Raw genomic sequence first — 447,038 nt, 5'->3', positions numbered from 1 at the left:
CCGCATCGATGAGGACACCTGGCTGTGCCACACCACCACCGGCGGGGCCGAGCGTATCCATGGTCACATGGAAGAATGGCTACAAACCGAATGGTGGGACTGGAAAGTCTATGTCGCCAACGTGACCGAGCAATATGCTCAGGTCGCTGTGGTCGGCCCGAACGCCCGCAAGGTTCTTGAAAAGCTGGGCGGTATGGATGTCAGCCGCGAGGCACTGCCCTTCATGGAATGGCGCGATGGCAAGATCGGCGCGTTCGACTGCCGCGCCTATCGCATCTCGTTCTCGGGCGAGTTGTCCTACGAAATCGCCGTTCCTGCCTCGCAGGGTCAGGCGTTCTGGGACGCCCTGATGGAGGCAGGCAAGGAATTCGGTGTGATGCCTTATGGCACAGAATGTCTGCATATTCTTCGGGCCGAGAAGGGCTTTATCATGATCGGCGACGAGACCGACGGCACCGTGATCCCGCAGGATCTTGGGCTGCACTGGGCGCTGTCGAAAAAGAAAGAGGACTACCTCGGTAAACGCGCCCATTCACGGACTCACATGGCCGATCCAGAACGCTGGAAATTGGTCGGTTTGGAGACTGTGGATGGATCAGTTTTGCCGGACGGTGCCTATGCGGTCGGTGAGGGTGTGAATGCCAATGGTCAGCGCAACATGATCGGGCGTGTGACCTCGACCTATTACTCGGCCAACCTCGGTAAAGGGATCGCTATGGGCCTGATCAAGCACGGCCCGGACCGGATGGGTGAAATCGTCGAGTTCCCGGGCACGGACGGCAAAACCTACAAAGCCAAGATCGTGGACCCGATCTTCTTCGACAAGGACGGGGAGAAGCAGAATGTCTGAACCCATCAGCGCATTGAACCACGCCAGCTATGATGGCATCGCCAATGTCAGGGAATGTGGCCTGCAGGGTATGATCACCCTGCGCGGCGACTTGTCCGACAAAAGCCTCGCCAAGGCCGTAAAGGATGCGACTGGACAGAACGTACCCGGTCAGCGCGAGGCGTTGGTCAGCGGCGATACCGGCGTATGCTGGATGTCACCGGACGAGCTGCTGGTGCTGGTCCCTTATGCCGAGGTCGAGGCCAAACTGGCCGCAATGGTCAAAACTTTGGGAAAAACTCACGCACTGGCCGTGAACGTCTCGGATGCCCGCGCGGTATTCACGATATCAGGCGCCAGCGCACGAGAAGTGTTGGGCAAAGTCGCCCCGGTTGATCTGTCGGCCGAGGCCTTCCAACCCGGCCAAATCCGCCGCTCGCGCCTGGCGCAAGTGGCAGGTGCGTTCTGGATGGACGATGCCGAGACCTTCCGCGTGGTCTGCTTCCGTTCGGCAGCGGATTACGTTTTCAAACTGCTGAAGGTTGCGGCGCAACCGGGCAGTGAGGTTGGCGTTTACTGACAGTTTCCTCGGCCCGAAAATACAAGACCGCCCGCTGATTGCGGGCGGTTTCTTTTTTCAGGACAGCCAACTCAATATTCCTTTTCAACCTGGGCTTACGATTATGAGCGCGACGGCCTTGCATCCATTTGGAGAAAGTGATTCAGTCTGTTCGCGCTGGATGCGAAAGAGCGTCTGACTTAAAATTTGGTTGCAAATCAAAGCACTTGGTTTAGCTGGCATGGTCATTTTCCCGGATAGGCCCTAATTTTCGCAAGGGCGTAATGACGAAGCATCATTATTCTCACAGCCCTTCTTTTGATCCCTCTGCTGCTAATGCAGGACCGGCGGCCGAGGGGCGCGAGTTGAAAACAAAGAGAACACAAGAAATGGTAAAACTAATGAAACTAACTTCTTTTTTTCTGGCTTTTTGTTTGTTGGCTGCCGCCGCTCAGGCGGAAGTGCAAAGCTATGAATGCGACCTACATAGCACACAAGATCGGGGATGGATTCCACGCAAGGTGCTTTTGAGCGTTGATGCAGACGGCAAGCGCGCAAGAGCCTATGACGGAGCAATTCGTGCGTCAAATGAACTGGCAAATACTCCTGTTGAAACACCGGCAGACGCCAAATTCAAGAAAACGGGGAAAGGGGAATATCGGTTGTCGTGGCGTGTGACTTTGCCAGCTCAGGCAACAGGCGACTACAGGGTCGCGTATACTGCAACGCTCAATCCCAACAATAATGCTATAATAATGAGGGTCAGCTTCCCGCACGCAAATGTGGGTCTGCGACCATATGGGACAGGCACGTGCAAACCAATTGCGTCTGCAGGCCTGTACTAGGCGAATACTAAGCCGTCGCGTCAATTGCGGCGCTTAACCTGTCAGCAAAAATGTTTTGAAGCCGGAAAGTGTCGAAGCTTTGGTCATACACTCAAAGCTTCGACAGGTCTCGTCACTTGTCTGGCAGTGAGTGTAGAACGAAAGTAGCTCAGCCAATTCCTCCATACGATCCAGTCGTGTCTTCGGCTCCAACAGTCCCGCATGTGTAGAAAGATAAAGGGCAGGGCGCTGTTGTTTCAGCCATGGCACCAGCGTCGGCAGCACAGAAAATTCGGCGCCTTCGATATCCATCTTCACCAAAGACACGGCGGACAGATCGTTCACTGCGGCGAACTGATCCCAGGCAATCGTCAGGGCATCGGTTCCGTGCGCGCCGTCGTGCAGAAGGGAGCTGGTAGAATCTCCGGGTTCACCACGAACCGAGGCCATGCGGGCGACACCGAACTTATCCGACAGCGCGACACCCAAAGCGGAAACGTTATGAATGTCATTCAGGTCCAGATTCCACGCCAGAAATCGATAGGCCGAAGGATCTGGCTCAAAACACCAGACATGGCGAGCCTTGCGCGCGCCGTATAAAACGGTCGGTCCGATCCATGCGCCGATATCCAGGTAATCGCTTTCAGGCGAAAGATACCGGTCGAGAACAGCAAAGGTTTCAGGCTCCCACTGGCCTGTGGAGGCTTTACGCCAGAACTTTGAGTGATAAGGGTCCAGACGAAACGGCTCACCGTTCAGGTTGCCCGCATAGTAACCGCGGGCGCGGTAGAACATCTTGCGCGCCTGTGTCAGCATCGCCTGCCTCCGGGTTTTCTTGTCTCGGCCCTTGACCTGCGGCGGCTGCCAAAGCATTTAACCTTGGGAACCGCAACTCAAATTTATACAGGGGGCCGACATGGCTTTTGAACTTCCTGATCTTCCTTATGCACATGACGCGCTGGCAGCCAAGGGTATGTCCGCGGAAACACTGGAATATCACCACGATCTGCACCACAAAGCCTATGTCGACAATGGCAATAAACTGATCGCCGGCACCGAATGGGACGGCAAGTCGCTGGAAGAGATCATCGTTGGCACCTACGACGCTAATGCCGTCGCGCAGAACGGTATCTTCAACAACATCAGCCAGCTGTGGAACCACAACCAGTTCTGGGAAATGATGGGCCCCGGCGACAACGCCATGCCCGGTGAGCTTGAGAAAGCTCTGACCGAAAGCTTTGGCTCGGTTGACGAATTCAAATCGCAGTTCAGCGCCGCTGGTGCCGGTCAGTTCGGCTCGGGCTGGGCGTGGCTGGTCAAGAATGCTGACGGCTCGCTGGCCGTGACCAAGACTGAAAACGGCGTGAATCCGCTGTGCTTTGGTCAGACTGCGCTGCTGGGTTGTGACGTTTGGGAACACTCATACTACATCGACTTCCGCAACAAACGTCCGGCTTATCTGTCGAACTTCCTCGACAATCTGGTGAACTGGGAAAACGTCGCGTCGCGGATGTAAGTCATTGAACCGACGCCGGTTTATCAAAGGCCTGCTGGCGGTGACGCTGGCAGGCCTAATCACATCAGTCTACGGGTTTTTCATCGAACCCGCCCTGCGGCTGCGCGTGCGAAAATGGCGCGTCCGGCGAGAGGATTGGACTGCGCCGCCGCTCAGGATTGCCGTACTGGCAGATTTGCATCTGGGCGAACCTTTGGTCGGGCTGGACCGAATAAAACAGGTGGTACGGCGTACGAATGCGCTTGCGCCGGATATGATCCTGCTTCTGGGTGATTTCTTCGCAAGCCACAAAGGCGTTTTGCGTCCTGTCGAAATGAAAGATCTGGCACCGGTTCTTGCCAACCTTGAGGCCAAGAACGGCGTCTTTGCTGTACTTGGCAATCACGACTGGTGGGATGACCGGCAGGCGCAGCGCCGTGGTGCTGGCCCCAACCAATATGTCGATGCGCTGGAGCAGAGCGGAATTACGGTTTTGTCGAATACCGCCATCAAGCTAGAAGCTCTTGGTTTCTGGTTGGCGGGTCTTGAAGATCAGCTTGCGATCTGGCGAAACGGTAAACCGCAGGGGCTGGATGATCTGTCGGGGACACTGGCGCAAATCACCGATGATGCCCCGGTTGTGATGATGGCGCATGAGCCCGACATCTTCCCTCAAGTGCCCGACAGGGTGGCTTTGACGCTATCCGGTCATACGCATGGCGGTCAGATTCGTCTGTTTGGCTGGTCGCCGATCGTGCCCTCTAAATACGGCAACAGATATGCTTATGGGCATGTGCGCGAAGGCGGGCGTGATCTGGTTGTGTCCGGCGGCATTGGATGTTCCATTCTTCCGGTTCGATTTGGTGTAACCCCCGAGATCACGGTTATCGAACTGTCTGCCTAAAGACCTGAGGCTTCACCAAATCGACCAGCCCAATGTCTTGCCCGCATATGTGCGGCAACGATGCACAGCTGCGTTCGGTCAGACACTTTCGCGACCTGCCGGGTTTACCGCAGCTTGTCGCGCAGGGCCGTCATCGCTGTTTCTGCATCTTCAGCCCAAATGACAAAGTCACCCAGTGATCGATCTGCAAAGCCTTGCCCGATCACCTGATGCAACAGGGTTTTCAACGCATCCCAATAGCCGTTCACATTGACGATGACGATGGGTTTGTCGTGCAGGCCCAGCTGCCGCCAGGTCAGCGCTTCAAAAAGCTCGTCCAGTGATCCCGGCCCACCGGGCAGGACAACAACGGCGTCAGCGTTCATGATCATGACCTTTTTCCGCTCGTGCATGGTTTCGGTGATCACGAAATGGGTCAGGTCGGTCTTGCCGACCTCTCGTTTGACCAGATGTACTGGAATGACGCCAAAGGTCTCTCCACCGGCCTGTTGCGCGGCCCGGGCAACTTCGCCCATCAGCCCGACATCTCCGGCACCGTAAACCAGCCGCCAGCCTTCCTGCGCAAGCAGGCTGCCAAACTGTCGCGCGGTTTCAGAATAAGCTTTCTCGGCCCCATTGCGTGACCCGCAATACACACAGACGGATTTCTGAGACATGAAAGAGACGCTCCGGGGTTGTGTCAGAGGTTTTGACCCCTGATAGCGGGATTGATAGATTGGCTCAACTGTCCGCTGGAAGGCTTTTGAAGACAAAGCTTTTGTACGGCGGGGTGAAAGGAAAACAATGGACGCCAAATCGGGAAACGGAAGCTCGGGCAATTTTGTCTGGGGTGTGATTGCGGGTCTGGTTGCCGTGCTGGGTGTTGGGGGTTTGTATCTGTCCGGCGCTTTCACCAAAGCGCCAGAGCCTGAGGCGGGTGCACCGCAGGAACCCGTGTCTGTTACGGCCACGCAGCCGCAGGAACAAGCCGCCGAAGCGCCCGCGGAAATCGCCACAACAGAACCAGCTGAGCAGGCCGCCGTGACACCGGATGAGGTACCAACCGCTGATCCCGCTGAAGATACGGCTGCGGCAACAGATGTTGTTTCAGACACAGATACCACAACGGCCCCGACGGAAGAGAATGCACAGGCACCCGCGCCCCTCCCGGTTTTGGATCAGATTTTTGTTGAAGCGGACGGAACGGCGCTTTTGTCAGGTGACGCCGAACCGGGCAGTCAGATTGAGGTTCTGCTGAACGGTGAAACCGTGCATACATTCACGGTGGACAGCAGCGGGCAATTCGCCGAGTTCGTCTCGATCCCCTTCAGCGATGCCGCGCAGGGGCTAATCCTGCACAGCAAAAGCGGCGGGCAAACAACCCGGTCTGACGACTATCTGATCGCCGCTCTGCCGAAGCCGGTCGAGGAAGAGCCGGTTGCGCAGAAAACTGATGCTGCCGATCAGGGCGAAACAACCGAAGCTGAAGAACAGATAGCCTCGGCGGTTGTCGATCCAGAGACCGAAACCCCAGCTGAGACCGAAACATCAGACCCTGTGGCGACCGCGCCAGAAGCCAGCGAAGCGCAGGTTGCCGACCAGTCGGCAGAGACATCTGAAACGGGTCAGCAGATCGCGGTACTGCGGTCGGGCGAAGAAGGTGTTGAACTCGTGCAACCGCCCGTGGTTCGGGATACCCCGCCGGAACAGGTCGCGCTGGATACCATCGGGTATTCCGAAACCGGTGATGTCCAGTTGACCGGGCGAGTACAGGACGGGGCGGCCATCAGGGTGTATTTGGACAATCGTCTGGTTGCCGACCTCGCTCCGGAACAGGATGGATCCTGGCGGAGTGATTTGGACGGCATCGACCCCGGTGTTTACACGTTGCGTGTTGACGCTGTGAACACGGACGGGAAGGTCCTCAGCCGGGTCGAAACCCCCTTCAAACGCGAACCTGTGGAAGTTTTGGAAGCAGCATCAGGTGGCGGTGACGGAACGGCCGCGCAGGACAATGCCCCGGCAATCCGGTCGGTCACTGTGCAGCGGGGTGACACGCTGTGGGCGATCTCGCGTGACCGCTTTGGCGATGGCATCCTGTATGTGCGCCTGTTCGAAGCCAACCGCGACTTGATCCGCGACCCGGATCTGATCTATCCGGGGCAAATCTTTACGATACCGGAATAATCAACGCGCTGGCCCTTTGCGGGCCAGAGCCTTTCTCTGACCGCAGACAAGGTACGTGATGAGACGAATATCTCCGATGGCCTCGAGTGACGGGGTGCAGAGCGGCGAGCGCAGTTCAGGCTGGCGGACAATCCGCAAGGTTGCGCCCTACCTCTGGCCGCAGGACGAGGTTTGGGTAAAGCGCCGCGTGGTTATCGCGATGGCGATGCTGGTTCTGGCCAAACTGATCGCGGTCTATACCCCGATCCTTTACAAAGGCGCCGTTGACTCGTTGGCAGGTGAAGGCGTGCCGCCGCTGGCGCTGGGCGCAGTGGGTGTGACGGTTGCCTACGGCGTGGCGCGCATGATGACAGTTGGGTTCCAGCAATTGCGGGACGCCGCCTTTGCCCCTGTTGGACAGCGGGCCTTGCGGGCGCTGGCACTGGAGACGTTCAGACATATCCATAACCTTTCCATGCGCTATCACGTCTCGCGCCGCACCGGCGGGTTGAGCCGTATCATCGAGAGGGGCGTCAAAGGCGTTGAATTCCTGCTGCGCTTCCTGCTGTTCTCGATCGGGCCGCTGATCCTTGAGCTGTTGTTGGTTGCGATCATCCTGATGTGGTTGTTCGATGTCTGGTATCTGGTGGTCGTCGCCGTCACCATCGGCCTTTACATCTGGTTCACCTTCGCGGTGACCGAATGGCGGGTAAAGCTGCGGCGTGAGATGAACGATCAGGACACCGAAGCCAATCAGCGCGCCATTGACAGTTTGCTGAACTTCGAAACCGTCAAGTATTTCAACGCGGAAGCCCGCGAAGCTGCACGTTACGACGTGTCGATGAAAGCCTATGCCGGGGCGGCGCTGAAAACCGCCTATTCGCTGGCGTTTCTGAATTTTGGCCAATCCTTCCTGATCACCTGCGGTCTGATCGGAGTTATGGTTCTGGCCGCAATTGGCGTTCAAAATGGAAACCTGACCGTGGGCGATTTTGTCATGGTCAACGCCTACATGATCCAGATCACCGTACCGCTGAACTTTCTGGGGACGGTCTATCGTGAGATCCGGCAATCGCTGGTTGATATGGGGCAGATGTTTGATCTGCTCGAACAACCTGCCGAAGTCACCGATCAGCCCGATGCACCCGAGCTTGCGGTCAAAGGTGGTGAGGTCACACTTGAAGATGTGCATTTTGGGTATGACCCCGAAAGGGAAATCCTCAAGGGTGTTTCCTTGATGGTTCCGGCCGGACAGACGGTCGCAATCGTCGGGGCGACTGGGTCTGGCAAGTCGACCATCGGGCGGCTGTTGTTTCGGTTTTACGACGTGACCAAAGGCGCGCTGAAGATCGACGGGCAGGATGTGCGGAATGTGACCCAGACCAGCCTGCATGCAGCGATCGGCGTTGTGCCACAGGATACGGTGCTGTTTAACGACACCATTCGCTACAACATTGCGTATGGGCGCGACGATGCCACCCCTGAGGATGTCGAGGCCGCAGCCCGCGCCGCTCAGATTCATGACTTTATCACTTCGCTGCCCGACGGGTACGACACCATGGTAGGTGAGCGCGGTCTGAAACTGTCCGGCGGCGAAAAGCAAAGGGTTGGCATAGCGCGGACATTGCTGAAGAACCCTCCGATCCTGTTGCTGGACGAGGCGACCTCGGCCCTGGATACCGACACGGAACAGGACATCAAGGATGCGCTGGCGCGCGCAGGGGAAGGTCGGACCGTGATCACGATTGCCCATCGCCTCAGCACCATTGCCGAGGCTGATCGGATTGTTGTTCTTGAGGCCGGTGAGATCATCGAACAGGGCACACATGACGAGCTGTTGGCACGGTCTGGGCGATATGCTCAACTGTGGAACCGCCAGCAGTCGGACAGTGAGGCCGCCTGAGGGGCTCATCTTGCCCTGCGGAATATGCTAGGATGCGCCGCGCATGAAGGTGAACGCCATGATCAATGGATTAGCAAGACGAATAGTACCTGTCGCTGTTGCGGTTCTTCTTCCGGCTATGGTCGCAGCTGACCCGATTGAGGGTGTGTGGAAGACCGAGCCTGATCGAAAGAACCTGATCTCGCATATCCAGATATCCGCCTGCGCGGACAAGTTCTGCGGCACGATACTTTCGGCTTTTGATTCATCGGGCAAAGAAGTTCAAACGCCGAATATTGGGAAAAAGCTGTTCTGGGATGTGTCCAGCGAAGGCGGTGGAAAATACGGCGGGGGTGAGTTCTGGGTTCCCCTGATCGACGTTGACGCTGTTCCACAGATGACGTTGCAGGGAAACAAGCTCATGGTCAAAGGTTGTGAACACGCGATTTGCGCGCACCAGACATGGTCCAGATTGTGACGACAGAAAACGAAAAGGACCGGAAATCCCGGTCCTTTCATTCTTATTCTGCGGCTTTTAGCGGCGATCCCGGAACCTGATCTATAGGCTCGTCTCGTGACCGGGCTTCGGATTGTGACGGTTCGTCCCACACAATCTCGGTCGCCTGTAGTTCGCGGGCCGAGCGACCAATAGCCATGTCCTGCGCGATCTGACTGGACCGCCCCGCAGTCACACGGGCAAGCCCGCGGCTGAGCCAGACAGCGTAAGTTGTCACCCAGACACGCAGTGCCAGAAGCGACGGCGTCACGATCAGTGTAAGAACAGTGGCGATGCCAAGACCGAAGACAACCGCTGTGGCCAGCTGTTTCCACCACAGGGCGGTGGGACTGTCGATGGAATAGCCGCCATTGATAAAGTCCAGCGAAAGCCCAAACATCATCGGGGTCAGACCGGCCATCGTCGTCAACGTAGTCAGCAGAACCGGGCGGATGCGGGATTCCGCAGTGCGGACGATTGCATCGATCCTTGGCATATAGGCGCTGTATTCCTGATAGGTATCGATCAGAACAATGTTGTTGTTCACCACAATTCCCGCCAGCGCAACGATGCCGGTGCCGGTCATGATGATCGAGAAGGGTTGCTCCATCACGATCATGCCGATCAGAACCCCGGTGGTCGAAAGAACAACCGCCAACAGCACCAATACCGAATTGTAGAACGAGTTGAACTGGGCCAGCAGGATCACGAACATCAGTCCCAATGCGCCCATGAAGGCGTTCACCAGAAATGCGCCGGATTCTTCCTGCTCTTCCTGATCACCGGTCCATTGCCAGCTGATCGAGTTGGCAAAGGGGCTGGTTTCCAACCATTCGGTCAGAACTGCGATCCGCTCATTTGGGTTGATCAGGGCGAACTGCGCGTCTCCTGCGTCAATCGTGCTACGCAGTTGGTCAATACTCTCTGCACCGGTCAGTTGAACCAGTTCGTAGGACTTTCCACCGTCGCCGTCCAGCACGGTGCCGGTAGGAGTATAACCGTCGGTCACTTCACGCATTACAGCCAGACGTTCTTCTTTCCCGTCCGGCCCTTTGGTCACAACCTTGCTCAGCCCCGGTTCGACATCCGCCTTGACGTCATAATAACGTTGCTGGTCGACACGGTTGATCTGGGCCAGTTTGGCCACGGGTTCCCGGGTCACGAAGTTCGACAGCGGAACCAACCCGTCCGGAGTGCGGACCTTGAGCGTGTCCAATGTCGACAGCACGCGATCCTGTTCCGGCAATCGGACACGGATCTCGATCTCTTCATCCGTGCTGTCGGGGCGCATCTCACCCAGCAGGATGCCGCGTGTCACCAGCTGCACCATGGCACCGACGGTGGCCACATCAGCACCGAACCGGCCGGCCTTTGCCACGTCGACATCAATCTGCCAATCGATGCCCGGCAAGGGCAGGGTGTCTTCGGTTTTGATCAGCCCCGGCGTTTCGTCAAAGACCTGGCGCGCGGTGACGGTGGCCGATGTCAGTTCGTCCCAACCGTCCCCCTTGATGCGCAGGTGAACGGGCTTGGCCGAGGCCGGGCCCTGTTCCAATGCCAGGATTTCAACAACGATACCGGGTATTGTCGCCAGTTTGGCGTTGAGATCGTCGATTACGTAATCGCCATCATATTCGGGTGCCACAAAGTGGCGCTCAAATAATCCCCACAAAGCGGATTCCGAAACGTTCGGGCGATCTTCCCATGGGATAATTTCAAACTGGACGCGCCCCACCGTGTCCGCCGGTGCCTGCGCGCCGCCGGTGTTCTGGTTCAGACCGCCTTCGCCTGCAAAGGAAAAGACGTTGATTACTGCCGGGTGAGATCCAATGATCTGTTCGGCCTGCAGCACCATCTCGTCTTTTTCAGCCAGTGACAGGTTGCCACGGGCACGGACGTAAGCAGTTGCCTGTTCCGGTTCGCTTTCAACAAAGAATTCGACACCTCGGGATTCCTGCGGGAACCAGACGAAGGTCACGAAATACACGGCAGAGAAAACTGCCGCCAGCGACACGATCGGCATGATCGGGTTGCCGACAAGGAACCCGATCACATGTCCGAAAGGTGTGTGTTCGTCCGCCGTGTGAACGTGGTTTTCTTCCGCCCGCTCGAACTTGGCTGCGCTCAGCGTTACAGACCCGGCAAAGGCCCCGAACAGGAACAGCAGGGCACCTGCGATCACTCCTCCGGGCAGCAGATAGTCAGGGTTCAGAACCTGCATCGCACCCAGGAAAATCATGTAGAGCGACGGGGGTACCATCACTGCCCGAACCCACCACCGGGTACGCGCCCGGAGCCAGTTCGAAGACCGGTCGAAAACGCGGCTCAGACGCCCCGAAACGCCTCCCATGACCGGCAGGTAGATCAGCGCCACAATCAGCGAAGCCGACAGAACAAAGATCAGCGTGACCGGCAGCATCCCCATGAATTCGCCCGGAATACCGGGCCAGAACAGCATGGGCAGAAAGGCACATAGCGTCGTCGCGGTCGAGGATACGATGGGCCAGAACATACGTTGGGCCGCCTCGACATAGGCATGCATCGGGCCGACACCTTCCTTGATGCGTTTGTCTGCGTATTCCACCACCACGATGGCACCGTCGACCAGCATCCCCACGGCCAGGATGAGGCCGAACATAACGATGTTCGAGATACTGATGCCCATGACCGCAAGAAACGCGAAACACAGAAGGAACGAGGTCGGGATTGCAAAACCGACCAAAAGCGCGGCCCTCGTACCCAAAGAGGCCAGAACCACGATCATCACCAGGGCGATTGCGGTCAGAACCGAGCCTTCAAGCTGGCTGACCATCGAACCGACAATGCGGCTCTGGTCGTTCGATGTCCCAAGCTCGACCGCCGCCTGAAGCTCGGGCGGCCATTTGGTCTTGGCCTCAGCAATGGTTTCCTTCACCTGCGTAACGGTGTCGATCAGGTTAAAACCCTTGCGTTTGACAACCTGCAGCGCGACGGTCGCCTCGCCGTTGAAGCGGGCGGTACCTTCGCGATCTTCAAAAGTGTAGTTGATCTGTGCAAGCTCACCCAGCGTTACAACCCGGTCGCCATTGACCTTGACCGGCAAGGCATAGACATCCTGCGCCGTTTTGAATGACGATGGAATCTTGACCGAGAATGTACCCTGTGCGGTTTCGACTTCGCCCGCTGCGATCAACTGGTTGTTGTTTCGCACGACATTGATCAACTCGGCCGCGGTCACGTTGTATGCTTCAAGCCGCAGTGGGTCGATCACGACCTCAAGCAACTCGTCACGATTGCCCGCGATACCCGCTTCGAGAACGGAATCCAGCGCCTCAAGCTCGTCCTGCAAATCCTTGGCGACACGGGCCATTGTGCGTTCCGGAACAGCCCCCGTCAGGTTGACGATGACGATCGGGAACTCGGAAAAGTTGATTTCCGTCAGCGAGTATTGTTCCGCACCTTCAGGGAAATCAGCCTGGGCCGTGTTCATGGCATCGCGCACGTCCGCCATGATCGAGGTCTTGTCCCAGCCGAATTCAAACTCCAGCGCGACCCCGGCATAGCCTTCGGCCGCAGTCGAAGACATTTCCTTGAGCCCGTCGAGATCCGCCAGTTCGGTCTCCATCGGCTTGACCAGAAGGTTTTCCGAGTCTTCCGCTGAAATCCCGGGAAACTGCACCGAAACGAAAAGGGCAGGGATTTCGATATCCGGCTCACCCTCTTTCGGAAGCGAGACATAGGCAAAGCCGCCTACGACCAGTGAAATGGCGATAAACGCCATTACCATTCGGGCCCTGCCTGCGGCCCATGCGACGATACCCGTCATTGCGAGGCTTCCCGATAAGTTGGCGCAACGGTAACACCCCGGATCACGAATTCCTGCCCGACCACGATGATATCAACCGTTTCCGGTAGGCCGTCGATCCAGACACCTTCGGCGGTGTCGCGCAGGATGCGGACTGGCATGAAGTCAACAACGTTGCCCGCGCCAACTGTGCGCACACCCAATTTTCCTTCGTTGCTGAGTGTCAGCGCCGATTGCGGCAGCAGGTGGGCTTTCGTTCCTTCTGCCGCGATGAGGATGGTGGCGGTCTGACCGTCGCGAATGGTCAAGTCTGGGTTCGGAACGGTGATTTCCACCTCGAATGTACGTGTTGTCTCGTCCGCGGACCGGCTGAGGAACGTGACCCGACCGCCCAGTTGCCGACCGGTCACAAGTGTTGCCGTTGCTTCGGACCCGACAAGCACCCGATTGACTTCGGTCTCGGGCACGAAGCCGACCAGCTTGATCGGGTCCAGTTGAATGACAGTCGCGCAAAGTGATCCAGGCTGCATCAGGCTGCCCAGTTCTGCAGTGTCGCTTTCCAGCAAACCCTTGAAGGGGGCTTTGATGGTCAGGCGGCCAACCTCTCGCTGTGCGGCCTCGACTGCTGCTGCGGCTGCTTCGATGCCTGCACGCGTGGCTTCCAGCCCGGCTTCGGCAGATTTCACACCGGCTTTTGCAGAGCTCATCACCGCTTCGCTGGATATGCGGCGGGTCTCCGACGCATATCCGGTTTCAGCCAGCTTGCGCGAGGCAGTCAGATTGATCTCGGCCTCGGCCACAAGCGCATGTGCCTCTGTCAGGCGTGCTTCGGCTTCGGGAATGCGGCTCTGGGCTTCCAGTTTCCCCGCCATGGCTTCGGCCAGTTGTGCCGGGCGCGTGCCGGGATCAAGTTCGCATAATATGTCACCGGCCTCGACAAACGCACCTTTGCGTTTAGGTTCAGAGATAACGGTGGACGTGGTTTCCGAAAGCACTTCGACCTGCCGGTTCGCCTTGGTTTGACCACGCAGCAGCACGGCACTGTCAATTTCACGCGCTTGCGAGCGCACGGCGACAACGCCCACGGCAGAGATATCGGAGTTTTCGGTTTCTGCTGCTTCGTCTTGTGTTGCTTCCACGGCATCACCGCGTCCGGCAAAGGCGAACAAGGTGTCTCGTTCAAACACCAGAAAATACAGTGCAACAATCACGAGAAGGGCGTTGATGAATGAAATCAAACGCATACAGTGTTTCTCCTAAGAATCTGCGCCATTAATACTTGGGCTGTCACGCCATGAAATGGGGTCTGTTCGGCATCTTTTCCATACTGAACTGAATAGTTCGGTTTGCATTTTTTCGCAAGAGGGAAGCAAAGCGGTCAAAATGTGCAAAATCGGACCCTTGGCTTGGCGTTGGTGCCGGGGTATGACATGGCGCACTTATACAAGATAGACAGCCCGGGGGCTTGGATGAGCGATATTGACAGTTTCATTGATGAGGTCACCGAAGAGGTGCGCCGCGACCGGATCTATCTGTTGCTGCGCCGCTGGGGCTGGGTGGGTGTCGTCGCCGTCGTGTTGATCGTAGGCGGTGCCGCTTTTAATGAATACCGCAAGGCGCGGGACACGGCGCAAGCTCAGCAATTGGGTGACACCATTCTTGCTGCGTTGTCCGAAAATGACCCGGCTGCAAGGGCTGCTGGTCTTGCGCAGGCAGAGGCGATGTCACCGGGTGGGAAAGCCGTGCTGGATATGTTGCTGTCCGCGTCACAGGTCGAATCCGGATCCCGAGAGGACGCGGTCAATAGCCTGAACGCGGTGGCCGTTCAGGGCGACCTGCCCGAGATTTACCGCGCGATAGCAAGCTTCAAATCGCTGCTTTTGCAGGGTGACACCTTGCCTGCCGCTGACCGGCGCCAGCAGTTCGAGGCGTTGGCATCCCCCGGAGCTCCTCTGCGGTTGCTGGCCGAAGAACAGTTGGCCCTGATTGACGTGGCCGATGGCAATGTCGATGCTGCGCTGGACCGGTTGCAGGCGCTGCGGCAGGATGCCGAGGTGGGTATCGACCTGCAACAGCGCGCCGCGCAAATGATCATTGCTTTGGGTGGGGAACCTGAACCATTGGTGGCGCAGCAAGGCTGACCAGGCGGGACAAAAGACTTAACGACAGGCGAGTTCGGAGTATCATGGTAAAAAGATTTTTTTCCCGCACGGGAATGCCTTTTGCGGCGTTGGCCCTGACCGCATTGGCGGCCTGTGAGCCGCCCGAAGCCATTCTGCCCGGTGAACGCGAGGATATTCGCCCTGTTTCAGATCTTGAAACGGTCGAAAAGCGCGGCTCGCAACCGATCAGCCTGCCGGGGCAACAGGTCAACGCCAGCTGGTCCCAAAGTCCGGGAACGCCCGCGTACCGGACCACGCATGCCGCCTTGCGCGCGACGCCACAGCGGATCTGGTCTGTTTCGATTGGGCAGGGTGACTCGCGCAAGCAGCGCATTACCGCCGAGCCGGTGGTTGCGGGAGGATTGATTTTTACACTGGATTCGGGGGCGACCGTTTCAGCGGTCACACCGCAGGGGCAGTTGGCATGGGAGACCGACCTGATCCCGCCAAGTGATGGCGACTCGGATGCAACAGGTGGTGGTTTGGCTTATGCCGACGGCGTCCTTTATGTGTCGTCAGGGTTCGGTCGGCTGACCGCGTTGGACGCCAAAACAGGCGCTGTGCGCTGGCAAAAACGCTTGGAAGCGACTGGCAGCGGCGCACCGCTGGTGAACGACGGGCTGTTATACGTTGTGGCCGGAGACGAAACCGGCTGGGCTGTAAACACCAAGGACGGACGCATAGCCTGGCAATTCGAAGGCACACCAAGCGTCGGGAACGTTCTGGGTGCGCCTGCGCCTGCAATAGCGTCTGATCTGGCCGTATTTGCCTTTGGCTCGGGCGACGTGGCCGCCACATTCCGCCGCGGCGGTATCCGTCGATGGAACGCGTCTGTGGCGGGGGGGCGTCGCGGGCGCGCTGCGGCACAAATCGTCGATGTGACCGGCGGTCCGATGGTTGTTGGCAACAGTATCTACATCGGCAATCACTCGGGCCGGACCGTCGCATTTGATGCCGCTTCCGGCGAGCGCCAGTGGACGGCGGATGAAGGTGCGGTCGATACAGTCTGGCCTGCGGGCAACAGCATTTTCCTGATCAGTGATCGCAGCCAGCTGGTGCGCCTGAACGCGGCGGACGGGTCTGTCATCTGGGCGCAGGACCTGCCGGGCTTTGTCAAGGACAAGCGTGGCCGCCGAGGACCGATCTTCGCGCACTACGGCCCAATTCTGGCCGGGGGTCGTATCGTGGTTGCGTCCAACGACGGGTATCTGCGGTTTTTCAATCCAGTTGACGGAACACTGGTACATCAGGCTGAAGTTCCCGGAGGCGCGACAGCATCCCCCGTTGTGGCCGGGCAGACGCTGTATGTTGTTTCGACCAAAGGTGATCTACACGCTTTCCGTTGACGGCAAGATGCGTTAAAGGGCGCAACTTGAGTCTTGAAAGTAGAGTATCATGTCGCTGACCCTCGCCATCGTGGGGCGCCCGAATGTGGGCAAATCCACATTGTTCAACCGCCTCGTGGGCAAACGTCTGGCCCTGGTCGACGACCAGCCTGGTGTGACGCGTGACTTGCGCGAGGGCGAAGGGCGTCTGGGCGATCTGCGCTTTACCGTAATCGACACGGCCGGGCTTGAAGACGCGACAGATGACAGTTTGCAGGGCCGGATGCGCCGCCTGACCGAGCGCGCCGTGGACATGGCCGATGTCTGCCTGTTCATGATCGACGCGCGGGTCGGGCTGACGCCCACGGATGAGATGTTTGCAGAAATCCTGCGCAAGCGGTCCAAGCACGTGATCCTTGCGGCCAACAAGGCTGAAGGCAGCGCAGCGGATGCCGGGGTGCTCGAGGCATACAATCTGGGTCTGGGTGAACCGGTGCGCATGTCGGGTGAACATGGCGAGGGGATGACCGACCTTTATGCTCAGCTGATGCCATTGGCGGATGCAGCCGAGGAAAAGCAGGTCGAAGAAGCCCCGGAAATGGATATTGAGCTGGATGAAGACGGTGAGGGCGAAATGCCCCTGATCACCTCTGCCAAGCCTTTGCAAGTGGCCGTGGTTGGCCGTCCGAATGCGGGCAAGTCCACGCTGATCAACAAGATCATCGGCGAAGACCGCCTGTTGACGGGACCTGAGGCCGGGATCACCCGTGACGCTATCAGCCTGCGGATCGATTGGGCCGACCCGGATGGAGAAAGCACTCCGATGCGGATCTTTGACACGGCAGGAATGCGCAAGAAAGCAAAGGTACAGGAAAAGCTGGAAAAGCTTTCCGTGTCAGACGGTCTGCGCGCGGTGAAGTTCGCCGAGGTTGTCGTCGTACTGCTGGACGCGGCCATTCCGTTTGAACAACAGGACCTGAGAATTGCCGACTTGGCCGAACGTGAAGGCCGGGCTGTTGTTGTTGCTGTAAACAAGTGGGACGTCGAGGAAAACAAGCAGGAAAAGCTGCGGGAGCTGAAAGATGCCTTCGATCGCTTGCTGCCGCAGCTGCGCGGTGCCCCTCTGGTTACCGTCTCGGCGAAAACGGGCCGCGGGCTGGAGAGATTGCGCGCCGCCATCTTGCGCGCCCATGATGTCTGGAACCGCCGTGTGCCAACCGCGGCGTTGAACCGGTGGCTGACTGCCATGCTGGAACAACACCCGCCGCCGGCCCCGCAGGGCCGCCGCATCAAGCTGCGCTATATGACCCAGGCGAAAACGCGGCCGCCGGGTTTTGTTGTGATGTGTTCCCATCCCGATAAGATGCCCGAAAGCTATACCCGCTATCTGGTCAACGGGTTGCGTCAGGACTTTGACATGCCTGGCACCCCAATCCGTCTGACGCTGCGCGGGCAGGGCGACAAGAACCCGTATAAGGGGCGGCGCAAGAAAAATGCGGGCGCATTGGCCAAGCATCTCAAGGGCCGCGCGTAACTGCGCCAATTTTCAGCATCTTACCTCACGGGGGCGTGACAGTTTCTGTTCTCCGCGCTAGCATTCATGCGTGTGCATTTGTTTGGGCACGCACTGCTTGCACGCGGACTAGCCGCACCTAGATTTGAACAGAAAACTGAACGGCCATCGTAAGGAGACGGCTGGATGGATTTGAGGGAATATACAAGACATTACGCGGTGCAGGACAACAGATTGGCCGCGGCAAGTTATTTTGGCACATTTGCGGTGTATTTCGTGTCGCTGACCGTTGCGATCACCTTTGTTGATCGATGGTACATCATGATACCCGCCGGGATCGTGTTCGCCTTTGCCGCAGTACGGCTTTATGTGCTGCAACATGATTGCGGGCATCACTCTCTGTTTGAAACACGGATTCAAAACGAATGGGCAGGGCATGGCCTGTCTCCCTTCACTTTCGCCCCGTTCGAGGTGATGAAGCAGAACCACAATCTGCACCATGCGGGCATCGGAAATCTTGAGCACCGCGAGACAGGTGAAATTCACACGATGACCCTGCGAGAGTGGAATGCAGCTGATTGGAAAACACGTTTGTTTTACCGGCTGTATCGCAATCCGTTCATCCTGGTTCCGGCCGGCGCGTTGTTCACCTATTTCATCCGATACCGCTGGCCCAAGAATACGGCGCGTTTTGGCGCCAAAGGTGTGGTGTTGCACAACCTGTCGATCGTTGTTTTTCTTGGATTGTTGTATCTGATCGCGGGTATGACGGGCATTTGGGTCTGGCTGGTGTTTTCCTTTTTGGGTGGAATGCTGGGCGTCTTCCTCGTTTATCTTCAGCACAATTTCGAAGACACCTATTGGGATCGCCGCCCTGACCTGAATCCTCAGACAGCAGCGCTTGAGGGGTCATCCGCGCTGGATTTCGGATGGTGGTTCGATATGGCTGTGGCTTGCATCACGTTGCATGACATCCACCATTTCAACGCGCGTATCCCATCATATCGCCTGCGTGCCTGCCACTATAACCTGCCGCCGGAATATACCCCCCGCCGGATCAAATTTCCCGAGGCCGTGGCAGCATTGAACCTGAAGCTATGGGACGAAAATGCTAAGCGCCTCGTACCCTTTCCGAGAGACAACCGAGCCGCTGGTCTTGCCCATAACTAAGCTGGCAGAACAGGGGCGACCACCACACAGCTTGCGGGTTCGTGTATCTTTTGTATATACGAGCCGGTAACGAGACAGAGAGAGGACCTATAATGACCGCAGTGACCGACTTAAAAGGTGTAGGAGAGGCGCTTGGCCAGGCCCTTGTTGCCAATGGCTTCAAGACGGCCGAGGCGATAGCCAAGGCCACTCCTGCTGATTTGGTCAAGGTCCCTCGGATCGGTGAGGCGCGCGCGTTGGTTTTAATTGCATCTGCCAAAGATGCCGTTGCTGCAAAACCGGCGGCTGCGAAACCGGCAACACGCCGAACTGCGGCCCGGACTCCGGCGGCGCGCAGACCGACCGAACGCAAAGCTGCGCCACGCAAAACAATCGCTGCAGCCGCAGTCGAGAAACGGGTCGAGGAAGCCGCACGCAAGGCGGCAGAAGAAAAAGCAGCCGCCGAAAAAGCCGAGGCTGCTGAAAAGAAAAAAGCCAAAGCCAAGGCTAAGGCCGAAAAAGCCGCGAAGAAGCGCAAAGAGATGGAAGCCGCTTTTTCAAAGGCCAAGGACAAGGTGAAAGCCAAATCCAAAAAGGACAAAAAGTCAAAAAAGGACGGAAAAAAGAAAGACGGTAAAAAAAGCGGAAAGAAGAACGACAAGAAAAAGGCGAAGAAGTAAAACCTCTTCGCCTTCAGTTGATGTCCTAACCGGTGCCTGACGGTGCCGGTTTTGTGTGTCAGGCCAAAGTACCGTCAAGTTGTAGGGTCAGCTTGCCGCCCAGATAGGGGCCAAGTACCTCGGGCAGCGAAACAGTGCCGTCTTCATTCTGACCATTCTCCAGAACTGCGATCAGGCAACGTCCGACAGCCAGGCCGGAACCGTTCAGAGTATGAACAAATTCGGGTTTGCCACCACTTTCAGGCCGGAAACGGGCATTCATCCGACGCGCCTGAAACGCACCTGTGGTCGAGACCGAGCTGATCTCGCGATAGGTGTCCTGACCGGGCAGCCACGCTTCGATGTCATAAGTGCGGCGCGCGCCAAAGCCCATATCACCGGTGCACAAAACAACAGTGCGATAGGGGACGCCCAACTGTTCCAGCAGATCCTCGGCGCAGCGCAACATGCGCTTTTGTTCGTCATCTGACGCGTCGGGATGGGTGATCGAGACCATCTCGACCTTTTCGAATTGGTGCTGGCGCAGCATTCCTGCAGTGTCCTTGCCCGCGCTTCCTGCCTCGGACCTGAAACAGACGGTATCGGCGGTCATACGGATGGGCAGGGCAGATTCTTCAAGAATGTCACCGGCCACTGAATAGGTCAGCGTGACCTCAGAGGTCGGGATCAGCCACCAGCCATTGGTCGTCTGATAGCTGTCGTCACCGAATTTAGGCAGTTTATCAGTGCCATACATCGCCTCATCCCGAACCAGAACCGGTGTCTGCATTTCTGTCAGCCCGTTCTTGTCGATATGTGTGTCCAACATGAACTGGGCCAGCGCACGGTGGAGCCGGGCAACCCCCTTGGACAGGTTCACAAACCGGCTGCCGCTGGTTTTGGCGGCGGTTTCGAAATCCATTGCGGCTGCGACGGCGGGAATGTCGTAGTGCTCTTTCGGTGCAAAGCTGAAATCGCGCGGGGTGCCCCAGCGGTTGACTTCGACATTGTCGTTTTCGTCCGCGCCTTGCGGCACGTCATCGGCGGGCAGGTTGGCAATGCGGGCCAGTTGATCGGTCAGCAAGGCATCCAGATCCTTGGCCTCGGTCTGCATCCGGGCGACTTCGGCCTTTTTCTCGGCGACCAGCGCGCGCAGGCGTTCGAATTCAGCCTCGTCGCCGCGCCCTTTGGCTGCACCGACTTCCTTGCTGGCCTTATTTTGTTCGGCCTGTGCGGTTTCGGCGGCCAGAATCTTGGCACGCCGGCTTTCGTCCAGCCTCAGCAGATCTGACGACACCGGCGCGTCCCCACGGCGCGCTAGGGCGGCGTCGAAAGCGGCAGGGTTTTCGCGAATGGCGCGGATGTCGTGCATGTCTCAGATCCTTGAATGCGTGAATCACTGAACCCGCTTATGCACCATCTGCGGGGCAGGGTGTAGCACCGGTTACGACTTATCAGCGTCTTCGTGGGTTTCATGCGCCAGATGGCCCTCCCATGCCCCGGCCGGTATTTTAGGCTCAGGCGGGTCAGCCACATAAGAAGGTGTCATGATCTGCACATTGTTTTCGTTAAATACCGCAACAATGTTTCGATGCAGGTCCGAACGGATTTTGGGAATGATGCTGCCACGGGTGGTATAGCCGTTGATCTGATAGTTGATCGCGTAATCGGCCAAGGCCGTCCACAGCACAAAAGGTTCGGGATTGGCCTTGATGCCCGAGGTGCGGTTGGCCGCCTCGATCAGCATCGCCTCTACCTTCTCAGGGGGTTCTTCGTAGCCGATACCAACGGTCGTGTGCAGCAACAGCCCGCTACCATCAGTTTTCTTCGAAAAGTTCACGACATCTGAATTCATCAGTTGTGCATTGGGGATTGAAATCAGCTCGTTCTTGATCGACTTCAGGTGGGTCTCCATCAGTTTGATCTGAACCACATCGCCGATATGGTCCCCGATCTGGATTCGGTCGCCGATCGAGGTAGACCTGCGGTAAATCACAAACAGCCCGGCCAGCATGTTGGACACGACTGAATTCGCGCCCAAAGACAGCATGGCGCCGACCAGAATGGTCAATCCCTGGAACGCGGCAGAACCTGAGCCCGGAATATAGGGAACCGCAAAAACCAGCGCGATCAGAATGACGGCGACACGGACAATGTTGAAGGTCGGGTTGACCCAGTGTTTTTCGAAATCGCCCATTTCGAATGAACCGGCTTCGACCGCATCAAAGAACACGCGCAGACCTTTGATGATATACAGCGTGACCCATGTGATCAGGCCCAGCATAATCAGATTGGGGATATAGCTGAGGATGCCCCGGAAGATAAGCAGCACCGGCTCGGTCAGATAGGTTAGCAGAAGCTGCGCGAAATATCGGGTTTCCGCAAAAGCCAAAAGAACAAAGGACAGGTAATAGTAGAAGCCGAGAAAGAAGATAACCAACAGCACGAAGTTCAGGCTATAGCGGATAAGCGCCGCGATTGCTTCGGCCTGAACGCTTTTGGCCGTCGCCGTTTCGACATCCTTTAAGTAGCGTTTTACCAGCTTCAACGTGCGCCGCCTGATCCGACGGTGTAGCCACAAGATAGTGACAACAAACAGGACAAATCCCAACGTCCAGGCAGCCGCTTCTATGGCACCGGAAACACGCGCCTGATCGGTTCGGTTGGCTCGGTACGCCTCGATGGACTGTTTGATCGCATTGCCATGCAAAACGCTCAGAACACTTAGTTCCATCTGATCCAGTTCAGCGTCAGCCTTGGTAACGATCGAGATTCTTTGACCATCGGCCAGAATCCAGATGCCAAACTGGGTCTCTTCATAGGTGATCTCGACCAAAGGTGCTTCCGACGCTTCCGCAACCGCAATGATCTTGTCCTGTACGCCCTCGGCGCGCTCCGGAGCAGGCAGGGCGCTTGATCCTCGCACCTGAAACAGAACGTCCCCGTCCACGATGACCGGAGCCATGAACGTGTCTGGTTCCGCCGTCTCGGTCAGGGCGGATTCCGCGGGTGCTTCCTGCGACAGGGCCGCACCGGACAGCCACACGGGCACCGACAGGGCAGTCAGTAAATAAAGCAACGAAAGGAAAGGCTTGAGCGGCCGTGTCATGTGTCCCCCTTCGGACAAACTATACCCGGTTTCGGTTATGTTCCTAGGGCATATCTGCAACGCTTTGCCCGTGGTTGCCGGGACATGCCAGTATTCAGGTGGGTTACATGACCGCCTTTGCTTGCAAACCGACATTTCAAAGCATAGGTTCCGCCCAAATTTGCGGAACTGTGCCGCAAGACTAGAACAAAGGAATATCCCATGGATGGTGGCGCAATCGCCCAGTTTCTCCCGCTGATCCTGATCTTCGCGATCATGTATTTCCTGCTGATCCGTCCGCAGCAAAAGAAGATGAAGGAACATCAGGCCATGGTTGATGCCGTGCGTCGGGGTGATCAGGTGATCACGCAAGGCGGCGTGATCGGCAAGGTATCGAAGGTCAAGGAAGGCGATAACGAGATCGAGGTCGAAATCGCCGAGGGCGTCAAGATTCGCGTGGTCAAATCGACCATCGCCCAGGTTCTGAACAAGACCGAGCCGGCGAAGTAAATTCGCGCGACAATTCCTTGAAAAGGCAGGGTAATGCTGCAATTTGATACCTGGAAGCGGGTTCTGATCTGGCTGGTCTGCGTGACCGGTCTGCTCATGGCCCTGCCAAACGCGTTTTACACGCGGGTCGAGCAATCCAACGACGCCAAGGCCGCGATCGAGCTGGGCAATGATACGCCGCAGATGCAAGCTGAAGCCGCGCAATGGCCGAACTGGCTGCCGTCATCCCTGGTCAATCTTGGCCTCGACCTGCGCGGCGGTGCGCATTTGCTGGCTGAAGTTCAGGTGCAGGACGTATACGAATCCCGGATGGAGGCGATGTGGCCGGAAATCCGCGACGCGCTGCGCGATGAACGTGCCACGGTGGGAACCATCCGCCGTCAGGACTCGGCCGCGGATGAGATTCGCGTGCGCATCAGCCAGCCCGAAGGAATGCCACAGGCGTTGGAGGTTGTTCGCGGTCTGGCCCGGCAGGTGCAGACCCTGACAGGTGTAGGTGCCACAGACATCGAAGCCCGCGCGGATGGCGACACGATTGTTGTTCAACTGTCCGAGGCAGAAAAACTGGCCTCGGATGACCGCACGGTGCGTCAGGCGCTGGAAATCATCCGCCGCCGGATCGACGAAGTCGGTACGCGAGAGCCCACAATCCAGCGTCAGGGGACGGATCGTATCCTGATTCAGGTGCCGGGTATCGGCAGCGCGGGCGAACTTAAGGAAATCATCGGAACAACGGCACAGTTGACGTTTAATCCGGTTGTCGGGCGCGGAACCGATCCGGATGCCGTCGCAGGCGTCGGTGAAAAAATCGTGCCGTCGATTGACGAAAACGAAGTTTATTACAACATCGAATCCGCTCCGGTCGTGACAGGAGAGGAACTGGTCGACGCCCAGCCGTCCTTCGATCAGAACGGCCGCCCTGCGGTCAACTTCCGGTTCAACACATCCGGTGCGCGCAAGTTCGGGGATTATACCCGTGACAATATCGGCGCACCCTTTGCCATCGTGCTGGATGACGAAGTGATTTCGGCCCCCGTGATCCAAAGCCATATCCCGGGCGGGTCGGGCATCATCACCGGAAACTTCACCGTTGAGGAAAGCACCAATCTGGCCGTCCTGCTGCGTGCCGGTGCTTTGCCTGCAGGGCTAGAATTCCTGGAAGAACGCACCATCGGCCCCGAACTGGGGCAGGACAGTATCGACGCAGGTAAAGTTGCCACAATCGTGGCCTTTGTCGCGGTGCTGGTATTCATGGCGCTCAGCTATGGCCTGTTCGGTGTCTTCGCCAATATCGCGCTGATCATCAACGTGGGCCTGTTGTTCGGCTTGCTGTCCCTGATCGGCGCAACACTGACACTGCCGGGGATTGCGGGGATCGTTCTGACGGTCGGTATGGCAGTGGATGCCAACGTGCTGATCTTTGAGCGCATCCGCGAAGAACTGAAATCCGCCAGAGGTCCGGCCCGCGCCATCGATCTGGGCTATGAAAAGGCGTTGTCGGCCATTCTGGACGCCAACATAACCACTTTCATCACCGCCGTTATCCTGTTTGCCATGGGCAGCGGCCCTGTGCGCGGGTTCGCGATCACTCTGGGCCTGGGTATCCTGACATCGGTCTTCACCGCGATCTTCGTGACGCGCCTGATGGTTGTCATGTGGTTCGAACGCCGCCGACCGAAAACGATCGAGGTTTGACATGAGACTGAAACTCGTACCGCAGAACACCTCGTTCGACTTCTTCAATCGTTGGAAAATCTGGCTTGGAATCTCCGGCCTGATGATGGTGATCGCGTTCACCTCATTTCTGCTGCAGGGGCTGAATTTCGGGATCGATTTCCGCGGTGGAACCACGATCCGGACCCAAAGCACGCAAGCAATCGACGTGGGTGTTTACCGCGATGCTTTGTCTCCGCTGCAACTGGGTGACGTCACCATCACCGAGATTTTTGATCCAAGCTTCGGTCCCAATGAAAATGTCGCGATGATCCGTATTCAGGCTCAGGAAGACGCCGAAGCGGTCACTTCAGACGTGATCACCCAGGTCGGCGAAGCGCTGGCTGCCGCAGACCCCGGACTAAAACTGCCCTTTGAAAGTGTCGAATCCGTTGGCCCGAAAGTGTCGGGCGAGTTGATCCAGACGGCTGTGATCGCGGTTGTCTTGGCCATTGGTGCCGTTCTTGTCTACATCTGGCTGCGCTTTGAATGGCAGTTTGCACTGGGGGCAGTTGCCGCATTGGTGCACGATGTGATCCTGACCATCGGCATCTTCTCGGAACTGCAAATCCGCTTCGATCTGGCGATCATCGCGGCGCTGCTGACCATCGTCGGCTATTCGCTGAACGACACGGTTGTCGTCTTCGACCGGGTGCGCGAGAATCTGCGGAAATACAAAAAGAAGGACCTCAAGGAGGTTCTGAACATCTCGATCAATGAGACCCTGAGCCGGACTGTCATGACCTCGGTTACTACGTTGCTGGCTTTGATCTCACTTTATGTTCTGGGTGGCGACGTCATCCGCGGCTTTGTCTTCGCGATGATCTGGGGTGTCGTTGTCGGGACCTATTCGTCGGTCTTCGTGGCTTCGACCATCCTGCTTTGGCTGGGGGTCAAGCGCGACTGGTCCAAACCGTCGAATACGGCGGGCAACCAGTTTGCCAATATTGATGCCTGAGGCTCTACAACAGGCCTTGGCTCTGCCGGGCCTCACTTGGCTGATCCTTACCATCGGAGCCGCGGGACTTGTCCGCGGCTTCACAGGTTTTGGCACCGCGATGATCTTTGTGCCGGTGGCGACCCAGTTCCTGCCAATAGCGGATGTGGTCTTTCTGATGGCTGCCACAGGTATTGCATCAACCTTTGCCTTGGCTCCGCAGGCGTGGCGGGATTGTGACAAGGTTGAGATCAGCACTCTGGGCTTTGCCGCAACGATAACCGTGCCGCTGGGGCTGTGGATCATGGTGCAGGTGGACTCGGTTGCGCTGCGCTGGGTTGTTTGCGGCATTACCGGTCTGACCCTGCTGGCCGTGGTTACTGGCTGGCGGTGGGAGGGGAAACTGGGGCTACCCGGACGTCTCGCCATCGGCGGCAGCGCAGGCGTTGTCGGCGGCATGACCGGGCTGACCGGCCCGGTTGTCATCGTGTTCTATCTGGCCAGTTCCACAGATGTGCGCAAGATTCGTGCCAACACCATCATTTTTCTGGCATTGCTCGACGTTGTCATCGTTTTCAACATCCTCATCAGCGGTGCCGCAGATTTGTCGATCCTATGGATTGTCCTGCTGCTGTGCGTGCCTTATCTGATCACTACGCTTATCGGCAAAGCATTGTTCGACCCGAAACTGGAACGGATCTACCGCCTCGCGGCCTATTCGGTCATCCTGATTGCGGTCATTTCCGGACTGCCGCTTCTGGATTGAAGAAGGGACATCATGCGTCTGAATCAGATTACTTTTACAGATGCCAAACCCATAGACGGTTATGGCCCCGGTTTTTTTCGAATTGGCGGCGATGTCTTCCACGGCGCTGTCCTGACAGGCCCGGCAGGCCCGGCAGAGTGGGGCGGCTATGACGACCGACACCCCCTTCTGGACCTGGCGGGCAGGATCGACGTCCTGCTTATCGGCACGGGCGCAGACATGGCCCACATCCCCCAATCGCTACGGGTTGAGTTGGAAAATGTCGGACTTGGTGTTGAAATCATGAACTCCCCCGCCGCCTGCCGCACTTACAATGTGCTGCTCGCCGAAGGTCGCCGCATCGCACTTGCCCTGATCCCTGTCTGATGGGATTCTCTTCATCTGGCCAAAAATATCCCGGGGAGTGTGAGGGGCTGGCCCCTCACTCCGACATGTGCCAGCTGTGGTGCGCTGGCATCCTGCGGCAAATCTCGCCTTTTGCCCCTGCGGACAATCCGCTAAGCGGGTCTCATGACTTTGACTGTAACAGATCTGTCGATCACTCGTGGCGGTGTTCCCGTCCTTGAGGGCCTCAGCTTTCAGCTGTCGCCGGGCAAGGCTCTGATCCTGCGGGGCCCAAACGGGATCGGCAAAACGACGCTTCTGCGCACGTTGGCTGGCTTGCAGCCTCCGCTGGAAGGCATGATCGAAGGGGCCGAGGACCGGATCGCCTACGCGTCCCATTCGGACGGGCTCAAACCGACATTGTCGGTGACTGAAAACCTGACATTCTGGGCAGCGGTCTTTGGTACATATGACATCCAGCCGGCGCTGGACGCTTTTGAGTTGAACGAACTCGCCGACCGTCACGCCGGCAATCTGTCGGCGGGCCAGAAACGGCGGTTGGGGCTGGCGCGGATGCTGGTCACAGGGCGGCCAATCTGGATGCTGGACGAGCCGACCGTCTCGCTGGACAGGAACGCGGTGCAAATGTTTGCCGATGCGGTGGGAGCACATCTGGGTCAGGGCGGGTCAGCCCTGATCGCGACCCATATCGACCTTGGCCTTGATGGCGAGGTTCTGGACGTCGGTCCTAACAAGGCCAAACCCAAACCCATCGACGATTTCGACGGAGGTTTCCTGTGATCGCCCTGTTGCTGCGCGACCTGAAACTGGCTTTCCGCGCAGGCGGCGGGTTTGGGCTGGGTCTGGCCTTTTTCCTGATCGTTACTGTGATGGTGCCATTTGCGGTGGGGCCGCAATCCTCGCTGCTGTCCACGATTGCGCCCGGTGTGCTCTGGCTGGGGGCCTTGCTGGCCTGCCTTCTGTCGCTTGACCGCCTGCTGGCACTGGACTGGGAAGACGGCTCGCTCGACCTGCTGGCCACGGCACCGCTGCCGCTGGAATCGGTTGTCACAGTCAAGGCGCTGGCCCACTGGCTGACCACTGGTCTGCCGCTGGTTCTGGCCGCGCCGTTTCTGGGTGTCTTGCTGAACCTGCCGCTACCGGGGTTTTTCTGGCTGGTGATCTCGCTCCTGATCGGTACCCCGGCCATGAGCGTCATCGGGACATTTGGTGCTGCGCTCACCGTTGGTCTGAAACGTGGCGGGCTATTGCTGTCGCTTCTGGTGTTGCCGCTTTACGTCCCCACCCTGATTTTCGGGGCCGAAGTTGCCCGGCGTGGAGCAACAGGGATGGAGGTGCAGACGCCACTGCTGATGCTGGCCGGGATCACGGCGGCAACCATCGCATTGTTGCCCTTTGCCAGCGCTGCCGTGCTACGTATCAATCTGCGGTGAACCGCGACAAGTTTGATGGATGTCAATTGAGAACCACCCCAACTCGGACTAGATAGGGCCCATGTCAATCGCAGCCAAAGCCAACGCCCTCTGGGAATATGCCAACCCGCGCAAGTTTCTTGAAACCAGCGAACGGGTCCTGCCGTTTTTCTGGATCGTCTCGACCATCTGCATCGTTGTCGGTCTGACCTGGGGCTTTTTCTTTACACCGAACGACTACAAGCAGGGGTCGACGGTTAAGATCATCTATCTGCATGTTCCGGCGGCCCTGATGGCGATCAATTGCTGGCTGATGATGCTGGCCACCTCATTGGTCTGGCTGGTGCGTCGCCACCATGTCAGCGCGCTTGCGGCACGGGCTGCTGCACCGATCGGGATTGTAATGACCCTGATTGCGCTGCTGACGGGGGCCATCTGGGGACAGCCCATGTGGGGCACATGGTGGGCCTGGGATCCGCGCCTGACATCGTTCCTGATCTTGTTTCTGTTCTACCTTGGTTATGTCGCCTTGTGGGAAGCTATAGAAGATCCGGATACCGCGGCCGATCTGACCTCGGTTTTGTGCTTGGTGGGGTCGGTCTTTGCGATCCTCAGCCGGTATGCGGTGAATTTCTGGAATCAGGGCCTGCATCAGGGCGCATCGGTCATGCGGGCCGGGGCCGTTACCGGGGCGGATACGGAAGAGAAAGTCAGCAACGTCTTTTTCTACCCACTGCTGGCCTGCATCATCGGATTTGTTCTGCTGTTCATCGCCTTGGTGTTGTACCGCACCGGAACGGAAATTCGCGCCCGTCGTATCAAGGCGTTACAGGCACGGGAAAGGGTGGGCGGATGATCCCCGATCTTGGAAAATATGCAGACGCTGTTTTGTCGTCTTATGCCGTTTCCATTGTCCTTATAGTGGCACTGGTTGCGTTCAGCGTGATGCGCGGGCGCAAGGTGCGTGCGGAAATGGAAAAGGTCGAACAGAGGATGTCGCGCAATGGCTAAAATCTCGCCCCTGATGATTGCGCCACCTCTGATATTTGGCGCATTCGCGGTTCTCGCAGGCATCGGCATGTTTCGCGAAGATCCCAACGCTTTGCCCTCGGCCCGCGAAGGCCAACCGGCGCCGCCCGTGGTTCTAACCGAGTTTCCGGGAAAGACCCTTTTCGACGACGAAACGCTGCGGGACGGAGAGGTCAAGCTGGTCAACTATTGGGCCAGCTGGTGCGCCCCATGCCGCGTCGAGCACCCCAATCTCGAAGCGCTGGCAGCTGAAGGCATCCCTGTTTATGGCATCAACTACAAAGACAAGCTGAGCAGTGCCGAGGCTTTTCTGGCTGATCTTGGCGATCCTTACCTCGCCATGGGCCGCGACGAACAGGGCCGCATGGCGATTGATTGGGGTTTGTACGGTGTTCCCGAAACCTATGTGATTGATGGCGATGGTACGATCATCCTGCGATTTGCGGGCCCAATCACGCAGCGGGTGATTGAAAACACCCTTCGCCCCGCCTTGGAAAAAGCTGCAGGCGGTTAAGGTCGGTCCTTTAGCCAAAAGCCTAAACGGGTCTACAGACGATAGCCGCCGGTTACGCCCAGAACCTCTCCGGTAACAAATCCCGCCGCATCCGATGCCAGAAACCGTACGACGTTGGCGATATCTTCAGGTGTTCCGATCCGGCCCAATGCGGTCTCTTCGACGAAAAGCGAGGTCAGGTCGTCTGGCCGGGGGGCTTCGGGGATGTTGATGGCGCCCGGCGCGACGGCGTTGACACGGATACCGTCCGGGCCAAGCTCTTTCGCCATGGCACGGGTCCAGAGGTTCAGTGCGGCTTTGCTTGCCCCATAAGTCACGGCATCGCGCGGCGGCAGCGTTGCGTTCATGGATGAAATGCTGACGATGGATGCACCGCGTTTCAGATGTGGCAACGCAGCAGTGAGCAGCGCGGCAGGGGCCAGAAGGTTGAGATCGAGGATCGCCCGATGATCCTCAGCCTTAAACTCTTGCTTCGGAGTGGAACGGACAAGGCCCGCGTTATTCACGATCACGTCCAGCCGCCCGAAGTGATCGATGACCTGTTCAACAACCAAGGTCGGTTGATTGTCTTTCGTCAAGTCAGACTGAATCGCCAGAGCGTCGCCTTTCAGCAAATCTGGATCGGGCTCGCTGGCCAACCATGTGAACGCGATATGGTGATCTGGGCTTAGGTTTTCGACTATTGCCCGCCCAATCCCGCGGGCGCCACCGGTTATCAGCGCAACTTTATCCATGGGCACACAAGATCGGCAAAGTGTCCGAGATTCAACGCTGATCTTTTCGCGCTTAGAATTCTGTCACTTTCGCAGCAGTATCCAGAACATTGCTGCAATGAAAGCGAACGTTACGAGGTTCATCAGGGTGTCTGTGAGATCACCGATCAGCATCGCGTTGCCCCTCTTCTCTTAGTCCACGGAACAGGCAAACCATCAGCAGGACCGAAATAAAGACAAACGGCAAGGCTCCAAGCGAGATGAGGATTTTCACCGAGTCAACTGATCCAGAAAGGATCATTGCAACGCTTAGAAGTCCAAGCAATGCCCCCCAGATCAGACGCACACGCGGAGGAGGGTTTTCGTCCCCACCCGTCGAGAAAGTGCCCAAGACAAATGCCGCACTTACGACGCTGGTCACAATGAACAAAAATGCAGCCATTACAGTAGCGAGGGTCGTGATCAGAGACAGCGGTAAGCGGTCGAGCAGGGCAAAGGTTACACGCTCAATATTCGTTTGGGTGTAAGCCAGAAGTTCGCCCGCGCCATTGAGCGCTTCAAAAAGCCCGATGCCACCAAAAGCGCCGAACCAGAGGATCGAAAACAACGTGGGGGCGAACAGTACTCCGATCACGAATTCTCGTATTGTTCGACCGCGAGAGATGCGGGCGACGAAGACGCCCACAAATGGTCCCCAGGCGATCCACCAGACCATATAGGTAAGTGTCCAATCGCTGAACCATTTGGTGACGTCATCGCCGAAAAACGTAAAAGTCTGAAAACCCCTTGGAATGACATTGGTGACATAGTCGCCGAATCCCTGAACGACGGTGTTCAGAAGATATTCAGTTGGGCCGAGGACTACCGTGTAGGCCACAAGGCCGATCGCAATCAGCATAGCAGCGTTGGACAAACGCGCCATGCCTTGACCCAGATCGATCAAGAGCGCCGGGATATACGCAGCGACCATGGCCAGAAAGACAACGCCAATCAAAAGGGCTCCGACCGTTTCCCGGCCACCCAGAACAGCGATGCCATCTGCCACCTGAAACACGCCCATAGCCATGGAACCTCCAACACCGATGGCTATTGCGACGATTGCCATGAAATCTGAAAGCCACCCGACACGTTCTGCCCAGCGTTCACCGGGAAACAGGCTTTGGATCGGGGCGCTGACCATCATGCCGGTGCCGCGCCGGAAACTGAAATAGGCAATCGTCAGCGCGGTGGAGCCATAGATCGCCCAGGCATGTAGCCCCCAGTGAAAGTTCGTTGCCAGCATGGCTTGCTGCGCCGCGATGAAATCCGGCGCCATGCCTGTGATAAAGTTGAAGTGAGTTAGCGGTTCTGCCACTGCCCAAAACAACAGGCCGACGCCCATACCGGCGGAAAACAACATCGAAATCCATGTGGCCGTGGAAAACTCTGGTTCTTCGTCATCCCGGCCGAGGCGAATATTGCCATACGGTGAAAACGCCAAAAACAGGCATCCGATCAACATACCTGAAGCAGCGAGCATCACGAACCAGCCGCGGCTGTGGAAGGTCTGTTGGACGATACCACTTGCCCAGGTCACCAAGCTTTGAATGTCCACGACGCCCCATATTCCGATCACTGCAATAACGCTGAGGGAGCAAACCAGCAGAGCGTTGGGTTTCTTCATGGTGAATGGTTCCTGTGGATGACCTTGCCCAACAGTTTCAGGTTTTCGAATGAATGACCAGAAAACAAAAGACCCCCGGTTGTTGGCCGGGGGTTTTGATTGGTCGCATCGCTATCGGGTTACGATTCCTTTGCAAGGTTACGCAGCACATAGTGCAGCACGCCGCCGTTTTCGATGTATTCAATCTCGGGTGCGGTATCGATGCGGCACTTCAGGGTGATGGTCTTCTCAGTTCCATCGCCATAGACGATTGTGCAGGGTACCTCTTGCAGCGGTTGAATGGTGTCCAGACCGTGGATCGAGACGGTTTCGTCCCCCTTCAAGCCCAGTGTTTTGCGCGTGTCACCCCCTGTGAATTCGAAGGGAATGACGCCCATGCCAACCAGATTGGATCGGTGGATACGCTCAAAGCTCTCGGCGATTACGGCCTTGACGCCCAGCAGCGCCGTGCCCTTGGCCGCCCAGTCGCGGCTTGAGCCCGCGCCGTATTGTTCGCCGCCGAACACGACCAGCGGGGTGCCATTGGCCTGATAGGCCATCGAAGCGTCATAGATCGACGTCTGTTCGCCATCCGGACCTTTGGTATATCCGCCTTCAACTCCGTCCAACATCTCGTTCTTGATGCGGATATTGGCGAAGGTGCCGCGCATCATGACTTCGTGATTGCCCCGTCGCGAGCCATACGAGTTGAACTCGCGCGGCTGAACCTGACGGTCGGTCAGATACTTGCCAGCCGGCGTCGTGGTAGCGAATGATCCCGCAGGTGAGATGTGGTCGGTGGTTACCATGTCGCCCAGAATGGCCAGAACCTTGGCGCCTTCGATGTTCGAGATCGTGCCCGGTTCCGCCCCCATACCCTGGAAATAGGGCGGGTTCTGGATGTAGGTCGACGTTGGCGGCCAGTCATAGGTTTCCTGTTGCGGAACCTCTACGCTTTGCCATTTCTCATCCCCCTTGAAGACATCCGCATATTTGGACTGGAACGCTTCGCGGGTTACGGTTGCTTCGACCAGTTCCGCGATTTCACTTTGGGTTGGCCAGATGTCCTTCATGAAGACGTCGTTGCCATCCTTGTCCTGACCGATGGGCTCGGACGTCAGATCGATGTCGAGCGTACCTGCCAGCGCATAGACAACAACCAACGGCGGCGAAGCCAAGTAGTTTGCGCGGACATCCGGTGAGATACGGCCTTCGAAGTTCCGGTTGCCGGACAGAACCGACGTGGCGACCAGATCGCCCTCGGCAATGGCTTCCGAGATTTCTTTCTGGATCGGGCCCGAGTTGCCGATGCAGGTGGTGCAGCCGTACCCAACAAGGTTGAACCCAACCTTGTCCAGATCTTCTTGCAGTCCAGCGGCCTCAAGATAAGCAGATACAACCTGCGAACCGGGTGCCAGCGAGGTTTTGACCCAAGGTTTGCGGTTCAGACCCAGAGCTGCGGCTTTGCGAGCCACAAGGCCTGCACCGATCATCACGTAAGGGTTCGATGTGTTGGTGCAGGAGGTGATCGAAGCAATTACAACCTTGCCCGACTCCATGGTGTAGTCTTCGCCCTTGACGGCGACTTCCTTGCCCATGGAGCGCTTGAAAGTCTCTTTCATTTCCTTGGTGAAAGCGGCCTTGGCGTCGGTCAGCGCAACGTAGTCCTGCGGGCGTTTCGGGCCTGAAATTGCAGGAACGATTGTGCCCATGTCCAGTGATAGGGTGTCAGTGTAGATCGGCGCATAACCCGGGCCTCTCCAGAACCCGTTTTCCTTGGCATAGGCTTCGACCAGCGCGATGCGGTCTTCGTCGCGGCCAGTGTTGCGCATGTAGCGCAGGGTTTCGTCGTCGATCGGGAAGAAGCCGCATGTCGCGCCGTATTCCGGCGCCATGTTGGCAATGGTTGCACGGTCAGCCAGCGGCAGGCGGTCCAGCCCTTCGCCATAGAATTCGACGAATTTACCCACCACGCCCTTGGCGCGCAGCATTTCGACAACTTTCAGAACAAGGTCCGTACCGGTGGTGCCTTCGACCATCGAGCCGGTCAACTCAAAACCGATCACCTCAGGGATCAGCATCGAGATCGGCTGACCCAGCATTGCGGCCTCTGCCTCGATCCCGCCAACGCCCCACCCCAGAACGGCCATGCCGTTGACCATGGTGGTGTGGCTGTCGGTGCCAACCAGTGTGTCGGGATAGGCAACTTCTTCGCCGTTCTGATCGGTGTCAGTCCAGACAGTCTGTGCCAGATATTCCAGGTTCACCTGATGACAGATACCGGTGCCGGGAGGCACAACGCGGAAATTGTTGAACGCGTTCTGACCCCATTTCAGGAACTGATAGCGTTCCATGTTACGCTCGTATTCGCGGTCGACGTTCATCTGGAACGCACGCGGGTTACCGAACTCGTCGATCATGACCGAGTGGTCGATAACCAGATCGACCGGGTTCAGCGGGTTGATCTTCTGTGCGTCACCGCCCAGGCCCTTGATCCCGTCGCGCATGGCGGCCAGATCGACCACCGCTGGAACACCGGTGAAGTCCTGCATCAGCACGCGGGCAGGGCGGTACGCAATCTCGCGCGGGTTCTTGCCGCCATTGGCACCCCATTCGGCAAATGCTTTGATGTCATCGACCGAGACCGAAAAGCCGCTGTCTTCAAATCGGAGCATGTTTTCCAGCACGACTTTCAATGCGGCAGGAAGGTTGGAAAAATCACCCAAACCGGCCTGCTGCGCGGCGGGGATCGAATAGTAGGAAATGGATTTGCCATTCACGTTCAGGCTGCGGCGTGTCTTGGCGGTATCCTGTCCGACTTTAATGGGCATCGGGTGGCCTCCCTTCTCAAATGACTTGGATTTCGGGCATCGCTGAATGTTATCTGCATCACCCAAGCCGCTGGTTCAAGGTTCAATGACACTGGATTTGCAATTTTGTATACCATTGCACACATATGAGCGGAGAATTGCAAATACCGCCCTCAAGAAACGTTGATTGGCGGTTGAAGGGCAAAACGGCTATCCCAGAGAACACCCGCTTTATCCGAGAGTTTTGATGTTCAGACCCGCTGCTTTGACCGTCTTAATATCCTGCCTGTTCGCCACCCAGCCCATGGCCGGTGAGGATCCTGTGGTGGTTGAGCTGTTCACCTCACAGGGGTGTTCGTCTTGCCCGCCGGCGGACCGGATCATGCATGAGCTGGCGAAACGCGACGATGTCATCGGGCTGGCGCTGCATGTCGACTATTGGGATTACATCGGCTGGAAGGACGAATATGCCGATCCTGATCACACGCTCCGGCAACGGGCCTATGCCCGCGAAAACGGAAAATCCATGATCTATACGCCCCAGATGATCATTAATGGTCAGCACGATATTGTCGGCGCTCAGGCTCAGGAGCTCGACCGTCTGATTGATGCGCATCTAAAGGCCGCCCCCGAGGCAGCGGTTACAGCAATCCGAGACGCTGACGAAGTGACCGTGAGTGTGACGCCTGTGGAACTGCCCGAAGGTGAGACCTATGACGTGCGTATCGTTCAGTATTCGCCTCTGCGCCATGCCTCGATCCGCCGTGGTGAACTAGCCGGGCGAGAATTGGATTATGCCAATGTTGTCGAGACCTGGCAGATTGCGGGCCGGTGGGATGGGCAAACGCCGCAGACATACTCGGCGCAGCTGGAGCCGGGCTTGCCAGCCGTCGTGCTTGTGCAAAGGGCCGGTCACGGGCCAATAGTTGCCGCGTCTTGGGCCAAGTGATCAGGGCATGTCGTCCGGTTGGACGCCGAGCCCGTTCCAGCTTTTCCAACGCCGATGGATCCAGAACCACTGTCCCATATGCTGCCGCACGATCTGTTCCAGATCGTCATTGGTGAACTGAGTCATCGTCTTTGGGTCCGTGTGCGGAACGGGATCATGCAGGATGATTTCAAAGTCGATGCCATTAGGCTGGCGCACGGCATAGCACGGTATCAGTACGGCCTTGTACTTGATGGCCAGCTCTGCGTTCAGCACGGATGTCACGGCAGGCTTGCCAAAGAATGTCAGCTCTTCGCCCCCCAGCGCATGCAGGTCGGACACGATGGCAATGATTCCACCGTTCTTGAGTGACCGGACCATTTCGACCATACCGCGCCGCCCCTGCTCAAACATCGGCGCGCCGGTTTTGTAAAAAGCTTCGACATAGGCGTCGTTGAAATAGGGATTGGCCATCCGCCGGTAGAGGCATCCAATCGGCTTGCCGCTGTGTTTCTGCAGGGCAACACGAGCGGCCAGATAGTGACCGAAATGCGCAGTGATCATCATCACCGGGCGCCCTTCGGCAATCGCTGCATCAAACGCAGCAATACCCGGCCCGGATATCTTGGCGTTCACCTGACGTTCGATGAAACCTTCGGGTGAAAAATGCTCCATAATTGCCCGACCGGCATTATCCGACACGTCACGATAGATCTTTGTGATCTCGGCGTCAGACAATTCAGGGCAGGTGAGCTTTAGATTCCGGCGGACACGGGTGCGAAATCCAACGACGGGTGCAAGGGTTTTCATGATTGCACCCATGGTTGCTATGCGCCTTTCATAAGGAAGCAGGCGCATAGCGCCGATGATTCCCTGCAGGAACAGATTGGCGACATAGTATTTTCCAAGCTCAAACCGGCTGAGCTCCGACTTTTCGACGGGCATGGAGGTGTCTCACCGCGTGTTGCGAAATGTTGCCTCAGACATACAACCCGGTACCCGTAACCTCAAGCACCCTGGCGAAATGGCTGCCCTAACGATCTGGCGGGTGCGCCTGTTCCTGCTTCAACCCGTGCTTTCGTCGTCTTCCTTTTCAATCAGCGTAATTGTTCCGGCGTCTGACAAGGCACGAACCACCCCAACGATCTGGGTCATGGCATCTTCGGCCTCAGATTGCTTGACCCGCCCGCGTTCCGCGATTTCCTCGCGCAGGTTTTCTGCCATGCGGGAGGAGATATTCGACAGCAGAAACTCGACAGATGCCTTGTCATCGTCCGCGGCGGCACCAGCAAGGGCCGCGACCAGAACAGGCTGATCGACTTCCCTCAATATGGCTGGAACATCACGGGGCGAAATCCGGCCGGAGATATGGGCGAAGGTAAAGATCGAGCGGCGCACCAGATCGGCAAAATCGGCGTCGTCCTCATCCAGCGCGTTCAGCAGGTCGTCGCGCGTGGCGGACGCAGACTGGTTCAGAATTGCACCCACACGCGCGCCCGGACCGTCATTGAAGGCCAGAACAGGCCGCTGATCCAGCTGAGCAGCCAGTGACCAGCCGATCCGCTCAACCGCTTCGGGCGTGACATTTGCTGTTTTCGAGATTGCGTAGGTGATCCGCCGCGCCACCGGACCCGGCATGTGGCCCAGCATCTGCGCCGCCTGTGCCGTATCCATTTTTGAAAGCATCACAGCGGCCACTTCAGTGCTTTCCGCCTGTGCCATGGCCGCAAGGTCCTGGGCCGGAATGTCGCGCAACCTTTGCCAGGGATCACCGATCTGGCGAACTCCGGCAACTTTGCGCAAACGCGCCGCTGTTGCGGGCGTGATCTTTCCGCTGACGGCATCCAAGGCTCCGGCAAGCCCATGTGGAAAGGCCAGACCGACATTGTCCAGGGCTTCGCTGAATTCCTGTGCCACAGCACCCAGAGTCACCCGGTCCACAAGGCCCATTTCCCCCAATTGGTGTGTCAGTTTTTCTTGCAGGTCATCGGGAAGTTCCTCCAACGGAAGATCGGCGCCATCGTTCAACAACAGGCGCACGACGACAGCTGCTTTCTGACGGCTGGTCAAAGATCGGGGAACAAGGCGCGGGCTGTCGCCACCCCCTGCGGAAAATGGGGCCGAAGCCCCTTGAACCGTTTGAATTAATGCGTTGGTGTTCTGCATCTGCCTGTGGAGCCAAAGTTTTCGAACCACAGGCAGATTAGAGAGAGTCGGGTTAAATAACCCTGAACCTCAATAGCTGTATGTCAGGCCCGTTCGGATCGCTTCACGCAGCGACGCCTCGGCCCATGTGCCTTCGCCGCCTCGGGCCTTTATTTCACGCCATTGTTCGATCGCCAGATCGGTTCGGCCTTCGGAAACAAACCCCTGCGCCATGTAGCTGCGCGCCAAAAGATTGTCTGGGTTGGCATTGATCGCGTTTTGATAAAAGACATTTGCCAGTTCCAGCTCGCCCATTTTGCGATAGGTGAAACCCCAATAGGTCAGGACACGATCGTCCTCCTGATCCATGATGCGCAGAATGTCCTGAGCGTGCCCGTATTGCCCGTCATAAGCCAGTTCGCGGACCGCATTATACAGCTGATCATCGGTCAGGTTAGACTTGTCGGGTTTGACGCATTTTCCACGGGTTTCGTCATATACACGGCCGAACAGGCATTTCTTGGTCGTATTCGTGGGTTTCGGCGGGCTGCTGCTGTCACCGCCTGCGGCATGGACAGCTGGCGCGAAGGCAAAGGCTTGCAAGGCAAGGGCAGAAGCTAACAAAAGGCGCATTTCTTTACTCCGTTCTCGGGGCTCTTATTGAAATCATAGTGTGATCTACAAAAAAGCTAACAGTGGAACGGTCGCTTTTATTCACGAACTGGACAAAAATTGTCAGCTGTTGACAGATTTTGCACAGCTTTTTGTTTCAGTATCCCAGGCCGTACCGGGTGCGCAGGATTGGGTCTGTTTGGAATGCTCTTCGCAGGCAAGCCCGACCGAGGCCACAAGAACCAGTGCCAATGCGCTTAGGAGTGTTCGGATCATGATGTTTCCCTCGTATGGAAAAAGCACATGCAGGATACCGCATTTCTGTTGATCTGGCAAAAAGCAAGGGGGTGCCCTGCATGTGGCAGAGCACCCCCGGCTAACAGACTGAAAAGATAACCGTTATTCGCCAAACACGCGCGCAAAGATCGTATCGACATGCTTGGTGTGATACCCGAGGTCGAATTTCTCTTCGATCTCCGCAGGGCTGAGTGCGGCAGTTACATCAGCATCCGCCAACAGTTCCTCCTTGAAGTCGGTGCGGTGTTCCCAAACCTTCAAAGCGTTGCGCTGTACCATGGCATAGGCGTCCTCACGGCTGACACCTGCCTGGGTCAGGGCCAGCAGAACGCGCTGGCTCATGACCAGCCCGGGGAACTTGTTCATGTTTTCCAGCATGTTTTCCGGGAAGATCAGCATTTTGTCGACCACACCTGTCAGGCGGGCCAAGGCAAAATCCAGCGTGATTGTGGCATCCGGACCGATCATGCGCTCGACAGATGAATGCGAGATGTCGCGTTCGTGCCAGAGCGCAACATTCTCCATCGCCGGTATTACGGCCGCGCGGACCATGCGTGCCAGACCGGTCAGGTTCTCAGTCAGCACCGGGTTTTTCTTGTGCGGCATCGCCGAGGAGCCTTTCTGGCCCATCGAGAAGAACTCAGCCCCCTCCAGTACCTCGGTCCGCTGCATGTGGCGGATTTCGATGGCAATGTTTTCGATGCTGCTGGCGATGACGCCCAGCGTGGCAAAAAAGGCCGCGTGGCGGTCGCGCGGAATGACCTGCGTGCTGATCGGCTCAGGCACCAGACCCAGCTTGTCACAGACATGTTCCTCGACTTGCGGGTCGATATTGGCAAAGGTACCAACCGCGCCGCTGATCGCTCCGGTGGCGATTTCCGCACGTGCGTCACGCATCCGGGACAGGTTGCGGTCCATCTCGGCGTAGAAGCGGGCAAAGGTCAGACCCATGGTTGTCGGTTCGGCGTGGATGCCGTGGCTACGTCCGATACGAACCGTGTTCTTATGTTCCATCGCGCGGCGCTTGAGCGCGGCCAGAAGCCCTTCAAGGTCGCCAATCAGGATGTCGGCGGCGCGGGTCAGCTGTACGTTGAAACAGGTGTCCAGCACGTCCGAGCTGGTCATGCCCTGATGCACAAAACGCGCCTCTTCACTGCCGACATGCTCTGCAAGATGGGTCAGGAAGGCGATGACGTCATGCTTGGTGACGGCCTCGATCTCGTCGATGCGGGCGACATCGAATTCCACATCCTTGGCTTTCCAGACAGCTTCGGCATTTTCACGCGGGATCACGCCCAGATCCGCCATGGCATCGCACGCGTGCGCCTCGATCTCGTACCAGATGCGGAACTTGGTCTCGGGCGACCAGATGGCAACCATGTCGGGGCGGGAATAACGGGGAATCATAGGCGACGGCACCTTTTTTGCAGATTGGATGAGGCGTTGGCGCGGGGTTTAGCCGCGTGCGGGGTAGGGAACAAGATGCGAGAGCGTATATGAGACGGTTTGCCCTGATTCTTGCCGTTTGTTCGGGCTTTTCAGCAGCAGACGGGTTCGGAAAACTGTCCTGCAAAGGATATGGCAAGGCAGTGACGGGCAGGGTGTCGCAACAAGGCAGGTTTTGGGCCTGCAACTAGGTCTCACCGGATCATGCCGCCAGTTGGGGTGGATGCCCGTCTTGCCCTTGCTGCCAAGCGATGCTGGACAAACAGCGCTGCGACAGTTCAATCTGATCGGAAGGAAATAACCGGGTTATTGAGATATGCGATTTTTATCATGTTCTATACTTGCCCTCTGTGGTGCGTTTTGGGTCGGCGCAGCTGCACCAGCACTGGCTGACACACCCGTGACATACACCGATGAAGGCCAAGCGCTCTTTCGGTTTGACGTACCAGACTTCTGGGTCCTTCGTACCGGCGGCCCGCGCGAGATTGAGGATACCGAACTGGGCGATGCCCGTGCGGTCGCGCGGGTCATGGGGTTCCGGCCGGTGACAGACGATGCGGTGTGGATGGGTTTCGTATCACCTGCGGGTGTTGGAACAATTCAGGGCGGCGTCCGGTACTTGCAGGATATCGACAAGTTTCTGGTCAAAGATCCTACGACGACCAGCACCAGCGATACCCGTATCGGCGGATTGCCAGCCCGCATGTTTCGGGGCACCGGGCACCGGGACGGCAAGGGAGTAAGCTTTACCGCCACCGTCATTGACCTTCCGCAAGGCCGGGTTGCCATCGCAGTTGCTATTCTGCGGGACGGGGCAGACCCGAGTTATGCAGATGATCTGAACGCCGTATTCGCGTCGTTCCGGGCGCTTCAGTGAGGGAGGGAGCGATGAGCGTTAGACTGATCAAACGGATGTCTCTTGCGCTGGGGTTGGGGATCGCGACTTTGACGCTGTCAGCCTGTGACGGTGTTACGGTTGGGGTCGGGTACGGGTATGACCCGTTTTACGACTCGATGCTGTGGAACGACTACTACCATGACGTTAATGTGGATATTGACGTTGATCGTCCCAACCGACCTGATCGACCAGTGCGTCCCGAGCGTCCGAAACCGCCTGTGGCCAAACCTCCCGCGCGCCCGCGCCCACCTGTCGCGCGTCCGCCGGTTGCCCGCCCGCCCATTCATCGACCGGGCCCGCGGCGCTAAGGAACAAAAGGCCGCCTGTCAGGCGGCCTTTCTTATGAAAGAAGCTCGGTCGTTATGTGGGCCGAGCCTTCAAGCGTCCGGTGAACCGGGCACTTGTCCGCAATCTCAAGCAAACGTTGCCTTTGCTCCTGATTCAACGGGCCGCTCAGGCGGATTTTCCGGCGAAACTGGTCCACCTTGCCATCATTCACCAATCCGGCATCCTGTGCGTGAACCTTGTCATGACACACATCGACGCTGACATTTGTCAGGGGCCAGCCTTTGCGCCGGGCGTACATGCGTATTGTCATCGATGTGCAGGCCCCCAAACCGGCCGAGACAAAGCCATAAGGCGACATGCCCTTGTCCGTACCGCCATAAGATGCGGGCTCATCCGCGACCAGATGGTGGTTTGGACCCGCCTGAATATCCTGCATGAACCCGCCCGGATCTGCTTCGGTTATGCGCACAACGCCCTCTGGCGCACCCGGTGGCGGAGCGGGTGGGCACAGTTTCACATAGCGTGAAACCCAAGCGGCAATAACATCCGCTGCATATTCGGCGTCAGAGGCGCGCGTGATCAGATGGTCGGCGTCGTCGAGAGTTACAAAGCTTTTGGGGTGTTTCGCGGCCAGAAAGATCGCGCTCGCATTGTCGATGCTGACCGTTTCGTCGCGTGGGGCATGAAGGATCAACAGAGCAGCTTTGAGGTCGGCGATTGCAGATGACAGGGCCGATTTGGCAATGTCGTCCACAAAAGCTTTACCAATGCGGAAGGGGCGACCACCCAAAGAGACCTCGGCACTGCCATCCTCTGCGATCTGAGGCAGCGCCGCCTCAAAGTGATGCGACACATGGGCGGGGTCCGCCGGTGCACCCAATGTCACGACGGCTTTTACAGTCGGAATACCAGCCCGCGCCCGCAACACCGCCGCGCCCCCAAGCGAGTGGCCGATCAGCAGGGCAGGTGCCATTTTTCGACCAGCCAGATATTGCGCGGCTGAAATCAGATCCTCGACATTCGAAGTGAAGGTCGTATTGGCAAACTCGCCTTCGGAATGGCCCAGTCCGGTGAAATCGAACCGCAGCACCGCAATGCCCATGGCAGCCAGTCGGGCAGAAATGCGCCGGGCGGCCGGGATATCCTTGGAGCAGGTAAAGCAGTGGGCGAACATGGCCGTTGCCAGCACCGGTCCGTCCGGCAAATCCAGTCGCGCCGCCAATTGGCTGCCGTCATGTCCGGCAAAAGTGATGCGTTCCGTGGGCATGTCGGCTCCTTGAGTGGTACTGGGGAACACGCCCAATACTGTGTATTTGCCCCTTGGGTCACAACCCTTAAGTCACACGCGTAACGGGAAGGTGAGAACGAATGGGTGTTTCACAGGCTGCGCAAGATCCCTGCCGTTTTCGTGTTGCACGACGGCGGAGCTCTTACCTTCTTTTATTATCAAGAAATTTGATGGTGATGCAAACAAACATTCGTTTCACTTATGTTCTTCCACATCCCATTTGTGGTTCCTGAAAGCTGAAACAGGAGACACAGATGTCACATGCAGATATTGCACCCCGGATACCCGACCTGCGTTCACGTATGATCCTGGCTATTGTTCTGGCCGGCGTTGCCGGGTTCGCGATTGGCCAATCCTGGCCCGCGCCCCAAGGTGGTTCACAGGTTCAGATCAGCCCTGCCACGGAAGATTGGCATGGAAATGTCCGCCGGTCCCATTGGTCGAATTGAGGGCCCGGCCTTATTCGATCCCCATCAATTGGGGGTCAAAGGGATATCTGGACAGGTTCTCATACCCGGTTTCGGTAATGAGAACCTGATCCTCAAGCTTGATGCTGAAATCGCCACCGACTTCGCCGACGCAGGCTTCGACGCACAGCACCATGCCGGGCTCCAGCGGATAGTCATATGCGCCTTCGACGGCTTTGTCCGGATACGCAACCAGCGGCCATTCATCACACAATCCCACTCCGTGCATCAGGCAGCCGTATTTCTGCGCCTGAAATTTGTCGTCAAGCCGGTGCGACATGGCGGTAAGTTCCGGGATCATCACACCGGGCTTCAGCATCTGCATGTTGGTCATGATGTGTTCATGCGCGTGCTGCATGGCATAGATCATGTCAGGGCGGGGCTTTTGGTCACCGATCCACCATGTGCGCGAGATATCGATGCATATCCCGTATGACCCGATCAGGTCGGTGTCGAAGGCGATGATTTCGTTTTGCTGCGTGATGCGCGGGCCACATTCCTGGAACCACGGGTTCGTGCGTTGGCCTGACGCCAGCAGGCGGGTTTCGATCCATTCGCCACCGCGACGGATGTTTTCCGCGTGCAGAACAGCCCAGATATCATCCTCGGTTGTCTTGCCATTGCCGACATTCGCGCGTGCAAAGCTCTCCATCTCCGCTACAGCGGTTTCGCAGGCGTGATTGGCACAGCGCATGGCCAGAATCTCATCCGGTCCCTTCACGGCACGGGTTTTTTCGGTCAGCTCTTCACCTTCCATGACCTCAAAGCCCTGCGCCTCAAGCGCGCGCAGACCGTGCAGCATGATCTTGTCGACAGCCAAACGTTTGTTGCCGCCGCCATGCGCATCGATCAGTACGCGCACCTCGTTCGAGAAAACATCTGCCGCAATATCCACCTTGTCGCCACGGTCGAAGTAAAACAGGTCCGCCCCTGAACGCTGTTCGCGCACCAGCGGATTGAACGTGCTGAGGAAAGGTGAGTTCTTGTAGTCCCAGATCACCATATAGCCATCGGCACATAACAGCACCGCGCGAAACGGGTTATGCGTATTCCACAACTGCATGTTCGTGCTGTCGGTTGCGTAGCGGATGTTCAGCGGGTCAAAAACCAGCAAGCCACCATATCCGCGATCAACGATGGCCTGCGTCAGTCGTTTCCAGCGGTGTTCCCGCATCCGGGCAAGATTGGGCAGTTCCAGCCCCGCAGCAGCCCATTCGTCAAAAGCCAGCTGTGTCGGTCCGATCTCGATCCGATCATTTTCGTTTGGCGTGCCATCACCCAGCGTAGCGCCTCGGCTGGGGTCAATCTTGCGCGTGTCTCGGTAATGCTTGTTCATGACGGACCTCGTTGCTTGTTCAGTCAAACCTAAGGTGCCCATGTGGATCGTCTTGGAAAAATGCGACGGCGATCCTGTCGTTTTCGACCGACAAATATTTCGACCCATGCTAAGCCACTGGTATGAATAAAATTCTGCAAGATAAAATACCGTATGATGTCGGCGACCTACGTGCTTTACCGGGTATCCAGCCTGCAACGATGGAAAACTGGTTGCATCGGGACGAGGCTTTTGTCGGTCAGATGCAACGCCGGCAGAAGCTGCTGACGGAACGCCGCGAAGACGTTCTGGCGCTTGATCCGCAGGCTGAACCCGCCGCTCGGGAACTGCTCGACCTTGTGCTGTCGCAGGTCTATCCCAATGCGGATGAAGAAGTCGTCAGACCCGACGGAGTAAGTGTCGCAGTCGACCGGGCGCAGCCGCTTGATACATTGTGCAGGCTGGTTCAGGAGGATTTTTGCATCCTGCAAAAGCGCGGAACTGTACATGTATTGACCGGCGCAATCCTGTGTTTCCCGGCCAGCTGGCTTTTGTCGGAAAAATTCATGCGGCCACTGATCGACATCCATGTGCCTGTCGCAAGTTACGACGAAAATATCGCCAAGCGGGTGCAACGCCTGTTCGACGGGATACAGCCCGGTCGTCCGCTCTGGCGCTTTAACGCGCTTTGGTATGAAGACCCCGAACTGTTTCAACCCCGAAGCGCAAATGACAGGCGGGGCGACACAGATCGACGTAAAACGTCCTACTTGCGAAGTGAGCGGCAAACCCTGCTGCGCTTGCCGAAAACGGATGCGGTCGTCTTTTCAATCCACACTTATGTTCTGGCCGCGAACGCGGTTCCCAAAATGGAAAACCCCGCCTGAAGGCGGGGCATCCAAGGAGGGTCTTCTGTAATTCTCTTATTGGCCCAAGGCGGCCGCAACATCGGCAAACGCGTTCGTTGCGTTCAGGGCAACTATCGCGAAGGTAAAGACAAGCACCTGTGTGTTGAGGCGAAAATCTTCACCCCGGATCAGATTGACGGCAGCCATTGACAGGGCAATCGGGGTCGAAACGCCAGCCAGTACACCCGTCATGCACCAACTGCTGAGACGCAAAACGTCACTTGGCTTTACGACACCATCTTCGTCATCGAACGTTTCCTGACCTGGCTTGTTTGTATCTTCACTGCGAAACGCGATGCTGAGCAATTGTTCATCTGTCAGCTGGATCGGGCGGGACGTCGAAGCATGAAGAACACTTATGGTGTCATCGTTCTCGGGCACATTCATTGCCGAGAACTGCCCGGTCAGCGACTGGAAAATTTGTTTTCTGTCGCGTGTTCGGCTGGGGGCCAGAGTGTCAAAGGCGCTCATGAACTGCTCGACCGTCAGAACCGTGTGTGGCGACAGCCATTCAACGCGCCGGGTCGAACAAATATCGACCATGCGATACAGAATGACGACCATCATCAGTTCCGAAATCTCGGAGTCATCCAGCAGGGGGGAAACCGGCGTGATCGAAAGAACCAACCTGTTTTGCGGATTTGCGGCGCGGGGTTTTGTTATCGTTTTTAGCCCCGCGGCGCGATCCATACGCTCGTACCGGTCTTCCTGCTCGGGGGTGCCTGTATCCAAGGTCAGTCGCACAAGGTACTGACTTGAAACAATGCTTGCTTCGGAATTGCTCAGCAACGCCTTGCGTTCGACCAGATGGCCGTAATCTTCCAGCGTCGTGGCAACGATTGTGCCAAAACGCTCGATCGCGCCATTTGCGTCGCCATTGAATTGCAGGCCGCCATGGTAGCTGTGCTTCCGAGCCACTGCACTGTCCTTTTTTGCGTACTGTTCAGCAAACACTGTAACAACCATTCGTGAGGAGAATTTGGCGGAAAATGCAAAAAAGGTGATTTTACCCCGGCATTGGTTACGCATTGGAAACCAAGAAACTAAAGGCTTTTGTTTGTCACTGTGGCGGAAATGTGGCGAAAGAGGGTGCGGAGTGTGTTTTTGGTGCGACCGGGCTATTGGTCGATTCGGGCGGCCATGATTGCTATGGATTGCTGATAAACAGAGGCCGCGTTCCACTGTTTCAGCACTTGAAAATTCCGCTCCCCTGGCTGATAGCCACGCCCTGGCTTCCACCCTTTCTTGCGAAGAAAATTGGCGGTCGAGGCAAGCGCGTCGGTCATGTCATAGAAGTCCACCCGACGGTCGCCGGTGGCATCGACGCCATAGGTCAGGGCGTTGCCCGGCAGGAACTGAGTGTGACCCAACTCGCCATGTTTTGCCCCTTTTGTAGCCACGGTAATGCTTCCTGCATCGACCAGTTTCAGTGCCCCGATTGCGTGCGGAACAAAGAACTCGGACCGGCGACAATCATAGGCCAGTGTCGTAATTGCGGAAACAACCTGACTGTCTCCCATAAAATTGCCAAAGCCGGTTTCCATGCCGTGAATGGCGATCAGAACGCCCGCCGGAACACCGTATTGCCGTTCAAGAGCAGTATAGAAATCGGGATTTGCCGCCTTGCGTTTGCGCCCCTGCGCGACGATTGCATCAGCGCCTCTGACACGCATGAATTTGTCCAGCGTGTATTTGAAGCTTTTCTGATTGCGATCCGCCGCAATTGTGCCCGTGGCGTATTGCGCCTGGGCAAGCGCCTGAAGGCCCTTCTTTTTCACACCAGCCTTGCGGGCCTGCTGGGCGAAATCGGCCTTCCAGGCCTCGAACCCCGCGCTGGTATTCCCACAAGGCGCGGCCAGAAGGGGCGAAGACACAAGCAGGGCGATTAATACGTAAAGATGAAACATGAGGATAATCCGATGGTGTTGAAATCTGTGGCCAGCCTACCTTGAGCTTTGAATTGGGCAAAGCAGTTCGTTGGAGTGGCTCCAACCGCTCCTGCAAACGCCTCTTGATTGGTCTGCGGAGTGCCTTTGAAGGATTTCAGATCCTCAGCATCGGGCACATAGCAAGGGCGAAGGTAAAAAGTGTGTATTCTGCGCCATGGCGCCCGAAAAGGCTGAACAGCGACAGACCGGCGCAAATGAAACAGGGGCGCCCGTTTGAGCGCCCCTGCAAATCCATGCCGTGGTTGCTTAGCAGCTGTAATACATGCCGTATTCAACCGGGTGTGGTGTGTGCTCGTAGGTTTCGACCTCTTCCATCTTCAGGGCGATGTAGCCGTCGATCTGGTCTTTGGTGAACACGTCACCTTGCAGCAGGAAGTCGTGATCCGATGCCAGCGCTTCCAGAGCTTCGCGCAAGCTGCCGCAGACAGTCGGGATACCGGCCAGTTCCTCGGCAGGCAGATCGTACAGGTTCTTGTCCATAGCTTCGCCCGGGTCGATCTTGTTTTTGATGCCGTCAAGGCCAGCCATCAACAGAGCGGCAAACGCCAGGTAGGGGTTTGCAGCCGGGTCGGGGAAACGAGCCTCGACACGTTTTGCTTTAGGGCTTTCGGTCCATGGAATACGGACACAACCCGAACGGTTACGGGCCGAGTAGGCGCGCAGAACGGGGGCTTCGAAACCGGGGATCAAACGCTTGTAGCTGTTGGTAGCCGGATTGGTGAAGGCGTTCAGGGTCTTGGCGTGCTTCAGGATGCCGCCGATGAAGTACAGCGCTTCGTCCGAAAGATCAGCGTATTTGTCGCCCGCGAACAGTGGCTTGCCGTCTTTCCAGATCGACATGTTCACGTGCATACCGGTGCCGTTGTCACCTGCGATAGGCTTCGGCATGAAGGTTGCCGATTTGCCGTACGCATGAGCCACGTTGTGGATGACATATTTGTACTTTTGCAGCTCATCCGCCTGCTTGGTCAGGCTGTCGAAGATCAGGCCCAGCTCGTGCTGGCAAGACGCAACTTCGTGGTGGTGCTTGTCGACCTTCATGCCCAGACGCTTCATGGTCGACAGCATTTCCGACCGCAGGTCCTGCGCTTCGTCGATCGGGTTCACCGGGAAGTAGCCACCCTTGACGCCCGGACGGTGGCCCGTATTGCCCATTTCGTATTCGGTGTCGGTGTTCCATGATGCGTCAGTTGCATCAACTTCGTAGGATACCTTGTTGATTGTGTTCGAATAACGGACATCATCAAACAGGAAAAACTCGGCTTCGGGACCCATATACGCGACGTCACCGATTCCTGATGCCTTCAGGTATGCTTCGGCTTTCTGCGCTGTGCCGCGCGGGTCACGCTCATAGGCTTCGCCTGTATCGGGTTCGACAACCGAGCAGTGCACGCAAATGGTTTTCTCTGCGTAGAACGGATCAACATATGCACTTTCGGTATCGATCATCAGCTTCATGTCCGAAGCTTCGATCGACTTCCATCCTGCGATGGACGAACCATCAAACATGAAGCCTTCGTCCAGGAAGTCTTCGTCGACCTGATCGGCCATCAGGGTCACGTGCTGCAGCTTGCCGCGGGGGTCGGTGAAACGGACGTCGACATATTCGGCGCCCTCTTCCTTGATCAGCTGAAGAACTGCGTCCTTGCTCATTCTCTTGATTCCTCTGACTTGAAGATTGGTATGTTAGAGCGCGTCCGAGCCGGTCTCGCCGGTGCGGATGCGAATGGCTTGTTCAACCGGAGAGACAAAGATCTTTCCGTCGCCGATTTTGTCGGTCTTGGCAGCCGACACGATGGCTTCGATGGCGGCATCAACCTGGTCATCGTCCAATACGACCTCGACTTTTACCTTAGGCAAAAAGTCGACAACATATTCCGCGCCACGATACAGCTCGGTATGGCCTTTCTGACGGCCGAAACCTTTGACTTCGACGACGCTGAGACCCTGAACACCTACGTCCTGCAACGCCTCTTTCACTTCGTCCAGTTTGAACGGCTTGATGATCGCTTCGATCTTTTTCATTCCGGCTCACCTTGAATGGTTGTCTCAGGCGCAGTGATCACGTCTAAGATCGGGCGGCAACGTGATTGCGGTATCGGTTGGGTCGGTATCCGTTGAAATCAGGCTCTGTGCTAAATTTTAGGCGGTTTGCGCAAAAAGTAATCGAAATTGAATCGTGCGAAGGTGTGATATGACGGAATTGCTGACAGCAGCGCAGATGAAAGCCATCGAGCACGCGGCCATCAGGTCCGGTGAGGTTACGGGTTTGGAACTGATGGAGCGGGCAGGGCAATGTGTTGTCGAGGCGATCTTCGAGGAATGGCCGGATCTGGACAGGCGAGGGGCCAGCCCCTCGCGCTCCCCGGAGTATTTGGAAAAAGATGAAGAGGATCCGCTGCGTGCAGTCGTATTGTGCGGGCCCGGAAACAACGGCGGTGACGGGTTTGTCGTGGCGCGGCTTTTGCGGGAACTGGGCTGGAAGGTTGAGGTATTCCTGTATGGCGATCCCGAAAAGTTGCCGCCGGATGCCCGGGTGAATTATGAGCGATGGGGTGGTTCGGCAAAGGATGTATCTGAGATCGCACGGGGCAGAATCTTGTATCCGGATATTCTCATCGACGCATTGTTTGGGACCGGTCTAACACGATCGATTGAAGATGTGAGGCTATGGGAAATTCTCTGGGCATATGATGACGCTGAGACGGCATGGGAGTTGCGGCGTCAGGATGCGGGTACGCACATAGTTCCTCCACGCACGGTCGCGATAGACGTTCCTTCAGGTCTTTGCGCAGACTCAGGCAAAGTCGTGGGAGAACTTTTCCCTCAGCATGGACGTCGCTGTGCACGATCAGCACTTACGGTTGCGTTTCATTCGAGAAAGCTTGGCCACGTGCTGAGTGAGGGACCGTATTTTTGCGGACATGTTGTCACGAAAGATATCGGATTGAGACATGATGCGGGGGGCGACGAGATTTCGAAGGCTGTGGATAATCTGCCTGGGGTTTGCCTTGGTAAGAGTATGAATGAGCACAAATACACCCATGGGCATGTCCTGATTCTTTCCGGTGGGCCCGGCAAGACCGGTGCGGCGCGCCTGGCCGCGCGGGGGGCGTTGCGGATTGGGGCAGGGTTGGTGACGCTGGGGGTGCCATCCTTGGCTTTGGCAGAGGTGGCGAGCCGGATCACCGCCCTCATGCTACAGTGCGTTGATGGTTCTCAAATGCTGTCAGACGTGTTGCAGGACGTGCGGATGAACGCCCTTTGTCTGGGCCCCGGTTTGGGGTTGGAGCGAGCGCGGGACCTGGTGCCGGTCGCCCTGATTGCGAAACGTGCGACGGTTCTGGATGCGGATGCGCTGACGGCTTTTGCGGGCGATCCAGGAAACTTATTTGAAATGCTGCATGACCGCTGCGTTCTGACCCCGCATAGCGGTGAGTTTGCGCGGCTGTTCCCCGATCTGGCTGAAAAGCTGAGCGAAACGCCGGTCAGAGGCCCCGCCTATTCCAAGGTGGACGCAACGCGAGAGGCGGCGGCGCGCGCGGGATGCATCGTGTTGTTCAAAGGGCCGGATACTGTCATAGCGGCGCCGGACGGGCGATGTTCGATCAATGCCGCATGCTATGGTCGCGCGGCCCCTTGGCTTGCAACCGCCGGGTCAGGCGATGTGTTGGCCGGTTACATCGCCGGGCTACTGGCGCGGGGCTTCGATCCGATGGCGGCGGCTGAGACATCAGCGTGGCTGCACGTGGAATGCGCGCGTCGTTTCGGGCCGGGATTGATCGCTGAGGATCTGCCTGAGCAGTTGCCCGATGTTTTCAAACAGCTGAATATCTAGTTGTTTTGGGCAGAAAGCAGCTCAGGTTCTGTCAGAATGGCATGTTTTCGCTGTCAAGATGTGCGCAGATGCATACCGCATATTTGTCAGGTGCATAGGCAGGCATCACTAATCGTTTGCAAGCTGCCAGCACGAGTCGGGGTTATATCTTGTAAGTTAATGAAAAATAATGTAAAATGGCAAAATTCTTCGTGTGCTCTGTTGCTAAAATACAATTCTTGCGTAAGACAAGGCGCAGACTACTGGAACGCTCGGATTCAGTAAACAAATGGGCAGTATCTGAACCCCGAACCAACTATGGTGAGTGAAATGACCCCAAATATCAAAAAGATATCGGTTGCCGCCTTTCTGACTGCCACGGTCGCTGTTCCGGCAGCCGCAGAGCTGAAATACGAAAATAACAGCGGCGGCTATGTGCTGCTTTACGGGCAGTTAAACCCGGCTTTGATTTCGGTTGATGACGGCCAAGATACCGAAACCCGAGTCCTCGACAACGATCTGTCGAACAGCCGGGTTGGCCTGCGTCTGATGCAGCCATTTGGCCAGAACGAGTTTACCTTCCGCTTGGAATCGGCGTTGGGCTTGCCGAACTCGACTGAATGGAACCAGAACGGTACAAACTTTAGCGGCTGGACCCGCGACGATATCCGGTTTGTGGATTTTGCCTTGAAGGGCAGCTACGGCAAGTTCTCGGCAGGTCAGGGCAGCATGGCGGCAGATGGTGCTGCAGAAGTGGACCTGTCCTATGTCGGCACCGCGCTGTATTCGTTCACAAACGATGAGAACTCTGGCTTTTTCTATCGCGGCACAAACGGTGTGCTGAGTGGTATTACGGTTGGTGACAGTTCCAGCAACTTTGATGGCTCACGTCGTGGGCGCGTTCGGTATGACACTCCAACGGTTAACGGATTCTCGGCCGCTTTTGCATATGGTCAGAACATTCTGTCCAGCAGTGACGATGATGACTACTACGATGTCGGCGTGTTCTATGAAAACACCTTTGCAGGCGGTGTAGAGTTTGCGGCAGCTGTCGCGTATTCGGTGCGGGAGCGGGATGACAATTCAGGGGATCGCAAGGATACACTCGGTTCGGCCTCGGTGCTGTTGCCCAGCGGTCTGGGGTTCACGATTGCCGGCGGCACGCGTGACGATGACCGGGCTGGCCAGACGGACCCGAATTACTGGTACGGCAAGGTCTCGTACGAGGGGAACTGGGTATCCTGGGGTAAGACAGGTGTCGGCATCGACTATTATGACGGCGCGGATTTCGAGACCAACGGGTCCGACACCAAGGCATGGGGTATCGCTGTCGTGCAGAAGGTCGAAGCGATCAATACCGATGTTTACCTGAAGTATCGCAACCACGATTTCGATGACGGAACGTCGTTCGAAAACAACGAAGCCTGGGTACTGGGCGCGCGCTGGAAGTTTTAATTGCCTTCCAGCGAGCCAACACGAACGCCCCGGTTTTCGGGGCGTTCTTTTTTGCCAAAACCAGGTTGATTCAGCCTTTGCCCCTTGCACGTTGGCGGCAGGGCAAATAGAAGGCGTCAAATTTGCCCGGCGCGCCCGTTTTGCGCGCCCCGAATCCTATGGGGACTACCAAAATGCAGGTTACCGAGACGCTGAACGAAGGTCTGAAACGCGGCTACAACATCGTTGTGACCGCAGCCGAACTGGACGACAAGGTCAATGAAAAGCTGACCGAAGCACAGCCGGAAATCGAAATGAAAGGCTTCCGCAAAGGCAAGGTGCCGATGGCGCTGCTGAAAAAGCAGTTTGGCCAGCGCCTACTGGGCGAGGCGATGCAGGAATCCATCGACGGTGCGATGAACAAGCATTTTGAGGACAGCGGCGACCGCCCCGCGCTGCAGCCCGAAGTCAAGATGACCAACGAGGACTGGAAAGAAGGCGACGATATCGAGGTCGCGATGTCTTACGAAGCGCTGCCCGCGATCCCTGAGGTCGATCTTAAATCGGTCGCGCTGGACAAGCTGATCGTCAAGGCGGATGACGCCGCCGTCGAGGAAGCGCTGAACAACCTGGCCGAAACCGCTCAGGACTTCAAAGCCCGCCGCAAGGGTTCGAAAGCCAAGGAAGGCGACCAGATCGTGTTCGATTTTGTCGGCAAGGTTGATGGCGAAGAATTCGAAGGTGGATCGGCAGAAGATTACCCGCTTGTTCTGGGCTCGAACAGCTTCATCCCCGGTTTTGAAGAGCAGCTGGTTGGTGTAAAGGCGGAGGAAGAAAAAGACGTCAACGTGACCTTCCCGGCTGAATATGGTGCCGAACACCTGGCCGGAAAAGACGCGGTCTTTACCTGCACGATCAAAGAAGTGAAAGAGCCCGTCGCGGCCGAGATCAACGATGATCTGGCGATGAAGTTCGGCGCCGAGGATCTGGCTGCTCTGAAAACTCAGATTTCGGAACGCCTGGAAGCAGAATATGCGGGCGCGTCGCGCGCTGTCATGAAGCGGGCCCTGCTGGACGTGCTGGACGAAAAAGTGTCGTTCGACCTGCCGCCGTCGCTGGTCGAAGCCGAAGCCAAGCAGATTGCACATCAGCTGTGGCACGAGGAAAACCCTGAAGTAACCGGTCATGACCACGATGAGATCGAACCCACCGATGAGCACAACAAGCTGGCCGAACGCCGCGTGCGTCTGGGTCTGCTGCTGGCCGAGCTGGGCCAGAAGGCAGAGGTGGAAGTCACCGACGCCGAGATGACCCAAGCGATCATGAACCAGGCGCGTCAGTACCCGGGTCAGGAACGCCAGTTCTTCGAGTTCGTGCAGCAGAACGCTCAGATGCAGCAGCAACTGCGCGCGCCGATCTTCGAAGACAAGGTTGTCGACTATGTGTTCGAGCTGGCGCAGGTCAGCGACAAGGAAGTCAGCAAAGACGACCTGCAAAAAGCCATTGAGGCACTGGAAGAGGAATAATCCTCTTCCTTCCCTCTTTTTTCAGAGAGGGCAAAAAAACGGAGCCGCCTGAGATCAGACGGCTCCGCATGGGTGGCTTTTGTGTCTATGAGGTGAGGGGGTCAGGCCTCATGAGCAAAAGCACGGGGGGTATCTAGCAGAGCGATCTTCTGCTCTGGTGTGAACGTATCCGAGAGCGCTTCGATCAGCTTCAGAACGTCTTGGCGTTCAGCTTCGTTTCTTGCGGCGCTCATCTGTTCCACAAAATACTTCTCAAGATCAGTCAGTGGCTTGTGATCCTGATTGGCCGGGCTCTGGGTTGCTGCCTTCTTGGCTGCAAACAGTGCCAGCGCCTCTTCGTCATCCATAAAGACGTTCTCATGGATGCCTGCAAACTCACGCAGGCCCGAGATGCGTTCATCGGTACAATCCAACAGCGCGGCCAGTGCCGAAACTTTCCCCATGGGAACCGTTTCGCCGACATAGTCATATGGCGCGCAGTTCGACCGTTTCAGGACCCGGTCCATAACCGGATCGATTACGGTGATGATATCCTGAATGCCTGCGTTCTTGGCATATTCCAGAGAGCCGATCATCAGCTCGCAGGTGGCATAAGAGACAGAATTCTTTTCCTTGCCGCGTGTAAGACGCTGCGTGTCCACACAGAAGCGTGTCGATTCCCACATGGTTGCGCTGCGAAGTGGTGCTTCCCCGCAAAGGATTGCCGAAAACACATCCGACAACATATGAGGTCCTGTGGTCTGAAGGGCACGCACGGCTGCGACGACATTCCCCCCGTCGTCGAGTCCGATTACATATGCCGGGTCCAGATGATCGAATTCATCAATTTCCTTGCCGTCTTCGATCTTTACGTCCCATCCAAGACGTCCGCCAAAAACACGTGCTCTCAACTCGAACATTTCGTCAAGAACTTCGCTGAACATATGTCTGTTCAGGCCATCTACCACGATGATCATTTCTTCCCCCTTCGAGTGGTTGTTCGGTAATATTGACGTTACCGCTCTCGAAGGATTTTTCTATTGGGGGATTCCCGTATTTTGGCGGAATTTGGGGATTTTTTTGTTTATCCCGGGGTAATAAGCCCGATCGCTATCGCCCGCCCTACGGCCTGAGGGGTGGTCAGCGCACTAAGCTTTTCCCGGCTCGAACGCAAGTGTACTTCTACGGTTCGGTGCGAAATCGACAAAATATCGCCGATATCCTGCTGCGACTTACCTGCAGCGACCCATTGCAGGATTTCCGCTTCGCGAGAGGACAATGTCGGATGATATAGTGCGCCGGTCAGCTGATCCGAGGACACGACGTTGTCATGGATGTGCACGGCCATGGCCTGCAAATCGCCGATAAAGTTCGTGTAAAGCTTACGCCACTCTTCCTTGCTGCAATTTCGGGTTGCGCTCAGCAGGCCAATATCACCGTAGGGGCCACGTACCGGGATCGTAACACCCTGACTGGGCAAGCCAAAATCGTGAGCATCCCGGAAAACGCGTTGAAAATCTGGGCTTCTTTCGAGACGGCTCCAATCCACCGGCGCGATACTGCGGCGGGCCATGTGGATGGTCGGATCGATCATGATCAGGCCCTGTTTCTGGTAGTGCTCAGTCCAGGCGTCGTCATAGGTAACAAAGCCAGCCACAGTTCCCGCCGCCGGATTCATGCCAGCGTAGGCAGCATGATCCATGTCATGCTTCTCACAGATTTGCCTTAGAAATTCGGTATATCGAACTTCTGAATCCGGCAGGGTGCTCAGATCGACAATTTCCATGTGGCGCCTACCAGCTGTGGCCCATCTTGCTGCCCGATGGTGTCGTCGAGCATGCGTATTACACAGAGTGGAACCCGTTTACCTCACCAAGTCAGAACATCATACTTTTCTAAACATGACAAGGAGAGGTCTTAATTGTCTGTGCAATATCGCATATTGCGATACCCAATAGAACATTTTTGTCACTATTCAGTTTCAAGTGCTGATTCCGATCGAATTCTGACGCGAATGACCGTCAGGGTGTTGGCCTAAGCCCGGTTTCGACCAGCATTCCTCGGGCTTTAGCTTCGGGATAAAAACCTTTGGCGTACAGAAAAATTGCCCTGCGTTGGTCCCCATCTGAAAGCATCCACGCCCCGCGCAAGTACTTCCCGGCAAACTCAAGGTTGGTGTCGGCGTCCAGCAAACCTTCGGCTTTGCCGGTGTATCCCATTGAGCGCGCCGTGGCTGGCAGGATCTGTAGAAGGCCGTAATAGGGCCGGTTGACGGCCCATGGTCGGTGTGTGCTTTCGCGAATGGCCAGCTTGTGAACCAACTCCCGCGGAATCTCGTAATGGTCCGCCCATCTGTTGATCGAAGCTCTCAGCTCGGGCGTTTCATTCGGGTGGAGCGGCGGGTCAAAATGTGGCGTACCCGCCTTGGAGACCTGGTCTGCCCCGCAGGCAACCAACGACACAAATAGAAACAGTGCCAGGAAACTTTGGCGCAGATAAACAAGCATTTTTCGGTCCTCTGGATTTCGGCGGCAATGATACGGAACGACAATGAGCCTTCAAGCGTACACGGGAAAATGGGCTGAAACTTGCCGGTACGACTTGTGAATACAAAGGGAAAAAAGAAAAGGCCGCGCGTTGCGCGGCCTTTAGAATGCTCACAAGAAGCCAGATCAGGCTTTGGCTTCGTCTTCCGCAACCGGTGCCGCGTCGGCAACCATGTCATCATCATCCGAAGCGGCCGAGCCGATGTCGTCGAACAGTTCGGCGATCTCGAATTCAGCAGCGGCTTCTTCTTCAGCAGCCAGTTCCTGAATCGATTTGCCCGAAGCCTGCAGTTCGGCTTCTTCTGCCGAACGGGCCACGTTCATTTTGATTTCGACTTCAACCTCGGGGTGCAGTTTCACTGCGACAGTGTGCAGACCCAGTTCCTTGATCGGGGCGATCAGGACAATCTGTTTCTTGTCGACGGTGAAACCTGCTTCGGTTGCAGCGTCAGCGGCGTCACGCGGGGTGACCGAACCGTACAGAGCGCCGGCATCCGATGCCGAGCGAATCACGATGAACTGCTGACCGTCCAGCTTTTCAGCCAGTGCTTCAGCTTCTTTCTTGGTTTCCAGGTTGCGGGCCTCAAGCTGCGCTTTCTGGGCTTCGAACGACGCGATGTTGGCGTCGGACGCGCTCAGGGCTTTGCCTTGGGGCAGCAGGAAGTTGCGGGCGTAGCCGGGCTTGACGTCAACGACGTCGCCCATCTGACCCAGTTTCGCAACGCGTTCCAGCAGGATAACTTGCATGTCAGTCTCTCCTTACTTCACAGCGTAGGGCAGCAGGGCGAGGAAGCGGGCGCGCTTGATAGCACGGGCCAGTTCACGCTGCTTTTTCGCCGAAACGGCGGTGATGCGCGAAGGCACGATCTTGCCACGCTCAGAGATGTAGCGCTGCAGCAGACGGGTGTCTTTGTAGTCGATTTTCGGCGCGTTCTCACCCGAGAACGGGCAGACCTTGCGGCGGCGGAAAAATGGTTTTGCGGCCATGGTTTAGAGTCCTTTTCTCAAGCGTTGATCAACGGCGCTCGCGGCGATCGCCACGTTCGTCACGCTTCTGCATCTGAACCGACGGACCATCTTCATGGCCGTCGACCTTGATGGTCAGAACGCGCATGACGTCTTCATGCAGGCGCATCAGGCGCTCCATTTCCTGCACCGCGCCCGAGGGGGCATCGGTTTTCAGAAAGGCATAATGGCCCTTGCGGTTTTTGTTGATCTTGTAGGCCATCGTCTTGACGCCCCAGTACTCGCTATCAACCAGCTTGCCGCCGTTGTCAGCCAGAACGGTGCCGAAATGTTCGACGAGGCTTTCCGCCTGCGCGTTGGACAGATCCTGACGCGCGATCATTACATGCTCATACAGTGGCATGTGCACTCCTGTTTATATCAAGGCGCATTTCATAGGCGGGGCCAAACGTTCCTTCGCGACCCTGCCACGAGAGGCTGCGCGATTCATACGACTGCGAAGGATGGCCCCATATACACGTCTGAGCCACAAGGGCAAGCCCTGCCACATATGCCTCTGAGACGCCGCCCAAATTCCTTTGGGCCGCCCAATTGCTGACGCTTTTCGGCTCAAAGTTGTTTTGCATACCGGACATCAACCGGATCAACAGAATTTCGAAAGTAACCTTAAAAGGGTGACGTGTTATGACCGCTACTAACACAAACGCATATCAGGAAAACGTTGCCGGCTCGCGATTTGAGAATTCAGTGCCGGTAATGATCACGTTTGCACCTAACTGGAAGGCCCGCCTGATCCTGGCGCGGATGGTCGGGGCGTTTTTGATCGTTTCTGCGTTCTCAATGTGGTTGATGCCCGGATCGGTGGTCGGCGCAGATGTTTGGCCGATCAAGATGGCGGCATCCATGCTGTTTCTGGTCGTTGGTGTCGCCCTGCTGACAATCGAGGTTCTTGACCCGCGCCCTGACGCCTATTTCGACCCGATCCGCCGCGAAGTCCGGGTGTTGCAGAAAAACGAAGACGGACGCCCTCAGACTGTCCTGCGCCGCAGCTATGACTCGCTGGGTGGGGCACGTTTCGAAGAGAATGAAGTTCATCTGTTTGACGTGGACGGCAGCCTTTTGATGAAGCTGCCACTTGAATCGGCGGATGTCAGCCGGGCGCTGAAAGGTCAGCTTAGCAAAAGCGTAACAATTTTCGGCTGAGTTTTATTCTGTTCAAAAACGAACAGAAGTTGTGAATCAAAAAAGGTTGTGTGCTGCCCTTGGGTGGCACATTTTGCGTTCAAGCAGTCCTGACGGACTGCATTCACAAAACCGCGGAGATTGATATGAAATCCACCCTTCTTGCTGCTGCATTGGCCGTATCAGCGACAACGGCATTCGCCAGCGCCGAGAAATACGTGTTGGATCCCAGCCACAGCCAAGTCATTTTCAGCTATGACCACCTTGGGTTTTCAACCACGACTGGCATGTTTTCCGGCTTTGAAGGCGAGATCATGTTTGACCAGGAAAACCCCGCCGCTTCGAGCGTGAACGTTTCGATGCCCGTGTTGGAGATGTTTACCGGCTGGAAGCCCCGTGAAGATCACTTCATGACCGAGGATTTCTTTGGCGCGGCCGAAGGAGATTTGATCACCTTTACATCTACAGGAATCGAAGTGACCGGTGACAACACCGCGAACATCACCGGCGATCTGACGATGAACGGTGTGACCAAATCGGTTGTTCTGGACGCAAAGCTCAACAAGGCCGACACTCACCCGATGGCAAATCAGCCCTGGGCGGGTTTCAATGCCACAACAACGCTGGTCCGTAGCGAATTCGACCTGGGTCAGTTTGCACCGTTTGTCAGCGACGAAGTGCAGATCCAGATTTCGGTCGAGGCACAAAAAGCCGAGTAATCGCGGAATCACGAACAGAAAAACGCCGGTGATCAAATCACCGGCGTTTTTTTTGCCTTACTGACCGCGTGCCGCAGTGAGTTCTGCGGATACTGCGACGGTAAAGCCCAGCGAGTCTTCGGTAGGCTGCGATGTGCCTACATCAAACGCCAGCCGGTTAAGCTCGGTCGTGCCCGCCATTGTGGCTGTGTCGCCCTGAAGATCCAGCGAGAAGGGCAAAACGACGTCGATCGACTTGTCGCGAATTGTAAGCGGGCCGCGCGCCTCGTACCCATTTTCTGTTTTATAAAGGTCGGCTTTGAACTGGGCAGTTGGGAACCGGGCGTTATCGAAGAAATCCGGCCCCATGGCCTGATCGGTTACGGTTCCAAGACTAAGCGAGCCAATGGCTATCGTGACATCTACAGATCCCGCCAATCCCGGGTCTGTGGGCTCGTCAAAGGCAATTGCTGCCGTCCAGTCGGAAAACGTACCCGTAACGGGGCTGTTCAGTTGCGAAATGGTAATCGACAGCGTGCCGTTCTGAACCTGCCATTCAGATTGAACCTCGGCCAGTTGGACATCCGGGGTTTCTTCAACGTTTTGGGCAAGCTTTCCAGTTGCCCAGCCACCGGTGACGACGACGCCCCAGACCGCCAGTGCCGCGACGGCTGGAATCAGTGAATGGGTTTGATGTGGTGGTTCCGGCACATCAGACAGGCCCGGTAACATCCGGCGCAATGTGCTGTCCTTGTCGATGACGTGATGTTTCAGCGCACCTGCGACATGCAGGACAAGGGAAACAACCAGAACCCACATGAATAGCCAGTGCAGAACCCCTGTAACCTCGGCCACGGCGGTGGATTTCGGTACAAAAGGCAGGTTTTGGCCGAAGGGCCAAAGGATTGGGGCAAAGCCTTCGGTCGCGGCGTGGTGAATCCAACCGGTCAGCGGTACAAGGACCAGCGAACCGTAAAGCAGCCAGTGGACGGTTTCAGCGGCGAAGGCTTCGGGCTTGTTGTCAGCATTCAGAAGGCCGGGCTTGGTTTGGGTGAACGCCCAAAGAATGCGGGCCAATGCCACGAAGAACACGGTGACCCCGACGGTCTTGTGCAACGAGAACACGCGCGCGGCGCGGGCAATTTCCACCTCGGTAGGGGCAGTTGCCGAGTGTAATACCGCATGCGCCAGATTGTCTGCGACCCAGCCGAGGGGCAAAGCTGTGAAGATCAGCAACGCGGTCAGCCAGTGAAACGTCTTTGCGATGCTGCCGTAGCTTGAAATGGAATTGGTCGATTGCATATGTCGGGCGCTCCGGGATTCTAGGGTGTGCCCAAGGTAAAGCCGGATGAAACAGACACAAGTGAGCGCGGGTGCACACAAAAGGTGCCAGAATGCAGAAAGCAGGCAATACTTGTGCCAGACGGTCAGTCAGTTTACACCCCGCCGCAACCTGACACCATCCATGAGGTTGCAATGACACTCGCGTTCGTTTTCCCGGGGCAAGGCGCCCAGACCATAGGTATGGGCAAAGCTCTGGCTGAGGCCTACCCGGCAGCTCAGGCCATCTTCGATGAGGTGGACGACGCGTTGGGCGAGAAGTTGAGCAGCCTGATCTGGGATGGCGATATTGCTGACCTGACACTGACCCAGAACGCCCAACCCGCGTTGATGGCAACATCGATGGCAGCCATGCGCGCTTTGGAAGCCGAAGGCGTATCAGTCAGCAAGGCGGCTTTTGTGGCGGGGCATTCGCTGGGTGAATACTCGGCCCTGGCCGCGGCGGGTGCCTTGTCTGTTGCAGATACAGCGCGTCTGTTGCGCACCCGTGGTCAGGCCATGCAAAGCGCCGTACCCGTGGGCGAGGGGGCCATGGCCGCCATTCTAGGGCTAGATCTGGAGGCCGTGCGTGCTGTGGCGGAAGAAGCCGCACAGGGCGAGGTCTGTCAGGCCGCAAATGACAACGATCCCACGCAGGTTGTCGTGTCGGGTTCAAAAGCGGCTGTCGAGCGCGCAGCCGAGATCGCCAAGGAAAAAGGCGCAAAACGTGCTGTTATGTTGCCTGTAAGTGCTCCATTTCACTGCGCGCTGATGAAACCTGCTGCAGATGTAATGGCAGAAGCGCTTGCTGCCGTCGAAATTAAGGCCCCTGTCATACCTTTGGTGGCTAATGTGCGCGCCGAGGCTGTCAGCGATCCGGATCTGATCCGTCAATTGCTGGTCGAGCAGGTGACAGGTTCGGTTCGCTGGCGGGAAAGTGTGCAATATATGGCGGCACAAGGCGTGACCGAAACATGGGAAATCGGCGCTGGCAAAGCGCTGTCCGGTATGATCCGCAAGATCGATCGCGAAATCGCGGGTAAGGCTGTGGGCACACCGGAAGATGTTCAAAAGGCCATTCAGGCCGAATCGTAAGCAGAATTTGCGTTGTAGCCGACGCAGCAAGAGGGAAACCGAATGTTTGATTTAACAGGTAAGAATGCGCTGATCACCGGTGCTTCGGGCGGTATCGGAGGCGACATTGCACGTGCGTTGCATGGCGCCGGTGCAACGGTTGGATTGTCCGGTACACGCGTTGAGCCGCTGCAGGCTCTGGCCGACGAACTGGGCGAACGCGCACATGTTCTGCCCTGCAACTTAAGTGATCCGGAAGCCGTTGAAGCGTTGCCAAAGCAAGCGGCCGAGGCGATGGGATCGGTGGACATTCTTGTAAACAACGCCGGAATCACGCGCGACAATCTGTTCATGCGTATGTCTGATGAAGAATGGCAAAGCGTCATTGACGTGAACATGACCTCGACCATGAAACTATGCAAAGGGGTGATCCGGGGCATGATGAAGGCTCGCTGGGGCCGGATCGTCAATGTCTCGTCCGTGGTGGCCGCAATCGGTAATCCGGGGCAGGCGAACTATGCCGCGTCGAAGGCCGGTATGATCGGGTTTTCCAAAGCTTTGGCTCACGAAGTTGCGACGCGCGGAATTACTGTGAATGCCGTGGCACCTGGATTTATCACGACGGCAATGACAGAGAAACTGACCGAGGAACAGAAAAAGGGTCTGTTGCTCAAGGTTCCAGCCGGGCGCATGGGCGATCCGGAAGAAATTGCAGCTGCCGTTCTGTATCTTTCCAGCCCCGAAGCGGGCTATGTTACCGGAAGCACCTTGCATGTGAATGGCGGTATGGCCATGTTGTGAGCGCGACAGGGGCGAGTGCGAAAGCGTTTGCCTCTTGCGTCGACTATGCTATAGGCGGCGCATCTATGCGGGGCCGGTCGTTCAGGTCGGCCTTCTATTTCCCGGTTCGCCGGGACCGAAACCGCCCAAAACGGGCAAACCAAAGCCAACCCGTGCGGGCAAGGGCAGAATCGGGCGGACCGCCCTGTAAAGGAATGAGGAATAGACATGAGCGACGTCGCAGATCGCGTTAAGAAGATCGTTGTTGAGCACCTGGGTGTTGAAGAAGATAAAGTCGTGGAAAACGCGTCCTTCATCGACGATCTGGGCGCAGACAGCCTGGACACTGTTGAGCTGGTCATGGCCTTCGAAGAAGAGTTCGGCATCGAGATCCCCGATGACGCAGCCGAGACCATCCAGACCTTTGGCGACGCCGTCAAGTTCATCAGCGAAGCGTCCTAAGCGTTTCTTTCTGATTAAAATCGGCGTTTCCGGGCAACGGGGGCGCCGTTTTTTTATGCCCGGCTGAAATTCGGGCTTGCGCGGCTATTGTGGCCTGCGCACTGTTTCCACTGAGGCAAAACTCAAAGTGGACAGGGCATGATAAGATCCACTCCAATGATAAATACCGCGCGTTTGACGCTGTGCGCCATGCGCCCAGAGGACTTTGACCAGTTCGCGGAAATCTGGCGTAACCCTTGCGTCGTGCAGCATATCGGCGGTTCTCCCCGATCGCGTGGCGAAGCGTGGGATTCTTTCCTGCGTAATGCGGGGCATTGGCAGATGGCCGGTTTTGGTCAGTGGGGCGTAATGCAGCAATCGAATCGCAAGCTGATCGGGCAAGCCGGATTCTTCTATAGCAACCGATGCATGGGCGACGATTTCGACGGCTTCCCCGAGGCAGGGTGGGTTCTGGTCCCCGAAGCACAGGGGCAGGGATTGGGTTACGAGGCCGCCAAGGCTGCGCATGACTGGTTTGACCGGGTGATTCCCGGACCGTTGGTCGCGATGATAAACGCTTCAAATACATCCTCGCAGAAACTCGCCAAAAAGCTTGGCTATGTTTTGATGCGGGAAGGGGTGTATAATGAAACCCCGGTACACTTGTTACGACGCAACGGACCGCCAGCCCGCGCGTAAATTCGCCACTTAATCAGTATGCCGCAAAATGGCCAAACTGTGCCGATCCCGGAGATTTCGGGCGGGCATTCCAGTTGTATGGTGCCGGGGATTTCAAAACGATTGAGCGGAGGACCGAGCTCATGAGGATTTACCCCACGATGGAACTGCAGAACGGCCGGTGTGTCTCGCTGGACAAGGGTCGTCTGGAAGAAGCGATGATCTGGCACGTGAATCCGGTAGAAACCGCACGGAGCTGGGCAGAGGCGGGTGCCGAATGGATGCACCTGACGGATTTCGACGCGATCGAGGGCAAGGATACCAACGCGCAGCTGGTCGAAGATATCATTCGCAAGGCCGAGATTCCGGTGCAGCTGGCGGGTGGCATGCGCACGCGCGAACAGATTGAGCGCTGGATCGACAAGGGCGCGGGCCGCGTTGTGGTTGGCACGCTGGCCGCGCGCGAACCGAACTTGGTCAAGGAACTGGCCAAGCTTTACCCGGATCAGATCGTGCTGTCGGTTGATGTGTGGCAAGGCCTTGTTATGACTGACGGCTGGCGCAGCCAAAGTGCATTCACGCCCGAAGCCTTTATTGATGCGTTCGGCGATGCGCCGTTTGCCGCCATCGTGGTGACGGATATCGACAGTGACATGGAAGATGTCGAGGCACAGCTTGGTCTGATCTCGCGACTGGCAAACCATTCGCGTACCCCGGTGATTGCCAGCGGCGTCGTGCGCACAGCAGACGATATCTCGCGGCTTGCATACATCCCCAATATCTCGGGCGCGATTGTCGGGCGTGCGCTGTTTCGCAAGACACTGGACCTGACCGAAGCACTTGATACTGCCAAATCGGCGCACGAGCCGGTCGCGCAGTTTCAGTAAGCATCTCCGCCCTTTCGGCTGAACGCGCGAAAGGGCGGTTTTAGCAGGCGCCGAATTTCCGGTTTCCTTGGGCAATCGGCGGCAGGACGCCGGGACGGAAAGAACCGTTGCTCTTGCCCCCGCACCCCGGGCCGGGGTATGAGCGGTTCTCATAAGAGGAAGCAGGCAAGAGGCACTTCATGCGCAGAGTCGTTGTAACCGGTCTTGGATTGGTCACTCCTTTGGCCAGCGGGGTCGAGGAAACCTGGTCGCGGCTGCTGGACGGAGAGTCCGGCGCAGGCCCAATCACGCATTTCGATGCAGAGGCAAGCGGGGTCGCAACGACCTACGCCTGCGAGGTGCCGCGCGGCGACGGAACCAACGGGACCTTCAATCCCGATGACTGGATGCCGCTGAAAGAGCAGCGCAAGATTGAGGATTTCATCCTGTATTCCATCGCGGCCGCCGAAATGGCCTGCAAGGATGCAGGCTGGTTGCCGGAAGACGAAGAATCGCGCCTGCGTACTGGTGTTCTGATCGGCTCGGGCATTGGTGGTCTGGGATCGATTGCCAATACCGCGAACCTGATCCGCGACAAGGGTCCGCGTCGGGTATCTCCGTTCTTCATTCCGGGCGCACTGATCAACCTGGCCTCGGGTCAGGTATCAATCCGCCACGGGTTCAAAGGGCCGAACCACTCGGTCGTGACCGCGTGTTCAACCGGGGCGCACGCAATCGGCGACGCCAGCCGCATCATCCGGGCGGGTGACGCGGATGTCATGGTGGCCGGTGGCGGCGAGGGCTGCATCTGCGAGATCGGTATCGCCGGGTTCAACGCATGCAAGGCGCTGTCGACCAAATATGCAGATAATCCCAAGGCTGCCAGCCGACCCTATGACGTGGACCGTGACGGTTTCGTTATGGGAGAGGGCGCTGGCATCGTGGTTCTGGAAGATTACGAGCACGCCAAGGCGCGCGGTGCCAAGATCTACGCCGAAGTTCTGGGCTATGGTATGTCGGGCGACGCCTATCACATCACCGCCCCGTCCGAGGATGGCGACGGGGCCGAACGCTCCATGAGAGCGGCGTTGCGCAGCGCCGGGCTGGAGCCGAAAGACCTGGATTACATCAACGCGCATGGCACCTCGACCATGGCGGACACGATCGAACTGGGTGCGGTTGAGCGCCTGTTGGGCGAGCATGCCGGGAATGCGACGATGAGCTCGACCAAGTCGGCAACCGGTCACTTGCTGGGTGCTGCGGGTGCGATTGAGGCGATATTCTCAATCCTGGCGATCCGCGATCAGGTCGCACCGCCAACAATCAACCTGGACAACCCGGCAGTTGAAACCCCGATTGATCTTGCCCCCAACGCCAAACGCGAGCGTGAGATTAACGTGGCGCTGTCGAATTCGTTCGGGTTTGGCGGAACCAATGCCAGCGTGATCTTCGGAAAGGTCAGTTAAATGTGGCGGGCCATCGCTTCGAATGCGCTGACCATCCTGGTGGTCGGCCTGTTTCTGGTGGGCGGTCTGATCCTGTGGGGACAGTCGCAGTACAAGGCCGAAGGCCCGCTTGAAACTGCGATTTGCCTTCAGGTCAAAAGCGGTTCGAACATGACACGTGTCAGTCGCGATCTGGAAGATCAGGGTGCCATTCGCAGTTCAATTCTGTTTCGGATGGCCGCTGACTATACCGATCAGGCGCAGCGGTTGAAAGCGGGCAGCTTTCTGGTGCGCGAAGGCGCGTCTATGGCGCAGATCATCGAAGAGATCACCAGCAGCGGCGCCAGTACTTGTGGGTCGGAAATCGAATACCGTATCGGTGTGACACGCACCCAAACCCGCGTGCGTGAATTGAACCCGGCAACATTGGATTTCGTCGAGATTGCTTCATTTGATGCGGCAGAGGAAGAAACGCCTGATGCCTATACCGAGAAGCGCAACGAGGCTGACACGCGCTATCGCGTGTCGCTGGCCGAAGGTGTGACCTCGTGGCAAGTGGTTGAAGCTCTGAAATCATTCGAAGCGCTGTCAGGTGAAGTGACCGAGATCCCGGCTGAGGGCATGTTGGCCCCGGACAGTTACGATGTTGTGGCCGGACAGGATCGCAATGCGATTTTGCAGGCCATGCAGGACAAGCAACAACTGCGGATCAACGCGGTTTGGGAAAGCCGCCAAGGCGGGTTGCCGCTGGACACTCCGGAAGAGATGCTGATCCTTGCGTCAATCATCGAAAAGGAAACCGGTGTTCCGGAGGAACGCGGCCAGGTCGCCAGTGTGTTCGTGAACCGCCTGAAACAGGGGATGCGGCTGCAAACAGATCCGACCGTCATCTATGGCGTGACAAAGGGGCAGGGCACATTGGGTCGCGGGTTGCGGCGCAGCGAACTGAACCGTCCGACACCGTGGAACACCTATCAGATTGACGGGCTGCCCCCGACGCCGATTGCAAATCCGGGTCTGGCGAGCCTTGAAGCTGCGGTTGCGCCGGATGACACCAACTATGTATTCTTCGTCGCCGACGGCTCGGGCGGTCATGCGTTTGCAGAAACCCTGCAGGAGCATAATCGCAACGTTGCCAAATGGCGCGAAATTGAGGAACAGCAAAGCTCGGGGAATTAAGCCCGGCGGGTTGCTGGATTTGCTAACAAAAAACGCCGACGCCGGTATGAATACTGGCGTCGGCGTTTTCTTTGGCAGCCTCTTCAGCCCTTAGGCGGCTGAACGTCTTTTGTTGGGACGGCGCCGTCTGCTGCTGGAAGGTTTCCCATCCCCGTTGGCTGGTTTGGGCTTGAACCCGCGACGGCGGTTGTTTTGACGACGTGCAGGTTGCTGAACCTCGACCCCTTCCGGCATGGTGCCGCTTGTGACAGGGATTTCAATTTTCATCAGCTTCTGGATCTGACGCAGCAGGTCAACTTCTTCCGGTGCACAGAAAGCGATCGCTTCCCCCTCGCGCCCGGCACGGGCGGTGCGCCCGATACGGTGGACGTAATTGTCGGGTACGTCGGGTAGGTCGAAGTTAATGACATAGGCGACACCGGGGATGTCGATGCCACGCGCGGCAACGTCGGTGGCCACCAGTATGTTCACCTCTCCAGCGCGGAAGGCATTAATGGCCCGGTCACGCTGGCCCTGGCTTTTGTTCCCGTGAATTGATGCTGCGTTGAAGCCATCGGCGACCAGCCCTTTCATCAGCCGTTCAGCGCCGTGTTTTGTGCGGGTGAAGACCAGCGTCAGTGCATCCGCGTCCTGCGACAGGATTTGGCGAAGTTTAGAGGGTTTTTCGGCTTTTGGAACAAAATGAAGGGACTGAGTGATCTTGTCCGCCGCCTTGCCCGGGGGTGAAACCTGCACCCGCTGTGGATTGTTCAGATAGGCACGGCTGAGCTCCTCCATCTGTTTCGGCATTGTGGCCGAGAACAGCATGGTCTGGCGGGGTGTTCCCAGTGCAGGCGCAATGCGACGCAGAGCGTGAATGAAGCCCAGGTCAAGCATCTGATCCGCTTCGTCCAATACCAGATGGCGCACCGAACCAAGGTCAACAGCGCCGCGTTCCATCAGGTCAATCAGGCGCCCCGGGGTGGCGACCAAAATATCGGTGCCGCGGGCAAGGAACATCACTTGTTTGTTGATCGACTGGCCACCAACAACTGTTGCGACCCGCAGCTTTGTTCCTTTGGTGAGGGTGCGCAGACTGTCGGCGATCTGGTTCACCAGCTCGCGGGTGGGGGCGAGGATCAGCGATTTGGCTGTTTTGGGATCGGGCTTGCCGGGCTGCGCCAGCAGGTGGTCGATCAGGGGCAGGCCAAAGGCCAGTGTCTTGCCGGTGCCGGTTTGGGCCAGCCCGAGGATGTCATGCCCGTTCAGGGCCAGCGGAATGGCCTGGTTCTGAATCGGGGTGGGTTGTGTGAAATTGGCGCGTTTCAACGCGTCGTTCAGTGTCGGCGCGAGGCCGAGCATGTCGAAGTCGAACAAAAAATTATCCTTTGCGGCCCGCAGGTTAAATCCCGCGAGCAGGTGATGACTGGCCACGTTCATGTGACCGGCAGGGTTGAGCGAGACCTCGGGATGCGCGAGCGAATCCAGCGCCATCCGGCCATCGCCTAAAGAACCCTGCGTGAAGGGGAACTGGGAGTTATGTGTTGGCGCTGTGGGGCCTGAAGCCCGACGATGCTCACGCGGTGGCGCCGTGATGAGGGGCACATGAGGGTTTCGGGGGGAAATGTCAAGAACTGGTTTTGCAGCGCGCCGGACCCTGCGGTGCCGAAATCGGGTGATGCGGGCGATTTTGAGCGCGATTTCGGAAAATGTCAGGTTTGTACACGCGTCCGCGCGGGGGATGTGCAATTTGTACACGCTGAAAGCGACACAGGGGTAACCCTGTAGTAACCCCTCTGGTCGGTGAGGCGGTCAGGGCTAGGGAGGCAAAAGGGCGGGGCGGCGTTTAGGCCGAGGGTTACCACAGCCGGAAATTCACTGCTCGTTAACCTGCACCGTACGATCCCTGTTGCGCGACTGTTGCGTAAACCCTTGACTTTGCGCGCTTTATCACGTATAGGTTGTGTCATGCTAGAAGAAGTGGGCGAACGGCCTCGGGGTGACCCGGTGGCCGTTTTTTCGTTTCTCTCGTGCGGAGAACACTCACGCATGAGGTCACAGGCAAACATGACTTTGATTACCCCGGAAGAGCGGATTTCCCAGACGGCTGAACTGTTGCAGTCCCTGGAAAGGTCCATTCGCGATCTGCGGCAAGCGGCAGAAGACCTGCGCAAACAGATCGGTGCCGGGGAGGATGCAGATCTTGCTGGTTCAGCCAAGCAACTCGGTCAGCTGGAGGGGCTGATCCGAAGTTGCCAGAAAGTGGAGACAAGCTTTGTCGAACAACATTACAGACAAGCCGGAATTGCCCAAGGAGGGTACGCGCTCGACCTTGAGCGGGCCCGATTTGAGATCGGGTGCAGGCTGGCTCGCCTCCGCCGATGCTGCAGTGCGGGAGAGATTTCTGAGTGAGATCGGGGAGGGGGGGCTGTGTGCCCTCCCTTACCTGTTTGAATTCTGGGCGCTGCCACATCAATTGCCGCCCGAGGGCGACTGGCGGTCCTGGGTGATCATGGGCGGGCGCGGTGCGGGCAAAACGCGGGCCGGGGCCGAGTGGGTGAGATCGATGGTCGAGGGGCCGAAACCGCTGGACAAGGGCGAGGCGTGCCGCGTGGCGCTGGTGGGTGAAACATTCGATCAGGTGCGCGACGTGATGATCTTTGGCGACAGCGGGATATTGCAATGCTCGCCCCCGGATCGGCGACCCGTGTGGAAGGCATCGGAACGCAAGCTGATTTGGCCCAACGGGGCCGAGGCTCAGGCGTTTTCGGCACATGATCCCGAAGGGCTGCGCGGACCGCAGTTCGATGCGGCCTGGGTGGATGAGCTGGCCAAGTGGAAGAAATCGGGCGAGACCTGGGACATGCTGCAATTTGCGCTGCGTTTGGGCGAGAGGCCCCGGGTCTGCGTGACCACGACACCGCGCAATGTGAAGGTTCTGAAGGAGTTGCTGGCGTCGCCCTCCACCGTGCAGACCCATGCGCCGACCGAGGCGAACCGGGCCAATCTGGCGGCGTCGTTTCTGGAGGAAGTGCGCGCGCGCTATGCCGGCACGCGGCTGGGGCGGCAGGAGCTGGACGGGGTGCTGCTGTCGGATGCGGAAGGGGCGCTGTGGACGGGTTCGATGCTGGAGGCGGCGCGCTGCGCAAAGGTGCCCGAATTGGATCGCATCGTGGTGGCGCTGGATCCGGCGGTGACGTCTGGGTCAGGCGCGGATGCCTGCGGGATCGTGGTGGTTGGCGCGCAAGTGCAAGGCCCGCCCGAGGACTGGCGCGCCTATGTGCTGGCTGACCGGACGGTGCAGGGAGTTGGCCCGGCGGGCTGGGCGCAGGCGGCGATTGACGCGATGGATGAGTTCGGGGCCGAACGGCTGGTGGCTGAGGTCAATCAGGGCGGGCAACTGGTGGAAGAGGTCGTGCGGCAGGTAGACCCTCTGGTCCCTTATCGTGCTGTGCGGGCCTCCCGCGGCAAGGTCGCGCGGGCCGAGCCTGTGGCAGCGCTGTACGAGCAGGGGCGGGTGGCCCATGTGGCCGGGCTGGACGCGCTGGAGGAGCAGATGTGCCAGATGACCGCGCGCGGGTTCGAAGGGCAGGGCTCACCCGACCGGGTCGACGCGCTGGTCTGGGCGTTGCATGAGTTAGTGGTAGGGCCTGCGGGGGTGTTTAGAAGGCCGAGGGTGAGGGCGTTGTGAGAGGTTGTTCACTTTATACCTAGATAGCGAACGACTGAAAGCATCCTGTACTAATGGTGCTGCGCAAGACGCAAAAGTCAGCTTTCGAAGGCGCGTTCTTCGATACGATAGCGGAACTGGATATAGCCGCTCGGGCAGGCAACTGCCTGCGCATCAGTTAGAGTGACATCTCGGAGAGTTCTTCCAAATAATGGTGTTCCATCACCGATCAGGATCGGCATTTGGGTTATGGTGATCTCGTCAAGTCGACCGAGGTTGATAAAATTCTGAATAGTCTTGCCGCCGTCAACATACGCACTCTGATAGCCTTCAGCCTCAAGCCTGTCCAAGAGTGCGGCCAGGTCGCCTGAATACAGTTCGATTTTGTTTTTCAGATTGTCTGGTGGCGTTTGAACCGTTTTGCTTAGCACAACAATCTTTGTTGTTCCGTAGGGCCACTGATCGGGTGGCAGATCAAAGCTGCTGATCATTTCCATGCACTTGCGACCCATGATCACGCAATCGATGGTCGCAATGTAGGTCGCAAAGTCGATGTAGCCCTCGGCCATGCCGACCTCCGGGTCTCCGGAGGTTTCGAGCCAGTCAACACTGCCATCGGCCCGGGCTATAAACCCGTCTGCGCTTGTTGCGATATAAGCGCTGCACTTCATGATGACCTCCTTGATTTTCTAGCCAACTCAAAGGATGCTGGTTGTCATCTAACCTGATAGCAGACATTTGTTCCAACGGATATCTCGGCAGCTTCGTCCGCAATGAGGAAATTTGAACTCAATGCAAAGTTGGCGTGAAGCAGGCGGTCGAGATAGCCGTTGCCCACCCCCCGTACGCCTCGTTCCCAAGCCCTAAACCTCTATCCGTCATAACTCCTTTCAACAAGCCGGGCAGAGCGGCGGCAGAAAGGAGCACAGATGGTATTCGATTTCTTGCGTCGTGGATCGGCCGGCAGCGCGCCCGAGGCGAAGGCGAGCGCGACGGGGCCTGTGGTGGCGTGGCAGACTGGCGGGCGCGTGGCGTGGAGCCCGCGGGACACGGTGTCTCTGACGCGGACGGGGTTTTCGGGCAATCCGGTGGGGTTCCGGTCGGTCAAGCTGATTGCTGAATCGGCGGCGGCTCTGCCCTTGATTTTGCAGGGTCAGGGGCAGCGTTTCGATGCGCACCCGATTCTGGCCCTGTTGCGACGCCCGAATGCGGCGCAGGGGCGGGCAGAGATGCTGGAGGCCCTGTTCGGGCAGTTGCTGCTGTCGGGCAATGCTTATGTCGAGGCGGTGCAGGCCGAGGACGGGCTGCCGGTTGAGCTGCATGTTCTGCGCTCGGACCGGATGAGCGTTGTGCCGGGGGCGGATGGGTGGCCCAAGGCCTATGATTACAGTGTCGGTGGCAAGACGCACCGGTTCGCGGCCGAGGCCATCTGTCATATCAAGACGTTCCACCCGCAGGATGATCACTACGGGTTCTCACCGATGCAGGCGGCGGCGACGGCGATTGATGTGCATAACAGCGCCTCGCGGTGGTCGAAATCGCTGCTGGACAATGCCGCGCGGCCCTCGGGGGCGCTGGTGTGGAAGGGCGGTGATGGGCACGGAATGATGGCCGAGGAGCAGTTCCGCCGCCTGTCCGACGAGATCGAGCAGAACTATCGCGGGGCGCGCAATGCGGGTCGGCCGATGGTTCTGGAGGGGGGGCTGGATTGGAAGCCGATGGGCTTTTCCCCCTCAGACATGGAGTTTCAGAAGACCAAGGAAGCCGCCGCCCGCGAGATCGCGCTGGCCTTTGGGGTCCCGCCGATGCTGCTGGGGATACAGGGCGACGCGACCTATTCGAACTATCAGGAGGCCAACCGGGCGTTTTACCGCCTGACCGTGCTGCCCCTGGTGACGCGGGTGGCGGCGGCGGTGTCGGAGTGGCTGACGGGCTTTACCGGCGAGGATCTGATCCTGAAACCCGATCTGGATCAGGTAACGGCCCTGTCTGCCGAGAGGGATGCGCAATGGGCGCGGGTCAATCGGGCGGAATTCCTGAGCGATGTGGAAAAACGCAGGTTGCTGGGTCTGCCGGAGCGTGCCGATGGCTGAGGGGTATCCGCCGTTCGAGTGCGCGCCGGGGCTACGTCTGGCCGCGCATGAACGGGTGGCCGAGATCCAGCACGCGCATCTGTGCAGGCGGCTGGATCAGATCGAAGAGATGATGGAGCGGCTGGAGAAACGGCTGTGGCTGACAGTCTATGGTGTGGCCGCAGTGATCCTGGCGCAGGCGTTTCAGTCATTCCTGGTGGTAACGCCATAAGTTCAGTGGGTTACATGGAGAAGTTCATGGATTTGGAGCATAAGTTCGCAGGGTTCGGTGACATCCTGTCAGTGACCGAGGATGCGGTGATCGAAGGCTATGCCAGCCTGTTCGGGCAAGTCGATCAGGGCAGTGACATGGTGCAGCGCGGGGCCTATAGCGCCTCGCTTGAGGGGCTCGCCAAGGCGGGTCAGCGGGTCAAGATGCTGTGGCAGCACGACCCGGCGCAACCCATAGGTGTCTGGGACGAGGTGCGCGAGGACGACAAGGGCCTGTGGGTCAAGGGTCGCCTGCTGGAAAGCACCCAGAAAGGCCGGGAAGCGGCCGAGCTGATCCGGGCGGGTGCGATGGATGGCCTGTCGATCGGCTACCGCACCAAGCGGGCCGTAAAGAATGACAAGGGCCAGCGGGTCCTGACCGAACTGGAGCTGTGGGAGGTGTCGCTTGTGACCTTCCCGATGCTGCCCAGTGCGCGGGTGGCGGCAAAGGGGAGCGACCTCGATGCCGAGAACACCTGGCGCAGTATTGCCGAGGTGTTCAACGACGCCCGGCAGGAGCTGGCGCGGACCTAGCGCGCCTCAAACCCACCCAAAAACAGGACATGCTGATGAGCAAGACCGAGATCCCGGCCTTGACCGGAGAGGGTGCGCCCCTGGTTCAGGAGGTGAAGCAGGCGATGGCTGGCTTCGTGAATGAATTCAAGGGCCTGAAGGCTGAAGTTAAAACAAAATTGCAACAGACAGAAGAGCGACTGACCATGCTGGATCGTAAATCAACCATCGCGGCGCGCCCGCATCTTGCGGCCTCGACCCTGGACGGTGCCCCGCACCAGAAGGCGTTCGACGCCTATGTACGCTCGGGCGAGGATGATGGGCTGCGCGGGCTGGAAATGGAGAGCAAATCGCTGTCCACCGCCGTCAACAGCGATGGTGGGTATCTGGTCGATCCGCAGACCGCCGAGACGATCAAGTCGGTTCTGAACGCAACCGCGTCAATCCGTTCGATTGCGTCGGTGGTGAATGTCGAGGCGAATTCGTTTGATGTGCTGATCGACCATACCGATGTCGGTGCAGGCTGGGCAGATGAGAATTCATCCACTTCCGAAACCGGAACCCCGTCGATCGACCGCATCTCGATCCCGCTGCACGAGTTGAGCGCGCTGCCCAAAGCCTCGCAGCGTTTGCTGGATGACAGCGCGTTCGATGTCGAGGGCTGGCTGGCCGGTCGGATCGCCGACAAGTTTGCCCGTGCCGAGGCGGCGGCCTTTATCACGGGTGACGGTGTGGACAAACCCAAGGGTCTGATGATCCACCGGGCGGTATCCGATGACACCTGGTCCTGGGGCAGCCTGGGGTACGTTGCCACCGGCATCGATGGCGGTGTCGATGCGGATGCGATTGTCGATGTGGTTTATGCGCTGGGCGCGCAATACCGGGTCAATGGCACATTCGTCATGAACTCGAAAACGGCGGGTGTGATCCGCAAGCTGAAGGACAGTGATGGCCGTTTCCTGTGGTCGGACGGTCTGGCCGCCGGTGAGCCCGCGCGCCTGATGGGCTATCCGGTACTGATTGCCGAGGACATGCCGGATGCGGCCTCGGACAGCTTCTCGATCGCGTTTGGCGACTTCAAATCCGGTTACACCATCGCCGAGCGCCCCGATCTGCGCGTGCTGCGTGATCCGTTCAGCGCCAAGCCGCATGTCCTGTTCTATGCGACCAAGCGTGTGGGCGGCGATGTGAGCGACTTTGCAGCCATCAAGCTGGTGAAATTCGGCATCGCTTAAGCGGTGACGAATCCGGGGGGCCATCGGCCCCTCGGGCGGCGGGCGCGGGCCGGGGTGAGATCCCCCGCGTTGTCTAGCTGCTCCCCTCCGTCCGAGCAACGTGGGGCGGCGCGTGCCCGTCATTTTCCTGACTGAGGCCCCCGGTGGGGTCCGAGATTGCGGAGTGAATGGATGATGTTGATCGAAGAAACCGCCATCGCGGATGCGGCGCTGCCGGTGGATCAGTTCAAGGCGCATCTGCGGCTGGGCAGGGGCTTTGCCGAGGATGACGTTCAGAACGAGGTGCTGAAGGGGTTCCTGCGGGCGGCCATGGCCGCGATTGAGGCGCGCACCGGCAAGGTTCTGATCGAGCGCGACTTTTCATGGAGCCTGAGCGGTTGGCGCGATCCGTCGGGCGAGGTTTTGCCGGTTGCTCCGGTGACATCGGTGCTGGCCGTGACGGTGACCGATGCGGCAGGTTCTGAAACCGTTGCGGATGCGGCGGTGTATCGGCTGGAACGCGATGGCCAGCGCCCGCGGTTGCGGCCGGTCGGGTCGGCCCTGCCTGCGATTGCAACGGGGGGTGCGGTGAAGATCGCCTTCACGGCCGGGATGGCCACGGATTGGGCCGGTTTGCCCGCTGATCTGGGCCAGGCGGTTCTGCTGCTGGCGGCGCATTATTACGAATACCGGGACGAGACCGCGCTGGGCGCGGGGTGTATGCCGTTTGGCGTCACCAGCCTGATCCAGCGCTATCGCATGGTGCGCTTTGGTGCGGGGGTGGTGCAATGAACACGCCGCGTCTGAACCGCAAGCTGGTGCTTGAGGCCCCGATGCGCAGCGCTGACGGGGCCGGGGGATATACCGAGGCATGGGCCGCGCTGGGAACGCTGTGGGCCGAGGTCACGGCGCGCAGTGGCGCGGAGCGGCAGATCGCTGGCGTTTCCGTCTCGCGCGTGGGGTATCGCATCGTGGTGCGGGGCGCGCCCGAGGGATCGACCATGCGCCCGGCACCGGATCAGCGGTTTCGCGAAGGCAATCGCCGTTTCGTCATCCGCGCCGTGGCTGAGCGCGACGCGCGCGGCCAGTACCTGACCTGTTTCGCGGATGAAGAGGTGGCGGCATGAGTTATGGCGTATCAGCCGCCCTGCAGGCGGCGGTGTTTCAGCACCTGACCGGGGATGCGGATGTCAGCGGCCAGTCCGGTGGCGCGATCTATGACGCGGTGCCCACGGGAACGGTTCCGCAGACCTATGTGACATTGGGCCCGGAAGAGGTCCGCGACGCCTCGGACCGGTCGGGCGCGGGTGCGATCCACCGCTTTACGGTTTCGGTGGTGTCCGAAGCCGCCGGGTTTGGCGCGGCAAAGACGCTGGCCGGGGCGGTGTGTGACGCGCTGGACAATGCGCCGCTGGTTCTGAGCCGCGGGCATCTGGTCGGGCTGTGGTTCGAGCGCGCCTCGGCCCGGCGGACCGGGACAGGCGGCAGCATCCGCCAGATCGATCTGAGATTCCGCGCCCGCGTGGAAGACGACTAAGCAATCAACGGAGAGAGCACATGGCTGCCCAGAACGGAAAAGACCTTTTGGTCAAAGTGGATATGAACGGCACGGGTCTGTTCCAGACCATTGCGGGCCTGCGGGCCACGCGGATCAGTTTCAACGCCGAAAGCGTGGATGTCACCAGCCTGGAAAGTCAGGGGGGCTGGCGCGAGCTGTTGTCGGGGGCGGGGGTCAAATCGGCCTCGATCTCGGGCTCGGGCGTGTTCAAGGATGCAGGTACAGACGAACGCGCGCGGCAGCTGTTCTTTGACGGCGAGACCCCGGCGTTTCAGGTGATCATCCCCGATTTCGGCATTGTCGAGGGGGCGTTTCAGGTGACGGGTATCGAATATGCAGGCTCGCACAACGGTGAGGCGACCTATGAGATGAGCATGGCAAGCGCCGGTGCGCTGAGCTTTACGGCGCTGTAATCGCATGGCCAATCCGTGGACGGGCGAGGTGGCACTGACCATCGATGGAGAGCGGCGGGTGCTCAAGCTAACGCTGGGCGCTTTGGCGGAACTGGAGCAGGAGCTGAACACCGGATCCCTGGTCGAGCTGGTGCAGCGGTTCGAGGGTGGCGCGTATTCCAGCAGTGACGTGCTGGCGCTGATCGTTGCCGGATTGCGGGGCGGGGGCCGGGATATCAGCCGCGCCGACCTGCTTCATGCCGAAATCGAGGGCGGCCCGATGGCTGCGGCCAAAGCGGCGGCCGAACTGCTGGCCCGCGCCTTCATGGTGCCGGAAACGACATGAGCGGGTTTGACTGGCCCGCCCTGATGCGGGCCGGGTTTCTGGGGCTGCGGCTGACGCCGGATCAGTTCTGGCGTCTGACCCCGGCAGAACTGCGGCTGATGCTGGGGCAGGGCGCCGGGATGTCCGCGATGAACCGGGCAGGCCTTGACGCGCTGCTGGCCGCCTTCCCGGACAAGCAACAAGGAGAGCGTGATGACGGATCGTGACGGGTTTGACGACTTGCAGGAACGGGGCGCAGCGCTGGGCGATGCCCTGGGTGATGCTGCGACGATGGCCGCGGCGTTTGACAGCCAGATGAAGCGGATCAGCGCCGCATTCGAGGAAACCGGCAAGGATGTCGCCACGTTGGAGCGGGGCATGTCCAGCGGTTTGCGCAAGGCGTTCGATGGCGTGGTTCTGGACGGGATGAGCCTGTCGGGCGCGCTGGATGTGCTGAAGAACTCGTTGATCCAAACGGCTTATGCAGCCGCGATCAAGCCGGTGACGGATCATTTTGGCGGATTGCTGGCAAACTCGGTCGGCGGGTTGGTGCAGGGTCTTCTGCCCTTTGCCGATGGCGGCAGTTTCAGCCAGGGCCGGGTGATGCCGTTTGCCAATGGCGGCGTGGTCAGCAGCCCGACGATGTTTCCAATGCGCGGCGGCACCGGGCTGATGGGCGAGGCCGGCCCTGAGGCGATCATGCCGCTGGCGCGCGGCGCGGACGGCAAGCTGGGCGTGCGCACGCAGGGCGGTGGGCGTTCGGTGAATGTGGTGATGAACATCACGACCCCGGATGTGCAGGGGTTCCGCCGCTCACAGGGACAGATTGCAGCACAGATGAGCCGTGCGTTAGGGCGCGGCAATCGCAACAGGTAAATCAGGGAGCAGCTGATGACTTTCCACGAGGTAAGATTTCCCGCCAGCCTGAGCTTTGGCTCGGTCGGGGGGCCCGAGCGGCGCACGGATATTGTAACGCTGGCCAACGGGTTCGAAGAGCGCAACACGCCCTGGGCCCATTCCCGGCGCAGGTATGACGCGGGGCTGGGGATGCGCTCGCTGGACGATATCGAGACGCTGATCTCGTTCTTCGAGGCGCGGCAGGGCCAGATGTACGGGTTTCGCTGGAAGGACTGGTCGGATTTCAAATCCGGCAAGGCCACGTTGGATGTCGATGTCGGAGATCAGGTTATCGCACGCGGCGACGGTGTGCGAACCGAGTTTCAGCTGATCAAGACCTATAGCTCGGGCGGGGTTAGCTATGCCCGCCCCATCGTCAAGCCGGTGCTAGGAACGGTGCGTCTGGGGCTGGATCAGGATGAGATCCGGGAGGGCGTGGAATTCGAGGTTGATCTGGCAACGGGCCGGATCACCTTTGCCGACCCGCCACCGGAAGAGGTGGATATCACCGCCGGGTTCGAATTCGATGTGCCGGTGCGGTTTGACACCGACAAGATCCATACCAGCGTCGCCAGTTTTCAGGCCGGAGAGGCGCCGAACGTTCCCGTGGTTGAGGTGCGTGTCTGATGGCTGTGGATGAACAGGGCCTGCACGCGCATCTGCAAAGCGGGATGACCACCGTGTGCCGGTGTTGGGCGATCAGACGCCGGGATGGTCAGGAATACGGGTTCACCGATCATGATCTGGAACTTGGCTTTGACGGATTGACGTTCAGGGCCAGCACCGGTTTGACGGCGGCGGCCATCGAGCAGGCCACCGGCCTGTCCATTGACAACACCGAAGCCATGGGCGCGCTGTCGGATGCGGCCATTCGCGAAGAGGATATCGAGGCGGGGTGGTTCGACGGGGCCGAAGTGCGCGCGTGGCTGGTCAACTGGGCCGACCCGGATCAGCGCATCCTTCAGTTCCGGGGCTCGATCGGGGAATTGCGGCGCTCAGGCGGTGCATTCCACGCCGAGTTGCGTGGCCTGACCGATTTGCTGAACCGCCCGTTGGGGCGCGTGTATCAGAAGCCTTGTACTGCCGTATTGGGGGACCGGACCTGTCGGTTCGACATGGATACGCCCGGCTATTGGATTGAAGGCGCCGTCACCGGTTTTGATGGTGGAACCGTTCTGCTTGTCGCGGGCGGGGCAACCATCGAAGACGGCTGGTTCGAGCGCGGCAGGATTGACGTTGTGTCGGGAGCGGCGAAGGGGCTCTGGTCATCAGTCAAGCATGACCAGCAGGTGGCGAACGGGCGGCAGATCACGCTCTGGTCCGGTTTCGGGGAAAGCCTTGTGCCGGGTGACACGGTCAGGCTGCGGGCAGGGTGCGACAAACGCATGGAGACCTGTCGCCTGAAGTTCAACAACCTGCTGAACTTTCAGGGCTTTCCCGATCTTCCGGGCGAAGACTGGGTGATGGCCGTCCCCAAACAGAGCAAAGCCAACAGCGGAGGGAGCCTGAGGTGACGATACACAGGCAGAATATTGTCGCGGAAGCGCGCAGCTGGCTGGGGACGCCTTATGTGCATCAGGCCTCGACCAAGGGGGCGGGCACGGATTGTCTGGGCCTGCTGCGCGGCGTCTGGCGCGCCGTGATCGGGCAGGAGCCCGAGGCGGTTCCGGTCTACAGTCTGGACTGGTCCGAGCCGCAGGGCGAGGAACGCATGTGGGCGGCGGCGCGGCGGCATCTGGTCGAAAAACCGGCCGCCGATTTTGCGGTCGCAGATGTGCTGCTGTTCCGGATGCGCGATGGCAGCGTGGCCAAACATCTTGGCATCGTCAGCGTCGCAGGCCACGAGCCGAGGTTCATTCACGCCTATTCCGGTCATGGCGTGGTCGAGAACGCGCTGAGCGGCCCATGGCGCCGCAGGGTCGTTTCCTGTTTCGAATTCCCGTTGGAGGTGCTCTGATGGCTACTATTCTTCTTTCCGCAGCCGGGGCGGCGCTGGGCGGTTCAATCGGCGGAACGGTCGCGGGCCTGTCCACCGCGATCATCGGTCGGGCCATTGGCGCGACGGTCGGGCGGGTCATCGACCAGAGGTTCTTCAGCCAGTCCGTCATGGGCAGTGGCAGCGAAGTCGTCGAAACGGGCCGCATGGACCGGTTCAGGCTGACGGAAACCGGCGAGGGTGCACCGGTGACCACTGTCTTTGGGCGTATGCGCGTGGGCGGTCAGGTCATCTGGGCGTCGGACTTTCTTGAGACCGAGACCCGTGAAACGCAGGGCGGCGGAGGCGGCGGCAAAGGCAAACCCAAGGCACCCGAAGTGACCACCGTCAGCTACAGCTATTCGATTTCGCTGGCCATTGCCGTTGGTGCAGGCGAGATCGCCGATGTCGGGCGCATTTGGGCAGACGGGGAAGAACAGGACCGATCCGGGCTGAACATGCGCATCTATCACGGCACGCAGGACCAGTTGCCCGATCCCCTTATCGAAGCAATCGAAGGGGCGGGCACGGTGCCGGCCTATCGCGGTACAGCCTATGTCGTGATCGAGGATTTCCCGCTTGCGAGTTTTGGCAACCGGGTGCCGCAGTTCTCGTTCGAAGTGGTGCGCCCCGCGCAGCGCGACATGCCGGATTACCCAAGCGCCCTGCCGCAGATCGTGCGGGGCGTGGCGATGATACCGGGTACGGGCGAGTATGCGCTGGCCCGTTCGCAGGTGAATTATACGCAATCCGGGACAAGCTGGGCGGCCAATGCGCATTCCGCGTCGGGTGTATCGGATCTTGTGAGCTCGACCCGTGCGCTGGAGACCGAGTTGCCAAATTGCGACGCGGCCTCGTTGGTGGTGTCGTGGTTCGGTGACGATCTGAGATGCGGCACATGCACGATCCGGCCCAAGGTCGAACAGAGTGGTACGGACAGCCGCAACATGCCATGGATCGTGTCGGATCAGGTTCGCAGCACGGCGGGCCAGGTCGCGCGGCAGGACGGCCGCCCGGTCTATGGCGGAACACCCGCAGACCCGGCGGTGGTCGAGGCGATCCGACACCTCAACCAGTCGGGAAAGCGGGTCATGTTCTATCCGTTCATCCTGATGGAGCAATTGCAGGGAAACGGGCTGCCCGATCCCTGGTCAGAGGCCACAAGTCAGCCCCACCTGCCTTGGCGGGGACGGATCACGCTGGATGTGGCGCCGGGGCGCGCAGGGTCTGCTGATCAGACCGCGGCGGCGGACGCGCAGGTGGCCGCGTTCTTTGGGACGGCAAGTGCTGCGGATTTTACGATCAACGAAGGTTTTGACGCCCCGGTGGACACGGGCGGCGGCAGTAGCAGCGGTGGCTCGGGCCCGGTGCTTGGCGGGCGGCCGGATGATCGCGGGCCTGGCGATTTGCAATGGGTAAACGGTGGCGGCACGTTTGGCGGCTTGCTTGGCAATGGTCCCGTTCCGGCCACGAAAATCGTCAAATACTCCGGCCCGCAGGAATGGGGCCTGCGCCGGTTCATTCTGCACTATGCCATGTTGTGCAAGGCGGCTGGTGGGGTGTCATCCTTCTGTATCTCGTCCGAGATGCGTGGCCTGACCCAGATCCGCGGGGCCTCGGGGTTTCCCGCCGTTGCGCAACTGCGTGCGCTGGCGGCAGAGGTGCGCCAGATTCTGGGCCCGGACACCAAGATCGGCTATGCGGCGGATTGGAGCGAGTATTTCGGATACCAGCCGGATGGAAGCGGAGACAGGTATTTTCACCTCGACCCGTTATGGGCGGATGACAATATCGATTTCATTGGCATCGACAATTACATGCCTTTGTCTGACTGGCGTGATGGCGAAAATCACGTAGACGCCGAGGATGGTGCGCCGTCGGTCTACGACCTTGGGTATCTGCGCGGCAATATCGAGGGGGGCGAGGGGTATGACTGGTATTATGCCGCGCCGGAGGAGGCCGAGGCACAGATCAGAACGCCCATCGAAGATCAGGAGCATGATGAGCCATGGGTCTGGCGCTACAAGGACCTGCGCGGCTGGTGGTCAAATCTGCATCACGAGCGGATCGGTGGCGTTCGTCAGCCCAATCCGACCGACTGGGTTCCAGGATCAAAGCCGATCTGGTTTACCGAGTTGGGATGTGCGGCAATCGACAAGGGCACGAACCAGCCGAACAAGTTTCTGGACCCGAAATCGTCTGAATCGCTGCTGCCTGCATATTCAAACGGGCTGCGTGACGATTTCATTCAGGTTCAGTACCTGGCGGCGACCCTTGGATATTGGAGTGACCCGGACGTCAACCCGGTGTCGCAAGTCTATGGCGGACCAATGCTGGACCTGACGAATGCCTATGTCTGGGCGTGGGATACCCGCCCGTTTCCGACCTTTCCAAATCTGCGAAACCAGTGGGATGATGGCGCGAACTATGACCGGGGGCATTGGCTGAACGGCCGGTCCGGCTCGCGCACGCTGGCCTCGGTCGTGACTGAGATATGCCACGCGGCAGGGGTGACAGATATCGATGTTACCGGGCTTTATGGCGTGGTTCGGGGATATGTCATCGAAGATGTGACAAATGCGCGGTCGGCTTTGCAACCGCTGATGCTGCGCTATGGGTTCGACGCGATCGAACGGAACGGCATCTTGCGCTTTCAGATGCGGGATGGCTATGGCGCGATTGCCCTGAACCCCGATCATCTGGCGATCAGCGGCGATCTGGATGGCACGGTTGAACACCGGCGTGAAGCCGAGGCCGAGATGACGGGCCGCGTGCGCCTGCGCTTTGTCCAGTCGGATGCGGATCACGATCTGGTTGCGGAAGAGGCGGTTCTGCCCGAGGACAGCACGCATTCTGTCTCGGTCAACGAGATGCCGTTGTCCATGACACGCACCGAAGGCCGGCAAACGGCTGAGCGCTGGTTGAGCGAGGCTCGTGTTTCCCGCGATACGGTGCGGTTTGCCTTGCCGCCATCGCTGCTGCATCTGGGCGCAGGTGATCTGGTGCGGTTGTCAGAAACCGAAAACAGCCCCCTTTACCGGATTGACCGACTGGAATCGGCCGATCTGCAACTGGTCGAGGCGGTTCGGGTTGAACAGGGCGTGTATAAGGCATCGCAATTGCGCGACGACCCGGCGGTTGTCAGACCCTATGCCGCGCCAGTTCCCGTGCTGCCGGTGTTTCTGGACCTGCCGCTGATCACCGGGGCAGAGGTCCCGCATGCACCTTATCTTGCGGTGACCGCTGATCCCTGGCCGGGGGCCGCGACGGTTTATTCCTCCTCAACCGATGAGGGGTACAGCCTGAGTGATGTGATCCCCGGTCAGGCCATTGTGGGCGTGACCGAAACACCGCTGAGGCGCGCCAGTATCGGCGTCTGGGACGAAGGCCCGGCCGTGAAGGTGCGGCTGTTGGCCGGTCAGTTGGAATCGCGTCCGCGTGGCGCGGTTCTGAACGGTGTCAATCTGGCGGCCATCGGCGACGGAACACCCGGCAACTGGGAGGTGTTCCAGTTCTCGGATGCCACGCTTGAGTCCCCCGGCGTTTACGCGTTGTCCGGGCGGTTGAGGGGCCAGTTGGGGTCGGATGCCCTGATGCCGGATGTCTGGCCGGACGGGTCCATATTCGTGGTGCTGAACGATCAGGTGCAGCAGACCAACCTGTTGCGCAACGAGCGGGGGCTGGCCAAACACTATCGCATCGGCCCGGCGACCCGTGGTTACGATGATCCGGCTTACCAGCACCTGATCGCCTCATTCGACGGCAATGGTTTGCGCCCGTTTTCCCCGGTTCACCTTCGGGTGCGATCCGACGCAACCGGCGAGCACCTGACCTGGGTGCGGCGCACCCGGTTGGATGGGGATGACTGGTCAGGGCTGGAGGTTCCGCTGGGCGAGGAAAGCGAATCCTATCTTGTGCGCGTCTTTGCTGGGGGAACCCTTGTCCGTGAAGAGATGACATCCCTGCCAGGGTGGTCCTATTCGGCGGCATTGAAGGCGGCAGATGGTCTGACCGGGTCATATGAGGTCGGGATTGCGCAGGTGTCGGCCATTTACGGCCCCGGTGCGATGGCGCGACTGGTTGTCAGGTAAGCGGCCCGATGCGACCGCTATTGCACGGTGATGTAAGTGCCGCGGCGCGCGCCTTGTTGGCGGCGCCGCCGCCAGAGCGGACCCGCTTATGCGTCCGGATGATCCATGAGGCGGAACTGGCCGACAATCACCGCGCGCGCACGGGTCGGCTGCATCCGGTTTACGGCAACGGATCGTTGATGGCGGTTGCGCGCAACAGGGTGCTGGCCGATGAGCCGGGGTTTGACGATTTGCAATATTGTCAGTGTTTTTCGCTGGTTTTGCACCATCTTGCCGAGTTTCTGATCACCCGGTCGCGCAGCTGACGCATTTGCTGGCAGCCAGATCCAGAGACAATCGCCCATCGGGAATACGGTCGCCGCAATCCTCGCAATACCCGTATTCCCCCTCGTCCAGCCGCATAAGCGCGGCCTGAAGGCGGCGGGTTTCGACATTACGATTCACCTGTTGCGCCTTTGCCATCGCCTGGTTTTGCAACGCATCCATACGGCTGAGCCGACCAACCGCCTGCTGATCCAGTTCAACAACGGCCTGAGCCTGCTGGCCTGATGCGGACAATTGATCCAGTTCGGCCAGACGCTCGTGAATTCGTGTTTCAAAATATGCGCGTTCGGACTCATTCATTTTCGTTGTATCGCGGATCACGGGTTTGCGTTTGGCCTTTTTGCCACTAAATGGCATTCTAGGCGCAGCAAAGGATCAAAAGCTATGTTTGAAAAACGCAGCCCCGTGACACCGGTCGATCCGGTCTGGAACCGTATCACATCCGAGGCCCAAGCAGCCGTCGAGACAGAGCCGCTTATGGGCGGGCTTGTGCACGCCTGTATCCTGCATCACCGCAGCCTTGAGCGTGCACTGTCCTATCGGATCGCGGCCAAGCTGTGTTCGAACGAAATGTCGATGATGGTTCTGCGCGAGATCGTGGACGAGGCTTATGCAAACGATCCCGGTCTGCTGGAAGCCGCCCGCGCCGATCTGATGGCGGTTTATGAGCGTGATCCGGCCTGCCATCGGTTGTTGCAGCCCATTCTGTATTTCAAGGGCTATCAGGCCATGCAGGCCTATCGTGTGGCGCATTGGCTGTGGCGCAAGGGGCGCTATGATCTGGCCTATTTCTTCCAGATGCGATCGTCGGAGATTTTCGGCATCGATATTCACCCGGCCGCGAGGATCGGCAAGGGGATCATGATCGACCACGCCCATTCCATCGTCATCGGTGAAACCGCCGTGGTCGGAGACAATGTGTCGATGCTGCATTCGGTGACGCTGGGCGGAACCGGCAAGGAAGAGGAAGACCGCCATCCCAAAATCGGAGACGGTGTTCTGATCGGGGCCGGGGCAAAGGTGCTGGGCAACATCAAAGTCGGCCATTGCAGCCGTATCGCCGCCGGTTCGGTGGTGTTGCAGGACGTTCCGCCGTGCAAGACCGTTGCCGGTATCCCGGCCAAGATCGTGGGCGAGGCCGGATGCGATCAGCCGTCGATCTCGATGGATCACATGCTGGGCAAAGATCAGTAAACGGTTTCAGTCCGAGCGGTTGTTGCGCCTTTCCAACCGCTCGCGACGCCTGTCTTCCCGCTTTTGCCTGCGCATTTCCCTGCGTTGTTTTTGCTCGGCTTTCTGACGCGCGATGACGGCGGGATCGTTCGAATTGAACTTTGAATTCTCACCGGGATAGCTGTTGGGCTTTGCGGATACCGCATCAGGTGCCGCCCCCGCGAGGAGTACAAAGACGAACAGGATTTGGATCAGGGATCGTAGGAACATCGCGCACCTTTCTTCGTTCAGCATCCGCAGGAAGAAGGTGGGGATGGCGCCAGTGCCGGGCAATCGGTTCGCCGATCACGGGGGCTCAATTCAGCGCCACAAGATATGTGCCCTCGTCAGAATTGCTTTCTGGCGAGGGCGTTTATTGTGATCAGGCCAGCATAACCATCGGGTTTTCAAGATTGTCGACAATGGCCTTGAGCAGCTCGGCCCCCAGCGCGCCGTCGATGACCCGGTGGTCAACCGACATGGTGACAGACATCACCGTTGCCACGGTCAGCTCGCCATCATCCCCGACAACCGGTTTCTTGACGCCGGTGCCAACGGCCAGAATACCGGCATGAGGCGGGTTCACGATGGCATCGAAATTGTCGATGCCGAACATGCCCAGGTTCGAGATGGCAAAGGTGCCGCCCTGATATTCATGCGGAGCCAGCTTGCGCTCGCGGGCGCGGGCAGCAAGGTCTTTCATCTCGGTCGAAAGGGCTGACAGGGATTTCATGTCAGCGTCTTGCAGGACCGGCGTGAACAACCCGCCTTCGATTGCGACCGCAACAGCCACATCTGACGGTTTCAGTTGCAGCACCCGGTCACCTGCCCAGACGGCATTACAGGCCGGAACCTGTTGCAGCGCATTGGCGACGGCTTTGATGATGAAGTCATTGACGCTGAGCTTGACGCCACGGCCTTCGAGTTGCTTGTTCAGCTGACCACGGAATTTCAACAGCGCATCCAGCTTGATATCGCGGCGCAGGTAGAAATGCGGAATGGTCTGTTTGGCCTCGCCCAGGCGTGCGGCAATGGTTTTGCGCATACCGTCGAGCTTGATTTCCTCGTACGGGCGGCCTTCGTACATCCGCGCGACCATATCCGCCGATGGACCAGACGGAGCTGCTGGGGCAGCTGCGGGCGCGGCGGCGGCGGGAGCAGTGGCGGGAGCTGCTGCCGGAGCGGTGGCAGTTGCGCCCTCGACATCAACCTTGACGATGCGACCGTGCGGGCCGGAACCGGCAATCTGCGTCAGGTCGAGACCTTTTTGCGCAGCAATCCGGCGGGCCAGAGGCGAGGCAAAAATCCGACCACCATCAGCCTTGGCCGGAGCGGCCGGGGCAGGGGCGGGCGCCTCGGGTGCCGCTGGCGCGGCAGCCTCGTTGCCCGCGACGGCTGCGGGGGCAGCCGCCGGTGCAGCAGCCGGAGCCGTGCCAATGTCATCGGCGCTTTCGCCGTCTTCCAGCAGAACCGCGATGGCGGTGTTGACCTTGACCCCTTCGGTGCCCTCGGGGATCAGGATCTTGCCGATGGTGCCTTCGTCAACGGCCTCGAACTCCATCGTGGCCTTGTCGGTTTCGATCTCGGCCAGCAGGTCACCGGAGGAGACGGTATCGCCTTCCTTGACCAGCCATTTGGCGAGCGTACCTTCCTCCATCGTTGGGGACAGGGCGGGCATCAGAATTTCTGTAGGCATCTGTCTGTCGCTCCTTACCGGTAGGTCACTTGTTTGACAGCGGCGATCACCTCATCCGTGGTGATCAGGGCCAGCTTTTCGAGGTTCGCGGCATAGGGCATCGGAACGTCCTTGCCGGTGCAGTTGATGACCGGTGCGTCGAGGTAATCAAACGCCTCCTGCATCACGACCGAACTGATATAGCTGCCGACGGACCCCTGCGGCCAGCCTTCTTCCACTGTCACCAGCCGGTTGGTCTTCATCACCGAATTGATGATGGCGCCTGTGTCCATCGGGCGGATGGTGCGCAGGTCGATCACTTCGGCGCTGATGCCGTCTTCGGCCAGCTTGTCAGCAGCTTCCAGCGCGTATTGCATGCCGATGCCAAAGCTGACGATGGTCACGTCCGAGCCTTCACGCCAGATGCGGGCCTTACCCAGAGGAATGGTCAGGTCATCCACCTGCGGCACTTCGAAAGAGCGACCGTAGAGGATTTCGTTTTCCAGGAACACAACCGGGTTGGGGTCGCGGATGGCCGATTTCAGCAGACCTTTGGCATCAGCAGCCGAATAAGGCATGACGACCTTCAGACCGGGGATCTGCATGTACCACGCGGCATAGTCCTGGCTGTGCTGTGCGGCCACGCGGGCCGCGGCCCCGTTGGGCCCCCGGAACACGATGGGGCACCCCATCTGACCACCGGACATATAAAGCGTTTTGGCCGCAGAGTTGATGATCTGGTCAATCGCCTGCATGGCGAAGTTGAAGGTCATGAACTCGACAATCGGTTTCAGACCGCCAAAGGCCGAACCCACCGCGATACCGGCAAACCCGTGTTCGGTGATCGGGGTGTCGATCACGCGTTTGGAGCCAAATTCATCCAGCAGGCCCTGCGAGATTTTATAGGCCCCCTGATATTCAGCGACTTCCTCGCCCATCAGATAGACGTTTTCATCACCGCGCATTTCCTCGGCCATTGCATCGCGCAAGGCTTCGCGCACGGTTTCGGACTTCATCTCGGCATCCGCGGGCCAGTCGGGTGACAGGTCCACCGCCGGAGCAGCGGGGGCTGCTGCGGCAGGAGCCGGGGCCGGGGCTGCTGTGGGGGCGGCCTCGGGCGCCGCTGCGGCTGCGGGGGCTGCTGCGGCTGCGGGGGCTGCTGCGGGCAGGGCCGAGGCGTCTTCGCCTTCTTCGACCAGCACTGCGATAGGGGTGTTCACCTTGACCCCTTCGGTGCCCTCGGCGATCAGGATTTTGCCGACGATGCCTTCATCGACGGCCTCAAACTCCATCGTTGCCTTGTCGGTCTCGATCTCGGCCATGATGTCGCCCGAGGATACGGTGTCGCCTTCCTTGACCAGCCATTTGGCCAGCGTACCCTCTTCCATCGTGGGGGAAAGGGCGGGCATGAGAATTTCGGTTGCCATGTCTTATTCGTCCTCTCAGGCGTAAATGTCAGTCCAGAGCTCTTCGACCGAAGGCTCGGGGCTTTCTTTCGAGAATTCGGCGGCCTGGTTGACGATCTCCTTGATTTCCTTGTCGATCGCTTTCAGGTCATCCTCGGTCGCGTGCTTGCCGGTCAGCAGCAGCTCACGCACATGTTCGATCGGGTCGCTTTGTTCGCGGACCTTCTGAACCTCTTCGCGGGTACGGTACTTGGCCGGGTCGGACATCGAGTGGCCGCGATAGCGGTAGGTCTTGATTTCCAGGATATAGGGGCCTTTGCCTGCGCGACAGTGCGCGACAGCTTTTTCACCCGCTTCCTTGACCGCCAGCACATCCATGCCGTTGACGATCTCGCCCGGAATGCCAAACGCCTCGCCGCGATGGAAGATGTCCTTGGTCGAGGTCGAACGGGACTGTGCGGTGCCCATGGCGTATTGGTTGTTCTCGATCACGAAAATCACCGGCAAGCCCCAGATGGCCGCCATGTTGAAGGTCTCATACACCTGACCCTGGTTCGCGGCACCGTCCCCGAAATAGGTGAAGGTCACGCGGCCGTTTTCCTTGTACTTGTCGGCAAAAGCCAGCCCCGCGCCCAGCGGAACCTGCGCGCCGACGATACCGTGCCCGCCATAGAAGTGCTTTTCTTTCGAGAACATGTGCATCGAGCCGCCCTTGCCCTTGGACAGGCCACCGATGCGCCCGGTCAGTTCGGCCATAACGCCGCCCGGATCCATTCCGCAGGCCAGCATGTGACCGTGGTCGCGATACGAGGTGATGCGCTTGTCGCCTTCCTCTGCAGCGGCCTCGAGCCCGACAACAACGGCCTCTTGTCCGATATAAAGGTGGCAGAACCCACCGATCAGGCCCATGCCATAAAGCTGACCGGCCTTTTCCTCGAATCGGCGGATCAGCAGCATCTCGCGGTAGTATGTCTGGAGTTCTTCCGCAGAAACATTTGGTTTCTTTGTGGTTTTTCGCGCAGCCATCGTGGCGATCTCCCCCTTTCGGACAGATAGTTTAGCGTTAAACTATCTCATAAAGCATTTGGGGCTTTCTGGCGAGGGGAAATGTGACGCAGCGTTCGGCGCGGCGCATCCTGGCCGAAACGCCGGGCCTGAGTTGCTTTTTCTGAAAAGGGTCCTTGATCAGCGGATCACAATTTCGTCCGACCGGATCATGCCCAGAACCGAGCGCGCCTGCTGATCCAGCAGGTCCAGATCCAGATAGGTGTCGGACAGACGCCGTGTCAGGTTTTCCATCTCGGCGATTTCGACATTCAGTTTTTCCAGACTGCGTGACAGAGCGTCCCGTTCCGCCGCAATTTCGACCCGCCGAAACAGGCCGTAATCCCCCTGAACGGCGGCGAAGGTGAAATACACACCCAGCATGAAAGCCACCGAGAAGAAGAGAACTGCACCCAAACCGGGCCGATGGGAACGGGACACTCTGTTTACCGCCGTATGAAAACTTGCCTCAATAACGGGCTCTTTCCGAGCCTCTGATCGCACTATGTCACAGGCGATTCGGGTTGTGAATCCCCTGATTCGGTTTTTTCATCAGTATTTCGTGTGCGACCCGGTCAAAGCTCAGCGCCAGGACTGAAGCTGCTGATTTCTTGCAAGCGTCTGCTCTTTCATACAGGTCCAGTAGAACATCGGCGCAGCGCTGCCGCCGCCGGACAGTTCCTTGTCGCAGGTGGCGTCCCGCGTCTTTAGCCACGCACGTTGTTCCGCCAGAAGGGCATTGCCGTTTCCACGTGCATCAGCGACCGGCTTGATCTGTTTCCATAACCGGTTGAGGTCACGGTCAACGGCTTCCCATTGTTCCTTGGCACAGAAATTTGCGTCAAGCTGTGTCTGGCCACCGCAGCTGGATTGTGCTGTTGCAGGCCACGGCATCGCGAGAAGGACGAACAGGTATAATGACCTCATTGTATAATCCCCCATTCAAATAGGGGATTATACCATGAACCGTGACAAGCGGCCAAATGCGGTCAGTGCCGATTATTGTTCCAGCGCAGCGACACCGGGCAGGGTTTTGCCTTCCATCCATTCAAGGAATGCACCGCCTGCGGTCGAGATATAGGTGAAATCCTTGGCTGCCCCCGACGCATTCAGCGCCGCAACCGTGTCACCGCCACCCGCGACCGAGATCAGCTGACCCGACCGGCTGAGGGCTGCGGCTTTCAGGGCCGCGGCATTGGTGGCCGTGTCGAACGGCTCCAGCTCGAACGCGCCCAGCGGGCCGTTCCAGATCAGGGTCTGGCTTTTGTCGAAAATCGCGGTAATCGCGGTGACGCTTTCCGGTCCCGCGTCCAGGATCATGCCATCCTCGGGGCACTGGTCGGCTGGCAGAACCTTGTGGGGTGCGTTGGCTTCGAATTTCTCGGCCACCACAATGTCACGCGGCAGGACGATCTGGCAGCCCGAGCTTTCGGCTTTGGCCAGAATTTCGGCTGCGGTGTCCTTCATTGCGGTTTCAGCCAGTGATTTGCCAACGCTGATGCCTTGGGCGACAAGGAATGTGTTCGCCATGCCACCACCGATCACCAGGTAATCGACCTTGTCGATCAGATTGCCCAGCAGTTCCAGCTTGGTCGAGACCTTGGCGCCGCCGACAACCGCCGTTACCGGGCGCTTGGGCGCACCCAGCGCGCTTTCCAGCGCCTGCAACTCGGCCTGCATCAGACGGCCCGCACAGGCGGGCAGCAGACGGGCGATGGCCTCGGTCGAGCTGTGGGCGCGGTGCGCGGCTGAAAACGCATCGTTGCAATAGACATCGCCCAGCTTGGCCATGCCAGCGGCCAGATCGGCGTCGTTCTTGGTTTCGGCCGCGTGAAAGCGCGTGTTTTCGAGCAGCAGGACCTGACCGGGTTGCAAGGCTCCGGCGGCCAGTTCCGCCTCGGCCCCGACGCAATCGGCGGCAAACAGAACCTTGGCACCAAAAGCGCTTTCCAAAGTCGGGACCAGTTGTTTCAGTGACAGGCTTTCACGCCGTTCGCCACCAGGACGGCCAAAATGAGCCAGAAGGATCGGTTTGCCGCCAGCGGCCAGAATATCGCGTACCGAGGGGACGATCCTTTGGATACGGGTGGCGTCGGTCACAACACCGTCAACCACGGGCACGTTGATGTCCACACGCACCAGCACGCGTTTGCCGTTCAGGTCCATATCGTCCAGTGTTTTCCAGCCCATTGTGCGATCCTTGTCGTTGGCAACCGATTTAGGCGGTTCTTTTCCTGCATTTTGCCCTCAGGTCAATGCGTCACTTGGCATTCGCACGCGTGCGTCATAGGTATTTGCGCAAGATAAACGACAGGAGGGCCTCATGGCCGAGATCAAAGACCCCGAAAACACAATCATCATCGAGCTGAAAGGCGGCAATGTCGTCATCGAGCTGCTGCCGGATGTAGCGCCTTTGCACAGTGCGCGGATGAAGGAACTGGCCCGTGGCGGTGAATATGACAATGTGGCCTTTCACCGTGTGATCGACGGTTTCATGGCGCAAACCGGCGACGTGCAGCATGGCGATATGGAAGACGGGTTCAACCTGCGCATGGCGGGCACCGGCGGTTCGTCGCTGCCGAATGTTCCGGCAGAATTTTCCAAGCTGCCCCATGATCGCGGCACGCTGGGCGCGGCGCGCTCGCAGAACCCGGATTCGGCCAATTCGCAGTTCTTCATCAACTTCAAGGACAATCACTTCCTGAACGGTCAGTACACGGTCTATGGCCGGGTCATCGACGGTATGGAGCATGTGGACGCCATCGTTCGCGGTGAGCCGCCTGCAAGCCCGGACCGCATGATCAGCGTCAAGGTGGCCGCAGATGCATAAACTGGCTGCGGCTTTTGCCTTGCTGGCAAGCCCGGCGCTGGCCAGCGGTTTGCAGATCGAGGTCGAAGGGGAAGGGGCCAATGGCACAATCTCGATCGACCTGTTCGAAGATGTGGCACCCCAGCATGTGGAACAGATCACCGCTCTGGCTGCTGACGGTCAGTATGACGGCGTCGTGTTTCATCGCGTAATCGATGGCTTCATGGCGCAAACCGGCGACGTGCAATACGGCAACTCGGGCGCGGACGGCTTCGACATGCGTTATGCCGGGCGCGGCGGGTCGGATCGCGCGGATTTGCCTGCCGAGTTCTCGGACGTGAGTTTTGACAGGGGTGTTGTCGGCATGGCCCGGTCAAGCGATCCGGATTCGGCCAATTCGCAGTTCTTCATCATGTTCGCCCCCGGCCCGTTTCTGGACGGCCAGTATACCGTGGTTGGTCAGGTGACCGACGGTATGGATGTGGTCGACGCGATCAAGCGGGGCGAAGGCCAGAACGGTGCGATCATCGGTGCACCGGATGTGATGAAAAAAGTTACCGTTACCGAATAAGATGATTTAGCCCGGCTCAAGCGCCGGGCTTTTTCTTTGGCCTATTGGTCGATGAAATCGCGGATGGCACGGGTATAGGCACCGGGATCCTGAAAAGATGCGAAGTGGCTGACATCATCCAGAACAAGCAACTTGGCGCCCGGAATCGCGTCAGCAATTGCTTGTGAATGCGCCATCAGAATGGCCTCGTCATGTGCGCTTTGAACCACAAGTGTCGGGACGGTGATCGATGACAGCTCCTCAAGCCCGCCGGGTTTTTCGGTGCCCCACATGGCTGCAACGCCGCCAAGAAATGCTTCGAACCCGTCAGGAGTCGGGGACATGGCCGCATAATCTTGGGCCATCATGCCCACATAAGTGCCAAACACCTCGTTGGTTTCCACCGAAGGATCGATCCCGTCGAGCGTGACATTGCCTGCATGGGCAAAGTGACTGGCCAGCCGATCCGGGTTGGTGGTCGAGATTGAATACCCGATATTTGCCCCGTCGGACCAGCCGACCAGATGCGCCTGATCGACTCCCAGATGATCCAGCAGCGCCAGATAATCCTGCGACAACAACGCGTAGGAATAGGGGCTGCCATCGTTGGTGGATCGTCCGTGCCCGCGCGTATCCGCCACGATTACCCTGTGATCCTGGGACAGTTCGGCAACCTGCGCGGCCCAGACATCGCCATGGGCAAGCCCACCGTGGATCATCAGAACCGGGGTGCCGCCCGCATCGCCATACGTGGCGTAATACATGTCGATGCCGTTGATCTCTGCCGTGCCCGCTTCGGTGGCGGCGGGCATCTGGGGGGCTTGCGGGATGCTCAGCCATTTGTCTTCGGCCCAACCTGCCGTCGCGGCGCAGCTTAGGAAAAGTGCTGTGGTGAATGTCTTCATTGTATCCTCCCGTTGAACCAAAGGCCGTAACCAAGTCAGGCTGGGCGGAAGGATACCGTGTTTTTCAGTAAACGGGATAATTACCTTTCCCGCGCAGATCAGTCATCCGAGGACATTGCTTTCCAGATCAAGGCACCGATTGCGCCGCCAATCAGGGGGGCCACCCAGAACAGCCAGAGCTGAGCCAATGCAGGGCCGTCGGCAAACAGGGCAACGCCGGTTGAGCGCGCCGGGTTGACGGAGGTATTTGTCACCGGGATTGAGATCAGGTGGATCAGGGTCAGTGCCAGACCGATGGCAATCGGAGCGAACCCGGCAGGTGCCTTTTCCGACGTCGCGCCCAGAATGATCAGAACGAAGAAAGCGGTCATCACGATTTCGATGATCAAAGCCGACATCAACGAATATCCCTGTGGTGAGGCCTCACCATACCCGTTTGACGCGAACCCACCGACACCAGCGAAATCGGGTGCCCCGCTGACGATCAGGTACAGAACCACTGCGGCGGCAATTGCGCCAATGACCTGTGCAACCCAATAAGGCAGAAGGTCTTTGGCCGGAAACCGTCCTCCAATCATCAGGCCCAAACTGACGGCCGGGTTGAAATGCCCGCCCGAGATTGGGCCGACCGTGTAAGCCATCGTCAAAACGGTAAGGCCAAAGGCAAAGGAAACACCAAGCCAGCCGATGCCGACATCTGCCACACCAGCCGCCAGAACGGCACTGCCGCAGCCTCCCAGAACCAACCAGAACGTGCCGAAGAACTCGGCAAGTAGTTTCGATGACATAGAAAATCCTCCGCCCAATAATGAGGTTAACCGTAATTCAAGAATTAGCTTATGTTAAATTGTTGCGAACGGGGAATTTTTTTCGACGCTTCCTCAATCGGGTCAGAACGGACCGCTGTGCCATTGAGCGGGATCAAGATGAAAAAGCTTTGACAGCTGTTCATAGATTGCCGGGTCAGAGGATTTCAGTGCATGTGGACGTTCAAAGAACACTTCGACCGAAACGGCAAAGAACTCTTCGTGACCTTCCGCGCCGTAGGGATCGATCACTGTAGGTTTTCCGTTTTCCACGGCATGAATATGTGTCTTGTAACCGTTCAGAAAGGCGGTTTCCCATTCGCCAAAGCTTTGGCCATTGCTGAGCACGGGAACACCATTGGTTGCGCCCGAGAGGTCATCAAGCTGGTGCGCGAACTCGTGAAAGACGACGTTCCGGCCATCGTGATCATTCAGGGCACCGCGCTGGCTGTGGGCCCAGGACAGGATCACGGGGCCACGGTTCCAGCTTTCCCCGCTGCGGATGATTTCCTGTTCAGTGACGACATAGCCACTGTGTCGGCGCTGTTTTGACTTGAAGGCACCGGGGTAAACCAGAATGGTCGTCAGGTTGTCATACCACTGGTCCGTATTCACCACGAGCAGACAGGCTTGCGCGGCAATCGACACCTGCATGTCTTCGGTGACGTCCAGCCCGTCGCAGCCGACGAAATCGACCTGATCAAGAAACAGGTTGATCTTTCCTTCCAGCGCCCCGCGCAGGTCTTTGGGCAGTTTCCGGATAATTGGCACCTGAGCGTTCACAATATCGCGCTGGTGCTGGGACAGCGACGTGGCCAGCAAGGTCAGGCGGGATTGTCTTTTCGACCAGAAGTGAAAGGCCGCAGCGCCAGCGATCAGCGCGACAACCGTCAGAAAAAGCAACATGGATCGACTGTAGCGTGATCAGATAGGGACGAAAACGGGAAACCCGGATCAACCGGGCACGCAAAAGAAAAGACGCCACGGGTTTCCCCACGGCGTCCTGACATAAAATGAAGTCTGCTTACTGCTTGACTTCTGCCGCCGGGTTCGATCCGGCTTTGGCGCTGCGGCCGGGGTTCAGGGGGTCGTCCTGACGCTGAACCGAGCCTTCGAAATGCGCGCCGCTTTCAATGGCGATGGTCTTGTGGATGATGTCACCTTCTACGCGGGCGGTCGAGGTCAGGCGAACCTTGAGACCACGCACGCGGCCAACGATGCGACCGTTGATCACAACGTCATCTGCGGTGACTTCGCCCTTGATCGTTGCCGATTCACCAATGGTCAGAAGATGGGCGCGGATGTCGCCTTCGACAGTGCCTTCCACCTGAATGTCACCGCTGGTCTTGATGTTGCCAGTAATGTGCAGATCCGAGGACAGAACCGAGGCCGGCGGCTTGGGTTTGGGTGCCATTGCAGGTTTCGCGTCAGCCGGAGCAGGAGCCGCTGGGGTCGCCGGAGCGGCTGGTTTGGCCGCCTCGGGTGCTTTGGGTGCGGGCTCGTTGATTTTGCTTTTAGAAAACATTTTTCGCAGCCTTGATGTAAGTCATTGGGTTTACGGGATTTCCGTTCACGCGCACCTCGTAGTGCAGATGCGTGCCGGTGGACCGTCCGGTGTTACCCATATCAGCAATATGATCCCCGCGCGAGACCCTTTGGCCGACCTTTACGTTGATCTTGGTGTTATGAGCATAAAGTGTCTCAATTCCGAACGCGTGCTTGATTTTCACAAGGCGTCCGAAGCCTGATTGCCAACCGGCATGCGTGACCACGCCATCAGCGGTCGCAAAGATATCGGTGCCAGTCGCTGCGGCAAAATCCGTGCCGTTGTGCATCCGGCTACCGCCGGTTTTTGGGTCGCGGCGGCGACCATATCCGCTGGTAAAGCGAAACGCGCTTTTGACCGGGCTGGCGAAGGGGGCCTTTTCCGCCGCAATCCGGTACAGGTTCAGCTGATCCATCTGGCGCAGCAACGTGTTTGCGCGGACTTCTTCGGGCGAAAGCTCGTCTTCTTCGCCGCGTGTGCTAAGGGATAAAGGGGTCAGCGGACCGCCCATACCGCTATATCCGCGCCGGACCTCTTCGATGATGCGATCTGTCGGCATTCCGGCCTGACGGAACATCTTGTCCAGAGGCTCGACCGAGATGACCATCGCCTCTTCCAACTGGCGGAAAATCTCGTCGCTGCGTTCCTGCATCAAACGGATTTCCAGTTCCAGATCGTCCCGCTGTTCCAGCGCGTCCTGCGCGTTGGTGGCGATCAGGTCGCGTTCTTTGGCGGTTCGCGCCAAGGCGTCCGTCATAAAGGCCATTTGCACCGGGGCGCTGGAAACCGCAGCATACATGTCGGAGCCGCTGGTGTCCTGTTTCAATTGGGCCAGCTCTGAGCGCGCCTCCTCGCGCTGCTTCATCGTGGCGCGCAATGTCGTCTGGATGACTTCAATACCTGTCTCAAGCTCGCGGCGACGGTTTTCCGAGGCCAGCAGTTCCGACTGCATCGCGGAAATCTGGTCCAGGGCGGCATTGAATCGGTCCTGAGCTGCCAGTGCCTCATGCGCGCGGGAATCGCGTTCTGCCGACAGGGTGTTCAGGCGTTCCTGATAGATGGCCTGATCGCGCTTTGCCTGTTCCCGGAAATTCCCGGCCCCGATGCTGTCCATCAACAATATGGCTGTCGCAACCGCTGTCCATCCGACCATGACGGCAACGCCGGCCACTGCGACGACCTGAGTTTCCGAACTGAGCCGGATAAATTTTGTGTCTGTGTCGGATTTCAGAAAGACCCGGCGTTCCGGGAAATGCCTCTCAAGCAGTGAGTGCAGTTTTATTGCCAGACGTGTTCGCACGCGCCCTACCTTTCATCCCCAAGATCGGAACCGGTCGTGAGTGCCTGCCGTCCCTTGCGCCGATTGCATAAAGCGGCAGGGGCGTTCGGGCAAGTTTGTTGACCAATCAGGTGCAAATGGCGCTGAAATCCCGCAAAGATCGGCGAGATTTTGCCGAAAATAACGCAGAAGTGTCAGTTCGAGAGGTCTCCGGGCGCGGGCAGGTCTTCGGTCAGGGGCCAGTAGAAATCGGGGGGCAACCCGGCTTCGGCCCGTTTTTCTTCGTTGAAGGGGGGCTTGAGAACACCGTGGAAGTACCGCCGGACCAGCGCGTGAAACACATCCTTGGGGTCGGCGTTTTCGCGGCCACACAGGAAGTGGAACCATTTTGAGCCGTAGGCGACGTGGCCGACTTCTTCGGCATATATCACTTCGAGCGCGGCGATGGCCTGCGCGGCCTTGGCCTTGCGGAATATCTCGATCATGCCGGGAGTGACATCCAGCCCACGCGCCTCAAGCACCATAGGCACAACGGCCAGCCGCCCCATCAGATCTTCGGCTGTATCTTCGGCGGCGCGCCACATGCCAGCATGGGCGGGCAGGGCGCCATAGTGGCTGCCCATCTGTTCCAGACAATCGCAGACCATCTCGAAATGGCGCGATTCTTCTTCGGCGCATTTTACCCAGTCATCATAGAACCCGATGGGCATGGGTACATGGCCAAAGCGCGCGATGATGTCCCAGTGCAGATCGACGGCGTTCAGTTCGATATGGGCAACCGCGTGCAGCAGGGCAATGCGCCCGGCCTCGGTACCCGGTTTCCGTTTGGGTACCTCACGCGGGGACAACAGCTCGGGCTTGTCCGGGCGCGCGGGGGACAGGGGCGGTGATGCGGTGCCGATCTCGATCGGCTCACCCTCGGCCTTGCGGGAGGCAAACCACGCGGCGGCATGGGCTTTGGACAGGGCGGTTTTGGCCCGCCCGTCCGCTGTTGTCAGAACCTCTGTCGCCATCTGTGTCAGTGTTTTGGGCACCGGGTCACTCCGCCTTAGGCATGTCAGCGCGGGTGATAGACCGGATGGCGCGGCAGGTCGAGGGGGGCTTAGAGCGCCTTCACCGCTTCCAGCACCTCATCCACGTGGCCGGGCACCTTGACCTTGCGCCAGACCTTGGCAATGCGTCCCTCGCTATCAATGATAAAGGTCGATCGCTCGATCCCCATCGATTTCCGGCCATACATGTTCTTTTCAACCCATACGCCATAGTCTTCGCAGACGGTCGAACCTTCGTCCGACAAGAGCGGAGTGGTCAGCCCGTGTTTGGCGACAAACTTGTCATGCTTGGCGACGCTGTCCCGCGAAATGCCGAAAACGTGAGCCCCTGCATCGGTAAACGCCTGAAGCTGCTCTGAGAAACCGATGGATTCCTTGGTGCAGCCCGGCGTATCATCACGGGGATAGAAGAACAAAACCACGGTGCCACCGCGCAACGCCGAAAGCGTCACCTCGCCACCGCCGTCGCGCGGCAAAGTGAAGTCGGGGGCGATGTCTGAAACGTCGGGCATTGGAAACTCCGCTAAAGGTTTTTAAAGGCTGCCCGTCATCATAGGGCAACGCGTGCGGGTTGGAAGGCGTGGATAGCAAATTGAAGCAGCACGAAGACGACGAAGCAAAGCCGGGCAAGCCTGTGCGCCGTCGGTCGCGCCGCCGCACCGCTGGTCTGTGGGCCATGCGTGGGGCCATCGTGCTGGTGCTTCTGGCGATGTTCACCGGCTTCATGGTCGTGGGGCAGAGGATGCACGCGCCGGTCTGGCTGCGCGACAGGGTCGAAGCCCGGCTGGAACGGGCGCTGGGCGGGCTGCAAATCCGGTTTGGAGACGTCAGTTTCATCATCCACGAAGGCTGGCGCCCCCGTCTGCGGCTGACCGATGTTGCCATCAGTGACGCCGCAGGCCAGCAGATTGCGCAGGTATCCGATATGCGCGCCAGCCTGGCCATGCGCCCCTTGCTGCGTGGTCAGGTCCGGCCCAAGCGCATCATTCTGAGTGGCGCGCAGATCGCCATGACCCGCGATCAGGACGGGGCTCTGACCCTGACCGTGGGATCGGGCAGCGCGCCGGTGCAGGAAGCGCCGGACCTTGCACAGCTGATCGAGGGATCGGACGAGGTGTTTCAGTCTCCGCTCCTGTCGGCGCTGACCTCGGTCGAACTAGATGCGATTACGCTGGATTACCGCGACCTGCGGCAGGGGCGGTCGTGGGTTCTGGACGGTGGGCATATTCAGGCGAACCGCAGTGACAACGAAGTGCGGCTTGCGACCGGGTTTTCGGTTCTGGCCGGGCGTGACTATGTCAGCAGTATCGAAGCCAACTATACCAGCGTACTGGGCACGCCTGCCGCCAGCTTTGGCATCTCGGTCACCGATCTTCCGGCCGAGGATATCGCAGGCCAAAGCCCGGCCCTTGCCTGGTTGCAGGTTCTGCGCGCACCGATTTCAGGGGCTTTGCGGGGCAGTGTCGATGAGAACGGGGCCACAGGAACCGTGTTCGCAACCCTCAATCTGGGGGCCGGGGCGGTGCAGCCCAACCCGGAAACGCGCCCGGTTCCTTTCGAATCTGCCCGCACGTATTTCACCTATGACCCGAAAGCCCAGATGCTGGACTTCAATGAGGTATCGGTGGTGTCGGCCTGGGGCACAGTTCAGGCCGATGGAAAGGCGTTTCTGCAAGGGGCTGAAGACGGTGTGCTGGACAGTCTGGAGACGCAGTTGCGCTTGTCCGGGATCAATGTGAACCCGGCAAATCTGTTCCCGGAGCCGATTCAGCTGTCGCGTGCCAGCGTGGATTTCAAGATGGCGTTCAACCCGTTCCAGTTGCGCCTTGGCCAGATGACCATCGAGGATCCGGGTCATACCGTGCGCGCCTTCGGGGTTTTGCACGGTCGTCCCGATGGCTGGGCTGTGGCGCTGGATGCCCATCTGGATCAGATGAGCTCGGACAATGTTCTGAGTTACTGGCCCGAGCGTCTGGCGCCGAAGCCACGGGAATGGGTGACGGAAAACCTCTATCAGGGGGTTTTGTCGGACATGGATTTCGCCCTGCGTCTGGAGCCCGGTTCCAAACCGGACCTGTATCTTGATTTCGGGTTCGAGCAAGCCAAGGTTCGCTTTGCAAAGACCCTGCCGCCAATCGAAGATGCACAAGGTCAGGCCAGTCTGATCGACAGCCGGTTTACGGTCACCGCGCAGCAGGGGGTGGTGGTCGCCGATGACGGGGGGAGTGTGGATGCCGCGGGGACGTCCTTCATCATACCTGACACGGATATCAAGAAATCCGCACCCGGCATCGCGCGTATTCAGGCAAAGGGCAGCGTGACCTCTGCGTTGTCGCTGCTGGACCGACCACCGCTGGAATTGCTGAGCAAGGCCGGGTTGCCCGTTGACGTTGCCACAGGCACGGTTGCGTTGACCGGAACGCTGTCTCTGCCGTTGATAAAAGAGCTGAAGTTTCAGGATACCGAATTTCACTTCAACGGAACGCTGGCCAATCTGTCCAGTGACCGTCTGGTACCGGGATTTTCTGTAAGTGCCCCGATGCTGAATATTTCCGGCAATCAGTCGGGTGTTCAGATTCAGGGACTGGGGCAGTTCGGCGATGTGCCGCTAGAAGCACTTTGGCAGCAGCCTATTGACGGCGAAACCGAACAGCGCAGCACCTTGACCGGCCAGATCGAACTGTCCCCACGTCTGATGGATGAGATCAGGGCCGGCCTGCCGCCGGGGATGCTGACGGGCAAAGGGGTTGCCGAAATTACACTGGGCCTGGGCGCTGGGACACCCCCGAAACTGTCTGTTGTTTCGGACCTTCAGGGCGTGGCGCTTGCCATCCCTGAACTCGGCTGGCGCAAGGCGGCGAACACCACAGGATCGCTGACTGCCGACGCGACGTTGGGGGCGCAGTTGAAGGTGGACGACCTGCGGATCAACGCAGCGGGACTGCGCACAACCGCATCCATTTCCTTTCACGAAAACGGTGAATATGACCGTGTCCAGTTCAGCTCGTTCGATCTGGGGGACTGGCTGGCGGTTCCGGCGGAACTGATCGGGCGGGGGGCTGCTGTCCCGGATATCCGCGTCTTAGGCGGTGTGCTGAACATGGGGCGTGCAAACTTCGGGGAAAGCGGCGGATCGGGCGGAGGCGGAGGTGCCGGACCAAAACTGGACGTGACATTGGACCGTCTTCAGGTCACCGAAACAGTTGCGCTGACAGGTTTCCGGGGTGCGTTCCAGACGACCGGTGGCGTAAATGGCACTTTCACAGCGCGGGTGAACGGCGGAGCGGCTGTTGCCGGTCAAGTGACCCCGCGGGGAAATCGAAGCGCCGTTGACCTGACGTCGAAAGACGCGGGGGCCGTTTTGCGATCAGCCGGGGTTCTGACGCAGGCGCGCGGCGGTGATCTGGACCTCAAGCTTGAACCGGTGGCTGCGCCCGGCAGTTACGACGTGATCCTGAAGATCGTTAATACCCGGATCACCGACGCCCCGGCCATGGCCGCGATTCTGAACGCGATCAGCCTTGTTGGTCTGCTGGACGAGATGGCCGGGCAGGGGATCTTCTTTTCGGCTATTGACAGCCGCATGAGGATATCGCCCACCGACATCAAAGTGCTGAGTGGCAGCGCTGTTGGCCCGTCGATGGGGCTTTCGTTTGATGGCACAATCGACACCGTGAACAGCCTGCTGAACCTGCGGGGGGCGATTTCACCGATTTACCTTCTCAATGCCGTTGGCAGCGTGTTTACCCGCAAGGGTGAAGGCGTCATTGGGTTCAATTACACGCTGACCGGGCCGATATCTTCGCCCAAAGTCGCGGTGAACCCTCTGTCCGGTCTGGCGCCCCTGTTTCTGCGTGATCTCTTGCGTCAGCCTGCGCCAACGGTCTCGGATGGCCCCAATGCTGCGCCGGTGGAACCTGACGAGCCGAAACCGACTTTTGGCTCTCCTCCCAGTGATCGCTGAGGAGATATGGCAGAATCTTTTTTGGGGTTGTAAGGCGCGGTCATGAAGCTCAGCGATTTTGATTTCGACCTGCCCGACGACCTGATTGCCACGCGGCCTGCCTGCCCGCGATCCTCTGCGCGCCTGCTTGTGGCGCAGGGGGGTGGTACAGTGGACAGCCACGTGTTCGATCTGCCCGATTTCCTGCGTCCGGGTGACCGGCTGGTGTTGAACGACACGCGCGTTATCCCGGCGCGCCTGAACGGGCGGCGCCACAGGGACAGCGCGCAAGGCCCGGTTTCCGCCGGGGTCGAGGCCACTCTGCTGGATCCGCAGGCCGATGGCACCTGGTCTGCGCTCATCAAGCCGCTGAAGAAAGTGAAGCCGGGGGAAGAGATTGTATTTTCCGCCGATCTGAGCGCGACGCTGGATCGGGTGAAAGACGGGCAGGCCTTTTTGCGCTTCAATCTCAGCGGTCAGGATTTCGACAAGGCGCTGGATCAGGCTGGTGCGATGCCGTTGCCGCCCTATATCGCCGCCAAACGTCCGGCGGATGAGCAGGACAAGACGGATTATCAGACCATCTGGGCCCGCAGGTCCGGTGCGGTGGCAGCGCCGACCGCCTCGTTGCATTTTGACGATGCCCTGATGCAGGCTTTGTCGGACCGGGGCGTCGCCGTCACACATGTGACCCTGCATGTTGGCGCGGGAACCTTCCTGCCGGTTAAGGTCGAGGATGTGACAACCCACAAGATGCACGCCGAATGGGGGCAGGTCAGCGCCGAGGCTGTTGCCGAGATACAGGCCACAAAAGCTGCGGGCGGGCGTGTCATCCCGGTGGGCACCACCGCCCTGCGCCTGATCGAAAGTGCTGCGCGTTCGGGCACGATCGAACCGTGGGAAGGTGAAACCGATATCTTCATCTATCCCGGTTTCCGGTTTCATGTGACCGATGCGCTGATGACAAACTTTCATCTGCCAAAATCCACGCTGCTGATGCTGGTTTCAGCGTTGATGGGTCAGGACCGGATGCGCGAGGTTTACGCCCATGCCATCGCGCAGAAATACCGGTTCTTTTCTTATGGCGATGCGTCGCTTTTGATCCCCGGATAGGCGCGCATACGGCATCACCGACAGGGAATGTCGTAGACAAGCGCGATGGAAGCTGTCTTTGATCGCAGAACAAAACTCAAACAAGGTTGGCACCTATCGGAGGCCCAAATGATTCAGGTTCTGTCCAGCGCATGGGCATTGTTGCTCGGCATGGGGTTGCTGATGGTCGGAAACGGCCTTCAGGGCACGATCCTGGGTGTTCGCGGACAGCTTGAGGGATTTTCGACCCTTGAGATGTCTTTTGTAATGTCAGCTTATTTCGTTGGTTTTCTGGGCGGTTCACGGCTTGCGCCCGAGATGATCCGGCGTGTTGGCCATGTGCGGGTCTTTGCGGCACTGGCGTCTTTCATTTCGGCCGTGATGATCATGTATCCGATGCTGGCAGACCCGATTGCCTGGGTTCTGGGGCGCGTGGTGATCGGGTTCTGTTTCTCGGGTGTTTACGTCACTGCGGAAAGCTGGCTTAACAACGCAGCCAATAATGAAAACCGCGGGCAGGCCCTGTCGCTTTACATGATCGTTCAGATGTTGGGTATCATCGGCGCGCAGGGCCTTTTCCTGTTGGGCGACCCGGCCGGGTACGAAACATTCGTGATCGCCTCGATCCTTGTTTCGGTTTCTTTCGCACCGATTTTGCTGTCGATCTCACCAACTCCGGCGTTCGATACCACCAAGCCGATGACGTTGCGGGAGTTGATGAAAAGCTCTCCGCTGGGGTGTGTCGGCATGTTCCTGCTGGGGGGCGTGTTTTCGGCGCAGTTCGGGATGTCGGCGGTTTATGGGGCTCAGGCCGGATTGTCCTTGGTTGAAATCTCGGCATTTGTGGCGGCGTTCTATGTTGGGGCAATTGTCCTGCAATACCCGCTGGGCTGGTTTTCCGACCGGATGGACAGGCGTTTTCTGATCCTGTTGGTTGCGGCAACCGGGGCTGTTGGCGCCGTCAGTGGTATGCTTTATGGCTTTTCTTTCGAAATCCTTCTGGCGTCTGCTTTTGTGATCGGCGGAATGACCAACCCTTTGTATTCATTGCTGATTGCGCACACCAACGATTTTCTGGAATACGAAGACATGGCCGCGGCATCAGGCGGCCTGATCTTTATCAACGGCCTTGGGGCAATTACCGGACCTGTTATCACAGGTTGGCTGATGGGTGACGCGGTGTTTGGCCCTCCGGGCTTTTTCCTGATCATCGCCGTGTTGCTTGTCGCGTTGGCCGCCTATTCGGTCTACCGGATGACCCAGCGTGCAGCCATTCCTGTTGATGAAACCAGCACCATGTCGACGCTTTATCCAACCGCATCGCCCGTTGCATTCGAGGTTGCACAGGAAGTTGCGATAGAGGCGGCAGAAGCCGAGTTCGAAGAGGGTTCGCGCGAAACCGCTTGAGACACGGAATTATGTCGTTTGTGTTGCAATATGTTACTGTAACAGTTCTGTAAAAGGGACTTAAATGACGTTACGTCTGGGGCGCGGGCAATTGACGGAGTTTAAGGCAATGGTAACGCCTGAAGAAGTATTGAGTTTTTGGTTAGATGAAGTTGGCCCTAAGGGTTGGTATCTTGAGGATGAGGCGCTGGATGCAGACATTCGGGCGCGGTTTCAGCCAACTTGGGAAGCGGCGGCAGCGGGCCGGTTTTCGCTCTGGTTGACTTACCCCAGCGGGGCGCTTGCTTATATCATCCTGACAGATCAGTTCCCACGTAACATGTTCCGAGGGGAGGCGCGTGCCTTCTCGACTGATCGTGCGGCATTGGCGGCAGCAAAATGCGCAGTCGACAAAGGCTGGGACAAGAAGATCGACGAACCGGCCAGACAGTTCTTTTACCTGCCCATGATGCACTCGGAAAACCTGTGTGATCAGGAACGCTGTGTGCGTCTGATCTGCCAAAACATGAGCAGCGACGCAAGCAACCTGCTGCACGCCAGAGCGCATCGCGAGGTGATCCGCAAGTTTGGTCGTTTCCCGTATCGGAACGCAGCGTTGTCCCGCAGCTCGACCCCGCACGAAACTGCTTATGTCGATATGGGCGGGTACGGGACAACCGTGCGCGAACTACAGGCAACGGGCTAAGCGCTAAACTGCAACCGCGCTTTGGCCGCGGCTGCGCTTTATGACTTAGGCGTGCATCCCCTTAATGCCAGAACGCGTTCCGCTGCGATATCGGCACCGGTTTGGATCGCCTGCGCAATCAGCACTTCTGGCGTGTCAGCAAGTTCCGAAATCCGCTCCTGAACCGTTTGCAGCTTCTGTTCTGCTGCATTCAGGCGGCCCAGCGTTGCCTGGAGGTTTTGCGCGGCTTGGCTGCTTGCCAACGTGTCTTGTTGTGAAAGTGCCGCCAAATCAGTCCGCAACGCCGCAAGCTCGTCCCGAATGCCCTTCGCCTCATCCCGGAGGGGGGCCACGGCCTGAACCGTATGCGAGACTTCAGCAGTGATGCTTTCGGCTTTCGACGCCAGTTTCCAGCCCAGAAACAGGCACAGCGCAACAAGTATCAATGTGGCGTTGAGCAGGGCAAGCAGCAGATCTTTCAGAGTTTTGGCCATGGTCAGCCCCTTGAATGGGTTGAGAGAAGAATAGGTCCGACCGGTGTCGGCGTTTCTTTTCTAGCCATTGCATGGCCCGGGGTATAGGCTGAAATCCGCAAGTTCAGGCATCGCTTACCCTGCGTCCTATTTGTCGCGGGATGGGTATATTGATGCGTTCCGAATAATAGTTTAATGGTAAACTAAAATTTTCAACTCCTGCGCCGAGAGGAACACATGGCTGCACAATCCTATGATCTGATCGTAATCGGGGCTGGCCCCGGCGGCTATGTCGCTGCAATCCGCGCAGCCCAGCTGGGCTTGAAAACCGCGGTTGTCGAGCGCGAGCATTTGGGGGGGATCTGCCTGAACTGGGGCTGTATTCCCACCAAGGCGCTGTTGCGGTCGTCCGAAGTGTTCCATCTGATGGAGCGCGCCAAGGATTTCGGTCTGAAAGCCGAAAAGATCGGATATGACCTGGACGCGGTGGTCAAACGATCCCGTGGCGTAGCTGCGCAGCTGTCAGGTGGCATCGGCCATCTGCTGAAGAAGAACAAGGTTGCCGTTGTGATGGGTCAGGCCACGATCCCCGCAAAGGGCAGGGTCAGCGTCAAGACCGACAAAGGCACCGAGGAACTGACGGCCAAGAACATCATTCTCGCAACCGGGGCACGGGCACGGGAACTGCCGGGCCTTGAAGCTGATGGCGATCTGGTCTGGACCTACAAGCACGCGCTGCAACCGCCGCGGATGCCGAAAAAACTGCTCGTCATCGGGTCTGGTGCGATCGGCATCGAATTCGCCAGCTTCTACAATACGCTGGGCGCAGACACCACGGTTGTCGAGGTGATGGACCGGGTGTTGCCGGTAGAAGATGCCGAGATCAGCGCATTGGCCAAAAAGGCGTTCACCAAACAGGGCATGACCATCATGGAAAAGGCCATGGTCAAGCAGTTGGATCGTGGCAAGGGGAAAGTGACCGCGCATATCGAGGTTAAAGGCAAGTTTGAAAAACACGAGTTCGACACAGTGATCTCGGCCGTCGGGATCGTTGGCAATGTCGAAAACCTCGGTCTGGAAGCTCTGGGCGTCAAGATCGACCGGACACATGTAGTCACGGACGAGTATTGCCGCACCGGGGTTGAGGGCCTTTATGCGATCGGTGACATCGCGGGCGCGCCCTGGCTTGCGCACAAAGCAAGCCACGAGGGTGTTATGGTCGCGGACCTCATCGCTGGTCAACATGCGCATCCGGTCAAACCCGAAAGCATCGCAGGGTGCACCTATTGCCAGCCTCAGGTTGCCTCGGTTGGATATACCGAAGCAAAAGCCAAAGAACTGGGTTACGACATCAAAGTCGGCCGCTTCCCCTTTATCGGCAATGGCAAGGCCATCGCTTTGGGTGAACCGGACGGGCTGATCAAAACCGTATTCGATGCAAAAACAGGCGAGTTGCTGGGCGCCCACATGATCGGTGCCGAAGTCACCGAACTGATTCAGGGATACGTGGTTGGTCGCCAGTTGGAGACAACGGAAGAAGACCTGATGAACACCGTCTTCCCGCACCCGACACTATCAGAGATGATGCACGAAAGCGTGCTGGATGCCTATGGTCGCGTGATCCATATGTAAGATCGGCGTATTTGCCCCGGCCGGGTGGGGGGCTCTGCCCCCGCCCCGCGCGTGCCGCGCGCCTCCCCCGGGATATTTTGGGCCAGATGAAGCAGGGATCCTTTATTCATCTGGCTGCAAATATCCCGGAGCGCGAGGCAGAGCCTCGCAAAAAACCTATGTGTTCAAAGCATCCAGAATGCGCGCCCATGACCGGATGCCCTTGTGGAAGCTTTTCACGTCATATTTCTCGTTCGGTGAGTGAATGGCATCATCTTCGTTTGCATATCCAACCAGCATCGAGTCGAGCCCCAGAACGGTGTTGAAATAGCCGACAACAGGGATTGATCCCCCCATGCCGGTGAACACTGCCTCGCGGTCCCATTCATCCGACAGCGCACCGCGCGCGGCTTCGAATTCGGAGCGGGTGATATTCATGACCGAAGCGGGAGAGCCTTCCATGTCGTTGTCCCAGACCACTTTGGCGTCAGGGGAGAGCCGATCCTCGACATGTTTGCGGATTTTGACGCGCAGCGCGTCCGGGTCCATGTCACCAACAAGGCGGCAGGTAATTTTGCAATGGGCCTTGGACGGAATAACGGTTTTGGAGCCCGCACCGTTATAACCGCCCCACAGACCGTTCACTTCGAGCGTTGGTCGTGCCCATTGTTGCTCCAAGGTGGAGTACCCCTTTTCGCCATGTGGTTGGGTGTAGCCGACCGAATTCAGATAATCCGCTTCGTCGAAGCCGCAATTCTGCCATTGGCGCAACTGGTCTTCGGGTACGTCATGCACACCTTCGTAGAACCCGTCGACCGCGACCCGCCCGGTTTCGTCGTCATAAAAAGAGGTCACGATTTTCGACAGTTCGCGCAGCGGGTTCAGGCCCGGGCCGCCATAGTGGCCGGAATGCAGGTCGATGCGCGGTCCCACGATGGTAAATTCGTCCTTCAGCATGCCCCTCAACTGCGCCGCAATCGACGGAACGCCGCGTGATACCATGGATGTATCGCAGACCAGCGCCAGATCCGCTTTGAGTTCGGCGGCATTTTCCTTGAGGAAAGGAACCAGTGAGGGCGAGCCCGATTCTTCTTCGCCCTCGAAAAAGAAAGTTATGCGGCACGGCAAGGATCCGTGCACGGCTTTCCAGGCGCGGCAGGCTTCGACAAAAGTCATCAACTGACCCTTGTCGTCTGATGCTCCGCGTCCGCGGATGACCGGACCGGTTTCGGTGTCCTCAATGGCGGGATCGAACGGATCCCGGTTCCACAGGTTCAGCGGATCGACCGGCTGCACATCGTAGTGGCCGTAAAACAGGAAATGCGGCGCAGTCGCGTCCTCACCCACGTGACCGACAACCATTGGGTGGCCCGGTGTTTCCCGTTTCTCGGCCGCAATTCCGATACTGTTCAGATCGGCAACCAGCCAGTCCGCGGCGCGGCTGACCTCGGCCTTGTATGCGGGGTCGGTCGAGATCGACGGGATGCGCAGCAGTTCCATCAGGCGGTCGATCGAGGTTTGCAAATCTTCGTCAATCCGGTTCAGCACGGCGTCTAGCGACATGGGGGGCTCCTGCCTGTTTTTTTGTTCCTGCGAACCCTAGCAGCGTTGTCGGTGCCGTCCAGAGTTGTTGACACGAATTGCGGCCCGGCAGTGTAAGCTTTGATTAGGGGGGAGAGACCTGCGTCGTTTCCACGCGTCCGATAGCCGTAACTTTACTTGTCGGATGGGGTGCAAACTTATATTTGATGCAAATCAAAGTTGGGTTCACCTTTTCGGCGGTAACCAGCTGAATAAGGGAACACAAAGCCACCGAAACAGGTTAAGCTGTGGGAGGTGGCGAAAATATCGCCCAGTGAAAAACCGGATACGGGCGTTCAAGGAGGGTCCTTTGGACTATACTGCTCAGCTCGATTCAGCGATTGCCAGGCTGCATGATGAAGGTCGTTACCGGACCTTTATCGATATCGAACGTCGCAATGGACATTTCCCCCATGCGGTGCGCACGCGTCCGGACGGGTCACAGCAGAATATCACCGTATGGTGCGGCAACGATTATCTGGGCATGGGGCAAAACCCGTTCGTTCTGAATGCAATGCACGAAGCTGTTGATGCAGCCGGTGCAGGTTCGGGCGGTACACGCAATATCTCGGGCACCACAGTTTATCACAAAAGGCTTGAGGCTGAACTGGCCGATCTGCACGGCAAGGAAGCCGCGCTGCTTTTTACCAGCGCCTATATCGCCAATGACGCAACGCTCAGCACGCTGCCCAAACTGTTCCCGGGCCTGATCATCTATTCTGACGCGCTGAACCATGCCTCGATGATCGAAGGCGTACGCCGGAATGGCGGGGCTAAGCGCATCTTCCGGCACAATGACGTGGCGCATCTGCGCGAACTGCTTGAGGCGGATGACCCCGCCGCGCCCAAACTGGTCGTATTCGAGTCGGTTTATTCAATGGATGGCGATTTTGGTCCAATCGAAGAAATCTGTGATCTGGCAGATGAATTCGGCGCACTGACCTATATCGACGAAGTGCATGCGGTGGGCATGTATGGCCCGCGCGGCGGCGGTGTGACCGAGCGCGATAACCTTGCCCACCGGATCGACATCATCAACGGCACGCTGGCAAAAGCCTATGGCGTGATGGGCGGCTATATCGCTGCCAGCGCCAAGATGTGCGACGCCGTGCGGTCATACGCACCGGGCTTTATCTTTACCACGTCCCTGCCACCTGCGGTTGCGGCCGGGGCTGCCGCATCTGTTGCCTACCTGAAAACTGCACCTGAGCTGCGCGAGCAGCATCAGACGCAGGCCAAAATCCTCAAGCTGCGGTTAAAGGGTATGGGACTGCCGCTGATCGACCACGGGAGCCATATCGTGCCCGTGATCGTCGGAAACCCGGTCCATACCAAGAAGCTCAGCGATATGCTGTTGGATGATTACGGCATTTATGTGCAACCGATCAATTTCCCGACCGTTCCGCGCGGAACCGAGCGTCTGCGCTTTACCCCTTCTCCGGTGCATGGACCTGACGAAATGAACCGTCTGGTACAGGCGATGGACGAACTTTGGTCACATTGTGCGCTAAATCGCGCCGAACTTGCCGGTTAACCTCACGCCAAAGTGTGCAACGTATTTGCCGCGTGTTAAGCTTACGCTAACAAAATTGGCAGACGAATCGTTTTGGGGATGATTCGCCGCTAACGCGAAACACGCGACAGGCAGAATGGGGCAGCAGGAATGATTGGGCGCAGATCACAGCGCGAATCTGATGAGGACGTAGATGTCAGACCCAAAGGGTTTGATGACTACGAGGTACGCCTTGGTGACAAGATGCGCGGCGAACGCGCAACCATGGGCAAATCTCTGTTGGATGTTCAGCGCGAGTTGAGGATCAAAGCCAACTACATTGCTGCCATCGAAAACGCGGATCCCGACGCCTTTGACACGCCCGGCTTTATCGCCGGGTATGTGCGTTCTTATGCGCGTTATCTGGGTATGAACCCGGATGAAACATTCTCGACTTTCTGCGCGGAAAGCGGTTTTTCGGTCGCGCATGGCATGTCGGCCGAGGCTTCGGTGGTGCGAAAGCCGACCGGTGCGCTTCCGGCGCGTGGGCCAATGGGACGCGATCCCTTCATCTCGCCCAATACGCCGTACATTCCGGGCAAGGAATCTCTGGTCAGTCAGATTGAACCGCGCGCCATCGGCTCGTCGCTGGTGCTGTTGGCGGTAATTGGCGGCATCGGCTATGGCGGGTGGGCCGTTCTGAACAAGATCCAGCAGGTGCAGGTCAGCCCGGTTGAACAAGCGCCTGTGGTGCTGTCCGACCTTGATCCGCTGGATGCCGTGCGCGGCGGCGTTGTCGATGATGTGGTTGCTGCGGCGAATACCGAGGCACTGGACCGTCTCTATCGTCCGCAGGCCTTGGATGTTCCGGTTCTGGTTGCCCGCGATGCGCCGATTTCGACCCTTGACCCGCGCGATGTCGGAACCTTCCGCCCGCCAAGCCTGCCGCAGTTCGAAGTTGCCGAAGTGCACACGGTTGAACGACCAGCTTTGCCTCAGGTCGTGGAACAGGTTGATACCACGCTGAAAATCGTTGCTGTCGATCCTTCTTGGATGCGGGTAACGGCGGCAGATGGCAGTGTCATTTTCGAAGGGACGCTTGGGACGGTCGAGCAAGGCAGTGTCTTTGAGGTTCCGCTGACAGAAGAACCGCCGCTGTTGCGGGCAGGGGCGTCGGGATCGGTTTATTTCTCGATGAACGGCGAGCACTATGGCCCGGCAGGGGCACCCGGCACGGTTGCTAAAGGGGTGATCCTTTCGAAAGACGCAGTTTCTGGAGTCTATGCCGTTGCCGATCTTGAAGCGGATCAGAACAGCGCGCTCAAGCAGCTGGTGGCTGAACTGCAAACCGAGGCGACAGAAGCGCCCGCCGAGTGATCTTGCCATTGCGGTAACCCCTTTGCCGGACTATCTACTGTCGCAACTCAGGCAGACGCGGATCCGTCCTTATGTCCCTTAATCACGTGCGCCCTTGGCGCGACATTTATCGTCGTAAATCCCGTCAAATCATGGTCGGCAACGTCCCTGTCGGGGGCGATGCCCCGATCGCCGTTCAGACCATGACCAACACCCTGACCACCGATGTGGCGGCAACAGTGGCGCAGGTTCAGGCCGCAGCCGAGGCTGGCGCGGATATCGTGCGCGTTTCAGTCCCCGATGAGGCGTCGGCTAAGGCATTGAAAGAGATCGTGCGCGAAAGCCCGGTGCCCATCGTTGCGGACATCCATTTTCACTATCGCCGTGGTATCGAGGCGGCCGAGGCAGGCGCTGCCTGTCTGCGCATCAATCCCGGCAACATCGGCGATGAACGCCGGGTGAAAGAAGTCATTCAGGCCGCGCGCGACCACAATTGCTCGATCCGGATCGGCGTGAATGCGGGCAGTCTGGAAAAGCACCTGCTTGAGAAATATGGCGAGCCGTGCCCCGAAGCGATGGTCGAAAGCGGGTTGGAACATATCCGCATCCTTCAGGACAATGATTTTCATGAGTTCAAAATCAGTGTGAAGGCCAGCGACGTTTTCCTGTCCGCCGCCGCATATCAGGGCATAGCCGAAGCCACTGATGCGCCCATCCATCTGGGTATCACCGAGGCGGGCGGACTGGTGTCCGGCACCATCAAATCTGCCATCGGGTTGGGCAACCTGCTGTGGATGGGGATCGGCGACACGATCCGCGTCAGCCTGTCTGCCGATCCGGTGGAAGAGGTGAAGGTTGGCTTTGAAATCCTCAAATCCCTTGGTCTGCGCCACCGGGGCGTCAACATCATCTCATGCCCGTCCTGCGCACGGCAGGGGTTTGACGTCATCAAGACCGTCGAGGCGCTGGAACGCCGTCTGGAACACATCAAGACACCGATGAGCCTGTCGATCATCGGCTGCGTGGTCAACGGACCGGGCGAGGCGCTGATGACCGATGTCGGGTTTACCGGTGGCGGGGCAGGATCCGGGATGGTTTATCTGGCAGGCAAGGCCAGCCACAAGATGTCGAACGATCAGATGATCGACCACATCGTGGAACAGGTCGAAAAGAAAGCGACGGAACTGGATGCGGCTGCGGAAGCCGCTGAGTAGTGTGGGGTTGGCTGTGTCGGTAAGGCAGGCATAGCGACCTTACTCATCCCTTGCCCTGATGCCTGAGCTGTTGCAAACTTGTTTCGTGACCGAACGATGCCTGTTTCGCGATTGGTTCCGTCGGTCAACAGACCAGCGCGGACCCATGCTTTGGGAGGAGTGTGTCATGACATCCAAGACCGCAGGCCCTACGCCACCTGAGAACCTGACGCCACACCAGCAGGCCATGCCCAAGGTCAATCGGGTTACTTCGGATGACATAAAGGCGTCGCTGAAAGCTGGGTTTTCCGATTTTCTGGCGCGCCCCTTCATGAGCGGTTTCTTCGGGCTTTTCTATGCGGCTTTCGGAATCCTGATGGTCTGGAGCTTGGTCTGGCTTGGCAAGATCTGGATGATCATTCCAGCGATTGTCGGATTTCCTCTGGTCGCGCCTTTCGCCGCTGCGGGACTTTATGAGATGTCCCGGCGGTTACAGAAGGGAGAGAGTTTTGGCTGGTATGAAATCCTCACTGTCATGGCCGATCAACGCAAGCGCGAAATGGGCTGGATGGCCTTTGTCACACTGTTCATTTTCTGGGTTTGGGTTTACCAGGTCCGGCTTTGGCTTGCGATCATCCTGCAGAACTCATCCTTTTCGGATTTTGATGGATTCTTGAACATCATCTTGTTCACTCCGCAGGGGTGGACATTCCTTGCAATCGGCACCTGTGTCGGAGCGTTTCTGTCGGCTGTCCTGTTTTCGGTAACTGTCGTCGCCATGCCCATGCTTCTGGACCGGGAAACCAATTTCGTTTCAGCCATGTTGACGTCCTTACGCGTCGTCTCGGAAAGCCCTGTGGTCATGCTCGGCTGGGCAGCGATCATCTCGGTCACAATGTTATTGTCGATGGTTCCGGCGTTTATGGGCTTGATCTTCACCTTGCCGATCCTTGGCCATACAACGTGGCATCTCTATCAACGGGCCGTGGAACCGGCAGACGGCTGACGTCAGCGATCAGTTCGTCTTTTTTGTCTGGGGGCAGCTGTGCCGCCCCCAATACCAATCAACCCTGTTCCGCGCGAACGCCATCTGCAATTTGCTGCATCTGATCGGCGGGCAGATAGCCGCGCAGCAACTCGGTTCCCAGCACGAATGAGGGCGTGCCCGATATCTGCATCCGTTGCGCCAGGGCACGGGTGCGGCTGATCTCATCCGTGACGCTGTCGCTGTCCATCGCGGCAATGATCGCGTCACTGTCCAGGCCCAGCCCGTCTGAGATGCGGCGCAGGGTAACTTCGGACGGTTCGCCGTTGAAGGCCATCAGGGCATCGTGAACCTGTTTATAGGCGTCACCACCAGCGACGTGTTTGGTGGCCACGGCAAAGCGCGAGGACAAAACAGATGCGTCGCCCAGAATTGGCAGCTCTTTGATCACAAACCGGATATTGCCGTCGCTGGCCAGCAGGTTTGCCACTTCGGGCACCGCACGGCGGCAATAGCCGCAGCGGTAGTCCATGAATTCGACCAGCGTGATATCGCCATCCGGGTTGCCGCCGACCCAGCTATAGCCATCGTTGAACAGTTCGGCCGCATTGGCGGCGACCAGTTCTTTGTCGGCGGCCGCTTCGGCCACTGCGTTTCGCTGTTCGAGTATATTGATTGCCTCGATAATGACTTCGGGGTTTTCCAGCAGGTATTCGCGTACCTGAGCGCCAAACTCTGCCTTTTCGGCATCATTCATCGCGTTCAGGTCCAGCGCCTGTGCCGAGGTCGCCGCCATGGAAAGCCCCAGAAGGGCAGGTGCAGCATGTCTGAGGATCATTTCCGTTTCCTTTTATCTTTCTTGAGTCGTTCTGAGGCAATCAGCACGTCTTGTGCCCTTTGCCAACCCGGAGAGCCTTCGGGCAACTGTCCTACAGCCCGTTTCGCGTGAATTCCGGCATCCTCCATCCGACCTTGCAGCGCATAGCGCTCTGCCGTCACGGTCGAAGCCATGCCGTTATTTCCGACCTGCGCATAAGCCACACCCAGGTCCTGCATCAGGCGGGCATTGCGAAAATCGCGCGCGCGCGCCTGTTCCAGTGCGTTCAATGCCTGTTTCGTTTCCCCCTGTGCCAGCAGGGCACGCCCGTAGCTCGCAAGGATCAACGCATTGTTCGGGGCCATTTCAACAGCGTTAGCATAAGCTTTAACAGCTTCGCTTACACGTCTGTTTTCCAACAGTATTTGCCCCTTCAGATCGTAATAGAACGGGTCGTCAGGACGCTCGGCGAGCGCTGCGTCAATTGCGGCACGGGCGCGGGACAGATCGCGGTTCTGATGATAGGCCGAAGCCTCTCGCATCAGGCGGATGTCTCGGTAGGATTCTTCGCCAGCGCGCCGCAAGGTCCAACTGGGCGACCGCAGAAAGGCCGAAAGCTTGCCTTTGACCCGCGCAAACCAGTAGTCCGCATTGGGGTTTGGAACGGCTCGGTCGCCAAACTCATCCAGGAACGCCTCGGCGGCACGCAGGCGGTCACGGCTTGTCGGGTGTGATCGCATATAGGGGTCCTGATTGGCGACACTCAGCAGTTCCTGACCGGCGAACTTCCGGTGCAGTTCCACCATCCCGCTGGGCGAGATTTCGGCCCATCGCAGGTAACTTGCCGCACTGCGGTCAGCGGATGCCTCTTCTGCGCGGGTGTGACCCAGAAAACCGCGAATTGCCGCGCCTTGGGTGCCAGCGGCGATCCCGATGGCGGCCTCGCCCCCACCCGCCGCAGCTGCCAGCAGGGCCAAAGCCGTGCCGAGACTGGCGTTGCGCTGCGCGGCTTTCAGGTTCTCAGCCCGCCGTGCCAGATGACCATTCGAGATATGGGCGGCCTCGTGCGCGATGACAGCCTGCAACATCTCGGGGCTTTCGACGGTCAGAATCAGCCCGTAGTTCACATAGATCGCGTTGTAGTCGATGACGAATGCGTTGAACGTGTTGTCGTTGACGACCAGAATCTGAACCCGGTTCGTGTTCAGCCCCGCAGCCCGCAACACCGGAAAGGCCAGTTCACGCAGGCCATGTTCGATATCAGGGTCGCGGATCAGGCTTTGCGCGTGCGATTGCATCGCTACCGCCAGCCAGACGACAACGGCAACCATCAGGGCCGGGATTGACGCCAACCGGGATACGCGCTCAAAAGCCATGACTGCAACATGGGAGATGGGCATGAGAAACTCAACCCGGTCCGGGGTCGATCCCTTCATCGTGATGGATGTGATGGAGGCGGCACGCAAGGCCGAAGAAGCAGGTCGCCATGTTATTCACATGGAAGTCGGCCAGCCCGGAACCGGCGCACCCAAGGGTGCAACCGAAGCTTTGGCCACGGCGATGGAGCAAGGCCCGCTGGGATATACGGTTGCTCTGGGTCTGCCCGCCCTGAGGCAGCGGATCGCCCGGCTTTATGGCGATTGGTACAATGTCGATCTGAACCCCGAGCGGGTGGTGATCACACCTGGCTCGTCCGGCGGATTCCTGCTGACCTTTACCGCATTGTTCGACAGTGGCGACCGTGTCGGTATCGGCGCGCCCGGCTATCCGTCCTATCGCCAGATCCTGAAGGCACTGGGTCTGGTTCCGGTCGACCTGCCGACCGCGCCGGAAAACAGGTTGCAGCCCGTGGCGGCGGATATTCAGGGGATGGATCTGAAGGGGCTGATGGTGGCCTCACCTGCAAATCCGACCGGTACGATGTTGGACCGGGCCGCCATGGGCGCCCTGATCGAGGCGGCGCACGGGCAGGGCGCGTCGTTCATCAGTGACGAGATTTACCACGGGCTGGAATACGAAGCCAAGGCCGTGACGGCGCTGGAACTGACAGATGAATGCTATGTGATCAACTCGTTCTCGAAATACTTTTCGATGACCGGATGGCGCGTAGGCTGGATGGTGGTGCCCGAGGATCAGGTGCGCGTGGTCGAACGGATCGCTCAGAACATGTTCATCTGCGCCCCCCATGCCAGTCAGGTCGCAGCGCTGGCTGCCATGGATTGCGACGACGAATTGCAAGCCAATCTGGACGTGTACCGCCGCAATCGCGCGCTGATGCTGGACGGGCTGCCCAAAGCCGGGTTTTCGAACATCGCGCCGCCCGATGGGGCGTTTTATGTCTATGCCGATGTGTCTGATCTGACCGATGACAGCCGCGCATTTGCTGCCGAGATTCTGGAGCAGGCCGGTGTGGCCGTGACACCTGGGTTGGATTTTGACCCGCAGCGCGGCCATACCACATTGCGATTTTCCTATGCGCGCGCGACGGATGACATTCAGGAAGGGCTTGAGCGTTTGCGCCTTTTTATGACGCAGCGCGGCGCTGTCAGGGAAAAGGCCTGAGCCGTTCACAAGCCGCCCCTTGTGGTATAGGGTGCCCGGCAAACGATCTCGGGAAAACTTGAGGCCATGAGCAGGATCTTCTTTAGCATTGCGCTGTTCTGGGCGTTGGCTGGTGGTGCCATTGCGCAGGATTTTAGCGCGTTGGCGCGTGTCCAGCCTGACCAGAGCCGTATTACGGATGTCGGGCGTACCGGTGTTCGGGTGGACATCGCCCTCAGTCAGGGCGTTCCCTACAGGATTTTCACCTTGCAGGATCCCTACCGTATGGTTCTGGACTTCAACGAAGTGGATTGGGTCGGGCTGACCCGCGAAGATTTCCTGCAATCCGATCGCATCAGCGGCGTGCAGTTCGGCGCATATGTTCCGGGTTGGTCACGTCTGGTGCTGGAACTGGGGGCACCGATGGCAGTGACGAAAGCAGAAATGTCGGTGGCAGAGGATTCGGGGGCTGCATTGTTGTCGCTCGACCTCAAGGGGACGGATTTCGATGCCTTCAACGCCTCGGCAGGTGCGCCGCGAAACCCGGGCTGGGACTTGCCGGAACCGGCGGATGTGCCGCAAGCCGCGGTGCGCAGCGCCGACCGACCCTTGCGTGTCATGCTGGATCCGGGCCACGGAGGCATTGATCCGGGGGCCGAGACTGACGCGATTGATGAAAAAACCCTGATGCTGACTTTCGCACGTGAGCTGCGCGAAATCCTTCTAAGATCAGGCGGGTACGAGGTGGTTTTGACACGGGTCGACGATCAGTTCGTCTCGCTGGAGCGCCGAATTGCGCTGGCGCACCGGGCCGGTGCGGACCTGTTCATTTCGCTGCACGCCGATTCCCTGTCCGAAGGGCGGGCGCATGGTGCGGTGGTTTATACCTTGTCCAACGATGCCTCGGATGTGGCCAGTGCGAAGCTGGCGGAACGGCACGACCGCGGGGATTTGATTTCCGGTATCGATCTGAACGGGGCGGATGGTCAGATCACGGATGTTCTGCTGGACATGGCCCGTCAGGAAACGATGCCACGCACAAGCGCGCTGGCCAAGGCCATTGCAAACGGTCTGGCACAACAAGGTGGGCCGATGAACGGCAAACCCTTGCGTACCGCGTCATTTTCAGTACTCAAGGCGGCGGACATCCCGTCGGTTCTGGTCGAGCTTGGGTTTCTGTCCAGCCCCAGAGACCTGAAGAACCTCAATGATCCTGATTGGCGGGCGAGAATGGCGCTGGGAATTCATCGGGGGCTTGAAGATTGGCGCCAGCAGGATGTGATCCGCAAATCCCTTATTGGCCAGTGACCTTGCGGCGCAAAACGGCTAGAATACGCTCGGTGTTTTGACCCTTGGGCGGCGCATCACTATATAGGCGGCACCGCGAGAAAAAGGCAGTAACGTGATCCGGTTCATTCTTTCGATTTTCGGGGCGATTTTCAGCCTCGTGACATTGGGTATTTTCATGGCCGCGCTGGTGATCGGCGCGGTGTTCTGGATGTATGGGCGCGACCTGCCCAGCCACGAGTCGCTGGCACAGTACAAACCACCCACAATCAGCCGGATCTATTCGGGTGAAGGCAAGCTGATTGATGAATTCGCGCAGGAACGCCGCCTGTTCACCCCGTCCGAGGAAATCCCGGATCTGGTGAAGCAGGCGTTTATTTCGGCGGAAGACAAGAATTTCTACAACCATCAGGGCTATGACCCGCGCGGCATCATTGCCGCCGGTGTCGAGGCGGTGCGGACCAAGGGCGAAACCGTTCGCGGTGCATCGACCATCACGCAGCAGGTCATGAAGAACTTTCTGCTGTCCGGTGACCGCCGGGCCGAGCGTAAGATCAAGGAAATCATACTTGCGACCCGGCTTGAGGATACATTGGACAAGGAACAGATCCTCGAACTTTATATGAACGAGATCTTTCTGGGCCAGAACTCGTACGGTGTGACTGCTGCCGCACAGACCTATTTCAATAAAACCCTGCAGGAATTGGCCCCACATGAGGCCGCCATGCTGGCTGCCATGCCCAAAGCGCCGTCAGATTACCACCCCGTTTGGCAAAAAGAGCGCCTTCTGGCCCGCCGCAATTACGTGTTACGCGAGATGCAGCAGAACGGTTACATCGATCAGGCGACTTATGAGGCCGAGGTCGAGTTGCCTCTGCGCTCGGTCCAGAACGGAGATTTTGAAAGCTTCCGTACGGCCCTGCCGCCCCGCGACTATTTCACCGATGAAATCCGTCGCCAGCTGAGCGAAGATTTTGGTGAGGGCGAGTTCTTTACCGGCGGCTTCACCGTGCGTGCATCGGTGGATGAGGAAATGCAGGTTGAGGCCGCACGGGCCCTGCGCGAGGCGCTTGAGAAATACGACCGCTCCCGTGGCAAATGGCGCGGAACAGGTGACGTGATCCCGGAAGAAAAACTGGCGGATGAGGCGCAATGGCGCGAGGCGCTGGCGGCCATGGAAATTCCGCGCGACGTTATTCTGCCAACCCGTTGGTATCCCGCCGTGGTTCTGGGCGTGACCGACCAGCAACTGACCGTTGGTGTCGAAGAAGGTCCTGCCGATGGGACTATCCCGCGCGCGGACATCAAGTGGATGCAGGGTGATTTTGCGGCCAACTTCAAGCGCGGTGACGTCATTTTTGTCGTTGCGGGTGAAGATGGGCAGTGGTCGGCGCGCCAGGTGCCCGAGGTACAAGGCGGCTTTGTCGCGATGGATGTGAACTCAGGTCGTGTTCTGGCGATGCAGGGCGGGTTCTCGTATCAGGATACAGTGTTCAACCGGGCCACACAGGCACAGCGTCAACCGGGATCGTCCTTCAAGCCCTTTGTCTATGCTGCCGCGCTGGACAGCGGATACAGCCCCGCTACCATCGTTGTCGATGCACCCATCGAAGTGAACACGCCGCAGGGTCTGTGGCGCCCCAAGAACTCCTCCAACAAGTTCTACGGTCCAACCCCTTTGCGTACAGGGATCGAACAGTCGCGGAACCTGATGACCATCCGTCTGGCGCAGGAAGTTACAATGCCCGTCGTTGCCGGCTATGCGGAACGGTTCGGTGTCTATGACCGGATGGGCGCGTTTCTGGCCAACTCGCTGGGGGCCGAGGAAACCACGCTTTACAAGATGGTCGCGGCCTATGCGATGTTTGCAAACGGCGGCCAGCGTGTGGAACCCACTCTGGTCGACCGCATTCAGGACCGGTTCGGGAAAACCATCTATCGCCACGATGACCGCCAATGTCTGGACTGTAACTCGACCTGGCTGGAACCAGATGAATCGCCGACGCTTGTCACGGATCGCGCACAGGTCATGGATGCGATCACCGCCTATCAGCTGACATCGATGATGAAAGGTGTGGTCGACCGCGGGACGGCATCCAGCGTTGTGAATCTGCCCGTGCCAACAGCGGGCAAAACCGGAACCACCAACGACTCGAAGGATGCGTGGTTCATCGGCTTTACGTCGAATATCGTGGCCGGTTGCTACATCGGTTATGATCGACCGCGTGCGATGGGACGTGGGGCCTATGGCGGCACGCTGTGCGGCCCGGTCTTCCAGAGCTTCATGGAAAAAGCGGTCGAGAAATACGGCGGCGGTCCGTTCGAAGTGCCCGAAGGCGGCCATTTCATCAAGATCGACCGCTTCAGCGGGGCCCGTCTGCCCGATGATGCCACCGGTGACTATGTCGTGGCCGAATTCTTCCGTGACGGTGTCGATGGTTTCATCGACCGTGTCTATGATGGTGGTTTTGCCATCGGATCGGACCTGCCATTGTTTGAAGAAGTCCAGCGCGCGGGGGTTCAGGTTCAGACGTCAACGGGCGAGACCGTGACCGTTGGACCGAAAGCTTCCCAAGGGGACCTGAGCACCGGTGGGCTTTACTGACAAGGCGCGTTCCAATTGGCTAAAACTCCGCTGATTCCGCACTCTTTGCTGGGGGCACCCGAACAGTTGCGCATTTCTCCGGGCGTCCTCTCGGGCCAGCATGTTTTTCTCACCGGCATGACCGGAAGCGCGGCGGACGGCTCCATGCCAAGCGATCCGGAAGAACAATTCCGAAACGCCTTTGCAAAGATTGCAGAGGTCTTGAAGGAAGCCAGTCTTGGATTGGATGCAGTGGTCGAGATGACGACCTACCACGTTGAAATGCGAGATCATTTCGACCTGTTCGATCGCGTGCGCCTTGAGGTTCTGACCGCGCCTTACCCGGCCTGGACCGCAGTTGAAGTTGCGGGATTGCGACGGGAAGGGGCGCTGGTGGAAATTCGGGCGATTGCGCATCTTTCTGATTGAAAGCACGATAGCTGTTTCAGCATCCAGCCTGTCTTGTGGTGTCTCGCACCTCTTGCTATCACGCAGGCCTGATTGAGCAAGTTGGGACAAGACCATGCGCGCCGAAACCCAGAACATCGTGGCGGATATCAAAAAGTCGCTGGAGCTGCTGGCGCAGCGTATGGACTATGAAACCGCGCCGCATCGCCTTGAGGAGTTCAACGCGCGCGTCGAAGACCCCAACCTTTGGGATAACCCTGAAAATGCGCAGAAACTGATGCGCGAGCGGCAGTTGCTGGTCGATGCAATCGAAACGTACGAATCCATCAAGACCGACCTCAACGACAATATCGAACTGATCGAGTTGGGCGAGATGGAGGAAGACCAAGAAGTCGTTCAGGATGCCGAAGCGGCGATCAAGACGCTGAAAGCCAGAGCCGCCAAAAAAGAGCTTGAGGCGCTGCTGGACGGTGAGGCCGACAGCAATGATACCTTCCTCGAAATCAACTCGGGCGCGGGGGGAACCGAAAGCTGCGACTGGGCGTCGATGCTGGCGCGCATGTATGTGCGCTGGGCCGAGAAAAAGGGTTACACGGTCGAGCTGCAATCCGAGACACCGGGCGAAGAAGCAGGGATCAAATCCGCAGCCTACAAGATTTCCGGTCACAACGCCTATGGCTGGCTGAAATCGGAAAGCGGCGTGCACCGGCTGGTGCGGATCTCGCCCTATGACTCGGCAGCAAAACGCCATACGTCTTTCAGCTCGGTCTGGGTCTATCCGGTGGTCGACGACAATATCGAGATCGAGGTGAACCCGGCCGATATCCGCATCGACACCTACCGCTCTTCGGGGGCTGGCGGCCAGCACGTGAACACCACCGACTCGGCCGTTCGGATCACACACATCCCGACCGGGATTGTTGTGACCAGCTCGGAAAAGTCGCAGCACCAGAACCGTGATATTGCCATGAAAGCCCTGAAATCGCGCCTGTACCAGCAAGAACTGGATCGCCGCAACGCGGATATCAACGCGGCGCACGAGGCTAAGGGCGATGCGGGCTGGGGCAACCAAATCCGGTCTTACGTGTTGCAGCCCTATCAGATGGTCAAGGACCTGCGAACCAATCACGAAACCTCGGATACCAAAGGGGTTCTGGACGGGGACCTGGACGGATTCATGGCGGCAACCTTGGCCCTGAACGTGTCAGGCAAAAGCCGATCCGAGGCGCAGGGCGACAGCTAAGGTGACACGCCAGCGTTCCTTTCCGGACCTGCTGAAAGGGCACTGGCAGCTAATCCTGATCACCGGTCTGGTCTTTGCGCTCTGGAACACGCCGGTTGTCGTTCCGCTGAAAATTCTGGTCGTCTTTCTGCATGAGCTGTCTCATGCCGTGACAATCCTACTGACTGGCGGCTCGGTCGAGAGTTTCACGATCTCACCCCAGCAAGGAGGGATGGTGATCGGCCGGGGCGGCAGCAGGTTTCTCAGCCTGTCCGCCGGCTATCTCGGCTCGCTTGTGTTTGGTATGGCGCTTTTGATCATCGCCTTGAGGACAAATGCTGACCGGGCTGTTTTGGCTGTTTTCGGCGCGATCATGTGTCTGATCGCACTGCTGTACATACGCGATGCTTTCGCCTTGCTGTTTTGCGCAGGCGTCGGGGCGGCAATGATTGCGACAGCGTGGTTCATGAGCCACGAGGTCAGTGATCTGGTGCTGCGCGTTGTCGGGCTGACCAGCATGATCTACGTGCCGTTTGATATCTTTGATGACACCATCCGACGATCCGGCGCACGCTCGGACGCGTTCCTGTTGGCCGAGGAATTCGGCGGCACCGCGATGCTGTGGGGTGGGGTCTGGCTGGTGTTGAGTGGTGGCGCCATTGCCCTTTGTCTACGGTATTGGTTGGGCCGGGACAGCAACCTGCCATTGCACCGCAGAGCGTTGTGATGCTGTTGTTTGTGAGACAAGAAAAGATACATCTAAACAGTGGGTTTAAATGAGGTGAACCGCTCGCTAGGCTGTTGAAGACCAACAACAGACTGGCGTGTTATGGACCTGACCCGGATATCTGCCACAGAGCTTCTGAACCAACTGGCTACCCGGCAGGTTTCGGCCACAGAAGTCATGCGGGCCACGCTGGATCGCATTGCCAAAGTCAACGGTGACGTGAACGCCATCGTGGCGCTGCGGGACAAGGGCGAGCTGATGGCCGAAGCGCAGACCCGCGACAGCGGTCCTGTCACTGGCCCGCTGCACGGCCTGCCAATTGCGGTCAAGGATTTGGTCAATGTGGCAGGTATTGTCTCGTCGCATGGATCGCCTGTTTTCGGGGATGTCGTCCCTGACAGGGATGATCTGATTGCCGCCAGGATGCGGGCCGCGGGCGCCATCCTGATCGGCAAGACCAATACGCCGGAATTCGGGCTGGGCTCGCACACGTTCAACCCGGTCTATGGTGCAACGCGCAACCCGTATGATGCCAGTTTCACCTGCGGCGGCTCATCCGGTGGGGCGGCAGTGGCTTTGGCGACGGGTATGGTGGCATTGGCCGACGGGTCTGACATGATGGGCAGCCTGCGCAACCCGGCGGCCTGGAACAATGTTTACGGCTTTCGCCCAAGCTGGGGCAGGGTGCCGTCTGATCCGGTCGGCGATAGTTTCCTGCATCAGCTGTCCACATTGGGTCCAATGGCGCGCTGTCCCGAAGATCTTGGCATCCTGCTCGACGTGATCTCGGGGCCTGACCCACGTCTGCCGCTGGCCAGAGACTGTACGCCGGTTTCCCCGGTGGTCGCAGCAGATCTGACCGGGCTGCGCATTGGCTGGCTGGGCGATTGGGACAGGGCCTTTCCAACAGAGGCCGGAATTCTTGAGCTGTGCCGAGATGCGTTGAAGGTGTTCGAAGCGCGGGGCGCGCGTGTTGAACATGTCGCCCCGCCTTTCGATGCCGAACGGTTATGGACCAGTTGGATCACCCTGCGGTCCTGGAGTGTCGCCGCAGGGCTGGAACCTTTGGCTGAACGACGGGACCATCTGAAAGACACAGCCCAGTGGGAGCTGGACCGGGGTCTGACGATGAGTGCCATGGACGTGCATCACGCCAGCGTAATCCGGTCAGAATGGTTCCGGTGCGCGGCGGAACTGTTCGAGCAGTTTGATGCCCTGGTCCTGCCATCCGCACAGGTTTGGCCGTTTGGGATCGAAACACCTTACCCCACCCGGATCGCGGACCGCGCAATGGATACATATCATCGCTGGATGCATGTCACGGTACCGGTCAGCCTGATTGGCTTGCCTTGTCTGGCCGCGCCCGCCGGATTTGGTGTGCAGGGCCTGCCCATGGGCTTTCAACTGTTTGGACCAAAAGGATCGGATCACAAATTACTGTCGGTCGGGGCGGCGTATCACACCGAAACCGACTGGCCCAACAAGAGGCCGGCGATGTCATAACGCCGATCAGGGAGGAGACTAAATGGAAAAGCCATTTGGCGTTCCGGACATGCGTCCGGTAGATACTGCCATGCTGCGCGCCGCGTTGCGGCGCGCCTGGGCCGACTTTCGGCGCGCGCCGCAGTTTGGGTTGATCTTTGCCGGGTTCTACGTGCTTGCGGGATGGGCGATGGCATGGGTCACCATCCAGACTGGTACAACCTTCTGGCTGGTTCTGGCAGCTATCGGCTTTCCGCTGATCGGCCCGTTTGCCGCTGTTGGCCTTTACGAGGTGTCGCACCGGCTGGAACAGGGCGAACCGCTGGATCTTGGCGCAATCTTTGGTGTCGTGCTGCAACAAAGCCGTCGGCAATTGCCGTCGATCTGCGCCATCATCGTCGTGGTGTTTCTGTTCTGGTTTTTCCTGGGGCACATGATCTTTGCCCTGTTCCTTGGGCTGGCCACGATGACTAACGTGTCATCCTCGCTTGAGGTCTTTCTGACGGCGAATGGCCTGACAATGCTGGCTGTGGGCACGGTGGTTGGGGCGGTATTCGCAACCGTTCTCTATATGATCACCGTATTGTCGATCCCACTGCTGCTGGATCGCGAACTGGATTTTGTCACGGCAATGATTGCAAGTTTTACCTATGTGTCCGGGAATTTTCCGGTGATGCTTGCCTGGGGGGTAATCATCGCTGTTCTGACGTTCCTGGCCATGGTGCCCTGGTTTCTGGGCCTTTTGGTGGTTCTGCCACTGTTAGGCCACGCCAGTTGGCACCTGTATAGGCAAATCACCCAAGTCGAAGGGGAGGGCACATCGTCCTGAGAAAACCGCTCAGGGATACTGTGCCGGATTGTTGGTCGACAAGCGCGCAGCGGCGAAAATCGCCGTTGCATCGTGCCCGAGATATTTCAGAACCACGGGCTCCGGTGCCTCAGGGGCGGCTGGGCTTATGACCGTACCGCGCCACTGAACCGCTGTTCCCGTGCGATCGGGTGAAATCATATAAACGCGGCTGTTCTGACCCGCTCGCTGAGAGGTCAGCATATAGACGGAACTGCCGGTGCAGGCGACGATCCCTTGTATTTCGCGCGCCTGCGGCGTTGCTTCGGGCATCGCGGCGCGCGAGACATATCCGCGTATCAATGTGCATTGGGCCAGTGGTCGGGCGTGCAGCAAGGTCATGCGGTGCGAGGCCGAGACGCTTTCGATCACGGCATAAAACCCCGGAGAAAACGCAGTTCTGGCGATCATGTCCACACCTGATCCCAGAAACTCGGTCAAGGCCGCCGCTGCGGGGTGGTCCTCGATCTTTTCAATTTCGTCCAGGGGCTTCAGGAGGATGCGCGCATCCACGTCGAAAAACCGGCAGATGCGATCCAGAACATCCGGCCGTGGAACACTTTCGCCCGAAAGATACCTGTTGAACTGCGTCCGATTCACGCCAAGCTTGCGGCACAGTGCCGAGACCGACCGATACCTTCGTGCCAGTTGCCGCAGATTCGCGCCAAACATCGCGCGAAGTTCAGCCGGGCTGCGAATGTCGTCGGTCATGGATGCCCACGCCTTGCTAAGTTTCCTGAAAAACCATCGCAGCACTGGAACCAAGCCCCGGCGCGCATTGAAAAATCGTACAGATTGACCCCAAGCAACGTATCCCCACGTCGCGTTGCGCGTTGAGGCTAATGCCATAAAGCGCAATGGCAATAGGCTTTATCTGAAAATGCCTAATCTTTATCCGGAAAAGCTTACCCTATGGCAAATTTAGCGCATAGAAGGACGTGTGGGTTGATTTTGCAAATGCCCACCAACCCAAAGATGTGCTCCCGCCTTGGATGCAGGAAAAGCCCCAAGGCGGGTATATTGTTCAGTCGCCGCGCAGCAGGGCCGCCACGCCGGTGCGGGCGATTTCCATCAGGCCCAACGGGCGCATCAGGTCAGCAAAAGCGTCGATCTTGTCCGGCGCGCCGGTGATCTCGAAGATGAAAGAGTTCAGGGTGCTGTCGACCACATTGGCACGGAAGATGTCAGCCAGGCGCAGCGCCTCGACGCGTTTGTCGCCTTCACCCACGACCTTGATGATGGCCAGTTCGCGTTCAACCGAAGGGCCTTCGACCGTCAGGTCATGCACGTCATGGACAGTCACGATCCGCCCCAGCTGCGCCTTGATCTGTTCGATCACCTGCGGTGTGCCGGTGGTGACAATGGTGATGCGGCTCAGGTGTCCTGTGTGATCCACCTCGGCCACGGTCAGGCTTTCGATGTTGTAACCCCGCCCCGAGAACAGGCCGATCACACGGGCCAGGACACCGGGTTCGTTCTCGACCAGCACGGCAATGGTGTGGCGTTCCTGCACGTCCGAAAAAGTAGGCCGTAGGTTATAGGCCGAATGGCGGTTGGAGCCTTTTTTGATATGTAGGGCAGACATTTATGTCCCTTTCATCATCCTGTGTTTGCCGGGTGCAATGGTCGCCCGGCGGTAATCCTCGGACGGTATCAGACCAGAACCGAACCTTTGCTGTCGATCACGCCCTGCGTTTCGGCCTCGCCCAGCAGCATCTCGTTATGTGCCTTGCCCGACGGGATCATGGGGAAGCAATTCTCGTGCTTTTCGACCAGACAGTCGAAGATGACCGGGCCGTCGTAGTTGATCATCTCCATGATCGCATCGTCCAGATCGGCGGGGTCCGAGCAGATGATGCCCTTGGCCCCGAAGGCCTCTGCGAGTTTGACGAAATCGGGCAGGGCTTCGGACCAGCTATGCGAATACCGCTCGCCATGCAGCAGTTCCTGCCACTGGCGGACCATGCCGAGGCGTTCGTTGTTCAGGATGAACTGCTTGACCGGCAGGCGGTATTGAACGGCCGTGCCCATTTCCTGCATGTTCATCAGCCAAGAGGCTTCACCGGCGACGTTGATTACCAGCGCGTCAGGATGTGCCATCTGCACACCGATCGAAGCCGGGAAGCCGTAGCCCATCGTGCCCAACCCGCCCGATGTCATCCAGCGGTTGGGATCTTCGAACCCAAGATATTGTGCCGCCCACATCTGATGCTGCCCAACCTCGGTCGTGATATAGCGATCATGCTTTTTCGTGAGCTCTTCAAGACGTTGCAGCGCGTATTGCGGTTTGATCGACTTTTCGCTGTTGGTGTAGGACAGACAGTTGATCTTGCGCCACTCAGAGATCTGCGCCTGCCATTTCTTGACGGCTGCCGCATCGGTCTTGCGCCCGCGTGACTTCCACACCTTCAGAATGTCTTCCAGTACATGCGCCACGTCGCCGACAATCGGGATGTCCACACGGATGACCTTGTTGATCGAAGACGGATCAATATCGATATGGGCTTTCTTCGACTTTGGAGAGAACGCGTCGATGCGCCCGGTGATCCGGTCGTCGAACCGTGCGCCGATGTTGATCATCAGGTCACAGCCATGCATCGCAAGGTTCGCCTCGTAGAGGCCATGCATCCCCAGCATCCCCAACCAGTTTTCGCCCGACGCCGGATAGGCACCCAGACCCATCAGGGTTGAGGTGATCGGGAAGCCCGTGGAATCCACCAACTCGCGCAGCAACTGGCTGGCTGCGGGGCCAGAGTTGATGACACCACCACCCGTGTAGAAAACCGGCTTCTTGGCTTTTTCAATGGCTGCAACAAGTTCGTTGATTTCCTCCAGATCGCCTTTCAGCACTGGCTGGTAATGCGAGGTCGAAGGTTTGGGACTGTTGTATTCACCCGTGGCAAACTGCACATCCTTGGGAATGTCGATCAGAACCGGGCCGGGACGGCCCGACTTGGCCACATGGAAGGCCTCGTGCAGCGTCTCGGCCAGCGAATTCGTGTCCTTTACCAGCCAGTTGTGTTTGGTGCAGGGGCGGGTGATGCCAACGGTGTCGGCCTCCTGAAAGGCATCCGATCCGATCATGAAGGTCGGGACCTGCCCGGTCAGAACCACAATCGGAATCGAATCCAGCAACGCATCAGTCAGGCCGGTAACGGCGTTTGTGGCACCGGGACCAGAGGTTACAAGCGCAACACCCGGCTTACCGGTCGACCGCGCATAGCCTTCGGCGGCGTGGATCGCACCCTGTTCGTGACGCACCAGAATGTGGCGAATGTCGTTTTGCAGAAAGATCTCGTCATAGATCGGTAGGACGGCGCCACCGGGGTATCCGAATACCGTGTCCACGCCCTGATCCTTGAGGGCCTGAACCACCATCTTTGCGCCGGTCATCTCACGTGTCATCTGCTTTGCTCCGTTCGCGACATGTGTCTTGCGTTTGACAAAAAAAAGCCCCCGAATTTTCGGAGGCGCATGGGTTCGATTATGGTTTACCGTTACCGGCCCATGCGCGTGGTTCCTACGATTACGACTAGCGTTCTCATCGCCAGAGGCTCCTTTTTGCTTGGAGTGGACATTATGGTCGGGGGGGAGGAGCGTCAACAGACAAATCCACCAATTTTCTATCCCAATGGCGGTATTTTGCGAAATTTTGTTGCGCAGATTGCCGCATGCCGGGAATTTCCGGGAAAAGGGAAGTCGTTTTTCTGAGGGCGGGACAGGTATGAAGGTCTGAATGCGTCAGGCCGATGTCTGAAATTGGCATGATCCGGTGTTTTGTCTGGTTCACGCTGATCTTGTGGTCGCAAACGAGGGAGGCGGAGCATGTTACAGGACCTGGTAGATCTGGGACGATATCCGATCGATCGCCCGGATTCGCCAGCTTACAGGCGATTGATCGAGGATCTGCGGCGCGAGTTGGAACAGGACGGATGTGCGGTTCTACCGGGTTTCGCACATGCACAGGGGATCGAGCTTTTGGTGCAAGAGGCCGACGAGGTGGCGCCCAATGCACACCGGTCTTTCAATCGTACAAATGCCTATTTCACCAAAGACGACCCACGGTTCGACGCCGCCCATCCGATCAGACGGTTCTATGACCGTTCGAACGCGTTTGTTCCTGCCGACAATTTTGCGCATTCCGGTCCTTTGCGCAGGATTTACGAGTTTAGCGGATTTCTTCCCTTCATTCGGGATGCGCTGGATGAGCCTGAGGGCCGCTTCTTTCGTTACGACGACCCACTGGCAGACGTGATCATCAATGTCGTGGAAGAGGGGCAGGGCTTTCCCTGGCATTTCGACACCAACAACTACACCGTGACACTGGCGATCCAGAATGGCGAGCAGGGCGGTGCATTCGAATACGCGCCCAATCTGCGCTCAGTCGAGGATGAGAATTTCGATCAGGTCGCTTCGGTTCTGGATGGAAACACGGCGCGTGTTCATCGGCTGGAATTGCGACCTGGGGATTTGCAGATATTCAAAGGCCGCTATTCTCTGCACAGGGTCGCACCGGTCAAGGGCACGCGGCGGCGGTATGTGGGTATCTTTTCATTTGTCGAGGCCGAAGGCATGTGCGGCGGGATCGAACGTACGCAGCAGCTTTATGGACGCGTGTTGCCGCATCATTATGAGCGTGCGGGTTTGCGAAAGGATCAGTTGCTGGATTGAAGGGGCACTACCGGAGGTGAACGCTCCCGCCCGCCGTCAACGCGCCTGTGGCGCGTCTTCTCTGGTTGGGCCGGGCAGCGCTGCGCGCTGCGGTTGCGCAAGGATCAGAAACCGACCCCGGTGCCTTGCAGCATGCCATGTTCCAGCGCGTAGCGGGTCAGCCCGGCAGTCGAGGAAATTCCCAGTTTGCGCTTGATGTTCTTGCGATGCGTTTCAACCGTGCGCACCGAGATATCCAGCTTTTGCGCAACCTCTTTGTTTGATTTGCCCTGCGCCAGTTCCAGCAGAATTGTTTGCTCGCGCCCTGTCAGCGCCTCGCGTGCGTTGTCACCTTTGGGTTTCAGGGATCCACTTGCACCGGTGCACAGATACTGCTCACCCCGCATGACCGCATCGATGGCCTGCTTGATCTCTTCGGTTGGGACATCTTTGAGAACATAGCCTTTTGCGCCGTGGCTGAGCGCGGTCGAAATGTATTCGGGGCTGTCATGCATCGACAGGATCAGGATGCGCGTACCGGGGAGGCGTTCCAGAATGATTTCCGTGGCGCTGAGTCCGCCGAGGCCAGGCATGTTCAGGTCCATCAGGATGACATCCGGGGCGAGGCCAACCGCCTGATCCACCGCGGCCTGACCGCTGCCGAGTGTTCCAACCACTTCGATATCGTCGTAGCTTTCAAGGATCGACTGAATGCCCTCGGCCACCATGGGATGATCGTCGACAATAAGAACTCGGATGTTTTTGGCGCTCATGTACCGGCCTTTCGGTTCGGAGTTGCGTCTTCCTGCGGTGGCAACAGGTGGCTCAGCGGCAGACTGGCCTCGATCACCGTTCCGCCGCGCGGTCCGCGTGATGACAGAATACGCAGCGATCCGTCAAGTTGTTCAATTCGCTCCTGCATGTTACGCAGGCCGATGCCGGTGGTCGGGGTCCCGGATTCTGCGCGCAACCCACGGCCATTGTCTGTGATCCGCATGGTTGCGCCTTTCTTGTGGCCACGCAGGTCAATCGTAACATAAGAGGCATCCGCGTGGCGTTCGATATTTGTCAGCGCCTCTTGTGCGATGCGATAAAGCGCGATCTTGCTGTCCTGATCCAGCCGGTTTCGGAAAACGACGGTGGAAAATTCGGTCTCGATCCCGGTTCGTTCGCGAAAATCGTCGGTCAGAGCCTTCAGCGCAGGTCCAAGGCCAAGGTCGTCCAGCACGCCGGGGCGCAGGTCGCGGCTGATGCGGCGGACCTCGGTGATGGCGGTGCGAAGATGGTCGATGCCTTTGTCCAGCGGATCGCGCGCACCCGCATCATCGCCGCGCAACAGACGGCGGCGCGCATTGTCCAGCGCATAGCGTACACCCACAAGGATCTGGCTGATGCCATCATGCAGTTCGCGGGCAACCCGGCCGCGTTCCTCTTCCTGCGCGTCGAAGACACGTTGCGTCAGTTCCTTCAGCTTGGCATCCGCCAACCGTCGCTCGCGAATGTTCAGCAACATGCCCGAGGCAAAGACAATCAGAACGGCGGCAACAACAATGGCGCCGATATACATGAAGGTGCGTTGCACGCGGGCCTCGACCTCGGCTCTTGCGTTGGCGACCGTGGCGACAATGTCGTCAATGAAGACCCCGGTACCCACGACCCAGCGCCAGTCCTGCAACCCGACGACATAGGCGATCATTTGCGCCTCATCCCCGGTCGAGGGTTTTTCCCACATGAAGCTGTGCCACCCGGCCCCCTGACGGGCGAGGCGAATGAACTCATCAACGATAGGCGTTCCATCGCTGTCGGTCAGACCTTCCCAGTTGCGGTTGATGAATTGTGTCTGACGGGGGCTGACCAGATTGTTGCCATCATAATCGTAAACGAAAAAGAACCCGTCCTGCCCATAGATCATTGCCGAGAGTATCTGCGAGACAAGGTTCTTTGACACCTCGTCATCCGGTTCAGCGCGGCCATAGATATAGGCAAACCCATTTCGCGCCTGCGTCACGTAGTTGCGAAGTTCTTCTTTCTTGGCCTCGATCAGGCTGCGCTCCAGGGCTTCGATCTCGCGCTCGGCGGTCGCACGCGCCTCATAGGCTACAAGCACAGCGATTGCGGCCACGGCCACAACCAGCGGGATTGCGGCCACCAGCGACAGTTTCTGCGCATAGGTAAGCGAGACCAGATGTCGAAGTCTTTGCATGGACGAATCGATACGCAAGCGGCGTCAAAAATGCAAAAAGATTGGCGTTGGTCTGTGAAATTTTGGTGTTTGGGCCGTTTTTGTTGGAGTTTTCGTTCGGAAATTTCACCGCATCCCCAAAAGAAATCGATTCTCTACGCAGTAGTAGGTATTCCCTTTCGCTTCGCTCACATTAGGCTGACGCGCACTGAATGCGACAGGTCCGGTTCTGCCGGATCGTGACTATGAAGGGGAGGAACACTCATATGGATCGTCGTTCATTTCTGAAAAAATCCGCGCTGGGCGGTTCGGCAGCTGCAGCAACCGCTCTGGCGGCTCCGGCCTATGCACAGGGACAGCGCACACTGACCATGGTGACCTCGTGGGGTCGTGGTCTGGCTGGCGTGTTTGACAGCGCACAGCGTTGTGCCGACAGCATCAACGCCATGTCGGATGGCAGCCTGAATGTTGAAATCAAAGCGGCAGGCGAACTGGTTGGCGCGTTCGAGGTGTTTGACGCGGTGTCGTCCGGTCAGGCCGACATGTATCACGCCGCTGACTATTACTTTGTGGGTCAGCACCCAGGTTACGCCTTCTTTACGGCTGTGCCTTTCGGCATGACCGCACAGGAACTGGTGAACTGGTACTATCATGACGGCGGTATGGAGCTGCATGATGAGCTGGGCGAAATCTTTGGCCTGAAGTCCTTCCTGGCCGGTAACACCGGTGCGCAGGCGGGCGGCTGGTTCTCGAAAGAAATCAACAGCCCTGAAGACTTCAATGGTCTGAAGTTCCGTATGCCCGGTCTGGGCGGTAAAGCACTGGGCAAACTGGGCGCGTCCGTTCAGAACATCCCCGGTTCTGAAGTGTATCAGGCGCTGTCGTCCGGCGCGATTGACGGAACCGAGTGGATCGGACCCTGGGCCGATGAAAAAGCGGGCTTCCAGGAAATCACCAAGACCTACTACACCGCGGGCTTCCACGAGCCGGGCGCAGGTCTGTCGCTGGCAACCAACCGCGACGTGTTCAATGAACTGACACCGGCCCAGCAGAAGATCATCGAGATTGCTGCCGCAGAAGCACACCAGTGGAACCTGGCGCAATTCCTGGCCAACAACGGTGCAGCGCTGCAGCGCCTGCAGGCCGGTGGCGTCAAGGTCCTGGAATTCCCTGACAGTGTCTGGGATGCGTTCGGCAAGGCCAGCCAGGAAGTTCTGGACGAGAACATGGGCGATGAGCTGTTCAAGAAGATCCACGACAGCGCAATGCCGTCGATGGCGGCTTCGTCGGCATGGAACAACCTGTCGTCGGGTGTCTACACCGCACAGCGTGACCGTGTTCGCGGCTAATCCTTCCTGATCAAAGGAAAAACGGTTTCCCCGCACCTTGCGGGGAAACCTTTCCCGTTGCGTGAAAGGACTTGGGCAAGCCACAATAGGCCTGCGCGCAACTGAGACGACCTGGGGACAACATGCAGGACGAAAACGGTATCTCGTTCTTCGGCGCCCTGTGGAATGGACTGGTCTGGTTCATTCAGAACATTGCCGAAGCCTTCTATAATTTCGGATATGCGATCACGCATCCGCAGCTCTGGCTGGACTGGTCTGACAAGGCGTCGATCATGCGCTTTGTGTATTACGGCGGTTCGGTCGAGTTCTTCTTTGTGGTGTTCACCTTCTTTTTGGTTCTGACAGCCGTCGGGTTGTATTACCGGAACTTCATGTGGGCCATCGTGCGCGGCCTTGAAGGTTTTGCAAACACCACCGGGCGGTTCTTTGCCTGGGCGGGGCTGCTGATGGTGATTCAGCAAATTGTCATCGTATTCATGCAACGGGTCTTTACCCGTCCTGATATGTCCTTCGGTCTGGGCATACCGTTCCAGATGGATATCAGCTGGTTCGCGGAAGAGCTGAAACTGTATAACGCCATGGTCGTCTGCCTGTGCTGTACCTACACATTTGTGCAGGGCGGGCATGTGCGCGTTGATCTGATCTATGCCGGTATCAGCCACCGCGCCAAGCGTGTGGTCGATATGTGCGGCGCGTTGCTGTTCATGATGCCAATGGCGGTGCTGACCTGGATGTACGGCTGGTTCTTCCTGTGGCGTCACTTGATCGTGCCGAACCCTTCCGCCAGTGATGCGTTGGACCGTCTGGTTGCCAAATCCCGCGCCCTGCGTTGGAACGTGGAAACCATCGGGTTCAGCCCCAACGGGTTCAATGCTTACTTCCTGTTCAAGATCCTTTTGGTGGCGTTTGCAGCCATGGTGTTCCTGCACGCCATCGCGTTTTTGTACCGGTCGTATCTGGAATACGTGGAAGGACCGGACAGCGTTGGAAAATACCTCGACAAGGACAGCCTTGGTGAGGGCGAAGAAGCCTATGAAGGCGCGCATTAAGGGCGGAGAAAAAGACAATGCTATTCGGACTTGATGGCGTCGAGATAGGCCTCATTATCGTATTCTTTTGCCTTTTCGGGGGCATTCTTTCCGGCTTTCCGGTGGCTTTTGCCATCGGCGGGGCAGGGATTATATCCTTTGGCATCATCGCCGCGCTGGACAGTGCGGGGTTGCTGATCCACCAGGCGATTGACGTTGGATCGCAAAGTTATCGGGACCTTGTGAATTCCGGAATCAAGCCGGACACCATATCGGTGTTCCGATACCCGGATTTGCCAAGGCTCGCCGAACCGGTTTTTGCCTCGGGCTGGGAGACCGCGCTGGACCGGAACGTGTCGTTCATCGTGAACCGTATGAACGAGCGCGTGCTGGCCGGGCAATCCATCGAGACCCTTCTGGCCGTGCTCATGTTCGTTCTGATGGGCATCACGCTGGAACGTTCAAAGATTGCCAACGATCTGCTGACGACGATGGCACGTGTTTTTGGCCCGCTTCCGGGTGGTCTGGCCGTGTCGATCGTGGTTGTGGGGGCGTTCCTTGCGGCTTCAACCGGTATCGTTGGCGCGACCGTTGTGACGATGGGCCTGCTGGCGCTTCCAACCATGTTGCGCAACAACTATTCGCCGGAACTGGCGACCGGTGTGATCGCGGCATCGGGCACCTTGGGGCAAATCATTCCACCGTCGATCGTGATCGTCCTGCTGGGCACATTGGCAGGGGATCTGTATTCGACAGCGCAGGAAACCCGAGCTGTTGAAGCCGGTTGTACCGACGCGCTGACCTATCTGGGTGAGCCTGCGGTTGTCTCGGTCGGGACATTGTTCCAGGCGGCATTGCTGCCGGGGATCATGCTGGCGCTGCTCTACGCGCTCTACGCCTTTGGCTATGCGCTGCTGAACCCGCACAAGGCGCCTGCTGTGGCTGTGTCCGGTGGTTCCGGGGAACCCATTACGCGGTCAGAAGGCCTGACATGGTTGCTGGGTGCACCGGTTGCCCTGATCGTCGGCGCGGTCCTTCTGGGCAATGTTGGTGTGATCGGAAGCCAGAATATCTCGGTCTCGGCCTTCTCGGATATTGGCGAGGGTGCGTCGCTGCGGACCAACGTGTCGGCAGAGTGCAAGGCGTCGATGATCGATCTGCACGGGCAAGTTGCCTGGGATCAGGCTGTCGCCGAGCAGGAGGCTATTGATGCCGCTGGCGGCACAACCGAAGCGCATCGCCTGACAGAAGAGGAACTGGCCGCCGAACAGCAAAAAAGGATTGCCGACGCGGCGCCGATTGGCACCGGAGTGGCGGTTACCCTTGTTCTGCTGGGGCTGACCCTGGTTCTGGGCCGTGGTATCGCACCGTCGCGGTCACCGCAGCCGCTGATCCTTGGCGCGATCGGGCTGTTGCTGATGGCATTGGTTGATATCCTGATGATATCGCCGACCACATCCTCTGGCGTGACTTTCGTGTTGCTCGCCCTGCCGTTCGCGCTCGCCATGTATGGCTGCAAAGAGGCTGCGGCGCGCTGTGCCACAAACGATCTGATCCGCGTGGTCTTCCCGCCGCTTGTTCTTATCATCGCGGTGCTGGGCTCGATCCTGGGAGGTGTCACCAATCCGACACCGGCGGCTGCGCTGGGCGCGGGTGGCGCGATCATGCTGGCGGCCTACCGCAAGCTGCAGGATCAGGGTCGTTCGGGCAAAGTGGTCATCTGGTCGACTTTCGCCGTTGTCATTGCATTGCTGATGGGGGTCAACTTTGACCTGCGTATCAATCAAGGCAATGTGACGGTGGAAAGCTGGATCGCCTTCATCATTGCTTATGCGGCCTACCTGTACGCCCTGTTCGGTCTGCTTTACGGGTGCTGGGTGCTGTATTCCAGCGGTGTATTGACCCCGGTGGTGCGCGAGACGGCCAAGGTGACCTCGATGGTATTCACCATCCTGATCGGATCGCAGTTGCTGAACCTCGTGGTGATTTCATTCGGAGGGGAGCATTATATCCAGCAATTCCTGAAGAGCTTTGACAACGAGTTCACGGTTTTCCTGATCGTGATGCTGGTGCTGTTCATTCTGGGGTTCGTGCTGGATTTCCTCGAGATCATCTACATCGTGATCCCCATCGTGGGCCCTGTGATCTATGGCGGCTCGTTCGATCCGAAATGGGTCACGATTATGGTGGCGGTGAACCTTCAGACGTCGTTCCTGACGCCACCTTTCGGGTTTGCGTTGTTCTACCTTCGGGGGGTTGCGCCGAAGGAGGTCACTACGGGTCATATTTATCGCGGGATCGTTCCGTTTGTTCTGATCCAGGTGATGGGGATCGCGATCTTGTGGTTCTTCCCGACGATTGTCACGATCGTTCCGGACCTGATGCCAAACTGATCCGATCCGGAAGAGAATATTGCAAATGGGGCCGATTGGCCCCCTTTTCTGTTTTTTTAGGGCAAGGGGCCAGCCCCTTCTTGGCCTGCGGCCAATTCATCCCCGGGATATTTATGGCCAGATGAAGATGCGGATCAGGTGAACTGGATCAGGTCCCAGCGATTGCCGAAGGGATCACGCCAGACAGCGACGACGCCATAGGATTCGTGGCGTGGTTCTTCTTCGAAGTGAACATCCCTGGCGCGCATGTTCGCATGGTCGCGATAGAAATCATCGGTTTGCAGGAAGAACCCAACGCGCCCGCCGGTCTGGTTGCCTATGGCGGGGGTTTGTTCAGGTCCGTCAGCCTTTGCCAGAAGAAGGCAGCCGCTGTCCGAACCGGGAGGCGCGACCAGAACCCAGCGCTTGCCATTGCCGAGGTCGATGTCCTTGATAAGTTGGAAGCTGAGCGTCTTTGTATAAAACAAGATGGCGTCGTCGTAATCCGGCACCACAAGGGTGACGGCATGCAGGCTTTGTTTCATCGCGCGGTCAGCCTTTGGTCGGGTGCCGGTCAGGGAGCTGGATATTGGCGACCTGTTCGGCGATTGGCGGCGCCGACAAGGGGTGATGCGATGTGCCGGTATAGGTATCCGGATCGCTGATTTTTTGCCAGCCCCCCTGAATATAGGCCTCGAGCCCTGAAAACTTGGCTTTGTAGCCCATCTTGGGGCTGCCGGGGACCCAGTACCCCAGATAGATATAGGGCAGGCCCGCCTCACGTGCGATGTCGATATGGTCGAGGATCATGTAGGTGCCGAGTGAGTTTTGCGGCTGTTCCGGGTCGTAGAAGGAATAGACCATACTTAGACCGTCATCGAGCACATCGGTCAGGCTGACGGCGATCAACTCGCCCGTTTCAGGATCGGCATATTCCACAACGCGGCTGCGGATCGGTGTTTCCTCGATCATCGCGGCGAATTCGAAAACATCCATGTCAGCCATGCCGCCATCGGCGTGACGGGTATCAAGATAGCGGCGGAACAGCTCGTATTGCTCATCCGTGGCCCATGGCGAGGTTGCGCGGCGTTCCAGGTATCCATTCCGCCTTGCTGCGCGCTTCTGGCTTTTGGTCGGCCGGAAGGCTGAAACATCGATCCGGGCCGACAGGCAGGCTGCGCAATCCGTACACGAAGGACGGTAGAGTACATTCTGAGACCGGCGAAATCCTTGTTGAGACAGGGAGTTGTTCAGCTGTTCAGCCCCTTCGCCTTGCAGGGCGGTGAACAGTTTACGTTCCATCCTGCCGCCAAGATAAGGGCAGGGCTGCGGTGCCGTGACATAGAATTGTGGCGCAATTGGCAGCGTATGTCGCATGAAATCCCCATCCAACCTCGGGAGGGATGATAGCAACCGTTCCCGAGACCGCCAAGTGTTTCACGCAACCTTGCGTCAGGCCCGTTGGTTGATCATCACGGTGCCCAGAAAACTGTCGGTCAGACCCTGGCCACGGGCGCTGGTCATCATCATGATGACCGAGATGATCTGGACCACGGGAAAGGCCATGCTGACAAAATAGCCGGCAGTGTGGGCAAGCGCCTTGCCCAGGTCCATTCGTTCTCCGAACGCGTCACGCAGCTCGATCCCCATAAAGCGCATACCCAGCGTGGCTGAGCCGTTGGCGATGGTCACCACCCGGTAGACGAAACTGACAACGGCGTAGATCAGGGCCAGGAAAAACAGACCCAGAAACGCAGTAAAGAGGATTGCCACCGTGCAAAGCAGCGAAATGAAGGCGATATCGAACAGCCAGGCGACGAAGCGTTTGGTTGTCACGGAACGATAGAAATCGGGTTGGGTGTCCGGGTTGGGCAGATGGTTCATTCGATAGGTCCGAAAAACTGGGGTAGGGGCACCCTGTCCCGAAACACCGGGGCAGGGCAAGGTCAATCAGGCGGGCTCGCCCTTGCCGTCTTCGTCATGGTTCTCGCGGGCGCGTTCATCCATGAATTGGTCGAATTCGGCCTTGTCCTTGGCGTCACGCAGGCGGCGCAGGAAGGCTTCGAAATCCTGTTGTTCGCGTTCCAGGCGGGCCAGTGTATCTGCTTTGTAGGCGTCAAAGGCGCTGTTGCCCGAGGGCTTCATTGCACTCATGTGGCTGTGCCAGGATTTGCGGCGGTTGCAGGACTTGCTGAACATGCGTTTGCTCCAGATCATATAGGCCAGCAGGGCAAGGCCAACGGGCCAGAAGAAGATGAAACCAAGAACCATGGCGGCGATCCAGGCCCCTTTGCCTTTGTCATCCAGCCAGGCTTCGGTTCGATAAAGCCATCCCGGATTCGCGGGGACGGCGGGGTCGGACAATGCGGTCATTTGAGCTCTCCAGGGTTGATGTAAACTCTATTCACATTGCATAGATGGGGTATCGTTTGGTTGGGGGCAAGGGGTAATGTGAAAAAGATTTACATTAAGCAATCCGGTTGACGTTTCAGGATCTGGCTCGCAGGGTCTGGGTATGGATATGACGGACAACAAAGCTGCCCCTGCACTAAAGGACATTCTTGAACTGGAAACGCAGGTCTGGGTGGCGCTGGTTGAAGGCGATGCAAGCGCCGATCGCGCCTTGCTGAGCGCGGATTTTCTGGGCGTTTATCCCACGGGTTTTGCCAATCGGGACGATCACGTCGGGCAATTTGCAGATGCGCCGACGATGGCCGAGTTTGATCTGAGTGATGCCCGGTTACGCATTCTGACCCCGGATATCGTCTTGTTGTCCTACCGCGCCGACTACCTGCGCCCGGGCGCAGATCGGCGCGAGGCAATGCTGATTTCATCTTTGTGGGAAAGAAGAAACGACGTTTGGGTCAACAGCTTCAGTCAGGATACGCCGGTTCAGGTAACCTGATCAGAATGCCCCATTGACGATTACGCGCCGCAATGCGCAGGGTGCGCGCATGACTGACGCTCTTGCCATTACCCGCCTTCCGCGTGCGTTTGATCCGTCTCTGGGCGATGAAACCCGCGCTTTGATACCTGATCTGTCGCAGGAGTTGGGAGAGCTGGTGGCGGGAACAGCCGGGTCCAGCCCATATCTGAAAGGCCTGATCGAGCGTGAAAGGGAATGGCTGCCTGATGCCTTATTGCGCCCGGATCAGGCGCTGTCTGAAGTCATGGCGGATGCGCGTGAGCTGCCGCCGGATCAGCTGAAATCCGGCTTGCGGCAGGCCAAGCGGCGTGTGGCGCTGTTGACCGCGCTTGCTGACATTGCAGGTGCCTGGCCGCTTGAGAAAGTCACCGCGGCGCTGACCGATTTCGGTGCACTGGCCGCGGATACTGCGGCCAAGGCCGAGATTGCGACGTTGATCCGGCGCAACAAACTGCCGGGTATGACCGAGGACGATATCGAAACTGCCGCCGGGATGGTCATTCTGGCCATGGGCAAGATGGGCGCGCATGAGCTGAACTACAGCTCGGATATCGATTTGATTGTGCTATTTGATGAGACGCGGTTCGACCCCGATGACTTCTACGAGGCCCGGCAGGGCATGGTGCGGGCAACGCGGAACTTCTGCGCGACGCTCAGCGACAAGACTGCCGATGGCTATGTTTTCCGTACAGATCTGAGGCTGAGGCCGGATCCCGCCGTAACACCGGTCTGCATGGCGATGGAGGCCGCTGAACGGTACTACGAAAGCCTCGGCCGCACGTGGGAGCGCGCGGCATATATCAAGGCCCGTCCCTGTGCCGGAGACTTGGCTGCGGGGCAGCGGTTTCTGGACACATTGCGCCCCTTTGTCTGGCGTCGCCATCTGGATTTTGCCGCCATTCAGGACGCGCATGATATGCGGCTTCGGATTCGCGAAAACAAAGGTACGGGCGGGGCCTTGTCGATCCCCGGCCACGACATGAAGCTGGGGCAGGGCGGTATTCGCGAGATCGAGTTCTTCACTCAGACCCGTCAGCTGATCGCAGGTGGTCGCGATCCGGATTTACGGGTGCGCGGAACGGTTCCGGGGTTGGCGGCGTTGGCGTCAAAAGGCTGGGTGCCGCAGGATGTCGCGGATAAATTGACCGATCATTACCGGGCACATCGCGAAGTCGAACACCGCATTCAGATGGTTCATGATGCACAGACGCATAAGGTTCCGAAATCACCGGAAGGCATCGAACGTATCGCCTGTCTGATGGGGATCGGCGGCGATGAACTGAAACAGGACCTGAAAAACCGCCTGACCGAAGTGCACGAACTGACTGAAGGATTTTTTGCGCCTGGCCCCGGTCCTGCACCTGTGGCGGCACAGGATGTGGAGTTTGACCAGAGTGTTCTGGCCCGGTGGACGACCTATCCGGCCTTAAGGTCACAGCGCGGGTCGCGGATATTCGAAAGGTTGCGGCCCGAGTTGCTGTCGCGTCTTGCCAAGACCGCCAAACCGGATGAGGCGTTGATGGCGCTGGATGGGTTTCTGTCTGGCCTTCCCGCCGGGGTTCAGCTGTTTTCCTTGTTCGAGGCCAATCCGCAACTGATCGACCTGCTGGTCGATATCGTTGGCACATCTCATGCTCTGGCTTCGCATCTGTCGCGCAATGCCTCGGTTTTCGACGCGGTGATCGGCGGCAGTTTCTTTGCCGATTGGCCGGGGCAGAAGGCATTGCAAATCGAACTGGCCCGTGCGCTGGCGGAAGAGCCTGACTATGAAACCCGGCTCGACCTTGCACGGCGCTGGTGCAAGGAATGGCATTTCCGGGTCGGCGTCCACCACTTGCGGGGTCTGATCGACGGGACACAGGCAGGTCGGCAGTATGCAGAACTTGCACAATCGGTGATTGCCGCCATCCTGCCATATGTTGCCGAGAATTTCGCCCGCAAACACGGGCCCGCCCCGGGGCGCGGAGCGGCGGTGTTGGGCATGGGATCGTTGGGCGCAGGACGGATCAATTCGCAATCCGATCTGGACATGATTGTGATCTATGACCCGCAGGATCAGGACATGTCCGATGGTCCGCGTCCTCTGGCCACGCGCACCTATTATGCGCGGTTCACGCAGGCGCTGATCACGGCACTTTCGGCACCGATGTCACAGGGGCGGCTGTATGAGGTCGACATGCGCCTGCGCCCGTCCGGCAATCAGGGGCCGGTTGCCACCAGTTGGGCCAGCTTTACCAATTATCAGCAGAATGAGGCCTGGGTGTGGGAACATCTGGCCCTGACCCGTGCTCATGTCGTTGCGGGTGATGCCGGTTTGGCAAATGATATCGAAGCGTTTCGCGTCGGGTTTCTGTCGCGACCACGCGAGCGGGACAAGGTTTTGCGCGAAGTCGCCGAGATGCGAACGCGTCTGGCCGCAGCCAAGGCACCCGCCGGGATCTGGGATGCCAAAAACGGGCCCGGCCGCCTGATGGATATCGAACTGATGGCCGAAACCGGTGCCTTGCTGGCAGGGACTACGGCACGCGACGTGTCCTCGGGCCTCGATGGTGCCGTCGCTGCCGGGTTGCTGGATGTCGCGCAGGCGCAATCCCTGAAAGACTGCTACAGCCTATGCTGGTCGGTGCAATGTGCGGCCCGGCTTCTTTCGGGCAAGGTCATCGAGGCGGAACAGATCGGTGAAGGAGGTGTGGATTTCCTGTGCCGCGCCACCGGGTTTGAAGAGGTCGATGCACTGCAACGGGCATTGCAGAAGAGTTACACAACCGCGGCCGACCTGATCGGCAGCGTGATCCAAGAGGGCGAAGATGGCACGCAGCACTGATCCCAATGACCACAAAGGTCTGATCCAGGAAGCCTATCGCATCGAAGGCATCACCTTGCCGGAATGCCGCAGCATATTTCTCGACTGGGCGCTCAGCCTGCCCGAAGAGCGTGACCAGAACTCGGCGCTGACCGAATTGCACGCGGCATACGCGCCGCACAGCCCGGATCATCCCATGACTCAGGTTCTGTCCGAGGGCCTTCAGGCGGCCCAAACCCCGAAACGACGCGGTGGCTGGCGCTCGCGAAACCGCTAGGGCTTTTCCATCGGCACATTCGCGACTAAGAGGGCGCCATGACCCAATCCGCCGACCGCCCCCGTATCCGCCTGAAACCCAAAGCCAACGCGCGCGGCCTGCGCCATGGCTTCCCTTGGGTCTATGCAAATGACATCGTCACCGACCGCCGCACGCGCAAGATCCCCGCAGGCGCTCTGGCGATTCTCGAGGATGACACCCGTGCAGCGCTTGCGCTGGTGGCCGTCAATCCTGACTCAAAAATCATGTGCAGGGTGCTGGATCGTGATACCACCGCGCAGTTGGACAATACTTGGTTCGAAACCCGCCTCAGCCGCGCCGTTGCACTGCGTGAAACTCTGTTTGATGCGCCTTTCTATCGTCTGGTCCATGCCGAGGCCGATGGCTTTCCCGGTGTGATCATCGACAGGTTTGGCGATAGCTGTGTCATCCAGCCCAACGCGGCTTGGGCCGAGATGCATCTGGATACGCTCACCGACGCGCTGATCAAGGTCGCAGGCGTGACGACGGTGCTGAAAAACGCCTCGGGCCGTACGCGCGGGCTGGAAGGGCTGGACGATGAGAACCAGACTTTGCACGGCACCGCACCCGACGCACCCCTGCCTGTGCCGATGAATGGTGCCACGTATATGGCCGACCTGACCGGAGGTCAGAAAACCGGCCTGTTTTACGATCAACGCCCCAACCATGCCTTTGCCGCACGGCTGGTACATCCCGGAGCGCAGGTGCTGGACGTGTTCAGCCATGTCGGCGGCTTTGGTCTGGCAATGCTGGCCGCAGGTGCCGGACAAGCCCTGTCCGTCGATGGGTCTACGGCCGCGCTGGAACTGGCCACCAAAGGCGCTGCGGCTTCGGGCCTTGCCGACAGGTTCCAGACACGGCAGGGCGACGCGTTCGATGTTCTGACCCAATTGAGGGACGAGGGTGCGGCGTTTGACGTGGTCATCTGTGATCCACCTGCCTTTGCCCCCTCAAAACAAGCGCTGGACGCGGGGTTGCGCGCTTATGAGCGTATCGCACGGCTTGCCGCACCTCTGGTCAAACCCGGCGGCTATCTGGGGCTGTGCTCGTGTTCTCATGCCGCCGATCTGGGACGGTTCCGCGACGCCTCCTCCCGCGGGATCGGCCGGGCGGGTCGACAGGCGCAACTGATCCACACCGGATTTGCCGGGCCGGATCACCCGCAACTGCCGCAACTGGCGGAAAGCGGCTACCTCAAAGCGGTGTTCTATCGCCTATGAAGGCTGTTCTCGACACTTGCGTCCTCTATCCCACGGTCATGCGCGAGATGCTGTTGGGTGCCGCGCGATTGGGGTATTTCACTCCGCTCTGGTCCGCCCGCATCCTCGAAGAATGGGCCCGCGCCGCCCGTAAGTTGGGCCCGACGGGTGAGGCGCAGGCGCGCTCCGAGATCGTGTTGGTGCAAGCGGCCTGGCCGGATGCTGAACGTCCAGCGAACGAGGGTCTTCAAAACCGTCTGTGGCTGCCGGACGCCGCAGATGTCCACGTGCTGGCCACAGCAATCGCTGCTTCCGCTGATCTGATTGTCACGGTTAATGCCAAAGATTTCCCCAGAAATATCCTGACTGATGAAGGGCTTGACCGGCAAGATCCCGACAGCCTGCTGTACGGATTCTGGCAATCCAATCCAGAAGGCATGAGCACACTTGCCACTCAGGTCCTTGCCGAAGCCAATCGCCTCTCAGCCGAAAAGTGGACCCTTCGCGCGCTCATGAAAAAAGCCCGGCTTCCGCGATTGGGCAAGGCACTCGCCACCTGAGTGGGATCCAGCTTCATCTGGCCCTAAATATCCCGGAGAGCGCGAGAGGCTGGCCTCTCGCAGCACAGGCTTCACTGCTGTGCCCAACGTTGTTCAAGCTTTTCCAGCGCCGCAACACGTTCATCTGTCTTGGGATGGCTCATCAGCCATGCCGGGACCACCCCGGCGCGTTGCTGTGTCAACTCTTCCAGCTTGTGAAACAGTGATTTCTGCGGACCGATTCCGATACCGGCTTTTGTCAGCAAGGCGGCCGCATATTCATCCGCTTCATACTCATCCCCCCGCGACAGGCGCGAGGCGATCAGTGCGGTCAACGCGTTGGCAATCATCGCTCCGACAAAAGGGATGAACCGGTTCAGGACCATGATCAGCGCCGTGCGCATCGCATTCTGCCCCGAAAAATCGATCATCCGCCGCCGCGCGTGACCCAGTGCCACATGGCCCAACTCATGCGCGATTACACTGGCCATTTCCTCAGCCGAAACCTCGCCGTTGCGGAACTTGCGGTAAAATCCCCGTGTGATGAATATCCGCCCGTCCGGCGCGGCCAGCCCGTTCACCGGGTCGATCTCGTAGATATAAACCGGAACCCGCTCGATCTCGAGCGCGGCAGCCAGCCGGTCGGTCATGCGCTTGAGGGCCGGGTCAACAAGTTCGGTCGACTTTGCGTCCAGTTCCCGATGGGTGCGCCAGACGGAAATCCGGTACATCACAATTCCATAGGCAATGGCCAGCAGGATAGGGGTCAGACGCAGCATGGGCTAGATATGGGTTTTCAACACCCCAAGAGCAAATGGAAAATAGAAGCTTCTCACGATCCAGCCGCATTTCGAAGTGAGGCTGCAGAGCGCGACCGTGTTCATGGATCGCATTCAGGTTGCGGAAGCGTACGACCAATTTCATAGCAACGTTCCAAAAGCGCCTGTCGCCGCGGGGCTGATCCGGTCGCACCATGCAACAGCTCGAGTTTCCGTGGTGAAAACCCGAAATACCCGAACGTGCCTTTGGTCCAGAGTGTCTCAAGCGCGTCGGTGTATCCTTTGGCTTCCATTTCGTCAGAACGCGCACCGGCTGGCACCAACAGTAACCCTGTTCGGGACCTCTGGAGGGACTTTTCCGGATCGTCCAACTGATCGTAAGCCCAGCCCCACATCCATACGCGGTCGACCCAGCCTTTCATCATCGAAGGCATTCCCCACCAGAACAGCGGAAAGGCCAGGCAGATTGCATCGGCGCGCGCAATCCGCGTTTGTTCCGCAAGTATGTCTTGCGGTGCGCCCGTGCCTGCTTCGCCTTCTATATCCGCCATTGACCAGCGTGGATCGAACCCTTCTGCATGCAAATCCGCAACCTCGGTGGTATGGCCAGCCGCCTTTGCGCCTTCGCAGAGTTTCGCGACAGCGGCGGCCGTAAAGGAGTTCGGCTTTGGGTGATCCAGGATTGTCAGCAGATGCACAGTCAACTCCTCAGGTTTTCAAACGGCAACCGGGATACTGTGAAAGCTCAACCCTGCTTGAGGTCAAGGTTAAATCAGCAGGAATACCTGAAGGTGTGTTTCACCGCGTCAGCTCGCGCATTCCCTGTTCCAGACCAGCCAACGTCATGGGCACCATGCGATCTTCAAAGATGTCGCGGATCATGCCGATGGAATGAGTATATTCCCAGTATTTCTCGGGCACCGGGTTGATCCACAGGTTTGACGCCCACTGTTCGCGCGCGCGTTGCAGCCAGACCTGACCGGCTTCCTGGTTCCAATGTTCATTGGCACCGCCGGGATAGGCGATCTCATAGGGGCTCATCGAGGCGTCGCCGACAAAGATGCACTTGTAGTCGGATCCATAGGTGCGCAGCACTTCGTGGGTCGGGGTCTGTTGGTTCCAGCGGCGGCGGTTGTCGCGCCAGACCCCTTCATACAGGCAATTGTGAAAGTAGTAATATTCCAGATGCTTGAACTCGGTTCTTGCAGCGGAAAACAGCTCTTCAACCACCTTGATATGCGGGTCCATCGAGCCGCCGACGTCCAGAAACAGCAACACTTTGACGGCGTTGTGACGCTCGGGCCGGGTTTTGACATCCAGATAGCCATGCTCGGCCGTGGCACGGATGGTGCCGTCCAGATCCAGCTCTTCGGCTGCTCCCTCCCGCGCCCAGCGGCGCAGGCGTTTCAGGGCGACCTTGATGTTGCGGGTGCCCAGTTCAACCGTGTCGTCGAGGTTCCTGAATTCCCGCTTGTCCCAGACCTTGACGGCACGCTGGTGACGGCTTTCTTTCTGACCAATACGGACGCCTTCGGGGTTATACCCATATGCCCCGAACGGAGAGGTTCCTGCGGTACCAATCCATTTGTTACCGCCCTGATGACGGCCTTGTTGTTCCTTGAGTCGTTCGCGCAGTGTTTCCATCAGCTTGTCGAAACCGCCGAGCGCTTCGATCTCTGCCTTCTCCTCGTCCGACAGGTGTTTCTCGGCCATCTTGGCGAGCCAATCGGCTGGGATATCGACAGCTTCCAACACCTGATCGAAACTGATCTCGCCCAAGCCCTCAAAGCTGGCGGCAAAGGCGCGGTCGAACTTGTCGATATTGCGCTCGTCCTTCACCATCGACACGCGGGCAAGGTAGTAGAACGCTTCGACATCATAGGTGACCAGACCCTTTTTCATGCCTTCCAGAAAAGTCAGATACTCCCGGAGCGATACCGGTATGCCAGCTTTGCGGAGGTTTTCGAAAAAGGGCAGGAACATCGCGTCACGCCACCATGCGAAGCAGAACCAGCGAGATCACCAGCCCCACAAGCGCAAAAGCGATCCCATATCCGGCGGCATACTGCGCCATGTCGGCGCCGTTTCCATTGCGTTTTTTTGCGGTCAAAGCACCCAGGATTGCACCCAGTATCGCCATTCCCATTACTAGCAACATATGTGTTTCATCCGTCTTTCGTGCTGTCAGCGGGGCGTCGGCCACTGTTTTGAGCCAGAGATTGAGCCACCAAATCCGAACCGAACCCGTATCGCGCCCATCCAAGGCTGTCCAGCCTAACGGCACGTGCCTGCTGCAATTGACCGGCCTGTTTCAAGGCCTCGGACTTCAGCAGCAGCAAGGTGGCCAGAAGCGAAGCGTTTTCCGCCCGGGTCATCACGTCGATGGCCTGATCCAGTTCGGGCAGAACCTCGGGCCCGCGATCCTGCGCAAGCGCAAAGGCTGCGGTCTGGGTTGAGACATAAGCCTGATGAACCTCGGTTCCGGGCGTCGCGCGAAGAAATTGTTGCGCGATCTTGAACTGCCGCTGGGCTTCTGCCGGATTACGAAACTGCTCCATCCGGCCCATCAGGTAGTGGGGATAGGCGCGGCGGTGATCCGTCCATCCCAGTTGCTGCCCGATGCGGGCTGCCTTTTGCGCGGCGCGCATCTGTCGGGGGGAACCCGGCCCCGGTCCAAGTGATTTCTGGATCGCGTTGATCCACTCTCGGGGGGTATTTGTGGGGGGTTGCGCAGCTAGTCGGTCGCCGCGTGGATTCAGACGGCTGAGAATTCCGGGGATGACGGCAGCGACCTGATCGCGGGTCATGCCGGTGTGCAGTTCGGGCGCATAAGCCGCGCGCAGGATCAGCATGTCGAACCCGGTCAAGACCGTATGAATATTGTCGTCGTTGAACACCGAATCCGGCAGATGATAGAGGTCGTTCAGAGGACCAAGGGCCTGTGCCAGTTCTTCGTGCAGGCAATCGCGCATTTCCTGCGGGCTGACATCGTAGGGGATAAAAATCCCCAATCTTTCGCGCTGGCGCAGCTCAACCCAACTGCTTTTGGTTTTGCGGCGGTCGCGCTGATACTCAGCCAGGCTGGACGCGTTTGGCACCACGAAACAGGCCGCGTTTGGCAGAATTTGCAGAATGTCCTTCTGGCTGACCGCTTCGATCGTGATATTGGCCTGACCGTCGTTGACTTGTCGAATGTTTATACCCGCCTCGCGCTTCAGGCGGTTCAGCAGGCGGGTCAAATCCTGCTGCATACTTTGTGTCGGCGATCCGGTCAGGCGAACGGTGATCGGCGTTTCGAACCGGGTGAACACGGGCAGGGCGGCCCCGCTCTCCAGTTCGAAATGCAGGGACAGGAAATCCGACGCGATGTTTTTGTTGGACCGTGCCGGTGGCGAAGGGCGGGGTGCCGCAAAAGACTTGGCCGGCGGCAACGCCACTTCGACATATGGGACATCGTTCCCGAGTTCGATTGTCTCGACAGACGTGCAGCCAGCGATAACCAGCGCCAGAAAAAGGGCGCCCATACGCATCATGGGCGGGCGTACTTGATGAACGGTGTCAGGGTGCCGATGCGATCATAAAGGTGGCGCGCCGTTTGGTTGAACTCTTGCGTCAGCCAGTAAACGGATGGGGCGCCCTGGCGATCTGCCTCTTCATAAACCGCCTGAATCAAGGCGCGACCGACGCCCGTTCCTCGGGTTTCAGGTCGGGCGAACAGGTCTTGCAGATAACAGACCTTTTCCACTTTCCAGGCGTGGCGATGAAACAGGTAATGCGTCAGTCCGACCAAAACACCATCCTGTTCCGCGACAAAACAGGAAAAATCCTGCGGGTCGTCGCCCACCAATCTGGAAAAGGTCGTTTCATACACGTTTTCAGGCAGGGTGGTTTCATAAAACGCCAGATAATCCCGCCACATTTCGGCCCACTGATCTTTGTCCTCGGCCCGCAGGGTCCGGATTGTCAGAGCGTTCGCCAAGTGATGACCCCAATACTGCTGCTTTGCAACGCGGTTGCGTCAGGTATCTCGATGCTGACACCCGAGATACCCAATGGCAAGCCGTGATCACAGATTGTTCACACGCAGGCTAGCGTTTGCCACGTGCCATGAATGCAAGACGTTCGAACAGATGCACATCCTGTTCATTTTTCAACAAAGCGCCATGCAGCTTCGGCAGCGCGCTGGCCCCGTCACGCCTGAGGTCTTCCGCCGTCAGGTCTTCGGCCAGCAACAGCTTCAGCCAGTCCAGAACCTCTGAGGTCGAGGGTTTTTTCTTGAGCCCTTGCGTCTCGCGGATTTCATAGAATTGCGTCAGTGCGGCAGTCAGAAGTGCGTCCTTGATGCCGGGGTGATGCACATCAACGATCCGGCGCATCGTTGCCTCGTCCGGAAAGCGGATATAGTGGAAGAAACAGCGGCGCAGGAAGGCGTCGGGCAGCTCTTTTTCGTTGTTCGAGGTTATGATGACGATGGGGCGGTGCTTGGCCCTGACCGTCTCGCCCGTTTCGTAGACGTGGAACTCCATTTTATCGAGCTCCTGCAACAGGTCATTGGGGAACTCGATATCCGCCTTGTCGATTTCGTCGATCAGCAGAACAACCTTTTCGTCGGCGTCAAAGGCCTGCCACAACTTGCCCTTGCGGATATAGTTCGACACGTCATGGACACGCTCTTCGCCCAATTGGCTGTCACGCAGGCGGCTGACGGCATCATATTCATAAAGACCCTGCTGCGCGCGGGTGGTGGATTTCACATTCCACTCGATCATTCTCAGCCCCAGCGCACCGGCCACTTGCCTTGCCAATTCGGTCTTGCCGGTACCGGGCTCGCCCTTCACCAGCAGGGGGCGTTCCAGCGTGACAGCGGCGTTCACGGCAATAGTCAGATCGTCGGTGGCGACATATTCGGCTGTACCTTGGAAACGTGCGGTCATGGGCCTCTCGTGCGTATATTGTGTTGGACGGGCAGGTTGTGGTTTCCGGGTTACAGAGCGGCAAGGTTTTTTACAACCCGCGTCCCTGCGTCGCCCGGCGGGAATTGTGCTGCAACTCCAAGCCCTTTTGCTTGATTCCGATATAGACCAATCCCGGGCGCCGTGCCTCACGCCCTAAAAAAGCCTGTCAAATTTCATAGAAATACAAGGTTTTGTTGATGTTTGTCTCATAGTTAGACAAATCCGCGGGGGTGCACTGTTGCGCAACGTTTGTGTAGTGACATTCCACCGTCCGTCGGCTAAACGCTGCGCAGAAGGGAGAGCCAAATGTCAGCTGAAACAGCCTCGAACGACGTTACTGGCCAAACCGAGGGAGCAAATATGAAGCAGGAAGTTTTTCTGCCGGAAGATTACCGTCCGGCCGAAGATGAGCCTTTCATGAATGATCGTCAGCTTGAGTATTTTCGCCGCAAGCTGCTGGATTGGAAGACAGAGTTACTGGCTGGTAGCCGCGACACCATCGAAGGGCTACAAGACAACACCCGTAACATTCCGGACGTCGCGGACCGCGCCAGCGAAGAAACAGACCGTGCGCTGGAGCTGCGGACCCGTGATCGTCAGCGAAAGCTGGTCGCAAAGATCGACTCAGCCCTGCGCCGGATTGATGATGGCGAATACGGGTATTGCGAAATGACGGGCGATCCGATCTCGCTGAAACGTCTGGACGCACGACCGATTGCAACCATGACACTTGAAGCGCAAGAGCGCCACGAGCGTCGCGAAAAGGTCCACCGCGACGATTAATCGCCGGGTATGTGTAAGAAATCCAAACGCCGGGGCCTGTGGCCCCGGCGTTTTTGCGTTATGCGGGTGTCATGAAGATAGACGGATTGAAATTCTGTGTAATCGGCGGTGGAATCGGCGGCCTGGCCTCGGCACTGGCGCTGCAACACCGTGGGGCGCATGTCACGCTTCTGGAGCAAGCCCCGGCCCTGACCGAAGTCGGTGCTGGTTTGCAGATCAGCGAGAACGGGATGCGCGTTCTTCATGCACTTGGCGTCACAGGTCTTTCTGTCGGGCAGAAATCCCATGGAACTGTCTTGCGCGATTACCGAAATGGGCGCGTGGTCAGTCGGCTGCCAGGCCCCGCAGCTGGTCCGACCTACTACTACCACCGTGCCGACCTTCTGAACCTTCTTCATGATGCGGCCTGTGACGCAGGTGTGGATCTCCGGTTAGGTGCCAATGTTTCGCATGTGCAAAAGCACCCCAACGAGGCAGAGGTGGTCTTGGCGTCAGGCGAGCGAATTCGCGCTGAATGCGCCATTGCGGCCGATGGCGGCCGCAGTATGCTCCGCCCGGCTTTGAACGGGGCAGAGGTGCCGGAGTTCACGCATCAGGTGGCCTGGCGCGCCACCATACCCTGGCAGCCCGGTCATGATCCGGTTTCCGCATCCCTGACGATGGGGCCGGGGCGGCATGTGGTGACCTATCCGTTGCGCGACGAAAGCGTGATGAACATTGTCGCGGTCGAAGAGCGTTCGGACTGGCGGGAAGAAGGATGGCGTCAGACGGGCGACCCTGAAGAGCTGCGCAAGCGATTTGCAGATTTCGGTGGCCCCGTGCGCGACATTCTATCGAAAGTCACGGATGTGCACCTGTGGGCATTGTTTCTTCGGCCTGTCGCGCAAAACTGGCAGAATGGCCGATTGGTTCTGCTAGGGGACGCGGCCCATCCAACATTGCCATTCATGGCACAGGGTGCATGTCTGGCGCTTGAAGACGCCTGGGTGCTGGCGCGCGCGTTTGACGAACGATCGGGTATCACCAGCGCGCTGGCAACCTATGAAACGACCCGCAAACCAAGGGCGCAGCGCGTTGTCGCGGCGGCCGGATCAAATGCGCGGAACTTTCATCTGCGCGGTCCAGCCCGATTGGCTGCGCAATGTGTGCTGAGGGTCGTTGGTGCCCGGTTGTCCCAACGCTATGAGTGGATCTACAGTCACGACGTCACGGCTGCTTAGGGCCTCAAAGATCCAGGTCAATCCAGACGGGAACGTGATCGGATGGCTTTTCGTGCCCCCGAACAGCCGCATCAATCTGGCAATCCCGCATGAGGTCGGCCGCTTGTGGCGTCAACAGGAAATGATCAATCCGAATTCCGTCATTCCGGTTCCACGCGCCAGCCTGATAATCCCAGAAAGAATAGTGGTCGGGACCCTGCGTTGTCGCGCGGAAGGCCTCGGTAAAGCCAAGGTTCAGGATTTTTCGAAAGGCGGCCCGGCTTTCCGGGCGGAACAACGCGTCTTCCCGCCAGGCATCGGGGCGTTTGGCATCCTCGGCCTGGGGGATGATGTTATAATCACCCGCCATTAGCGCCAGCTCTTCTGATTCCATCAGACCCTTTGCGCGCTCATAAAGCCGTTCCATCCAGGCCAGCTTGTAATCGTATTTCGGTCCGGGTGCCGGATTCCCGTTGGGCAGATACAGCCCACAGAGGCGCAAGGCCTTTTTGCCCACGACGGTCGCCTCGATCCAGCGTGCCTGTTCATCATTGTCATCACCGGGAAGGCCGCGTGATACATCCTCCAGCGGAAGCCTCGACAGGATCGCGACGCCGTTGAAGCTTTTTTGACCGTGTGTTTCCACGTTGTACCCGCGATCTTCAAACATCTCGCGGGGGAAGTTTTCGTCGACGGATTTGATTTCCTGAAGAAGAACAACGTCGGGTTGGGCATCGTCCAGCCAGCGGGGCAGCGCCTCGGTTCGCGCCTTGATGCCATTGATGTTGTACGTGGCGATTTTCATGCGCGATCCTCCGAAACTTTGTGGCAACCTATCGCTCAGAACGGGCCCAGCGGCAAGTCGGAGATCGGATTAGCGAGGCTCTGCCTTGCGCTCCGGGATATTTTTAGCCAGATGAAGAAACGGATCCTTAACCATTTTTTCGATACTTGAAGGGGCGGTACAGGCGGGGACGCCGATGACCGCGCCAGGTGAAGCTCTCTGGTCGTTTTGGTCAGAGAGCGGATCCCTGCTTCATCTGGCTGAAAATATCCTGGGGGTGTGGGGGCAAAGCCCCCACCGGTTACATCGAAAACGACGTGCCGCAGCCACAGGAAGAGGTGGCGTTGGGGTTGTCGATCACAAACCGCGCACCAATAAGCTCCTGAGTGAAATCTATCACCGCGTTTTCAAGAAAGGGCAGAGAGATCGGGTCGACGATGACTTTCTGCCCTTTGCCTTCAAGAATGAGGTCGTCGGTGTTTGGCGTATCCAGAGCAATTTCATATTGAAAACCGGAACATCCACCGCCCTCCACTGCGACACGCAGGGCTTGCCCCTGTTCCGCGGCACCGATTTCGGCAAGGCGGTCAAAGGCGCGTTCGGTGACTGATGGGGGCAGATTCATGCCGGTCTCCAAAGGTTTATTTCCCAAGCGTCCTACAATATATGAAACCAAAAGACAGGCGACAAGGACAAGGCCTTTGGACAGAGCGGGTTTTGCTTCGGACCCAGACCGCGCAAGGGGGCGGCTGGTGCCAGAGGAAGAGAGCAGCTTCCGGTCATGCTTTCAGCGTGATCGCGACCGGATCATTCACGCCAGTGCGTTTCGGCGGCTCAAGCACAAGACGCAAGTCTTTGTCGAGCATGAAGGTGACAGTTATCGAACACGGCTGACCCATTCCATCGAAGTCGCTCAGGTCGCGCGAACAATTTCAGGGGCGTTGGGCCTGAATCCTGAACTCACCGAAGCTGTTGCGCTGGCGCACGACCTGGGTCATACGCCCTTTGGTCATACGGGTGAGGACGCCCTCCACGCGCTGATGGCGCCTTACGGGGGGTTTGATCACAACGCACAGGCCATTCGGATCGTAACCAAGCTGGAGCGGCATTATGCCGGGTTTGACGGATGCAACCTGACTTGGGAGTGTCTGGAGGGTATCGCCAAGCATAACGGTCCGGTTGTTGGCGATCTGCCCTGGGCCCTGGCTGAATGCAACCAGGGCTTTGACCTTGAACTTCATACCCATGCAAGTGCCGAGGCGCAGGTGGCGGCCTTGTCTGATGACATTGCTTACAACAATCACGACCTTCTGGATGGGTTGCGTGCGGGGTTGTTTGAAGATGATGATCTGCGCCATCTTCCGATCGTGGGGGCGTGCTACGCGGATGTGGATGCGAAATACCCCGGTCTTGATCCGTATCGGCGGCGTCATGAAGCACTGCGGCGGGTTTTTGGGGTCATGGTGGCGGACGTCATCACAACGTCGCGCGACTTGATCGCGGCTTCGGGCGCGCAGTCGGTCGAAGAGGTTCGCCATCTTGGGCATCCTGTCATCCAATTCTCGACCGGGACTTGGGCGGATCTGAAACAAATCAGGGCGTTCCTGTTCACCCGGATGTATCGCGCACCCAGCGTCATGAAGGTGCGGGCCGAGGTTGCAACGGTTGTCGAAGACCTGTTCCCGATCTACCTGAACGATCCGAAACAGATGCCGGCACGCTGGCACGAGGATATTGAAGCTGCGGCGGACGAGACTGCTCTGGCCCGGATCGTATCGGATTATATTGCAGGAATGACCGACCGCTTCGCTTTGCAGGATCACGCCCGGCTGACGGGCTGATTGAGCCGCAATGAAACGGGTAATGGTCCATGTTTGCGACCTTTATTGCGGGTTGATTGGCACCTTGCGCAGGCGGGAAGCGATGATCAGAAGCCGTACGACGGACAGTGCGCAGGGTATTTGAAATCTCAGACAGAGGATATCTGGGCAACATTGGCAGACATTGGGCGTAAACCATGTCCAAACAATAGGCGTCCATTGACCTTGCCGTGATGCGTGGTAAACCGCCGGGCAAGCAAAAGGACATCCGAAATGAACCTGTTTTCCGAGATCCGCGGCCTTGTACTGGACGCGCTGGCACAGATGCAGTCCGAAGGCGCGTTGCCCGAGGGGCTGAATTTTGACAACGTGGCGGTCGAACCGCCGCGTGATGCGGCGCATGGCGACATGGCGACCAACGCGGCGATGGTGCTGGCAAAACCGGCCAGGATGAAACCGCGTGACATTGCCGAGGCATTGGCAGGGAAGCTGGTGGCGGATGATCGGATCACCAGCGCCGATGTGGCGGGTCCGGGCTTTCTCAATTTGCGGCTGGCACCGTCGGTCTGGCAAGGCGTGCTGGCGGCTGTGCTGGAGAAGGGCACCGATTATGGCCGCTCGACTATGGGCCATGGGCAAAAGGTCAACGTTGAATATGTTTCGGCCAACCCAACCGGTCCGCTGCACGTGGGTCATACACGGGGCGCGGTTTTCGGGGATGCTCTGGCAAGCCTGCTGGCCTATTCCGGCCATGACGTGACCCGTGAGTATTACATCAACGACGGCGGTGCGCAGGTGGATGTGCTGGCGCGCTCGGCTTACGAACGCTATCGCGAGGCCAATGGTCTGAGCCCCGAGATTGCCGAAGGTCTTTATCCTGGCGACTACCTGATCCCGATCGGTGAGGCGTTGAAAGAGAAATACGGCGACAGCCTGATCGACAAGCCGGAAAGTGACTGGCTGGAAGAGGTGCGTGAGTTCTCGACCGACGCGATGATGGATCTGATCCGCGCTGACCTGAAAGCGCTGGGCGTCGAGATGGATGTGTTCTTCTCGGAAAAATCTCTCTATGGCACCGGTCGGATTGAGGCAGCATTGCAATCGCTGACTGACAAGGGCCTGATCTATGAAGGCGTGCTCGAGCCGCCGAAGGGCAAAAAGCCCGAGGATTGGGAGCCACGCGAACAGACGCTGTTCAAATCGACCGAACATGGCGACGACGTCGACCGCCCTGTCAAGAAATCGGATGGCAGCTGGACTTATTTTGCCCCGGATATTGCTTATCACTATGACAAGGTGACCCGTGGTTTTGACGCACTGATCGACGTGTTTGGCGCCGACCACGGCGGCTATGTCAAACGGATGAAGGCGGCTGTTTCGGCACTGTCCGACGGTAAGGTGCCGCTTGATATCAAACTGACACAGCTGGTGAAGCTGTGGAAGAATGGCGAGCCGTTCAAGATGTCCAAGCGGGCAGGGAACTTTGTCACTCTGCGCGATGTGGTCGATCAGGTGGGCCCGGACGTGACGCGGTTTGTTATGCTGACCCGCAAGAACGACGCGCCGTTGGATTTCGATTTTGACAAAGTGCTGGAACAAAGCCGCGAGAACCCCGTGTTCTACGTTCAGTATGCACATGCCCGTGTCATGAGCGTGCTGCGTCGTGCGGCCGAGGCTGGAATTGCGGCTGATGATGCGACCCTTGCGGGCGCTGACCTGAGCAAGAACGGTCATGTCTCGGAACTGGTTGTTGCGAAGAAGCTGGCAGAATGGCCACGGCTGGTCGAGATTGCGGCCCGAACCAATGAACCGCACAGGGTCGCCTTTTATCTCTATGAACTCGCAGGCGACTTTCACGCGTTGTGGAACAAGGGCAATGACGAGACGCAACTGCGTTTCATCCAGGATGGCGATGTTGCCACAAGCCAGTCAAAAATCGCTTTGGCCCGGGCCGTTTCTGTTGTGATTTCAGCGGGCTTGGGTATTCTTGGCGTTACTCCGGCGCAGGAGATGCGGTAACGAATATCGCCCGAACCGCCGGTACGAGGTAGGCAAGAAGTGACCCGCGGGCCTTATTTTCAGGCGCGAAACGGGCAGTGAGGCGGACATGGCGAGTTACGATTACTCGGGGCATCAAGGCCCCGGGCAGATTCATTACCCGAATCAAGCGCATTCTGACGATGTGTATGGTTTTCCCGAAGACATGCAGGAAGATGACGCGCCGCGTGGCTCGTTTGGTCTGGGCAGGGCGGTCAATTTTCTGGGGGCTGTTGCATCCTTGGCGCTGGTCGCCGGTGTCGGGGTCTGGGGCTATCAACTGATCATGCGCGATGTCAGTGGCGTGCCGGTTGTTCGCGCCGCCGATGGGCCGATGCGTGTACAGCCGGAAAGTCCGGGTGGAACTCCGGCCGATCATCAGGGCTTTGCCGTGAATGCCGTCGCCGCCGAAGGCAGTGCTGCGGCGCCAGCCGACCGGTTGATCCTTGCGCCGCGCCCGGTGTCCTTGACGGACGAAGATCTGCCCGCCGGAGAACTGAAGCCGACCCCTGCGCTGCATGTGGTCGAAGAACCGATCACCACGCAGGAGGCCGCGCGCTTGCGCCAGAACGCAGTAGATGCGCTGGTTGCGGAATTGGCGGGTGCGGCAGCAGAAACGCAGCAAGAGTTCGAAAACGGTGTGCAACTGGCATCGCTGACCACCCCTGATGAAGAACCCGCCATTGACCCGGCAGATTTTGCTGCGGCCTTGCCGGACCCGAGCTTCGCAGAGTTGCCGGGTGTGCGCCGATCGTTGCGCCCTGTGACGCGTCCGGCACGGTCCACCCGCAGTCAGGTCGCGCCCAGTGAGAATTCCGAAGACGCCATTAATGCAGCGGTGAAAGCCGCGGTCGGGGTGGATGTTGATCCGGATACACTGGCCAAGGGAACCCGGCTGGCGCAGCTTGGAGCTTATGACAGCACGCAAGTGGCACAGGCCGAGTGGGACCGTTTGAATGGTCAATTTGGTGATTATTTGTCGGGAAAACAACGGGTTATCCAGAAAACTTCAAGCGGCGGGCGGACCTTCTACCGCCTTCGTGTACTGGGGTTTGAAGATCTGAGCGACTCGCGCCAGTTCTGCGCCGCTCTGGTCGCGCAAGGCGCTGATTGTATCCCGGTGGCCGTGAGGTGAAGTTTGGAGCAGCGATCACAGATGCTGAAGGACTGCGCCTGACGCAGGAGGAAAGAGACCTGTTTCGCCAGATGAACCCGTTTGGGTTCATCCTGTTCTCCCGAAATATTGAAAGCGCCGATCAGGTGCGGGCCTTGTGTGACGATTTCCGAGAGGCCGTTGGGCGCAACTGCCCCATTACCATTGATCAGGAAGGTGGGCGCGTACAGCGTTTGCGCGCACCCTTGGCTCGCGAATGGTTGCCGCCGCTGGATCATGTGACCAGGGCGGGTGATCAAGCGGAACGCGCCATGTACCTCAGGTACCGCCTGATTGCGGATGAGCTGTTTGGTCTGGGTATCGACAGCAACTGTGCCCCCATGGTCGATGTGGCGCGGCCCGAGACCCACGCGTTTCTGAAAAACCGCTGTTATGCCTTTGACCCCGAACAGATTACCAGGATCGGCAGGGCCGTGGCACAGGGTCATCTGGATGGGGGTGTTCTTCCGGTTCTCAAGCACATTCCCGGCCATGGCCGTGCCACTCTGGACAGTCACCATGACCTTCCGCACGTTGATTTGCCGCTGGAAGAGTTGGAATACAGCGATTTCGCGCCGTTCCGCGCCTTGAATGACCTGCCGATGGGGATGACAGCACATCTGGTCTTCGATCAGATCGATCCCCGGCCAGCCACCATTTCTGCGGCCATGATGGGCCTGATCCGAGACAATATCGGCTTTGGCGGGCTGATCATGACCGACGATATTTCGATGAAAGCGCTCAGTGGGGCGTTGACGGACCTCACACGGCAATCTTTGCAGGCGGGCTGTGATGTGGTCCTTCATTGCAATGGCAGCTTTTCTAAACGCGCCGCTGTGATGGAAGTCGCCGGGGAGATGTCGGATGTGGCACAAGCCCGCGCAGAACGGGCGCTGGCGATGCGGAAACCCCCGCGGGAACTTGACATCCAAGCCGCCGAAGCGGAACTATCTGCCCTAATGGGCGGGCAGGTATATGAACGATAATCTTTTTAGCGAAGACCCTGTCTCGGTCGCGGATCGTCTTGCGGCCGAAGCGCTGATCGTTGACGTCGATGGATTCGAAGGCCCGTTGGACGTTCTGCTGACCCTGTCCCGTACGCAAAAAGTGGATTTGCGCAAGATCTCGGTTCTTGCGCTGGCGCAGCAATATCTGGCCTTTGTTGAAAAGGCGCGTGCGCTGCGCATTGAACTGGCCGCCGATTATCTGGTCATGGCGGCGTGGCTGGCCTTTCTCAAGTCCCGTCTACTGCTACCGCCAGACCCGGATGACGACGGGCCATCGGGTGAAGAGCTGGCCGCGCATCTGGCGTTTCAACTTGAACGCCTGCAGGCGATGCGTGACGTCGCTGCACGGTTGATGGCCCGCGACCATCTGGGGCGTGATTTTTTCAAACGCGGGCAGGGCGAGGACGTCACCCGCATTCGCACCGTGACTTATTCTGCCACGCTTCTGGACCTGATGCAGGGTTATGCCCGTATCCGCACCCGTGACGAATTCCGCCCCTTTGTGATGGACCGCGATGCGGTGTTCACGATGGAGCAGGCACTGGAGCGGATGCGCCCGCTGATCGGTTTTGCGGGGACGTGGACCGATATGGAAACCTATCTGCCCGATGGTTGGGATACTGACCCGGTGCGCCGCAGATCAGCAACGGCTGCGACCTTTGCGGCCTCGCTGGAACTGGTGAAAGAAGGACATATGGAGATCAAGCAGAGCGAGACATTCGCGCCGATCCATTTGCGTAAGAGGACCCAGACACGTGACTGACGCCCCAGAAGAAACCGGCACCCTGTTCGAGGCGCCACCGCTGGCGGAACAGGAGCGTATGGTCGAGGCCGTTTTGTTTGCCAGCGCCGATCCGGTGACGATTGCCGACCTTGAGGCGCGGATGCCGCATGGAAGCGACGCCGCGCAAGCCGTTGAACTGCTTCAAAGGCGTTACGAGGGGCGCGGCGTGCGCGTGGTACGCGTGGGGGAGGCCTGGGCGATTCGCACAGCCCCTGATCTGGGTTTTCTGATGCAGAAGGAAACGGTTGAGACCCGTAAACTCAGCCGAGCCGCAATCGAGACATTGGCCATCGTGGCCTATCACCAGCCCTGCACCCGCGCCGAGATTGAGGAAATTCGCGGCGTATCAGTCTCTCGCGGGACGATTGATCAATTGCTAGAGATGGAGTGGATCAGGCTGGGCCGTCGCCGCATGACACCGGGTCGTCCGGTGACATTTGTGGTAACGTCCGAATTTCTGGATCATTTTGGGCTGGAGAACGCCCGCGATCTGCCAGGTCTCAAGGAATTGAGGGCTGCGGGATTGTTGGAAAACCGGCCTCCACCGGGGGCTATCCCACTGGGCGAGGGGCGCGAGGACGAAGTGGACGAGGACCAGTCGGAACTGTTTGAGGAGTAATAACCCGGACAGGTCACTACAGGTCAGGCGCGGAACCTGCGGCAGTAAACGCGGGTTATCCGACACATGCACCGTTGAAAGAAATTCTGAGGATTAGACGGCCGCTTTGAAGTGCTTGGACAGTTTCAGGCCTTGCCCCTGATAGTTCGATGCAATCCCGGCACCATATAGCTGCGTGGGCATCTCAGCCATTTTCTCATAGACAAGACGCCCGACCACCTGTCCGTGTTCCAGCACGAAAGGCGCTTCGTGGCATCGCACCTCAAGCACACCGCGTGACCCGGCACCGCCTGCTGCGGCATGGCCAAAGCCGGGATCGAAGAACCCGGCATAATGCACTCGGAATTCACCAACCATCGCCAGATAAGGTGCCATTTCGGCGGCATACATCGGCGGGATATGGACCGCCTCGCGGCTGACAAGGATATAGAATGCGCCGGGGTCAAGTATGATGCGACCGTCCTTGGTGCGCACTTCCTCCCAATAGTCCTGGGGGTCGTATTCGCCAATTCGGTCCAGATCGATTACCCCGGTATGGGGCTTGGCGCGATAGCCGACCAGATCGGTGTCGGGCAGTTGCAGATCGACCGAAAAGCCAAGACCATCATGAATCACAGCAGGCCCGTCCACCAACGGCGATTCGGCGTGCAGGGCGGTCAATTCGGCGTCAGACAAGACGGCCTGACCCTGACGGAAACGGATCTGGTTTAGACGCATACCGGGTCGGACCAGAACTGAAAACGAACGTGGACAGATCTCGGCGTACAGCGGGCCTTTGTAGCCTGCGGGCACGCGATCGAACTCGGTGCCACCATCGGTGATGGTACGGGTCAGAAGGTCAAGCCGCCCGGTCGAGCTTTTGGCATTGGCGACGGCGGTCATGTCGCGGGGCAGGGCAAGCGATTCCATCAGAGGCACCAGATAGACGCAGCCCTTTTCCAGAACAGCGCCGTCCGAGATGTCGATGCGGTGCATTTCAAACTCGGCCAAGCGATCCGTAACAGTCCGTCCTTCGCCCGCGAGGAACGAGGCGCGCACTCGGTAAGCCACTGTTCCTAAACGCAAATCAAGACTGGCCGGTTGAATTTGCGCTGGCAGAACATCGGGGTTGGCGGCAATCTCTCCGCGCGCGATCATCGCTTCGATTTGCTGGTTCGCGCAAACACCTGTCATCTCGATCCCCTCATGTGCCAGAGCGGGATCTGGCCTTTGTGCCATAAACGTCGGTGTGATTTGGTCGGGCTAGCAGGACTCGAACCTGCGACCTTCCGTCCCCCAGACGGACGCGCTACCAGGCTGCGCCATAGCCCGACGTTGGGCCGTTCATAAAGATTTTCCCGGCAGGGGCAAGAGGAAAACACTGCCTTTTTTCCTAACCCGTCGCCTGTGTTTCAACACGATCCAGCCAACGGCGTAGGTCTTTTGCAATTGGTGCAATCCGGCGCAGAAGTTCGTCGTCAAACTCGGCGCACTTCCACACCAGCGAAGCAATTCCGCTCATCTGGGGCGCTGTGTTCAGGTCAGACTCTGGTTCTTGTTCTGACGCGGCCGCGGGAAGTGCCTCGGCCTGCACACCTTCATTCGCCGGCTGCTCGGCCGGTTCGTCCAGATCCATAGGGATTTGTTCGGTGGCTGCAGCGGGTTTGGGTTCGAACGGCACCACAGTACCTTGAACGGGTTCAATCAGGGCGGGACCCGGTTCGTCCAGAGGCGGAGACAATGCTGCGACATGTGCGACGCCTTGCTCGCGCAGGATGCGCTGCACGCCTTTGATTGTGGTCCCGTCTTCATGAAGCAGTTTCTTGATGCCCCCCAGAAGACGCATGTCATTGGGGCGGTAATACCGACGCCCGCCTGCGCGTTTGACCGGTTTGACCTGAGTGAAGCGGCTTTCCCAGAATCGCAAGACATGGGCCTGGACACCAAGCCAATCCGCTACTTCACTGATCGTGCGAAACGCGTCGCGGGATTTGCTCATATCCGCGTGACCCTGGGGTTACTTGCGATTCCCGACGGCGACGCGATCTTTCATAAGATGCGACGGGCGAAAGGTCAGTACACGGCGGGGCTGTATCGGAACCTCTTCGCCGGTTTTGGGGTTGCGGCCGACTCGCGCGGTCTTGTCGCGAACACTGAACGTACCGAAGGACGAGATTTTCACCTGCTCACCACGCACCAGAGCGTCGGACATGTGGTTCAGAACGCTTTCGACCAGCTGCGCACTTTCGTTGCGCGAAAGCCCAACTTCGCGAAAGACGGCCTCGCTCAGATCCATTCGAGTCAGTGTATTGTCGCCCATGTCATTTCCCCTGTTGCTGTCAAAGCATACGGGTACGGCAAATTCGCTGTCAATATCAATGAATTGCAAGAAGCTGTGTAAGCTGGATTGCGCCGGTTACCAGCGCAGAACCACCGCGCCCCAGGCCAGACCGCCGCCAATCGCTTCGGTCACGATCAGGTCACCGGGTTTGATCTGCCCGCGTTGTTTACCAACCGACAATGCCAATGGGATGGATGCAGCCGAGGTGTTGCCGTGATCCTGAACGGTCACAACTACGTTTTCCATTGGCAGGCCCATCTTTTTGGCCGTGCCCTGAATGATGCGAATATTTGCCTGATGAGGAACAATCCAGTCTACGTCAGCGCTGCTCAGCCCCGCGCGGTCCAGGGCTGTCTCAGCGGTTTTGGTAAGCTTTTCAACGGCATGTCGGAAGACCTGATTGCCCTGCATACGCAGATGCCCTGTGGATTGGGTCGAAACCCCCCCATCGACATAAAGAAGGTCCTTGTAGCGCCCGTCCGAGTTCAGATCGGTTGCAAGTATGCCGCGATCCGCAGCGGTGCCTTCGCCGTCCTGCGCTTCGAGTACCAATGCGCCGGCACCATCCCCGAACAGAACACAGGTCGAGCGGTCGGTCCAGTCCATAATCCGGGAAAAGGTTTCGGCACCAATGACCAGCACGCGTTTGGCCTGACCTGACAGAATCAAAGCATTTGCGTTGCTGAGGGCGAAAACGAATCCTGCGCAGACAGCCTGTACGTCGAAGGCAAACCCTTTGGTCATGCCCAGCCGGGCCTGAACCATGGTCGCGGCAGAAGGAAAGGTCAGGTCTGCGGTCGAGGTCGCCAGGACGATCGCGTCGATATCATCCGCTGTCAGGCCCGCATCGGCCAGCGCAGCCTCGGCAGCCTTGGTGGCCAGGTCTGACGTCGTTTCGTCATCGGCAGCAAAGTGGCGGCGTTCGATCCCCGACCGGGTTCTGATCCACTCATCCGTCGTGTCCAGCGTTTTCTCGAACTCGGAATTGGGAACAATACGTTCCGGCAAATAATGCCCGACACCTACTACAACTGAACGGCCTGCCATTTTTGGGGTACTGCCTTTTTTGTTATTTATCGGTCTGCGGCGCTGCTTGCGCGGCATCTTGTTCAAGCTGGGCTGTGGATGCAACCCGCGCCGCTAATTTTTCGGCGAAACCGGACTGTGCCAGAGTAAAGGCCAGTTTGATCGCCGCCGACACTCCGGTCGCATCTGCCCCGCCGTGGGATTTAATAACGGTCCCGTTCAGACCCAGAAACACGCCACCGTTCACACGGCGCGGATCGATGCGCTTTTTCAGGCGCTGTAGTGACGTGATGGCCAGAATCGAAGCCAATCGGGACAACGGAGAGTATTTGAACGCCTCACGCAGAAGTTCTCCGATCAGGCTGGCGGTGCCTTCACCCGTTTTGATCGCAACATTGCCTGTAAACCCATCAGTAACAATGACATCTGCCTTGTCACCGGGAATATCACTGCCTTCGACAAAGCCAACAAATTCGAAATTCGCCTGTTCCGCGAAATCCGAGATCAAGGCGTGCGCTTCTTTCAGTTCCGCGCGGCCCTTATGCTCCTCGGTGCCAACGTTCAGCAGCCCGATCCGGGGGCGGTTCAGGGCCATGCCGTTGCGCGCATAAGACGCGCCCATCAGGGCGAATTGCAGCAAATCCTTGGCGTCGGCGCGTACATCGGCGCCCACATCCAGCATTACATTGAACCCTTGCGGGTTGCGCGAAGGCCACAGGATCGCGATTGCGGGGCGGTTCACACCCGGCAATTTGCGCAGACGCATCATCGACAGGGCCATCAGGGCACCGGTGTTCCCGCAGGACACCGCGCCATGAGCTTCGCCCTGACGAACCGCTTCCAGCGCGGACCACATTGAGGTCTGCTTGCCGTTGCGCACAACCTGGCTGGGCTTGTCCTCCATCGTGACAACGTCGGGGCAATCACGAAAAACGACGCGCCCTTCAAGGACACGTCGTTTGGCAACCAGCTTGCGCAATACCTGTTCGGGCCCGTGCAGCAGGAACCCGATATTCGGGTTCTTGCCAGCCGACTTTGCCAGACCTGCAACGACGACAGCGGGGCCTGCGTCCCCTCCCATTGCGTCAACCGAGATGGTGATCCGTCCGGCGTGCGTGGGCTGATCGTTCATGCCTTGGCCTGTGCTCGATCAGGCTTAGGCTGCGTCTTCGTCCAGATCGATTTCGTCGGCCTGTGCGACGACTTCGCGATCGTCATAGTGGCCGCAAGATGCACAAACGTGGTGCGGGCGTTTCAGCTCGCCGCAGTTCGGGCATTCGTTCGGGTTTGCAGCAACCAGAGCGTCGTGTGCGCGGCGGTTGTTGCGACGCGACTTGGAAACTTTGTTCTGTTGGACGGCCATGGTCTCAACCTTTGTCTGACTGGGGGCCGCAGATTCGCTGCCGACCCGGGTTTCGTAGTTCGTTTATCGTGGTTTGACGCGCATTTAGGCGACGAGCCCCGCAATGTCCAACCCAAAATCCGATGAGCGCGCGAAAATACTGCGATTCTCGGCATGTTCAAGCGATTTTTCTGACCGCCTGCTATGACAGGAAATCCGGCACCTGTCACTCGTCTTTTTTTAGCACATCGCGCAATCCTGCCAATCCCGCAAAGGGTTTGGCATCGTCATCCGTCATCGCCTGTTTGCCCGGTTCTGTGTAGGCAGCCTGACCCAGTTCCGCGCCGTCTTTCCGTGGATATTGTGGCAAAGCCAGAGACAGGGCCTCGATCATGACAAGGGCCGGATCAATTTCCGGTCCCAAAGGTTCAGAATCGTCATCTTCCGGGATTTCGAACTCTGGATCATCAGGGTCGGCCCAATCCGCAAGAAATGTCCGGTGCACTGGAATGTCGATCCTTGTCGTCACCGGTTCCAGCGTCACCACGCAAGGTTGGATGACAGTTGCGCCGAGTTTGCCATTTAGAACCCAGTCCCGTTTGCCTTGTGCCTGCACTTCGCCCGAAAAGCTGAGCTTGCGCAGCCCCAGCAGCCCAAGGTCTTGCCTGATTTGCTCAAGCACGGTGGTTGCAGGGCGCAGATCGAACCGTGTCGGGGCGTTCTGCGGCAGGTCAGACACCCGAAATGATGTCGCGTTGCTCATTCGTGAGCCTTTCTATGTGTTGAACCGTGGCAGCGGTTTATGTAATCGGATAGAAGCCGAAGAAGGCCAAGGCAAGAGGGTGCAGATGTTGAAGGTAGTGAACCGGTTGAAACCAGCTGCGAAATCGCTTGTGTTTGTTGCCTGTCTGGCTGCGACCGGAGCTTGTACGGCTGTCTTCAAGAATCACGGCTATGTGCCACCGGCCGAGGAACTGGCGGAAATCAAAGTGGGCGTAGACACGCGGGACAGCGTGCAAGAGGCCATCGGCGCGCCGGGCGCATCCGGCGTGGTTCGGGATTCGGGCTATTACTATGTCCGCTCTCGCGTGCGCCACTACGGTCCGAAACGGCCCGAGGTGGTATCCCGCGAACTGGTTGCCATCAGTTTTGATCAGCGCGGTGTTGTCAGAAACATCGAACGCTTTGGTCTTGAAGACGGGAATGTGATTGCTCTGGAGCGCCGCGTTACCGATTCCAACGTTCAGGACAAAGGCTTCCTGCGTCAGCTGCTGGGCAATATCGGCAACTTCAATCCGGCCAACATTCCGGGCGCCAACTAATTTGCGCCAAAACCTTGCGGTGGTCACAGGGCAGTCACATGTCTTGTGCTAACGGTGTCGTACCGACGCCTGAGGGTCGGCAACCGTGGAGGACGCGACCGTGGCAACGGCAGTTTTGTTAAGCAAGGGGCGCTATCGCGCCAGACTGGCGCAGTCGCCCGAGGATATCAGAACTGCTCAGGCATTGCGGACCTTGGCTTTTTGCACTGAGCAACCGGACTGCGACGAATTTGACGCGCGCTGCAGCCATATCCTGATCGAGGATATGCGCTCGGCAGACCGGCTGGTCTGCTGCTTTCGGATGCTGACCATGGATAGTGGCGGCGAGATCGGACAAAGTTATTCAGCACAGTTCTATGACCTGACCACGCTCGAAGGCTTCGAAGGCAGGATGGTTGAAATGGGACGATTCTGCATCCATCCCGATCACAGCGACCCCGACATCCTGCGTGTAGCCTGGGGGGCAATGACGGCCTACGTTGACCGGAACAACGTCGAGATGCTGTTTGGATGTTCCTCTTTTGCCGGAACCGAAACTGAGCAGTATCTGGATGCGTTTGCGATGCTTAAACACCGCCATCTGGGCCCGAAACGTTGGTTGCCGCGTGTGAAGGCTCCGGATGTTTTTCGATTTGCCGCGCGTCTGCGGCGCAGACCGGATGTGAAAAAGGCAATGCTGCGGATGCCACCCTTGTTGCGGACCTATCTGATGATGGGCGGTTGGGTCAGCGATCATGCGGTGGTGGATCGCCACATGAACACGCTGCACGTTTTCACAGGGGTGGAAATCGGTGCGATCCCCCCGGCACGCAAACGTCTGTTGCGGGCGGTGGCCGGGTAGATTGAGTATTTTTGAAAAGGTGAAGACGGGGCGTTGACGCAATGTGTCAGCCGGTTTAGCTGGCGGACATGGCGAGAATTCCTTTGTTGCAGATGTCCGGCATTTCCCTGACTTTCGGGGGTGACCCGGTGTTTTCCGAACTGGATCTGGTGGTTCAACCCGGTGATCGTGTTGCGCTGGTGGGGCGAAACGGGTCCGGAAAATCCACGCTGATGAAAGTGATGGCCGGTCTGGTCGAGGCTGATCGGGGCGAGATTGTCGTGCCGCCCGGAAAATCCGTTGGCTATATGGAGCAAGATCCGACAATGGAAGGCTTTGCCACGTTGGGGGATTACGCCTCCAGCGGGTTGGAGCCAGGAGAACTTTACAAGGTTGAACGGGCCGGTGAAGGGTTGAAGTTCGATCCTTCACGGGCGGTTGAGACGGCTTCGGGCGGAGAGAGGCGGCGGGCTGCGCTGGCCAAGCTGATGGCAGAAGCTCCGGATCTGATGTTGCTGGACGAGCCGACCAACCATCTGGATATCGAAGCCATCGCGTGGCTGGAACGCGAACTTGGCGCGACCCGAGCGGCCTTTGTGCTGATCTCGCATGACCGGGCCTTTCTAAGGGCGCTGACCCGGGCAACACTTTGGATCGACCGGGGGGCTGTTCGGCGACAGGAACAGGGCTTTGAAGCCTTTGAGGCCTGGCGGGACAAGGTCTGGGAGGAAGAGGACCAGCAACGCCACAAGCTGAACCGCCTGATTAAGTCCGAAGCGAAATGGGCGGTTGAGGGCATTAGCGCCCGACGCAAACGTAACCAAGGCAGGGTGCGGGCCTTGCAAGCGTTGCGGGCAGAAAAGGCGGCGCAGATCAAACGTCAGGGTTCGGCTGCAATGGTACTGGAGGCCGGGCCAAAATCAGGCCGTAAAGTGATTGAGGCCAGGGCGCTGGCCAAAGGGTTCGGCGACAAGCAGATCGTTCGGAACTTTGATCTGCTGGTACAGCGCGGCGACCGGGTGGCCTTTGTCGGGCCGAACGGTGTTGGCAAAACAACGTTGCTGAAGATGCTGCTGGGGCAGGTGGAGTCGGACGAGGGCTCGGTTTCCTTGGGGACGAACCTTGAAATCGCGGTGTTCGATCAGACCCGTGCCCAACTGGACCCCGAGATGAGCCTGTGGGACAGTCTGACCGGCGATCCGGAAATGCGGGTGTCGGGCAAGGCCGATCAGGTAATGGTGGGCGGGCAGCCCAAACATGTTGTAGGGTATCTCAAGGAATTTCTGTTTGACGAACGGCAGGCCCGAGCAGCCGTCAAATCCCTGTCCGGTGGGGAAAAAGCCCGGTTGTTACTGGCCAAACTGATGGCGAAACCCTCGAACCTTCTGGTGCTGGACGAACCGACCAACGATCTGGATGTCGAGACGCTGGACCTGCTGCAAGAGCTTTTGGATGATTATGACGGCACCGTTCTGCTGGTGAGCCATGACCGGGATTTTCTGGACCGCGTGGCGACAACCACCATCGCTATGGAGGGGAATGGACGGGCGGCAGTCTATGCTGGCGGCTGGTCGGATTACATTGCGCAGCGCGGTATCGTAATCGAAAAAAGCGTTGAAAAAGCAAGAGCTTCAAAGCCAAAGATCAAGCGGGAAGAAAAGCCGAAATCCGGCCTATCCTTCTCGGAAAAGCACCGGCTGGAGAAACTGCCTGCCGAGATCGCGCGCCTAGAGGCCGAGATTGCCAAGCTGGAAGAGCTGATGTCCGACCCCGGGCTGTTCACGCGTGAGCCGGTGAAGTTCCAAAAAGCGACCGAGGCGCTGGTTGAGCGGCAGGAGAAACTCTCGGCCGCTGAAGAGGAATGGCTGACGCTCGAAGAGAAGGCTGAAAGCGCTTAGCGCGCCAGACGTTTTGCCGGATTACCTGCCACGGTTTCTCTGGCGGGGACGTCTTTGGTGACGACGCTGCCTGCGCCGATTGTGGCGTAGTCGCCTATGGTAATGCCGGGCAACAGGATCGCTCCGCCGCCAATCCAAACCTGCCTGCCGATGGTGACGGGCAGGCCTATTTCCAACCCTTGTGCCCGATCAGCCGGGTCTTTGGCATGATGGGCGCAGTAAATCTGAACATTGGGGCCAAACATCGTGTCGTCGCCGACCCGAACGGGGGCCGTGTCCAGAACCACGCATCCGGCATTGAAGAAAACCCGGCTGCCCAGATGGATGTTCATTCCATACGCGCAGTGAAAAGGGGCTTCGAGAAAACAGTCCTCGCCGACATGGCCCAGCAGCGCGTGTAGTTCCGGGGCCATCGCGCCGCGTGTGTCGGGCGGACAGGTGTTGTGAGCGTGAACAGCCCGTCGTGCCCGCGCGCGCAGATCGTCCAACTCAGGATCGAGACAGCAGTACCACTGCCCGGACTGCATTTTCTGGCGCTCCGACATAGAGCTGTCTTACCGCATCCGCAGAGCGCCGTCGATGCGGATGACCTCGCCGTTCAGGTAGCCCATTTCAACGATGAAACCGGCCAGCCGCCCGTATTCCTTAGGGTCGCCCAGGCGGGCCGGGTTCGGGACGTCGGCGGCCAGTTGTTTCTGCACGTCTTCAGGAAGGCCCGCCAGCATCGGGGTCATAAAGATACCCGGCGCAATGGTCATGACGCGAATCCCGGTCGAGGCCAGATCGCGGGCCATTGGCAGGGTCATACCAACCACACCGCCTTTCGATGCAGCGTATGCCGCCTGTCCCTTTTGGCCGTCGAATGCGGCAATAGATGCAGTGTTGATGATCACACCGCGCCCACCGTCCGGTTCGGGTTCATTCTTTGCCATCTCGGCAGCGGCCAGCCTTGAGACGTTGAATGTGCCGACAAGATTGATGTCGATCGTGCGCTGGAACGCGTCCAGCGGGTGGGGCCCATCCTTGCCAACCGTCTTGATTCCATAAGCGATACCCGCGCAGTTCACAGTCGCGGTGATCTTGCCCATCTTGTCCATGCCGTGGCGCACGGCAGCTGCGACCGAGGTTTCGTCGGTTACATCCGTCAGCGCAAAATATCCGCCGATTTCGGAGGCGACTTGAGCGCCACGGTCCGCGTCACGGTCCAGAATAGTGACTTGCGCGCCCTGCGCGGCAAAGTGACGGGCGGTGGCTTCGCCCAGACCGGATGCGCCGCCGGTGACAAGAGCGGCTGTGGTGGACAAGTGCATCGGAACTCCTCCCTAGGATATGAACAACTGTTCAATAACTGCTTTGCAGGGGCGGTGTCCACATCTTTGAGCCTGAACGCCTAAAGGGGCGGGGCGGACTGACCGCCGCCGGGTCAATACGCATCTTTAAGGCATCTTAATCCGCGCTTCACGAAAACGCTCCTGTTCGTGAACGAAGTAATCATAGCCATTGCGTGTTTTTTCGTCAGGAGGTTCCGATATGGTAAATGGTAAGAAACAAACACTGGGCGCTGTTCTGGCTGCACCTGTCTTTGGGATTGTGGTTGCCGGCAGTGCTGTTGCAGCGCCGGAAACGTGTAACTGGAAAACGGCTCGAAATCTTGCGAATGCAGGCGACTATGCCGGTCTTTGCGATTGTGTTCAGGTGACCCCGAGCTTTCTGGACAGACTTCAGAAGCGACCGGATTTTGAGACAACGCTGCGCGTTACCGGGGCGCAATGCCCGGGCCTGGCCGCTTTGCTGACAGATGTGCCAACGGCAAGCCTGTCCGGTCTGGCAGAGAATCGGGGTGAAAGTCGCGGTTCAGAACCCGGCGGGGCGGGATTTGCGAACGCGGCCAGTCCTGACGGCCCCGGTGGTGGCGGAGAACCTGACAACGGCGGCCAAGAACCCGGTGGTGGCGGTGGACAGCCCGGCGGTGGCGGTGGAGAACCCGGCGGCGGTGGTGGAGAGCCCGGCGGTGGCGGCGGAGAACCTGGCGGCGGTGGAGAGCCCGGCGGCGGCGGTGGAGAGCCCGGCGGTGGGGGTGGAGAACCCGGCGGTGGCGGTGGAGAACCCGGCGGTGGCAAAGGCAATAACGGCGGCGGAAAGGGCCATAACGGCGGCGGCAAAGGTGGCGATAAGGGTAACAATGGCGGCGGCAACGGCGGCGAGGGCAGCAGTCCGGGTCGCGGAAACAACGCCAACGACGACGAGGGCGAAAGCGACCGGCCCGGTCGCGGAAAGGGACGTCAGTAGCCTTGCCTATTCCAAAATAGATACGGCCACCCAATCGGGTGGCCGTTTCCTGCTTTGCAATCAAAGGTGAAAGGGGCGTCAGCCCAGTTGCACCAATGCGTGGCGTTTCTTGCCTGCACTCAGCTTGATCGGGGATGACAATGCGCCCGCGTCGATCATCAAACCTGCATCCGTCAGCGGAGCGTCGTCCAGTTTGGCCCCGTTTTCAGCAATCAGGCGCTTGGCCTCTTTGCCGGATTTGGCGAGGCCTGATTTGACAATGATCTGCACGATGGACATGCCGTCGCCCAGCTCGTCCGCGCTGAGGGTCAGGGTGGGCAGATCGTCTCCAACGCCACCTTTTTCGAACACTTCACGGGCCGTGGCTTCGGCCGTTGCCGCAGCTTGCGCCCCGTGGAGAAGGGCTGTCACCTCATTGGCGAGGCGGATTTTGGCCTCATTGACCTCGGACCCGGCAAGCGCGCCAAGACGGTCACATTCATCCACCGGCAATTCGGTATAGAGCTTCAGGAACCGCCCGACATCCGCATCGGTGGTGTTGCGCCAGAACTGCCAGAATTCATAGGGCGAGCGCATCTCGGCGTTCAGCCAGACCGCGCCATCCTGCGATTTGCCCATCTTCTTGCCGTCGCTGGTGGTCAACAAGGGAGAGGTCAGGCCGTAGATTTCGTGATCCAGCACCCGGCGTGTCAGGTCGATACCGTTGACAATGTTGCCCCACTGGTCGCTGCCGCCCATTTGCAGAACACAGCCATAGCGGCGGTTCAGCTCCAGAAAGTCATAGGCTTGCAGGATCATGTAGTTGAACTCGAGAAACGACAGCGACTGTTCGCGATCCAGCCGGGATTTCACCGATTCAAAGCTGAGCATCCGGTTGACCGAAAAATGCCGCCCGATGTCGCGCAGGAAATCGAGGTAATTCAGATCATCCAGCCATTCGGCATTGTTCAACATCAGTGCCTTGTTTTCGGCGTCAGTGTCGTAATCGATATAGGCCGCGAACACCTTTTTGATGCCCGCGATGTTTTCGTCGATCTGTTCGGGACCCAGCAGGGGGCGTTCATCCGCGCGGAACGAGGGGTCGCCCACCTTGGTGGTGCCGCCGCCCATAAGGGTGATCGGCTGATGACCGGTCTTCTGGAACCAGCGCAGCATCATGATCTGGATCAGGCTGCCCACATGCAACGACTTGGCCGTTGCATCAAAGCCGATATAGGCCGGCTTGCACCCACTGATCAGCGCGTCGTCAAGGCCCTGATAATCGGTGCAGTCGGCGAGGAAGCCGCGCTCGATCATCGTGGCGATGAAATCCGATTTGGGGTGGTAGGTCATATCGTGCCCTCGGGGTTTGTGTTGCGGGGCACTGTATAGGCGGCGCTGCGGATGAGGAAAAGCCACCTTTTCACTCTAAAAGCGCGTGCCGTGATATGCGCGCGCACCTTGATGGCCGGGGTGTTGATCCTGAAGCGCGACGTCGGAAAAAAACCGACGCGCCCAATCAGAAGGCTTGCCAAGGCGGCATAACAAAAGCACCTTGACCAAGCTGCAACCCAGAGGTGAAGTCCGGAAACCCCGGGCACGGCGGAAACATTGCCAGATCAGGAGGCAGGCGTGGGCCAAGCCATCAAGAAACACGGAATGGTTCGGGCATTGGGCGCGATGTCCGGTACGTCGCTGGACGGGGTGGACGCTGCGGTGGTGGAAACCGACGGGCACTCCATCGCTGGATTCGGGAAAAGCGGTTATCGCGCCTATACCGAAGCCGAACGCGAAATTCTGCGGGCGGCTTTGGGGCAATGGCACGGCCCGCAAGTCGATGCGGCAGCTGAGATGGTGACCTTTGCCCATGCCGAGGCGCTGTCCGAGTTCGAAGACGTGGATCTGATCGGCTTTCACGGCCAGACGCTGGCGCATGAACCGCGCGGGCGCGGGACATTGCAGGTGGGCGATGGTCTTGGTCTGGCGCAGGCTTTGGGGCGCCCGGTGGTTTGGGACTTCCGAAGCGATGACGTGGCGATGGGGGGCGAGGGTGCTCCGCTGGCGCCGTTTTTTCACTTTGCTTGCGCCAAGTGGTTTGGTGCGGACCGCCCGTTGTGCTTTCTGAACCTGGGCGGTGTTGGTAATCTGACCTATGTGGACCCAAGCTTTGATGGTCCCGAGGCGCCGGGGGCGCTGCTTGCCTTTGATACGGGGCCGGCGAATGCACCGGTCGATGACCTGATGCAGGCCCGGCTGGGGCAGCCGATGGACCGGGATGGTGCGGTTGCGCGCAATGGCACCGTCGAAATGGGTGCGCTGGAGCTGTTCCTGGCTGAGCCTTTCTTCGCACGCATGCCGCCCAAGTCGCTGGACCGGAATGATTTCTCTGAGATGATCGACCTGGTGAAAGAACTGGGTGACGCTGACGCGGTGGCGACCCTGACCGGGATGTGCGCAGCGGGGGTGGTGCAGGGGATGGAACACTGTCCGCAACCGCCGTCTTGCGTGCTGGTTACAGGCGGTGGACGGCGCAATCCGGTGTTGATGGAGATGCTGCGCGTATCTCTCGACTGCCCTGTCGAACCGGTCGAGGCCGTGGGGCTGGACGGCGACATGCTCGAGGCGCAGGCTTTTGCCTATCTAGCCGTGCGCGTGGCGCGGGGATTGCCAACCTCGTGCCCCGGAACAACCGGGGTGAAAGCGCTGGTAGGCGGCGGCATGGTCAGTTCAGTGAGCGTTCAACCGGTGGGTTGAGGCTACATCCAGGTACTGGCTAACGCGTTATCGACACACAGGCTTGCCACTGCGTCGGGCTGTGTCGAAGTGAAAATGCCCTTTGTGATACCGGTCAGCGTCAGGACCAAGAACAGTCCCGAACAGGCCACAGGCTCCGCTGTGCAACTCTCGTAACACGGCGCTTTGATCGGTATCGCTCCACCCGTCCTGAATGGTGATCTGCGTTCCGTCCTGCAACACGAAGGTCGAGATATCGATGGCCCGACCCCGCGCATGTTCGGAAATGCGCGCATAGGGCTGGCTGTTCTGCGTCTTGCAGGCATAGTGGCCAACAACGCGCATCCCCTTGAGCCCACCACCCAGATCAGCGAAGACGGGTTTGGCGACGTTTTCGATCCACGTTTTCAGCGTGACAGCTGTCTGACAGTCCATCAGCGAAAACTGGCTGAGCGCAACGTCCGAAATTCTGTAAATCCGGACCGGGTTGGCGATGCCGCAACCCTGCGCTTTTCCAGCCAAAGACGCGCGGGTTTCGCCCAGAATGGTCCAGTCGCCACAGACCGCGCCGCGGTCGCGCATACGCTGACGACCCACTTCAAACCGGCGGAACTTGCAAGGGCGCAGCGCAGGGCGTTTCGAGATCAGCACCGCAGGTTCAACAGTCGCAGCAGGTTCGATGTGTTCGGTTGAGTCTTCCTCCTCCAAATCGGGTAGTGCCAATTCGGATGAATGGGGGGATTCTGCACAGGCGGTCTCGGCGCTCGCAAGACAGGTGCTTGCGAACAGAAGCAGAAGGACCAGAAAGATGTGTTTCACAATCACCCGATGCTCCGATACCTGCGGTTGCGTTTACAGAATGATAAATGCGTAACTTTCTGTAAACTCACCTTTTCAGAGCATCCCCAGATCAACCTATCCCCGAGGGATATCAAACCCAGGTTCTGCCAGTTGGAACCCATCGAATTGAAATCCGGGAGACACTGTACAACTGACCAGCGTGTAATCACCGGTGCTGCGCGCGGCCTGCCAATGGCCGGTGGGAACAATCAGTTGCGGTGCGCCCCGAGACAAATCGGGTGACAGCACATGGTCAACCGCCGGGCCCTTGTCTGTTGCGCTCAAGGACAGGATTAATGGCGCGCCCGCGTGGTAGAGCCAGATCTCGGTCGCGTCGACCCGGTGCCAGTGGCTGCTTTCCCCCGCCTGCAGCAAGAAGTAGATACAGGTGCCGGTCGGGCGGCCCTTGTTCTCGGCGCGCCAGGTTTCCGCGTACCAGCCGCCCTCGGGGTGAGGTTGCAGGTTCAGGCGGTCGATGATCTCTTGTGCGGTCATGTGGCCCTCGTGTGTTTGACGCGATTATGCACGGCAAGGTGTGATCCGCTATGGTATTCGTGCGCACGGGGAATATGTTTGCCGCATGACACTGACCATTCCATTCGATAACTCATATGCCCGCCTGCCGGACGCGTTTTTTGCGCGACAGAATCCGGCGCCTGTACGCGCGCCCAAGTTGATCGCGTTCAATGATGATCTGGCACGGCTGTTGCAGGTCCATCCGGGCGACGTGCAAGAGATGGCGGAAGCCTTTGCAGGTAATCGCATCCCCGATGGTGCGGACCCCATCGCGCAGCTTTATTCCGGGCATCAGTTTGGCCAGTACAACCCTCAGCTTGGGGACGGGCGCGCGGTGCTGTTGGGCGAAACTGTCGGAACGGATGGTGTGCGGCGGGATGTTCAGCTGAAAGGCTCGGGCCCGACGCCGTTTTCGCGTCGGGGCGACGGCAGGGCGTGGCTGGGTCCGGTTCTGCGCGAATACGTGGTGTCCGAGGCGATGCACGCGCTGGGCATCCCCACAACACGCGCGCTGGCGGCGGTAGAGACCGGTGAAACCGTGTTCCGGGAGGGTCCGATGCCCGGTGGGGTGCTAACCCGGGTTGCAACCAGCCATTTGCGGGTGGGTACCTTTCAGGTCTTTGCTGCTCGGGGGCAGTTGGACAATCTGCGGTGCCTGACAGACTACGCCATCGCGCGCCACTTTCCCGGGGCCGAAGGGCCAATGGGCCTGTTGCGGGCCGTTCGGGATGCGCAGGCTCGGCTGATCGCGCAGTGGATGAGCGTGGGCTTTATCCATGGGGTCATGAACACCGACAATTGCTCGATCGCGGGTGAGACCATCGATTATGGCCCCTGTGCCTTCATGGACGTTTATCACCCCAATACGGTCTACAGCTCGATAGATCGGATGGGCCGTTATGCCTATGCCAACCAGCCAGATATTGCAGTGTGGAATCTGGCGCAGCTGGCAACCTCACTGATCCAGCAGATGGACAACAAGGACGCGGCTGTTGAGGAGGCGACTGAGATCGTGCATGCCATGCCGGACCTGCTGCAACTGAACTGGTTGACCCGGTTCCGGGCAAAGGTCGGACTGACGACCGCTGAAGAAGGCGATCAGGCGCTGATCACCGATCTGCTAAAACGCATGGCCGAGGGGCAGGCTGATTTCACCAACACCTTCCGTGCGCTGGGCAAAGATACCACGCGCGATCAGTATATCGACCCGCAGGCCTTTGACAGCTGGGCAGAGGGCTGGCGTGCTCGCTTGGCACGTGAGGCGTCACCGCATGACGTGATGACCGCGGCGAACCCGGTCTTTATTCCGCGCAATCACCGGGTCGAGCAGTTGATCCAATCAGCGGTGGCGGGGGATTACCAGCCGTTCCATCGGCTGAACGCCGTCCTCGCGCGGCCTTACGACGATCAGGCAGATGCGGAGGATCTGAAACGGCCCCCGACCGATAACGAGGTCGTGCACGCCACGTTCTGCGGTACGTGACGGTCAAACATCTCTGGTAGTCGCTCGGTGCGGTATGGTTTCGCTGGGAGGGGCGAATTGTTTTGTCCGGTCTAAATCGGTGTTGGATGCGCTGAAACTGCGGCACTTCCGTCCTGCCGCTCCCGGATGAATTGAGGGGAAACCCATTTGTTTCCGGCCGCGTCACGTGCCGGGTTTTTAAGCGAAATACCATTCCAAGGCGACTTCCCCGGTTGCCGTTGCTACGAAGTGAAACTGAAGGGTTGCGTCCAGCGGCAGGCGTGTCACTTTGGGTCAAGCCCACTGGTCAGATTTATATGCAGTCATCTTCCACCCTTCGCATTGCCAGCTATAACATTCAGAAATGCCTCGGGCTGGATTTCCGGCGCCAGCCACAGCGCATTTTGCAGGTCATCGAACATATGCAGGCCGATATCGTTGTGTTGCAGGAGGCCGACAAACGTCTGCCGCCGCGCCCGGCGGCCCTGCCGCATTTCATGCTGGATGAAGCGGGGTGGCAGATCGTTGATCTGGGCGGTGCCGGTAGTCTGGGCTGGCATGGCAACGCGGTGATCTGGCGTGGCGAGGGCCTTTCGGTCCGGCGGACCGGACATCACGAATTGCCCGGGCTTGAACCGCGCGGCGCGGTCCGTGTCGAATTTGATACCCATATCGGGCCGTTGCGGGTGATGGGTATGCATCTGGGGCTGTTGCCTGCATCGCGACGTCAGCAGATCTCGCATATCAGGCGGTTTGATAAAGAGCTGGAGCAGATGCCGACTGTCTGGGCGGGGGATTTCAACGAATGGTCCCGACAGCCGATTCTGGATCACCTCGCGCCGGAAATGCGTTTCCTGCCCCCCAAGCCAAGTTTTCCCGCCGCGCAGCCGCTGGGCGCGCTGGACCGGATTGCGCTGGGCGCGGGCGTCAGGGCCACTGCGCATGGTGTCCATGACGCGCGCCCTGCACATATCGCATCGGATCATTTGCCGGTCTGGGCTGATTTGGCGCGCGTGGCTTAACTTCAACGGAAAAGAAGAAATCCCTGTGGCGCAAAGTGCGCAGACATACTAAGACAGACACCCGAGCAATTCTGAGGGGCATCATGTCGGAAACGATTATTGGACGTTGTGAGGCCAAGGGTCTGCGCATGACCGGTCAAAGAAGGATCATCGCGCAGGTATTGGAACAAAGCGACGACCATCCGGATGTCGAAGAACTGTACGCACGTGCTTCTGCCATCGACACAGGCATCTCGATTGCGACGGTGTATCGTACGGTCAAACTGTTCGAAGAGGCCGGTATTCTGGAGCGTCTGGAGTTCGGCGATGGGCGGGCCCGTTACGAGGATGCCGAGCGCGATCACCACGATCACCTGATCGACATGCAGTCGGGCGAGGTCATCGAATTTGTCGATCCCGAGATCGAAGCCCTGCAGGAAAAGATCGCCGCCAAGCTTGGGTACAAGCTGAAAGGGCATCGGCTGGAACTGTACGGCGTACCGCTCAAGCAGGAGTGATCCATCACAAATCGCGAACGGCCCCACCACGTTAATTCATTGAACGTGTCGGGAATTGGCTTGCCAGACGTCGCTGGTTGCGGTTCATGTGCCCGGACACTGCACCCCAAGTACCCTTTTCCTGTGGACGCGCGCATGAATAACGTAAACGGCATCCTTTTGCTGATCGGCTCGATGGCGGCCTTTTCGCTTGAGGATATGTTCATCAAGTTCCTGTCGGGCGCTGTGCCGACCGGTCAGATCATGGTGTGTCTGGGTGTGTTCTGCGGGCTTGTCTTTGCGGTGATGTCGGTGGTCACCCGCAAACGCATCTTCGATCCCGTGGCGTGGAAACTGCTGCCGATGCTGCGCGCAGGGACAGAAGGATTCGGTGCCGTGACCTTTGTCACCGCGCTGTCGCTGATCGATCTGTCCACTGTCGCCGCCGTGTTTCAGGCCATGCCGCTTGCCGTGACCATGGGCGCGGCCCTGTTTCTGGGAGAGCAGGTCGGCTGGCGCCGCTGGAGCGCCATTGGTGTCGGCTTTGTCGGTGTTCTGATGATCATTCGCCCCGGATTGGAAGGGTTTCAGCCGGACTCGCTGTTTGTCGTTCTGACCGTGTTTGCGATTGCGGCGCGTGATCTGATTACGCGCAAGCTGGATGTTCGGGTGGCTTCATCCGTTGTGGCGATGCAGGCGTATATCGCAGTGGCGCTGGCCGGGTTGCTGTTGATGGTTGTTTCAGGAACACCCTTCGTGCCGGTACAAAGCGGCCAGGCAGGTCCGTATCTGGGGGCGATCGGTTTTGGTGTTCTAGGGTATTACGGCATCGTCACGGCCATGCGGGTTGGCGAGGCTTCGGCCATGATGCCATTCCGTTACACGCGTCTGGTGTTTTCGATCCTTGCCGGTATGCTGATGTTCGGTGAACGCCCTGACGCGCTGACAATGGCTGGGGCGAGCCTGATCATCGGATCTGGCCTGTATACATTTATCCGCGAGCGACGTTTGGCGCGCAATCTGGTCCCGGCGTGAACCTGTTGGCGCAAACAGCAAACTGTTAGCCCTAAAGGTCGGTAAATATGCGTGTTAGCGATAACGGAACCGGTTTACTTTTGGCCGGTTGCTGTTATGACGCGTGCAACCGACTGCAGCCATAGGGACAGACCTCATGAGCACCATTATTGACATCCACGCGCGCGAAATTCTGGACAGCCGGGGCAACCCGACGGTCGAGGTCGACGTGATTCTGGAAGACGGCACCATGGGCCGCGCCGCCGTACCGTCCGGTGCGTCCACCGGTGCACATGAAGCCGTTGAAAAACGCGACGGCGACAAATCCCGCTATATGGGCAAAGGGGTTCTGGAAGCCGTGGCCGCCGTGAATGGTGAGATCGCCGAGGAACTGGTGGGTTTTGACGCGACAGAACAAGTGGCCATCGATCAGGCGATGATCGAACTGGATGGAACCAATAACAAAGGCCGTCTGGGTGCCAACGCCATTCTGGGCGTGTCGCTGGCCACCGCAAAGGCAGCAGCCGATTTCACCACGCAGCCCCTTTATCGCTATGTCGGCGGCACCTCAGCTCGCGTGCTGCCGGTGCCGATGATGAATATCATCAACGGCGGCGAACACGCTGACAACCCGATCGACATTCAGGAATTCATGATCATGCCAACCTCGGCCGCGAATATTCGCGAGGCGGTGCGCATGGGGTCCGAAGTGTTCCACACCCTGAAGAAAGAGCTGTCGGCTGCCGGTCTGGCCACCGGTGTCGGTGACGAGGGCGGTTTTGCCCCGAACATCGCCAGCACCCGCGAGGCGCTGGATTTCATCCTGAAATCCATCGAAAAGGCGGGCTACAAACCGGGTGAAGAAATCCACCTGGCCTTGGATTGCGCGGCGACCGAGTATTACAAGGACGGCAAATACGTTTTGGCGGGCGAGGGGATCACCCTGACGTCCGAGGAAAACGCAGCCTATCTGGCAGCGCTGGCCAACGACTATCCGATCATCTCGATCGAAGACGGCATGTCCGAGGATGATTGGGACGGCTGGAAAGCCTTGACCGACGCCATCGGCGACAAGGTGCAGTTGGTGGGCGACGACCTGTTTGTGACCAATCCGGCGCGCTTGGCCGAAGGGATCAAGCGCAGCTGCGCGAACTCGATGCTGGTCAAGGTGAACCAGATCGGTTCGCTGACCGAAACTCTGCGCGCCGTCGATATGGCGCACCGTGCGCGTTACACAAACGTGATGTCGCACCGTTCGGGCGAGACCGAGGATGCCACCATTGCTGATCTGGCGGTGGCGACCAATTGCGGTCAGATCAAAACTGGCTCGCTGGCGCGGTCGGACCGGTTGGCCAAATACAACCAGTTGATCCGCATCGAGGAATCACTGGGCGAGGTTGCGGAATACGCAGGCGCGTCGATCCTTCGCAAGTAACGCGCGTGGTGCTAGGCTGGCCCCTGGGTTTAATCCGGGGGTCGCATTGTGCTGAACATCATCGAACCGGAAACGCCGGACCAGTTTGAAGCGGTTCGGCGTTTGTGTTGGGATTACAGGGATTTCCTGCTGGCACTGGATGAAAGAACCGCCCAAATCGTTCAGGCCTTCTACCCAAGCGAAAAATACACCCGTGTAATGGACAACATCGACGCGGAACACACGCCGCCGAACGGTGGGATCAAACTGGCATTGCTGCATGGGAAACCGGTTGGCTGTGGCATGTTTCACACGTACGAGCCTGGTGTGGCTGAAATCAAACGCGTATTTGTAACTGACGCAGCAAGAGGGACCGGCGCAGGCTGTGCCATCATGCTTTCGCTGATCGAAATGTGTCGAGATCTTGGGTTCGACTATATTCGAATGGACACCGGCAAACCCCTGGAAGCGGCGACTCGGTTATACCTGTCTTTGGGCTTTCACCTGCGCGACGCCTATTACCAAACTCCTGAAATCGCACGCGACCACCTGCTTTTTTTCGAGATGCCGCTATTTGAGAAAGACACACGCGGGCCTGAGAAAAGTTAGAGTTTTCAGGGATATATCCGTCTGTTTTGGAGGTGTTTGACAATAAAAATGTGGCTTATCTATTCTTATGTGTGAACTTGTTACTTATCACGTCCACACTGAATGCCGTAGTTTGTCTTCATTGCAGAAAGGAGACTACGATGTCTGTATCCAAATTCCTTCTGATAGTCGCCACAACGTCCATCACAGTATTGTCCGCCTGCGCGGGTCCAGGAACGTATCCGATAACCGGAGAACAGGTTTCGTCGAATGACCCGGTTCAGGACATGAATCCGGCAAATATCTTCCGCGGCGAGTCGCGCTAAAGTACCTTGCTCATCAGCATATACCTGTCACGTTGTCTGAACCCGGTGCGCAGATATAGCTTTTGGGCAGTTTCATTGTTTCGGTCGACTTCCAGATGAAGAGCCATCAGGCCTGCCCCGGCAAGAGCTTTGGGCAGGTCCAAAAGAACCTCGGTGGCAATGCCGCGGCCCCGAACGGCGGGGCGTATATAGATCTCGTCCACGAAACCGTCCATGCCGCCGAACTCGACTGACCAGCCAAAGGTCAGGATGATATATCCCAAAGGCGCGCGCCCGGGCCCGATCAGATAGACACAGCCATGAGGGATGCCATCCAGCATGGGGGCGAGGGCATTGCGTGTCTTGTCCGCGTCCTGTGTCAGCCCGGCCTCGGTATGAAAGGCGGTGACCAGCGTCATAAGGCGATCCAGATCTTCGGGGCGCGCAAGGCGGAGGGCGGCGCTCATAATCTGGCCAGCCTTTCTGTCAGCAAGGTGAAAAAGCCGTCAGCGTCAATTTCCCCCATGAACAACGCATTTGGTGCGCGGTTGGTGACACCCCACCAATCCGCAACGGTCATGCCCAGGGTCAGGTCGGACCCTGTTTCAATCTCGACATTCACGTAGCGACCCGAAAACAGCTCGGGGCGGATCAGATAGGCAGTGACGCAAGGGTCGTGCAGGGGGGCGCCTGCGCTGCCGTATTTCTCTTTGTCGAAGCGTTCAAAGAAATCCGTCATCTCGGCCACGGCATGTCCAACCTTGCTGTCCAATGCGCGGAACGCGTCGTTTCGTGATTTGGTCACCAGCGCTTTGTGTGTGACATCCAATGGCATGACAACGATTGGCCTTCCGGATTTAAAAACGATATCAGCAGCTTCTGGGTCGACATAGATGTTGAATTCAGCGGTGGGGGTGATGTTACCGACTTCGAAATATGCCCCGCCCATCAAGACGATTTCCTGCACGCGGTCGATAATATCGGGGGCTTTGCGAAATGCAGTCGCGATGTTTGTCAGCGGCCCCAGTGGACACAGGGTCACCGTCCCAGATTCTTCAGAGCGCAGGGTGTCGATGATGAAGTCCACAGCGTGACCTTCAGCCAAGGGCATCTGCGGATCCGGCAGGACCGGGCCATCCAGCCCGGTTTTTCCGTGCACATGTTCTGCGGTTACAAGCGGGCGGTTCAGCGGTTTGTCGCAGCCCGCATAAACCGGCACATCCGTACGTCCGGCCAATTCACAAACGATTCGGGCGTTCTTGGCCGTAAGGGCGAGTGGGACGTTACCCGCGACGGCCGTGATACCCAGAACCTCGATCTCGTACGGGCTGGCCAGCGCCAACAGTATGGCGACGGCGTCATCCTGACCGGGATCGGTGTCGATGATGATCTTGCGAGGGGGCATGGGCGTCTCCGGGGGTCGTGAAGGTGGGACACTCGCAAGTGTCGGATCGCTTGTCTACCCGTTTCTGGTCGCCGCCAGTGCATCCGCCGGCGGGAGTTTGCCGTTGGCGCGATGCTCTTCCGTTTTGACCTCGTCCCACAGCGCATCCATCTCGGCCAGATCGCTTTGCGTGGGGGTCTTGCCCCGTTCGGCCAGCCGGGCTTCGACCTTTTCAAAGCGACGGGTGAACTTGGCATTGGTGCGACGCAGGGCGGCTTCGGGTTCGATGCCAAGATGACGGCCCAGATTGACCATCACGAACAGCAGATCGCCGAACTCGTCTTCCAGCGCGTCGGCATCCATTTTGTCGCGCGCCTCTTCCAGTTCGGCGGCTTCTTCGGTGATCTTGGCCAGCACATGGCTGGCGTCAGGCCAGTCGAACCCCACCCGAGCGGCACGTTTTTGCAGCTTATGCGCGCGCAACAGGGCGGGCAGGTTTGCGGCCACACCGTCCAGTGCACCTTTTTGTTCTTTGCCCGCCCGCTCGGCGGCTTTGATGGCTTCCCAATCTATGGTTTGCTGGTCGGCCGACTTGTCACGGGATTCATCGCCAAACACATGCGGATGGCGGCTGACCATCTTGTCGGACATGGTGCGCACCACGTCCTGAAAGGTGAAATGTCCTGCTTCTTCTGCCATTTGGGCGTGAAACACGGATTGGAAAAGCAAATCCCCCAGCTCGCCCTTAAGCTCGTCAAAAGCTTCACGTTCGATGGCGTCCGCGACCTCATAGGCCTCTTCGATCGTATAGGGGGCGATGGTTGCGAAATCCTGTTCGATATCCCACGGGCAGCCGGATTGCGGATCGCGCAGGCGGCGCATGATTTCCAGCAGCCGTTCGATACCTGCATTGCTGTCATGGATCAGAGGATTTTCAGCCATTGCGAACCCTTTCATTCCGGTGTCAGATGCATCCATTCCGCAGTCCCGATCAGGAGTCCACCCCAGATGCCCGTCGTCAACCGAATTGCCGATTTCTCTGCCGACATGACCAGATGGCGCCAGTATCTGCATACCATCCCCGAGTTGGAATTCGAATGCCATGAAACGGCAGCCTTTGTGGCCGAACGTCTGCGTGAGTTCGGGGTTGATGAGTTGCATGAGGGGATCGCAAAGACCGGGATGGTCGCGATCATCAACGGGCAGGGCGACGGGCCGACGATTGGCTTGCGCGCCGATATGGATGCGTTGCCAATTACCGAGGAAACGGGCGTTGACTATGCCTCTCAGAACCCCGGAAAGATGCATGCCTGTGGCCATGACGGGCATACTACCATGCTACTGGGCGCGGCACGTTATCTGGCCGAGACGCGAAATTTCAGCGGTCGCGTGGCGCTGATCTTTCAACCCGCCGAGGAAGATGGCGGCGGTGCTGGCGTGATGGTCGAAGAAGGCATCATGGACCGGTTCGACATCTCGCAGGTCTATGCGCTGCACAACGCGCCGGGATTTGCCGAAGGGACATTCTATACAACGCCGGGGCCGATCATGGCGGCTGTCGATACTTTCGAAGTGCATATTCAGGGTGTTGGCGGTCACGGTGCGATGCCGCATGAAACCCGTGATCCGGTTATGGCGGCCTGTGGGATTGCGCAGGCCATTCAGACCATTGTCAGCCGCAACCATTATGCGCTGGATGATCTTGTCGTTTCGGTCACGCAAATCCACACCGGCACGGTCAACAACGTTATCCCGGATACGGCCTATATCAACGGTACCGTCCGAACGTTCGATCCGAACGTCCAGCAGATGGTGATGCGGCGCATGGCCGAGATTGTCGAAGGACAAGCCAAATCCTATGGGGTCGAGGCGCGATTGGAATACAATGTCGATTACCCAGCCACCATCAATGATGCCGAAAAGGCGGGCTTTGCGACCGAGGTGGCGCGTGAAATATCCGGTGACGACCGGGTCACCGGCAATACCGGGCGCGAGATGGGGGCTGAGGATTTCTCGTATATGCTGCAAAAGCGCCCCGGTGCTTATTTGTTCCTGGGGCAGGGCGAAGGCGCAGGGCTGCATCATCCGAAATACAACTTTAACGATGAAATTGCACCGGTGGGCGCGTCGTTTTTCGCGCGGATCGTGGAAAAAGCGCAGCCGTTGAGCTGAAAAAAGGTTCGGGAAAGGGACTACAGAAGACATGGCACTCGAAGACGCAAGAAACCAGGTGGATGAGGCATTCACCAATCCGGACCTCAAGGGGTTGTCTTATGAAAATACGTTCGGCGGGGCGACGTCTTTTCTGCGGCGGCTTTACACCAAGAACCTGAAGGGTGTGGACATCGCCGTTACTGGCGTGCCGTTTGATCAGGCAGTTACGAACCGGCCCGGCACGCGCCTTGGCCCTCGGGCGATCCGTGAGGCCAGCGCACTTCAGTCGCCCGATGCGCCTTATGGCTGGCCCTTTGATGCGCTGAGTGAACTGGCGATCGTGGATTATGGCGATATGGCTTATGATTACGCCAATATCCCGGCCTTTCCTGACACGCTGACCGACCACATCCGAACCATTCTGGCTGCTGATGTGGCGTCGGTTGCGCTGGGTGGCGATCACTATATCAGCTTTCCGATCCTCAAGGCCTATGCCGAGAAATTCGGGCCAATGTCCCTGCTGCAATTCGATGCGCATACCGACACATGGGCCGATGATGACATGTCCCGCGTGGATCACGGGACAATGTTCTACAAGGCTGTAAAGTCGGGCATTGTCGATCCGAAACGCTCGGTCCAGGTGGGTATTCGCACGACGAACGAGGATACGCTGGGCGTGAACATCATCGATGCGCGCGAGGTTTATGAATCGGGACCAGCTGCTGTGGCAGAGAAGATCAAGAACATTCTTGGTGACAGCCCCGTTTACCTCAGCTTTGACATCGACGGTCTTGACCCGGCTTTTGCCCCTGGTACGGGCACGCCAGTCTGGGGTGGATTAAGCTCGATTCAGGCGCAAATCATCCTGCGCGACATTGCCGGGATCAATATCAAGGGCGGGGACGTTGTCGAAGTATCGCCGCCCTTTGACACCTCAGGTGCGACAGCGATTGCTGGGGCCCATGTGGCGACGCAGATCATTTGCCTGTTGGGGTGGAACAAGCTGGATAAAGCAGATGGGTAAACCCGCAAGGGTTCACGTTAACCAACAGTTAGCCATGCTTAAGGTATGTGCTGGATCAAGTGACGAACAGGGACGGGACCATTACGCACATGACCGAATTCAACCAACCACTTAGCGGGAATGATCTGGCCCGGTTTTCCGGGCCGAACACATTCATGCGCCTGCCGCAGGCCTCCTCGCTTGAGGGGTTGGATGTGGCGGTGTTGGGGGTGCCGATGGATATTGGCACGTCGTGGCGGTCGGGCACGCGCTTTGGCCCCAAGCAGATCCGCGGCGAAAGCGCGATGATCCGACCCTATAACATGGCCACCAGAGCGGCCCCGTTCGACAGCTTGCAGATAGCCGATATTGGGGATCTGGCGATCAACACCTTCTCGCTTGCAGACAGCCTCAGGATCATCAAGGAAAGCTATGACGCCATTTTGGCGAAAGGCGTGATCCCTGTGGCGATGGGGGGCGATCATTCGATCACCCTGCCGATCCTGCGAGCCATCAGGGCCAAACACGGTCCCGTGGCGCTGGTGCATGTGGATGCCCATGCCGATGTGAATGACGAGATGTTCGGTGAACGCGAAACCCACGGCACCGTTTTCCGCCGCGCCTATGAAGAGGGGTTGATTGTTCCCGACAAGACGTTCCAGATCGGCATTCGGGGCTCGGGTTATGCGGCCTTGGATTTTACCGAAGCCAAGGCCTGGGGCTTCCGCCAGTTCCCCGCATGGGAGCTGTGGCAGCAGAATCTGACCCAGATCGGATCGCAGGTTCGCAAGATCATTGGGGACCACCCGGTTTACATCTCGTACGACATCGACAGCCTTGATCCCGCATACGCTCCGGGCACCGGCACGCCGGAAATCGCTGGTCTGACGACACCGCAAGCGCTGCAACTGATCCATGCACTGCATGGGGTAAACGTAGTGGGATGCGATTTGGTCGAAGTTTCACCCCCTTATGATCCATCGGGCAACACTGCACTGACAGCAGCCAACCTGATCTATGAGATGCTGTGTATCCTGCCGGGTGTGACGTCGCGGTAAGACGCGGTGGAATGTCTTGCCGCCGGTTTTGTCTCGCTTAGGGTTCACCAAAAAGGATAGAGCGGGATGAGAAGGATGGCTTTGTGGGCGGTGGTTGCGCTTATGGTTGGGGCGGGCGCCTATGTCCGGCTGGCACCGTCAGACCCTGCGCGGTGGCACGTCGCTTTGGTTTCGCCCGAAAGCCAGAACTTGCCGGGTGGTGTGTTGCGCGTTGTTGAAACCGGTCCCGACGGGTTGCAGCGTCTTGATGAGATTGCCCGAGCCACGCCGCGCACCACGGTTTTGGCGGGTTCGGTCAGTGAGGGCATGATCACCTATGTTACCCGCACGAAATGGATCGGCTTTCCCGACTACACCACGGTACAGCAGGACGGCGACACGCTGCGCATCCATGGCCGTTTGCGGTTCGGTCGCAGGGATTTCGGTGTGAACAAGGCGCGGGTCGATGGGTGGTTGGCACAATTCTAGTCGTTGCGCACACGGTCAGGACGCATCGTCCAGATCTATGGGGTTGAAAGGCTCACTCTGTAATTTGGACGACAAACACCCTTCCTGAACCTCGCGCCACATGGGAACGTTCAGGGACATCTGGCATTGCGCGGTGAACATGCGTCCGTCGACCTGAAGGCAGATCATTTCACCCAGTTCGATGCGAGACCCGGATGTGTCGGTGCAATAGCAATCCCGCGTCTTGCCGTCAGGGCCGATGTAATCGGCGAGGGCAGGCGTGGTTGTCAGCAGCAGAGCAAGTAAAACCCGTTTCATGGTCGCCAGCTTAGCATGACGTTGCCCTTGACCAAAGCCCTCGGATGAGAGACACCGCCGGGATGATCCCCGAAGAACGTCTTGAACAGATCACCCAGCGTTTTCAGTACCTCGAAGCTGCCATGGCAGATGGCGCATCGGGTGGTGATATTGCGGCGCTGGCCAAAGAATATTCCGACCTCAAGCCTGTGGTCGATCAGATCATGGCCTGGCGACAGCTGGTGGGGGATCTGGCCGAAGCGCAGGCGATGCTGACCGACCCGGACATGAAAGAGCTTGCCGAGGAGGAAATCCCCGAGTTGCAGGCCCGCATCCCCAAGGCGGAAAACGCGCTCCAACTGGCACTGTTGCCAAAGGATGCGGCAGATGCCCGTCCGGCGATGCTGGAAATTCGCCCTGGCACCGGCGGGGACGAGGCCGCTTTGTTCGCAAGTGACCTGTTGCGCATGTATCAGCGTTACGCCGAGGCGCGTGGCTGGAAATTCGAGATTATCGAAGAACAGGCCTCGGATCTGGGCGGCATCAAGGAAGTGGTCGCCCATATCAAAGGCGACAACGTCTTTGCGCGACTGAAGTACGAATCCGGCGTCCATCGGGTGCAACGCGTGCCCGAAACCGAAAGCGGCGGGCGCATTCACACCTCGGCGGCGACTGTGGCGGTTCTGCCCGAGGCCGAGGATGTAGACATCCAGATCGACGCCAATGATATCCGAATCGATACGATGCGAAGCTCGGGCGCGGGCGGACAGCACGTGAACACGACTGACTCGGCTGTGCGGATCACGCATCTTCCGACGGGATTGGTGGTGACAAGTTCCGAGAAGTCCCAGCATCGCAACCGCGAGATCGCCATGCAGGTTCTGAAGACGCGCTTGTACGATCTGGAGCGGCAGCGGATTGACAGTGAACGCTCGGCAGATCGTGCCAGTCAGGTTGGCTCGGGGGATCGCTCGGAACGCATTCGTACTTATAACTTCCCGCAGGGGCGCATGACCGACCACCGGATCAACCTGACGCTATATAAGCTGGATCAGGTGATGCAGGGTGATCTGGACGAGGTGATTGATGCGTTGACGGCGAATGATCAGGCCCGGCTGTTGGCCGAGATGGCACAATGACGGCTCTGCAAACAGCGGCACAGGCCATGGTGGCAGCGACAGCGCGTCTGCGTGCGGCCGGAGTGGACGATCCGGCACGCGACGCGCGTCTGTTGCTGGCCCATGCTGCACGGATTGAAGCCAGCCGCGTGACACTGATTGCCCCGGAAGAATTACAGCCCGAAATCGCCGAGCGTTATGACCAGTTGATCTCCTTGCGGGCCATCCGGGTTCCGGTGTCGCATCTGTTGGGTGAACGGGAGTTCTACGGCCGCAGGTTTCGCGTCAGCCGGGATGTCCTTGATCCGCGTCCGGAAACAGAAACCCTGATCGAAGCTGCGTTGAGCGAACCATTTGATCATGTCCTCGACCTGGGGTTGGGCTCGGGGTGTATCCTGATAACCCTTCTGACCGAACGCAGCAGTGCCACGGGCGTGGGTGTTGATCTGAGCGAAGCCGCCTGCCTGCAAGCCAGTGCCAATGCGGTTCAGCATCAGGTAGAGACGCGGATTGAGATCCTTCGATCAAACTGGTTCGAAAACATTAAAGATAAATTCGACCTGATTGTTTCCAACCCTCCGTATATCTCAGTGTCTGAGATGGAAGAACTTTCGCCCGAAGTGCGTGAGCACGAGCCGCGCATGGCCCTGACGGATGAGGGGGACGGGTTGGGCGCGTATCGTCGGATCGCGGCGGCGACCCCGGATTTTCTGTTGCCGGGCGGGCGAATTCTTGTCGAAATCGGTCCGACGCAGGCGGCAAAAGTGTCAGCCTTGTTCGATGCCGCCGGGTTGGTGGACGTCCGGGTAATCCCCGATCTGGACGGTCGCCATCGTGTCGTCGGCGCAAGAATGCCGGGATGAGCGGCGGGTTTGCGGCAAAAAACGCCTACCTGTAGAAAAAAGCTGGTGAAAATCCGAGATTCCTCTTGTCTGCGCCGTCAGGACATGCTTACTCAGGATTAGTCGGCGAGGTTGACGCTGTTGCAGCGCACCCCTGACGCCAAGCCCAAAAAGTCGACTTCCCGTCACGGCAAACGCCTTAGAGCAGTGCAAAACACGGGTTGAGCGACAGCGCATTGATAAGGCTGACGTAAAGTAAGATGAGATCTTCCAAACCCCGTTCGCGGGCCAAGAATAACCGCAATCGTCCTTCTGGCGGCAACGTCGTAAACCGGGTTTTTGACAGCTCGGGTCCCGAAGGCAAGGTCCGTGGCACGCCGCAGCAGATTATTGACAAATACAACCAGTTGGCACGTGACGCTCAGCTGTCGAATGACCGCGTGGCGGCAGAAAACTTCCAGCAACACGCGGAACACTACCTACGGATGCTGAGCGAAGCGCAGCGCGAGATTGACGCGCGCCGTGAAGAGCAGGAGCGCCAGAACCGCGAACGCCAGGCCGAGCGCGACCGTGAACGTGCCGAACGTCAGGAACGCGAAGCGACCCGCCAGGCTGATCCGGCCGAGGCGCCGCAGCCTGATGTGATGGACCTGTCTCAGCAAGTTTCAGAGCCCGATAGCGGTCTGGTGGAGACCCCGGAAAACAAAGAAACCCCGGCGGCTGAAACACCGGAAGAGGCGCCGCGCAAGGAAAAACCCGCGCGTAAGCCACGCGCCCGGAAGCCCAAAGCTGCACCCGAGGCAAAAGAGGATGCTCCTGCCGACACGGGGGACGCACCGGAGGCGGCAGAATAAAGCCGATGTCCAAAGAACCAAGCCCCGAGGTTTAACTCGGGGCTTTTTCGTTTGATCAGGTTTTCTTAACTTCGCGCGCCAAAGCGCAGAACGCTTCCAGCGGGACTTGCTCGGCACGGTCCGTGGGCTTGATACCTGCGGCCCAAAGGCGGTCTTCGATATCCGGGGCAATGCCTTTGAGTGAGGCGCGCAGCATCTTGCGGCGTTGGTTGAAGGCGGCAGCCACGACGCGCGACAGGGTGGCGGCATCGGCGGGATAGCGTGGCTCGGGCAGGGCGGTCAGGTGGACCACGGCGCTTGAAACCTTGGGCGGCGGAGTGAAGGCCCCGGGGGGAAGCGACATGGCGATACGTGCCTCTGCCCGCCATTGGGCAAGGATTGCAAGGCGTCCATAGGCTTTGCTGCCGGGTTGGGCAACAATACGCTCGGCCACTTCGCGTTGGAACATCAGCGTCAGGCTCTGCCAGAATGGGGGCCATTCGGGCGGTGTCAGCCAACGCACCAGCAGCTCGGTGCCGACATTGTAGGGCAGGTTGGCGGCGACGCGGATTGGCGGTGTCAGATATTCAAGCGGGTTGATGTCCAGGGCGTCGCCGTTGATCACCTCAAGCCGACCCGGATACGCGGCGGCGATGTCGTTCAGGGCGGCAATGCACCGTGTATCTTTTTCGACGGCCACGACCTTGCGCGCGCCTTCGGACAGCAGGCCTCGTGTCAACCCACCGGGACCGGGGCCGATTTCAAGCACATCGCATTCTGACAAATCGCCGGCCTGTCGGGCGATCTTGGCAGTCAGGTTCAAATCCAACAGAAAATTCTGCCCCAGCGATTTGCGCGCCGAAAGCTGGTGGGTTGCGATGACCTCGCGCAGAGGGGGAAGCGTGTCTATAGCGCTCATGATCGGAATACCTTGGCGCCTGTGAAAGGGGCTGTGCCCGAGATTTTTGTGCCTCCGGCGGGGATATTTTCAGCCAGGTGAAGGATCAAGAGCTTTTTACCATGCGTTGGGCAAGTTTCAGGGCTTCGATCAGGCTGGAGGGGTTGGCGATGCCTTTCCCCGCGATGTCCAGTGCTGTTCCGTGGTCGGGTGAGGTACGGATGAACGGCAGGCCAAGGGTGACATTCACGCCCCGGTCGAAATCCAGCGTCTTTATCGGGATCAGGGCCTGATCGTGATACATGGCGATGGCGGCGTCATAGCGGGCGCGGGCGGCTGCGTGAAACAGCGTATCCGCAGGGTGGGGGCCTGTAATCGTCGCGTCCTCGGGGTTCAGATCAACCAGCATCGGAGCAATCCAGTCGAGCTCCTCTGTGCCCATCTTGCCGCCTTCACCTGCGTGCGGGTTCAGGCCGGCAACTGCGATGCGGGGATGCGCGATACCGAACTGATCACGCAAACCGCGCACGGTGATTTCAATCGTCTCGCGCAGAAGATCAGGGGTAAGTGCTGCGGGAACCTGTGACAATGGAATGTGAATTGTCGTGGGAACGACGCGCAACTGCTCGCTGGCCAGCATCATGACAACCCGGCGGGTTCCGGAAAGGGCTGCCAGAAACTCGGTATGGCCAGGAAAGGTGAACCCTGCGCCGTCAATCAGGGCTTTCTTGTTGATCGGTGCGGTGCAAAGCGCTGCGGCCCCACCGGTCTGTACCAGTTCGGTGCCGGTTTCGATGGCATCAACCACCGATGGCGCGTTAGCCGGATTCGGCTGGCCGAATACGTTCGCGGCGGGAAAATCCATCTGAAGAACGGGCAGGGCCCGGCCACAGGCTTCAGCAACCTGACTTGGGTGTTCGATTTTCGCAACGGGTGTGCCTGCTGGCAGGTGGCTGGCGTCCCCGATATAGAAGAACGGGCAGGCATCGCGCAGTTCAGCCCACGCCTTGGCCGCGATTTCCGGGCCGATACCGGCCGGTTCGCCGCAGCTGAGCGCGACGGGTCGTATCATTCCTGAGTAATGACAGCGTCAGCCCGCAGCTGCTCCACCAGACTGGCCGCAAAGGCCTGAAGACGTTGCTGCGCCAGCGCGTTGGCGACATCGCCCCGAGAGGTGTCTTCGCCCAGATCCCGCGTGCGGTTGCACAGCATCAGGAACACAAGCGTCTGACCATTGTTGCGGGTCAGATTCGCCGACGCTTCGTTCCGGTCCAGCTTGGCCAGTTCCACGGCAATATCACCGGGCACCTCGGAAGGTGCGGCTTCGACCCGGTCCAGAACTTCGGCGGGCTGATCCTTGGCAATGCCATAGAGATCATCACAAGTGTCGATTTCTTCTTTCAACTTCGCGGCCCGCGAAAGGGTTTCGGCGCTGCGCCCGCCAGGCAGGTAATAGGCGGCATAATCCAACTTTGAAATACGCGGAGCGCCGGTTGCGACTTCGCGCAAGCCCCGCATCTGAAACAGGGCAACCGCGTTCGGCAGGGTGATCGGGTCGGTGATTTCACCGGTCTGAAGCCCCAGGATGACAGGTTGAAGCGCCGGGGGCAGGTTCGAGATGTTCAGCCACTCCAGACGTCCACCCTGACCCCGTGTTGCGGCTGCGGAATACTGAGCGGCGGCAGCAGAAAAAGCGTCCTGCCCTTCAAGGCGCGAGATTTCTTCGGCCAAAAGCTCGGTCTGGGCAACCGTTTGCGGGTTTACCGGGATGATGATTTCGGACAGCAGGACCTGCAATCCGCCACCGCCCGTCTGGCCCAGCGCGCGATCAATCTCATCCTCGGTCGGGCGCGCCTGCGACAGATAGCGCGAGCTGATATAGTCGCGCCATGCCAGTTGATCCGCGACATAGTCTCGGACCGTTTCAGGGTCAACGCCCGCGTCGCCGAGAAGTTTCAGGAATTGTTCGGACGACAATTGTCCGCGCGAGGCGAATTCGTCGATGCCCAACTGAACGGCCTCGGGCGTCGCTTGCACGCCGGCGTCGCGCATGACCTGCCTGCGCAGTTTTTCATCAATAAGGGCATCCCTGACGTCAGCTTCGTTGTCACCGGGCAAACCCAGAACATTCAGGAATTGCAGGCGCTGTTCAAGCTCGTACCAGGTGACAATGTCCTGATTGACGCGGATCGCGGGTGAGAACAGGCTTTGCGCGCTACCCTGAAGCGGCGCGATTGCAAAAACTGCGGCAACCAGTGCCGGTGTGACCGGTTTAAGCCAACCGGAACGGAGAAACCTGGAGAAACCTGATATCAACTGCATGTTCTCTTGTATGTCTTGCCACCGCCTTCAAGGGCGTACCCTGTCAAAGAAAGGGTAAAGCCGAATTCTGTCGAAGGCTCAATAGTGGATGTTGAAGTAAAGCGCCGACTTACGGACATGTTAACCCGAACGCATTCGTTCTGATAGGTCACACCCAGACCCAGCCGGATCGGCTCCGACTCAGCCAGATCATAGCGCGCCAGAGCATTGGTCAGCCAGTTCTGATCGACCTGGTAGCGTCCGAGAAGCAGAATTTCCGAGATTTCTTCGGTGATGTTTTCTGCCGGGTCCGGTTCCTGCCAGATATAGCTACCAGACAGGCCGGCATTTTCGGATGCCCATGCGCCGCGCAGTTCGGCTTTGACAAAGCTGAAATCCCCGTCGATCAGACCGCGCCCGGCAAGTGACCAGCCATTGGCCGTGCTGATCTGCCCGGCCACCAGCAAATCCGACGATGTGCCCTGCAACCCCGATGTCAGCGTGAAGTTTGGATCGGCGTCGGCCCGAAACACTTGGCCCACAGTCGCCTGGGCCTGCCAGCCACCCGCGCCGTACCGGGCCCAGTTCAGGCCAATAACGCCTGTGGCGCTGTTCTCGCGCTGATCTTCAGCAGGGAACCGCGAGAGGGACAGAAGGTTGCCCTGATCGAATTCCTGAAAAGTGCTTTCATCATTCGGAACATCGGTGTCCGATACATGTGTCCATCCGAACTGCGCAATCGGTTCGAGGAATTGAACAGCCCCCGATTCCTCGCGCCGGGTCATCGGATAACGGAGTGTCAAAGCCGCGCGCGGCGTAGATCGGGTCACGTTGTCGGGATAATTGCTGTCGTGGCGAATGTTGAAAGTGTCAACCGACGCCCCCAGCGTGGTATCGACCCGCAATCCCGATGAGAAAGTCCAGCTGCGTAGCCATTCGGCATCGAAGGTGGCCCGTGCCATGTCGCGACCAACAACATCTGTGTCGCTGGTACGTTCATGCGCATGACCGATGAATGCCAGCCGAACCTCGCCCCCTAGCGTGCTGGGAAAATAGCGTTTTTCATAGTTGAGGTCGAAGACGCGGGACGGGATTTCGTCCTGATTTTCGCTGTCCCGTAGTGTTTTGTAGTAGATCAGGCCGGTTTTGAACGCACTATCGCGCTTGATCCGCTCCAGTGCGATTTCGCTGCGCAAGCGGTCCAGATCCGGCAAGCCGTAATCGGCCAGATAGGCATCGTCGGATGTAGTTTCCAGATTGAAGGTCAGACGGAAATCGTTCTTCAAATTGAACCAGCCGGTGGCAAATAGGTAGCCGCGATCCTGATCGGGTTGCACATCATCCCGTGTATAAGCGCCTTCCACCTGGATGCGTCCGTTCACAAAGGCCTGACGATAGCGGTATCCCAGAGTTGTCGTCTTGGCTGAGACGTAAGGAGTAAGTGTCAGGTCCTTGTGATCGCCAAGTTTGAAGAAATATGGAACCTGAACGCCAGTGCCCAATTGCGAGGTGCTGCGGATCGAAGGAACCAGAAAGCCGGTTGCCCTCTCTAGCGTTGGGTCGGGCAAGCGCAGATAGGGAAAGTAGAATACTGGATAATCCAGGACCCGAAGTTGCGCGCCTTCAAAATATAGTTGCCGTTCCAGTTGATCATGCGTGACTTTGCGCGCCCTGATCTGCCACAGAGGCGGCCTGCCGTCGGTGCAGACATGACAGGATGTGGCTGAAACCTTGCTGAATTGCGTATAACGTCCTGCGGCCCGTTTCGCCTGAACCGAAGCGATCTGTACTTGCTGTTCAAACACCATGCGTGCACCGATCAGCAGTCCGTTCTGAATTCCGCTGTCCAGTTGCCCTGAATCCGCCAGCAGCGTAGTTTGACCACCCTGATCGATACGAATGGGGCCTTCCAGTATCAGCTCGCCAGTCTCGCGGTCATACGTGATACGATGGGCGGACAACTTGGTGTCGCCCTGAAAGGCTTCGACATTGCCTTCAGCCACAAGTTTGCGTTCAGGCGTGATGAATACCTTGTCGGCCACCAGTAAGGCAGGCTCTTGTTGCGCTTGTGTGCCCTGTGGTTGTAGCTGGCCTTGGGATGTCTGTGCTGCAGTTCCCGCCGGGACGGACAAAGCCAGTGCACTGGTAAGCAACACAGGAACGATATTCCGCATCAGCCGTCCTCCGCATGCAGTAGCAGACCAAGAGACAGCAGAATTGCGGCAAAGGGCGGTGCCCAGGCAGCGATATAGATGGGCAATTGTCCGTTTTCCCCGAGGATTTGCGCGAAATTGCGCACGAAATAGATGGCAAATCCAAGCAGGACGGCTGTCAGGACCGCGATCCCTGTACCGCCGAACCGAACGTGGCGCATGGTAAACGCGGCCCCGATCAGAACCATCGAGATCAGAAAGAAAGGCCGGGCCAGCTGTACTTGCAGCCAGACCTCATATTGTTTGGTCGAAAACCCCGCCTCGCGCAGGTCGCTGATCAACTGGGGCAGGTCGTATACCGAAACCGAATCCTGTTGCCCCAACGTGTCGATGATCCGTTGTCGGGTCAGTGAGGTCGGTAGCTCCAGACGCTCGTGCACAACTGAATTGGATTCGGGGTTTTGCGCATCCTGTAAGGCCCAGGTTTTCACCCGATACAGAACCCAGTTGCCGTCTTCCAACTCTGCCCGGTCCGCAACAATTTGCTGGGTAGGTTTGCCATCCCGCCCAAAGGTGATGACGGTAACACCGTCCAGCCGCAGCTTGTCTTGGTTCGACGTTGACCTGGCGTGGATAACGGCCTGTCCGTTCTCGGCGGATTGGCGCAGCCACAGGCCCTCGCTGCTGATCGAAAGGGCTGAACTGCCGTTGTTTCGGTATGAATCCGACAGGCGGCGGTACTCTTCGGATGTGGCCGCTGCGATGGGATTCAACAGTGCAACGGCCAGAGCGCCGATGATCAGCGACAACAGGACAGGCGCAACCAAAGCACGGATGCCCGAGCGGCCAGTTGCACGGGTCACCACAAGTTCGGAGGTACGTGCCAGCCCAACGAACAGCGCAATGGTGGACAGGATGACCAGCAGAGGCAGCATTTCGCTGATGGCGGCTGGTGTATTCAGCAGTGTGAGGTGCAGCAGCTGGGCAAAAGACAAGTCGAAATCGTCAAAGCGGCGAATCTGTTCGATCAGATCGATGAGAATCATCAAGGTCAGGAAAATACCTCCGATGACCATGAAGCTTTGCAGAAACCGGCGGGCAAAATAACGGTCCAGGATCATAGGCGCGACCCCGCTGCGCCTGTAGTGCGGGGCGTCGGGCCGATATCGCGCCTGCGCAATGCTGTGCGCGACGGCGTATGCCTGCCCTCTCGTACCACGTCTTTCTCCCCCGAGCCTGCCGGTCATTTTTTCGGGACCTTAATGCAATTGAAAGGCGGGGAAAACTGCTATCTGGTCAATGCGTGCCCCGCGGGCTAGGTCTTGGGGAACAGAATTCGAGGAGTGTACAATGAGCAGTCTGATACCGATCCGTTTTCAGGAATTTGACCTGGAGGCTATGGCGCAGGCCGGAGGGCGCGTCGCCATCATCATTCCGGACGACGGTAAGATGGGCCCGGCAGCCCGCAGAGCCAACCGTCTGACGAAGGGCGGGTTGGCGCGGCTTGTTGAAAGCGAGAGTTTCAGCAAATCCAAAACAGGGGACGTCATCTCGATGGCATGGCCCACAGGAATGGCGGCTGAGGCGCTGGATGTTCTGGTTCTGCCACGTCGCCCCGAGGCCGGCGAAGCCCGAAAGGCAGGTGCAGCCCTTGCCAAACTGGCGGGCGGAAAGGACATGCTGGTGATGGTTGGCAATCACGCGCGCGCCGAGGATCTGGCACTGGGGATTGTTCTGCGCAGCTATGAATTCGACGCGCATAAAACAAAGGAAAGCCAGAAGGCTGGTACAGTGACAATCAGCCACTCAAAGCCTGCTGAGGCCGAGGCAGAATTCGCACCTCTCTATGCAATTGCTGACGGAGTTCGGATGACGCGCGATCTGACCAATGAACCAGCAAATGTTTTGACCACCACCGAATTCGCGGACCGCCTGGTTGAGATGCAGGAGCTGGGTCTTGAGGTCGAAGTGCTGGACGAAGACAAGCTGGCCGAGCTGGGAATGCGCACGTTGCTAAGCGTCGGGCAGGGCTCGGACAGCCCTTCGAAAGTGGTGGTGATGCAATGGAATGGCGGGGCTAAGGACGACGCGCCTCTGGCTTTGGTCGGAAAAGGCGTGGTGTTCGACACGGGTGGTATCTCGCTCAAACCAGCTGTCGGCATGGAAGAGATGACCATGGACATGGGCGGCGCCGGAGTTGTTGCGGGCACCATGCGCGCGCTGGCCAAGCGCAAGGCAAAAGCCAATGTCGTGGGGCTGGTTGGTCTGGTCGAGAATATGCCATCAGGTAACGCCACCCGTCCGGGTGATGTGGTCAGGTCAATGAAGGGCGACACGGTCGAGATCATCAACACCGACGCCGAGGGCCGCCTGGTTCTGTGTGACGTGATGTGGTACGCGCAGGAACGGTTCAAGCCGGTCGGAATGATCGACTTGGCAACTTTGACCGGTGCAATCATCATCGGGTTGGGCCATGAAAACGCGGGTGTCTTTTCGAACAATGACACGTTTTGTGATGCTTTCCTGAAATCAGCCAAGGCCGAGGATGAAGGCGCTTGGCGGATGCCATTGGGCGACGCCTATGACAAGTTGTTGAAATCGCGCATTGCCGACATGAAGAACGTGGGCGGTCGCCCCGCCGGTTCCATCACCGCCGCGCAATTCCTGCAGCGGTTCGTGAAAGAGGAAACGCCGTGGATTCATCTGGATATCGCGGGCGTCGCCTCGGTGGCTGAAGAGACCTCTTATGCGCCCAAAGGCGCCACCGGCTGGGGCGTGCGCGCGTTGAGCCGGTTTGTGCAGGACAATTTCGAGTAAGCATATGGGCGCTGTCTATTTCTACCACCTGACCCGCCAGCCGTTGGAGCACACCTTGCCCGCGCTGCTGGACAAGGCGCGGCAAGCCGGGTGGCGGATAGCCGTGCGGGGTACTGACCCTGCACGGATGGACTGGCTGGATGAAAAACTGTGGCTGGGCCCCGAGGACGGATTCTTGCCGCATGGTCGCGCTGGTGGCCCGCACGACGCGGACCAGCCGATCCTGCTGACCACCAGCGCCGTGGCGGGAAATGGTGCGACCTGTATCATGGCTGTGGATGGCGCGCCGGTCGAAGCGGAAGAAGTCGCCGCGCTGGAACGGGTTTGTATCCTGTTCGATGGCAATGACGGCATGGCGGTACAACACGCGCGCGGGCAGTGGAAAGCGCTGACGGATGCCGGATGCTCCGCACAATACTGGTCGGAGGAGTCCGGGCGGTGGGAAAAAAAGGCTGAAGCCTGACCGGCCCGCAATTTTCAGGAGATACGACAATGCAGAAAAAGCCTTTGGGCCGTACCGGAATTATGGTGAGCGATCTGTGCCTTGGTACGATGACATTTGGCTCCCAAACGTCTGAAACGGATGCGCACCGGCAGATGGATATGGCGTTGGACGCGGGGATCAACTTTGTCGACGCGGCGGAAATGTATCCGGTGAACCCTGTCGCGAAAGAAACGATCGGGCGCACCGAAGAGATTTTGGGAAACTGGAATGCCGCCAATCCTACCCGCCGGGGTGATTATGTTCTGGCGACCAAGCATTCCGGCGCGGGGCTGTCCTTTGTCCGCGATGGTGCGCCGATCACCGCCCGCACCATACCCGAAGCGATTGAGGGGTCTTTGCGACGTTTGCAGACCGGGTATATCGACCTCTATCAGTTTCACTGGCCCAATCGGGGCAGCTATATGTTTCGGCAGAACTGGGATTATGCGCCGTCTGGCGAAAACACAGATGAAGTGCTGAGCAACATGCAAGAGTGCCTTGAGGCATTGCAGGCTCAGGTAGACAAAGGCAATATCCGTGCCTTTGGCCTGTCGAATGAAAGCGCTTGGGGAACCGCGCAATGGCTGCGGCTGGCCGACCAAATGGGGGCGCCGCGCGTGGCATCGGTGCAGAACGAGTATTCATTGCTGTGCCGCCATTTTGACACCGACCTGGGTGAGTTGAGTGTGCATGAAGATGTTGGGCTGATGGCTTTTTCCCCGTTGGCGGCAGGCTTTCTGACCGGAAAGTACCAAAATGACTGCGTTCCCGACGGATCGCGTATGTCCTTTGTGCCTGAGATGGGAGGCCGGAAATCCGGTCGTGTTTTCGAGGCGGTTGCAGCTTATCTGGACATCGCCGCACGGCATGGTCTGGATCCGGTGCATATGGCGTTGGCGTGGTGCCGGACGCGCCCGTTCATGATGTCGGCAATCTTCGGGGCCACGACCGTTGCACAGCTGGATCATATTCTGGCGGGCGTGGATCTTGAATTATCCAAGGATGTGTTGGCCGAGATCAGCAGGGCACATCGGGCGCACCCGATGCCGTTTTAGGGGCTCTGCCCCCGTCGCCTTTGGCGACGCCCCCGGGATATTTTTGGCCAGATGAAGAAGGATCCGGTCAGTGATGGGTGGGATGCGCGCGTTCGTGTCTCAGGTCGCGGGCCGATTGACCGTGGGCGGTGCGGAAAGCGCGGGCAAAGCTGGATTGCGAGGCAAAGCCGGTGGCGAGCGCCACATCCATCAGTGGCATGTCGGTGTCGGTGACCAGACGGCGGGCCTCGGCCAGGCGCAGTTGCAGATAGTGGTCCTGCGGCGTCGTGTTCAGGCGTAGTCGGAACTGTTGTTGCAGCGTCCGTGGGCTGGTGCCCAGGCGGTCTGCGATAAAGGCCAGCGGCAGGGGATCATCAAGTGACGCTTGCATCATCGAGTTGGCCTTGGCGGTCAGTGCTGTGTGGCGATGGGGTGCGCCTGTGCGGCTTTGCGGTTTTCCAGGGTCCGGAGCACCATCGTAAAGGAACAGGCCCGCAACGCGCGCGGCGAAACTTGCGCCATGACGGGCGGCGATGATGTGCAGCATCATCTCGACAGCCGGAATTGCGCCACCCGAAGTTAGTCGATTGCCCGAAACGGTGAAGCGGTCGGTGCGCACATCAACTTCGGGAAACCGCGTGGCGAAATTTTCTAGGTCTTCCCAGTGGGTTGTTGCCAGATGGCCATCCAGTAGCCCGGCCTCGGCCAGGAGCCACGGGCCGCCATCAATGCCTGCCATCGTTGCGCCTGTGCCCGCGATGCGCCGCAGACCAGCCAGCAGGCTTGGGGTGGCGTGGCGGGCCAGTTGGAACCCGGCGACCACGATCATCAGGTCGCAGGATTGCAACCGGGCCAGTGGAATACCGGGCACTTGCAACGCACTGGTCAGAATCGCGGGTTCTGGCGTCGCGGTTACATAGTCCCAATCAAAGGCCGGGCGGTCCGCCAGACGGTTCGCGGCCCGCATCGGGTCCACCGCAGAGGCAAAGCTGAGCGTGTTGCATTCGTCCAGCACAAGCACCGCGGTTTTCAAGGCGCGGTGTTCCGGTTGCAGTATGTTTTTTGCGGATTTCATCAAGTTTGATTCGCATATTGCCAAGTGGTTTTCCCAAAGCTGCGCCAGAGTCGGGTCAGAACGCAAATCGGAATCCGGGGAAAAGCCTGGGGAAAACCCAAGGCAAAACCGGGTATAACTTGGGGAAAACACCATGCCTCTGGAAATGAACCGTGAAGTCTTTATTACCTGTGCCGTAACCGGCTCGGGCGGGACGCAGGACCGCAGCCCGCATGTGCCGCGGTCGCCGCAGCAGATCGCCGACAGCGCAATCGCTGCCGCCAAGGCCGGGGCGGCAGTGGTACACTGCCACGTGCGCGACCCCGAGACCGGTGTGCCAAGCCGCCGGTTGGATCTGTATCGCGAGGTGACAGACCGCATCCGCGACGCTGATGTGGACGTCGTATTGAATCTGACGGCCGGCATGGGCGGCGACATCGTGTTCGGCGGTGTTGAAAACCCGTTTCCCGTGGCCGCGGGCACTGACATGGTCGGAGCATCCGAACGTGTGGCGCATATTGCCGAATGTTTGCCCGAGATATGCACCTTGGACTGCGGCACAATGAACTTTGCCGAGGCCGATTATGTTATGACGAATACGCCTGGTGCGCTGCGCTCCATGGGCAAAATGATGACCGACCTGGGTGTCAAACCCGAGATCGAAGCCTTTGACACTGGCCACCTGTGGTTTGCAAAGCAACTGGTGAAGGAAGGGATTCTGGCACCCAACGCTTTGGTCCAACTGTGCATGGGGGTACCGTGGGGCGCGCCGGATGATCTGAATACCTTTATGGCGATGGTGAACAACGTGCCGGATGACTGGACCTTCAGCGCGTTTTCACTGGGACGGAACGAGATGCCGTTTGTCGCGGCTTCGGTTTTGGCGGGCGGCAATGTGCGCGTTGGGCTTGAGGACAACCTCTGGCTGGATAAGGGCGTAATGGCCGAGAACTGGCAACTGGTGGAACGTGCGGGATCCATCATCGAGAATATGGGCGCGCGCGTGATCGGCCCTGACGAAGTCCGTGCGAGCCTGGGGCTGACCAAGCAGGCACCTGTTGCAAAATAATGGACACGCGGGATTTGGGGGCCAGCCCCCAAGCCCCCGGAGTATTTCTAAAAAGATGAAACATGCGCAGCCAGTAGGTGGGAAATCATGAAAACGGCAGCAATTATTGGGGGCGGAGTTATCGGTGGTGGATGGGCCGCGCGGTTCCTGCTCAATGGCTGGGATGTGCGGGTGTTTGACCCTGACCCCGAGGCGGAACGCAAGATTGGCGAGGTGCTGGACAACGCAAGACGGTCCTTGCCGGGGCTGAGTGACGTTCCGTTGCCAGCCGAGGGTGTGCTGAGCTTTCACAGCGACATGGCCGAAGCGGTTAAGGGTGCGCGTTGGATACAGGAGAGCGTGCCGGAACGTCTGGATTTGAAACTGAAGGTTTACAAAGGCTTGCAGGAGGCTTGCGATCCGGGCGCGATCATTGGATCCTCGACCAGCGGGTTCAAGCCGTCCGAACTTCAGGACGGAGCGCTGCGCCCCGAGCAGATCGTGGTGACGCACCCCTTCAACCCGGTTTACCTGTTGCCTTTGATCGAGCTTGTACCAACGGACAAGAACCCGCCCGAAATGATCGAACAGGCGCAGGACCTGTTGAAATCGCTCGGGTTTTTCCCGCTGCACGTCAAGAAAGAGATCGATGCGCATATTGCCGACCGGTTCCTGGAAGCTGTCTGGCGCGAGGCGCTTTGGCTGGTCAAGGATGGCATTGCGACGACCGAGGAGATTGACGAGGCCATCCGTATGGGGTTCGGCATCCGCTGGGCGCAGATGGGTCTGTTCGAAACCTACCGCGTGGCCGGTGGCGAGGCGGGGATGCGGCATTTCATGGCGCAGTTCGGGCCTGCCTTGAAATGGCCGTGGACCAAGCTGATGGATGTTCCCGAGTTCACTGACGAACTGGTCGATTTGATCGCCAATCAATCTGACGCACAATCCGGGATGCATTCGATCCGAGAGCTGGAGCGTATTCGCGACAACAACCTTGTTGGCATGATGCGGGCCCTCAAGGCGCAGAATTACGGCGCGGGGGCGGTGCTGAACCAACATGATGCACGGTTGAAACCCGGTGCGCTGCCGACGCTGGATCAAGCGGATCTTAGCCAGCCCATCCTGACCCTGTCGCGGGCTGTTCCACTGGACTGGACGGATTACAACGGCCACATGAACGAAGCGAGATATCTGGAGGCCTTTGCCGCCGCCACCGATCGGTTCATGGAAATCATCGGATGCGATGCGGATTACATTGCCTCAGGCGGCAGCTATTTCACAGCGGAGAACCACATTCGCTATTTGGATGAAGCTCATGCCGGTGCAAAAATCGACGTGCGCACGCAGATGCTGTTGGGGCAGGGCAAGAAGCTGCATGTGTTCCACAGCATGTATGAGGACGACAAGCTGCTGGCCACGGGTGAAAGTTTTCTGCTGCATGTCAGCCTGGAAACCCGCCGCCCCAGCGCGCCATCTGCTGAAATCGAAGCGGCTATGGCACGGGTTGCAGAGGCTCAGGCCGGATTGCCTTATCCCGAGGGCGCAGGCGCAGCGATCAGGAAGTCTTCATGACGCGCCGGGTTCTGGTGACGGCTGGCGCGTCAGGCGTCGGCCGGGCCATGGCCGAGGCGTTTGACGCGGTTGGCTATGACGTCCGGGTTACTGATATCGATCAGGCGGCGTTGGATACTTTACCCGATCATTGGATCGGGCATCAAGCCAATGCTGCGGACGAGGCTGACATGCGCGCGGTATTTGACGCCGTCCGTTCGACAGGCGGGTTGGATGTGCTCTGCGCCAATGCCGGTATTGCCGGCCCGACAAATGCCATTGAGAATATTGATCTGGACGCGTGGCGTGCTTGTGTCGCGGTCAATCTGGACGGTGCATTTCTGGCGGCAAAATATGCAGCGCCGCTGATGAAAACGGCGCGGGCGGGCAGTATCATTCTGACCTCGTCGACAGCCGGGCAGTATGGCTACCCGTTCCGGGCGCCCTATGCGTCGGCAAAATGGGCGGTCATCGGGTTGATGAAGACGCTGGCGATGGAGTTGGGGCCCTATGGCATCCGTGCCAATGCCATTTGTCCGGGCGCAGTTGAAGGCCCTCGGATGGAAGGCGTTCTGACCCGCGAGGCTGCAGCCAAGGGCATGACCCGTGACGAGGTCTATCGGGGCTATGCCTCGGGCACCTCAATGGGGCGCTTCGTCGAAGCGCTGGATGTCGCCAATATGGCAGTCTTCCTTGCCTCAGATGCGGCACGTCTGGTTTCAGGACAGGTGATTGCGGTGGATGGCCACACGGTCAACCCGGACCCGAAATTGTAACTCAGCCCTGGTTTGGACCACGGATCTGGCGGATGGTCTGACGGACCGCCTGCCAGTCCTGTGCTTCTTGCCGATTTCCGGCAGCTTCGCATTCGCGCATTTTTTGCGCGGCTTCGGCCTCGGCTTGATCTCCATGTGCCGCAAAAAGTGCACGTGCGTATTGAGCGGTTTGAATTGCGTCCATTCCTGTGCTCCTCCGTCTGTGTTCGGAATGCCTTATGGTTCGCGCCAAAGTAGAATAGCACAGGTTGGATGGTGCTGCATCACCAGTCGCGGGAAACCGCCGTTCTGAGGCGACGCAGATGGTTTGGAAAGTCCCGGGCGGCCACGTCGGCCTCGCGTACCAGTGTGTCGAAATGGCGTGAGAATGTCTCGATCCGATCCCGGTCGCGGAAGGCCATATAGTGACTTCCTGCGTAAAATACACAAAGCAGCGGGCCGAAAATCGTCACGGGTGCGGAATAAAGCCGTTTTGCGTCAAACAGATAGATACGCATCCGCGGATAGAGCTGTTCGCACAGCGCCAACAGGTGATCGATCTGTTCCAGCCGAACCTCGGGGCTGAGACCCTGATAATACCCAGTGGCGCTTGCAAAGCTTTCGATTTCGAATAGCGGCATGGCGATCTCATAGTCTGACTGGGCGCTGCGCATCCATGCCAGACGATCCGCCGACGCGCCGATGGCTTGGTCAGCGGTCCGGCCCAGATGCGGGGCGTATTCCCATTCCAGTATCGAACGCGTCTTGAGCATGTCGGGCAGGGTGGCCGGGACATAGCGGATTTTGTACCCGGCGGCCTCCTGATGCCACTCGAAGATACGTTCATCGACAAGGGCGCGTGGGGCCTCGGTAAAGGTCAGCGAGCTAGCCAGAAGCTCAGCCGCGCTTTCCGGCCTGTCAGATAGGCTCAGCAACCAGTCGGCCGAAACGCCAAGCGCCGCTGCACATCCGCCAACAACATGTGCGTTGGGCAACCGCGCGCCATGATCTGTCAGCAATTGGGAAACGGTCGAGCGGTCAACGCCAATATTGCGCGCAAGGGCACTTTGGCTGACATGACGCTCTTCCATCGCGCGGGCGAGGCGGAGACGAAATTGCGCGGCACGGTCGCGCTTGTCGATATTTTCCTGCATGCCGTGATTTTTATCACATTTGATTAGTTTTGTTAATCATATTCAGAATTTTCAATGCCGGGGTCCGGATGTAACGCTTTGAGTAAGAAAAAAACGGGGTTCGGAATGGAAACGCGGCGAAGATCAGTCGTGAAAGCAATCGTTTGGAATGTGATGGGGTTGGCGATCATGACAATGGTGGGCTTGATCGCAACAGGCTCGGCCGCTGTAGGAGGGGCGCTGGCGCTGGTGAACACGGCCATCGGCCTGACCATGTACGTGATTTACGAAAGAATTTGGGCAAACATTTCTTGGGGCCGAAATGGCTGACCCCACGACACCCAAATCGCCCGAATGGGGCACGTTTTTCCTGATAGTCTTGTGTTATGCTGCGTGGCTTGCCAGTCTGTTCTGGCTGGCAAACACATCCTTGTGGTTGGCTATCCCTGCTCTGGGTGTTGTTGCGGCTTTGCATTCGTCACTGACGCATGAGGCCCTACACGGGCACCCATTTCGTGCCAAATGGCTGAACGAGGCGTTGATGGCACTGCCGTTGACATTGGCAATTCCGTATAACCGCTTTCGGGACCTGCATCTGGCGCATCATCAGGATGCCACCCTGACAGACCCTTATGACGACCCGGAATCGAATTATCTGGATCCGCATATCTGGTCGGGATTGCCGCGGCTGGCGCAAATGATCCTGAGCCTGAACAACACGTTGTTGGGGCGGATGGTACTGGGGCCCGTCCTTGGTCAGGTTCTGTTTATGCGTGACGAATGGCGTGGGTTGATGCGCGGGGACAGGGCGATCCTGCTGGCATGGGCTGTGCACCTTCCAGGCGCGGCGGTGGTTCTGTGGGTAGTTGCGCAATCGGCCATGCCGGTTTGGGCCTATCTGGTCGCGGCCTATATGGGGCTGTCGCTTTTGAAGATCCGCACGTTTCTGGAGCATCGTGCACATGAAAAATCCCGCGCCCGCACGGTGATAGTCGAAGATCGCGGACCTCTGGCATTTTTGTTTTTAAACAATAACCTACACGTGGTTCATCACATGAATCCGGCGGCTCCGTGGTATCGCTTGCCTGCATTGTACCGCGACGGAAAGGACAGGTACTTGGCTTGCAACGAAGCCTATGTTTACCGGTCCTATGCACAGATATTCCGGCAGTATTTCGTTCGCGCAAAAGACCCTGTGCCACATCCTCTCTGGCCAAAGCCTTGAATTGACGACACAACGGGTGGCATGAGTCTCTGGATCCCCGTCACCATCGCCGCCGCCAGTTTTCAGACTGTGCGTTTCATGCTGCAAAAATCTCTGGCCAGCGTGAAACTATCTGCTGCAGGTGCAACTTTTGCGCGGTTTGCCTATTCCATGCCGTTGGCTGTTATCGGGCTATATGTTGCGTTGCAGATAACCGGGGCGAGCATGCCTCGGCTTGGCAGTTTGTTCTGGCTTTACGCGGTCATCGGAGGGACAGCGCAAATCCTTGCAACGATCTGCGTGGTGGCGTTGTTCAAACAACGTAATTTTGCCGTTGGAATTACCTTCAAGAAAACCGAGGTGATCCAGACCGCGATTGTTGGTTTTTTGGTCCTGGGGGACAGTGTGTCGCGGGGCGCATTGTTCGCGATCCTGTTGGGGTTGATGGCTGTTCTTTTGTTGTCAAAAACACCTGGAGGGGACGGACCCTGGTGGCGCCATCTGACCAATCGGGCTTCGCAATTGGGGCTTGGATCAGGTGTTTTGTTTGCGTTTTCTGCTGTCAGCTATCGTGGGGCTTCACTGCAACTGGGCGATATCGATGCGTGGTTCCGAGCGCTGGTAACATTGGCCGCAGTGGTGACATTCCAGTTCGCCAGCATGGGGATATGGCTGCTGTGGCGCGACCGTGCCGAACTGCGCGCAGTCTGGCAAACGAGAAAGACCGGGGTATTTGTCGGCCTGACCAGCCTCGGCGGCTCGTTTTGCTGGTTCTGGGCCTTCACCTTGCAGAATGCGGCTTATGTCAAAGCGCTGGGGCAGGTTGAGCTGATCTTTAGCCTGATGGCGTCGATCCTGTTCTTCCGCGAGACGATCACCCGGCGCGAAATCGCCGGGATGATGTTGCTTGGGTTTTCGATTTTAGCGCTTGTTCTGGCAATCTAGCTGGCGCGACGTTCGTCAAAGCTGAGCGCGATGAAGCTGGGCAGGTGATCTCCCATGCCCACGACGGCCGGGCCGGTGTCTTCCTTGCGCCCACGACTGCGCCCCTTCGGTTCGCGAACCTTTTTGCCTTCTTTCGGGCTCTCGGGGGCTTTGGCCTTTTTCTCAGGCTTTGGCTGTTCGGGTCTAGGGTCGTCCTGAACCGGGTTGTCTATGCGCGGGATGTCTTTCTGGATCAACTTTTCGATCGCAACCAGTGCTTTTTCGTCGCGTCCCGAACAGATTGTGATGGCTTTACCTTCACGGCCGGCGCGGCCGGTGCGGCCAATGCGGTGCACATAATCCTCGGGGTGGCCGGGGACGTCGAAATTGAACACATGGCTGACGGCTGGCACATCCAGGCCACGCGCAGCAACGTCTGAGGCGACCAGCAGGCGCAATGATCCCTCACGGAAACCGTCCAGTGTTTTCATCCGCTGCGACTGGTCCAGATCGCCATGGATGGCGGCCGCGTTGTAGCCATGTTTCTTCAGGGATTTTGTGCAGATATCAACGTCAGTCTTGCGGTTGCAGAAGATGATCGCATTTGTGCATTTGTCGCCTTCAGCATCGATCAGCGCACGCAGAACCTTGCGTTTGTTGCTGGCTTCGCGGTCCCGACGGCCGCCTTTGAACATGACCACGCCCTGTTCGATGGTCTCGGATGCGGTCGCCTGACGGGCAACTTCGACCCGGGCAGGGGCCGACAGGAACGTGTCGGTGATCCGCTCGATCTCGGATGCCATGGTGGCTGAGAAGAACAGGGTCTGACGGGTGAAAGGTGTCAGCGAGAAGATGCGTTCGATATCGGGGATGAACCCCATGTCGAGCATACGGTCCGCTTCATCCACCACCATGATCTGCACGCCGGTCAGCAACAGCTTGCCGCGCTCGAAGTGATCCAGCAGACGGCCCGGCGTGGCGATCAGAACGTCGACGCCACGGTCAATCAGGGCTTCTTGCTCTTTGAAGCTGACACCACCGATTAACAGCGCTTTGGTCAGTTTCAGGTGTTTGGTATACGTGTCGAAATTCTCGGCCACCTGAGCGGCCAGTTCCCGCGTCGGGCACAAGACCAACGAACGTGGCATACGGGCACGCGCCCGGCCACGGGCCAGCAGTGTGATCATTGGCAGCGTAAAGCTGGCGGTTTTACCCGTGCCTGTCTGGGCTATGCCCAAAACATCGCGCCCTTCCAATGCGGGCGGAATCGCACCTGCCTGGATCGGAGTTGGGGTTTCGTATCCGGCTTCCTCAATGGCTTTGAGGACCTTCGGGTTCAGGTTCAGTTCGTTAAACTTTGTCATGTAAGTCCGGTTGAATGCGGACACTTGACCTGGCCCGCGCGTATAAGATGTGCCGGGCCCGGATGGCCATGCGCGTGATGCGACATTTCGGCTTGGACGCGGACATAACAAAAACGTTGGTCGGGGTCAAATGAAGACCGCTGCATCAGGGTTTCATCGAGACAGGTTCGAGTTTTGCGCAACAATTCAGCAACTTCCGGGAAAGTGTTTCGCCAATTTCCCGTCCAGATTCAACACGCGGTGGCGGATTAGCCCATTCTGCTCCAGCCGGGCGCGGACATCTGGGTCACCGCCGCTCATCTCGTTAAAGAACGCGCGCAGCCCGTCCTCGCCGTGTTCGCTTTCAATCCAGCTGAGCAATTCATTCTTGTTCAGCCCCCCCATCTCGCGCGGGGCATTCGGGGCCATGCCAGCCTGATACGAGCCGCGATCCAAGCGGAACGGATAATGTGTGATCCAGTGGTCCCAGTCCGGCGCGTGGCGGTGGCATAGATCGACCTGCGCAAGTTCGTATTTACACGGCAGCAATTTCCCGTTCTGAAACAGGTTGTGGATACGAAAACTCAGACGTTTCAATCCCGTGCGCGCAAACAACTTGCCCTGTACATGGCTGAGGAACCCGCCAAGGACGAAAGCCCCATAGTTGGGATAAAGCATCTCAATCAGCTGTGTTCGGGCCGGGCTTTGTGGAACATGCGCCTTGTACAGGTCTTCGCCGCCTGCCAGCGCCTCGATTGGGCGGACACGGGCGGCGTGAACCTTGTCCCCGATATCGCGCAACACATCCGAGATTGGGGTCGGTGACCACAGAAACTCGTCAACATCGATATGGGTCAGCCAATCCAGGTGCGTGTCGCGATAGGCGTATGTCGCGTTGACCGATTGGCGAACCTGGTGCTTGTCCGGTCGTGTGCGTTTTAGCTTTTGCCAATAGGCGTCATCACAAACCTGTACGCAAACACTGGGATGTGCCTTCAGCGCCTCGAATGTGCGCTGGTTCGGTTCATCCAGATAGATGTAGATGGTCTCGGCGCCCAGATCGATGTGATGGGCCACGAACCGAAGGACATCCTCGGTCGGGCCCCTGACCATCGACACGACACCCCATGTGGTCATGTGCGCTGCGCGCGCGCTTTGCGCATGAGTTTCAGGCGGCGAAAGACACCGCCGGGATCTCTGTTGAGCTCGGTCATCAAGTGATCGACCAGCGGCGCGATGGTGGTGTCGCTTAGGGCCTTGGTCCAGACCGGAGCAATCAGATTGACGTCCAGCCCGCCACTTCCAAGGGAAAACCCTTTCATCTGATAGGGCAGCGGGACGCGTTTCAATTTTTGATACGGAAATGGTGTTTCCGGGATCAGCCCGGAAAAGCGCCTCTCGAACTCATAAAGCTTCATCATGCCGAACAACATGCGCAGCGCATGACCAACCTCGCGCTGGGTTGCAGTTTGACCGTGGTCCGCAAAGGTTTGAACCGACGAGACCAGCCACCGCAGATCAAGCGCGGACAGAAGGTGGTCCGACTGTTCGTCCCAAAGGCGGCAAAACAGAAGCGGGGCGTGGCGCGGGAAGGACCGCTTTCGCAGGTTCGAGATCAACTGGGCATTCAGGAAGGCAAGTTCCGAATTTCCGACAAATTCCCGCGCAATCAGAGCACGCTTGCGATCCCAGCTTGTATTGGGCTTCGGTGGGGGCACAGTTGCACTTTCGGGCAATGTGCGACCGGCCATTTCAATAAGGTCAATGTCAAGGTCAGGCAACGAGGTGGTGCCGAACTGAAACGGGCTGCGCCTGTTTTCATACCTGTCCAGCATGTCGGGCAGACCGCCGGGGAAAGTCAGTTCATCCTTGCTCATGCGCGCAGAATTGCACAGGCTGACTCGGCTGTGCAATCAGTCAGTTGGATCACACCATCATCTCTTTGGTGGCGGTCAGGTTCAGGGCGGGATAGTCCCGAACCACCCGGTCGATGTCCCATTGCAGCCGGGTCAGATAGACAATGTCGCCGTCATGGTCGTGCGCGATGTGCTGCTTGTTTGCATTCACAAACTTTTCGACCTCGGCCTTGTCACCACTGACCCACCGGGCCGAGGTGAACTGAGACGCCTCGAAACGCACGGGCAGGCCGTATTCCATCTCGATCCGGCTGGCGAGCACTTCGAATTGCAACGCGCCGACGACACCCACGATAAAGCCCGAGCCAATCGAAGGTTTGAACACCTTTGCCGCGCCTTCTTCGGCAAACTGCATCAGGGCCTTTTCCAGATGCTTGGCCTTCATCGGATCGCCCGCGCGGACGCCTTGCAGCAGTTCCGGCGCGAAAGAGGGGATGCCGGTGACGCGCAGCGCCTCACCTTCGGTCAGCGTGTCACCGATGCGCAGCTGGCCGTGGTTGGGAATGCCGATGATGTCACCCGCCCAGGCCTCTTCTGCCAGTTCCCGGTCAGATGCCAGAAACAGCACTGGGTTTGAAATCGCCATCGGTTTCTTTGACCGCACATGAGTCAGTTTCATGCCGCGTTTGAAATGGCCTGATGCCATGCGGACAAAGGCCACCCTGTCGCGGTGCTTGGGGTCCATGTTGGCCTGCACCTTGAAAACAAAGCCCGCGACCTTCTTTTCATCCGGCGATATCTGGCGGGGTTCGGCGGACTGAACCTGCGGCTGTGGGCCATAAGCGCCGATGCCTTCCATCAGTTCCTTGACGCCGAACGAGTTGATGGCCGAGCCGAACCAGATCGGGGTCATATGCCCTTCAAGCACCGCCTGCGGGTTCAGCGCGGGCAGCAACTCGCGCGCCATCTCAACCTCTTCCAGCAGCTTTTCCAGCAGGTGCGCAGGAATATGTTCCGACAGTTTCGGGTCATCAAGCCCGTTAATCTCGATGCTCTCTGCCACCTTGTTGCGGTCGGCGCGGTCCATCAGCTCCAGCCGGTCGCGCAGCATGTCGTAGCAGCCGATGAAATCACGACCTACGCCAATTGGCCATGCGGCGGGGGTGACGTCGATGGCCAGCATCTCTTGAATTTCGTCGATGATCTCGAACGTATCGCGGCTTTCGCGGTCCATCTTGTTACAGAAGGTCAGAATCGGCAGATCACGCAGGCGGCAGACCTCGAACAGCTTTTGCGTCTGGCTTTCGACACCCTTCGCGCCGTCGATCACCATCACGGCCGCATCCACGGCCGTCAGCGTGCGGTAGGTATCTTCCGAGAAATCGCTGTGGCCGGGCGTGTCAACAAGGTTGAACCGGAAATTGCCATAGTCGAACGACATGGCCGATGCGGAAACCGAGATTCCGCGATCCTTCTCCATCTGCATGAAGTCCGAGCGTGTCCGCCGGGCCTCGCCCTTGGCGCGCACCTGACCAGCCATCTGAATGGCGCCCCCGTAAAGCAGGAACTTTTCAGTCAGCGTCGTCTTGCCCGCATCCGGGTGCGAGATGATGGCGAATGTCCGGCGACGGGCAATCTCGGGCGGCAGGGCAGGTTGGTTCGAGGTATCAAGCATGACCGCGCGTATAGGCGGGGAATCCTGCCGAAGCAAGACAAAGGGGGTGGTTCGAATCACAGGCTTGTGGTTATAGGAACATATAGTGAACAAATTGTGGAGAAGACCAATGGATTTGAAAGAGATTGCCAATGAATTGGTGGCTGGCTGCCGTGAGGACCGCGCCAAGGAAAATCTTGAGAAATTGTATGCGCCGGACGCAGTTTCTGTTGAAGCGGTCGATTACTCAGGCATGGGGCGCGAAGTACAAGGGCGTGACGCGATCCGTGGCAAACATGAATGGTGGGAAGGAGCCCACGAGGTTTCTGGCGCTTCGGTCAGCGACCCGTTTGTGCACGGCGAAGACCGCTTTGCGGTGATTTTCGAAGTGCAGGGTAAGGTAAAGGAAACCGGCGAAGCCTTTGATATGCGGGAAGTGGGTGTCTATCACGTCGCAGATGGCAAGATCGTACGCGAAGAGTTCTTCTACTGATCCCAAGCCATTTCTGGTCTTCCCTGTCTGGCCGATGCTAGACATGCGGTAATGACTGACAGGGAGGATCCGATGGACCTTGGAATAAAAGGAAAGCGCGCGCTGGTCTGTGCCAGCAGCAAAGGGCTGGGTTTGGGCTGTGCCGAGGCTTTGGCTGAGGCTGGCGTAAATCTTGTGATGAATGCGCGTGGTTCGGACGCTTTGGAGAGCGAGGCGGCACGCCTCAGGTCAGAGCATGGCGTCGAGGTACAAACAGTCGCGTGTGACGTGACGACTGCGGAAGGGCAGGCGCGGGTGATCGAAGCGGCGCAGGGCGTTGATATTCTTGTGACAAATGCTGGTGGACCGCCGCCGGGGTTATGGTCGGACTGGGAGCGTGATGATTTCATCAAGGCGCTGGATGCCAATATGTTGACCCCCATTGCGTTCATGAAAGCGCTGCTTCCCGGAATGATGGACAAAGGTTGGGGGCGGGTGGTGAACGTCACCTCACAATCCGTGCGCGCGCCAATTGCGGTGCTGGGGCTTTCGAATGCAGCCCGCACGGGTTTGACCGGATATGTCGCGGGAACTTCACGCCAGGTTGCACCGCATGGCGTGACCATCAACAACCTGCTGCCTGGCATTCACGCAACGGATCGCGCGGATGCGCTGGACAGCGGCGTGGCTTCCCAGCAAGGCATCTCGATCGAAGACGCCCGCGCAAACCGTTCGGCGACCATTCCTGCACGACGCTATGGAACGCGGCAGGAATTCGGGGCTGCCTGCGCGTTCCTGTGCTCTCAACATGCGGGGTTCATCGTTGGTCAGAACATTCTGCTGGATGGCGGCGCAACCAATTTGACGATGTGACCATGGCGCAAGGGTTTTCGTTGAAAGATCAGATGTTCAACGCTGAGAAAGTGAATTATCTCAGCGGTTTGTTTTCCGATTCTCATGCAGAATTTGATGCTCTGGCATTCCGATCTGCGGTCATGTCGCGATTGCTGGAGTTAGAGCTGAAGGATCGGATCATCTGGATCGCCACTTGCCTGCAACAGGCGGTGCCCGGTGATTTGCCTGCTGTTGCCCCGACGATCCTGCGCGCCTTGCCCGCACCTTTGGATCCGACGAAAACGGATGACGATTTTGGCGATTTCATCTTTGCGCCGGTCGGTGAGTGGGTAGCGATCATAGGTCTTGAGCATGTTGATCTGGCTTTAGACGTGATGGAGGAACTGACACAGAGGTTTTCCATGGAATGGGCAATCCGACCGTTCCTGAACCATGACCCGGACCGGGTGTTGCGGCGGATGCAGGACTGGTGCTCTCATGACAGTTACCATGTGCGCAGGCTGGTCAGCGAAGGTACGCGCCCCCGATTGCCATGGGGGCAGGCGGTCGCATTGGGTTTGCAGGACCCGCTGCCGTTGCTGGACAAGTTGCACATGGATTCGACGCGGTATGTCACCCGGTCCGTATCCAATCACCTGAATGACATCACCAAGAAAGACCCGGATCTGGTATTGGATCGCCTGACGGCGTGGCGCAGCCAGGGTCATCAGAATCAGGACGAGCTGGACTGGATGACGTCACACACCCTGCGCGGGCTTGTGAAAGCGGGGCATCCTGAAGCGATGAAGATGTTAGGTTATGACCCGGAGGCGGAAATTGAGGTCGCGGTCAACCTGACTTCCGAAGCTCGGATTGGGGACGCTCTGGCCTTTTCGGTCACTTTGAAAGGGGTTGGAGAGCTGCCAGTTCTGGTTGACTATGTCATTCATTTTCAAAGACCTGGCGGGAAAATCTCAGCCAAGGTGCACAAGTTGAAGCAGGCGGCTTTGAAGAATGGGAAAATGACGTTGGAAAAACGCCACAAGTTGAAGGGCGACGCCACAACATTCAAGTTGGTCCCCGGCGCACACCGGCTTGAGGTTCAGGTGAATGGCAAGATTCGCGCGGGCGTGGACTTCGACCTGCTTGGGTAAAGCCGCGCGGGACCGCTCACGCTTTCGTCAAAAACGCCTTTCCCGGATTGCGAACCCCCGGCGGCTGCATTAGCTCGGACATGACCATTTGCGAGGGAAAAGCGCGATGAAACATGAATCGGTGCAGAACTATTATGGTGAAGTCCTGCAAAGCAGTGCTGACTTGCAGACCAATGCATGCTGCACGCCTGACGACATGCCCGGTCATGTCAAAAAGATCCTTTCAAAGATTCATGACGACGTACTGACACGCTACTATGGTTGCGGTCTGATTGCCCCACTTGATCTGGAAGGCATGTCGATCCTTGATCTGGGGTGTGGGGCCGGGCGGGATGTATATGCCTTGTCCGCCATGGTCGGCGAGACGGGCCGGGTGGTGGGAGTCGACATGACGCCCGAACAACTGGACGTCGCCCGCGCGCATCAGGAATATCACGCCGAAGCATTTGGATATTCCCGCAGCAATGTGGAATTCCATCACGGCTATATCGAAAAACTGGACGAGCTTGATCTGGAACCCGGATCGTTCGATATCATCGTCTCGAACTGTGTGATCAACCTGGCCACGGATAAGAATGCGGTTCTGCGCGGCGCGCATCGGTTGTTGAAAGAGGGCGGCGAGATGTATTTCTCGGATGTCTATGCTGACCGCCGTATTCCGCAGGCGATGGCCGAAGACGAAGTTCTTTATGGCGAGTGCCTGTCCGGCGCGCTTTATTGGAATGATTTCCTTTCAATGGCTCGAACGGCCGGTTTCGGCGACCCGCGCCGTGTGACGCACCGTCCGCTGACGATCGAAAATCCGGTATTGGAAGAGCGTGTTGCGCCGTTGAAGTTCCTGTCCGCGACATACCGACTGTTCAAACTGCCCGCATTGGAACCGGCTTGTGAAGATTATGGGCAAGCCGTGATCTATAAGGGAACCGTGCCGAACGCACCGCATGAATTTGTTCTGGATGACCATCACGTTATCGAATCCGGCAAGGTGTTTCCGGTCTGCGGCAACACCTGGATGATGCTGAAAGACACCCGATTTGCCCGTCACTTTGAATTTGTCGGCGATTTTTCGACCCATTATGGCATTTTCGAAGGCTGCGGTGGCGAAAGCCCTTTTGAAGCCGTGGGTGCATCTGTCGCTTCTGGCGGGTGTTGCTGATCCCTTGCACCTGAGGGGCGGGGTTGCTATCCCCGCTCAAGCCCGATGGATTTGATCGGGAAAGGCAACGGGGTCCATCGGTGACAGGTAACGCAATTCCACCGCGTCTGGAAATTCGCAACATTATCCGTCGGTTTGAGGGGCGGGTTGTTGTGGATGATGTTTCGCTGACCGTTCAGGCAGGCAAGGTGACCTGTCTGCTGGGGCCGTCGGGCTGCGGGAAATCCACCACGTTGCGCATGATCGCCGGGGTCGAGATGCAGGACTCGGGTGAGATTTATGTTGATGGCAAGCTGATCTGCGACACCGTGTTCCGGGTGCCTCCGGAACGGCGCGAGATCGGACTGATGTTTCAGGACTTTGCACTGTTCCCACATCTGAGCGTGGCCAAAAACGTGGCCTTCGGCCTTAAGGGCAACAAGGACGAAAAACGCGCCCGGGTCGAGGAGTTGTTGCAGAAGGTCGACCTGATGCGGTTCATCGATGGTTTTCCGCATCAACTATCGGGTGGCGAGCAGCAACGCGTGGCGTTGGCGCGTGCCCTGGCGCCGCGCCCGCGCATCATGCTGATGGACGAGCCGTTTTCGGGCCTCGACAACCGTTTGCGTGATGGTATCCGTGACGAAACGCTGGCCATTCTCAAGGAAGAAGATGCCGCCGTACTGCTGGTCACGCACGAGCCGGAAGAAGCGATGCGCATGGCCGACGAGATCGCCCTGATGCGGCGTGGCAAGATCGTGCAACAGGGCGCTCCCTATAACGTCTATACGCGTCCTGCAGATAAGGCAGCGGTGGCTTTTTTCAGTGATGTAAACGTCTTGCGGGCGCAAGTGAATGGCGCATTGGCGGATACGCCCTTTGGTCAGTTCCTGGCGCCGGGCATTCAGAATGGTACGGATGTCGAGATCGTTTTTCGCCCTCAGCACATCAAGCTGGACTTCGACCGCAACGGCAAGGGGCCATTGCCGACACCAACAGATGGTGTGGCAGCCCGTGGTGTCGTTGAACGTGCGCGATTTCTGGGCAATGAAAGCCTGGTAGAGTTTCGCATGGACTATGATGGTTCGATCCTGAAGGCGACGGTTCCAAACGTGTTTGTCCCCAACCCGGGCCGGGTGATGTGGCTGACCATACGCCGCGACAGGTGTTTCGTTTTTCCCGAGACTAGGCGCTGATCCTTCGATTTCCACCCAAGTGGTGCGCGAAATCCTCAGATTGCAGGGTCACGTCGCTTGCCGCAACGCAGGCCCGGGTCTATCAAGAGCCAAACGCGGGGGTAAATCGGGCACATGCGAATTCTTCTTACCAATGACGACGGTATCAATGCCCCGGGCTTGATCACGCTAGAGGCGATTGCAGCTGAGCTGGCCGGACCGGATGGAGAGGTCTGGGTGGTCGCGCCCGCGTTTGAACAGTCCGGGGTCGGGCATTGCATCAGCTATACCCACCCGATGATGGTCGCCAAGCTGGGAGAGCGGCGCTTTGCTGCCGAAGGATCGCCTGCCGATTGTGTATTGGCAGGGCTTCACGACGTCATGTTGGATACCCCTCCCGATCTGGTTCTGTCCGGCGTGAACAGGGGCAACAACTCGGCTGAAAACACGTTGTATTCCGGTACGATCGGCGGCGCGATGGAAGCGGCATTGCAGGGCGTCCCAGCGATTGCCCTGTCGCAATATTTTGGCCCTCGCAACTTGGGCCTAGACGACCCGTTTGAGGCAGCCGCCCGGTATGGTGCAGATCTGGTGCGCCGGATTCTGGACGCAACTCCGGCAGAACAGGGTGACTACCGGCTGTTCTACAATGTGAATTTCCCACCGGTTCCGGCAGACGATGTTCTGGGCACGCGGATTGCGGCGCAGGGGTTTCGGCGCGATACGCGTTTTTCGGTCGAACCACACAGCTCGCCTTCAGGGCGGCGGTTCCTGTGGATCAAAGGCGGCTATCAGCACAATCCGACCGCACCCGGAACGGATGCGGCTGTTAATCTGGAAGGCTATATCTCGGTCACGCCGATGCGCGCTGACCTGACTGCACATGACATGCTGGAGGCATTGAAGGCGGTCGAATGAGCAGACTGGACCCTGAAACTGTAATGCAATTCCTGTTTGCCCTGCGCAAACGGGGGGTCACGGATGCGCGCGTGTTGGCTGCGATGGAGCAGGTGGACCGCGGTCGCTTTGTCACGGGCCTGTTCGCAGGGCGCGCTTACGAGGACATGCCGCTGCCGATTTCCTGCGGTCAGACGATCAGTCAACCCTCGGTCGTTGGTCTGATGACGCAGGCCCTGAACGTGAGGCCCCGGGACACGGTGCTCGAGATTGGAACCGGTTCGGGTTATCAGGCAGCTATCCTGTCCAAACTGGCCCGCCGGGTCTACACAGTGGAACGCCACAGGCGGTTGGTGAGCGAAACAAGCAAGCTGTTTGCCGACCTGGGCCTGACGAATATCACTTCGATGTTGTCGGATGGGTCATTTGGCCTGCCGGAACAAGCCCCTTTTGACCGGATCATTGTTACAGCCGCAGCCGAGGATCCTCCGGGCCCGCTCTTGGCGCAGCTGAAAATCGGGGGTATTATGGTTTTACCCGTGGGCCAGTCGGACGCGGTGCAGCAGTTGATCAAAGTGACGCGCACCGAAGATGGTCTGGACTATGACGAATTAACGTCTGTCCGTTTCGTGCCCCTTCTGGAGGGGCTTGGAAAGGACGAGGCGTAATAGGCTTAAAGAATTGGTCGCCGGAACTCCGGGTAACAGGGGCAGGCGTTGAGGACAGAATTATGAGAGCAGTATCCAAATCAGCAATGCGCCGCTGTGCGACCGGGGTGGCCGCTCTGGCCATTCTGGCCGGGTGCGAGGGGCCTCTGGATTATGACCTTCGCGGGCAGATCGGTGGATTTTCGACCACCAATGCAGCGCAATCCGCGACGGCATCCCGCCCGGCACCAGACAGCAGGGGTGTCATTACCTATCCGAACTACCAGGTGGTCGTGGCGCGCCGCGGCGATACGGTGCGGGACGTGGCAGCGCGGGTTGGCCTGCCCGAGGGCGAGCTTTCGCGTTTCAACGGCCTTCAGACAACGGACACGCTAAGAGAGGGTGAGGTTCTTGCACTGCCACGCACTGTTGGTGCTGGCAGCGGTGTGGACATCGCGTCGGTTGCCGGGTCTGCAATTGATCAGGTGCCGGCGTCGGGTTCGGTTCAGACCACAACACTGGAACCCGCGAAACCGGCACCAACACCCGCGCCGGTGTCAGCTGGGCCGGAGCCGGTCAGGCACAAGGTCAAGCGGGGTGAGACGGCCTATACAATCTCGCGCCTCTACCAGGTGCCGGTTGAATCTCTGGCGGAATGGAACGGGCTGGGATCTGATTTTACCGTGCGTGAAGGTCAGTACTTGTTGATTCCGGTCAAGAACCAGCCAGCGCCCCGGAAAAATGCGACTAGTGCCGCGCCCGTTCCCGCCACGGAGGTGACGGAACCGGGACAGGGATCACCGACGCCGACGCCACCCAGCGCTACGCAGCCCTTGCCGGACGAAAAAGTTGCGCCATTGGCCGAGGCCCCCGACGTGACCGCCGAAGCGCCAACTAATACGCGCACTTCCGCGCTGTCACTGCCGGTTGGCGGCACTATCATTCGCGGCTATGACAAGGGCAAGAATGAGGGCATCGACATCGCTGCCGCTCCGGGTACGTCGGTCACAGCTGCCGAAGCCGGTACGGTCGCGGCGATCACCGCGGACGCGGATCAGGTGCCGATCATTGTGGTCAAGCACAACAACGATCTTCTGACTGTCTATGCAAATGTCGACAAGATCACCGTCAAGAAAGGCGATAAGGTACGCCGTGGTCAGAAGCTGGCTCAACTGCGGGGCGGCGACAATGCCTATGTGCATTTCGAAGTCCGCAAAGGGTTCGAGTCCGTGGACCCGGAACCTTATCTGAAGTGAAGCTGGATGGCCCGTACCGGGCCATGCCTTCGGCGAGAGTATTTCTGAAAAGATGAAGCCTGTCAGACGTAAGGGTCATAGTCGCTCAGGCGCTTTCCAGGTTCGTCGGCGAAGATCTCCGGAAGGGGTGAAACAGCTTCGATCAGGTCGATTCGAAAAACACGAAATCCGTTGCGCAGTTCGCACCAGGCGGTAAGGGTCCAGACCCTCCCCCAGTATTCCATATGGAGCGGGCGGATGGTGCGTTCGGTCAAAACGCCGTCGATGCGGCGATAAGACAGGTGAAGTTTCTGACGTGATTTGATGGCTGCACGGATCGGTGCCATATGGGCAAGGCCCCTTGCGGCATCGGCAAACGGGTAGACCGCGAATTTCCAGCTGTCCGCCTCGGCCACGACCTGCGTTGGCAAAACAGCGTCGATCTTGTCGGCAAGCGATTGTGCGGCAGCCTTCAGGTCAGTATCCGCGGCCTCGGCCACGATGGCCATGCCAAGATTCAGCGCCTCAAGCTCGGCTGTGGTCAGGTTCAACGGGGGCAGGGTGATCTGCTCGCGCACCATGTAGCCGACACCGCGCTCACCCTCGACCGGAACGCCCGAAGCAACAAGCGTATCCATGTCGCGATAGATGGTGCGGACCGACACTTCAAGCCGGTCCGCAATGTCCTGCGCGCGGTGCAGTTTGCCATCGCGCAGGATCTGGATGATATCGAACAGGCGGTCAGTGCGGCGCATGACACGCCGTTCTGACTGCGTTTAGGCAGTCATGTTCCATAGGACTTTCTCGTGACGCATCTGGATACTATCGGGATTGATGACCGCCATCATGCCTGCCGCACATTCCTGTTGCGGAAACTGCGCAGCGGCGTCCTCTGCCGCTTTCAAATCGGTCCAGACAACATAATCGGTCCAGCGACCATCTTCGCCCTGGCTAAGCTGCCGATGGGCGAAGCCCGGCGCGCTGCGCACAAAGGCCTCAGAGGCCTGACTGAGTTTCACGAACTCTTCCGGCGTGGTGCCATTGGCCAGCGTGAAGGTGACGATTTCAGCAACGTGGGTCATTTAATTCTCCATTGACCTTGTTTCGATGCCAAAGCCCTAACGGATAACAACTGACATAAACCTGTCAGTTGAAAATTGCGACCCCTTAGGTTTCACGCGTTTTCCACAAATTTTGCCCGCAACCCGTTGCAGATCCCTTTTGAGACCAGCGATCGAGGCGTAAAGACTGAGTCAGTTCATGTTCCCGGCGCGCAAACGTGCCGATGAAAAAGGAGAGAAGACATGCTCAACAATATCGGCCTTCCTGGCCTGCTGCTGATCGCCGTTGTGGTTCTGGTTCTGTTCGGGCGCGGCAAGATCAGTTCGCTGATGGGCGAAGTTGGCAAAGGCATCACCGCGTTCAAGAAGGGCGTCAAGGACGGTTCGGAAGAGCTGGAAAAGGACGCTTCTGAGCTGGCCAAGGACGTCACACCTGAAACCGAGAAAGACAAGGCGTAAGCGCGGATGTTTGATCTGGGCTGGACCGAGCTTCTGGTCATCGGCATCGTTGCCCTGATCGTTGTGGGGCCAAAGGACCTGCCGGTGCTGTTCCGCAATGTCGGACGTTTTGTCGGCAAGGCACGCGGCATGGCGCGCGAGTTCAGCAGCGCCATGAACGAGGCTGCCGATCAGGCCGGAGTGAATGAGATCAAGAAAGGTCTCAACGCTGCCGTGAACCCTGTGGGATCGGCCATGGACGGTGTCAAGCAAGCCGCGCAGGAGATGGCGAAAAGCATCGATCCCACAAAGTTCGACCCTGACAGCGAAACGGGTAAACTAGCGGCCGAGCGGGCCGAGCAGGCCAAAAAGGTTCAGGCGTCAGCCGCCCGTGCCACCGCCGAGCGCAAGGCCAAGGAAGCAGCCGATGCGCTGGCCAAGGCAGAAGAGGCCGAAGCCGCGCTGAACACTGAAAGCAAGACATGAGCAAAACCGACGAGATTGACGATTCTTCGGCCCCGTTGATCGAACATCTGGCCGAACTGCGCACACGGCTGATCCATAGCGTTGTGGCGTTTCTGGTCGGTATGATCATCTGTTTTTCAGTGGCGACGCCGATCTTCAATTTCCTGACCAATCCCCTGTGTGACGTTCTGGCTGAGCGCGGGCAGGATTGTGGCCTGATCTTCATCTCCCCACAGGAAGGGTTCTTTGTTGCGATCAAGGTTTCCCTATTGGGTGGGTTCATTCTGGCGTTTCCCTATATCGGGATGCAGATGTGGCGCTTTGTAGCACCGGGCCTCTACAAGTCCGAGAAAAACGCGTTCCTGCCTTTCATGCTGGCTTCGCCCTTTATGTTTCTCCTGGGCGCAAGCTTTGCCTTCTACGTCGTCACGCCTCTGGCCTATGACTTTTTTCTCGGGTTCCAGCAATTCGGGGCTGAGGGTGAAGCCGTGGCCGACGGGGTCAACGCGGCACCGCTGAGTGTGGTGTTCCAGGGCTCAGCCCAGGAATATCTGAACCTGACGATCAAGTTCATCGTGGCCTTTGGGTTATGTTTCCAACTGCCGGTTCTCCTGACTCTCATGGGGAAGGCAGGACTGGTCAGTGCCGAGGGGCTGGGCGCTGTTCGTAAATATGCGGTGGTCGGCATTCTGGTTCTGGCCGCAGTCGTCACACCACCGGATGTCATCACACAAATCATTCTGTTTGTGGTGGTCTACGGCCTGTACGAGATTTCGATCTTCCTGGTCGCGCGAGTAGAAAAGAAACGCGAGGACCAGTTGCGCGCTGACGGTTATTACGATGATGAAGCGGAAGCGGATGATGACCTGATGCAGGAATTCGAAGACGACAAGTAAATCTGTCGACGAAAACAAAAGGGCGCGCCATCCATGGGCGCGCCTTTTTCTTTTGAAACTCTTGTTGTGCCAATTGGAACGTGCTTTGAACCCCTCAAGACAAAACCGGAGGCCCATATGGACGACCATGCCCTGAACCGTATCGCCGAGGCGTTGGAACGCATGGCACCGGCTCCTTTGGCGGCGCCTGATTTTGCCGTTGCTCCGGCATTTGTGTGGCATGTCGAGCCGGATCGACTGGAACCTGTTACACATGTCAACCGGGTCGATCTGGATCTCCTGGTCGGCATCAATCGCTCTCGCGACACGTTGATGGACAATACGCGCCGGTTTGCGGCAGGGTACAAGGCAAATAACGCGCTGCTCTGGGGTGCGCGGGGGATGGGAAAGTCCAGCCTTGTAAAGGCCGTGCACGGCTCTCTGAGCGCTGATTATGCCGACCTTAAACTGGTCGAATTGCAGCGCGAGGATATGGGGACGGTGGCGCGGTTGCTGAACCATCTGCGCGCAGCGCCCTACAGGTTCATACTGTTTTGCGATGACCTGTCGTTCAGCCACGATGACCAGCACTACAAATCTCTCAAGGCTGTTCTGGATGGTGGTATTGAAGGCAGGCCAGAGAATGTGGTCTTCTATGCCACTTCAAACCGTCGCCACCTGATGCCGCGGGATATGATCGAAAACGAACGCTCCAACGCCATCAATCCTTCCGAGGCGGTCGAAGAAAAAGTCTCGCTGTCGGATCGCTTCGGCCTGTGGCTTGGGTTCCATCCCTGTGATCAGGACGAGTATCTTGCGATGATCGACCGCTATTGCGCCGCCTATGGCGTTTCTGTTGATGCAGAGATCTTGCGCGCCGAGGCAATTGAGTGGCAAGCTACGCGCGGGTCGCGCTCTGGCCGTGTCGCCTGGCAATTCTTCGTCGATCTGGCCGGGCGCAACGGCGTTCATATCACCTGATCCAGGCTTCACCTGGCTGCAAATATCCCCGCCAGAGGCATGGCCCGTCAGGGCCATTTCCTAAAGCAGTGCCAGAATCCGCGCAGCTTCATCCTTGGTGCTGTTCAACACGCTCCGGTCTTCCCCGGGATGAAACCGCGCACGGACGGCCGTGGGCATCGGCGCGGGTTCGACAACCGAAACCCGCGGACCGGTGCGTTCGGTTTCGACGGCCCAGCTGCGGGCCAGAGCCATCTGCGCGGCCTTGGTGGCACCGTAGATTCCATAAAATTTCTCGCCAGCCTTGGGATCGTCAAAAAACACCGCATGGCCACTCTCGCCCAGAAGGGGTGAGACATAGGGGATCAGAACCGAGGTCGCGTTTGCATTTGTGTTGATCGCCTTGGCCCATTCCTTGGGGTCAACAAAATGCACTGGCGTCAGTGCTGATGTGTGGATGGCTGTGTGCATCCACAGGTCAACCTTGCCCCAACGGTCATGGATGCCACGACACAGGGTCGCCATGGCGTTTGGATCGGTGATGTCCATGGGGGCCAGAGTGGCTGACCCGCCCTTCGCCTTGATACGATCGTCCAGCTCTTCCAGCCCGCCGGTGGTCCGGGCGACGGCGACGATATGGTATTCAGGTGCCAGCGCTTCGGCCAGCGCAGCGCCCAACCCGCGAGAGGCCCCGGTGATAAGGGCGATTTTTGTCTGATCGGTCATGGCTGCGGTTTGAACCCCTGCGCGAGGGGCGTCAAGTCGCGATTAGCTTCCGGGAATGGCGATCCGCTTGGTCTGGCCGCTTTGTCGCAGCATGATGCCCTGTTCGTCGATTGCTATCACCGTACCCGAGGCGACACGGCTTCCGGGTTCAACCTCTTTCACGCGGCCCGATGACAGGCGTACCAAGGCGTGCAGTTCGGTTATGGGCCCGAACACCCCCAGAACAGAAACAGAGTTCTTGTTTAACGCGCCCTGCTGTGTGGCCGCGCTTTTGACATTGGTGTTTGACATGGTCCGTGGCCCGGCATGAGTTCCGAACCCCTTATTTCGAGTGAGTGGTTGCCGCCCGATACCAAAACGATCAGGTAAGCAAAAGACCCACACAGACTCCACGCTTCACGACGTAGCGACCCATTTGTTAGTCCCTGTGATCGTGCAAGAATCGCCGCCGGGTTGTGGCAGATTTCCACTCATCGGTGGAACAGTATAGATGCGAGCCACCCTGAATAGGGTTGTCCTATCTGCATGCCGAACGGTTTGATTCGCGGTCTGAACAGAAGCTGGACGTGCACTCGGTGGGCGGAGTCTTTCAGCCTGAGGCGAGTTTAGCCGCATTCCACGACCCGCCCGGAACTTGCATATCCGCGCGTTTCTGGCTGACGCGGCTGCTGTTTTCCAGACTGTCCAGGTAATCCGCGCTAACGCTGCCTGTAATGTAATTGCCATCAAAGCAGGAACAATCAAATCCCTGGATGTCCGGGTTGCCTTCCTGGGCCGCCCAGATCAGGTCCTCCAGATGCTGATAGAACAGTGCATCAGCGCCCAGCTCCTCACGGATCTCTTCGATCTCTTTGCCATTTGCGATCAGCTCGGCCTTGGTCGGCATATCGATGCCATAGACATTGGGGTATTTGACCGGCGGCGAGGCGCTGGCCACATAAACCTTCTTGGCCCCGGCGTCGCGGCACATCTGAACGATCTTTTTGATGGTGTTGCCGCGCACGATGGAATCGTCGATCAACAGAACGCTGTGGCCTTCGAATTCCAGCGGAACGGCGTTCAGCTTGCGGCGGACGGATTTCTGTCGCTCGGCCTGACCCGGCATGATGAAGGTACGCCCGACATAGCGGTTCTTCACCAACCCCTCGCGATAGGGGATGCCGGTGATTTTTGCCGCTTCCAGTGCCACGGGGCGGGCGCTGTCGGGTACGGGAATGATCCGGTCGATTTCCAGGCCCGAGTCCTGAATTTGTTTCGCCAGCGTCTGTCCCATGCGCATCTGGGTTTTATAAACCGAGACACCGTCCAGCAGTGAATCCGGACGTGCCAGATACACATACTCGAAGATACAGGGCGTCAGCTTGCCTTCGACGGCCTGAAACTCGTGCATGTTGCCTTTCAGGTCGATCAGGATGGCTTCGCCCGGGCGCAGATCGCGTAGCTTTTCAAAACTGTTGATGCCAAAGGCTACGTCTTCCGAAGCAAAGGCATAATCGTCCCCTTGACCGTCGACATTGCGTTTTGCGACCGAAAGGGGCCGAATGCCAAATGGGTCGCGGAACGCCAGCATGCCAACACCTGCCACCAGACAGATGACTGAATAGGCGCCCTGAACCCGCTCCATCGTCATCTTCACACCGGCAAAGATGTTTCGGATCGGATCCGAATTGCCGTTCACCTTGATGGCGTCAGCCACTTTGTCGGCCAGCACGTTCAGCAGGATTTCCGAATCCGATGTGGTGCGCAGGTGACGACTGTATTTCCCGGTCACTTTCTCGCGCTGTTCCGCTGTGTTGGTGATGTTGCCGTTGTGAACAAGATAGATACCGTAGGGTGCGTTCACGAAGAAAGGTTGTGCTTCGGCCGCGCTGAGTGATCCGGCCGTGGGATAACGAACATGCCCCATGCCGACATGGCCCAAAAGGGTTTCAGCATCCTGGGCGTTGAACACGTCCTTGACCAGACCATTGGCTTTCTTTTCCCGGAAGAATTCGCCGTTGTAGGTCACGATCCCCGAGGCATCCTGACCCCGGTGCTGCAACATCAGCAACCCGTCATAGATCTCCGCAAAGACATCATGTGTCCGGCTTGCGATTCCTAAAATCCCACACATCTAAGGGGCTCCAACTTCTATGACGATTTCATTCGAGGATTGGCCACAGTTCGGCACCGGACTTTCTGCATCTTCAAAGCGAAAATGTTCGCTACACAGGAACAAGACACCGTTAGGGCGACCATCACTGCGATCAGCGCGCATTCATACAGAAAGGACAAGATCGGTGGCTCCGATTCCGTGGCGGGTTGGCCCCCACATAATGCCTATTGGCGTGGCTGTCATCAAAGGATCACAATAGCCAAATGCCGCAGGCCAAGTTTACGCATGTCGACGTAGAAAAACGAAGATGGTGACATGCGCAAACATATGTGCTGTCATGCATTTGATTGCATACATTAACTGCTAAAACTCAGCACCTCGGGGGGACCTGAATGTGGCAGCATAAACCTCCTCACAAGAACCAGGAACGGATCAGGCAGCGGTGCCATCGGTGCCGAGGATTGGGGCGCGCGTCGTGCCAGATCTGTAACGGAGCGGGTGAGATCGCCAAAAGCAGAGATATCTTTGGAAAACCGATTTTCAGTCGATGTGACGGATGCTTTGGCTTGAAAACAATCCGCTGCACCGTGTGCGGTGGCGAGGGGTTTGTCTGATCTGCAACAAAAAAGCCCGGCAGGGCCGGGCTTTCATGAATTGGTGATCTGCCTCTATCAGCCGTTGGAAGGTGCAGTTGTTGCCGGTTCAGCGTTTCCTGCCGTGCAACTGGCGACCAGCTGTTCATACTGAGTCGTAACCCACCCCAGAGCCGCCTCGGGGTTTTGTTCCTCAATCTGGCCGCTGAACTGTTCAAACACCTTGGCCGACCGGCTTTCATCAACAATTGTGTAAGACTGGCCGGTCATGACGGTGTCGTAAACGAAGAATGCGATCGCAACCAGAAGAATGCCACGAGCGATGCCGAAGAACAGCCCCAGAGCCTGATCCAGACCGCCAAGGGCCGAGCGCTGGACCAGTGATGAAAACAGCGGTGTGAAGATACTGACGACGATCAGCGCCACCGCAAAGACCGCTGCAAACCCGGTGATCACGGACAGTTCGCAACTGTCACGCAGGAAATCTCCGACGACCGGGATTTCCTTGACCAGAGGTACAGCCTGCGGGGCGAAGATGAACGCCAGAACGGCCGCCGCAACCCAACCCGCGATGGCCAGAACTTCGCGCATGAACCCACGCGAGTAGGCCAGCAAGCCTGACAGCACGATGATCAGGGCAACCACCCCGTCGATTATAGTAAAACCTTCCATGGCCCTCGCCTGTTCTTTTTCTGCCCCTCAAGGCGCGACTTTAACCTGCTCCGAAGGTTTCGCCAACAAACCCCACCAAATCTGAGGGTCGGGTGAGTGTCAGACCTGCCACAGTACCGGTTTTGCCACCTGCCGGAGCTATTGCCGCTGTGAAACCAAGTTTTTGTGCTTCTTTCAACCTGTTTTCTGTCTGCGGAGCCGGTCTAAGTGCCCCGGATAGCGAGATTTCCCCGAAAACGACGGTGTCTGCGGGCAGGGCTGTGTCCTCGCGCGCGCTGAGCAGTGCGGCAGCAACGGCCAGATCGGCGGCGGGTTCACTGACTTTCAACCCGCCGGCCACGTTCAGATAGACGTCGAGACCCGCAAAAGGAATGCCGCAACGCGCTTCGAGCACGGCAAGGATCATCGCCAGCCGCCCACTATCCCAGCCGACGACGGTGCGGCGGGGTTGCGAATGGGGGGACGGGGCGACAAGGGCCTGCAATTCGACCAGAACGGGCCGAGTGCCCTCAATCCCGGCAAAGACGGCAGAGCCAGGGCTGGGCGTACCGCGTTCCGACAGGAACAGAGCGGAGGGGTTGGTGACCTGCGCCAGCCCTTTGCCTGTCATCTCGAATACGCCAATTTCGTCGGCGGGACCAAAGCGGTTCTTGACCGCCCGCAGAATACGAAACTGATGGCCGCGCTCGCCCTCGAAATACAGCACCGTATCGACCATGTGTTCGACAACACGTGGGCCTGCGATCTGGCCTTCCTTGGTGACGTGTCCGACCATGATGATCGACACGCCGTGCCGTTTCGCAAAGGTGGTCAATTCATGAGCAGCCGCCCGGACTTGCGACACGGACCCCGGCGCGCTGTCGACATTGTCGGCCCACATGGTCTGGATCGAGTCGATGATCGCCAGACCGGGTTTCTCGGCTTCAAGCGTGGTAAGAATGTCGCGCAGGTTGGTTTCGGCAGCAAGTTGCACCGGCGCATTTTCCAGCCCAAGGCGGCGCGCCCGCATGCGAACCTGCGCACTGGCTTCTTCACCCGAGACATAGATCGTCTTGACGCCAGCACGGGCAAATCGGGCAGCCGCTTGCAGCAGCAGGGTGGATTTACCGATGCCGGGGTCGCCGCCCACCAACAGGGCAGATGCGGGAACAAGCCCGCCACCAAGCACCCGGTCCAACTCTTCCACTCCGCAGAGTGTGCGGGGTGGCGGGGTTTCCTCGGTCGACAGATCGGTGAGCGTCATCGACCGTCCGCGTTTCGAGCCCAGCGATTTCTTGGCTGGGCCTGCCGACAGAGGTACGTCCTGGATGATCGAGTTCCACTCGCCGCATCCGTCGCAGCGGCCCGACCAGCGGGAATGGGATGCGCCGCAGGCGGAGCAAGAGAAGGTTGGTTTTGCCATGACGTCTTGGTGCCCGAGGACGGACGGTTCTTCAAGCCCTTGCTGGGCTTTCCTCGTTGTCAGCGCCCTATGTCCGAGCGATGGTTTTGCATTGGCGTTCGGTGAGAATGCCCAAAGCGATGGAGGCAAGGATGCAGACGGTGAACAGGTAAAGACCCCATGCGGTCTCAACAGTGGCGTAAGAGATGCCTTTGGCCAGCGTTATGTAAAGCGCGATCAGGAAGATATCCGCCATCGCCAGCTTGCCAAGGATGTTGAGCGCAGGCTGCACCCGGGCATCCAGCAGGTTCCACTGGATCAGGGCGGTGCCGATGGTTTTGATGTAGGGCGCGAAAAGGGCAAAAATGGTGACGATCAGCGCGAGGAAGACGTCGGATTTCCAAAGCGACTGGAGGCCGGTGATGACGCTGATTTCGCTAAGGCCAAAGATCGGCAGAAACCCTGCGCGCATCAGCGGGGCGAACCACGCGATGGGGTAGAGGATCAGGAGGGAGAGGGTGGCGAGGCGGAGGGTCATATTTACTTTTTAGGTGTTCCGCCGCCAATCGGGCGACGCGTTTCAGTTATGTGTTAGCTTAATTCAAGAATTCAAACTCGTTTTTGTCAGTGGGGAGAAGTCAAATGCCAGCTTTTGTGGCTTTCAAGTCAATTGTTGATCCTTCGGATTGCGATTTTCTGGGGCATATGAATGTCTCGCGATACTTTGCGGCTTGCTCAGATTCGGTGTTTGCTATCCAATCGGAGATGGGACTGAACGCAGACGATATGCGTTCGGGACGGAAGCTCTCATTTGCGGTCGTACATGCGGAGAGTAGTTTCCTCGCCGAACTTCGAGCGGGGGAGGCAATTCAGATGGAGAGTGAGGTACTAGAAATAGGCGGAAAGTCGGTCACCTTCCGACACAGATTGCTGCGCTCTGCCGACAGAAAAACTGTATTCTCAACAGTGTTCAAATGCGTCTTGTTAAATCTCGAAACTCGAAAAGCCGAATTGCTTCCAGATGAGGTTGTCGCAAGCGCGAAAAACTGGCTAGTGAGTGAGGAGGATTAGCGCACCGCCTCAATCGGCCCCTCGGCGCTCCCGCTGATAAACTGTTCCACATAAGGATCACCCGAGGCATCCATCTGACCGACCGGGCCGGTCCACTGGATCACGCCTCCGTGCAGCATGGCAACGTTGTCGGCAATCGCGCGGACCGAGCTCATGTCGTGGGTGATGGTCATCGCGGTGGCGCCCATCTCGGTCACGATTTCGCGGATCAGGTCGTTGATGACGCCGGACATGATCGGGTCGAGGCCGGTGGTGGGTTCGTCAAAAAAGATAATCTCAGGCTCGGCGGCGATGGCGCGGGCAAGGCCCACGCGTTTTTGCATCCCGCCTGACAGTTCTGCCGGAAAACGGTCGGCCACGTCGGATTTCAGGCCCACGCGGCGCAGTTTTTCGATGGCGATCTCGCGCGCTTCCTCGGTTGGACGTTTCAAGGATCCACGCAGCAGGCGAAAGGCGACGTTCTGCCAGACGGTCAGCGAGTCGAACAGAGCACCGCCCTGAAACAACATTCCAAACCTGGCCAGAAACGCATCCCTGTCACCGGATTGTGCATCTTTGCCGTCCACGTAGATCACGCCACTGTCAGGGTGGATCAAGCCCAGAATGCACTTCAATGCCACCGACTTGCCGGTGCCCGAGCCGCCAATGATCACCATTGAGGTGCCTTTGGGAATCTCAAGGTTCATGCCTTGCAACACACGGTTATCGCCAAAGGCTTTATGTACGTTCTCCATCCGGATCATAGCGAGAAGAACACCCCTGTGAGAACAAAGTTTGCGGCGAGGATCAACACGGCTGCGGCCTCGACCGACCCTTTGGTAGCGCGACCGACACCCTGTGCGCCACGGCCCGAGTTCATGCCGTAATAGCAACCCATGATAGCCGCGATCACGCCAAAGGCCGCGCCTTTGACCAGAGACGATACAATGTCGCGCATCTCAAGGAAATCGACCGTGTTTTTCAGATACGCCGCCGGGTTGAAGCCCAGATTCTGCGTAGCGACAGTGTACCCGCCCGCAATCCCGATAACGTCACCTACGGCGACCAGTGCAGGCACGGTGATCAGCGCGGCCAGCACACGTGGAGCAGTAAGGTATTTCATCGGATGGGTCGACAGCGTGACCAGAGCGTCGATTTGTTCGGTCACTTTCATCGTGGCGATCTCGGCCGCGATGGACGAGGTCACACGCGCGGCGATCATCAGGCCGACCAGAACCGGGCCAAGTTCGCGCACCATGCCGATGGCGACGATCTGGGGCACCACCGCCTCGGCGTTAAACCGTGCACCGCCCGCATAGATTTGCAAAGCCAACGCGCCGCCGGTGAAAATGGCGGTCAGGCCGACGACGGGCAGGGACAGCCAGCCGATATTCAGCAGGGCCATCCCGAATTCACGCGGATAGAAGGGTGGGCGCAGGATATGCGACACTGCATCAAGCGCGAACAGGGCCACCCGGCCAAAGGCCGCAAGCAGGCCCAGCACGGTGCGGCCCAGCCCGCCCAGCGCGCTGATTGGGTTCATTCCACGTAGCCCCGCGAATAGCGATTGCCCATGGATGTCAGGATTTCATAGCCAATCGTACCAGCGGCCTCGGCCAGATCATCAACGGTTTGATGACCATTGAGAATGCGCAGACGCTCCGGGTCCTTAGGTAAGTCTGTGACGTCCACGGTGATCAGGTCCATCGAGATACGTCCAACAACCGGGCAGGGTTGGTCGCCCGCAAATGTGTCGATGCCGCCGCCAATGGCGCGATGCAGGCCATCTGCATATCCGGCAGCAACGGTGGCGATCCGGGACGGCCGACGCGCCACCCAGGTGTTTCCATAACCCACGGTCTCGCCCACGGCCAACTTGCGCACCTGAATGACAGGAAGGTCGACGGTTACAACGGGTTTTGCACCGGCAAAGGGCATGCCGCCGTAAAGGCCGATGCCCGGGCGGCAGAAATCGAAATGAAACTCAGGCCCCAAAAGCATCCCGCCCGTCGCCGCCAGAGACCGCGGCGCGGCGACCCCATCAGTCATCTCGCGGAAGATTTTCAGTTGTTGCTGGTTCATCGGGTGGTCCGGCTCGTCCGAGCAAGCCAGATGAGACATGATGAGCGCCGGGTTCAAGGCTTCGGCCTTGGAACGCAACTCAGCCCAGTCGGCAGGTTCAAGACCAAGCCGGTTCATGCCACTGTCCAGTTGGATACCAAACGGGTGGTCGGGCAGGGCCTCTGTGTGGCGTTGAAACTGTTCCGGCGAGTTGATCAGCGGTATCAGGTCGTTGCCGCGCAGCAGGTCGGCATCGCCTTCCATATGTCCCGAAAAAACGAAAATCACCGGGCCGGGGCCAACTGCCTCGCGAACGGTTGCGCCTTCTTCTGCGGCAGCCACGAAAAACTTGCGAACACCTTCTTCTGCCAACGTGTCGCTGACAGGTCCTGCGCCCAACCCATAGGCATCTGCCTTGACCACGGCGCCGGTTTCGACCCCGGTTTTCGCGTCGAGTGCCCGCCAGTTTCTGGCGAGGGCCTGAAGATTGATCGTCAAACGTGCAGTACTCATGGGACTGTTCATGACATTGCGCCGTCCAAGGTCAAGAGGGAAAGGGCTTTTTCCGCGACAGATTGCGCCCACCATGCGACAGATACGGCGGAAAACACCCAAAAAAGCAGACATTTTGGCGACTTACTGCTGTATTAAGCCGTTTTCGGGATTGTCTTCACATAGGTGTTAAAGTGATGTTGAGAACAAGATCGTCCCATCGCGGCAATAAACGGTGCTGCGGCATATGCCGAGGAAATCATGGATTTTTATACCGAACAAACGCCAGATCCGTCCGAAACAGCCCGGTTTTTCGCAGAAGTATTTTCGGCGTCGGAAGGCCCGGACGAGGGGGCGGTTATCGAAGCTTTTGTTCAAGAGATGATCGATACCACCCCACCACAGGACCTGATGGTGTGCACCGCGCGACGCAATCAGGTGCTGCTTGGCTGCGCCATCTTTTCCCGAATGCTGTTTCCACAGGATGCGCGCCGGGTATTTATCCTGTCGCCTATGGCTGTCCGAACAGACAGGCAAAAAGCCGGGGTTGGACAGGCTTTGATTGCCTATGGTCTGGATTGCCTGCGGGCATCAGGCGTGAACGTGGCACTCACCTATGGTGATCCCGCTTACTATCGAAAAACAGGTTTTGAGCAGATTTCTGAGGCCACTGCACAACCGCCGCTAAAGCTGAGCCATCCGCATGGCTGGCTGGGGCAGTCGCTGGATGGTCAGGCGCTTGCGCCACTTAGCGGCCCGTCGCACTGCGTGTCTGCGTTGAACAATCCGACGCTTTGGTGAGTGCGGGGTTCAATCTGTCAGAAAACAGGTGGGCGGACCTCATTCTTGGTTCGCGCACCAGATCCTGAATCGCGCGAAAAGCTCAGAGAACGTTATTGCTTTGCCAACAATCAAAGGAAGGTCAGGAAAACCCAAGTAAGGCTGTCCTTTCGCGATCAATAACCTTCGATCTCGCCACCCTGCTGCCACGGCTTGACTAGATTGCCAAACCGGGTGAATTGCGCCTCGAATGACAGCTCGACCGTGCCGATAGGACCGTGGCGCTGTTTGCCAACGATAATCTCGGCCTTGCCGTGCAGGCGTTCCATGGCCTGCTTCCATTCTTCCATCTTCTCAAGCTCGTGATCGCCGGGTTTTTCACGTTCTTTGTAGTATTCTTCGCGGAACACGAACATCACGACATCGGCGTCCTGTTCGATCGAGCCTGATTCACGCAGGTCAGACAGTTGCGGACGTTTGTCGTCGCGGTTTTCGACCTGGCGGGAAAGCTGCGACAGGGCAATCACCGGAATGTTCAGTTCTTTGGCGATTGCTTTCATGCCCATCGAAATCTCGGCAATCTCGTTAACCCGGTTGTCGGACATGCCGCGGCACAGTTGTAGATAGTCGATCACCAGCAGGTCCAGCCCATGTGTGCGTTTCAACCGTCGCGCGCGTGCGGCAAGCTGAGAAATCGGAAGGGCGGGCGTGTCGTCGATAAAAAGCGGGCAGGCTTCAAGTTCTTTGGCCGCATCCACGAAACGGCGGAATTCGGCCTCGGTCATGTCGCCCTGACGGATCTTGTGGCTAGAGATTTCGGACGCCTCGGCCAGAACGCGCCCGGCCAGCTGTTCAGCGCTCATCTCAAGTGAGAAAAAGCCGACGACCCCGCCGTCAATTGCGCCTTCGGAACCATCCGGTTTCAGACCGCGTTTGTATGCTTTGGCCACGTTGAAGGCCACGTTGGTCGCCAGCGAGGTTTTCCCCATCGACGGACGACCTGCGAGAATGATCAGGTCCGAGGGGTGAAGACCACCCAGTTGTTTGTCGAGATCGACCAGACCGGTCGAGATCCCAGCCATGCCGCCACCGCGCTGGTAGGCTTCGTTGGTGACATTGACGGCTTCTGTGACCGCCTTGAGGAAGGACTGGAACCCCTGTTCGGTCTGGCCCTGCTCGGAAAGCTGATAAAGCTGTTGTTCGGCCTCGACGATTTGTTCTTTCGGTTCGCTGGCTACATCGACCCGCGCGGCCTTGTCGGAGATGTCGCGGCCCAAGCGGATCAACTCGCGCCGGATGGCGAGGTCATAGATCATCTGGGCGTAGTCATGTACCGCAAAGGCACTGATCGACGCGCCGGCAAGCTTGACCAGATAAGCTGGCCCGCCCAGTTCCTTCAGGCCCTCATCCTCGGCCATGAAGGATTTCAACGTCACAGGCGAAGCCAGCGCGTTCTTTGCAATGCGTGCGGCGGCGACCTCATAAATGCGGGCATGAACCGGGTCATAGAAATGCTCGGACCCAATGATCGAAGCGACCCGGTCGTAAAGGTCGTTATTCGTCAGAATTGCACCCAGAAGCTGCTGTTCAGCCTCAATGGAATGCGGCATGGTTTCGGCGTTCTGAATATGCGCCGCTGCCTGCTCGATACTGCTGATCTCGTTCATCATGTCCCCGCTGCCCGTTCCGAGGTTCTACACGCCACACCCCGGTTCAAGCTATCTGCAAATGAATGGGGGTAAGTTGGTATAACTGCCCCCCGCCTTGGGATAACTGCCCACCCCAATGGGGATAACTTAGCCCTAGTTTTACACGGGCGCAGCGTTACCGCAACATTTGGTGTGTTGGCTAGATATCTTGACTAGATAGGCGCGCTTTGATGCGATTCGAAAATCAACTATCCCCAAGCCATCCACAGGCTGAAAATCACGATTTTCGCGCATCCTGCCAGCCTCGCGGGTCGTTCAGAAACGCCTCGACCCCGTCAAGTGTTTCCTGATCAAAGGCTTTTTGCGCCTTGGCCTCGGCCAGAACATCCCACCACGTGCAAAGGTGATGCAGCTTTACACCATGGTCGCCCAGCGTCTTCTCGGTTTCGGGGAAGATACCGTAGTAGAAGATCACAGCCGTATGCCCGCAGGTGGCACCAGTTTCGCGAATTGCATCGACGAAGGACAGTTTCGAACCGCCATCGGTAGTCAGGTCCTCGACCAGCAGCACACGTTCACCTTCGCTCATCGCGCCTTCAATACGGGCGTTGCGCCCGTAACCTTTGGGTTTTTTGCGCACATAGGTCATCGGCAATGCCATACGTTCGGCCACCATCGCGGCAAAGGGGATGCCCGCAGTTTCGCCGCCCGCAATGTTGTCAAAGGCTTCAAAACCCGCGTCCCGCATCACCGTAACGGTCAGAAAATCCATCAACGTGGAACGAATGCGCGGGTAGGAGATCAGCTTGCGGCAATCGATATAGGTCGGGCTGGGAAGGCCACTTGCCAGCGTGAACGGCTCGCGCGCGTTGAAATGGACGGCCTTGATCTCCAGCAGCATCCGGGCCGTCAGGCGAGCGATTTCAGTGCTGTCGGGAAAAGAACTGGGGATCATGGCGGGACCTCGGCGATGAAAAGATGTTTCGGGCTGATAGCCCGACCCTTGGCCCGGAGTCGAGAGCTGTTGGAACAAAAGAAAAGCGGACCCCCCTAAGGTCCGCTGTTTCCGGCATAATGCTATGCGAACAACAGTGTCGCTGCGTTACCCTTGCCCGAACATGTTGACCCACCGGATCAGCATTGGTGCCAGACAAATCAACAATAGGACAGGCATCATGCACATGGCCATCACAGCAGACATCTGCACAGGCAGACGGTTTGCCTTTTCCTGGGCGCGAAGCTCTCGGTCAAGCCGCATGTCAGTGGCGAAGCGGCGTAACGATGCGGATATGCTGGTGCCGTACTGGTTGGATTGCAAGAAGGCGTTCGCGAACGAGTTCATCTCGTCGATACCGACCCGGTTCGCCATGTCCAGAAAGGCGACCTGACGTTCTTTGCCTGCCTGCAACTCCAGTTGAAGAACCGAAAACTCCTGCGAGATTTCCGGAGCTGCCTTGGCCATTTCATGCGAGACCCGGATCATCGCCGCGTCAAAGCCCAGCCCGGCCTCGATGGCGACTTGCAACAGGTCAAGCGCGTTAGGCAGGCTGTGTTCGATGGCCTGGCGGCGTTTCTTTATGCGGCGCCGCAACCACAGTGCCGGGCCATAAAAGCCCAGGACCATCAGTGCCGTCACGATCTGCATTGTGTTTATCCAGGTAACACCCTGCAAAAGGTCGGCGATCCCTAACTGAACTTGCGTTTCGATCGGCAAAGCCATGGTTGCGACGAACGCGGCAGGCAACACAAATCCCAGGACGACCCGAAAGGTATAATAGGTGCGAATGGCGTGCTTTTGCCGAATTCCGGCCTGTTTCAACAGCTTCCCGATCCTGGAGCGTTCGCGTTTTGACGACGGGACGAAGGCTTTCAGCAGCCCGTGCGGGTCGCTGTTGTCACCCTGGATTAGGTCAAAATCCTGCCCATGCCCTTGTGAAACCGACCCAACGCGCATACGGCGTGCTGCCGTGTTTTCACTTGCCGTAAATCCGGAAAGGCCCATGACGACAAAGAAAACACTAAGGGCAATTCCGACCAACAGGATCAACTGCGGTGTGACGCGCGGATCGTTTAGAATGTCCTGAAGAATATCCATATCCCAATTCCCCTTAGAATCTGAATTTAACCAGCCGCTTCAAGATGAAACCCTGGGCAATTGTCAGGCCAATGATCACCTGGGCGAAATACGGAAACAGCGGATCGCTGCGTACGTCGCCGTAAAATGTTGGCGTGGAGATCTCGATCGAAAGATAAATGATGACCGGCAAAATCGTGAGGATAAGGCTGCTCAGGCGACCTTCGGCGGAAATTGCCTTGATCTTCTTTTGCATCGTGTGTCGGTCCCGGATGGTCTGGGACAGAATGCTTAGAACGCGGGACAGGTTGCCGCCGGTTCCATGCTGAATGCCGATACTTACGGCAAGGTATTTTGCATCCTCTGTTCCGACGCGGTGCGCAAAGTCGTGAAAGGCGGTCGCGACGTCATCACCATAGTTGATCTGGTCTTTGATGATGCCAAACTCTGACCCGATCGGATCCGGCAGATCAGAGGCAACGTTTCCAACCGTCACCGCAACGGGGTGCCCCACCTTCAACCCTCGGGCCATCAGGTCTAACGCGTCTGGCAGTTGTTTCGTCAGTTTCTTCGCGCGGGCGTCTTTCATGGCGACCAGCACGATAACCGGGCCGATGAGGCCGAACACAGCGCTCAGAATGACTGCCAGTTCCGGTGCAAGGAACCGGGAGGCCCCGAAAAAGATCATCAAAACCAGAAGGGAGACGGCGAGCACGACCCAAACCGGGTTGACCGCCAAACCAGCTTGAACAAGCAGACGGCGAAACCGCGTAATCAGCCCGGCTTTTTCACCAGCAGCCAGCATTGCGGGATCGCGAAGCAGCTGCAACACCTGATCCGTCGAAGCCCCGTTCTGGATCAGTTTCATGCGGCGGTTTCTGGCTTCGCCATGCGTTTCCTTGCGCGCCAGAAGCTGGTGAACGCCTTCGTAGGCAAGCAGAATACCCAGAAAAATCGACACGTAGATCAGGATGTTCAGTATGTTGGGCTGAAGGTCAATCATGATGCCGTCGCCCCGTGAATAAACATGTTGGTGTCCACATCGACACCCGCCGCCACCAGCTGGTCGAAGCATTTTGGCCGTATTCCGGTTGGCAGGAACTCTCCCAGAACGTCGCCGTTTTCAGACTTGCCACGGCGCTTGAAGACAAAGATGTCCTGCATCGTGATCGTATCGTCTTCCATGCCCGTGATTTCGGAAATACTGACGACCCTGCGTGTCCCGTCGCTCAGTCGGCTGAGTTGCAGGACGATCTGAATGGCCGAGGCGATTTGAGACCGGATGGTTCTGACGGGCAGGTCCGCCCCCAGCATCGTCACCATCTGTTCGACCCGGCTGAGCGCATCGCGGGCCGAGTTTGCATGTACGGTCGTCATGGAGCCGTCATGTCCCGTATTCATGGCCTGAAGCATGTCAAAGCATTCGGCACCACGGACTTCGCCGACAATAATGCGGTCAGGCCGCATCCTGAGCGCGTTGCGCACCAGATCCCGCTGCGTAATCACCCCTTGACCTTCCGAGTTGGGGGGACGGGTTTCCAAGCGGACGACATGGCTTTGCTGCAACTGAAGTTCGGCCGCATCTTCAATTGTCACGATACGCTGCTTGCCGTCGATATAGGATGAAACGGCGTTCAGCATTGTTGTCTTGCCCGAACCGGTGCCGCCAGAAATCAGAATGTTCAGCCTGGCTTCGACCAGCGCGGCCAGAAGCTTGGCGGCCTGTTCGTTCATGCTGTCCCGCTGGACCAACTTGTCGATGGTCAGAGGATTGCGCGAGAATTTGCGGATCGACAGCGCCGGTCCATCAACTGAACACGGGCGGATAATCGCGTTGACCCGGCTTCCATCTTCCAGACGCGCATCGACCCATGGCTGGGATTCATCAATACGGCGGCCGACCCGGCTGACGATCTTGTCAATAATCCGAAGCAGATGGCGTTCGTCGCGGAAGCGTACGGAGGATTGTTCCAGCAGGCCGAAGCGTTCCACATAGACCTGATCATAAGAGTTGACGAGAATGTCGTTGATCGTCGGGTCTTCCAAAAGAGGTTCCAGCGGGCCCAGACCCATTACTTCGTGAATGAGCTCATCAACAAGGGCCGTAAATGCCTCGGACCGTAAATGAAGGCGTTCGGCCTCGATCAGCCCGGTGACCAGCGCGGCGATCTGACGTTTCAGTTCGGACCGTTCGACCTTGTCGATCACTGACAGGTTCAGTCGGTCGAGAAGCTCGCTGTGCAGACGGCTTTTAAGCTCCAGATGCGCTTGCAGGTCAACGTCCACCGGCTCTGGTGTTGCTTTGGACTTTGGCACCTCGATCGGCCGTTCCAGAACCAACACGTTCGACTTGGACGCGGCCCGGCGTGATTTGTACTCGTTAAACACGGCGATCTCCCATTATGCAGTTTTTTGTGTGGCTGGCCGGGTGCCTTCGGACATGGACGCAGCCAGTTTCGTCAGGGCCTTGCCAAGATCCGAATGCGGCTTCATGTCCACAATCGGTCGTCCCAGATCGACCGCGTTTCGCGCAATCTTGGGGTTGTCCGGCAGCCAGTGCTTCAGTTTCGTTTCCAGCACTTTTTCGGCCTCACGAACGTGTGCGGGTTTGATCAGCGTCTTCCGTTCGCGGTTCACGACAACCTCGACCGGCAGGGCCACGTTCGCCTCGCGATAGAAATCGATCAGGCGTCGGGTCTGGCGAACACACGGAACCGTGGTGTCAGTAACCAGTGCAAGTTGGTTCGCGCATTTAAAGATAGGTTCGACCCATTCCACAACGGCACAGGGCAGGTCGATGACAACATAGTCGTACCGGCGCTGAAGCAGGTCGAGCATCCCTTCGATCAAGCCCGGTCGTATGGATTGAAGCGGAACCAGCGGCGCGGGCGCGCACAACACATCAATGCCGAGCGCATGGTTCTGAAGGATCGACGTCAGGAAATGATCATCCGGCTCTTCCTGATTTTCGATGAGTTGGAGGCATCCCCCGTTATCTTCAAGATCCAGAAACACGTTCGCGTTTCCGAATTGCAGATCAAAATCCAGAAGCGCGACGCGGCTTTTCGCCTTTTTCCTCAGGAAGGATCCTTTCCCGCCCACCAGTGAGCAGGCAAGGTTGACTGCGACCGTTGACGCTCCGATTCCACCGCGGGATTTTGCAACCGGGATCACCGTGCCAAGGGCAGAGGGGCCATTTCGAATGAACCCTTGCGGAAGTGATCGGGACGAGATTTTTTCTGCTACTGCAGCTTTCAGCCCATCCTCGTCAATGGACAGGGGCAGAACCTCGTCGATGCCGATTTTCCGCAACTCGCGGGCGACCGAGATTGAAACGTCATTCTGCGTCAGCGCAACAAACAAGGTGTCGTCTTGTCGATGGGTCAGCAGGTCTTTGACAGCCAGAACCTCGCCCGCGTCGCAGGGGTCGATTTCGAAAATAACCAGGTCATGCTTGAATGCCAGATTGCGTGCTGTTCCGTTCAAAGCTTTGAAAGAACCCGCATTCTCTGAGATTTCGTTATTTTGACCGGCGGGAAAGGCATTGGCGACCACCTGAGCGACGGTTTCGCTTTCAGATACAAGCATGACAGAATGTGAATTGAGATTGGAAACGTTCTTAACCATTAACCTGACTCTCCTGATGCCAGGTCTTCGGCAGGCAGCGAAACGCTGAAATTGGAAAACCCGGCTGTTGAAGGAATTGTGCTGCTGCTCGCGCCCGCGGCATTTGCAAGCGCGGCCAGCGGCGACACGAACTGAAAATCATTCAGGTTCAGCTCAACCGTGACCATGGGCGTGTAAGGGCCACCCAGGAAGCCCAGATTGGAATTGAAATCATAGGAAAACTGCAAGGCGTCAATCGTCGTGCCGGGGGGCAGCAACGGGTTGATGCGCCCCCAGATTTCAGATGCTGTGGTGTTGGTGGCGTCACCCACACAAGCTGGCGTTACAGGGTCGGCACATACGCCAGCCGACGCACTGCATGGGGTGCCAAAGCGAGGGGACAACGCGGATGTTCCCCGCGTGTGGGTTTGTGGCACACCCGGACAGGCCGCAGGGCGCACCACAGCGATGCGCGCCGCCAACTGTGCGGCTTTTTGCGCGTTCACTCCGCTGTATGATAGTCGACCAAAGTCCAGCAATGCCAGGAACAGGAAGGAAAACAGGGACACAACCAAGGCAAACTCAACAAGAACCCCACCATTTTGGTCGCGCAGCATCTTGTCCGCGACCCGGCGCAAGATGGCGCGGTTATTTCGCAACCGTGTCATTGGCCAAATATCCGCGATGTGTCAGCGACGTCGGTGGTTATCGATGACGCGCCGCTGCCGAAAAGCTTCAGAATGCCCCCCAGCGGGAACTGAACGGTGATATTGGCGCTTACCTGACCGACGGGTGCCGGGTTCATGCGATACGTGCCTGACACGCAGGACAGGCTGGGCGTTACCGAGTTGACGGTTATGCTGGGCGGAAACAGGCTGTTGCCGTGAATGTCACGCTCGACGATCCCTTTCAAAGTTGTGCTGAGCCCCGCGACAGTTCCGCCAGACAAACAGATATCCGAGGGCGTGACGCGCGACATATAGCGGCTGGCATCCCGGACACCGGCAATGACCGACTGGTACGACCACATGAGGCGTGCGGATTCCAGTGTCACCGCCAACAGCAGCAGCATAATCGGCATGACGAGGCCGAACTCGACAAGGATCGCTCCATCGTCGCTTTTGGCGAAGCGCTTGAAAGGGGATTTGAGGCGAATAAACATGAACCCTCAGCCCCTATCGATACAACTGTACGACGTCGCGAAAGATGCCGCCAAACCCGTTGCCGCCGCTGCCAACTCCGGTCACATCGGGGAAACCGACGACCTCTCCGTGGATGTCGAAACTGGGGGGTGAGCCACCGTCATCACCCACCGGTTCAGTCAGGAACACGGCTACGAATTTTGTGACTGGAACTCCGGTAGTCGAACCGGACACCGGGTTTTGCGCGCAATCAACACCAGCAGCCGTAACAACGCGTCGCGCTGGGTCCTCGGACATCTGGCTGGAACACATTGGACGACCGGTTTCGGCAAGCGAAGGGTCCAGAATGGAGTTTGCATTCGGTGCCGCGTAAGGGTTTGTATTTCCGTAGGCTATTTCTCTCAGATACATTCCGTACCGCGTTCCTGCGAAAACGGTATCCGATCCGGACAGTGAAGGCAGATGCGCGTCGCTGCCGATGCCGTCGGCAATCCCATCTGCCAGATCGTGGTTTCGATTAAGGTACCCGGTTCGATCCCAGTTGCCGTCACCGAAACGGTTGTTTCCACCGCAGGTGCCCGCCGTCATGCACAGGTCGCGCCCCAAACCTGTTGTATCAGGGGTCGTCTGTTCATTACCCTGAATGCAAGCGCCGCCACCGTTGCTTTCAATCCCCTTGATCACATTTGGTGCGGGCGCGAAATCGATATTGTTCTTCTCACCGTTGAGAACCGAGCGGTAGATGTCAAAGCGGACGTTGAATGCAGCGTTGGTAATGCCGTTTTTCTGGCCGGGTTCGGTGTTCAGACCATTGGTCAGAACACATTGGGTGATCTGGCTTTGCGCCGCGATCAGACAGGCCAGCTTATTGCCCCCTTCGTCGGCACATACACCCGAGCTGTCTTGGAAATTCGCCAGATCAATAAAGCCGAAATTACCCGGACCCCAAGCCGTTCCGTTGCCGCCGCTGCGCAACAGAATCTGGTCGCCCACAGTCAAAGTGGATTCCCAATTCGGGGGCAGGCAGAACATCAGGGGTGAGATATCGCACGCCGCTTTCGAGTATCCGGCCACTGCCTCGGCTGAAACGCTGGCAGCAGAAAACCCAGCCCCACCAAGCATCTTGTCCAGCGCCGAAGCCAGGCTCATCGTCAGGGACTTGGGTGTCAACACGATCTGCGCGAACCTGGCCTTTCGTGGATCGGTTGTAAGATCTGCGCCAAGCGGGGTCAGATCCGATGCCGGAAGCGCCGAGTGAAACAGGAGGGTATAATCCGACGATCCTGAAAGCGTGGTCGCCCCGTTGGCGAATGTCTGGCTGTCGCTGACAAGATTTGCTGCTGCATTTGTGGCGCGCGTAATCGCGTCCGGTTGGCCGTCCAACTCTCCCGCTGCGGCCAAAGCTACGTTGTCGGCGAATGACTGAAGCTCTGCATGTGTCGAATTCAACCGGCCGACGTCCAGTGTGATTGCAAAGAACCCAAGGAATGCGACCAAAGCAGTGCCCCACAGGATCGCAACGGTGCCGTTCTCCTCTTTGGCGAATGCGGATATGATAGCGCGAGTTGGCATGGCTGAACTTATTGACCGGGTGTCTGACTGACTTTGATTGGGCGAATGCGGGGTTTGACGCGCGGCGTCGCGGACGCCGGCGCAAGCTGCGCATCTTTTTGGGTATCAGGTTGCAATTCGGCGGCGGGCGCAGTTTCTGTCGACTGTTCCGCTTCTTCCTGTTGCCGCTGGATGGTCACAACCTCAGTCTCGGTTCCCCGGCGCAGCTTTACAGTGGGTTGAATATCAACCTTTTCTACCGGTCCTTCCTCCTGCAACAGATCGCGCAGGCGAACCATCTCCATGGGTTCATCCTCGACGCTGTCCAGGGTACGCAGTGTCAGGCTCAGGGTTCCGGCCTTTTGAGCCAGGGCCAGACGTTGACCTTGTTGCGGGGTCACTTCCACCGTAATCGTGCGGGCGACCTCCGGCTGATCGCTTAATTCCTCCGACTGCTGGTCCACACCAATGACGCGAATATTCTGCAAGATGGTGACCGCGCGCAGGTCCTGCTTGGCACCTTGGGTCAAGACGATATCAACGTGATCGCCCGGGGTAACAAAACCGCCCACGGCTGTTACAGCATCGACCTCGATCGCCATGGCGCGTGTGTTTTCACCCAACTTCTGAACAAGGGTGACTTTTTCTCCAAAGTTCGAAACCTTGGAAAGAAGCATTACTTCGCCGGGATAGAACCGGCCCTTGGCGCGCCGCAGCTGACGGCGATTGTTTGGAACAAGTACATCAATGTCCGTGAAAACTCCGGCCGGGAGCGCCTCGCGCGGCCAGGGGTGAATTGTGACGTCGTGCGCTTCGATCGTTTGACCAAAAGCAATTTCTGATCGGGCCACGTAAATCTCAACCAGATCGGCATCTGGCGAGACATCGGCAGTGCTTGTCTTAAACTGAATGTGATCTTTCGCCAGGTAAACGGAACCGGACGCTATCGCAATTCCAAACAGTGTAGAAATGATTGGCCTGATACGCATCACTCTCTCCAACAATTACGTTCTGAAATATGGAACTTCGGTCGTCTTGCTTTCGCGAAATTCCTGGCGGTGAACTCTGCGCCGCAACAGTGGCGCGGCGGCGCAGAACTCAGTATTTTGGTAAGTGTGTTTGGGTCAGCAGGTCGCGCTACCCAGAGCAGCGCATGCACCAGTCACGTTTGTGTTGGTGGTAGTGCCCAGATACGAGAATGCGCCAACTGCAATCGACGCCACGACCAAAAGAGCCAGGCCATACTCGACGATTGCTGCGCCGCTTTCGTTTTTAACAAACTTCTTCATGAATTTAGTCATTATTTCCCCCAAATAGGTTAGACGTTTTCAGCACTCCGTATTCTTGAGCGCAAGCCAGGCGAAAATGCATTAGCTCGGAAATCAGAATAGGATCGGGGGAAGTGCGTGCCTTCCTTCAAAGGTAAATGAAATACAACCAATGATTGAAATAATTATAGCAAATAACCCTTTTGGGAGAATACTTTTAACCCTGCATTAACAACGTATTAACGTATGGCGAATCGCCTTTTTCGGAAACAATGAATTGAGCTGGGTCGCGATTGTGAGCGGGATGGTGGTTGATTTTTACTGACCGGTCTGGTGTTTGCGGATTGGCATCGTGCGGTTCAGTGATGACAAGACTCAGAAAAGCATATTAAAAACAGATATATAAAGTTTCTTAAAAGGCTTTGTTTGAAAACTTCTCGTGCAGACAAGCCGATAATTCCGGTTGCTGTGACTTCGAAAGGGACACAAATTCGTTGTAGTAACCCGAACCTGTTTGTTTGGTCGGTCTGTTTGGTTGAATGGTTAATTGTTATGAGTGTGAGTTTTTTAAAGAGCGCTCAGGCGAGGGAGAGTCTGGACTTTGTAGTGGAGTGGACTCAGGCCCTATGCGGTAATGGCTCCGTGTCTCGATCCGTAAATTGTTTAATGCGCCTGGCAAATGCTGATGCGGTTCTAATTGTCAGAATGCAGAAAAAGGATTGGAAGGCAAAGAATATTGCGCGCTGTTGTGTCCAGCAGGGGAAAATCTGGCCTTCACAGCCGCAAACGCAGGCAGAGTTGGTTATTGGAGAATGTATATCAACTGCAAGGCCGGGTTCAGTCTGGAAACTATCAGACTTGGTGTTATCCGACGCATCACCATTGTCCCATTGTCGGCCCCAAAGGCCTGAGGGGCTGGTGGAGGTTATCCTGATTCCGCTGGACGTAACCGGAGCGCAGGTTGATTACATCGAGCTTCACTACAGTATTCACCCGCAGACCTTCGAACTTGATCTGATAAGTGCGCTGGCTCCAACATTATCGTCTGGCTGGAGAAAACGCTTGCCCGGAACAGTTGCTGCCAATTCCGAGGTTCTTCGGAGTCACCGGTCCAAGTTCAACAGCAACAATCGCTTTGTTCCGATCCTTGATCCACATAATCCGGCCGACCTCAGCAGATGCGAGTTTCGGGTATGTGCGATGATGAAAGAGGGAATGACAGTGAAGACGATTTCGGAGACTCTGTCCATTGGCCCGACAACGGTTCGTTCGCACCTAAGTTCCATTTTTTCCAAAACAGGGGCGACGAGCCAGGTCGAGCTTTTGCATCTATTGAACCGAAGCGTTGATGCTGACAGGGGTTTTGCTCAGATCGCGGGTTAGCGAACCGAATGGATTGCTATCAGGACGGTCTGAAGACCTTTTCTTGATCTTTTAAGGATCCATCTGTCGTCATGGTCCTACCCATTGTTGTTCCATGACGGTCGAACAACTGCTGAACTTAGTCGCAATTTCGTCGGCTGTCTTGTAAGTTTCTAAATTTCGGCCGCAATTTTGCTCTCTATAGCAATGTAGGGAATCTGACTCGTTCGCCATGACCAACTGCCGCTTTCGTGGGGAGGAAACAACCCTACGGAGCGGGGAGAGCGCGTCAGATTTTTATGCCCTTCCAGTCTGATTGTATCTGATGACGAAAAAATATCCTGTTTTGTTAGCCACTTAGTCGTTGTTCATGATTTCGCGACAACATTAACATAATGTGAACAATGTATTCTCTGAGTGTTCAACTGGCTCGGGGCATACTGATCGCACAGGCCGGGCAAACCACGTCCGGTTGAATGGAAGGGGAACAGCATGATTAAGACTGCTATTGAGGTTGCGCCGTATGCATGTGCGACAATGCAACCCCATAATCCCGTCATGAACGGCGAAGTTTCAAGTAATACAAATTCGAGCAGCAGTCGCTTCCCTCCTATCGAAAATGCACTGACAGAAATCGTAAATAACAAGCGACTAGAAGAGGCGAACCGGGACTTCTGAAAATCAGACGTCCGATGGATTTCCGGATCAACTTGATCAGGGAAAGATAAAGCCCGCTCCGAATTGGAGCGGGCTAAATTTTTTCTCAGTAACCTTTGCCAACTTGCGTCGGGCATACGCGCAATACAACCTAGCGGTCAGGATCTTAATGAGAAAGTCGGGCCAGCCAAACGGCTGGTAATCACTTAGCTGGCCCGGTCTTCTGCCCACTTCATAAGAATGTAGGCAAAAGCTATTAGCTATCCAGTCCGAGCATTGCCTTTACAGCAGCCTCGACCTCGTCGGTGACGGGTTTGTTCGCAGCGTCTTCCAATGCCGCGCGCTCATCGAGTGACTGCTGCTCAACGGCGTCTGCCAGGTCTTCGACGTTTTGCACGGCTTCCTCGTACTCCAAGGCTGCCTGTTTTTCGGCATTCAGGCTGTCGGCGGCATCTTTGGAAGCTTGCAGATCATCGTTTGCGTCCTGAAGTGCGTCCTCGATATCAGGATTGGTGCCTCCCGCATCTGCCAGTTGCTGTTCGAGATCATCGACGATGTCCTGCTTTTCCTGAACATCGGCCAGCGCATCCTCAAGGTCGTCATTGATTTCAGCGCTGGAGCGCTCCGGCGGGGTCATATCATCCAGAAGGTCTTGTTTTTCGGCAAGCTCCGCTCGGATGCTGTCGCCAGCCAAAACCGTGTCGCGATAGGTTGCAATGCGACCGACGCGCGAATTCGGGGCAGCGTTCTGAAGGGCTTTCTCACTTGCGTTGGCTGCGTTCAGTGCGCCCAGTTCCGAAGGGTGGACGCCCAGCGCGGCAGCCAGTTTATTCCCCTTCTTATGGGAATCGGTCAGGTCCGTTTCCTCGACTTGAACCTTGGATTTTGTCGCGTGCGCTGCCGGTGCGGTCTTGGTCTGAGTTTTCTTGGACTTCTTACCGGTAAACAATTCTTTCAAAGAGAACGATTTTCCCTTCGAAGATTTTGACTTCGAACCCTTTGCGCCAGAGGTAGTGCGCCCCGACTTACCGGCGGATTTTGAACCACCACTTTTAGCCGCCCCATTACCGCCGCCTTTGCCATTTCCGGCGCCGTCGCTGTTTCCTTTACCGCCGCCGTTTCCTTTACCGCCACCATTGCCCCCACCGTTGCCATTACCATCTTTGGCATAGGCCACATCAGGAAGGGCAACTGCCGCCACAATTGCGGTGGAGCCCAACATTGCGATTGCGAGAGCGGAGGCCTTCAGCACGCCGGTCAAGTTGGTTTTCATAGCGGTCCTCGTAGGTCAAACGCGGGTTTCATTTGGGCCGGCAGTGTGTTTCGCGCTTTGCACACACAGAAAACGCTTGCCGGAATCAATATCTGACAGGTGCCATCTAAACCCATCATCATTGAACCCACGCCGAACTGCTCGTTCATCGCCAGTTCATGTTGAAATCGGTAGATTGTTAAGGTGGTTGCGCAGTAAAGAGTGCTGAAGATGAGAAAGCTCTTAACCATCTTGTTTCTTGTTGCCGTTCTCCAGCCCGGAGAAGGCAATGCAGCCGTTCGTGAGCTGAAGCAGACAGAACTGCGCAAAGCAACAACCTCGGGCAACGCAATCCGGTTGCAGAAAGTCATCAAAGGGGTCGAACAGGTCTTTGGCGGTACGCCCATTGATGCGCGAGCTTTTCAGGCCGACAAAGTTTACTACCGCGTGCTGGTCAAAAAACCGAACGGGAAGATTGTCAGTGTTATTGTTAACGCAAAAACCGGCGTTGTCGTTTCCAACGGGTCCAAGATCGGCAAACAAATCTCAGAAGCGGCCAAATCTGCGCCCGGAAACTCGGCCAATGCGAAATCTCAAGGCAAGTCTTCTGCCAACGCAAATGGTGGTCAAAGCGGCAACCGTGGGAACAGCGGTGGCGGTCGCGGCAATGGTGGCGGCAATTCCGGAGGTAACGGTGGCGGCAACTCCGGTGGTAACGGTGGTGGCAACTCCGGTGGTAACGGTGGCGGAAACGGCGGTGGCAACGGGGGTGGTAAAAAGTAATGGTTAAACTGCCATTCGCACGCCTATAATTCCCAAGTATGAGAGTCTTACTGGCAGAAGACGAACCGCACCTTTGCGAGCAGATTAAGAAACTGTTGAACGCTGAAGGTCGGGTCGTGGACATTGTGAACAGCGGCCTGGAAGCTTTGCATCTGGGTGCAACAGAACCCTATGACATGATCATCCTCGATATTGGATTGCCAGAACGAGATGGCATTTCAGTTCTGCGGGAATGGCGCAGCGCGGGCATCAAGACCCCGGTGCTGATCCTCACGGCCCGCGATGGCTGGAGCGAAAGGGTCGACGGATTGGACGCAGGCGCGGACGACTACATGACCAAGCCGTTCCATATGCCCGAACTGGCGGCGCGGGTCCGTGCCATACTGCGGCGGCAGAGCGGTCAGTTGAATCCCGTCGTCGAAATGGGAAATGTTGTGCTGGATACCCGCAACGGGCGTGTAACGGCGGATGGCGTTCCAATCGACCTGACCGCGCAGGAGTTGGCTGTTCTTACATATCTGGCCCATAATGTTGGGCGTATGATCTCAAGGACCGAGTTGTCGGAACATATTTACGAATACGATGGAGACCGGGACTCGAACACCATTGCCGTCTTCATAACCCGTCTGCGCAAAAAACTTGGTCCTGATCTGATCACAACGATTCGGGGCCGCGGATACATGATCGACTCTGCCTGATGTTATCCCTGCGTCAACGGGCTCTACTGGGGGGGATCGCGTCGGGTGCCCTTTCAGTGGGTGTTGGTACGCTGGCCGTGTTCTCGTTCATCAATGCCCGCGTTTCAGACAGGTTTGATACCGCACTACTTGATCGTCACACGCAACTGGTCGTTGGGTTGAGCGTTACGACCCATGACCCGGATGCGCTGCGGAATCTGATGTTCGATCCAGCCTATGGCACACCGTATTCCGGCAGATACTGGCAAGTCAGCAACAGCGAAGGTGAGATCTTTACCTCGGCTTCCTTGTTTGATGAAGTCATTGCCGAACCGCCGGGGAACCCTGATGTAACGACGCTTTGGAACACTCCCGGTCCGGAAAGCGAAGCTTTACGAGGAGCCTTTCAGAAAATTACTTATGAGGATGGTACGGTCTGGGGGGTCAGCGTTGCCGAAAGTCAGGCCCAGCTTGTCGCGGAACGCCGCGCTGCACAACAAAGCCTGCTTCCGGTTTTTGCGCTGGTCGGTCTGATCGGTGTCGTTGGATCGCTGCTGCTGATGTCAATCATCCTGACGCCACTCAGAAAGCTTCGGTCAGATGTGGCGCATCGTTGGGATCGGGACGAAGACCTTAGGCCAGGCGATTATCCAGAAGAGGTGTCTCCTCTGGTCGAGGATCTGAACCAGCTCTTGCGTCGAAACCGGGAAATCGTATCGGGATCACGTCGTCAGGCGGCAGATTTGGCCCATGCCCTGAAAACACCTACTGCAATCATGCGCAATGAACTGCTGCTGTTGTCCGAAGCGGGAGGTTCTACGGAAACCGCTGTGGAAGCTCTCGACCGCATTGACGCACAACTGGGCCGGTCTTTGGCCAGAATGCGGGCGCTGAACACTGCAGACTTGACCCATTCTCGTACTGATCTGTCTCATTCGGTTGATCGACTGGCGCGTCTGTTCACGACCATGGCCGAGCGCGAAGGGAAGTCATTGGAAATCGAACGCGACCCGGGTCTTTGGGTGCGAATGGACGCGCAGGATATCGAAGAAGTCTTGGGTAACCTGCTGGATAACGCGGTCAAATGGTGCAAACACAAGGTCCGCATGACGGCTATGAGAACCTCGAACGGGATCCAAGTTGTGATTGACGACGATGGCCCGGGAATTTCTCAGGACGCTCACCGCGAGGCGTTGCGATCGGGGGGGAGGCTGGATACCTCTGTTTCGGGCAGCGGCCTTGGGCTGGCCATCGCGGTTGATTTGTTAAAGGCCTATGACAGTCGGCTTGATCTGGGTGCATCCAGCTCGCTTGGCGGTCTGGAATGCCGGATCGTAATTCCGAAGGGAACCAATGCGCATCCTGCGTCAGGCTGATCATTTGCCCTTAAGGTTCAGGGTGTTTTGGGTGTGTCGTACGTGGACAAGATGCGAAAACAAGAAAAGCGGACCCATGACAGGTCCGCTTTTGCCCTTACGGGCGATAGGCAGCCAAGGTGGGCTTAGCTGCTCATGTCATAGGCCCGCTCACCATGTACCGAGAGGTCAAGGCCATTTGTCTCGGTCTCGGCGTTTACGCGAAGTGGTGTGATCAGTGCAACCGCCTTGACCAGAACTATCGTGACAGCTGCCGTAAAGACACCCACGATAACCAGCCCGCCCAACTGTGCGGTCCATGTGCCAAGGCCAAACACGGCGATCATGATGGTGCCGAAGATGCCTCCGACGCCATGTACCGCGAACACGTCCAGCGTATCGTCGATATTCAGCTTGTTGCGCACCAGGCTGACGGCTTCCTGACACAGAACGCCCGCAACAGCGCCGATGATAAGGGCCTGAACCGGACCCACAAAACCCGAAGCGGGCGTGATAGAGGCCAGACCTGCAATTGTCCCGGTAACAAGACCCACCATCGAGGCTTTGCCAAAGCGGATGCGTTCCCAAAGCGCCCATGTCAGTGACGCAGTTGCGGCGGACAGGTGGGTAACGGTCATCGCCATCGCAGCGCCACCGTCCGCGGCCAGTTGCGAACCGCCATTGAAGCCGAACCAGCCGACCCACAGCATCGCGGCGCCGACCATGACATAGCCGGGATTATGCGGCGGGGTCGTTCGGTTTCGGCGCGGGCCAAGGATGACGGCGATGATCAGGGCTGCCAGACCAGCGGTTTCGTGCACCACAATACCGCCCGCGAAATCACGCACGCCAGTGTCGCCCAAAATACCTCCATCGGCCAGCATTCCACCGCCCCAGATCCAGTGAACCACCGGCGCATAGCACAGCAGCATCCACAGCGCCGAGAAGGTCAGCACAAAGCCAAAGCCCACCCGTTCAACATATGCGCCCACGATCAGGGCCGGGGTGATGATGGCAAAGGTCATCTGAAAGGCAAAGAACAGGATTTCCGGTAGAGTGCCAGCAAGGCTGTTCACATCAACACCGTTGAGGAATGCCTTGCCCAAACCGCCCCAAAGCCCACTTTCACCGGGTCCAAAGGCGATGGAGTACCCGGCGACCAGCCACAGAATGCTCATCAAACAGGCAATGGCAAAGCAATGCATAAAAACGCTGAGAACGTTTCGGGCACGTACAAGCCCGCCGTAAAACAACGCCAGACCCGGTAATGTCATGAAAAGGACCAGTGCAGTAGCAACTATGATCCAGGCTGTATCGGCTCCATTCATGGGCCGCTCTCCTTTTCCCTGCATGGTTTCCCGGGCAGGTCATCTGACAACGCCCGGGATCGAGTGAGTGTATGTGCAGAGCCTTGAAGCGGAGGGCAGGTGAGGAAAAAAGAGGCAACACCTGAATTGGTCGCCTATTTTGTCGCCTTTTGTTCAAGTGATGACAGTTTTGGCGGCTATGGGCAGATATTGCTTAAAAAAGGTGCGCGTTATGAAAGCCCGGTCAGAAGCAACGCCAGCGCATGATCCCGCGCGGCGCGGCGCACCGCATCCCGCCCTTGCGCGCCAAACTCAATCGTTTCTGTTCGGGTTTCCCGGCCTTCTCTGGCCAGTCCGAAACATACGCGCCCTTCGGGTTTGAATTCAGACCCGCCCGGCCCGGCAATGCCGGTAATCGCGACGGCAAGCTGCGCTTGTGAGTTGCGCAATGCGCCTTCGGCCATTTCGCGCGCGACCTGCTCGGACACTGCTCCGAAAACCTGCAGGGTTTCTGCCAGCACACCCAGCATGTCCTGCTTGGCCCCGTTGGTATAGGTAACAAAACCCCGATCCACGACGGCCGAGCTGCCGGGTATATCCGTCAGGGCCGCAGCGACCATACCGCCGGTGCAGCTTTCCGCTGTGGCGATCATAACGCCCTGCGCTTTGGCGCGGTTCAACAGGTCGGGCACGTTCATAGGCCCAGAACCCCGTGCGTGATGCCAGCCAGAACCATCACGCCAACGGCTGCGAAAATACCCGCAATCACGTCGTCCAGCATCACTCCCATAGGATCGCCGCGACGATCTGCCCAACCGACAGGGCCGGGTTTGGTGATGTCGAACAGGCGGAACAGGGCGAACCCGGCAACCCAGCCGGGCCAGAGGGCGGTAATGTCGATCCCATGCGCCCAGGACGGATATGAGATCGCCCAGAGGGCAATGAACTGGCCCGCGACCTCATCGATGACGATTTCCGACGGGTCGTGATCGTCCTGGCCGTCGGTCATCACGCGCGTGGCCCACAGGCCGCCTGCAAACACCACGAGCGTTGCGAGTGCCAGCAATGGGAATCCGCCCAGCGCGTGCAGGACCCAAGCCATCGGCAGCGCGGCCAGCGAACCCCAGGTGCCGGGGGCAGGGCGTATATATCCGACGCCGCCAACGGTGCCAATCAACTGCGCCGCGTTCATGATTTCACCAGACAGGCCGTCGCAAGCGATGCGATGCCTTCACTGCGACCGGTGAAGCCCAGACGCTCGGACGTGGTGGCCTTGACCGAGACCTGATCGGCACGCAAGCCCATGATTTTGGACATTTCTTCGCGCATGACAGCGGCGTGAGGGCCAATCTTCGGGTATTCACAGACCAGCGTGCAATCCACGTTCGAGATGCGATACCCCATCTGTCCTGCCAGTTCCACCGCGTGACGCAGAAAGATCTCGCTGGCGGCCCCTTTCCATTGCGGATCCGAGGGCGGAAAATGCTGTCCGATATCCCCTTGCGCCAATGCGCCATAAATCGCGTCGGTTACAGCATGCATCCCGACATCCGCATCCGAATGCCCCTGCAACCCGCGATCATGGGGAACCTTCACACCGCAAAGGACCACATGATCCCCGTCGCCAAATCGGTGCACGTCATAGCCGTTGCCAAGTCTTACATCCATATCCATTCCCATGATACGTTCCGCCCGGGCAAAATCCTCGGGGCGGGTGATCTTCAGGTTGTCCGCATCGCCCGGTACGATGCAGACATCTACCCCCGCAGCGCGTGCAACCTCAACATCATCAGCAGCACCGCCCGGATGCGCCGCGTGGGCGGCGGTGATGGTGTCATAGTGAAAGCCTTGCGGTGTTTGCGCCGCAAACAGGTTGCTGCGGTCTTGTGTGCCAGTCACGGCCCCGTCTTGTCCTATCCACAAGGCGTCAGTCACCGCCAGTCCGGGGGCGGCGGCCTGATGTGCATCCAATGCGTTCAAGACGTCCTGAATGGTGCGTGACGAAACGCAGGGTCTGGCAACGTCATGAATCAGGACGCGCTTCACGTCGAGGTGCGCCAGGGCCTTCAAACCGTTGCGTACAGAACCCGTGCGATCTGTGCCGCCCGAGGCGAGGATCAGATCGGTATCACGAAACTCCTCCCAGACCAGAGTGTCTTCGTCGGATAAGACCAGAACGATATGGGCGACCTGTCCGCGGAACCGATCGATTGTCCAGTCTGCCACGCGACGGCCTGCAAGGCCGCGCCACTGTTTTGGGACGTCGCCCCCTGCGCGCAGGCCGCGGCCTGCGGCGACTATGATGGCAGCTGTGGTCATGCCGCGCGCCCTCCATTTTGTTGCGTTTGTTTAGGCGGCGGTGATTGCAGTGGCAATCACCTATGGTCTGGTGATTAAAAAATAGGCAGATGATGGTTTTGCGGGCTTGTTGCGCGTCGTTTTGTTGTTCATATGCGTGGAATTCGATATCAGAACTGCAACTGCCCAAGGATTAAGCACGTTGACTTTGCGCTTCGCTGACAAACTCGTAACATCGCCGGTTTTGCTGGCCCCGATGGCCGGAATCACAGATCGCCCGTTTCGGGATCTGGTTATGCGCTTTGGTGCCGGCATGGTCGTCAGCGAAATGGTCGCCAGTCAGGAGATGGTGCAGGCCAAACCCGGAGTGCGGGAGCGCGCCGAACTGTCCGCCGATGTGGAAAACACAGCCGTGCAACTGGCAGGGCGCGAGGCGCATTGGATGGCCGAGGCCGCGCGTCAGGTTGCTGATCGTGGAGCGCGGGTGATCGACATTAACATGGGGTGTCCTGCCAAAAAGGTAACAAATGGGTATTCCGGTTCGGCCCTGCTGAAAACACCGGACCACGCACTGACGCTGATCGAGGCCGTTGTCAGTGCAGTCGACGTTCCAGTGACATTGAAAACCCGTCTGGGGTGGGATGACACCCTGCTGAATGCCCCCGAGGTTGCGCGCCGTGCACAAGAGGCAGGCGTTCAGATGGTTACGATCCACGGACGCACGCGATGCCAGTTCTACAAGGGGCGCGCTGACTGGAGCGCAATCCGGGCCGTGAAACAGGCCGTGTCGATTCCGGTTATTGCGAACGGAGATATTGTAGACACAGCAGCCGCACGAACCGCATTGGAACAATCTGGTGCAGATGGGGTCATGGTCGGGCGTGGCGCACAGGGTAAACCCTGGCTACTGGCGCAGATCAGTCACGACCTTTACGGGGCGGATGCGCCGGATATTCCGGTCGGGAATGACCTGATCGACATGGTGCGCACGCATTATCAGGCGATGCTGGGATTTTACGGTGCCGATCTGGGCCTGCGTGTCGCCCGCAAGCATCTGGGATGGTACATGGATCAGGCCGCAACCCCTGCGCCGCTGCGGCGGGCGGTTCTGACGTCGCGCAGCACGGATGAAGTCCTGCGTCTGCTTGGGGACGCACTTGCCGAAACGGGCGAGGTGGCGGCATGAATTCCAACGCCAACATCTGGAACTCATTGCCGGTTCCGGCCTTCATTATTGACGAAAACGACCGCATTGCAGATGTGAATTCGGCGGGCGAGGGGTTTTTGAATGCCTCGCGCCGGTCGGTAATCGGGCATCCGGTATGGGACCAGATCGCCGTTGACGCACCGCTGGAGGAAGCATTCCTGCGCGCCCGCTCGCAAGGCACGCCACTGTTCGTAAACGATGTGGATGCGGGTTCAGGGAACCGTGCGCCGTTGCAATGTGCGTTGCAGATCGCGCCTCTGGTCGGGCATCCGGGGTCGATGATCATGATCATATCTCCTCGTGAACTGGCGGGCAGGATGACCTTGGGCAACACGGTCAAGTCGGCGGCGCAGTCGGCGATTGGCATGGCCGAGATGCTGGCGCACGAGATTAAGAACCCGTTGGCAGGGATTACCGGTGCAGCGCAACTGCTGAGCATGAACATTTCGTCACAGGATCTTGAACTTACAGACCTTATTGTGGCCGAAAGCCGAAGGATCGTGAAGCTTCTGGAGCAGGTCGAGCAATTCGGCAACTTGCAGAAACCGGACCTCAGGCCGGTCAACATCCACGATGTGCTGGACCGTGCAAGGCGGTCCGCGCTGCTGGGATTTGGCGCGGATATGACAATCATCGAGGATTACGATCCTTCATTGCCGCTGGCCTATGGCGATCCGGACCAGTTTCTTCAGGTGGTTCTGAACCTGCTGAAAAACGCATCCGAGGCTGCGGGGCCGCAGGGCGGTACGATCCGTCTGCGCACTTATTTCGAACATTCCTTCCGCCTGCGCCGAAGCGACGGATCGGGTCATTCCCTGCCGTTGCAGATCGAGATCATCGATGACGGTCCGGGCCTGCCCGAGGATATCCGGGGTGATATCTTTGACCCGTTCGTGTCGGGCAAGGAAAACGGCACCGGTCTGGGGTTGGCGCTGGTCAGCAAGATCGTTTCCGACCATGACGGCTGGATTTCCGCCGACTCCGTGCCCGGCCGCACCGTATTCAAACTGTCGCTGCGCCGCGCACCGCGAGATGCAACCGAACACAAGAAGGAGAGCACCTGATGGATGGCACCGTACTGGTTGCGGATGATGACCGCACAATCCGCACTGTTCTGACGCAGGCGCTGACGCGGGCCGGATGCAAGGTGCACGCAACATCTTCGCTGACCACCCTGATGCGTTGGGTCGGCGAAGGCAAAGGCGACGTGGTGATCTCGGACGTTGTCATGCCCGATGGCAACGGTCTGGAGATGCTGCCGAAGATAGCAAAGGATCGCCCTGGATTGCCGGTTATCGTGATTTCCGCGCAAAACACGATCATGACCGCAATTCAGGCGGCTGAGGCTGACGCATATGACTATCTGCCCAAACCGTTTGACCTGCCGGATTTGATGAAACGCACGGCGCGGGCGCTGGATCAGAAGCAGCGCGCACAGCCGGAACCCATACAGGCAGGTGGCGAACGCCCGGATGAGCTGCCTCTGGTCGGCCGCACGCCAGTTATGCAGGCCTTGTATCGTTTGGTCGCACGCGTGATGAATACCGACCTGCCGGTTATGATCTCGGGTGAAAGCGGAACGGGTAAGTCGCTGATTGCCCGGGCAATTCACGACTTTTCGGATCGGCGTACATTACCCTTTGTCACAGTCACCGCAGCCGACCTAAGCGATCTGGAGGGCCCGGCCCGCGTGATGGCGCGGGTGCGTGGCGGTACGCTGCTGATAGATGAAATCGCGGATATCGGCGATGAAATTCAAGCCCGCGTGGTGCGTATGATGGATACGCCCGGTGATCATGTTCCGCGTTTCATGGCAACCAGCCAGACAAACTTGACCGATGGGATGGAAAACGGCCGTATCCGTCAGGACCTGTATTATCGTTTGTGTGGGGCGACGATTCACGTGCCCTCATTGCGCGAAAGGGTCGACGATATACCGCTGCTGGCCGAACATTTTCTGGCCCGGGAGGAGAAGGAAAATGGCAACAAGCGGTGGCTCAGCCCGGAAGCGGTTGAGTTGGTGCGGCGCTATTCATGGCCGGGGAATGTGCGGCAACTGGAAAACGCCGTTCGCCGTTTGGGGCTGACCAGTCGGGCAGATGAGATTTCAAAGGCCGAGGTGGAAATGGTGTTGGGCAGCCAGCCCGAAGCTGCACCGGTTTTGAGCGGCGGCGAACGCGAGAAGCTTTCAACCTCGGTCGAGCGTCACCTGCGACGGTATTTCGATCTGCACGGCAACATATTGCCGCCACCGGGCCTCTATCAGCGGATTTTGCGTGAGGTTGAGGCCCCGCTGATCGAAATCGCACTGGATGCAACTGGTGGGAACCAGGCAAAATGTGCTGATTTACTGGGGATTAACCGAAATACGCTGCGAAAAAAGATTACAGATCTCGATATTCAGGTGACACGGCGCCGCAAACTGATGTAATATCGCCACACAAACCGTGGCATCCCGGCATCTGTCGGGAAAAGATCACGATATATGGCGGTAAGCCGCACAAGCGGCACATCAGGATGAGGGCAGACGGTGGCAACCCGAGCACAGAGCGGGATGATCCCATCGATTGGTCGATGGCGTAAATCACGGAAACTGCGCAATTTCGGCACCTTTGGGCTGGTCCTCATGGGGCCTGTTCTGGCGCTTGCCACATATCTTGTCATTGGTCCCTTTGACCTAGGTGCGACCGCGCCGACATTGCGGCTGATTCTGCTGGCCGATCTTGTCTATGTTTTGGTCGTTGCGGCTTTGGTGCTCAGTCAGTTGGGCAGCCTGATTGCGGCCAGACGGGCCAAGTCGGCGGGCTCGCGCCTGCATTTGCGCCTGATTGGGGCGTTTACGCTGCTTGCGCTGGTTCCGACCGTTACGGTCGCCATTTTTGCCGGCCTGACCGTGAATATCGGCCTGGAAGGCTGGTTTTCGGATCGCGTGCGCCAGGTTGTCGGGTCTTCCCTGACGGCGGCAGAGGCTTATGAGCAGGAACATCGCAGCGGTCTGACGCAGGACGCTACGGTTCTGGCGCGGTTCCTGAACAATGCACGTTCGGTGGAGTTTTACATTTCTGATGCCGAACTCCGCGAGGTTCTGGCGCAGGGGCAGGCCCGGATTCAGCGCGGATTGCGCGAAGCCTATGTCATCGACGGAACGGGCGAAATCCGGTCGCGCGGGGATCGGTCCTATCTGTTCAACTATGAGGCACCAACAGCCGAGCAAATGACGGAAGCGGCAGATAAGGGGCTGCTGATCATTGCCGACTGGCCGAATAATGAATTCCGCGCGCTTGTACCTCTGACCGCTTATCTGGACCGCTACCTCTATGTTAGCCGCGAGGTGGATGGGCAGCTGTTGACGCTGCTGGATGACACCAAAGAAACGGCGCAGTTCTATCAGCAGCTGGAAAGTGAACGGGGCAGGGTGTTGTTCGAATTCGGTCTGCTTTATCTGGGCTTTGCGCTGATCCTAATCCTGGCTGCGATGTCGCTGGGGATGTGGTTTGCCGAACGGTTGTCGCGCCCGGTCGGACGTTTGACCACAGCGGCGCAGCGGGTCGGCGCCGGAGACTTGAGCGTTCAGGTCATCGAAGAGGCCAGCGACGACGAAATTGCGATGTTGGGCCGATATTTCAACCAGATGACCCGACAACTAAAAGGGCAGCGGGACACACTGCTGGAAAATACCCAGCAAATCGAAAGCAGGCGTCGCCTGTTTGATTCCGTGCTCAGTTCGGTCACGTCCGGTGTTGTCGGCGTGGACCCCGATGGATGCGTTACGTTTGTCAATCGCTCGGCTGAACGCTTGCTGGACTGGTCGCGTGGTGAAGAACACCTGGCTATCGGCATTGCGGTTCCCGAGTTTCTGCCTTTGTTTGAAAGCCTCAAGGACAGCGGGCAGGAGGCTGTTCAGGGTGAGGTTAAGGTCACACGTAAGGGGCAGCTTGAAAACCTGCTGGTTCGCATGGCTATCCGTCGTGGAGAGGATGGCGGGCTGGAAGGCTATGTGGTTGCCTTTGACGATGTAACCGATCTGGTCAGCGCGCAGCGAATGGCGGCGTGGGGTGACGTGGCCCGCCGCATTGCACATGAAATCAAGAACCCATTGACGCCGATCCAGCTCAGCGCAGAGCGCATCAAGCGCAAGTTCGCCCGCAAACTGGATGAGGAAGACAGCGGCAGCCTTGAATCGATGACCGGCGTCATCGTGCGGCAAACCAATGACCTGCGGCGTATCGTGGATGAGTTTTCCAAGTTCGCGCGGATGCCCGAGCCCGTTCGCCGCGAAGAGGACCTTGTCGAACTGGTACGCGAAGCCGTACTTTTGCAACAGGCGGGACAGCCGGACGTACAGATTGACGCCGATCTGCCGCAGCAGCCGATCATGGCGGATGTAGATGCGACCATGCTCAACCAGGCGTTGACGAACCTGATTAAGAATGCCGGAGAAGCCATTGTTACCTTGAAAGAAAAGGGTGCTCCGGAAAACCTGGTGCCACAGATCAAGGTGGCGGTTTCAAGCGATGATGCGGGTACAGTCATCACCATTGCAGACAATGGGATCGGTCTGCCGGAAGACCGGGCGCGTTTGTTTGAACCTTATGTAACGACACGCGACGAAGGGACCGGGTTGGGTCTTCCGATCGTCAAGAAAATCATAGAAGAGCATGGCGGCGCGCTGACCCTTGAGGACGCGCCCGTATTCGACGGACAGGACCATTTTGGCGCAATGGCAGTGATCCGTTTGCCTGGGGCAAGTATGTCCCCAACCGTTGCGCCGCAGAAGCAGGCAATTAGAACCAACAAACTGAAAGCAGGCCAAAGATGAGCGACATTCTGATCGTAGATGACGAGCGCGATATTCGCGAGCTGGTGTCCGACATTCTGGAGGACGAAGGCTATTCAACCCGGCTGGCAGCCAACTCGGACGAGTGCATGGCGTCGATCAATTCCGAACCGCCGGGTCTGTTGATCCTGGATATCTGGCTGAAAGACAGCCGCATGGACGGGATTGATATCCTCAAGACGGTAAAGCGCGATAACCCGGATGTGCCGGTGGTGATTATTTCGGGCCACGGCAATATCGAAATCGCTGTTGCTGCCATCAAACAGGGTGCTTACGACTTTATCGAGAAACCGTTTAACATTGACCAGTTGATGGTGGTGATCCGCCGCGCGATGGAGACGTCTCGTCTGCGGCGCGAGAACGCGTCGCTGAAGCGGAAAGAGGTCAACAACTCGGACATGATCGGCAAATCCGCGTCGTTCCGGGCCATGCAGGGGCAGTTGGACAAGGTGACCAAATCAAACGGTCGCGTCATGCTGCGTGGACCTGCGGGTTCGGGCAAGGAAATTGCTGCGCGTTATATCCATGCCCACTCCAACCGTGCGAACGCTCCGTTCGTGACCGTCAACTGTGCCGGGATTGAACCTGAGCGTGTGGAAGAAGTTCTGTTTGGCCGGGAATCGGCCGAACGTGGTGTGGAATCCGGATTGCTGGAAGAAGCTCATGGCGGCGTGGTCTATTTTGATGAAGTTTCCGACATGCCTTTGGGCACACAGTCCAAAATCCTGCGGGTGCTGGTGGATCAGCAATTCCAGCGCGTGGGTGGCTCGGACAAAGTGCGCGTGGATCTTCGGGTGATCTCATCAACCAACAAGGATCTTGATGATGAAATCGCCGCCGAGCGTTTCCGGGAAGAGCTGTATCACCGTCTGAATGTGGTTCCGATCTCCGTACCCTCACTTGAGGACCGGCGCGAGGATATACCGGTACTGGCCCAGCACTTCATCGAAATGTGCAACGAAACCCAAGGGTTGCCTATGCGGGAGCTGTCGGACGAGGCGGTCGCTTTGCTGCAGACAATGACCTGGCCGGGTAACGTGCGCCAGTTGAAGAACCTGATCGAACGTGTTTTGATTCTGGGCGACGGCACCGGCCCGATTGAGGCGCGCGAGCTGCCCAATGAAGAAGACAAGGCCGAAGAGTCGGGCCGCGTTGTCTTGTCGGGTGCGCTGGCCACTTTGCCGCTGCGCGAGGCCCGCGAAGCGTTCGAGCGAGAGTATCTGCTGACCCAGATCAACCGCTTTGGCGGCAATATCAGCCGCACCGCCAGCTTTGTCGGCATGGAACGCAGTGCGCTGCATCGCAAACTTAAGTCGCTGGGTGTTGTGACCTCGAACAAATCTGGTGCGCGGGTCGCGCAAATCGACGAACCTGAACCGGCGGAATGAGTCTGGGGTCATAGTTCACGGGCAGATGGATGTGTGGAACTGATGGCGAGAACGGTGAACTCTGATCTGTCTGGCCGGTTCGTCGAAGGCTACCCGGCTTTTGGCAGGCGGTTAAAGCGACTTCGACGGTCGATCGGATTGAAACAAGCTGCGCTGGCCGAGGTTCTGCAGGTCGATCAGACCACGGTTTCCAGATGGGAGAACGGGGTTCAGCTTCCAACGCCTGATCAACAACACTCGGTGTTTGCTGCGCTGGCTCCTTTCAGGGCGGATGACAACGCGCTAAGACGGCTTGTCGTGAACTCGGCAGACTGCATCCATCTGGTTGAGGAGGCCAGCCACCTGTGCCTGGCCTATTCCCGCAGGCGGGCGCGGGACTGGAAAACCACCCAACGGGCACTGCTTGGCGTGTCCCTCTGGCAATTTGCGACGGACGAAATCCGTCAGGCTGAGGCCGAGCTACAGGACGAGGGATGGTGGGATTTGCAAGCGCCCAACCCCAAGTCGTTTGTAACCTCCGAAGCGCGGCACGACCGTATCCGGATCAGTGCCGGACAGATCACCTGGGAACGGTTGTACCTGTCGGATGGAACGCCGGTCCGGCTGGTCAGTGGGGCACGGTCGGGACGCGCATAATTTATGCGTATTCCTGTGCGGTCGGGTGCAGTAGAACCGGCTTATGCCCCATCCATTACGCATCTTGTTACAGGTTTTGTTGCTTTGGCTTGCCGGGCTAGGTGCGGCGACCCAATTCGCCAAGATTGCGGTTCCTTTTGCTCAGGTCGCAGCCCTCTATCCTGCGCACGCGGATAAGATTGGCTGGCTTTTGTCAGTCATCAGCCTGATTGGCGCGATTCTTGGTGCATTGTCCGGCGCGATAGCCGGGCGGGTTGGGCCTGTCCGGTTGCTGATGTTTGGCTTGACCCTTGGCGGGGCGGTGTCCCTGTTTCAGGCCAGTATCCCCGGTTTGGGCCTGATGCTGGTCAGCCGCGTTGTCGAAGGGGTCTCTCATCTGGCTATCGTTGTCGCAGCACCAACACTGATTGCGCAAATCACGATTGGAAAATGGCGCAACGCGGCAATGGTTTTGTGGAGCAGTTTCTTTGGTGTCGCCTTTGCCCTGAACGCATGGCTTGGGCTTCCCTTGATCGCTCAGGTCGGGCTGCCGGTTTATTTTGCTACCCATGGCGCGCTGATGTTTCTGATCGCCGTCCTGATCGTATCTTTCCGTCCCAACAGTGCATCGGATTTGGTAAACAATCCCTTTTGGAGCGTGCGAATACTGATTGACATACACGTACAGACCTATCGCTCTGCGTTTGTGTCCGCTCCGGCGCTCGGGTGGTTCTTTTACACGCTGACCTTTGTCTCGTTGCTGGCCATTCTTCCGGGAAGATTGCCGGACGATGTCAGTGCGATGATTGCTGGTCTGATGCCGTTGGCCGGGATCGTGATTTCCTGGCTTACCGTCCCGGTGTTGCTGAGCGTTTGTTCTGGTGTTTTTGTTATTAACCTCGGTTTCGGGCTGTCTATCCTTACGATAGGCGCCCTGTTTCTTGGTGCCCCGTTGCCCGTTGTCTGCGTTGCGCTTTTTGCGGTGCTGGGGCTTGTTCAGGGCGGCAGCTTTGCGGCGGTGCCGCAGTTGAACTCGACACCCGAAAACCAGGCGCTGAGCTATGGTGCCATGGCGCAGATGGGGAATGCGGGTAACCTTTTGGGCACACCTGTTTTGCTTGCAATACTGTGGCGGACTAGTGAAGCGGGCATGTTGATTGCCGTGGTCGGGTTCTATGCTGTTGCCATGGCGCTTCATCTGTGGCTTGCCGCGCGGCGCAAACGCGCTTCAACCGGACTGGAATGATCAATCGCGCGGTACCGTGGTTCTTCTTATCCGGATTGCCCCGGTGTGATGATCTGAAACGACCCGTCATCGAATTTCACAAAACATGAGGCACTGTTGAGGGGCGGCAATGTTGTTGTTCGCGCCAATGGTACCCCCGATTTCACATTTTGCTTGCAAGGCGGCAAGCTGACAGGGCGAAATCCCTTTTCGGCCATGCATTGCGCCTCGACCGTGTTTCGCAGGCCCTGATTCACATCGACGGTATAGACCCTGCCGGGTTGCCACCAGCCTGGGGATTGATAGCAACGACCTCTGCCGTCGCAATATGTGCGCCCGGGCCAATAAGTCGGCGGGCTTTGGCGGATCTGATTGGCAACCGGCACCTCGTTGACCGCCCTAAGCTGGCACTGGGTGGTCTCTTTTTGCAGACGTGACACGGTTTCACCCTCGCGATAGTAAAGCGAGAGCGGCCCGCACGAGGACAGCACCATCAGAGGCACGAGCATAGGAAACAGCGTTTTCATATGCTTATCTTGCCGCAGCTGATCGGCGATGACAATTCAATTGACCGCTTTGGGGCCATCTGTCATTCAATCCTTTCAGGCAGAAGGGCCAGAAACATGAAGGTCATTATTTGCGGCGCGGGTCAGGTCGGTTGGCAGATTGCGCGGCACCTTTCGGGTGAATTGAACGACGTCACCGTTGTCGACAACAATCCCGATCTGGTACGGCGAGCGACCGAAACGCTGGATGTGCAGGGGATCGCCGGGTTTGCAAGTTACCCCGATGTGCTTGAAAGGGCAGGCGCGCGCGATGCGGACATGATCATCGCTGCGACCCATTCGGATGAGGTGAACATGGTCACCTGCCAGATGGCGCATTCGGTCTTTTCGATCCAGCGCAAGATCGCGCGACTGCGGTCGAAATCATATCTTGAGGCGATCCACTCGGACCTTTACCGGCGCGATCATCTGCCGATTGATGTGGTGATCAGCCCCGAACGCGAAGTTGCCGCTGCCGCGATGCGCCGCCTGTCGGCCCCGTCCGCCTTTGACACCGAGATTTTCATGGACGGCAAGGCGCAGCTTTTGGGTATTCGCGTGGATGAAGACTGCCCGATCGTGAACACACCTTTGCGGCAACTGACCGATTTGTTCTCGACGCTCAGTTCGATCGTAGTGGGGGTGCGTCGCGATGGCACGCTGTTTGCACCAGAATCCGAGGATCAGCTGTTTGTGGGCGACGAATGCTACGTCTTTACCAATGTAAAAGACGTGGATCGCACCATGGAGGTGTTTGGCAAGACCCAAAAGCGTCAGGATCGTGTGGTGATCGTGGGCGGGGGCAATGTCGGGCTTGAAGTGGCGCGAACTCTGGAAGAACAAAAAAGCCGCGTGCGCGCCAAAATCGTCGAGCGGGATCGCCGATGCGCCGAGATCGCCGCCGAGGCGCTGGAACGAACGATTGTGCTGCACGGTGATGGCCTTGATGCCAGTTTGTTGAGCGAAGCCGGTATCGACAGGGCGGATGCAATGCTGGCGGTTACGGATGACGACCGCACGAACATGCTGGCCGCTGTACGCGCCAAGGCCGAGGGTTGTGCCCTGGCGATCGCTTTGATCAATGATCCCAGTATGGTGGCCCTGATGGGACCTTTGGGGATTGATGCGTATATCAATCCGCGGGCAACCACCGTCAGTTCGATCTTGCGCCACATCCGTCATGGCCGGGTGCGACAGGTCTACTCGATCGGAGATGCTGAGGCCGAAGTGATCGAGGCTGAGGTTCTTTCAACCTCTCCCATGGCGGGTCAAAAGCTGCGCGATATCGATTTTCCCGAGGGCGTACTGGTGGGGGCCGTGCGCAAAGGAGATGAGGTTATGCGACCGACGGGCAGCCTCAGGATCGATGAAAAGGATGTCGTCGCGATCTTTGCCATGGCCAACGACGTGCCTGAGGTCGAACGCCTGATGCAGGTTTCAATCGATTTCTTCTGATGGCGCATGTGGGGATACAACAGATCGGGCTATTGCGGCGGTTGCCGCTGTTTCTTCTGATCTGGGCTATTGCGTCACTGGCCATGTGGATTCCGGCAGTTTACGCGCTGGCGCTGGATGATCACGATACATCCCGGTCGTTTTTGTATTCCGGTATCATAGGGTTGTTTCTGGTCGTCAGTGTCGCACTGGCCTCGTCCAACCGTGTGCCAAGGCGCGGAACTTTAGGACAATTGGCGGTGATGCTTGCTTGTTTTACCATTCTGCCTGTCTTTCTTGCGATTCCATTTCACGATGCGCTGGGAACGACCACATTCCTGAACGCCTATTTTGACATGGTCAGTGCCCTGACAACCACGGGGGCGGATCTGTTTCCGGATCCAGACCGCCTGACGGCCCCGCTGCACCTGTGGCGCGCCTTGGTTGGATGGATGGGCGGTTTGCTGATGTGGATTGCCGCCGCGGCAATCCTTGCGCCTTTGTCGCTGGGTGGGTTCGAGGTCACGGCCCGCGGTCAGCCGGGTCGCCCGGTATCGGGTGTTGCGCAAAGCGAACGCGTCGATCCGCGCGGTCGACTGCTCCGTGTGGCAAAGGGACTGACCCCGGTCTATGCCGGGCTGACGGCTGTGATCTGGATCCTTCTTCTGATCGCAGGCGAAACCGGACTGACAGCCGTTTGCCACGCAATGTCGGTCATGGCGACGTCCGGAATTTCTCCGGTGGGCGGCATGGAAGGCGCGCAGGCGGGCTTCACGGGTGAGGCGATCTTGTTTTTGTTCCTGTTCTTTGCCCTTTCGCGCCTGACATTTTCGACCGACACGGCGACATCCGGTTATTCCCGACTGGATACGGACCCGGAGTTTCGCATTGGCCTGATGATTGTTCTGGCCGTTGCGGCCTTATTGTTCTTTCGCGTTATTGCTGGTGTTACGGAAATCGGTGGGCAAATCGAGCCTTTACAGGCATTGCAGGTCATTTGGGGTATGCTGTTCACCGTTCTGGCCTTTCTGACAACCGCCGGGTTTGAAAGCGCAAACTGGGATGATGCGCAGCAATTGTCTGGTCTGGGAACGCCCGGATTGTTGCTGATGGGGCTGGCCCTGATCGGTGGCGGGGTTGCGACCACGGCTGGCGGCGTGAAACTGCTGCGGGTTTTTGCCCTGTACCTGAACGGTGCGCGCGAGATCGACCGGTTGATCTATCCCTCATCCGTCAGCGGGGTTGGAGGCGGCAACCGACGCATTCAAAGGGACGGCGCGTTTATCGCCTGGATTTTTCTGATGCTCTTTGCGCTGACACTGGCGGTGTTCAACCTTTTGCTGGCCGCAATGGGTGCCGGGTTCGAACAGGCCATGGTGCTCAGCGTCGCAACGCTCAGCACGACGGGTCCGCTGATTGAATTGGCCACTGATGTTCCAATCCGGTTGATCGACCTGTCCGCAGGGGCCAAGCTGACGCTGTGCGCGGCGATGGTCATTGGCCGGCTCGAGACGCTTGCGATCATCGCCCTGATCACCCCTTCGCTGTGGCGGGATTGAACCGGTTGGATCCCGTCGTCTTTAGTGCTTAATTTTTCGTCTGGAATATCTTACCGCGGCACTCCATACTCACCGGGAGGGAGCGCGTTGGTCCGCAACGCGTAGCAAGAACAATGGCGAGATTATCATAATATGGCTTCGGACAGACAGAATCTTCAGGATGCTTTCCTGAACAATGTACGGAAAGCTAAGGTTCCGGTTACAATTTTCCTGATCAATGGCGTGAAATTGCAGGGTGTGATCACCTGGTTCGACAATTTCTGTGTATTGTTGCGCCGCGACGGACAGTCGCAGCTGGTGTACAAGCACGCGATTTCAACCATCATGCCATCACAGCCGATTAACCTGTATGAGGGCGAAGACGCCTCTTGATGGAACATGACCGGACGCGCACCCGGGCCTGGGTGCTGCATCCCGAAATCAAATCAGATGAACAGCGCCGCGTTCCCGAACCAGCGCTGGCCGAGGCGGTTGCGCTGGCCGCCGCTTTGCCCGATCTGGATGTGATCGGGTCTGAAATCGTACGCCTGCAACGCGCCCAACCCGGCTATTTGTTTGGCAGTGGCAAGATCGAAGAACTGGGTGAGCGGCTTCGTGAAGACGAGGTTGAGCTGGTTCTGATCGATGGACCGGTAACCCCGGTTCAACAGCGCAATCTGGAAAAGGCATGGAAGGTCAAGATCCTCGACCGGACCGGGCTGATCCTTGAGATTTTCAGCGACCGTGCGCGCACCCGTGAAGGGGTGTTGCAGGTCGAAATGGCTGCGCTCAGCTATCAGCGGACACGGCTGGTGCGGGCCTGGACCCACCTTGAACGTCAGCGTGGCGGTTTGGGATTTGTCGGCGGACCCGGCGAGACCCAGATCGAAGCCGACCGCCGCGCCATTGACGAACAACTGGTGCGTTTGCGTCGCCAATTGCAGAAAGTGGTCAAGACCCGCACGTTGCACCGTGCCGCGCGGGCCAAGGTGCCATATCCAATCGTTGCGTTGGTTGGATATACCAATGCCGGGAAATCTACTCTGTTCAATCGGCTGACCGGGGCCGAAGTGTTGGCCAAGGACATGCTGTTTGCCACGCTGGACCCTACCATGCGCCGCGTGCAACTGCCCGATGGCCCGGAAGTGATCCTGTCGGATACGGTGGGTTTTATCTCGAACCTGCCGACCGAGCTTGTGGCGTCTTTTCGGGCCACGCTTGAAGAGGTGTTGGGTGCTGATCTGATTGTTCACGTGCGCGATATCAGCCATGAAGAAACCGAAGCACAGGCGCAGGATGTCGAAGCAATCCTGACCTCGCTTGGTGTCGACGCAGAACGCCCCCGGCTTGAGGTTTGGAACAAGACTGACTTGCTGAGCACGGAAGAAAAAGACGCCGCGTTGGCGAGGGCGGATCGCGATCCGGCCATATTTGCCATTTCGGCAGTTACCGGCGAAGGCGTGACCCCTTTACTGTCCGAGATTGCAGCAATCCTGCAAGGGGCCCGGCACGAGGTTGTTCTGAACCTGACCTTTGCGGAAGGGAACAAGCGGGCGTGGTTGTTCCGGCAGGATGTTGTACAATCTGAAGAGCAGACCGAAGAAGGGTTCTGTATCACTGTCCTTTGGACAGATAAGCAGGCCGCCCAATTCGACACACTATAGATACAGTGAAATTGCGGAAGTTGGCTGATACATTGGATCAAAGAGTATTCCTGACCGGATTTATTGATGTCCCGGCGGACCGCCTTGAAGATGTGCGCGCCGCTCTGCCCACGCATATCGCTCTCACAAAGGCGGAAGAGGGTTGCCTGTCGTTCGACGTTGTCGAGGATCAGATCACACCCGGACGGTTCACTGTTTCAGAGGTTTTTGTGAATCAGCAGGCCTTTGATGCGCATCAGCAGCGGACGAAGGCATCCGAATGGTTTCTGATTACACAGGGAATACCGCGGAGTTACACAATTGAAACCGCAAGCGACCGTCTGGACTAGATTATCGCCCGTCTATCTGTCGCTGATAGTCATCAGGGTCGAACCAACCCAAGGATGACTGAACTAGATTGTCGGGTGTCAATTCCCATTCTTCCCAACCGCGCGCAACGACATGATTACCAGTCTGTGAGTGGTGCCCTTCCAGCGTCCAGACAAATAGGGCATGAGATCCGGCCCATCGCATCATGTCGCAGCGCACCTCCAGATCAGGAAAATCGGCGTAGAAACCCCGGGCCATATCGGCAATCGCTGCGCGCCCTTCGATCGGGTCACCTCTGTTGATTGTAATCCGTCCGTCCAGCGCGAAAAAACTGGCAACGGCATCGGCGTCACCTGAACTCCAGGCGATTGCGTAATCCCGGGCAAGGTTGTTCAGAGTATCCCGAATGCTGGCCATAGTTTCCCCCTGGTCCGAAACAGTTCGCCCGGTAATGGTAGGCGAAACTGCCGCATGGCGTCCACGGTCCGGACAAAAAGGGGCGGGGAGTCGCCGAAACCCTGATGCTTAACGTGGGATCAGATTGGTCACTCCGACAGCAGCGGCGCGGGCAAGGTCAAGGTCCAGCGACATGGGAATATACTCGCCACGCCGCCACAGCTGCGCCTGATCGTCGTAATAGCGCGACAGGAAATGGCCCGATTGGCCGGTAGCGGTGATAAAGACCGAGCTGTTTGGATCGGCAAAGTCATACACACCGCGATACCCGGCCCCGTGCACATTCTGAAACGGGTCGAGCCCTTCGCCGGACGTGCGCCCGCGCAGCAAGGTGTTGTCGCCGCCACTGGTCGATTGGCGAATGTTCACAAAATACCGAAGTATAGGCACGTTCCCCAGAACCGGGTGGTCGTGGGTTGCCTGATGGGCATCACCCCAGCGCAGGGATTCCAGTGCGCTGCCGTAGCGTTCGGTGATCCAGATCAGCGCGTCATCCAGCGCAAGTCGTGCCATTTCGGTACAGGTTTCAACCGGCGCGCTTTGTCGTACATCGCACCAGACACCGGCGCCATCAATATCACGATAGACCCGTTCGATGAACAGGGGCTCGACATGTTTGAATTCGCTGGCCAGCGGCCCAAGCTCGTCCGAAATCAGGCGGATCTGAAGCGCCCGCACCCAGGCTGCATAGATCAGCGGTTCGGGCAGGTGCTCGTTCATCTCGCCGTTCCAGTCCGCCAGCAGCGACAGCGCAATCTGGCGCTGTCGTTCGGGCGTCCCTTCAGGGGCCGAGGCACCGGTGTACCAAAGGTCAGCACCGATCAGCGGCAGCAGAGAGCGCGCGGTGAAACTGACCGTATCCAGTTGCGCCTCAATGAAACTGTCGCGGGTATGCACCTCACGCGATTGCATCAAGCGTTCCCAGCGATGTACGCGCTGAGTGTCACCCCACTCGTAGGACACATGATCCGGGAACGGGCGGTCGATGATCTTGTTGTTGGTGTTGCCCAGAACGCCACCGGCAGGGGCCACGAATTCCGGGTTGTTGGCGTAAGGTAGGCGACCTTGCCAGCGGTTTGCTTCGATCCAGCCGGGTGTCGGAATGCGTCCGCGGCTTTGGTTTTGCAGATCACGCCGGGGCATGGCGCCAATCAGTTTCATCCCTATTGTCGTTTTGTCGACCAGTGACAGGTTTTGCGAGGGCGCAATGAATTGCCGCGCCACGGTTACGGCGTCCTGCACGTTGTCTGCGTTCATCAGGGCCATGGACGCCGTCATCGAAGTGTCTTGCGGGCTGAGCGCCGTCCAGGACAAAGACGCAACATGGCCCGGCGGTGTGATGGTTTCCAGCTTGTAATCCGTACCGGGCAACACTGGCCCGTTTTCAGTCCAGCGCAGCGTCAGTGTAACCGGAGCTTCCCCCTTGATTTCAATGATCGAAGGACGAGTCTGGAACTCCTGATAGCCATCCGGGGTCAGGTATTCTTCGGGGTTTTCCGGGTTCAGCTGCTCAATATGAATGTCCTGATCGTCAAGATAGGATGACGTCACCCCCCAACCCAAACGGTCACTGCGGCCGGTCATGATTGCGGGAATACCAGGGATCGAGGCCCCAATAACGCTTCCCTTTTCCAGACCAAGATGCGCCAGATACCACACGCCGGGTGCTGTGAAGCCCAGATGCGGGTCGTTGGCCAGCAATGTTCCACCGCTTGCCGAGCGCGAAGGCGCAGCAGTCCAGGCGTTTGATGCCCCCGCCAGCCCGCGTTTGGGAAGGGGTGACAGCAGCGTTTCAGGAAAACTCGTACCAGCGGCATAGCGTGGAAGGTTGGGAAACAGCGAAGCATATTCAGGCAACGCAGCAATGCCGGGGCCGGGAACATCGGGCAGAATATCTGCCAGTCTGTCAGGATTGCTCAGCATCAAAGACGTACGTGCCCGGAGCACCTCGTCTGTCAGGTGACCGGACAGTTGCAGCGCCATAAGCTTGATCACGGCAATACTGTCGCCCGGTTGCCAAGGCGAGACGGGGGCATTGAACAGGAACATCTCTGGCGCGCCGCGCCCCAAGGCCTCGTCGTTGATCTCGGTCAGGCGTGCGTTGACCCCGGCCGCATAAGCACGAAGGGCAGCCTTGGTATAGTCGTCCTGCACTTCGACCGAGCGATGGGCAAGGCCGTACAGATCCAGCCGGCGCAGCAGCTTGTCAACGCGCAGGGTGCGCGGTCCAAAGATCTCGGACAAGCGGCCCTGTGCAGTGCGGCGCATGACTGTCATCTGCCACAACCGATCCTGCGCGTGGGCATATCCAAGACCGAAAAACACATCCGGGTCATCTTGGGCGAGAATGTGCGGCACATTGGCGGTGTCGCGCACGATCTCAACCGGAGCGGTCAACCCGTTGACTTCGAGCGTCTGGTCATAATCCGGCAGGGATTGGCTGGCCAGAAAATAGACAAGGCCCATTGCAGCGAGGATCAGCATGATCAGACCCGACACGATGCGCACCAGCCAGCGGAAAACAAGACCCATTACTGCCCCAAATTCTAGTACATGAAGGTTGCGCGGAGATTAGTGGATGGCGGGTCCAACCGAAAGAGGAACGCGGCAAGAACCTGTGCGGAAAGGATGAAAACAAACACCCCACCGCAGCATTCCGCCGTGATGGGGTTCGTCGGAAGAAGTGGGATGCCCGAATTATGGAATAATGCGGGTATATTTCGTGCCTTCCACGGTCGCACCGATCTGAAGCCCAGCCTGTCCGAAAATGGCAGCCAGAACGGGCGAGCGCAGTGTCGTTGTGTCTGTCGACAGGGAATCGCCCTGATCGCTGACCACATAGCCAATATCTGCTCCGGCTGTCCAACCACTGGAACGACGGAAATCGTTCAGGGCGTCTTCGGTCATGAAAAACAGAACATGCGCGTATTGCTGTGCGCCGATCTGTAGCCCGGCCGTGCCCTTGACCGCCGAGTAAAAGTCAACTGTTGCACCGCTGATGCGCAGTGCGCCGCGACCGTAACCGCCACCGAACACGAAACCGGCTTCGGTAATCAACGGCATGACCAGCATGCCGTTGGCCTTGTTCGCAATTTCAACCGTGTTGGGATAGCGGCTGTACATCTCGGTCAGCGTGGCGTCGACACGGGCATCGATTGTTGCTGCGTTGGAATTGCCGACACCGTTGCCGCAGGCGGCGGTCAAGCTCAGACCTGCCATGCCCAAGGCAAAGCCGCGACGATTCAGTCGGGGGGAATTGGAACTGCTCATGGTTTTATATCTCTGTAACTGTGCCTGATATGCCGGGTGATCCCGGTCTTGGCGGCAAGGATACGCCGATCAGGGCGATGTGTCACGGGAAAGCTGCCCGATCGGGCAATCTTATCGGCGAAATATCGCGAAACTTGCGGGCTTTATCCCTGCAGGATGCGCGCAACCTGAGGAGAGAAATAGGTCAGAATTCCGTCGCATCCGGCGCGTTTGAAGGCCAGAAGGCTTTCCAGCATCACCTTCTCGCCATCGATCCAGCCGTTCTGGGCTGCGGCCTGAATCATCGCGTATTCGCCCGATACCTGATAGGCATATGTCGGCGCACCGAAACTGTCTTTCACGCGGCGGCAGATATCCAGATAAGGCATGCCCGGCTTGATCATCACCATATCCGCGCCTTCAGTCAGATCGCGTTCGATCAGGCGCAAAGCCTCGTCCGAGTTTGCGGGGTCCATCTGGTAGGTCTTCTTGTCGCCCGTCAGGGCCCCCGATGCGCCGACCGCGTCGCGGAAGGGTCCGTAGAACGCACTGGCATATTTTGCGGCATAGCTGAGGATCATCACGTTGTGATAGCCTGCACCTTCCAGCGCGCGACGCATTTCCCCGATCCGGCCATCCATCATGTCCGACGGGCCGATGATATCCGCACCGGCGTCGGCCTGTGCCAGCGTCATCTTTACCAGTGCCTCGACGGTCTGGTCGTTGACGATTTCGCCGTCAACGACATATCCGTCGTGACCGTTGATGTTATACGGGTCAAGCGCCACATCCGTCATTACGGCAATGTCCGGAGCCGCTGCCTTGATTGCCCGGATGGCCCGGTTTGACAGGTTGTCGGGGTTCCATGCCTCGGCGCAGTCTTCGGTTTTCAGTACCGGGTCGGTGTAGGGAAAGATGCAAATCGCAGGAATCCCAAGGGCCTGGGCCTCGACCGCCGCTTTGGCAATCAGGTCAACCGATCTGCGAACCACACCAGGCATCGAGGGCACGGGCTCTTCAACGCCTTCGCCATCGCGTACGAAAACCGGCCAGATCAGGTCATCCGTTGTCAGAGTGTTCTCACGCACCAGCGCACGAATTGCCTGTGATTGACGGGCGCGGCGAAAGCGGGTCATGGGAAATGGGGCAATGGTCGGTTTCATGGCGCGTTCTCCTTGAACATTCGTGCATTGGGTGGCATGAATTCACAAAGGTCTCAAGGGTATCAATGGACGCGCGCCTAGATGGAACCCCCCTGAGTAGTGTGAATAAAGGGTTGGGTTTGGACTGGTACTCTTCGATCTTTGAACTCATCGATATGCGCAGCTTTTCGAATCTGTGGTTCTGGATCGTACTGGCGGTACTCTGGTCGTCGGCCAGCCACTGGGTGATGGGCATCCCATATGATCTGGTTGTCCGTGCTCGCCGGATCGGAGGTCAGGTCGAAACCGATCTGCTCGACATCGTTCGCATCCATACAAATCGGATTCTGCTGATTGTCGACATGTCTGGCACCATCCTTTTGGCGTTTGGGTGTTTCCTGTTTACCGGGATGGCCACGCTTGGGTTCTATTATGACGTCGAATTCGCGCAGGCCCTGTTTTTGCTTTTGTTCCCAATGACCTTGGTGCTTTTGGTCAATATCGTGCATGCAAGGCGTCTTCGGCGGCAGGAATTGACGCTTGAAACAGTCTCAAAAACAATTTCCCGCTGCCGACTGTATACCCAGATCATCGGCATGATCTCGATACTGGTCACTTCGTTCTGGGGCATGTATCAGAACCTTTCGATTGGCGTTCTGGGATAGAAGATTCTGAAAGGCGAGGCGATGAAGGCTCCGAACCACGTGACAGTTGGCGGCGCCCCCGAAGGGTTTGACGCGCAGCTGGTGCTGAACGAGATTGCCCGCAGCAAGGGGCCGGTGGCCCATGTCGCACGCGATGACAAGCGGATGGAAGCGATGCGTTCCGCACTGGCGTTCTTTGCGCCTCAGATGCCTGTCTTTGTGTTTCCGGGCTGGGATTGCCTTCCTTATGATCGGGTCTCGCCCAATGCGGATATCTCGGCGGCGCGCGTGGCCACACTGGCGGCGCTGGTTCACCAGATGCCCCAACAGTATGTATTGCTGACCACGCTGAACGCCGCGACCCAACGCGTCCCGGCACGGGAGGTTTTGCGAGAGGCGGCGTTTACTGCCCGAGTTGGCCATCGCATAGATGAAACCGCTCTGCGAAACTTTCTGGTGCGTATGGGGTTCACACAAAGTCCAACGGTGATGGAACCCGGCGATTACGCCATCCGTGGCGGCATCATCGACATCTTCCCTCCGGGAGAGACGGGCCCGGTTCGGCTGGACCTCTTCGGTGACGTTCTGGACGGTGCGCGACGCTTTGATCCGGCGTCCCAGCGAACAACCGAAAAGCTGGACATCGTTGAACTTGCACCGGTGTCCGAAGTCATCCTGGACGAGGCCGCCATAACCCGGTTCCGTCAGAACTATCGCATCGAGTTTGGTGCCGCCGGTACAGATGACCCATTGTATGAGGCCGTAAGCGCGGGCCGCAAACATCAGGGGATCGAACATTGGCTGCCGTTCTTCCACGAAAAACTTGAGACGTTATTCGACTATTTGCCGGATGCGGTGATCACTGTCGATGATCAGGTGACGCCCGCGCGTCTGGCGCGTTGGGATACGATTGCCGATCAGTACGAAACCCGGCGACTGGCGCTGGAAAACCGATCCCGTATGGACACGGTCTATAAACCCACACCTCCGGGGTTGTTGTATCTTGACGATACCGCCTGGGAGGCGGCGGTCGCGGATCGTCGGGTTTTGCAGTTCAGCCCGCTGCCGCAAGCCTCTGGCCCCGGTGTCATAGACGCGGGCGGACGTATCGGACGCAACTTTGCACCGGAACGCCAGCAGGAAAGCATCAGCTTGTTCGGTGCTTTGGCCAGTCACATCACTGCAAAGCTCGACAAAGGACCGGTGCTGATCGCCTCATATTCCGATGGCGCGCGGGAACGCCTGACCGGCCTGATCGAAGACGAAGGGTTGGCCGAGGCGATACATGTGGCCAATGGCACCCGCATTGGAAAACGCGGCTTGCACCTTGCCGTCTGGGCGTTGGAGCATGGGTTCGAAACTCCTGATCTAGCGGTGATCGCTGAACAGGATGTGCTGGGCGACAGGCTGATCCGTCAGCCCAAAAAACGCCGCAAGGCCGAGAACTTTCTGACCGAAACCCAATCGCTCAGCCCCGGTGATCTGGTTGTACACGTGGATCACGGCATAGGTCGTTACATGGGCATGGAGGTCGTCACCGCAGCTGGTGCTGCCCATGAATGCCTGTTGCTGGAATATGCCGAGCAGGCAAAGCTGTACCTGCCGGTCGAAAACATAGAATTGCTGTCGAAATACGGACATGACGAAGGTCTGCTGGACCGTTTGGGCGGCGGTGCATGGCAGGCAAAGAAGGCCAAGCTGAAAGAGCGCATCCGCGAGATGGCCGATAAGCTGATCCGCATCGCCGCTGAACGCGCGCTGCGCAAAGCCCCGGTCATGGATCCGCCGCCCCACGCGTGGGAGGAATTCAGCGCGCGATTCCCGTATCAGGAAACCGAAGACCAGTTGCGGGCGATCTCGGATGTGATGGAAGATATCCATTCCGGCGCACCAATGGATCGTCTGATCTGCGGTGACGTTGGCTTTGGAAAGACCGAGGTTGCCATGCGTGCCGCATTTGTCGCAGCCATGTCGGGCGTTCAGGTTGCGGTTGTAGCGCCCACCACCCTGCTGGCCCGCCAGCATGCCGCGAGTTTCAGGGAACGCTTTCGGGGGTTCCCGCTTGAGGTGCGGCAATTGTCACGCTTTGTTTCGGCGAAAGAAGCCCAAAAAACCCGTGACGGGCTGGCCCGCGGGACAGTGGACATCGTGATCGGAACGCACGCGCTTTTGGCCAAGAACATACGGTTCAACAATCTGGGGCTTCTGATCATTGACGAGGAACAGCATTTTGGCGTGGGTCATAAGGAACGGCTGAAACAGCTGCGCTCAGACATTCACGTGCTGACCCTGACCGCGACACCGATCCCGCGAACGCTGCAACTGTCGTTGACCGGCGTGCGCGACCTGTCGATTATCGGAACACCTCCAATCGACCGACTGGCAATCCGCACCTATGTCAGCGAGTTTGATGCAGTCACAATCCGAGAAGCGCTACTGCGTGAACACTATCGTGGGGGGCAGAGTTTCTATGTTGTACCGCGCATCTCGGACCTGCCTGAGATCGAAGAATTTCTGAAAGACCAACTGCCTGAGCTCACTTACGTGGTTGCCCATGGCCAGATGGCAGCGGGTGAGCTCGATGATCGGATGAACGCGTTTTATGACGGCAAGTACGATGTGCTGCTGGCCACAACAATCGTCGAAAGCGGGTTGGACATCCCGACCGCAAACACGATGGTCGTGCACCGTGCGGACATGTTTGGCCTTGCCCAGCTCTATCAGATCCGGGGGCGCGTTGGGCGCTCGAAAACCCGTGCTTATGCTTACCTGACCACCAAACCGCGTCAGAAACTGACTGCTGCCGCCGAAAAACGCCTGCGTGTTCTGGGCTCGCTGGACACGTTGGGGGCCGGCTTCACTTTGGCCTCGCAGGATCTGGACATACGTGGTGCGGGCAACCTGTTGGGTGAAGAACAATCCGGCCAGATGCGCGATGTCGGCTATGAGCTTTACCAATCCATGCTGGAAGAGGCGATTGCCAAGATCAAAGCCGGCGAGATGGAGGGGCTGTCGGATGCAGACGATCAATGGGCCCCGCAGATCAATCTGGGTGTGCCGGTTCTGATCCCCGAGAACTATGTGCCAGATCTGGATGTGCGCCTGGGGCTCTATCGCCGCCTGTCATCGCTGTCGACAAAGGTCGAACTGGAAGGCTTTGCTGCGGAATTGATCGATCGTTTTGGCAAATTGCCGAAGGAGGTGAATACCTTGATGCTGGTTGTGCGGATCAAGGCCATGTGTAAACGCGCCGGGATCGCAAAGCTCGACGGCGGGCCGAAAGGCGCGACCATCCAGTTTCACAATGACAAATTCGCTTCGCCGCAGGGACTGGTTGAGTTCATTCAAAATCAACGCGGTATGGCCAAGGTCAAAGACAACAAGATCGTCGTGCGCCGGGACTGGAAAAAAGACAGTGACAAGATCAAAGGGGCTTTTGCAATTGCCCGCGATCTTGCTGAAAAAGTGGTCGCCGCGCAGAAAAAGGTTAAAGCAGGTTGAGATGTGAGAGGGGGCTCTGCCCCCGCTGCGCGTTCCGCGCATCTCCCCCGGGATATTTACGGCCAGATGAAGAAGCGGATCCCTGCTTCATCTGGCTAAAAATATCCCCGCCGGAGGCATCGTGTGTCAGCACGATCAAGACATTTTAGCTACGCATTGCCGCCTGCGCACAGAAGCAGGACGCAGCTACCATCCGGTCGGCGCGGGCCAACGCCAGGTCGAGCCGCTGTTTGATCTGCAGGACTTCGATCTGTTCGCTGCGTGCCTTGAGGCAATCATAAAGGCCCTTCAAACTCCAGACGTTGTCAGGATGTATCGAGGCGCGACTAAGCGTGCCGCCCAAACCCAGATCTTCACGATAGACGTTTTCAGCTTCGGACAGTCGTCCTTGTTCGAAAAGAAGCGCCCCAAGCGCGTGGCGGGTCGGCTGCATCCATCCCCAGGGTTCGTCATAGGGCAAGGTATCGTCCAGCTCGACCGAGCGGCGCAGATGGGCAAAAGCGATTTCAAAGTTGCCCTTGCGGTACTCGATCTCACCGCGGAGCATTTCCCGCGCAATTTCCAGCAGGTCAATCACACGGTTGTTGTGCAGCCTGCGTGTTTCCGGAACGCATTCCTTGGCAGCAAGGAACAGATTTTCTTCGGCCTCGGCATTGGCGATATCACCGGTTGCTGCATGAGCGATGGCGCGCGCGTAGTGCGTTGTGGCGGTCAGAGTGCGGAACAGGTCAGGATCTGAGGGCAGTTTCAGTGCCTTAGCCTCATCCCAGCGGCCAAACCGGATCAGGATGTGAGGGCCCATGGACATGTAGCTTTCAAAGTAATCGGCCATCGGGGGGCTTTCGATGCGCAGCAATTCTTCGGGCGTTGTATCCCACAATCCCTGATTTGCACGTAGGGCGGGTTCGATCTGTCCAAGAAAAAGCGCACCGTAGATGGCAAAGTGATAATTGTGCTGGCGATAGCCTGTGTAAATGTTGAACGCGCCTTCGCGTTCGTAATACTTCTGGTCGGCTTCCGAGGCTTTTTCGTTCCAGTGCACAACGTTGTGGTAATGTCCGCAGAGCACATCGATATGTGTCGGCATATGTACCAAGTGGCCTGCATCCGGAACCAATGTGCGCAGGATATCTCCTGCTTTCAGGGCTTTTTCTGGTGTTGGAGACATCTCCATCAAATGAACATAGAGGTGCAGCAGGCCCGGGTGTGACATCGCAGCCGGATCGTTTGCCATGGCCCATTCAAGCGCATCTTGCGCTTCCTTCGTCGCCGCACCCTGGGCGGGTTGACCCGTTTCCAGATCCCACATTTTCCACGGTGTCAGGTTCAGCAGTGCTTCGACATAGATGGTACGCAAGTCAAGGTGGTCCGGGTGCGCCGCAAATGCCGCGCGCATCGCGTCGGCAAAACCGTGGTCCCATTGGTGCATGTCCTCAACCGGACCGCGTTGCGGATAACGCGCGGGCAAGGCCTGAATTAAGGCCTGTTCGACGGCAGTGCATCCTGCGAGCAGGCTAAGAGCTTTCTGCATCGCGTCGTAAGCCCGTGACAACGCTTCTTCCCGACCTCTCTCATCCAGCAGGTCCCAGGGGAGGTTGTAGTTTGGTCCGGCGGCATACGCGACACCCCAATGGGCCATCGCGCAGTTCGGATCATGCTCGGCCGCGCGTTGGAAACAGACAACCGCTTCTTCGTGATTGTAGCCGTATGTCCAGTTCAGCCCTCGGTCGAACCACAGCTGAGCTTCGGGACTGGAAGTGGAAACTGGGCAGGAATAGCTGCCCAGATCGTAATAATCGCTCATCGCAGTTCCTCCCGTAAGTTCAGGGTAGGATAGCGTGATTCACCCGCAATTCACAGGTCAGGCAGGCAGCCTTTCTTCGATGCGACCCATGTGGATCATCAGGCCAAACGCCAGAACGCACATACTCAGGATGCCAATTGTCAAAGGCGCGATGGACCCGTTGAACAGAAGCCCGATCGGCGCGGCGATTGCCGCGGCCAGTACGGTTGAAATCGATCCGACAACCGACGCGGCCATGCCCGCGATGTGGCCCATGGGTTCCATGGCAATGGCATTCAGATTGCCGATGGTTACACCAGCCATGAAAAAGACCATCGTCTGCCAGAAGACAAACAGGGCAAATGACATATCGGGCGAAAGCTTCGCCATGTTCAGGATGATGACGACAGACGTGATGGCAATCTGCGCGCCGAAGGCAAAAGTCACCATCCGGCGCATCCCGACACGCACCACCAAAGCCGCGTTCAAAAGGCTGGCCGAACCTGACATCAGGGCGACAAATCCGAACCAGAAGGGAAAGCTGTCGGCCCGATCATGGATCACATCATAGACCGGTTGCACCATAGTCAGCATGGTGAACAAGGTCCCCATGCACAAGGTTTGCACGAAGATAGACAAACGCACAGTGGGATGCGCAAACATTTCGGTCACAGCCGCAATCATCAGATGCAGACGGAAGGGACGGCGGTCCTCGACAGCCAGAGATTCGGGAAGTCGTGTGCTCATCCACAATACGACGATCAGAGCAAACAGGATGAAGGACACGAAGATCCCGCGCCAACCGAAGAGAACGATAACACCAGCGCCCAGCATCGGAGCCGCTGCTGGTACCAACGTAAAGATCATCATGGCGATTGAGATGATGCGTGCCATTTCCCGGCCCGAATACAAGTCACGCGTGATGGCCATCGCCACGACACGTGGCCCGGCAGCGCCCAGACCTTGCACAACACGCGCAATCAGTACCAGTTCCAGCGAAGAACTGGCCCAGGCAACAGCCGAAGCCGCAATGTACAAAAGCGCTCCGCAAAACATCACCGGCTTACGCCCCAGCGCATCCGATAGCGGGCCGGTAAAGAATGTACCGATGCCCATTCCCAGAACGAAGGACGTCAGGATCAGTTGGGCGCGATTGACGTCATCAGGGCTGAGCTGCGCGCCGATTTCGGGCAGGGCGGGCAGCATTGAATCGATCGAAAACGCGATAGTGGCGAACATCATTGCGATCAGCGCAATGAATTCCGCCTTCGACATGCGGTTGGCCATGAAGCACTCCTAACCTGTTCGCGCTACCATGGCGGGTCAGGTTAGACCAGACTGGAAATTCGCACAGACCTCTGTGCTATTCTGCAGGATAAGTGTCAAGTTGAGACATGATTTCAGCGATCACTTTCTCCCACATTTCAGGCGGTTGAGCACCCGGAACGGCATGTTGATTGGCAACTATGTAGGTCGGGACCGAGCTGACGCCCATTTCACGAGAATGAGTATCGCGGTTGCGAATATCCTCGCGATCAGCGTCGGATTTCAGCAGCTTCATGACCACCGCAGCGTCCATTCCGGCACTGTCTGCGATGTCGGACAGGACCTCGGGGTCGCCGATATCGCGGGCCTGAACGAAGTAGGCATCGAACAGCGCATCGACGACAGCATTCTGTTTGCCTTCTATCCCGGCCCAATGGATCAGGCGATGTGCATCCAGTGTATTAGGTGTGCGTTTCATGCCTTCGAAGTCAATCTTCAGACCGGCGTTTTCAGCGTGTTCAACCACGGGCGCATAAGCACGTACGGCACCGTCCTTGCCACCGAACTTGCGTTCCAGATATTCGCGACGATCCATACCTGCGTCCGGCATATCAGGGTTCAACTGAAACGGATGCCATTCGATGACAAAAGGGTGCTCGGGCACATTGGCCAATGCTTTGTCCAGATGCGTTTTGCCGATATAGCACCACGGGCAGATCGGATCGGACAGGATGTCGAGCTTGACGGTCTGGGTCATGTGGCTGGTGCCTCGAAATAGGCCGGCAACGCCCGGCGCAGGAGTTTGCCATTGCCACCGGTGGGCAGCGCAGACAGGTGGATGAAGGCGCGTGGTTGTTTGTAACGTGCCAAGTTTGCCTCGACATAGGTGCGCAGGGCTGCATCGTCCAGCTTTTCCGGGCCGGTATAGAAGGCTGCTATCACAAATGTGTCCGGTTTGACCTCGACCGCGGCCGCGCCGACCTGCGTGATGCCGGGAAAACGGGACAGGGCGGCTTCGACCTCGACCGGGGACACGCGGTAGCCTCCGGCATTCATCATGTCGTCGTCCCGGCCCAGATAACTGATCTGGCCGTCCACTGCCATTGCCCCTTGATCTCCGGTCAGGAACCATTCGCCTTGCATCCGGGTTTCAACTTCATTCGGTGCATTGAGGTAGGTCAGCATCAATCCAGGGTCAGAGCGGTGAATGGCGATGGTGCCTTCTTGCCCCTGCGGCACCGGGCCGTCCGGGCCCAGAATGGCCACGCGACGGCCCGGTTGCGGGTGCCCCAATGCGTCGCCGCGTGCGGGATGGGCCGGGCTGGAGGATATGAAGGTCGAGCATTCAGACATGCCATAGGCTTCGAACAATTCCGTACCGGTGGCGCTTAGCCATTTCTCGTGCAGTGCGCGCGACAGCTTTTCCCCCGCGCATAAACCGTGGCGCAGGTCAGGTAAGCTGATTTGCTCATACTCTTGCACCAATTTGCGAAAGACCCCCGGTGCCGCGGCAAAGATCGTTGCGCGATGCTGGCGGAGCAGAGCGGGCAGGGCGGAGATGTCCGTGCCCGGTTCCGGGATCAAGGCGGTTGCGCCGATGGTCCACGGGTCCATCAGCCCGGTGCCAAGTGTATAGGTCCAGTTGAACGCCCCGGCGTGACACAGCCGATCGGACGCGCGCAGACCATACCAACCATGGACCATCATCTGCCGCGCCCAGATTGCCCGATGGGCGTGGGCCACGGCACGCGGACTGCCCGACGTTCCCGAGGTGTAGACGACATATGCCATGCGCTCGGGGTCGCCCAGGTCATAGCTGGCGGGTGGAATGTCGCGCATGGCCTTTAATGCATCCAATTCGATCTGTCTGGGATGAGGTGCGCATGAGACAGCGGGATCACGAAGAACCGCAGCCGGGGACAGATCGTCGATCGTTCTGGCGGTTTCGGGTTCCGTCAGTTGCGACGAAGTCGGCACCGGAATGATACCCACTGAAATCGCGCCCAGATAGGCAATCGGGAAATCCACCGTATTGCCGAGCCGCATCAGAACGGTATCGCCGGGTGTCAGACCTGATTGCAGCAACCCCGCGCCTGTGCCCAACACGGCAGATTGCAGGTCGCGATAGGTCCAGTCCTGCGCGCCGTGGGGCATTAGTACCGACAACGCCACTTTGTCAGGGACCTGATCGGCGCGGCCAAGGACATGCGCCGCCAGATTGAACGGTGCGGGGCAGGGCGCGGGCGCCCCCTGATCGAAGACAGATAACATGGCCATTGGCTAACGCGGTGTCTGGCGCGTTGCAAGCGCGGCTGGCCAAGCCTATAGAGAATGGCATGAGCACCCAAGATCCCAAATCCCTGATCCGAATTGCCCGCGATTCCGGCGATCACACCGAAGTTGAACCGCTGGACCTTGGCGCGCGCGTGCGCGAATTGCGAAAAGCGCGGAAATGGACGCTGGAGCAGGCCGCCAGTCAGGCCGGTTTGGCCCGTTCGACGCTCAGCAAGATCGAGAACGGGCAGATGTCACCTACCTATGACGCGCTCAAAAAGCTTGCGGTTGGGTTGGAAATCTCGGTGCCTCAGCTTTTCACACCGCCGCAGCGGGACCAGGTCATCGGACGGATGGCGATTACCCGGATGGGCGAAGGGGCGGCCCACGCGACAACGACCTACGAGCATGAGTTGCTGGCCGAAACCCTGACCAAGAAGCACATGCTGCCCTACCGTGCGCGGGTTCGGGCGCGATCCATGGACGAATTCGACGGCTGGGTGCGCCACGATGGCGAAGAGTTCATGTATGTTTTGACCGGTGTTGTCCGGCTTTATACCGAATTCTATGAGCCGGTTGAAATGCGCAGGGGTGACAGCGCCTATTACGATGGCAGCATGGGCCACAACGTAATCTCCGTCAGCGACGAAGACGCGACAATCCTTTGGGTAACATCACTTGCTTAGCGACGCGCGGCAGAATTCTCTGTTCAGACCTTCGGTGAACAGGAAATCTTCGACCTCTTCATGAGCTTCGTTCATGGTCAACTGGTGACGCTCTGCCAGATAGGCTTCGAACCCTTTACGGTCTTTTGATACGCGCATCATGTCCTGGTCACGCAAATTCGGAAAACGCCGTTTTGCACGTGCGTAGGCCGCATTCCAGTCTTGTGTCAGATCCGTCCAGTTCATCATGTATGAGCTTTCCTTATGTAGCGATTAGGACTGCTCTCCCACTCTTTAGGGTACGTAATGGGTGCCGTTAGGGAAGACATGACAAAATGTCGCAGCATGTCTCTGCATTCCTTTTACAAGATTGTGCCTCTGCAATACCTGCCGCAACAAGGCGGCAGGCTCGAAACTGTTGAAAGTACCTGCGGATCAGGAGACCTGTTTGGTGCGGAACCGTGTATTCCCGGCGCGCAGGTTGCAAAGGCGACCTCCATATTTGGGCAATGTCTAACTACCGCGATTCAATGCAGCTTTTGACGTTGACCGAAGCAGGCTGAAGGAACGTCTCGTGGGATCGACCGGCATCCGATATGGCCTGCATGTGAGGCTGCGACCTGCTGTCGCCAAACGTAGACCTGAGTGTGATGGCCATGTGCTGAATTCCGCCGACAGGCGTAGTTCTCCGGGGCCAATCGTGCAGGGAGCGTAAAGGAATCGCGTATTTCAAGGGGTCCGCCAACACCCCGCGGTGAACAGCCGGTGTCGTGCAAAGCCCGGCTGTCCTGATGTTCAAGTGATTACCTGGCGTCGTACCACCACACTTCCGGCATGTATTGTGGTCCGTCGCCATAGATTGGCACAGTCTCAGGGAACTTGAGCTCGCGAATGTGGGCAATCCGCCCGACATCAAAACTCCAGATCGGGATGACATAGCGACCAGCCGTCAGAACCCGGTCAAGTGCGCGGGTTGCAGCAGTGAAATCTTCACGTGTTTCCGAGACAAGCATGGCGTCAATCATCGCATCAACAGCGGGCGAGGCCACGCCCATCAGGTTGCGTGTACCGGGTGTGTCCGCGTTCTCGCTTCCCCAATACAAACGCTGTTCGTTGCCGGGAGACAGTGAAAGAGCACGCCGGAAGGGCGTAACATCAAAATCCAGTTCCCCGGTGCGCCCTACATACTGCGCGTTGTCGACCTGCTCCGTCATGACCTGAATGCCAAGCCGTTCCAGCGCGCGGGAATAAATCTCGACCACCGACGCCATCTCGCTATCCCCCTGCTGTAGCAAGACCGTCATTTTGAACGGGTCACCATTCGTGTTGCGCAGGACCCCGTCCTGAACGGTCCAGCCCGATTCGGTCAGCAGTTTGGTGGCTTTGCGGATGTTTGCGCGGTTGCGGGCTGAACCGTCGCCCTTCGGCAGTTCATACCCTTCCAGCGTGCCGGGGATCAGATCCGAGGCAAAGGGTTCCAGCAGGGCTTTTACCTGCCCTTGGGCCGGTCCGGGCTGCATGGCCAGATCTGAGCCCGAGAAGTAGGACGTAATCCTTGGCTGCGCCCCACCAGTGATCGTGTCGTTGATGAATTCGAAATTGAAGGCCAGCGTCAGGGCCTCGCGAACGCGCCAGTCGTTAAACGGGGCTTTGCGGGTGTTCATCACGAACCCGGTCATGCCTGACGGTTTGCCATGCGGTATCTCGGTCTTGATGACATCACCGCGCTGAACGGCGGGGAAGCTGTATTGCGTGTCCCATTTGTCGCCGTTGAACTCACGCACCGCTGACAGCTCACCAGCTTTGAAGGCCTCGAACAGAACGCTGCCGTCGCCGTAGAACTCGATCCGCATTTCATCCAGATTCATGGTACCGCGACGGAACGGGATATCCTGCCCCCAATATTCAGGGTTGCGACGAAGGTTCACATAGCGCCCCGCCTCGTAGCTATCGATCACATAGGGGCCGGTGCCGATTGGGACATCGTGCAAGGCGGCGTCGGCAAAATCCTTGTCCTGCCACTGCGCCTTTTGCAGGATCGGACGCATCCCTGCGAGCAGGGCAAGTTCGCGATCAGGCACGTTGAAAGTAATCCGAACCGAACGCGGGCCGGTCTGTTCGATCCTGTCGATTTTGTCCCAAAAACCGCGATAGCGCAGATGCCCCTGAGTGCCGAGCGTCTCATATGACCAAATCACGTCGTCAATCGTGACCGGGCTGCCGTCAGAAAACCGGGCCTCTTCCCGCAGGGTAAATTCAACCCACGACCGGTCCGGCGCCGTCTCAACTGATTCGGCTAACAGCCCGTAAAGTGTGAAAGGTTCGTCCCAGGATCGCCCCATCAGGCTTTCATGGGTCCAAAATGGCAATTGCCAAGGCGAGGTGCCTTTTTGCAAAAACGGGTTCAGGCTGTTATAGCCGCCGGTATTTCCGAAAACGACTTTGCCTCCTTTGGGGGCATCGGGGTTGGCATAGGGTAGGGACACAAAATCCGGTGGTAGGGCCGGGTCCCCATACATAGCTATGCCATGTGACGATTCTGCATGGGCGACAGAGATCATGAAAATGCTTGCGATTCCCGCCGCAAGTGGTCGAAACGGTCGGAGAAAATCCGGGCTCATTTTGGAAACAATCCTGCTCTGGCCTTATTTTGTTGGGATTCACCGTAGTGATGATTTTTCATATTATCAAACTTTTAGCTTGGACGAAGGCGTGGAATTGCTTATAAAGGATGCACTGCTCGATAGGTTTCTTGCCTGTATGAAACCTGCCTCAATAACTTAACGCCCGCTTCGTGCGGGCGTTTTTTTTGGCTGCTTGAGAAGTGTCAGGCTGGGATTTCAGGCAGGTGTGTTTCCCCGTTTTCTTTGCAGGTGCAGCATGGCATTGTGCACCAAATCATCGCTTCAGGGAGAACGGTCATGAGCCTTTCCGGCAAAACAGCAATCATCACGGGGTCTAATTCTGGTATCGGGCTGGGGGTCGCGCGCGAGCTGGCGAAGGCCGGAGCAGATGTCGTCCTGAATTCCTTTACGGACCGAGACGAAGATCACGCGCTGGCCGCTGAGATTGCCAAAGAGACCGGAACCAAAGCGCGTTACATCAAGGCGGATATGTCAAAAGGCGAAGAGTGCCGGGCGCTGATTGAGCAGGCCGGAGCTTGCGACATACTTGTGAACAACGCGGGCATTCAGTTTGTGTCCCCGATCGATCAGTTTCCGGCGGAAAAATGGGATGCGATTATTGCGATCAACATGAACTCGGCCTTTCACACGACCGCTGCCGCACTGCCGATGATGCGCAAGGCGGGTTGGGGTCGTATCGTGAATATCGCCTCGGCCCACGGCCTGACGGCGTCGCCATTCAAGGCAGCCTATGTTGCCGCCAAGCACGGGGTGGTGGGGATGACCAAGACCGTTGCGCTGGAAACCGCGCAAGAACCTATCACCTGCAACGCCATTTGCCCGGGCTATGTGCTGACACCCCTGGTCGAGGCCCAAATCCCGAACACGATGAAAGAATACAATATGAGCCGCGAGGAGGTTGTAAAAAACGTGCTTCTGGAACGGCAACCTTCCAAGGAATTCGCCACGGTTGAGCAACTGGGCGGGACAACCATTTTCCTGTGCTCGGACGCGGCGGCGCAGATCACGGGAACCACGATTTCTGTCGATGGCGGCTGGACCGCCTTGTGATTGGCCTTGGGGGCGCTGCCCCCAAACCCCCGGAGTATTTCTGAAAAGATGAAGGGTGAGGGCGGTGATACGGATCAATCTGGCTTTGCAGGGCGGCGGTGCGCATGGGGCATTCACCTGGGGTGTGCTTGACCGACTGCTGGATGAGGAAGACATCGAGGTTGCCGCGATCACCGGAACATCCGCCGGTGCGTTGAATGGTGCGGCGTTCAAATCGGGGATGGTTCATTCAGGACGTGAGGGTGCGCGTGCGCAGCTGGACGGGCTTTGGAGGCGTATGGGTGCGATTGGAGACATGCGTATAGCCAATTGGTTTCGCGGGTTGGAACCGGCCGCAATCGCGCAGGCGATGGAATATTCGGTGCCGTTTTCAATCGGTGATGCCTGGTCGCGGATGGTGTCGCCTTATGCCTATGGTCCATTCTACAGCAATCCGCTGGAGCCGGTGGTGGACAGGTTCAATTTTGCGGAAGTATGCGCCGATGCGGGACCCCGCCTGTTTGTGTGCGCCACCTGCGTGAGAAGTGGGAAAATCCGCGTCTTTACTGGCGAGGAGGTCTCGACAGATGCCATTCTGGCTTCGGCTTGCCTGCCGACCCTGTTCAAGGCAGTCGAGATATTTGATCCAAATACTAACCGGGTCGAAGCCTACTGGGATGGCGGTTATACTGGTAATCCGGCGCTCTATCCGCTGTTCAACAATGACCTGCCGGATGATGTAGTGATCGTGAATATCAACCCGTTGGAGCGCGACGCGGTACCGGTCACACCGCAGCAGATCCAGAACCGGATCAACGAGATCAGCTTCAATTCCTCCCTGTTTCGCGAATTGCGGGCAATCAGCTTTGTTCAGCGGCTTCTGAAAGAGGGCAAGCTGAAGGCCGGGGACATGAGCCGCGTTCTGGTGCATATGATTGCGGATAACGAGTTGATGAGCAGCCTGTCTGTTGCCACCAAAACCGTGCCCAACCCGGTTATTTTGCACAAGCTGAAACAGGCGGGGCGGGCGGCAGCGGATCGTTTTCTGACCAAGCACAAGAGTGATCTGGGCCAGACCAGTACAGTCGATCTGCCGACCATGTTCGGTTAATCACTCGGGCGGTTGCGTAGGGTCTTTTTCGTTGGGATAAACGAGCCCGGCCGAGATCACCAGTTTCGCGGCATCCTCAATTGTCATGTCCAGCAAAATTACGTCTTCCGCCGGGAAAAACAGCAAAAAGCCCGAAGTCGGGTTGGGGGTGGTCGGAACAAAGACGCTGAGCAGCTCTCCTCCGGTCTCTGCGCGTTTGCTGATTTCGCCCCTGGCGGTTGTCGAGACAAACCCAATGGCCCAGATCCCGCGGCGGGGGTACTGGATCAGGCATGCCTTTTCAAAGGAGCGTTCGGTTTGGGCAAATACGGTTTCCGAGATCTGTTTGATCCCCGAATAGATCGAGCGGACGACCGGCATCCGATCTACCACGCTTTCGGCGAACAGGATCAGGGACCGGCCTAGAATGCCTTTGGCGATCCACCCTACAATCACGGTAAAGATCAGGAAGATCACGACGCCCACACCGCGCAGGTTGATACCAACGTATTGTTCCGGTTGGAACTGATGAGGCACCAGTGGCAAAACGGCACTGTCGATCCAGCCGACTACCGACCAGATCAGCCAAACCGTCAGCCAGACCGGTGCAATGACAACGAGGCCGGTCAGGAAAGATGCGCGCAGCCGTGCCAGCATGCCAGGGCGGCGATGATGCGGTTCTTCGTCGAACGGTGTATTCATCTTGGTTCCGAGTGGTTATCGGGATTTAGGTAGTCAATCGGTATCCATGGCACAATAGGCTTGCGTTATCCCTGTTCTGCCAGTGCCCGTGCAATCGCTGCAGCAAGGCGCGCGTTGTTGCGCACGAGGGCAATGTTGGCGGTCAGCGAACGTCCTTCGGTCTTTTCAAAGATACGTTGCAGCAGATAGGGCGTCACATCTTTTCCGGTGATCCGATGCGCATCTGCATCAGCCTGTGCCTCGGCGATGATGGGGGCCAGTATTTCGGAAGGGATCTGATCCGCGATCGGGATCGGGTTCGCCACAAGCTGCCCGCCGGGCAGGCCCAACGCGCGACGCGTTGCATGGGCCTTGGCGATAGCTTCAGGAGTGTCCATGCGCAGGGGGGCAGCATAGGGTGATTTTGCAGACCAGAAGGCAGGAAACGCATCCTGACCATGGGCGATGACAGGCACCCCCAGCGTTTCCAGAACCTCAAGAGTTTTGGCCAGATCAAGGATGGCCTTGGCCCCTGCAGCGACGACAGTGACTGGAGTATGGCCAAGTTCGTGCAGATCAGCCGAGATGTCGAACGTGGTTTCAGCGCCCTGATGCACACCCCCGATGCCGCCGGTGGCAAATACCTCGATCCCGGCATAATGCGCGGCGATCATGGTGGCGGCGACGGTTGTGGCTCCGGTACCACCGGTCGAGATGCAGGCGGCCATATCCGCGCGCGAGATTTTGGCAACGCCTTGCGCCTGACCCAGCCATTGCAACTGGTCAGGCTCGAGCCCCACGTGCAATTTGCCTTCAATCACCGCCATGGTCGCCGGAACCGCCCCCGCATCGCGGATGTCCTGTTCGACCTGCGCCGCAACTTCGACGTTTTGCGGGTAGGGCATGCCATGGGTGATGATGGTGCTTTCCAGCGCAACGATGGGATGACCCGCGTCCTTGGCGGCGCGGACCTCGGCTGAATATTGAATGTCAATCACAGTGGGGTTTCTCCGGAAACGTAGGTTGCTGCGGCATGCAGAGCGCGGGTCAGAGCCTCATCACTCGATGCGCCGCCGGATTCTGAGGCGATATGAGCCGCCATGAAGGTATCCCCGGCACCGGTCACACGGGTGACCAGAACGGAGGGGGGTGTTTGGGTCAGAATTTCGTCCGAACTGCCGACCGTGGCCGAGCTGCCGCCATCGGTGACCAGCACGCGCAGTGCGCCACGATCCAGAAGGCCCTTTGCGGCAGATTCAGAATCGGTGAACTCGCGCTGGCACAATATTCCTGCCTCTTCGAGGTTCACATAAAGCGTGGCGCGGGCATGTTTCAGGAAGGGCAACAGGCGCTCGGCCTTGCCGGGCGAGGCCGGGGCAACACGCAGATCGGCACGGGCAAATGCAGGGCTTTGGGCGATTTCTTCCAGCAGGTTCAGGGTCAGGTTGCCGTCAAGCGCAATGGGCCCCTCAAAGGGCGTGTTTTCATAGCCAAGCGGGCCGTGCATCAGCGGACGCAGAATCTTAGCGCCAGCGGCTTCCAGCGAATGCGCGTCGGCAATGGCCGCGATCAACCCGTTGGCACCTTCGACGGCCATATATCGGTCGGTTGGCAGGTCCTGCGAGCGATAGATGTGATCCGTGATCATACCGAGGCGGGAACAGGCATGAATCAACTCGTCGCCCTCGGGGTCGCGGCCAATGGCGGTCAGCAGGGTTGGCGTCATACCAAAACGCACCAGCGTCATGGCTATGTTCATCGCAACACCACCCGGCAGGCGGGTAATCCGGCCAGGCACGTCCGAGCCTTGCCGCATGGCACTGGCCGATCGTCCGATCACGTCCCACAGGACCGAACCGATACACAGGATATTACTGTTCTGAGTCATAAAGGACGTCATGCCGCAGCGGTGATGCCCATGCAAGTCAGAACGTTACCGCAATCAGAGATTTACGGTGCACAGGTCGGATATGCCCTTTGGGCTTGCGATCTGCGGCCTTCGCGGGAACAATCGATAGCAATGATTGGTGATTTGATTTTCCTGTTGGAGCTTTTCGTATGAATGGCCCTGTTTTCCGCGCCATCTTTCGAACCCTCAAAACCTGTGCCCTGAGTTTTTTTGTTCTTGTAGCTATGCATCCCGGATCCGGCAGAGCGCAATCCGCCCCGCCGACCGTCGTTGATTTCTGGGTCAAGTCCGACACTTTGTTTCTAGAGTTGAAATGGAATGCCGAGGCCATGTTAACCGGGAACAATCCCGCGCAGCCCGCTGCGTTTTCCGACGATCCAAACTACAAATCCTTGCGGCGACTGGTTTCCTCTGAGCTGGAACCCCAGATCAGAGAGTTCGTTCAGCTCTGGAAACATAATCTTGTCGTGGAGGCACCAGAGCGATTGAGTTTGTCTTATGAAGGTGTGCGTATTCCTGTTGTGGGAGAAACGGAGAAAGTGCGGGTTTCCAAACTGTTACTGACTGCTCCTTTGCCCGATCAGGCGTCAAACTTGCGTCTGATCTGGCCGTCAGAAAGCGGACCCATCGTTCTGCGACAGCAAAATGTCGCGGCGCCATACACCGGGTATTTGGCTGCCGGTGAAGCCAGCCCGCTGATCCCCTTGCAAGGCGGGGCGTCTCTGACAACGCAACAAACATTGCAGACATATTTCACAAAAGGGGTCGATCAGTTTCTCCGAAACCCGATTAAGCCATCCATTCTTGTTTTGGCGCTAGTGTTTCTGTCTTTGAAATTGCGCCCAGTGGTATCTCAACTGGTGTTCCTGTCAGCGGGCGCGCTGATCGGGCTTGGGCTGGGTTTGCATGGCGTATTGGATGCAGGAAAAGTGAGCGAGGCCCCGGTTCTGGTGGCTTCGACCATCGTTCTGGCGCTGTGGAACCTGGTTGCCCGGCGATTGCAGGTCTGGCGTTTGCTGGCCGTTCTCGCCATTGGCGGTCTTCAAGGTCTGGTATTTGCGTCGGCCCTGATCGGCATCGGGGTGCCGCCAGATCATCTGCCTCCGGCCATCTTGGGCTTTGGCGCCGGGAATATTCTGCCGCTTGTTGTTGTGGCCTTTGCCGGGCTTGCTCTGGCGCTTTTGTTTTCTGGCGGCTCACACCGTAAACGAGGCCGGGTATCGGTTCTGGCCTCGATGCTGATTGCAGGTGCCGGTGTCTACTGGATAGTCGAGCCTTGGGTGCAGGGTTAAGGCAACGCGGCCAGCAGCGTTTTCAGTGCGCCAAGCGGATCGTCACTGCCCCAGATCTCATCGCCGATGCCAAAGAAATCGGTGCAGGGGGCCAGATCACGGATCAATTCGGGCGTCAACCCACCTTCGGCCACAACCGGAACCTCGATCATCTCTGACCACCATTGGAACAGGTCCTTTTCGGCGCGGGTTCCGTCCCTCAGTTTGGCCGAGCCGACAGGACCGAAGGCCACATAATCCGCTCCGTTTTCGCCAGCAGTCATACCATCATGGCTGGACGCGCCGCAAAAGCTTCCGACGATTGCATCAGCGCCCAGTTCCTTGCGCGCGGTGCGGACCGAGCGTGCAGCATCATCCAGGTGTACCCCGTCCAGCCCCAGACGCTGCGCCAGCAATACATGGTTCGAGATCACGATGGCCACGTCGCGCGAATGGGCGACTTCGCGACAAGCGTCCGCTGCACGGGCGATGGTATCTTCGTCGCTTCCGGCCAAAGCGAGGCGAATACAGGCAATCTCGACCCCGTCCAGCACGGTCGCCAGCTTGTTCGTGAACGTGCTCAACTCGATGGTCGGAGGCGTGATCAGGTAAATCTGCGGCTGCTCGGGGGTGTCCATGGGCGCGTCCTTCGGCTTTCAGTCTTTGGCGCGGTTTAGCGGATTGCGGCTGGGAAGCAAACTTTTATGGACCAGAGCCTGCAAATAACGCCCCTGCGCCTTGCCCTGCAAGAGCCTGCCAATTACAGCAGGCCAAGTTTTCTTAAGGTGAGCCATGCCCAGCGACAAACCCCAGCCTTCCTTCGTGCTTGTGCGCCCGCAAATGGGTGAAAACATCGGTGCTGCTGCGCGGGCGATGTGGAACTTTGGGCTTGACCGGATGCGTATCGTAGCCCCGCGTGACGGCTGGCCGAACCCCAAAGCGGTGGCAATGTCCAGCGGCGCAGGGCGCTTGCTGGATGAGGCGCAGCTGTTTGACGACTTGGCCGGGTCGCTGGCCGACAGCACGTTTGTCTTCGCCACGACAGCCCGTCAGCGGGGCTTGACCAAACCTGTCTACAGCCCAGAACACGCAATGAAGATTGCCGCCGAAAAGATTGCTGCGGGCGAGAAGGTTACCGTTCTGTTCGGCCCTGAACGCGCGGGGCTAGAGAATGAAGACATCGCCAAGGCCAACGCGATCATCTCGGTGCCGGTGAACCCGGAATATGCCTCGCTGAACCTTGGTCAATGCGTATTGCTGACCGCCTATGAGTGGATGCGCCAGACCGGGGATGTGGTGCATGAATCGACCGACCTGGGCAAAGGTGACTGGGCCACTGGGATCGAAGTTGAGAAACTTGTCGAGCATTACGAGGACAGGCTGGAGGAGGCGGGGTTCTTCTACCCTCCCGAAAAGGCCGAAGGGATGAAGGTAAACCTGCGCAACCTGTGGTCGCGGATGCGTATGACGCGGGCCGATGTGCAGATGTTGCACGGGATCATGCGTCAGATGGTCCGCTGGAAGGACAAAGGCTGAGGCTGGACCTATCTTCACCCAAGCCCTAGCTTGCGACAAAATCAGGACATGAGGACAGCATGAGCGGTAAGCGCAGCATCTTCGAAGAGGTCACGGACACCGAAAAACAACTGGCGGTTCAACCCGGTATGATCGACCGGGGGCGCGGCGGCGCGCGCAATGCGATCCGCGTCTGGCTGATGATCCTGTTTGCTCTGGTCGTTGTGATGATCGCGGTTGGCGGCTTGACGCGCCTGACTGACAGCGGCCTCTCGATCACCGAATGGCGCCCGATCACCGGAGCTTTGCCGCCGATGACCGAAGCGGACTGGCAGGCAGAGTTCGACAAGTACAAGCAGATTGACCAATGGCGCATCCAAAACCAGTGGATGGAACTGGGTGATTTCAAATCCATCTATTGGTGGGAATGGGGCCATCGTCAGTTGGGCCGCATGATCGGTCTGGTCTGGGCCGCTGGATTTCTGACCTTTCTACTCACCCGCAAGATCCCGACAGGGTGGACGGGAAAGCTGATCGTTCCGGGTCTTCTTGGCGGTCTGCAGGGCGCTGTTGGTTGGTGGATGGTGGCCTCGGGCGTCACCCAGGGTGAAGGCATGACGGCTGTTGCAAGTTACCGTCTGGCAACGCATTTGGGGCTGGCTTTTGTGATCCTGGGAGCGCTGGCCTGGTACATCTTTGAACTCGGCCGGGAAGAACGTGACCTGATGCAGGCGCGCCGGGCCAAAGAGGTCAGGCTGTTTTCATTGTCCACAGGGCTGATGCACTTCGCCTTTTTACAAATACTCATTGGCGCGCTTGTCGCCGGGATCGACGCCGGGCGGTCTTACACCGACTGGCCGCTGATGGCAGGGCAGTTGCTTCCGCCGGATGCGACTATGTTGGAGCCGATGTGGCGAAACTTCTTTGAAAGCCCCGGTCTGGTACAGTTCATCCACCGGTGTGCAGGGTATCTGCTGTTCATCTTCGCCGTTGTCGTCTGGCGACGTGGCAGCGGCAGCGCGCATCCGCAGACGCGTTTTGCCTTCAACGCTGCTTTCGCCGCGCTTTCGTTACAGGTCGTCGTCGGCATCGTGACCGTGGTTTACGGCGCGCCATGGCAGGTCGCTATCTTCCACCAGTTTATGGCCGTCATCGTTTGGACGCTGATCCTGCGCGCGCGGTTCCTCACGGCTTATCCAATCGCAACATCTGTGCGCGGAGTTTAAAATTATGACCGCTTTCAATGAACTGATGACCTTTCAGCGGGAAACTTCGGCTTTGGGCCAGATCGCCGGTCGGCTTGGCTGGGATCAGGAAACCGTCATGCCGCGCGGCGCAGCGCCACAGCGCGCCGAAGAAATGGCAGCTATCGAATCTGTCCTGCACGCACGTCGTTCTGATCCTCGTGTTGCCGAATGGCTGGATCAGGCCGCGCCTCAGGATGAGGTCGGCAAGGCGCAGATGCGTGAAATCCGGCGCGCATATGATCGCGCGGTGAAGGTGCCTGCCGATCTGGCGACGGCGATTGCCCGTGTGACATCCGCTGCGCAGGGAAAGTGGGCGCAGGCGCGCGCGGACGAAGATGTCACGGCCTTTCTTCCGGTTCTGGAAGAAGTCGTGTCGCTGAAACGACAGGAAGGCGAGGCGCTGGCGCAAGGGGGCGACGTATACGACGCCATGGTCGAAGATTACGAGCCTTACACGACCAGCGCACAGATTGCGGATATCTTCGACCAGATGCGCCCACGACTGGTGGCCCTGCGCGCCGCTGTGCTGGAGCGGCCCGAGCCCGCTGCCCTGAACCGCAGTTTTGATGAGCAGACCCAGATGCGTCTGACACAAAAACTGGCGGTCGCCTTTGGCTATGACCTGAACAATGGCCGCGTGGACAAGGCGGTTCACCCGTTCAGTTCAGGCAGTGGTCTTGACGTCCGCATCACCACGCGAACCAGCGAAACAGACCCGTTCAATTGTTTCTATTCCACCATTCACGAGGTGGGCCACGCCGCCTATGAACAGGGGATCGACAGGAAATACCTGCTGACACCGCTCGGGTCTGGTGTGTCGATGGGCGTGCATGAAAGTCAAAGCCGGATCTACGAAAACCAGTTGGGTCGGTCGCGGGCCTTTACCGGTTGGTTGTTCGAACAAATGAAAGAGGCGTTCGGCGATTTCGGCATTGCCGATCCGGATGCGTTTTATGCGACGGTCAACCGCGTCCATAACGGCTATATCCGCACAGAGGCGGATGAGGTTCAATACAATCTGCACATCATGCTGCGGTTTGATCTGGAACGCGCGCTGATGGCCGGAGACTTGCAGGTCGGCGATCTGGAAGCCGCCTGGAATGATCGGTTCAAGGCAGATTTCGGTTATGCGGTCGACAAGCCCTCGAACGGTTGTTTGCAGGATGTGCATTGGTCGGTTGGCCTGTTCGGTTACTTCCCGACATACTCGCTGGGCAATGTCTATGCTGGGTGCCTCTATCAGGCTTTGCGCGGTTCAGAGCCCGATCTTGATGCGCAACTGGCTCGCGGCGACACCACCGGCGCAACCGGCTGGTTGCGCGAGCATGTGCAGCAGCATGGCGGCCTTTATGCACCGCGCGAGGTGATTGCCCGTGCCAGCGGCATCGAGCCCGGACCGGACCCATTACTAAGCTATCTTGAGACCAAGTTCGGCGCGCTCTACGATTTGTGAGTTTCCGAATTGCAGCCCAGGCGTTAGAATCGGTGCACCGATACCATCGCTTGGGAGGCAACGATGACCGGAAACGCCCGCAAAAAAGCCAGTGATTTTGATCCGCGTATCCTCGAGATATTCGACGGATATGTGCACGGCACGATGTCCAAGCGTGAGTTCATCTCAAAAGCCGGTAAATACACGGCTGCCGGAATGACAGGCGCAATGATTCTGGACCAGTTGCAACCCAATTACGCCTGGGCGCAACAGGTGGCCCCGGACGATCCCGCGATCCAAACCATGGTGGTCGCATATGACAGCCCGGATGGGCATAGCGAAACCAGCGGCCTGATGGCGATGCCGGCAAATGCCGAAGGAAAATTGCCAGCGGTACTGGTCGTGCACGAGAACCGGGGTCTAAACCCCTATATCGAGGACGTTGTGCGCCGCGCGGCCAAGGCCGGTTTTCTGGCTTTTGGACCTGATGGGTTGTCGCCCCTTGGCGGCTATCCCGGTACTGATGAAGAAGGGCGAGAAATGCAGCGCTCGATGGACCGGGAAAAACTGATGGCGGATTTCTTCGCCGCCTTTGAATTCCTTCGTGATCATGAACTTTCGACAGGCAAGGTTGGCGCTGTCGGCTTCTGCTATGGCGGAGGTGTTTGCAACGCGTTGGCCGTAGCCTATCCGGACCTTGCGGCCTCGGTGCCATTCTACGGTCGGCAACCACCAGCCGAAGATGTTCCGTCCATCGAAGCACCTCTTATGATCCACTATGCCGGTCTGGATGAGCGTATCAACGCTGGATGGCCTGCATATTCAGAGGCGTTGAAAGCCAATCAAAAGAAATTCAGCGTGCACTTCTATCCGGACGTCAATCACGGCTTTCACAACGATACGACGCCCAGATATGACGAAGCCGCGGCAAATCTGGCATGGAGCCGGACCATCGCTTTTTTCAATACCTACCTGACATGAACTGAACCCCGGGAACCGTCGAACCGGTGCCCGGGGTTACTGTCATTCTTCCTCGTCGCCCTGATCGGCGATCCACGCGACGCTGACGACTTCTTCGCCCTTGCCGGTATTGAATACCTTCACGCCACCTGCGGAACGTGAGCGGAAAGAGATACCATCGACCGGCACCCGGATAGATTGGCCTTTCGATGTGGCCAGCATGATCTGATCGTCGATCTCGACCGGGAAGGATGCAACCAAGTCCCCGCCGCGCATGGCCTTGTCCATCGCCGCCACACCCATGCCGCCACGTCCGCGCACAGGGTAGTCGTGGCTTGAACTCAACTTGCCTGCACCACCAGCGGTGATAGTAAGGATAAGGTTTTCGGCAGCCGACATCTCGGCGTATTTCTCCTGACTGAAATCGCTGCTTGCTGCGGCTTCCTCGTCTTCACCAGCGTCTTCTTCGGTAAGCCCCGCAACCGCACGCCGCATCTTGAGATAGGCCACACGATCTTCGGGTGTCGCCTCGAAATGACGGATCACGGACATCGAAACGACGCGGTCACCGTTGGTCAGCCTGATCCCTCGGACACCTGTGGATTCGCGCGAGTTGAAGACACGCACGTCAGTTGTCCGGAAGCGGATCGCGCGGCCGGAATTGGTGACCAGCATCACGTCTTCGTCTTCCGAACAGATGCGCGCATTCACCAGCTCAACGCCGTCGGGCAGCTTCATGGCAATCTTGCCGTTGCGCCGGACATTGGTGAAGTCCGACAACCGGTTACGACGCACGTCACCTGCGCTGGTGGCAAAGACGATCTGGAGGTTTTCCCATTCCTCGTCCGGTACATCCACGGGCATGATCGCGGCGATGGAAACGCCAGTTGGGATCGGAAGGATATTGACGATGGCCTTACCTTTGCCGGTGCGCCCGGATTGGGGCAAGCGCCAGGTCTTGAGCTTGTAGACCATCCCGTCCGTCGTGAAGAACAGCAGCTGTGTATGGGTGTTCGCAACGAAGAGGTTGGTCACAACATCCTCTTCCTTGGTTTGCATCCCCGACAGGCCCTTGCCACCGCGTTTCTGGGCGCGGAAATCTGCCAGCGGCGTGCGTTTGATGTACCCGCCCGAAGTGACGGTCACGACCATGTCTTCACGCTCGATCAGGTCTTCGTCTTCCATGTCACCGGACCAGTCGACGATCTCAGTGCGGCGGTCGACCGCGAACTGTTCACGCACGCTGCGCAACTCATCAGCGATGATGCTCATGATCCGTTCGCGCGAGGACAGAATATCAAGGTATTCCTTGATCTTGGCCGCCAGTTCTTCCAGCTCGTCCGTAACCTCTTTGACACCCAGTTGGGTCAGGCGTTGCAAGCGCAACTCCAGAATGGCACGGGCCTGAACCTCGGTCAGATTATAGGTGCCATCGTCATTCATCTTGGACAGAGGATCATCGATCAGGCGCAAATAGCCTTCGATGTCGGAGGCAGGCCAGCGACGGGTCATCAGTTTTTCGCGGGCCTCGGCGGCGTCCGCCGACGACCGGATCGTTGCGACCACTTCATCGACATTGGACACGGCCACAGCCAGACCACACAGGATGTGGCTGCGTTCGCGCGCCTTGCGCAGGTCATAGGCCGTACGGCGGGCAACGACATCTTCACGGAAGTCGATGAACGAGGTCAGGAACCGGCGCAGGGTCAGCTGTTCGGGGCGGCCACCATTCAGCGCCAGCATATTGCAGCCAAAGGAGGTCTGCATCGGCGAAAAGCGGTAGAGCTGGTTCAGCACCACCTCGGGCGTTGCATCGCGCTTGAGCTCGACCACAACGCGCACGCCGTTGCGGTCGGATTCGTCCTGTACATGGGCCACGCCTTCGATCCGCTTCTCGCGAACCGCCTCGGCAATCTTTTCGATCATCGCGGCCTTGTTCACCTGATAGGGAATCTCGTCGACAACGATGGCATAGCGGTCCTTGCGAATTTCTTCCACTCGGGTCTTGGCGCGGATGATGACGCTGCCGCGGCCCTCCAGATAGGCCTTACGCGCACCGGAACGCCCCAGCATTACGCCACCAGTTGGAAAGTCGGGGCCGGGGACGTATTCGATCAACTGTTCTGATGTAAGGTCGGGATCGTCGATCAGCGCCAGAGTCGCATCGACCACTTCGCCAAGGTTGTGCGGCGGAATGTTTGTCGCCATCCCCACGGCGATACCTCCGGCACCATTGACCAGCATGTTCGGGAAACGGGCCGGCAGAACTGTCGGTTCCCGGTCCTTGCCGTCATAGTTGTCCTGAAAATCGACCGTTTCCTTTTCGATATCAGCCAACAGGGAAGCGGCTGGCTTGTCCATCCGCACTTCGGTATACCGCATAGCCGCCGGGTTGTCGCCGTCCATCGAGCCAAAGTTGCCCTGACCATCCAGCAGCGGCAGCGACATCGAGAAATCCTGCGCCATCCGCACCAGCGCGTCATAGATCGCGCTGTCACCATGCGGGTGGTACTTACCCATCACGTCGCCCACCGGGCGTGCCGATTTGCGGTACGCCTTATCGTGCGTGTTCCCCGTCTCGTGCATTGCATAAAGGATACGCCGGTGCACCGGTTTCAGCCCATCGCGCAAATCAGGGATCGCGCGGCTGACGATGACCGACATGGCATAGTCCAGATAGGACGTGCGCATTTCGGATTCGATGGAAACCGTCGGGCCGTCATAGACTGGGCGCTCGGGCGGGGTTTCATCCATGTTTTCAGGAATTTCTGGCGTATCGCTCACGTAAACTGCCCGTGTCTTGTTCTGGGTCTATATTTTGTGGGTGTATCTTATCAGACCCGGCACATAAGGTGCAAGCAAGCAGCGCCTTTACGGGGAAATTCCCTGGTAATACTCAAGTAACATATTGTTATATAAGTATTAGAAGGTTTTCGTGGTATCTTGAACAGGCCTTGTATCAAACAGGAGGTCTGAATGAATCCAAGCGAAACCGAATTGATGCTCAAGGGGTACGGGCTGACGACGGCGGAGTTTTTCTATCATATGCCAGACTATATCCACGTGTTGAACACGTTCATCTGGCAGGATTACGACCTTGCGCCGGATCATCCGAAATTGTTCAAATTCATCGACTTCTGGCAGCGCGAAATCGAAGGCCCGCTGCATTCTGTCAAATTCACCCATCGCAAAATGATCGCACCGGGTGAGTGGCGCAACATGGTAGGCGAGTTTCGTGTGAATTGAGCGGTCAGCCAAGTCTGTCGAACATCGTATTATCCGTTCTCATTTGAGGTCAGTCGGGTAAGGTGGCAGCCAATTTGCCGGAGTCGCAGGAAGACATGCTATGACAAGAGCCTTAATACTTGCCGCGCTGTGCGTGAGTAGCCCTGTTTCTGCAGAAGGCGTTCTGGACAAGATCAAGAGAGGCGCCGAATCCGTCGGGAATACCATCGACAAGGGTGCAACAGCGGTTGATAAAACCATTAATTCCACGTCCGAGCTGCTATCAAATGAGGCAACACCGGAAGAAACACGCGCCAAGCTTGACGCAATGGCAGGCGATATTCTGGATCAGTTGATGGCGGAAAACCACGAGGCGCAGTCTCTCTATGATATCAGTGCCGGACATGCGGTTTTCGACTCGCGCAAGATAACAGTATTTCCTGTATCGGCGGGCTATGGTCGGGGCGTCGTGGTGTCCAAAGACACAGGCCAGCATACTTATATGAACATGGGGACTGGCGGCGTAGGGGGTGCAATCGGGATCGGTGGTTTCGAGACCAAATTCGTAATCCTGTTCGAAACTCCGTCAGATCTGGATAAGTTCATCACCCAAGGATACGACGCTACAGCAGAAACTGGTGCCATGTATGGCGAGGAACGCACAGGCGAGACGCTGCGTTTTATCGAAGGGCGCTCTTTCTTTATACTTAGCAAAAAAGGCTGGCGCGTATCTGCCGGTGCGTCCGGTACGAAGTTTTGGAAATCCCTAGAACTGAACTGATCAGCCAGAACAACTGGCTCCGCCCAGCACGCAGAATTTGGCACAATGGGGGTGGTTCAGGTGAACGTCAGCCTCGGATTCGGCCAGAGAATGACCCATCTCGAATTCCGGCTCGTAGGGCAGCAGCGTGCAGGCCAACACGGCGGGCCGGTCAGCGCCTTTCCGTTTCACCACCATGCGGGCGCTGGCGCACATCAATGCATCGGGTGACTTGTTCAGTATTCCCCAGCAAGCCGTTGTAATCTCGGGTACTTCGACAGTTTCGTCCATCTCGGGGAATAGGACGGTCTGTGCCGGGTTATGCGGGTCAATGTCAAAGCCGTGCTCTGTAAAGAATGCGGCATAACCCGCACGACTTTCCGTGTCAGACTCACCCCAAACGGTGCGCCCGGCGACAGCCATGTTAAAGCCGTGATCGCGCAGCCACTTCATACCCGTCAGGGTTTTTTCAAAGCTCCCCTTGCCGCGTTCAAGGTCGTGCAGTTCTGCGCGGTAATGATCGACGGAAACACGCAGGGTCAGCTTGTCATTGAATTTCCGTTGCAATGCTAGCAGCCCGTCACCCAACTTGCGGCGCATCATCGGGGCCATCGCGTTGGTGAGGATCAGAACTTCGTATCCACGCTCCAGCGCGGCACGTGTCATGTCGATCATCTCGGGGTTCAGGAAAGGCTCGCCGCCTGTAAAACCGATTTCACGCACCGGCCAATTGCGGGCTTTGATTTGATCCAGGTAGTCACGAACCTCGTCCGCAGTGATATAAACCAGTGCGTCATTGGTCGGGCTGCTGGCGATATAACAGTTTACGCATTCAATATTGCACAGCGTGCCGGTGTTGAACCACAGGGTCTGAGGGTTGGTTAGGGAAACTTTTGCGCGGGTCTGGCCATCGGCTGTCACCCGCTTACGCTGAAACTTGCCGATATTCGCAAGCTGAGGGGCGTTGTCTTTCATTCCCACATCCGGTTCGTTGAAGTCATCAAACTGATCTAGCCCTTTGTCGCGGATTTGGTAAGTCTGGTGCAGAGGTTCTGACAGAGTTTTGATCAACAAGATTTATTGGATTTTGGTTGCGCTAACATTGGACATGCCGGAAGGGTCAGGGTAAGGACAACTCATGGTTTCACGTGTCATCCCTGTTGATCCATTTGATCTGGTTATTTTCGGCGGCACCGGTGATCTGGCGCAGCGTAAGATCCTGCCTGCGCTTTACCGTCGGTATTGTGCAGGTCAGTGGCATGAGGATGCCCGGATTATTGCAGCCGCGCGCGCCGGTCATTCAGCGGATGAATTTCGAAAGATGGTTGCAGCGTCGCTGCAACGGCATGCTTCGGAACGGGCCCGGAATTCGCAAGCCCTGACCCGTTTCCTGCAACGGGTCGACTATGTATCGCTGGATGCCTTGGCGACCGAAGGTTGGAATGTGCTGGGCGAAAAGCTGTCACCGAACCGGGTTCGCGCTTTCTATTTCTCGGTCGGTCCCAGCCTGTTCGGGCCATTGGCCGAGCGGGTTAGGGCGTTTGATCTGGTGACAGAAGAAACCCGTATCGTGGTCGAAAAGCCGTTTGGACATGATTTGGCAAGCGCACGGGACTTGAATGCCACACTGGCCGCGCATTTTAACGAAAATCAAATCTACCGGATCGACCATTATCTGGGCAAGGAAACCGTCCAGAATTTGATGGCGGTCCGGTTTGGCAATATGCTGTTCGAACCGCTGTGGAACAGCCAGTATGTCGACCATATCCAGATAACGGTCTCGGAAACTGTCGGTATCGAAGGGCGCGAAGACTATTATGAACGCGCGGGTGCGATGCGGGACATGGTGCAAAACCACCTGATGCAGCTGCTGTGCCTGATTGCGATGGAACCTCCGGCCAAATTTGATCCTGACGCAGTTCGGGATGAAAAGCTCAAGGTGATCCGGGCGCTTGATCCGGTTGAACCGCACCACATCGTACGGGGGCAGTTTGCGGCCGGATCGGACGGTCCGGGATACCGGGACTGCGTTGGCAACCCGCGATCAACCACCGAAAGCTATGTGGCGTTGAAGGCCCACATCAGCAATTGGCGTTGGGCAGGTACGCCGTTCTACCTGCGCACCGGTAAGCGTCTGGTGGCGCGCTCGTCGGTGATCAACGTGATGTTCAAGGACGCGCCACATTCGATATTTGGGGAAGAGGCGGGGCGTCACGCCAATACATTATCGATCCGGTTGCAGCCGAACGAGGGGATCACGCTGAAGGTGACGATCAAGGAACCGGGGCAGGGTGGGATGCGTCTGATCGACGTTCCCTTGGACATGAGCTTTGCCGAAGCCCTGGGCCCCGAAAATCAGGACCCGCCAGATGCGTATGAACGCCTGGTGATGGACGTGATCCGCGGAAATCAGACCCTGTTCATGCGCGGGGATGAGGTTGAGGCCGCCTGGGCCTGGACCGACCCGATAATCGCAGGATGGTTGGCGCGCGGGGATGTGCCCAAGCCTTATGACAGCGGCAGCACGGGGCCGGGCGACGCCGAACTGCTGATGAAACGTGACGGACGCCACTGGCAAGGGATAAAGCCATGAAAATTCAGGAATATGCTGATCGCGAAATGCTTGCCATCGACGTGGCTAACGTGCTGGCGGGCGACCTTGAGGCCGCATTGCTGCACCATGATACCGTTGCAATGTCTGTTCCGGGGGGAACAACTCCGGGCCCCGTTTTTGACAGCCTGTGTGCTGCCGATCTTGAGTGGGATCGCGTGCGTGTGTTGCCCACGGATGAACGCTGTGTGCCAGCGGACCATGAGCGCTCGAACGAGCGTTTGATCCGCGAAAGGTTGCTGACCAACCGGGCCTCTGTGGCGCAATATATTCCGCTTTATGTCCCTGGTTCAGAACCTGAAGCAGCGTTGCCCGAAATCGAGTCACTGATCGCGCCGGTATTGCCATTGTCGGTGCTGGTGCTGGGAATGGGCGAAGACATGCACACGGCCTCTCTGTTTCCGGGGATGGAAGGGCTGGACGAAGCTTTGCGCAGTGATGCCCCTACGTTGATCGTTGCCCGGACCGAAGTGCAGCCAGAGGCACGAATTTCCCTGACCGCTCCGGTCCTGGACGGGGCGCTGTCGAAACATCTGATCATCTATGGTCAGGCAAAACGCGCCGTTCTTGAAAAAGCTATGTCGCTACCGCCGGAAGAGGCACCGATCGCTGCGGTTCTTGGTGGCATGACCGTACATTGGGCGGAGTAAAGCAATGCATCTGGATGCTTTGAAAACACTGGCTCAGACGACAAGTGACCGTCGTATCCTTGACCTGTTTGCAGCAGATGCAAACCGGGCCGAAGGATTTTCAGCCTCAACCGGGGATATGGTTTTCGACTATTCAAAGACACAGATTGATGATGAGGTGCGATCCGCGCTCATTCAATTGTGTGAAGAGGCTGGTCTGGCGTCTCGGCGTGATGCGATGTTCGCGGGCGAGAAGATAAACGAGACCGAAGGCCGCGCGGTGTTGCACACGGCCTTGCGCAACCTTGATGGCGGGCCGGTTGAAGTGGACGGTCAGGATGTCATGCCCGAGGTTCTGGACACGCTGCAAAGGATGCGCGTGTTCGCTGAAGAGGTGCGCGGCGGCGCCATCGCTGGGGCAGGGGGCAGCTTTACCGATGTGGTCAATATCGGCATCGGCGGGTCAGACCTTGGCCCGGTCATGGCCACGTTGGCGCTGGCACCTTATCACGATGGGCCGCGGGTGCATTACGTCTCGAATGTGGATGGGGCGCATATTGCGGACACGTTGCGGCAGCTTGACCCGACGCGCACGCTGGTCATTGTCGCCTCAAAAACCTTTACCACAATCGAAACGATGACCAATGCGCGCACCGCCCGCGCGTGGATGTCAGAAGGCGGCGGCGATCCGTCGCGCCAATTCGCCGCCGTTTCCAGCGCTCTGGACAAGACGAAGACCTTCGGTATTCCCGAGGCGCATGTATTTGGTTTCGCCGATTGGGTCGGTGGGCGTTATTCGGTTTGGGGGCCGGTCGGCTTGCCGGTCATGATTGCAGTTGGTTCAAACGCATTTGACGCGTTTTTACGCGGCGGGCAGGCGATGGACCTGCACTTCCGCTCGGCTGACTGGGATGAAAACATGCCTGTGATGCTGGCATTGGTTGGCATCTGGCATCGTCAGGTTCTGGGGCATACCAGTCGTGCGGTGCTGCCTTATGATCAGCGGTTATTGCGTCTGCCCGCTTATTTCCAGCAGTTGGAAATGGAATCGAATGGCAAATCCGTGGCGATGGATGGGTCGTCCTTGACCATGCCTTCAGGACCTGTCGTCTGGGGTGAGCCGGGCACCAATGGACAACACGCGTTTTACCAGCTGATCCATCAGGGCACAGATGTCATTCCCTGCGAATTCATGGTTGCGGCCGAGGGGCATGAACCCGAATTGACCCATCACCACCGTCTGCTTTTGGCCAATTGTCTGGCGCAGTCCGAGGCCCTGATGCGTGGCCGTTCGTTCGAAGAAGCGCGCCAACGCATGACGCAGCAGGGGTATCTGGGTGGTGAACTGGACCGGCAGGCCCGGCACCGGGTTTTCCCCGGCAATCGTCCCTCGACAACATTGATTTACCCCAAACTCACACCGTTTGTGTTGGGTCAGATTATTGCGCTTTATGAACACCGGGTGTTTGTCGAAGGCGTGTTGCTGGGCATCAACTCTTTCGACCAGTGGGGGGTTGAGCTGGGCAAGGAACTGGCCAATTCGCTTGGCCCCATCGTGGATGGCGAAGAAAGCGCCGAGGGCAAGGATGGGTCGACCGCAGCATTGGTCGCCTACGCGCTGAAACACCGGGATTAGGCGACGGGATGTATTCCGCTACCGGTGTGGGCTGCATTCTCTTATTGTCAGACAATTAAATGATTGGCAGGGTTCCTTCTAGGAAACGGCTGGACTGACGTGACGGGGAACACCCCTGCCTGTCAGTGCCAGACGGAACAGGCAGGGGCCAGGCAAGGTCCCGCCCATGACGGGAGGATGTCCATGCTGGGACAGATGATGACGCAGCCTTTGCTGATTTCGTCGCTGATTGATCACGCACAGCGCTACCACGGTCAGACCGAGATCATCTCGGTTGAAACGGATGGATCAGTGACAGAAACCAATTGGTCCGAGATAGCCGTGAACGCCCGGCGTTTGGCGTCGGCCCTGACGCAGCTGGGTCTGGAGCCGCAGGACAGGGTCGGGACGCTGGCCTGGAATAATCGTCGCCATCTGGAGATCTATTATGCCACCTCGGGTGCGGGATATGTCTGTCACACGGTCAATCCGAGGCTTTTTCCTGAACAACTGACGTATATCATCAACCATGCTCAGGATCGGGTGTTGTTCTTTGATGCAACCTTCGTCCCGCTGGTTGCCGCTTTGCACGGTGCGCTGACGGATGTTCGCCATTTTGTTCTGATGGGCCCTCGCAATGATGACGCTGCAGCAAGGATACCCGACCTGAAATTTTATGACGAGCTGATCGAAACCGGTGACGCGGCCTTTGATTGGCCTGAGCTGGATGAAAACACCGCGTCAGGGCTGTGTTACACGTCGGGTACAACCGGCCATCCCAAGGGGGTTCTTTATTCCCACAGATCGACGGTCCTGCACAGTTTCGCGTCGAATACGCGCGACGTGATCGGCTTTTCGGCGATGGATGTCGTGATGCCCGTCGTTCCTATGTTCCACGTTAATGCATGGGGCTCGCCTTATGCCTGCGCCATGTCCGGATCGCGACTGGTTTTACCCGGCCCGGATTTGCATGGCGAGGCGCTGGTCAATCTGATCGACACCTATGGCGTGACGCTGGCCATGGGGGTGCCAACCATCTGGCAGGGACTGTTGGCGCATGCGGCCAAATGCGGGACGAGTTTGAAAAGCCTCAAACGGACCGTGATTGGAGGTGCCGCTTGCCCACCTTCGATGATGGAAACTTTCCGGAATAAATATGACGTAGATACGGTACATGCGTGGGGAATGAGCGAGATGAGCCCACTTGGTACGGCCAACTACCCATTGGCCAAACATCTGGTGCTGCCGCTTGAAGAACAACACCTTATCCGTCTGAGTCAGGGTCGGCCACCGTTTGGGGTTGAACTGAAAATCGTGGATGATGACGGCAAAGATCTGCCACATGACGGTGAAACGCAGGGCGATCTGATGGTGCGAGGGCATTGGGTACTGGACAGCTATTTCCTGATGCAGGATCAGGATCTGTTGCAAGACGGTTGGTTCGCCACAGGCGATGTCGCAACGCTGGATGCCGATGGATACATGACCATTCGTGACCGATCCAAGGACATCATCAAGTCCGGAGGGGAGTGGATCAGCTCGGTCGAACTTGAAAACATCGCTGTTGCGCATCCGAAACTGGCAACTGCCGCCGTGGTCGGTGTTCCGCATCCGAAATGGGACGAACGCCCCTTGCTAGTTGCAGTAAGGGCCGAGGGCGAAAACCCAAGCGAAAAGGAACTTCTGGCCTTTTTCGAAGGGAAAATTGCCAAATGGCAGATTCCGGACAAGGTTGTTTTTGTTGACGCGCTGCCGCTGAACGCAACCGGAAAGGTGCTGAAACGCAACCTGCGTGCGGATTTCAAGGATGCCCTTGCGGGGTGAGATGTGATCTAGCGGGGTAAATTGGCTCCGGCGGTAGGGATCGAACCTACGACCAATTGATTAACAGTCAACTGCTCTACCGCTGAGCTACGCCGGAACGGTCCGCGCCGTATAGCAACCGGAGTATCCGGCGTCCAGAGGGCGGATATTATTTTTTCAACGAAAAAGCCCCAGAATACCGATGTGGTTTCTGACCCTGACAAAAGATTGAATATTGGGAAGTTTTGGCTCCGGCGGTAGGGATCGAACCTACGACCAATTGATTAACAGTCAACTGCTCTACCGCTGAGCTACGCCGGAACTGAGGGGCGTATAGCAACCCGGAATCCCGGCGTCCAGAGGTTAAGCACGCGAACTTTGAAAATTTTTCGCGGCTTCATAAATCTCTGCGAAAAACCGCCGTGGCAGATAGTTCGCCGAGCGGTGACACCTGTTTTTTTCCCGTCAGATCAACGAGGTGGGCAAAAACATTCCGCTCCGCGGCTGACAGCAGTGTCGCGGGTGTGTCGGTGTAGATACGTTCGGCCAGGTGCCGTGCCGATCCGTCTGCTTCCTCGAGCGCGGACAGAATCTGGGCTTCGCGGTTTTGCCTGTGCCGGATCAGCCAATCCAATCGCGCGGCGGGGTCTGTAATCGGTGCACCGTGGCCCGCGTGAAAAACGGACCAATCGCGCGCGCGCAGGCGGTGGCAGGCTGTCATGAAATCGGTCAGGTCTCCGTCCGGTGGCGACACCAGCGAACTGGCCCATCCCATCACATGGTCGGCGGTGAAACAGGTATCCTGCCATGCCAGGGCAATGTGGTTTCCCAGATGCCCCGGAGTGTGAATAACCTCAAGCTGCCAGTCATCGCCAAAGATGACCTCACCATCCGCAACCTCGATATCCGGACGAAACGCGGTGTCGATGCCTTCGCCACCTCCGGCCAACCCACGCGCTGCAAGGGTCGCCATAGCAGCGCTGCGACCGGATTCGGGACCACCAAACGCATAGATCGCAGCTCCCGTTCGCGCGGCAAGGGGTGCTGCCAAGGGTGAGTGATCCAGATGTGTGTGCGTGACGACTATGTGGCTGATTCTCTGGCCAGGTCGCAGTTCACTCAGGATCGCGTTCAAATGCTCTTCGCTTGCGGGGCCGGGATCAATGACGGCAATGTCACGATCGCCCAGCAGATAGGTGTTGGTGCCGCGATAGGTCATCGGTGACGGGTTGGGGGCCAGAATGCGCCGCAGACCCGGTTGCAATTCTGTCGCAACACCAGCGGGTGGATTGAATTCGTCTGGTGCCTGCATTCTGTGCTCTTTCTCTTGTCCGGGCAGCCCGCTAGGTTTAGCGCATGTCCACGCACTGGCTCAAACCCTATATGCCACGCAGCCTTTATGCCCGAGCAGCGCTGATTCTGGTTCTTCCTGTGATCGCGTTGCTGCTGGTTGTGGGAGTTGCCTTTCTTCAAAAGCACCTGGAAGATGTCACTGACCAGATGACGCGCGCAGCCTCAAGGGAAGTGATGCTGATCACCACCATGTTGGACAGGGCCGAGACGCAGCATCAGGCCTTGGCCGAAGTGCGCCCGGATCTTCTGGCGCTGGAAATGCAGGCCAGATTTCTGCCCCCCAACGAAACTCCCAAATTAGATCGCCCACGGTGGTACGACTTCATAGCACCGCAGGTCGAGGCCGAGCTTCGTGCAAGGTTGCCGGAGCTGAGTGCTGTTGCTTTGCCAAGCAGCCGCGAAGCGCGTTTGTACCTGGATACGCATCTAGGGGTGCTGGAACTGACCTTCGACCGGCGCAGATTGTCGCCAGCGGCGCCGCATCAGTTGATCGTGACGATGCTGTTTTTCGCGATCATCATGACTTCGATTTCATTTCTGTACATGCGAAACCAGTTGCGCCCCATCACACGGCTGGCCGATGCGGCGCAGGCGTTTGGACGAGGGCGGAGCGTACCGTACTCGCCGGGCGGTGCCATCGAAGTACGCGCGGCGGGGAATGCTTTTCTGGATATGCGATCACGGATCGAACGTCAGATCGAACAACGGACGCTGATGTTGTCCGGCGTCAGTCATGACCTGCGCACGCCTCTGACGCGCCTGAAACTTGGACTGGCAATGTTACCCGAGGATGAGGCACGACCTTTGCTACAGGACGTTGCGGAAATGCAGTCCTTGGTTGATGCATTCCTCGAGTTCTCACGCGGGGCGTCCGAAGGATCGCCCGAGGAAATCAATCCGGCTGAGTTTGTTCGACAGATTGTAGATGACGCGACACGAGCCGGGCATCAAGCCGAACTGGTCGCTGTCGAGGGGCAGGGAACGGCAATGCTGCGCCCCATGGCTGTTCGTCGGGCCGTTGAAAACCTCATCGGCAATGCCGTGCGCTACGGCAGCCGGGCCGAGGTCAGCCTGTCACTGAACACCAAGTCATTGCGCATCCGTGTTGAAGATGATGGCCCTGGAATTCCCGCAGAGCAGCGCACAGAGGCGGTCAAACCCTTTACGCGGCTCGACCCAGCGCGCAATCAGAATCAGGGTAGTGGCGTGGGTTTGGGGTTGGCGATCGTGGCGGACGTTGCGCGCGCCCATGGTGGCACTCTGAGACTGGCCAAAAGTGAACGCTTGGGTGGTTTGTGCGCCGATATCATAATTGGCCGGTAAACTGACACCTTCACCGGTTCAAAGCCGCGCCAACATGACGATACTCTGAGCCGAGGCGCTGGATTTCTCGCGAAGTGATTTCGGAGGTTTTACCGCAAGACCTGTCATCCCATGGCGATTAAATCGAAACTGGAAATCTGCGAACTGGACCAATGCCTTTGAATTCGAACTGCATATGGACTGGTTGCACAGGTCAGGATGAATGCTTGTTTTCAAAAACGCAAACAAAACCAGTGGGATGTGCGGGGTGTTCAAGGCACGTGGCGGTGATTTGGTAGGCCCGGAGGGACTCGAACCCCCAACCAAAGCGTTATGAGCGCTCTGCTCTAACCAATTGAGCTACAGGCCCGCCTAGGCGCATTGCGTATCACGGTGAACAGCCGCGTCAAGCCTGACCGTTGCAACAAACGCCACAATCGAATAACCCGCCCGCAAAGCATTCAAAAGGAACTGGCCATGACAGCGGGCAAGAACGGAATCACCTATGCCGATGCAGGCGTGGATATTGACGCGGGCAATGCTCTGGTTGACCGGATCAAGCCCGCAGCAAAGCGAACCAACCGACCCGGCGTGATGAGCGGTCTGGGCGGTTTCGGCGCACTGTTCGATCTGAAGGCTGCCGGGTATCAGGATCCCATTCTGGTTGGTGCCACGGACGGGGTTGGTACAAAACTGCGAATTGCGATCGATACCGGCGTCGTGGACGGGGTTGGCATCGATCTGGTGGCCATGTGTGTCAATGACCTGATCTGTCAGGGGGCCGAGCCCCTGTTTTTTCTCGACTATTTCGCGACAGGCAAGCTGGACACGGATACAGCCGCGCGGATCATTGAAGGAATTGCCGAAGGGTGTGCGCAATCCGGCTGTGCTCTGATTGGTGGCGAAACTGCCGAGATGCCCGGCATGTACCCTGATGGCGATTTCGATCTTGCCGGCTTCTCAGTCGGGGCAATGGAACGCGGCGCTGACCTGCCTTCTGGAGTGCAGGCGGGGGACGTGCTGCTTGGTCTGGCTTCGAACGGAGTGCATTCCAACGGGTATTCACTGGTACGTAAACTCGTCGAACTGTCTGGGCTGGGCTGGGATGCACCGTGCCCCTTTGGTGAAGGTTCGCTGGGCGAGGCGCTGCTTACGCCAACGCGCCTTTATGTCAAACCGGCCCTGTCCGCGATCCGCGAAGGTGGAGTTCATGCACTGGCCCATATCACCGGTGGCGGTCTGACCGAGAACCTGCCGCGCGTACTGCCGGAAGGGTTGGGGGCCCAGATTGATCTGGACAGCTGGCAATTGCCGTCTGTTTTCAGCTGGATGGCGCAGATTGGCGGTATCGCGGAAGCTGAGATGCTCAAGACCTTCAACTGTGGCATCGGTCTGATCATGGTGTGCGATCCAGATAAGGCCGATCAGCTTTCGACCTTGCTGGCCGAGGCTGGCGAGACCGTGTCGCGGATCGGTACGATCACCGAAACGCCCGGAGTTGCCTATTCGGGCAAACTGCTGTGAACCACAAGCGCGTCGCGATCCTGATTTCTGGGGGCGGGTCCAACATGGTGTCGCTTGTCGACAGCATGACCGGTGATCATCCGGCGCGGCCCTGTTTGGTCCTGTCCAACGATGCGCAGGCGGGGGGGCTGAAAAAAGCTGCGGACCGTGGCATTCCGACCGCAGTGGTCGATCACCGGCCATTCAAGGGCAATCGCGTAGCCTTTGAGGCTGAGTTGCTAAAGCCTTTGGAAGACGCGCGGCCGGATATTGTCTGTCTGGCCGGGTTCATGCGGGTCCTGACCGCGGATTTCGTAACGCGCTTTCAGGGGCGAATGTTGAACATCCACCCCTCATTGCTGCCCAAATACAAGGGGTTACATACTCACGCCCGCGCAATTGAAGCGGGTGATGCGAAACATGGCTGCTCGGTCCATGAGGTGACGGCGGCGCTGGATGATGGCCCAATTCTGGGTCAGGCACGGGTGGATATCGAACCAGCGGATACCCCGGAAACTCTGGCTTCAAAAGTTCTGATCCGGGAACATGAACTTTATCCAGCGGTGCTGCGCCGCTTTGCCGAAGGCAACAGGTCACCCGTTCTCATGCAGTGAGGTTCCGAGGGTGATTTACACTCGCCTGAAAATCGTCCTATGGTCGTCGGTATCGCTTGGGGGCGAGGGAAATTACGGGCACTCACAAGAGCAAGAGCAAAACTAGTACGGCGCATGAAAACTCTGACGACGACGCAAGAACTGGCTGATTTCTGCAAGGCGGCCGCAAGCTATCCATATATCACAGTCGATACCGAGTTTCTGCGCGAGCGGACCTATTATTCGAAACTGTGCCTCGTGCAACTGGCGCTTCCCGCTGATGATGAAGACAGCGCGGTTCTGGTTGATCCGCTGGTTGATGGCCTGTCTCTCGAACCGCTGTATGAGCTTTTCCGAAACGAGAACGTGGTCAAGGTGTTCCACGCCGCGCGTCAGGATCTTGAGATTTTCTGGGTCGAGGCCGGTGTTTTTCCCAACCCGTTGTTCGATACGCAGGTTGCTGCGATGGTCTGCGGGTTTGGCGAGCAGGTCGGCTATGAGACGCTGGTGCGGAAAATCTGCAAGCAGGGCGTGGACAAGACGTCGCGGTTCACCGATTGGTCCCGTCGTCCTTTGACGGAGGCGCAGAAAACATATGCATTGGCGGATGTGACGCATCTTCGCAAGATCTACGAATATCTTGCTGCGGAACTCAAAAAGACGATGCGCAGCCACTGGGTGGCTGAAGAGCTGCGTACGCTGACGCAGCCTGCCACGTATGACATTCGCCCCGAAGAGGCGTGGAAGCGGGTCAAAACGCGAACGAATTCGGCCAAGTTCCTGGCTGTTGTACGCGAGCTGGCGCAGTTCCGCGAAAGGTATGCGCAGGAAAATAACGTACCGCGCAACCGGGTCTTCAAGGATGACGCCTTGATCGAACTGGCGTCGACCAAGCCCAAGACAATCGCCGATCTCGGTGGATCGCGCCTTTTGTTGCGCGAGGCACGCAAAGGTCCGATTGCCGAAGGTATTCTTGCTGCGGTGACGAAGGGCACAAATTGTCCGCAGGAAAACCTGCCGAAGATCGACAATTCCCGTGACAACCTGAAGGTCAACCCGGCTTTGGCCGACTTGCTTCGGGTTCTGCTGAAATCCAAAACCGAAAGTTCGGGCGTTGCGGCCAAGCTGATCGCAACAAGTTCCGAGTTGGACCAGATTGCCGCGGGCGAGCGAGAATTGCCCGCGATGTCAGGTTGGCGTTACGAAGTCTTTGGTGAAGACGCGCTGAAACTGTGCGAGGGGAAAATCGCGCTGGCGGCCAAAGGGCAGGCGGTCAAGGTCGTCTCACTTTAACGGCGATTACCGCCGCCGCGATTCCAAGGTGTTCTGTTGCCCGACGACGCGGATCAGGCGAATGCCTTCAAGATCCTGAGTCGAAACATTTACGGCATCCGACACCATTCTTGTTCGTTCAGATCCTTGAGGGGTCTCTGAGTTGGGGTAATTCACGCGGAATACAAATTCCAGAATTCCCTTTTCTTTGTTTTCTTCTGAATTAACCGAAACCAAGCGTGCGTTATAGGCACCCTGCCGAAGCGCGGTGCCAGAGGAATAAATGATCGCGCCCGACGGTATTGGCTCGATCCGCAGTTCATCGATTTTGGCGATTGGAACACTGGTGTCTTCGGCATCTGGGCGCGAAAACAGGCCGCTTCCCTCTCTTGTCTTGGGAACCAACGCATCGGGGGCATTTGGGTCCGGCGGTGTTTCAGACTTCACAGACTTGCTGGAGCCAAACCAGTTTGACGGATTCACCCGCGAGTCGCGCCAGCTGCCGCAGGCAGTCAGGGTCAGCATGGCGATGATAAGAACGGACAGAGACTTTTGCATGGACCCACTGCTTTTCACACGAATTCAGACAATGGGTTAGCGTATATTCTTCGCGTTGAAAAGCCACAGCTGGGGCTGGACAGCAGGTGGTCGTCGGCTTAGGTCACATTGTGATTTTAACGAAAGGATCACTGCGCCATGGCCACGCCCGCCTTTGAAGACATTGTCGAGGATTTCGAGTTTCTCGAAGACTGGGAAGACCGGTATCGCCATGTCATCGAACAAGGCAAGGCGATGGAGCCTTTGGATGACGCGTTGAAGGTTCCAGCGACGAAGGTTCACGGCTGCGCCAGTCAGGTCTGGCTGCACCCGATGATCGAAGCAGGTGTGTTCAAGTTTGATGGTGACAGTGACGCGCTGATCGTTCGCGGGCTGATCGCCGTGCTTCGGTCCCTATACAACGGGCTGCCGGTGTCCGAGGTGCCGCAGGTCGATGCGGCAGCGGAACTGGCCCGATTGGGCTTGAACGACCATCTTTCAGCGCAGCGGTCCAATGGATTGCGGGCCATGATCGAACGCATCCGCCAGGTCGCACAGGAAAACGCCTGAGGTCACTCGGGGCGGTTTGCCCAGTCTGACAAAGTGGTTTCCAGATCGCCGTAGCCGGTGAAACGCCGTTCGAACGCCAATCCCATGCGATCCGCGCATTCCCGTGCGCGTTCGGTCAGTTTCGGATCTTCGATCTGGGCCTGATAAATCAGTTTGGTGTAATTGCCGAAATACATGTCCCGCAGTTCCGGGTGGCGATCCAGGCCCAGTGGTTTCCAGACAAATGCGTCGAACTGGCGGGCCAGAAAATCAGTCAAGTAGAAGGCAGTTGTTTCGTCCTCGCCGCGTTCCTGAAAGGCCTGATTGCCTTCGAAGAACGAATAGCAATGAGGGCCTTTTACCATCTCGACGCCCAGTTTTTCACAAGCGGATTGCAGCAGACCTCCGGTTCCGCAATCGGCGTAAACCACATAGATTTTTTCGAACCTGTCGCGGTGTTTGGCCACGCTGTCTTCAACTGCTTGTGTGATCCGTTCCGGGTGAACATGCAGGATTGCAGGCAGGCAGGTCAGCGCCATGTGATCCCAGCCGTTGCGCGTTTTGATATCCAGAATTTCGCGAGCAAGCGCCCCGCAGGCGATCAGCAGGATGCTTGCGTTTTCCACGCCGTCATAGCCTTTGGTCGTCAGGCTTGCATCATCTGGTAACGTATCGCTTGGCATGGATCGGAATCCTTATGGGCTCATGGCACAAGAGAATGAAAACAGCTTGCAGGCAAGCCTTCTTCCGACATCTCGTGTCAGGCTGCCGACGTTCGTGTTTCGAATGCCGATAACAGAGGCCGAGCGGGCGGGCCGTAGGCGACAGTACCTTGCTTTGATATCTCGGGGAACAAGGACAGGATCTCTTGTTGGGCTGACTGTTCAAGGGCGTTCCAGCTTTGGGCACCGGGATGAAAGCTCTCGCTCAGGCAGCCTTCCGACCAGAGCAGCTCATGCTGATCAAACAGAATGTGAATGTAGGTTACGACCCCGCCGGGTTTGAGGATGATGTCATGTCCGTTGATCAGGTGTTTGGCGGGGGCCAGTGCTTCGTTTTGGCCGGTATGCAGTTCCAGGCGCCAGCTCTGGATCAGCATCCTGTGTTGCTGCGACACCAGCAGATCGCGGGTGTTCCCAAGCGCGCCTGCCTTGAACAGGACCGGCGCGAACGCGCCAACCGCCTGAACCCGCCGCAGCCCGACCCAGCGCATCGTTTGAAACCCGTGATCAAGGGTTTCCACCCAGTCGCCGGGGCGCAGCGTTTCCACTGGGCGTTCCCCTTTGCGGGTTCTGATCAGCGTGCCGGAGGTAAAGCAGGGGACCAGATCCCAGTCTTCACGGCTGGACACCATGCCTGAATATCGATTGCCAGCAAGGCTGTTGAAGGTGATCGAATGTATAGGCCCCGCTTCCAGAGCGGCTTGATCTGCATTGGCCGAGAACTCAGGTACCAAATATGTGTTGCCATCCACATCCTGCGCGACAACGGCAGTAATGTTTGCACTTGTGCCGTCGAAATAAGTGACGGTGGCGTGGTACACTGATGTGCCATCAAAGGATTGCGGCGCGCCGCCGTCGATCGAAAACCGATCATTGGCAGATATGTTGTTCATGTCATAGGCAGAGCCGGAGTTTCCAACCACGTTCCACGTCACGCTGTTATGCGCCAACGGCGCGTCCGCGTGACCGAAGGTTTGCCCAACTAGGGCAGAGGCGTTTTCGGCGACATTGTTGCCCTCGGCGATATCGATATCGGCAAGTTTGCCCAACGAAATGGCTGTGAAAGACTGCGGCACGGAACCCCCGAAACTTGGACGTTTCGGTTTTTAACCGCACTTTCGTTTACAAACGGATAAACGATACACCTCATGCAGGGGCGGAGCGCTAAAACGAAAAAGACCGCCCGAAACGGGCGGCCTTTTAAGAAAAACCTTAAAGGTCTTAGCCAGCCAGTTGGTTGTGCTTGCGGCCCACGAAATCCTTGGCGGTTTCCACTGCAACCGCAGCGTCACGGCAGTAGGCGTCTGCACCGATGGCTTTACCGAACTCTTCGTTCAGCGGCGCGCCACCGACCAGAACAATGTAATCGTCGCGCACGCCCTGTTCGACCAGAGTGTCGATAACGACTTTCATGTAGGGCATCGTGGTGGTCAGCAGGGCGGACATACCCAAAATGTCTGGCTGTTCCGTTTCCAGTGCTTCCAGGTAATTCTCGACCGGGTTGTTGATTCCCAGATCGACAACTTCGAATCCTGCACCTTCCATCATCATCGACACAAGGTTCTTGCCGATATCGTGGATGTCACCCTTCACGGTGCCGATGACCATCTTGCCAACACGCGGAGCACCGGTTTCGGCCAGCAGCGGCTTGAGGATCGACATGCCGCCTTTCATCGCGTTGGCTGCCAGCAGAACCTCGGGAACGAACAGAATGCCGTCGCGGAAGTCATGGCCCACAATGGTCATGCCGCCAACCAGAGCTTTGGTCAGGATGTCATACGGCGTCCATCCGCGTTCCAGCAGGATATTGGTGCCTTCTTCGATCTCTTCTTTCAATCCGTCATAGAGATCGTCGAACATCTGATCGACCAGTTCGTCATCATTCAGTTCGGACAGGACGATATCTTCTTCGTCGGACATGGGGTATTCCCTGTGCTGGGCGGGCCATCGGCCCGTGGTGGCATTTTTTCCGTTTTGGCCAAAACGTCGCATTCTGACTGTGACGATTGCGACGTTGGTCGTTTCGGGACCGACCTATATGCCAAAAATGGCACCGGCTCGATTGAAAAGTCTGCAATATTATCCTGTTTATTTTTCATCAATGCTTCCCGGTTTCTTCGCGGTGCTGGCTTGCACAGGATTCGTTTCAGGCTTATCGTGCGATAAGAACAAAATAGGAACATATGTGCCGTGAGCATCGGGCATATCATCAAAGCAAGGGGAGTGACGTCCAATACGACCGGACGGTTTGAACGGTTTGCAACGCAGGCTGTTGATGACGGGTGGGACATCGATGAAGACTTGCCGCCCTTGCGAACCGAGACGCGGGATGAGGTGGCGCGCAGTGCCATCACCTTTAACCGTTCACCTGATTTGCCTTTTGATCGTTCGATCAACCCATATCGGGGGTGTGAGCATGGCTGTGCCTATTGTTTCGCCAGACCAAGCCATGCCTATCTGGGCTTGTCCGCAGGACTGGATTTCGAAACCCGCCTTATTGCGCGCGCCAACATGAGCATTGTTCTGCGCAAGGAACTGTCGGCAAAGTCCTACAAGGTCGCCACACTCGCGATCGGGACAAACACTGACCCTTACCAGCCCATCGAAAAAAAACGCCTGATTACAAGGTCGTGCCTTGAGGTCTTGCAAGAATTCAACCACCCGGTCGCAATCGTGACCAAAGGAACATTGATTGAGCGTGATCTGGATATTCTGGCTGACATGGCCAGCCGGGGATTGGCGCGGGTTGGTATATCGCTCACCACGCTGGATGCAGGTCTGTCCCGGCGGATGGAGCCTCGCGCACCGTCTCCGGCGCGTCGGTTGCAGACGATCAGAGCGTTGACCGATGCCGGTGTTCCGGTTCGCGTAATGACCTCGCCTATTGTGCCTGGGCTGACAGATCATGAGTTGGAGAACCTGTTGAACGCTGGAAAAGAGGCGGGCGCAGATGCGGCAAGCTGGATCATGTTGCGATTGCCCCGCGAAGTATCTCAGCTTTGGCAGGACTGGCTGGCAGAACACGAACCCGCCCGTGCAGAGAAGGTCATGTCCAAGCTGCGTGAAATGCATGGCGGGCGCGACTATGATCCACGCTGGGGGCACAGGATGCGGGGTGAGGGGGAATACGCCGAGCTCATCGCCCTGAGGTTTGCTAAAACCTGCAAAAGACTGGGGCTTTCGATCAAATCCGCTCCGTTACGATGCGACCGGTTTGCAGTTCCGCCGCAACCCGGGGATCAAATGAGCTTGTTCTGAAACCAAACGCCGAACCGTCCGCTGCTTCAGTAACGAAAGCAAAAGACCCCGGTTTAACCGGGGCCTTCTGGATTGATTGCGAACTCAAACGGCTCAGCGGTTTTCGATGTCTACGTAGTCGCGCAGCGTCTCACCCAGATACAGCTGACGCGGACGGCCGATCTTGTTCTGTGGATCTTCAATCATCTCTTTCCACTGGCTTACCCAGCCAACGGTCCGTGAAAGTGCGAAGATTGGTGTGAACATTGAGGTCGGGAAACCCATCGCCTCGAGGATGATGCCCGAATAGAAGTCAACGTTCGGGAACAGCTTTTTGTCGGCGAAATACGGGTCTTCCAGCGCTTCGCGTTCCAGCTCTTTAGCGACCTGCAGTTTCGGGTTGTCTTCAATGCCCAGCAGATCCAGAACCTCGTCGGCCGACTGCTTCATCACCTTGGCCCGTGGGTCAAAGTTTTTGTACACGCGGTGGCCAAAGCCCATCAGGCGGAACGGGTCGTTCTTGTCTTTGGCGCGGGCGATGAATTCGGGAATGCGATCAACGGTACCGATCTCTTCCAACATCTCCAGACATGCCTGGTTGGCGCCACCATGGGACGGTCCCCACAAGCAGGCAATGCCAGCGGCGATGCATGCAAACGGATTTGCGCCCGATGACGATGCCAAACGCACGGTAGACGTTGACGCATTCTGCTCGTGGTCCGCGTGAAGCGTGAAGATACGGTCCATCGCGCGGCTGAGGATCGGGTTGACCTCATATTCTTCGGCGGGAACGCTGAAACACATACGCAGGAAGTTCGACGCATAATCCAAATCGTTGCGCGGATACACGAAAGGCTGCCCTGTGTGGTATTTGAAAGCCCATGCTGCGATTGTCGGCATTTTGGCGATCAAGCGATGCGATGCGACCTCGCGCTGGTGCGGGTCCGCGATATCGGTCGAATCGTGATAGAAGGCCGACATTGCGCCGACAACACCGACCATGATGGCCATCGGGTGCGCGTCGCGGCGGAAACCACGGTAGAAATACTGCATCTGCTCATGCAGCATGGTGTGGCGGGTGATTGTGGTTTCGAATTTCTCCAGATCTTTTGCGACCGGCAGCTCTCCGTAGAGCAGAAGGTAGCAGACCTCAAGAAAGTGCGATTTTTCGGCCAGTTGGTCGATTGGATAGCCGCGGTGCAGCAACTCGCCTTTTTCACCATCGATAAAGGTTATGGTGCTGTCGCAGCTTGCTGTCGAAGTGAAACCGGGGTCATAGGTGAATACACCTGCCTGACCGTAAAGCTTTCGAATATCAATGACATCCGGACCGGCGGTCGGGGAATGAACTGGCAACTCATACTCTTTGCCGTGAACGGTCAGAGTGGCTGTTTTGTTGCTGTCAGTCATGGTTATCCCTTCTTCATTCATGCGCACGCCAAAGAAACCTCGGGCAGTGCGGGCAACGACTGCGCGCTCTCGCGCAGTCCGGGTGTTAGCGGAGCAGCGTTACCCGTTTATGAAATTCGGGTTACTTCGCTGCTTCTGAAAGCCGCGCCAGGGTTTCATCCCGTCCCAGCACAAGCATCATGTCAAAAACCGAAGGCGTTACGGCCCGACCAGCCAACGCGGCCCTGAGCGGGCCAGCCAGCTTGCCGAACGTGAGCTCCTTTGACTCGGCAAAGGAATTCAGGGTCTCCTCCAGTTCGTTCCGAGACCAGCTAGCATTTTGCAGCTGCGGCGTCAATTCTCCCAGTATACCGTCGGATACAGATGCCAGCGCCTTTGCCGCTTTCCCGTCGGGAACAATCGGGCGTTCTGTCAGAACAAAATGAGCCTTTTCAAGGAGTTCAGGAAAAGTCCGCGCCCGATCCTTGAGGCAATACATCGCACGTTCCAAATCACTGGATTGTGAATCTGTCAGGGGTGGTAAAGCGGCTGCGGCCAAGTACGCTTCGATTTCACGCCGCAGCGCAGCATCATCAGAGATGGCGATGTGTTGACCACACAGGTTTTCCAATTTTTTCAGATCAAACCGGGCAGGGCTTTTGCCGATGCCGTTCAGATCAAACCAGTCCTTTGCCTGTGCATCCGTAAAGAATTCATCGTCACCATGACTCCAGCCCAAGCGGGCCAGATAGTTGCGCATTCCAGCGGCGGGATAGCCCATGGCCTGATATTCCTGCGCGCCAAGCGCGCCATGGCGTTTGGACAGTTTCTTACCGTCTGGCCCGTGGATCAGCGGAATATGGGCCCAGACCGGAACATCCCAGCACATCGCCTCGTAAATCATCATCTGGCGCGCCGCGTTATTGAGGTGATCGTCGCCGCGAATGACATGGGTAACACCCATATCATGATCGTCGACCACCACCGCCAGCATGTAGACCGGTGTCCCGTCGGAACGCAGCAAAACCATGTCATCCAGTTGGTCGTTGCGAATGGTCACGTTGCCCTGAACCTGATCGCGGATCACTGTTGTGCCGTCTTGCGGAGCCTTGATGCGAACGACAAATGGCAGGTCGGGATGTGCTGAAGGATCAGCGTCACGCCAGGGGCTGCGGAACAGGGTCGACTTGCCCTCGGCCCGTGCCTGTTCCCGAAAGGCGGCAATTTCGTGCTGCGTCGAGAAGCATTTATATGCCTTTCCCTCGGCCAGAAGCTGGTGCGCGACTTCAGCATGCCGGGCAGCTCCTTCGAACTGGCTGATTACATCGCCATCATGGTCCAGTCCCAGCCATTCCATGCCCTGAAGGATCGCGGCGGTCGCCTCGGGGGTCGAGCGTTCCCGGTCGGTGTCTTCGATCCGCAGCAGGAACTTTCCACCACGTCCGCGGGCGTAAAGCCAGTTGAACAATGCGGTGCGCGCGCCACCGATGTGCAGAAAACCTGTGGGCGATGGGGCAAAACGTGTGACGACCTGTTCGGACATGTTGAGGATTAACCTTTTGGTAACCGTATCTGGCATAGTTTGACGCCTGTCTAACGAGCCCGAAGGACGGGGGCAACCATGCGTGTTCTTGCACGGGTCGAGGCCGCGCTGCTGCACCAGACAGGTTACCTGTTTCCGTGGACGCCAGTCATGCTGGCAACGGGGATCGGTCTCTATTTCGGTGCCCGGAGCGAGCCCGGCTGGCCGGTATATGCAGGTCTGTTTTGCTTGTTCCTGGCTCTTTTTGCCTTAAGCCGCCGGCTGCCACCGGGGGTGGGAACGTTAGCGACCGGGGGGGCGCTGATTGCGGTCGGTGTTATACTGGCAGGTACTCGCGCCCATATGGTGGCAGAACCGGTTCTGTCCTGGCGGTACTATGGTCCTGTCGAGGGGAGGGTCGTCGCCATGGATCGGTCTGCCTCGGATGCGTTGCGGTTGACGCTCGATCAGGTGCGCGTAGGGGACGTACCGAATGAGCGCAGGCCGCAACGCATCCGTCTTTCTGTTCATGGCGCGACAGACCCTTTTGCGCCTGGGCAACGGATCATGACCACAGCGCATCTTTCGCCACCGCAGGGCCCGGTTGAACCTGGCGGGTTCGATTTTCGTCGCCATGCCTGGTTTCAGGGGCTGGGTGCAGTCGGGTATACCCGCGTTCCTGTTTTGACGATTGCGCCAGCCAAAGACGGTATTGGCGGTGTTCGAATTACCGCAATCCGAATGGCGATATCGCGGCGAGTGAATCAAATCCTGCCCGGAGAAATCGGTGGGTTTGCTGCTGCCGTCACCACAGGTGATCGCAGTGGTATGGGGCAAGAGACGCTCTTGGCCTTGCGCGCGTCGAACCTAGCGCATTTGCTTGCCATTTCCGGACTTCACATGGGGTTACTGACGGGTTTTGTTTTTGTGGCCTGTCGCATTGGTTTTTCACTGATCCCCTACGTGGCATTGAGGCTACCTGTTCGAAAAGTTGCGGCTGTGTTCGCGCTGATCGCGGCAACGCTCTATTTGCTGTTGTCCGGCGGGAATATCGCAACCGAACGCGCCTATGTCATGGTCAGTGTCATGCTGGGGGCCGTGTTGATCGACAGGCGTGCGATTTCATTGCGTGCGGTTTCTGTTGCTGCGCTGATCGTTCTGGTTCTTTGGCCCGAGTCGCTGCTTAGCCCAGGGTTTCAGATGTCCTTTGCCGCAACGACAGCATTGGTCGCCGTCTTCGGTGCATTGCAAAAGGTGGGTCCGTTACCGGGCCCGAATTGGTTAAAACCGATTGCTGGCGTGGTTATGTCCTCGGCGATAGCCGGGCTTGCCACGGCCCCAATTGGCGCTGCGCATTTCAATACGATGTCTCACTATGGATTGCTGGCGAATCTGCTGTCCGTGCCCGTGATGGGCCTTGTTGTTGTACCTGCGGCAGTTGTCGCCGCACTGGCGGCCCCATTTGGGTTGGAGGCTTTTCCGCTGACCGTTATGGGCTGGGCTCTGCATTGGATCCTGTGGGTGTCAAACTGGGTGTCGCATCTCGGCGGTGCTCAGGGTTTTGTAGTCAGTCCGCGCTGGTATGTATTGCCACTTGTTGCTGTTGGGGCTTTGTGGCTGGCCTTGTGGCAAGGGCGCGCGCGTTGGTACGGGGTCGGGCCCGTCATTCTGTCATTTGTGCTTTGGAACTCGGGCCACAGGCCAGATGTTCTGATTGCAGAAAACGGGGGGTTGGTCGGCGTGATGACCTCTCAGGGTCGGGCCCTGAGCAAAAGCAAAGGCAGTGGGTTTGTTGCCAGCGTCTGGCTGGAGAATGACGGTGACGGTGTTGATCAGATTGCGGCAGCAGGCCGATGGCCGGATAGCAGCACCGTTCAGCGGTACCCTTATCAGGATATGGAAATCATCCATATTTCAGGCAAAAAAACCGCGCGCGCGTTCGACGAATGCAAACACAACCAGATCATTGTTTCGACGGTCGCGCTGCCCCTTGCGGGCGCGTGCGCAGTCTTCGATCCGGATCACCTGAGCGAAACCGGCAGCCTGTCATTGTCGGACGGAAAACTGACTTCCAGCGCAGAACTGACAGGCCAACGGCTCTGGTCCCCGAAGCCCGCCGGGGACCGTCGTTTGAAGCAGGATTAATAGGTGCGGATCAGACCGACTAGGCGACCCTGAACCTTGACCATTTCTTCGGGAAGAACGCGCGTCTCATAAGCCGGGTTGGCCGCTTCGAGTGCAATAGCGTTGCCGCGGCGGAAAAAGCGTTTCAGCGTCGCTTCCTGATCTTCTACCAGTGCAACCACGATATCACCGTTATCAGCAGTCGCGGTTTCGCGGATGACGACCACATCCCCGTCATTGATGCCCGCGTCGATCATCGAGTCGCCGCGAACCTCTAGCGCATAGTGCTGGCCTTTTCCGGAAACCATGGGGCCGGGGACCGCTACGTGATGGGACACGTGGCTGATCGCCTCAATGGGGACACCCGCCGCGATCCGACCCATCACCGGCAATTCCAGCGCATCCACCGCAACCGGCTCAATATTGGTCGGGCGGGGACCTTTGGGTCGATCACCTTCGATCACGCGGGGTGAAAAACCGGCAGTTGGTTCACCGCCAAGGCTTTCGGGAAGTTTCACAATTTCAATCGCGCGGGCACGATGTGCGAGGCGACGAATAAAGCCACGTTCCTCCAGTGCAGTGATCAGCCTGTGGATGCCGGATTTCGACCGCAGGTCAAGCGCGGCCTTCATTTCATCGAAACTGGGCGGAACACCGTCCGCCTGCACGCGTTTTTGGATGAATTTCAACAAATCCAATTGCTTCTTGGTCAGCATTGCTCACACCTCGTCGCTCATGCGTTTTCTTTTGTTCTACGCATGTTCACGTTTTGTGTCAATGAATTTGGGCGAAGTTCAGATCGGCAGGTACTGAACCGTTTCCCCAGTCTTGCGGGCGGGATCGTTCGGGGGACGGACCAAAAGGGCGTTTGCCTGCGCCAGAACGCTAAGGAGAGAGCTGTCCTGATCTGCACAGGCCCGGATACCCGTTTCGCCCAGAACCGCGCGCATGTAATGCTCGCGCGGGCCGTTTTCTGTCAGTGGTTCGGTCAAGCGGGCAGACCGAAAGGGTGGCAGAACCATTTCCAGCCCCAGCATCCGGCGCACCATCGGGGCAAGGAACAGATAGCCACAGACCATCGCGCTGACCGGGTTCCCAGGAAGTCCGACCATCGCGGTGCCACCCATGCGACCAGCCATCAGGGGTTTTCCGGGGCGCATTCGGATCTTGTAGAAAGACCGATCCATCCCCAAACCCTGCGATACATCAGACACAAGGTCGTAGTCACCAACCGACGCACCGCCAATCGTCACGACGAGATCGGCCCCTCGCGCCAGATCAAACGCAGTCTCAAGCGATGAAACCGTGTCCCGTGCAATCGGAAGGACACGAACCACAGCACCGAGCCCCTCAAGCAATGCCCGCAATCCAAACGTGTTCGACGCGACAATCTGGTCCGGTCCCGGTTCTTCGCCGGGCATGACAAGTTCGTCGCCGGTCGAGATCAGGGCAATCACGGGTTTTCCAGAAACCGGGACCTGCGCGATATTCATCGCAGCCATCAGGGCAACGTCTTCGGCGCGGATCATACGCGGTGCCGTGATGGGCGTGCCTGCCATGAAATCCACACCGGCAGGGCGGATGTTTGTTTTGGGGCCGGGGTCGTCTGTGATCGTGATCAGATCGCCACGCCGGTCGGTATCTTCCTGAATCACAACGAAGTCTGCGCCCTCGGGAACCGGAGCGCCGGTAAAGATACGTACGGCCTGACCGGGGCCTACTGAGCCGTCGAAACGACGGCCCGCGGCGGATTCTCCCACCACTTTGAACATGGCATGAAGCTCGACTTCGTCGGCTTTGACGGCATAGCCATCCATCGATGATGCGGCAAATGGCGGCTGGTCGCGCGTTGCCACAACCTCGTGTGATAGAACACGTCCCGCAGACTGGGCCAGTGGAACCTGTTCCGAAGGTAGAGGGCTGACAAGATCGAACAGCAGGGCGCGCGCTTCTTCGACGGTAATCATTTCGCCTCGTAACGTCCTGATTTTCCGCCGTCTTTGAGGCTTACATGAATGCCGCCAATTTCCATCGCTTTGTCGACGGCTTTGGTCATATCGTACACAGTCAAGGCTGCGGTGGAAACGGCGGTCAGGGCCTCCATTTCAACTCCGGTTTGACCTGACGTCTTGACTGTCGCTTCGATCTGAACACCCGGCAGATCCGGGTCGAGGGTCAGTTCAACGGCAACCTTGGTCACTGGCAAAGGATGGCAGAGCGGGATCAGATCCGGTGTCTTCTTTGCACCCATGATACCGGCCAGGCGGGCAACGCCCAAAACATCGCCCTTTGCCGCGCGTTGTTCTGAAATGATTTCATAGGTTTCCGGCGCCATCTTCACGTGACCTACAGCTACGGCTATGCGATCTGTGACCTCTTTGCCCGAGACGTCGACCATGTGCGCCTGACCTTGAGCATCGAAATGGGTCAACGGCATCACATCACTCCGGGGATAAGCGGATTGGACAGGATGTGGCGGGTGGCCGCTTCGACATCGTCCTGGCGCATCAGGCTTTCGCCGATCAAAAAGCACCGGGCGCCATAGCGCGCAATATCCCGCAAATCTTCCGGGCTGCCCAACCCGCTTTCACACACGATAGTACGGTCTGCCGGTACCAGTTTGGACAGGCGTCGTGTTGTATCAAGAGTGGTCTCGAAGGTTTTGAGATTGCGGTTATTTATGCCAATCAATGGGCTTTTCAGTTGGGCTGCGCGTTCAAGCTCGGCTTCGTCGTGCACCTCAATCAGAACATCCATCTCCCAATCGAAAGCCGTTTGTTCCAACTCGGCTGCCTGATCATCGCTGACGGATGCCATGATGATCAGAATACAGTCGGCTTCCAAAGCACGTGCCTCGACCACCTGATAAGGGTCATACATGAAATCCTTGCGCAAAGCGGGCAGAGATGTCGCGTTACGCGCTTGTTTCAGATATTCCTTGGCACCCTGAAAGCTTGGCGTGTCGGTGAGCACGGACAAACACGCAGCACCGCCTTCTTCATATGCCTTGGCCAAGGCAGGCGGGTCAAAATCAGGCCGGATCAAACCCTTGGAGGGGCTGGCTTTCTTGACCTCAGCGATCAGGCCGTAACCTTGCCGGGACGCAGCTTGAAGCGCTGCGGCAAACCCGCGGGTTTCCGAAGCGGCACGTGCTTCACTTTCCAGCGTTTCCAAGGACTTCTGAGCCTTGTCTGCTGCGATTTCTTCCAGTTTGTAGGCTTTGATCTTGTCCAGAACGGTTTCGGTCATGCGGCCTCCTGAGTCTTGGCGGCCAAGGCCGTGATTTTGTTTTTGGCTTCGCTGCTGTCGATGCTCTCGGCGGCCATGGCCACACCTTCGCGCAGATCACTTGCCGCATCAGCGACAACCAATGCCGCGGCAGAGTTCAGCAACACTGCGTCACGATACGCGGACGGGGCGCCGTCCAGCAGCGCACGAAATGCGATGGCGTTCTCTTCAGGGGTTCCACCGAGGATGTCTTCGAAAGGGTGCACAGGCAGGCCAGCATCCTCGGGGTGCAGCTCGACCTCTTTGATCACGTCATCTTCCAAAGCGGCGACCCAGCTGATACCGGTGATCGTCAACTCGTCTGTCCCGTCCGATCCGTGTACCAGCCACGCGCGGTCTGACCCCAGCAAGCCTAGTGTTTCAGCCATGGGGCGGATCAGCTCGCGGCTAAAGGCGCCGGTCAGTTGCCGTTTGACACCGGCAGGGTTGGTCAGCGGGCCCAGGATATTGAAAATCGTGCGCGTTCCCAGTTCCTGCCGTGAGGGCATAACATGCGCAATGGCTGGGTGATGCATCGGTGCCATCATGAAACCGATACCGACATCTTTCAGAGCACTTTCAACAACTTGTGGTCCAACCATAACGTTGATACCCATTTGCCCCAGTGCATCCGCTGCGCCGGATTTGGAGCTTAGGTTGCGGTTGCCGTGTTTTGCGACTGTCACGCCAGCACCTGCGACGACAAATGCAGTCGCGGTCGAGATGTTCAGGGTGCCTTTCCCGTCTCCGCCCGTGCCAACGATGTCGATCGCCCCTTCGGGCGCCCGCACGGCATTGCACTTGGCGCGCATCACAGCCGCGGCCGCGGCATATTCATCAACCGTTTCCCCCCTTGTACGCATGGCCATCAACAGCCCGCCAATCTGGCTTGGCGTGGCTTCGCCGTTGAACAGGATGCCAAAGGCAGTCTCGGCCTCTTTACGGGTCAGCGGACGATCGGCGGCTGCTCCAATCAGCGGTTTCAGCGCGTCGCTCATGCGGGGACTTTCAGTTCTTGCAGGAAATTCTTGAGAAGGGCGTGACCATGCTCGGACGCAATCGATTCAGGGTGGAACTGAACACCGTGAATAGGCAGTTCCCTGTGTTGCAACCCCATGATCGTGCCGTCTTCCAGCTCGGCTGTGATCTCAAGACAGTCGGGCAGCGTCTCGCGCTCGACCACCAGCGAATGGTAGCGTGTGGCTTCAAAGGGCGATGGAAGGCCAGCAAAGACGCCTTTTCCGGTGTGGTGCATGATGCCCATCTTGCCATGCACAATTTCGTGGCATCGTACCACCTTGCCACCGAATGCCTGTCCGATGGTCTGATGCCCAAGACAAACCCCCAAAAGGGGCGTTTTGGTCTCGGCCGCGGCTTCGGTCAGAGCTAGACAGATGCCCGCCTGATCCGGGTCGCAGGGGCCGGGGCTTAGCAGGATCCCAGCCGGGTTCATGGCCATTGCTTCTTGCACATCCAGCGCATCATTGCGGCGAATGACCATTTCGGCACCAAGTTCGCCCAAATAATGTACCAAATTGTAGGTAAACGAGTCGTAGTTGTCGATCAGCAGCAGCATATGGGCACTTATCTTCGCTTGGGCATTTCGGGCTGGCGATGCAACCCCGGGCCACGGTATAATGTCCGCACATACATGCTCAGGCTTGGGCGGCAGCGTCAAGAGGACATACGGTTTCTGACGCCTCCAATTGACCGAGCGCCACACCAGATGGCGCAGAGCAGGGCGAGGCAGGGAAAAGAGGCGAAAGGCAGGAAATATGGGCGGATTTTTCGGAGGAATGGTCGCAGGGGCGATCGTTGTTTTGATCTTGGGTGCGGTCGTGTCGCTCAACACGCCGATGGTCAACACACCGGTTGTTGCGACCGAAGCACCAGCGCCGACGATTTCAGAAACACCAGAGGCGCCTACTGAACTTGCCGAGGATGTTTCTGATGCCGATCTGGTGGAACTGGCCCCGCGTGCGCCAGAAGCCGCCGATAATGCCAGCGAAGATCTGGCCGATTTGTCCGGGTTGGAAGCGTCATCCGAGCCGCAGCCCGAGGTTGGCAAAGTGGCTGAGGCTCCGAACGAGCCCGCTGCAACGGTGGCGACCGAAGTGTCCGTCATGACCGAAGCCCCCGCTGCGCCGCCCGAGCCTAGCCAGGTACCCGCAGTTCAGCAGGAACAGTCCGTGCCGGTTGTAATTGATGAAACCCCCACGCCGCCGACCGAGTCTGACACAACCGATGTCGCAGTTCTTGAGCCCGAACCAAATCCGTTGCCACAGGTCGAGGCTGAACCACAAACAAAAGACACTACGACTGATAATTCATTTGAAAGCAGTCCGATTGCGGTGGAAGGGGATGAAGATACCTTGCCCCGTGAGCTTCCGCGTATTGCTGCGCTGCCTCAGATCGGGGGAGAACAGGAAGAAAGTGCCAGTTCGATTGTCGGAAAACGTATCCTGCCGTTGACGGAACGCGATGATGAGCCTGTTGCAGAACAAGCGATTTCCGAACAGCCATCTGCGGAAAAACCGATTGAACGTTTTGCCGCCAAGTTCGAGAACCCGGAATCTAAGCCGCTGATGTCGATCATTCTGATTGATGACGAAGGCGCATTCGGCGCCGAAGCGTTGCAGGATTTCCCTTACCCGATCAGCTTTGCCGTGAACCCGTCTGATCCGGATGCGGCGGAAAAGATGGCACGGCACCGCGCGGCTGGGTTCGAAGTTCTGGCCCTTGCGGACTTGCCCGAGGCAGCAAGCGCGCAGGATGCCGAAGTTTCCTTGTCTGTGTGGCTGGACACCTTGCCTGAAACAGTGGGTATTCTGGAAGGCGTGAACAGCGGCATTCAGGGAAATCGCAAGCTGGCCGATCAGGTCGCGGCGATTGCTGCCGGAACCGGGCGCGGGTTGATCACACAGGACAATGGGCTGAATACTGTCCAGAAGTTGGCGGTTCGCAATGGCATTCCGTCCAGCGTTGTGTTCCGCGATATCGATGGGGCGCGACAGGATCCCAGAATCATGCGCCGGTTCCTGGATCAGGCCGCGTTCCGGGCAGGTCAGGAAGGAACCGTTGTCATGCTGGGGCGGGTGCGGCCCGAGACAATCTCGGCCCTGTTGCTGTGGGGTCTTGAGGATCGCGGCAGCCGGGTAGCGATGGCGCCGATCTCGGCCGTCTTGATGAAACAGGTACAGTGACAGCTTGAAACAGGGCGGTGATCAATAGATCAGCCGCCCTTGTTTTTTAACTGTTGCCGTTTCCGGTGAACCGAGCGGCATCTTCCGCCGCGCGCCGTATGGCGTTTGACTTATGAACAGTCTCCATGAACTCGGCCTCGGGGTCGCTGTCATAGACAACACCGCCACCAGCCTGAATATAGAGTTTCTGATCCTTCACGATGGCGGTGCGCAGGGCAATGCACATGTCCATGTCACCGCCTGCGCTGAAATAACCAACACCACCGCCATAGACGCCGCGTTTTTCCGGCTCAAGCTCGTCAATGATCTCCATCGCCCGCACTTTCGGCGCACCCGAGACGGTGCCCGCAGGCATCCCGGCAAAGAAGGCGTCCAGCGCATCTTTGTCTTCCGCCAGCTCACCCACCACGTTCGACACGATGTGCATCACATGGCTGTAGCGTTCGATGATGAACTCTTCGGTCGGGCGAACTGTGCCGATTTTGGACACGCGGCCGGTATCATTGCGCCCGAGGTCCAGAAGCATAAGGTGTTCGGCCAGTTCTTTCTTATCGGCCAGCAGGTCAAGCTCGTTCGCCTTGTCTTCCTCGGGGGTCGCGCCACGCGGACGGGTGCCTGCAATCGGGCGAATGGTGACTTCGCTGCCGAACACCCGCACCAGAATCTCGGGGCTGGCCCCAACGACCTGAAAACCGCCGAAGTTGAAGTAGAACATAAACGGCGAGGGGTTGGTGCGCCGCAGCGAACGATAAAGCGCAAAAGGTGGCAGCGGAAAATCCTGCGTCCAACGCTGCGCTGGAACTACCTGGAAGATATCGCCAGCACGGATGTATTCCTTGGCCTTTTCAACTGCTTCCATATAGCCGGATTTGGTGAAGTTCGACACCGGCGCCGCAATTTCGCGCGCGTCGCCCAGATCACGGGTTTCGGCGGGCATCGCACGTTCCAGATCGCGGACCGCATCCATCACACGCTCGGCCGCCTGCGCATAGGCAGCTTTGGCAGATTGACCGTCGCTGGCCCAGGCGGGTGAAACCACCGTCACCTCGCCTTTGACGCCATCCAATACTGCGACAACAGACGGGCGCAACATGATCGCATCTGGCAGTCCCAGCGGATCGGGGTTCACGTTCGGCAGGTATTCGACCAGCCGGACCATGTCATAGCCCAGATATCCAAACAGTCCGGCGGCAGCCTGAGGTAGGTCGTCTGGCAGTTCAATACGGCTTTCGGCCAGCAAGGCGCGCAGATTGTCCATCGGATTGCCGTCCTGCGCAGCAAAGGCGTCGGCGTCGAACCGCGCCGAGCGGTTCAACTCGGACGTTTCACCGTGACAGCGCCAGATCAGGTCCGGTTTCATGCCGATGATCGAATAGCGGCCACGCACCTCACCGCCCGTAACCGACTCCAGCATGAACGCATCTTTCTGCGCTCCCGTCAGTTTGAGCATCAACGATACGGGTGTGTCCAGATCGGCGGCGAGACGTGTGTAAACCACCTGGTTTTCGCCCGCTTCATAGGCGCGTGCGAAGGTATCGAAATCGGGTGTCAGGGCCATCTTGGTCTCGCTTAAAAGCTCGCCTGCACGGCGTTTAGCGCCTGCTGATCCACGACCGGGCGGGCGCGGGTCTGAGCGTCCCGTACGTATGCGTCAAAAATATTCTGCGACAGCGCCTGATCCATCTGCGTTGCCAGTGCGTCGCGCAACCGGCGCAGCTCGTCGGAATCCTCGGGGGGCAGAACCTCGTCCAGACGCACCAGCAAGGCTGCACCATTTCCACCAATGACGCGCAACTCACCGAGTTCCATCTGAAACACTTCATTCATGAAACTGGCGGGGACGTCATCAAGAAACGCGGTACGCGTCAGTGCGTTTTCAACGCGGAAGGGCAGGCCAGTCGCAGCGAAGTCACCATCAGTGGCCAGTTGGCTCAGTGTGGCGTTTGCTTTGTCCAGCAAGGCTTTGTTGGTCTCCGCCTGTACCCAGGCAGCGGCGACACGGTCGCGTGCGCTTTCCAGCGGTTCAGGGCGACGCGGCAGAACGTCGTTCAGGCGCAAGGCAAAGATCGATCCATCTTCGAGAAATGCGATTTCAGGGAAATCTCCTTCTTGCACGGTTTCGGCGGCCGCGCGGAACCCGTCATAGGCCGCTATGTCCTCGGCGCTGTCTCGGGTCCAGTCGATCTGACCCAGTTCCATTTCGGTTTCACTTGCCAGTTCTTCCAGGGTCGCACCGCCAGCCAGCATGTCGTTTATGTCTTCGGACTGTGCCTCGATCAGGCGGCGGGCGCGTTCTGTCGCCAATTCTTCGCGCAGGGCCGGTTCTGCCTCCTCAAAGGGAACGCTGTTTGCAGCCAGGGATCCGTTGACACGGAACAGGGCGGGGCCAAATAGCGAAGGCAGAGGGCCGACAACAGCGTCAAGCTCTGCCGCGAACACGGCGTCGGCGGCCTCGCCCAGATCCTCACGTGTCAGGTCGCCGAGATCGATATCGGAAAGTTCCAGATCACGATCGCGAACCAGTTGTTCAAAGGTCGTTCCGCCGACCTCAAGTTGCGCCTTGGCGTCGTTAGCTGCTTGTTCATCCGGGAAATTCAGGCGCTCGACCAGACGGCGTTCCGGTTGATTATATTCGTCCGACCGCTCTTCAAAAAGCTTGCGAAGGGAATCTTCGTCAACCTCAACCGTGTCCACCAACTTGGCCGGAGACAGAATCGCATAAGTCAGCTGTTTGGTACGGGGCAGGGTGAACTGTTCAGCGTTTTCGTCATAGAAGGTCTGAATCTGCGCGTCAGTCGGCTCGGCCACGGGGGTTTCCAATGCCTCGGCCCCTGCCGTCGCAACGGTAAAGCTGCGACGGGCGCCAATGTAGTTGGCCATCGTTTCTGTCACGGTGGCAGGCATTTCCACACCCCCCATGATCGCACCTTGAACGATCGTACGGGCGGATTCTTTGCGCAGGTCCGTCTCGAACTCGGAATCCGTCATGCCGACCTGTTCAAGCTGAAAGCGGTATGCCTCGCGGTCGAAACTGCCGTCTACGCCCTGAAAGGCCGGAACTGACACGATCTCTTTTTGCAGGTTCTCATCCCCTATGGAAATCCCAAGCTGGCTCACCTCGTTGTCCAGCGCCGCCAAGGCCGTCAGGCGGGCAAGCGCGTTTCGGTCCAGCCCCAGATCTCGTGCCTGCGACATTTGCAGGGGCTGACCCGATTGCGCCTCAACCGCGCGGATCTCGCGCTGCAACTCGCGGACAAAGTCATCGATCGAGATGCTTTCATCACCAACCTGCGCCACGGTACGGACTGTGCCGCTCAGGTTGACGGCACCGAACCCCGCGAGCCCCAGCATGAGCATGCCCATCAGAATCCAGACAAAGGTTTTCGAAAGACTTTTAGCGCCTGCGGCCATGGTGCCCTCTTGTTATTACGGCAGCGTTCTGCCCTGTCGGTTGCCGCCTTGAATACGACGCACACCGCCGGGGGGCAAGCTTAGAAGGACAGGCCCTGCAACCGTTCGAACAATTGGCCCAAACCTGTGCGGTCGAGGTTGGCGAAGGCAATACGCACTTGCCGTTTCCCGTCCGGGTGGTGATCGGGCATGAACATGGTACCGGGCAATAGCAGAACACCGGCTTCATGGACCAAACGCCAGGCAAGTTCGTCGGACGGAATGTCAAACGGATGCTCCAGGTAGGCGAAATACGCCCCAAGTCCCAAAAGACGCCAGCCTTTGGCTTCCAGTGCGGGTATCCTCTCAAGGATGGCAGCGCGACGGTCGAGTATTTCGTCGCGTTCGCCTGCCAGCCATTGCGACAAGTTTTGCATACCCCAAAGCGCGGCGAACTGTCCGATCTGACCGGGGCAAATGGCAACAGTGTCGAGAAACTTCTCGACCTCAGCCAGAAGTGCGGTGCCGGTTGCAATGGCGCCGACCCTGTGGCCCGTCAGCCTGTAGGCCTTGGAGAAGGAATAAAGGTGGATCAGCGTCTGATCCCAGTCTGGTTGCTGGAACAGGTCATGTGGTGGCCCGCTGCGACTGTCGAAGTCACGGTAGGTTTCGTCGACGATCAGGTGAATCCCGGTTTCGCGCGCCAGCTCAAAGAAGGCGCGGACAAGGTCTGCCGGGTATTCAACGCCGCCGGGATTGTTGGGCGTGACCAGAGCGATGGCGCGTGTTTTGTCCGTGATCAGCCCGCGTGCGCGCTCAGGATCGGGCAGCAAATCGTCGCCGGTCTTCAGGTCCACAGCGTGGACACCCGACATATCCAGCCACATTTTATGATTGAAATACCACGGGGTTGGTAGAATGACCTCATCCCCTTCGCCGGTGATGGCCGATATCACTGCTGAAAACGCCTGATTGCAGCCTGAGGTGATAGCAACCTGAGGTGCCCCAACCCTTGCTGCGTAGTGCGTGCTGATCTGCGCAGCCAGTTCCGTGCGAAGATCGTCATTTCCCAGCACAGGGCCATAAAGATGCGCATGGTCTTCGCGTACGGTAAATTCGGCCATAGCCTCGCGCAAGGCCAGTGGCGGCGGGTCAACCGGCGCCGCCTGGCTTACGTTGATCAGCGGGCGTTCGGGTGGGAACGAAACGCCCTCAAGCCATCTGCGCGCTTCCATCACTGGCGGCGCGAATGTTGCGGCGGTACGGCTGAGCGTCATGTGCTGCCTACTGATCTGATTTCAATCGGTGCCGCGATAGGGCTCGACATATTGAAGGGCCATATCCCACGGGAAAAAGATCCACGTGTCCTGACTGACTTCGGTGATGAACGTATCCACCATAGGGCGTCCCTTGGGCTTGGCATAAACCGTCGCAAAATGCGCGTTCGGATACATCTCTCGAACCAGTTCCAGGGTTTTCCCGCTGTCTACAAGATCGTCGATGATCAGAATTCCGGTTCCGTCGCCCATTAACTTGGCATCGGGTGCTTTCAGAACTTCCGCCTCACCCTGAGCTTGATGGTGGTAGGATTTCACGCTGACCGTGTCGACGGTACGAATATCCAGTTCCCGGCTGACGATCATCGCAGGGGCCATGCCGCCACGGGTGATCGCCACAACAGCACGCCAGCTGCCATCATCGGGGCCTTGCCCGTCCAGACGCCACGCCAATGCGCGCGAGTCGCGGTGGATCTGGTCCCAGCTGATGTGAAATCCTTTTTCGTGCGGCAGGCGGTCCTTAGCGCTCATGTTCTTAACCTTTTTCCACGTCAGGGGCGTCAACGGCCTTCATTCCGACAATATGGTAACCCGAATCCACGTGCAGATTCTCTCCGGTGACGCCGCTGCTGAGGTCCGACAGCAGGTACAGGGCCGACTTGCCGACATCGTCAATGGTCACGTTGCGGCGCAGCGGAGAGTTGTACTCGTTCCATTTCATGATGTAGCGGAAATCGCCAATGCCGCTGGCAGCCAGGGTTTTGATCGGGCCGGCCGAGATCGCGTTCACGCGAATACCGTCCTTGCCCAGGTCCTCGGCCAGGTATTTGACCGACGCTTCCAGAGCGGCCTTGGCAACACCCATCACGTTATAGTGGGGCATCACCTGCTCGGCTCCGTAATAGGTCAGTGTTATGGCACTGCCGCCTTCGGACATCATCTTTTCCGCGCGCTGCATAACCGCAGTGAACGAATAGACGGAGACATCCATCGTCAGCGTGAAATTGGCCCGGCTGGTATCCACATAACGTCCACGCAATTCGTTCTTGTCAGAAAAACCGATGGCGTGAACGATAAAGTCCAGCTTGCCCCACTTCTCTTCCAGCGCCGAGAAAAGCCCATCAATTGAAGCCTCATCGCTCACGTCGCAGGGCAGAACGATTTCGCTGCCCAATTGCGCAGCCAGCGGGTCCACACGTTTTTTTAAAGCGTCACCCTGATAAGAAAAGGCAAGTTCAGCTCCGGCTTCGGACAAGGCGCGGGCGATTCCCCATGCGATTGATTTGTCATTGGCCAGTCCCATGATGAGGCCACGTTTGCCGGCCATCAACTGATTTGACATGTTTGGTTCTCCGCCTGTCTTCGCGTTATGTTGAGTTGGTTTATGCCATTGGTTGCGTTGCATCAAGGCCGTGCGCTCTTGCTCGCAGCGGGTTCTCGCCTTAGGCTCGTCATTAATACTTTCCAGGGGATGGAAATGACCGAGCGTGATGGCATCTTTGCTGGCTCCGATCCGTTTGAAATTGCGGCCCGGTGGTTAGCTGAGGCTGAAGAAGCTGAATTGAATGATCCGAATGCGATTGCGCTTGCAACCGTTGACCCGGACGGTTTGCCAAATGCACGCATGGTTCTGCTGAAGGAAATCGAAGCGGATTCATTTGTATTCTATACAAACTACGAAAGCGTCAAAGCGAACGAGCTGGATACGTCGGAAAAAGCTGCATTTGTCATGCATTGGAAATCTTTGCGGCGTCAACTTCGCGTTCGTGGTACAATATGTCGTGAAAACGGGCCCCAGGCTGATGCGTATTATGCATCAAGGTCATTGAAAAGCCGTTTGGGTGCCTGGGCTTCAAAGCAGTCACGACCGCTTTCAAGTCGGACAGCTTTGATGGCAGAGGTCGCGAAAGTGACCGCTAAACTTGGGCCGAATCCACCTCGTCCTCCATTCTGGGGCGGGTACCGATTAACGCCGACAGAGATTGAGTTCTGGGCCGATGGAGCATTTCGCTTGCATGACCGGTTCAGATGGCAACGAATTGAGCCGGGATCGGCATGGCATGTTGAAAGGTTGAATCCATGACGTTCACGTGTCGTGAAATGCAACAAGCAGAAAGTAAACAATTTTTTCGGCTTGAAATTGTCTGCCAATCCCATAAACAACAGACCCTTAACGAACTGCTAAAATTCGCGATGGGAAAACCGTGCCAGAAGACCTGAACAACATGTATCGCGTCAGTGGACACGTAAAATGGTTCGATCCCGCCAAGGGATACGGCTTTGTTGTGTCTGACGAAGGCGGCCCGGATATTCTGTTGCACGTGAACGTATTGCGCAATTTCGGCCAAAGTTCCGTCGCGGACGGAGCGGGTATCGAGATCATGACACACCGCACGGACAGAGGTGTTCAGGCGGTTGAGGTTGTTGCAATTGACCCGCCAGCGCGCGCCGAGTCGATGATGTTGGCCGATTTCGCCGAGTTGGATCCGGACGCTATCGCAGAAGCCCCTCTGGAGGCCGCGCGGGTGAAGTGGTTCGACAAAGGCAAGGGCTTCGGGTTCGCAAATGTTTTTGGGCGCGGCGAAGACGTGTTCTTGCATATCGAAGTGTTGCGGCGCTCGGGGCTTGCTGACCTCCAGCCCGGAGAGGCGCTTGCGATGCGCGTAATTGATGGCAAGCGCGGCCGAATGGCGGCGCAGGTTCTCGCCTGGGAAGCCGCGCTGGACGGCTGACACTTCGATGACTCGTTTTCTGGTATTCTGGACACTTCTGATCACACTGTGGACAGGGGGGGCATTTGCTGCGTGCAGCGTTGATCATATCACTCTCCGAAACGACAGCGCGACAATCCGATTTGACGTGGAATTGGCGGTTACGCCTCAGGAACGGTCAAAGGGGTTGATGTTTCGCGAGTCGTTGCCGAATCGATCCGGTATGCTGTTCGTGTTCGATCCACCGCAACCTGTCGCGTTCTGGATGAAGAACACACTGATTCCGCTCGACATGATATTTCTGGACCGTACGGGCACAGTGTCACACGTGCATGAGAGTGCGATTCCCGGCGATCTGACACCGATTGAAGGTGGGGATGTCGTTTTTGCGGTGCTGGAAATCAATGCCGGATTGTCCGCACGCTACTCTATCGGCGTCGGCACTCAGATGCAGCACGAAATTTTTTCGCAAGGTCCTGCGATTTGGCCCTGTTAGGGCTTTTCAAATCAGATTGTCATCGTTAGGAAGGCGCACGGTCCGGGGCGTGGCGCAGTCTGGTAGCGCACCTGTTTTGGGTACAGGGGGTCGTAGGTTCGAATCCTGCCGCCCCGACCACTTCCTTCACATTCTCATGTGGGCGTTCCGCCCATCGCCAGATATAACGAGCTGATCGCCTGATCCAGCGCGTCACTTTCCAGTGGAACCTCAACGATTGCTCCGGTTTTCTGCGGCACTTTAAAGTACGATCGTGCGTCGACGCGATAGCCGGAACCTGTTTTTGACGATGTCAGGCGCATGACACTCTGGGGTAGGTCCTGCGGAAGTCCGTTATAGTTCAGAATCAAATAGGCCGCCGCTTTTGGGGGCAGGTATTCGCTGCACTCAAAAGCCTGTTCGCCGATTTTCTCAAAGACCTTGCCTGGTCCAGAACAACTGGATTCAAATGCCTCAAACAACCTTTGAGGCTGCGTTTCGAACAGCGCGCTACGTGACGGGGTGGGCGTTTCTTGTGGCGTGCAGGCCACGATACAGGCCAACGCGGGGATAAAGCGAAGCAACTTCATTCATTTGGCCTTTCTCATTCCAAAGTGAACCTTTGGTCGTTCAGCGTGGGTTCGACAGACCCGGCGAAGATGATTCCTTTACAGCCTAACCAGCGCGGCGATGGTTGATCAAATACAGATAACTATGCTGGTAAAAACGGTAATTCGATTTGAGACTTCGAGTTGTGACCGAAAATTTACCGAAGGCGAGCCTGTGGAGGAATCGGACCTTGAGTTTCACACTCCTCGTGTCTGGGTCTGGTCAACAAAAAAGATTTCAAATTTGGCTGAAAAAGGGCGTTGACCTTCTACGGCAATATACGTCAAATTGTATGAGCCGAAGAGATTGCCACAATATCTGGTGTTCAAGCCGGGACGGCAACAGGCGAGGGTCGGATAAGCACAGTCTATTAACGTGCAGCCGTTGCAACGGCTTTTTCGCTGTCCAAAACAGCGACCAGTACCTTTGCGCGCTTCTGTCGGCGTTGCGGGTGGTGCTCCGCAACTCAAAATGTAGTGCCGTGAACCGAAAATTAGGCGGAATTTAACTAGGGCTGCGGACATGAAGATTGAAAGAAAATTCACCAAACCAGATCAGGATGCCTATTCGGAACTGGATTTTGTGTCCGCTACGTCTGAAATCCGCAATCCTGATGGAACCATTGTATTCCGTCTGGAAGGGATCGAAGTTCCATCATCCTGGTCACAGGTGGCCAGTGACGTAATCGCCCAGAAGTACTTTCGCAAAGCTGGTGTTCCGTCCAAACTGAAGAAAGTTAAGGAAAAAGACGTACCCGAATTCCTTTGGCGGTCGGCTCCCGCTGAAGATGCTGAATTCGAAGGCGAAACCTCATCCAAGCAGGTCTTTGACCGGCTGGCCGGTGCGTGGGCGTACTGGGGGTGGAAAGGTGGCTACTTTTCGACCGAGGAGGATGCGCGGGCCTATTTCGACGAGATGCGGTACATGCTGGCGACGCAGCGCGCCGCCCCAAACAGCCCGCAATGGTTCAATACTGGCTTGCACTGGGCCTATGGAATCGACGGTCCGGCGCAAGGGCACCACTATGTCGACTACAAGACCGGCAAACTGACCAAATCCAAATCCGCCTACGAACATCCGCAGCCACATGCCTGCTTCATCCAGTCCGTCGATGATGATCTGGTGAACGAAGGCGGCATCATGGATCTGTGGGTGCGCGAAGCACGGTTGTTCAAATACGGCTCGGGCACCGGGACCAACTTCAGCCATCTGCGTGCGGAAGGCGAGGCACTGTCAGGTGGCGGCAAATCCTCGGGCCTGATGGGCTTTCTCAAGATCGGCGACCGCGCCGCTGGCGCAATCAAATCAGGCGGAACAACCCGTCGGGCAGCGAAGATGGTTATTGTCGATGCGGATCACCCCGATATCGAACAATTCATCGAATGGAAGGTAATCGAAGAGCAGAAAGTGGCCTCGATCGTTGCCGGATCGAAGATGCACGAGAAGATGCTGAACGGTATTTTCGAGGCCATCCGTTCGTGGGACGGTACTGCCGAGGATGCCTATGATCCCAACAAGAACGAAGCGCTGAAAAAGGCGATCCGCGAGGCGAAAAAAGTAGCAATCCCAGAGACTTACATAAAGCGTGTGCTGGATTATGCCAAGCAGGGTCACGACAGCATCGAATTCCCGACATATGACACGGACTGGGACTCGGAAGCCTATAGCTCGGTTTCGGGCCAGAACTCGAACAACTCCATCCGCGTCACCAATGCGTTTCTGACCGCGGTGGAAAAAGACGCCGATTGGGAGCTGATCAACCGCACCGATGGCAAGGTTGCCAAGACGGTCAAGGCGAGGGACCTGTGGGAGAAAGTCGGCCACGCCGCTTGGGCCTGTGCGGATCCGGGTATCCAGTTCCACGACACGGTCAACGAATGGCACACATGCCCCGAAGATGGTGAAATTCGCGGATCGAATCCGTGTTCGGAATACATGTTCCTGGATGACACGGCCTGTAACCTGGCCTCGATGAACCTGCTGACCTTCCTCAAGGATGGTGAGTTCCAGGCAGCCGACTACATGCACGCCTCGCGCCTGTGGACCCTGACGCTGGAAATCTCGGTGACCATGGCGCAATTCCCGTCAAAGGAAATCGCGCAGCTGTCGTACGACTTCCGCACTCTGGGCCTGGGTTACGCAAACATTGGCGGCCTGCTGATGAACATGGGCTACAGTTATGACTCGGATGAGGGGCGGGCGATCTGCGGTGCGCTGACCGCGATCATGACCGGTGTGGCATATGCCACTTCAGCTGAAATTGCCGGTGAGCTTGGCCCGTTTAAGGGATACAAGCGCAATGCCGACCATATGCTGCGCGTTATCCGCAACCATCGCCGCGCGGCGCAGGGTGTGACCGAGGGGTATGAGAAGCTGGCCGTCAAGCCGGTGCCTCTGGACCATGGTAACTGCCCCGACAAGCGTTTGGTCGATCTGGCCATGTCAGCGTGGGACGAAGCGCTGAGCCTTGGCGAGCAGAACGGTTACCGCAACGCACAGGCCACTGTGATTGCCCCCACCGGCACCATCGGTCTGGTGATGGACTGCGACACCACGGGAATCGAGCCCGATTTTGCGCTGGTGAAGTTCAAGAAGCTGGCAGGCGGCGGTTACTTCAAGATCATCAACCGCTCGGTACCTTCTGCGCTGGAAAAGCTTGGCTATTCCTCGTCGCAGATCGAAGAGATTGTATCCTATGCGGTCGGCCACGGCACCATCGGCAACGCGCCGGGGATCAACCACACCTCACTGACGGGTCATGGCTTTGGCCCGAACGAGTTGGCCAAGGTGGACGCCGCGCTGGAAAGCGCCTTTGACATCCGGTTCGTCTTCAACCAGTGGACCTTGGGTGAAGATTTCTGCACCGGCGTTCTGGGCATTCCGGCGACAAAGCTGAATGACCCTACCTTCGATTTGCTGCGCCATCTGGGGTTCACCCGCGCGGATATCGATGCGGCCAACGACCATGTCTGCGGAACCATGACATTGGAAGGTGCACCGCATCTGAAGGAAGAACACTACGCGATCTTCGACTGCGCCAACCCGTGCGGCAAGAAAGGCAAGCGTTTCCTTGGGGTTGACAGCCACATCACCATGATGGCGGCGGCACAAAGCTTTATTTCGGGCGCGATCAGCAAAACGATCAACATGCCGAATGACGCGACAATCGAGGATTGCCAAAAGGCCTATGAACTCAGCTGGTCGCTGGGTGTGAAGGCCAATGCGCTGTACCGAGACGGCTCGAAACTGTCTCAGCCCCTTGCGGCTGCGCTGGTCGAGGATGACGACGAGGCGGCCGAGGTGCTGGAAAGCGGCTCTGCACAGGAAAAAGCCGTCGTTCTGGCCGAGAAGGTGATCGAGAAGGTTGTGGTCAAGGAAATCATCCGCAGCCATCGCGAGAAACTGCCGCATCGCCGCAAGGGGTATACTCAGAAGGCAATCGTTGGCGGCCACAAGGTGTACTTGCGCACGGGTGAGTTTGAAGACGGTCAATTGGGCGAGATTTTCATCGACATGCACAAGGAAGGCGCTGGCTTCCGGGCGATGATGAACAACTTTGCCATCGCCGTGTCGGTCGGCCTGCAATATGGCGTGCCGCTGGAGGAGTTTGTCGACGCCTTCACCTTTACCAAGTTCGAACCGGCAGGGATGGTGCAAGGCAACGACTCGATCAAGAACGCGACTTCGATCCTGGATTACATCTTCCGCGAACTGGCCGTGTCTTATCTGGACCGTACCGATCTCGCCCATGTGAAACCCGAGGGTGCTACCTTTGATGATCTTGGCCGCGGAGAAGAGGAAGGCGTTTCCAACGTCTCGGAAATCAGTGAAACTGCGGCGTCCAAGTCATTAGAAGTGTTGAAACAAATCAGCTCGACCGGGTATCTGCGCAAGCGTCTGCCGCAGGATTTGATGGTGTTCAACGGCAGTTACGGCGACGTGGCCGGAATGTCGGAAACAGCAACTGTGTTCGAAGCGCCTGCCACCGAAACAGCAGTGGCAACCGGAATGGACGCCCGCACCAAAGCCAAGATGCAGGGCTATGAGGGCGACCCCTGTGGCGAATGCGGAAACTACACGCTGGTGCGTAACGGCACTTGCATGAAGTGCAACACCTGCGGCGCGACAAGCGGGTGTAGCTGACTTTAACGCCCCGGCACCCCGGGGCGTAGGGGTCGGACGCTGCCCTAAGTAACCGACCCCGACGAATACGGAGAACAGGTCTGAGACTTACCGACTGACCTTTCTCCACTCGGCCGACATGCCCGTGTTGGCCGGGAACAGGGTGGGGCGGAATATTTGCTCCCTCCCACTCTTTCACGGGGCGGGTGCGCTCGCCCCATGCGCAGTCCAGGCCGCAGGCAAAAAAACACCGGGCGGTCAACGAAATGAGCCTGGAAGGCGAAACTGACAGGGGGCTTCGGCCCCCTTTCTTTTTTTACCCACCGAGTCGTCCCGGATAAGCGCCACATTGCCGGAATGGGGTGGTCCTGTCGGGCAAGAGCCGCCGATACAGGTTGCGTTGACTTCTTCAGGCGGAGGGCCGCAAACCCGACTCGGGCAAACACGCAAAGATTGGCGTGAAATCACAAAGTTCTACCAAAGCGCGTGACGCGCAGGGGCATCCATGTGCTTCTGGGCGCTGTCCGGACGTAAACACAAACACACCTTTCAGGAGGCACTGAAATGAAATCGCATTATTTGATCGGGCTTTCCATGGCCGTTCTGGGCTTGCCCGGCGTTGCTTCGGCCCAATCCTCAGCCGATACCAACGGCGATGGTCTGCTGACCATCGAGGAAATTCAGGCGGTCGTACCGGAAGTCAACGCCGATACCTTTTCGGCCATGGATGCCAATGGTGACGGAGCGTTGGATGCAGACGAGGTTGCGATCGCGCAGGAGGCAGGATTGCTGCCGCCCAGTGACGAGTAGGCATTATACGAACAGGCGGCCCGATCCCTTTCGGGCCGCCTTTTCCATCACCTTAGGAGGGAAGATGGATTTTGAATTTTTTCCGAAGCTCCGCGTCCAGAAGTGGGTCGAACCTTGCAGGGGAAGGGGTGGAAAGGATTTCCTCTTTCCTTGCCACGGCTTTTTCCACCAGATCGGGCTTGCCAAGCTCAACCCACTCTTTCGGCGAGGAGCGATCTCCGAATGTCGGATAGACGTAATCTGACTGCATCCGGCTCAGCGTTGCGTCAGTCCCCAGATAGTGGCCTGGGCCGCCCATGCAGACCGCCGCCATTTGATCCAGTGCCAGCGTGTCATCCGTCACTTCGATTCCACGTACACAGCGTTGCGCCTGTCCGATCAGATCGTCGCTGAGGATCAGGCTTTCCAGGCAGAACCCCAGCAACGAGGCATGCATCCCGGCCGCCTCATATACCATGTTCAGACCGGACAGACCTGCCATGACATTCGAACACATCTGTTCCCAGCCGGCCTGCATATCGGGCAGTTTCGAATCCGATGCGCCAGCCGCAGCACCGCCCGGAAGGTCATAGAACCGGTGCATCTGGGCACATCCGGCAGTCAGAAGGGCCTGTTCCCCTGAACCAATCGACATGGCACCGGTCCGCAGGTCCAGACCAAATGGCCAGGTGCCAAAAATCGCCGGAGCACCGGGACTTACGGCATTAACATAAACCAATCCTGCAAGGCATTCCGCCGTTGCTTGCGTGATCGCACCGGCGATGGTCGACGGCGCTGTAGCTCCGGCCATACCAGCAGATAGCAGCAAGACTGGCATTCCGGCCTTGATGCACGCTTCCATCACTTCGCAGCTTTCTGTCGCGAATTTCATTGGAGGAACAACAAAGCAGTTCGAGTTGGAGACGAAGGGTCGCTCGCGAAATTTGTCTTCACCGCCCGCAATCATATAGATCATCTCCATCGCCGGAGCGACGTGGCTTGGCTCGGTGAAGGATGTCCCGACATGTTTGAAGGACCCCGAACAGCAGGCGTAGATCGTGTTGAGGTCCATTTCTAGGTTGTCTGCGATGTCACGACAGACCATTGGCCGTTGCACAAAGTGAATGTTATCAAGCTGCTGGCAGATACGTGCGGCATCGTGCAAATCTTGCACGGTGGAATGGCGATATTCCCGACCGTGCACGTCAACCATGGACACGGCGGCTCCGGCCGTACCGTAGTGCACTTTGGAGCCGGACAATTCCAGATCGGTGTTTCCATCCCGGCTGTACAAAGTGACCGAGCGGTTCGCCTTTGCAATCGTGTCCTCGACAAGGGCACGCGGGAAACGGATACGGCCATCGTCGCCCAAGATGCAGCCTGCACCGACCAGATAGTCAATGCCACTTTGCGGGGCGTCCGCCAGGCCAATGGTTTCAAGCGCGGTCAGTGCTGCTTCGTGGATACGTTCGATCTGCGCCTGTGTCAGTACATTCAGGACGCCGCCTTCCATTCCGGGGCGGACAGGTCGCAGGTGCTCGGGCAGTGCGGTTGCACGGGCAGCACGGCGCGCGGCACGGCCGCCACTGCGCGATGAATTGCGGGGTTGGTCGTTCATTTCAAGAATCCGGTCGTTGAGTGATGTCTTAAGGTGTCAGCAAGCACACCTTTACGGCCGTCCTCGTGCGGCACGGCCGCGATCTGCCCCAATGGTGCGGCTGATCAGGCTGATTTTCCAGTCGTCGTCTGCCATTTTGCCCCTCAACGTCTTGCGCGACCATTCCAAAACGCGGCGACACAATCTGTTCTATTTGCGACCTTTGAAAATTATTCACATGGACAATTCTCACGGCTTTTGGGGTCAGAGAACCAAACGCCGAGATTTTCACCCGTTTTGGAAGAAATCTGTTATACTGCATTCACTTACTTCCAAGGTCTGCTGAGCGGAGTTGAATTATGACCAGCAGGTCACAGATTGAATTGAAGTCATGCCTCTGATCGAAACCAGAGCGGTGTTGCATTGAGCCCGACTATGAACCCTTTTTCCGTCCTTGTTGTTGCGATATTGATCGCCGGAGCTAGCCCTGTTGCGGCTGAGGATTGGACTGGCGGGTATGCAGGGTTCAGTTTTGGATTTGCAGATGCCGACGGTCCGGGCGGTGCGAATGGCGATGATACGGCCTTTGGTGCGCATCTGGGCTATGATCAGGACTTTGGGAATTTCGTTCTGGGCGGTGAGTTGGAATATAACCGGCTGTCCCTGAACCTTGGCCAGTCTCAGGGCAGTCTCGACAGCATGACCAGCTTGAAACTGCGTGGCGGATATGAATTCGGTAACGCTCTGGGATACGTGGTCGTAGGCGCGGCGCGGGCCGATACCTCGGTCGACAGTGACACGGCAGCGGTTTACGGAATCGGATTGGCCTATCCGATTGGCGAGAATTTCGTTATCAGCGGTGAAGCGCTGCGGCAGAATTTCGACGATGTCACCCGATCCAGCGGCAGTCTGGACACCAATGTTTTCAACCTGCGCACGACATTTCGGTTTTGAATGCGGCTATTCAGCCGCGTGTCGCTTGGCGAGCTGCGCTGAAAACATGCACAGGGTTCTCAAGGCACTGACAAATTTCTCATCATCCACGGTCATGGCAACCCGAATGTGCCCCGCTGCGGCTTTGCCAAAGCTTTCGCCCGGCATGACGGCAATCGCATGAGTGTCCAGCAGGGCGTTCGCAAACCCTTCGCCCGTCAGCCCGGTCGCCCGTATATCCAGCATCAGATACATAGAACCCTGCGCCGGGATGAGCCCCACTGTGTTCTGTGCCGCCAATACGTCTATCGCCAATGAACGGCGGCGACGGAATGGCGCGGCGATCTTGTTTTCAAGCTCCTGTCCTGCGGTCAGTGCAAAGCTGGCCGCGTCCTGAATGAACCCCGGAACGCCATAGGTTGTATGAGTAGCCAGATCTATCAGGTGACGGATCACGTATTCCGGACCAACGATCCACCCGCATCGGGACCCGGTCATGGCATGTGATTTGGACATTGATCCAACCACCAAGGTACGGTCGGCCATTCCGGGCAGCGCGCGGGCGGACAGGTGCTCGCCCTCCCAGATCTGGGTGTCATAGACTTCGTCTGATATCAGCCACAGGTCACGGCGTTGGCAAACATCGGCAATGGCTTCAAGTGACTGACGGGAATACACCACTCCGGTCGGGTTGTTCGGCGTGTTGATCAACAGCGAAACCGCGCCTTCCGCCGCTGCATCAATCAAATCTGCGCGCGGTTGAAATGCATCTTCTGCGGTGGTTCGAACAGCGCGGGCAATGGCCCCGGCACCGCGAATCGTTCCGGGGTAGGTGGCATAATACGGGTCCAGATACAGCCCGGTGTCGCCGGGATCGCACACCGCCATATGCGCGGCGAAAAGGGCGGACTGCCCACCGGGCGTGATCAGTACATTGTTACGCGTCGTTGGGATACCTGTGCGGGACTGAACCCGGGCAGCAACCGTATCGCGCAGCAAATCTGTTCCGGGCACCGTGGCATAACCGGTGTGACCGTTGCGGGCCGACAGGTCCATAGCGTGCAGGATCGACGAGTCGGTACGAACGTCATGCTCGCCGATTGTCAATTCTGTCACAGCATGCCCTTCATTCAGCATCCGTCGGGCCCGATTGAACACCTCCCACCCGTCGCTGCCGCCGGTGATCTGCGTGATGCGCTTGGACAATTCCATGACAAGGGCCCCGGTTACTCTGCGCTGAATGGGACAGAGCGGCGGACGTTTGTCAATCAGCTTCGCGGCGCTATCGAGGCCTGAAGTTTTTTGGTCAATGATACGCGGACAAGGTCATAGGACACAGTCAAACGATGGCGCATTTCGTCTGCACCGGTGTCAAACGGAAGACGCACCCAGCTGCGGTGGAAATAGGGGGCTTTTATGCCGATCCCGGTGTCTATCAACATCTGAGCCGTTTCGATATCGGGCGTTTTTACGGAAACACCGTCATTTGCGATCCCGATACAGGCGAACATTTTGCCACCAATTTTCCAGGCGTCATGGCCACCGCCCCAGGGATCGGACAGTTCAGCGCCGGGCAGCGTTTTGCAGATGGAATTGACGAAATCTCGATCCATGTTCGGCACTGTGCCGAACGGGTATGGCAAACTCAACACTTGGCTTGGGAATGATCCCATGCTAACCGATGTCCCATGAACCCGGTGACCTGCATCATTATTATCTGCTGCATTACCTGCTGATTTATCAAGCGGGCCGGTTTCTTTCGTTTTCATCCCTGAGACAAGTTGCTAAGCCCGCGCCAACGCGCAAGCCTTTGCTGTTTCTTAGGAGCCCGACCGATGACGACGATCAAGCTGCACAACACACGGACGCGGACGAAGGAAGACTTCGTACCGATCGATCCTGAAAACGTGCGGATGTATGTCTGTGGCCCAACGGTCTATGATCGTGCCCATTTGGGTAATGCCCGCCCGGTGGTTGTGTTCGATGTGCTCTACCGCCTGCTGCGTCACGTCTACGGTACAGATCATGTGACCTATGTGCGCAACTTCACCGACGTGGACGATAAGATCAACGCAACGGCATTGGCGCGCAAACAGGCGGGCGCAGAAGGCACGCTTGAGCAATTGGTGCAGGAGCGGTCGGACGAGACCATCGATTGGTACTTGCACGACATGGGCGCGTTGGGAGCGTTGGAACCCAACCAGATGCCACGCGCGACCCAGTATATCGCCCAGATGATCGCGATGATCGAAGACCTGATTGCCAAGGGCCATGCCTATGCCACCGAAGGTCATGTTCTGTTCGCGGTCGACAGCTGGAAAGAAAGCTATGGCAAACTGTCTGGCAGGTCGGTCGATGACATGATCGCAGGTGCGCGGGTCGAGGTCGCGCCATACAAGAAAAACCCGATGGATTTCGTGTTGTGGAAGCCTTCGACTGATGATCTGCCGGGCTGGGACAGCCCATGGGGCCGGGGACGTCCGGGCTGGCACATCGAATGCTCGGCCATGAGCTATGAACTGCTGGGCGAGAGTTTTGACATTCACGGGGGCGGCAACGACCTGATGTTCCCGCACCACGAAAACGAGATCGCCCAGAGCAAATGCGCACACCCGCACGGTGAATTCGCGCGGGTCTGGCTGCATAACGAGATGTTGCAGGTCGAAGGTAAGAAAATGTCCAAATCGCTGGGCAATTTCTTTACCGTGCACGATTTGCTGGAGCAGGGCGTGCCGGGCGAGGTAATCCGCTTCGTCTTTCTGCAGACGCATTATCGCAAGCCAATGGACTGGACCGAGAAGAAGGCGCGTGAGGCCGAGGCGACGCTGCGCAAGTGGCGGGCGCTGACAGCGGGCATCGAGCCCGCAGCCAGCGCGGCACCTGAAGTCATCGCAGCACTCAGTGACGATCTGAATACGGCAGGTGCCATGAGCGAGCTTTATCGTCTGGCTTCAGACGGTGACGCCGCAGGTCTGCTGGCCAGTGCGCAACTGCTGGGTTTGCTGTTACCTGAGATGAGCGACTGGGCAGATACCGCGTCTGTCGATTTGACTTCTCATGCGGACCGTTTAGCGAAGGCACGCGAAATCGCGATGCAAAGCAAGGACTTCTCGGAAGTTGATCGCTTGAAGGCAGCATATGTAGCGGCGGGGCTTGAGGTTCGAATGAGCAAGGACAGTGTCGAACTGGTGCCCGGCACCGGTTTTGATGCTGCCAAGCTGGAGGAGGTCTGATGAATAAGGAACGCCTCTACCTCTACGACACAACCCTGCGCGATGGGCAGCAAACGCAGGGCGTGCAGTTCTCGACCGCAGAAAAAGTGCAGATCGCGCAGGCGCTGGACACTTTGGGTGTGGATTACATCGAAGGCGGTTGGCCCGGCGCCAACCCAACCGATAGCGCGTTTTTCGAAGCGGCCCCAAAGACCGCGGCCCGGTTGACGGCGTTCGGCATGACCAAACGCGCAGGACGATCAGCCGAGAATGACGATGTGCTGGCAGCCGTGATGAATGCGGGAACGCAGGCTGTTTGTCTGGTCGGCAAGTCGCATGATTATCACGTCACCCACGCGCTTGGCATTTCACTGGAAGAGAACACGGAAAACGTGCGCGCCTCGGTCGCGCATATCGTCGCGCAGGGGCGAGAAGCGCTGTTTGATGCGGAACATTTCTTTGACGGCTACAAGGACAATCCGGAATATGCCGTGGATGTTTGTCGCGCAGCGCTTGAGGCTGGTGCGCGATGGGTTGTCCTGTGCGACACCAATGGTGGCGCTTTGCCGTCCGAGGTTGGGCGGATTGTATCCGAGGTGATCGCAGCCGGGCTGCCCGGTGATCGGCTGGGCATTCACACCCATAACGATACCGAAAATGCCGTTGCCTGTTCTCTGGCTGCTGTTGAGGCCGGTGCACGGCAAATTCAGGGCACATTGAATGGTTTGGGCGAACGTTGCGGCAATGCGAACCTGACCGCTTTGATCCCGACGCTGTTGTTGAAGGAACCCTATGCGTCGCAGTTTGATATTGGTGTCAGCCGTGAGGCTTTGGCTGGTTTGACCCGGATCAGCCGGATGCTGGATGATGTTCTGAATCGGGTGCCCAGCAAGCAGGCGGCTTATGTCGGGGCGTCGGCTTTTGCGCATAAGGCCGGACTGCACGCCAGCGCGATCCTCAAGGATCCATCGACATATGAGCATGTGGACCCCGCAAGCGTCGGGAACGCCCGCATCATTCCGATGTCGAACCAAGCTGGTCAGTCAAACCTGCGCAAGCGTTTGACCGAGGCTGGTTTGCGTGTTGAGGCAGGTGACCCCGCACTTGGCCGCATCCTTGACCAGATAAAGGCCCGCGAGGCGGATGGATATTCCTATGACACCGCTCAGGCCAGTTTTGAACTGCTGGCGCGGGAAGAGCTGGGTCAATTGCCTGAGTTCTTCGAGGTCAAGCGTTACAAAGTCACCGTTGAACGGCGTAAGAACAAATACAACAAGATGGTCAGCCTGTCCGAGGCCGTTGTTGTCGTAAGAGTGGATGGTGAAAAGAAGCTGTCTGTCAGCGAATCCATGGACGAGTCAGGCAGCGACAGGGGGCCGGTGAATGCCCTAGCCAAAGCCTTGGCCAAGGATCTGGGCCAGTATTCACAGGTGTTGTCAGATATGCGTCTGGTCGACTTCAAGGTGCGGATTACGCAAGGCGGCACCGAAGCGGTCACGCGTGTCATCATCGACAGCGAAGACGGGCAGGGGCGGCGCTGGTCCACCGTGGGCGTCAGCGCGAATATAGTCGATGCGTCTTTCGAGGCGCTTCTGGATGCGATTCAATGGAAACTGGTGCGCGATTGTGATCCGAAAAAGGCAGCAGCCGAGTGAGCGTGGTCTTTGACCAAGACGTCAAGGCCTGCGCGGAACTTGTGCAACGGGCTGATCCAGATCGTTTCCGCGCAGCGATGGCTGCACCGGTGGCAGACCGTGCAGTCCTGTTCCCGATTTACGCGTTGAACGTCGAAGTTGCCCGCGCGCCCTGGGTGACGCAAGAGCCGATGATCGCCGAGATGCGGCTGCAATGGTGGCGTGACGCGCTACAGGAAATTGCTGAAGGGGCAACCGTACGGCGGCACGAGGTGGTAACACCCTTGTCACAGGTTCTTTCGCCCCATCTGGCTGGTGTTTTGGATGAATATGTGGCCGTAAGGCGTTGGGATATATATCGTGATCCGTTCGAGGATCAGGAGCAATTTGACGCATACATCGATCACAGCACGGGCTCATTGGTTGTTGCATCAGCCCAGGCGCTGGGGGTGGCCGATGAAACTGTGTTGCGTGACTTTGGATATGCGGTTGGGGTGGCGAATTGGCTTAGGGCTATTCCTGAACTGGAACAACGCGGGCGGATACCGCTTTTGGACGGTACCCTTGAAGGGGTGCGTGCCTTGGCCGGAACCGCCTTGAATCGCCTGCAAAAAGCCAGATCGCATCGGGCTGAGATTTCGGCCGAGGCGCGGCCGGCATTATATTCCGGGTGGTTGGCCGAACGGATTTTGAAGCAAGCCATAGCTAGCCCAGAACGTGTTGCCTCCGGTGATCTTGTTCCGGGAGAATTACGGCAACGGCTGTCCTTGATGTGGACTGCGGGCAGCGGGCGCTGGTGATCAGGCCCGTTCCGGGGCGGCCGGTCGCAGAACCAGCCACAACAGGGCCCCGCCTGCCAATGTCAGCAACGGAATCATAGCAAGATTGACTGCTGTCCACCCGTCGACCGGGGAACCGCCCGAGCAGTTCATCAATCCACCCGAAGCCAGCGAAGCCATAGTCACTCCGCCAAACACCAGCAGGTCGTTGAGGCCCTGCATCCGGCCGCGTTCCTGCGGTTCATGCGATGCGGCCAGCATCGTGGTCGCGCCGATAAAGCCAAAGTTCCACCCAACACCAAGAAGAATGAGAGCGACGAAAAAGTTCCCTAAATCAACGCCCTGCAAGGCGGCCAGTCCAGCGGCTGCAAGAATTGCCAGACCCAGCGCCACAATCCTTTCGATGCCAAACCGGGCGATCAGGTGACCCGTAAAGAAACTGGGCACATACATGGCCAGCACATGGCTGGTGACGATGTCAGCCGCGTCATTGGCCGAGTAACCACAACCTACCACGGCCAACGGCGTCGAAGTCATCACAAGATTCATCAGCGCGTAAGATACCATGGCACATATGATGGCCACGGCGATGCGGGGTGTTTTCAGCAATTCCAGTCGCGACCGCCCCTTGGGCTCGGAGCCGGTGGGTTTTGCAGGCGTTGGGATATCAAGGAAGAAGAACAGGGCGGACCCCAGAACATTGATCCCAATGACAGCTAGATAGGTGCCCAGAAACGGGATGACGTAGGCTTCGGACGTGAGCTTTACGATCTGCGGGCCAATGATGGCGGCTGCCAATCCACCAGCCATGACATAGGAAATCGCTTTGGGGCGGAACTCGTCCGATGCGGTGTCCGCTGCGGCGAACCGGTAGAATCCGTGGGCGCTCATGTAGATGCCTGTTAACAGGCTGCCGACAAGGAAGACTGGGAAAGAGCCAAGAAACAGGCCATAGGCCCCGATCAGCCCGCCCAACGCACCGGATGTCGCGCCAACAAGGAACCCGACCCGACGCCCCCATTTTTGCATGATGGCCGAGATCGGCGTGGCTGCCAGCATAGATCCCAGAACAATCAGCGAAATGGGCAATGTTGCCAGGCAGGGATTGGTCGCCAGCGACTGACCTGCCAGCCCTCCGACGATGAACATCATTGGCATCTGCGCGCCCAGAATGGCCTGCGCTGCCACCAAGACGGCAACGTTGCGTTTGGCCTGACGGTCATCGGGAAGGGTCGAGATCATGGTCATGGCGGAATGGTTATCGGCTAAGTGTTTGCGGCACAAGCCGGTTGCATCTGCGGCACATGCGCCTAACGTGCCAGTAGCAACCGAGCAGGGAGAACAGATGCCCGTTGGCCGCATCATCGAAACGCCGGATTGTGTGGCGGAAGGGGCCTACTGGCTGGCCCAGAGCTGTCCGCGCATGGCCTATGCAATGGAACAGACTGGCCCATTGCCCTTGCGTCGCCGTCCCGACGGGTTCGCGCAGTTGCTGAGTGCCATTGTCAGCCAACAGGTCAGCGTGGCTTCGGCCAATGCAATATGGCAACGCTTGCAAGATGCCAAGTTGACGGGTCCGCGTAAGATCATGTGGGCAACGGATGACGATCTGCGGGCCGTAGGGTTAAGCCGTCAAAAGATCCGCTATGCAAAGGCGTTGGCAGAAGCGCGTATAGATTACAAAGCGTTGCGTGATGTTCCTGATGCAGAAGTTGTGGCCACGCTGACGCAGGTGTCTGGCATCGGCGTCTGGACTGCGGAGATATACGCCATGTTCTCGCTTGGTCGCGCTGATGTGATCGCACCTGGTGATCTGGCGCTGCAAGAGGCCGCGCGCATCCTTTATGACCTGCCCAACCGCCCAACGGATAAAGAACTGCGCAAGATGGCCGAGGCCTGGTCGCCCTGGCGCTCGGTTGCGGCGCGGGTGCTGTGGGCCTATTACCGGGTTGCAAAGCAAAGAGAAGGGATCAGATGACACGGGTTTTGAATGCGCTCCGGAAAGAGCCTGTTTCGGGCGACACGCGCTCGGTTGTGGTGTTCGTGCACGGCTATGGCGCAAACGGTGCCGATCTGCTGGGTTTGGCCGACCCGCTGGGTGAACATCTGCCCGACACATTGTTCGTGGCCCCGGACGCGCCCGAGCAGATCCCCGGAATGCCCAATGGTTTTCAGTGGTTTCCGATTCCCTGGATTGACGGGTCGTCCGAAGAAGAGGCGCGCAGGGGCATGGAAATGGCGGTCGAGGATTTCAACGCCTTTCTGGATGCTCTGATGGTGGATGAAGACCTGTTGCCAGAACAGGTTGTCCTGTTTGGTTTCAGCCAGGGCACGATGATGAGCCTGTATGTCGCGCCCCGCCGCGAAGACCCCGTGGCCGGAATTGTCGCTTTCTCAGGCCGTTTGCTAGAGGCGGACCTTCTGGCAGACGAAACCGTCAGCCGGATGCCGGTATTGCTGGTGCATGGCGATGCCGACGACGTCGTCCCGCCGCAATCCTTGCCCGAAGCGGCAGAGGCCCTGCAATCCGCCGGTTTCAAAGAGGTCTATGCTCATGTCATGAAGGGCACCGGGCACGGAATCGCCCCGGACGGGCTGAGTGTGGCTCTGGCCTTCATGCGCGACAAGCTGAGCCTTTAGCCAGTAAGGTCAGTTCAGCGGAACACGGTCGTTTTGTATTGGTTCAAGACCAAAGATGGGCTTCCGCAAATTCGACTGAGTTTCCGGCCGGGTCGCGCACGTACAAGGAACGTGCGCCTCCGGGCCAGTCAAAATCTGCATCTACGGGGACATTCCAGTCCAGAAGGTGCTTGCGCATTACCGCGATTTCATCTCGGGTCAGTACAAGACACACGTGTCCTGCACCACGGGCGCCGTGGGGCGGAACAGGCATGCCCGGGTTGAGGGGCGGCTGTTCCGTCTTTTCGGGATTAAAGATCAACAGGACCGATCCGCCAATTCGGTAAAACACGTGGCGGTCGGCGACACGCTGAATGCGTTCCAGGCCCAGTACTTCGCCGTAAAACTGTTCCGCTGCGTCCAGATCATCGACATAAAGCGACGCTTCCAGAATCGCCGAAGGGGCCGGTGTTCCGGGAGTTAGTTTCATGACTCGAGTTTAGCAGATCAGGGCAGGGTATGTCACCGGCGCGGTCGACGGTCGCGTTTTCGTTGCGGTGTGGAGTTCAGGGACGGCATGGGCAGGCTGTCCCACTGGCCCGGTTCCAGATCGTCCAGTGTCCAGTCACCGATGCGGCAGCGGATCAGGCGCAGGGTTGGCAGGCCCACGGCGGCCGTCATTCGACGCACCTGACGGTTTTTGCCCTCGCGTATGGACAGTTCTATCCAACTGTCTGGAACAGTCTCGCGTTCGCGGATTGGTGGGGTTCGGGGCCACAGGTCGTCCGGCTCGTCGATCTGCCGCACCTTCGCCGGACGGGTCAGGCCGTCTTTCAACTCGACGCCGTTTCGCAGCGCTTTCAGGGCGGTTTCGTCCGGGATTCCTTCGACCTGAACCCAATAGGTTTTTGCCATCTTGTGCTTGGGGTCCGAGATCTGCGCCTGTAACTTGCCGTGGTCAGTCAATAGCATCAAACCTTCGCTGTCACGGTCCAGTCGACCGGCAGGATAAACCCCGGGCAGATCGATGAAATCGGACAGTGTACTGCGCGGAGTATCCGCATTGTCGCGGTCGGTGAACTGCGGCAGCACATCGTAAGGTTTGTTGAAGCGAATGAACCAGGACATGACGTGCGCATACCCTGAAGAGTGCACCCCGCGCAAGCTGTGGATAACTGTCATGTGCCTGTTACGGAGTTGCACTACCCAGTTTGCGACATATTGTGGAAAATCAGGGCTTGTCAGAGTATTAACACGATATATAGTTATTTTAAGGCCGGGGCGGGTGTTCCCCGCTCTGATGTCAAAAACGGGCAGAGCAGAGCGAGGAGCGATTCTGATATGGACGGAGACTTCAGGACCGAATTTGTCAGGGAGCCAGGTGCATTGAAGCATCATCCGGCATTGGTTTTGAACGCCGATTATCGCCCCCTGTCTTATTACCCGTTGTCCCTGTGGCCCTGGCAAGAGGCGATCAAGGCCGCCTGGCTGGATCGGGTCGACATCGTGGCCGAATACGACGAAGTGGTTCGCAGCCCGAGTACGCAGATCCGAATACCTTCGGTCGTTGTATTGAAAGACTATGTAAAACCCAGAAAGCGCGTGGCCTTCACGCGCTTTAATTTATTTCTGAGGGACGAGTTCCGATGCCAGTATTGTGGCAGTCGCGGTGATCTGACCTTTGATCATGTGGTGCCACGCGCCGCTGGCGGGGTGACCAGTTGGCAGAACGTTGTGGCGGCTTGCAGCCCGTGCAACCTGCGCAAAGGGTCGAAATCACTGCGTCAGGCAGGAATGAACCTGCGTAAGCCGCCCCGCCAGCCTGACGCCGAAGCACTGCGCAATGTTGGTCGGAAATTCCCCCCCAATCACTTGCACGAAAGCTGGATCGATTTTCTGTATTGGGATGCGGAACTGGACGAATTCTAGGCCCGGCCTGACCGCCACGCCACGAGCCAGATCAACACCAGAACAGCCGAGGCAATGGCATTCCACCCAGCCATCGAGATGTTGAACAATTCCCACGGGATATCGTCGCAGCGAACCAAAGGCGCAGACATAATCTGATCGAACAGATCGTCATTCGACATCCCACTGATGCTGCCGGATGTGCAACTGGTCGGACCTTCCCACCACCCTTGCTCAACGCCAGCGTGATAGAACCCGATGCCCGAAGTGGCGGCGGCGGCCATTGCGCCACAGAGGGGCAGGAAACTTAGCCTTGGTAAGGCCAACGCCAAAACGCCAATCGCGATTGCGACCCCATGCGGGTAGCGCTGCCAGATACACATTTTACACGGGGCAAGGCCGCCCAGATGCTGAAAGCCAAAAGCTGCCAGCAGAAGGGCCAGGGACCCAAGACTTGCCAGTGCGATAAGTTGTGAACGTCTCGTCATAGGTATTTCACCACCAGGAAGCCGCCAAACAACAGGATGATGAACAAGGTGAACATCAGCCCCAGGCGTTTTTCGATAAACTCACGGATCGGCTCGCCAAAGCCCCAAAGCAGGGCCGCAACAAGGAAGAATCTGAGTGCGCGTGCCAGTATCGACGTTGCGATGAATGTTCCAAGCGGCATTCCTGTCCAGCCGGACATAATAGTGATGACCTTGTAGGGGAAAGGTGTCACACCGGCGGCCAGCACGGCCCAGAACCCGAAATCGTTGAAGCGGGTGTTGAATTCTTCCATCGCATGAGCCTTGCCCATGGATTCAAGAATGGGCTGCCCCAGACTTTCATAGAAAAACGCACCAATCGCGTAGCCCAGCATCCCGCCCAGAACCGAAGCCACCAGGGCAACAGATGCAATCAGCCAAGCGCGCGAGGGGCGCGCAAGGATCATCGGAATCATCAGAACGTCGGGGGGGATTGGAAAGAACGAGCTTTCGACAAAAGCCACTACGGCCAGCGCCCACAGCGCATGAGGGTGTTCCGCCAGACGAATTGTCCAGTCATAAAGCGATCGCAACATTAAGCACTCAAATCCCGTTCTCGACCCGGGAAAGCCAAACCACGCACCTGACGGCCCGTCAACCATCGCAGTGGAAACAAATGGATTATTGGATGATTTTTGCCTCTGGACCTTCCCTCGGATGGGCGCTAATCCAGTGTCCGTGGCCCAAGTGGCGGAATGGTAGACGCAGGGGATTCAAAATCCCCCGGTAGTGATACCGTGCCGGTTCGAGTCCGGCCTTGGGTACCAAAGTAAAAACAGGGGGTTAGGGGAACCTGCTTCCTGTTTTTTCTTTTCAAGATTTTGGCTCGCTCACACTTGCCACTCACACTTTCATGTTCTGGTCCCGTTCTGTTCCGGCTGTAAGAATTGACTGCTCATTCGTGAGTCGATGATCTCAAGTACGATTTTGCGTGGCATGTACTGCGAAATAAAAACGACCTGAAGACAAGTTGGCCACGAAACAGACTTTCGCTGCATTGGCAGCACCGACTATCACCAATGGTAGCTTTGCGCAGAAAGCGGACTTTGCAAAGCCGCGAAAACAAAGCAGACTTGATCCTTGTCGATACATGGAAGGATTAGACTTTTGTCTGGAAACTTGAAAAAGTATATTGGACCCTTTGAAGGATTTTATTGATCTACGGCAACACGAGCAGCGTGTTGCTGCCTCGATCAAGGCAGAAGCGCTGTGGAGAAGTTGGCGAACCATATGAAGTGTAAGGCGCTGCGCTGTGTTGGATTACTCGTCGGTCGGGGACAGGTTAGGAAGCAGACAATGTCGTGCCGTAGCCTTCGTCCTCTGATGGAAATGGATCAGTAAATGCGACGTGGCGTTGCCCTGTCGGCTGAGCGTGCCAGCGGTATGTTTTGTGTCCAATGATCTCTAGCGCTCTGTTGGCATCGTATGCAGGCACAGCGCCTTTCCTTAGGACAATCAAATTTCTACGAAACCATTGCAAGTTAGACACGGCCCGAACCCCGAGGCTCAGCGGGATATCAGGACACCAACCTAATGAAGCCCATTGAGACAAGCTCTCATCAATATTCATACAGTTGATGTGTCCGTTTCCAGGTTGATCCTCTTCGGCCATGGAAAAAATGATAGTGTCGCGGGCGTTCTTGGCCAAGGTTTCAAAGAGAATATGAGAGAAATTAGGTTCCAAATGTTCAGCGACTTCTAGGCAAAGGACGAGATCAAACTTTCGCCCCAGATCTAATGGCTCGTGCAAGTCGTGTTTCAAGTAATGCTGGTTGCTCAACACGGTACTTTCTAAAGGAACACCATCAACACCTAAAACATGTTCAACACCTAAATGCTGGCAAAGCGACGGGTAAACACCGATACCACAGCCGATGTCCAAAACAGACTTTGGACGAAAATACTCGACCAGAAATCGAATAGGCGGTTCATCAAGGAAGAAATTATCCCAATGCCACTCCGGTGAAAAAGTCGTATCTGACGTTGAGCCGTTGTCTTGGGATAGGTCTGCAGTTGGTTCGAATACAGATAATGGCGGAGGCAGAAGTGTTCGTTTTGCATCGAAATCTTCAAGCAGTTGCGCCCAAGGCTTAAACCCTGCATCCGAATATCTTCGCTTATGGATAATCGAAGGGGCAACGTCCTCGACTGCTCCTTCGATCGTTTCGCGTGGAGCTTCTGACGCATAGTTCAGGGCTTCGAGCGCTAGCTCCTTAGGGCTCATACTGATCCCCATTTCGGCCAAATCGTGCAAGCGTTTCCAGTGCCAGGCCTGGCCAGCCGTTGCATCTTTGCGGGTTCGGTTGGCGCGCCAGCCAATTGCACCTTTCGCCAATATTTGATCGGCTGATCTTACAGGGGCGTGCCAAAGAAACAGGCGGTTGAGGATGCGTTGTGGAAGCAATTTTCCATTTTGATCAGTCACATGATGATTGCCTTGTGAAACAACAAATCCGGGAGCCAGTTCTCCTCCCATCCTCAGTATCGCCTTAAAATACTGCGGGGTTTCAAATTGCCTCGCTAGCCTTAGAGATTCAAGTGGGTCGATTCTGAAGTCTGAATTGCACTTTGGGTCTGGAACCAAGGTTTTCCAAGGTATCAAACCCACGCCGCCGACGGGTATGTCGTCAATAGCGCTAAGTAGCGCTTGTTTCGAAGCAACACTTAAGAACTCGTCCACATCAAGAAAAAAAACAAAATCTGAAAAGACTGCGGCCTGAACAAACCGCAACGCGTTTGTCATGGTTTCAGATTGATTATATGTTCTATCGGGCCAGTCCGTTACGATTATGTTACCAAATTCGCGTGCTGTATTGAACGCGATCTCTCTAGTCCTGTCCGTCGAGCCATTGTCCAAAAGAATAACCAGGTCAGCAAGCCTAGCATTATGACGCAAGAATGGTTCAATCACGTCCTGCTCATTTTTTACCATACTCAGGATGACTACGTTGACCGCGGAACTGTTTGGATACTCCTTCGATTCGCGTTGCGTTTTGGAAGTGGAACGTGTCTTGAAACGATGCCAAGTACTCTCAATCCAGTTTAAGATCATGTTCTCATAGTCCTAAATTATGTGCTCGATGCGTCTGGTGATGCCAATCCAGTGTGCTAATTGGGCTCCATCGCATGCGTACGATACAGTTGTTCAGCCTCACATAAGTGGTTCAGATAGAGTGTTAGTGCATAATCTGCCTGGGTGCCATCCTGGCGATCGCTTCCGGCGCTACCGGTCGGTAACCCAATGTCTCATTAGGGCTTCTAGCGGACCAATGCGGGAGCATCAACAAGCAGGAACGTCAAGGGCAGGTATGGGCTCTGAATGCCATTCATGCGTCGCCCGAAAACTCTAATGCCTTAACTGCGTAATCTAAGGCTTCTGCGGTGGTCGAATTCACCTTCTTGAAGTCTTCCCAAGCCTCAGCAGGCAACAAAAATCTGGTGCTATTGGATTGCGAAGAAATGTTCTCCAAATAGTGTTCCATGCCATCCAGACTAATAAGAGCATTCACTACGATATCGACTTCATCCAAGTGGAGGAGGCCAAGGTCGGCTGACAACTGTTCGGAAAACAGCCTGCGTATTCGGCCAACCGACAACAACTCATCGGTTGGACGCTCAGCTGTAAGGTTCTTCTTCATGGCGCGTGAATAGTTGCGGAGCTCTGCGGCCAGTACCCTTCGGAAGGCCATACGTTTAGACTCGATCCGCCTTCGATGCTCTTCTCTCGCCATTCGCGAGTTTACCCTTAGGGTCCAGATCACACCAAAAAAACCAACAATCCCAACAAGCAATGTTTGAAATTGTTCCAGAAATGTAAAAAATTCGGAGCTGGTCACTGACTGCCTTCAAAATAGGGAAGTTCGTTGAAAACATGCTCTATCTACTGTTGGTGGGCAAGAGACGATGCACACCGGCGCTGGGTAGTCTTCGAAACAAGCGTCCAGTAGGCACATCATGTTTGCCGAAACTAACTTGGGAATGACCGCTTTGGACTCTATCGGAGCAGACCAATGCGCATGCGGCAACCAGGATACCCAGCCAAGACCGGTATGGGGCTCAAAGCCGCCTTGTCTGGGCAGATTTAGAAAGCCTGCGGCGGTCAGCCTTGCGACGATAGTACGCGACCATTTCGGCGCTTTGGTTCGTGACCGCTTGAATTTCAGCGTCTGAGCATCCGGCCTCGGCCAGTCGGATAATCGCAAGTTTGCGCAGGCCATGAAGAACAAAGGGCTTTGCCTTCGGACCCAAATCCTTGCGCCAGGCACGGAACGCTTTTTCAACGGCGTTGTACCCCAATGGTTCGGTCAGGTTCTTGGCCAGCACATGAGCCCCAGAGGCGGGCAGCGAGGCGATGTATTCACGCAGGTCGCGAGGGCAGTAGGTTTCGAACAGTTCGTCAGACTTTTCGTCCAGAACATGCATCCACTCGCCCCGAAACTGTTTGCGCTCCATTTGGATTGCTGCATTAGGGCGCTGCCCTGTTCCAAGGATCAGCTCGGCGGCAGTGCGAACAACCCGCGGGGCGTCGACCAACTTATTAACCATCCATTCGGGCCACGGCTCGAACTCGCGCTGTTTGCCGAAATGTTCGATTCCGACTGTGGGGTTGGGACCGAGCGGCCAATCCAGCTTGTTGACGGCATAGTTCCACAAAAGGCTGACTGTTTGCAGGCGCTTATCAGCTTTTCTTGGAGTGCCTGACAAAGCGTCATGCACTTTGCGCATTCCCTGCTTTGTGGTTCGGCGAACGTCCTTGTTCGCATTGTTCAATAGCTGGCTGTCCATTTCCCGGCGATATGAGGTCTTAGTGCCGTCGCTGAGCCTGGACTGAATGCGCTTATCGGCTCGCCATGCTTCGACCAGAGCTTTCCACGTGTATTTCGCGGGCTTTTCCTGCTTTTCATGACGACCGGCCTGACAGGCCCAATAGAGCGCATCGAGTTCTTTCGGATCACCCTTCCATTTGAGCAGAATCGTGTGTTGTTTCGGCTTGCCGTTCTCGGTCCAAGTAATCCGGTAATATGGGTCCCAAACCTCTTTCGACTTGTTTAATTTCCAGACAAGACGAGGCTTTACGATGCGAGGTTTCGGTGGGCGGCTCATACTTCAATATCTTCCTCGGGCCGCGCTGGGTCGCCATTTGCGATCGCGCATAGATCCTGAACGTTCCAACGCTCAATTCCACCCGCTAGTTTCTTAGGAGGTGGCAAAGCGCCATTGTTCACCAAGTCGCGAAACTCTTTCGTCGACATGTCCAGCAGCTTAGCTGCGGTCTTTTCTTTAGCAAGCAATGGCATGTTCATGGGGTCAGCCTCTCACGCGGCCCTTAGCTTCGATCCCAGCGCCTGCGCGCCGGTAAGTTTCATTCCCAGCTTGGCGGCGTCCTTGTAGACGACGCTATCGGACACCCCGAGGCGCTGGGCAATCTGTGGGGCGGTCAGGTTTGAGTTGATTAGACTCGCAACCTTTTTGCGGCGCAGATCCAGTTCGCTCATGCGAGTGTCGGGTTCTGGTTCTTCCTTGGGGCGTTGGCAGCGGATCAGGTGTTCGCCGCGCCAATCCTTCTCGCTGGGCATCATGCTGCTAAAGCCTCCGATGCATAGTTGCCCCATTGGTAGGCCATAGCAGCCGCCAATCCGGGGAAGAATTTCGAACGTGCTTTCCATCGATCGGGGCCGGGGCTCGCCTTGTGAACGCTGTCACGCGCCGTCGACCCGTCCAACGTGCCGGTCGGGTTCAATTTCGGAAGGCCGCGCAACCAAAGGCACGTGCGCTTCTTTTCATTGTCCGGCCCATCGTCGTCATTCCCAAACTGCCAGGGCTGAACACTCTGGGTGAATGGACGGTAGTTTTCTATCCGTTCTTTTGCGTGCCGGTGCATAACGGGGTTCTCGATCGCCACGCGCGGCACTGGCGCATTCCAACAGGCCGAGAACAGTGCAGCGCCTTCATCCAGTTCAGCCCACATATCATCCAGCGAACGGCCCTCTGGTGGCATGCTCAGCCACCGGACGCCGCTATTGCACAGTCGGCTGCATGGTGGGTGCATAACGGCAAGCAAGTCCCATCCCATGTCTAAAACGTCGCGCACATCACATTGCATGTGACGGTTGGATCGATCGTCAGCAGGCAGGAGGTCGCATGACCAGGCGTCGTGCCCTCGATCGAGGAAAGCGCGGCGGACGATGCCCGAGGTTTCGCAGCCTATCAGGATCTTTAGCGACCGGCTCGTCATTGCGCGACCTCAGCATAGGCCTTGCCCAGCCCAATTTTGTTGGCAAAGCCGCACAGCTCGGCGCGCAATTTGGTTTCAAGTTCGTCTACGTCCGCTGGTCTTTCAGCCTCTTTGGCGACTTCGATCCGGCGCAGGATGTTTCCGACCTCACGAATAACGGTTTTCGGATACCCCTTATCCCCTGCGTCCCCTGCGATTGCGTCCTGCATTGCGCTGGCCTTGCCAAGCCCGACCTCGTGGTGTTCGGCATATGCCTTGCCAAATCGCATCACTTCGGCCTCGGTGGCATTCCATGCCTTCACTTTCACGGCGAGGTCGTCCGGGGTTTCGACCAAGTGGCTTGAAACACTCATTTCGAACTACTCCTTAGGGGCAGATAGACGGTCACAAACCCGTCGTTTTCGATCTCATGCGCTGGGCGTTCATCGGTGCCCCTGTCGCGCTCGGGGTGTTCTTGAGCGGACAGGGGCCGTTCGCCGTGAGTGGCATCAGTGGTTTGCATGTTCGTCGGCCAGCAAAATGTTGGTCGCGGCCTTGACCCAGTTCTTAGGCAGTTCCTCGACGTCTTCGGCCATCGCATAGACGCCGAACAATTCAATCGAGCTGATCAGCGGGACATATTCACCGTTCACGCTGGGAACGTCGCTGCGCCCGCCATTGTGATTGGCAATGTGCTTTAGCGCCGCCAGCTTGCGTTTCGGGTGACACTGTTCCAAGGCCTCGACCACGTGGATGATGCCGGGTATGTCCAGACGCGCGCTCATGTCCCGGCCCTCTGTTTATGCGCCGCGTCAATCCAATTGGTGATCATGTCGGCCTCATCGCCGCCCGTGGCGCGAATGCCGTGCAATGTCATTTCGCAAATATAGCGCTCGCCTGGTCGCAGGCCGTTGGGGATCAAATAGACGCCGTTCGTTTCCAGAACTTCGTTCAAGATGCGATCACGGCGGCCCATATAGGGCAGTTGGTCCAAATGGCTGAGCAAGCGGGCGAGTTGGTCGTTGATCAGGTCGTTCATATCGTCTGCATCCTTAGAAAAGGCCGGGGGCTTGTTGGGGATGGGAGCCCCCGGCCAGTTGTCGGCGCGCACGGGACGGCGCGACGAGGCAGTTCAGGCGATGATTAGGGGTGTAGGCCCGGTGTATCCGCAGCGCTGGGCGTGGGCCCGGGCCCGGTCGCGAATGCGCTGCGACTGGGCGGCCTGTTCGATGGCGTCGCTGTCGATCGCGTCAACCTGAACGCCAAGCCGTTCGAGGCGTTGGTCACAGATCGGTTGGCCGCGCATATCCTTGAGCCTGGCCCAAGCCGCCATGGAAACAAGGGTGCGTCCTATGCGCGCTGGGTCAGAAACTGCTTTGGCCAAAGACTGGAACGCGTCATGGGCTCCGGGCATGTGGAGAGACGCCAGAGGAAAACTCAAAACCCGCGAGGAATCATGATGGCATGAATCACTCGCGGGAGTGGGCAGGGGTGTTACCGCACCGTCTGCCCGGTTCATCCCGCACGAACTTGAAAGGAAAGAGCGGGATGAATTTCCTGACTGCTTTAGCTGTTCTGTTTGTACTTGCAGCCCGCCATCGTTGGATGACTGTGTTTCTTGTTTTGTCTTCTTTGTACGCTCTGACGGTGTGGAAGGTGTTTTGAAGGCCACGTTATTGCCCCCAACCTGTCAGTCGCCCGACCAGCATCAAGATCAAAGAGCCACCGCAGACGAGCAGCAACAAAATTGACGAGATCACCTGAAATCGGTTCGGTTCAACCTGAAGGATGGCAATGGCGATCACGCACGTTGCGAGCGCTAGCGTGATGTTGATGTAATACGTTGCCCACTGAGGTGGGTTCGCTGTGTGTGCAACTTCAAGGTTTTGCCGCAGCGCCCGCAATTTCTCGGTCAGTGTGTTCATGGGTTGCCTCCATTGGGTTGATGTGAGGCAAGGTGTCCGAAATAATCGGACTAGTCAATATGAAATCCGAAAAATTCGGACCAATATGTGATTGGCGATTAGCTTGAGTTTAGCTTAGGTGAGAACAAAAGGGGAACAAGGTTGATTCGATATAAGCTGATACGCGCAATGGTGGTGCTTCTGGTGCGACTTGGGGTGGATTTGAATCTTGTATTCGATCCGTTCTGGGCTACCCGTCGGATTGCTGGAGGGCATCGAAGAGATGGTTTTGAACGTCCAGTGGAAGCTGTGCGAAATCGCCGTGAAGGAGGTAGTTGAAGTCTATTCTATGCTGTCTGTAATAGTAACGCATTGCCTTAATGCTAGGGGCGCCACGAGACTCTTGTGAGTGATACGTGGTCTTGGAGACCCCGAGGGCCTTAGCGATTTCATTCTGTGGCAGGCCAGACACTTTTCTCGCGGCGATCAGGCGTACCCGGATCGCTTCAGGGCTGATGTCCCCGGTTCTGGCAAGCTGCTCTTTTTGCTCGATATCCATTGCGTTGGTTTAACCTCGGTTCGAAAAAAGCGAACTGTTTTTGTTGCGTACCTTGCAAGTCCGAAAAAATCGGACTAACGGTTAGATATGCAGACTGATGTTCGTACTTTCGTTGACCAACTCGGGGGCTACCGCAAGGTAGCGGACCGGCTCAAAAAAAAGCCCACGACGGTTCATACCCATATGCAGTCCGGTGTTCTGCCCGCTGCCTGGTATGATGCCTTGTGCCTTATGTCGCGAGAGTTGAGCATAGCGGAACCGAACAAGGATTTGTTCTCGTTCCTTAGGCTTGGCGAAGGGGCAGGGTGATGTCATTGTCATCGTTTCCTCGCGTTCTGTCTTCTGGCGTCAAGTTTCTGCTGAACGGGCGCGAAAAGTCTTTCGTAGTGAACAGGGTAGAAGCACGGGATTTAGCGCGGTCCAGATTTGCTGATGCCTTGCGCGTGGCTTTCCCGGGGACATCGGACAACGAGGTGGCCCGACTGGCCGCGCCGGTGCTTGGCCGATCGGAACGGCAAATCCAGAACTGGTTATCCGGGTTGAGCAGCCCGGTCATCGAAGACGTCTACACAGTCTGCGCCATTCTTGGTGTTTGGAAAACGATGGAGATCCTGACCGCTGATCAAACACGCAACGATATTCTGGGGCGGATTGGGCAGCGATGACAGGACTTGGGCAAGAATTCAGCGCGCTTTTGCAGAGCGATTTGTCGTGTGCCGGGGCAGAAGCCGTATCAGCTACCATTGGGTGGTGGTTGACCGTCAGCCTAGCGCACTTTGGCATCGGTATCGCCGTAAGTTCGATCGTACTGTTTCGCGGGCTGTCACACACTTGGCTGTGGGTCGGGATTGCCGGAATTCTTCTGAAAGAAGTTGCGGGCGACATTCCTAACAGCGGATTTCAGGCGATTGTCGTCATAGACAGCCTTTGGGATATCGCCTGTTACCTGATTGGTTTTTTCGTGCTGTGGGGTCTGATGGTTTCAGACGAAGGGGGCGACGAATGAGCGTCGCCCGCGCAAATACGTCAGAAGTGACCGTGCATAGCGCGCGCTACCTGCTTTTTGGCCTTTTTAAGCGCTGCCTGAGATGCGGTGAGCTCTTGCTCGCATTCCCGCAGGTGGACCAACGAATTGCCGAGGCGAGTGCCTGGCAACAGCGCGGCGACCTCGGATGCGGGGTGCGTTGCCATGATGACCTTGCTGTCGTCGCCGTCCAAAATTGCGAGCCTATGCTTGCAGTGTTGTCCATTCGATCCAGCCGGACAGGTGCAATAGATCATAATGTCTTCTGGGCTTTTTTCGACCGAAACAGTGTATTCGTCATCGCTGGAACTGCTCTTGAATTTGAATTTCAAAACGTATCTCCGGGTATAATGCTGAAATCAAACGCGTCTCACGCAAGAGTTGCAACAGAGATCAGAGATTCGCAATCACCCTTTGCGCACCGTTTTCGCAATGCACCAGACGGCCCAGCACAACAGCATGGGCCACGGTCTACCGAGCAGCGTTGTCAGAATGTTGTCGATTGCCTGAAAGATGAGCCTCAGCTCAATAAGGACTTCCATCCCGTTTTTCCTTGTAGTTGGCGGGATGGTTGCGCGCGGTGGGGTGGCGACCCCGCCGCGCATCCCGCGCGGTTTCATGAGGTTGCAGGCTGTGAGGAGTCGCGACGTGGTTCCTCTGGCGGTTCCCCCGCTTTCCGCGCTGGGCAAGTCAAATCATCAATTCGCCGGGGCGTCCTTCCGCTGAACATCACGGGACAGCGGACCCGAAAGGGCCCAAACCAAAATCACGCTGCACGTCAGGCCCGGCACCCTTGCGTGAGGGATTTCATAGACCTGACAAGCGTGATCACCGGGGCCCGCGCGGGGGCCAGAGGCAGAGCGGGGCAACGTCCTTGTATCTGCCGCCGCCAACCAATCCAAAGAGCAGTAATTCGAGGCAGGTATCATGAGCCACGCAGCTACCCATTGGCTGGCGGATGTATCGCCAGAAACCATGACGCACGGCGAGTTTCGGGTTCTGTTCCACCTGTGTGATTGCCACAACGCCAGCATGGGGTGTTTCCCCAAGCAAACCTATTTGCGCGAGCGCACGGGCCTGTCGAATGGCGGGCTGAACAAGGCGCTGGCTTGCCTGGAAGAAAAAGGGCTGATCCAGCGCAAACAGGAGCGTGACACACGCACCAACCGGCAGAAGCCGACACACTACATCTTGGGGTTTGAGATAGAGGCTGACCAAGAGCCGCCTCCACTCAGTGGAGTCGGAAAGTCGGGCAAAGCCGTCTCCACTTTTGACGCGGTTCCGTCTCCACTTTCAGGGGGGGGCCGTCTCCACTCTGGTGGAGCCTATATAGATGAACCAGTAAAGGAACCAGTAAAGGAACCTTGTGCGCCGACTGACGCGGCCCACACACAGGATTTTGTTTTCGAAGATTTCGTTCGCCAGTTCGAGAGGGTGTATCCCCGGATCGGCGATGGCGTGGCAACCGAGGCCGCGCTGAAAACCGCGATCGATGAAGGCGCAGACCCTGCCGCCATCCTTGCCGGTGCCCGTGGCTATGCAGACGAGCAGAAGGGCAACAACAAACAATACATCGCCTATTCGGAAAACTGGCTACGCGACAAGCGGTGGACGCGGCACACGCCGACTACCTCGGCAAGTGGTGGCCGCGCCCGGATCTTGGAAACCCATGCCAAGACCATCAAACAGGGCAAGCCGTTCCTTTGCGCCGCAATCACCGATCAGACCGCTTGGGAGTGTGTTCAGGCCAAGCTTGTCACCGTTCAGGAATGCCGGGCCGTGGGGAAACTGCTATGACCTATCCCCACGCTAACCCAGAGGCACACGGCCAGCGCTTTGGCGACGTTCTGGTAACCGTCGATTGCGAAGCTGGCGACTGTCAGATCATCGCCCCGCGCAAAGGCCTTGTTGGGACCGTTCCCCGCAAGATGCGCCTGTACAGCTTAGACGAAATTCGGGGGGCCTATCAGGCTCAAATCGGTTTGGCCGCAACCGACCCCGTCGCGAAGAACATCGCCGACGCCCTGAAATTTGCCGGTCAGCAACTCAAAGCTCAACAGGAGAGGTCACGGTGAACATCGACTTTGAAGCATTGCGCGCCGCCAACATCCAACGCCAGGCAGAGTGGACCGGAAACGAAAATGTGGACATGCTGTTTCGTGCCCTTGAGGTCGCCGACGAAGTGGGCGAGGTCGCAGGGGCCGTCAAGAAATACATTCGCGCCCAGCGCGGCGTATGTGGCTCTGTGGCGGCGCTGGGTGATGTAGCCGACGAAATCGGCGATGCGGTGATTTCCATCGATCTGCTGGCAATCGAACTGGGGGTAACCTTGCCGGTTGGTCAGTTCGTGAAAATCCAAAACGTTGTCGATCCGATCAGGACAGCCTTGGCGTTGGATGTTGCAAGTGGCGCAATCTCGGAGGCTGCACTGTTGTTGGCGCATGTGCCGGAAGGGTCCGAGGCCGAGCTGTTTGCCCGAACCGACTTGCGGGACGCTATCACCCGAGCCCTCGGGTGCATCATGACCCTTTCCGACGCCCTGCACATCAATGCCCGCTTCGCTGTTTCCGCAAAGTTCAACAAGACCTCAGCCAAGTACGGGCTGGCAACGCGCATGGAAGCGCTGGGCATGTGAGCCAATGGAACGTATGACCGCCGAACAGCTTCGGGCCTTGCAACAGTCAGAGACGCTCAAAGAGGACAAGCGCCGGGTGCGTGGAACCCAGCGCACCACCGTTGATGGTATCACCTTCGACAGCAAGGCCGAGGCCGATCGCTGGTGTGAATTGAACCTGTTGCAACGTGCCGGGAAAATCTCGGGCCTGCGCCGACAGGTCAAGATACCGCTGGAAGGCCGGGACGGCCCGATCATGACCGACAGCGGAAAACACCAACGCACTTGGAAAGCCGATTTCACCTATGTCGATCACAAGTTGGGTTGCCTGGTGATCGAAGACCGCAAGGGCCATGCGACCGACAAGTTCAAACTGGTGAAGGCGATACTGGCGGCGCAAGGCATTGAGGTGCTGCTGACATGAGGGGGTGGAACTATGTCGACTGACCTCTCGCCCCCACTTCCGGAAAGCGTCGCCGAGATTGCCGAGGTGATCGGGCGGGATCAGGCGCTGCATCTGATCGGATCATTGCCTCAATCCGGTTCCCGTGCCTGGCGCGTGTGCATCTATGTGCCCAAACGCCTGCCTTCGGTGGATCACCCTTTGGTGCGGGTTCTGGGTTGGAAGGACGCCAACAAGCTGGTCAGGGCATTTTCCGGGATGATCCTTCAGCCTTCCAACTGCCGCTTCATCGTGCGCGCGGCCCGCAACCGTCGAATCCTCGAAATGGCCAAAGAGGGCTATTCCGTCAAGGAAATCGCCCACGGCGTCGATCTGTCGAACTACCAGGTGCGCGAAATCCTGTCCGGGGGAACCGCCAGAGGCAAAAAGAAAGGCCGCGCATGAGAATGCAGTACATGTTTTTTGACGGATCGGATCAAATGAGCAGAAAGAACTATGACGCCTGTCTTGCGCATGTGCTGAAATGGGAAGGCGGCTATGTCGACCATCCGAAAGACCCGGGCGGCGCGACCAACCACGGGATCACACATAAGGCTCTGGCCGATTTTCTCGGTCGCCCGGTCACCAAGGCGGAAGTTAAGGCCCTTACAAAAGGTCAGGCCGGGCAAATCTACCGTTCTCGGTATTGGTTCAAAGTCATGGGTGATGAACTGCCCCAAGGTATTGATCTGGTCGCATTTGATCCCGCAGTGAATTCAGGCCCGTCGCGGGGCGCGAAGTGGCTGCAACAGGCCCTTGGCGTAGCGGCAGACGGCAAGATTGGCAAACAGACGCTGAGCGCGGCCATAAACGCCTCGGATGCGGTTACCGTCGTGCAGCGGGCTTGTGCCGCGCGCATGGGCTTCCTGCGCAAGCTGCGCACCTGGTCGACCTTTGGCCGTGGTTGGGCCCGTCGGGTTGCTGATACCGAGGCCGAGGCGGTCGCTATGGCCACTCAATCACCCAGTCGTGTCAGAGCCGAGGCCGACAAGGCCCAGAGCGCCCGCGCAACGCAGGCACGGGGCGCACAGGCCACTGCAGCGGGCGGGGGTGGGTCTTTGCTGATCGATATGCCCGAATGGGCGCTTTGGTCCGTTATCGGCGTTCTGACCCTCTGTGCGGTGATCTTTGCCTTGAATGCGGCGCAACATGCGCGTCGGGCCGAGGCGTATCGAAAGAAACTGGCGGAGATGACAAATGGCTAAACCGTGGTGGCTGTCGAAAACCCTTTGGTTCAACTTCCTCATGGCGCTGGTGACGTTTGCGAATGAAATGCTGCCCTTGCTTGAACACTTCACCGCGTTGGGCGCCCCAGAACACTACACAGCCATCGCCCGAACGGTGCTGACAGTGATTACCCTTGTGGGCAATGCTATCTTGCGCGTTGTCACAGATAAGCCATTGGCTATCCGATGAGCGGGGTTATCGCGTTTCTATTGAAGCTGGGTTTTGGCGGCGCTGTCGACAATGCCATTTCGCACTTGGAGCGCCGTGCCGAGTTGCAGAACGACCAAGAGCGCCTGAAGGCCATGACGACGGTTCAGCTGGCGCGCCAGGCTGTGGCCGAGGCCCAGATCATGGCGGATTACAACAAGGCCAAACTGCAATTCCCGTGGTTTTGGGTGTTTGCCGGTATGTTCCTTGTGCCGCTCGCGCTGTGGTGGTCGGCGGTCATCATAGACAGCATTCCATACCTGCGCGACGTTTTCGGTGATCAACAGGTGTCAGACCTGCCGACCGAGGATATGCGGCGATGGGCAGGCAACATGATCCAATGGTTGTTCTTTGTTGGGTCGGGTGTTGGGGCAGTGAAGGTATTGAGGCGATAGGAGCAGTGCAGTGTTCAAGTGGCTGAAATCATTATTTGCATGGCGTGTGGTCAGGGACACCGGCGTTTGGGTTTACTGGATCAATGATGTGACGGGCGACCGCGAGGCGCGTTGGACTGGAATGTGCTATCAGCCGCTGGACTTTGAATGGCTTGAGAATGCGACAGGCTCAGCTCGATCCATTGGGCCGCACGCGCGAGTTCTGGTCATCAAAAATCGCGGGTCCTTCCGGCGGGGGTAAGGCCAGTGGGTGCTCAACGTCGCAAAAAACTATTTGTGCGAGGGCCCGGGAAACGTGGCCTACTACTATTACTTGAGGCAGTGGCGTGAGCAACAAAGTCGGGCGCGGGCGAAATCTGAACAGGGCTGAAATGGCCGATTATTTCGGCATAGCAATGACGACGCTGGACGATTGGGTACGGCGCGGCTGCCCGGCAGTGCAGAAAGGGTCACGCGGTAAACCGTGGACGTTTAATTCTGCGCAGGTGGCCGCTTGGCGGGAAAACGATATCAGGTCGGAAGCCGCCGGGGTTCAGGTTGCAACTGCCGACGAACTGAAGCGCCGAAAACTTGAGGCCGAAACCGAGCTGGTCGAATTGGAACTGGCCGAAGCCAAGGGTTTGGTTGCGCCGGTCGAGCAAATTGAGCGGGCACTGTCCAAGGCATTCGGCGAAGTCCGGTCCAGCATTCGCAATGTTTTGCCAGCCCGCGCAGCGAGCCGGTTGGTCGGGGAAAAAAACGAAACCCGGATTAAGGCCGTGCTGCTGGAAGAGGTGGATTTGGCCCTCGAATCCTTGGCCGACCAAGATCTGATCAATGAATCCGATCTTGATATTGATGAAGACGGCGAGGAAGACGATTGAATGCGCGCGCTGATTTTTCAAACGCGACCTCGATCGCCAACGCGACCCGAAGAGCCCAGCGTTTTCTAAGGCCGCCGCCGAAACTTTCGCCGTCCGAGTGGGCCGAAAAGAATGTCAAAATTCCTGTCGGCAATGCCATCCCGGGTTTGATCCGGTTCGATAATGCCCCGTATCAGCGCGAACCGCTGGACATGATGGCAAATCCAGAATGCGACCACCTCACGTTGAAATGGGGTGCGCAGGTTGGCAAGACGTTGGTGGCATTGTGTGGGCAGGGCTATTTCATCGCGCACGATCCATGTTCGCAAATCATGATGCAGCCCAGCCAAGGGGATTTGCAGACCTGGCTTGAAACAAAATTCAATCCCATGGTCGACGCGAACAACTCACTTCAGGACGCAATAGCCAAGCCCAGAGGTCGCGATGGTGTCAACAACCAGCGCATGAAATCCTACCCCGGCGGGTTCATGATGTTCTCTTGGTCCGGTTCTCCGAAGACCATGCGGGGCAGGTCGGCACCCAAAATCGTTTGCGATGAGGTGGACGGATACGACCGCACCAATGAGGGACACCCTGTTGAGCTGCTGTCACAGCGGGCCGCAACATACGGGGATCAACGCCTCTTGGCGGAAATCAGTACGCCAACGATCAAGGGCGCAAGCCGGATCGACAGCTCTTTCGAGGAAGGCGACAAGCGACGTTTTCATATTGCCTGCCCGCATTGCGGGGAACACCAACACCTTAAATGGTCGGGGGTTCGCTGGGAAAAGGGCGATGATGGCGAACACCTGCCCGAGACTGCGTATTACCAGTGCGAGGCCTCAGGATGTGTGATCACCGATGAAGAGCGCAAGGCCGCCATTAGGTCAGCGGAATTCGACGGGGCAGGGTGGAAGGCTGAAAAGCCGTTTCGGGGCCACGCTTCCTACCATTTGAACGAGCTCTATTCATGCTTCCGAAAGTTGAAAGACATTGTTCAGTCGTTCCTAGACAAGAAGGCTGCCAATGATTTGCAGACCTTCACCAACGTGTCGCTGGCCGAGACGTGGGTGGAAGAGGCCGATGAAGTCGAAGCCGACGCACTAATCGCGCGGGCAAAAAAATACCCGGCTCAGGTTCCAGCCGACGTCGGCGTTCTGACCGCTGGCGTTGACATGCAGACTGACCGGCTAGAGGTCGAGGTTGTCGGGTGGGGGCTTGGTGAGTGCAGCTGGAACATTGACTATCAGGTATTCTGGGGTGACCCGACCCAGTCCGACGTTTGGAAAGAGCTCTTTGACTATCTGAGCCAGACATTCACACATGAGAGCGGGGCCGAGTTGCGCATCCGCGCGACCTGCGTCGATACGGGCGGCAACAAAGGCCTGACCCAAAGCGCATATGAACAACTGGCGGGCAAACATCGCAGCCGGATCTTCGCCATCAAAGGCAAGGGCGGCTGGGACCGCCCCATTGTGTCAGCGCCAAATGTGCGTAAATCGCCCAAGAAGGGCCGACCAGTGAAACTTTTCACCGTTGGCGTGGATGAGGGAAAGCTGTTGATCCACCGCCGCTTGAACCTCGAAACCGGCCCGGGGTCTTGTGTGTTCAACATCGATCGAGACGTCGAGTATTTCGAACAGATGACCGCCGAGCGACTGGTAACAAAGTTGATCCGTGGGTTCCCGGTGCGTGAGTGGCACAAAACGAGAGACCGAAACGAGGCTTTGGACTGTCGTGTTTATGCCTACGCCGCTCTGAAGATTGAAAAGCCGAATATCAAACTGTTGCTGGCGAGGTTGAAAACCGCCGAGGAAGAGGAAGCCGAGCCCCCCGAGACCGAAGAAGAGGGGGAACCGCCAGAGGAACAGACAACCAAACGCCGCAAGACTAGGCGTCGAAGCTCGCGCGCCGCACGAACGCGCCGCCGGGTCCGACGAACACAAGGCTTGTAGGCGGGTTTTTCATTGCTGACACAATTTCCCAGCCGAATCCGGGCAGGGTTGAGCCTTCGGGCAACTATCACCTCACCCGAATTTCCGGCCCCCACTTGGTCTATTAGTGCATATCTGCGCGGCCCGGCTTCGATCGATTTGGACGCCACCGGCACCGCTGAGACGCATGTATTTTCCGAGACCTCGACAGATACGGCCAAGTATTTGCCTGGTCGTTACGCGGTCACCGTTCGTGCAACCGACGGAACGGATACGTTTGAGGTTGAAGCGGGTGAGTTGGAAATCGAGGCCGATGTTGCGAACATTGCCGCCGGTCATGATCCAAGACAACACGCTGAAAAGGTGTTGGCTGCGATCGAGGCCGTGATTGAAAGACGCGCGACCAAAGACCAGCAGTCTTACAAGATCAACAACCGTGAATTGGTGCGAACCAGTATCGCGGATCTGTTGGAACTCCGCAAAACGTACAGGGCTGAGGTGGCCAGGCTGAAAAGCAATGGCCGCCACAATCGTCTTGCACGTCGTCAGATGAGGGCTCGTTTCTGATGGCTTGGCCGTTCACCCGCAAAAGCAGCGATATTACATCGGCGACCATTGTCGAGACGGTTCAATCTCGCATCCCAAAGGTGAGCCGCAGAAGCCCGGGGCGGCCCATTCGTTCCGCCAGGTCTTATGATGCTGGCAAAACGGATCGACTTACAGCGAATTGGACATCGACCCCGTTAACAGCCGATCAGGTCATTGAGCGAAACCAGCGTATTCTTGTGGCGCGGTCCCGGGAACAGGCGGCGAACAATGATTACATGAAGGCGTTTCTTCGCCTGTGCGATCAGAATATTGTTGGTCATCGCGGGGTTATTTTGCAGGCCCAGGCAAAGGATGCCGACGGATCACTTGATCGCGCCGCCAACGAGGCGCTGGAATCATGGTGGCGGCAGTGGTGTCGCGCTGAAAACTGCGACATTACCGGACGTCGAAGCTTCCGGGTCATGTGTAAATCTGCCGTTCGATCAGCAGCGAAAGACGGCGAGTTCATGTTTCGCGAGATCCGGGGCAAAGCTGCCCCCATGGGCTATGCCCTGCAAATCCTCGACCCGCAGCGATGCCCCGTTGACTACAGTATCGAACGTTTGCCTGGCGGACGGTTCGTTCGGCAGGGCATCGAGTTTTCCCGAGAGGGTCGACCTCTGGCCTATTACTTCATGACCGGAGATCCTTCGCGCAACGCCTATACCTTCAATGGTAGCAACCTCGATCGCGTACCAGCCAATGAGATCATTCACGGTTTTCTTGAGGATATCGTTGGCCAACGTCGGGGCCTTCCTTGGGCAGCAACAACGCTTTGGCGCATGAACCAGCTTAACGAGTTCGAAAAGGCGGCAGTTGTAAATGCCCGCATGGGTGCCAGCGTGGGCGGCTTCCTTGAATGGGAAGAAGGGTACGGCCCGGAGCCTGACGAAAACGATGCTGACGAACACGAAGAATTTTACATCGAGGCTGAAGGTGGCGTATTTCAGGAGCTGCCCGAGGGGCTGAAACACAAGGCCTTCGACTCGCGCTATCCCACCGGGGAGTTCACACCGTTTCACAAAGCAATGCTTCGGGGTACTGCCGCCGGTATGGGCGTGGCCTATGTCAGCCTGGCCAATGACCTTGAAGGGGTCAATTTCAGCTCCATTCGGCAAGGTGTTCTGGATGAGCGCGAACACTGGATGGACCTGCAAGAATGGCTGATCGAAACGCTTGTTGAGCGGTCGTATCAAAACGCCTTGAAACCGGCCTTGTTGCTGGGGCTGGTGAAAGATGGCCCGGTTCGCTTGAAGCCGGAACGTATCGCCAAGTATCAAAACGTGTTTTGGCAGGCGCGTCGCTGGGCGTGGGTCGATCCCCAAAAGGACATCAACGCCGAGGTTACCGCCAAGGACAACCTTCTGACGGCACCGTCCGAGATTATCCGAAAACAAGGCCGTGACCCCGAGACGGTTTGGCGAACAGTCGCATCAGACATCCAGTCGATGCAGGCGGCGGGCATCCCCGACAATTTCATCATGGCCAACATAGGCAAGACAATGGGTGCGAGCGCGCCCGCAACCCAAGAGGAGACCCCCAATGAAGGGAATGAATAAGGCATCGGCCTTGGTTATCGCGGGATCGGTCTGCGCGTCGGCCCTGATCGGGCAGGCGTTTACACGTTCGATAACTGCCGAACAAGTCAACGCCAACAACGGCAACGGCCCGCTGCGCCGTATGGCCGAAGTGCGTAACATTGATGAAACCGCGCGCACGATCGAGGTCGCGTTCAGCTCTGAAACCCCGGTGATGCGCTGGTTCGGCGATGAAATCCTTGATCACAGCCCGGGGGCAATGGTTTCCGATCGACTGGACAATGGCGCGGCTGTTCTTTGGAACCACGACAGAGACACTCAGATCGGCGTTGTTGAGAGCGCGCGTATCGACGGGGATAGGGTAGGCCGCGCGGTTCTTCGCTTTGGTCACTCTGCCCGAGCCGAAGAAATCTGGAAAGATATTGTCGACGGTGTGATCCGGCATATTTCCGTCGGCTATTTCGTGAAGGCGGTGAAGACAGAAGAGCGTGAGGGCGAAGCCGACAAGGTAACCATCACGGAATGGGAACCTTACGAAATCTCGCTGGTCAGCATCCCTGCTGACCCAAGCGTCGGCGTTGGTCGGTCAGCGGGGGAACCGCCAGAGGAACCGGCAAATCAGCGGGGCAATACTGACGATCAAACGGATGCCAGTGAAACAGAAGGATCGGGCAAAATGATTAAAGTTCTCCGCAATGCAGCCGGTGATCTGGTTCGCGCAGAAGTGGACAGTGACGGCAATATCGTCAAAGAGGTGGAAGTGCTGGAACGCGCTGCCGAAACTCAGGCGCTTGTCACACGAGGCCAGCAGCGGGAACAAACCCGTGTCGCGGCCCTGATGGAAATCGGCGAGCAGTACAGCGCCCAGTCGTTGGTTAACGACGCAGTGCGCAACGGTGTCACCGTCGAAGAGTTCACCCGCACTGTTCTGGATCACGTTCACGGCAACAATGAAAACGGCAGCCGCGGCAATGAGGCTCTGGACGATGATGCAGGCCGAGCAGGATTGACCGACAACGAGGCAGGGCAGTTCAGCTTTATTCGAGCTGCACGTGCCCTGCTGAACCCGTCGGACCCCCGCGCCCGAGAGGCAGCCGCGTTCGAATTCGAAGCGTCGGCGGCTGCGCAACAGTCAATGGGCCGTTCTTCCGAGGGTATTACCGTGCCTGTGGAAGTCCTGACCCGGACGCTGAACACGTCGACATCGGGAACAAACCCGGGCGATACCGGCGGTCACCTGATTGACACGACTCTTGCGACGCAGTCCTTTATCGACATGCTGCGCAATCGTGCGATCCTGTTGAATGTTGGTACGCCGATGGGCGGCCTGGTCGGCAATCTGGACATTCCCGGACAGACGGGCAGCGGCAACGTGTTTATCGTCGGTGAAACCGAAGACGTCGGCGAAGGCAGCATGGACTCCGGATTGGTTAAGCTGTCGCCGACCACGATCGGTGTGTTTGGCCGGGTCACGCGCCGTATGCTGCAACAAGCATCCATGGATGTGGAAATGCAATTCCGTAGCAGCCTGGCTACTGACCTTGCGCTCGGCATCGACCATTACGGTTTCTATGGCGACGGCGTCGGTAACAATCCGCTGGGTGTGATCAACACAACCGGGATCAATGCAGTCGCGTTTGTTGCCGCCAATCCGACTTACGCCGAGCTGATCCAGATGGAAACTGAAGTGTCGCTGGATAACGCGTTGGTGGACAATGTCCGTTACGTCGGCAACTCCAAGTTCCGTGGTCACTGTAAATCCACCGAGAAGTTCGCGGGTTCGAATGGTCAGCCGATCTGGGAAAGCGGCAACACCGTCAATGGCTCACAGGCGGAAATTACCAACCAGTTTGCTGACGGCGATGTGTTGTTCGGCAATTTCAGCGACATCCTGATCGGCCTGTGGGGTGGGCTTGATATTCTTGTCGACCCCTACACCCAGTCGCTGTCTGGTACGCGCCGCATTGTGATGCACCAAGACTTCGACATCGCCCTGCGCCGCAAGGAAAGCTTCTGCCTGGGCCGAATGTAAAGCCCTGAGATAGTTGAGGCGGCGCATTAGCCGCCTCCATGAAATCATCAATGTGGAGGCCATAATATGGCTAAGAAAACTGTCAAACTTGTTGTCACTTCGGCATTCGCGGTCGCCGGTAAAATCGTCAAACCGGGCAAAGAAGTCACTTTGCCTGAAGACGAAGCGAAAAACCTGCTGTCACGTGGCAAGGTGGAACTTGCCGAAGCGCAAGATGATCAAGCCGAAGGCTGGTTGGAAAGCAGCTCTGTCGCTGAATTGCGCGAAATGGCAAAAGAATACGAGATTGAAGGCGCGGAAAAGATGAACAAGGCCGCGCTGATCAAAGCCATCGAGGCAGCCGAGGGCGACTGAGGCGATGCCCCAACCTGATTGGGAGGATCTGACCGACTTCTTTGATCCGGATGAATTTGCGGACAACGCAGTAATCAAACGGAACAACCAAGTTGTTGGTCAGATCCTTGGTGTTTTTGATGACCCGAGCCAAATCGCAAGCCTCGGCGAATACGAACACGACCACGACATCCCAACATTTACCTGTCCGGAATCGTCTGCATCGATCGTGAAGGCGGGCGACGTTGTCACGATCAACGGCGCTGACTACGACGTGATGAAATCACCGCAGAAAGACGGAACGGGCCTGGCCAAGCTGATCTTGGCTGAACAGAACGTTTACTACTGATGCTTGGGCTGGACTTCGAAAGCCGGGATCTGGAAAGGATCGCTGATGAGTACGAAGCGACTCCAAAACAGGTCAAGCTGTCGGGTATCCGTGCGGCAAAACGAACCGCCGGCACTATTCGCCGCCTTTCCTCCAAGGGCCTGCAAACAGAACTTGGCTTGCGTAATGCTCAGGCATTGCGTCGCCGGATAAAAGAGTATCGCGTCGATAGTCGATGGACCGGCTATAAGGTTTGGATTGGCACGAACGACCTACCGCTTTCGGCCTTTAAAGGACGCCCTAGGAAGGTCGCCGGTGGCATCAAGTTTGGCGAGACGATGATTCATGGGGCCTTTCTGGCCAGAGTCGGCGGCAAACGCGGTGTGTACAAAAGAACGGGTGACGGCTCTTACCCGATCATTGAGGCCAATTTGCCGGTTTCCGACCGAATGATGATCTACCTTGAAGACGAGGTTTTCGTCGACGTCGACAACATCTTTTTCAAACACTTCACGTCCGAAATCAGGGCGCGTACACAATTGGGGGTAGGCGGATGACCGTAGCAATTGATCTGGGCGCGGCCCTCGACACTGTTGTGGCCAATATCGCGGCGCAGTTCCCAACCTTCAAAACCGTCGCGGCAGAAGACGAAAAGCGAGAACAGTTGCCTGTGCCTGCGATCCTCATACAGATTTCCGAGCTGGAACCGCTTCCGGATCAGGACCCGCACACCGGGCAGTTCCCGTGCCTGGTTCGGTTCGAGGCACGTATCGTCATGGGGCATAGAACAGCGACGGTGCGCCGTGAAGTTCTGAAAGCAGCGGGGGCCTTGTCCGTACACATCCACAACAGCCGATTGGGGGTGTCATGGGGTGGCGCAACCGTTCTTTCTGTCGAACCGGACGAGTTTTCGCCAAAGGCAGACCAATTCGACATTTGGCTTGTTGAGTGGGCGCACCAAGCCTGCATCGGCGATACTTACTTTGTTGACGCTGGCGTGACACCGGCGCAGGTTCTGACCTCTTGGGCGCCGGATATTGGTGCGGGGCATCAACCGGATTACGAGGCCTTGTAATGTCGGAATATGCCCTTTCCCAAGCCATGCAGATGCTTGAGCGTTTGATTGTTATTTCAACCGTTGTTGCATTGGACCGGCCCAACGCCCGCGCAAAGGTCGATTGGGGGAACGGTGCGACAAGTGACTGGCTGCCGATCGCTCAGCTGGGTTCAGAGAGCCTTAAGTTCTGGATACCACCGGAAGCGGGAACACAGGTGATCGTGCTATCGCCAGGCGGTGACACGACGCGCGGGATTATCCTGCCCGGTCCGTTTTCGGGTGCGCCTCCGGCAGGAAATTTTGAAGGCGATGTGTCAGGCAAGGGCAATGTTGATGTTTCGAATGGTGACGTTACCGTGACAAGTGGCGACGTGGTGGCCGACGGCATCAGCCTTGTAAACCATATTCATATCGGCGTTTCGCCAGGCCCCGCAGATACCGGGCCACCAAAATAAAACTTCACCAATCTTGTGGGTAGTAAGGGCGGCATTTGCCCTGCATGTTGTCCGTGGAAACATGTTCTTCTGGGCAATCCTGCGCGACAATCCGAAGTGCCATTGTCAGGTCTGTTTCCGAGCCCACAATGTCGATAAATCGATCCTTGCTATAGCGGCCAAACCTGCCGCAGTGGTCACACTGAATCTCGACTGTTGGTAGTGGGAAATCTTTCGCCTTCATTTTGACGGTCTATCACAAGAGTTTCGACTGTTGGTAGGGGGAACCGCCAGAGGAAAGGCGGCGGTCAGTTCGTCATTTTCGGCGCATGTACGGGATCAGCGCCACCACTGGCCGGAAACTTGGCGGCATCGACCATCTGCGCCAATCAATCCGGGATATCTTGACCACGCCCCTTGGGTCGCGGGTGATGCGGCGCGAATATGGGTCGCGCCTGTTCGATCTGATTGACGCCCCATTTTCGTCATCCGTGAAGCTGGACATTATCGCCGCGACCGCAGAGGCGATCATGACATGGGAACCACGCGTCGAAGTCGAAAGCGTGTCCCTCAGTTCATTTGAGCCCGGAAAAATCATCATTGATCTGGTGGGAAAGTACCTGCCGGACGGTCGCACCGTGCGCCTTGAAGGGATTGTTGTCGAATGAGCGCCTTTACCGCCATCAATCTGGAAAAGCTGGCCGCACCGCAGATAGTGGACCGGAAAGACTTTGAAACGATTTTGGCCGAAATCAAAGCGTGGCTGGTGGCGCGTGAGCCGGGCCTGGCGCAAGTGTTGGCGCTGGAAAGCGAACCCATTGTCAAGGTGATCGAGGCGTGGGCGTATCGGGAAACATTATTGCGCGCCGAAGTGGACGACGCTGGCAAGGGAAACATGCTGGCTTTTGCTGCTGGCGCGCAGCTGGATCACCTGGCCGCCTTTTTCGGGGTTCAACGCGCGATCGTGCAGGCGGCGGACCCGAATGCAGTGCCGCCCGTGCCGGAAGTTCTGGAAACTGACGCGCGTTTGCGTCAGAGGGCGCAACTTGCGCTGGAAGGGTTCACGACGGCGGGCGCGCGCGGTGCCTATGTCTTCTGGGGTCTGTCAGCGTCACCGCTGGTCAAAGATATCGCTATCGAGTCCCCGACGCCGGGGCGTGTCGACGCGACCGTTCTTTCAACTATAGGCGACGGTGTCCCGGATGCGAGCCTGTTGGCTGCCGTTGATACGCAGTTGAACGATGAAGATGTTCGGCCATTGACAGATTTGGTGGTCGTACAGGCGGCCTCGATCATCAACTACACGGTCGATGCGTCGCTGATCATGTATGAAGGACCGGACGCAGAAGTCGTGCGCCAGGCCGCAGAAGACGCCGTGCAAGCCTATGTGACTGAAAACCATTTGCTGGGCCACGACATCACCATTTCGGGGCTTCACGCGGCACTACATCAAACCGGCGTGCAGAACGTTATTCTCAACAGCCCGGTGGCCAATATCGTGGTGTCCTCGGTCGAAGCGGCGTTTTGTACATCGGTCACTGTGACCAACGGTGGCGTAGATGTCTGATCTAGCATCGGTTCTACCGCCGAGCGCACAGGAGGTCGAACGCGACCTCGAACAGCTTTCAGCGCGTCACAAGGATTTTGCTGATCCGGTGACACGGCTTTGGAACCCGTTGACGTGCCGCGCAAATATCCTGCCGTGGCTCGCGTGGGCATTTTCTGTCGACAATTGGGATGCCAAATGGTCAGAGGATTCAAAGCGGGCCGCGATAGCCGCCTCTGTAGAGGTGCATCGCCGAAAGGGCACAATCGGTTCTGTGAAGCGCGCGTTGGTGGCAGCCGGGTACGGCGACGCTCAAGTAATCGAGCGTGACAACTGGGAAGCCCATGACGGTCAATTCACCTATGACGGGACAATTGACCACTCGCAGCCGGATCACTGGGCAGAATATCGGGTTGTCCTGACCAACCCAATTACGATCGAGCAAGCTGCGCAGGTTCGCGAAATTCTCGCCAATGTTGCGCCCGCGCGGTGCCACCTGAAGGCGCTGGACTTCACCGAAGCACTCAACATTTACGACGCCCGGATCACGTATGGCGGGCAATTTACCCATGGAGTCGCGTGATGGCTAATCTGATTGAAACGAACCAATGGCCGGGTGGTATTTACCAGATCGAGTTGGTAGACCCGGTGCTTGGCGGTCCTCCTGATCTTGCACAAGGGCAGGGCATTTCGAACGTACCCGCGCAACAGCTTGCGGATCGGACGCTTTACTTGAAAACCCGGCTGGATGCCCTTTTGAACGGCGCAGATCCCGCGCTAGACACACTAAACGAAATCGCAGCCGCGCTGAACGATGACGCGAATTTCGCCGCGACCATGCTTGCCCGACTTGGTGGCCTTGGTGGGCAGGCCAACAGTGTTGCTGATTTGGATGCGCTTAACAAATCCGGTCTGTTTGAAGTCGCGGTGAACGCAGTTGGCAATCCTGTGCCCGGAACTTCCGGCGGTGTCGTACACATTGAAAACTCAGGGGGCCGCGCACAGCAGACCGTGGTCAGTGACAACGGCAACACCTATTCCCGACAGCGGATCGACGCCACGCCGACCTGGTCGGCATGGAGAAACCTTTGGGATGACGGCAATGCGCCTGTCGTTTTGGCTGGAACTGGCTATCAAAAGCTTCCGTCCGGGCTAATCCTGCAATGGGGTTCTGAAGTAGTAGGCGCGTCTGCAAACGGGTTGCAGACAACGGCCACCTTTCCAATCGCATTCCCAACTGCCTGTCTGCGTGTCTATCCGGTTCTGGAAGCAATCGGTGGCGGGTTTGCGGGCGTCCCTGTCATCTACAATTTGAGCCACACACTCACCACCGCCACTTTCGTCCACGCCGAAGCTGATCCGGGCAATGAGAACATAGCCGTGGAATGGTTGGCGATCGGACACTGACAGGAGAAATCAATGTTTTATTCAAGTGCTACCGGCGGCTTTTACGACCCTGCCATTCATGGCAACAAGATGCCCGGCGACGTGGTCGGAATTACAAAAGAAGAACACGCCGCTTTGATTGCCGGTCTGTCCTCTGGGAAAGTCATTGCAACCGACGATAACGGAAAGCCGGTTCTGGCCGACCCTGATCCTGCGCCCCTATATCCTGATGTCAAATCTGCGCGCGCGGCCATGGTCGCGTGGATCGACGGATTCCTGTCAAAGATCACAATCATTGTGCCGAAGTATGAGCGTGAGAGCTTTCCGACCAAGGGGGAAGCAGCTCGTGCATTCATTGCCGGAACCGCGCGCCCTGATCAAATCAGGATGATCGATAACGAGGCTCAGACGTCGAACCGAACAGCCAACGATGTTGCCACTGCCATAGTCGCCCGAGCTGACGCACAACAAGACATCATCAGCCATACGGCGGGATTGCGAGTTTTGCTGGATGAACAGCTCGAAGCCGCAACGGACCCGATGCAGTACGAAACCATCCTTGAAAATGGCAAGACGCAAGCGCTCGCGCTCGCTCAAGGCCTCGGAATTCCAGTGCCTGACTGAACAGGTTTTGAAAACACGTAAGGAGCAACACAATGGCAGCCGCCGTCTATCCCAAATACAAGCAAGCCTGCATGAGCGGGGGCGCGAACACCGACCTTATCGCCGGAAACGTCAAGATGATCCTCGTTGATCTGGCGGATTATGCCTACTCGGCAGCACATGAGTTCCTGTCTGACGTTCCAGCCGCCGCGCGCGTGGCCACTTCTGCCAATCTGACGGGCAAGAGCGTTACAGACGGCAACTTCGACTTTGCGGATTTCACCTGGTCGGCAGTGACCGGCGACGAAAGCGAGGCCCTGATCCTGTTTGTAGACACGGGTGTCGAGGGCACATCGCGCCTGGTTCATTTCACCGACCAGGCATCAAGCGGCCTGCCGGTCACCCCAAACAGCGGTGACATCAATTTCGGCGTGAACCCGCTGGGCCATTTCACCCTTTAAACCACATCGCAGTTCCTCAGGAGGGCAGAATATGGGTAAACAGATCACGAATTTCGAACTGATCGATGCGGAAAACAAGCGTGTCGTTCGCGTTGGTGACAACGCCATGTTGCACAAGGACGGCAAGTATTTCGTTTCCAACGACAACGGCGACTGGAAAGAGGTTTATGTCGTCGATCTGGATGCAGAGGAACCGGCAGAGCCCGAGCCCGAGCCAACACCGGAACCTTCGCCAGAGCCAGAGCCAGATCCAGCACCGACGCCCGATCCTGACCCAACGCCTGCACCTGATCCTGACCCAACACCCGTTCCTCAGCCTGTTCCCACTGGCGCAGATGTGAGCAACGCCTCGGAACTGGCGCAGGCAGTTCAATCGGCAGGCACATACAGTCTCGCCCCCGGTGATTATGGTGCTATGCCACCTCTGGCCGACAATGTTCGGATTTCCGCTGCGGATCGAAGCGACCGTCCGGCTTTCTCTGGGGCGAGCCTTTCAGGATTGAACGGTGCGACCTTCGACGGTCTGCGCTTCAAATACACTTACGCTTCCAGTGATGGCACCAAGAAAGAGCTTGTGCAGCTTTGGAACAGCGCTGATTGCACCTTCGATGATTGCATCTTCGAAGGTGATCACGACGGTAGTGGAGTTGGTGTCGGGCGCGGCTTCAAGGCTGACGGATGCTCCAACCTCACTCTGATGCGAAGTGAATTCTTCCTGTGGTGGAACGGCCTGAGCATCGGCGATTGTTCGGTCATTTTTGTCATCGGCAACAACATCCACAGCATTCGCTCTGATGGTATGAACTTTGGCCGGATAAAGACCGGGCTTATTGATGGCAACTATCTGCACGACTTTATCGGGCTGCCCGGATCAAAAGATCACCGGGACATGATCCAGATCAAGCGGGCGTCTCAGATTGGTTGCACCGATCTGACTATTTCGAACAACCTGCTTGATCAAGGTGGCGGCGATTATACGCAAGGTATCTGGGCCGGGAAGGACAAAGCCGACCCAACCAACCCGGCACATGCTCATGTCAACCTTGGCATTGTCGATAACATCCTCATTAACAGCCACAAAAATGGCATTGCCGGTGATCTTATCCATTCTGGCGATATCAGCCGCAATATCGTTGCGGCGGTCCCGCGCGTGGCAAGCAGTGTCGGTGTAACCATACCGGTCATCCGGTTCACTGGTAGTGTCACAATGGACGGCAACGTCGCACCGGGCATCAGCCTGAACGGATCACTCCTGCCCGGAAACACCGAGACAATGCTTGATCCTGTCGTGGTGCGTGCAAACGCCATGGCCGATCCGCGCTGGGCGCATCATTTCGGAGCCTGAACATGTCGCTGTCTCAATACTCCGAAACCATGGACGGCGCGATCAAGTGGACCATCAAGGCGGCAAATGCGTTTCGCAAGATCGCCAATGGCACCGGCGATCTGAACCTGAGCGACATCGAAGCCGCTCAGGGCGCATTGGGGAACGCCAAGAGGTTTTCAATTGACGCGCTGGCTCAAGGCAGGATGCACGAGGTCGAAGCCAATGCGTACATGGTGCAGAGGGGAGGCCCCCAAACGCTAGACGATTTCCAAGTCAGCATTGGCACTCTTGAAGTTCAGGCGACAGCGTGGAACCACGTTCTGGACCCCGCGCTGGGCGCCCTGAAAACGCGCCTCATCAAGCGTTCGGTGTACCCTTACGATTACAAGATGCCGGAAACGGAAAGCGTCATTGCTGCCGTTCATGCTGATCCCCTTCGGCAAAGCCCGGAGCTTGCCAACCTGATCGCGGCGTTCACGTCTGTAGGGGCCTAATACATGGGCCTCGTCCAGACAGTCGAGGTCCTGAATACCACGGCGAACGCGCAGACCTATACCGCGACAACCGATATCAACATCGGCAGCGGTCCCAATCGCGCCGCCGTGATCAAGATCTATGCAGCCTGTGCCACAAGTGGCGCGGATGTTTCGATCACCTCTCTGACGCTGGAAGGTGTCCCGGCCACAATCACCACATCCCCAGCCGCAAATGGGCGAACATGGTGCGGCCTGGGTGCTTTGCTCAACCCGGCAAGCGGCCCCTCTACTGTTTCTGTCACCTTCAGCCATGCGATGCGGGCCTGTATCATTGTTGTTGAGGAAGAAGACAGCATAGCCGCAATCGGGGCCTTGGTGTCAGGGGTTGCCCCCGGAGCGTTCGGCAACACGGTTACAGGGTCCATCGATACCACTGTCGCCGGATCGTTGGTATCGTATGCAGCGGCACAAGCGGGCGACGGGTCTGATGTGGTGGTCACCGGAGCCACCGAAAACTACGAAGGTGTCGTAGCCATTGGTTCGGCCAGTTCGTCGGATGTGACTGGCGTGGCTGCCCGTGAGGTTGCGGGCGCGCCCGGCACCAATGACGCCACATTCACTTTTGCCCGAAGTGACCGCGTCAACGTTGCCGCGATTGAGCTGATAGCAGCCGCAGGCGGCGGCGCGCAGGCGATCACCGGGAACCTCCATGTAAATCCAGACACCTCGCACGATGCTGCGATAAGCACAGGTGCGGTAAATATCGATGGCGTCCACAACGGCGACGCCGATGTTTCCAATCCGGGCGCGATTTCGCAGGGTGCCGCGCCAGCTCAGGACGTGGCCGGGGATTACGCGGCAGACCCAGACCAATCCCGCTTAGGTTCAATTGCGCCCGGGGCTGTGGGCGTCGGTGGCGATCACGACGCCGACTCAGACGCCAGTCATGCGGGCTCTGTGGCCCCCGGCGACGTTGATATCGCAGGTGATCAGCATATCGACCCTGATGTGTCGCATGACGGGGCTGTATCCCAAGGCGCAGCCCCTGCGCAAAACATCGGTGGCGATCACCACGTCAACACTGACCAGTCACATGATGGATCGATCACGCGGGGGGCAACACCAGCGCAGGATGTGAGCGGTAGCCACCATGCAGACGCTGATACCTCTCACGACGGTGCAGTCGCACCCGGCGCGGTCGGAATAGGCGGCGGCCACGACATTGACCCGGACGCCGGTCACGCAGGCTCTGTAGCCCCCGGCGACGTTGACATCGCAGGTGATCCGCATGCCGATCCCGATGTGTCGCATGACGGGGTTGTATCCCAAGGCGCAGCCCCCGCGCAGGACATTGGCGGCGCTCACCACGTCAACACTGACCAGTCGCACCCCGGTGCCGTCCATGTAGGTCAATTGAGCAAACGAAGGGTCGCCTTTCCGTTTCAAAGCGCCAATACCGGGACTTTGGTTGCCGCGAAATCGGGCAGGCTGGTTCGAACGAAGAACAGCGGAAGGCTACTGATATGAACGACAATGGCACATTTGTACTAAAGCGCGGCGACACCAGCCCGTCACTTGCCTGGCTGGTTGACGTCGCCCCGGGGCAGACATGGGCCGGAGCAACGATCAAGTTTCGACTGCGACACAAGCAAGGCGGCGCATTCCTGATAGATGAAGATGCTACTGTCGACGCCCAGACCAACACGTTGACATACGATTGGGCCGATGGCGACACCAACAACGACGGTGAGTATCTGGCGGATTTTAAGGTTACTTTCGCCGACCAGTCAAAAGAGACCTTTCCAAGTGACGGGTTTATCAACGTCAAAATCGGGCCGTCGCTGTAGCCGGTAAAGTGGGGGAACCGCCAGAGGAAAGCCCCCGCCTGACATGAAAATCTCTGACCAAGAGCAACGCCCGAGTATGAGGTCAGAATGCCCGCACAATTCTTGCACGGTGTCGAAGTCATCGAAATTGACGCCGGTCCCCGTCCGATCCAGACAGTGAAATCCTCGGTGATCGGCATTGTTGGCACCGCGCCCGATGCCGACGCCACACTGTTCCCCATCAACACGCCTGTTCTGGTCGCGGGCTCGCGCCTTGAAGCTGCCGGGCTGGATACAGTTGGCAACGGAAATGGAACGCTGCCGGGGGCAATGGATGCAATTTTCGACCAGATCGGAGGCGTCGTTGTCGTGGTTCGTGTCGATGAGGGTGTCGACGAAACCGCAACGATTGCGAACGTCATCGGTGGCGTGAATGCAGGAACGGGGAACTTCGAGGGTGTCCACGCCCTCGTGGGGGCCGAGAGCGTGGTCGGGTTTTCCCCTCGTATCCTGATCGCGCCCGGCTTCACTCATCAGCGCCCAACCAATTTGGCAAACCCAGTTATTGCCGAGTTGATCGGTATTGCTGACCGGTTGCGGGCTGTGGTGATAGCTGACGGGCCGAACACGACCGACGCAGACGCTTACACGTCGGCTGGGGATTTCGGCTCTGATCGCGTGTACCTGGTCGACCCATGGGTCAAGGTTCAGATCGGCGCGAACATCGTTGATCAGCCGCCATCGTCGCGCGTGGCAGGCATTATTGCCCGCGTGGACAATGACAAAGGGTTCTGGAAATCGCCGTCCAACGAGCTGATGAACGGGATCATCGGGACGTCGCGGCCTGTCGACTTCAAGCTGGGCGATGCGAACGCCCGCGCGAACCTGCTGAACGAAAACAAGGTTGGCACCATCATACGCCAGAATGGCTATCGTCTCTGGGGCAACCGTTCGCTGACGGCAGACACGAAATGGCACTTCCTGTGTGTTCGCCGCACTGCCGATATCCTCAACGATTCACTGTTGCGCGCGCACCTTTGGGCAGTCGATCGCAGCATCACAAAGACCTATGTCGAGGACGTGACCGAGGGTGTAAACGAATACCTGCGCAGCCTGGTTGCGCTGGGCGCGATCCTCGGCGGCAAGTGCTGGCCTGACCCGGACCTGAACACCCCGGCCAACATCCAACTCGGCCAGATCTATTTCAATTTCGACTTCACCCCAGTCTACCCAGCCGAGCACATCACGTTCCGCTCGCATCTGGTTAACGACTATATCACCGAGGTATTCAACTGATGGCCGCCGAAGACATCCTCAAGTATCTGAACCTGATCGTCGATGGTCGCGGCTACGCGGGCAAGATCGAAGAATACAACGCGCCGGACCTGACCGTCTCGACCGAAGAGTTCCGGGGCGGCGGAATGGACATGCCGATCGATATCGACATGGGTCTGGAAAAGATGACCTGTTCGTTTGTTTTGACGTCCTACGACCGGGACGTCCTGTCCCTGTGGGGTGTCAAGCAGGGCGCGCCGGTTCAGCTTACGGCGCGTGGTTCGATTGAAAGCCTGGACGGCACCACAACGCCGGTGCAGCACCATATGCAAGGCAAGATCACCCAGCTTGCCCGTGGCACATGGGGTTCCGGTACCAAGCCCAGCCTGACAGTGACGGTTTCGCTGCGTTACTACCGTGAAGTTCACGGGACACAGACAGTCAACGAAATCGACGCCGTCAACATGGTGCGCGTCATCAACGGCGTGGATCAACTGGCAGAACATCGCGCCAACATCGGTCTTTAACCGCGGTCACGGGGCGTAAGGCCCCGCGGTCAAGCCTGCATGTCAAATAACGAGGGATGACATGGAAAAGAAACACCATAAGGAGCGGCCCGACGGTTCGATGGAAATCGATTTCACCGATCGACCGCTCAAGATCGACGGCACCGAAGTGAAAAAGCTGGTGATGCGCGAGCCGGACGTGAACGACCAGATCATCGCCAAGAATGCGAGCGGCAACGACCCCGCTGAGGCTGAAATCGCTCTGTTTGCAAACCTGATCGAACTGTCGCCAGAAAACGTACGCGGCATGAAGTTGCGCCAATACGCTCGGTTGCAGGCTGCGTATCAGGATTTTTTTTACTAGCGCCGGACCAGGCGCGGGCGGGTGTTTTAAAGCTCGCCCACTTTACGGGGTGGAGCGCGGCGGAAATCACGGCAATGCCGGTAAGCCGTTTTGTTTGGTGGCTTGAAGGATTGCCGAAAGAATGAGCCGGAAGCAACAATACAGCGCCTCGATCACCATCGGCTCGGTCTTAGAGCAGTCGGTGAAAAAGAACATCGGCTTTCTTAAAACAGGACTAGGCCAGGTCGGCGATTCCATCCGTGAGGTGGAGCGCCGCCAGAAAGAACTTGCCAAACAGCGCCGCGTTTTGGAGCGCGAAGGCAAGTCCGTCGAAGGCCTCGATCGGGAATACGAACAGCTTGAGCGCCGACTTAAGGATCTGCGCCGGGCCCAGATGCGCTGGAACGACGCAGCGAAGGCGTCAGCGCGCGTAGGATCGACCTTTAGGGATATGCGGGCCCAAGTGGGCCGCACTGCGCGAGCGGTCACCATAGGCGCTACCGTCGCCGGTGGCGCGGTGTTCGGGCTGGCCGCCTCAACCGCTTCGCTCGGCGACGATGTGGCCAAGACGGCGGATAAGCTGGGCATCGGCATTACCCAACTGCAAGAGCTGCGCTATGCCGCCGAGCGCTCGGGCGTTGCAACAGGCCAATTCGACACCGCGCTCGAAAAGATGCAGAAAAACCTTGGCGAAGCTGCTGGGGGTACAGGGACCGCCAAAGACGCACTGGATCAGCTCGGCCTTTCCGCCAAGGACCTGATTAACCTGTCGCCCGACGAAGCCTTGGGCGTGATCGCCGACCGCATGGGCAACGTTGGAACAGCTGCCGAACGTGCGGCCATTGCCAACGATATCTTCGGGCGCTCTGGCGTTGGCATGATCAACATGTTGCGTGGCGGGTCAAAGGGCCTGCAACAGCTTCAGGCGGATGCGCGCCGCACCGGCTATGTTCTGTCCGAACAGGCGGCACGTGACGCAGAAGTGTTCCAAGACACGCTGTTGGACACCCAGCTTGTCATGAAGGGCCTGAAGAACACCGTAGGCGCTGAACTCATGCCCGTGGTCACACAGGCCATGCGCCAGGTGGGCGATGCTCTGGTTGATAACCGTGAGGACGTTCAGCGCTGGGCGAAAGGCTTCGCTGATGGCGTGGAAAGCGCATTGCCGATTATTGGCGATGTAATCACGGGCATGGGCAAGGTTAGCTCGGTCGTGGGGGAAGTGATCACCAAGACCGCCGAAATGGTCGGTGGCTGGGAAAACTTCGGGATCATTATTGGCGGCGTCCTTGCCAGCAAAACAATTGCCTCGGTTCTGAAATTCGGTTCGGCAGTTTTCAAGCTCGGGCGCGCGATGTGGGCGCTGGCAGGGGCAGGGCCTCTGGTTGTCGGTGCCATTCGCGCTATCGGCGCAGCAATGATTGCGAACCCAATTGGCGCAACGATCGCCGTTATCGCGGGCGGGGCACTTCTGATCTACCAGAACTGGGAAAAGATAGAGCCCTACTTGCGTCCAGTCTTGGACTGGATGGGCGAGAAGTTCACGTGGCTGTGGCAGAATGCAGCGAAGCCATTGATCGATGGTCTTACAAATGGTGTGGCCGGGATCGGCGCGGCTTGGGAATCAATGCAGGCGTCATTGGGCAGTGTTCTGGATTGGATCGGGCAAAAGTTCGAATGGCTCATTGGGAAGGTGCAGCCGGTCATCGATAAGCTGAAATGGGTGCAGGGGGCCGGTGCGGCCGTCGCGGACAGCGTCGGGTCGTGGTTCGGTGGCGGTGAGCCGTCCAGTTCAGCCGCGAACAAGAACCAGGCACCGGCGGGCGTTGGTCCGAATCGTCGTTTTGCGCTGGGCGGTGCCTTTTCCAAAGGTCCGATCATGGTCGGCGAGAAAGGCCCCGAAATCCGCTTTGAAGACCGGGCAGGGTTCATCGCTAACAACAGGCAGTCCAGACAGCTTGCCGACCGGGCAGAGCGCGCTAAGGCGCTCTTGTCGAAACCAATGGCAATGGGCCGATCCGCCGGACCATCGTCGTCAGGTGCCGGCGTTGTTCAACACATCCAGATCGATGCGACAGGTATGTCGCCGCGCGAACTAGTCAGTGAGTTGGAACGGTATCAACGCAAGGCGTCGGGCAACGGCCTATATGACCGGGTATCTGCCGTCGGACCCTTGGGGAGGTAGGACATGGCCGAGGTAATGATGCAATTCGGTGTATTCCAATTCGAGATAGACACGGCCACTTATCAGCAGCTTGACCGATCAACGGAATACCGCTGGTCGCGCATTCCCCGCATAGGAGCACACGACGCATTGCAGTTTACTGGCTTTGGTGAAGACGCGATCGATGTGTCCGGCGTGATTTATCCGCATTTTCGGGGCGGGCTTAAGCAGATCGACAAGATGAGGACACAGGGCAGCATCGGAGTGCCGCTGCCATTGGTGTCCGGTATCGGTAAGGTTCTGGGCCTTTGGGTGGCCGTGTCGATCACAGAGGGGCAAACAGTCTTCGCGGCGCAGGGCATACCGCACCGCCAAGATTTCAGTATGAGGATGTCACGCTATGACGGCGGTCTCAGGGCAATACTACCATTCTAGGGATGGTGATGTACTCGACGAGGTGGTCTTTGCTCATTACGGCAACACGTCCGGTGGCAAGGTCGAGGCCGTGTTGGCAGCCAATCCCGGCTTGGCCGCGCTGGGCGCGGTGTTTGATGCGGGTGTGACGGTGTTTCTGCCGGATCTTGAGCAGGACACCCCGACAGAGACAGAACAGCTATGGGGATAATTGACTTCAAACCATTGCTTCGGGTCGTGATCAACGGTGCGCCGTTGTCCGATCTTGCGTTCAAGCAGGTGTCTTCAGTCAGCGTCACGGACGAGGCCGGTTTTATTTCAGATGTAGCGACAGTTCAGTGGGCGAACGTGTCAGCGGTTTCGCGCTTCGAAATGCCGAAACCGGGTGCAGAAATTGAAATCGCGCTTGGCTATCTCGGGCAGTTTAAATCTATGGGATTGTTCGTGGCCGATGAGGTTGAGGAACGGAACCCACCGCGCAGCATCTTGGTGACCGCCCGCGCTAAAGCGCAAGGCGAAAGCGATGGCGGGCTGGCACCGATCCAACAGCAGAAGACGCGATCATGGCCCAGCGGTATGACCCTGAAGGCGCTGGCTGAAACCATTGCATCCGAAAACAACCTCAAACCCGCGATCACAGACGCCGTGGCCGGGCTGGTTCTGGCCCACATCGACCAGATCGACGAAAGCGATTTGGCGGTTCTGACGCGCATTGCATTGATGCACGACCTGGTTGCAAAGCCAGCTGGCGGGTCGTTGTTTCTCGGCCGCAAGGGCGACGCGCGAAAGGCGTCTGGTGGACCAACACCGAATATCGCGCTTCTGGAAAAATCTGTGTCATCTTGGACCATGCGCAGAACGCAAGGCGAGGTTGCCGGAACCGTTATTGCCACATACCGGGATTTGAGCGCCAAGGAAGACAAGGTTGTTCAGATTGGTGACAGTGAACCCGTGCGCCGCCTGCGACAGCGTTTCCGGTCCGAGGCCGAGGCCAGTGTCGTTGCTGAATCCGAGGCCAGGCGCGCGAGCCGGGCGAAAGAAACGCTGGAAGTCGAAATGCCCGGCAATCCCTCGATCGTCGCAGAGGGCAAGATACGGCCTTTGAATTTCAGTTCGGCTGTTACGGGAGAATGGCTGGTGACGTCGGTCACACATTCGTTGTCGAGCGCAGGGTTCACAACATCGGTTCGCGCCGAGCGGACAGAGTAGGGAACCGCCAGAGGAAACCGCAAAGCGTGTCATTCAGGTTGGCCACACAACCACAATGGCACAGCCGTGTCACTAAATTACCAACGCGCGCGCGGTTATTGAGGGCGAGAATGACGATAGTTGAGTGGATCAAGCTACTTTGGCCAATGGCGGTTCTATTGCTGACTTTCATTATCCGGGTCGAGGTCGGCCAAACATTGACCAGATGGCGAAACCGCCAGTTCGAAAAGAACTTCGAAACCATCAAACAAGACACAGCCAAAGATATTGAAGCGGTACACGCTCGGCTGTCGCGGCACGAAACCCAGACCAACAGTTACCTTTCTGAAATCCGCAACGACATTAAGACGTTATTAGCTCGGGAAAAATAGCCGAATTAGCCCGGTTTCAAATCCATTAAACTTGACAACACCCAAGAACGAATGCCCAGCTTGAAGTACTTGTTGTATTTTCAGGCTTTTCTAATGTCCAATAACTATACGGGTATTCCAGTTCAGCCCAACCATCCAATGTACGGTTCATATCTAAAGCTGGCGCGCGGTGACTCGCGCTTCATTGAGCTATGTGACGTTATGAAGGAATATCACGCTCGGGCGCCAATGGCGGTTAAAATTCGAGAAGATGAACAAACGGGCGACTGGATATACTTCGTCGAAATCAATGAAGACCTTCCATCGCATTTGGGTGCCATAGTTGGGGAGGTAATCCATGCCCTTAGATCCTCTTTGGATTTGGCAGCATGTGAGTTGGTCGCCTTAAACGGTGGAAGCAGATTAGAATCTCAGTTCCCTGTTTCACAAAAAAGCGAGAACTTCGATAACTTGTGCAAAAAGTACCTTAAAGGCGCGTCTGAAGATGCTGTCGAGGCCGTTAGGTTGCTTCAGCCGTTTAGCGATCCCGGTAATAACTGCCTTTGGGATATGCATAAGCTGGATATTATTGACAAGCATCGAGTTATTATTCCAGCGTGCGCAGCGCATGTCGGAGTTAACCCGCTGTCGGAAGGTGAGGGAGCAAGAATGTGGGCGAAAATTGGAGTAACAGAAGATTTCCCCGATTTCCCGGAGATCTACCTTAATGTCGCTAATCCGGTGTATCCACTAAAGGACGGTTCGGAGATCTTCACTGTAAAGACGGACAGGCTTAACGACACAGTGAGCAAAGATCGCAAGTTTAAATTCGAGGTTGTCTTTGGTGAAACCGAAGTCTTGGCTGGGCAGAGTGTTGAAGCCACATTAAAGCGATTTGGAGCTTACGCTTCCAACGCACTGGCCACAATTAAAGACAAGTGTTTTGCTCACATTGAGTGAAAAATACCCTCAGCCTGTGTTTTGCACTCGTGGGATAGATGCCAATCAACGTTAGAGCGGCCCCAGTTTCGCCCCTGTTTCCCGGCTTCGAACGTGCTCTGATGGGTCCCGAAACCGGAACAAATGGGGGTTTTGTCATGAACAAAATCCTTGGCGCTCCCCTCCGAAGGCAGAGGGCTATCGAAGCACCTCCGGTTAATCATTTGTTCCTCATGCGTCCATTTTTGTCCTGAACGCCAACCTTACCCGGATGTATGGCCACCATCCGTCCATCTCGACCTTGAAGTCCGATGCAGCCTTTGGGAATAGCGACCATACGACCATCGCGACCTTGAAGCCCGATGCCCCCCTTGGGAATTGCTGCCATACGACCATCGCGACCTTGAAGCCCGATTCCCCCCTTGGGAATTGCTACCATACGGCCGTCGCGACCTTGAAGCCCGATGCCCCCCTTGGGAATTGCTACCATACGGCCATCGCGACCTTGAAGGCCAATACCGCCCGGGGGGATAGCAACCATTTGCCCGTCACGGCCTTGTAAGCCCGTGTATCCCGTTGGAATATTGACCGCTCGGCCAGTACGTCCCTTTAATTTCATGATGTTACGAAACTCCGTGCCCCTTAGCGTTCCAGCTTGGAAGTTATTCAGCATTCACCAGAATTTGTACTTGGTAAATGCCGGGGATCAATATCTAAATTGACGTTCCCCGTTACTCACGCTTTCACCATACGTTCTTGTTATGTTTGTGTGAGTGAAAATTGCTAAAGTGTTGATCTTAAACAAAGTTGATAGAATTCAAAATCCCCCGGTAGTGATACCGTGCCGGTTCGAGTCCGGCCTTGGGTACCAAAGTAAAAACAGGGAGTTAGGGGAACCTGCTTCCTGTTTTTTCTTTTCGGGCCACTTGCGTGTTCGCACACTTAATTCTTACTTTTCGATCTGGTCTGGTTCCCTTCATTCCTCTGGTATCAAATTTTCCCTGCGAAAGGGCACCATATATGACCCGCTGTTGAACCGACCTGAACAGATTTGGGAGCAAAGATCAGGAAGACCGATCTGGCGGGTATTCCTGTGTGCCAGAGGGGAAAATTCGAAATTTGCGCTCATATATGCGGATTGATGCGAGTCAGGCTGGCGCTGGCCTTGACATTGAAAGTATCTGAATGAACCCTCAAAGGGGTTGGGAGAAACTGGAAAATTCAACAGGTTGTACCTGCTGTAAGGCGGGCCGATCATCGTTATCGGCATAGTTTTATGGGCAGATGATCGATTTGAATTCCAACTGCCAGACAAAAAATGTGGGAGTATTGAAATGAGAAACAGCAACAAATTGAGCCTCGGCGCGTTTGTAACCGCAGCCATGTTGGCTCCGGCGGCCTATGCCGAAGAGTTCATTACAATCGGTACCGGCGGCGTGACCGGTGTTTACTATCCGACAGGTGGCGCGATCTGCCGTCTGGTGAACAAAGGCCGGAAAGAACACGGTGTCCGCTGCTCGGTCGAATCGACCGGTGGCTCGGTCTACAACATCAACACAATTCGCGAAGGCGAGCTGGAATTCGGTGTTGCTCAGTCCGACTGGCAGTATCACGCGTATAACGGCACCTCGAAATTTGAAGAGGCCGGTCCTTTCGAAAATCTGCGCGCCGTCTTCTCGGTCCACCCCGAGCCCTTTACCGTTGTGGCCCGCGCCGATGCAGGCATCACAAACTTTGAAGACCTGAAAGGCAAGCGCGTGAACATCGGGAACCCCGGTTCCGGTCAGCGCGGCACCATGGAAGTTCTTCTGGGCGAAATGGGCTGGACCACCGATGATTTCGAACTGGCGACAGAGCTGAAAGCGGCTGAACAATCGGCTGCCCTGTGCGACAACCAGATCGATGCTATGGTTTATACCGTTGGTCACCCGTCTGGTTCGATCCAGGAAGCCACCACAGCCTGTGACTCGGTTCTGGTGAATGTCAGCGGTGAAGCCGTGGACAAGCTGGTCAACGACAATTCGTTCTACCGTACTGCAACCATCCCCGGTGGCATGTACCGTGGTTCTGACGGCGACACCCAGACATTTGGCGTAGGTGCGACTTTTGTGACTTCGGCAGATGTGTCGGACGAAGCGGTATATGCGGTGGTCAGCTCGGTCTTTGAAAACTTCGAAGACTTCAAAAAACTGCACCCGGCGTTTGCCAACCTCAAGCCCGAAGAAATGATCGCGGACGGCCTGTCGGCGCCGCTGCATCCGGGGGCCGAGAAGTATTACAAAGAAAAAGGCTGGATTCAGTAAACCAGACCTGAAGCAGGGCGCTTTTTAGGGCGCCCTGCACAACGCCTGTACCAAGCAGGTGAGTTAGAAGGTCAAAAATGGCCGCGACGGGGAGACACTTGATGAATTCCGACACTCAATCCAATCGTCCGCTTTCCGAAGAAGAGCTTCAGGATCTGGTCGCATCATCCGACGCGGGCGGGCGTAATCCGGTCGGGAATGTAGGTGTCTTCCTGGCGATTGTAGCCGCGATCTGGTCGATTTTTCAGGTTATCCTGGCGTCGCCGCTCGCGAACTACGTGTTGCCGGGCAGCGTAGTAAACAATGCGCGGCAATTCCATCTTGCCTTCGCTCTGTTTCTGGCCTTTGCAGCTTATCCGGCACTAAAGTCCAGCCCGCGCGGCTATATTCCGGTTCAGGATTGGATCATGGGCTTGGTCGGTGCGTTCGTCGCGCTGTATGGCTATTTTTTCTATGACAAGATCGTAAATGCGGGCGGTTTGGCCGACGATACGGACAAATGGGTCGCGCTGCTTGGCTTGGTGCTACTGTTCGAGGCCGCGCGACGCGCGCTTGGCCCGGCCATGGCAATTATCGCGACGATCTTTTTGGCCTATGTCTTCTTTGGCGCATCTGAATGGGTGCCGGAAGTTATCCGCTGGAAAGGTGCGAGTCTCAAAAAGGCGATGAGCCATATGTGGATCACGTCTGAAGGCGTGTTTGGCATCGCATTGGGCGTTTCCACGAAGTTTGTGTTCCTGTTCGTGCTGTTTGGCGCGTTACTCGATAAGGCCGGGGCAGGGAACTATTTCATCAAGATGGCCTTTGGTGCGCTCGGGCATCTGCGCGGTGGTCCGGCAAAGGCGGCCGTTGTTGGTTCTGCCGCAACCGGCCTGATCTCGGGCTCGTCGATTGCCAACGTTGTGACGACCGGAACATTTACCATTCCGTTGATGAAGCGTGTGGGCTTTAGCAGTGAACAGGCCGGATCGGTCGAAGTGGCCTCATCGGTCAACGGTCAGATCATGCCACCTGTGATGGGCGCGGCTGCCTTCCTGATGGTGGAATATGTGGGCATCTCATATGTCGAGGTGATCACCCACGCGTTCCTCCCTGCGGCGATTTCTTACATCGCGCTGGTCTATATCGTGCATTTGGAAGCTGTGAAGCGAAACATGCCGACTTTGGGCGACCGTGACGTGCATCTGGCGCGAACCGTTGTGGGTATGTTGGCTTTCTTCCTGGTGTTTGCAGGGCTTTGTTACGGCTCGCAATTCCCTGTCGATGCTGTAACAAGCTGGGTACCGTCTGCGGCAGGCCTGGTGCTGAGCTTGATCGTCTGCGCGGTTTATGTCGGATTGCTCTATCTGGCCGCTCAGGTGCCGGACCTTGAGCCGGACGACCCGAATGCAAAAGAGGTCACGCTTCCTGTTATCGCTGATATTTATAAGGCAGGTTTGCATTACCTGCTGCCGATCATCGTTCTGGTTTACTTCCTGATGATCGAACAGAAATCGCCGGGACTGTCGGCGTTCTGGGCGACCGCTTTGCTGTTCGTAATCCTGCTGACGCAGAAACCGCTCAAGGCTCTTTTCCGGGGGCAGAGCAATCTCAAGAACACCTTTGTCGATGGCGTCGCTGACCTGTGGCAGGGGTTGATTGATGGTGCACGGAACATGATCGGTATCGCGCTGGCAACTGCCACTGCGGGCGTGATCGTCGGCACAGTGACTTTGACGGGTGTTGGTCAAGTAATGGCTGACCTGGTCGAGTTCCTTTCAGGCGGCAATCTTATCCTTATGCTGGTTATGGTTGGGCTGCTCAGCCTGATTCTGGGCATGGGTCTGCCGACCACGGCGAATTATATCGTTGTCAGCTCGTTGATGGCCGGGGTCGTCGTTGAACTGGGCGCGCAAAGCGGGCTGATTGTACCGTTGATCGCTGTGCACCTGTTTGTGTTTTACTTCGGGATTATGGCCGATGTTACACCGCCTGTTGGGCTTGCAAGCTTCGCGGCGGCTGCTGTGTCGGGCGGTGATGCGATCAAAACCGGTTTCACGGCGTTCTTCTACAGCCTGCGCACCGTGGCACTGCCTTTTGTGTTCATCTTCAACACTGATCTTCTTTTGATCGACGTTACATGGCTTGAAGGGATCACGGTGGCCGTTTTCGCGACCATAGCGATTCTGGTCTTCACGGCAGGTACGATGGGGTATTTCCTGACCCGCAGCCGTATCTATGAAAGTGTCGCGCTCGTTCTGGTGGCATTTGTCCTGTTCCGACCGGACTATTTCATGGATCGTATCTCGCCTCCGTTCAAATCGGTTGAACCCGCTGCATTTGAAGAGACCATTGGTCAGACACGGCCGGGAACAGATGTCCGCCTGGTCGTCGCGGGCCCCGATTTCGATACGCTCGAGATCGTGGATACAACCGTTGTTGTCACTGTGGGCGACGAGGAAGGCGGTGCTGCACGGATTGAGTCGATGGGCTTGCTGCTGGTTCCCGAGGACGGGCTGGTCAAGCTTGACGAGCCGCTGTTTGGCACGCCAGTGGCCGACGATCTGGGCATCTTCGACTACTATGGCGATGAACCCGTACGCCTGGCCTCGGTCAGCTTACCTTCCGAACAGCTGCCCAAGCAGCTGGTGTATATCCCAGCGATGATCCTCTTGGGACTTATCGCGTTCCTGCAACGCGGCCGTGCCGCCAGACAAGGGGTGCCCGCATGACACGTTCTGTTCTGTGTGCCATTGATATCAGCAATGGTGAGATTGATGCTCCGGTCCTGCAAAAAGCCGCCGCTTTGGCGGATATGGAAGGGGCACAGTTGGATGTTGTGACTGTGTTGCCCGATTTCGGGGAAAGCTGGGTGTCCGGGTTCTTTGAATCCGATTTTCACGACAAGGCGTTGGCCGAGGCGCAGGCCAAACTGACGGCGCTGTGTATTTCGGCATTGGGGGCCGAGCGCAATGAAAGCATCCGCCATGTCGTTGCGACAGGCACAGCCTATCAGGAGATTCTGAAAACCGCCGAAAGCGCCGGTTCCGATCTGATTGTGATTGGCGCGCATAAGCCGGATTTTAAGGACTACCTGCTTGGCCCGAATGCAGCGCGAGTGGTGCGGCATTCCAACGTCTCGGTGTATGTCGTTCGCTGACTGATTTGTCAGCGCGCAAAAGATCGCGTCGCCGGTCGTGAACAAATATCGGGTGGGTTCAGTAGCCTGTCATCTCAAGATAGCCAACGCCTTCATGGCTGCCGGTTACGGTGACAGGACCTTCCCAGTATTCGAAACTGGTACCCATCCACGCTTCAGGTGTCAGGGCTGAGACCTGAATATCTATGCCCCGGTCCACAAGATCGACTTGCCAGTGTGTCGGGATGTCACGCCCGGCAACCTCGTTGGTACTCAGCGGCAAAAGGCTGATTGAGCCGTTGGGGATGGCCTCAGTACTGCCGTCTGAATTGATCCAGGTGGCCGAGGTGAAGTCGCCTCGTTCGCCGCGCAGGCGAAAAGCCATCAACTTATCGCCGCCCTCAAAACTGAGCGAGAACCAATCCCAACCCCTCTGATCTGCCGCCAAGGGTTGTGAGGACCATTCCCGATCCAGCCAGCCCTGACCGGTTACACGGACTTCACTATCCGACAAATGCAGCACGCCTTCGACTGAATAGAAGGGCTGCGAGTAATAGTAACTTGCCTGCCCATCAGAAGATTTGACCGAATAGCCCGCGTCTCCGTGAAGAACCAATGGCCCTTGCGCAGTCAGCGAAAGGTCATAGCCGAAGTCTTTACCATTTGCCGTCAGCGACAGGCTGTCCAAATCCGATCCGGCCATGCGCCATTCATCAATCCAGGCCTCAAACGGTTGTGCAGTTACACCGGCCTGCCCAATCCCCCCGCGTGACAATCGCTCGGTAAAAAAATGAGCCTTGGGGGTCGTCACGGCAGCATGACCCATCCACAGTTGCGGGCTTTGCCATCCGTCATTGTCATAGGGCTTCAGGGCTGACCGGAACAGGGTCCATTGAATGCCATAGTCCAGGCCGTCGTCCCCTTGGAGATTGGCGGTTAGATACCACCATTCGATGCGGTAGGCCGGGTGGGGGCCGTGGTCCCTTGGGAAATCAAACTCATACCCGGCAACTGGCACGTCAAAGCCTTCGGCCGACCCGCCGAGACCTGCGTAGCCCTGCGCCCAAAGCGGTATCGGGTAGAGCCACATAAGAAGGAACAGGAGGGTCTTAACGTTCATTGGCGAACACTCTCAGCAGATCGGCGGGTGGCAGGCGCAGCATCCGTAGCGCGGGCAGGGCGGCGGCAAGCAGGGCAGCAAGAAGGGTTAGTAGAAACAGCCACAGCCAATCCCAGGGGAAGACGAACATCGGCAGGCGCCAACCAAAAGCCTGAACGTTGATCACCGTCAGCAGAACCCATGCCAGAACAAGCCCAAGTGGCAACGCCAGACAGGCGGTCAATGCCGCCAGCAATAGGCTGCGCAACAGTTCCAGCCCTGCAAGTTGCGCCCTGTTCAGCCCCAGCGCCCAGACCGGTGCGATCTGTGGCAGGCGCTGGGTCCACAGGGTCAGCAGACTGGTGAGAATGGCAAATCCCGCCACGCCGAGGGTCAGCACATTCAAGGCCGAGGTCACGACAAAAGTCTTCTCAAATATCGACAACGACTGCGCCTTCATTGCAGCTTGCTGTACGACAGACTGACGTGGAAGGTTGAACCGTTCCCTTAAGGTTTGCGCCATTTCGGTTGCGTTTTCGGGGTTTAGACGAATGCCAAAGCGGCGGGCCTCCGTACCCGGAGCGATCCGGTTCAGTTGGTCCATCGAGACGATGGCTTGCCCGGTAGGATTCCCATAATCCGAATAGACCCCGGCGATGGTCAGGATGTGGTCCGGCGATAAGGCCAAAGCACCGCCGGGCCAGAGATCGGCACGCCGGGCCAGTTGCTCGTTGATCAGAACCGCACGCCCGGCCATGACGTCATCCCATGCATTCGGCGTTGAGGTGATCACTGGCCAGTTCTGCCGATAGACCGGATCATCCACGACACCGTAAAGAAACAGAGGCCCCGTTTCGTGCGACAATTCCACATTTCGGATTGGCAGAATGGCTTCGACCTGAGGGCGCAGCCAGTCGGTAATCTCCTGCCCCTGATCGTCGTCGCTGGCTGTCAGGTAGAGTTCTGACGTCAGGCGCTGGTCAAGCCACCCGACGAATGTCAGCCGGAAGCTGGACACCATCGTGCCTACGCCGACATTCGCTGCCAAAGCCAGCAACAGGGCCATCAGGGCAAGTGACAATCCGGGCAGTTGTGCCCGCATATCTGCCCAGACCCATTGGGCAACAGGCCCCCGCGCTGCGCGGGCGCAGAATGAAAGCTTTACAGACAAAAGCGCAGGCAGCATCAGCGCCGCACCGGTCAGCAAGCCAGCCAACAGGGCAAACCCGGCCATCAGCCCCCCGAAACTGGCATAAGCCAAACCGCCACCCAGGATCATGACCAATCCCAATGCCGCTGCAAGATCGCGAGCACGGGGGTCGCCCCGCCACGCTTGAACACCCGGACTTGTCAGCAGGGGCATACGCGACAGGCGCCACAATGCGTGGCCGCTGGCTAGCAATGTGCCAAAGACTGCCATGGCGATCCCAGCCAAAACCCATTCCAGTTGCAGCGTCAGTTGCCCTGTTACTGGTGCGCCGTAAAGGCCACGCAACGTGGCCGCGACATCGGGCAGAAGTGCTCCGGCCAGAAAGAAGCCCAAAAGCAACCCGACGAGCCCACCGATCAAGGCCAGAAATGTCAGCTCGGCAAGGATCAGCCAGACCAGTAATCGCATCGAGATACCCAGTGCCCGCAGCGTGCGGATAATGCCCCTGCGTTGGGCAAATGCCAGCCCGACTGTGCCGTTCACGATAAAAAGGCCGACCGCGAAGGACAGCAATCCAAAGGCTGACAGGTTCAGGTGGAAACTGTCGGTCAGTCGAGCAGTGTCGATCTTTTGTGAGGGGCTGATGCGTTCCAGCTCTGGCGCGATCGCGGTCAGGGGCTGAAGCCCGCGGGGTTGATCAGGCAGGATAATGAGCCGCGAGATTGCACCGGGCTGATTCAGAAGACGTTCGGCAACGCCGATATCCGTCAGGATCACATCTGGCGGTAGTGCAGAGGTACTGAGAACCGGGGGCAGAGTATCGTGACCGCGCAACAAGTGCTCCAACTCTGTCGAAACCAGCAGGCGGCCCGGAGCAGTCAATATGTCCGCCGGGTCGGGCGGCGCACCGCTTTGCTGGGCCTCGGCAATTGCGGGCAGCGCGGGATAGGCCACCATATCCACGCCCATCAGACGCAACGTACGTCCAGCGACCCGATAAGGGCCTTCCAGTACGGCGGCCACCTGCCATCCCGCGCGACGCAGATCGACATAGCGGGACATGGGGATGAAACCGGCTGGATCTCGCAACTCGTCAAACTGCCCAAGTGCCAACTGGGCGTTGGCACGGGAATAGCTGGCGCGGGCTTCGGCATTGATGGCCTGAACAGCGGACCAGAGACCAGTTGCCAGGGCGATACCGATTAGCAGTGTTGCCAGTTGCAACCGATGCACCCGCCAATGGGACAGCAGGGCCTGGAGAACGGCCAATGTCATTGGATGCACCCGCCGCTCAGGCGTAGGTGCGTGTCCAGACGGGCCGCGATCTGCGGGGAATGCGTCACCAGTAGTAAAGCCGCGCCAGTATCAGAAACAAGTGACAGCATCAGGTCCAGCACTTTGGCGCTGGCGGTTTCGTCAAGATTGCCCGTCGGCTCGTCCGCCAGCAACAGTTTCGGGCGCGCTGCCATGGCGCGTCCGATGGCCACTCGCTGCTGCTGTCCGCCCGACAAGCTTTCGGGGTAGCGGTCCAGCAAATCCAAAAGCCCAAGCCGTTCGGCCAGTTGCCCGGACCAATTGACATCCTCGGTACCTGCAAGGCGGGCATGAAAGGACAAGTTTTGCCCCACGGTCAGCGATGGGATGAGGTTGAACTGCTGGAACACCAACGAAACCTTACTGCGCCGCAACCCGGCCCGCCCGGCATCGTCCAACGGGGACAGTGGCGTGCCATCCAGCGTGATCTCGCCCCCGTCGAAATCGTCCAGGGCGGCTGCCAGGTTCAACAACGTGCTTTTTCCGCTGCCGCTTTCACCGGTCAGTGCAAGCGTTTGTCCCTGATCCAGTGTCAGAGACACATCGCGCAGAACGGGCCGCCCGCCGGGATAAGTCTTTTGAACTCGGTCGATGATCAACAGCATGAAGCGCCCTTTTTGCACAGGATGTGCGTCGGACTTCCCAACTGTCCAGAGCAGACCTTACTCCGGTTCCTTTCGCCGCAGGCTACTTCATCTGGCGGCGGGGTTGTGCCTTGTGGTTCTAAAGGTCATTGTGCCCGGGCAATCCATGGTCGAAATTCAGGGTGAGAATACATGACGTTGCTGCATCAGATCGTTTGGGGCAGTACCTTTCTGGGTATTTGCATCCTGATCGAGATTCTCTTTCTGACCTGGTGCACGATATTCATTATCAAGATGGACAAAAAATGGGTCACACGCGGGGTGTTTGTGGCAACCGCAGGGCCGATTTCTGTTGCCCTGGGGTTCATTATCGCGACGCATACCATTCAGGTCTGGATCTGGGCTATCGTCTGGGTATTGCTGAATGTGCTGCCGGACTGGAACTCGGCCATCTATTTCTCTTTGGTGACGTTTACGACGCTCGGATACGGCGACATCGTTTTGGGTGAAGGGCTGCGCATCTTCGGCTCGTTTGCCTCGGTCACCGGGCTGTTGGCGTTTGGATTGTCGACCGCGTATCTGGTCGCACTGATGACACGCGTTTTTCAGGAGAAGTTCTTTTCCTAAAGGATCGGTGCAAACAACCGCGCCAGCGGCGCACCAAAGCGGATGTGGGCCGGTTGTTGACGCAACCTGCGGGTCAGTTCGTAGCTAGATTCGAAATCTTCTTGTAGCATCTGGTCGACGGCCTGCGCAGCCCGGGCATCAAAGAACAGCGCCATTGCTTCGAAGTTCAGACGGAAGGACCGGTTGTCGAGGTTTGTTGTTCCAACAGCGGCCAGCGTCTCGTCAACAACGAACGCCTTTTGATGCATGAACCCACCGGTATAGCGGAACACGCGTACGCCGCAGTCGCGGATTTCATCGAAATAGGCAAACGCGGCCAGCCAGGGCAGGCGATGGTCGATCATGTCAGGAACAAGGATGCGCACATCCACACCGCGCATCGCGGCATGTTGCAGGGCTGTCATGACATCGATGTCGGGTACGAAGTAAGGCGACGCAATCCACAACCGTTCTTTTGCCTCGGCGATTGCCGCAAAGAACATCATGGCGCCAGTTTCGGTTTCGTCTCCGGGCCCGGTCGCAACCAGCAGGGCATTCATGTTCTGTTCGGATTCACTGCCCGCCCAGTCAAGTTCATCAATCAGGTCTTCGTTATGTGCCCAATGCCAGTCTTCGGTGAAGATAAGCTGCAATTGCCGGACGACATGACCGGACATCATGATGTGAGTGTCGCGCCAGTGGCCGAAATGCGGATGCTTGCCCAGATATTCCTCGCCAACATTGTGGCCACCGATAAAGCCTGTCTCGCCATCGATAATGACGGTTTTGCGGTGGTTTCGGTAATTCAGCTGAAACCGAAAATTCGGGCCGCGTTGTTGACGAGGGTCGGCGACATCAATCCCGGCTTCACGCATGGTATCCAGATACGCGCGCGGCAAACCATAACTGCCGACTGCATCGGTCATGAAACGGACGTGAACCCCACGCTTCGTCGCCTCGATCAGCTTGGATTGCAGTTTGCGGCCCAGTGCGTCGTCTCTGATGATGTAGAACTGAATGAGGATATAGTTCTTCGCCTTGTCGATGGCGTCGAAAATGGCGTTGAATGTGGCGTGCCCGTCAACCAGCAGCCGGGCACCGTTTCCGCTGGACACAGGAAGATGCGCCAGAAACTCGAACGGGCGCGGATTGATCGACATAGACGAGGGATCGGGCCTTGAGTAATCGGCAAAGGTTTTGATCCCTTCAACAACCCGCTCACTTTTCTGGCGCGCGATGCGATATCCGTGAAAGCGATGGTGTCCCAGAAAAAGATACAACGGCACCGCCAGGAAAGGTGCTGATACCAGAAAGACCACCCACCCAACTGCACCTTGCGGTGTTCGCGCGGTTTGCGCCGCTCGGATCGAAAACACAAATGCAGCCACGTACAACGTGAATACAAAGATAGATACCAGCGCTGTCCACATGGGGTCTTACATCTTTCGGGCCGTTTAGTTTTCCCCAGTGTAGATGCGTGACCAGTCTTGCGCCATATCAACAATGATCCATCCCTTGTCAGGACCCTGATCCAGCCCGTCTGCCAGCTTTCCTATCGGGCTTTCGCGGTCATAGGCCCATTCGCGTTCGGCGTCCGTGTGATGGATCAGAATTCCCAAACGCGGGCCACCACCCGACGTTGTCCAATCCAGCATAGCGAAATCTCCGTCCGAGTTGCCTGCGGCCAGAATCGGGCGTCTGCCAATCGTACGTTCGATGTTGATCGGCTTGCCTTCCTTGTCGTCAATGAAGGCTAACCCCGGTGCCTTGATGATCGTCGGGTTGCCGTCGATCACCTTATAGGTGCTGTCTGCATAACTCCCCAATATCTGTTCCGGTGGGATACCATACGCATCCTCGGCAAAGGCGCGCATGAAATGAATGCCGCCGCCGGATACGATGTAGGTCTTGAAACCCTCATCACGCAAGTAACGCAGCAACTCGACCATCGGCTGATAGGTCATCTGGTCATAGGGCAGGCCGGTGCCAGGGTGGCGTTCGGTTTCCAGCCACTGCGCAACACCTGCCTGAAAGTCATCGACGCTGGTGCCAGAATGCGATGCGTTGACAACTTCGATCAGCGCCTCATGCCCGCCTTTAAGAACGGCCGCTAGATCACCCTTTGCTGCAGCTTCCAAAGCAGGAGTTGCCAGGATCGACGGGTCCCGCTGGGCCAGATCGGCCAGTCGGTCCATGGCAAAAACAAACTGGAAATACACGGGCTGTTCGGCCCAAAGCGTTCCGTCATTGTCGAATACGGCGATCCGGTCATCGGGCGTCACGTAGTGAGCTGAGGCAGGGTCGGTCACCTCGTCAATAAACGAAACGATTTCCGCTTTGGATTCTAGATTGTTCCAAGAGGGCAAGGGGTCGGCGATGGCGACCGCCGCTCCTAGCGCACTGCACAATATCAAAAATAGACGCACAAATTTTTCCTCAATTTTTAACCGACAATGAGAAGTGCCGGGCCCCCGGTATCGGGACTCCGGCTTTGCTGTGTCTTGGATCAAACGGCCAGCATCACGGTGCGCCCGGAGGCGACGTCAACTTCTCCATCACCTTGTCGAGGCTGAAGCTCGCCGCTTCTTGTCGGGGTGGGTATTCCTTGAAGGTTTCAAGGAACTGCGCGACATAGGCCTGTGCAGGCACCAGCATGTATGCACGGTCGAGCATCCAGTCATAGTAGGTGTTCGATGTGCGATAGCCACGCTCGTATGGGTCGCGTCGCAAGTTGGCGATCAATGGCACACGCAGGGGGGTCAGAGGCTCCATCCAGGCGCGCAAGGTTGCCCATGCCTTCTGTTCAAGGAAGGTGATCTTCCAATCACCGAAGCGCAGTGCCGCGAGGTCACCATCGTCCGTGAAATAGAAGATTTCCCTGCGCGGGCTCTCGTCTGTTTCGCCGGTCAGCAACGGCAAGATGTTGTAGCCATCCAGATGCACGCGGTAGTCACGTCCGCCGCCAACTTCGGCCACGGTGACGCCTTCAAGAAGATCTTCTTTCACGGTTTCGTTGCCAGCCGCCGCCAGGAATGTTGGCAACCAATCCATATGGTGCACGATCTCGTTCGACACAGCGCCTTCGGCAATCTTGCCGGGCCACCGAACCATGGCAGGTACGCGCCATGCGCCTTCCCATTGGGTGTTTTTCTCACCCCAGAACGGTGTCATCGCGGCATCTGGCCACGTATTCATGTGCGGACCATTGTCGGTCGAATAAAACACGATGGTTTTGTCGGCGATGCCCAGCTCGTCCAGCGCAGTCAGGAAGTCACCGATATGCATGTCGTGTTCGATCATGCCAGCCGTATACTCATCAACCTGCTTGCCCACGATTTCATTGGCTTTTGCCCATTTCTCTTCGGAAACATGCGTGCGGAAATGCATCCGGGTGCCTGACCACCAGACGAACCACGGTGTGCCGCTTTCCTCTTGTTTGCGGATGAATTCAATCGCTGCCGCTGCGGTTTCATCGTCGACTGTTTCCATACGCTTCTTGGTCAGCGGGCCGGTATCCTCGATCTCACCACCTGCTGTCGACTTGATTACACCGCGCGGTCCGAAAGCTTGTCGGAAGGTTCTGCCATCTGGCAGATTAGCATCATTGGGATAGTCGATGTTTTCCGGCTCCTCCTCGGCGTTGAGATGGTAGAGATTGCCAAAAAACTCGTCAAAACCGTGGTTTGTTGGAAGATGTTCGTCCCGGTCACCCAGGTGGTTTTTTCCGAACTGACCTGTGGCATAGCCTTCTGCTTTCAGAAGGCCCGCAATGGTCGGGTCTTCGATCTGCATGCCTTCCTCAGCGCCGGGCAGGCCAACTTTGGACAGGCCCGTACGGAAAACGGATTGCCCCATGATGAAAGATGATCGCCCGGCCGTGCACGACTGTTCACCGTAGTAATCCGTGAACATCATGCCTTCTTCGGCAATACGGTCGATATTGGGTGTCTGATACCCCATCAGACCCCGCGTGTAGGCCGAGATGTTGGACTGGCCGACATCGTCGCCCCAGATCACAAGGATATTCGGTTTCTGGTCCTGCGCCCAGGCGGGTATGGCCAGTGTCAATGTGGCGGTTACCACGGCAAGTCGGCGCAAGTTGCTGCGCCAGGTGCCGGATAGCGAACATGGAGGTAACATGGTTTGCTCCTGATTTGAGAGGATCTTAGTGACCCTTGGAAAATTAAATCTCCGGCGTTCAAACGCATGAACAACACGGCAGCAATGTGTTGATTCCCATGTCGAAAATATCAGATTCTGGGAATCGAACGTTTTCAGCATAGGTCAGTTCTTGCGTCGGAAACTCATCATATGATTATATCTCAAAGTACAAATGTGAGACAAAATGAATAATCTGAAGCTATTACGAAACACCGGATGGTTCAGTGACCGCTCGTCAGAGTTTCAAGCCGATTTGGCAGCTCTTGGCATACTGAAATCGGTTGAGGCGGGTGAGACACTGTACCACTACGGTGATCCGGCAAATGGAATCTACGCGATCCTCAGCGGTGGTGTGCAGATAACGGCCCCTGCGGATGACGGTCAGGAGTTCGTTTTGCACCGCGATGGCGCTGGGTTCTGGATCGGCGATCTTGCGTTGTTCGCAGGTGCACTGCGTCTGGTCAGTGTTGTCACGACGCAAGCCACTCAAGCCTTGTTTTTCCCTAACCTGAGCATCTCGCGGTTGATTCAGAACAATCCTGACTACATCCGGGATTTCTATGCGTTAACGCATGAGAATATGCGGACCGCATTGCGCATCATGGCAAATCTGGCCGTGACGGGAACGGAAAAGCGGCTGGTCCTGAGGTTGCTTCACTTGGACGAAGGAACCTCGAAATCCGAGGGCTGGATTGATGTTTCCCAAGACGAACTGGCGGCGATGATTGCTGTATCGCAACCGACATTGCACAGGAACCTTCACCGGCTTGTGGATTTGGGGTTAATAGAATTGGGGTATGGCCGGGTTCGACTGCTGGATCGGGGCGCATTGATAGCCAGTTGTCAGACCTGAGGTTTCGGGTAGCGACACCGGCATGCGGTCCAATATACGCGGACAGGCTGGCCGCTGTGTACGGCACCCGACGAACTTAAGCCTACGCCACGCCGTGGTTCAGTTTTTCGCACGCGCCTGACTGTCCTCCTCGCCCAATTGGCCGTCCAGAGACATCATGATTGCGACCGGGCGTAAAGCAGGGATGTGGCTGAACACGATTAGGATGCAGACCGTCAGTGGCACGCTCAGGAAAGCGCCGATCAGGCCCCAGACTGTTGTCCAAAAGGTCAATGCCAGAATAACTAGGAATGTCGACATGTTCAGCGAACGTCCCAGCATGGCCGGATCAAGGAAGTTACCGATCAGGAATTGTAGGGTGCCGCACCCAAATAAGATAATCAGAAACGGAACGATCGTATCAAACTGAACAAGCGCGATCATGGCTGGGAAAAACACCGCTATGATCGACCCGATCGAGGGTATGAAGTTCAGAGCAAAGGTCAAAACGGCCCAGGTTTCCGCATATTCCAAACCAAGAACCCTGAATACAAAATAACTGATGCCCGCTGTGATCAGGCTGATTAGTGTCTTTACCCCAACATATCGTTGCAGGCTGATCGATATGGCATCAAGCATGGTCGCAAAATCTGCGCCGGTTTGGGGGTCACCAGCCGCAAGTTGAATTTTCTTGCGAAAGGCCAGACGCTCGGCCATCAGGAACGCGACATAGAGGCTGATCAGAAAGAACTGGTTTAGCAGGGACGTAGCGCTGCCCAGCAACAGGCGTGCGACATAGGTCATGTCGATGCTGACCAGATTGTCGCGGATGAAAGTGGTGACATCGTTGCCGACAAGACCGGTTATGCGCTCAACCGCCCCGTCGAACTGGTTTTCGTAGGTGCTGACGGACCGAGCAAACTGCGTTGCCTGACTGCCCAGCACGTACATGATCATGAACAATCCCACCAGAACCACGGTCACTCCGGCGATATTGGCCAACCAGACCGGAGCACGGGTCAGCGCGGTAACGCGGTCGCTCAGCGCAATGATCAGAACATTGACCAGCAGCGCCATGGCAAGTGGGATCAGGAAGTTCGCCCCGGCATAAAGCCCCAGCACTATCAGCGTCGCGATAATGCAGGTGTCGCGGACAACAGACAGTTTTAGCCTGGGGCGAGCCGTGAAATCTTCCTGATCCGGGATCATTCAGTATCCTGTTTATCTGTTCTTACGTAGGCTGGTGATCGCCCGTCTTTACCCAATCCTGCACCTGCAATCCGTTTTTAGCAATGCAGTCAGCCGTTTGCAGATCGGCATTTGTCACTTTGATATCGATGACGGGTTCTGAGTTTTATTTCGGCAGGTTAGGGTTGCAGGATGACAAAGCCCACGATTCCCCCGTTTGGCCGCCCGCTGCAGGCGCTATGGCTGGCACTTCGCCGGTTCGTCAGGAAAAACGGACCTGTCATGAGCAGCCACGTCGCCATGTCGTTGATGATGGCCCTGTTTCCCTTTGTGTTGTTCACCGTGGCGCTGGCCGGGGCATTGTCGCAGGACTATGTCACTGATGAGTTGATTGATCTGTTGTTCGGGGCATGGCCCAAGGATGTTGCGGACCCGATCGTGGCCGAATTGCGTGCCGTTCTGGCCGGGGCAGGGTCGGGTGTGATTACGCTGGGTGGCTTGCTTGCGATCTACTTTGCCTCCAACGGGGTTGCCGCAGTTCGCGCTGCGATGAATCAGGCCTATCACGATCAGGACAGTTGGCCTTTCTGGAAGACCCGGCTGTTGTGTCTGGTTCTGGTTATTCTTGGCGGTTCGGCAATCCTTGTTATTGCAACGGTCGAGGTGGTCTTGCCGGTCTACACGAAACTGGTGGCAGAGCATACCGAAGCTCCGGTAGCGGACTGGCTGTCCGTAGATCGCCTGCGGTGGACGTTTACCGTGGCCGTTCCGGCAGGCACCGTCCTGCTGGCACATCTAATTCTGCCAACCCGCAGGCACAGCCTGACCCAGATCCTGCCCGGCGTCATACTGACATTGGTTTTGTGGGCAGCTGGCGGATGGGCATTTTCAGTCTATATCAGCCAGTTCGCCACCTACAGTGCCACATATGCGGGTTTGGCCGGGGCAATGGCTGCGCTGATCTTCCTGTATCTGTGTTCTGCGATGCTGATCCTTGGCGCTGAATACAACGGCGCATTGATCGACCTTCGGAACGCCACTGAAGGAGATATGGCATGAGATTTGCCATTCTGGCGTCTTGCTTAACCCTCGCAAGTGAAGGGCAGGCGCAGTCACTGGAATATGTCGGATCGGATCAATGTTCGGACTGCCATCAACGCGTGGCCGAGGCATGGGCTTCGTCTCATCATGCCTTGGCCTGGACGGAAGTTGGCGACGGCCATCTGGTCGCTGATTTCGATGGAACCCGGTTCGTGCAGAACGGGATGACGGTTGAATTTACTAAACAGGCAGACAAGTTCACAGCTCGTGTAACTGAAAAAGACGGTGCGACGACGGCATATGATGTGCATTCCGTCGTTGGGATTACGCCTCTGCAACAATATCTGTTTGAAACCGAACCGGGGCGGTTGCAAAGTTTTGATGTGATCTGGGATACCGAGCAGAAGCGCTGGTATCACTTATACCCCGATCAGGATCTGCCACCAGAAGACGGGCTGCACTGGACGGGTCCTTACAAGAACTGGAACGCGCGCTGCGCCGAGTGTCACGCCACAGGGTTTGAAAAGAACTACGACGCGCAATCCAGAACATACTCTTCCCGACAGGCTGAGATTGGAGTTGGCTGCGAAGCTTGCCATGGACCGGGATCGGCACATATCGATTGGACCAAAGGGCAGGGCGTTGCCGGGGGTCTGAGTGATAGAGGCTTTTCGATGAGCTGGGGCAAGGGCCAGACCGAGGCCGAGATCCAGCAATGCGCCGGATGTCATTCGCGGCGCGAGGCGCACGGCAACGGAAATCCTTTGCCGGGAACCCCGTATCATGATGCCTATAACCTGGCTGTGTTGCGGCCCGGTTCGTATCATCCGGACGGGCAAATACTTGATGAGGTCTACGTTTACGGCTCATTCCTGCAATCCAAAATGTATGCCCGAGGGGTCGGGTGTATGAACTGCCACGAGCCACACAGCGCGCAGTTGAAGGCCGAAGGCAACGGTATTTGCACGCAATGTCATTCCACGGCCGCAAACCCTGAATTCCCGACGCTAGCGAAACAGGAATACGATACCCCCAGTCACCATCATCACGTTATGGATAGCGCGGGTGCCCAGTGCAAAAGCTGCCACATGATCGAACGCACTTATATGGGAGTGGACGGTCGCCGGGATCACAGCTTTCGCGTGCCGCGACCAGATTTGGGATTAGGGGCTGATGCCTGCACTGATTGCCACCAGAATAAGGATCAGGTCTGGGCTGCCAGCCGGATCAAAGGGTGGTTTCCTGACACAGCCAATCGGGGCGCACATTTTGGTACGGTATTCAAAGCTGCTGCCGATGGTCAGTTGAAAACGCCAGAGGGTTTGATTGCTGTCGCAATGAATCCCTCGCAACCCGCTATCGTGCGCGCAACAGCGGCGTATCTGCTGCAACCCTTCGGCTCGCCCGAAGTTGCCGCGCACACAGCGCGACTGTTGCAGGAAGACGATCCGCTTATACGCGCAAATGCAGCAGCCTTGCAGCGTCAGGCGAGCCCAACGGATCGTGCGCAAAGGTTAGAGCCCCTTTTGTCTGATCCTTTTCGCAACGTTCGCATTGCCGCCGCCAAGGAGTATCTGAGTATCCCTCCTCAAGCTCTGACACCTCAGCAACAGGGTCTGGCCGGGCAGGGGATGGCCGCGTGGCAGGCGGCGATCTCGAACAGGCTGGATGCCCCTGAAACGCATCTGGTTCTGGGGGGCATGGCGTTGACGCTGCGCAACGCCCCGGCCGCCGAACGGGCCTTTCGCGAGGTTGTAGCGCTGGACCCTCAACGCGCCGAAGCGTGGCCCATGGTGGTACAGCTGGCTCAGATCAACAGCGGCCCGGAAGCCGCACGTATCGCCTTACGCGAAGCCTTGATCAGGTTGCCCGATGACCCGGCCTTGCTGCAATTGTTGCAACAACTGGGCCCCTGATCCGGCACAGGCTTGCCCGATTTGTTCCATCTTCACGGCAAGATTTTACGCTAACAGCATTTCAGAACTGTTGTTTTGAGGTGATGCATGTCCACTGAGTCAACAAGACAGAAAGCAACCGGGCCGAACCCTGCTACGCTGGCGCAGCGCATTGAAGAGCTGCGCAATCGCGAGCCTGTATATGTTTCGCACGGGGATACTCTGATGTTGCAGGGTATGGCGGCCACGTCGTTGCGTGAACAACGTCTGACCGGAAACCGTATCCGTTTGGAAGATTAAGTTCAGCCGCGAAACCCGGTTGCTATAACGAATTTCTCGGAGCTGTCCGAACGGGATGCGGGCGGTTTCACATGCGCCACTTTCTGAAATTTCTGCTTCAGAAGTTTTTGCAAATCGCCCTCGGCGCCGCCAGCAAGAACCTTGGCTACAAATGTGCCACCTTCTTCCAGCACATCAAAGGCGAAATGGGCCGCAGTTTCACACAGCGCGATGATCCGCAAATGGTCGGTTTGCTTGTGACCCGAGGACGCTGCGGCCATGTCCGACATTACAACATCCGCCTTGCCACCCAGCCAGTCCTTGACCTTCTGGTCGGCGTCATCCTCCATGAAGTCCAGCACATGGGTATCGGCACCCGCAACCGGTTCCACTTCCTGCAAGTCGATGCCCAGCACCGTTCCGATCCGTTTCCCCGATTTTTCACCAAGCGCGTTTACCCGTTTGACTGCAACCTGGCACCAGCCACCGGGTGCGCATCCCAGATCAACAACCCGTGCTCCGGGTACGAGAAAGCGGAACTTGTCGTCAAGTTCCATGATCTTATACGCGGCCCGCCCACGGTATCCTTCGGTCTGGGCGCGCTTGACATAGGGGTCGTTCAATTGCCGTTCGAGCCAGCGGGTCGAACTCAGCTTGCGACCACGAGCGGTTTTTACCTTTACCTTCAGGTCACGTTGCCCGCGCCCCGAGTTGTTTTTGCCAGTTGGTGTCTTCGCCATCAGAACGGTCCGTCTTCCAGTACCCCGTCCGCGCTCATCTGTGCATAAAGCAGGCCCTCGCGCAGCCCCCGATCTGCCACGGAAAGGCGATCAGTGGGCCAACAGCGCAACAATGCCTGCAAAATGGCCGAGCCGGACATGATCAGGGCCTGCCGGTCTTCCCCAATCCGAGGATCCCGGCGGCGCCCATGAGGGCCGAGTTCTAAATACCCGCGTATCACTTTGTCAATCTGGTCACTGGTCATACGCAGCCCGTCAACTTTGGTCCGGTCATACCGCTTGAGCCCCAGATGCGATGCCGCAACCGTAGTGACAGTTCCGCTGGTGCCGACGATCTGAAAACCTTCACGGGTTTGTTCATCTTTGTAAGGTGCGAAATCGGCCAGGTTTTCTTCAAAAAACCAGCTCATTAACGCAAACCGCGCGGCGTCGTTTTCGACGTCATTGAACTGATCCCGCAACGTGGCAACACCCAGCGGCACGCTGATCCAGTCCACGACTTTTGCAGCCGGAAAAGGGCTGTCGACCGTGTGAAATCCGTTATGCAAACGCATGATCGCAGCCGGGCGGTCACGGCGAGGGACAGACGAAATGTCGATCCAGACCAGCTCGGTCGAACCGCCGCCAATATCGACAACCAACAGCTGTTCGGTCTTGGTGGACACCAGCGGGGCGCAGGAAATCACCGCCAAACGGGCTTCTTCTTCGGGTTGGATGATTTCAAGCGTCAGCCCGGTTTCGCGTTTGACCTGTCGGATGAATTCGCGGGAATTCTTGGCGCGGCGGCAGGCCTCGGTTGCGATCAGACGCATCCGTTTCACTTTGTTCCGTTTCAGCTTTTGTTGACAGATTCGCAGCGCCTGAACGGTGCGTGCCATCGACGCCCGCGACAGACGTCCGGTGCGTTCCAGACCCGCGCCCAGCTGCACGGACTTGGAGAAGCTGTCAACCACATGAAACCCGCTGCCCTTGGGCTGGGCTATCAACATGCGGCAACTATTTGTTCCCAAATCCAGAGCCGCATACAGGGCATCCGGATCGGGTCTTGCCGGCGCGGGGCTTTCGACCGCTTGCGGGAACGCGCCCGCACCTTTGGGACGCTTGGGCGCCATCGTAACGCCCTCCGATTTTCGAGTTGACTTGACCCTAGGCGGCGCATCGCCGACGTGCAAGCGATTTCCATTTCGAATTTAGTCTGGATGTCACACGCCGTTCATACTGAGGTGCGATTTGAACTTTGATCCCGTTTGAGGGATTCTTGATCGCAATTAGCCGCAGACGGAGCCTGCCATGAAAGATGAACGTGTCCTGACCTTTGACGAATTCGATGAAGTGGTGAATCCGCGCCCAGAGGAATGTGAGTTTGACCGCGTCGTCGAGCGTGCCTTATCACGTCGTGGGTTTCTGGGCGGCGTATTGGCGATGGGAAGTTTCACGGCGTTGGGTGGGGCGCTGCTTCCGACTGGTGTACGCGCAGCCGCGGATCGCTTTGCGTTCGAGGCGATTCCGGCGTCAACTGCCGACGACGTCATCGTGCCGCCGGGCTACAAGGCCGAGGTGATGGTGCGCTGGGGTGATCCGCTTTGGTCTGATGAGCCCGAATTCGATCCGGCCACCCGTGGAACTGCCGCCAGTCAGGAACGTGCATTCGGTGATAACACCGACGGTCAGGATGTGTTTCTGCACGAGGGTCACGTTCTGCTGGTCGTAAACAACGAATACACCAATCGCGATATCCTTTGGGGAAACAACCCGGACGCCAAGGCCGCCTCGGATGACGATGTTGCCAAGGGCATGATGGCGCATGGTGTGACGGTGGTCGAGATTGCAGCTACCGACGGCAAATGGGGTATCGTCAAGGATAGCCCGTATAACCGCCGCATCACGCCGCAGACAGACATGTCACTGACGGGCCCTGCCGCGGGCCATGATCTGTTGAAAACTGCCGCTGATCCGACAGGCACCACCTCTAAGGGCACTTGGAACAACTGTGGCAACGGCATGACCCCATGGGGGACGTATTTGGCCTGTGAAGAGAATTTCAACGGCTACTTCTCGGCTGAAGACGAAAACCATGAAGTCAGCGCCGAACTTCAGCGCTATGGCGTTTCGACCAAGGACTGGGGATACGGATGGGCCGGAATTGACGAGCGTTTCGATGTCTCGAAAAACCCTAATGAGCCGAACCGCGCAGGCTATGTTGTCGAAATCGACCCAACCGATCCGGCCTCGACCCCTCGCAAGCTGACCGCGCTTGGTCGGTTCAAGCATGAAAACGCCGAGACCATTGTGAACAACGACGGTCGTGTCGTTGTCTACATGGGCGATGATGAACGGGGTGAGTTCCTGTATCGCTTCGTCTCGGAAGGTGTTTATGCCGCTGGTGTGGATACGAATGCGCTGCTTGAGAACGGTACGTTGTCGGTTGCAAAGTTCAACGACGACGGGACTGGTGAGTGGCTGGACCTGACCCCCGAAACAACTGGTACGACGTCGCAGGCCGAAATCTGCATCCATACACGACAGGCAGCGTCGGCCGTGGGCGCGACCACTATGGATCGCCCGGAATGGGTTGCAGCCAATCCGAACGCGCCCGAGGTCTATTGCTGCCTGACCAACAACAAGAACCGCGGTGTGAAACCGAATGCCGGTGGCGACGACACTTCGGTCAACGGGCCGAATCCGCGCGAGGCGAACAAGTACGGTCAGATCGTGCGCTGGCGTCCTGAAGGCGGAGACCATGGCGCATCGGGGTTCGGATGGGACCTGTATGTACTGGCCGGAAACCCGACCGTGCATCAGGATGCTTATGGCGGCTCGGATAATGTCAACGCCGACAATATGTTCAACTCACCCGATGGGCTGAAGTTTGACAGCAACGGCCTGCTGTGGATCCAGACCGACGGCAAATACAGCAACGAGGGCGACTTCGAAGGGCAGGGGAATAACCAGATGCTGGCAGGCGACCCTGTTACCGGTGAAATCCGTCGTTTTCTGGTTGGCCCGAACGAGTGTGAGATCACTGGGCTCAGCTGGTCGCCGGATCGCCGCACCATGTTTGTTGGTATTCAGCACCCCGGTGAAGACGGCAACAGCCACTGGCCCGACGGTGGTAACTCGGTTCCACGTTCAGCCATCATTGCGGTTACTCGTCAAGACGGCGGGCTGGTCGGTTAACCCTGGCAAGACGTGCTGAATCAAGCCTCGGGCGGGTCATGCCGTCCGGGGCTTTTTGTTCATTATGCAGCGCTCTCATAGTGACAATGAGAATTTTGGTATGCGTTTTCGTCGCGAGACGGGTTAAAACCCCGCCACGCCACCGTGGGCGAAAACGTCGCTTGAAAAGCGCCGGGTGTCGAAAACCGACCGACCCATCCCCACATTGAAGTTTAGAACCGGCCCATCGGGTTAGGAGGAATCACAGTAATGCCTGACGTCACCATCGTGTACTGGCGCGACATTCCCGCTCAGGTCATCGTCGGCAAAGGCCGTCGCGGCGCGAAGCGGCAATTGGAAGAACGGTTCGAGCAAGCCATCGACCGCGCCGCCATGAAGGTAAACGCCAAGGACAGTGATGCCTATCTGGCCGAATGGCGCAAGGCCGAGCCTTTTGCGGTTGATGGCGACCCGGCAGAAGTAGCCGAGGCCGAGGCCCTGCGTCTGGAAAAGGAATACGATCAGGACCGCATTAAAGCGCTGATCGCAAATGACGGTTGGGCATAAGCCCGGATCTTAATGGGAGGCCTCAATGGCTTTGCTGAACTTCAAGAAACGTGATGTGGTCGAAAACAGCCCTGTGAACCCGACCGTCGAAGCCTTCCTGCAAGGCTATTCGATCGAGGTTATGCCGCGGACCGCCGAAAAGGTCGAGGATTTCCGCGCGCTGCTGCCCGAAGGCACACGCGTCTACATTGCCCATATCGAAGGCACCCCGATTGAAGATATGGTCAAGACAGCCAAGCGGATTGCAGCCGAAGGCTATCCTGTCATGCCCCACTTCCCGGCGCGGATCATCAAGGATGCGGCGACGTTGGAAAACTGGATCTCGATGTACCAGGGTGAGGCGGGCGTCGAGCAGGCGCTGTTGCTGGCCGGTGGCGTGACAAAGCCGCATGGCGATTTCGACAGTTCCATGCAGCTGATGGAAACCGGTCTGTTCGACAAGGCAGGGTTCAAACGTCTTCATGTTGCCGGTCACCCCGAGGGAAACAAGGACATCGATCCCGATGGGTCCACCAAGAATGTCGATGACGCCCTGCGCTGGAAACAGAAATTCAACGAGACCACGGATGCCGAGATGGCGCTGGCAACCCAGTTTGCCTTCGATGCCAAACCGATCATCGCCTGGGCAGATAGTCTGAAAGAGGCGGGTATCGACCTGCCCATCCACATCGGTATCGCCGGTCCGGCCAAACTGCAGACCCTGATCAAGTTCGCAATTGCCTGCGGCGTCGGCCCGTCGCTGAAAGTTCTGCAAAAGCGCGCCATGGATGTGTCGAAGCTTCTGCTGCCCTATGAGCCGAATGATGTTGTGACTGAATTGGCCAACCACAAGGCGGCCAACCCGGATTTCAACATCACCAACGTGCACTTCTTCCCGCTGGGCGGGATCAAAACCAACGCCAACTGGGCGATCAATAATGGCGGCGCCTCGGCGCAGCCTGCAAACTCCTAAGGAACGGACATGACCCGTACTGTCGTAGAATCAAAAACAAAAACCGCCGTTCTGGGCTTTGACGAACCGTTCTGCGTGATCGGCGAGCGGATCAACCCGACCGGTCGGAAAAAGCTGGCGGCCGAACTGGAAGCAGGCGATTTCTCGACCGTCGAGAAAGATGCGCTGGCACAGGTGATGGCGGGCGCAACCGTTCTGGATATCAATGCGGGCGTCGTCTACAACTCGAACCCAAACCCGAACGAGACCGAACCGCCGCTTATGCGCAAGATCGTTGAGCTGGTGCAGGGTCTGGTTGAAGTTCCGCTGTGTATCGACTCGTCGGTTCCCGGTGCTCTGGAAGCGGGTCTTGAGGCGGCGGAAGGTCGCCCGCTGCTGAACTCGGTCACAGGTGAGGAAGAGCGTCTGGAACTGGTTCTGCCGCTGGTCAAAAAATACAATGTTCCTGTTGTGGCAATCTCGAACGACGACACAGGCATCTCGGAAGACCCCGATGTCCGTTTCGAAGTGGCCAAAAAGATCGTTGAACGTGCCGCTGATTTCGGCATCCCTGCGCACGACATCGTTGTTGATCCGCTGGTCATGCCGATCGGTGCGATGGCAACTGCCGGTCAGCAGGTGTTTGCTCTGGTCCGTCGCCTGCGCGAGGAGCTGGGCGTTAACACCACCTGTGGCGCGTCCAACATCTCGTTCGGTCTGCCGAACCGCCACGGCATCAACAATGCCTTCCTGCCGATGGCAATGGGTGCCGGCATGACCTCGGCGATCATGAACCCGGTGGCTCTGCCGGTGACGCAGGCAAAAATCGCCGAGAAAAAAGAAGCCGTTGCCGCAGCTGGCATCATCCTGCCCGAAGGCATGGATGACGAGACGTTCGTTCAGATGTTCGGCCTGGGCTCCACCAAGCCGCGCGCCGGTAAGGAGATGGAGGCCATCCGCGCCGCCAACCTGCTGACCAACAACGACCCGCATGGTGGGGAGTGGATCAGGTTCAACAAATCACCTGACGAGGCCGGTGGCGCAGCCGGTGGTCGTCGCGGCGGTGGCCGTCGTCGCCGCGCCTGATTGCATCAACAAAGACAGCTAAGGCCGGGCACTGTGCCCGGCCTTTTTCGTTTGACCCTGATCAATGTCGATTTTGCGCAAGGGTTCAGGATATCCTGATCCGGGACGCAACGATCAGGTGGCACCATGCGTAAACATCACCCCCCGAAACTCTCAGAAGCGGATCTGACCAAGCGGTTGAGCAAAAAGGAGTATTTCGAGCAACTGATTGATCTTCAGGCCAAGCTGGCCAGGATTCAACAAGCGTATCTGTTTCACGGGCTCAAGGGTGTGCTGGTGTTCGAGGGTTGGGATGCGGCAGGCAAGGGGGGAACCATTCGCAGGATCAGCCAGGCTCTGGACCCGCGCAGCTTTAAGGTCTGGCCAATTGGGGCGCCCCGGAGCTACTACCTCAACCGGCATTACCTGCTGCGGTTTTGGGAACGTTTGCCACCGTCCGGAGCGATATCCGCATTCGACCGCAGCTGGTACGGGCGCGTGTTGGTCGAGAGGATCGAGAACCTGACCCCGGAAATACGCTGGCGCGCTGCTTATCAGGAAATCAATGATTTCGAACGCATGCTGGTCGACGATGGTGCCCGGATCGTCAAGCTATTCTTCCACATCTCTGAAGATGAACAGATGCAGCGGTTTACTGAACGGCTGAGAAACCCGCTGAAGCGCTGGAAATTGACATACGAAGATTTCAGGAATCGCGAGAAATGGGATGTTACCGAGATCGCCGTGGATGAAATGCTGGCCCGGACGTCGACCGATCTGGCACCGTGGCACGTGATACCGGCCAATAACAAAAGATACGCGCGCATCAGCGCCATGAAAGCCATTGTCAAAGCGTTTTCAGCCGGGGTCGATCTGAACCCGCAACATCTGGACAGCCGCACGCTTGAGGCGGCCATCCAGGCTTTGGATGTAGATGACTCGCTGATCGACAGTCTTCGTGCGCGGACCGAGTGACTTTTTCCGGGCAACCTGAAACGATCCGGCTTGCGTGTCAGGGAACTCTGGTTATATCTCAGGGGTGCGGCGGGTATGATGTAATGGTAGCCTGTCAGCTTCCCAAGCTGAACGCGCGGGTTCGATTCCCGCTACCCGCTCCAGAACTCTTAGGTCAGACGGCGATTTCCGGTGAAGGCCTGCTCCGGCAGGAATTGGGGTCGTTTCGGGACGTTCCACCAAATTGACTTGTGCCTGTAGATATTTCCGGTTTTGGGCATCCCCCTCGCGATTGGTAGGATTCCGGGCGTCTTATGATAGAGTGACCCCATCACTGTTGAGCAGAGCCCAACTATGCGGGAAATTGATCAGACCGGCACGAGTACACCCCAAGAGCCTTGCGCAGGTGATGTTCATGCCTTTCTGGAGAGCCTGACCGGCCCGTCCCGTGGAACGGTTTCCTGGCTTGTTGACAGCGCATTGACTGTTTCTGTTGGCGAAGGCCGTGCGCTAGGTCTGCGCCTGAAAGACAACACACCGCCCCATGACGAAGATATCGCAACGCTTCAGTGGTCCGAGGGGGGCTATGTGCTCAACGCGCTGGCGGGGCAAGACATCTGGGTCAATGGCCACAAGATTGTGTCGGCAACGCTGAAACACGGCGACATGATCGAGTTTGGCGAATTGGGCCCGATCTCCCGATACCGCATTTGTACTCAGAGGTTTCCCATTCGTCACACGGTCGAGGATATCCTAAGTGACGCCTATGCTTATGCGCGGTCAAGTCGCCGACCCTTTGCCCAAAGAATGTCGGGTGCGCTGCGTGAGAGTGGGCGAAGGCTTGTTTCTCAAACCACTATGTTCTTCAGGATTACGGTGGTTGCAGCGATTGCGCTGATCGCAGGTCTGCTGTTCCTGCTTTATCAAAACGACCGTAGACTGGCCGACAGCCTGCAACAGGAAGCCCACAAGATCGAAGCGGTGTCGGCCATGCTTAGCCAGACGCGGGAAGATGTGCTGACCCCAGAAGACCTTGTGGCGTTGAGGGATGCCTTTCAGAACCAACTGATATCAACTGAGCAGCGGTTGGGTACCCTTGAACAGCGCGCGGGGGCGTCCACGCGGGTTATCACCGCCTCTACTCAATCCGTGGCTTTCATTCAGGGCGCCTACGGATTACGTCATATCGAAAGCGGTAAACTGCTGCGCCATGTGTTGGGGCCAAACGGAGAGAAGTTGCAAACACCCTTCGGTCAACCCTGGATCGAACCGGAGGCAACAGGTGAGCCCGCAGAGTTCCAGTTCACAGGCACCGGATTTCTGCTGGAGGGTACACCGCGGTTGGCCACCAACCGCCACGTTGCCTTGCCCTGGACATCCGGCGACAAGGCTCAGGCACTGAAAAACGCAGGTCTTGAGGCCGAGATGCTGCGGTTGCTGGCCTATCTGCCAGGTCAGGCCGACCCGATCGAGGCCACTTTAGACCGGTTCAGTGAAACCGCTGATCTGGCGCTTTTGTCGGTTGATCCAAGCCGTGTCGAAGGGCTGGGATTACGACTGGCCGATGACCTTCCTCGCAGCGGTGACGAAGTCTTTCTTCTGGGGTATCCTACTGGCCTGAAAGCGTTAATTGCGCAGGCGGGGCCGGAATTTCTGAAAACGCTCGAGAAAGACGGGTCCGTCAATTTCTGGACGATCGCCGCACGGTTATCTGCGCAAAACCAGGTTCAACCTCTCGCCAGCCGAGGAATCGTGGCGCAGACAAGCCCGGGTGCAGTCGTTTACGACGCAGAAACAACGTCAGGAGGAAGCGGAGGGCCGGCCCTGAACCGCAAGGGAGAGGTGGTCGCGATTAACGCCGCGATCCTGCCAGAGTTCGGGGGTTCAAACATCGGGGTTCCGGTTTTGCACCTGAAAACCTTGCTGAATGAAACTGTCAGCCAGTGATCAATCACTGGTCTGGAAAGGCGATTTTTGAACAAAGAATACGACCGTCAACGGAACGATCACAGAAATCAGGGCCACGGCGATCAACAGGTGTCCAAGTTGGCCGTAATCGGCAATCGATGTGACGACACCGGTTTCCGGGTTGGTTACCGCGCGCGACACCACGAAAATCTGGTTCATGTATTTCGTTGCCAAACTGCTGGCCGACAAGGCCATGTTGGTGAATGACGCCATGACGGCAAAGAAAGTTGCCTTCAGATGCACAGGAGCATTACGTGCGATCCAGGCCAGCATCGGAACCATCGCGATTTGACCCAGCGGAGATTCAACTGCGGTGTCGAGGATTGCAATGAACCTTGCGTCTACGATCCCGCCGGTATGCGCAGATGTCCATTCATGCACGCCGTAATACAGCGCAAGGTTGGGCAGGGCGAGGACCCCCGACGCGATGGTCAGAATGATAACGACCTGCGCAATCGAGCGGTTGGCCATAAACGGTCTCAGGACGATGAGCCCGACCAGTGCGAGCAGGGACGTCAGAAGCGCCAGGATTGCCAGGAACTGCTCGTCAAACCCCAACTCGTCGATTTCGAACCAGGTCAGCCCCGGCCCGGGCAAGGGAACTGCACGAAACACGAAAATGATTATCGCCGTACCAATCAGAGCCTTTGCCTGATTTGGGTTCAGTTCCTTCACCAAGCGCGACATCAGGTACAAGATCACACTCAGTGAGACTACAAAAATAGTTTCCTGGGCGAGTTGGAAATTCGATGTTCCCAACACGATACTCAGTACAACAAAGGCGAGACCGCCCAGCAGGATTGGCCATTTGACCTCGGTGGTTTCGTCAGGGGTATGCGGGGGATGACTTAGGCGAAGACGTTGACGCTGTATCAAACCGTGCAAAACCACACCGCTGACGGACAACAGGGGAATGACAAGCGCGATCAGATAGACGTTGCCATACAATGCAAGGCGGTCTGATTTCTGCATGCCCTCGGTTCCCGAGAACACCCAGATATTGACCGCGGCTACGGCTGCGAATCCCGAGAAAATGGCGATCCTGCCCAGTGTTTGCATTGTTGTATGCTGCGCACGGGTTTCCTCGGGCGAAAACGGCTGCCCGTCAGGGTTGATCTTTGGAACGGCCTCGACCGTCATCGCGTCGGCGACGACATCCTGAATGGCATAGCCGGAAGGCGCCAAGAGCAGGGCAATGATATACCAGTGTTCCAGCGGCATGACATCAGCCATATGTCCGGGAAAGGCTACAAGCCCGTACATGGTGAGCAGGGACAAGGTGATTAGGGTTGCCCCCAATAGGATCAGCAATGACTTCCACCGCCAAAACAGATCAACGATATGACCCAGTGGCATTTTCAAGATCCAGGGAAGCCCGGCCCAAAACGCCAAACCGGCTACAAAGGAAGCGGATAGGTTAAGATAGTCCTTAAGAAAAAAAGCGCCGACGACCGATGTCAGGCCAGAAACCCCGGCGGCAAAGTAGACCATGAGCGGTGGCAGGTAGGACCATCGCATCTGTCGCGCCAGATCAACAAAGGTTCTATGCCACCATGCAGAAAGCTGCGCTCCTGTAGAAGGTTGGTCAGTGGTCATGTTCACGTAAATCGCATCGCAGGATTTCCTTGACCCAATGATACAGGCTTACAGAAACGCGGACGCAAAAAGCAACAAACTGGTCACCACCCCAAAGAGGGGAACAACAAGTGGCACGCGGAACTGCGGTTCTTCGAATTCAGCCCGGGTCTTCAAAAGGATCAGTGAAAGATTGACCAGCACAAAGACCCCCAGAACAATTTGCGACGTGCGCTCGGCTAGAATGGCGATTGGAATCGTTTGGGTCAGCAACAGGATTATCGCCGTGACCATGATTGTCGCTACCGTTGGCGTCTGAGTGACCTGAGATACCGTAGCCAGAAACTTAGGCAAATGATCCCGATCCGCGAGCCCGTAAATCACGCGGGATGCCATGATCATCTGGATCAGAACACCATTGATCGTGGCTACGATGGCAATGGCCGAAAACCCCTGCTGGATAACCTCGGGCGCGTCCGTAAAAATCAGGGCCAGCGGAGCGGCGGACGTCGAAAGGACATTGATCGGCACCACATACAGAACAGTCATGGACGTGCCAAGATACAAGACCGTGGCCAGAATAAGCGTCAACAGGATCGCTTTCGGGATTGTTCCGGCGGGGTCTTTAACTTCTTCAGCGACATTCGCCATGTCCTCGAAACCGACAAAGGCGAAAAACGCCAGAAGCGAAGCGGCAAAAATCCCTCTCCAAGCGTTTGGGTCCAGCCCGGGAACCATCTGGGTGAGGGCATAGCCCTGAGGGTCTGGAAGGGACAGGCCCCAACTAATAACGACAAGTAGCCCGCTGATTTCTATGATGGTAATGACCGCCGCCACCATTACCGACTGCGTGATCCCCCATAGGGCGATCAGCCCCATGACCAGAACAACACCGATTGTCAGACTTGAAATGCCTAAGCCTGTAAGCGTTTGAAGGTACGACGCGGCCCCGATAGCCACGGCCGAGGCCGAGATGATGCCCGAGGCGGCCACCGCGAGACCGACCAGAACGGCCATCCAGCTTTTCTGAAACCCTGCTTCGACATAAGCGGCTTCACCCGCACTCACAGGATATCGGGTTGCCAATTCTGCGTAAGACAGGGCAGTCAGCGCAACAACAAGCGCAGCAATTAGGAACGAAACAGCGGCATACGGGCCCGCAATCCCGGCCGTCGCACCAACAAGCACGTAAATTCCGGCTCCAACGGTAACTCCAAGCCCATAGAGCGTGAGCAGCGGGGTCGTCAGCGCCCGCCGCAGCTTTGGTGTCTTTTGGTCAACGATGGACATCATCTATCCGCCAATTGCTTCGCTCCGCGTGTCTTAAAATGGCTTCGACGTTTCTGTACTTGGTTAGTTGCCTCGATCATATGCAGTGGCTGGCGTGCGTTAGGTTCCGAGGAGCCAGAGGGTAGTCGGCAGAAGAGCGCGCCTCGCATTTGCCGCGCCCGTGGAGTGAAACCTTCGCGCCGTTGAAGTACTGATCACCGGTAAATTTGCTTGGGGTCAGGCAGGTGAGCGTCGGGCCCGTTGATATATTCGTACTTCACTATGTGGTCACTTTGCGTGCTTTGATTCAGGTCAATGAAAGCGGATCGTCACACTGAATCGTAGACCGGTGCGCCTTTTACACGCAATGAACCGCCGAACTTTCTGAGCCTTAAGGAATGCGGTCAAGCAAGGAGTCTCGGGTGACCAAATGGGTCAAAAGCTCCAAAGACTGGCCCGCAGAGTTCGTTTCGATCATTCGTATCAACTCCTGCGCAGCTTTTTGACCCATTTCACGGTGGGGCACGTGAACCGTTGTCAGGGCAGGGCTGACAATGCGCGCGATTTCGATGTCGTCAAAGCCTGTAATCGACACGTCTTCGGGCACTCGGAGCCCCATTTTCTGCGCCTGCCTCAATGCGCCGACTGCCAGAACATCGTTTCCGCACAAAACTGCGGTCGGCGGCATGTCAGTCGCCATGAGATCCCTGAATGCCGTCGCGCCATTTTCGAATTCATACGTGGTTTCGATCACCATTAGGTCATCCGGCTGCAGGCCGTGCTCGGCCATGGCGCTTTTTATCCCTGCGATCCTGAGCCGCGCCCGGTCATTGCCCGAACTGATACCCGATATCGTCGCAAGACGTGAATGTCCCTGTCTGATGATCTGGTCTGCCAGCGCTTTCATGGCTTTGCAGTTGTCGAACCCAACGGACGGCACAGGTTTGTCCGGCAGAAAGGACCAGGCAACCAGCGCGGGCACTTTCCGTCTGTCCAGGTAATCATAAATATCTGCGTCCCTGTCATGACCAATCAATAACAGCCCATCCGCACCCCGTGCGACCAGGGTTCGGATCTGATCCTTTTCCGCTTCGGGCTCATAGGCTGAACTGGAGACCAGCAGCGTGTAACCACGCTGATGTATCTCTTCCTGAAACGCCTGCAACCCCCTTGCGAATATCGCGTTTTCCATGGTGGGGATGATGGCGCCAATGGTAAATGACCGCTTGGCCGCCATCACGCGGGCCGCGAAATTTGGCGTGTACCCCAATTCCTCGACCGTCGACAGGACACGCTTGCGCGTTGCTTCAACAACTTGTTGCGGGTTGTTCAGACACCGGGACACTGTCGCGGTCGAAACACCCGCGGCCTTGGCAACGTCATCCAGTGTCGGAGCAGACCGATGTTTTGACATTCTCGAACTCTCAATTCCAGTTGGCTTAAGTTAATCGCATTTTTCAAATGATGAAAGCACCAATGTAAGCGCTTGCAATATTGATGTAAGCGCTTACAAAGGTGTTGAGCCGATTCTGAACGGGAGTCCCGGAAATGGTCCTTGCTGCATCTGTCGTCGTTTTCGCGATCTATTTCGCCAACGTTGCTTTGGGTGCTTTTGCAGGCCGCGCGTTTCTTGGTGACGTAGGAGAGATGTTGGTTCTGTTCGCGGCGTCGATTTTGTTCGTTGTCGCGATTCTGAAAAAGGAAGCTGACCGAAACGCAACAGACGGCAGCTGAACTTTTGCTTGGGAGGGCAATTCATGAACAACGACGAGATTGAACTGGCGTCAACAGAACGTCGCAACTTTCTGAAGCTGAGCGCGAGTGGCGCGTTCACGGCCGCATTGGTTGCCGGGGCAGGGGGTGTTTTGTGGTCTTCCGAGGCTGCCGCGCAAACCGCAAAAGAAGAGAGTGAGCGCGAAAAGGCCGCAGACCACGTTATGACGGTGGCCACAGCCTATGTGCTGGGTGCGTCGCGCAGCTATCCGATCATGCAGCTGGATCTGAAGGAAAACATCCAGAATGCTACCAACGGCAAGGTCTATGTCAAATTGGCCCCCGGTGGTCAGCTTGGCGCGGGCGGTGCGCTGGTGCAGAAAGTACAGGGTGGAACCATTCAGGCCGCGCAGCACTCGCTGTCGAATTTTGCGCCTTTTGCGTCCACGGTCGACCTGATCAACATGCCGTATCTGTGCGGGTCGAACCAGCGCTTCACCAACCTTGTCCATTCGGACACGTGGAAAAGCGAAGTCCACCCCAAGGTCGAGGCGGCAGGCTTCAAGGCCCTGTTCTACGTGAATATCGATCCGCGTGTTGTCGCAGTCCGGCAGGGTGGCAATGCGGTCATAACACCGGGGGACATGGGCGGGATCAAGTTCCGCGTTCCCGGTTCGAAGATGCTGCAACAATACTATCGCATGGTTGGTGCCAACCCGACGCCTGTGGCATGGGGTGAAACACCTTCGGCGATCAAGCAGGGTGTTGCCGACGCGCTCGACCCGTCAGTTGGAGCACTGTATGTCTTTGGTTTCAAGGATATCCTCAGCCATGTGACCTTCACGCAGGCCGTTCCGGACAGTCAGGTTTATTCCTGTAATCTGGAGTGGTTCAACTCGATGCCTGCTGACGTGCAGGAAGGCATTATGTGGGGTGCCGAGATGACTGGCCATCAGAACCTGTCCAAGGTTCCGTCGGCGCGTGCTTACGCCATGTCCGAGCTAAACAAGGCAGGTGTTGAATTCCACTCACTCAGCGATGATCAGCTGGCGGAATGGCAGGATGCCGGTGGGTATCAGCGTTCGGAATGGGATCCTTTCAAGACGGAACTGGCCGGTTCGATGGACAACTTTGAGAAGCTGGTCGAAGCGGCCGGTACGCAGGGCAAATACTACGTCCACGACGCCTAAGGTGAAACCCGTGGGCGCCTGTCGGCGTCCACGATTCTTGTACCGCGCGGCCGACAGTGGCCGGTCAAGGCAGGTACGGACTGGGCTGTCCCATCGCCGGAGGATCAGATGACCGTTCTTCAGAACATTGACCGAAACGCCGAACGCTGGTTGCTGCTGGTGTTCTACGTGATGCTGGTGATCACCATGGCCATCGAGGTGCTGCGGCGCGAGATATTCGCCTATTCCTCGATCTGGGGCGAGGAAATCGTGCGGTATTCCTTTATCTATCTGGCTTGGATCGGTGCTGCTGCCGCGGTGAAAGAGCGCGCTCATATCCGGATCGATGTGATCATGCACTATGTCGGGCCGCGCCCCAAGGCACTGCTTTATATCTTCGGCGATCTGGTGATGTTCCTGGTGGCGATCATCGCACTCTATTGGTCGTATGAAGCCGTGCACGTTTCAGCCAAGTTTGGTTCCGTTACGGACGGATTGCGGATTTCCAAGGTTTGGTTCCTGATGGCCGTGCCGACCGGGTTTGCCCTGATGATCTGGCGGCTGATCCAATCCCTGTTGCGCGATCTGAAATGCCTTCGCGACGGCACGCCCGTCTTCGAAGGCGACAAACTGTTTGACTGAGGAGAGACCGGATGCTTTGGAACTCCCTCAATCAAACCGTTGAACTGGGCTGGGATTTTTATCTGCCGGTGATCCTGTTTGTTGCCCTGATCGCATTGGCCGTACCGGTTTGGGCGGCCATTGGAACGGCTGCGATCGTAATGCTGATCATGTCCGGTGACCTTCCTCTCAGCCTTGTCGGAGAGAGCCTGTTTACCGGCATCGACGCTTTTGCCCTGACTGCCGTGCCCCTGTTTATCCTGACCGGGGATGTTCTGGTTCGGACGGGGTTGTCACGCAAGTTTCTGGATGTTGCCGAGGCTTTGACATGCTTCGCCAAGGGCGGCTTCGGATCGGCCACGGTGCTGGTCTGCGGAATGTTTGCCGCGATTTCGGGATCGGACGCCGCCGGGGCTGCTGCGGTTGGCAGGATGACCATCAACCGGTTGGTGGAAAGCGGGTATCCGCGCCCCTACGCGTGTGCTCTGGTCGCGGCCGGTGCCTGCACCGGCATCCTGATACCGCCTTCGATCGCCTATATCATCATCGGCCTTGTGCTGGGTATTTCCGCATCGACTCTTTTTCTGGCCGCCCTGATCCCGGGTCTGGCTATCCTGGTGTCGATCCTGATCACCAACATCATCATGAACCGCCTTTATGCATACGAAGGCGGCGGCATGATGACCATGGGGGAGTGGTTGGCCAATCTGGGCAAGGCGCTCAGGTCTGGCTGGTATGCCTTTATCGTGCCGGGGATTATCTTTTATGGAATCTTTTCGGGCCGACTTACGCCGACTGAGGCTGGTGCCACGGCTGTTGTCGTCACCATCATCATGGGCTTCATCCTGCGTACGCTGACATTGGCGGATTTTCCGTCGATGCTGGTCAGCTCTGCAAAGGTGAACGGGGTGATCCTGCCGATCATCGCGTTTTCAGCTCCGCTGGCCGAGGCGCTGGCGATCATGGGTGTTCCTCAGGGATTTGTCACTTCGGTGACCTCGCTGACAGACGACCCATATCTGCTGATCCTGTTGATGATCGGCATCCTGATCGCAGCGGGCTGCGTCATGGAGACGACGCCGAATATCGTCATCCTAGCACCTATCCTGAAACCACTGGCGGACAATATCGGCATGAACGAGATACAGTTCTGCATCATGATGATCACCGCGCTGGGAGTGGGTTTTATCACCCCGCCGCTGGGGCTGAACCTGTTCGTCGTATCTGGCATTACCGGTGAATCCATTCTGAAGATTGCCGCCCGAGCCGTGCCTTTCGTATTGACCATGCTGATCGTGGTGATCCTGATCGCCTACGTGCCAGCCGTGTCGACAACATTGCTACCTGAAATCTACCAATAGGACCTGCTGAACATGCCTCGTGAATATCTGAAAAAGGCAACTTTAACGGCTCAATCACACGCCTCAGAGGTGCATGATACGGTGAAGACAATTCTGACCGATATCGAGGCGGGCGGTGATGCAAAGGCAAGAGAATACGCCGCCAAGTTCGACAAGTACGAAGGGAATGTCTTGCTGACCCCGGCTGAGATTGAGGCCGCCTGTGCAAAAGTTTCCGAAAAGCTGAAAGCCGACATCCGTTTCGCCCACGACAATGTCAGGCGCTTTGCCGAGACGCAGAAAGCCACCGTTTCGGACGTCCAGACCGAGATTGTGCCAGGCTTCGTTGCTGGGCAGAAGGCAATTCCAGTGGATGCTGCAGGGTGTTACGTGCCAGGGGGGCGATACAGCCACATCGCCAGTGCGATTATGACAGTGACCACCGCGAAAGTTGCGGGATGTCGCCACATCACGGCGTGCTCGCCCCCGCGTCCCGGCGAAGGGGTCGCGCCTGCCATCGTTTATGCGGCGCATATCTGCGGGGCCGACAGCATTCTGGCCATGGGGGGCGTGCAGGGCGTTGCCGCCATGACCTACGGCCTGTTTGGTCTACCGCGCGCCAACATCCTTGTGGGCCCCGGCAATCAGTTCGTGGCCGAAGCCAAGCGCATCCTTTACGGCAAGGTTGGTATCGACATGATCGCAGGTCCGACCGACAGTTTGATCCTTGCCGATCAGTCCGCCGATGCGCATGTCGTCGCCACCGATTTGGTCAGTCAGGCCGAGCACGGATACAACTCGCCGGTCTGGCTGGTCACCGATGATCGCGACCTTGCGCAAAAGGTGATGGAACTGGTGCCTGCGCTGATCGCCGATCTGCCGGAATTGAACCGCGAAAACGCCTCGGCCGCATGGCGCGATTATGCTGAGGTTATCGTCTGTTCCAATCGCGAAGAGATGGCCGCCTGTTCCGACGAATACGCACCTGAGCATCTAACGGTTCAGGCTGAGGATCTGGATTGGTGGCTGGAACGGCTGACCTGTTACGGATCGCTGTTTCTGGGCGAGGAAACAACCGTGTCATACGGAGATAAGGCGACCGGTACGAACCATGTTCTGCCAACCTCGGGCGCGGCCAGCTATACTGGCGGGCTGAGTGTCCATAAATACATGAAGATCGTGACGTGGCAGCGGGCTACCCGCGAAGGGTCAAAGCCCATCGCCGAAGCGACCGCGCGGATATCGCGGTTGGAAGGAATGGAAGGTCACGCCCGTGCCGCAGATGTGCGTCTTGCAAAGTATTTCCCGGACGAGCAATTCGACTTGACCGCCGATGGATGACCCGCGCTCATTGTTTGACCTGACTGGCCGGGTGGCGTGTATCACCGGTGCCAGCTCGGGACTTGGGCGGCAAGTGGCACGGACTCTTGCCGCGGCAGGTGCGCGTGTTGTCGGCGTGGCCCGGCGCGGCGAGGCATTGGCGCAGATGCAGGCCGAGATTGGCGCGCGCGCTGCAACGGTTGTTGAAGACGTTGCAGATCGAGATGGGGTAAATGCGTTGACACAGGCCGTCGCTTCCAAGTTTGGCCCCCCCGACATTCTGGTCCATGCGGCTGGGCTGAACACGCGTGAGGCCGCCGATGATGTTACTCCTGAGGGGTGGGACGCCACGCTTGCCCTGAACCTGAGCGCGCCGTTCTTCCTTAGCCAAGCCATGGTGCCGACAATGAAGGAAAAGGGGTGGGGGCGAATTGTCAATTTCGCCTCGCTGCAAACAACGCGCGCTTTTCCAGGTGGTATCGCCTATGGCGCGTCCAAAGCGGGGATCGGGCAGTTGACACGCGCCATGGCCGAGGCGTGGTCGCCCTTTGGCATAAACGCCAACGCCATCGGACCGGGGTTCTTTCCCACCGAACTGACGCAGGCTGTGTTCGACGACCCCAAGCGCGCGGAACGGAACGCCGCGCAAACCTGTATCGGACGCAATGGGCGGATGCAGGATATCGACGGGCCGATCCTGTTCTTATGCTCTCGGGCGTCTGACTATGTCACGGGACAGGTTCTGATGGTTGACGGAGGGTTTACTGCCAAATGAAGGCTCTGGTTTACAAAGGTGTTGAACACATGGTGTTTGACGATGTGCCGAATGCCGAACCGGGCGCATCGGAACACCTGATCCGGGTCGAGGCGGTTGGCATCTGCGGATCGGACATGCACGCCTATCTGGGCCATGATGCACGTCGCCCAGCGCCCCTGATCCTCGGGCACGAGGCAGCCGGTGTCATAGCTGATGGTATCCGCGCCGGTGACCGGGTGACGATCAACCCGCTGGTAACCTGTGGCCAATGCGCGGCATGTCGGGCGGGTCGCGAGAATCTGTGCCCGGACCGCCAGATCATCTCGATGCCACCGCGCGAAGGGGCGTTCGCGCAATATGTCTCGATGCCAGGCAGAAATCTTGTCGACGTGCCCGATGATGTCCCTTTCGCCAAGGCTGCGCTGGCTGAACCTCTGGCTGTAAGCTGGCACGCAGTCAGACTGGGGATCGAGGCTCTGCATTCTGCGATGGACCGCCGCGCCTTGGTGATTGGCGGAGGGGCCATTGGCCTTGCGGCGGCCTTGGCCCTGCGGGCGCAGGGTATTGAAGACGTTACAATCGCGGAACCAAACGCGTTGCGCCGGACTTATCTGGCGGAAATCGAAAGTTTTGCACTTGTGGATGCGCCTACTGGGTCTTTCCCGTTGGTCGTTGATGCTGTTGGATATGCCGCGACACGGTCGGTCGCTTCGGCCCTGGTCGCGCCGGGTGGCGTGATCGCGCATGTCGGATTGGGTGATGATGCCGGAGGTCTGGACGTGCGTCGCATGACCTTGCAGGAGATCACCTTTATCGGAACCTACACCTACACCGCGCAGGATTTCCGCGACACGGCTCAGGCGATCTTTGACGGCCGTCTTGGCGCCCTGAATTGGGTTGATGAGCGTGCACTGGCCGATGGCGCGCAGGCGTTTCGCGATATCCGCTCTGGCTCTGTAGCCGCACCAAAGATTATCCTGAGACCCTGGGGATAAACCTGACAGAACTGGAGGCCACCATGTATAAGAAAATTCTGGTCCCGATGGCTTTGGATCACGGCATATCACAACATACGCTGGAGGTCGCGCGTGCCTTGTCCGAAAACGGGGCCGAGATCATCGGATTGCATGTCTACGAAATGCCACAGGGATCAGTCAGCGCCTATCTCGACAAATCCGCAGTGGCCGAAGGGTTCGAACGCGCGAGGCGGGCATTGTTGCAAAAAGTTGACGGGCTGGATGGTGTGAAAGCCGAAATTATCAAAGGACACACCGCCCGCACCATCATTGACTACGCGACCAGCAACAATGTGGACTGCATTGTTATAGGTTCGCACAAACCGGACCTGAGCGACTACTTTCTGGGATCGACAGCGTCACGCGTTGTTCGTCATGCCCCCTGCGCTGTACATGTGCACCGCAGAACCTGATTTCCTTAATCGCGCCAAGCGCCCCAACAGGACCAACAGCCCGACCATGAACATAGACAAGAAGATAACCGACGATCTGGTGGCCAACGATATCTCGTTCGTCACCACCGTCCCGTGCAAGCAACTGGCGGGTGTCATCGCTGAAATCGACCAGCGAGAGGGCATCCATCACATCCCGTCCAACAAGGAAGACGAGGGGATGGGCCTGTGCGCCGGGGCATGGATGGGCGGCAAGCGTCCCGCGATCATCATGCAAAACACCGCAATCGGTGTGACGATTAACACACTGGCGACACTGATCCAGTTTTATCGCATGCCATTGCCGATGCTGATTTCCTATCGCGGAGAGCTGCGCGAACCGGTTGCCTGCCAGGTTGAAATGGCTGTGCATACCAAAGCGCTGCTGGCTCAGCTGAATATCCCGACTTATCACTTCCACCATCAGTCAGATGTTGAGGAACTCGACGCGATCCTCAAATACACCTTTATGTGCAACAAACCGGTCGCCATTCTGACCGATGCCAGTTTCTGGGGAGGCTATGGCGACCAATGATCCGCTCTGAAATTCTGAAAGAAATCGCTCCGATCCTGCGCGATCAGCTCGTTGTTTGTAACATTGGCATTCCAAGCCAGGAGCTGCACGCCATCGACGACCAGCCCACCAATTTCTACATGCTGGGCACGATGGGGCTGGCCTCATCTATTGGCTTGGGGTTGGCCTTGTCGCAGCCCAAGCCGGTTATCGTGATCGATGGGGACGGGTCGGTCCTGACCAATCTGGGTACCTTGCCGACCATCGCCAATAACGTGGCGGACAACTATATCCTGTTGATCGTCGACAATGGCTCTTACGGGTCCACTGGGGATCAGCCGACTTATGCCGGGCAGAAGACCTCTCTGGCGAAAATGGCGGAAGCCGCGGGATGCGAGCGAGTAATCGAATGTCAGGCCGAAGACACCGGCCGCGTGCTGCAAGAAGCGCTGGATTCGAAACAGATGACCATCATCGTGGCCAAGTGCGAAAGCGGAAACGCCAAGATGCCTGTTATCACTATGGATCCGGTGGTGATCCGCGACCGGTTCATGAAGGCCGTACAGGCCTGATGCTATCCAGCGCTATCCACAGTTCCGAAGACGCCCGCCGCCTGGCGCGGCGGCGTCTGCCGTGGATGGTGTTTGACTATATCGATGGGTCTGCCGGGGCCGAGGTTGGCGCAGCCCGAAACAGGGCTGCACTGGATGCGCTGATCCTTCGCCCTCGGATTCTGAAAGATGTCAGTGAAAGGTCGCTGGCTTGTTCCGTCTTTGGCGGGTCGACCCAACGCCCGTTTGGAATCGCACCGATGGGTATGTGCAATCTGTCGGCCCCCGGTGCAGATCTGATGCTGGCACGTCTTGCGGCGCGGTACGAGGTGCCGCTTGGGGTCTCAACCGTCGCATCGACCCCGTTGGAAGACCTGATTGTCGAGGCAGAAGGACATGCTTGGTTTCAACTGTATTTCAGCGGCGATGGCAGTGGCACGTTCAAGCTGGTCGAGCGCGCAAAGGCTGCGGGGTACGAAACGCTGGTACTGACGGTTGACGTGCCCGAAGTGGGGCGTCGCCCGCGCGAATTGCGCCATGGGTTCAGGATGCCGTTCAAAATGGGTCCGAAACAGGTGCTTGATTTTGCGCTTCATCCGCGGTGGTCGCTGTCGACGCTGCTGCGGGGTAAGCCCGAAATGGCGAATTTCCTGATGGACGGATATGATTTTGATCGCCGGGAAAGCCGGGCCAGGGCGACTTGGGAGACTTTGGCCCGTCTGCGCGACCAGTGGGCCGGGAAACTGGTGGTCAAGGGCGTTCTGGATGCAGAGGACGCGCTGAGCCTCAGGTCGGCAGGTGTCGATGCCATTCAGGTCTCAAGCCACGGTGGGCGCCAGTTGGACAGTGCGCCAGCGCCGATTGCCGTATTGCCAGAAATTCGGAACGCCGTCGGTCCGGATTATCCGCTGTTTTACGACAGCGGTTTGCGCTCGGGCGAGGATGTTTTGAAAGCGTTGGCAAACGGGGCAGATTTTGCCTTCTTCGGCCGCATCCTGCAATTTGCAATCGCGGCAGAAGGGGAAGAAGGGCTTGAGCAGCTGTGGTCTGTGCTGAGTGATGAAATGAGTATTGCCATGGCGCAGATGGGCGTTTCTTCGCTTAACGAGGTGCGACGCGTAACCTGAAACCAGTTTTGGGAACGACCCGAGGCGTACCTGCGAGTCGTTCCTTTGCTGGTTTAACCGCGACGTCTGCGACGGCGTCCACCGCCTGTTTCGCTTTCTCCGCCCGTGTTGAAGCTTGGATTGGGCAGCGTGACAACCTGCGCCAGTTCCGGGAATGGATCGGTTTTGTGCGGGATCGCGTTGGCGGCCACGAAATGATCCTGGAACTTCGGCTCAATTGCGGTTTCGATCTTGGTGATCTCGCGCACGACGCGTTCGATTTCAGCGCGTGATCCGATATTGCACAGCGCAATCCGCGCACCTGTACCAGCGGCGTTACCCGCGCTGGTGACCTTGTCCAGCGGTGCATCAGGGATCATGCCCAGAACCATGGCGTGCTTGGTCGAGATATGAGCGCCAAAGGCACCGGCCAGAACCACACGATCCACCTTGTCGACTTCCATCTCGTCCATCAGAAGGCGCGCACCAGCATAAAGCGCGGATTTTGCCAGCTGGATGGCGCGGATGTCGCCCTGCGTGACAGTGATGCGGGGGCCACCTTCGGCGCTGGCATCGTGAATCAGGTAAGCGTGTGTGCGGCCTTCGGGGATGCAGCGGGCCGTTCCAGTCTGCTCGGCCGATCCGATCAGGCCGCTTTCATCCAGAAGGCCGGCCATACGCATCTCGGCCACAGCTTCGATAATGCCCGAGCCGCAGATACCGGTGATACCAGTGGTGGCGACATCAAGGTCAAAGCCGTCTTCGTCCGACCACTTCTCGGACCCGATGATGCGAAAGCGGGGTTCCTTGGTAAGGGGATCGATTTCGATCCGCTCGATCGCGCCGGGTGCTGCGCGCTGGCCAGAACTGATCTGAGCGCCTTCAAAAGCAGGCCCGGTAGGTGAGGAACAGGCCAGAACGCGGCTGGTGTTGCCCAGCAGGATTTCGGCATTGGTGCCCACATCGACGATCAGAACCAAGTCCTCGGATTTGCCGGGTTCTTCGGACAGGGCAACCGCCGCACAATCCGCGCCCACATGGCCCGCGATGCAAGGCAGGATATAGACCTGCGCGCGGGGGTTCATGGTGGTCAGTTCCATCTCACGTGCGGGCAGGGACATCGACTCGGACGTGGCCAAGGCAAAGGGCGCCTGACCCAGCTCGACGGGATCCAGACCCAGCAGTAGATGGTGCATGACCGGGTTGCAGACAAACACCGTTTCAACGATCAGCGTGGTGTCAATGCCGGCTTCTTCGGCGATTGAGGTGGTCAGATCATTGATCGCCTCGCGCACGGCTTTTGTCATTTCCCGATCCCCGCCGGGGTTCATCATGGAATATGAAACACGGCTCATCAGGTCTTCGCCAAAGCGGATTTGCGGGTTCATCAGACCTGATGACGCTTTAACTTCGCCGGTTTCCAAGTCGGTCAGATGAGCCGCAATCGTAGTTGAGCCTAGGTCGATGGCCAGCCCATACAACCCGCCTTCGTGCAGGCCGGGCCAGATTTCGACAATGCGTGCGACGCTGTCCTTGTGGCCTTTGTGAACGGCCACAGTGACTTCCCATTTGCCTTTGCGCAGAACCGGTTGCAGCTTGGACAGAAGCGATAGGTCCGCCGTGGCCGCGTCAATTTTCCATTGCTCGCGCAGCGCACGTTCAAGGCGCTCCAGATCGCCGGTTGGCGAATGCATGTCGGGCTCTTCCACCACCACGAAATATAGACGCGTTGCCGGATCCATGGTGATGGCGCGTGCCGTGGCGGCCTTGCGAACGACCTGACGATGCACCTGGCTTTCCGGCGGCACGTCGATCACGATATCGCCCTGAACCGAGGCCTGACAGCCCAGACGACGACCGGGTTTCAGGCCGCGCTTGTCGTCATAACGTTGCTCGACCGCGTTCCATTCGCTCAGCGCATCCTTGGCCACCGTGACGCCGTGCTTGGGAAACTCGCCATAGCTTGGGGTGATCTGACACTTTGAACAGATACCGCGGCCCCCGCAGACCGAATCCAGATCCACTCCCAATTGGCGGGCTGCGGTCAGAATGGGCGTGCCGACAGGAAAATGCCCGCGTTTGCCGGACGGGGTAAAGACGACAAGTGGGTCGTTGGTCATGAGTGACATGCCTTTTTGTGTTCGCGCGTTTTCCCGGCAAGATATGGGTTTGAGCGCAAAGGGAAAGGGCTATCAGCGGCACGATTTGCACGGCATGCGTCGTTTTCTTCGGCTGTATAGTCAACTGGAGCCACAGAGTTGCCTCCAAGGGCTTTTCCTTTGGTTCAATCCATGCAATAGGGTCACCGCCAAACGGGCTTTTGCATGGGGTATTCAGATGCAGATTCGTGAGGCACTCACCTTCGACGACGTTCTTCTGGTTCCGGCCGCATCTTCAGTGCTGCCGGCAACAGCGGACACCACCACGCGTGTCACGCGTGAGATTACCATGAACATCCCGCTGCTGAGCTCGGCCATGGACACGGTGACCGAGGCGCGCATGGCCATTGCCATGGCACAGGCAGGCGGTATCGGGGTCATCCACAAGAACCTTTCCGTAGAAGAGCAGTCTCGCGAAGTTCGCCGCGTCAAACGGTTCGAGTCGGGTATCGTCTACAACCCTGTTACCTTGCGCGCGGATCAAACCCTGGCCGATGCGAAGGCTCTGGTCGAGCGCTATAATTTTACCGGTTTCCCGGTAGTTGACGCGGATGGCCGCGTTGTTGGTATCGTGACCAACAGGGATATGCGCTTTGCCAATTCCGACAACACACCCATCAAGGCGATGATGACCTCGGAAAACCTGGCAATGCTGAAAGAACCCGCCGATCTGGAAGAGGCTAAAAGCCTGATGCGGGCCCGTCGTATCGAAAAATTGCTTGTGGTTGATGGCACGGGAAAACTTACAGGTCTGCTAACGTTGAAAGACACCGAACAGGCGGTTCTGAACCCAACAGCGTGCAAAGACCGGCTTGGCCGCCTGCGAGTGGCTGCCGCGACTTCGGTTGGAGACGCGGGTTTTGAGCGGTCCGAGCAGCTGGTAGCTTCGGGCGTTGATATCATTGTGGTCGATACGGCGCATGGTCACTCTCAGGGCGTGCTGGATGCGGTGAGACGGGTCAAAACCCTGTCGAACGAGGTTCAGATCATTGCCGGAAACGTTGCTACAGGCGAGGCGACCAAGGCGCTGATCGACGCAGGTGCTGACGCCATCAAGGTGGGTATTGGCCCCGGCTCGATCTGTACAACACGCATGGTGGCGGGCGTTGGTGTCCCTCAGTTGACCGCGATCAGTGATTGTGCCGCCGCGGCGGGGGATGTTCCGGTCATTGCGGATGGTGGCATCAAGTTTTCGGGCGATTTTGCCAAGGCAATTGCCGCCGGTGCGTCGTGCGCCATGGTGGGTTCGATGATCGCGGGCACAGACGAAAGCCCGGGTGAGGTCATTCTGTATCAGGGCCGGTCGTTCAAATCCTATCGCGGTATGGGCAGTCTTGGCGCGATGGCGCGCGGATCGGCGGATCGGTATTTCCAGAAGGACGCGGCAAATGACAAGCTGGTACCCGAAGGGATCGAAGGGCAGGTTCCTTACAAAGGATCAGCCAGTGCAGTGATCCACCAGCTTGTTGGTGGTTTGCGCGCTGCGATGGGATACACCGGCTGCGCGACTGTCGAAGAGATGCGCAGAAACTGCCAATTCGTGAAGATCACGGGCGCAGGTCTGAAAGAGAGCCACGTACACGATGTTCAGATCACACGTGAAAGCCCGAACTACCGGGTGATGTAAGCCGTTGCGCATGACATACGGCACCCTAGCACGGGGTGCCGTAGTGATTTTGGATTGGCCTGTCACGGCCTTTTTCAGCCAAGGTAATCCGTGATGACACCTGCTGCCCGCGTTCAGGCCTCGATTGAAATTCTGGATGAAATTCTCGCCGGGGCCCCGGTTGAAAAGGCGCTGACCGGCTGGGCGCGGCGCAGCAGGTTTGCGGGCTCCAAGGATCGGGCAGCTATTCGCGATCATGTGTTTGACGCTTTGAGGTGCAAACGCTCGTTTGCTGCGTTGGGTGGTTCCGGAGCTGGTCGCGGCCTGATGATCGGCGCCATTCGCGCATCGGGTGAAGATCCGGTTGAGTTGTTTACCGGCGACCGCCACGCGCCCGAAGCCCTTCAAAATGACGAAGTATCAAGGGATTTTGCATCCGAAGCCGAGAGATATGATTTTCCCGAATGGCTGTGGCCAAAGCTCGTCTCATCCTTGAATGATGCCGCCGTTCCTTGCGCACTGGCATTGCAGGAACGCGCTCCGGTTTTTCTGCGGGTCAACTTGTTGAAAACGGATGTAACCCGGGCGATTGATGCTTTGGCGACCGACGGTATTTCAGCCCGTCCAACGCCGATATGTGAAACCGCTCTGGAGGTGACAGAGGGCGCGCGTCGGATTGCGCAAAGCCAGGCATACGCTCAGGGTTTGGTCGAGCTTCAGGATGCGGCAAGTCAGGCGGTTGTTGCTTCCTTGGATCTGCGCCCTGGAATGCGCGTTTTGGACTATTGCGCTGGGGGCGGTGGCAAGTCGCTTGCGATTGCTGCGAACAAGGGTGTCGAGGTTTACGCTCATGATGTGAACGCGCGCCGAATGAAGGATATTCCAGCGCGGGCAGAACGGGCCGGGGCCAGAATAACCATCCTGAAAAGCGCAGATCTTGCCAATCACGGGCCTTTTGACGTCATTTTGGCCGACGCCCCGTGTTCCGGCAGCGGTTCGTGGCGGCGCGCACCGGCAGGTAAATGGGCATTGACTGAAGACCGTTTGCAAGATCTCACGGTCATCCAAGCTGACATTCTTGCACAAATCACGCCGTTGGTCCAAGCAGGTGGAGTGCTGGCATATGCAACATGTTCGGTTCTTGCCGACGAGAACGATGCGGTTGTCGACAGGTTTCTGGCGCAACATGCGGGCTGGCGTGAAACCTTCCGGCAGGCATGGCAGGTAACGCGCGGGTCCGACGGGTTCTTTACGTCACACTTGACGCGCTGATCTTTCGGTAAATACAACCTTGGGTAGCTAACTTGTTTTTTAACGCCGTTAGGCGAGTGTTAACCAATTCTACCTGTTATTACCGCAAAAACCTGTGCCCGAGCCGTTTATGCCTGACATTACTGAATTTGTTCCAGCCCCTTCAACCGCCAATACTCCATCGGTGTTTCGGATCGGGTCGTTAGTGTTTGTGGCGCTGTTGATCAGCCTGGCACCTGCGGTTGGGTTTCTGCCGTCGGATTGGACAAAAGGTTTGCTGGCAACAGGCATTTCCCTTTTGGTTGTGGCGCTCTTGTTTGGGATCAAGGGGGCGATTGCGAACAGGTATTTGCAACAGATATCAGCCCTTTTGGCCGCTTTCGCAGAGCGCGAGGATGCTCCGGTCGTGATCTCAAACGGGTATGGTGACATATTGGCCGCGAACGTCCTGGCGGACAAAAAGCTGGGGGCCATACGAGGCGAAAACCTTGCCCGCTGTTTGCGCTCCAGGTTTGCTAACCCTTCGGCGATCTTGTTGAGCCTACAATCGCGGGCGCAATCCGCAGGAAGCGCCCAGAGCGAGTTTCCCGGTGGCGATCGGACAATTTCGGTTTCCGTGCACCGATTGCGGCCGGGACTGTTCTACTGGAACTTTAGCTGTGTTCAACAGGATAGCTGGCAAACCCTTGGCTTGCCGGTCGTAACCCTTGGACGCGCAGGTGACGTATTGCGCGTCAATGCCACGGCCGAGCGTTTATTTGGTG

Annotated in this window: 451 protein-coding genes, 7 tRNA genes and 2 pseudogenes (2 of these 460 only partly in view); 263 read left to right on the top strand and 197 right to left on the bottom strand. The window is 57.8% G+C overall.

Annotated elements, in window-relative coordinates; all coding sequences use genetic code 11:
- From ACR0LL_RS06810 to ACR0LL_RS06800, 3 genes are all read left to right on the top strand, one after another.
- Nucleotides 1-850: the end of a sarcosine oxidase subunit alpha family protein gene (locus ACR0LL_RS06810; RefSeq protein ID WP_480584978.1), read on the top strand. Its footprint begins 2,165 nt before the window's first position; 850 of the gene's 3,015 nt are visible here — the last part of the coding sequence; its start codon lies beyond the left edge, outside the window; it ends in the stop codon at nt 848-850.
- Nucleotides 843-1,409, top strand: a complete 567-nt coding sequence (locus ACR0LL_RS06805) for a sarcosine oxidase subunit gamma (protein WP_480584975.1) — start codon at nt 843-845, stop codon at nt 1,407-1,409. Before ACR0LL_RS06810 ends, ACR0LL_RS06805 begins: the two co-directional genes overlap by 8 nt.
- Nucleotides 1,410-1,672: 263 nt before the next feature.
- Nucleotides 1,673-2,233 (top strand): hypothetical protein, encoded by a 561-nt coding sequence (locus ACR0LL_RS06800; protein ID WP_480584974.1) that lies wholly within the window; start codon nt 1,673-1,675, stop codon nt 2,231-2,233.
- Between the two features lie 33 nt (nt 2,234-2,266).
- On the opposite strand, the gene ACR0LL_RS06795 is transcribed toward ACR0LL_RS06800, so the two are convergent.
- Nucleotides 2,267-3,028: an FkbM family methyltransferase gene (locus tag ACR0LL_RS06795; protein WP_480584971.1), complete on the bottom strand. Its 762-nt coding sequence runs from the start codon at nt 3,026-3,028 to the stop codon at nt 2,267-2,269.
- 100 nt (nt 3,029-3,128) lie between these two features.
- Between ACR0LL_RS06795 and ACR0LL_RS06790 the strand changes: the two genes are divergently transcribed.
- Nucleotides 3,129-3,728 carry a superoxide dismutase gene (locus ACR0LL_RS06790; RefSeq protein ID WP_170704218.1) on the top strand — a complete coding sequence of 200 codons (600 nt, stop codon included), beginning with the start codon at nt 3,129-3,131 and terminating at the stop codon, nt 3,726-3,728.
- A 4-nt stretch (nt 3,729-3,732) separates the two neighbouring features.
- Nucleotides 3,733-4,611: a metallophosphoesterase gene (locus tag ACR0LL_RS06785; RefSeq protein ID WP_480480305.1), complete on the top strand. Its 879-nt coding sequence runs from the start codon at nt 3,733-3,735 to the stop codon at nt 4,609-4,611.
- 104 nt (nt 4,612-4,715) lie between these two features.
- On the opposite strand, the gene ACR0LL_RS06780 is transcribed toward ACR0LL_RS06785, so the two are convergent.
- Nucleotides 4,716-5,267 carry an LOG family protein gene (locus ACR0LL_RS06780; RefSeq protein WP_267366848.1) on the bottom strand — a complete coding sequence of 184 codons (552 nt, stop codon included), beginning with the start codon at nt 5,265-5,267 and terminating at the stop codon, nt 4,716-4,718.
- A gap of 127 nt (nt 5,268-5,394) precedes the next feature.
- Here ACR0LL_RS06780 and ACR0LL_RS06775 point away from each other — a divergent pair, with 127 nt between their 5' ends.
- The 3 genes from ACR0LL_RS06775 to ACR0LL_RS06765 are packed head-to-tail and all read left to right on the top strand — an operon-like array spanning nt 5,395 to nt 9,116.
- Nucleotides 5,395-6,777, top strand: a complete 1,383-nt coding sequence (locus ACR0LL_RS06775) for a LysM peptidoglycan-binding domain-containing protein (RefSeq protein ID WP_480584968.1) — start codon at nt 5,395-5,397, stop codon at nt 6,775-6,777.
- 58 nt (nt 6,778-6,835) lie between these two features.
- Nucleotides 6,836-8,659, top strand: coding sequence for an ABCB family ABC transporter ATP-binding protein/permease (locus ACR0LL_RS06770; protein WP_480584965.1), 1,824 nt, complete (start codon nt 6,836-6,838; stop codon nt 8,657-8,659).
- Between the two features lie 58 nt (nt 8,660-8,717).
- Nucleotides 8,718-9,116 carry a DUF2147 domain-containing protein gene (locus tag ACR0LL_RS06765; protein WP_480584962.1) on the top strand — a complete coding sequence of 133 codons (399 nt, stop codon included), beginning with the start codon at nt 8,718-8,720 and terminating at the stop codon, nt 9,114-9,116.
- A gap of 43 nt (nt 9,117-9,159) precedes the next feature.
- Here the strand turns inward: ACR0LL_RS06765 and ACR0LL_RS06760 are convergent, their stop codons facing one another.
- On the bottom strand, nt 9,160-12,939 hold the full coding sequence (locus tag ACR0LL_RS06760) for an efflux RND transporter permease subunit (RefSeq protein WP_480584959.1): 3,780 nt from the start codon (nt 12,937-12,939) through the stop codon (nt 9,160-9,162).
- Nucleotides 12,936-14,162, bottom strand: coding sequence for an efflux RND transporter periplasmic adaptor subunit (locus ACR0LL_RS06755; RefSeq protein WP_480584956.1), 1,227 nt, complete (start codon nt 14,160-14,162; stop codon nt 12,936-12,938). The genes ACR0LL_RS06760 and ACR0LL_RS06755 overlap by 4 nt, the downstream gene beginning before the upstream one ends.
- 225 nt (nt 14,163-14,387) lie before the next feature.
- On the opposite strand from ACR0LL_RS06755, the gene ACR0LL_RS06750 reads away from it, so the two are divergent.
- From ACR0LL_RS06750 to ACR0LL_RS06730, 5 genes are all read left to right on the top strand, one after another.
- On the top strand, nt 14,388-15,059 hold the full coding sequence (locus ACR0LL_RS06750) for a hypothetical protein (protein WP_480480318.1): 672 nt from the start codon (nt 14,388-14,390) through the stop codon (nt 15,057-15,059).
- Between the two features lie 44 nt (nt 15,060-15,103).
- Nucleotides 15,104-16,426 carry a PQQ-like beta-propeller repeat protein gene (locus ACR0LL_RS06745; RefSeq protein ID WP_480584955.1) on the top strand — a complete coding sequence of 441 codons (1,323 nt, stop codon included), beginning with the start codon at nt 15,104-15,106 and terminating at the stop codon, nt 16,424-16,426.
- 49 nt (nt 16,427-16,475) lie between these two features.
- Complete coding sequence (der, locus tag ACR0LL_RS06740) at nt 16,476-17,939, top strand: ribosome biogenesis GTPase Der (protein ID WP_480584953.1); 1,464 nt, start codon at nt 16,476-16,478, stop codon at nt 17,937-17,939.
- Between the two features lie 165 nt (nt 17,940-18,104).
- Nucleotides 18,105-19,088: a fatty acid desaturase gene (locus ACR0LL_RS06735; protein ID WP_480584950.1), complete on the top strand. Its 984-nt coding sequence runs from the start codon at nt 18,105-18,107 to the stop codon at nt 19,086-19,088.
- Between the two features lie 92 nt (nt 19,089-19,180).
- Entirely contained in the window at nt 19,181-19,747 is a 567-nt protein-coding gene (locus tag ACR0LL_RS06730) for a helix-hairpin-helix domain-containing protein (RefSeq protein WP_480584948.1), read from the top strand.
- 58 nt (nt 19,748-19,805) lie between these two features.
- Here the strand turns inward: ACR0LL_RS06730 and serS are convergent, their stop codons facing one another.
- Together serS and ACR0LL_RS06720 are read right to left on the bottom strand one after the other, a co-directional pair.
- Nucleotides 19,806-21,098 carry a serine--tRNA ligase gene (serS, locus tag ACR0LL_RS06725; RefSeq protein ID WP_480584945.1) on the bottom strand — a complete coding sequence of 431 codons (1,293 nt, stop codon included), beginning with the start codon at nt 21,096-21,098 and terminating at the stop codon, nt 19,806-19,808.
- A 72-nt stretch (nt 21,099-21,170) separates the two neighbouring features.
- On the bottom strand, nt 21,171-22,835 hold the full coding sequence (locus ACR0LL_RS06720; protein ID WP_480584943.1) for a mechanosensitive ion channel family protein: 1,665 nt from the start codon (nt 22,833-22,835) through the stop codon (nt 21,171-21,173).
- Nucleotides 22,836-23,036: 201 nt separating this feature from the next.
- Here ACR0LL_RS06720 and yajC point away from each other — a divergent pair, with 201 nt between their 5' ends.
- The 10 genes from yajC (at nt 23,037) to ACR0LL_RS06670 (ending at nt 30,040) form a co-directional block, all read left to right on the top strand.
- Nucleotides 23,037-23,324, top strand: coding sequence for a preprotein translocase subunit YajC (yajC, locus tag ACR0LL_RS06715; RefSeq protein ID WP_209503494.1), 288 nt, complete (start codon nt 23,037-23,039; stop codon nt 23,322-23,324).
- A gap of 33 nt (nt 23,325-23,357) precedes the next feature.
- The gene (secD, locus tag ACR0LL_RS06710) at nt 23,358-25,019 is read left to right on the top strand and encodes a protein translocase subunit SecD (protein ID WP_480584940.1); all 1,662 of its coding nucleotides are present in this window, start codon (nt 23,358-23,360) and stop codon (nt 25,017-25,019) included.
- Between the two features lies 1 nt (nt 25,020).
- The gene (gene secF / locus ACR0LL_RS06705) at nt 25,021-25,995 is read left to right on the top strand and encodes a protein translocase subunit SecF (protein WP_480584938.1); all 975 of its coding nucleotides are present in this window, start codon (nt 25,021-25,023) and stop codon (nt 25,993-25,995) included.
- Nucleotides 25,988-26,740, top strand: coding sequence for a sulfite exporter TauE/SafE family protein (locus ACR0LL_RS06700; protein ID WP_480584935.1), 753 nt, complete (start codon nt 25,988-25,990; stop codon nt 26,738-26,740). The genes secF and ACR0LL_RS06700 overlap by 8 nt, the downstream gene beginning before the upstream one ends.
- 12 nt (nt 26,741-26,752) lie before the next feature.
- Nucleotides 26,753-27,106: an Mth938-like domain-containing protein gene (locus tag ACR0LL_RS06695; protein WP_480480338.1), complete on the top strand. Its 354-nt coding sequence runs from the start codon at nt 26,753-26,755 to the stop codon at nt 27,104-27,106.
- Between the two features lie 144 nt (nt 27,107-27,250).
- A complete protein-coding gene (gene ccmA / locus ACR0LL_RS06690; RefSeq protein ID WP_480584932.1) occupies nt 27,251-27,865 on the top strand; it encodes a heme ABC exporter ATP-binding protein CcmA in 615 nt (204 codons plus the stop codon).
- Nucleotides 27,862-28,518 (top strand): heme exporter protein CcmB, encoded by a 657-nt coding sequence (ccmB, locus tag ACR0LL_RS06685; protein ID WP_480480342.1) that lies wholly within the window; start codon nt 27,862-27,864, stop codon nt 28,516-28,518. The genes ccmA and ccmB overlap by 4 nt, the downstream gene beginning before the upstream one ends.
- 61 nt (nt 28,519-28,579) lie before the next feature.
- A complete protein-coding gene (locus ACR0LL_RS06680) occupies nt 28,580-29,353 on the top strand; it encodes a heme ABC transporter permease (protein ID WP_480584929.1) in 774 nt (257 codons plus the stop codon).
- Nucleotides 29,350-29,508 carry a heme exporter protein CcmD gene (ccmD, locus tag ACR0LL_RS06675; RefSeq protein WP_267366834.1) on the top strand — a complete coding sequence of 53 codons (159 nt, stop codon included), beginning with the start codon at nt 29,350-29,352 and terminating at the stop codon, nt 29,506-29,508. The genes ACR0LL_RS06680 and ccmD overlap by 4 nt, the downstream gene beginning before the upstream one ends.
- Nucleotides 29,501-30,040: a DsbE family thiol:disulfide interchange protein gene (locus ACR0LL_RS06670; protein ID WP_480584926.1), complete on the top strand. Its 540-nt coding sequence runs from the start codon at nt 29,501-29,503 to the stop codon at nt 30,038-30,040. The genes ccmD and ACR0LL_RS06670 overlap by 8 nt, the downstream gene beginning before the upstream one ends.
- 32 nt (nt 30,041-30,072) lie before the next feature.
- Here the strand turns inward: ACR0LL_RS06670 and ACR0LL_RS06665 are convergent, their stop codons facing one another.
- The 3 genes from ACR0LL_RS06665 to acnA all read right to left on the bottom strand — a co-directional run bounded on the left by ACR0LL_RS06665 (nt 30,073) and on the right by acnA (nt 35,226).
- Nucleotides 30,073-30,774: an SDR family NAD(P)-dependent oxidoreductase gene (locus ACR0LL_RS06665; protein WP_480584923.1), complete on the bottom strand. Its 702-nt coding sequence runs from the start codon at nt 30,772-30,774 to the stop codon at nt 30,073-30,075.
- Nucleotides 30,775-30,913: 139 nt separating this feature from the next.
- Nucleotides 30,914-32,416, bottom strand: coding sequence for a BCCT family transporter (locus tag ACR0LL_RS06660; protein ID WP_480584920.1), 1,503 nt, complete (start codon nt 32,414-32,416; stop codon nt 30,914-30,916).
- 119 nt (nt 32,417-32,535) lie between these two features.
- Nucleotides 32,536-35,226: an aconitate hydratase AcnA gene (gene acnA, locus ACR0LL_RS06655; RefSeq protein ID WP_480584917.1), complete on the bottom strand. Its 2,691-nt coding sequence runs from the start codon at nt 35,224-35,226 to the stop codon at nt 32,536-32,538.
- Nucleotides 35,227-35,452: 226 nt separating this feature from the next.
- On the opposite strand from acnA, the gene ACR0LL_RS06650 reads away from it, so the two are divergent.
- On the top strand, nt 35,453-36,154 hold the full coding sequence (locus ACR0LL_RS06650) for a DUF1223 domain-containing protein (RefSeq protein WP_480584913.1): 702 nt from the start codon (nt 35,453-35,455) through the stop codon (nt 36,152-36,154).
- Here the strand turns inward: ACR0LL_RS06650 and ACR0LL_RS06645 are convergent, their stop codons facing one another.
- The 5 genes from ACR0LL_RS06645 to purB form a co-directional block, all read right to left on the bottom strand.
- A complete protein-coding gene (locus ACR0LL_RS06645) occupies nt 36,155-37,078 on the bottom strand; it encodes a lysophospholipid acyltransferase family protein (protein WP_480584910.1) in 924 nt (307 codons plus the stop codon). It lies immediately after the preceding gene.
- Nucleotides 37,079-37,198: 120 nt separating this feature from the next.
- On the bottom strand, nt 37,199-38,299 hold the full coding sequence (locus tag ACR0LL_RS06640) for a flagellar motor switch protein FliG (RefSeq protein ID WP_480584908.1): 1,101 nt from the start codon (nt 38,297-38,299) through the stop codon (nt 37,199-37,201).
- A 69-nt stretch (nt 38,300-38,368) separates the two neighbouring features.
- Entirely contained in the window at nt 38,369-38,911 is a 543-nt protein-coding gene (locus tag ACR0LL_RS06635; protein WP_480584906.1) for a tetratricopeptide repeat protein, read from the bottom strand.
- 102 nt (nt 38,912-39,013) lie between these two features.
- On the bottom strand, nt 39,014-39,166 hold the full coding sequence (locus tag ACR0LL_RS06630; RefSeq protein ID WP_480504699.1) for a hypothetical protein: 153 nt from the start codon (nt 39,164-39,166) through the stop codon (nt 39,014-39,016).
- Between the two features lie 123 nt (nt 39,167-39,289).
- Nucleotides 39,290-40,594 carry an adenylosuccinate lyase gene (purB, locus tag ACR0LL_RS06625; protein WP_480584903.1) on the bottom strand — a complete coding sequence of 435 codons (1,305 nt, stop codon included), beginning with the start codon at nt 40,592-40,594 and terminating at the stop codon, nt 39,290-39,292.
- A gap of 439 nt (nt 40,595-41,033) precedes the next feature.
- Between purB and ACR0LL_RS06620 the strand changes: the two genes are divergently transcribed.
- On the top strand, nt 41,034-41,510 hold the full coding sequence (locus ACR0LL_RS06620) for a hypothetical protein (protein WP_480584900.1): 477 nt from the start codon (nt 41,034-41,036) through the stop codon (nt 41,508-41,510).
- A gap of 11 nt (nt 41,511-41,521) precedes the next feature.
- Nucleotides 41,522-41,839 carry a hypothetical protein gene (locus ACR0LL_RS06615; RefSeq protein WP_480584897.1) on the top strand — a complete coding sequence of 106 codons (318 nt, stop codon included), beginning with the start codon at nt 41,522-41,524 and terminating at the stop codon, nt 41,837-41,839.
- Between the two features lie 32 nt (nt 41,840-41,871).
- Here ACR0LL_RS06615 and ACR0LL_RS06610 read toward each other — a convergent pair whose 3' ends face one another.
- Nucleotides 41,872-43,086, bottom strand: a complete 1,215-nt coding sequence (locus ACR0LL_RS06610) for a bifunctional alpha/beta hydrolase/OsmC family protein (protein ID WP_480584894.1) — start codon at nt 43,084-43,086, stop codon at nt 41,872-41,874.
- Between the two features lie 275 nt (nt 43,087-43,361).
- On the opposite strand from ACR0LL_RS06610, the gene ACR0LL_RS06605 reads away from it, so the two are divergent.
- Nucleotides 43,362-43,556, top strand: a complete 195-nt coding sequence (locus tag ACR0LL_RS06605; protein WP_480584891.1) for a hypothetical protein — start codon at nt 43,362-43,364, stop codon at nt 43,554-43,556.
- Nucleotides 43,557-43,566: 10 nt separating this feature from the next.
- On the opposite strand, the gene dddP is transcribed toward ACR0LL_RS06605, so the two are convergent.
- Complete coding sequence (gene dddP, locus ACR0LL_RS06600) at nt 43,567-44,910, bottom strand: dimethylsulfonioproprionate lyase DddP (RefSeq protein WP_480545393.1); 1,344 nt, start codon at nt 44,908-44,910, stop codon at nt 43,567-43,569.
- Between the two features lie 122 nt (nt 44,911-45,032).
- Between dddP and ACR0LL_RS06595 the strand changes: the two genes are divergently transcribed.
- Nucleotides 45,033-45,776, top strand: coding sequence for a heme-dependent oxidative N-demethylase family protein (locus tag ACR0LL_RS06595; RefSeq protein ID WP_480584889.1), 744 nt, complete (start codon nt 45,033-45,035; stop codon nt 45,774-45,776).
- A 36-nt stretch (nt 45,777-45,812) separates the two neighbouring features.
- Here the strand turns inward: ACR0LL_RS06595 and ACR0LL_RS06590 are convergent, their stop codons facing one another.
- The 4 genes from ACR0LL_RS06590 to ACR0LL_RS06575 all read right to left on the bottom strand — a co-directional run bounded on the left by ACR0LL_RS06590 (nt 45,813) and on the right by ACR0LL_RS06575 (nt 49,771).
- Nucleotides 45,813-46,715 (bottom strand): hypothetical protein, encoded by a 903-nt coding sequence (locus tag ACR0LL_RS06590; protein WP_480584886.1) that lies wholly within the window; start codon nt 46,713-46,715, stop codon nt 45,813-45,815.
- Nucleotides 46,716-46,915: 200 nt separating this feature from the next.
- Entirely contained in the window at nt 46,916-47,704 is a 789-nt protein-coding gene (locus tag ACR0LL_RS06585) for a lytic murein transglycosylase (protein WP_480584885.1), read from the bottom strand.
- 288 nt (nt 47,705-47,992) lie between these two features.
- Complete coding sequence (glnA, locus tag ACR0LL_RS06580) at nt 47,993-49,399, bottom strand: type I glutamate--ammonia ligase (protein WP_267366350.1); 1,407 nt, start codon at nt 49,397-49,399, stop codon at nt 47,993-47,995.
- 33 nt (nt 49,400-49,432) lie between these two features.
- Nucleotides 49,433-49,771 carry a P-II family nitrogen regulator gene (locus ACR0LL_RS06575; RefSeq protein WP_209503542.1) on the bottom strand — a complete coding sequence of 113 codons (339 nt, stop codon included), beginning with the start codon at nt 49,769-49,771 and terminating at the stop codon, nt 49,433-49,435.
- A 169-nt stretch (nt 49,772-49,940) separates the two neighbouring features.
- Between ACR0LL_RS06575 and ACR0LL_RS06570 the strand changes: the two genes are divergently transcribed.
- From ACR0LL_RS06570 to tig, 3 genes are all read left to right on the top strand, one after another.
- The gene (locus ACR0LL_RS06570; protein WP_480584882.1) at nt 49,941-51,584 is read left to right on the top strand and encodes an NAD(P)H-hydrate dehydratase; all 1,644 of its coding nucleotides are present in this window, start codon (nt 49,941-49,943) and stop codon (nt 51,582-51,584) included.
- Between the two features lie 309 nt (nt 51,585-51,893).
- Nucleotides 51,894-53,018 (top strand): porin, encoded by a 1,125-nt coding sequence (locus ACR0LL_RS06565; protein WP_480504712.1) that lies wholly within the window; start codon nt 51,894-51,896, stop codon nt 53,016-53,018.
- A gap of 173 nt (nt 53,019-53,191) precedes the next feature.
- Nucleotides 53,192-54,523, top strand: a complete 1,332-nt coding sequence (gene tig, locus ACR0LL_RS06560) for a trigger factor (protein ID WP_267364594.1) — start codon at nt 53,192-53,194, stop codon at nt 54,521-54,523.
- A 101-nt stretch (nt 54,524-54,624) separates the two neighbouring features.
- On the opposite strand, the gene ACR0LL_RS06555 is transcribed toward tig, so the two are convergent.
- The 6 genes from ACR0LL_RS06555 to rpsF form a co-directional block, all read right to left on the bottom strand.
- Nucleotides 54,625-55,479, bottom strand: a complete 855-nt coding sequence (locus ACR0LL_RS06555; RefSeq protein ID WP_480480382.1) for an acyl-homoserine-lactone synthase — start codon at nt 55,477-55,479, stop codon at nt 54,625-54,627.
- A 107-nt stretch (nt 55,480-55,586) separates the two neighbouring features.
- A complete protein-coding gene (locus tag ACR0LL_RS06550; protein WP_267364591.1) occupies nt 55,587-56,288 on the bottom strand; it encodes a LuxR family transcriptional regulator in 702 nt (233 codons plus the stop codon).
- 235 nt (nt 56,289-56,523) lie between these two features.
- Nucleotides 56,524-57,009, bottom strand: a complete 486-nt coding sequence (locus tag ACR0LL_RS06545; protein WP_480504716.1) for a transglycosylase SLT domain-containing protein — start codon at nt 57,007-57,009, stop codon at nt 56,524-56,526.
- A 165-nt stretch (nt 57,010-57,174) separates the two neighbouring features.
- Nucleotides 57,175-57,795 carry a 50S ribosomal protein L9 gene (rplI, locus tag ACR0LL_RS06540; protein WP_267364588.1) on the bottom strand — a complete coding sequence of 207 codons (621 nt, stop codon included), beginning with the start codon at nt 57,793-57,795 and terminating at the stop codon, nt 57,175-57,177.
- Nucleotides 57,796-57,807: 12 nt separating this feature from the next.
- Nucleotides 57,808-58,035 (bottom strand): 30S ribosomal protein S18, encoded by a 228-nt coding sequence (rpsR, locus tag ACR0LL_RS06535; protein WP_005608650.1) that lies wholly within the window; start codon nt 58,033-58,035, stop codon nt 57,808-57,810.
- A gap of 28 nt (nt 58,036-58,063) precedes the next feature.
- On the bottom strand, nt 58,064-58,417 hold the full coding sequence (gene rpsF, locus ACR0LL_RS06530; RefSeq protein ID WP_170610248.1) for a 30S ribosomal protein S6: 354 nt from the start codon (nt 58,415-58,417) through the stop codon (nt 58,064-58,066).
- A gap of 353 nt (nt 58,418-58,770) precedes the next feature.
- Between rpsF and ACR0LL_RS06525 the strand changes: the two genes are divergently transcribed.
- Together ACR0LL_RS06525 and ACR0LL_RS06520 are read left to right on the top strand one after the other, a co-directional pair.
- A complete protein-coding gene (locus ACR0LL_RS06525) occupies nt 58,771-59,217 on the top strand; it encodes a hypothetical protein (RefSeq protein ID WP_480473389.1) in 447 nt (148 codons plus the stop codon).
- 125 nt (nt 59,218-59,342) lie between these two features.
- Nucleotides 59,343-59,915: a YceI family protein gene (locus ACR0LL_RS06520; RefSeq protein ID WP_267364582.1), complete on the top strand. Its 573-nt coding sequence runs from the start codon at nt 59,343-59,345 to the stop codon at nt 59,913-59,915.
- 57 nt (nt 59,916-59,972) lie between these two features.
- Here the strand turns inward: ACR0LL_RS06520 and ACR0LL_RS06515 are convergent, their stop codons facing one another.
- Nucleotides 59,973-61,196, bottom strand: a complete 1,224-nt coding sequence (locus ACR0LL_RS06515; RefSeq protein ID WP_480584877.1) for a cytochrome b/b6 domain-containing protein — start codon at nt 61,194-61,196, stop codon at nt 59,973-59,975.
- Between the two features lie 174 nt (nt 61,197-61,370).
- On the opposite strand from ACR0LL_RS06515, the gene fabD reads away from it, so the two are divergent.
- The 7 genes from fabD (at nt 61,371) to mltG (ending at nt 67,677) form a co-directional block, all read left to right on the top strand.
- Nucleotides 61,371-62,309: an ACP S-malonyltransferase gene (fabD, locus tag ACR0LL_RS06510; RefSeq protein WP_480485275.1), complete on the top strand. Its 939-nt coding sequence runs from the start codon at nt 61,371-61,373 to the stop codon at nt 62,307-62,309.
- 42 nt (nt 62,310-62,351) lie between these two features.
- Nucleotides 62,352-63,089, top strand: a complete 738-nt coding sequence (gene fabG / locus ACR0LL_RS06505) for a 3-oxoacyl-[acyl-carrier-protein] reductase (RefSeq protein ID WP_480485277.1) — start codon at nt 62,352-62,354, stop codon at nt 63,087-63,089.
- A gap of 207 nt (nt 63,090-63,296) precedes the next feature.
- A complete protein-coding gene (locus ACR0LL_RS06500; protein ID WP_050602116.1) occupies nt 63,297-63,530 on the top strand; it encodes an acyl carrier protein in 234 nt (77 codons plus the stop codon).
- Between the two features lie 138 nt (nt 63,531-63,668).
- A complete protein-coding gene (locus ACR0LL_RS06495; RefSeq protein WP_480584874.1) occupies nt 63,669-64,208 on the top strand; it encodes a GNAT family N-acetyltransferase in 540 nt (179 codons plus the stop codon).
- Between the two features lie 122 nt (nt 64,209-64,330).
- The gene (locus ACR0LL_RS06490; RefSeq protein ID WP_480584871.1) at nt 64,331-65,074 is read left to right on the top strand and encodes a 1-(5-phosphoribosyl)-5-[(5-phosphoribosylamino)methylideneamino]imidazole-4-carboxamide isomerase; all 744 of its coding nucleotides are present in this window, start codon (nt 64,331-64,333) and stop codon (nt 65,072-65,074) included.
- A gap of 179 nt (nt 65,075-65,253) precedes the next feature.
- Nucleotides 65,254-66,519, top strand: a complete 1,266-nt coding sequence (gene fabF / locus ACR0LL_RS06485) for a beta-ketoacyl-ACP synthase II (RefSeq protein WP_209596796.1) — start codon at nt 65,254-65,256, stop codon at nt 66,517-66,519.
- On the top strand, nt 66,520-67,677 hold the full coding sequence (gene mltG, locus ACR0LL_RS06480) for an endolytic transglycosylase MltG (RefSeq protein WP_480504731.1): 1,158 nt from the start codon (nt 66,520-66,522) through the stop codon (nt 67,675-67,677). It begins immediately after the preceding gene.
- Nucleotides 67,678-67,767: 90 nt separating this feature from the next.
- Here the strand turns inward: mltG and ACR0LL_RS06475 are convergent, their stop codons facing one another.
- Nucleotides 67,768-69,033 carry a DEAD/DEAH box helicase gene (locus tag ACR0LL_RS06475; protein ID WP_480486454.1) on the bottom strand — a complete coding sequence of 422 codons (1,266 nt, stop codon included), beginning with the start codon at nt 69,031-69,033 and terminating at the stop codon, nt 67,768-67,770.
- A gap of 690 nt (nt 69,034-69,723) precedes the next feature.
- Here ACR0LL_RS06475 and ACR0LL_RS06470 point away from each other — a divergent pair.
- Both ACR0LL_RS06470 and ACR0LL_RS06465 read left to right on the top strand, forming a co-directional pair.
- Nucleotides 69,724-70,068: a hypothetical protein gene (locus tag ACR0LL_RS06470; protein WP_480584869.1), complete on the top strand. Its 345-nt coding sequence runs from the start codon at nt 69,724-69,726 to the stop codon at nt 70,066-70,068.
- Nucleotides 70,046-71,347 (top strand): DNA-packaging protein, encoded by a 1,302-nt coding sequence (locus ACR0LL_RS06465; protein ID WP_480584866.1) that lies wholly within the window; start codon nt 70,046-70,048, stop codon nt 71,345-71,347. Before ACR0LL_RS06470 ends, ACR0LL_RS06465 begins: the two co-directional genes overlap by 23 nt.
- A 77-nt stretch (nt 71,348-71,424) precedes the next feature.
- Here the strand turns inward: ACR0LL_RS06465 and ACR0LL_RS06460 are convergent, their stop codons facing one another.
- Nucleotides 71,425-71,997 carry a dihydrofolate reductase family protein gene (locus ACR0LL_RS06460; protein WP_480584864.1) on the bottom strand — a complete coding sequence of 191 codons (573 nt, stop codon included), beginning with the start codon at nt 71,995-71,997 and terminating at the stop codon, nt 71,425-71,427.
- 258 nt (nt 71,998-72,255) lie between these two features.
- Here ACR0LL_RS06460 and ACR0LL_RS06455 point away from each other — a divergent pair, with 258 nt between their 5' ends.
- The 17 genes and pseudogenes from ACR0LL_RS06455 to ACR0LL_RS06375 all read left to right on the top strand — a co-directional run bounded on the left by ACR0LL_RS06455 (nt 72,256) and on the right by ACR0LL_RS06375 (nt 84,938).
- Entirely contained in the window at nt 72,256-73,419 is a 1,164-nt protein-coding gene (locus ACR0LL_RS06455) for a phage portal protein (RefSeq protein WP_267365008.1), read from the top strand.
- Nucleotides 73,412-73,630: a GTA head formation protein, RCAP_rcc01685 family gene (locus ACR0LL_RS06450; protein ID WP_267365006.1), complete on the top strand. Its 219-nt coding sequence runs from the start codon at nt 73,412-73,414 to the stop codon at nt 73,628-73,630. The genes ACR0LL_RS06455 and ACR0LL_RS06450 overlap by 8 nt, the downstream gene beginning before the upstream one ends.
- Nucleotides 73,631-73,644: 14 nt before the next feature.
- Nucleotides 73,645-74,202, top strand: a complete 558-nt coding sequence (locus ACR0LL_RS06445) for an HK97 family phage prohead protease (protein ID WP_480584861.1) — start codon at nt 73,645-73,647, stop codon at nt 74,200-74,202.
- 35 nt (nt 74,203-74,237) lie between these two features.
- The gene (locus ACR0LL_RS06440) at nt 74,238-75,416 is read left to right on the top strand and encodes a phage major capsid protein (RefSeq protein WP_480485291.1); all 1,179 of its coding nucleotides are present in this window, start codon (nt 74,238-74,240) and stop codon (nt 75,414-75,416) included.
- Between the two features lie 171 nt (nt 75,417-75,587).
- Nucleotides 75,588-76,187 (top strand): head-tail connector protein, encoded by a 600-nt coding sequence (locus ACR0LL_RS06435; protein WP_480584859.1) that lies wholly within the window; start codon nt 75,588-75,590, stop codon nt 76,185-76,187.
- Nucleotides 76,184-76,522: a phage head closure protein gene (locus tag ACR0LL_RS06430; RefSeq protein ID WP_480480407.1), complete on the top strand. Its 339-nt coding sequence runs from the start codon at nt 76,184-76,186 to the stop codon at nt 76,520-76,522. The genes ACR0LL_RS06435 and ACR0LL_RS06430 overlap by 4 nt, the downstream gene beginning before the upstream one ends.
- A complete protein-coding gene (locus ACR0LL_RS06425; protein WP_267364995.1) occupies nt 76,519-76,932 on the top strand; it encodes a DUF3168 domain-containing protein in 414 nt (137 codons plus the stop codon). Before ACR0LL_RS06430 ends, ACR0LL_RS06425 begins: the two co-directional genes overlap by 4 nt.
- 20 nt (nt 76,933-76,952) lie before the next feature.
- Nucleotides 76,953-77,366, top strand: a complete 414-nt coding sequence (locus tag ACR0LL_RS06420) for a phage major tail protein, TP901-1 family (protein WP_267364994.1) — start codon at nt 76,953-76,955, stop codon at nt 77,364-77,366.
- Nucleotides 77,367-77,370: 4 nt separating this feature from the next.
- Complete coding sequence (locus ACR0LL_RS06415; protein ID WP_480584857.1) at nt 77,371-77,691, top strand: gene transfer agent family protein; 321 nt, start codon at nt 77,371-77,373, stop codon at nt 77,689-77,691.
- Nucleotides 77,688-77,897, top strand: coding sequence for a rcc01693 family protein (locus ACR0LL_RS06410; RefSeq protein WP_267364990.1), 210 nt, complete (start codon nt 77,688-77,690; stop codon nt 77,895-77,897). The genes ACR0LL_RS06415 and ACR0LL_RS06410 overlap by 4 nt, the downstream gene beginning before the upstream one ends.
- Nucleotides 77,884-78,546, top strand: a complete 663-nt coding sequence (locus tag ACR0LL_RS06405; protein ID WP_480480413.1) for a phage tail tape measure protein — start codon at nt 77,884-77,886, stop codon at nt 78,544-78,546. Before ACR0LL_RS06410 ends, ACR0LL_RS06405 begins: the two co-directional genes overlap by 14 nt.
- 15 nt (nt 78,547-78,561) lie before the next feature.
- A complete protein-coding gene (locus tag ACR0LL_RS06400) occupies nt 78,562-79,194 on the top strand; it encodes a DUF2460 domain-containing protein (RefSeq protein WP_267364987.1) in 633 nt (210 codons plus the stop codon).
- Nucleotides 79,194-80,081: a DUF2163 domain-containing protein gene (locus tag ACR0LL_RS06395; RefSeq protein WP_480584855.1), complete on the top strand. Its 888-nt coding sequence runs from the start codon at nt 79,194-79,196 to the stop codon at nt 80,079-80,081. Before ACR0LL_RS06400 ends, ACR0LL_RS06395 begins: the two co-directional genes overlap by 1 nt.
- Entirely contained in the window at nt 80,078-80,524 is a 447-nt protein-coding gene (locus ACR0LL_RS06390) for an NlpC/P60 family protein (protein ID WP_480584852.1), read from the top strand. The genes ACR0LL_RS06395 and ACR0LL_RS06390 overlap by 4 nt, the downstream gene beginning before the upstream one ends.
- Nucleotides 80,524-81,855 (top strand): annotated as a pseudogene (locus tag ACR0LL_RS06385) (baseplate multidomain protein megatron); the annotation flags it as partial. The gene ACR0LL_RS06390 and the pseudogene ACR0LL_RS06385, both read left to right, overlap by 1 nt.
- Before the next feature lie 162 nt (nt 81,856-82,017).
- Nucleotides 82,018-84,633, top strand: a pseudogene (locus ACR0LL_RS06380) (baseplate multidomain protein megatron); the annotation flags it as partial.
- Nucleotides 84,634-84,641: 8 nt separating this feature from the next.
- Nucleotides 84,642-84,938 carry a DUF7742 family protein gene (locus ACR0LL_RS06375; protein WP_480584850.1) on the top strand — a complete coding sequence of 99 codons (297 nt, stop codon included), beginning with the start codon at nt 84,642-84,644 and terminating at the stop codon, nt 84,936-84,938.
- On the opposite strand, the gene ACR0LL_RS06370 is transcribed toward ACR0LL_RS06375, so the two are convergent.
- Nucleotides 84,919-85,314, bottom strand: coding sequence for a TraR/DksA family transcriptional regulator (locus tag ACR0LL_RS06370; protein WP_480584848.1), 396 nt, complete (start codon nt 85,312-85,314; stop codon nt 84,919-84,921). The two genes, ACR0LL_RS06375 and ACR0LL_RS06370, sit on opposite strands and share 20 nt — an antisense overlap.
- A 27-nt stretch (nt 85,315-85,341) precedes the next feature.
- On the opposite strand from ACR0LL_RS06370, the gene cysE reads away from it, so the two are divergent.
- A complete protein-coding gene (gene cysE, locus ACR0LL_RS06365) occupies nt 85,342-86,151 on the top strand; it encodes a serine O-acetyltransferase (RefSeq protein WP_267364267.1) in 810 nt (269 codons plus the stop codon).
- 6 nt (nt 86,152-86,157) lie between these two features.
- Here cysE and ACR0LL_RS06360 read toward each other — a convergent pair whose 3' ends face one another.
- The 7 genes from ACR0LL_RS06360 to ACR0LL_RS06330 form a co-directional block, all read right to left on the bottom strand.
- Nucleotides 86,158-86,463 carry a hypothetical protein gene (locus ACR0LL_RS06360; RefSeq protein ID WP_480584846.1) on the bottom strand — a complete coding sequence of 102 codons (306 nt, stop codon included), beginning with the start codon at nt 86,461-86,463 and terminating at the stop codon, nt 86,158-86,160.
- An 88-nt stretch (nt 86,464-86,551) separates the two neighbouring features.
- Nucleotides 86,552-87,865, bottom strand: a complete 1,314-nt coding sequence (locus ACR0LL_RS06355) for a pyruvate dehydrogenase complex dihydrolipoamide acetyltransferase (RefSeq protein WP_480492986.1) — start codon at nt 87,863-87,865, stop codon at nt 86,552-86,554.
- 14 nt (nt 87,866-87,879) lie between these two features.
- On the bottom strand, nt 87,880-89,271 hold the full coding sequence (locus ACR0LL_RS06350) for a pyruvate dehydrogenase complex E1 component subunit beta (RefSeq protein ID WP_480584843.1): 1,392 nt from the start codon (nt 89,269-89,271) through the stop codon (nt 87,880-87,882).
- A 15-nt stretch (nt 89,272-89,286) separates the two neighbouring features.
- Nucleotides 89,287-90,276: a pyruvate dehydrogenase (acetyl-transferring) E1 component subunit alpha gene (gene pdhA / locus ACR0LL_RS06345; protein WP_209503593.1), complete on the bottom strand. Its 990-nt coding sequence runs from the start codon at nt 90,274-90,276 to the stop codon at nt 89,287-89,289.
- A gap of 159 nt (nt 90,277-90,435) precedes the next feature.
- Nucleotides 90,436-90,735: an FtsB family cell division protein gene (locus ACR0LL_RS06340; RefSeq protein WP_209503595.1), complete on the bottom strand. Its 300-nt coding sequence runs from the start codon at nt 90,733-90,735 to the stop codon at nt 90,436-90,438.
- 141 nt (nt 90,736-90,876) lie between these two features.
- Nucleotides 90,877-91,221, bottom strand: a complete 345-nt coding sequence (locus tag ACR0LL_RS06335; protein WP_480584841.1) for a lysozyme inhibitor LprI family protein — start codon at nt 91,219-91,221, stop codon at nt 90,877-90,879.
- Between the two features lie 72 nt (nt 91,222-91,293).
- Nucleotides 91,294-92,484, bottom strand: coding sequence for a phosphoglycerate kinase (locus ACR0LL_RS06330; RefSeq protein ID WP_480584838.1), 1,191 nt, complete (start codon nt 92,482-92,484; stop codon nt 91,294-91,296).
- A 133-nt stretch (nt 92,485-92,617) separates the two neighbouring features.
- Between ACR0LL_RS06330 and ACR0LL_RS06325 the strand changes: the two genes are divergently transcribed.
- On the top strand, nt 92,618-93,124 hold the full coding sequence (locus ACR0LL_RS06325) for a peptidylprolyl isomerase (protein WP_209503601.1): 507 nt from the start codon (nt 92,618-92,620) through the stop codon (nt 93,122-93,124).
- A complete protein-coding gene (locus ACR0LL_RS06320) occupies nt 93,117-93,674 on the top strand; it encodes a peptidylprolyl isomerase (protein ID WP_209503603.1) in 558 nt (185 codons plus the stop codon). The genes ACR0LL_RS06325 and ACR0LL_RS06320 overlap by 8 nt, the downstream gene beginning before the upstream one ends.
- A gap of 41 nt (nt 93,675-93,715) precedes the next feature.
- On the opposite strand, the gene ACR0LL_RS06315 is transcribed toward ACR0LL_RS06320, so the two are convergent.
- From ACR0LL_RS06315 to ACR0LL_RS06285, 7 genes are all read right to left on the bottom strand, one after another.
- Nucleotides 93,716-94,558, bottom strand: coding sequence for an alpha/beta fold hydrolase (locus tag ACR0LL_RS06315; protein WP_480584836.1), 843 nt, complete (start codon nt 94,556-94,558; stop codon nt 93,716-93,718).
- Between the two features lie 98 nt (nt 94,559-94,656).
- Nucleotides 94,657-95,346, bottom strand: a complete 690-nt coding sequence (gene aqpZ / locus ACR0LL_RS06310; protein ID WP_480584834.1) for an aquaporin Z — start codon at nt 95,344-95,346, stop codon at nt 94,657-94,659.
- Nucleotides 95,347-95,448: 102 nt separating this feature from the next.
- Nucleotides 95,449-96,270 (bottom strand): M90 family metallopeptidase, encoded by an 822-nt coding sequence (locus ACR0LL_RS06305; protein ID WP_480584831.1) that lies wholly within the window; start codon nt 96,268-96,270, stop codon nt 95,449-95,451.
- Nucleotides 96,271-96,388: 118 nt separating this feature from the next.
- Nucleotides 96,389-96,889: a bactofilin family protein gene (locus tag ACR0LL_RS06300; protein WP_209596778.1), complete on the bottom strand. Its 501-nt coding sequence runs from the start codon at nt 96,887-96,889 to the stop codon at nt 96,389-96,391.
- Complete coding sequence (locus ACR0LL_RS06295) at nt 96,879-98,210, bottom strand: DUF5930 domain-containing protein (RefSeq protein WP_480584828.1); 1,332 nt, start codon at nt 98,208-98,210, stop codon at nt 96,879-96,881. The genes ACR0LL_RS06300 and ACR0LL_RS06295 overlap by 11 nt, the downstream gene beginning before the upstream one ends.
- Nucleotides 98,211-98,383: 173 nt before the next feature.
- Nucleotides 98,384-99,202 carry a ferritin-like domain-containing protein gene (locus ACR0LL_RS06290; RefSeq protein WP_480476777.1) on the bottom strand — a complete coding sequence of 273 codons (819 nt, stop codon included), beginning with the start codon at nt 99,200-99,202 and terminating at the stop codon, nt 98,384-98,386.
- 89 nt (nt 99,203-99,291) lie between these two features.
- Nucleotides 99,292-99,753 carry a peroxiredoxin gene (locus tag ACR0LL_RS06285; RefSeq protein ID WP_480584825.1) on the bottom strand — a complete coding sequence of 154 codons (462 nt, stop codon included), beginning with the start codon at nt 99,751-99,753 and terminating at the stop codon, nt 99,292-99,294.
- Between the two features lie 68 nt (nt 99,754-99,821).
- On the opposite strand from ACR0LL_RS06285, the gene ACR0LL_RS06280 reads away from it, so the two are divergent.
- The 4 genes from ACR0LL_RS06280 to ACR0LL_RS06265 all read left to right on the top strand — a co-directional run bounded on the left by ACR0LL_RS06280 (nt 99,822) and on the right by ACR0LL_RS06265 (nt 106,368).
- Complete coding sequence (locus tag ACR0LL_RS06280; protein ID WP_480584823.1) at nt 99,822-103,205, top strand: YhdP family protein; 3,384 nt, start codon at nt 99,822-99,824, stop codon at nt 103,203-103,205.
- A gap of 42 nt (nt 103,206-103,247) precedes the next feature.
- Complete coding sequence (queA, locus tag ACR0LL_RS06275; RefSeq protein ID WP_480584821.1) at nt 103,248-104,297, top strand: tRNA preQ1(34) S-adenosylmethionine ribosyltransferase-isomerase QueA; 1,050 nt, start codon at nt 103,248-103,250, stop codon at nt 104,295-104,297.
- A gap of 108 nt (nt 104,298-104,405) precedes the next feature.
- The gene (locus ACR0LL_RS06270) at nt 104,406-105,683 is read left to right on the top strand and encodes an MFS transporter (RefSeq protein WP_480504774.1); all 1,278 of its coding nucleotides are present in this window, start codon (nt 104,406-104,408) and stop codon (nt 105,681-105,683) included.
- Between the two features lie 109 nt (nt 105,684-105,792).
- Nucleotides 105,793-106,368, top strand: a complete 576-nt coding sequence (locus tag ACR0LL_RS06265) for a DUF924 family protein (protein ID WP_267364025.1) — start codon at nt 105,793-105,795, stop codon at nt 106,366-106,368.
- Between the two features lie 38 nt (nt 106,369-106,406).
- Here the strand turns inward: ACR0LL_RS06265 and ACR0LL_RS06260 are convergent, their stop codons facing one another.
- A complete protein-coding gene (locus ACR0LL_RS06260; RefSeq protein WP_480584818.1) occupies nt 106,407-106,841 on the bottom strand; it encodes a hypothetical protein in 435 nt (144 codons plus the stop codon).
- 216 nt (nt 106,842-107,057) lie between these two features.
- On the opposite strand from ACR0LL_RS06260, the gene lpdA reads away from it, so the two are divergent.
- Nucleotides 107,058-108,452: a dihydrolipoyl dehydrogenase gene (lpdA, locus tag ACR0LL_RS06255; protein WP_480584815.1), complete on the top strand. Its 1,395-nt coding sequence runs from the start codon at nt 107,058-107,060 to the stop codon at nt 108,450-108,452.
- A gap of 156 nt (nt 108,453-108,608) precedes the next feature.
- Here lpdA and ACR0LL_RS06250 read toward each other — a convergent pair whose 3' ends face one another.
- A complete protein-coding gene (locus ACR0LL_RS06250; RefSeq protein ID WP_480584812.1) occupies nt 108,609-109,994 on the bottom strand; it encodes a M20/M25/M40 family metallo-hydrolase in 1,386 nt (461 codons plus the stop codon).
- Nucleotides 109,995-110,322: 328 nt separating this feature from the next.
- Between ACR0LL_RS06250 and hemA the strand changes: the two genes are divergently transcribed.
- The 4 genes from hemA (at nt 110,323) to ACR0LL_RS06230 (ending at nt 115,059) form a co-directional block, all read left to right on the top strand.
- Nucleotides 110,323-111,546, top strand: a complete 1,224-nt coding sequence (gene hemA, locus ACR0LL_RS06245) for a 5-aminolevulinate synthase (protein WP_480584809.1) — start codon at nt 110,323-110,325, stop codon at nt 111,544-111,546.
- A 129-nt stretch (nt 111,547-111,675) separates the two neighbouring features.
- The gene (locus ACR0LL_RS06240; protein WP_480584807.1) at nt 111,676-112,881 is read left to right on the top strand and encodes a helix-turn-helix domain-containing protein; all 1,206 of its coding nucleotides are present in this window, start codon (nt 111,676-111,678) and stop codon (nt 112,879-112,881) included.
- A gap of 71 nt (nt 112,882-112,952) precedes the next feature.
- Nucleotides 112,953-114,074 carry a flavodoxin-dependent (E)-4-hydroxy-3-methylbut-2-enyl-diphosphate synthase gene (gene ispG, locus ACR0LL_RS06235; protein ID WP_480584804.1) on the top strand — a complete coding sequence of 374 codons (1,122 nt, stop codon included), beginning with the start codon at nt 112,953-112,955 and terminating at the stop codon, nt 114,072-114,074.
- Between the two features lie 166 nt (nt 114,075-114,240).
- Complete coding sequence (locus ACR0LL_RS06230; protein ID WP_480480460.1) at nt 114,241-115,059, top strand: DUF2189 domain-containing protein; 819 nt, start codon at nt 114,241-114,243, stop codon at nt 115,057-115,059.
- A gap of 58 nt (nt 115,060-115,117) precedes the next feature.
- Here ACR0LL_RS06230 and ACR0LL_RS06225 read toward each other — a convergent pair whose 3' ends face one another.
- Nucleotides 115,118-115,876: a DsbA family protein gene (locus ACR0LL_RS06225; RefSeq protein WP_480584802.1), complete on the bottom strand. Its 759-nt coding sequence runs from the start codon at nt 115,874-115,876 to the stop codon at nt 115,118-115,120.
- Entirely contained in the window at nt 115,873-117,255 is a 1,383-nt protein-coding gene (locus ACR0LL_RS06220) for a M48 family metalloprotease (RefSeq protein WP_480584799.1), read from the bottom strand. The genes ACR0LL_RS06225 and ACR0LL_RS06220 overlap by 4 nt, the downstream gene beginning before the upstream one ends.
- Here ACR0LL_RS06220 and ACR0LL_RS06215 point away from each other — a divergent pair.
- The 8 genes from ACR0LL_RS06215 to ACR0LL_RS06180 all read left to right on the top strand — a co-directional run bounded on the left by ACR0LL_RS06215 (nt 117,254) and on the right by ACR0LL_RS06180 (nt 126,935).
- Nucleotides 117,254-118,417: a pyridoxal phosphate-dependent aminotransferase gene (locus ACR0LL_RS06215; RefSeq protein WP_480584797.1), complete on the top strand. Its 1,164-nt coding sequence runs from the start codon at nt 117,254-117,256 to the stop codon at nt 118,415-118,417. The genes ACR0LL_RS06220 and ACR0LL_RS06215 overlap by 2 nt on opposite strands.
- A 66-nt stretch (nt 118,418-118,483) precedes the next feature.
- A complete protein-coding gene (locus tag ACR0LL_RS06210; protein ID WP_480584795.1) occupies nt 118,484-119,704 on the top strand; it encodes an N-acetylmuramoyl-L-alanine amidase in 1,221 nt (406 codons plus the stop codon).
- A gap of 94 nt (nt 119,705-119,798) precedes the next feature.
- Nucleotides 119,799-122,288: a penicillin-binding protein 1A gene (locus ACR0LL_RS06205; protein WP_480584793.1), complete on the top strand. Its 2,490-nt coding sequence runs from the start codon at nt 119,799-119,801 to the stop codon at nt 122,286-122,288.
- 15 nt (nt 122,289-122,303) lie between these two features.
- Nucleotides 122,304-122,696: a RidA family protein gene (locus ACR0LL_RS06200; protein ID WP_480584790.1), complete on the top strand. Its 393-nt coding sequence runs from the start codon at nt 122,304-122,306 to the stop codon at nt 122,694-122,696.
- Nucleotides 122,697-122,790: 94 nt separating this feature from the next.
- Complete coding sequence (prfB, locus tag ACR0LL_RS06195) at nt 122,791-123,918, top strand: peptide chain release factor 2 (protein WP_480584788.1); 1,128 nt, start codon at nt 122,791-122,793, stop codon at nt 123,916-123,918.
- 1 nt (nt 123,919) lies between these two features.
- A complete protein-coding gene (locus tag ACR0LL_RS06190) occupies nt 123,920-124,624 on the top strand; it encodes a M50 family metallopeptidase (RefSeq protein ID WP_480584785.1) in 705 nt (234 codons plus the stop codon).
- Nucleotides 124,625-124,726: 102 nt separating this feature from the next.
- Complete coding sequence (locus ACR0LL_RS06185; RefSeq protein ID WP_480584783.1) at nt 124,727-126,127, top strand: amidase; 1,401 nt, start codon at nt 124,727-124,729, stop codon at nt 126,125-126,127.
- A gap of 22 nt (nt 126,128-126,149) precedes the next feature.
- Nucleotides 126,150-126,935, top strand: coding sequence for a DUF2189 domain-containing protein (locus tag ACR0LL_RS06180; protein ID WP_480584780.1), 786 nt, complete (start codon nt 126,150-126,152; stop codon nt 126,933-126,935).
- 9 nt (nt 126,936-126,944) lie between these two features.
- Here ACR0LL_RS06180 and ACR0LL_RS06175 read toward each other — a convergent pair whose 3' ends face one another.
- From ACR0LL_RS06175 to ACR0LL_RS06165, 3 genes are all read right to left on the bottom strand, one after another.
- Nucleotides 126,945-127,664 carry a helix-turn-helix domain-containing protein gene (locus ACR0LL_RS06175; protein ID WP_480584777.1) on the bottom strand — a complete coding sequence of 240 codons (720 nt, stop codon included), beginning with the start codon at nt 127,662-127,664 and terminating at the stop codon, nt 126,945-126,947.
- Nucleotides 127,665-127,977: 313 nt separating this feature from the next.
- A complete protein-coding gene (gene ilvN, locus ACR0LL_RS06170) occupies nt 127,978-128,538 on the bottom strand; it encodes an acetolactate synthase small subunit (RefSeq protein WP_209503637.1) in 561 nt (186 codons plus the stop codon).
- Nucleotides 128,539-128,606: 68 nt separating this feature from the next.
- A complete protein-coding gene (locus tag ACR0LL_RS06165) occupies nt 128,607-130,358 on the bottom strand; it encodes an acetolactate synthase 3 large subunit (RefSeq protein ID WP_480584774.1) in 1,752 nt (583 codons plus the stop codon).
- A gap of 69 nt (nt 130,359-130,427) precedes the next feature.
- Between ACR0LL_RS06165 and ACR0LL_RS06160 the strand changes: the two genes are divergently transcribed.
- Together ACR0LL_RS06160 and ACR0LL_RS06155 are read left to right on the top strand one after the other, a co-directional pair.
- Nucleotides 130,428-130,664 carry a hypothetical protein gene (locus tag ACR0LL_RS06160; RefSeq protein ID WP_480584771.1) on the top strand — a complete coding sequence of 79 codons (237 nt, stop codon included), beginning with the start codon at nt 130,428-130,430 and terminating at the stop codon, nt 130,662-130,664.
- 114 nt (nt 130,665-130,778) lie between these two features.
- Nucleotides 130,779-131,624 carry a HalD/BesD family halogenase gene (locus tag ACR0LL_RS06155; protein WP_480584769.1) on the top strand — a complete coding sequence of 282 codons (846 nt, stop codon included), beginning with the start codon at nt 130,779-130,781 and terminating at the stop codon, nt 131,622-131,624.
- Between the two features lie 104 nt (nt 131,625-131,728).
- Here the strand turns inward: ACR0LL_RS06155 and ACR0LL_RS06150 are convergent, their stop codons facing one another.
- Both ACR0LL_RS06150 and ACR0LL_RS06145 read right to left on the bottom strand, forming a co-directional pair.
- Nucleotides 131,729-132,376 carry a response regulator transcription factor gene (locus tag ACR0LL_RS06150; protein ID WP_480473305.1) on the bottom strand — a complete coding sequence of 216 codons (648 nt, stop codon included), beginning with the start codon at nt 132,374-132,376 and terminating at the stop codon, nt 131,729-131,731.
- A complete protein-coding gene (locus tag ACR0LL_RS06145; protein ID WP_209503642.1) occupies nt 132,373-133,806 on the bottom strand; it encodes a cache domain-containing protein in 1,434 nt (477 codons plus the stop codon). The genes ACR0LL_RS06150 and ACR0LL_RS06145 overlap by 4 nt, the downstream gene beginning before the upstream one ends.
- 245 nt (nt 133,807-134,051) lie before the next feature.
- On the opposite strand from ACR0LL_RS06145, the gene ACR0LL_RS06140 reads away from it, so the two are divergent.
- The 3 genes from ACR0LL_RS06140 (at nt 134,052) to ACR0LL_RS06130 (ending at nt 138,555) form a co-directional block, all read left to right on the top strand.
- Nucleotides 134,052-135,134, top strand: a complete 1,083-nt coding sequence (locus ACR0LL_RS06140; protein ID WP_267363846.1) for a TRAP transporter substrate-binding protein — start codon at nt 134,052-134,054, stop codon at nt 135,132-135,134.
- 122 nt (nt 135,135-135,256) lie between these two features.
- Nucleotides 135,257-136,183, top strand: a complete 927-nt coding sequence (locus tag ACR0LL_RS06135; RefSeq protein ID WP_267363848.1) for a TRAP transporter small permease subunit — start codon at nt 135,257-135,259, stop codon at nt 136,181-136,183.
- Between the two features lie 17 nt (nt 136,184-136,200).
- Nucleotides 136,201-138,555 carry a TRAP transporter large permease gene (locus tag ACR0LL_RS06130; RefSeq protein WP_267363849.1) on the top strand — a complete coding sequence of 785 codons (2,355 nt, stop codon included), beginning with the start codon at nt 136,201-136,203 and terminating at the stop codon, nt 138,553-138,555.
- 134 nt (nt 138,556-138,689) lie between these two features.
- On the opposite strand, the gene ACR0LL_RS06125 is transcribed toward ACR0LL_RS06130, so the two are convergent.
- From ACR0LL_RS06125 to ACR0LL_RS06110, 4 genes are all read right to left on the bottom strand, one after another.
- Nucleotides 138,690-139,079: a VOC family protein gene (locus ACR0LL_RS06125; RefSeq protein ID WP_480584765.1), complete on the bottom strand. Its 390-nt coding sequence runs from the start codon at nt 139,077-139,079 to the stop codon at nt 138,690-138,692.
- A gap of 7 nt (nt 139,080-139,086) precedes the next feature.
- Nucleotides 139,087-139,911, bottom strand: coding sequence for an arginyltransferase (locus ACR0LL_RS06120; protein WP_480584763.1), 825 nt, complete (start codon nt 139,909-139,911; stop codon nt 139,087-139,089).
- Between the two features lie 75 nt (nt 139,912-139,986).
- Nucleotides 139,987-140,418: an RDD family protein gene (locus ACR0LL_RS06115; RefSeq protein ID WP_209596678.1), complete on the bottom strand. Its 432-nt coding sequence runs from the start codon at nt 140,416-140,418 to the stop codon at nt 139,987-139,989.
- A gap of 66 nt (nt 140,419-140,484) precedes the next feature.
- Nucleotides 140,485-140,907, bottom strand: a complete 423-nt coding sequence (locus ACR0LL_RS06110; protein ID WP_209503649.1) for a DUF2852 domain-containing protein — start codon at nt 140,905-140,907, stop codon at nt 140,485-140,487.
- Between the two features lie 148 nt (nt 140,908-141,055).
- Between ACR0LL_RS06110 and ACR0LL_RS06105 the strand changes: the two genes are divergently transcribed.
- From ACR0LL_RS06105 to ACR0LL_RS06085, 5 genes are read left to right on the top strand one after another with little or no spacing between them, the layout of a single operon-like run.
- Nucleotides 141,056-141,439 (top strand): nuclear transport factor 2 family protein, encoded by a 384-nt coding sequence (locus tag ACR0LL_RS06105; protein ID WP_324169977.1) that lies wholly within the window; start codon nt 141,056-141,058, stop codon nt 141,437-141,439.
- 49 nt (nt 141,440-141,488) lie between these two features.
- The gene (locus ACR0LL_RS06100; RefSeq protein WP_480584759.1) at nt 141,489-144,284 is read left to right on the top strand and encodes a [protein-PII] uridylyltransferase family protein; all 2,796 of its coding nucleotides are present in this window, start codon (nt 141,489-141,491) and stop codon (nt 144,282-144,284) included.
- Complete coding sequence (locus tag ACR0LL_RS06095) at nt 144,268-144,540, top strand: hypothetical protein (RefSeq protein WP_267363859.1); 273 nt, start codon at nt 144,268-144,270, stop codon at nt 144,538-144,540. Before ACR0LL_RS06100 ends, ACR0LL_RS06095 begins: the two co-directional genes overlap by 17 nt.
- Before the next feature lie 38 nt (nt 144,541-144,578).
- Nucleotides 144,579-145,781: an RSP_2647 family RNA methyltransferase gene (locus ACR0LL_RS06090; protein WP_480584756.1), complete on the top strand. Its 1,203-nt coding sequence runs from the start codon at nt 144,579-144,581 to the stop codon at nt 145,779-145,781.
- Nucleotides 145,778-146,320, top strand: a complete 543-nt coding sequence (locus tag ACR0LL_RS06085) for an RSP_2648 family PIN domain-containing protein (protein ID WP_480584752.1) — start codon at nt 145,778-145,780, stop codon at nt 146,318-146,320. Before ACR0LL_RS06090 ends, ACR0LL_RS06085 begins: the two co-directional genes overlap by 4 nt.
- A 71-nt stretch (nt 146,321-146,391) precedes the next feature.
- Here the strand turns inward: ACR0LL_RS06085 and ACR0LL_RS06080 are convergent, their stop codons facing one another.
- The 7 genes from ACR0LL_RS06080 to ACR0LL_RS06050 all read right to left on the bottom strand — a co-directional run bounded on the left by ACR0LL_RS06080 (nt 146,392) and on the right by ACR0LL_RS06050 (nt 152,012).
- Entirely contained in the window at nt 146,392-147,078 is a 687-nt protein-coding gene (locus ACR0LL_RS06080) for a M48 family metallopeptidase (RefSeq protein ID WP_480480500.1), read from the bottom strand.
- Between the two features lie 101 nt (nt 147,079-147,179).
- Nucleotides 147,180-147,776, bottom strand: coding sequence for an NAD(P)H-dependent oxidoreductase (locus tag ACR0LL_RS06075; RefSeq protein WP_480584749.1), 597 nt, complete (start codon nt 147,774-147,776; stop codon nt 147,180-147,182).
- A gap of 100 nt (nt 147,777-147,876) precedes the next feature.
- Complete coding sequence (locus tag ACR0LL_RS06070; protein WP_480584746.1) at nt 147,877-149,061, bottom strand: vWA domain-containing protein; 1,185 nt, start codon at nt 149,059-149,061, stop codon at nt 147,877-147,879.
- A 4-nt stretch (nt 149,062-149,065) separates the two neighbouring features.
- The gene (locus ACR0LL_RS06065; RefSeq protein ID WP_480584743.1) at nt 149,066-149,236 is read right to left on the bottom strand and encodes a hypothetical protein; all 171 of its coding nucleotides are present in this window, start codon (nt 149,234-149,236) and stop codon (nt 149,066-149,068) included.
- Between the two features lie 7 nt (nt 149,237-149,243).
- Nucleotides 149,244-150,611 carry a DUF2927 domain-containing protein gene (locus tag ACR0LL_RS06060; RefSeq protein ID WP_480584740.1) on the bottom strand — a complete coding sequence of 456 codons (1,368 nt, stop codon included), beginning with the start codon at nt 150,609-150,611 and terminating at the stop codon, nt 149,244-149,246.
- Nucleotides 150,608-151,057: an N-acetyltransferase family protein gene (locus ACR0LL_RS06055; RefSeq protein ID WP_480584738.1), complete on the bottom strand. Its 450-nt coding sequence runs from the start codon at nt 151,055-151,057 to the stop codon at nt 150,608-150,610. Before ACR0LL_RS06055 ends, ACR0LL_RS06060 begins: the two co-directional genes overlap by 4 nt.
- A gap of 109 nt (nt 151,058-151,166) precedes the next feature.
- Nucleotides 151,167-152,012, bottom strand: coding sequence for an AAA family ATPase (locus ACR0LL_RS06050; RefSeq protein ID WP_480504831.1), 846 nt, complete (start codon nt 152,010-152,012; stop codon nt 151,167-151,169).
- Between the two features lie 381 nt (nt 152,013-152,393).
- Here ACR0LL_RS06050 and dksA point away from each other — a divergent pair, with 381 nt between their 5' ends.
- On the top strand, nt 152,394-152,816 hold the full coding sequence (dksA, locus tag ACR0LL_RS06045) for an RNA polymerase-binding protein DksA (protein ID WP_209504868.1): 423 nt from the start codon (nt 152,394-152,396) through the stop codon (nt 152,814-152,816).
- Between the two features lie 71 nt (nt 152,817-152,887).
- Nucleotides 152,888-154,036: an FAD-dependent monooxygenase gene (locus tag ACR0LL_RS06040; protein WP_480584735.1), complete on the top strand. Its 1,149-nt coding sequence runs from the start codon at nt 152,888-152,890 to the stop codon at nt 154,034-154,036.
- A 4-nt stretch (nt 154,037-154,040) separates the two neighbouring features.
- Here the strand turns inward: ACR0LL_RS06040 and xth are convergent, their stop codons facing one another.
- Together xth and ACR0LL_RS06030 are read right to left on the bottom strand one after the other, a co-directional pair.
- Nucleotides 154,041-154,820, bottom strand: coding sequence for an exodeoxyribonuclease III (xth, locus tag ACR0LL_RS06035; RefSeq protein ID WP_480584732.1), 780 nt, complete (start codon nt 154,818-154,820; stop codon nt 154,041-154,043).
- A gap of 280 nt (nt 154,821-155,100) precedes the next feature.
- A complete protein-coding gene (locus ACR0LL_RS06030) occupies nt 155,101-155,424 on the bottom strand; it encodes a HesB/IscA family protein (protein ID WP_480584730.1) in 324 nt (107 codons plus the stop codon).
- Nucleotides 155,425-155,500: 76 nt separating this feature from the next.
- On the opposite strand from ACR0LL_RS06030, the gene ACR0LL_RS06025 reads away from it, so the two are divergent.
- From ACR0LL_RS06025 to scpB, 6 genes are all read left to right on the top strand, one after another.
- A complete protein-coding gene (locus ACR0LL_RS06025) occupies nt 155,501-156,640 on the top strand; it encodes a deoxyguanosinetriphosphate triphosphohydrolase (RefSeq protein ID WP_480584727.1) in 1,140 nt (379 codons plus the stop codon).
- A gap of 252 nt (nt 156,641-156,892) precedes the next feature.
- Complete coding sequence (gene argS, locus ACR0LL_RS06020; protein WP_480584724.1) at nt 156,893-158,638, top strand: arginine--tRNA ligase; 1,746 nt, start codon at nt 156,893-156,895, stop codon at nt 158,636-158,638.
- A gap of 88 nt (nt 158,639-158,726) precedes the next feature.
- Nucleotides 158,727-159,791, top strand: a complete 1,065-nt coding sequence (locus tag ACR0LL_RS06015) for an SPOR domain-containing protein (RefSeq protein WP_480584721.1) — start codon at nt 158,727-158,729, stop codon at nt 159,789-159,791.
- A complete protein-coding gene (gene nagZ / locus ACR0LL_RS06010; protein WP_480584718.1) occupies nt 159,788-160,795 on the top strand; it encodes a beta-N-acetylhexosaminidase in 1,008 nt (335 codons plus the stop codon). The genes ACR0LL_RS06015 and nagZ overlap by 4 nt, the downstream gene beginning before the upstream one ends.
- Nucleotides 160,785-161,579: a segregation and condensation protein A gene (locus ACR0LL_RS06005; protein WP_480584715.1), complete on the top strand. Its 795-nt coding sequence runs from the start codon at nt 160,785-160,787 to the stop codon at nt 161,577-161,579. The genes nagZ and ACR0LL_RS06005 overlap by 11 nt, the downstream gene beginning before the upstream one ends.
- Nucleotides 161,572-162,219 carry an SMC-Scp complex subunit ScpB gene (gene scpB, locus ACR0LL_RS06000; protein WP_267363960.1) on the top strand — a complete coding sequence of 216 codons (648 nt, stop codon included), beginning with the start codon at nt 161,572-161,574 and terminating at the stop codon, nt 162,217-162,219. The genes ACR0LL_RS06005 and scpB overlap by 8 nt, the downstream gene beginning before the upstream one ends.
- Nucleotides 162,220-162,312: 93 nt before the next feature.
- On the opposite strand, the gene ACR0LL_RS05995 is transcribed toward scpB, so the two are convergent.
- The 8 genes from ACR0LL_RS05995 to ACR0LL_RS05960 form a co-directional block, all read right to left on the bottom strand.
- Complete coding sequence (locus tag ACR0LL_RS05995; RefSeq protein WP_267363959.1) at nt 162,313-163,392, bottom strand: 2'-deoxycytidine 5'-triphosphate deaminase; 1,080 nt, start codon at nt 163,390-163,392, stop codon at nt 162,313-162,315.
- 61 nt (nt 163,393-163,453) lie between these two features.
- Nucleotides 163,454-163,530 (bottom strand) — tRNA-Pro (locus ACR0LL_RS05990).
- 61 nt (nt 163,531-163,591) lie between these two features.
- On the bottom strand, nt 163,592-164,197 hold the full coding sequence (locus tag ACR0LL_RS05985) for a MerR family transcriptional regulator (RefSeq protein WP_480584712.1): 606 nt from the start codon (nt 164,195-164,197) through the stop codon (nt 163,592-163,594).
- 18 nt (nt 164,198-164,215) lie between these two features.
- Entirely contained in the window at nt 164,216-164,518 is a 303-nt protein-coding gene (ihfA, locus tag ACR0LL_RS05980; RefSeq protein WP_209503673.1) for an integration host factor subunit alpha, read from the bottom strand.
- A 96-nt stretch (nt 164,519-164,614) separates the two neighbouring features.
- On the bottom strand, nt 164,615-165,586 hold the full coding sequence (locus ACR0LL_RS05975; RefSeq protein WP_480584709.1) for a beta-ketoacyl-ACP synthase III: 972 nt from the start codon (nt 165,584-165,586) through the stop codon (nt 164,615-164,617).
- Nucleotides 165,587-165,608: 22 nt separating this feature from the next.
- Nucleotides 165,609-166,697: a phosphate acyltransferase PlsX gene (gene plsX, locus ACR0LL_RS05970; RefSeq protein WP_480584706.1), complete on the bottom strand. Its 1,089-nt coding sequence runs from the start codon at nt 166,695-166,697 to the stop codon at nt 165,609-165,611.
- A gap of 24 nt (nt 166,698-166,721) precedes the next feature.
- Nucleotides 166,722-166,928: a 50S ribosomal protein L32 gene (gene rpmF / locus ACR0LL_RS05965; protein ID WP_008756996.1), complete on the bottom strand. Its 207-nt coding sequence runs from the start codon at nt 166,926-166,928 to the stop codon at nt 166,722-166,724.
- Nucleotides 166,929-167,133: 205 nt separating this feature from the next.
- The gene (locus tag ACR0LL_RS05960) at nt 167,134-167,670 is read right to left on the bottom strand and encodes a YceD family protein (protein WP_480584703.1); all 537 of its coding nucleotides are present in this window, start codon (nt 167,668-167,670) and stop codon (nt 167,134-167,136) included.
- A gap of 85 nt (nt 167,671-167,755) precedes the next feature.
- Between ACR0LL_RS05960 and ACR0LL_RS05955 the strand changes: the two genes are divergently transcribed.
- The 3 genes from ACR0LL_RS05955 to ACR0LL_RS05945 all read left to right on the top strand — a co-directional run bounded on the left by ACR0LL_RS05955 (nt 167,756) and on the right by ACR0LL_RS05945 (nt 170,947).
- On the top strand, nt 167,756-168,229 hold the full coding sequence (locus ACR0LL_RS05955) for an outer membrane protein assembly factor BamE (RefSeq protein ID WP_480545467.1): 474 nt from the start codon (nt 167,756-167,758) through the stop codon (nt 168,227-168,229).
- An 85-nt stretch (nt 168,230-168,314) separates the two neighbouring features.
- Nucleotides 168,315-169,070, top strand: coding sequence for a GNAT family N-acetyltransferase (locus ACR0LL_RS05950; RefSeq protein ID WP_480584700.1), 756 nt, complete (start codon nt 168,315-168,317; stop codon nt 169,068-169,070).
- A 68-nt stretch (nt 169,071-169,138) separates the two neighbouring features.
- On the top strand, nt 169,139-170,947 hold the full coding sequence (locus tag ACR0LL_RS05945) for an ABC-F family ATP-binding cassette domain-containing protein (RefSeq protein WP_480584697.1): 1,809 nt from the start codon (nt 169,139-169,141) through the stop codon (nt 170,945-170,947).
- Here the strand turns inward: ACR0LL_RS05945 and ACR0LL_RS05940 are convergent.
- Complete coding sequence (locus ACR0LL_RS05940; protein WP_480584695.1) at nt 170,944-171,474, bottom strand: sugar O-acetyltransferase; 531 nt, start codon at nt 171,472-171,474, stop codon at nt 170,944-170,946. The genes ACR0LL_RS05945 and ACR0LL_RS05940 overlap by 4 nt on opposite strands.
- Nucleotides 171,475-171,501: 27 nt before the next feature.
- Entirely contained in the window at nt 171,502-172,257 is a 756-nt protein-coding gene (locus ACR0LL_RS05935) for a 3-hydroxyacyl-CoA dehydrogenase (protein ID WP_480545475.1), read from the bottom strand.
- A 220-nt stretch (nt 172,258-172,477) separates the two neighbouring features.
- On the opposite strand from ACR0LL_RS05935, the gene ACR0LL_RS05930 reads away from it, so the two are divergent.
- Nucleotides 172,478-173,236, top strand: coding sequence for a hypothetical protein (locus ACR0LL_RS05930; protein WP_480584692.1), 759 nt, complete (start codon nt 172,478-172,480; stop codon nt 173,234-173,236).
- Between the two features lie 78 nt (nt 173,237-173,314).
- On the opposite strand, the gene tyrS is transcribed toward ACR0LL_RS05930, so the two are convergent.
- Nucleotides 173,315-174,568, bottom strand: a complete 1,254-nt coding sequence (tyrS, locus tag ACR0LL_RS05925; RefSeq protein ID WP_480493026.1) for a tyrosine--tRNA ligase — start codon at nt 174,566-174,568, stop codon at nt 173,315-173,317.
- 279 nt (nt 174,569-174,847) lie between these two features.
- Between tyrS and ACR0LL_RS05920 the strand changes: the two genes are divergently transcribed.
- The gene (locus ACR0LL_RS05920) at nt 174,848-175,969 is read left to right on the top strand and encodes an anhydro-N-acetylmuramic acid kinase (RefSeq protein ID WP_480584689.1); all 1,122 of its coding nucleotides are present in this window, start codon (nt 174,848-174,850) and stop codon (nt 175,967-175,969) included.
- A 27-nt stretch (nt 175,970-175,996) separates the two neighbouring features.
- Here ACR0LL_RS05920 and ACR0LL_RS05915 read toward each other — a convergent pair whose 3' ends face one another.
- Nucleotides 175,997-176,773 carry an extensin-like domain-containing protein gene (locus ACR0LL_RS05915; protein WP_480584686.1) on the bottom strand — a complete coding sequence of 259 codons (777 nt, stop codon included), beginning with the start codon at nt 176,771-176,773 and terminating at the stop codon, nt 175,997-175,999.
- A gap of 90 nt (nt 176,774-176,863) precedes the next feature.
- Nucleotides 176,864-177,283: a cupin domain-containing protein gene (locus ACR0LL_RS05910; protein ID WP_480485391.1), complete on the bottom strand. Its 420-nt coding sequence runs from the start codon at nt 177,281-177,283 to the stop codon at nt 176,864-176,866.
- Between the two features lie 85 nt (nt 177,284-177,368).
- On the opposite strand from ACR0LL_RS05910, the gene ACR0LL_RS05905 reads away from it, so the two are divergent.
- From ACR0LL_RS05905 to ACR0LL_RS05875, 7 genes are all read left to right on the top strand, one after another.
- Entirely contained in the window at nt 177,369-178,787 is a 1,419-nt protein-coding gene (locus tag ACR0LL_RS05905; protein ID WP_480584683.1) for a protein adenylyltransferase SelO, read from the top strand.
- A gap of 296 nt (nt 178,788-179,083) precedes the next feature.
- Nucleotides 179,084-179,788: an endonuclease/exonuclease/phosphatase family protein gene (locus tag ACR0LL_RS05900; RefSeq protein WP_267364547.1), complete on the top strand. Its 705-nt coding sequence runs from the start codon at nt 179,084-179,086 to the stop codon at nt 179,786-179,788.
- An 83-nt stretch (nt 179,789-179,871) separates the two neighbouring features.
- Nucleotides 179,872-180,285 (top strand): Fur family transcriptional regulator, encoded by a 414-nt coding sequence (locus ACR0LL_RS05895; RefSeq protein ID WP_209503686.1) that lies wholly within the window; start codon nt 179,872-179,874, stop codon nt 180,283-180,285.
- Nucleotides 180,286-180,420: 135 nt separating this feature from the next.
- Nucleotides 180,421-181,299, top strand: coding sequence for a DMT family transporter (locus ACR0LL_RS05890; RefSeq protein WP_267364551.1), 879 nt, complete (start codon nt 180,421-180,423; stop codon nt 181,297-181,299).
- Between the two features lie 136 nt (nt 181,300-181,435).
- Nucleotides 181,436-182,713, top strand: a complete 1,278-nt coding sequence (gene eno / locus ACR0LL_RS05885; protein ID WP_480584680.1) for a phosphopyruvate hydratase — start codon at nt 181,436-181,438, stop codon at nt 182,711-182,713.
- Nucleotides 182,714-182,761: 48 nt separating this feature from the next.
- Nucleotides 182,762-183,301 carry a GNAT family N-acetyltransferase gene (locus tag ACR0LL_RS05880; protein ID WP_480584677.1) on the top strand — a complete coding sequence of 180 codons (540 nt, stop codon included), beginning with the start codon at nt 182,762-182,764 and terminating at the stop codon, nt 183,299-183,301.
- Nucleotides 183,302-183,441: 140 nt separating this feature from the next.
- On the top strand, nt 183,442-183,606 hold the full coding sequence (locus ACR0LL_RS05875; RefSeq protein WP_480584675.1) for a hypothetical protein: 165 nt from the start codon (nt 183,442-183,444) through the stop codon (nt 183,604-183,606).
- On the opposite strand, the gene ACR0LL_RS05870 is transcribed toward ACR0LL_RS05875, so the two are convergent.
- Genes ACR0LL_RS05870 through mazG form a run of 3 tightly spaced genes read right to left on the bottom strand, consistent with a single transcriptional unit; the run spans nt 183,603 to nt 185,911 of the window.
- Nucleotides 183,603-184,052, bottom strand: coding sequence for a GNAT family N-acetyltransferase (locus tag ACR0LL_RS05870; protein ID WP_267364554.1), 450 nt, complete (start codon nt 184,050-184,052; stop codon nt 183,603-183,605). The genes ACR0LL_RS05875 and ACR0LL_RS05870 overlap by 4 nt on opposite strands.
- A complete protein-coding gene (locus ACR0LL_RS05865; protein ID WP_480584672.1) occupies nt 184,049-184,990 on the bottom strand; it encodes a nucleoside hydrolase in 942 nt (313 codons plus the stop codon). Before ACR0LL_RS05865 ends, ACR0LL_RS05870 begins: the two co-directional genes overlap by 4 nt.
- Nucleotides 184,991-185,044: 54 nt before the next feature.
- On the bottom strand, nt 185,045-185,911 hold the full coding sequence (gene mazG / locus ACR0LL_RS05860; protein WP_480585284.1) for a nucleoside triphosphate pyrophosphohydrolase: 867 nt from the start codon (nt 185,909-185,911) through the stop codon (nt 185,045-185,047).
- A 66-nt stretch (nt 185,912-185,977) separates the two neighbouring features.
- Here mazG and ACR0LL_RS05855 point away from each other — a divergent pair, with 66 nt between their 5' ends.
- From ACR0LL_RS05855 to ACR0LL_RS05840, 4 genes are all read left to right on the top strand, one after another.
- Complete coding sequence (locus tag ACR0LL_RS05855) at nt 185,978-187,141, top strand: M20 aminoacylase family protein (protein ID WP_209503692.1); 1,164 nt, start codon at nt 185,978-185,980, stop codon at nt 187,139-187,141.
- 31 nt (nt 187,142-187,172) lie between these two features.
- Nucleotides 187,173-188,147, top strand: a complete 975-nt coding sequence (gene speB / locus ACR0LL_RS05850; protein ID WP_480480570.1) for an agmatinase — start codon at nt 187,173-187,175, stop codon at nt 188,145-188,147.
- An 89-nt stretch (nt 188,148-188,236) separates the two neighbouring features.
- Complete coding sequence (speB, locus tag ACR0LL_RS05845) at nt 188,237-189,184, top strand: agmatinase (protein ID WP_480584671.1); 948 nt, start codon at nt 188,237-188,239, stop codon at nt 189,182-189,184.
- A 66-nt stretch (nt 189,185-189,250) separates the two neighbouring features.
- The gene (locus ACR0LL_RS05840) at nt 189,251-189,652 is read left to right on the top strand and encodes a DUF1499 domain-containing protein (RefSeq protein WP_480584668.1); all 402 of its coding nucleotides are present in this window, start codon (nt 189,251-189,253) and stop codon (nt 189,650-189,652) included.
- A 15-nt stretch (nt 189,653-189,667) separates the two neighbouring features.
- Here the strand turns inward: ACR0LL_RS05840 and ACR0LL_RS05835 are convergent, their stop codons facing one another.
- The gene (locus tag ACR0LL_RS05835) at nt 189,668-189,949 is read right to left on the bottom strand and encodes a hypothetical protein (RefSeq protein ID WP_480584665.1); all 282 of its coding nucleotides are present in this window, start codon (nt 189,947-189,949) and stop codon (nt 189,668-189,670) included.
- A 62-nt stretch (nt 189,950-190,011) separates the two neighbouring features.
- On the opposite strand from ACR0LL_RS05835, the gene prfA reads away from it, so the two are divergent.
- The 3 genes from prfA (at nt 190,012) to ACR0LL_RS05820 (ending at nt 192,742) form a co-directional block, all read left to right on the top strand.
- The gene (gene prfA, locus ACR0LL_RS05830) at nt 190,012-191,067 is read left to right on the top strand and encodes a peptide chain release factor 1 (RefSeq protein WP_480585282.1); all 1,056 of its coding nucleotides are present in this window, start codon (nt 190,012-190,014) and stop codon (nt 191,065-191,067) included.
- Entirely contained in the window at nt 191,064-191,909 is an 846-nt protein-coding gene (prmC, locus tag ACR0LL_RS05825) for a peptide chain release factor N(5)-glutamine methyltransferase (RefSeq protein WP_480584662.1), read from the top strand. The genes prfA and prmC overlap by 4 nt, the downstream gene beginning before the upstream one ends.
- Before the next feature lie 239 nt (nt 191,910-192,148).
- The gene (locus tag ACR0LL_RS05820) at nt 192,149-192,742 is read left to right on the top strand and encodes a DUF4167 domain-containing protein (RefSeq protein ID WP_267364566.1); all 594 of its coding nucleotides are present in this window, start codon (nt 192,149-192,151) and stop codon (nt 192,740-192,742) included.
- Between the two features lie 55 nt (nt 192,743-192,797).
- Here the strand turns inward: ACR0LL_RS05820 and rsmA are convergent, their stop codons facing one another.
- The 5 genes from rsmA to lptG form a co-directional block, all read right to left on the bottom strand.
- A complete protein-coding gene (gene rsmA, locus ACR0LL_RS05815) occupies nt 192,798-193,640 on the bottom strand; it encodes a 16S rRNA (adenine(1518)-N(6)/adenine(1519)-N(6))-dimethyltransferase RsmA (RefSeq protein WP_480584659.1) in 843 nt (280 codons plus the stop codon).
- A gap of 85 nt (nt 193,641-193,725) precedes the next feature.
- Nucleotides 193,726-194,691, bottom strand: a complete 966-nt coding sequence (gene pdxA, locus ACR0LL_RS05810) for a 4-hydroxythreonine-4-phosphate dehydrogenase PdxA (protein WP_480584657.1) — start codon at nt 194,689-194,691, stop codon at nt 193,726-193,728.
- The gene (locus ACR0LL_RS05805; protein ID WP_480584655.1) at nt 194,688-195,941 is read right to left on the bottom strand and encodes a peptidylprolyl isomerase; all 1,254 of its coding nucleotides are present in this window, start codon (nt 195,939-195,941) and stop codon (nt 194,688-194,690) included. Before ACR0LL_RS05805 ends, pdxA begins: the two co-directional genes overlap by 4 nt.
- Entirely contained in the window at nt 195,932-198,094 is a 2,163-nt protein-coding gene (locus ACR0LL_RS05800; RefSeq protein WP_480584652.1) for an LPS-assembly protein LptD, read from the bottom strand. The genes ACR0LL_RS05805 and ACR0LL_RS05800 overlap by 10 nt, the downstream gene beginning before the upstream one ends.
- On the bottom strand, nt 198,094-199,194 hold the full coding sequence (gene lptG / locus ACR0LL_RS05795) for an LPS export ABC transporter permease LptG (RefSeq protein WP_480584649.1): 1,101 nt from the start codon (nt 199,192-199,194) through the stop codon (nt 198,094-198,096). Before lptG ends, ACR0LL_RS05800 begins: the two co-directional genes overlap by 1 nt.
- 229 nt (nt 199,195-199,423) lie before the next feature.
- Here lptG and ACR0LL_RS05790 point away from each other — a divergent pair, with 229 nt between their 5' ends.
- The 3 genes from ACR0LL_RS05790 to ACR0LL_RS05780 are packed head-to-tail and all read left to right on the top strand — an operon-like array spanning nt 199,424 to nt 202,429.
- Nucleotides 199,424-200,890 (top strand): leucyl aminopeptidase, encoded by a 1,467-nt coding sequence (locus tag ACR0LL_RS05790; RefSeq protein ID WP_480584647.1) that lies wholly within the window; start codon nt 199,424-199,426, stop codon nt 200,888-200,890.
- Between the two features lie 4 nt (nt 200,891-200,894).
- Nucleotides 200,895-201,353 (top strand): DNA polymerase III subunit chi, encoded by a 459-nt coding sequence (locus tag ACR0LL_RS05785; RefSeq protein WP_480584645.1) that lies wholly within the window; start codon nt 200,895-200,897, stop codon nt 201,351-201,353.
- 29 nt (nt 201,354-201,382) lie between these two features.
- On the top strand, nt 201,383-202,429 hold the full coding sequence (locus ACR0LL_RS05780) for an aldo/keto reductase (RefSeq protein ID WP_480584642.1): 1,047 nt from the start codon (nt 201,383-201,385) through the stop codon (nt 202,427-202,429).
- Nucleotides 202,430-202,496: 67 nt separating this feature from the next.
- On the opposite strand, the gene ACR0LL_RS05775 is transcribed toward ACR0LL_RS05780, so the two are convergent.
- Nucleotides 202,497-203,483 (bottom strand): GlxA family transcriptional regulator, encoded by a 987-nt coding sequence (locus ACR0LL_RS05775; RefSeq protein ID WP_480584639.1) that lies wholly within the window; start codon nt 203,481-203,483, stop codon nt 202,497-202,499.
- A 133-nt stretch (nt 203,484-203,616) separates the two neighbouring features.
- On the opposite strand from ACR0LL_RS05775, the gene bcoG reads away from it, so the two are divergent.
- The 3 genes from bcoG to ACR0LL_RS05760 all read left to right on the top strand — a co-directional run bounded on the left by bcoG (nt 203,617) and on the right by ACR0LL_RS05760 (nt 206,837).
- On the top strand, nt 203,617-204,531 hold the full coding sequence (gene bcoG / locus ACR0LL_RS05770) for a 3-dehydrocarnitine:acetyl-CoA trimethylamine transferase BcoG (protein WP_480584636.1): 915 nt from the start codon (nt 203,617-203,619) through the stop codon (nt 204,529-204,531).
- A gap of 84 nt (nt 204,532-204,615) precedes the next feature.
- Nucleotides 204,616-206,082 carry a carnitine 3-dehydrogenase gene (locus ACR0LL_RS05765; RefSeq protein WP_480585279.1) on the top strand — a complete coding sequence of 489 codons (1,467 nt, stop codon included), beginning with the start codon at nt 204,616-204,618 and terminating at the stop codon, nt 206,080-206,082.
- A complete protein-coding gene (locus ACR0LL_RS05760) occupies nt 206,079-206,837 on the top strand; it encodes an SDR family oxidoreductase (RefSeq protein ID WP_480584633.1) in 759 nt (252 codons plus the stop codon). Before ACR0LL_RS05765 ends, ACR0LL_RS05760 begins: the two co-directional genes overlap by 4 nt.
- A gap of 1 nt (nt 206,838) precedes the next feature.
- On the opposite strand, the gene ACR0LL_RS05755 is transcribed toward ACR0LL_RS05760, so the two are convergent.
- Together ACR0LL_RS05755 and ACR0LL_RS05750 are read right to left on the bottom strand one after the other, a co-directional pair.
- Nucleotides 206,839-207,021 carry a hypothetical protein gene (locus ACR0LL_RS05755; protein WP_480584630.1) on the bottom strand — a complete coding sequence of 61 codons (183 nt, stop codon included), beginning with the start codon at nt 207,019-207,021 and terminating at the stop codon, nt 206,839-206,841.
- Nucleotides 207,022-207,100: 79 nt separating this feature from the next.
- The gene (locus tag ACR0LL_RS05750) at nt 207,101-207,970 is read right to left on the bottom strand and encodes a helix-turn-helix domain-containing protein (RefSeq protein WP_267366129.1); all 870 of its coding nucleotides are present in this window, start codon (nt 207,968-207,970) and stop codon (nt 207,101-207,103) included.
- Nucleotides 207,971-208,075: 105 nt separating this feature from the next.
- Here ACR0LL_RS05750 and ACR0LL_RS05745 point away from each other — a divergent pair, with 105 nt between their 5' ends.
- From ACR0LL_RS05745 to ACR0LL_RS05735, 3 genes are read left to right on the top strand one after another with little or no spacing between them, the layout of a single operon-like run.
- On the top strand, nt 208,076-208,279 hold the full coding sequence (locus ACR0LL_RS05745; RefSeq protein ID WP_480485414.1) for a DUF2061 domain-containing protein: 204 nt from the start codon (nt 208,076-208,078) through the stop codon (nt 208,277-208,279).
- Nucleotides 208,272-209,174 (top strand): fatty acid desaturase, encoded by a 903-nt coding sequence (locus ACR0LL_RS05740; RefSeq protein WP_480584627.1) that lies wholly within the window; start codon nt 208,272-208,274, stop codon nt 209,172-209,174. The genes ACR0LL_RS05745 and ACR0LL_RS05740 overlap by 8 nt, the downstream gene beginning before the upstream one ends.
- Nucleotides 209,175-209,195: 21 nt before the next feature.
- Nucleotides 209,196-210,098 carry an EamA family transporter gene (locus ACR0LL_RS05735; RefSeq protein ID WP_480504901.1) on the top strand — a complete coding sequence of 301 codons (903 nt, stop codon included), beginning with the start codon at nt 209,196-209,198 and terminating at the stop codon, nt 210,096-210,098.
- Here the strand turns inward: ACR0LL_RS05735 and ACR0LL_RS05730 are convergent.
- The 4 genes from ACR0LL_RS05730 to ACR0LL_RS05715 form a co-directional block, all read right to left on the bottom strand.
- A complete protein-coding gene (locus ACR0LL_RS05730) occupies nt 210,095-211,441 on the bottom strand; it encodes a DEAD/DEAH box helicase (RefSeq protein WP_267366133.1) in 1,347 nt (448 codons plus the stop codon). The two genes, ACR0LL_RS05735 and ACR0LL_RS05730, sit on opposite strands and share 4 nt — an antisense overlap.
- Before the next feature lie 186 nt (nt 211,442-211,627).
- On the bottom strand, nt 211,628-212,557 hold the full coding sequence (locus ACR0LL_RS05725) for a glycosyltransferase family 2 protein (protein ID WP_480584624.1): 930 nt from the start codon (nt 212,555-212,557) through the stop codon (nt 211,628-211,630).
- Nucleotides 212,554-213,297, bottom strand: a complete 744-nt coding sequence (locus ACR0LL_RS05720) for a hypothetical protein (RefSeq protein ID WP_480584622.1) — start codon at nt 213,295-213,297, stop codon at nt 212,554-212,556. Before ACR0LL_RS05720 ends, ACR0LL_RS05725 begins: the two co-directional genes overlap by 4 nt.
- Before the next feature lie 49 nt (nt 213,298-213,346).
- Complete coding sequence (locus ACR0LL_RS05715) at nt 213,347-214,951, bottom strand: peptide chain release factor 3 (RefSeq protein WP_267366522.1); 1,605 nt, start codon at nt 214,949-214,951, stop codon at nt 213,347-213,349.
- Between the two features lie 109 nt (nt 214,952-215,060).
- Here ACR0LL_RS05715 and ACR0LL_RS05710 point away from each other — a divergent pair, with 109 nt between their 5' ends.
- The 8 genes from ACR0LL_RS05710 to ACR0LL_RS05675 all read left to right on the top strand — a co-directional run bounded on the left by ACR0LL_RS05710 (nt 215,061) and on the right by ACR0LL_RS05675 (nt 222,500).
- Nucleotides 215,061-215,423 carry a SnoaL-like domain-containing protein gene (locus ACR0LL_RS05710; protein ID WP_480480611.1) on the top strand — a complete coding sequence of 121 codons (363 nt, stop codon included), beginning with the start codon at nt 215,061-215,063 and terminating at the stop codon, nt 215,421-215,423.
- A 72-nt stretch (nt 215,424-215,495) separates the two neighbouring features.
- Nucleotides 215,496-216,275 carry an SDR family oxidoreductase gene (locus tag ACR0LL_RS05705; protein WP_267366518.1) on the top strand — a complete coding sequence of 260 codons (780 nt, stop codon included), beginning with the start codon at nt 215,496-215,498 and terminating at the stop codon, nt 216,273-216,275.
- A gap of 2 nt (nt 216,276-216,277) precedes the next feature.
- On the top strand, nt 216,278-217,390 hold the full coding sequence (locus ACR0LL_RS05700) for a hypothetical protein (RefSeq protein WP_480585276.1): 1,113 nt from the start codon (nt 216,278-216,280) through the stop codon (nt 217,388-217,390).
- Between the two features lie 106 nt (nt 217,391-217,496).
- Nucleotides 217,497-218,546, top strand: a complete 1,050-nt coding sequence (locus tag ACR0LL_RS05695) for a methyltransferase domain-containing protein (RefSeq protein WP_480584620.1) — start codon at nt 217,497-217,499, stop codon at nt 218,544-218,546.
- Nucleotides 218,547-218,653: 107 nt separating this feature from the next.
- A complete protein-coding gene (locus ACR0LL_RS05690; RefSeq protein ID WP_480585273.1) occupies nt 218,654-219,721 on the top strand; it encodes an ABC transporter ATP-binding protein in 1,068 nt (355 codons plus the stop codon).
- Between the two features lie 114 nt (nt 219,722-219,835).
- Complete coding sequence (surE, locus tag ACR0LL_RS05685; RefSeq protein ID WP_267364192.1) at nt 219,836-220,618, top strand: 5'/3'-nucleotidase SurE; 783 nt, start codon at nt 219,836-219,838, stop codon at nt 220,616-220,618.
- A complete protein-coding gene (locus ACR0LL_RS05680) occupies nt 220,615-221,265 on the top strand; it encodes a protein-L-isoaspartate(D-aspartate) O-methyltransferase (protein ID WP_480584619.1) in 651 nt (216 codons plus the stop codon). The genes surE and ACR0LL_RS05680 overlap by 4 nt, the downstream gene beginning before the upstream one ends.
- A 62-nt stretch (nt 221,266-221,327) precedes the next feature.
- Nucleotides 221,328-222,500 carry a peptidoglycan DD-metalloendopeptidase family protein gene (locus ACR0LL_RS05675; protein ID WP_480584617.1) on the top strand — a complete coding sequence of 391 codons (1,173 nt, stop codon included), beginning with the start codon at nt 221,328-221,330 and terminating at the stop codon, nt 222,498-222,500.
- A gap of 62 nt (nt 222,501-222,562) precedes the next feature.
- Here the strand turns inward: ACR0LL_RS05675 and ACR0LL_RS05670 are convergent, their stop codons facing one another.
- Both ACR0LL_RS05670 and ACR0LL_RS05665 read right to left on the bottom strand, forming a co-directional pair.
- Nucleotides 222,563-223,234 carry a helix-turn-helix transcriptional regulator gene (locus ACR0LL_RS05670; RefSeq protein ID WP_267364189.1) on the bottom strand — a complete coding sequence of 224 codons (672 nt, stop codon included), beginning with the start codon at nt 223,232-223,234 and terminating at the stop codon, nt 222,563-222,565.
- Nucleotides 223,235-223,255: 21 nt separating this feature from the next.
- On the bottom strand, nt 223,256-223,561 hold the full coding sequence (locus tag ACR0LL_RS05665; protein WP_267364188.1) for a hypothetical protein: 306 nt from the start codon (nt 223,559-223,561) through the stop codon (nt 223,256-223,258).
- 222 nt (nt 223,562-223,783) lie between these two features.
- Here ACR0LL_RS05665 and ACR0LL_RS05660 point away from each other — a divergent pair, with 222 nt between their 5' ends.
- The 4 genes from ACR0LL_RS05660 (at nt 223,784) to ACR0LL_RS05645 (ending at nt 226,299) form a co-directional block, all read left to right on the top strand.
- The gene (locus ACR0LL_RS05660) at nt 223,784-223,999 is read left to right on the top strand and encodes a twin-arginine translocase TatA/TatE family subunit (protein ID WP_209503727.1); all 216 of its coding nucleotides are present in this window, start codon (nt 223,784-223,786) and stop codon (nt 223,997-223,999) included.
- Nucleotides 224,000-224,005: 6 nt separating this feature from the next.
- A complete protein-coding gene (gene tatB / locus ACR0LL_RS05655; protein ID WP_267364187.1) occupies nt 224,006-224,464 on the top strand; it encodes a Sec-independent protein translocase protein TatB in 459 nt (152 codons plus the stop codon).
- Nucleotides 224,461-225,339, top strand: a complete 879-nt coding sequence (gene tatC, locus ACR0LL_RS05650) for a twin-arginine translocase subunit TatC (protein ID WP_267364186.1) — start codon at nt 224,461-224,463, stop codon at nt 225,337-225,339. Before tatB ends, tatC begins: the two co-directional genes overlap by 4 nt.
- A 117-nt stretch (nt 225,340-225,456) precedes the next feature.
- On the top strand, nt 225,457-226,299 hold the full coding sequence (locus tag ACR0LL_RS05645) for an ATP-binding protein (protein WP_480584615.1): 843 nt from the start codon (nt 225,457-225,459) through the stop codon (nt 226,297-226,299).
- A gap of 60 nt (nt 226,300-226,359) precedes the next feature.
- Here the strand turns inward: ACR0LL_RS05645 and ACR0LL_RS05640 are convergent, their stop codons facing one another.
- The 6 genes from ACR0LL_RS05640 to ACR0LL_RS05615 form a co-directional block, all read right to left on the bottom strand.
- Complete coding sequence (locus ACR0LL_RS05640) at nt 226,360-227,004, bottom strand: SDR family NAD(P)-dependent oxidoreductase (protein WP_267364183.1); 645 nt, start codon at nt 227,002-227,004, stop codon at nt 226,360-226,362.
- Nucleotides 227,005-227,046: 42 nt separating this feature from the next.
- On the bottom strand, nt 227,047-227,295 hold the full coding sequence (locus tag ACR0LL_RS05635) for a hypothetical protein (RefSeq protein ID WP_480584613.1): 249 nt from the start codon (nt 227,293-227,295) through the stop codon (nt 227,047-227,049).
- Nucleotides 227,296-227,593: 298 nt separating this feature from the next.
- Nucleotides 227,594-229,117 carry an amidophosphoribosyltransferase gene (gene purF / locus ACR0LL_RS05630; protein WP_480480629.1) on the bottom strand — a complete coding sequence of 508 codons (1,524 nt, stop codon included), beginning with the start codon at nt 229,115-229,117 and terminating at the stop codon, nt 227,594-227,596.
- Nucleotides 229,118-229,770: 653 nt separating this feature from the next.
- Nucleotides 229,771-230,364, bottom strand: a complete 594-nt coding sequence (locus ACR0LL_RS05625) for a CvpA family protein (RefSeq protein WP_267364181.1) — start codon at nt 230,362-230,364, stop codon at nt 229,771-229,773.
- Nucleotides 230,365-230,404: 40 nt separating this feature from the next.
- Nucleotides 230,405-231,766, bottom strand: a complete 1,362-nt coding sequence (gene radA, locus ACR0LL_RS05620) for a DNA repair protein RadA (RefSeq protein ID WP_480584611.1) — start codon at nt 231,764-231,766, stop codon at nt 230,405-230,407.
- 67 nt (nt 231,767-231,833) lie between these two features.
- The gene (locus ACR0LL_RS05615; RefSeq protein ID WP_480584609.1) at nt 231,834-232,283 is read right to left on the bottom strand and encodes a paraquat-inducible protein A; all 450 of its coding nucleotides are present in this window, start codon (nt 232,281-232,283) and stop codon (nt 231,834-231,836) included.
- 104 nt (nt 232,284-232,387) lie between these two features.
- Here ACR0LL_RS05615 and ACR0LL_RS05610 point away from each other — a divergent pair, with 104 nt between their 5' ends.
- On the top strand, nt 232,388-232,816 hold the full coding sequence (locus ACR0LL_RS05610; RefSeq protein WP_480584607.1) for an acyl-CoA thioesterase: 429 nt from the start codon (nt 232,388-232,390) through the stop codon (nt 232,814-232,816).
- Here the strand turns inward: ACR0LL_RS05610 and ACR0LL_RS05605 are convergent.
- The 3 genes from ACR0LL_RS05605 to alr are packed head-to-tail and all read right to left on the bottom strand — an operon-like array spanning nt 232,813 to nt 235,369.
- The gene (locus ACR0LL_RS05605) at nt 232,813-233,559 is read right to left on the bottom strand and encodes an ABC transporter ATP-binding protein (RefSeq protein WP_480584605.1); all 747 of its coding nucleotides are present in this window, start codon (nt 233,557-233,559) and stop codon (nt 232,813-232,815) included. The genes ACR0LL_RS05610 and ACR0LL_RS05605 overlap by 4 nt on opposite strands.
- Entirely contained in the window at nt 233,556-234,338 is a 783-nt protein-coding gene (locus ACR0LL_RS05600; RefSeq protein WP_209503739.1) for an MlaE family ABC transporter permease, read from the bottom strand. The genes ACR0LL_RS05605 and ACR0LL_RS05600 overlap by 4 nt, the downstream gene beginning before the upstream one ends.
- The gene (gene alr, locus ACR0LL_RS05595; protein ID WP_480584603.1) at nt 234,335-235,369 is read right to left on the bottom strand and encodes an alanine racemase; all 1,035 of its coding nucleotides are present in this window, start codon (nt 235,367-235,369) and stop codon (nt 234,335-234,337) included. The genes ACR0LL_RS05600 and alr overlap by 4 nt, the downstream gene beginning before the upstream one ends.
- A gap of 240 nt (nt 235,370-235,609) precedes the next feature.
- On the opposite strand from alr, the gene ACR0LL_RS05590 reads away from it, so the two are divergent.
- A complete protein-coding gene (locus ACR0LL_RS05590) occupies nt 235,610-236,149 on the top strand; it encodes a GNAT family N-acetyltransferase (RefSeq protein WP_480584602.1) in 540 nt (179 codons plus the stop codon).
- 155 nt (nt 236,150-236,304) lie between these two features.
- Here the strand turns inward: ACR0LL_RS05590 and ACR0LL_RS05585 are convergent, their stop codons facing one another.
- The 11 genes from ACR0LL_RS05585 to ACR0LL_RS05535 form a co-directional block, all read right to left on the bottom strand.
- Nucleotides 236,305-237,795 (bottom strand): replicative DNA helicase, encoded by a 1,491-nt coding sequence (locus tag ACR0LL_RS05585; RefSeq protein ID WP_267366870.1) that lies wholly within the window; start codon nt 237,793-237,795, stop codon nt 236,305-236,307.
- A gap of 259 nt (nt 237,796-238,054) precedes the next feature.
- On the bottom strand, nt 238,055-238,732 hold the full coding sequence (locus ACR0LL_RS05580) for an orotate phosphoribosyltransferase (RefSeq protein WP_267366868.1): 678 nt from the start codon (nt 238,730-238,732) through the stop codon (nt 238,055-238,057).
- A gap of 147 nt (nt 238,733-238,879) precedes the next feature.
- A complete protein-coding gene (locus ACR0LL_RS05575) occupies nt 238,880-239,872 on the bottom strand; it encodes a type II secretion system F family protein (RefSeq protein WP_480584600.1) in 993 nt (330 codons plus the stop codon).
- Nucleotides 239,873-239,885: 13 nt separating this feature from the next.
- Nucleotides 239,886-240,854, bottom strand: coding sequence for a type II secretion system F family protein (locus tag ACR0LL_RS05570; protein WP_480584599.1), 969 nt, complete (start codon nt 240,852-240,854; stop codon nt 239,886-239,888).
- A complete protein-coding gene (locus ACR0LL_RS05565; protein ID WP_480584597.1) occupies nt 240,851-242,239 on the bottom strand; it encodes a TadA family conjugal transfer-associated ATPase in 1,389 nt (462 codons plus the stop codon). Before ACR0LL_RS05565 ends, ACR0LL_RS05570 begins: the two co-directional genes overlap by 4 nt.
- 12 nt (nt 242,240-242,251) lie before the next feature.
- Nucleotides 242,252-243,478 (bottom strand): CpaE/TadZ family protein, encoded by a 1,227-nt coding sequence (locus tag ACR0LL_RS05560; RefSeq protein ID WP_480584595.1) that lies wholly within the window; start codon nt 243,476-243,478, stop codon nt 242,252-242,254.
- The gene (locus ACR0LL_RS05555; RefSeq protein ID WP_480584593.1) at nt 243,478-244,125 is read right to left on the bottom strand and encodes a TadE/TadG family type IV pilus assembly protein; all 648 of its coding nucleotides are present in this window, start codon (nt 244,123-244,125) and stop codon (nt 243,478-243,480) included. Before ACR0LL_RS05555 ends, ACR0LL_RS05560 begins: the two co-directional genes overlap by 1 nt.
- Nucleotides 244,122-244,619 (bottom strand): TadE/TadG family type IV pilus assembly protein, encoded by a 498-nt coding sequence (locus ACR0LL_RS05550; protein WP_480584591.1) that lies wholly within the window; start codon nt 244,617-244,619, stop codon nt 244,122-244,124. Before ACR0LL_RS05550 ends, ACR0LL_RS05555 begins: the two co-directional genes overlap by 4 nt.
- Before the next feature lie 13 nt (nt 244,620-244,632).
- Entirely contained in the window at nt 244,633-246,171 is a 1,539-nt protein-coding gene (locus tag ACR0LL_RS05545; protein ID WP_480584589.1) for a pilus assembly protein TadG-related protein, read from the bottom strand.
- Between the two features lie 8 nt (nt 246,172-246,179).
- Nucleotides 246,180-247,139 (bottom strand): Flp pilus assembly protein CpaB, encoded by a 960-nt coding sequence (cpaB, locus tag ACR0LL_RS05540; protein WP_480584587.1) that lies wholly within the window; start codon nt 247,137-247,139, stop codon nt 246,180-246,182.
- A gap of 135 nt (nt 247,140-247,274) precedes the next feature.
- A complete protein-coding gene (locus ACR0LL_RS05535) occupies nt 247,275-247,439 on the bottom strand; it encodes a Flp family type IVb pilin (RefSeq protein ID WP_267367933.1) in 165 nt (54 codons plus the stop codon).
- 645 nt (nt 247,440-248,084) lie between these two features.
- On the opposite strand from ACR0LL_RS05535, the gene ACR0LL_RS05530 reads away from it, so the two are divergent.
- Nucleotides 248,085-248,801: a helix-turn-helix transcriptional regulator gene (locus tag ACR0LL_RS05530; RefSeq protein ID WP_480584585.1), complete on the top strand. Its 717-nt coding sequence runs from the start codon at nt 248,085-248,087 to the stop codon at nt 248,799-248,801.
- Between the two features lie 892 nt (nt 248,802-249,693).
- Here ACR0LL_RS05530 and ACR0LL_RS05525 read toward each other — a convergent pair.
- A complete protein-coding gene (locus ACR0LL_RS05525) occupies nt 249,694-250,710 on the bottom strand; it encodes a hypothetical protein (protein WP_480584583.1) in 1,017 nt (338 codons plus the stop codon).
- Between the two features lie 210 nt (nt 250,711-250,920).
- On the opposite strand from ACR0LL_RS05525, the gene ACR0LL_RS05520 reads away from it, so the two are divergent.
- The 3 genes from ACR0LL_RS05520 to ACR0LL_RS05510 are packed head-to-tail and all read left to right on the top strand — an operon-like array spanning nt 250,921 to nt 253,525.
- Nucleotides 250,921-251,472: a PepSY domain-containing protein gene (locus tag ACR0LL_RS05520; RefSeq protein ID WP_480584581.1), complete on the top strand. Its 552-nt coding sequence runs from the start codon at nt 250,921-250,923 to the stop codon at nt 251,470-251,472.
- A gap of 38 nt (nt 251,473-251,510) precedes the next feature.
- On the top strand, nt 251,511-252,170 hold the full coding sequence (locus tag ACR0LL_RS05515; protein ID WP_209503754.1) for a response regulator transcription factor: 660 nt from the start codon (nt 251,511-251,513) through the stop codon (nt 252,168-252,170).
- Entirely contained in the window at nt 252,170-253,525 is a 1,356-nt protein-coding gene (locus tag ACR0LL_RS05510; protein ID WP_480584579.1) for a sensor histidine kinase, read from the top strand. The genes ACR0LL_RS05515 and ACR0LL_RS05510 overlap by 1 nt, the downstream gene beginning before the upstream one ends.
- Before the next feature lie 125 nt (nt 253,526-253,650).
- On the opposite strand, the gene ACR0LL_RS05505 is transcribed toward ACR0LL_RS05510, so the two are convergent.
- The 4 genes from ACR0LL_RS05505 to ACR0LL_RS05490 form a co-directional block, all read right to left on the bottom strand.
- Nucleotides 253,651-254,832, bottom strand: a complete 1,182-nt coding sequence (locus ACR0LL_RS05505; protein ID WP_480584577.1) for an ammonium transporter — start codon at nt 254,830-254,832, stop codon at nt 253,651-253,653.
- 209 nt (nt 254,833-255,041) lie between these two features.
- The gene (locus tag ACR0LL_RS05500; protein WP_480584575.1) at nt 255,042-255,509 is read right to left on the bottom strand and encodes a CinA family protein; all 468 of its coding nucleotides are present in this window, start codon (nt 255,507-255,509) and stop codon (nt 255,042-255,044) included.
- Nucleotides 255,506-256,003, bottom strand: coding sequence for a phosphatidylglycerophosphatase A family protein (locus ACR0LL_RS05495; protein ID WP_480584573.1), 498 nt, complete (start codon nt 256,001-256,003; stop codon nt 255,506-255,508). Before ACR0LL_RS05495 ends, ACR0LL_RS05500 begins: the two co-directional genes overlap by 4 nt.
- On the bottom strand, nt 256,000-257,130 hold the full coding sequence (locus ACR0LL_RS05490; RefSeq protein WP_480584571.1) for a bifunctional 2-C-methyl-D-erythritol 4-phosphate cytidylyltransferase/2-C-methyl-D-erythritol 2,4-cyclodiphosphate synthase: 1,131 nt from the start codon (nt 257,128-257,130) through the stop codon (nt 256,000-256,002). The genes ACR0LL_RS05495 and ACR0LL_RS05490 overlap by 4 nt, the downstream gene beginning before the upstream one ends.
- A 181-nt stretch (nt 257,131-257,311) precedes the next feature.
- On the opposite strand from ACR0LL_RS05490, the gene dusB reads away from it, so the two are divergent.
- The 7 genes from dusB to ACR0LL_RS05455 all read left to right on the top strand — a co-directional run bounded on the left by dusB (nt 257,312) and on the right by ACR0LL_RS05455 (nt 266,402).
- Nucleotides 257,312-258,295 carry a tRNA dihydrouridine synthase DusB gene (dusB, locus tag ACR0LL_RS05485; RefSeq protein WP_480584569.1) on the top strand — a complete coding sequence of 328 codons (984 nt, stop codon included), beginning with the start codon at nt 257,312-257,314 and terminating at the stop codon, nt 258,293-258,295.
- On the top strand, nt 258,292-259,380 hold the full coding sequence (locus ACR0LL_RS05480) for a two-component system sensor histidine kinase NtrB (RefSeq protein WP_209503761.1): 1,089 nt from the start codon (nt 258,292-258,294) through the stop codon (nt 259,378-259,380). Before dusB ends, ACR0LL_RS05480 begins: the two co-directional genes overlap by 4 nt.
- Nucleotides 259,380-260,747: a response regulator gene (locus ACR0LL_RS05475; protein WP_480480683.1), complete on the top strand. Its 1,368-nt coding sequence runs from the start codon at nt 259,380-259,382 to the stop codon at nt 260,745-260,747. The genes ACR0LL_RS05480 and ACR0LL_RS05475 overlap by 1 nt, the downstream gene beginning before the upstream one ends.
- 123 nt (nt 260,748-260,870) lie before the next feature.
- Nucleotides 260,871-263,135, top strand: a complete 2,265-nt coding sequence (locus tag ACR0LL_RS05470; RefSeq protein ID WP_480584567.1) for a sensor histidine kinase NtrY-like — start codon at nt 260,871-260,873, stop codon at nt 263,133-263,135.
- Complete coding sequence (gene ntrX, locus ACR0LL_RS05465) at nt 263,132-264,541, top strand: nitrogen assimilation response regulator NtrX (RefSeq protein WP_480480685.1); 1,410 nt, start codon at nt 263,132-263,134, stop codon at nt 264,539-264,541. Before ACR0LL_RS05470 ends, ntrX begins: the two co-directional genes overlap by 4 nt.
- Before the next feature lie 42 nt (nt 264,542-264,583).
- Nucleotides 264,584-265,177 carry a helix-turn-helix transcriptional regulator gene (locus ACR0LL_RS05460; protein ID WP_480485476.1) on the top strand — a complete coding sequence of 198 codons (594 nt, stop codon included), beginning with the start codon at nt 264,584-264,586 and terminating at the stop codon, nt 265,175-265,177.
- Between the two features lie 43 nt (nt 265,178-265,220).
- Nucleotides 265,221-266,402 (top strand): MFS transporter, encoded by a 1,182-nt coding sequence (locus tag ACR0LL_RS05455; RefSeq protein WP_480480689.1) that lies wholly within the window; start codon nt 265,221-265,223, stop codon nt 266,400-266,402.
- A gap of 26 nt (nt 266,403-266,428) precedes the next feature.
- Here the strand turns inward: ACR0LL_RS05455 and ACR0LL_RS05450 are convergent, their stop codons facing one another.
- Complete coding sequence (locus ACR0LL_RS05450; RefSeq protein WP_480584565.1) at nt 266,429-266,908, bottom strand: hypothetical protein; 480 nt, start codon at nt 266,906-266,908, stop codon at nt 266,429-266,431.
- A gap of 96 nt (nt 266,909-267,004) precedes the next feature.
- On the opposite strand from ACR0LL_RS05450, the gene trkA reads away from it, so the two are divergent.
- The 5 genes from trkA (at nt 267,005) to ACR0LL_RS05425 (ending at nt 271,891) form a co-directional block, all read left to right on the top strand.
- The gene (trkA, locus tag ACR0LL_RS05445; protein ID WP_267366209.1) at nt 267,005-268,381 is read left to right on the top strand and encodes a Trk system potassium transporter TrkA; all 1,377 of its coding nucleotides are present in this window, start codon (nt 267,005-267,007) and stop codon (nt 268,379-268,381) included.
- Complete coding sequence (locus ACR0LL_RS05440; RefSeq protein ID WP_480584563.1) at nt 268,381-269,919, top strand: TrkH family potassium uptake protein; 1,539 nt, start codon at nt 268,381-268,383, stop codon at nt 269,917-269,919. The genes trkA and ACR0LL_RS05440 overlap by 1 nt, the downstream gene beginning before the upstream one ends.
- 132 nt (nt 269,920-270,051) lie before the next feature.
- Nucleotides 270,052-270,291 (top strand): RNA chaperone Hfq, encoded by a 240-nt coding sequence (hfq, locus tag ACR0LL_RS05435; RefSeq protein ID WP_005982826.1) that lies wholly within the window; start codon nt 270,052-270,054, stop codon nt 270,289-270,291.
- Nucleotides 270,291-271,562 carry a GTPase HflX gene (hflX, locus tag ACR0LL_RS05430; RefSeq protein ID WP_480584561.1) on the top strand — a complete coding sequence of 424 codons (1,272 nt, stop codon included), beginning with the start codon at nt 270,291-270,293 and terminating at the stop codon, nt 271,560-271,562. The genes hfq and hflX overlap by 1 nt, the downstream gene beginning before the upstream one ends.
- Before the next feature lie 20 nt (nt 271,563-271,582).
- Nucleotides 271,583-271,891 carry a putative quinol monooxygenase gene (locus ACR0LL_RS05425; RefSeq protein ID WP_480584559.1) on the top strand — a complete coding sequence of 103 codons (309 nt, stop codon included), beginning with the start codon at nt 271,583-271,585 and terminating at the stop codon, nt 271,889-271,891.
- A 1-nt stretch (nt 271,892) separates the two neighbouring features.
- Here ACR0LL_RS05425 and ACR0LL_RS05420 read toward each other — a convergent pair whose 3' ends face one another.
- The 4 genes from ACR0LL_RS05420 to hemB form a co-directional block, all read right to left on the bottom strand.
- The gene (locus ACR0LL_RS05420; protein WP_480480699.1) at nt 271,893-272,288 is read right to left on the bottom strand and encodes a nuclear transport factor 2 family protein; all 396 of its coding nucleotides are present in this window, start codon (nt 272,286-272,288) and stop codon (nt 271,893-271,895) included.
- Nucleotides 272,289-272,396: 108 nt separating this feature from the next.
- Nucleotides 272,397-274,859: a penicillin acylase family protein gene (locus tag ACR0LL_RS05415; RefSeq protein ID WP_480584557.1), complete on the bottom strand. Its 2,463-nt coding sequence runs from the start codon at nt 274,857-274,859 to the stop codon at nt 272,397-272,399.
- Nucleotides 274,860-275,024: 165 nt separating this feature from the next.
- Nucleotides 275,025-275,597, bottom strand: a complete 573-nt coding sequence (locus ACR0LL_RS05410; protein ID WP_209503773.1) for a lipid-binding SYLF domain-containing protein — start codon at nt 275,595-275,597, stop codon at nt 275,025-275,027.
- A gap of 143 nt (nt 275,598-275,740) precedes the next feature.
- Nucleotides 275,741-276,739, bottom strand: a complete 999-nt coding sequence (gene hemB, locus ACR0LL_RS05405) for a porphobilinogen synthase (RefSeq protein ID WP_480584555.1) — start codon at nt 276,737-276,739, stop codon at nt 275,741-275,743.
- 119 nt (nt 276,740-276,858) lie between these two features.
- On the opposite strand from hemB, the gene ACR0LL_RS05400 reads away from it, so the two are divergent.
- A complete protein-coding gene (locus ACR0LL_RS05400) occupies nt 276,859-277,383 on the top strand; it encodes a component of SufBCD complex (RefSeq protein ID WP_480486469.1) in 525 nt (174 codons plus the stop codon).
- A gap of 21 nt (nt 277,384-277,404) precedes the next feature.
- Nucleotides 277,405-280,863: a transcription-repair coupling factor gene (mfd, locus tag ACR0LL_RS05395; RefSeq protein WP_480584553.1), complete on the top strand. Its 3,459-nt coding sequence runs from the start codon at nt 277,405-277,407 to the stop codon at nt 280,861-280,863.
- 145 nt (nt 280,864-281,008) lie between these two features.
- Here the strand turns inward: mfd and ACR0LL_RS05390 are convergent, their stop codons facing one another.
- From ACR0LL_RS05390 to ACR0LL_RS05375, 4 genes are all read right to left on the bottom strand, one after another.
- Nucleotides 281,009-282,667 (bottom strand): hypothetical protein, encoded by a 1,659-nt coding sequence (locus ACR0LL_RS05390; protein WP_480584552.1) that lies wholly within the window; start codon nt 282,665-282,667, stop codon nt 281,009-281,011.
- Between the two features lie 57 nt (nt 282,668-282,724).
- Complete coding sequence (locus ACR0LL_RS05385) at nt 282,725-283,933, bottom strand: multidrug effflux MFS transporter (RefSeq protein WP_480584550.1); 1,209 nt, start codon at nt 283,931-283,933, stop codon at nt 282,725-282,727.
- Between the two features lie 76 nt (nt 283,934-284,009).
- On the bottom strand, nt 284,010-284,669 hold the full coding sequence (locus ACR0LL_RS05380) for a DsbA family oxidoreductase (protein ID WP_480584548.1): 660 nt from the start codon (nt 284,667-284,669) through the stop codon (nt 284,010-284,012).
- A complete protein-coding gene (locus tag ACR0LL_RS05375; RefSeq protein ID WP_480584546.1) occupies nt 284,666-286,183 on the bottom strand; it encodes a class I adenylate-forming enzyme family protein in 1,518 nt (505 codons plus the stop codon). Before ACR0LL_RS05375 ends, ACR0LL_RS05380 begins: the two co-directional genes overlap by 4 nt.
- Nucleotides 286,184-286,248: 65 nt before the next feature.
- On the opposite strand from ACR0LL_RS05375, the gene ACR0LL_RS05370 reads away from it, so the two are divergent.
- Nucleotides 286,249-286,872, top strand: coding sequence for a helix-turn-helix domain-containing protein (locus ACR0LL_RS05370; protein ID WP_209503779.1), 624 nt, complete (start codon nt 286,249-286,251; stop codon nt 286,870-286,872).
- Here the strand turns inward: ACR0LL_RS05370 and ACR0LL_RS05365 are convergent.
- Both ACR0LL_RS05365 and ACR0LL_RS05360 read right to left on the bottom strand, forming a co-directional pair.
- Nucleotides 286,861-287,100, bottom strand: coding sequence for a hypothetical protein (locus ACR0LL_RS05365; RefSeq protein ID WP_209503780.1), 240 nt, complete (start codon nt 287,098-287,100; stop codon nt 286,861-286,863). The two genes, ACR0LL_RS05370 and ACR0LL_RS05365, sit on opposite strands and share 12 nt — an antisense overlap.
- A gap of 554 nt (nt 287,101-287,654) precedes the next feature.
- On the bottom strand, nt 287,655-289,472 hold the full coding sequence (locus tag ACR0LL_RS05360) for an extracellular solute-binding protein (RefSeq protein WP_480584544.1): 1,818 nt from the start codon (nt 289,470-289,472) through the stop codon (nt 287,655-287,657).
- A 300-nt stretch (nt 289,473-289,772) separates the two neighbouring features.
- Here ACR0LL_RS05360 and ACR0LL_RS05355 point away from each other — a divergent pair, with 300 nt between their 5' ends.
- Together ACR0LL_RS05355 and ACR0LL_RS05350 are read left to right on the top strand one after the other, a co-directional pair.
- A complete protein-coding gene (locus ACR0LL_RS05355; RefSeq protein ID WP_480584542.1) occupies nt 289,773-290,546 on the top strand; it encodes a 3-hydroxybutyrate dehydrogenase in 774 nt (257 codons plus the stop codon).
- Nucleotides 290,547-290,610: 64 nt separating this feature from the next.
- Nucleotides 290,611-291,636 (top strand): patatin-like phospholipase family protein, encoded by a 1,026-nt coding sequence (locus ACR0LL_RS05350; RefSeq protein WP_480584540.1) that lies wholly within the window; start codon nt 290,611-290,613, stop codon nt 291,634-291,636.
- Here ACR0LL_RS05350 and ACR0LL_RS05345 read toward each other — a convergent pair whose 3' ends face one another.
- The 3 genes from ACR0LL_RS05345 to ACR0LL_RS05335 form a co-directional block, all read right to left on the bottom strand.
- Nucleotides 291,637-292,317 (bottom strand): DUF502 domain-containing protein, encoded by a 681-nt coding sequence (locus ACR0LL_RS05345; RefSeq protein WP_267365243.1) that lies wholly within the window; start codon nt 292,315-292,317, stop codon nt 291,637-291,639.
- A 65-nt stretch (nt 292,318-292,382) separates the two neighbouring features.
- Nucleotides 292,383-293,294, bottom strand: coding sequence for a pseudouridine-5'-phosphate glycosidase (locus tag ACR0LL_RS05340; RefSeq protein ID WP_480584539.1), 912 nt, complete (start codon nt 293,292-293,294; stop codon nt 292,383-292,385).
- Nucleotides 293,291-294,184, bottom strand: a complete 894-nt coding sequence (locus ACR0LL_RS05335; RefSeq protein ID WP_480480723.1) for a PfkB family carbohydrate kinase — start codon at nt 294,182-294,184, stop codon at nt 293,291-293,293. The genes ACR0LL_RS05340 and ACR0LL_RS05335 overlap by 4 nt, the downstream gene beginning before the upstream one ends.
- A gap of 170 nt (nt 294,185-294,354) precedes the next feature.
- Here ACR0LL_RS05335 and ACR0LL_RS05330 point away from each other — a divergent pair, with 170 nt between their 5' ends.
- Nucleotides 294,355-295,497, top strand: coding sequence for a HupE/UreJ family protein (locus tag ACR0LL_RS05330; RefSeq protein ID WP_480584537.1), 1,143 nt, complete (start codon nt 294,355-294,357; stop codon nt 295,495-295,497).
- On the opposite strand, the gene ACR0LL_RS05325 is transcribed toward ACR0LL_RS05330, so the two are convergent.
- Entirely contained in the window at nt 295,494-296,114 is a 621-nt protein-coding gene (locus ACR0LL_RS05325) for a thiamine phosphate synthase (protein WP_267366340.1), read from the bottom strand. The two genes, ACR0LL_RS05330 and ACR0LL_RS05325, sit on opposite strands and share 4 nt — an antisense overlap.
- Before the next feature lie 154 nt (nt 296,115-296,268).
- On the opposite strand from ACR0LL_RS05325, the gene ACR0LL_RS05320 reads away from it, so the two are divergent.
- The 4 genes from ACR0LL_RS05320 to yghX all read left to right on the top strand — a co-directional run bounded on the left by ACR0LL_RS05320 (nt 296,269) and on the right by yghX (nt 300,651).
- A complete protein-coding gene (locus ACR0LL_RS05320; protein WP_209596450.1) occupies nt 296,269-297,012 on the top strand; it encodes an RNA methyltransferase in 744 nt (247 codons plus the stop codon).
- Between the two features lie 59 nt (nt 297,013-297,071).
- Complete coding sequence (gene ctaA / locus ACR0LL_RS05315; protein WP_480584535.1) at nt 297,072-298,217, top strand: heme A synthase; 1,146 nt, start codon at nt 297,072-297,074, stop codon at nt 298,215-298,217.
- Between the two features lie 4 nt (nt 298,218-298,221).
- Nucleotides 298,222-299,691 carry a carboxypeptidase M32 gene (locus ACR0LL_RS05310; RefSeq protein ID WP_480584533.1) on the top strand — a complete coding sequence of 490 codons (1,470 nt, stop codon included), beginning with the start codon at nt 298,222-298,224 and terminating at the stop codon, nt 299,689-299,691.
- A gap of 63 nt (nt 299,692-299,754) precedes the next feature.
- The gene (yghX, locus tag ACR0LL_RS05305; protein WP_480584531.1) at nt 299,755-300,651 is read left to right on the top strand and encodes a YghX family hydrolase; all 897 of its coding nucleotides are present in this window, start codon (nt 299,755-299,757) and stop codon (nt 300,649-300,651) included.
- A 42-nt stretch (nt 300,652-300,693) separates the two neighbouring features.
- Here yghX and gyrA read toward each other — a convergent pair whose 3' ends face one another.
- Nucleotides 300,694-303,384 (bottom strand): DNA gyrase subunit A, encoded by a 2,691-nt coding sequence (gene gyrA, locus ACR0LL_RS05300; protein ID WP_480584529.1) that lies wholly within the window; start codon nt 303,382-303,384, stop codon nt 300,694-300,696.
- 222 nt (nt 303,385-303,606) lie between these two features.
- On the opposite strand from gyrA, the gene ACR0LL_RS05295 reads away from it, so the two are divergent.
- Nucleotides 303,607-303,876, top strand: coding sequence for an usg protein (locus ACR0LL_RS05295; RefSeq protein ID WP_267366492.1), 270 nt, complete (start codon nt 303,607-303,609; stop codon nt 303,874-303,876).
- A gap of 100 nt (nt 303,877-303,976) precedes the next feature.
- Nucleotides 303,977-304,636: a lipid-binding SYLF domain-containing protein gene (locus ACR0LL_RS05290; RefSeq protein WP_480584527.1), complete on the top strand. Its 660-nt coding sequence runs from the start codon at nt 303,977-303,979 to the stop codon at nt 304,634-304,636.
- Here the strand turns inward: ACR0LL_RS05290 and ACR0LL_RS05285 are convergent, their stop codons facing one another.
- A complete protein-coding gene (locus ACR0LL_RS05285) occupies nt 304,637-305,590 on the bottom strand; it encodes a radical SAM protein (RefSeq protein ID WP_480584525.1) in 954 nt (317 codons plus the stop codon).
- A 163-nt stretch (nt 305,591-305,753) separates the two neighbouring features.
- On the opposite strand from ACR0LL_RS05285, the gene zwf reads away from it, so the two are divergent.
- The 4 genes from zwf to ACR0LL_RS05265 all read left to right on the top strand — a co-directional run bounded on the left by zwf (nt 305,754) and on the right by ACR0LL_RS05265 (nt 311,294).
- Nucleotides 305,754-307,208 carry a glucose-6-phosphate dehydrogenase gene (gene zwf / locus ACR0LL_RS05280; RefSeq protein ID WP_480584523.1) on the top strand — a complete coding sequence of 485 codons (1,455 nt, stop codon included), beginning with the start codon at nt 305,754-305,756 and terminating at the stop codon, nt 307,206-307,208.
- On the top strand, nt 307,205-307,876 hold the full coding sequence (pgl, locus tag ACR0LL_RS05275; RefSeq protein ID WP_480584521.1) for a 6-phosphogluconolactonase: 672 nt from the start codon (nt 307,205-307,207) through the stop codon (nt 307,874-307,876). Before zwf ends, pgl begins: the two co-directional genes overlap by 4 nt.
- A 4-nt stretch (nt 307,877-307,880) precedes the next feature.
- Nucleotides 307,881-309,491: a glucose-6-phosphate isomerase gene (gene pgi, locus ACR0LL_RS05270; RefSeq protein ID WP_480584519.1), complete on the top strand. Its 1,611-nt coding sequence runs from the start codon at nt 307,881-307,883 to the stop codon at nt 309,489-309,491.
- A 183-nt stretch (nt 309,492-309,674) separates the two neighbouring features.
- Nucleotides 309,675-311,294 carry a long-chain-fatty-acid--CoA ligase gene (locus ACR0LL_RS05265; protein WP_480584517.1) on the top strand — a complete coding sequence of 540 codons (1,620 nt, stop codon included), beginning with the start codon at nt 309,675-309,677 and terminating at the stop codon, nt 311,292-311,294.
- Nucleotides 311,295-311,316: 22 nt separating this feature from the next.
- On the opposite strand, the gene ACR0LL_RS05260 is transcribed toward ACR0LL_RS05265, so the two are convergent.
- The 3 genes from ACR0LL_RS05260 to ACR0LL_RS05250 form a co-directional block, all read right to left on the bottom strand.
- Nucleotides 311,317-311,391, bottom strand: a tRNA-Asn gene (locus ACR0LL_RS05260).
- 128 nt (nt 311,392-311,519) lie between these two features.
- Nucleotides 311,520-311,594, bottom strand: a tRNA-Asn gene (locus tag ACR0LL_RS05255).
- 76 nt (nt 311,595-311,670) lie between these two features.
- Nucleotides 311,671-312,585, bottom strand: coding sequence for an MBL fold metallo-hydrolase (locus ACR0LL_RS05250; protein ID WP_480584515.1), 915 nt, complete (start codon nt 312,583-312,585; stop codon nt 311,671-311,673).
- Between the two features lie 44 nt (nt 312,586-312,629).
- Between ACR0LL_RS05250 and ACR0LL_RS05245 the strand changes: the two genes are divergently transcribed.
- Complete coding sequence (locus tag ACR0LL_RS05245) at nt 312,630-313,949, top strand: ATP-binding protein (RefSeq protein ID WP_480584513.1); 1,320 nt, start codon at nt 312,630-312,632, stop codon at nt 313,947-313,949.
- A 272-nt stretch (nt 313,950-314,221) separates the two neighbouring features.
- Here ACR0LL_RS05245 and ACR0LL_RS05240 read toward each other — a convergent pair.
- A tRNA-Ile gene (locus tag ACR0LL_RS05240) sits at nt 314,222-314,298 on the bottom strand.
- Nucleotides 314,299-314,405: 107 nt separating this feature from the next.
- Here ACR0LL_RS05240 and purM point away from each other — a divergent pair.
- The 3 genes from purM (at nt 314,406) to rnd (ending at nt 317,317) form a co-directional block, all read left to right on the top strand.
- Nucleotides 314,406-315,452, top strand: coding sequence for a phosphoribosylformylglycinamidine cyclo-ligase (purM, locus tag ACR0LL_RS05235; RefSeq protein ID WP_480584511.1), 1,047 nt, complete (start codon nt 314,406-314,408; stop codon nt 315,450-315,452).
- Nucleotides 315,449-316,045 (top strand): phosphoribosylglycinamide formyltransferase, encoded by a 597-nt coding sequence (purN, locus tag ACR0LL_RS05230; protein ID WP_480584509.1) that lies wholly within the window; start codon nt 315,449-315,451, stop codon nt 316,043-316,045. The genes purM and purN overlap by 4 nt, the downstream gene beginning before the upstream one ends.
- 114 nt (nt 316,046-316,159) lie before the next feature.
- Nucleotides 316,160-317,317, top strand: a complete 1,158-nt coding sequence (gene rnd / locus ACR0LL_RS05225) for a ribonuclease D (RefSeq protein WP_480584507.1) — start codon at nt 316,160-316,162, stop codon at nt 317,315-317,317.
- A gap of 6 nt (nt 317,318-317,323) precedes the next feature.
- On the opposite strand, the gene ACR0LL_RS05220 is transcribed toward rnd, so the two are convergent.
- On the bottom strand, nt 317,324-317,854 hold the full coding sequence (locus tag ACR0LL_RS05220) for a hypothetical protein (RefSeq protein WP_480584505.1): 531 nt from the start codon (nt 317,852-317,854) through the stop codon (nt 317,324-317,326).
- Nucleotides 317,855-317,992: 138 nt separating this feature from the next.
- Here ACR0LL_RS05220 and ACR0LL_RS05215 point away from each other — a divergent pair, with 138 nt between their 5' ends.
- Nucleotides 317,993-318,403: a SufE family protein gene (locus tag ACR0LL_RS05215; RefSeq protein ID WP_267367543.1), complete on the top strand. Its 411-nt coding sequence runs from the start codon at nt 317,993-317,995 to the stop codon at nt 318,401-318,403.
- A gap of 2 nt (nt 318,404-318,405) precedes the next feature.
- On the opposite strand, the gene ACR0LL_RS05210 is transcribed toward ACR0LL_RS05215, so the two are convergent.
- The 3 genes from ACR0LL_RS05210 to ACR0LL_RS05200 all read right to left on the bottom strand — a co-directional run bounded on the left by ACR0LL_RS05210 (nt 318,406) and on the right by ACR0LL_RS05200 (nt 321,024).
- Nucleotides 318,406-319,065 carry a DUF1638 domain-containing protein gene (locus ACR0LL_RS05210; RefSeq protein ID WP_480584503.1) on the bottom strand — a complete coding sequence of 220 codons (660 nt, stop codon included), beginning with the start codon at nt 319,063-319,065 and terminating at the stop codon, nt 318,406-318,408.
- A 77-nt stretch (nt 319,066-319,142) separates the two neighbouring features.
- Nucleotides 319,143-320,180: a Hint domain-containing protein gene (locus ACR0LL_RS05205; protein WP_480584501.1), complete on the bottom strand. Its 1,038-nt coding sequence runs from the start codon at nt 320,178-320,180 to the stop codon at nt 319,143-319,145.
- Between the two features lie 145 nt (nt 320,181-320,325).
- The gene (locus tag ACR0LL_RS05200) at nt 320,326-321,024 is read right to left on the bottom strand and encodes a corrinoid protein (protein ID WP_209503809.1); all 699 of its coding nucleotides are present in this window, start codon (nt 321,022-321,024) and stop codon (nt 320,326-320,328) included.
- On the opposite strand from ACR0LL_RS05200, the gene ACR0LL_RS05195 reads away from it, so the two are divergent.
- Nucleotides 321,023-321,298 (top strand): hypothetical protein, encoded by a 276-nt coding sequence (locus tag ACR0LL_RS05195; protein WP_480584499.1) that lies wholly within the window; start codon nt 321,023-321,025, stop codon nt 321,296-321,298. The genes ACR0LL_RS05200 and ACR0LL_RS05195 overlap by 2 nt on opposite strands.
- Nucleotides 321,295-322,362, top strand: coding sequence for a PA0069 family radical SAM protein (locus tag ACR0LL_RS05190; protein WP_480584497.1), 1,068 nt, complete (start codon nt 321,295-321,297; stop codon nt 322,360-322,362). Before ACR0LL_RS05195 ends, ACR0LL_RS05190 begins: the two co-directional genes overlap by 4 nt.
- 93 nt (nt 322,363-322,455) lie before the next feature.
- Here the strand turns inward: ACR0LL_RS05190 and gltA are convergent, their stop codons facing one another.
- Together gltA and gltX are read right to left on the bottom strand one after the other, a co-directional pair.
- A complete protein-coding gene (gene gltA, locus ACR0LL_RS05185) occupies nt 322,456-323,751 on the bottom strand; it encodes a citrate synthase (RefSeq protein ID WP_480485519.1) in 1,296 nt (431 codons plus the stop codon).
- A gap of 121 nt (nt 323,752-323,872) precedes the next feature.
- Nucleotides 323,873-325,273 (bottom strand): glutamate--tRNA ligase, encoded by a 1,401-nt coding sequence (gene gltX, locus ACR0LL_RS05180; RefSeq protein ID WP_480585270.1) that lies wholly within the window; start codon nt 325,271-325,273, stop codon nt 323,873-323,875.
- A gap of 78 nt (nt 325,274-325,351) precedes the next feature.
- Between gltX and ACR0LL_RS05175 the strand changes: the two genes are divergently transcribed.
- A complete protein-coding gene (locus ACR0LL_RS05175) occupies nt 325,352-327,397 on the top strand; it encodes a ComEC/Rec2 family competence protein (protein ID WP_480584495.1) in 2,046 nt (681 codons plus the stop codon).
- Here the strand turns inward: ACR0LL_RS05175 and lexA are convergent.
- From lexA to ACR0LL_RS05145, 6 genes are all read right to left on the bottom strand, one after another.
- Nucleotides 327,394-328,092: a transcriptional repressor LexA gene (lexA, locus tag ACR0LL_RS05170; protein ID WP_267364515.1), complete on the bottom strand. Its 699-nt coding sequence runs from the start codon at nt 328,090-328,092 to the stop codon at nt 327,394-327,396. The genes ACR0LL_RS05175 and lexA overlap by 4 nt on opposite strands.
- A 78-nt stretch (nt 328,093-328,170) precedes the next feature.
- Entirely contained in the window at nt 328,171-329,343 is a 1,173-nt protein-coding gene (locus ACR0LL_RS05165; RefSeq protein WP_480584493.1) for a molybdopterin molybdotransferase MoeA, read from the bottom strand.
- Entirely contained in the window at nt 329,340-329,813 is a 474-nt protein-coding gene (gene moaC, locus ACR0LL_RS05160; RefSeq protein ID WP_209596413.1) for a cyclic pyranopterin monophosphate synthase MoaC, read from the bottom strand. The genes ACR0LL_RS05165 and moaC overlap by 4 nt, the downstream gene beginning before the upstream one ends.
- A complete protein-coding gene (gene trpC / locus ACR0LL_RS05155) occupies nt 329,813-330,625 on the bottom strand; it encodes an indole-3-glycerol phosphate synthase TrpC (RefSeq protein WP_480584491.1) in 813 nt (270 codons plus the stop codon). The genes moaC and trpC overlap by 1 nt, the downstream gene beginning before the upstream one ends.
- On the bottom strand, nt 330,622-331,641 hold the full coding sequence (gene trpD / locus ACR0LL_RS05150) for an anthranilate phosphoribosyltransferase (RefSeq protein ID WP_480584489.1): 1,020 nt from the start codon (nt 331,639-331,641) through the stop codon (nt 330,622-330,624). Before trpD ends, trpC begins: the two co-directional genes overlap by 4 nt.
- Nucleotides 331,638-332,219 carry an anthranilate synthase component II gene (locus ACR0LL_RS05145; protein WP_209503818.1) on the bottom strand — a complete coding sequence of 194 codons (582 nt, stop codon included), beginning with the start codon at nt 332,217-332,219 and terminating at the stop codon, nt 331,638-331,640. Before ACR0LL_RS05145 ends, trpD begins: the two co-directional genes overlap by 4 nt.
- 199 nt (nt 332,220-332,418) lie before the next feature.
- On the opposite strand from ACR0LL_RS05145, the gene ACR0LL_RS05140 reads away from it, so the two are divergent.
- Nucleotides 332,419-333,846, top strand: a complete 1,428-nt coding sequence (locus tag ACR0LL_RS05140) for a divergent polysaccharide deacetylase family protein (protein WP_480584487.1) — start codon at nt 332,419-332,421, stop codon at nt 333,844-333,846.
- Nucleotides 333,847-333,892: 46 nt separating this feature from the next.
- Here the strand turns inward: ACR0LL_RS05140 and trpE are convergent, their stop codons facing one another.
- The 5 genes from trpE to fabI form a co-directional block, all read right to left on the bottom strand.
- Nucleotides 333,893-335,404 (bottom strand): anthranilate synthase component I, encoded by a 1,512-nt coding sequence (gene trpE, locus ACR0LL_RS05135; RefSeq protein WP_480584485.1) that lies wholly within the window; start codon nt 335,402-335,404, stop codon nt 333,893-333,895.
- 11 nt (nt 335,405-335,415) lie between these two features.
- Nucleotides 335,416-337,257, bottom strand: coding sequence for a SurA N-terminal domain-containing protein (locus ACR0LL_RS05130; RefSeq protein ID WP_480584483.1), 1,842 nt, complete (start codon nt 337,255-337,257; stop codon nt 335,416-335,418).
- An 80-nt stretch (nt 337,258-337,337) separates the two neighbouring features.
- Nucleotides 337,338-338,513 (bottom strand): aminotransferase, encoded by a 1,176-nt coding sequence (locus tag ACR0LL_RS05125; protein WP_480584481.1) that lies wholly within the window; start codon nt 338,511-338,513, stop codon nt 337,338-337,340.
- A gap of 21 nt (nt 338,514-338,534) precedes the next feature.
- Nucleotides 338,535-339,044 (bottom strand): xanthine phosphoribosyltransferase, encoded by a 510-nt coding sequence (gene gpt, locus ACR0LL_RS05120; protein WP_267365342.1) that lies wholly within the window; start codon nt 339,042-339,044, stop codon nt 338,535-338,537.
- A gap of 4 nt (nt 339,045-339,048) precedes the next feature.
- Nucleotides 339,049-339,855 carry an enoyl-ACP reductase FabI gene (gene fabI, locus ACR0LL_RS05115; protein ID WP_267365343.1) on the bottom strand — a complete coding sequence of 269 codons (807 nt, stop codon included), beginning with the start codon at nt 339,853-339,855 and terminating at the stop codon, nt 339,049-339,051.
- A gap of 135 nt (nt 339,856-339,990) precedes the next feature.
- On the opposite strand from fabI, the gene pdxH reads away from it, so the two are divergent.
- The 4 genes from pdxH (at nt 339,991) to ACR0LL_RS05095 (ending at nt 341,840) form a co-directional block, all read left to right on the top strand.
- Nucleotides 339,991-340,596 carry a pyridoxamine 5'-phosphate oxidase gene (gene pdxH, locus ACR0LL_RS05110; RefSeq protein ID WP_480584479.1) on the top strand — a complete coding sequence of 202 codons (606 nt, stop codon included), beginning with the start codon at nt 339,991-339,993 and terminating at the stop codon, nt 340,594-340,596.
- 142 nt (nt 340,597-340,738) lie between these two features.
- Nucleotides 340,739-341,245 (top strand): cold-shock protein, encoded by a 507-nt coding sequence (locus ACR0LL_RS05105; protein ID WP_480585268.1) that lies wholly within the window; start codon nt 340,739-340,741, stop codon nt 341,243-341,245.
- A 7-nt stretch (nt 341,246-341,252) separates the two neighbouring features.
- Complete coding sequence (locus ACR0LL_RS05100; protein ID WP_480584477.1) at nt 341,253-341,720, top strand: DUF192 domain-containing protein; 468 nt, start codon at nt 341,253-341,255, stop codon at nt 341,718-341,720.
- 43 nt (nt 341,721-341,763) lie between these two features.
- Nucleotides 341,764-341,840 (top strand) — tRNA-Pro (locus ACR0LL_RS05095).
- Between the two features lie 14 nt (nt 341,841-341,854).
- Here the strand turns inward: ACR0LL_RS05095 and ACR0LL_RS05090 are convergent.
- The gene (locus tag ACR0LL_RS05090) at nt 341,855-342,289 is read right to left on the bottom strand and encodes a hypothetical protein (RefSeq protein ID WP_480584475.1); all 435 of its coding nucleotides are present in this window, start codon (nt 342,287-342,289) and stop codon (nt 341,855-341,857) included.
- A 541-nt stretch (nt 342,290-342,830) separates the two neighbouring features.
- On the opposite strand from ACR0LL_RS05090, the gene ACR0LL_RS05085 reads away from it, so the two are divergent.
- Nucleotides 342,831-346,451, top strand: a complete 3,621-nt coding sequence (locus tag ACR0LL_RS05085) for a vitamin B12-dependent ribonucleotide reductase (protein WP_480584473.1) — start codon at nt 342,831-342,833, stop codon at nt 346,449-346,451.
- A gap of 543 nt (nt 346,452-346,994) precedes the next feature.
- Nucleotides 346,995-347,240, top strand: coding sequence for an EF-hand domain-containing protein (locus ACR0LL_RS05080; RefSeq protein WP_480584471.1), 246 nt, complete (start codon nt 346,995-346,997; stop codon nt 347,238-347,240).
- A 52-nt stretch (nt 347,241-347,292) separates the two neighbouring features.
- Here ACR0LL_RS05080 and ACR0LL_RS05075 read toward each other — a convergent pair whose 3' ends face one another.
- Nucleotides 347,293-348,837, bottom strand: a complete 1,545-nt coding sequence (locus tag ACR0LL_RS05075) for a trimethylamine methyltransferase family protein (RefSeq protein WP_480584469.1) — start codon at nt 348,835-348,837, stop codon at nt 347,293-347,295.
- Between the two features lie 414 nt (nt 348,838-349,251).
- Between ACR0LL_RS05075 and ACR0LL_RS05070 the strand changes: the two genes are divergently transcribed.
- Nucleotides 349,252-349,770, top strand: a complete 519-nt coding sequence (locus tag ACR0LL_RS05070; RefSeq protein WP_480485535.1) for an outer membrane protein — start codon at nt 349,252-349,254, stop codon at nt 349,768-349,770.
- Between the two features lie 6 nt (nt 349,771-349,776).
- Here ACR0LL_RS05070 and ACR0LL_RS05065 read toward each other — a convergent pair whose 3' ends face one another.
- On the bottom strand, nt 349,777-350,961 hold the full coding sequence (locus tag ACR0LL_RS05065) for a pyridoxal phosphate-dependent aminotransferase (protein WP_480584467.1): 1,185 nt from the start codon (nt 350,959-350,961) through the stop codon (nt 349,777-349,779).
- 56 nt (nt 350,962-351,017) lie between these two features.
- Entirely contained in the window at nt 351,018-351,518 is a 501-nt protein-coding gene (locus ACR0LL_RS05060) for an MmcQ/YjbR family DNA-binding protein (RefSeq protein WP_480584465.1), read from the bottom strand.
- Between the two features lie 66 nt (nt 351,519-351,584).
- Here ACR0LL_RS05060 and cysS point away from each other — a divergent pair, with 66 nt between their 5' ends.
- The 3 genes from cysS to ACR0LL_RS05045 are packed head-to-tail and all read left to right on the top strand — an operon-like array spanning nt 351,585 to nt 355,395.
- The gene (cysS, locus tag ACR0LL_RS05055; RefSeq protein WP_480584463.1) at nt 351,585-352,982 is read left to right on the top strand and encodes a cysteine--tRNA ligase; all 1,398 of its coding nucleotides are present in this window, start codon (nt 351,585-351,587) and stop codon (nt 352,980-352,982) included.
- On the top strand, nt 352,982-354,616 hold the full coding sequence (gene cimA, locus ACR0LL_RS05050) for a citramalate synthase (protein WP_480584461.1): 1,635 nt from the start codon (nt 352,982-352,984) through the stop codon (nt 354,614-354,616). Before cysS ends, cimA begins: the two co-directional genes overlap by 1 nt.
- 2 nt (nt 354,617-354,618) lie before the next feature.
- Nucleotides 354,619-355,395, top strand: a complete 777-nt coding sequence (locus ACR0LL_RS05045) for a phytoene/squalene synthase family protein (RefSeq protein WP_480584460.1) — start codon at nt 354,619-354,621, stop codon at nt 355,393-355,395.
- Here ACR0LL_RS05045 and ACR0LL_RS05040 read toward each other — a convergent pair whose 3' ends face one another.
- Complete coding sequence (locus ACR0LL_RS05040) at nt 355,396-356,622, bottom strand: MFS transporter (RefSeq protein WP_480584458.1); 1,227 nt, start codon at nt 356,620-356,622, stop codon at nt 355,396-355,398.
- 97 nt (nt 356,623-356,719) lie between these two features.
- Here ACR0LL_RS05040 and ACR0LL_RS05035 point away from each other — a divergent pair, with 97 nt between their 5' ends.
- Nucleotides 356,720-357,352, top strand: a complete 633-nt coding sequence (locus ACR0LL_RS05035; RefSeq protein ID WP_480584456.1) for a DNA-3-methyladenine glycosylase family protein — start codon at nt 356,720-356,722, stop codon at nt 357,350-357,352.
- Nucleotides 357,349-358,014, top strand: a complete 666-nt coding sequence (locus ACR0LL_RS05030; protein ID WP_267364470.1) for an alpha/beta hydrolase — start codon at nt 357,349-357,351, stop codon at nt 358,012-358,014. Before ACR0LL_RS05035 ends, ACR0LL_RS05030 begins: the two co-directional genes overlap by 4 nt.
- A gap of 43 nt (nt 358,015-358,057) precedes the next feature.
- Here ACR0LL_RS05030 and ACR0LL_RS05025 read toward each other — a convergent pair whose 3' ends face one another.
- Together ACR0LL_RS05025 and ACR0LL_RS05020 are read right to left on the bottom strand one after the other, a co-directional pair.
- Nucleotides 358,058-358,483, bottom strand: coding sequence for a VOC family protein (locus ACR0LL_RS05025; RefSeq protein WP_480584454.1), 426 nt, complete (start codon nt 358,481-358,483; stop codon nt 358,058-358,060).
- Between the two features lie 32 nt (nt 358,484-358,515).
- A complete protein-coding gene (locus tag ACR0LL_RS05020; protein WP_480485546.1) occupies nt 358,516-359,121 on the bottom strand; it encodes an rRNA large subunit pseudouridine synthase E in 606 nt (201 codons plus the stop codon).
- Between the two features lie 213 nt (nt 359,122-359,334).
- On the opposite strand from ACR0LL_RS05020, the gene ACR0LL_RS05015 reads away from it, so the two are divergent.
- Nucleotides 359,335-359,922 (top strand): HNH endonuclease, encoded by a 588-nt coding sequence (locus ACR0LL_RS05015; RefSeq protein ID WP_480485548.1) that lies wholly within the window; start codon nt 359,335-359,337, stop codon nt 359,920-359,922.
- On the opposite strand, the gene ACR0LL_RS05010 is transcribed toward ACR0LL_RS05015, so the two are convergent.
- The gene (locus ACR0LL_RS05010) at nt 359,919-360,389 is read right to left on the bottom strand and encodes a disulfide bond formation protein B (protein ID WP_480584452.1); all 471 of its coding nucleotides are present in this window, start codon (nt 360,387-360,389) and stop codon (nt 359,919-359,921) included. The two genes, ACR0LL_RS05015 and ACR0LL_RS05010, sit on opposite strands and share 4 nt — an antisense overlap.
- A complete protein-coding gene (locus ACR0LL_RS05005) occupies nt 360,386-360,964 on the bottom strand; it encodes a YqaA family protein (protein ID WP_480485552.1) in 579 nt (192 codons plus the stop codon). The genes ACR0LL_RS05010 and ACR0LL_RS05005 overlap by 4 nt, the downstream gene beginning before the upstream one ends.
- 145 nt (nt 360,965-361,109) lie before the next feature.
- Here ACR0LL_RS05005 and ACR0LL_RS05000 point away from each other — a divergent pair.
- A tRNA-Leu gene (locus ACR0LL_RS05000) sits at nt 361,110-361,195 on the top strand.
- Between the two features lie 515 nt (nt 361,196-361,710).
- Here ACR0LL_RS05000 and ACR0LL_RS04995 read toward each other — a convergent pair.
- The 13 genes from ACR0LL_RS04995 to ACR0LL_RS04935 all read right to left on the bottom strand — a co-directional run bounded on the left by ACR0LL_RS04995 (nt 361,711) and on the right by ACR0LL_RS04935 (nt 369,105).
- Nucleotides 361,711-363,480, bottom strand: coding sequence for a glycosyltransferase family 2 protein (locus tag ACR0LL_RS04995; RefSeq protein ID WP_480584450.1), 1,770 nt, complete (start codon nt 363,478-363,480; stop codon nt 361,711-361,713).
- A gap of 274 nt (nt 363,481-363,754) precedes the next feature.
- Nucleotides 363,755-364,264, bottom strand: a complete 510-nt coding sequence (locus ACR0LL_RS04990; RefSeq protein WP_480584448.1) for a hypothetical protein — start codon at nt 364,262-364,264, stop codon at nt 363,755-363,757.
- 220 nt (nt 364,265-364,484) lie between these two features.
- Nucleotides 364,485-365,531, bottom strand: a complete 1,047-nt coding sequence (locus tag ACR0LL_RS04985; protein ID WP_480584446.1) for a tyrosine-type recombinase/integrase — start codon at nt 365,529-365,531, stop codon at nt 364,485-364,487.
- A complete protein-coding gene (locus ACR0LL_RS04980) occupies nt 365,528-365,731 on the bottom strand; it encodes a hypothetical protein (protein ID WP_480584444.1) in 204 nt (67 codons plus the stop codon). The genes ACR0LL_RS04985 and ACR0LL_RS04980 overlap by 4 nt, the downstream gene beginning before the upstream one ends.
- Nucleotides 365,732-365,743: 12 nt before the next feature.
- Nucleotides 365,744-366,004 carry an HTH domain-containing protein gene (locus tag ACR0LL_RS04975; protein ID WP_480584442.1) on the bottom strand — a complete coding sequence of 87 codons (261 nt, stop codon included), beginning with the start codon at nt 366,002-366,004 and terminating at the stop codon, nt 365,744-365,746.
- Nucleotides 366,004-366,663 carry a hypothetical protein gene (locus ACR0LL_RS04970; RefSeq protein ID WP_480584440.1) on the bottom strand — a complete coding sequence of 220 codons (660 nt, stop codon included), beginning with the start codon at nt 366,661-366,663 and terminating at the stop codon, nt 366,004-366,006. The genes ACR0LL_RS04975 and ACR0LL_RS04970 overlap by 1 nt, the downstream gene beginning before the upstream one ends.
- The gene (locus ACR0LL_RS04965; RefSeq protein ID WP_480584438.1) at nt 366,660-367,016 is read right to left on the bottom strand and encodes a hypothetical protein; all 357 of its coding nucleotides are present in this window, start codon (nt 367,014-367,016) and stop codon (nt 366,660-366,662) included. The genes ACR0LL_RS04970 and ACR0LL_RS04965 overlap by 4 nt, the downstream gene beginning before the upstream one ends.
- Nucleotides 367,013-367,165, bottom strand: coding sequence for a hypothetical protein (locus tag ACR0LL_RS04960; protein WP_480584436.1), 153 nt, complete (start codon nt 367,163-367,165; stop codon nt 367,013-367,015). Before ACR0LL_RS04960 ends, ACR0LL_RS04965 begins: the two co-directional genes overlap by 4 nt.
- Nucleotides 367,152-367,427: a hypothetical protein gene (locus tag ACR0LL_RS04955; protein ID WP_480584434.1), complete on the bottom strand. Its 276-nt coding sequence runs from the start codon at nt 367,425-367,427 to the stop codon at nt 367,152-367,154. Before ACR0LL_RS04955 ends, ACR0LL_RS04960 begins: the two co-directional genes overlap by 14 nt.
- Entirely contained in the window at nt 367,424-367,681 is a 258-nt protein-coding gene (locus tag ACR0LL_RS04950) for a hypothetical protein (protein ID WP_480584432.1), read from the bottom strand. The genes ACR0LL_RS04955 and ACR0LL_RS04950 overlap by 4 nt, the downstream gene beginning before the upstream one ends.
- A gap of 93 nt (nt 367,682-367,774) precedes the next feature.
- Entirely contained in the window at nt 367,775-367,975 is a 201-nt protein-coding gene (locus ACR0LL_RS04945) for a hypothetical protein (protein ID WP_480584430.1), read from the bottom strand.
- A gap of 340 nt (nt 367,976-368,315) precedes the next feature.
- Nucleotides 368,316-368,567: a hypothetical protein gene (locus ACR0LL_RS04940; RefSeq protein WP_480584428.1), complete on the bottom strand. Its 252-nt coding sequence runs from the start codon at nt 368,565-368,567 to the stop codon at nt 368,316-368,318.
- Between the two features lie 229 nt (nt 368,568-368,796).
- On the bottom strand, nt 368,797-369,105 hold the full coding sequence (locus ACR0LL_RS04935) for a helix-turn-helix domain-containing protein (RefSeq protein WP_480584426.1): 309 nt from the start codon (nt 369,103-369,105) through the stop codon (nt 368,797-368,799).
- Nucleotides 369,106-369,192: 87 nt separating this feature from the next.
- On the opposite strand from ACR0LL_RS04935, the gene ACR0LL_RS04930 reads away from it, so the two are divergent.
- From ACR0LL_RS04930 to ACR0LL_RS04920, 3 genes are read left to right on the top strand one after another with little or no spacing between them, the layout of a single operon-like run.
- Nucleotides 369,193-369,414, top strand: a complete 222-nt coding sequence (locus ACR0LL_RS04930; protein WP_480584424.1) for a hypothetical protein — start codon at nt 369,193-369,195, stop codon at nt 369,412-369,414.
- Nucleotides 369,414-369,770 (top strand): hypothetical protein, encoded by a 357-nt coding sequence (locus tag ACR0LL_RS04925; protein WP_480584422.1) that lies wholly within the window; start codon nt 369,414-369,416, stop codon nt 369,768-369,770. Before ACR0LL_RS04930 ends, ACR0LL_RS04925 begins: the two co-directional genes overlap by 1 nt.
- Nucleotides 369,767-370,111 carry a hypothetical protein gene (locus ACR0LL_RS04920; RefSeq protein WP_480584420.1) on the top strand — a complete coding sequence of 115 codons (345 nt, stop codon included), beginning with the start codon at nt 369,767-369,769 and terminating at the stop codon, nt 370,109-370,111. Before ACR0LL_RS04925 ends, ACR0LL_RS04920 begins: the two co-directional genes overlap by 4 nt.
- Nucleotides 370,112-370,131: 20 nt before the next feature.
- On the opposite strand, the gene ACR0LL_RS04915 is transcribed toward ACR0LL_RS04920, so the two are convergent.
- Nucleotides 370,132-370,461 (bottom strand): SWIM zinc finger family protein, encoded by a 330-nt coding sequence (locus ACR0LL_RS04915; protein ID WP_480584418.1) that lies wholly within the window; start codon nt 370,459-370,461, stop codon nt 370,132-370,134.
- 595 nt (nt 370,462-371,056) lie between these two features.
- Between ACR0LL_RS04915 and ACR0LL_RS04910 the strand changes: the two genes are divergently transcribed.
- From ACR0LL_RS04910 to ACR0LL_RS04730, 37 genes are all read left to right on the top strand, one after another.
- Nucleotides 371,057-371,926, top strand: coding sequence for a helix-turn-helix domain-containing protein (locus tag ACR0LL_RS04910; RefSeq protein ID WP_480584416.1), 870 nt, complete (start codon nt 371,057-371,059; stop codon nt 371,924-371,926).
- Nucleotides 371,923-372,204 (top strand): hypothetical protein, encoded by a 282-nt coding sequence (locus ACR0LL_RS04905; RefSeq protein WP_480584414.1) that lies wholly within the window; start codon nt 371,923-371,925, stop codon nt 372,202-372,204. Before ACR0LL_RS04910 ends, ACR0LL_RS04905 begins: the two co-directional genes overlap by 4 nt.
- Nucleotides 372,201-372,764 carry a MazG-like family protein gene (locus ACR0LL_RS04900; protein WP_480584412.1) on the top strand — a complete coding sequence of 188 codons (564 nt, stop codon included), beginning with the start codon at nt 372,201-372,203 and terminating at the stop codon, nt 372,762-372,764. The genes ACR0LL_RS04905 and ACR0LL_RS04900 overlap by 4 nt, the downstream gene beginning before the upstream one ends.
- Before the next feature lie 4 nt (nt 372,765-372,768).
- Complete coding sequence (locus tag ACR0LL_RS04895; protein ID WP_480584410.1) at nt 372,769-373,167, top strand: DUF1064 domain-containing protein; 399 nt, start codon at nt 372,769-372,771, stop codon at nt 373,165-373,167.
- A 12-nt stretch (nt 373,168-373,179) separates the two neighbouring features.
- The gene (locus ACR0LL_RS04890; RefSeq protein ID WP_480584408.1) at nt 373,180-373,590 is read left to right on the top strand and encodes a hypothetical protein; all 411 of its coding nucleotides are present in this window, start codon (nt 373,180-373,182) and stop codon (nt 373,588-373,590) included.
- Nucleotides 373,591-373,625: 35 nt separating this feature from the next.
- Nucleotides 373,626-374,390 carry a glycoside hydrolase family 108 protein gene (locus tag ACR0LL_RS04885; RefSeq protein ID WP_480584406.1) on the top strand — a complete coding sequence of 255 codons (765 nt, stop codon included), beginning with the start codon at nt 373,626-373,628 and terminating at the stop codon, nt 374,388-374,390.
- Entirely contained in the window at nt 374,383-374,601 is a 219-nt protein-coding gene (locus ACR0LL_RS04880; protein ID WP_480584404.1) for a hypothetical protein, read from the top strand. The genes ACR0LL_RS04885 and ACR0LL_RS04880 overlap by 8 nt, the downstream gene beginning before the upstream one ends.
- Nucleotides 374,598-375,014, top strand: a complete 417-nt coding sequence (locus ACR0LL_RS04875; RefSeq protein WP_480584402.1) for a hypothetical protein — start codon at nt 374,598-374,600, stop codon at nt 375,012-375,014. The genes ACR0LL_RS04880 and ACR0LL_RS04875 overlap by 4 nt, the downstream gene beginning before the upstream one ends.
- Before the next feature lie 326 nt (nt 375,015-375,340).
- Nucleotides 375,341-375,877 (top strand): terminase small subunit, encoded by a 537-nt coding sequence (locus ACR0LL_RS04870; RefSeq protein WP_480584400.1) that lies wholly within the window; start codon nt 375,341-375,343, stop codon nt 375,875-375,877.
- Nucleotides 375,874-377,811, top strand: a complete 1,938-nt coding sequence (locus ACR0LL_RS04865) for a phage terminase large subunit family protein (RefSeq protein ID WP_480584398.1) — start codon at nt 375,874-375,876, stop codon at nt 377,809-377,811. The genes ACR0LL_RS04870 and ACR0LL_RS04865 overlap by 4 nt, the downstream gene beginning before the upstream one ends.
- Nucleotides 377,812-377,859: 48 nt before the next feature.
- Nucleotides 377,860-378,357 (top strand): hypothetical protein, encoded by a 498-nt coding sequence (locus ACR0LL_RS04860; protein ID WP_480584396.1) that lies wholly within the window; start codon nt 377,860-377,862, stop codon nt 378,355-378,357.
- A complete protein-coding gene (locus ACR0LL_RS04855) occupies nt 378,357-379,937 on the top strand; it encodes a phage portal protein (protein WP_480584394.1) in 1,581 nt (526 codons plus the stop codon). The genes ACR0LL_RS04860 and ACR0LL_RS04855 overlap by 1 nt, the downstream gene beginning before the upstream one ends.
- On the top strand, nt 379,921-381,948 hold the full coding sequence (locus ACR0LL_RS04850; protein WP_480584392.1) for a phage major capsid protein: 2,028 nt from the start codon (nt 379,921-379,923) through the stop codon (nt 381,946-381,948). The genes ACR0LL_RS04855 and ACR0LL_RS04850 overlap by 17 nt, the downstream gene beginning before the upstream one ends.
- Nucleotides 381,949-382,014: 66 nt before the next feature.
- On the top strand, nt 382,015-382,302 hold the full coding sequence (locus ACR0LL_RS04845; protein WP_480584390.1) for a Rho termination factor N-terminal domain-containing protein: 288 nt from the start codon (nt 382,015-382,017) through the stop codon (nt 382,300-382,302).
- Nucleotides 382,303-382,306: 4 nt separating this feature from the next.
- Nucleotides 382,307-382,630, top strand: a complete 324-nt coding sequence (locus ACR0LL_RS04840) for a head-tail joining protein (protein ID WP_480584389.1) — start codon at nt 382,307-382,309, stop codon at nt 382,628-382,630.
- The gene (locus ACR0LL_RS04835; protein WP_480584387.1) at nt 382,630-383,166 is read left to right on the top strand and encodes a hypothetical protein; all 537 of its coding nucleotides are present in this window, start codon (nt 382,630-382,632) and stop codon (nt 383,164-383,166) included. Before ACR0LL_RS04840 ends, ACR0LL_RS04835 begins: the two co-directional genes overlap by 1 nt.
- Entirely contained in the window at nt 383,163-383,684 is a 522-nt protein-coding gene (locus tag ACR0LL_RS04830; protein WP_480584385.1) for a hypothetical protein, read from the top strand. Before ACR0LL_RS04835 ends, ACR0LL_RS04830 begins: the two co-directional genes overlap by 4 nt.
- A complete protein-coding gene (locus tag ACR0LL_RS04825) occupies nt 383,684-384,121 on the top strand; it encodes a phage baseplate assembly protein V (RefSeq protein WP_480584383.1) in 438 nt (145 codons plus the stop codon). Before ACR0LL_RS04830 ends, ACR0LL_RS04825 begins: the two co-directional genes overlap by 1 nt.
- Before the next feature lie 308 nt (nt 384,122-384,429).
- Nucleotides 384,430-384,768, top strand: a complete 339-nt coding sequence (locus ACR0LL_RS04820) for a GPW/gp25 family protein (protein ID WP_480584381.1) — start codon at nt 384,430-384,432, stop codon at nt 384,766-384,768.
- Complete coding sequence (locus ACR0LL_RS04815; protein ID WP_480584379.1) at nt 384,765-385,667, top strand: baseplate assembly protein; 903 nt, start codon at nt 384,765-384,767, stop codon at nt 385,665-385,667. The genes ACR0LL_RS04820 and ACR0LL_RS04815 overlap by 4 nt, the downstream gene beginning before the upstream one ends.
- Nucleotides 385,660-386,229 (top strand): phage tail protein I, encoded by a 570-nt coding sequence (locus tag ACR0LL_RS04810; RefSeq protein WP_480584377.1) that lies wholly within the window; start codon nt 385,660-385,662, stop codon nt 386,227-386,229. The genes ACR0LL_RS04815 and ACR0LL_RS04810 overlap by 8 nt, the downstream gene beginning before the upstream one ends.
- A complete protein-coding gene (locus tag ACR0LL_RS04805; protein ID WP_480584375.1) occupies nt 386,229-387,053 on the top strand; it encodes a pyocin knob domain-containing protein in 825 nt (274 codons plus the stop codon). The genes ACR0LL_RS04810 and ACR0LL_RS04805 overlap by 1 nt, the downstream gene beginning before the upstream one ends.
- Nucleotides 387,054-387,065: 12 nt before the next feature.
- Nucleotides 387,066-387,656, top strand: a complete 591-nt coding sequence (locus ACR0LL_RS04800) for a hypothetical protein (protein ID WP_480584373.1) — start codon at nt 387,066-387,068, stop codon at nt 387,654-387,656.
- A gap of 32 nt (nt 387,657-387,688) precedes the next feature.
- Complete coding sequence (locus ACR0LL_RS04795) at nt 387,689-388,096, top strand: hypothetical protein (RefSeq protein WP_480584371.1); 408 nt, start codon at nt 387,689-387,691, stop codon at nt 388,094-388,096.
- A 31-nt stretch (nt 388,097-388,127) separates the two neighbouring features.
- The gene (locus ACR0LL_RS04790; RefSeq protein WP_480584369.1) at nt 388,128-389,441 is read left to right on the top strand and encodes a right-handed parallel beta-helix repeat-containing protein; all 1,314 of its coding nucleotides are present in this window, start codon (nt 388,128-388,130) and stop codon (nt 389,439-389,441) included.
- A 2-nt stretch (nt 389,442-389,443) separates the two neighbouring features.
- A complete protein-coding gene (locus ACR0LL_RS04785; RefSeq protein ID WP_480584367.1) occupies nt 389,444-389,917 on the top strand; it encodes a hypothetical protein in 474 nt (157 codons plus the stop codon).
- Nucleotides 389,918-389,920: 3 nt separating this feature from the next.
- A complete protein-coding gene (locus ACR0LL_RS04780; RefSeq protein WP_480584365.1) occupies nt 389,921-391,426 on the top strand; it encodes a hypothetical protein in 1,506 nt (501 codons plus the stop codon).
- Nucleotides 391,423-391,746, top strand: coding sequence for a hypothetical protein (locus ACR0LL_RS04775; RefSeq protein WP_480584363.1), 324 nt, complete (start codon nt 391,423-391,425; stop codon nt 391,744-391,746). Before ACR0LL_RS04780 ends, ACR0LL_RS04775 begins: the two co-directional genes overlap by 4 nt.
- A gap of 87 nt (nt 391,747-391,833) precedes the next feature.
- A complete protein-coding gene (locus tag ACR0LL_RS04770) occupies nt 391,834-393,021 on the top strand; it encodes a phage tail sheath C-terminal domain-containing protein (protein ID WP_480584361.1) in 1,188 nt (395 codons plus the stop codon).
- On the top strand, nt 393,021-393,527 hold the full coding sequence (locus tag ACR0LL_RS04765) for a phage major tail tube protein (RefSeq protein ID WP_480584359.1): 507 nt from the start codon (nt 393,021-393,023) through the stop codon (nt 393,525-393,527). Before ACR0LL_RS04770 ends, ACR0LL_RS04765 begins: the two co-directional genes overlap by 1 nt.
- A gap of 61 nt (nt 393,528-393,588) precedes the next feature.
- Nucleotides 393,589-393,870, top strand: a complete 282-nt coding sequence (locus ACR0LL_RS04760) for a phage tail assembly protein (protein ID WP_480584357.1) — start codon at nt 393,589-393,591, stop codon at nt 393,868-393,870.
- Nucleotides 393,871-393,991: 121 nt separating this feature from the next.
- Nucleotides 393,992-396,034 carry a phage tail tape measure protein gene (locus ACR0LL_RS04755; RefSeq protein WP_480584355.1) on the top strand — a complete coding sequence of 681 codons (2,043 nt, stop codon included), beginning with the start codon at nt 393,992-393,994 and terminating at the stop codon, nt 396,032-396,034.
- A 3-nt stretch (nt 396,035-396,037) separates the two neighbouring features.
- A complete protein-coding gene (locus ACR0LL_RS04750) occupies nt 396,038-396,448 on the top strand; it encodes a phage tail protein (RefSeq protein WP_480584353.1) in 411 nt (136 codons plus the stop codon).
- Nucleotides 396,414-396,638: a tail protein X gene (locus tag ACR0LL_RS04745; protein WP_480584351.1), complete on the top strand. Its 225-nt coding sequence runs from the start codon at nt 396,414-396,416 to the stop codon at nt 396,636-396,638. Before ACR0LL_RS04750 ends, ACR0LL_RS04745 begins: the two co-directional genes overlap by 35 nt.
- Complete coding sequence (locus ACR0LL_RS04740) at nt 396,629-397,636, top strand: phage late control D family protein (RefSeq protein ID WP_480584349.1); 1,008 nt, start codon at nt 396,629-396,631, stop codon at nt 397,634-397,636. The genes ACR0LL_RS04745 and ACR0LL_RS04740 overlap by 10 nt, the downstream gene beginning before the upstream one ends.
- A gap of 110 nt (nt 397,637-397,746) precedes the next feature.
- On the top strand, nt 397,747-398,007 hold the full coding sequence (locus ACR0LL_RS04735; protein WP_480584347.1) for a hypothetical protein: 261 nt from the start codon (nt 397,747-397,749) through the stop codon (nt 398,005-398,007).
- 51 nt (nt 398,008-398,058) lie between these two features.
- On the top strand, nt 398,059-398,946 hold the full coding sequence (locus ACR0LL_RS04730; protein WP_480584346.1) for a hypothetical protein: 888 nt from the start codon (nt 398,059-398,061) through the stop codon (nt 398,944-398,946).
- Nucleotides 398,947-399,145: 199 nt separating this feature from the next.
- On the opposite strand, the gene ACR0LL_RS04725 is transcribed toward ACR0LL_RS04730, so the two are convergent.
- Nucleotides 399,146-399,598 carry a hypothetical protein gene (locus ACR0LL_RS04725; RefSeq protein WP_480584344.1) on the bottom strand — a complete coding sequence of 151 codons (453 nt, stop codon included), beginning with the start codon at nt 399,596-399,598 and terminating at the stop codon, nt 399,146-399,148.
- 661 nt (nt 399,599-400,259) lie between these two features.
- Between ACR0LL_RS04725 and ACR0LL_RS04720 the strand changes: the two genes are divergently transcribed.
- The 3 genes from ACR0LL_RS04720 to ACR0LL_RS04710 all read left to right on the top strand — a co-directional run bounded on the left by ACR0LL_RS04720 (nt 400,260) and on the right by ACR0LL_RS04710 (nt 404,367).
- Nucleotides 400,260-401,228 (top strand): TAXI family TRAP transporter solute-binding subunit, encoded by a 969-nt coding sequence (locus ACR0LL_RS04720; RefSeq protein WP_480584342.1) that lies wholly within the window; start codon nt 400,260-400,262, stop codon nt 401,226-401,228.
- Nucleotides 401,229-401,329: 101 nt separating this feature from the next.
- Nucleotides 401,330-403,939, top strand: a complete 2,610-nt coding sequence (locus tag ACR0LL_RS04715) for a TRAP transporter permease (RefSeq protein ID WP_480584340.1) — start codon at nt 401,330-401,332, stop codon at nt 403,937-403,939.
- The gene (locus tag ACR0LL_RS04710) at nt 403,936-404,367 is read left to right on the top strand and encodes a universal stress protein (RefSeq protein ID WP_480584338.1); all 432 of its coding nucleotides are present in this window, start codon (nt 403,936-403,938) and stop codon (nt 404,365-404,367) included. The genes ACR0LL_RS04715 and ACR0LL_RS04710 overlap by 4 nt, the downstream gene beginning before the upstream one ends.
- Nucleotides 404,368-404,425: 58 nt before the next feature.
- Here the strand turns inward: ACR0LL_RS04710 and ACR0LL_RS04705 are convergent, their stop codons facing one another.
- Genes ACR0LL_RS04705 through ACR0LL_RS04695 form a run of 3 tightly spaced genes read right to left on the bottom strand, consistent with a single transcriptional unit; the run spans nt 404,426 to nt 408,514 of the window.
- A complete protein-coding gene (locus tag ACR0LL_RS04705) occupies nt 404,426-405,466 on the bottom strand; it encodes a lipocalin-like domain-containing protein (protein ID WP_480584336.1) in 1,041 nt (346 codons plus the stop codon).
- Complete coding sequence (locus ACR0LL_RS04700; protein WP_480584335.1) at nt 405,456-407,870, bottom strand: FtsX-like permease family protein; 2,415 nt, start codon at nt 407,868-407,870, stop codon at nt 405,456-405,458. The genes ACR0LL_RS04705 and ACR0LL_RS04700 overlap by 11 nt, the downstream gene beginning before the upstream one ends.
- Entirely contained in the window at nt 407,867-408,514 is a 648-nt protein-coding gene (locus ACR0LL_RS04695; RefSeq protein ID WP_480485561.1) for an ABC transporter ATP-binding protein, read from the bottom strand. The genes ACR0LL_RS04700 and ACR0LL_RS04695 overlap by 4 nt, the downstream gene beginning before the upstream one ends.
- Before the next feature lie 171 nt (nt 408,515-408,685).
- Here ACR0LL_RS04695 and ACR0LL_RS04690 point away from each other — a divergent pair, with 171 nt between their 5' ends.
- A complete protein-coding gene (locus ACR0LL_RS04690) occupies nt 408,686-409,120 on the top strand; it encodes an ion channel (RefSeq protein WP_267366422.1) in 435 nt (144 codons plus the stop codon).
- Here the strand turns inward: ACR0LL_RS04690 and cls are convergent.
- From cls to ACR0LL_RS04675, 3 genes are all read right to left on the bottom strand, one after another.
- A complete protein-coding gene (cls, locus tag ACR0LL_RS04685) occupies nt 409,117-410,529 on the bottom strand; it encodes a cardiolipin synthase (RefSeq protein WP_480584333.1) in 1,413 nt (470 codons plus the stop codon). The genes ACR0LL_RS04690 and cls overlap by 4 nt on opposite strands.
- Nucleotides 410,530-410,553: 24 nt before the next feature.
- The gene (locus tag ACR0LL_RS04680) at nt 410,554-411,525 is read right to left on the bottom strand and encodes an HAD family hydrolase (protein ID WP_480584331.1); all 972 of its coding nucleotides are present in this window, start codon (nt 411,523-411,525) and stop codon (nt 410,554-410,556) included.
- Between the two features lie 94 nt (nt 411,526-411,619).
- Entirely contained in the window at nt 411,620-413,239 is a 1,620-nt protein-coding gene (locus ACR0LL_RS04675; RefSeq protein ID WP_480584329.1) for an arylsulfatase, read from the bottom strand.
- Between the two features lie 205 nt (nt 413,240-413,444).
- Between ACR0LL_RS04675 and ACR0LL_RS04670 the strand changes: the two genes are divergently transcribed.
- Entirely contained in the window at nt 413,445-414,113 is a 669-nt protein-coding gene (locus ACR0LL_RS04670) for a Crp/Fnr family transcriptional regulator (RefSeq protein ID WP_480584327.1), read from the top strand.
- Nucleotides 414,114-414,212: 99 nt separating this feature from the next.
- Here ACR0LL_RS04670 and ACR0LL_RS04665 read toward each other — a convergent pair whose 3' ends face one another.
- On the bottom strand, nt 414,213-415,301 hold the full coding sequence (locus ACR0LL_RS04665) for an AI-2E family transporter (protein WP_480480827.1): 1,089 nt from the start codon (nt 415,299-415,301) through the stop codon (nt 414,213-414,215).
- Between the two features lie 171 nt (nt 415,302-415,472).
- On the opposite strand from ACR0LL_RS04665, the gene ACR0LL_RS04660 reads away from it, so the two are divergent.
- The 3 genes from ACR0LL_RS04660 (at nt 415,473) to ACR0LL_RS04650 (ending at nt 418,516) form a co-directional block, all read left to right on the top strand.
- On the top strand, nt 415,473-416,339 hold the full coding sequence (locus ACR0LL_RS04660) for a YihY/virulence factor BrkB family protein (RefSeq protein ID WP_480584325.1): 867 nt from the start codon (nt 415,473-415,475) through the stop codon (nt 416,337-416,339).
- On the top strand, nt 416,336-418,237 hold the full coding sequence (locus ACR0LL_RS04655) for a cytochrome c3 family protein (protein WP_480584323.1): 1,902 nt from the start codon (nt 416,336-416,338) through the stop codon (nt 418,235-418,237). The genes ACR0LL_RS04660 and ACR0LL_RS04655 overlap by 4 nt, the downstream gene beginning before the upstream one ends.
- 87 nt (nt 418,238-418,324) lie before the next feature.
- A complete protein-coding gene (locus ACR0LL_RS04650; protein WP_480480831.1) occupies nt 418,325-418,516 on the top strand; it encodes a hypothetical protein in 192 nt (63 codons plus the stop codon).
- Between the two features lie 2 nt (nt 418,517-418,518).
- Here the strand turns inward: ACR0LL_RS04650 and ACR0LL_RS04645 are convergent, their stop codons facing one another.
- Both ACR0LL_RS04645 and ACR0LL_RS04640 read right to left on the bottom strand, forming a co-directional pair.
- Nucleotides 418,519-419,235, bottom strand: a complete 717-nt coding sequence (locus ACR0LL_RS04645; protein ID WP_267365935.1) for an RlmE family RNA methyltransferase — start codon at nt 419,233-419,235, stop codon at nt 418,519-418,521.
- A complete protein-coding gene (locus ACR0LL_RS04640) occupies nt 419,235-420,347 on the bottom strand; it encodes a Ppx/GppA phosphatase family protein (RefSeq protein WP_267365936.1) in 1,113 nt (370 codons plus the stop codon). Before ACR0LL_RS04640 ends, ACR0LL_RS04645 begins: the two co-directional genes overlap by 1 nt.
- A gap of 178 nt (nt 420,348-420,525) precedes the next feature.
- On the opposite strand from ACR0LL_RS04640, the gene ACR0LL_RS04635 reads away from it, so the two are divergent.
- From ACR0LL_RS04635 to ACR0LL_RS04605, 7 genes are all read left to right on the top strand, one after another.
- Complete coding sequence (locus tag ACR0LL_RS04635; protein WP_480584321.1) at nt 420,526-422,412, top strand: PhoX family protein; 1,887 nt, start codon at nt 420,526-420,528, stop codon at nt 422,410-422,412.
- A gap of 249 nt (nt 422,413-422,661) precedes the next feature.
- Nucleotides 422,662-422,958 (top strand): virulence factor, encoded by a 297-nt coding sequence (locus ACR0LL_RS04630; protein WP_209503861.1) that lies wholly within the window; start codon nt 422,662-422,664, stop codon nt 422,956-422,958.
- Between the two features lie 25 nt (nt 422,959-422,983).
- On the top strand, nt 422,984-423,910 hold the full coding sequence (locus tag ACR0LL_RS04625) for a methylenetetrahydrofolate reductase (RefSeq protein WP_267365938.1): 927 nt from the start codon (nt 422,984-422,986) through the stop codon (nt 423,908-423,910).
- A 9-nt stretch (nt 423,911-423,919) separates the two neighbouring features.
- Nucleotides 423,920-424,975 carry a methyltetrahydrofolate cobalamin methyltransferase gene (locus ACR0LL_RS04620; RefSeq protein ID WP_267365939.1) on the top strand — a complete coding sequence of 352 codons (1,056 nt, stop codon included), beginning with the start codon at nt 423,920-423,922 and terminating at the stop codon, nt 424,973-424,975.
- A gap of 126 nt (nt 424,976-425,101) precedes the next feature.
- Nucleotides 425,102-425,929: a polyphosphate kinase 2 family protein gene (locus ACR0LL_RS04615; protein WP_480584319.1), complete on the top strand. Its 828-nt coding sequence runs from the start codon at nt 425,102-425,104 to the stop codon at nt 425,927-425,929.
- A 69-nt stretch (nt 425,930-425,998) separates the two neighbouring features.
- Nucleotides 425,999-426,072 (top strand) — tRNA-Gly (locus ACR0LL_RS04610).
- Nucleotides 426,073-426,262: 190 nt separating this feature from the next.
- Nucleotides 426,263-427,855: a trypsin-like peptidase domain-containing protein gene (locus tag ACR0LL_RS04605; RefSeq protein WP_480584317.1), complete on the top strand. Its 1,593-nt coding sequence runs from the start codon at nt 426,263-426,265 to the stop codon at nt 427,853-427,855.
- Here ACR0LL_RS04605 and ACR0LL_RS04600 read toward each other — a convergent pair whose 3' ends face one another.
- The 3 genes from ACR0LL_RS04600 to ACR0LL_RS04590 all read right to left on the bottom strand — a co-directional run bounded on the left by ACR0LL_RS04600 (nt 427,856) and on the right by ACR0LL_RS04590 (nt 432,134).
- Nucleotides 427,856-429,472, bottom strand: coding sequence for an MFS transporter (locus tag ACR0LL_RS04600; RefSeq protein ID WP_480584315.1), 1,617 nt, complete (start codon nt 429,470-429,472; stop codon nt 427,856-427,858).
- 48 nt (nt 429,473-429,520) lie between these two features.
- Nucleotides 429,521-430,741, bottom strand: a complete 1,221-nt coding sequence (locus ACR0LL_RS04595; protein WP_480584313.1) for an APC family permease — start codon at nt 430,739-430,741, stop codon at nt 429,521-429,523.
- Nucleotides 430,742-431,111: 370 nt separating this feature from the next.
- Nucleotides 431,112-432,134: a LacI family DNA-binding transcriptional regulator gene (locus ACR0LL_RS04590; protein WP_480584311.1), complete on the bottom strand. Its 1,023-nt coding sequence runs from the start codon at nt 432,132-432,134 to the stop codon at nt 431,112-431,114.
- Between the two features lie 134 nt (nt 432,135-432,268).
- On the opposite strand from ACR0LL_RS04590, the gene ACR0LL_RS04585 reads away from it, so the two are divergent.
- The 11 genes from ACR0LL_RS04585 to ACR0LL_RS04535 all read left to right on the top strand — a co-directional run bounded on the left by ACR0LL_RS04585 (nt 432,269) and on the right by ACR0LL_RS04535 (nt 441,279).
- A complete protein-coding gene (locus ACR0LL_RS04585; RefSeq protein WP_267366030.1) occupies nt 432,269-432,454 on the top strand; it encodes a hypothetical protein in 186 nt (61 codons plus the stop codon).
- A 23-nt stretch (nt 432,455-432,477) separates the two neighbouring features.
- Complete coding sequence (locus ACR0LL_RS04580) at nt 432,478-433,623, top strand: TRAP transporter substrate-binding protein (RefSeq protein WP_267366029.1); 1,146 nt, start codon at nt 432,478-432,480, stop codon at nt 433,621-433,623.
- A 108-nt stretch (nt 433,624-433,731) separates the two neighbouring features.
- Nucleotides 433,732-434,244, top strand: coding sequence for a TRAP transporter small permease (locus tag ACR0LL_RS04575; RefSeq protein WP_209503870.1), 513 nt, complete (start codon nt 433,732-433,734; stop codon nt 434,242-434,244).
- A gap of 11 nt (nt 434,245-434,255) precedes the next feature.
- Nucleotides 434,256-435,584 (top strand): TRAP transporter large permease, encoded by a 1,329-nt coding sequence (locus ACR0LL_RS04570; RefSeq protein WP_267366028.1) that lies wholly within the window; start codon nt 434,256-434,258, stop codon nt 435,582-435,584.
- A 12-nt stretch (nt 435,585-435,596) separates the two neighbouring features.
- Nucleotides 435,597-436,904, top strand: coding sequence for a histidinol dehydrogenase (gene hisD / locus ACR0LL_RS04565; protein WP_209503872.1), 1,308 nt, complete (start codon nt 435,597-435,599; stop codon nt 436,902-436,904).
- Entirely contained in the window at nt 436,897-437,658 is a 762-nt protein-coding gene (locus tag ACR0LL_RS04560) for an SDR family NAD(P)-dependent oxidoreductase (protein ID WP_480584309.1), read from the top strand. The genes hisD and ACR0LL_RS04560 overlap by 8 nt, the downstream gene beginning before the upstream one ends.
- Nucleotides 437,655-438,635 (top strand): alcohol dehydrogenase catalytic domain-containing protein, encoded by a 981-nt coding sequence (locus ACR0LL_RS04555; RefSeq protein ID WP_480584307.1) that lies wholly within the window; start codon nt 437,655-437,657, stop codon nt 438,633-438,635. Before ACR0LL_RS04560 ends, ACR0LL_RS04555 begins: the two co-directional genes overlap by 4 nt.
- A 23-nt stretch (nt 438,636-438,658) precedes the next feature.
- Nucleotides 438,659-439,069 carry a universal stress protein gene (locus ACR0LL_RS04550; protein ID WP_480505127.1) on the top strand — a complete coding sequence of 137 codons (411 nt, stop codon included), beginning with the start codon at nt 438,659-438,661 and terminating at the stop codon, nt 439,067-439,069.
- 46 nt (nt 439,070-439,115) lie between these two features.
- Nucleotides 439,116-439,622 carry a sulfopyruvate decarboxylase subunit alpha gene (comD, locus tag ACR0LL_RS04545; protein WP_480537898.1) on the top strand — a complete coding sequence of 169 codons (507 nt, stop codon included), beginning with the start codon at nt 439,116-439,118 and terminating at the stop codon, nt 439,620-439,622.
- Nucleotides 439,619-440,173: a sulfopyruvate decarboxylase subunit beta gene (gene comE / locus ACR0LL_RS04540; RefSeq protein WP_209503877.1), complete on the top strand. Its 555-nt coding sequence runs from the start codon at nt 439,619-439,621 to the stop codon at nt 440,171-440,173. Before comD ends, comE begins: the two co-directional genes overlap by 4 nt.
- Nucleotides 440,173-441,279, top strand: a complete 1,107-nt coding sequence (locus ACR0LL_RS04535; protein ID WP_480584305.1) for an alpha-hydroxy acid oxidase — start codon at nt 440,173-440,175, stop codon at nt 441,277-441,279. The genes comE and ACR0LL_RS04535 overlap by 1 nt, the downstream gene beginning before the upstream one ends.
- Before the next feature lie 53 nt (nt 441,280-441,332).
- On the opposite strand, the gene ACR0LL_RS04530 is transcribed toward ACR0LL_RS04535, so the two are convergent.
- Nucleotides 441,333-443,378 (bottom strand): ASKHA domain-containing protein, encoded by a 2,046-nt coding sequence (locus ACR0LL_RS04530; RefSeq protein ID WP_480584303.1) that lies wholly within the window; start codon nt 443,376-443,378, stop codon nt 441,333-441,335.
- 217 nt (nt 443,379-443,595) lie between these two features.
- On the opposite strand from ACR0LL_RS04530, the gene guaB reads away from it, so the two are divergent.
- The 3 genes from guaB to ACR0LL_RS04515 form a co-directional block, all read left to right on the top strand.
- Entirely contained in the window at nt 443,596-445,044 is a 1,449-nt protein-coding gene (gene guaB / locus ACR0LL_RS04525) for an IMP dehydrogenase (protein ID WP_480485596.1), read from the top strand.
- 93 nt (nt 445,045-445,137) lie between these two features.
- Entirely contained in the window at nt 445,138-446,295 is a 1,158-nt protein-coding gene (locus ACR0LL_RS04520; RefSeq protein ID WP_480584302.1) for an RsmB/NOP family class I SAM-dependent RNA methyltransferase, read from the top strand.
- A gap of 109 nt (nt 446,296-446,404) precedes the next feature.
- On the top strand, nt 446,405-447,038 hold the 5' end (the start) of the coding sequence (locus ACR0LL_RS04515; RefSeq protein WP_480584300.1) for an ATP-binding response regulator. It continues 1,658 nt past the right edge of the window; 634 of the gene's 2,292 nt are visible here — the first part of the coding sequence; its start codon is at nt 446,405-446,407; the stop codon falls past the right edge of the window.

It is taken from the genome of Ruegeria sp. AI2 (genome assembly GCF_056541275.1).
This window is presented reverse-complemented; position numbering and strand designations above follow the sequence as displayed.

Excerpts from the sequence above, each read along its gene's own strand:
- ACR0LL_RS06805 (WP_480584975.1), top strand. The coding sequence starts at position 843 with ATGTCTGAACCCATCAGCGCATTGAACCACGCCAGCTATGATGGCATC.
- ACR0LL_RS06800 (WP_480584974.1), top strand. The coding sequence starts at position 1,673 with ATGACGAAGCATCATTATTCTCACAGCCCTTCTTTTGATCCCTCTGCT.
- ACR0LL_RS06795 (WP_480584971.1), bottom strand. The coding sequence starts at position 3,028 with ATGCTGACACAGGCGCGCAAGATGTTCTACCGCGCCCGCGGTTACTAT.
- ACR0LL_RS06790 (WP_170704218.1), top strand. The coding sequence starts at position 3,129 with ATGGCTTTTGAACTTCCTGATCTTCCTTATGCACATGACGCGCTGGCA.
- ACR0LL_RS06780 (WP_267366848.1), bottom strand. The coding sequence starts at position 5,267 with ATGTCTCAGAAATCCGTCTGTGTGTATTGCGGGTCACGCAATGGGGCC.
- ACR0LL_RS06775 (WP_480584968.1), top strand. The coding sequence starts at position 5,395 with ATGGACGCCAAATCGGGAAACGGAAGCTCGGGCAATTTTGTCTGGGGT.
- ACR0LL_RS06770 (WP_480584965.1), top strand. The coding sequence starts at position 6,836 with ATGAGACGAATATCTCCGATGGCCTCGAGTGACGGGGTGCAGAGCGGC.
- ACR0LL_RS06765 (WP_480584962.1), top strand. The coding sequence starts at position 8,718 with ATGATCAATGGATTAGCAAGACGAATAGTACCTGTCGCTGTTGCGGTT.
- ACR0LL_RS06760 (WP_480584959.1), bottom strand. The coding sequence starts at position 12,939 with ATGACGGGTATCGTCGCATGGGCCGCAGGCAGGGCCCGAATGGTAATG.
- ACR0LL_RS06755 (WP_480584956.1), bottom strand. The coding sequence starts at position 14,162 with ATGCGTTTGATTTCATTCATCAACGCCCTTCTCGTGATTGTTGCACTG.
- ACR0LL_RS06750 (WP_480480318.1), top strand. The coding sequence starts at position 14,388 with ATGAGCGATATTGACAGTTTCATTGATGAGGTCACCGAAGAGGTGCGC.
- ACR0LL_RS06745 (WP_480584955.1), top strand. The coding sequence starts at position 15,104 with ATGGTAAAAAGATTTTTTTCCCGCACGGGAATGCCTTTTGCGGCGTTG.
- der (WP_480584953.1), top strand. The coding sequence starts at position 16,476 with ATGTCGCTGACCCTCGCCATCGTGGGGCGCCCGAATGTGGGCAAATCC.
- ACR0LL_RS06735 (WP_480584950.1), top strand. The coding sequence starts at position 18,105 with ATGGATTTGAGGGAATATACAAGACATTACGCGGTGCAGGACAACAGA.
- ACR0LL_RS06730 (WP_480584948.1), top strand. The coding sequence starts at position 19,181 with ATGACCGCAGTGACCGACTTAAAAGGTGTAGGAGAGGCGCTTGGCCAG.
- serS (WP_480584945.1), bottom strand. The coding sequence starts at position 21,098 with ATGCACGACATCCGCGCCATTCGCGAAAACCCTGCCGCTTTCGACGCC.
- ACR0LL_RS06720 (WP_480584943.1), bottom strand. The coding sequence starts at position 22,835 with ATGACACGGCCGCTCAAGCCTTTCCTTTCGTTGCTTTATTTACTGACT.
- yajC (WP_209503494.1), top strand. The coding sequence starts at position 23,037 with ATGGATGGTGGCGCAATCGCCCAGTTTCTCCCGCTGATCCTGATCTTC.
- secD (WP_480584940.1), top strand. The coding sequence starts at position 23,358 with ATGCTGCAATTTGATACCTGGAAGCGGGTTCTGATCTGGCTGGTCTGC.
- secF (WP_480584938.1), top strand. The coding sequence starts at position 25,021 with ATGAGACTGAAACTCGTACCGCAGAACACCTCGTTCGACTTCTTCAAT.
- ACR0LL_RS06700 (WP_480584935.1), top strand. The coding sequence starts at position 25,988 with ATGCCTGAGGCTCTACAACAGGCCTTGGCTCTGCCGGGCCTCACTTGG.
- ACR0LL_RS06695 (WP_480480338.1), top strand. The coding sequence starts at position 26,753 with ATGCGTCTGAATCAGATTACTTTTACAGATGCCAAACCCATAGACGGT.
- ccmA (WP_480584932.1), top strand. The coding sequence starts at position 27,251 with ATGACTTTGACTGTAACAGATCTGTCGATCACTCGTGGCGGTGTTCCC.
- ACR0LL_RS06680 (WP_480584929.1), top strand. The coding sequence starts at position 28,580 with ATGTCAATCGCAGCCAAAGCCAACGCCCTCTGGGAATATGCCAACCCG.
- ccmD (WP_267366834.1), top strand. The coding sequence starts at position 29,350 with ATGATCCCCGATCTTGGAAAATATGCAGACGCTGTTTTGTCGTCTTAT.
- ACR0LL_RS06670 (WP_480584926.1), top strand. The coding sequence starts at position 29,501 with ATGGCTAAAATCTCGCCCCTGATGATTGCGCCACCTCTGATATTTGGC.
- ACR0LL_RS06665 (WP_480584923.1), bottom strand. The coding sequence starts at position 30,774 with ATGGATAAAGTTGCGCTGATAACCGGTGGCGCCCGCGGGATTGGGCGG.
- ACR0LL_RS06660 (WP_480584920.1), bottom strand. The coding sequence starts at position 32,416 with ATGAAGAAACCCAACGCTCTGCTGGTTTGCTCCCTCAGCGTTATTGCA.
- acnA (WP_480584917.1), bottom strand. The coding sequence starts at position 35,226 with ATGCCCATTAAAGTCGGACAGGATACCGCCAAGACACGCCGCAGCCTG.
- ACR0LL_RS06650 (WP_480584913.1), top strand. The coding sequence starts at position 35,453 with ATGTTCAGACCCGCTGCTTTGACCGTCTTAATATCCTGCCTGTTCGCC.
- ACR0LL_RS06645 (WP_480584910.1), bottom strand. The coding sequence starts at position 37,078 with ATGCCCGTCGAAAAGTCGGAGCTCAGCCGGTTTGAGCTTGGAAAATAC.
- ACR0LL_RS06640 (WP_480584908.1), bottom strand. The coding sequence starts at position 38,299 with ATGCAGAACACCAACGCATTAATTCAAACGGTTCAAGGGGCTTCGGCC.
- ACR0LL_RS06635 (WP_480584906.1), bottom strand. The coding sequence starts at position 38,911 with ATGCGCCTTTTGTTAGCTTCTGCCCTTGCCTTGCAAGCCTTTGCCTTC.
- ACR0LL_RS06630 (WP_480504699.1), bottom strand. The coding sequence starts at position 39,166 with ATGATCCGAACACTCCTAAGCGCATTGGCACTGGTTCTTGTGGCCTCG.
- purB (WP_480584903.1), bottom strand. The coding sequence starts at position 40,594 with ATGATTCCCCGTTATTCCCGCCCCGACATGGTTGCCATCTGGTCGCCC.
- ACR0LL_RS06615 (WP_480584897.1), top strand. The coding sequence starts at position 41,522 with ATGAGCGTTAGACTGATCAAACGGATGTCTCTTGCGCTGGGGTTGGGG.
- ACR0LL_RS06610 (WP_480584894.1), bottom strand. The coding sequence starts at position 43,086 with ATGCCCACGGAACGCATCACTTTTGCCGGACATGACGGCAGCCAATTG.
- ACR0LL_RS06605 (WP_480584891.1), top strand. The coding sequence starts at position 43,362 with ATGTCACATGCAGATATTGCACCCCGGATACCCGACCTGCGTTCACGT.
- dddP (WP_480545393.1), bottom strand. The coding sequence starts at position 44,910 with ATGAACAAGCATTACCGAGACACGCGCAAGATTGACCCCAGCCGAGGC.
- ACR0LL_RS06595 (WP_480584889.1), top strand. The coding sequence starts at position 45,033 with ATGAATAAAATTCTGCAAGATAAAATACCGTATGATGTCGGCGACCTA.
- ACR0LL_RS06585 (WP_480584885.1), bottom strand. The coding sequence starts at position 47,704 with ATGTTTCATCTTTACGTATTAATCGCCCTGCTTGTGTCTTCGCCCCTT.
- glnA (WP_267366350.1), bottom strand. The coding sequence starts at position 49,399 with ATGAGCAAGGACGCAGTTCTTCAGCTGATCAAGGAAGAGGGCGCCGAA.
- ACR0LL_RS06575 (WP_209503542.1), bottom strand. The coding sequence starts at position 49,771 with ATGAAAAAGATCGAAGCGATCATCAAGCCGTTCAAACTGGACGAAGTG.
- ACR0LL_RS06570 (WP_480584882.1), top strand. The coding sequence starts at position 49,941 with ATGACGGAATTGCTGACAGCAGCGCAGATGAAAGCCATCGAGCACGCG.
- ACR0LL_RS06565 (WP_480504712.1), top strand. The coding sequence starts at position 51,894 with ATGACCCCAAATATCAAAAAGATATCGGTTGCCGCCTTTCTGACTGCC.
- tig (WP_267364594.1), top strand. The coding sequence starts at position 53,192 with ATGCAGGTTACCGAGACGCTGAACGAAGGTCTGAAACGCGGCTACAAC.
- ACR0LL_RS06555 (WP_480480382.1), bottom strand. The coding sequence starts at position 55,479 with ATGATCATCGTGGTAGATGGCCTGAACAGACATATGTTCAGCGAAGTT.
- ACR0LL_RS06550 (WP_267364591.1), bottom strand. The coding sequence starts at position 56,288 with ATGGAAATTGTCGATCTGAGCACCCTGCCGGATTCAGAAGTTCGATAT.
- ACR0LL_RS06545 (WP_480504716.1), bottom strand. The coding sequence starts at position 57,009 with ATGCTTGTTTATCTGCGCCAAAGTTTCCTGGCACTGTTTCTATTTGTG.
- rplI (WP_267364588.1), bottom strand. The coding sequence starts at position 57,795 with ATGCAAGTTATCCTGCTGGAACGCGTTGCGAAACTGGGTCAGATGGGC.
- rpsR (WP_005608650.1), bottom strand. The coding sequence starts at position 58,035 with ATGGCCGCAAAACCATTTTTCCGCCGCCGCAAGGTCTGCCCGTTCTCG.
- rpsF (WP_170610248.1), bottom strand. The coding sequence starts at position 58,417 with ATGCCACTGTATGAGCATGTAATGATCGCGCGTCAGGATCTGTCCAAC.
- ACR0LL_RS06525 (WP_480473389.1), top strand. The coding sequence starts at position 58,771 with ATGATCACGTTTGCACCTAACTGGAAGGCCCGCCTGATCCTGGCGCGG.
- ACR0LL_RS06520 (WP_267364582.1), top strand. The coding sequence starts at position 59,343 with ATGAAATCCACCCTTCTTGCTGCTGCATTGGCCGTATCAGCGACAACG.
- ACR0LL_RS06515 (WP_480584877.1), bottom strand. The coding sequence starts at position 61,196 with ATGCAATCGACCAATTCCATTTCAAGCTACGGCAGCATCGCAAAGACG.
- fabD (WP_480485275.1), top strand. The coding sequence starts at position 61,371 with ATGACACTCGCGTTCGTTTTCCCGGGGCAAGGCGCCCAGACCATAGGT.
- fabG (WP_480485277.1), top strand. The coding sequence starts at position 62,352 with ATGTTTGATTTAACAGGTAAGAATGCGCTGATCACCGGTGCTTCGGGC.
- ACR0LL_RS06500 (WP_050602116.1), top strand. The coding sequence starts at position 63,297 with ATGAGCGACGTCGCAGATCGCGTTAAGAAGATCGTTGTTGAGCACCTG.
- ACR0LL_RS06495 (WP_480584874.1), top strand. The coding sequence starts at position 63,669 with ATGATAAGATCCACTCCAATGATAAATACCGCGCGTTTGACGCTGTGC.
- ACR0LL_RS06490 (WP_480584871.1), top strand. The coding sequence starts at position 64,331 with ATGAGGATTTACCCCACGATGGAACTGCAGAACGGCCGGTGTGTCTCG.
- fabF (WP_209596796.1), top strand. The coding sequence starts at position 65,254 with ATGCGCAGAGTCGTTGTAACCGGTCTTGGATTGGTCACTCCTTTGGCC.
- mltG (WP_480504731.1), top strand. The coding sequence starts at position 66,520 with ATGTGGCGGGCCATCGCTTCGAATGCGCTGACCATCCTGGTGGTCGGC.
- ACR0LL_RS06470 (WP_480584869.1), top strand. The coding sequence starts at position 69,724 with ATGACTTTGATTACCCCGGAAGAGCGGATTTCCCAGACGGCTGAACTG.
- ACR0LL_RS06460 (WP_480584864.1), bottom strand. The coding sequence starts at position 71,997 with ATGAAGTGCAGCGCTTATATCGCAACAAGCGCAGACGGGTTTATAGCC.
- ACR0LL_RS06455 (WP_267365008.1), top strand. The coding sequence starts at position 72,256 with ATGGTATTCGATTTCTTGCGTCGTGGATCGGCCGGCAGCGCGCCCGAG.
- ACR0LL_RS06450 (WP_267365006.1), top strand. The coding sequence starts at position 73,412 with ATGGCTGAGGGGTATCCGCCGTTCGAGTGCGCGCCGGGGCTACGTCTG.
- ACR0LL_RS06445 (WP_480584861.1), top strand. The coding sequence starts at position 73,645 with ATGGAGAAGTTCATGGATTTGGAGCATAAGTTCGCAGGGTTCGGTGAC.
- ACR0LL_RS06440 (WP_480485291.1), top strand. The coding sequence starts at position 74,238 with ATGAGCAAGACCGAGATCCCGGCCTTGACCGGAGAGGGTGCGCCCCTG.
- ACR0LL_RS06435 (WP_480584859.1), top strand. The coding sequence starts at position 75,588 with ATGATGTTGATCGAAGAAACCGCCATCGCGGATGCGGCGCTGCCGGTG.
- ACR0LL_RS06430 (WP_480480407.1), top strand. The coding sequence starts at position 76,184 with ATGAACACGCCGCGTCTGAACCGCAAGCTGGTGCTTGAGGCCCCGATG.
- ACR0LL_RS06425 (WP_267364995.1), top strand. The coding sequence starts at position 76,519 with ATGAGTTATGGCGTATCAGCCGCCCTGCAGGCGGCGGTGTTTCAGCAC.
- ACR0LL_RS06420 (WP_267364994.1), top strand. The coding sequence starts at position 76,953 with ATGGCTGCCCAGAACGGAAAAGACCTTTTGGTCAAAGTGGATATGAAC.
- ACR0LL_RS06415 (WP_480584857.1), top strand. The coding sequence starts at position 77,371 with ATGGCCAATCCGTGGACGGGCGAGGTGGCACTGACCATCGATGGAGAG.
- ACR0LL_RS06410 (WP_267364990.1), top strand. The coding sequence starts at position 77,688 with ATGAGCGGGTTTGACTGGCCCGCCCTGATGCGGGCCGGGTTTCTGGGG.
- ACR0LL_RS06405 (WP_480480413.1), top strand. The coding sequence starts at position 77,884 with ATGACGGATCGTGACGGGTTTGACGACTTGCAGGAACGGGGCGCAGCG.
- ACR0LL_RS06400 (WP_267364987.1), top strand. The coding sequence starts at position 78,562 with ATGACTTTCCACGAGGTAAGATTTCCCGCCAGCCTGAGCTTTGGCTCG.
- ACR0LL_RS06395 (WP_480584855.1), top strand. The coding sequence starts at position 79,194 with ATGGCTGTGGATGAACAGGGCCTGCACGCGCATCTGCAAAGCGGGATG.
- ACR0LL_RS06375 (WP_480584850.1), top strand. The coding sequence starts at position 84,642 with ATGCGACCGCTATTGCACGGTGATGTAAGTGCCGCGGCGCGCGCCTTG.
- ACR0LL_RS06370 (WP_480584848.1), bottom strand. The coding sequence starts at position 85,314 with ATGCCATTTAGTGGCAAAAAGGCCAAACGCAAACCCGTGATCCGCGAT.
- cysE (WP_267364267.1), top strand. The coding sequence starts at position 85,342 with ATGTTTGAAAAACGCAGCCCCGTGACACCGGTCGATCCGGTCTGGAAC.
- ACR0LL_RS06355 (WP_480492986.1), bottom strand. The coding sequence starts at position 87,865 with ATGCCTACAGAAATTCTGATGCCCGCCCTGTCCCCAACGATGGAGGAA.
- ACR0LL_RS06350 (WP_480584843.1), bottom strand. The coding sequence starts at position 89,271 with ATGGCAACCGAAATTCTCATGCCCGCCCTTTCCCCCACGATGGAAGAG.
- pdhA (WP_209503593.1), bottom strand. The coding sequence starts at position 90,276 with ATGGCTGCGCGAAAAACCACAAAGAAACCAAATGTTTCTGCGGAAGAA.
- ACR0LL_RS06335 (WP_480584841.1), bottom strand. The coding sequence starts at position 91,221 with ATGAGGTCATTATACCTGTTCGTCCTTCTCGCGATGCCGTGGCCTGCA.
- ACR0LL_RS06330 (WP_480584838.1), bottom strand. The coding sequence starts at position 92,484 with ATGGGCTGGAAAACACTGGACGATATGGACCTGAACGGCAAACGCGTG.
- ACR0LL_RS06325 (WP_209503601.1), top strand. The coding sequence starts at position 92,618 with ATGGCCGAGATCAAAGACCCCGAAAACACAATCATCATCGAGCTGAAA.
- ACR0LL_RS06320 (WP_209503603.1), top strand. The coding sequence starts at position 93,117 with ATGCATAAACTGGCTGCGGCTTTTGCCTTGCTGGCAAGCCCGGCGCTG.
- ACR0LL_RS06315 (WP_480584836.1), bottom strand. The coding sequence starts at position 94,558 with ATGAAGACATTCACCACAGCACTTTTCCTAAGCTGCGCCGCGACGGCA.
- aqpZ (WP_480584834.1), bottom strand. The coding sequence starts at position 95,346 with ATGTCATCGAAACTACTTGCCGAGTTCTTCGGCACGTTCTGGTTGGTT.
- ACR0LL_RS06305 (WP_480584831.1), bottom strand. The coding sequence starts at position 96,270 with ATGTTGCTTTTTCTGACGGTTGTCGCGCTGATCGCTGGCGCTGCGGCC.
- ACR0LL_RS06300 (WP_209596778.1), bottom strand. The coding sequence starts at position 96,889 with ATGTTTTCTAAAAGCAAAATCAACGAGCCCGCACCCAAAGCACCCGAG.
- ACR0LL_RS06290 (WP_480476777.1), bottom strand. The coding sequence starts at position 99,202 with ATGGCGACAGAGGTTCTGACAACAGCGGACGGGCGGGCCAAAACCGCC.
- ACR0LL_RS06285 (WP_480584825.1), bottom strand. The coding sequence starts at position 99,753 with ATGCCCGACGTTTCAGACATCGCCCCCGACTTCACTTTGCCGCGCGAC.
- queA (WP_480584821.1), top strand. The coding sequence starts at position 103,248 with ATGAAGCTCAGCGATTTTGATTTCGACCTGCCCGACGACCTGATTGCC.
- ACR0LL_RS06270 (WP_480504774.1), top strand. The coding sequence starts at position 104,406 with ATGATTCAGGTTCTGTCCAGCGCATGGGCATTGTTGCTCGGCATGGGG.
- ACR0LL_RS06265 (WP_267364025.1), top strand. The coding sequence starts at position 105,793 with ATGGTAACGCCTGAAGAAGTATTGAGTTTTTGGTTAGATGAAGTTGGC.
- ACR0LL_RS06260 (WP_480584818.1), bottom strand. The coding sequence starts at position 106,841 with ATGGCCAAAACTCTGAAAGATCTGCTGCTTGCCCTGCTCAACGCCACA.
- lpdA (WP_480584815.1), top strand. The coding sequence starts at position 107,058 with ATGGCTGCACAATCCTATGATCTGATCGTAATCGGGGCTGGCCCCGGC.
- ACR0LL_RS06250 (WP_480584812.1), bottom strand. The coding sequence starts at position 109,994 with ATGTCGCTAGACGCCGTGCTGAACCGGATTGACGAAGATTTGCAAACC.
- ACR0LL_RS06240 (WP_480584807.1), top strand. The coding sequence starts at position 111,676 with ATGATTGGGCGCAGATCACAGCGCGAATCTGATGAGGACGTAGATGTC.
- ispG (WP_480584804.1), top strand. The coding sequence starts at position 112,953 with ATGTCCCTTAATCACGTGCGCCCTTGGCGCGACATTTATCGTCGTAAA.
- ACR0LL_RS06230 (WP_480480460.1), top strand. The coding sequence starts at position 114,241 with ATGACATCCAAGACCGCAGGCCCTACGCCACCTGAGAACCTGACGCCA.
- ACR0LL_RS06225 (WP_480584802.1), bottom strand. The coding sequence starts at position 115,876 with ATGATCCTCAGACATGCTGCACCTGCCCTTCTGGGGCTTTCCATGGCG.
- ACR0LL_RS06215 (WP_480584797.1), top strand. The coding sequence starts at position 117,254 with ATGAGAAACTCAACCCGGTCCGGGGTCGATCCCTTCATCGTGATGGAT.
- ACR0LL_RS06220 (WP_480584799.1), bottom strand. The coding sequence starts at position 117,255 with ATGCCCATCTCCCATGTTGCAGTCATGGCTTTTGAGCGCGTATCCCGG.
- ACR0LL_RS06210 (WP_480584795.1), top strand. The coding sequence starts at position 118,484 with ATGAGCAGGATCTTCTTTAGCATTGCGCTGTTCTGGGCGTTGGCTGGT.
- prfB (WP_480584788.1), top strand. The coding sequence starts at position 122,791 with ATGCGCGCCGAAACCCAGAACATCGTGGCGGATATCAAAAAGTCGCTG.
- ACR0LL_RS06185 (WP_480584783.1), top strand. The coding sequence starts at position 124,727 with ATGGACCTGACCCGGATATCTGCCACAGAGCTTCTGAACCAACTGGCT.
- ACR0LL_RS06180 (WP_480584780.1), top strand. The coding sequence starts at position 126,150 with ATGGAAAAGCCATTTGGCGTTCCGGACATGCGTCCGGTAGATACTGCC.
- ACR0LL_RS06175 (WP_480584777.1), bottom strand. The coding sequence starts at position 127,664 with ATGACCGACGACATTCGCAGCCCGGCTGAACTTCGCGCGATGTTTGGC.
- ilvN (WP_209503637.1), bottom strand. The coding sequence starts at position 128,538 with ATGTCTGCCCTACATATCAAAAAAGGCTCCAACCGCCATTCGGCCTAT.
- ACR0LL_RS06165 (WP_480584774.1), bottom strand. The coding sequence starts at position 130,358 with ATGACACGTGAGATGACCGGCGCAAAGATGGTGGTTCAGGCCCTCAAG.
- ACR0LL_RS06160 (WP_480584771.1), top strand. The coding sequence starts at position 130,428 with ATGGGTTCGATTATGGTTTACCGTTACCGGCCCATGCGCGTGGTTCCT.
- ACR0LL_RS06155 (WP_480584769.1), top strand. The coding sequence starts at position 130,779 with ATGTTACAGGACCTGGTAGATCTGGGACGATATCCGATCGATCGCCCG.
- ACR0LL_RS06150 (WP_480473305.1), bottom strand. The coding sequence starts at position 132,376 with ATGAGCGCCAAAAACATCCGAGTTCTTATTGTCGACGATCATCCCATG.
- ACR0LL_RS06145 (WP_209503642.1), bottom strand. The coding sequence starts at position 133,806 with ATGCAAAGACTTCGACATCTGGTCTCGCTTACCTATGCGCAGAAACTG.
- ACR0LL_RS06140 (WP_267363846.1), top strand. The coding sequence starts at position 134,052 with ATGGATCGTCGTTCATTTCTGAAAAAATCCGCGCTGGGCGGTTCGGCA.
- ACR0LL_RS06135 (WP_267363848.1), top strand. The coding sequence starts at position 135,257 with ATGCAGGACGAAAACGGTATCTCGTTCTTCGGCGCCCTGTGGAATGGA.
- ACR0LL_RS06130 (WP_267363849.1), top strand. The coding sequence starts at position 136,201 with ATGCTATTCGGACTTGATGGCGTCGAGATAGGCCTCATTATCGTATTC.
- ACR0LL_RS06125 (WP_480584765.1), bottom strand. The coding sequence starts at position 139,079 with ATGAAACAAAGCCTGCATGCCGTCACCCTTGTGGTGCCGGATTACGAC.
- ACR0LL_RS06120 (WP_480584763.1), bottom strand. The coding sequence starts at position 139,911 with ATGCGACATACGCTGCCAATTGCGCCACAATTCTATGTCACGGCACCG.
- ACR0LL_RS06115 (WP_209596678.1), bottom strand. The coding sequence starts at position 140,418 with ATGAACCATCTGCCCAACCCGGACACCCAACCCGATTTCTATCGTTCC.
- ACR0LL_RS06110 (WP_209503649.1), bottom strand. The coding sequence starts at position 140,907 with ATGACCGCATTGTCCGACCCCGCCGTCCCCGCGAATCCGGGATGGCTT.
- ACR0LL_RS06105 (WP_324169977.1), top strand. The coding sequence starts at position 141,056 with ATGACGGACAACAAAGCTGCCCCTGCACTAAAGGACATTCTTGAACTG.
- ACR0LL_RS06100 (WP_480584759.1), top strand. The coding sequence starts at position 141,489 with ATGACTGACGCTCTTGCCATTACCCGCCTTCCGCGTGCGTTTGATCCG.
- ACR0LL_RS06095 (WP_267363859.1), top strand. The coding sequence starts at position 144,268 with ATGGCACGCAGCACTGATCCCAATGACCACAAAGGTCTGATCCAGGAA.
- ACR0LL_RS06090 (WP_480584756.1), top strand. The coding sequence starts at position 144,579 with ATGACCCAATCCGCCGACCGCCCCCGTATCCGCCTGAAACCCAAAGCC.
- ACR0LL_RS06085 (WP_480584752.1), top strand. The coding sequence starts at position 145,778 with ATGAAGGCTGTTCTCGACACTTGCGTCCTCTATCCCACGGTCATGCGC.
- ACR0LL_RS06080 (WP_480480500.1), bottom strand. The coding sequence starts at position 147,078 with ATGCTGCGTCTGACCCCTATCCTGCTGGCCATTGCCTATGGAATTGTG.
- ACR0LL_RS06070 (WP_480584746.1), bottom strand. The coding sequence starts at position 149,061 with ATGTTCCTGCCCTTTTTCGAAAACCTCCGCAAAGCTGGCATACCGGTA.
- ACR0LL_RS06065 (WP_480584743.1), bottom strand. The coding sequence starts at position 149,236 with ATGTTGCTAGTAATGGGAATGGCGATACTGGGTGCAATCCTGGGTGCT.
- ACR0LL_RS06060 (WP_480584740.1), bottom strand. The coding sequence starts at position 150,611 with ATGATGCGTATGGGCGCCCTTTTTCTGGCGCTGGTTATCGCTGGCTGC.
- ACR0LL_RS06050 (WP_480504831.1), bottom strand. The coding sequence starts at position 152,012 with ATGACCGCACGTTTCCAAGGTACAGCCGAATATGTCGCCACCGACGAT.
- dksA (WP_209504868.1), top strand. The coding sequence starts at position 152,394 with ATGAAGCAGGAAGTTTTTCTGCCGGAAGATTACCGTCCGGCCGAAGAT.
- ACR0LL_RS06040 (WP_480584735.1), top strand. The coding sequence starts at position 152,888 with ATGAAGATAGACGGATTGAAATTCTGTGTAATCGGCGGTGGAATCGGC.
- xth (WP_480584732.1), bottom strand. The coding sequence starts at position 154,820 with ATGAAAATCGCCACGTACAACATCAATGGCATCAAGGCGCGAACCGAG.
- ACR0LL_RS06030 (WP_480584730.1), bottom strand. The coding sequence starts at position 155,424 with ATGAATCTGCCCCCATCAGTCACCGAACGCGCCTTTGACCGCCTTGCC.
- argS (WP_480584724.1), top strand. The coding sequence starts at position 156,893 with ATGAACCTGTTTTCCGAGATCCGCGGCCTTGTACTGGACGCGCTGGCA.
- ACR0LL_RS06015 (WP_480584721.1), top strand. The coding sequence starts at position 158,727 with ATGGCGAGTTACGATTACTCGGGGCATCAAGGCCCCGGGCAGATTCAT.
- ACR0LL_RS06005 (WP_480584715.1), top strand. The coding sequence starts at position 160,785 with ATGAACGATAATCTTTTTAGCGAAGACCCTGTCTCGGTCGCGGATCGT.
- ACR0LL_RS05995 (WP_267363959.1), bottom strand. The coding sequence starts at position 163,392 with ATGACAGGTGTTTGCGCGAACCAGCAAATCGAAGCGATGATCGCGCGC.
- ACR0LL_RS05985 (WP_480584712.1), bottom strand. The coding sequence starts at position 164,197 with ATGAGCAAATCCCGCGACGCGTTTCGCACGATCAGTGAAGTAGCGGAT.
- ihfA (WP_209503673.1), bottom strand. The coding sequence starts at position 164,518 with ATGGGCGACAATACACTGACTCGAATGGATCTGAGCGAGGCCGTCTTT.
- ACR0LL_RS05975 (WP_480584709.1), bottom strand. The coding sequence starts at position 165,586 with ATGGCAGGCCGTTCAGTTGTAGTAGGTGTCGGGCATTATTTGCCGGAA.
- plsX (WP_480584706.1), bottom strand. The coding sequence starts at position 166,697 with ATGAACGATCAGCCCACGCACGCCGGACGGATCACCATCTCGGTTGAC.
- rpmF (WP_008756996.1), bottom strand. The coding sequence starts at position 166,928 with ATGGCCGTCCAACAGAACAAAGTTTCCAAGTCGCGTCGCAACAACCGC.
- ACR0LL_RS05960 (WP_480584703.1), bottom strand. The coding sequence starts at position 167,670 with ATGAGCAACGCGACATCATTTCGGGTGTCTGACCTGCCGCAGAACGCC.
- ACR0LL_RS05955 (WP_480545467.1), top strand. The coding sequence starts at position 167,756 with ATGTTGAAGGTAGTGAACCGGTTGAAACCAGCTGCGAAATCGCTTGTG.
- ACR0LL_RS05945 (WP_480584697.1), top strand. The coding sequence starts at position 169,139 with ATGGCGAGAATTCCTTTGTTGCAGATGTCCGGCATTTCCCTGACTTTC.
- ACR0LL_RS05940 (WP_480584695.1), bottom strand. The coding sequence starts at position 171,474 with ATGCAGTCCGGGCAGTGGTACTGCTGTCTCGATCCTGAGTTGGACGAT.
- ACR0LL_RS05935 (WP_480545475.1), bottom strand. The coding sequence starts at position 172,257 with ATGCACTTGTCCACCACAGCCGCTCTTGTCACCGGCGGCGCATCCGGT.
- ACR0LL_RS05930 (WP_480584692.1), top strand. The coding sequence starts at position 172,478 with ATGGTAAATGGTAAGAAACAAACACTGGGCGCTGTTCTGGCTGCACCT.
- tyrS (WP_480493026.1), bottom strand. The coding sequence starts at position 174,568 with ATGACCTACCACCCCAAATCGGATTTCATCGCCACGATGATCGAGCGC.
- ACR0LL_RS05910 (WP_480485391.1), bottom strand. The coding sequence starts at position 177,283 with ATGACCGCACAAGAGATCATCGACCGCCTGAACCTGCAACCTCACCCC.
- ACR0LL_RS05905 (WP_480584683.1), top strand. The coding sequence starts at position 177,369 with ATGACACTGACCATTCCATTCGATAACTCATATGCCCGCCTGCCGGAC.
- ACR0LL_RS05900 (WP_267364547.1), top strand. The coding sequence starts at position 179,084 with ATGCAGTCATCTTCCACCCTTCGCATTGCCAGCTATAACATTCAGAAA.
- ACR0LL_RS05895 (WP_209503686.1), top strand. The coding sequence starts at position 179,872 with ATGTCGGAAACGATTATTGGACGTTGTGAGGCCAAGGGTCTGCGCATG.
- ACR0LL_RS05890 (WP_267364551.1), top strand. The coding sequence starts at position 180,421 with ATGAATAACGTAAACGGCATCCTTTTGCTGATCGGCTCGATGGCGGCC.
- eno (WP_480584680.1), top strand. The coding sequence starts at position 181,436 with ATGAGCACCATTATTGACATCCACGCGCGCGAAATTCTGGACAGCCGG.
- ACR0LL_RS05875 (WP_480584675.1), top strand. The coding sequence starts at position 183,442 with ATGTCTGTATCCAAATTCCTTCTGATAGTCGCCACAACGTCCATCACA.
- ACR0LL_RS05870 (WP_267364554.1), bottom strand. The coding sequence starts at position 184,052 with ATGAGCGCCGCCCTCCGCCTTGCGCGCCCCGAAGATCTGGATCGCCTT.
- ACR0LL_RS05865 (WP_480584672.1), bottom strand. The coding sequence starts at position 184,990 with ATGCCCCCTCGCAAGATCATCATCGACACCGATCCCGGTCAGGATGAC.
- mazG (WP_480585284.1), bottom strand. The coding sequence starts at position 185,911 with ATGGCTGAAAATCCTCTGATCCATGACAGCAATGCAGGTATCGAACGG.
- ACR0LL_RS05855 (WP_209503692.1), top strand. The coding sequence starts at position 185,978 with ATGCCCGTCGTCAACCGAATTGCCGATTTCTCTGCCGACATGACCAGA.
- speB (WP_480480570.1), top strand. The coding sequence starts at position 187,173 with ATGGCACTCGAAGACGCAAGAAACCAGGTGGATGAGGCATTCACCAAT.
- speB (WP_480584671.1), top strand. The coding sequence starts at position 188,237 with ATGACCGAATTCAACCAACCACTTAGCGGGAATGATCTGGCCCGGTTT.
- ACR0LL_RS05840 (WP_480584668.1), top strand. The coding sequence starts at position 189,251 with ATGAGAAGGATGGCTTTGTGGGCGGTGGTTGCGCTTATGGTTGGGGCG.
- ACR0LL_RS05835 (WP_480584665.1), bottom strand. The coding sequence starts at position 189,949 with ATGAAACGGGTTTTACTTGCTCTGCTGCTGACAACCACGCCTGCCCTC.
- prfA (WP_480585282.1), top strand. The coding sequence starts at position 190,012 with ATGATCCCCGAAGAACGTCTTGAACAGATCACCCAGCGTTTTCAGTAC.
- prmC (WP_480584662.1), top strand. The coding sequence starts at position 191,064 with ATGACGGCTCTGCAAACAGCGGCACAGGCCATGGTGGCAGCGACAGCG.
- ACR0LL_RS05820 (WP_267364566.1), top strand. The coding sequence starts at position 192,149 with ATGAGATCTTCCAAACCCCGTTCGCGGGCCAAGAATAACCGCAATCGT.
- rsmA (WP_480584659.1), bottom strand. The coding sequence starts at position 193,640 with ATGAGCGCTATAGACACGCTTCCCCCTCTGCGCGAGGTCATCGCAACC.
- pdxA (WP_480584657.1), bottom strand. The coding sequence starts at position 194,691 with ATGATACGACCCGTCGCGCTCAGCTGCGGCGAACCGGCCGGTATCGGC.
- ACR0LL_RS05805 (WP_480584655.1), bottom strand. The coding sequence starts at position 195,941 with ATGCAGTTGATATCAGGTTTCTCCAGGTTTCTCCGTTCCGGTTGGCTT.
- ACR0LL_RS05800 (WP_480584652.1), bottom strand. The coding sequence starts at position 198,094 with ATGCGGAATATCGTTCCTGTGTTGCTTACCAGTGCACTGGCTTTGTCC.
- lptG (WP_480584649.1), bottom strand. The coding sequence starts at position 199,194 with ATGATCCTGGACCGTTATTTTGCCCGCCGGTTTCTGCAAAGCTTCATG.
- ACR0LL_RS05790 (WP_480584647.1), top strand. The coding sequence starts at position 199,424 with ATGAGCAGTCTGATACCGATCCGTTTTCAGGAATTTGACCTGGAGGCT.
- ACR0LL_RS05785 (WP_480584645.1), top strand. The coding sequence starts at position 200,895 with ATGGGCGCTGTCTATTTCTACCACCTGACCCGCCAGCCGTTGGAGCAC.
- ACR0LL_RS05780 (WP_480584642.1), top strand. The coding sequence starts at position 201,383 with ATGCAGAAAAAGCCTTTGGGCCGTACCGGAATTATGGTGAGCGATCTG.
- ACR0LL_RS05775 (WP_480584639.1), bottom strand. The coding sequence starts at position 203,483 with ATGAAATCCGCAAAAAACATACTGCAACCGGAACACCGCGCCTTGAAA.
- bcoG (WP_480584636.1), top strand. The coding sequence starts at position 203,617 with ATGCCTCTGGAAATGAACCGTGAAGTCTTTATTACCTGTGCCGTAACC.
- ACR0LL_RS05760 (WP_480584633.1), top strand. The coding sequence starts at position 206,079 with ATGACGCGCCGGGTTCTGGTGACGGCTGGCGCGTCAGGCGTCGGCCGG.
- ACR0LL_RS05755 (WP_480584630.1), bottom strand. The coding sequence starts at position 207,021 with ATGGACGCAATTCAAACCGCTCAATACGCACGTGCACTTTTTGCGGCA.
- ACR0LL_RS05750 (WP_267366129.1), bottom strand. The coding sequence starts at position 207,970 with ATGCAGGAAAATATCGACAAGCGCGACCGTGCCGCGCAATTTCGTCTC.
- ACR0LL_RS05745 (WP_480485414.1), top strand. The coding sequence starts at position 208,076 with ATGGAAACGCGGCGAAGATCAGTCGTGAAAGCAATCGTTTGGAATGTG.
- ACR0LL_RS05740 (WP_480584627.1), top strand. The coding sequence starts at position 208,272 with ATGGCTGACCCCACGACACCCAAATCGCCCGAATGGGGCACGTTTTTC.
- ACR0LL_RS05735 (WP_480504901.1), top strand. The coding sequence starts at position 209,196 with ATGAGTCTCTGGATCCCCGTCACCATCGCCGCCGCCAGTTTTCAGACT.
- ACR0LL_RS05730 (WP_267366133.1), bottom strand. The coding sequence starts at position 211,441 with ATGACAAAGTTTAACGAACTGAACCTGAACCCGAAGGTCCTCAAAGCC.
- ACR0LL_RS05725 (WP_480584624.1), bottom strand. The coding sequence starts at position 212,557 with ATGACCACATGGGGTGTCGTGTCGATGGTCAGGGGCCCGACCGAGGAT.
- ACR0LL_RS05720 (WP_480584622.1), bottom strand. The coding sequence starts at position 213,297 with ATGAGCAAGGATGAACTGACTTTCCCCGGCGGTCTGCCCGACATGCTG.
- ACR0LL_RS05715 (WP_267366522.1), bottom strand. The coding sequence starts at position 214,951 with ATGCTTGATACCTCGAACCAACCTGCCCTGCCGCCCGAGATTGCCCGT.
- ACR0LL_RS05710 (WP_480480611.1), top strand. The coding sequence starts at position 215,061 with ATGGATTTGAAAGAGATTGCCAATGAATTGGTGGCTGGCTGCCGTGAG.
- ACR0LL_RS05705 (WP_267366518.1), top strand. The coding sequence starts at position 215,496 with ATGGACCTTGGAATAAAAGGAAAGCGCGCGCTGGTCTGTGCCAGCAGC.
- ACR0LL_RS05700 (WP_480585276.1), top strand. The coding sequence starts at position 216,278 with ATGGCGCAAGGGTTTTCGTTGAAAGATCAGATGTTCAACGCTGAGAAA.
- ACR0LL_RS05695 (WP_480584620.1), top strand. The coding sequence starts at position 217,497 with ATGAAACATGAATCGGTGCAGAACTATTATGGTGAAGTCCTGCAAAGC.
- surE (WP_267364192.1), top strand. The coding sequence starts at position 219,836 with ATGCGAATTCTTCTTACCAATGACGACGGTATCAATGCCCCGGGCTTG.
- ACR0LL_RS05680 (WP_480584619.1), top strand. The coding sequence starts at position 220,615 with ATGAGCAGACTGGACCCTGAAACTGTAATGCAATTCCTGTTTGCCCTG.
- ACR0LL_RS05675 (WP_480584617.1), top strand. The coding sequence starts at position 221,328 with ATGAGAGCAGTATCCAAATCAGCAATGCGCCGCTGTGCGACCGGGGTG.
- ACR0LL_RS05670 (WP_267364189.1), bottom strand. The coding sequence starts at position 223,234 with ATGCGCCGCACTGACCGCCTGTTCGATATCATCCAGATCCTGCGCGAT.
- ACR0LL_RS05665 (WP_267364188.1), bottom strand. The coding sequence starts at position 223,561 with ATGACCCACGTTGCTGAAATCGTCACCTTCACGCTGGCCAATGGCACC.
- ACR0LL_RS05660 (WP_209503727.1), top strand. The coding sequence starts at position 223,784 with ATGCTCAACAATATCGGCCTTCCTGGCCTGCTGCTGATCGCCGTTGTG.
- tatB (WP_267364187.1), top strand. The coding sequence starts at position 224,006 with ATGTTTGATCTGGGCTGGACCGAGCTTCTGGTCATCGGCATCGTTGCC.
- tatC (WP_267364186.1), top strand. The coding sequence starts at position 224,461 with ATGAGCAAAACCGACGAGATTGACGATTCTTCGGCCCCGTTGATCGAA.
- ACR0LL_RS05645 (WP_480584615.1), top strand. The coding sequence starts at position 225,457 with ATGGACGACCATGCCCTGAACCGTATCGCCGAGGCGTTGGAACGCATG.
- ACR0LL_RS05640 (WP_267364183.1), bottom strand. The coding sequence starts at position 227,004 with ATGACCGATCAGACAAAAATCGCCCTTATCACCGGGGCCTCTCGCGGG.
- ACR0LL_RS05635 (WP_480584613.1), bottom strand. The coding sequence starts at position 227,295 with ATGTCAAACACCAATGTCAAAAGCGCGGCCACACAGCAGGGCGCGTTA.
- purF (WP_480480629.1), bottom strand. The coding sequence starts at position 229,117 with ATGTGTGGGATTTTAGGAATCGCAAGCCGGACACATGATGTCTTTGCG.
- ACR0LL_RS05625 (WP_267364181.1), bottom strand. The coding sequence starts at position 230,364 with ATGGAAGGTTTTACTATAATCGACGGGGTGGTTGCCCTGATCATCGTG.
- radA (WP_480584611.1), bottom strand. The coding sequence starts at position 231,766 with ATGGCAAAACCAACCTTCTCTTGCTCCGCCTGCGGCGCATCCCATTCC.
- ACR0LL_RS05615 (WP_480584609.1), bottom strand. The coding sequence starts at position 232,283 with ATGACCCTCCGCCTCGCCACCCTCTCCCTCCTGATCCTCTACCCCATC.
- ACR0LL_RS05610 (WP_480584607.1), top strand. The coding sequence starts at position 232,388 with ATGCCAGCTTTTGTGGCTTTCAAGTCAATTGTTGATCCTTCGGATTGC.
- ACR0LL_RS05605 (WP_480584605.1), bottom strand. The coding sequence starts at position 233,559 with ATGATCCGGATGGAGAACGTACATAAAGCCTTTGGCGATAACCGTGTG.
- ACR0LL_RS05600 (WP_209503739.1), bottom strand. The coding sequence starts at position 234,338 with ATGAACCCAATCAGCGCGCTGGGCGGGCTGGGCCGCACCGTGCTGGGC.
- alr (WP_480584603.1), bottom strand. The coding sequence starts at position 235,369 with ATGAGTACTGCACGTTTGACGATCAATCTTCAGGCCCTCGCCAGAAAC.
- ACR0LL_RS05590 (WP_480584602.1), top strand. The coding sequence starts at position 235,610 with ATGGATTTTTATACCGAACAAACGCCAGATCCGTCCGAAACAGCCCGG.
- ACR0LL_RS05585 (WP_267366870.1), bottom strand. The coding sequence starts at position 237,795 with ATGAACGAGATCAGCAGTATCGAGCAGGCAGCGGCGCATATTCAGAAC.
- ACR0LL_RS05580 (WP_267366868.1), bottom strand. The coding sequence starts at position 238,732 with ATGATCCCCAGTTCTTTTCCCGACAGCACTGAAATCGCTCGCCTGACG.
- ACR0LL_RS05575 (WP_480584600.1), bottom strand. The coding sequence starts at position 239,872 with ATGGATATTCTTCAGGACATTCTAAACGATCCGCGCGTCACACCGCAG.
- ACR0LL_RS05570 (WP_480584599.1), bottom strand. The coding sequence starts at position 240,854 with ATGATTGACCTTCAGCCCAACATACTGAACATCCTGATCTACGTGTCG.
- ACR0LL_RS05560 (WP_480584595.1), bottom strand. The coding sequence starts at position 243,478 with ATGGTTAAGAACGTTTCCAATCTCAATTCACATTCTGTCATGCTTGTA.
- ACR0LL_RS05555 (WP_480584593.1), bottom strand. The coding sequence starts at position 244,125 with ATGACACGGTTGCGAAATAACCGCGCCATCTTGCGCCGGGTCGCGGAC.
- ACR0LL_RS05550 (WP_480584591.1), bottom strand. The coding sequence starts at position 244,619 with ATGTTTATTCGCCTCAAATCCCCTTTCAAGCGCTTCGCCAAAAGCGAC.
- ACR0LL_RS05545 (WP_480584589.1), bottom strand. The coding sequence starts at position 246,171 with ATGCCAACTCGCGCTATCATATCCGCATTCGCCAAAGAGGAGAACGGC.
- cpaB (WP_480584587.1), bottom strand. The coding sequence starts at position 247,139 with ATGCGTATCAGGCCAATCATTTCTACACTGTTTGGAATTGCGATAGCG.
- ACR0LL_RS05535 (WP_267367933.1), bottom strand. The coding sequence starts at position 247,439 with ATGAAGAAGTTTGTTAAAAACGAAAGCGGCGCAGCAATCGTCGAGTAT.
- ACR0LL_RS05530 (WP_480584585.1), top strand. The coding sequence starts at position 248,085 with ATGCGCCTGGCAAATGCTGATGCGGTTCTAATTGTCAGAATGCAGAAA.
- ACR0LL_RS05525 (WP_480584583.1), bottom strand. The coding sequence starts at position 250,710 with ATGAAAACCAACTTGACCGGCGTGCTGAAGGCCTCCGCTCTCGCAATC.
- ACR0LL_RS05520 (WP_480584581.1), top strand. The coding sequence starts at position 250,921 with ATGAGAAAGCTCTTAACCATCTTGTTTCTTGTTGCCGTTCTCCAGCCC.
- ACR0LL_RS05515 (WP_209503754.1), top strand. The coding sequence starts at position 251,511 with ATGAGAGTCTTACTGGCAGAAGACGAACCGCACCTTTGCGAGCAGATT.
- ACR0LL_RS05510 (WP_480584579.1), top strand. The coding sequence starts at position 252,170 with ATGTTATCCCTGCGTCAACGGGCTCTACTGGGGGGGATCGCGTCGGGT.
- ACR0LL_RS05505 (WP_480584577.1), bottom strand. The coding sequence starts at position 254,832 with ATGAATGGAGCCGATACAGCCTGGATCATAGTTGCTACTGCACTGGTC.
- ACR0LL_RS05500 (WP_480584575.1), bottom strand. The coding sequence starts at position 255,509 with ATGAACGTGCCCGACCTGTTGAACCGCGCCAAAGCGCAGGGCGTTATG.
- ACR0LL_RS05495 (WP_480584573.1), bottom strand. The coding sequence starts at position 256,003 with ATGAACGCGGCGCAGTTGATTGGCACCGTTGGCGGCGTCGGATATATA.
- ACR0LL_RS05490 (WP_480584571.1), bottom strand. The coding sequence starts at position 257,130 with ATGACCACAGCTGCCATCATAGTCGCCGCAGGCCGCGGCCTGCGCGCA.
- ACR0LL_RS05480 (WP_209503761.1), top strand. The coding sequence starts at position 258,292 with ATGAATTCCAACGCCAACATCTGGAACTCATTGCCGGTTCCGGCCTTC.
- ACR0LL_RS05475 (WP_480480683.1), top strand. The coding sequence starts at position 259,380 with ATGGATGGCACCGTACTGGTTGCGGATGATGACCGCACAATCCGCACT.
- ACR0LL_RS05470 (WP_480584567.1), top strand. The coding sequence starts at position 260,871 with ATGATCCCATCGATTGGTCGATGGCGTAAATCACGGAAACTGCGCAAT.
- ntrX (WP_480480685.1), top strand. The coding sequence starts at position 263,132 with ATGAGCGACATTCTGATCGTAGATGACGAGCGCGATATTCGCGAGCTG.
- ACR0LL_RS05460 (WP_480485476.1), top strand. The coding sequence starts at position 264,584 with ATGGCGAGAACGGTGAACTCTGATCTGTCTGGCCGGTTCGTCGAAGGC.
- ACR0LL_RS05455 (WP_480480689.1), top strand. The coding sequence starts at position 265,221 with ATGCCCCATCCATTACGCATCTTGTTACAGGTTTTGTTGCTTTGGCTT.
- ACR0LL_RS05450 (WP_480584565.1), bottom strand. The coding sequence starts at position 266,908 with ATGAAAACGCTGTTTCCTATGCTCGTGCCTCTGATGGTGCTGTCCTCG.
- trkA (WP_267366209.1), top strand. The coding sequence starts at position 267,005 with ATGAAGGTCATTATTTGCGGCGCGGGTCAGGTCGGTTGGCAGATTGCG.
- ACR0LL_RS05440 (WP_480584563.1), top strand. The coding sequence starts at position 268,381 with ATGGCGCATGTGGGGATACAACAGATCGGGCTATTGCGGCGGTTGCCG.
- hfq (WP_005982826.1), top strand. The coding sequence starts at position 270,052 with ATGGCTTCGGACAGACAGAATCTTCAGGATGCTTTCCTGAACAATGTA.
- hflX (WP_480584561.1), top strand. The coding sequence starts at position 270,291 with ATGGAACATGACCGGACGCGCACCCGGGCCTGGGTGCTGCATCCCGAA.
- ACR0LL_RS05420 (WP_480480699.1), bottom strand. The coding sequence starts at position 272,288 with ATGGCCAGCATTCGGGATACTCTGAACAACCTTGCCCGGGATTACGCA.
- ACR0LL_RS05415 (WP_480584557.1), bottom strand. The coding sequence starts at position 274,859 with ATGGGTCTTGTTTTCCGCTGGCTGGTGCGCATCGTGTCGGGTCTGATC.
- ACR0LL_RS05410 (WP_209503773.1), bottom strand. The coding sequence starts at position 275,597 with ATGAGCAGTTCCAATTCCCCCCGACTGAATCGTCGCGGCTTTGCCTTG.
- hemB (WP_480584555.1), bottom strand. The coding sequence starts at position 276,739 with ATGAAACCGACCATTGCCCCATTTCCCATGACCCGCTTTCGCCGCGCC.
- mfd (WP_480584553.1), top strand. The coding sequence starts at position 277,405 with ATGAAGGCTCCGAACCACGTGACAGTTGGCGGCGCCCCCGAAGGGTTT.
- ACR0LL_RS05390 (WP_480584552.1), bottom strand. The coding sequence starts at position 282,667 with ATGAGCGATTATTACGATCTGGGCAGCTATTCCTGCCCAGTTTCCACT.
- ACR0LL_RS05385 (WP_480584550.1), bottom strand. The coding sequence starts at position 283,933 with ATGGCCAACCGCATGTCGAAGGCGGAATTCATTGCGCTGATCGCAATG.
- ACR0LL_RS05380 (WP_480584548.1), bottom strand. The coding sequence starts at position 284,669 with ATGACCCAGACCGTCAAGCTCGACATCCTGTCCGATCCGATCTGCCCG.
- ACR0LL_RS05375 (WP_480584546.1), bottom strand. The coding sequence starts at position 286,183 with ATGTTATCTGTCTTCGATCAGGGGGCGCCCGCGCCCTGCCCCGCACCG.
- ACR0LL_RS05370 (WP_209503779.1), top strand. The coding sequence starts at position 286,249 with ATGAGCACCCAAGATCCCAAATCCCTGATCCGAATTGCCCGCGATTCC.
- ACR0LL_RS05365 (WP_209503780.1), bottom strand. The coding sequence starts at position 287,100 with ATGATGAACTGGACGGATCTGACACAAGACTGGAATGCGGCCTACGCA.
- ACR0LL_RS05360 (WP_480584544.1), bottom strand. The coding sequence starts at position 289,472 with ATGAGCCCGGATTTTCTCCGACCGTTTCGACCACTTGCGGCGGGAATC.
- ACR0LL_RS05355 (WP_480584542.1), top strand. The coding sequence starts at position 289,773 with ATGAGCCTTTCCGGCAAAACAGCAATCATCACGGGGTCTAATTCTGGT.
- ACR0LL_RS05345 (WP_267365243.1), bottom strand. The coding sequence starts at position 292,317 with ATGAATACACCGTTCGACGAAGAACCGCATCATCGCCGCCCTGGCATG.
- ACR0LL_RS05335 (WP_480480723.1), bottom strand. The coding sequence starts at position 294,184 with ATGACTCAGAACAGTAATATCCTGTGTATCGGTTCGGTCCTGTGGGAC.
- ACR0LL_RS05330 (WP_480584537.1), top strand. The coding sequence starts at position 294,355 with ATGAATGGCCCTGTTTTCCGCGCCATCTTTCGAACCCTCAAAACCTGT.
- ACR0LL_RS05325 (WP_267366340.1), bottom strand. The coding sequence starts at position 296,114 with ATGGACACCCCCGAGCAGCCGCAGATTTACCTGATCACGCCTCCGACC.
- ACR0LL_RS05320 (WP_209596450.1), top strand. The coding sequence starts at position 296,269 with ATGCCCAGCGACAAACCCCAGCCTTCCTTCGTGCTTGTGCGCCCGCAA.
- ctaA (WP_480584535.1), top strand. The coding sequence starts at position 297,072 with ATGAGCGGTAAGCGCAGCATCTTCGAAGAGGTCACGGACACCGAAAAA.
- ACR0LL_RS05310 (WP_480584533.1), top strand. The coding sequence starts at position 298,222 with ATGACCGCTTTCAATGAACTGATGACCTTTCAGCGGGAAACTTCGGCT.
- yghX (WP_480584531.1), top strand. The coding sequence starts at position 299,755 with ATGACCGGAAACGCCCGCAAAAAAGCCAGTGATTTTGATCCGCGTATC.
- gyrA (WP_480584529.1), bottom strand. The coding sequence starts at position 303,384 with ATGGATGAAACCCCGCCCGAGCGCCCAGTCTATGACGGCCCGACGGTT.
- ACR0LL_RS05295 (WP_267366492.1), top strand. The coding sequence starts at position 303,607 with ATGAATCCAAGCGAAACCGAATTGATGCTCAAGGGGTACGGGCTGACG.
- ACR0LL_RS05290 (WP_480584527.1), top strand. The coding sequence starts at position 303,977 with ATGACAAGAGCCTTAATACTTGCCGCGCTGTGCGTGAGTAGCCCTGTT.
- ACR0LL_RS05285 (WP_480584525.1), bottom strand. The coding sequence starts at position 305,590 with ATGAAAGACAACGCCCCTCAGCTTGCGAATATCGGCAAGTTTCAGCGT.
- zwf (WP_480584523.1), top strand. The coding sequence starts at position 305,754 with ATGGTTTCACGTGTCATCCCTGTTGATCCATTTGATCTGGTTATTTTC.
- pgl (WP_480584521.1), top strand. The coding sequence starts at position 307,205 with ATGAAAATTCAGGAATATGCTGATCGCGAAATGCTTGCCATCGACGTG.
- pgi (WP_480584519.1), top strand. The coding sequence starts at position 307,881 with ATGCATCTGGATGCTTTGAAAACACTGGCTCAGACGACAAGTGACCGT.
- ACR0LL_RS05265 (WP_480584517.1), top strand. The coding sequence starts at position 309,675 with ATGCTGGGACAGATGATGACGCAGCCTTTGCTGATTTCGTCGCTGATT.
- ACR0LL_RS05250 (WP_480584515.1), bottom strand. The coding sequence starts at position 312,585 with ATGCAGGCACCAGACGAATTCAATCCACCCGCTGGTGTTGCGACAGAA.
- ACR0LL_RS05245 (WP_480584513.1), top strand. The coding sequence starts at position 312,630 with ATGTCCACGCACTGGCTCAAACCCTATATGCCACGCAGCCTTTATGCC.
- purM (WP_480584511.1), top strand. The coding sequence starts at position 314,406 with ATGACAGCGGGCAAGAACGGAATCACCTATGCCGATGCAGGCGTGGAT.
- rnd (WP_480584507.1), top strand. The coding sequence starts at position 316,160 with ATGAAAACTCTGACGACGACGCAAGAACTGGCTGATTTCTGCAAGGCG.
- ACR0LL_RS05220 (WP_480584505.1), bottom strand. The coding sequence starts at position 317,854 with ATGCAAAAGTCTCTGTCCGTTCTTATCATCGCCATGCTGACCCTGACT.
- ACR0LL_RS05215 (WP_267367543.1), top strand. The coding sequence starts at position 317,993 with ATGGCCACGCCCGCCTTTGAAGACATTGTCGAGGATTTCGAGTTTCTC.
- ACR0LL_RS05210 (WP_480584503.1), bottom strand. The coding sequence starts at position 319,065 with ATGCCAAGCGATACGTTACCAGATGATGCAAGCCTGACGACCAAAGGC.
- ACR0LL_RS05195 (WP_480584499.1), top strand. The coding sequence starts at position 321,023 with ATGGGGTATTCCCTGTGCTGGGCGGGCCATCGGCCCGTGGTGGCATTT.
- ACR0LL_RS05200 (WP_209503809.1), bottom strand. The coding sequence starts at position 321,024 with ATGTCCGACGAAGAAGATATCGTCCTGTCCGAACTGAATGATGACGAA.
- gltA (WP_480485519.1), bottom strand. The coding sequence starts at position 323,751 with ATGACTGACAGCAACAAAACAGCCACTCTGACCGTTCACGGCAAAGAG.
- gltX (WP_480585270.1), bottom strand. The coding sequence starts at position 325,273 with ATGTCCGAACAGGTCGTCACACGTTTTGCCCCATCGCCCACAGGTTTT.
- ACR0LL_RS05175 (WP_480584495.1), top strand. The coding sequence starts at position 325,352 with ATGCGTGTTCTTGCACGGGTCGAGGCCGCGCTGCTGCACCAGACAGGT.
- lexA (WP_267364515.1), bottom strand. The coding sequence starts at position 328,092 with ATGCTGACCAAGAAGCAATTGGATTTGTTGAAATTCATCCAAAAACGC.
- ACR0LL_RS05165 (WP_480584493.1), bottom strand. The coding sequence starts at position 329,343 with ATGATTACCGTCGAAGAAGCGCGCGCCCTGCTGTTCGATCTTGTCAGC.
- moaC (WP_209596413.1), bottom strand. The coding sequence starts at position 329,813 with ATGCCGTTGACCCATTTCGATGCTCAAGGTCAGGCGCACATGGTCGAC.
- trpC (WP_480584491.1), bottom strand. The coding sequence starts at position 330,625 with ATGACCGAAACCGTTCTGGACAAGATCAAAGCCTACAAACTGGAAGAA.
- trpD (WP_480584489.1), bottom strand. The coding sequence starts at position 331,641 with ATGAGCGACGCGCTGAAACCGCTGATTGGAGCAGCCGCCGATCGTCCG.
- ACR0LL_RS05145 (WP_209503818.1), bottom strand. The coding sequence starts at position 332,219 with ATGCTGCTGCTGATCGACAACTACGACTCGTTTACCTACAATTTGGTA.
- ACR0LL_RS05140 (WP_480584487.1), top strand. The coding sequence starts at position 332,419 with ATGGGCGGATTTTTCGGAGGAATGGTCGCAGGGGCGATCGTTGTTTTG.
- trpE (WP_480584485.1), bottom strand. The coding sequence starts at position 335,404 with ATGGCCCTGACACCCGATTTCGATACCTTCGCACGCGCCTATGAAGCG.
- ACR0LL_RS05130 (WP_480584483.1), bottom strand. The coding sequence starts at position 337,257 with ATGGCCGCAGGCGCTAAAAGTCTTTCGAAAACCTTTGTCTGGATTCTG.
- ACR0LL_RS05125 (WP_480584481.1), bottom strand. The coding sequence starts at position 338,513 with ATGACGCTCAGCCGTACCGCCGCAACATTCGCGCCGCCAGTGATGGAA.
- gpt (WP_267365342.1), bottom strand. The coding sequence starts at position 339,044 with ATGAGCGCTAAGGACCGCCTGCCGCACGAAAAAGGATTTCACATCAGC.
- fabI (WP_267365343.1), bottom strand. The coding sequence starts at position 339,855 with ATGTCAAATCAGTTGATGGCCGGCAAACGTGGCCTCATCATGGGACTG.
- pdxH (WP_480584479.1), top strand. The coding sequence starts at position 339,991 with ATGACCGAGCGTGATGGCATCTTTGCTGGCTCCGATCCGTTTGAAATT.
- ACR0LL_RS05105 (WP_480585268.1), top strand. The coding sequence starts at position 340,739 with ATGTATCGCGTCAGTGGACACGTAAAATGGTTCGATCCCGCCAAGGGA.
- ACR0LL_RS05100 (WP_480584477.1), top strand. The coding sequence starts at position 341,253 with ATGACTCGTTTTCTGGTATTCTGGACACTTCTGATCACACTGTGGACA.
- ACR0LL_RS05090 (WP_480584475.1), bottom strand. The coding sequence starts at position 342,289 with ATGAAGTTGCTTCGCTTTATCCCCGCGTTGGCCTGTATCGTGGCCTGC.
- ACR0LL_RS05085 (WP_480584473.1), top strand. The coding sequence starts at position 342,831 with ATGAAGATTGAAAGAAAATTCACCAAACCAGATCAGGATGCCTATTCG.
- ACR0LL_RS05080 (WP_480584471.1), top strand. The coding sequence starts at position 346,995 with ATGAAATCGCATTATTTGATCGGGCTTTCCATGGCCGTTCTGGGCTTG.
- ACR0LL_RS05075 (WP_480584469.1), bottom strand. The coding sequence starts at position 348,837 with ATGAACGACCAACCCCGCAATTCATCGCGCAGTGGCGGCCGTGCCGCG.
- ACR0LL_RS05070 (WP_480485535.1), top strand. The coding sequence starts at position 349,252 with ATGAACCCTTTTTCCGTCCTTGTTGTTGCGATATTGATCGCCGGAGCT.
- ACR0LL_RS05065 (WP_480584467.1), bottom strand. The coding sequence starts at position 350,961 with ATGGAATTGTCCAAGCGCATCACGCAGATCACCGGCGGCAGCGACGGG.
- ACR0LL_RS05060 (WP_480584465.1), bottom strand. The coding sequence starts at position 351,518 with ATGAAAACGAAAGAAACCGGCCCGCTTGATAAATCAGCAGGTAATGCA.
- cysS (WP_480584463.1), top strand. The coding sequence starts at position 351,585 with ATGACGACGATCAAGCTGCACAACACACGGACGCGGACGAAGGAAGAC.
- cimA (WP_480584461.1), top strand. The coding sequence starts at position 352,982 with ATGAATAAGGAACGCCTCTACCTCTACGACACAACCCTGCGCGATGGG.
- ACR0LL_RS05040 (WP_480584458.1), bottom strand. The coding sequence starts at position 356,622 with ATGACCATGATCTCGACCCTTCCCGATGACCGTCAGGCCAAACGCAAC.
- ACR0LL_RS05035 (WP_480584456.1), top strand. The coding sequence starts at position 356,720 with ATGCCCGTTGGCCGCATCATCGAAACGCCGGATTGTGTGGCGGAAGGG.
- ACR0LL_RS05030 (WP_267364470.1), top strand. The coding sequence starts at position 357,349 with ATGACACGGGTTTTGAATGCGCTCCGGAAAGAGCCTGTTTCGGGCGAC.
- ACR0LL_RS05025 (WP_480584454.1), bottom strand. The coding sequence starts at position 358,483 with ATGAAACTAACTCCCGGAACACCGGCCCCTTCGGCGATTCTGGAAGCG.
- ACR0LL_RS05020 (WP_480485546.1), bottom strand. The coding sequence starts at position 359,121 with ATGTCCTGGTTCATTCGCTTCAACAAACCTTACGATGTGCTGCCGCAG.
- ACR0LL_RS05015 (WP_480485548.1), top strand. The coding sequence starts at position 359,335 with ATGGACGGAGACTTCAGGACCGAATTTGTCAGGGAGCCAGGTGCATTG.
- ACR0LL_RS05010 (WP_480584452.1), bottom strand. The coding sequence starts at position 360,389 with ATGACGAGACGTTCACAACTTATCGCACTGGCAAGTCTTGGGTCCCTG.
- ACR0LL_RS05005 (WP_480485552.1), bottom strand. The coding sequence starts at position 360,964 with ATGTTGCGATCGCTTTATGACTGGACAATTCGTCTGGCGGAACACCCT.
- ACR0LL_RS04995 (WP_480584450.1), bottom strand. The coding sequence starts at position 363,480 with ATGATCTTAAACTGGATTGAGAGTACTTGGCATCGTTTCAAGACACGT.
- ACR0LL_RS04985 (WP_480584446.1), bottom strand. The coding sequence starts at position 365,531 with ATGAGCCGCCCACCGAAACCTCGCATCGTAAAGCCTCGTCTTGTCTGG.
- ACR0LL_RS04980 (WP_480584444.1), bottom strand. The coding sequence starts at position 365,731 with ATGAACATGCCATTGCTTGCTAAAGAAAAGACCGCAGCTAAGCTGCTG.
- ACR0LL_RS04975 (WP_480584442.1), bottom strand. The coding sequence starts at position 366,004 with ATGCCCAGCGAGAAGGATTGGCGCGGCGAACACCTGATCCGCTGCCAA.
- ACR0LL_RS04970 (WP_480584440.1), bottom strand. The coding sequence starts at position 366,663 with ATGACGAGCCGGTCGCTAAAGATCCTGATAGGCTGCGAAACCTCGGGC.
- ACR0LL_RS04965 (WP_480584438.1), bottom strand. The coding sequence starts at position 367,016 with ATGAGTGTTTCAAGCCACTTGGTCGAAACCCCGGACGACCTCGCCGTG.
- ACR0LL_RS04960 (WP_480584436.1), bottom strand. The coding sequence starts at position 367,165 with ATGCAAACCACTGATGCCACTCACGGCGAACGGCCCCTGTCCGCTCAA.
- ACR0LL_RS04955 (WP_480584434.1), bottom strand. The coding sequence starts at position 367,427 with ATGAGCGCGCGTCTGGACATACCCGGCATCATCCACGTGGTCGAGGCC.
- ACR0LL_RS04950 (WP_480584432.1), bottom strand. The coding sequence starts at position 367,681 with ATGAACGACCTGATCAACGACCAACTCGCCCGCTTGCTCAGCCATTTG.
- ACR0LL_RS04945 (WP_480584430.1), bottom strand. The coding sequence starts at position 367,975 with ATGGCGGCTTGGGCCAGGCTCAAGGATATGCGCGGCCAACCGATCTGT.
- ACR0LL_RS04940 (WP_480584428.1), bottom strand. The coding sequence starts at position 368,567 with ATGAACACACTGACCGAGAAATTGCGGGCGCTGCGGCAAAACCTTGAA.
- ACR0LL_RS04935 (WP_480584426.1), bottom strand. The coding sequence starts at position 369,105 with ATGGATATCGAGCAAAAAGAGCAGCTTGCCAGAACCGGGGACATCAGC.
- ACR0LL_RS04930 (WP_480584424.1), top strand. The coding sequence starts at position 369,193 with ATGCAGACTGATGTTCGTACTTTCGTTGACCAACTCGGGGGCTACCGC.
- ACR0LL_RS04925 (WP_480584422.1), top strand. The coding sequence starts at position 369,414 with ATGTCATTGTCATCGTTTCCTCGCGTTCTGTCTTCTGGCGTCAAGTTT.
- ACR0LL_RS04920 (WP_480584420.1), top strand. The coding sequence starts at position 369,767 with ATGACAGGACTTGGGCAAGAATTCAGCGCGCTTTTGCAGAGCGATTTG.
- ACR0LL_RS04910 (WP_480584416.1), top strand. The coding sequence starts at position 371,057 with ATGAGCCACGCAGCTACCCATTGGCTGGCGGATGTATCGCCAGAAACC.
- ACR0LL_RS04905 (WP_480584414.1), top strand. The coding sequence starts at position 371,923 with ATGACCTATCCCCACGCTAACCCAGAGGCACACGGCCAGCGCTTTGGC.
- ACR0LL_RS04895 (WP_480584410.1), top strand. The coding sequence starts at position 372,769 with ATGGAACGTATGACCGCCGAACAGCTTCGGGCCTTGCAACAGTCAGAG.
- ACR0LL_RS04890 (WP_480584408.1), top strand. The coding sequence starts at position 373,180 with ATGTCGACTGACCTCTCGCCCCCACTTCCGGAAAGCGTCGCCGAGATT.
- ACR0LL_RS04885 (WP_480584406.1), top strand. The coding sequence starts at position 373,626 with ATGAGCAGAAAGAACTATGACGCCTGTCTTGCGCATGTGCTGAAATGG.
- ACR0LL_RS04880 (WP_480584404.1), top strand. The coding sequence starts at position 374,383 with ATGGCTAAACCGTGGTGGCTGTCGAAAACCCTTTGGTTCAACTTCCTC.
- ACR0LL_RS04875 (WP_480584402.1), top strand. The coding sequence starts at position 374,598 with ATGAGCGGGGTTATCGCGTTTCTATTGAAGCTGGGTTTTGGCGGCGCT.
- ACR0LL_RS04855 (WP_480584394.1), top strand. The coding sequence starts at position 378,357 with ATGGCTTGGCCGTTCACCCGCAAAAGCAGCGATATTACATCGGCGACC.
- ACR0LL_RS04850 (WP_480584392.1), top strand. The coding sequence starts at position 379,921 with ATGAAGGGAATGAATAAGGCATCGGCCTTGGTTATCGCGGGATCGGTC.
- ACR0LL_RS04845 (WP_480584390.1), top strand. The coding sequence starts at position 382,015 with ATGGCTAAGAAAACTGTCAAACTTGTTGTCACTTCGGCATTCGCGGTC.
- ACR0LL_RS04840 (WP_480584389.1), top strand. The coding sequence starts at position 382,307 with ATGCCCCAACCTGATTGGGAGGATCTGACCGACTTCTTTGATCCGGAT.
- ACR0LL_RS04835 (WP_480584387.1), top strand. The coding sequence starts at position 382,630 with ATGCTTGGGCTGGACTTCGAAAGCCGGGATCTGGAAAGGATCGCTGAT.
- ACR0LL_RS04830 (WP_480584385.1), top strand. The coding sequence starts at position 383,163 with ATGACCGTAGCAATTGATCTGGGCGCGGCCCTCGACACTGTTGTGGCC.
- ACR0LL_RS04825 (WP_480584383.1), top strand. The coding sequence starts at position 383,684 with ATGTCGGAATATGCCCTTTCCCAAGCCATGCAGATGCTTGAGCGTTTG.
- ACR0LL_RS04820 (WP_480584381.1), top strand. The coding sequence starts at position 384,430 with ATGTACGGGATCAGCGCCACCACTGGCCGGAAACTTGGCGGCATCGAC.
- ACR0LL_RS04815 (WP_480584379.1), top strand. The coding sequence starts at position 384,765 with ATGAGCGCCTTTACCGCCATCAATCTGGAAAAGCTGGCCGCACCGCAG.
- ACR0LL_RS04810 (WP_480584377.1), top strand. The coding sequence starts at position 385,660 with ATGTCTGATCTAGCATCGGTTCTACCGCCGAGCGCACAGGAGGTCGAA.
- ACR0LL_RS04805 (WP_480584375.1), top strand. The coding sequence starts at position 386,229 with ATGGCTAATCTGATTGAAACGAACCAATGGCCGGGTGGTATTTACCAG.
- ACR0LL_RS04800 (WP_480584373.1), top strand. The coding sequence starts at position 387,066 with ATGTTTTATTCAAGTGCTACCGGCGGCTTTTACGACCCTGCCATTCAT.
- ACR0LL_RS04795 (WP_480584371.1), top strand. The coding sequence starts at position 387,689 with ATGGCAGCCGCCGTCTATCCCAAATACAAGCAAGCCTGCATGAGCGGG.
- ACR0LL_RS04790 (WP_480584369.1), top strand. The coding sequence starts at position 388,128 with ATGGGTAAACAGATCACGAATTTCGAACTGATCGATGCGGAAAACAAG.
- ACR0LL_RS04785 (WP_480584367.1), top strand. The coding sequence starts at position 389,444 with ATGTCGCTGTCTCAATACTCCGAAACCATGGACGGCGCGATCAAGTGG.
- ACR0LL_RS04780 (WP_480584365.1), top strand. The coding sequence starts at position 389,921 with ATGGGCCTCGTCCAGACAGTCGAGGTCCTGAATACCACGGCGAACGCG.
- ACR0LL_RS04775 (WP_480584363.1), top strand. The coding sequence starts at position 391,423 with ATGAACGACAATGGCACATTTGTACTAAAGCGCGGCGACACCAGCCCG.
- ACR0LL_RS04770 (WP_480584361.1), top strand. The coding sequence starts at position 391,834 with ATGCCCGCACAATTCTTGCACGGTGTCGAAGTCATCGAAATTGACGCC.
- ACR0LL_RS04765 (WP_480584359.1), top strand. The coding sequence starts at position 393,021 with ATGGCCGCCGAAGACATCCTCAAGTATCTGAACCTGATCGTCGATGGT.
- ACR0LL_RS04760 (WP_480584357.1), top strand. The coding sequence starts at position 393,589 with ATGGAAAAGAAACACCATAAGGAGCGGCCCGACGGTTCGATGGAAATC.
- ACR0LL_RS04755 (WP_480584355.1), top strand. The coding sequence starts at position 393,992 with ATGAGCCGGAAGCAACAATACAGCGCCTCGATCACCATCGGCTCGGTC.
- ACR0LL_RS04750 (WP_480584353.1), top strand. The coding sequence starts at position 396,038 with ATGGCCGAGGTAATGATGCAATTCGGTGTATTCCAATTCGAGATAGAC.
- ACR0LL_RS04745 (WP_480584351.1), top strand. The coding sequence starts at position 396,414 with ATGACGGCGGTCTCAGGGCAATACTACCATTCTAGGGATGGTGATGTA.
- ACR0LL_RS04740 (WP_480584349.1), top strand. The coding sequence starts at position 396,629 with ATGGGGATAATTGACTTCAAACCATTGCTTCGGGTCGTGATCAACGGT.
- ACR0LL_RS04735 (WP_480584347.1), top strand. The coding sequence starts at position 397,747 with ATGACGATAGTTGAGTGGATCAAGCTACTTTGGCCAATGGCGGTTCTA.
- ACR0LL_RS04730 (WP_480584346.1), top strand. The coding sequence starts at position 398,059 with ATGCCCAGCTTGAAGTACTTGTTGTATTTTCAGGCTTTTCTAATGTCC.
- ACR0LL_RS04725 (WP_480584344.1), bottom strand. The coding sequence starts at position 399,598 with ATGCTGAATAACTTCCAAGCTGGAACGCTAAGGGGCACGGAGTTTCGT.
- ACR0LL_RS04720 (WP_480584342.1), top strand. The coding sequence starts at position 400,260 with ATGAGAAACAGCAACAAATTGAGCCTCGGCGCGTTTGTAACCGCAGCC.
- ACR0LL_RS04715 (WP_480584340.1), top strand. The coding sequence starts at position 401,330 with ATGAATTCCGACACTCAATCCAATCGTCCGCTTTCCGAAGAAGAGCTT.
- ACR0LL_RS04710 (WP_480584338.1), top strand. The coding sequence starts at position 403,936 with ATGACACGTTCTGTTCTGTGTGCCATTGATATCAGCAATGGTGAGATT.
- ACR0LL_RS04705 (WP_480584336.1), bottom strand. The coding sequence starts at position 405,466 with ATGAACGTTAAGACCCTCCTGTTCCTTCTTATGTGGCTCTACCCGATA.
- ACR0LL_RS04700 (WP_480584335.1), bottom strand. The coding sequence starts at position 407,870 with ATGACATTGGCCGTTCTCCAGGCCCTGCTGTCCCATTGGCGGGTGCAT.
- ACR0LL_RS04695 (WP_480485561.1), bottom strand. The coding sequence starts at position 408,514 with ATGCTGTTGATCATCGACCGAGTTCAAAAGACTTATCCCGGCGGGCGG.
- ACR0LL_RS04690 (WP_267366422.1), top strand. The coding sequence starts at position 408,686 with ATGACGTTGCTGCATCAGATCGTTTGGGGCAGTACCTTTCTGGGTATT.
- cls (WP_480584333.1), bottom strand. The coding sequence starts at position 410,529 with ATGTGGACAGCGCTGGTATCTATCTTTGTATTCACGTTGTACGTGGCT.
- ACR0LL_RS04675 (WP_480584329.1), bottom strand. The coding sequence starts at position 413,239 with ATGTTACCTCCATGTTCGCTATCCGGCACCTGGCGCAGCAACTTGCGC.
- ACR0LL_RS04670 (WP_480584327.1), top strand. The coding sequence starts at position 413,445 with ATGAATAATCTGAAGCTATTACGAAACACCGGATGGTTCAGTGACCGC.
- ACR0LL_RS04665 (WP_480480827.1), bottom strand. The coding sequence starts at position 415,301 with ATGATCCCGGATCAGGAAGATTTCACGGCTCGCCCCAGGCTAAAACTG.
- ACR0LL_RS04660 (WP_480584325.1), top strand. The coding sequence starts at position 415,473 with ATGACAAAGCCCACGATTCCCCCGTTTGGCCGCCCGCTGCAGGCGCTA.
- ACR0LL_RS04655 (WP_480584323.1), top strand. The coding sequence starts at position 416,336 with ATGAGATTTGCCATTCTGGCGTCTTGCTTAACCCTCGCAAGTGAAGGG.
- ACR0LL_RS04650 (WP_480480831.1), top strand. The coding sequence starts at position 418,325 with ATGTCCACTGAGTCAACAAGACAGAAAGCAACCGGGCCGAACCCTGCT.
- ACR0LL_RS04645 (WP_267365935.1), bottom strand. The coding sequence starts at position 419,235 with ATGGCGAAGACACCAACTGGCAAAAACAACTCGGGGCGCGGGCAACGT.
- ACR0LL_RS04640 (WP_267365936.1), bottom strand. The coding sequence starts at position 420,347 with ATGGCGCCCAAGCGTCCCAAAGGTGCGGGCGCGTTCCCGCAAGCGGTC.
- ACR0LL_RS04635 (WP_480584321.1), top strand. The coding sequence starts at position 420,526 with ATGAAAGATGAACGTGTCCTGACCTTTGACGAATTCGATGAAGTGGTG.
- ACR0LL_RS04630 (WP_209503861.1), top strand. The coding sequence starts at position 422,662 with ATGCCTGACGTCACCATCGTGTACTGGCGCGACATTCCCGCTCAGGTC.
- ACR0LL_RS04625 (WP_267365938.1), top strand. The coding sequence starts at position 422,984 with ATGGCTTTGCTGAACTTCAAGAAACGTGATGTGGTCGAAAACAGCCCT.
- ACR0LL_RS04620 (WP_267365939.1), top strand. The coding sequence starts at position 423,920 with ATGACCCGTACTGTCGTAGAATCAAAAACAAAAACCGCCGTTCTGGGC.
- ACR0LL_RS04615 (WP_480584319.1), top strand. The coding sequence starts at position 425,102 with ATGCGTAAACATCACCCCCCGAAACTCTCAGAAGCGGATCTGACCAAG.
- ACR0LL_RS04605 (WP_480584317.1), top strand. The coding sequence starts at position 426,263 with ATGCGGGAAATTGATCAGACCGGCACGAGTACACCCCAAGAGCCTTGC.
- ACR0LL_RS04600 (WP_480584315.1), bottom strand. The coding sequence starts at position 429,472 with ATGACCACTGACCAACCTTCTACAGGAGCGCAGCTTTCTGCATGGTGG.
- ACR0LL_RS04595 (WP_480584313.1), bottom strand. The coding sequence starts at position 430,741 with ATGTCCATCGTTGACCAAAAGACACCAAAGCTGCGGCGGGCGCTGACG.
- ACR0LL_RS04590 (WP_480584311.1), bottom strand. The coding sequence starts at position 432,134 with ATGTCAAAACATCGGTCTGCTCCGACACTGGATGACGTTGCCAAGGCC.
- ACR0LL_RS04585 (WP_267366030.1), top strand. The coding sequence starts at position 432,269 with ATGGTCCTTGCTGCATCTGTCGTCGTTTTCGCGATCTATTTCGCCAAC.
- ACR0LL_RS04580 (WP_267366029.1), top strand. The coding sequence starts at position 432,478 with ATGAACAACGACGAGATTGAACTGGCGTCAACAGAACGTCGCAACTTT.
- ACR0LL_RS04575 (WP_209503870.1), top strand. The coding sequence starts at position 433,732 with ATGACCGTTCTTCAGAACATTGACCGAAACGCCGAACGCTGGTTGCTG.
- ACR0LL_RS04570 (WP_267366028.1), top strand. The coding sequence starts at position 434,256 with ATGCTTTGGAACTCCCTCAATCAAACCGTTGAACTGGGCTGGGATTTT.
- hisD (WP_209503872.1), top strand. The coding sequence starts at position 435,597 with ATGCCTCGTGAATATCTGAAAAAGGCAACTTTAACGGCTCAATCACAC.
- ACR0LL_RS04560 (WP_480584309.1), top strand. The coding sequence starts at position 436,897 with ATGGATGACCCGCGCTCATTGTTTGACCTGACTGGCCGGGTGGCGTGT.
- ACR0LL_RS04555 (WP_480584307.1), top strand. The coding sequence starts at position 437,655 with ATGAAGGCTCTGGTTTACAAAGGTGTTGAACACATGGTGTTTGACGAT.
- ACR0LL_RS04550 (WP_480505127.1), top strand. The coding sequence starts at position 438,659 with ATGTATAAGAAAATTCTGGTCCCGATGGCTTTGGATCACGGCATATCA.
- comD (WP_480537898.1), top strand. The coding sequence starts at position 439,116 with ATGAACATAGACAAGAAGATAACCGACGATCTGGTGGCCAACGATATC.
- comE (WP_209503877.1), top strand. The coding sequence starts at position 439,619 with ATGATCCGCTCTGAAATTCTGAAAGAAATCGCTCCGATCCTGCGCGAT.
- ACR0LL_RS04535 (WP_480584305.1), top strand. The coding sequence starts at position 440,173 with ATGCTATCCAGCGCTATCCACAGTTCCGAAGACGCCCGCCGCCTGGCG.
- ACR0LL_RS04530 (WP_480584303.1), bottom strand. The coding sequence starts at position 443,378 with ATGACCAACGACCCACTTGTCGTCTTTACCCCGTCCGGCAAACGCGGG.
- guaB (WP_480485596.1), top strand. The coding sequence starts at position 443,596 with ATGCAGATTCGTGAGGCACTCACCTTCGACGACGTTCTTCTGGTTCCG.
- ACR0LL_RS04520 (WP_480584302.1), top strand. The coding sequence starts at position 445,138 with ATGACACCTGCTGCCCGCGTTCAGGCCTCGATTGAAATTCTGGATGAA.